The sequence below is a fragment of the Actinoallomurus acanthiterrae genome, from assembly GCF_054775715.1.
On sequence record NZ_BAAHCO010000001.1, the window covers coordinates 3047050 to 3498294 of the forward strand.

Consider the following 451245-nt stretch of genomic DNA (forward strand, 5'->3'; position numbering starts at 1 on the left):
GCGCGGTGACCGTCGCGTCGGAAAGATCATCCAGGCGGTCTGGGAGGACGGCGGCCGCTTCGACGGGTGGAGCGAGCACTTCTCGTACCAGCGCTGGACGGCCTGCGCGGAGAAGGCGCTGGCCGACGAGCCGGTCGACCTGGACTGGTACACCATCCGGGAGCGGGACGAGGTCGAGGTGCTGCCCTGGGACCACCTTGACGCCGGTCTCGATCGCGAGTGGCTGTGGCAGGACTGGCAGGACTCCCTCGACGAGACCGAGGTCGAGGACTGCCGGTGGACGCCCTGCTACGACTGCGGCGTCTGCCCGACCATGGACACCGAGATCCAGATCGGCCCGACGGGCAAGAAGCTGCTCCCCCTCACGGTCGTCTGACCCCCGGAGCGGGCGTGCGTCGTCTGGACTGAGGAGCGCCGGGAGCGAAGCGACCAGAGCGACGAGGGAAGACGGCGCATTGGGCGACCGCTCCCGCGCTCGCGGAGCGAGCGCCATAGAGCAGGGAAACAAGAGATCCGGCGGGTCCCCGTGGGGGCCCGCCGGATCGGTTTGTGCTGCGCTGTCCGGTGCCGTCGTCCGCCGGACATGCTCGATGATCGATCATCCCACTGACGGCTCCAGGCGGGGGTCTACCCGGTCGGCGGTTCGACGGAGCAGTGTCGCCAGGGCGGTGCGGACGACCGGCGTGCGGGGCTCGACGGGCACGTAGGGGATCTTGGGGGCGTTGGGGAGCGCCGACTGGGCGAGCTCGCGGCCCTTCTCCTGCGCGGCGATGAAGGTGACGACCTGAAGCGGAGTCATCTCTTCCTCTCTTGATCACTTGATCGATTCAGTTACCTCTTCGAGAGTACGTCCTGATCGCTTCTTAATCAATTCAGAACTAGGGTTCGTCTCGTGGAGCGCGTCACACTACAAACGATCGCCGATCGGGTCGGCGTCTCGCGTACGACTGTGTCCAACGCCTTCTCCAGGCCCGACCAGCTCAACGAGGAGTTGCGCCGGCGGATCCTGGAGGTGGCGAGCGAGCTCGGCTACCCCGGCCCCCATCCGGCGGCGCGCACACTGCGGCGCGGCCGGGCGGGCGTGATCGGGGTGATCTTCACCGAGGCCCTGTCGTACGCCTTCGCCGACTCGTACGCCGTCGGCTTCCTGCGGGGCCTGGCGAGCGTCGCGGAGCAGTCGGGCACCGGGGTCCATCTCATCGGGTGGCCCTCCCCGGACGCCGCCGAAGAGGTGATCGGCGACGCGGTGGTGGACGGCTTCTGTCTCTTCTCGCCCGAAGGACACCCGCTCGTCGAGACGGTCCTGCGCCGTCGTCTCCCGGTGGTCACCGTGGACTATCCGTATGTCGAGGGCGTGCCGTTCGTGGGGATCGACGACCGGGCCGCCGCCCGCCGGGCGGCCGAGCACGCCCTCGGTCTCGGGCACCGGCGGGTCGCCGTGCTGGGCGTGCAGCCCGTCGCCGGCCGTACCAACCGCGACTGGCTGGACCTGGATCGGCCGGGAGATCTCCGGTTCGGGGCGGGCCGGGCCCGGCTGGCCGGCTACCGGGACGCCTGCGAGGCCGCCGGCCTGGCCTGGAACGAGGTCGCCGTGGGCCGGACGCCGAACGACCGAGAACTCGCCCGTCAGGCCGCCGCCCGCCTCCTCGACGCGGACCCGCGGCCGACGGTCGTCCTGGCCCCGACCGACGAGGTCGCCTTCGCCGTCCTCGACGTCGCGGCGCAACGGGGGATCGAGGTCCCACGGGACCTGTCGGTGATCGGTTTCGACGACGTGCCCGCGGCTGCGCCGGCCGGCCTGACCACCGTGCGCCAGCCGATCACCGAGAAGGGCACCACGGCGGGGCGCCTGCTCCTCCAGCCGGCCCGGAGTGACACCGCCCCCTGCGTGCTCATGGAGACCGATCTCGTCGTCCGCCGTACGACCGCGCCGCCGTCCGGCGCCGGAGCGTGACGCGGCTCCACCGCCGCCGTACATCGTCGTGAGGTGCCCCTGAGCGGAGTGGGCTCTATCGGCGCTGTACGGCGCCGTGAGGCACCTCCGAACGATGCGGAGCGTGACGTGGGCGTTACGAGCGCCGTACGTCGTCGAGACGCCTCTGAACGACGCGGAGCGTGAGGTGGGCGCTACGCGCGCCGTACGTCGTCGAGACGCCTCTGAACGACGCGGAGCGTGAGGTGGGCGCTACGCGCGCCGTACGTCGTCGAGACGCCTCTGAACGACGCGCAGCGTGACGCGGGCGCTACGCGCGCTGTACGTCGTCGTGAGGCGTCCCTGAAGGGCGCGGAGCGTGACGTGGGCCCTACCGGCGTCGTACGGCGTGTCCTACGGTGGCCCCTGCCCGCCGAACGACGTTGGACGCGCTTCGGGCGTACGGACGGTCCGGGCGCCCCGAGTGGACGAAACGAGAACGGAAGAGCGTGCGTCGAACAGGCGTGAACGAAGGACCCGGGTGCCTCACCGTCCCCGCACTGATCATCGTCGTGCCGATCCGGCTGCTCTGGGAGCTGCTCGCCCTGATCGGGCGGGCCGTCGGCCGGTACGTCCTGCGCCCGATCGGATGGCTGATCTACCAGGTCCTCCTGCGGCCCCTCGGCTGGCTGATCCGCGTGCTGATCGTCATTCCGCTGCGGTGGGTGGCCGTGGAGATCCTCGCGCCGCTCGGCCGCGTGATCTACCGCTATCTCCTGCGGCCGATCGGACGGGGCCTGGCCTGGTGCCTGGCGATCGCCTTGATGCCGTTCGCGTACGCCGCGCACTGGATCGGCCGGGCCCTGGTCGCGCTGTGGCACGCGGTACGACCGGTACTGGCCGCGATCGGCCGGGGGATCGCCTATGTCTGGCGGCTCGCCGGGATCGTGCTCTTCCATCTCCTCGTACGGCCGGTGCGGTGGGTCTGGCGGACGTTCGTCCGGCCGGTCCTGCGGGCACTGGCCTGGGCGTGGCGCGTCACCGTGCTGACACCCGCCCGATGGGTCCGCGTCAACGTCCTGAAACCCGCTGGAGCGGCCGTTCGTTCGGCATTCCGGGCACTGGGGCTGGATACGCGGCGCCCGTGACCCCGTACTCTTAGGAGACAGAGACTTTTGGATTGGCACGAGTAGGAAGGACCGAAACCCTGGCACCCATGCCGGAGGGCCCGGCGCCGGCCCCCGTGACCCATCGCCTGCGCGTGCGGTACGCCAAGCGCGGCAGGATGCGGTTCACCAGCCACCGTGACATCTCCCGGGCCGTGGAACGCGCCGTACGGCGTGCCGGGATCCCGGTGGCATTCAGCGCCGGATTCTCTCCGCACCCGAAGATCTCCTACACGGGTGCGGCGGCAACCGGGGTCGCCAGTGAGGCGGAGTATCTCGAGATCGGGCTCACCGCCCACCGCGTTCCGGAGCAGGTGCGGACCGCCCTCGACGCCGTGCTGCCCGACGGACTCGACATCGTCGAGGTCGTCGAGGCGCGGGCCGGGGCTCTGGCGGACCGCCTGGAGGCATCGCGGTGGCTCGTGCGTCTCGACGGCGTCGCTCCCGACGTCGCCGACGCGGCCGTCCGTGCGTTCATGGCGGCCGATGAGATCGAGGTGGAACGCCTCACGAAGAAGGGACGCCGGCGCTTCGATGCCCGCGCAGCGGTCATCGAGTGCGAGCTCGACCGGCGTGCCATGGAAGACGCGGATGTCGGCTGTGCCATACTTCGAATGGTTGTTCGGCACACGACGCCCGCCGTCCGACCGGACGACGTCCTCACCGGTCTTCGTCAGGTGGCCGACCTAGCGCCGCCGTCACCGCCCATGGTGACGCGGCTGGCGCAGGGGCCGCTCGACGAGACCACCGGTGAGCTCACCGACCCGCTGGCCTCCGACCGGCAGACCGCACCGGCAGGCGACGACGCCGCCGCGACCGCGGACGCCGTACGGGCTGCGGTGCCGGACGCCGTCGGCGCTCAGCCGTAACCGGATCCGTGCGACGCATGGGTCCTCGGGGACGACCGGGCGCACCCCTGATGACTTTGTCGGTACGGCCCGCCAGGGCCACGCCGGCGACGACGACAAACGAAGAGCTCTCGTGCGGCGCACCCCTCGTGGGTCGCGCCCGGGAGCCTGACGGGAGACAGCCCGCATGCTTGACAAGGAATTCGGTGACGCCACCGGCGGCACCGAGGACAACGACATCGAAACCGGCGAACAGACCGGGAGGACGTCCCGGCCGCGACGCGCCAGTCGACCGGCGGGGCCTCCGCCGGAGCCGGAAGAGGACACCACTCCGCGTACGGTGACGCGGCCCGCGTCGGCTCAGGTGACGACGGCGGCCGACGCCCCGGCCTCCGCGACGCCCCCGGCCGTCGAGGGCGACGCCGCGGGCGCCGAGAAGACCGCCAAGCCGACCCGTACGCGCCGCGCCACCCGCAAGGCCGCGCCCCCGCCCGAGCCGGAGCCGGCCACCGCCGAGCCGCCCGCGGCCGAGGCGCCCGCCGCAGCGCAGCCGGAGTCTCCGGTGACCCGATCGGCCGTTCCGCAGCCCGAGCCGTCGGCGCCCACGGCGCCGGTGACCCGGCCCGCGGGCCCGCCGGCGGTTCCCGAGGCCGCGTTCCAGCCGCCGATGGTCGTGTTCCAGCCGCCGCAGCTGCTGGAGGAGGACGCCAAGCCGGCTCCGCGGACCCGCGCCGAGGCGCAGCCGAAGGTCGAGGCGAAGGCCAAGGCCAAGCCCGAGCTGAAGGAGAAGGCCGAGCCGGCCCCGGCGCCCGAGGAGCCGGAGGACGAGCAGGGCGATGAGGACGACGGCACCGACCGGTCCAGCCGTCGGCGCCGCCGCCGTGGCGGCCGGGGACGCGGCAAGACCCGCGACGGCCAGGAGGCCGAGGAGACCACCGGCAAGGCCGAGACCGAGGACGAGCCCGAGAGCGAGTCGCGGCAGGCCGACGAGGAGTCCGAGCAGGACTCCGACGACGACCAGTCCGAGGGCGGCAGCACCCGCCGCCGGCGCCGTCGGCGTCGCCGCAGCTCCGGCGCTGACGGGGAGGAGCTCGCGCCCGACGACCCGCCCAACACCGTCGTGCACGTCCGCGAGCCGCGCGTCGTCGAGGACGAGGTGCAGGCCGTCAAGGGTTCGACCCGCCTGGAGGCCAAGAAGCAGCGCCGCCGCGAGGGGCGCGAACAGGGCCGCCGCCGCCCGCCGATCGTCACCGAGTCGGAGTTCCTGGCCCGGCGCGAGTCGGTGGAGCGGGTCATGGTGATCCGCTCGGAGGGCGAGCGCACCCAGATCGGCGTGCTCGAGGACAAGGTGCTGGTCGAGCACTACGTCGACCGGTCCAGCCACCAGTCCTACATTGGCAACGTCTACCTCGGTAAGGTCCAGAACGTCCTGCCGTCGATGGAGGCGGCGTTCGTCGACATCGGCAAGGGCCGCAACGCCGTCCTGTACGCCGGTGAGGTCAACTGGGACCTCGCGGGCCTGGAGGGCCAGCCGCGCCGCATCGAGTCGGCCCTCAAGTCCGGCCAGTCGGTGCTGGTGCAGGTCACCAAGGACCCCGTCGGCCACAAGGGCGCCCGCCTGACCAGCCAGATCTCGCTGCCCGGCCGTTACCTCGTGTACGTCCCGGACGGCTCGATGACCGGCATCAGCCGCAAGCTGCCCGACAAGGAGCGCTCGCGGCTCAAGCAGATCCTCAAGAAGGTCATGCCCGAGAACGCCGGCGTGATCGTGCGCACGGCGGCGGAAGGCGCCACCGAGGACGAGCTGTCCCGCGACGTCTCCCGGCTGGCCGCCCAGTGGGAGAACATCAAGCGCCAGTCGAAGACCGCGTCCGCGCCGGCGATGCTGTACGGCGAGCCGGACCTGACCATCCGCGTGGTCCGCGACATCTTCAACGAGGACTTCACCAAGCTCGTCGTCCAGGGCGAGGACGCGTGGGACATGGTCGAGGAGTACGTCGGCTACGTCGCGCCGCACCTGGCCGACCGCCTGCAGAGGTGGACCGACGAGGACGACGTCTTCACCTCCTTCCGGGTCGACGAGCAGATGTCCAAGGCGCTCGAGCGCAAGGTGTGGCTGCCGAGCGGCGGTTCGCTGGTGATCGACCGCACGGAGGCGATGACCGTCGTCGACGTCAACACCGGCAAGTTCACCGGGCAGGGCGGCAACCTCGAGGAGACGGTCACCCGCAACAACCTCGAGGCCGCCGAGGAGATCGTGCACCAGCTGCGGCTGCGTGACATCGGCGGCATCATCGTCGTCGACTTCATCGACATGGTGCTCGAGAGCAACCGCGAGCTGGTGCTGCGCCGGATGCTGGAGTGCCTGTCGCGGGACCGCACCAAGCACCAGGTCGCCGAGGTGACCTCGCTCGGCCTCGTCCAGATGACCCGCAAGCGGGTCGGCGGCGGGCTGCTGGAGTCCTTCTCCGAGCCCTGCGAGTGCTGCAACGGCCGAGGGATCCACGTCACCCTCTCGCCGGTCGAGCCGAAGCCGGACAAGGCCGGCACGTCGAGCCGCCGGAAGAAGCGCAAGGGCGAGGTCGAGAAGGTCGTCGAGGAGAAGATGGCCCGCGCCGAGCGCCGGGCCGCCCGCGCCGAGGCCGCCAAGTCCGGCGCCGAGGCCGAGGAGGCCGATGAGGCGGCCGAGGCCGCCTCCGGCCCGGTGGAGGCCGAGCGGACCGCCGCCGAGGGTGCGTCCGCCGAAGCCGCCGAACCGGCCGCCACGGAGGCCGAGGAGGCCGGGCACGAGGCATCCGACGCCGAGCCCTCGGCCAACGGCCGCCGCCGGCGCACCCGCCGGTCCACGCGGGCCCGGTCCGAGGCGACCGCGGACTGACGCGCGAGGACGAGGCCGCCGCCGATCAGCGGCGGCGGCCCCGTCCAGCGCGGCATCGCGCAGGGCAGCTCGTCCAGCGCGGCATCGCGCAGGGCAGCTCGTCCAGCGCGGCATCGCGCAGGGCAGCTCGTCCAGCGCGGCATCGCGCAGGGCAGCTCGTCCAGCGCGGCATCGCGCAGGGCAGCTCGTCCAGCGCGGCACCGCGCAGGGCAGCTCGTCCAGCGCGGCACCGCGCAGGGCAGCCCCGTCCACGATGGCTCCGCGCAGGGCTCGATTCAGCGCGGCGGCGGCCCCGCTGGGCACAATCCAGGATGGCCCGCCGAGGTGGGCATCGCCGGTTCGGTGGCGCGCTCGTACCTGATGGAAGGGCCTTCGCCCGTACGTCTCGGCGCATCTCGTTCGCCGGTCGGGTGGTTCGTCCACGCGGCTCCCGGCCGCGGCTCTTCGGGGGGAGCGGCCGGGATCCCGCCGGTTCGACCTTCGGCCGCAGGATCCGGTACTCTAGGTATCCGGCGCTTTCCCGCGCCGTTGTTAGCGCGCCCGAGGCCCCCGGCATTCGGTGGGAGCGGGCTGCAGCTTCCGAGATGAGCTTGTTCGGTTAGTCGTGCCCGAGGCACGCAAAGGAAAGGTTCCGCGGTGTACGCGATCGTCCGTTGCGGCGGCAGGCAGGAGAAGGTGGCCGTCGACGATGTGCTCACCGTCGACAAGGTGGCCGGTGAGGTCGGCTCGACGGTGACGCTCCCGGCCGTGCTCGTCGTTGACGGCGACAACGTCGTCAGCGCGCCCGGCGAGGTGGCCAAGTACACGGTCACCGCCGAGATCCTTGGCGCGACCAAGGGCCCGAAGATCAACATCATGCACTACCGGAACAAGACCGGGTACAAGCGGCGTATGGGTCACCGCCAGCCGTACACCCAGGTCAAGGTCACCGGTATCAAGGCCGGAAAGTAGGTCGCAGACATGGCACACAAGAAGGGCGCCTCGTCCAGCCGTAACGGCCGTGACTCCAATGCCCAGCGGCTTGGCGTCAAGCGGTTCGGCGGCCAGCTCGTGAACGCCGGCGAGATCATCGTCCGGCAGCGCGGCACCCACTTCCACCCGGGTCCGGGTGTGGGCCGTGGCGGCGACGACACGCTGTTCGCGCTGGTCGCGGGTGCGGTCGAGTTCCGCCGCTACCGTGGTCGTCGCGCCGTGAGCATCGTCCCGCCGGCGGAGTAGGTCCGCCGACGCGACAGGATTTCAGGACGAGGGCGGGCCGTTGATCGGCCCGCCCTCGTCGTTTTTCGATGAAGGGTGAGGACATGCCGGACGAGACGCTGCCGCCGGCGCCGGTGCGGCGCGGTCATTCGGGGCCGCCGGGGGCGCAGTTCATCGACCGGGTCGTCCTGCACGTCCAGGCCGGCAACGGCGGGCACGGCTGCGCCTCCGTACACCGGGAGAAGTTCAAGCCGCTCGGCGGGCCGGACGGCGGCAACGGCGGGCGCGGCGGCGACGTCATCCTCGAGGTCGACCCCAGCACCGCGAGCCTGCTCGACTACCACCACCGGCCGAGCCGCAAGGCCACCGGCGGGAAGCAGGGGCAGGGGTCGAACAAGAACGGCGCCAACGGCGGCGACCTCGTGCTGACCGTGCCGAACGGCACGGTCGTCAAGACCCTCGACGGCGACGTGCTGGCCGACCTCCTCGGCGCCGGCACCCGCTTCGTCATCGCCCAGGGCGGCCACGGCGGCCTGGGCAACGCCGCCCTCGCCTCGGCCAAGCGCAAGGCGCCCGGGTTCGCGCTCCTCGGCGAGCCGGGCGATGAGCTCGAGGTCGTGCTGGAGCTCAAGACCGTCGCGGACGTCGCGCTGGTCGGGTTCCCCAGCGCGGGCAAGTCGTCGCTGATCGCGGCGATCTCGGCCGCCAAGCCGAAGATCGCCGACTACCCCTTCACCACGCTCACCCCCAACCTCGGCGTCGTCAGCGCGGGCGAGGTCGTCTACACCGTCGCCGACGTTCCGGGACTCATCGAGGGCGCCAGCGAGGGCCGGGGCCTCGGCCTGCAGTTCCTGCGCCACATCGAGCGGGCCTCCACGCTCGTCCACGTCCTCGACTGCGCCACGTTGGAGCCGGGCCGCGACCCGATCTCGGACTTCGAGGTGATCGAGGCCGAGCTCCAGGCGTACGACTCCCTGGGCGACGAGCCGCTGTCCGACCGCCCGCGCCTGGTCGTGCTCAACAAGGTGGACGTGCCCGACGGGCGGGACCTGGCCGAGCTGGTCCGTCCCGAGTTCGAGAAGCGCGGCCTGACGGTCTTCGAGGTGTCGGCCGCGACCCACGAGGGCCTGCGCGAGCTGAGCTTCGCGATGGCCGAGATGGTCGCGACCCACCGCGCCGCGCAGCCGGTCGAGGAGGCGACCCGGCTGGTCATCCGGCCCGCGCCCGTCGGCGGCGCCGAGTTCGAGGTGCGCCCGCTCGGCGACGACACCTACCTCGTCACCGGCGAGAAACCGCTGCGCTGGCTGCGGCAGACCGACTTCACCAACGATGAGGCGGTCGGCTACCTCGCCGACCGGCTCGCCCGCCTGGGCGTCGAACAGCGACTCGCCGAGGCCGGCGCCGAGTCGGGCGCCACCGTCTACATCGGCACCGAGGACGAGTCGATCGTCTTCGACTGGGAGCCCGAGGTGCTCGCCGGATCCGAGCAGGGGCTCGGCCGCCGCGGCACCGACCGGCGGCTGGAGGGCCGGTGAGTCATCGTGCGTGAGGCCGTGGTGCGGGCGCGGCGGATCGTCGTCAAGGCGGGGTCGTCGTCGCTGACGACCCCGGATGGCGCGATCGACGCCGCCCGTATCGACGCGCTCGTCGACGTCCTCGCCGGATGGCGGCGGGCCGACGGCCGCCGCGAGGTCGTGTTCGTCTCCTCCGGCGCGATCGCCGCCGGGCTCGGGCCGCTGGGCCTGCCCGCCCGGCCACGCGACCTGGCGCTGCAGCAGGCCGCCGCGAGCGTGGGGCAGGGGCTCCTGTTCGCCCGGTACACCACGTCGTTCGCGCGGCACGGCCTGGGCGTCGGGCAGGTCCTGCTGACCGCCGACGACATGATGCGCCGCTCGCACCACCGCAACGCCCAGCGCACCCTCGAACAGCTGCTCGCCTTCGGGTTCCTGCCGATCGTCAACGAGAACGACACCGTCGCCACCGACGAGATCCGCTTCGGCGACAACGACCGGCTCGCCGCCCTCGTCGCGCACCTCATCCGCGCGGACGCGCTGATCCTGCTGTCCGACGTGGACGCGCTCTACACCGGCGACCCGCGCGAGCCGGGCGCCCGCCGGATCGAGGACGTCCGCGAACCGGCCGACCTGGACGGCGTAAGCCTGGGCGGCTCGGGACGCGTCGGCACCGGCGGCATGGTGACCAAGGTGGAGGCGGCCCGCATCGCCGGTGTCCCGGTCGTCCTGACCAACGCCGACTCGGCGGGGGCGGCCCTGGCGGGGGAGAACATCGGAACGTACTTCCACCCGGCCGGCGTCCAGCCGTCCACCCGGAGGCTCTGGCTGGCGCACGCCACGACCGGGCAGGGACGGCTCCGCCTCGACCCGGGAGCGGTCGAGGCGGTGGTCGGCCGCCGCAAGTCCCTGCTGCCCGCCGGCGTGACCGGCGTGGAGGGCGACTTCAGCGCGGGCGACCCCGTCGACATGTGCGACGACGAGGGCCGGGTCGTCGCTCGCGGGCTGGTGAACTACGACGCGGCGGAGATCCCCGACCTGATGGGCAGGTCGACACGCTGGCTGGCGCGGGAGCTCGGCCCGGAGTACGAACGCGAGATCATTCACCGGGACGACCTCGTCGTCCTGGTCACCGAGGAAGCGGCGGCCCGGCGGCCCTGAGGCCGGTTCGGGGTCAGGAGGAGGAGAGATGGGCACCCAGGAGCAGGTTCTCGAGGTGGCGCGGCGCGCCCGGCAGGCCGCCGCCGAGCTGGCCCCGCTGCCGCGCGCCGTCAAGGACGCCGCGCTGCACGCCATCGCGGACGCTCTCGTGGCCCGCTCCCCGGAGATCGTCGAGGCCAACGCCGCCGACGTGGCCCGGGCCCGCGAGGACGGCACGTCCGAGTACATGATCGACCGGCTCAGCCTGACCACCGACCGGGTCGCCGCCATCGCCGCGGCCGTCCGCCACGTGGCGTCCCTGCCCGACCCGGTGGGAGAGTCCGTGCGCGGCTACACGCTGCCGAACGGCCTGGAGCTGCGGCAGGTACGGGTCCCGCTCGGCGTGGTCGGCATCATCTACGAGGGCCGCCCGAACGTCACCGTCGACGCCGCCGCGCTCACGCTCAAGAGCGGCAACGCGGTGCTGCTGCGCGGCTCCTCCTCGGCGTACGACTCCAACACCGCGCTGGTCGAGGTCATGCGCTCGGCGCTGGCCGACCAGGTGCCGGCCGACGCGATCCAGCTGGTGCCCGGCCGCGACCGCGACTCGGTCAAGCATCTGATGCGGGCCCGTGGCCTGGTCGACGTGCTCATCCCCCGGGGCGGCGCCTCGCTGATCAACTCGGTGGTCGAGGAGTCGACGGTGCCGGTCATCGAGACGGGCACCGGCAACTGCCACGTGTACGTCGACGCGGACGCCGACCTGGACATGGCCGTGGACATCCTCGTCAACGCCAAGACGCAGCGCCCGTCGGTGTGCAACGCCGCCGAGACCGTGCTCGTGCACCGGGACGTCGCCGAGGCCTTCCTGCCCCGCGCACTGCGGGCGCTGGGGGAGAAGGGCGTGACCGTGCACGGCGACGCCGCGGTCCGCGCGCACGCCGACGAGGGGGCGACCGTCGTCGAGGCGACAGATGAGGACTGGGGCACCGAGTACCTCTCCCTCGACCTCGCCGCCGCCGTCGTCGACTCGCTCGACGACGCCGTCGCGCACATCCGCCGGTACGGCTCGGCGCACACCGAGGCGATCGTGACGACCTCCCAGTCGGCCGCCCGCCGTTTCACCGCGCTCGTCGACTCCGCGGCCGTCATGGTCAACGCCTCGACGCGGTTCACCGACGGCGAGGAGTTCGGTTTCGGGGCGGAGATCGGCATCTCCACCCAGAAACTGCACGCCCGCGGCCCGATGGGCCTGCCCGAGCTCACCTCGACGAAGTACGTCGTCACCGGCGACGGCCACATCAAGGGCGCCTGAATCAGAGTGCGGGCGGGCCGCCCGCCGCGATAGCGGGATGAAGTCCACCCTCACCGGCTCTGGTGGCCGGCCGAAGGGTGCCTGAGCCCCTGCACACGCACCCGGCCGTCCGTGAACGCGGCGAGCGCCTGGTCGATTTCCTCGGGCGGCCGACGGAGGAAGCGGACGAAGAAGCGGAGACCGCGACGGTGCGCGACGCGTCGTACCTCGGGCTGGTCAAGCCCGGATACGCCGGGTGTGGTCGCGGTGACACCCGGGACGAGTTCAACGGCGAGGATGAACCCGCTCTTCAGGCGGAACGCCGCAACGCAGGACCAGGGGAGGAAGCAGGGCCGCGGCGCCGTGTCGATACGGCAGCGCAGCCCGTCCCGGGAAAGACGCATCGCCTCCGGCGGCACGCCGATCGCCGCCCAGTTCGCCGCCATCCGCCGCCTGGCGGCGAACTGTTTCGAGGCGTCACCGGCGATGAGCAGTCCCGCGATGCCCGATCCCACCAGCGTCCAGGCTTGCGAGAAACCGATCACGAGGACGGCGGCGACAGCGATACCGATGATGACGCCGCCCCCGATCGCCTCACTCCAGCCGCTGACGCGCCGTTGGCGTAGCTGCATGGCGCGCATCCGGGCCACCGCCTCCGGGTCGACCTCCACCACGAGTTCCGTTGGTGCTTCTCGCTGTTCGATCACCCGTCCATTCTGCGGTGTCGCGCGCAGGGGCCGCTTCGGGAGCATGGGCGATCGGGGCACCTAGCCGGTGAGGTAGCGCTTAGGGGTGGTGCCCACGGTGCGGCGGAACGCCGTGAGGAACGCGCTCGGCGTCGCGTATCCCACGGCGTGCGCGACCCGCGAGACCGGCTGGCCCTCCGCGAGCATGGGGAGCGCGGCCCTCAGCCGCGCGTGGGTGCGCCAGCGGTCGAAGCTCATGCCGGTGTCGTGGACGAACAGCCTCGTCAGGGTGCGCCGGCTCACGCCGATGGCCCTCGCGTGCGCCTCGAGGCTTCGGGGGTCTGCGGGGTCGGCGAGCAGCGCGTCGGCCACGGCGCGGACGCGTTCGTCGACGGGCTGGGGCACGTCGATGGGCGTGGCGGGCAGCGGGCGCAGCAGGTCCGCGACGACCGCCTCGGCGCGCAGGCGCGCGTCGTCGGCCAGATCCTCGCGGGCGAGGTAGCCGATCAGGTGGGCCAGTAGCCCGTCGACCGCGACCGGCGTGGGTTCGGACCAGTCCAGATCGCAGCGTTCCGGGTCGAAGTAGAGGCTCACCAGGGTCGCGTCGCGGGTCGCGCCGGTCCCGTGGACGACCCCCGCGGGCAGCCAGAGGGCCCGGGTGGGCGGCAGGACCCAGTAGTCGTCATCGACGGCGACGCCCAGCACCCCCTGTCGTGTCCACGCCAGTTGGTGATGGGTGTGGCTGTGCGGGGGAATCCATTCCCCCGTGGTCAACGGGAAGGTCCCGACGACGATCGCTCCGACCCCGGCGGGGACGGCGTACTCATCAATCACGTGATCGAGGATATGGCCTCAATGCGATACTCCATGGCCATGTAGCGTATTGAGGCCACCATGGGCGGTTGCCTAGCGTCGTCCCATGTCGATATCAACCCTCGCCACCGGGCGGCGCCGGTCCGCGCTGGTGGTGCTGTGCTTCGTGCAGTTCATGCTCGTTCTGGACGACACCGTGGTGAACGTCGCGCTCCCCAGCCTCCGGGACGACCTCGGTTTCGGTGCGGCGGGCCTGACCTGGGTCGTGAACGCCTATTTCCTCGCGTTCGGCGGTCTGCTGGTGCTGTTCGGCCGGGTGGCCGACCTGCTGGGGCGCAGACTCGTGTTCTTGAGCGGCGTGGGGCTGTTCGGCCTGGCGAGCCTCGCCTGCGGGCTGGCACAGGAGCCGTGGCAGCTCATCGCCGGCCGGTTCGTCCAGGGAGCGGGTGCGGCCACGGCCGGGCCCGCCGCGCTGTCACTGATCACTCTCCTGTTCCCGGGGCCCGAGGAGCGCGCCAAGGTGCTCGGCGTGTGGGGCGGTATCGCGGCGCTGGGCGGTACGACGGGTCTGGTCGTGTCCGGTGCGCTGACAGGCCTCGCGTCCTGGCGCTGGATCTTCCTGATCAACCTGCCCGTCGCCGCCGCGGCCCTCGTGCTGCTGCCACGCCTGGTACCCGAAAGCCGCGCCGGTCATCGTCCCGCCCACCTGGACGTGCCCGGGGCGGTACTGGGCACCGGTGCGCTGTTGTCACTGGTCTACGGCCTGCTGCAGGAGGAGGGGCTGCCGCTCGTCCTCGCCCTCGTCCTGGCCGCCGCGTTCGTCGTGGTCGAAGCACGCACCCCGGAACCCCTCGTGCCGCTGTCATTTCTGGCGGTCCGAACCCGCGCCGTGGCAAATGCCGCGACTTTCCTGTTCTCCGCCGGCTTCTACTCGATGGCGTTCCTGCTGATGCTGCACATGCAGACCGTGCTGGGCTACCGGCCGCTCACGGCCGGTGTCGCCTATCTGCCGTACGGCGCCGGCGTCCTCGCAGGAATGTGGATCTCCTCCCGCGCGGCGATCAGAGCGGGTGTGCGCAGTACGCTCGTCGTCGCGTTCCTGATCAGCGCGGCCGGGCTGTTCCTCCTGGCCGGTGTCGAGCCGGGCGACGGCTATGCCGCCGGAGTACTGCCCGGCATACTCGTCACGGCTCTCGGCTGCGGCCTGAGCCTGCCCGCACTGACGATCGCCGCGGTCAGCGGCACCACCGAGGAGAACGCCGGTCTCGGCTCGGCCGTCTTCACCACCGTTCAGCAGGTCGGCGGCGCCGTGGGACTGGCGATCCTGGTCACCTTGGCCACGCGCCGTAGCGACGACCTGGTCGGCTCGGTCGGCGTCCGGAACGCCGTGACGGAGGGCTTCTCCCTCGCGCTCACCGTCGCCGCCGTCCTCCTCGTGCTCGGTGCCATCCTCATCGCGGCCCTGCTCGGCGCCGCGTCCCGGAACGACGCCGACCCCCGAGAACTGCCCGACCCCGTACGGACGAGCCCGTGAAGGGCTGATCCGTCGGGGTCGGTGTCGTGGTCAGGCCGCCAGACGACGAGCGGGCCGCGGAAGCGCGGCGGTGAACCCGTCGGCGGCTCAGCCGCAGGCGATCAGCCGGAAGGTGTAGCCGCGCTTCTTCAGCGTCTTGAGGATCTCCGGTAGCGCCGCGACGGTCTGGCTGCGGTTACCACCGCCGTCGTGCATCAGCACGACGGAGCCGGGGTGTACGTGGGTGAGGACCCGATGGACGATCGCCGACGTGCCCGGACGCGCCCAGTCCTGTGGGTCGACGGTCCACAGGACGACCTTCTTGTGCAGGGCGCGAGCCCGGGCGCGGACCGTGTGGTTCACCGCGCCGTACGGCGGGCGCAGGCACTCCGGAGTGACGCCGGTCGCCGCGCGGATCGCCCGGTCGGTCCGGCGGACCTGGGAACGGAAGACGCTCGCCGAGACCCTGGTCAGGTCGGGGTGCGACCAGGTGTGGTTCTGCACGCTCCCGCCCTGCGCGACCACCTTCTTGGTGAGGCTCGGGTGACGGGTGACGTTCTGGCCGAGTTCGAAGAAGGTGGCCCGGGCCCCGTACCTGGCGAGGATCTTGAGCACCTTCGGCGTGTACGTGCTCGGCCCGTCGTCGAAGCTCAGGTAGACGACCTTCGCCCGCTGGGGGGAGGTCTCCGCGCGGGCCGCCGCGCCGTGGGCGAGCGGGGCCACCGCGGACGCGGCCCGCGCGGTCCCGGCCGCCGACGTGGGCGGTGCGGCGTGCGCGGGCGTGGTGGAGAGGGCGGCGGCGATCAGGGCGGTCGTGGTTCCGAGCAGGGCGACGGGCCGGCGGAGTGCGGCCGGTCTTCCTCCGGGCATGGGGGGTTCCTCACTTCACGAGCAACGGGGCGAACCCGTGAAGTGTCCTGATCAAGAGGATCACTCGGTGAGGTGCTTTTCCGCTTTTTAACCTATTCGCGCCGGATCTGGCCACTACGGCCCGACGGCTGCGTGGGTGATCCTGGAACCGGCGACGCGTCTCATTTGAGAAGGTTCAGGTCCACCGCCGCGGCGAGGGCGCCGGCGCCCGCGTCGCCGGGGTGGACGCCGTCGCCGGAGTCGAAGGCCGGGGTGAGCCGGGTCGGATCGTCCGGGGCGGCCAGCCGGGCGGCGAAGTCGGCGACCGGCCAGTCCCGTTGACCGATGATCGCCTGGTTGACGGCTCGCCTCACGTCCTCGTTGCCGTCGGCTCGGAACATCTCGTAGACGCTACCCATGATCGGCGTGAGCGTGCCCAGAACGGGCTGGATGCCGTGCTCCTGAGCCCTGCGGGCCAGCGCGAACAGGGCCGCGGTGATGTCGTCGGCGGTCGATCCCATGCCGATGTCGTTGATCCCGCCCATGATCACGACGTGAGTGGCTTCGGGGGCGCCGAGCACGTCGCGGCCGAACCGCTCGGGCATGGTGGGCCCGAACAGGGGGCCGAGCAGCCGGTTACCGCCGATGCCCGCGTTGAGGACGACGCCGTCCCTCCCGGCGGCGAGCAGCCGGCGCTGCAGGTGATCGGGATAGCGCTGATCGAGGTCGTCGGACGTGCCGTCGCCCCGGGTGATCGAGTCACCGAAGGCGATCACGACCGGGCTGGTCGCGGGCGCGTCGGTCAGGACCTGGGTGATCCAGTAGAGCGACGAGAACCGCTCGGCGCGGCCGCCCTCGCCGGTCTCGACGGTGCCGGTTCGCTGGGCCGAGTGCAGGTACGCGGCGGGCTCCGCGTCGCCGGACACGAAGCACCGGATCTCGAGCTCCTCGTCCGCCGCGGTGGCCAGCCGGACCGGGTCGCTCGTCGCGGTCCCACCCGGCGGGATCTCCCAACGCGCCTCGCCCTGATACGGAACGGGAACGCCGTCACCCACGGTGACCTCGTCGATGACCAGCGGCGCGTGCCCGAACTCGTTGCTCAGAACCAGCCGGAGGGCGCTGCCGCCACGCCGCAGCCGTACGGTCTGCAGCACCGTCTGGGCCGAGAACGACCGCGGTTGTGGCATGAACGGCGGCGTCGCCTCCGGGTCTCCGAGCGCTGTGAGGTAGGCGGTGGTCCAAGTCATGACATCCCCAGAGATCGATGAGAATCAATGTCTTTGACGCTAGCCGATCAGATTGATGCTTGTCGATATACTGTCGGGCATGACGACGGACGACCGGCACCCGGCGACAAAGGACCTGCGGCTGACGAAGGCGCTCGCGGCCCTCTCCGATCCCGTGCGCCTGGCCACGGTCCGGACCCTCGCGGCCCTCGGCGACTCACCCTGTGTCGAGTTGCACCACGCTGCGGGCCTGACGATCAGTCAGCCGACGTTCTCCCACCATCAGCGCGTTCTGCGGCAGGCGGGGATCATCCGGGAACGCGTCCAGGGCGCCCAGCGCATCCTCAGTGTCCGGCGTGAGGATCTCGACGCCTGCTTCCCGGGACTGCTCGACACCGTCCTCAACACGCCTGAGGCGTTCCTGACCGACCGCTGAGCGCCCTTTCCGCGACGGCGGCCGTGGTTCCGCCGTCTCGTACGCCCCCGGCCGCGGCGTACAGCAGGTCGCGGACGGCCTCCTCGCGGTCGGTCCGCCAGACGAGGCGCAGCGCGATGTCCGGCGTCTCCACCGGATGCCGTACGAGAACGCCGGAGGCGAGATCCTCGGCGACGGCGAACTCCGGCAGCACGGCCGCGCCGAGGCCCCGGCGCACCCATCCGTGGATCACGGTGACCGAGGCGAGTTCGGTGCGCTCGCCGTCGACGCCGAACACCCGGTCGGCGACCATACGGAACGAACAGCCGGGAGGCGTGACCAGCAGTCGCTCGTCGGAATTTCCGGGTGCGGCGACGTACGCCAGCGGCACGTCCTCCACGTCGAGGAAGTCCAGCCGCGCGGGCGCGTCGAATCCGAGGCCGCCCAGCGCCGGCCCGCTGTCCAGGAGCAGTCCGGCGTCGAGGGATCCCGCGTCGATGCCGGTGAGGATCTCCCGGCGGTTCAGTGGCGCGACCTCGACGCCCAGGTCCGGCCGGCGGGCCGCGAGCCGGGCGACGATGCCGGGGACCAGCGTGGCGGCCAGCGTCTCCAGGGCCCCGAGCCGTACGACGGCCGGCCGGTCACCTCGCGCCGCGCCTGGTCGGCCTGGTCGAGGAGCCGCCGGGCCCAGACCGTCATCCGCCGCCCGGCCTCGGTGAGCCGCATGCCCTCCGGCGTCCGGTCGAACAGGGCGACGCCGAGCGACCGCTCCAGCGCGCGTACCTGCTCCGAGACCGAGGAGGGGGCGAGCTCGACCGCGATCGCCGCGTCGGTGACCGTCCCTTCGACGGCGACGGCGAGGAAGGTGCGCAACTGCCGGAGTTCCACGCTGACCTGGCCTTTCGGTTTCGCCGAACGAGGGGTTCGCCATCGCCGGTGGAGGAGGCGGACGGGCGACGTGAGGGTGGGCGCATCCCATTCTCTCCTGGAGTCGCACGTGGTTTCCGAAACCGTCACGATGTCCCGGGCGAGCCGGCTGTTCGGCCTGTCGCTCGGTTATTTCATGGTCCTGCTCGACACCACCGTCCTGACCGTCGCCCTCCCGGACCTGCGCGCCTCGCTCGGCGGCGGGGTCGCCGGGCTGCAGTGGGCGGTCACCGGGTACACGGTGACCTTCGCCGCGCTGCTGCCGACCGCGGGCGCGGTGTCGGACCGGTTCGGCGCGCACCGGACGTTCGCCGCAGGCGTCGCCGCGTTCGGCCTGGTGTCTCTGCTCAGCGCGGCGGCGCCGAACCTGGCCGTCCTCGTCGTCCTGCGCGCCCTGCTCGGCGCGGCGGGCGCGCTGTGCCTGCCGAGCTCACTGGCGATCATCACCCGGCTGTACCCCGTTCCGGCCGAGCGCGGTCGTGCCCTCGGCGCCTGGGCGGCGATCACCGGCTGCGCGCTGGCGGCCGGTCCGGTCACGGGCGGTCTGCTGGTGTCGGTCGGCGGGTGGCGGGCGGTGTTCGTCGTGAACGTCCCGGTGGCGCTGCTGAGCCTCGTGCTCGTCCGCGACATCCGGGTGCCCGCGACCGGGCGGGCCATCGACTGGCGGGCGCAACTCGTGGCCTGCGCCTTCCTGGCGGTGCTCACCGACGCCATCGTCGACCGGCGCGTCGTCTCCGCGATCGCGGCCGCCGTCCTCGCCGTGGTCATGGTCGTCGTGGAGCGGCGCAGCGCGTCGCCGGCCGTCCCGGGCGCGGTGGTGGCCGAGCCGGGCGTGCGCCGGGGCCTCATCGCGGGCGCGGCGGTGAACTTCGCGCTGTCGGGCGGCCTGTTCGTGCTGACGCTGTCCTTGCAGCGTCACCTGGGACCGGTGGCCACCGGCCTGGCCTTCCTGCCGCTGACGCTGCCGACGGCGTTCAATCCGCTGGTCACCGGCCGGCTGGTCGCCAGGTACGGACCGCGTCCGCCGGTCCTGGCCGGGCTGACCCTGCTGACCCTCGGCTGCCTCGCGGCCACTCCGATTCCGTGGCTGGGCATGCTCCTGCTCGGCTCCGGCGTGTCGTTCTCCCTGCCCGCCCTGGTCACGGGAGTCGTGCAGGCGGCGCCCGAGGGCGCGGCCGGCGTCGCGAGCGGTCTGCTCAACGCGGTACGCCAGGTCGGCGCCACGCTGGGCGTCGCTGTGATGGGCGGCCTCGCGGCCGGTACGGCGTTCGCCGTGGCGGCGGCCCTCTGCCTGGTCGCCGGGCTCATCCTGGCGATCGGCGGCCGCCGCTCCTGATGCTCGAAGAACCCACGACTCCAACGTCGTGGGTTCTTCGGGTTCGGTCAATCAGACGTCTTGCAGCCTGACTTCGACGCAGTTGCTCGTACCTTCGTTCCCACTACGGGAGGACTTCTGCCAGCCATCGTCCGTGATGAGTCTCTGCATCACAGCTCCTTCATCAACTTCTCGATCAGTTCGAGTGATGCGCATTCCGGCAATGCTGATTGGCCGATTCGATCGTATCTGTCCCAGTACTCCCGAACTTCAGATGGAGACTCTACAAGACGTCCTCTGCCTGAGGCTTCAGTGTGGGCGACATCTCCGGACTCTCCGAAGAGGAGAGTGAAGCTTCCGCTGAACCCTGCATGTGCCCCGGCGCTCCGGGGCACCACCCTGATACCCACATTAGGTAGCTGTGCCAGTTCGAGGAGGTGTGCGAGCTGGTTGCGCATTAGCTCAGGCCCGCCAACAGGCCAGTCGAGCGCGTTCTGCGAGATCAGGGCCCAGATGGCTGGTGCCGACCGCTTGCTGAGGATGACCTGCCTGGCCATTCTCCTGGCCACCTGTTCTTCGACGTCTTCGGTACCTAGTGCCCTGATCAGGGCGCCAGCGTACTCGGGGAGTTGGAACAGTCCGGGTATAGCCAAGGCTTCGTAGGTCTTGATCGTGTCTGCTGCGGCCTCGTGATTCAGGTACGCCTTGAACCACTCTCGATCTTGGTTAGCCTGCCTCCTGGCCTGCTTGAGCAGCCAAGTGAAGTGCTGGCCTAGCTCCCAGTGGGCATCTAGCTTCTCCGCGTCCTCCTCCTTGATTCTCCGGCGCCCGGTCATGATGTTGGAGACATTGGAATAGCTACGTCCCAGCAGTCTCGCAATATGTTTATATGACATATTGGACTTCTTGGCATGGAACTGCAGGTCGATTGTGATCTTATCCCACGGATCAGAGTCCGGATCCAGCTTTATTCCCTCAGTCATCTGCCCCCCGAATCTCTCCAACGTCTCCTGGAGAGATTACGCCTCTCCGCCACTTCGGTTCAGACTTTCCGTCAGCGCGCATGAGCGCATCCGGATGGACCTGGAAAGACTCAGAAATAACCCGGAATGGACCGAACGGCCTGAAATATGGCAGATGGAGGTGGGTGGCCGTGGATGCACTGGCGAGCTCGATCGAGACGGTGATGGACGGCAGTGACCGGAAGACCGTCGTGACTCTTCGGCCGGTGCCTCAGGCCGCTGACATCGCTCGTACCTTCATCGAGCACCGCATGATCGTGATGAAGCGTCCTGACCTGGTGGACGACGCGACCCTGATCGCGTCGGAATTCATCACCAACGCCTACGTCCATGTTCCCACGGCGGACTTCTTCAAGCTCATGCTCTGTTGGAACGCCGGCAGCCCTCTCATCGAGGTCTGGGATCCATCCTGGACACTTCCCAAGCCTCGAACCCTCGCCGAAGGCGACGAATTCATCCTCTCCACGAGCGGAAAAGGACTTTTCATCGTCTCCCGGCTCGCTCAGAGCTGGGGCTCCAGGCGGATACCGAAAATGAGCGGCGGCGGAAAGATCGTATGGGCTCGCCTTCCTTCGATTGACCGTTCTTGATTCCTTGCATTCACTGCGCTGTAGCAGCAGCAATGACCAGGGATCATGTCGCGGCGGCGACACAACAAGGAGCTGGGGCGCCGCGGTCCTCCGGCGTCGAAGCGGGAGGGGCGATGGGCCCGTCAGGTGTCGCCGGCTGACGGGGGTTCGGCGAAGGCGCCGGCGGATGCGGCGAGAACGGCGGTGCCGGCCGCGTGGTCGGGCAGGTGCGGGTCGGGTGGCGTACGCAGAAGCACCAGGTGGTGGTACATCGGCGCGGTGGCGGCGATGAGCAGTCGCCGAGCGTCGATGTTCGGCGGGAGTTCGCCGCGACGGATGGCTCGGTCGACGACGATCTCGCAGCGGGCGTACCGGTCGTCCCAGAGCCGCTGTTGGGCGTGGGCGGCCTTCTCGGAGCGGAACGAGGCGGCGATCAGGGCCGCCACGATCGGCGGCTGTGCGGTCAGCGCGTCCTGGATCTCATGGTTCAGGGCCGCCAGGTCCTCTTTCAGAGAGCCGGTGTCCGGGGGCTCCCAGGCGTCGTCGCTCGCCGCGTCCAGGACGTCGGCGAGCAGACCGCCGACGTCTCCCCAGCGCCGGTACACCGTCGCGCGGTTCACGTCCGCGCGGGCGGCGACGGCGTCCATGGTGAGCCCGTCATAACCGCGTTCGCCGAGCTCCGCGAGGACCGCGTCGAGCACCTGCGTACGGATACGGGCGGTACGGCCGCCGGGGCGGCGCCGGGGCGGCGGTGCGGACTGGGCGTCCTCTGGTCGTGGTGCTGGGGCAGTCATCGCTGGTGGTCCGGTTGCTCGGTGGGACGGCGTCGTGGCAGTATCTTAATGCATCAATTGTCGCACTAGTGGAGTATAGGAAACGATTCGTGATGCCGGCCGTTCCCGCCGACCCGACCGTGGTCCATCCAATGCCCGAGCAGCCGCGGGTGGTGCTGCTGAAGCCGCTGATCACCTCGCCGCTGATCGAGGTCGGGGAGTTCTCCTACTACGACGATCCGGATGACCCGACCGCCTTCGAGACCCGTAACGTGCTGTACCACTACGGGCCGGAGAAGCTCGTCATCGGGAAGTTCTGCGCGCTGGCCGAAGGCGTGCGGTTCATCATGAACGGCGCCAACCACCGCATGGACGGCCCCTCGACGTTCCCGTTCCCGATCATGGGTGGTTCCTGGGCCGAGCACTTCGACCTCATCACCGGCCTGCCCGGACGGGGCGACACCGTGGTCGGCAACGACGTCTGGCTCGGCTACCGGGCCGCGGTGATGCCCGGCGTCCGCATCGGCCACGGAGCGGTCATCGCCTCCGGCTCCGTCGTCGTCGACGACGTCCCCGACTACGGCATCGTCGGTGGCAACCCGGCCCGGCTCATCCGCCGCCGCTACAGCGACGCGGACATCGACCGCCTCCTGGCCCTGGCCTGGTGGGACTGGCCGCTCCAGCACATCACCGAGCATCTCCGCACGATCATGTCCGGAAGCATCGACGACCTGGAGAACGCGGCCCCCGACGGCGTCGGGGGCTGACCGGATCCGGATACAGAGCGCCTACGTGCACACTCCCGTCCTCGACGCGTTCGACGGCATCCTCAGCACTTCGACCTCTACCGTGGCCGACGACATCTAACGGAAGGACCGCCACATATGACCTTCACCCAGGCCGAACTCGACTACCTGGCCACCCAGCCCATCGGGCGGCTGGCCACCGTCGCGCCCGACGGCCAGGTGCAGAACAACCCGACCAATTTCCACCTCGACGCCGGCACCGGCACGATCTTCATCGGCGGGGGCGCGATGGGCAGGTCGAAGAAGTTCCGGAACGTCCAGCAGGGCAGCACGGTCGCGTTCGTCGTGGACGACCTGGCGACGGTCGATCCCTGGGCGCCCCGGGGCATCGAGATCCGGGGCCGGGCAGTGGCGCTGACCGACCAGGAGCCACCGGTGCCCGGCATGTCCCGAGAGATGATCAGGATCACCCCCACCAAGATCGTCTCGTGGAATCTCGACGGGCCGCGAGCGAGCCGTTCGGTATGACACGCGAAGGCCGCGGGGGGATCGATGATCTCCCCGCGGCCTCCGCCTGATCAGTCGCGGCCTACGGCCGGTCCGGTCAGCCGATCGTCAGGTCGGCGGACTTGTCGCCGGCCACGATCTTGTACAGGCCCGGAAGCACCGCGCGGGTGCCGGAGCCGTCGATGTCGCCCTGGGTCACCGCGAGGCGGGACCGGGGGAAGGACAGCGACACGGTGGTCGACTGGCCCGCCTTGAGCGGCACTCGGGTGAAGGCGACGAGGCGGTTCGGCGGGGCGACGATCCGGCTGACCGGCTGCTGGGCGAACACCGGCACCACGAAGTCGCCGTCCCGTGAACCGGTGTTGGCGACCTTCACCGACACCTTGACCGTGCTCCCGCCGGAGACGGTCACGCCCTGCACCGCGTACGTCGTGTAGGACAGGCCCGCGCCGAACGCGAACAGCGGGTCGTAGCCGGAGCTGGTGCCGCCGTTGGTGCCCGGCAGCTGCTGGTAGAACATCGGCTCGTCGCCGGTGGTCTTCGGCCAGGACACCGGGAGCCGGCCGCTCGGGTTGGCCTTGCCGAACAGGACGTTCGCCACGGCGGTGCCGCCCTCGCTGCCGGGCAGCCACGCCATGAGCAGCTGCTTGGCGTCGGCAGCCTTGCCGAGCACCAGCGGCCGGTCGGCGACGACCACCACGATCACCGGCTTGCCAGTGGCCTGCAGTCGGTCGACGAGGTCCTGCTGGTCGGCGGCGAGCTCGGGCTGCTCCTGGTCGTTGACGCCCTCGGCGCCGGGCTTGTCGCCCACGACCACGATCGCCGCGTCCGCGTTCTTGGTCTCATCGACCGCGTCGTCGGCCTTCGAGACGAGCTTGGCGTGGTCGCCGATGACGTTCTTGATGCCCTGGTAGACGGTCACACCCGGGTCGTTCACGCCGTCGGGGATGCCCTGCCACTGGATGGTCCAGCCGCCGTTCTGGTTGGGGATCGAGTCGGCGCTCGGGCCGGTCACGACGACCTTGCCGGTGCCGGTCGACAGCGGCAGCACGTTGCCGTCGTTCTTCAGCAGGGTCTGCGACTCGGTCCCGGCCCGTACGGCCAGGTCCTTGTCCGCGCCCAGTACGGTCGCGTCGGCCTTGGACGGGTCGACGTACGGGTGCTCGAACAGGCCGAGCTTGAACTTCAGGGCGAGGACCCGGGACACGGCCTCGTCGAGGCGGCGCTTGGTGACCTTGCCGGTCTTGACGTCGTCCAGCAGGCCCTGCACGAACCCGTCGACCTCACCGGGCGGCAGCATGCCCATGTCGACGCCCGCGTTGATCGCGATGGCCACCGCGCCCGCGTAGGTGTCGGTCAGGTGGTACGCCGTGCGCAGGCTGTCGACGTCGTTCCAGTCGCTGACCACGACGCCCTTGAAGCCCCACTGGCGGCGCAGCAGGTCGGTGAGCAGGTAGTGCGACGCGTGCGCCGGGATGCCGTTGATCGAGCCGGAGTTGACCATCACCGTGTCGGCGCCCGCGTCCACGGCCGCCTTGTACGACGGCAGGAACGTGTCCTGGAAGTAGCGCGGGTCCAGGTGGGCCTCGGTGCGGTCATGGCCGGCGAACGGCTGGGAGTACCCGGCGAAGTGCTTCACCGTCGCGCTGACCTCGCCGGACTTCTGCAGGCCCTGCACGTTGGCCGCGCCGAGCGCGCCCGCGAGGTAGGGGTCCTCGGAGTAGGTCTCGTAGTAGCGGCCCCAGCGGGTGTCACGCGAGATGTCCTGGACCGGCGCGAAGTCCCACTGCGGTCCGGTGGCCTTGACCGCCTTGGCCGTCGACTCGCCCATCGCCTGGGAGAGCTGCGTGTCCCACGTCGCGCCGACGCCGATCTGCTGGGGGAACTTCGTCGCGCCGAGCACGTTGTTGTGCCCGTGCACCGCGTCCACGCCGTACACGATCGGGATGTGCAGCCGCGAGTGGTCGATGGCGTACTTCTGGACCGTGTTCACCATCTCGGCCCAGTCCTTCGGGGTGTTCTTCACCGGGGTCTCACCACCCCCGGACAGCACCGAGCCGACCTTCAGGTCGCCGAGGACGTGCTGCATGCAGGATTCGGTCAGGGCGCCGCCGGACCACTGGCAGTCGCCCTGCATGTTCACGACGGCGGGCTGGGCGAGCTGGCCGACCTTCTCCTCGATCGTCATGCGCTTGAGGAGGTCGGCGACGCGGGTGGAGACGGAGGCGTGCGGGTCGAGGTAGGGCGACTGGGCGCTGCTGGCACCGGTCGCGGTCAGGGCCAGGCCTGACACGGTGATCGCCAGGGCCGTCCCGATACGGGCAGCCTTGATCCGGAGTCTCATGAAGCGTGCTCCAGGCGGGGTCAGGAGGGACGAAGCCCTGTGATCAAAGACCCAACACCAAGATCAAATCAAGACCTGAATTAAGAACTGGCCGAAGTATGCCATTTGCGTTCACTAGTTAAACGGTTTCCCACGCGTTCATGACCAGCGCCAACGCCCCGAGCACCTCCGCCCGATCACCCAGCACGCCGGGCACGATCGACACGAGCGCGGCGGCGCTGGAGACGGCCGAGCGCCGTACGGCCTCCAGCATGGGCTCCAGCAGGAGGTTCTCGGCCCGGGCCAGGTCGCCGCCGACCACGACCAGACGGGGATTGAGCAGGTTGCACAGGCTGGCCACACCCGTGCCGACGTATCGTCCGGCGTCGCCGACCGCCCGCCGGCACGGGGCGTCGCCGGACAGCGCCAGCTCCACGATCCGTGCCGTCGTCAGGCCGTCGCCGTGGGTCGGCCGCAGCAGCTCGGCGAGGTAGCGGCCGCCGGCGTAGGTCTCCAGGCAGCCGCGGTTGCCGCAGCGGCACATGGGGCCGTCCTCGTTCAGCGTGATGTGCCCGATCTCGCCGGCCGTCCCGCCCGGCCCGTGGTACACGCGGCCGCCGATGACGATGCCCGCCCCGACCCCGGTGCTGATCTTGATGTACGCGGCGTCGGCGTGGCCGCGCGCGGCGCCCCACGTCACCTCGGCCAGCGCGCCGAGGTTGGCGTCGTTGTCCACGTGCACCGGGCGGCCGAAACGTCGCCGGGCCTCCCTGGCCGCCTCGATGCCGGCCCAACCGGGCAGGATGGTGCTGGATCCGAGGGTGCCGCCGGCCGCGTCGATCGGGCCCGGCACGCCGAGCCCGATCCCCGTCACGTCGGCCCGCGTCGCGTCGACGGTGGCGAGCAGCTCGTCCATCAGGCGCTCGGCAGCCCCGAGCCCGTCGGCCGCCGACGCCCCGACGTCCAGGGGCATCGCCCGCTCGGCGACGACCTCGCGGGCGAGGTTGCCGACCGCCACGCGCAGGTGCGAGTGGCCGAAGTCCACGCCGACGGCCAGCCCGGCGGCGGGCGCCAGGGACACCGCGCGGGCCCGTCGGCCGCCCGCCGACGTCGGCGTCGTGACGAGCACCCCGTCCGCCGCGAGTTTCCGCACGATGTTGGAGACGGTGGCCCGCGAGAGCCCCGTGCTGCGGGCGATCTCGGCCTGGGTGGGCGCTTCGGCGGACCGCACCGCCTGGATCACCCGCCGCTGGTTCGCCTCTCGGAGCGACGACTGTGAACCCGGGGTCGTGGACGAGCCTGGCCTCGGCATGGAGTCCCCTAGCGTGTTCAAGAAGTGAACCCAAGGTTACGCGGAAACGCCATGCCGCTCACGCCAAAGGCCGGGAGCGGCTTCGGCCGAGGCCGCCCCGGCAGGCTCAGTTCTGGCGGCCGTCGTCCCTCGCCCCGGCTGAGGCCGCCCCGGCCGGGTCAGTTCTGCTGGTTCTCGTCCGCGCCCCGGCCGAACCGGCCGAAGAGTTTCTCGCCCGCGTTGACGGCCCCTTCGGCGACCCCCTTCACCGCGCCGATGAACGGGTCCGCGCTGCGGTTCCACGACTCCTGGTAGGCCTTGGCGGCGTTCTTGATCTCCTCGGAGATCGAGGCGCTCGAGTCGTCCGCGCGCCGCTCGTAGTCGCCGCCGAGGATCCGGGCGTACTCGCCGTCGCGGGCCCAGTGCTCGAGCTCGGCGAACCGGATCACGGCGTACGGGTGCGAGCGGTTCAGCAGGTTGAGGAACTTCAGCAGACCGTCGCGGACGTCGCCGGCCGCGTCGTACTCCCGCGCCTGCTCCAGGAACGACTCGGCGTCCATCTCCGACAGCCGCGCGCCGCCCGCGAGCTTCATCAGCGCCCGCTTGGCCGCCTCGGCGTCCTGGCCGGCCAGCAGACCCGCGCGGTCCGCCGACAGCTCCGACTTGCGCTGCCATTCGTTCAGGCCCATGAGGATCGCCGCGATCGCGATGTTCCCGAACGGCAGCCACGCGATCCGCGCGCCGAGGTTCGTGAGGATCATGGCCATCGTGCGGTACACCGCGTGCCCGGACAGCACGTGCCCGACCTCGTGCCCGACGACGAACCGCAGCTCCTCGTCGTCGAGGAGGTCGATCAGGCCGGTGTTGAGGACGATGAACGGGTTGTCGACGCCGATCGTCATGGCGTTCGGCGCCGGGTCCTGCGTGATGTACAGCTCCGGGATCTCGGGAAGGTCGAGGATGTAGGCGCTGTCCCGCATGATGTCGTACAGGTGGCGGTACTGGCTCTCGCTCGCGCGCACCGTGCCGCCGAGGAACATCAGGCGGATCGCGCGCTCGCTGAACAGCCCGGCGAGGCGCCGCAGCACCGTGTCGAAGCCGCTGAGCGACCGGAGGGCGACGAGCGCCGACCGGTCCGCCGGATGCTCATAGGCGCGGGAACTGATCCCGGGGAAACGCGTGCGAGAACGGTCAGGCGTGTTGCTCGTCATATTCGGCATGCTATGTCTGACGGGCCGTTGTGGCCCGGAGTTCCCCGATCGCGATCCCACCACAGGCCCGTACGGAACGGGCTCCCCACGCGACGGCGCCCGCGCGGTGGATCTTCGATGGAGGCGCGGGCTTCGACCGGTGCGCTCTTGCGTGGCGGGGCGAGGCGGGATCTACTCCCACCATGGCGGAGTCATACGGGCCGGTGCCCGCGGAGACGATGTCGCGCGACGAGCTCACCACGGTGCGCCAACGCCGGCTGCGCGACCTGATCGACCGGCTGATCGCCGCGGACGGCCTGCAGGGCCGGCGGCTGCGGGAGGCCGGCGTCGCCGGCGGCCCGGACGTCACGCTCGACGACCTGCACCACCTGCCCTTCACCACCAAGCAGGACCTGTGGGACTCCTACCCGTACGGCATGCTCGCCGTGCCGATGGAGGAGGTCGCCGCCGTGCACGGCTCCAGCGGCACCGGAGGACGGCCGACCCTCGTCGCGTACACGCGCCGTGACCTGACGCTGTGGGCGCAGATGTGCGCGCGGTCGCTGGCCTGCGCGGGGGCCGCACCCGGCAGCGTGGTCCACAACGCGTACGGGTACGGGCTGTTCACCGGCGGCATCGGCATCCACCAGGGAGCGATCGCCCTGGGCGTCACCGTGGTCCCGATGTCGGGCGGCATGACCGAGCGCCAGCTCCGCCTGCTCGCCGACCTGCGACCCGACATCCTGACGTGCACGCCGTCCTATGCCGTACGGCTCGGGGAGGCGGCGCGCGAGGCGGGCGTCGAGCTGCACCTCAAGGCGGGCCTGTTCGGGGCGGAGCCGTGGTCGGAGGGGCTCCGTTCGACCATCGAGGACCTGCTCGGCCTGGCGGCGCTGGACGTCTACGGCCTGTCGGAGATCATCGGCCCGGGGGTGGCCACCGAGTGCCTCGAACGTTCCGGGCTGCACGTCAATGAGGACCATTTCCTCGTCGAGGCGGTGGACGCCACGGGTGCGCCGGTCCCGGACGGAACGCCGGGGGAGCTGGTGTTCAGCACGCCGAAGGAGGCCATGCCGCTGCTGCGGTACCGCACCGGCGACGTCGCCTCCCTGTCCCACGACCCCTGCCCGTGCGGGCGCACGCTCGTCCGCATGAGCAAGGTGCTCGGCCGCCGCGACGACATGCTCGTGATCCGCGGCGTGAACGTCTTCCCACGGGAGATCGAGACCGTCGTCCTGCGGCACGCCTCCCCGCACTACCAGGTCGTCGTCGACCGCCGGAAGGCGATGGCGCGGATCCTCGTCGCCTGCGAAGGGGCCGGGCCGGGGCTGTCGGACGAGCTGTCGGCCGAGCTGGGCGTGTCGTGCGACGTGCGCGTTCTGCCGGCCGGGACCATTCCGCGCGTGGAGGTCGGTAAGGCGGTCCGTGTCGTGACCTGGGAATCGGGCGAACCACCGCTCCCGGGGCTCGACTAATTCGTCCGGGCCTGGCAGGTATTCGCTATGGAAGGCGAACAATTAACTGTTAAAGTTCTTCATAAATAACAGATAAGTCAGGTAAGGCGAGAACATGACGAGTGGGCAGGGCGGCGGGCCCGAGTATCAGAACTCGGGATGGGGCACCCCGCCGCAACCGTACGGCGGAGCGCCGTACTACGGCGGGCCGATGCCGGGCGGTGGCGGCACGGTGCCAGGGGGTGGCCCACCGCCGGGCGGTCCTGGGCCGTGGCAGCCGTACGGACCCCCTCCGATGCCGCCCAGGAAGAGCCGCGCCGGCCTGATCATCGCGCTGTCCACCGCGGGTGCCGTCGTCGTCTTCGGAGGGCTCGCCATCCTCATCGGGCTGTCGTCGTCCGGGGACAAGCAGAAGCCCGGCGCGGCCACGGCGGCACCGTCCGCGTCGTCGAGCGCTCCGGAGGCCTCGCCGACGGACAGCCCGCGCTCCATCGCCGTCCCCGCGTCGATCGGCGACTACAAGCGCATCACGGGCAGCGTCGCCGACCGGATGATCCAGAACATGCGCAAGTCGATGGGCAACGGCACGGGCACCACCGCGGCGGTCTACGCCAAGGCCAAGATCGCCATTTACCTCAAGAAGGGCGATACCCAGCAGCCCCTCGTCTTCGTCGGCATGTCGGGCGACGACATCCCCCAGCTCCGCGCGGAGCTGCAGTCCCGTTCGGCCTCAGAAGAGGTCGACTCCATGTTCCTGGGTATGGGGGTCACGGACACCAGTGACTTTCCGGCGGGACCCCTCGGCGGCGTCCTGCGCTGCGGGAAGGGGGCGACGGGGGCGAGTTCCGCCTGCGCCTGGGCCGACGGCTCGGTCGTGGGCATGGTGCTGACGCCTCTCAGTTCGGACACCGTCACCCTCGGGGCGACGACGCTCGCCCTGCGGAACGCCGCTGAGCACTGACCGGCGGCGCGGTCGGCGCCCGCTCCGCGCGGGCGTGGTCGAGCCCGCAAGGAGGGGCGTGCGATCAGGACCGATCCAAACGCTCACTAAGCTTGTTCTTTAACCTGCACCCTCGGTCGGCTCGTTGAGCCGGCCGGGGGTTTTGGTGTTCGGCGGACAGCAGAGCGGCCTTGGGTTGATCATGTGCGCTGTCGAGACGCTGATGATCAAGCCAAGGCCGTGAGGATGAGTCTGCTGGATGACGCTGCTCGCGTCGAGTCCTTGCCCGTGTTGTCCCGATTCCGGGGCGATTTCTATAACTGCCTGACCGCCCGAGCGGACGCGCTGTTCGAGCTCACCGATGCGCTGCTGTGCGCCGATGGAGCGGTCAGGTCGCTGGTCGACCTGACGCTGACGCCAGAGCATCGCCGTGGACACGGCGCGTTGTATGACGGGTTGAACTCCGGCCGCGTGGACGTGGCCAGGCTGCGGTGGGCGCTATCGGCGCTGCCACTGCCGCGAGCCGCCGATGGCCGGATCGTGCTGGCGGTGGATGTGTCCCCGTGGCTGCGGCCGGACGCGGCGACCAGCGCGGACCGGCTGTTCTGCCACGTCTATGGGCGGGCCAAGACCCAGTCGCAGTTCGTTCCGGGCTGGCCGTACTCGTTCGTGGCCGCGTTGGAGACTGGCCGCACCTCCTGGACGGCGGTGCTGGATGTGGTCCGGCTCGGCCCGGTTGATGACGCCACCGCCGTCACCGCCGCCCAGCTCCGCCAGGTCATCGAACGGCTCCTGGACGCCGGCCAATGGAAGGCGGGAGATCCAGACATCGTGATCGTGGCCGATGCCGGATACGACGTCACCCGGCTGGCTTTCCTGCTGGCCGACCTGCCCGTGGAGTTGCTGGGCCGGATTCGTTCGGATCGAGTGCTGCGGCTGCCCGCGCCGCCCCGCGACCCTCACTTCATCGGCCGTCCGCCCAAGCACGGCGGGGAGTTCGCGCTCGGCGACACCGCCACCTGGCCCGCCCCGCACCACACCACGACCACCCAGACCACCCGGTACGGCACCGCGACCGCGATGTCATGGGACCGGCTCCACCCACGTTTGACCCACCGCGCCGCCTGGCTGAAGCATGGCGGCCCGCTGCCCATCGTCGAAGGAACGCTAATCCGCCTGCAGGTCGAGCACCTGCCCGGCGACCGGGACCCCAAGCCGGTCTGGCTATGGTCCTCAGCCACCAGCACGAGCTCTGCTCACCTGGACCGGCTCTGGCAGGCGTTCCTGCGCAGATTCGACCTGGAGCACACCTTCCGCCTGTTCAAACAGACCCTCGGCTGGACCACCCCGAAGATCCGCACGCCCGAGGCCGCCGACCGGTGGACCTGGCTCGTCATCACCGCCCACACCCAACTCCGGCTCGCTCGACACCTCACCGAAGACCTCCGGCGCCCCTGGGAACGACCCGCCGCACCAGGCCGGCTCACCCCGGCCCGCGTCCGGCGAGGCTTCCGGAACATCCGCGCGACCATCGGCTGTCCGGCCAGCGCACCGAAACCCTCAAAACCCGGCCCGGGCAGGCCACCAGGCTCAAAGAACCACCGCCCAGCACCCGTCCACGACGTCGGCAAAACGATCAAACGCGAGAAAACCCTCACCGCCCGCTTCGGCCAGGCAGGTTAAAGAACAAGCTAAGGTCGGCACATGAGCACCGCTCCGGAGCGCCGCCGTCTCGGAATCATGGGCGGCACCTTCGACCCGATCCACCACGGCCACCTGATCGCCGCGAGCGAGGTCGCCCACCTGTTCCGGCTGGACGAGGTCATCTTCGTGCCGACCGGCCAGCCGTGGATGAAGGAGGGCCGAAAGACCTCGGCCGCCGAGGACCGCTACCTGATGACGGTCATCGCGACCGCCTCGAATCCGAGGTTCTCGGTCAGCCGCGTCGACATCGAACGTCCCGGGCTCACGTACACGATCGACACCCTTCGGGAGATGCGCGAAATACACGGCCCCGACGTCGAGTTGTACTTCATCACGGGGGCGGACGCGCTCGCCCAGATGTTGACGTGGCGTGACACGGATGAGCTCTTCAGGCTCGCTCATTTCATAGGCTGTACCCGGCCCGGCCACCACCTCGCCGATCCCGGCCTTCCCGAGGGGGGCGTCAGCCTGGTGGAAGTGCCCGCGCTGGCGATCTCCTCGACCGAGTGCCGAGAGCGCGTACGGGCCGGAGAGCCGGTCTGGTACCTCGTCCCAGACGGAATCGTGCAGTACATAAACAAACGAGGGCTTTATCGTGACGGTTGACGGTAACGCCCCCACCAGGAGGAAAACGACCACACCGTGACCGCATCCGAGAGGGCCAACCAGCTGGTCCAGATCGCCGCCGAGGCCGCGGCCGAGAAGCTGGCTGACAACATCATCGCCTACGACGTGAGCGACCAACTGGTCATCACGGACGCGTTCGTCCTGTGCTCGGCGGCCAACGACCGCCAGGTGCGCTCCATCGTGGACGAGATCGAGAAGAGGCTGCGCGAGGACGCCGGCGCCAAGCCGATCCGCCGCGAGGGAGAGCGCGAAGGGCGCTGGGTGCTCCTCGACTACGCCGACATCATCGTGCACGTCCAGCACGAAGAGGACCGCGTCTACTACGCGCTCGAACGGCTCTGGAAGGACTGCCCCCTGGTCCCCCTGCCCGACGACATCAACGCCCACTCGGAACAGCGCGTACGGGCCGGTGACGGTCAGTGACCGAGTCGCGCAAGATCGTGCTGTGGCGGCACGGTCAGACCACCTGGAACGTCGAACGCCGTTTCCAGGGCTCCACCGACATCCCGCTCGACGACACCGGACGCGAACAGGCCGTCCGGGCCGCACGCCTCCTCGCCGCGCTGCGCCCGACCGCCATCATCGCCTCCCCGCTGCAGCGCGCCGCCCACACGGCCGACGCGCTCAGCGCGGTCACCGGCCTGTCCGTCACCCTCGACCGCGACCTGATCGAACGCGGCGGAGGGAAGTGGGAAGGCCTCACCAACGCCGAGATCCGGGCGAAGTACCCCACCGAGCACTCCCTCTGGCAGCCGCCCGGTGGCGAGACCACCGAGCAGGTCTCCAAGCGGGTCACCGCGGCCATCGACCGGGGCCTCACCGAGATCCCGGCGGGCGGCCTGCTCGTCGTCGCCTCCCACGGCGCCGCGCTACGACTCGGCATGCTCCGCTGGCTCGGCTTCCCCGAAGACCTCTGGAGCCGCTTCGGCGGGCTGTCCAACTGCTGCTGGTCCGTCCTCGAAGAGGGCCGCAGCGGATGGCGCCTCGTCGAGCACAACGCCGGCACTCTCCCCGAACCGGTCCTCAGTGACGACCGGGCCGACAGCGAAACCTGAGGTCACAGGACGCTCGCGTATTCGATTACAGGTCTGGTCGCGAAGTCCTATAGACTGGCGCAGCACCGAGCGGGGGAAACTCCAGTCGGGAAGCGCGGGGCTATGGCGCAGTTGGTAGCGCGCCTCCATGGCATGGAGGAGGTCTGGGGTTCGAATCCCCATAGCTCCACGAATGGCCTGGGGTCAGTGTGGTCGCGGCGGAGCCGCTTCCCCACTGGCCCTTCTCCATGCTGGCCCGGGGGGACGACCCCCCGGAGCCCCCCGATGTGGGGGGCTGCCGCCCCCCACGCCCCCCTTGTGGTGACCGTTTAATTGTCGCTGCGGGATGATCCCGGCTTCCGTGATGTGCTCGCTAACCCTGTCCTATCGGGCTTGGCGTCTGTTCATAGGCAGGGGCCCGCGACCACGCCGCAGCAATCCTGCGGCGCTCACGCAGGTCTTAGGTCATTTCGTTGAGGCTAGCTGGACGTCGGCGGGCGCCTTCGCCTTGGTGTCGCGTACGGCGCGTAGTGCGCTGGACCAGGCGATTACCTGGTCGAGCATGCCGCGGACCGCGGCGTCGAGGCCCTCCGGCGGGACGAAAGTGCCGGTCGAGAACGCGGGGATCAGGGGGACGGCGGGCTGTGCGCGGACCGTGGCCACCTGGAGCTCGGCGAGCACGAGCCGCAGCGCCTCGGCGGCGCGGACGCCGGCGGCCCATCCGCCGTAGCTGACGATGCCGGCGGCCTTGTCGTTCCACTCCCGGTAGATGTAGTCCAGCGCGTTCTTGAGTGCGCCGGGAAAGGAGTGGTTGTACTCCGGCACGAGGAACACGAAGCCGTCGAAGTCGTCGATCAGCGCGGACCAGTCGCGGGTGTGCGCGTGCTCGTACTTCTGGTGCGTCGGGTTCCCGGCCTCGTCGAGGTTGCCGAGGCCGTGGTGGGCGAGATCGATCAGTTCGTAGTCGGCGCCGCCGTGGGTGCGCGCCGTGTCGAGCACCCAGGAGGCGATCTGTTCGCCCCGGCGTCCGGGGCGCGTGCTGCCGAGGATGATGCCAATGCGGAGTGTCATGGCGTCCTTTCGAAAGAGTTGACGTGTCAACTCTAGGGATCTTTGAGTTGACACGTCAACTCGTCTGCTCGGTATGATTCCCGCCATGGCGGAGGCCCGTACGCTGGAACCCGAGGAGTGGGAGTTCTGGGACGCCTGGATGCGCGCGCAGCGCCTGCTCGTCCGGGAGCTCGACCGTGGTCTGCAGCGCGACTGCGGCATCTCGAAGGCCGAGTTCAGCGTGCTGGTGACGCTGTGGCAGGCACCCGGCCGTGAGATGCGTGTCGGCGAGCTCTCCGAGTCGCTCGACTGGGAGAAGAGCCGCGTCTCGCACCAGCTGACGCGCATGGAGAACCGCGGCTTCGTGGAGCGGACCCAGAGCGGGGCCGCTGGCCGCCGGACTGGGATCGGGTTGACCGCCGAGGGCCGCCGCGCCGCGCAGAGCGCCATCCTCGTGCACGCCGGCAACATCCGCCGCTACTTCCTCGAGTCGCTTACACCCCAGCAGGCTGCGGCTTTTCGGACCTGGAGCGGGCAGATGATCGACCGCGTCGAGCCACCCTCCAGCGAGACCACCGATGACGCCAGGTGAAGCCTCAGGCGGTCAGGCGCTGATGTAGACGAGGGCGGTGCGTTTTGGGCCGACCAAGAGGAGGCATGAATCACCTTCGCCCCACAGAACCTTCTCGAGGGGGAACTTCTTGGCGAAGGCGAGCAGGGTTCCGGATGTACCGGTGACCTCGGTGGCGATCGTTCTGTAGAGGTCGCGGGCCAGCCAGGAGGCGAGTTCGTCGCCGGGAATCTCGGGTGTCGTGTCGTCGAATTCCCAGAGTGCGGTCGCGGCCCGGGCCGCTTGGACGATGTTCCGTTCCGACTCGATCAGTGCGGCCTCCAGGGAGGCTGCGTCCAGCGGCCACAGGACGTCGTCATCCTCATCGTCTCCCTTTTCCGCGATCAGCCAGTGCCCGTCTCCGGTCCAGCCCGTCCGGAAGGCGTCGTGGGGATCGGCGACGTCGAGGTCGACCTCGTGGGTTCCGAAGTTCACCCCGACATTCACCTGGTCGGTGTTGTTGACCCTGAGGAATTCGCCCAAGAGGGCCGTGACGCAGGCGATTCGATATTCGGCCTCAACGGGAGCATCGGGGGCGATTGGAACAGGGGCCAGGGACAGCCGCCACGTGGTCCTCCAGTCGCGGATCAGTAGGTGCAGTTCATCGTCAAGGGCAGGGCCGCCTGATTCGGCCGCGACCACGATCCGCAGCAGGTCTGTGGCATCAGCGGCGAGGTGGCCGGCGGCATATCCGGCCAGTGCCCGGCCTCGCCGGTCCAGGCCACCACGGGATTCCAACGTTCCGATGAGGAATTCGTACGCCTGTTCCGCGCCCTCGGTGGGCAGCCCCCAGGACGCGTGCAGGGGGCCATCGGACGTATCGTCCGGATCGTCGATGTCGAACCGCTCGACGGCCAGCGGGTGGCGCCGCCCGCCGGAGCCGACGAACGTTCCCGAGAACGCCCCGTACTCCGCCACCTCGGTCAGGGAAGGCGTGGAGGTCCACTCCTCCTCGGGAGCCTCGTCTTCGACGAGTGTGAGCCGCCATCCCGGCAACCACGACCTGAAGAGGCACTCCACGGCTTCGAACGGGCCGGCCTGGCGAGGCTCTGTAGCCGTCAACGTTCATCTCCGAGGTCCAGGTTCAGGTTCAAGATCAACCATAGCCAGGCTTCTCCCGGGCGAGCGCGTCCACGACCGACTCCGCCACGGTGTGCAGGCACTCGCAGGCCGGGGGTGTGCTGGACTGTGCGGCATGGAGTATTCGCGATTCCTCGACTGTCTCCAGGCCGACTTCGACCGGCTGCGGGACGTCGTGCCGGGTGACCTGTCCGCGGCGGTGCCGAGCTGCCCCGGTTGGACCGTCGCCGACCTGACCCGTCACGTCGGCCGGGTGTATCTGCACAAGACCCTCGCGATGCAGGGGGGCGCCGAGCCCGAGTGGACGCCGGAGCAATTCGCGGACGAGGAGCCGCTGGCACTGCTCGACCGGGCGTACGCGGGGCTGCGTCAGGAGTTCGCCGCCCGCAGGCCGGAGGACCCGGCCGGCACCTGGTACACCCCGGACCAGACCGTCGGCTTCTGGATCCGGCGGATGGCGCAGGAGACGGTCATCCACCGCATCGACGCCGAACTCGGCGCCGGGCAGCCCGTCGCGCCGATCCCGGACGACCTCGCCGTCGACGGCATCGACGAACTGCTCAAGGTGTTCGTGGCGTTCAGCGTCGCCGAGTGGGGCGACTACTTCACCGACATCCTGGACGGCTCGCCGGGCCGGACGTACGCGGTGCGGGCCGACGGCGCGGCGTGGCGGGTGCGGACCGGTCCGGGTCTGTTCGCCGTCGAGGACGGTGCCGGTGACGACGCGGCCGATGTGAGCGTGAGCGGTCCGCCGGCGGCCGTGCTGCGCCGGCTGTGGAACCGGGAGAGCGCCGGTGAGCCGAGCGAGGTCACGGTCGACGGCGCCCCGGAGGCGGTCGAGGAGCTGCAACGCTGCCTCGTCATAGCGACGCAGTGAGGCCGGTCAGCGAGGTGGCCATCGGTTAGAATGCGGAATCGCGGACCTGCCCCACACTCGTGGATCTAGGCAGGTCTAGCTTTTTCCCAGCCTCCGTCGCCGATCACACGGACAGCGGGCCGCCGTGGACGTCGAGGGCGCGCAAGTAGGTGTCGTACCAACCGGCGACGCGCTCCTTCCCCGGATAGCGCAGGACGCTCTGGTACGCCGTCCACGCGATGACGTCCGCCGCCTGGAGCAGCTGGCGGCCTCTGGCCTGCTGGAAGTTGGGTTCCTCGATGATGTTGCGCCGTCGGTGGCCACGGAAGGCCCGGTTGTAGCCTTCGGCTTCCTTCTCCCGGCCGTCCACGTAGATGATCCCGATCTCCCCGGCGTCGCCCAGCCGGGTGTCGAGGTGGGCGAACAGCCGGCCGAAGAGGTCGAGCTTCTCGGCGAAGAAGTCGCTCCTCCGGCTGTCGGTACGCCGGTACAGCGTGCCGATTCGTATTTCGCCGCATTCGCTGAGAGATCCGAGGACGAACTCCATCGCCTCGCGGCGCATCTCCTTCGACGCGTTGAACCGCGGATCGCTCGACGGCTCCTTCCGGCCACCGACGAAATCGGTCGAGTGCAGCACGGTCGAAGCCGGGACACCGTACGTCCGGTTCAACTTACGGCGCATGTCGAGCCAACCGGACCGTACGGCGTGCCAGTCGCCCGCGGCGCACTCCAGCCACGAAGCGCTGGCGATCCCGGTGTCATCGGCACCGGAGTCGTCGACGTAAAAGAGTCTGAGCGCAGGGGGGACCATCGCCGTTGATTTCCCTCTCGGATCGGATGGCGCGGATTCTCGGGCGAGGAGTCACGCGTTCGTCTTCGCCCGTGGGCGCCCGTGCCCGGCCGAGCCCGGCGAGGCGGCGTCGAGTGCCAGCGTCGCGGCGCCGATGATGCCCGCATCGGTACCGCAGGCGGCGGGCACGATCTCGGGAAGCTCGCGCATGTCGCGGGCATAGGCGAATCTGCGGTACGTCTCCTTCACCGGGGTGAGCAGGAGGTCTCCGGTCTCCACCAGGCCGCCGCCGATGAACACGACCTCCGGCTCGAAGATGTTGACCAACGAGGCGATGCCCGCGCCCAGATACGCGCCCAGCCGCCGGAACAGCTCCTGGGCCGTGGCGTCGCCCTCCTGCGCGGCGCGGAAGACGACCTCGCCGGTCACCTCTCGGCCGTCGGCGAGGGCGGCGATCCGTCCGGACGGCTCGCGTTCGGCGGCTTCCCGGCCGATGCGGCCCAGCGCGGTGCCGGACGCCTCGGTCTCGAGGCAGCCGATCGCGCCGCAGCCGCACCGCTGGCCGTCGAAGGGGTTGACGGCGATGTGCCCGACCTCGCCGCCGAGGCCGCTCGTTCCCCGGTACAGCGCACCGTCCAGGATGATGCCGCCGCCGATGCCCGTGCCGACGGTCAGCACGATGACGTTGCGCTCGCCGCCGGCCTCGCGGCCGAAGCGGGCCTCGGCCCACGCCGCGGCGTTGGCGTCGTTGTCGACGAGTACGGGCAGCCCGGTCAGGTCCGTGAGGCGTTTCTTGAGGTGGAGGTCGCGGTAGGCGTTGTTCGGCGCCCACTTGATCTGCCCGGCCTCGAAGTCGACCATGCCCGGGGCGCCGGCGCCGATCGCTTCGACCCCGGGATGCCGCTCCCGCAGCCGGCCGATGAGGCCTCCGAGGATCGCGATCGTCGTGTCGGCGTCCCCGCCGGGCGGCATGCGCAGCTGGAGTGAGTCGATGAGTTCCCCCCTCTCCGTGACGACGCCCCCGCGGATGTTGGTGCCGCCGACGTCGAGGCCGATGGCGACGCGCGTTGGGGACGGAGCGACAGCGGTCATGGGAGTCCTTCTTTCTCGTGGGGGAGGTCGGTTCAGACCTTGACGACGCCGGCGATCACGTCCCGGATCACGAGCGTCGCGGCGCCGCGCGGGCCGTTCCAGTGCTGGTCGTCGGGGATGAGCTGGAAGGCGTCGGCGGCCAGCGCGATCATCGGATGGTCCTCGACGACCTGGTACATCGCGTGGTGGTACTCGTCGTTGACCAGAACGAGCTTCCGGTCGTCGGCGCGGGAGGGATGGAGTTGGTCGCCCGTGATGACGATCGTTCCGGGGTCCTTGGTGAGCCAGATGCTCGTGATCGCCCGTCCCATGGCCTGGCCGGCCGCGGTGAACGCTTTCCGAGCCGTGGGATCGCCATCCTCCGCCAGGCGGCGAGCGGTCTCCTGGTCGACGCCGAGTTCCTTCGCGATCGGGCCGAGCGTGGCGACGGCCTCCAGGCACCCACGGCCCTTGCAACGGCAGCGCGGGCCGTTGGGCACGACGGTGAGGTGGCCGGGTTCTCCGGCCGCGCCGGTCACGCCTCTGTCGATCTCCCCATGCGACATGGCCGCGCCGCCGACGCCGTCGTCGTAGACGTGCAGGACGTAGAAGGACTCCCGGCCGCGTCCGACGCCGAACCATCGCTGCGCGATCCCCAGCGCGTTGGCGTCGTTCTCGACCACGGTGTACAGGCGGGTCGCGTCGCGCAGCCGCTGCCGAAGCTGGACCGGGGGCGTCCACTCGCCGCCCAGCCGCAGGTTGGGGGAGCGGACGACGGTTCCGGTGTTGCCGTCGATGTGACCGCCGAGCTCGACGCCGAGACCGAGGAGCGGGCGGTCTCGCGGAGCGTCGTCGCGATCGTTGAGCAACGTGGCCGTCAGCCTCTCGACCAGCTCCCGCCCGCTGTCGACGATCATGTCCGGATCGATCGGCTCGTCGGGATCGAGCCTGTCGGCGGGGAAGGACAGCACTTCGAGTCCGGTGACCGGTTCGCCGTTCAGGTCGGTCACCAGCCCCTGCACGCCGGTGGGGAGGATCTCGACTCCGGCGATGTAGTGCCGCCGGTTGTTGACGCGGAGCGGGCGAGGACGCCGGCCGCGTACGGCTCGTTCCGCCGACTCCTCCTGATAGATCAGCCCGCTGGCGGTCAGCTCTTTCAGGACGTTCAGCACGGTGCTCTGACCGAGACCGGTGATCTCGGTCAGGTCCTTCGCCGACGGGCCGTCGGAGATCACGATCTCTTCGAACACGCGCTGCCGGTTCCGCCGGCTGACCAGCATCTGACTGGTCGTCTTCTCGCCGCCGTACCTGCGCACGGCCCTCTTGCGCTCCGCGGGCGAGATCCCCCGGCCCCGCGGTGGAATCCCATCCATCTAGAAGAACCTCCAGATTGTGTCGATGATGTAGGTGAACGCGCCGCTGAGAGCGCTGACAATGACACTGACTACGACGCCAAAAGCGACCTTCCGGAGGAAGTGCCTGGTCGAAGACCGAATGATCGCCGGGACGCGACTCTTCCGGCGCGCCGGGCGGCTCGTCGTACGGACGATCTGCCCGTCCCGCGGCTCGACGGCGACGCCGCCGCCCGGACGTACGGTCCGGCCCGCGAGCGACGGCGGGATGCGCGCGTTCATCGGGTCACCTCCGAGACGAGCAGGCCCGCCAGGACGCCCGTGCCGATGGAGCGTGCGACGGTGCATTCCACGGCGGCGTCCCTGGCCAGGCCCTGGGCGTCCTGGGGGAGGAGCAGCACGCTCCGGTCGTCGGCGAGGAGGATCCGCCCGCCACGCCCGCGGCGTGGCTGCTTCGCCACCGTGCCGGCGTGGCGCTGGTCCGCCTCCACGTCGTCCGCCCTGGTCCAGTCGAGGACCAGGCCGTCGCGATAGCGCACGTGCTCGTCGGTCTCGTACAGGACGAACCGGAAGGTGCACCGGCTCAGCGCGTACGAGGACGGCGGCACGGCCGGTTCGAAGCCGGTGACCGTACGGCCGATCGGCACCGACCACCAGGAGGCGGCCACCCTGCCGTCGGATATGGCTTGCAGCGCGCAGTACCTCAGGGTTCGCGCACGGGTCGCGACCTCGACGTCGTGCTTGAGGGGCCGCACTTCGGGCATCGCGGCGCCGAAGCCGTGGGCGATGCCCACCAGCCATTCGACTCCCTGGCGGGCGTCGAGCACCGCCGCGTGCACCCGGGTCGTCCTGACCATGGTCCGCATCTCGTGTCTCCTTGCTCCGGGTCTTGGAGCGGGCCGGTGCCGTCCATCGCACCGTTGACCTGCGGATCGTGCCGTGCCGGTCGACGACCACATGTCCAGGAGATCTCCGCTAGAAGAGGATCACACTTGTTGGGAGCATACCTCTCCGCGACATAGTTTCCAGAATTTTGAGTCGAAAGCTGAGTTATTTCTGCCCTGAAGGGTGCTGAGTAAGCTCCGATCTCGACCTTGGAAGCCGGGTGAGAACCCATCGAGTCGGCTCTGACCAGCAACTGGGCCGAGCCGGTGCGCCGGCGGCCCTACTCCCGGTGAGGTAGCCGGGCGTCCGGGCGCCTACCGTGCGGGGCGCAGTGATGGTTCGTCTCGGTGTGCGACGACGGCCGCCGGAGCACGCGGAGAGCCTTTCCGGAGCAAACGAGCTCGAGGAGAGGCGCGATGAGAGACGAACCGGCGGCCCGCGCGGTGGCCGCGACGAAGGTGTACGGGGCCGGTGACGCGGTGGTGCGGGCGCTCGACGAGGTGACCGTCGACTTCCCCGGCGGGCGGTTCACCGCGATCATGGGGCCGTCCGGGGCGGGGAAGTCCACGCTGATGCACTGCGTCGCCGGCCTGGACGCCGTGACGTCCGGTCAGGTCTTCATCGGCCAGGTCGAACTCGGCGAGCTGACGGACCGGCAGCTCACGTGCCTGCGGCGGGAGCGGGTCGGCTTCGTGTTCCAGTCGTCCCGGCCCTTTAGCTTCAGGGCCGGGAGGAATCGCTTCTGTTGTGCACGGCGCGCTAGCGCCGCCTGAGTGGTCGGTTGGGCGGTGATCGTCAGAGGTGCCCCGCCACAGGAGGCGGCGACGTAGGACGGGGCCACAGGCGACCGTCCCACCGGTGCTTCGACAGGCGGGCGCGGTATTCCTGCCGGAGGAGGCAGGTGGAGACGCCTTTGAGATTGATGACCAGGCGGGAAACAGCGATCTTGGGCGGGTAGTGCACGAGCAGGGGGACGTGGTGGGTTTCGCTGTTGATTTCGGAGAGTTGCGCACCGGTGTCGGTGTGTGCTTGTAGTGTCACTGGTCGTGAAGTTGGTGGTGCAGGTGAAGCTGGTGCCGACGCCGGTGCAGGCGGCGGCGTTGGCGGCGACCCTGCCCGTATGTAACGCCGCGGCGAATGAGGTGTCGGCGGTCGCGTTCGAGGAGGGTGTGTTCGCGCGGCAGAAGCTGCAAAAGCTCGTCTACGCGGATTTGAAGGCGCGGGGATTGTCGGCGCAGCCGGCGTTACATGTGATCCGTAAGGTCGCCGACGCTTACACCGCCCTGCGCGCTCAGATCGAGGCGGGCCTGCTGGGCGGTGAGCATTCGCGTCGGCGTCGAAAGGCGGAGTCCAAGCCCATCGGTTTTCGGGCTGATGCGGCCCAGCCGTTCGATGACCGGTGCCTGTCCTGGCAGATGGACGCCCGGACCGTGTCGATCTGGACCGTTGCCGGGCGGATCCAGGGCATCGCCTTCACCGGCGAGCCGGGGCAGCTGAAATTTTTGGCGGCTCATCGCAAGGGCGAGAGTGACCTGGTCCACCGCGATGGGATGTTCTTTCTGATCGCGACGTGTGAGGTCGAAGCGGCCCCGCAGTTCGAGCCGGCTGATTGGATCGGGGTGGATCGGGGGATCGTGAACCTGGCCACCACCTCCGACGGGGACAACCACCAGGGCAAGGGCCTACAGCGGTATCGCCGACGGCAGGCCCGGTTGCGTGCCGAGCTGCAGGCCAAGAAGGCTGCGGGGAGCCGGTCGGCGGCCCGGCGTCTGGCCCGCCGGTCGGCGCGGGAGGCGCGGCACGCCTCGAATGAGAACCACAAGATCAGTAAGGCGATTGTGGCCGTTGCCCGACGCACCGAACGCGGTGTCGCACTCGAGGAATTGAGTGGGATACGCGATCGGGTACGGCTCAGGCGGCACCAGCGGGCCACGCTTTCGTCTTGGCCGTTCCATCAGCTCGGTGAGTTCGTTCAGTACAAGGCGCTGCGGGCCGGGGTGCCGTTCGTGGAAGTGGACCCGGCCTACACCTCTCAGCAGTGTCCGGTGCCCTGGTGTGGGCACACCATGCGGGACAACCGGCCCGACCGGGATACTTTTTGTTGTCGTCGGTGCGGGTTCGCTGGCCCTGCCGACGTCATCGCCGCCATGAACATCCGGAGACGGGCGTGTGTGGCGTGGGCATTCGTCAGCATGCCCGTCCCTGACCCTGACTCCAGGGGGAAGGGAGATGCGACCCCGGCGCGACGGCCAGCCGCGACGGGGAGCGCAACAAGGCGTGAACGCCCGAGCAGCACGCCCGGCCGTTCACGACCGAGAAGCTGACCCTGGTCCCGGCCCTGAACGCATGGGTGATCACAAGCGCGAAGATCATCGTAGGCTGTTTCGTACCTCGGCCGCGGGAAATGAAGGATGCGCTGATGAGTCTCGGGAACACCGAGCCCTGGATCCTTGAGGAACTGCTGGACGGGCCCCGCTCACGTACGGCATGGCGGGAGCTCTGCCCGCTCCTGGAAGGTCTGACCGCAGAGGAGCTGGACGCCGTCGCTCCGCGCCTGCGCGCCTGGCCTCCCGAGGTACGGACGATGCCGGACGCGTGGTGGGCGAGCATGCTGGCCGGTGAGTCCCGTCCCTGTCACCGCCTGGCCGCGACCCGCAGGCTCGGCCGCCTGCACGACGTGGAGTTCGGACGCGTGCCCGCCTTTCCGGAGGCCGAGGCGGACTCCTATGAGGAGGACAACGACTACGACGACGTGGACGGAGAGGCCTCCTTCTTCTACAGCGCCACCGCGGTCGCCGCCCTGCCCGGCCTGCGACGCGTCGTGCTCGGCGCGACGGCCGAGTGGCACCACAACGGCGGCGACATCGTCGGCTGGAGCACGGTCGACGGAGAGCCGCTGATCACGTACCTGGACGGCGGGGACTATCACGACAACCCGGTCGCCATCCAGGTGTCGCCGGACGGCGGGGTCGTCGCCACCTCGGTGGAAGGCCGATGGTTCGCCTGGTCGGCGGCGACGGGGGAGCGGCTGTGGACGCTCGGCTCCCGCCGGCCTTGGTCGGGCCGGATCGCGCCTGGCTCCGAAGCCGAGGGCGACGAACTAGAGGGCGACGAACTAGAGGACGACGACGATTTCGACGAGGACGACGCGGAGGTCGAGGAGGACGAGGAGGGCGGGCGCGGCTCGACGTGCTTCTCCTTCAGCGGAGACGGCCGGCTGCTGGCCGCGGGGCGATACGCGGGCGGAGCGGTCGTCGTTCTGGACGTTCCCACCGGCCGGGTCCTGGTGGGCGGCCCGGACGACGCGATCGACGGGCGCGGGCCGGTCGCGCTGGACGCGTCCGGGCGGCTCCTGGCCTACGTACGGGACGGGGCGCGGGTGGTGGTCCGGGAGGCGACGAGCGGGGGCGCGGTGCTCGCCGAGGCGGACACCGGGCTGGCCGACGTGATCGATCTCGCCATGGCCCCGGACGGCGGGCAACTGCTGGCCGTGGGCCCGGATGGCGACGACCTCCCCGCGGCCTGCCGGCTGACCTTCGACGCCACGCCCGCCGGGGCGTCCCTCGAGCCGGCGCCCCTGGCGCGCCCCCGCGGTAGGGAGTTCGCGCCGTTGAGCGCGGGCTGGACGTCGTGGCACACGGCGTGGACGGTGCGAGGCCCGCTGGCCCATCTGTCCATCCACGGATCCGGTGGCGTGCTGTTCGACGGCGACGGGCGGGTGCTGCTGACCGAGCCGTCACACCGTGTCGTCTCGTTCACCCCGGACGGGCGCGCGTTGATCGGCGTGACCATGGTCGGTGAGGACAACCTCGACCCCGTCGACGTCTGGTTCCTCGAGGCCTTGGGCTGACGGACGCTCGACCGTCTTCGGGTATCGGTGAGCGCTGTTCCCTGACGTTGGGCGTCATGGAATTGCCGGTGTTTACCCGGCGCGTGCTGGAATTCGCCCGAGGTCTGACACGTTCTCACGGACATTGACGCGTTGAGGAGGGCTTTGTGGCCGAACAGAGTGAGCTTTACACGCTGGCCGAGGAGATTCCCGAGTTGGACCGGCCCGTGCTCGTGTACCACCTGGACGGTTTCATGGACGCCGGGCGTGCCGGGCGGCTGGCCGCCGATCACCTGAAGACGCTGGGCGCGGAGCGGATCGCGACGTTCGACGCCGACTCGCTGATCGACTACCGGTCCCGGCGACCGCCGATGATCTTCGACACGGACCGCTGGGTCGACTACGAGGCTCCTGAGCTGGCCGTGTACGCGTGTGAGGACGCCGTCGGGGTGCCGTTCCTGGTGATGACCGGACCGGAGCCGGACCGGGCGTGGGAGCAGTTCACCGCGGCGGTGATCTCCCTCGGCGAGCGGCTCGACGTCCAGCTGGCGATCGGCGTGCACGGCATCCCCATGGCGGTGCCGCACACGCGGGAGACCGGCCTGACGCCGCACGGCAACCGACCCGACCTGCTGGGGGAGCACCCGGCGTGGATCAACCGGGCCGAGGTGCCCGGGAGCGCGGCCGCGCTGATCGAGTACCGCATGGCGGAGGCCGGGCGCGACGCGATCGGGTTCGCGGCGCACGTGCCGCACTACCTCGCCCAGGCGGCGTACCCGACGGCCGCGATCGCGCTGCTGAACGGCATTAACTCCGCCACCGGGCTGATGTTCCCCACCGCGGACCTCGACGAGGCCGCGGCGGAGGCGCGTAAGCAGATCGACGGCGAGGTCGCCGCCTCCGAGGACGTCGCGGAGGCGGTGCGCAACCTCGAGGCGCAGTACGACGAGATCATGGAGGCGGGCCGGAACAGCCTGCCGCTGGCTGGCTCACCGGCGCGGATGCCGGACGGCGAGGAGATCGCCGCGGAGTTCGAGCGGTTCCTCGCCGAACAGAACGATCAGTAGGCCCGGCTGATCCGGCGCAGTGTCCTTCGGGGGCCGCTGCGCCGGATCGTTGTCTCACGGGGTACGGGCGGGGTCGGCCACGGTCGGCGTGCCGCCCTCTTTGTGCGCGCGGCGGGCGTCCTCGATGAACTCCCGCGAGAACATGGCGGACAGCACCGCCACGCCGGCGCGGTTCACGCGGATCTCGCCGTGCCGGATCCGCCCACTGAGGTGAATGCGGCGGCCCGGCGTCTCGACGGCCGCCCCCTCCGCGTCCTTGACCTTGCCGCGGCCGAGCCACTCCAGGTCCCAGTGGTCGATGACGGCGTCGTCGGGGACGAGCAGCTTGACCATCGCGTGGTCGAGGTCGACGCGCACCTCGATGTCGCCGTCCGGGATGCGGGGCGAGCGCAGGTCCAGGACGACGCTGCCGCGGCGGCCGCGGACCTCGAAGTCGCGGCTGGTCGTCCAGTGGCCGAGGTGCTTGACGGAGTCGTAGTGGGCGTGGACGCGGACGGTGTCGGTGCTGGTGGCGTTCATCGCGGTTTTTCCTCCTCGGAAATCGGGCAACGCCGAGACAGTTAGCTCTCTCTTCAAGAGCTTCTCGATATGAGAGATAATACTCGATGCCGAGGCCCTGTCAACGGCCGTCCCTGCCGGGAGGTCGTCCGGTCAGGCCCGTACCACGGATGACGCCGAACACGGAAGAGGCCGTGCATATCCGGACCGATCCGGGGAACCATCCGGCCACCCGGAGCCCCGGATGAAAAGGATCGACATGCACGTCACAGGCATCATCACCGCCATCATCATCGGCCTGATCATCGGCGCGTTCGGCCGGCTGGTCGTTCCCGGCCGTCAGCACATTCCGATCTGGCTCACGATCGTCATCGGCGTCGTCGCGGCACTGATCGGCACCGCCATCGCCGGTGGTCTCGGCGTCGCCGACACCAAGGGCGTCGACTGGATCGAGCTGATCATCCAGATCGGCCTGGCCGCCGTCGGCGTGGCTCTCGCCGCGGGCATGTACGGCCGCCGAGGGGTGCGCTGACCGCCGATCTCCAACGCCGCGGGCCGCGCGTCATGCCGACCGGCCCGCGGCGTCCACGCGCGGCGTCCACGCGCGGCGTCCACGCGCGGCGTCCACGCGCGGCGTCCACGCGCGGCGTCCACGCGCGGCGTCTAGGTGGCCGGTCCCGCGATGCGGCCGCGGAGCAGGTCGACGAGCGTCGCATGTACGTCGGTGAGAGGGCGCGCGGGCTGGAGTGTGCGCCAGTCGAGCGCGACCGTCAGCACCATGCCGAAGACCGCCGACGCCGCCATGCCGACGTCCAGGTCGGCGCGGAGATCCCCGTCGGCGACGGCGGCGCGCAGCACGTCGGCGATCACGCCGACCGCGCGCTCCCGGATCAGCCGCGCCGTCGCCTGCCAGTCGCCGCCCGACCGCCAGGTCTCCGCGAGCAGGAGCCGGGCGAACGCCTCGTATTCCCCGATGAAGGCGAGTTCCGCGCCGACCACGGCGTCGAGCGCCTCCAGCGGAGGACGGCCCTCGGCGGCGGCACGCAGCGTCTCGGCGAGCCGCTCGATGCCGTACTCCAGGAGTTCGCCGAAGAGCGCGGCCTTGCCGGCGAAGTTGTAGTAGACGGTCCCCTTGGCGACTCCGGCCCGCTCGGCGATCTGGTCGACGGTCGTGGCGGAGTAACCGTGCTCGGCGATCAACTCGACGGCGGCGTCGTACAGGCGTTGCCGCGTGCGTTCCCGTCGGGTGGGCATGATCTCCCTACAACTTGAGCACGGGGTGCAGGCGCTTGAGCGTCCACACGCGTTCGTGGCGAACGGTGAGCATGGTCAGTGCCAGGCCGCCCAGAAGGTAGGCCAGCAGCACCGCACAACACTCCCATACGGTGGTCATCGGTCCGCCGCTGATCAGATGGCGGAGCGCGGTGACCACCCAGCCCATGGGCAGGATGGGGTGCAGGGCCTGGAAGAACCTCGGGCTGGTCTGGATCGGGTACGTCCCGGCCGACGAGGTCAGCTGGAGCATCAGCAGCACCAGCGCGATCACCCGTCCGACCGGCCCGAACTTGCCGTACACGAACTGCACCACGGCCATGAACGAGGCGGCGGTGAGCACCAGGAGCCCGATCATCCCGGCCCAGCGCACGGCCGTCAGCCCGAGGGCGAACTTCAGCACGAGCAGCAGCACCGCGACCTGGGCCACGCCGACCAGGACGGCCGGGAACCAGCCGGCGAACGCCACCCGCCACGTCGGCGCCGCTGCCGCCAGCGCCCGGGGGTTCAGCGGGCGTAGCACCATGTAGACGAACATCGCGCCGACCCACAGGGCGAGGGGGACGAAGAACGGCGCGAAGCCGGTGCCGTAGTCCGGGGCGGGGTTGGACTTCGCCGTCGCCAGGCGTACGGGGTCGCTCATCACACCGGAGCGCTGGTTCCGCTGGTCCTTGGTGTAGTCGGGGACCTGTCCGGCCCCCTGGTTCAGGCCCTTGGCCAGCCGGTGGGCGCCGCTGGACGCCTGGCTCAGCCCGGACTCCAGCTGCTGGGCGCCGGTGTAGAGCCGGCCGAGCCCGGAGTCCAACTGCGCTGCTCCGGACTGCAGCTTCCCGAGGCCCTGCGACAGCTTGACCTCTCCGGCGTAGGCGGTGCCGATGCCCTGGTGCAGGGTGACCAGGCCGGCCGCGACCTGGTGCGCGCCGTTGTTCAGGCGGTGGATGTCGTGCCGTGCCTGCTCGACCTTGCCGGCCAGGTGCGGTGCCTCCGAGGCGAGCCTGCGGGCGTCGGCGGCCAGCCGCCGGGCCTGCGCGGCGACCCGGCGCAGCTCCCCGGTGTGCGCCCGTACCTGGGCGTTGACCTCCTTGGCGGTGGTGAGCACCGTCGTGGCCGCCGAGCAGGCGGGCGCCGCCTCCGGACGCGTCTCGGCGAGCGCGCAGATCGTCTTACGGGCGGCGGCGGCCTGGCGTACGGCCTGTGCGGTCTGGCTCGGGAGGGCGTCGAGGGCGGTGGCAGCGGCGTCCGCGCCTTGGGCCACGAGCAGGGCGGCGTTCCTGATGTCGTCGGGGTGCCCCCGCAGTACGGGCAGCAGCTTGTCGGTGACCTGGTCGAACGTCGTGGTGAGCCGCTGGGTCCCGGCGGCCACCTGCGCGCTGCCCGACTGCAGCTTCGCCGCGCCGGAGTCCAGCTTGGCGAGCCCGGCCACCAGTTGGTCGGCGCCGCTCTTGGCGGTGGCGAGCCCGCTCGTCAGCTGACCGGTGCCGTCCTTGGCCGTCCCGATGCCCTTCCGCAGCTGGGCGGCGCCGCTCTCGGCCTTGTCGATGCCCTGGGCTAGCTTGTCGGCGCCCTCCGCGGCCTGCTGGAGCTTGTCGTGCAACTGCCCGAACGAGACGAAGATCTGGTCGAAGTACCCGTGGACGGCACTGGACGCCGCAGCCGCCTTGATCTCGTTGAAGGCGGCGTTCGCGATCGTGCTGGCGATGTAGCTGTTGGCGTCGTTGAGGTGCACCTGAAGGGCGGCCGGCTGTGGCGCGTTCTGCTGGTCCTGCGGGGAGGCGAGACCGGAGCTGAAGCCGGCCGGGATCGTGAGCGACATGTAGTAGCGGCCGTTCGCGACGCCGTCGGCGGCCGTACGGTCGTCGACCTCGTGCCAGTCGAAGATCTTGCGCCGTTCCAGCTGGTCGGCCAGCTCCTGCCCGGCGTTCACGGTCTTCCCGCCGACGGTGGCCGGCCTGTCGTCCACCACCAGGGCGACGGGAAGCCGCGAGATCTTGCCGTACGGATCCCAGAACGACCACAGGTACAGCCCGGCGTACAGCAGGGGCAGCATCACCAGCGCGACGACCGCGAGCCGGGTGAGCTTGGCCCGGGCGAAGCGTCGCAGCTCCAGCCCGGACAGGGACACGGAGGGGAACCTCACAGCACGACCTCCAGGTCGGCGAGGTCGGAGGCGGGGGCGGCGTCGACACAGCTCGCGACGATGGTCACACCGGCCTGCGCCGTGAGGGCGCGCAGGGACTCCCACATCTCGCGCTGATGGTCGCCGCGCATCCCGCGGTCGATGTCGTCGAGGACGAGGAGCCGCGGCCGGTCCATGAGGGCGAGCGCCGCGCCGAGCAGATGCCGGTCGCGCGGACCGAGATCCCCGGTCGGCGTGCCGGGATCGAGCGCGAGTCCCACCGGGGCGAGCGCGGCGGCGACCTCCCCGTCCCGCCTCGCCGGTCGGTGGGGGAGGAGCCCGGCGCGCAGGTGCCTGCGCTCGAAGACGTGCTCGGCGACGGTGAGCGCGTCGTCGAGCTCGTTGACGCCTTCGGTCTCGCCAAGTGCCGCGACACGCTGGATCGCGGTCGGCGTCGCCTTCCCGGCGACCGTGACCTCTCCGGAGCCGGCACGCATCCGGCCCGCCAGGGTGAGCAGCAGGCAGGTGCGGCCGGTTCCGGCCTCGCCGGAGACCACCGCGAGCCCGCCCTCGGCCAGGGACAGGTCGACGTCGCGGTACACCCAGCCCCGGGAACCCTTCAGCGACAGCCCACGGGCGGTCACGAGCGGCGCGGGGGATCGGCGCTCGGCCGGCTCCAGCGGGCCTGAGTCCAGCGGCTCCGTCGCGGTGCCTTCGGGGTGAGTGTTGCCTGCCACCGTCATCCCTGTTCGTTTTTATACTGACTGGTCAGTTCAAAAATACCGCGTGACGATGGGAGTCAAAGCGAGATCTGTGGTGACATGACTCACCTGTGGGGCGTCGCCTGCCCTCCGATCCGGGACGCAAACCGGCACCACGGCCGCCGATGCCGTACGCGGCCGTCGGCGCGTGAGGTGAGCCAATGCCGACCCACCGCGGGTGAGCCAATGCCGACCCACCGCGGCCGGGACGCGACGGCGAACTGGCCAAGGCCCTGCTGGACATCGCCGGCCTGCTCCGCGATGGCGCGGCCGTTGTCATCCACTGCTCGGCGGGAATCCACCGAACGGGGATGCTCACCTACGCATTGCTGCGGGCCACGCGGTCGACCAGCGGCGAGGCCAGACTGACACTGGCGCGGCTGCGCGCCCGCACCGCCGACGAAGTAGGCGATGAGCGTCTCACGTGGCCCGAACACCTCTGCGCCACGATGAGCCGGCCCTGATCGATCCGCCGGTGGTTTCCCGGGTGCTGTCGCATGGTCGGCTCCCGGTCAGGCGGGCGGCTCCGCGGCCAGGGTGTCGAGGACCTGCTGGCCGTACTTGGCGAGCTTGCTCTCGCCGACACCGCTGACGGAGGACAGCTCGGCGAGGGACGCCGGAGCGCGGGTGGCGATCTCGCGGAGCGTCGCGTCGTGGAAGATGACGTACGCGGGGACGCCCTGCTCCTTGGCGGTGGCCGCGCGCCAGGCGCGCAGGCGCTCGAAGACGGGAAGGGCCTCCTCCGGCAGCTCGGCGGTGGCCGCGCGTGCCTTGGCGGCCTTGGCCGCCTTGGGCGCCGTACGCACGGGGTCGCGTCGCATGCGGATCTGCCGTTCGCCGCGCAGCACATCCGCGCTGGCGTCGGTGAGCACGAGCGTCCCGTAGTCGCCCTCGACGGCCAGCAGGCCGTGGGCCAGGAGCTGGCGGACGACGCCGCGCCACTCCACGTCGCTCAGCTCGGTGCCGATCCCGAACACCGTCAGGGCGTCGTGGTCGTGCTGGATGATCTTCGGGGTCTTCTTGCCGAGCAGGATGTCGACGATGTGACCCGCGCCGAACTTCTGACGCCGCTCGCGCTGCAGCCGCACGATCGTCGACAGGACCTTCTGCGCGGCGACCGTGCCGTCCCACGACTCCGCCGGAGACAGGCAGGTGTCGCAGTTGCCGCACGCGGTGCCCTCCTGGCCGAAGTAGCCGAGGATCTGGACGCGACGGCACTCCACGGTCTCGCACAGCGCGAGCATCGCCTCGAGGTGGGCGCCGAGCTTGCGCCGGTGCGCGGCGTCTCCTTCGGAGGTGTCGATGAGCTTCCGCTGCTGGACGACGTCCTGCAGGCCGTACGCGAGCCAGGCGGTGGACGGCATGCCGTCGCGCCCGGCGCGGCCGGTCTCCTGGTAGTAACCCTCGACGGACTTGGGCAGGTCGAGGTGGGCGACGAAGCGCACGTCGGGCTTGTCGATGCCCATGCCGAACGCGATGGTGGCGACCATCACCACGCCGTCCTCGCGCAGGAACCGCGACTGGTTCGCCGCGCGCGTGGCCGGGTCGAGCCCCGCGTGGTACGGCAGCGCCGTGACGTCGTTCTCCACGAGGAAGGCGGCGATCTTCTCCACCGAGGCGCGGGACAGGCAGTAGACGATGCCGGCGTCGCCGGGGTGCTCGGTGCGCAGCAGGTCCAGCAGCTGCCGCTTGGGCTCCTTCTTCGGCGCGATGCGGTACTGGATGTTGGGCCGGTCGAAGCTCGCGACGAAGTGACGGGCGTCCTCGAGCCGCAGCCTGGCCGAGATCTCCTGGTGCGTCGCCGGGGTGGCGGTCGCGGTCAGCGCGATCCGGGGCACGTCGGGGCGGCGCTCGTGCAGCACCGACAGCGCCAGGTAGTCCGGCCGGAAGTCGTGCCCCCACTGCGCGACGCAGTGCGCCTCGTCGATGGCGAACAGCGACACGTCGGCGCCGTCGATCAGCCGCAGCGTCGACTCCAGGCGCAGCCGCTCCGGCGCGAGGTAGAGCAGGTCCAGCTCGCCCGCCGAGAACGCCGCCTCCACCGCGCGCCGCTCGTCCGGGTCCTGGGTGGAGTTGAGGAACCAGGCGCGCACGCCGAGGGCCCGCAACGCGTCGACCTGGTCCTGCATCAGCGCGATGAGCGGTGAGACCACGACGCCGACGCCCTTCCGGACGAGCGCCGGGATCTGGTAGCACAGCGACTTCCCGCCACCGGTCGGCATGAGTACGAGCGCGTCGCCACCGGTGATGACATGCTCGATGATCTCCTGCTGGCCCTCCCGGAACTCCTCGTAGCCGAAGACACGCCGCAGGACCTCGGAAGCCTCGCTCATCGGGAAGTCGTCTTGGGGGGAAGCCATTTCGCCACCCTATGAGGAACCACACCCCCCAGGGCTCGGAAACTCGCGGGCTGTGGACGACCCTAGGTGGAATGATCTCCCCATGGACGTTCCCGAGCTGGTGGAGACGTGGCGGCGCATCATCATCGGCGACCACAAGTCGTGGGTGCTGTTCGCCAACGGCACCTGCGTGATCCTCATGGAGCCCGAAGAGGATCTCGCCGCCCAGGCCACGGAGATCCTGCGGGAGTACGGCCCCGTCAGCCGGCGGCACTCCGGCCGGTGACTTCGGGACCATCACCCTCGACCCGGGGCCGGGCTGGGTGGTGTACGGCCACCACAACGACGTGCTGACCTACGTCGCGCCCGACGAGCTGTCCGGCGACGACGAGCCGTCCGACCTGGCCATCGGGCTGTACGGGCGGAGCAAGCGGGGTCAGGACGGCGACGAGCTACGCGTCGTGCACGTTGAGGACCGGCGCGCCGCCTGAGGGCACCCGAGTCCGCGGAGATCGTTCAGGATTTCCAAACGGCCATGACGGTCACAACCCGTGTAGGGTCGCGCGTCGCGTGCGTGGCCGCTACGGCGTTGGAAGAGCGGCCCGCCATGCCGGGAGGTCGCGCGTCGCGTGCGCGGACGCTACTCGGCCAGGGCAGGCTCCGGTCGCGCGTCGGCGGCGGTCTCAGGCGCAGGTCGCTGTCGAAGCATGATGAACGAGATCAGTGCCCCGGCGACTCCCACGAGTCCGGCGACGGCGAGGAGTGCCGCGATGCCGTTGGCCGCCGCGGCGTGGACTGCCTGGTCGACAAGCTGACGTGAGCCTGCGGGCGCTGAGCGCAGCAGGTCGGCGCTCCGCGCACTGGCGACGTCGTGCGCGGCCGGGCCCGCGGATTCGATGTGCCGACCGGCGAGGGTGTGTTGCGCGCCGGCGGTGAAGACGCTGCCGAGCAGCGCGATGCCGAACGCGACGCCCGCCTGCCGCGCGGTGTAGATGGCGCCGCCGGCCATCCCGCCGCGCTGGGCCGGCACCGCCGCCGTGCCGGTCGAGCTCAGTGGCGGCGTGGCCAGGCCGACACCGAGCCCGACGACGAAGAAGCCGGGCAGCAGCGCCGGCCACGACGCCCATGCGTGCACGAGCGCGCAGCCGAGCAGGTCACCGACGCCGACGAGCAGGATCCCGCTGCCGATCACCCGGCCCGGCCGCAGGCGGTGCATGCCGCGCCCGAGCGAGGCCGAGACGGCGAACGCGGCTCCGGACATCGGCAGGGCGACCAGACCAGCGGTCACCGGCGACAGGCGCAGGACCGACTGCATCCAGATCGAGGAATAGGTCAGCGACACGTACGCGGCGAAGTTCAGCAGGAGAGCCGCGATGAGCGCGCCGCTGAAGACCCGGTTGCGCAACAGGGCCGGCTCGAGCAGCGGCTCGGCGATCCGCGTCTCGACGACCACGAACGTGAGCAGCAATGCCGCACCGGCGCAGAGCGCCGGCCAGCAGCTCGGGTGCATCCGTCCCAGACCAAGTCCGTGGGGCGCGCGCTGGCACGGATGCCCGAAGTGGGCTTCGCCGCCGCCATGTCCGGGAGGAACAACCTCCAGGCGCTCGTCCACTGCCGGGACCTGGACGAACTCTTCGAGTTCACCTCCGACCGCGTCGGAACCCTGCCCGGTGTGGAGTCCGCCGAGGTGAGCCCCATCCACCGCCAGATCAAGCAGGCCGGAACGCTCGTGACAGGCGACCGACTGCGGGAAGGGCCGCCTGAACGCGCCCAAGGCCCGTCCAGGTCTCGCCGAAGGCCGGCGAAGAGCGCCTAAGGCCCCGAAGGCCCGCGACGAGCGCCGAGGTCCCGCGAAGAGCGCCTAAAGCCGGCGCAGGCGCGCCGAGGCGGCCGTCAGTGCCGCGTCGGTCTCCTTGGCGAGGATGCCGACGAGCTCGCCGGCGGGTACGTCCCGGGCGAGTGTGTGCGCTTCGCAGGCCCAGAGGTTCACCAGGTCGGGGTCGCCGGCGGCACGCGCGGCCTTGCGCAGCGGCGCGGTGACGTGGTGGATCTCGGGGTAGGCGACGGGCGCGTCGTCGCTGTGCTCGTCGAGGAAGCGGTTGAGGATGCCGCGTGCGAGGCGGCCGGAGAACGCACGCGTCATCGCGGTCGGGACGGAAGAGGCCAGGGCCTGCCGGTGCACCGGAGCGGTGCCGGCCTCCGGGCAGCGGAGGAACGCGGTGCCGAGCTGCGCCGCCGACGCTCCGGCGGCCAGTGCCGCCGCGACGCCGGCCCCGGTGGCGATGCCTCCGGCGGCCACCAGCGGTACGGCGACCGCGTGCCGTACGAGCTGCAGCAGGGACAGCAGGCCGATCCCGTCGGCGCGGCTGTCGGGGTCGTCGACGAAGGCGGACCGGTGGCCCCCGGCCTCGGCGCCCTGGACGACGAGCGCGTCGGCGCCCGCTCCGACCGCGTGGACGGCCTCGTCCTCCCGCGTGACCGTCACCCACACCTCGCTGCCGACCCCGTGGAGGCGCTCGATCACGTCGGGGGCGGGGCAGCCGAAGGTGAACGAGACGACGGTGACGGGTGTCTCCGTCAGGAGGCCGAGCTTGGGCCACCAGTCGTCGTCCTCGAAGCGGGGCTCGCCGAGCGGCGCGCCGACGCGTGCCGCCTCGTCGGCGAGCCCGGCGGAGTACCGCGCGAAGGTCTCGGGCGCCGTCGGACGGCCGGGGACGAAGAGGTTGACGCCGATGGACCGGCGGGTCAGCCCACGCGTCTCGTCGAGGCGGGCCCGCAGGGTGTCGGCGGTGAGATCAGCCGGCGGCGAGGAAGCCGAGCCCGCCCGCCTCACTGACCGCCGCGGTCAGCCGCGGGGTGGACGGGCCTCCGGCCAGCGGCGCCAGCACGATCGGCACGGGCAGTTCGTCGAGGATCATCCGTCCTCCGTTCGGCCGGGATCGGGTCCGCCGGCCGCGTCCGGTCCGTGGACCCGGTCCGCGGGTCGGGTTCCTGGTAGGGTCCGCCGGTCCGGGAAGCCCGGTCCCTGAGTCCGGTCCGCCGGTCCGGTCCGGGAGACCCGGTCCGTGGGTTCGGTCAACGAACCATCGTACGGGACTGACCTCGGCGGCGAATATCCGACCTTCGTCCGGGTATCGGTGGGCACGTCCCCCGTTCGCTCGCCCCAGGGAAAGGCGCAGATGCTGTTCGTAACGAAGCGGCGCCGTACCGGACATCGGGTCTCCCGGCCTTTCGTCGCCCGGCTCATCCGGTGGCTGTGGGTCCTCATGGCGCTCGCCGTGGCCGTGGTGTTCGCCGTCGCGCTCGCCCGGCTGACGTTGCGCCCGGTGCCCGGAGCCGGAAGTCAGGTCCACGACAATCCTCACCCGGGGGCCACCCTGCGGTTCTACCTGGACCGGCCGAGCGTGAAGGAGGCGGTCCTGGAGATCGGCGGTAACCTGGCGCTCCTGATGCCGCTCGGTGTCCTTCTGCCCGTCCTGTTCGCCGGCCTTCGCGGCCTGGTCCGCCTGACCTTGGCGGCGGCGCTGATCTCCCTGGGCATCGAGGCGGTGCAGGGCCTGCTGATCACGGGACGCACGTTCGACATCGACGATGTGATCCTCAACACGGTCGGTGCGACCCTCGCCTATCTCCTGGTGGGCCGGAGGTTCGCCCGATGGGCGCATCCCGGTTGAGAGATTCCGGAAGACGAGTTCGTGATTAGTCCCTGACTTCTCATATGCTTGTCACGTGACAACTTCGGCCACCGCTACCGACGTGACCGCCGGGGTGGCCGGTTCATACCGTCTCCTCCGGATCAGGCACGGTCCGATGACCCACGGCGACGAGGCCTGAGACACACCGTCCCGGCCGCGTATCTCGCGTGGGGCGGGTAGCAGATCACGAAACAGACATCGACGAATCCGGAGGAGATGATCAAGTGACGGTAGCGGGCACCAGCGGTACGGCCGCGGTCGCGGACCTCCTGCGGGCGCGGAGGGAACAACTGGCGCAGCAGTGGGTGGACCTCACGCTGTTCCGCGCCGTGTACACGTCCGGTCGCGATGCCGCCGTGAGCGTCGCGCACCGCCTGGTGGACGCCCTGGCCGAGGTGGCCCGCGACGGCCGGGTCGACGACGTCGCCCTTTCCGCCCTCGGCCCGGTGCGTGCCCTCCTGGCGCAGATGATCGCCGCGCGGGCCAATGCCGGGTCCTCGCCGCTGCAGATCGCGGCGGAGGTCGCCGAACTGAAGCAGCCGGTGATGGCCATGGCCGGCCGCGAGCTCGCGGACCTGGATCAGGGCGCGGCGTTGATCGCCGCCGCCGACCTCATGGGCACCGTCCGGCTCGTGGGCATGGAGATCTCGCTGAGCGAGGAGGGCGCGGTCGTCTCCCGGCAGCGCCAGCAGTTGCTCGAGGTCGCCACGCCGGTCCTGAAGCTGTGGAACAGGGTGGTGGCGGTCCCGCTGATCGGCACGCTGGACAGCGCCCGTACCCAGGTCGTCATGGAGACGCTCCTCGAGGCGATCGTCGACCAGCACGCCGCCGTCGCGATCCTCGACATCACCGGTGTCCCGCTCGTCGACACCGTGGTCGCCCAGCATCTGATGAAGACCGCCCTGGCCGTCCACCTCATGGGCGCCAAGTGCGTGGTCAGCGGCATCCGCCCCCAGATCGCCCAGACCATCGTCCAGCTCGGCATCGACCTCGGCGACATCACCACCCGGGCCACGCTGGCCGACGCGCTCGAGTGGGCCCTCGGGCAGGTCGGCACCAGCGTCGCGGCCCAGGCGTGAGCGCGGCCGGTATGGAGCACGTATCCCCGCATCGGCCCGGTACGGAGCGCCTGTCCCTGCAGAGGATCGGTGACGTCCTGCTGGCGAGCATCCAGCAGGAGCTCACCGACTCCCTGGCGGTCGCCCTGCAGCGGGATCTGACCGAGGCGGCCGCCACGGGCATCCGCGGTGTGGTCATCGACATCTCCCAGGTCGCGGTCGTCGACTCGTTCCTGGCCCGCGTCCTGGCGGAGATCGCCGCGGCGACCCGCGTCCTGGCGGGACGTACGGTCGTCTGCGGCATGCGGCCGTCCGTGGCGATCACGATGGTGGAGATGGGGCTCGGCCTGCCCGGCCTGCGCACGGCCAGGTCGCTGGAGGACGCGCTCTCGATCCTCGAGGCCGACGAGGTGGGCCCGTGACCACCGCGGCGGTGACGACCCTGCCGATCACCAGCGACATGGAGATCGCCGGTGTCCGCCAGGCCGTCCGCGAGGTCGCGGTGGCGGCCGGCTTCAGCCTGGTCGAGCAGACCAAGCTCGTCACCGCCGCCAGCGAGCTCGCGCGGAACACGCTCGTGCACGGCGGAGGCGGCCGGCTGGAGATCACGATCTTGGAGCAGTCCGGGGGCCGGGGTGTCCGGCTGCGGTTCAGCGACCAGGGCCCGGGGATCGCGGACGTGGAGGCCGCGCTCGCCGACGGGTACACGACCGGGCACGGTCTCGGCCTGGGGCTCGGCGGGTCGCGCCGGCTCGTACAGGAGTTCTCCATCGACACCGGTCCTGGACGCGGGACGACGGTGACGGTGGTGGCGTGGCCGCGCGGAGTCCGGGGATTCTGACGGTGAGTCTCCGCACACAGGTGACCGCGGGCTGGAACATCCCGGTCTCCGATGAGAGCCAGGTCCACGGCGCGGTGGCCGCGACCACGGTCGCCGCCGCGACGGCGGCGCTGGACGCCGGGTCCACCGCCCGTTGCCAGCTGCTCGCGACCGAGCTGGCGACCAACCTCGTCAAGCACGCGTACGGCGGCCGGCTCCTGATCTCCGCGTCCACGCCCGGGGCGGTCCAGATCCTGGCGGTCGACCGCGGTCCGGGCATCGCCGACGTCTTCGCGTCGATGGCCGACGGCTACACGACCGCCTCGTCGCTCGGCGGCGGACTGGGCGCCTGCCGTCGCGCGGCCGCCTGCTTCGACCTGTACAGCCGACCGGGCGAGGGCACCGTGGTGCTGGCCCGCGTCGGTCCCGGCGCCGTCGAGGGCACGGACGCGGCCGAGGTCGGCGGGGTGATCACCCCGCATCCCGCGCAGTCCGTGGTGGGGGACGGCTACGGCCTCGCGTGGGAGGGCGACCGGCTGACCGCCGTGGTCGTCGACGGCCTGGGGCACGGCGACGCCGCCGCCGAGGCCCGGCAGGCGGCGCTCGACATGGCCGGGCGGCACACCATCACCGACGCCGCCCTCCTGCTCCGTGAGCTGGACGCCGGACTGCGCACGACCCGGGGAGCGGCGGCGGCGGTCGTCCAGGCCGACGGCTGGGCGCGGCGGCTGACCTTCGCGGGGGTGGGGAACGTGACGGGGCGGCTGTTCCCGCCGCGTGAGGGCCGTACGCTCCTTTCCATGCCCGGCATCCTCGGCGCCGGCGCCCCCACCCGTTCCCCGCGACTCGACTCGGCCGACTGGACGGCGCCCGCCTTGCTCGTCCTGCACAGCGACGGTGTCAACGGCCGCTGGACGGCGGAGGACCACCCCGGAGCCGGCCATCACCACCCCGCCGTCCTGGCCGCGCTGATCTGGCGGGACGCGTGCCGGGGCAACGACGACGCCACCGTGGTGGTGGTCAGGACCCCGACGACCAAGGACCCTCGATGAGGCAGCGGATCCACCACGGTCCGGTCACGGACGCCGGCGCCGCGCTCGCCTCGGTCGCGGCCGCGGTCGTCCGGTACGGCGTGGCCGTCGACGAACGCGCGCGCTACCTCGCCTCCGTCGCCCGGGCGCTGCGCGACCACCACCCCGACGGCACGATCGAGCTGATCCTGGCGGGCGACCGGCTCCAGGCCGTGGTCACGGCCGGGGAGGCAGGGGGTCCGGCGGTGAGCCTGAGCGTCGCCGTCGCGCCCCCCGACGACGCCGACACCGCGCAGGACGCGACGGCGCTGCTCGACCATCTCATCGAACAGCACGCCATGGTCGAATGGTCCCGGGGCGAGCTGGAGCAGACCAACAAGGGCGTCGTGGCGCTCCACGCGGAGCTCGCCGAGAACGCCGAGCGGCTGCGCCGGGCGAGCGAGCTGCAGCAACGCTCGCTTCGCGCCGAGCGCGCGGCCCGTGCGGCGGCCGACGCGGCGCGGGCCCGGCTGGCCTTCCTCGCCCACGCCGGCGCGACCCTGTCCGAGTCGCTCGACCACGGAACGGTCCTGGCCCGGCTGCGCGCGCTCGTCGTCCCTCGTTACGCGTCGGCGGTGACGGTGTGGCTGGCGCGCGCGTCCGGCCCACTCGAGCCGTTCCCGCCCCCGCCGGCCGCCGCGGCGCCGTCGCCGTACGTCGAGAAGGCGTATGTCAGCGGCCGTATCCAGCACGCCGCCGTGGACGCGGACGGCGCGGAGCGGGAGAAGGACGTCGACCTCACCCCGGGCCCGGAGCCGATCCTGGCCCTGCCTCTCATCTCCCACGGGGGCACGCTCGGCGTGCTGGAGGCGAGGGCCGCCGCGCCGTTCGGCGCCGAGGACGTCACGATGTTCCGCGAGCTGGCACGGCTGACGGCGGCGGCGATCGACAACGCGCTGCGCTACGAGCACGAGCGCGACGTCGCCGAACGCCTGCAGCGCGCCATGCTCACCGACCTGCCACAGGCCGCCCGGGTGGAGTTCACCGCGCGCTACCTCCCCGCCGAGGCGGGCCTCAACGTCGGCGGCGACTGGTACGACGCGTTCGAGCGCCCGGACGGCGAGGTGATCGTGGCCGTCGGTGACGTCACCGGGCACGGCCTGCAGGCGGCCTCGCTGATGGGCCAGCTGCGCACCGCCCTGCGCGCGTACGCGATGGACGCCGAGGGCCCCGGCGACGTACTGACGCGCATGCATCGCATGCTGTCCCACCTGCAGCCCGAGGACCTGGCCACCGCCGTGCTCGCCCAGATGTCGCCCGACGGACGCCTCCGCTGGTCCAACGCGGGACACCCGCCGCCGCTGCTGCGCTCACCGGACGGTTCCGTGACGGTTCTGGACGGCCATGACTTCCTGCTCGGCATGCCGTTCGAGAGGGCCGCGCTCACGGAGCACGGCACCCGGCTGCCACCGGGGGCCGCCGTCATCTTCTACACCGACGGGCTGATCGAACGCCGCGCCTCCAGCCTCGACTTCGGCATCGAACGGCTCGCCGAGGCGTTCGGGACCGCGGAGGGCGATCTCGACCACGTCGCTGACAGTGTGCTGGAGGCCATGCTGAGCGACAGCGTCCGCGAGGACGACACCTGCCTGCTGATCTTCCGCGCGCTGCCGGAGCCGGTGAGCGACGCGGGCCTCGTCGGGGAGCCGTTCCTCTCGAGCCGGGGGTCCGAGGGATGACCGGGGCGGCCCCGCGTCGGTGATCGCGAGGCCGCCCGGGCCGGGTCAGTTCACCGTGAGCGTCTCGGCGACGGGAATCGGGCTGTTCGGGGTGCACGTGGCCGTGATGTTGCCGACAAGCACGACGTTCGCCTTGATCGAGACGTTGCCGCCCGCGATCTGGTCGGTTCCCTTGGCGGTCGGGGTCCAGTTACCCGCGACGTCGGCGGTGACGGGCTGGTTCGCGGGGATCGAGCCGCCGGACCCGGTGGCCTGGAAGGACGCGGTCTGCGCCCCGCTCACGTTGGCGGTCAGGGTGGCGCTCCAGGAGTTGATCGCCAGGGGCGACGACAGGCTCGTCGCGATGTGGGCCGTGAAGTGGGTCGAGGTGCCCGCCGTCGTCGGGTTGGGCGACGCGGTGGCGGTCCCGTTGACCGTGATGTTCTGCGTCCCGAGGATCGAGTTGCAGGTGTACGAGGCGCTGAAGGTGGACGCGCTCGCCGGTGCCTGTGCCGCGACGACGCCGAGGCCGCCGAGTGCGATGACCGTGGCGGCGGTGGCCGCGCGCCGGCCCAGGGACTTGCTCATGGGGGACTCCTTCCGGCCCGGGAGATGGCGGGGGAGGTCTGACCCGGGCCTCTCACTTATCTGTAACAAGCCCGTAATCTCCGTCAACTTACTCATGAGTAAGTTTCACGTTCTGTGTGGAAAAGTGAGCGTGAAGGGGCCCCGCACCATCACATTGGTGCGGGGCCATCGCCGGTGGCGCCCGGTCGTCGCGGACCCGCGGGGTGCGGCGACCGGCCCTCCTAGCGGCTGTCCGGGCTCAGCACCAGCAGTCGTCCCAGCAGTCGTCCCAGCCGCCCCACCAGCCACCGCAGCCGCCCCACCAGCCGCAGGTGGCCAAGTGCGTGACCGCGTGAGGGGCGCCGCTCACCGTCTGGGCGCCGGCGGGTGCCGCGGCACCCATCGTCAGCGCGGTCGCTCCCGCAAAGGCCAGACCGGAGATGGCGAGCGCCATCCGCTTCGGAATCATCATCTGAAGCAACCTCCTTGGGTTGGCTTGTGGCGCGCCATGATCGACCACGCCAGGCAATTGGACTATTCGTGCCCGATCGCCACAAACCACATCACATGGTCAGTCGGCAAGAAGCAACCGCATCGGCCGAGATATGCCGATAATTGACTCTCATTCGCCATAGCTCATGTCTTGACTTTAATGCACAGATATGGCCACTTTATCCCCGGGGTTCCTGACCTCCGTGCGAGGCTGGACGGCGGCGCCCGCCCCGCGTGAGCAGCGGGATCAGGAGTCTGTCCAGCAGGGGGTGGGGGTCGTCGGACACGCCAATGTGCGGACTTCGAGGCAGGTCGCCGGAGGATATCGTCCGTCGCTCATTCCCGGAGATTCGCTCGCTTCCGCAGCCCATTAATCAATGGCATATCGCGGCATGAGGCGATTATCGGCCCGCAATGGGCGGGGAAGAGCATTGACGCTCTGCACAATGGAATCCTCATGCGCGGGGTTTCGGCCGGCCATGGAAGGCCAACGGAGTTCCCGCCACGATGCGGGGCGGCCCGTCGCCGCGGTCGGCGCACGGGACCAACGGAGGACGTCGAGGACCTTTCGCCCCTGGGGAGCCGCCTGCCGCCCGGATGTGCTGAAGGTGGGACAGCGGGCGGGCCGTCGTCCGCCTCGACGCCAGGAGGAGGCGGTGATCATGAACGTGGTCCTCGTGGGAACGGACGGATCGGACAGCGCCACGTCGGCCGTGGCCTGGGCGGCCGAGGAGGCGAGCCGTCGCGGCCTGCCGCTGCGGGTCCTGCACGCCGTCGCGCCCTGGCTGTACGACACACCGGTCGATCCGCGCTTCGCCACCGTACGGACGTGGCTGCTGTCCACGGGCGGCGAGGTCGTCGACGCGGCCGTGGCCGCCGCGCGGGAGCGTGACCAGGCCGTGGCAGTGGAGGGCGAACTCGTGCCGGGGCCGGCGGCACGGGCGCTCCTGAGCCGCGCGGACGACGCGGCCATGATCGTGCTGGGCGGTCACGGGACCGGTCCCGCCACGGGCCTCCTCCTGGGGTCCACGACGCTCCAGGTCGTCTCGCACGCGAGGGTTCCGGCCGTCGTGGTCCGGGGAGTGGAACCCGAGGTGCGGCGCGAAGTGGCGGTCGGGGTGGACACCGTGACGGCCGGGGAACCCTCGATCGGCTTCGCGTTCGAGGAGGCGGCGCTGCGGGGAGCGCGGCTGCGGGTGGTGCACGTGTGGTCGCACCCGGCATCGGCGGGACCGGGGGACATGCAGCCCCTGGTGTACGACCCGCAGATCGTCGCCGGGGAGGAACTGCGGAGGCTCGAGGAGTCCCTCGTCGCCTGGCGGGACAAGTTCCCCACCGTCGACGTGGCCTCGGAGGTCGTGCACGGCCGCCCGGCGCGGGTGCTCGCGGGCGCCTCCGCCCAGGCGGACCTGCTGGTGGTGGGGACCCGCGGCCGGGGCGGCTTCACGGGGCTGCTGCTCGGTTCGGTCTCACACGCGCTGCTGCACCGGGCGCACTGTCCGCTGGCCGTCGTGCCGACCGCGCCCTGAGTCCCGCCGCTCCCCGAGACCCACGGCGCGCCCGCGGCCGTGACCACAGGAGGAGACATGACCGAGTCCCCGGACATCTCGGAGCGCGGAGAGATCCTGCACCGGCTCGTCGAGGCCGCGGTGTGGGCTCCCTCGGCGCACGACACCCGGCCCTGGTGGTTCGACACCCACGGCGAGACGGTGACGCTGCACGCCGACACCGAACGCCGCCTGAACGTCGTGGATCCGCACGGCAGGGAGATGCTGATCAGTTGCGGCGCCGCGCTGTTCACGCTCCGGCTCGCCGTCCGCCGCCTCGGACGCCGGCCGGAGGTGCGCATGGGGTCCGATCCCGACCGGCCGGGGCTGATCGCCGACGTGAGCGTGGGACAGCCGCAGCCCGTCTCCGACGACGAGCGACAGATGTGCGAGCAGATCGAACGGCGGCGTACGCACCGCGGCGGCTTCCGGCCCTGTTCGCTGCCGGTCGGGCTCCTGCAGGACCTGCGGGCGCACGCCTGCGCCGAGCGCGTCTCGCTGCGCATCGTGGCCGACCCCCGCGTGCGCATCGCGCTCGCCGCGCTGTCCGACGCCGCCGAGCAGGTGCAGCGGATGGACCCGGCGTACGTCGCGGAGGTCGCCCGCTGGGCGCCTCCCCCGGGGAGCGAGCGGCTGGACGGCGTTCATGAGGAGGCTCCTCCGCGAGACCCGGACGACACCGAGCCGCACGTCGCCGAGCGGGACTTCGCGCGCGGCCAGGGCTGGGGGATGACCGGCGGAGAACCACGGGAGGCCACCGGGGTCGTCGTCCTGCTGACGACCACCGGGGACGGCCGTACCGACTGGCTCCGGGCCGGACAGGCCCTCCAGCGGGTACTCCTGCGGGCCGCCGAGGACGACGTGTCGGCCGCGTTCCACACGCAGGTGCTCGAGGTGCCGGAGTTGCGGGAGTTCATCAGGACGCGCTTCTGTGACGCGACGTACCCGCAGATGATCATGCGTTTGGGGGCGGCCGACGACGAGTTCGCCGGCGCCCGGGGGTCCGCCGCGGACGTCCCGATGGGCGACCTGTGACGCCGACGAGTTCGCCGGTGCCCGGGGGGCCCGCCGCGGACGTCCCGACGGACGACCTGTGACGCCGAACCACTCCGCCCAGTGTCAGGAGCGGCCGGTCCAGCGGGGCGCGGTGGCGGCCCAGGCGTCCTCCCACAGCGTCATCCGCCGGCGTTCGAGACGGCGGTTGGCGGCGGCGTACACGCCGGCGTGCAGGATCGTCAGCGAGGTGAGAGCCGCGAACACCGCCAGGGTGGTGTCGGTCAGCGTCTGCGCGTGCGTGCGGGGCCGGGCGGTCAGGTGGCCGGCCTGGTTGATCCAGACCCGGCGATGGGCGCCGGCACGGTCGTCGCCGGTGGGCACGACCGTACCCGTGTGGACCCCGCCGGTCCGGTCCTGCCAGCGGAGCCTTGTCTCTTGACCGATGCCGTTCCTGGACGCCGCCGTGCCGGTCGCGGTGACCAGGGCGTCGACCTGGTAGCGCGTCCGTGTCTGGTGGTGTTCGGCCCGCAGCCCGGCGCCGCCGACGAAGTGGATCATGAGAAGAGCGGCGATGACGCCCGTGACGAGGAACACCGCGGCCAGCACGGCGACGAGCCGCGCATGGAGACGGTCGACCGGGCGCCGCAGGGGGTTGCGGTCTGGGCGCAGGTAACGGACGCAGCCCAGCACATGGATCGTGAGCGCACGCATGGGACACCTCCATCACGGCCCTTCTACCCGCAGGTTAGGCGTCCTTGCATGAAATTGGGGAGGGTCTCTGGTCCTGGCCTGAAGGTCCGAGAGTCCTTCCCCTCCGTGGGCTTTGGCCTCTCCTCCGAGACAGCCTGGTGCGATTGGCTTCAAGTAGGCCGGACGAGCCGGCGTCACGCCGGCCCGTGGGTACCCGAGCCTGACGGGGGAAGGCCGCCGGGTGTGAGGGACAGGGGCCCTCACACCCGGTGGCGACAGCGGGAGGAAGATCCGATGAGATCCTTCGACGGCAGTTACGTCCTGGTGGGTTTCGACGGCTCCGCGGGGGCGGAGCGCGCGCTTCGCCGGGCGGTCGAGGAGGCGCGGACACGGCGGCTCTCGCTCACCGTCTGCCACGCCTGGCACTGGCCGTACCCGGTTCCGCCCTCGGGGCCCGAGGCGCTGGAGACGGTGCGGAGGATGGGAAGACACACCCTTGACCACGGCGTGTTCGTGGCCCGCCGGATCTGCCCGCCGCTGACGGTACGCCCGCGTTTCGCTGCCGGCCCGGCCTCGGCGATCCTCATCGAGGAGTCGGAGAACGCCGCTCTCGCGATCGTCGGCTCGCACGGGCGGGGTGGGTTCGCCGGGCTCGACGCGGGCTCGACGGCCCTGCAACTGGCCGCGTACGGGCACTGCCCGGTGATGGTGATCCGCGGGAATACAGGGCCCGGCAGCCCGGTCGTCGTGGGCGTGGACGGGTCCACGAGCTCGGAGGCCGCCCTGGCCTTCGCGTACGAGGAGGCGGCGCTGTGCGGCCGGTCCGTGCGCGCGGTGTACGCGTGCTGGGAGGCGGAGGCGATCGCCTCCGCCGAGATGGGGATGTTGCGCGATCCCGAACAGCTCCGCATGCTCAGCGCGGCCCGGCTGGAGCGGACGGTGTCGCCGTGGCGGGAGAAGTACCCCTACGTCGAGACCGAGACGCGGCTCGTGATGCGGACTCCGCGGCACGCCCTGCTGGAGGCCGCCGCGGACGCGAGCCTCATCGTCGTGGGGGACCGCGGGCTCGGCGGGGTCACGGGGCTCCGCCTGGGGTCGGTGAGCCACGCCGTGCTCGACCACGCCCCCTGCTCGGTCGCGATCGTACGGCCGCGAAGGTGAGCGCGCGTCAGGCGACGGGCTCCCCGATCCGGAGGTCGGACAGGTCGGTGATGACCCGGTCCGCCCCGTACTCCGGAAGGATCAACGAGCGCCCGCCCCGGTCCACGCCGACGACGAGGCCGAAGCCGCCGCGCCGGGCGGCCTGAACCGCGGTGAGGCCCTCCTCGACGATGGCGGTCCGCGCGGGAGGGGTCCGCATCCGCCGTGCGGCCAGCCGGAACAGGCCGAGGTCCGACGAGGCCGGAAGGCCGCATCCGGATGCGTCCAGGCCGTCCAGACGGATGTCGAACAGGCCCGCCAGGCCCGCTCTCCTGAGCAGTTCGGCGGCGTACCGGCTCGCGGACACGGCCGCCGTACGGAGTCCGCGCAGGCGCACCGCGTGGAGCACCGTGACGGTCGAGGCGAAGGCCTGGACCCCGCGCTGCCGGACGGCCGTGAGGAAGAGCTCCTCATGGCGCGCGGTCAGGCCGCGCAGGGCGTCGTAGCACAGGGGGATCTCGCAGGTCGCCAGATACTGCCGTACGCCGTCCAGCCGGGTCCGGCCCTGCATGTGCCGCCGGTAGTCGGTGACCGCGTCGTAGTACCGGCACTGCGTCTCGTACACGGCCGCGTGCGAGCGCAGGAACGGGTCGAGGACGGCCTTCCAGGCCGAGGCCGACGCCTGGGCGGTGTCGACGAGGACGCCGTCGACACCGAAGATCACCGCCGCGATGTCCCCGCTGAGTACGCACTCGTGGGATGTGGTCCGCATGGGCGTTGCCTTTCTCGTGCTCTCCTTCAGCACGCTTCACGACCGCCCATCCGCGACGCGTGATCTGCATGATCATGGCGGCATCACGACGGTGAGCGGCCACGAGGACGTCTCACCGTCCAGGCTGCGGGCCGCCCGCGAGGTGAGGACGACGATGGCGACGTCGGTGCCCAGGGAGCGCCAGGCGGCGCGGACGGCCTCCGGCTCCTCGGCGGGCAGGACGATCGCTCCGGTCAGCCCGAAGCGCGTCACCTTGGTCCCTTCCCCGATGATCGCGATTTTGGCCATGTCATGCCTTTCTTTCTGGTCTTCCCTTAATCGCCGTAGTCACGCGCTTGGGGGAGGTTGGGCCAAAACGGGGCGCATCCCCATGATCCGGACGTGTGGGCGGTCGGGGGAGGGCCTCCCGGCTCCGGAAAAGAGGACGTTGGGCCCACATGGCCCGGCAAAAGTTGGAAAGGAAGTAATGGATCGCGTACGGGTCCCTCGTCCCGTCTGGCGGCGCTCGCCCTCGCCTCGCCAGAGACTCCGAGGCCGATCGAGCGGCATGCGGGAGGTGCGGCATGGTCGCCGGGGGAACCCATCTCGGCGCGCGGCGATGAGCAGCCCCGCGCAGGCGGGCCTCGTCATCGCCTACGTCGACGGAACACCTTCCGGAGACGAGGCCGTGACCTGGGCGATCGAGGAGGCCGGCGGAACGCCGTCGTCCGGGTGCTGCCGCGCCGTGACACGGATCGGCTGCTCGCCGAGGCCGTCGACGCCGCCCTGATCGTCGTCGGCTCGACCGGGTTCCTGGCCATGTCCGGCCTGGCCGTCGGCTCGACCGCGATGGAGGTGGCCGTACGGGCGGACGTCCCCGTGGTCGTCGTCCGTCCCGGCCTGCCGGGCGCGGCACCCGGTCCGTCCGCCGGCCGCGTGGTCGTCGGCGTGGACGGCACCGGGCTGTCGGACGCGGCGATCGGCTTCGCCGCGGCCGAGGCGGACGACCGCGGCTGCGGCCTCACCCTCGTCCACGCCGTGGAGCGAGAAGAGCACCGGGGCCTGGCCGAGGCCATGCTCATGCGGATCGCGGCCCCGCGGCGCGATGTCAGGACCGTCGTCCGGGTCGGCATGGCGAGCGTGGCGCTGATCGAGGAGTCCGCCGGCGCGGAGCTCCTCGCGGTCGGCTCACGGGGCCGCGCCGGCCTGAGCGGCATGCTCCTCGGCTCCGTCAGCCAGGCCGTCGTCCACCGGGCGCACTGCCCGGTCGCCGTGGTCCGCGCGCCCGTCGACTGATCCGCCGCCGTGCCGTCGGTGTGCGTGGCCGCCTGCGGCCAAAGAGCCCGGGCGAACCCGGCGATATGACGGAAGTCATGACGTCCAGTCAAGCGAAACTTTCGAAGATCCCCTACGCTGCGGTGGGTGCGGCTTCCTCCCAGACGAGTACGTCCTGTCCGGCGTATCTACTTGACGACGGCGGTCAGCGTGGCCTCCGTCGGCGTGGTCGCCCTGGCCGGCGCCGAGGCGGGCGAGGGCGGCTCGCTCAAACCGCTGTGGATCCTGATCAGCATCGTGATGAGCGTGACGGGCGCCGCGGTCCCCGGGTACGAGCAGATCCGCAAGGAACGCCTGCGCAAGGAGGCCGAACAGTCGGCGATCGATGCCGCCGTCGAGATGCGGGTCACGCTGAACGACGCGCTCGACCCGATCGTCCGGCAGATCGGGCGCATCGCCACCGCCACGAACCGCCAGGAGCGGAGCAACCTGCGGGAGGCGACCGTTCCGATGATCCTGGACTCGGCGGCGCACCTCCTCGACGGCGAGCGCGTCCGCGCCTGCTGGTTCCGCCTGGACGACGTGAAACCGAAGAGGCTGGTGCCCTCGCTTTACGCCGGGCGCGCGGACGAGCCCGTGACGATCTTCGAGGAGGGCACGGCCGAGGGCGACTCGGCCCTCGCGATGATCCGGCACAACCACCATGCCGTGGCGCTGGACGTGGAGACCGACCCGCCGCCGGGGTGGCACGGCTCGACGCAGCACGGGTATCGGTCCTTCATCGCGGTGCCGGTGGTCGCCGGGCATCGGGCGTTCGGGATGCTGACGGTGGACGCGATCGATGTCGCCGGGGTGACCGAGGCTGAAGTGCCGTTCGTGCGCCTGCTGGCGGGCCTTCTCGCGGACGCGCTCGCGGTCGGCGCCCCAGATGAGGGCCTGCTGCGCCTCGGCCGATAACAGATTAGGTATTGATCCAAATTGACCTTTGCCGTGGCGCCACCGACACTTGCGCATAGGGAGGGAGTTGGCTATGGCTGACGACATCGTCGTGCAGGATTCCGACGATCGGTCGGAGCGCATGACCCGTGATCCTAAGCGTTACTTCGAGGAGGCTCGGCGACGGGCCGAGCGAGAGCTGAAGCGCGAGGTCGAGGCACGGCCGCAAGGAAACGGCCGTGTGGAGCACGGCTGACTAACCGAGATGAGCGACGCGGGCCCCCGATCCGGGCCCGCGTCGGCGTGTCGGTGCCGGACGACCTGTCCGGTCTCACTCCGGGGTGATGTCCTCATCGTCCTCGGACCTGCCCTGGCGGCGCTGTTCGTGGACGAACGCGTCCTGGGTCCCGTCGTAGTCGCGGCCGACGTGCTCGGCCGCCTGCTCCGACAGGCGTGCGGCGGTGTTCTCCTGCCGCTCGGCGTCGTCGCGTCGTGCGTCGCGTTCCGGATCCATGGTCTCCCCTTCTGTGACGGCGTGCTCCTTGAGCCGGGGCGTCCGCCCGCGCGCTCAGCGGTGGATCAGCTCCGCCATCTTCGTCTTGATCCCCTTCTTCACGAGGCCGACGCGGTCGGGATCGCCCTTGAGTACGGCCTCGGCCATGTCCTTGACCTGTGAGAACTCCGCGTGCGGCGGGATCGGCGGGATGTCCGGGTCGCAGCGGATGTCGAGCACGACGGGCCAGCTCGAGCTCAGCGCGCGGTCCCAGGCGGGGCCGATGTCGTCGGGCTTCTCCACGTCGATCCCCTCCAGGCCGATCGACCGGGCGAATCCGGCGTACGAGATGTCCGGCAGCGCCTGCGACTCCTCGAACTTCGGGGCGCCGCCCATCGCCCGCAGCTCCCAGGTGACCTGGTTCAGGTCGTTGTTGTGCAGGACCGCGACGATGAGCCGCTGGTCGCGCCACTGGTGGAAGTAGCGGCGGATGGTGATCAGCTCGGCGAGGCCGTTCATCTGCATGGCGCCGTCGCCGACGAGGGCGATGGCGGGCCGGTCGGGGTGGGCGTACTTCGCGCCGATGGCGTACGGCACGCCGGGGCCCATCGTGGCGAGCGTGCCGGACAGCGAACCGCGCATGCCGGCGCGGAACCTCAGGTCGCGGGCGTACCAGTTCGCCGCCGAACCGGAGTCGGCGGCCAGGATGGCGTTGTCGGGCAGCCGCTCGTTCAGCTCCCAGAAGATCCGCATCGGGTTGATCGGATCGGCCTCGACCATGGCCTCGCGCTCGACCGTCTCCCACCAGCGCGCGACGTTCTTCTCGATCGTCTTGCGCCAGGCGCGGTTCTTCTGCTTCTTCAGCTTCGGGATCAGTGCCCGCAGCGTCTCCGCCGCGTCGCCGACCAGGTTGACCTCGTTCGGGTAACGCATGCCGATGAGCTTGCCGTTCACGTCGATCTGCACCGCCCGCGCCTGGCCGAACTCGGGCAGGAACTGGGAGTACGGGAAGTTCGAGCCGACGATGAGCAGCGTGTCGCAGTCCTGCATCATCTCGTACGACGGCCGGGTGCCGAGCAGGCCGATCGCGCCGGTGACGTACGGCAGGGTGTCCGGCAGGACGTCCTTGCCGAGCAGCGCCTTGGCGACGCCCGCCCCGGTCAGCTCGGCGACCTGCCGCACCTCCGCGGCGGCGCCGCGCGCGCCCTGACCGACGAGCATCGCGACCTTCTCCCCGGCGTTGAGCACCTCCGCGGCCCGCTCGATCTCCGCGGGCGGCGCGACCGTGACGGGAGGCGTGTAGCCCGGGGCGCTGGACGGGACGTTCTTGAACGCGTGCGTCGGCGGCTCGTACGGCTCCTCCTGCAGGTCGGAGGGGATGATGATGGCGGTCGGCGCCCGCTCGTCCAGCGCGATCCGCATCGCGCGGTCGAGAAGGTTCGGCAGCTGCGCCGGCACGGTCGCCATCTGCACGTACTCGCTGGCGACGTCCTTGAACAGCGACAGCAGGTCGACCTCCTGCTGGTAGCTGCCGCCCATGGCGGAGCGGGCGGTCTGCCCGACGATCGCCACCACCGGGACGTGGTCCAGCTTGGCGTCGTACAGGCCGTTCAGCAGGTGGATCGCGCCCGGCCCGCTGGTCGCCGTGCACACCGCCGGCTTGCCGCTGAACTTGGCGTACCCGACGGCTTCGAAGGCGGCCATCTCCTCATGGCGGGCCTGCACGAACTGTGGCTTGTTGTCGGCTTTACCGAGCGCCGCGACGAGGCCGTTGATCCCGTCACCCGGGTAGCCGAACAGGTACTCCACGCCCCACTCGCGGAGGCGTTCCAGCAGATAGTCGGCGACAGTGCGCGTCATCGCTCCTCCTCGTGTGCTTACCCAGGGTGCGGTTCCCGGCGCACGGGGTTGAAACCTGCTCGGCGGGTATCCGGGTCCGTATGAGCAGCCTTCAGCGGGATCTCGAGGCGCGGGTCGATGGGGAGGTCCGGTTCGACGCGGGATCGCGCGCGGCGTACGCCCATGACTCGTCCAACTACCGGCAGACGCCGATCGGGGTGGTGGTGCCCCACAGCGTCGAGGCCGCCGTCGAGGCGGTCCGGGTGTGCCGCGAACACGGGGTGCCATTGCTCTCGCGGGGCGGGGGGACGAGCCTGGCGGGGCAGTGCTGCAACGAAGGCGTGGTCATCGACTGGTCGAAGTACTGCGATCGGCTGGTCTGGCTGGACGAGAGCCGGCGGCGGGCGCTGGTGGAGCCGGGCGCCTGCCTGGACGACCTGAACGACCGCCTGAAGCCCCACGGCCTGCACGTCGGGCCGAAGCCGTCCACCCACGACACGTGCACGATCGGCGGAATGGTCGGCAACAACTCGTGCGGCGCCTCGGCCCAGGCGTACGGCAAGATGGTCGACTCGGTGGTCCGCCTGGAGGTGCTCACCTACGACGGCGTGCGGATGTGGGTCGGGGAGACCTCCGACGAGGAGTACGAGAAGATCCTCACCGAGGGCGGTCGCCGCGCGGAGATCTACCGGGCGATGCGCGAGCTGCGCGACGAGAACATGGCCCTGATCCGCACCCGGTACCCCGACATCCCGCGCCGGGTGTCCGGCTACAACCTCGACTCGCTGCTCCCGGAGAAGAACTTCAACGTGGCGCGGGCGCTCGTGGGCAGCGAGTCCACGCTGGTCACCGTGCTGCAGGCGGAGATCGAGCTGTTCCCGGTGGCGGAGTACCAGACGCTCGTCGTCATGGGGTATCCCGACATCTTCCGGGCGGGCGACGCGGTGCCCAAGGTCGCGAGCCACCAGCCCTTGGCGCTGGAGGGGCTGGACGAGACGCTGATCGACATCGCCCGTGCCGAGAACGCCGCGGGCAAGAAGGCCCTCGAGGGGCTGCCGGAGGGCTCGGGCTGGCTGATGGTCCGGTTCGGCGGCGACACGCGTGAGGAGGCCGACTCCCGCGCCGACCGGATGATCAAGGAGCTGAAGGGGACGGAGCACGACCCCCACGTGGTCTTCATGGACGATCCGGCCGAGGAGGAGCGCCTGTGGAGGATCCGCGAGGCGGGCCTCGGCGCGACGGCGTACCCGCCGGGCCATCCCGACACCCATGAGGGCTGGGAGGACGCCGCCGTCCCGCCCGACCGGCTCGGCGACTACCTGCGTGACTTCCGGGCGCTGCTCAGCGAGTTCGACTACGGGCAGGCCTCGCTGTACGGGCACTTCGGGCAGGGCTGCGTGCACACCCGCATCGCCTTCGACCTGGAGGACCCCGACGGGGTCGGCAAGTACCGCCGGTTCGTCGAGCGGGCCGCCCGTCTGGTGGCCTCGTACGGCGGGTCGCTGTCCGGCGAGCACGGCGACGGCCAGTCCCGTGCCGAACTCCTGCCGATCATGTTCGGGCCCGAGATCGTCGAGCTGTTCGGCCGCTACAAGCGGATCTTCGACGCCGACGACCGGATGAACCCGGGCAAGGTCGCCGCCCCGCCCGGCGGGCGCGTCCACCGCCTCGACGAGAACCTCGACCATCTCGACTACAACCCGGCCGAGCCCCGGACCCACTTCTCCTACCCGGATGACCATCACCGGTTCACGCATGCCGCCGCCCGCTGCGTCGGCATCGGCAAGTGCCGGTCCTCCTCGGGCGGCGTGATGTGCCCGAGCTACCGGGTCACCGGTGAGGAGGAGCACTCCACACGCGGCCGGGCGCGCATCCTCATGGAGATGATGCGCGGTGAAGTGATCACCGATGGCTGGCGGTCGCAGGAGGTGCACGACGCCCTCGACCTGTGCCTGGCGTGCAAGGGCTGCCGCGGCGAATGCCCGGTCAACGTCGACATGGCGACGTACAAGGCCGAGTTCCTGTCCCACCACTACCGGTGGCGGCCCCGGCCGCTCGCGCACTACTCGATGGGCTGGCTGCCGCTGTGGGCCCGGATGGCGTCGGCCGCGCCGCGCGCGGTGAACGCCCTGACGCACGCCAAGGGCCTGAACCGCGTCGTCAAGCGGGCCGGCGGCGTCGACCGCCGTCGCGAGCTGCCGTCCTTCGCGTCCGAGCGCTTCATCGACTGGTTCGCCCGGCGGGGGTCGCAGGGGGACGGCGATCCGGTGGTGCTGTGGCCGGACACGTTCACGAACAACTTCCACCCGGACGCGGGCAAGGCCGCCGTACGGGTGCTCGAGGCGGCTGGGTTCCGCGTCGAGGTGCCGCCCGTCCCGCTGTGCTGCGGGCTGACCTGGATCTCCACCGGCCAGCTCGGCACGGCCGCCCGCATGCTGCGGCGCACGGTCCGCGCCCTCGCGCCACGGCTCCGCCGCGGTGTGCCCGTCATCGGCCTCGAGCCCAGCTGCTCGGCCGTGTTCCGCTCCGACGCGCCCGAGCTGCTGGCCGGGGAGCCGGTGTCGGAGGACGTCGAGCGGCTCGCGAAGCAGACGCACTCGCTGTCGGAGTTCCTCCTGGACCGGGCCTCCACGTTCGTCACGGCGCCGCCGCCCGGGACCGGGATCCACGCGATCGCCCAGCCGCACTGCCACCAGCACGCCATCTGGGGGTTCGACGCCGACCGCGAGCTGCTGAAGCGCGTCGGGATCGAGGCGGAGGTCCTCGACGAGGGCTGCTGCGGCCTCGCCGGCAACTTCGGCTTCGAACGCGGGCACCACGAGGTGTCGGTCGACGTCGGCGAGCTCGGCGTGCTGCCCGCCGTACGGAACGCCGCGGACGGCACCCGGATCCTCGCCGACGGGTTCTCCTGCCGGACCCAGATCGAGCAGGGGACCCCGGCCCGGCCGGTCCACCTCGCCGAACTCCTGGCGGAGGTTCTCACGTGATCGAGCTCTCCGCGGCCGCGTACAAGATCCCGACCGACGGCCCCGAGGCGGACGGCACGCTCGAGTGGACGTCGACGACGATGGTCCTCGTCGAGGTGCGGGCCAACGGCCGCCACGGCATCGGCTGGACGTACGGTCCGCCCGCGATCGCCGACGTGGTGACCTCGGAGCTGGCGCCGGTGGTGAGCGAGGACGTCCAGGCGTCGCACGAGGCGATGTGCCGGGCGGTCCGCAACGCCGGGCGGCCGGGGATCTGCTCGATGGCGATCTCCGCGGTCGACTGCGCGCTGTGGGACCTGCGGGCCCGGACGTTCGGGGTCCCGCTGCACCGGCTCCTCGGCGCCGTCCGCGGCGAGGTGCCGGTGTACGGCTCCGGCGGCTTCACGACCTATGACGTGGCCCGGACGCGGGAACAGCTCGGGCGCTGGGCCGGGGACCTCGGCATTCCCCGCGTCAAGATCAAGATTGGTGAGGCGTGGGGGACCCGGGAGAGCCGCGACCTGCGGCGCCTCGAGCTCGCCCGCGAGATCATCGGCGGCGGCGTGGAACTGTACGCCGACGCCAACGGCGCGTACTCCGCCAAACAGGCGATCCGCGTCGCCCGGCAGGCCGCCGACGTCGACCTGCGATGGTTCGAGGAGCCCGTCTCCTCCGACGACCTGCCCGGTCTGCGGGAGGTCCGCGCGGCCGTCGAATGCGAGGTGGCGGCCGGAGAGTACGGCTACGACCTGCCGTACTTCGCCCGGATCATCGACGCCATCGACTGCCCCCAGGCCGACGTCACCCGCGTCGGCGGCATCACCGAGTTCCTCCGCGTCGCCGGCCTGGCCCGCGCGCACGGCAGGGACCTGTCCGCGCACTGCGCGCCGCACCTGCACGCGGCCGCGATGGCCGCGATCCCGAACGCCCGCCACATCGAGTGGTTCCACGACCACGTGCGGATCGAGTCGATGCTCTTCGACGGCGCGCTGTCGCCGAAGGGCGGCTCCATCCGCCCGCGCGACGACGCTCCCGGCCTCGGCCTGGAGTTCAAACGGGCCGACGCCGAGCAGTACCGCGTCCGCTGAGCCGGGCGACCGTACGGCACCGTCGACGGCCGGGGCGCCGCTCAGCCCGGCGACGAGCGGCGGCCGTGAGACGGGGCTTTCTGACAACGGTTTCAGTTCTGCTCCCGTTCGCTGGCGGCCTCTGTGGGGGGTCGTCGGCCTGCGGTCAACATCCGTCCAGGTCATCCGGGTCAGGTTCGGCGTTGGTAACAAAACGGAAACAGGGGTGGTCTCCGCTATTGACGTCTTGTGGGCGCTGACTGCAACCATTCTCTGACAACGGTTTCAGTTGCAGGAGGCGATGTGGCCACCATCCACGACGTGGCGGCACGCGCCGGGGTCTCCCCGGCGACCGTGTCGCGGTTCCTTCGGGGACACCGCGTCCGGTCGTCCGAGGCGATCCAGGCCGCCGTGGACGAGCTGGGCTACTGGCCGAGCGTCGCCGCACAGTCGCTGAAGTCCGGGCGCACGCGCACCATCGGCGTCGTCGTGCCCGACATCACCAACCCCTACTTCGCCGCCGTGGTCAAGGGCATGGAGTCCGTCACCCGCAGCCAGGGTTACCGCATCCTGCTCGCCAACAGCGACGAGAGCAGCGAGCGCGAGGACGAAGTGCTCGCGGACATGATCCGCCAGGTCGACGGCATCGTCCTCGCCCCCGCCACCGAACAGGACCAGACACCCCTGCACGTACGAGACGCCGACGTGCCGCTCGTCTTCGTCGACCGGGACCTCGTCGGCGGAGAGCGCTTCGACGCCGTACTCGTCAACAACGTCGAAGGAGGCCGGCAGGCCGCGGCGCACCTGCTGGGGCTCGGTCACACCCACATCGCCGCGATCAGCGGCAACCAGGACTCCACCCCCGGACGTTGCCGCCGCGAGGGCTTCCTGGACGCGCTGGCCGCCGCCGGTGCCGAGATCCAGCCGGAGTACGACCTGGTCGGCGACTTCCGGGAGGAGAGCGGCTACCAGCTCACCATGTCGCTGCTCTCCCTCCCCGAACCCCCGACTGCCGTCTTCACCGCGAACAACCTGATGACCCTCGGAGCCCTCAAGGCGCTGCACGACATGCGGGTGGACATCCCCGGGCAGGTGAGCCTGATCGGAATGGACGATCTCGACACCGGCCCGCTGCTCCGGCCCCCGCTGACCGTGATCGACAGGCCCATGGTCGAACAGGGGGTCCTGGCGATGAGGCTGCTGCTGCGGCACTTCGACAAGGAGTACGCCGACGACACCCCTCGCCGGATCGTCCTGGACATCAAGCTCATCGAACGCTCCTCGACGGCCCCACCGCGACAGACCGGCGACACGACCGCCCGCCGCAGGTCAGGAAGGACCCGAAAGCCATGACGACCAGTACGACGAGAGTCGACGAGATCACCTCGTCGACGGCGGCCCTGCGCGGTTTCCTGCGTGGTCTGCCGGCGGTGGATCAGGTGGGGGCGGAGGAGCGGGCCGCGCGGCTGGCGACGCGTTCGATCAAGACGTCGGCGAAGGCGTTCGCGATCGATCTGGCGATTTCGATGGTGGATTTGACGACGCTGGAGGGCGCGGACACTCCCGGCAAGGTGCGGGCGCTGTGCGCGAAGGCGGCGCATCCGGACCCGGCCGACGCGACCGCGCCGAGGGTCGCGGCCGTGTGTGTCTACTCCGACCTGGTGGGTGAGGCGGTCCGGGCCCTCAAGGGCACCGGGGTCGGGGTGGCGAGTGTGGCGACGGCGTTTCCGTCGGGGCGGGCGCCGTTGGATGCCAAGCTCGCCGACACTCGCCGGGCGATCGGTGATGGGGCGTCGGAGATCGACATGGTGATCGATCGGGGTGCGTTCTTGGCGGGCGATTACCAGAAGGTGTTCGAGGAGATCGTCGCGGTCAAGGCCGAGTGCGGTGACGTGCACCTGAAGGTGATCTTGGAGACTGGTGAGTTGGTCACCTACGACAATGTGCGCCGCGCGTCGTGGCTGGCGATGCTGGCTGGGGCCGATTTCATCAAGACGAGTACGGGCAAGGTGAGTCCGGCTGCGACGTTGCCGGTGACGCTGGTGATGCTCGAGGCGGTGCGTGACTTCCGGGCGCGGACCGGTCGTCAGGTGGGGGTGAAGCCTGCGGGTGGGATTCGGACGACCAAGGACGCGATCAAGTACCTGGTGCTGGTGAATGAGACGGCGGGGCCGGACTGGCTGTCGCCGGAGTGGTTCCGCCTTGGGGCGTCGAGCCTGCTGAATGACCTGCTGATGCAGCGCCGGAAGCTGACGACCGGCGTGTACGGCGGTCCCGACTACTTCACTCTCGACTGAGGCAGACATGACTTTCGAGTACGCTCCCGCGCCGGAATCGGCCGCGATCGTCGATATCAAACCGTCCTATGGGCTGTTCGTCGACGGGGAGTTCGCAACGGCTAAGAGCTCTTTCAAGACCGTTAATCCGGCGACCGAGGAGGTGCTGGCCGAGGTCGCCGAGGCCGATGAAGCTGATGTCGATCGGGCTGTGGCGGCGGCCCGTAGGGCCTACGAGGGGACCTGGTCGAAGCTGCCCGCGTCGGAGCGGGCGAAGTACCTGTTCCGGATCGCGCGGTTGATCCAGGAACGCTCCCGCGAGTTGGCGGTGTTGGAGTCGGTCGATAACGGTAAGCCGATCCGTGAGTCGCGGGATGTGGATCTGCCGTTGGTCGCGGCGCATTTCTTCTACTACGCGGGGTGGGCCGACAAACTCGGTCACGCCGGGTTCGGCCCGGACCCGAAGCCGCTGGGTGTGGCCGGTCAGGTGATCCCGTGGAACTTCCCGCTGCTGATGCTGGCGTGGAAGATCGCGCCGGCGCTGGCGTGCGGGAACACCGTCGTGTTGAAGCCGGCGGAGACGACGCCGCTGAGTGCGCTGGCGTTCGCCGAGATCTGCGTCCAAGCGGGGTTGCCGCCGGGTGTGGTGAACATCGTGACTGGGGCGGGGGAGACCGGCCGTGCGCTGGTCGAGCACCCGGGTATCGACAAGGTCGCTTTCACCGGTTCGACGGAGGTCGGCCGGCAGATCGCCCGCTCGGTGGCGGGCACGAAGAAGAAGCTGACGTTGGAGTTGGGTGGTAAGGCCGCCAACATCGTCTTTGATGACGCGCCGCTGGACCAGGCGGTGGAGGGGATCGTGAATGGGATCTTCTTCAACCAGGGCCACGTGTGCTGCGCCGGGTCACGTCTGCTCGTCCAGGAATCGGTCGCCGAGGAGCTCCTCGATCGGCTGAAGGCGCGGATGGCGACGCTGCGGGTCGGTGACCCGCTGGATAAGAACACCGATGTCGGTGCGATCAACTCCGCCGCGCAGCTCGCGAGGATCCGTGAGCTGTCTCAGGCGGGTGAGGCCGAAGGCGCGACCCGCTGGTCCCCGGCGTGTGAGCTGCCCGAGCGGGGGTTCTGGTTCGTCCCGACGGTGTTCACGAATGTGGCGGCCTCGCATCGGATCGCGCGGGAGGAGATCTTCGGTCCGGTCTTGTCGGTGCTGAGTTTCCGGACGCCGGGTGAGGCGTTGGAGAAGGCCAACAACACTCCGTATGGGTTGTCGGCGGGGATCTGGACCGATAAGGGGTCGCGGATTTTGTGGATGGCGGAGCGGTTGCGGGCGGGGGTGGTGTGGGCGAACACGTTCAACAAGTTCGATCCCGCTTCCCCGTTCGGTGGGTACAAGGAGTCCGGTTTCGGGCGTGAGGGTGGACGGCACGGACTGGAGGCCTACCTGCGATGAGCGAGCGACTGAGTGTCCGTAAGACCTACAAGCTGTTCATCGGGGGCGCGTTCCCCCGGTCCGAGTCCGGCAGGACATTTGCGGTGAATGATGCCAAGGGCAGGTTCGTGGCCAACGCCGCCCGCGCCTCGCGCAAGGACGCCCGGGACGCGGTGGTGGCCGCGCGCAAGGCCCAGGCCGGCTGGGCGGGGCGGACCGGCTACAACCGGGGGCAGATCCTCTACCGCATCGCCGAGATGCTGGAGGGCCGCGCCGGCCAGTTCGTCGAGGAACTGCGCACAACCGGTCTGGGCAAGACGGCGGCCACCGCCGAGGTGGACGCGGCGATCGACCGGTGGGTCTGGTACGCCGGATGGGCCGACAAGATCACCCAGGTGACCGGGTCGGCGAACGCGGTGTCCGGGCCGTTCTTCAACTTCTCCACCCCCGAACCCACCGGCGTCGTCGCCGTGATCGCGCCCGACTCACCGCTGCTCGGCCTGGTCTCGGTGCTCGCCCCGGCGATCGCGACCGGCAACACCGCGGTCGTCGTGGCTTCGGAGCCCGCGCCCCTTCCGGCGATCACCCTCGCCGAGGTACTGGCCACCTCGGATCTGCCTGGCGGCGTCGTCAACCTCCTTACCGGGCACCGGGCTGAGCTGGCGCCTTGGCTGGCCTCCCACCAGGACGTCAACGCCCTCGACCTGACCGGCGCACCAGAGGACCTGGCCACCGACTGCGAGCGGGCGGCGGCCGACACCCTCAAGCGAGTCCACCACCCGGCCGCCACCGACTGGACCACCGACCCCGGCACCAGCCGCATCACCGCGTTCCTGGAGACCAAGACCGTCTGGCACCCCGTCGGCATCTGAGCCGGCCTTTCCCCGACCTCCACAACAACCCAACCCCAAGGGCACGGCGACGCCGTGACCTCTGCTCACTCATCCCTCGAACAGGAGGAGCGCGATGGAACCGAACGGTGTCCTCGTCGTGGGGAGCATCACCGCGGACGTCACGGCGTTCAGCAGGCGGCTCCCGGAACGCGGCGAGACGGTGCTCGGTGACGACTTCACCCTCGTACTCGGCGGCAAGGGCGCAAACCAGGCCGTCGCCGCGGCCCGGGCAGGCGCACCGACCTGGATGGTCGGCTGCGTCGGCCGGGATCCCTTCCGCGACATCGTCCTCTCGGGCCTGAGCTCCCACGGCGTGACGGTGTCCGAGGTCCGTACCGTCGAGGGCCGTACCGGCGTGGCGCACATCCGGGTCGACGCCTCCGGCGAGAACGACATCGTCATCACGCCGCTGGCCAACGCGGACCTCGACGAGCGGATGGTGGACGACAGCATCGTCGCCACCCGAGGTCAGGTCGGCGTGCTCCTCCTGCAACTGGAGGTCAGAACCGAGATCACCGCGCATGCCGCACAGGCGGGGGCGCAGGCCGGCCTGACCGTCGTCCTCGACCCGGCGCCGGCGCAGCCCCTGCCGGACGAGATCTGGCGGCACGTCGACATCGTCACCCCGAACGAGACCGAGGCCTGTGCGCTGACCGGGGTGCCGGCCACGGACCTGGAGTCCGCCGGTCGCGCCGCCGCCTGGTTCCTCGACCGCGGAGTCGGGCACGCGTTGATCACGCTCGGCGCCGCCGGGGTCCTTTCCGTCACCCCGGAACGTACGCGTCACTTCCCGGCATATCCGGTCACCCCCGTGGACACGACCGCCGCGGGTGACGCGTTCACCGGCTCGCTCGGCGCGGCCATCGCGACGGGCCTCGACCTCGACCTGGCCATCCGGCGGGGCACGGCGGCGGGTGCGCTGGCCACCACCCGCCCGGGTGCCAGCCCGTCCCTCCCCGACCGGCGATCCGTCGATGAGCTGGTCGCCACGACCCCCATGGAAGGAGCGGCTCGATGAGGCGCAACAACGGAACTCTCAACGGCCAGCTGGCCCGGGTCATCTCCGAGACAGGGCACACCGACCGGCTCGTCGTCACCGACGCGGGCCTGCCGATCCCGGCCGGTGTCGAGCGTGTCGACCTGGCGATCCGCGAGAACCTGCCGCGCTTCCTCGACGTGCTCGACGCCGTACTCGACGAGGTCGCGGTCGAGGGCGTGCTGCTCTCGGAGGAGATCAAGGAGCAGAGCCCGGAGATGCTCGAGCAGATCCGGCGGCGGTTCGACGACCTGGGCGTCTCCCTGCGGTTCGTCCCGCACACGGATTTCAAACAGGCGACCGGGACGGCGCGGGCCGCGGTCCGGTCGGGCGAGTTCACGCCGTACGCCAACGTGCTGCTCACCGCCGGCGTCGTGTACTGACGGGGAGACGGACATGCGCATCCAACTCGCCGACGTGCACAAGTCCTTCGGGGACAACCACGTGCTGCGCGGGGTCGGCTTCGAGGTCGGCCCGGGGGAGGTCGTCGCTCTCGCCGGGGAGAACGGTGCCGGCAAGTCGACGCTCACGAGGGTCATCTCCGGTGCTCACCAGCCGGACTCCGGCCGGGTGATCATCGACGGGTCGCCGGTCGTGTTCAAGGATCCGCAGGCGGCGATGGCCCGCGGGATCGAGGTCATCTACCAGGAGTTCCAGCAGAACCTGTTCCCGCATCTCAGCGTGGCGGAGAACATGTACGTCCTCGATCGGGAACGCCGGTTCGGCCGGCTCCTCGTGTCCAAGCGGAGCATGGCGCAGGCGGCCGAGAAGGCGCTGGGCGAGCTCGGTGTCACCGTCGACGTCCGCCGTACCGTCGAGTCGCTCAACGTCGCCGAGCGCCAGATGGTCGAGATCGCCAAGGCGATGACCCACGAGCCGGAGCTCCTGATCCTCGACGAGCCGACCGCCGCGCTCGACGAACAGGAGTCGGAGCGGCTGTTCGCCCAGGTGCGGCGGCTGCGTGAGGCCGGCGTGTCGGTGGTCTACATCAGCCACCGTCTCGACGAGGTCTTCGACCTCGCGGACCGCATCGTGGTGCTGCGTGACGGACGGGTGACCCTGGACCGGCCGGTGGAGCAACTGGACTCCGGCCAGGTGGTGACGGCCATGGTCGGCGAGGCCGTCGACGACTTCTACCCCAAGGAGCGGAACGCGACCGAACGCGTCGTGCTGGAGGCCCGCGGGGTGACCGGCGGGGCCGACTTCCACGGCATCGACCTGAGCGTCCGCGCCGGCGAGGTGCTCGGCATCGGCGGTGTCGTCGGCTGCGGGCGCAGCGCGCTGCTGCGGGCCCTGTTCGGGCTGCGACCCATCACCGGCGGAACCGTCACCGTCGAGGGCGTGCCCGTGCGCGCCCATGGTCCCAGGGACGCGATCGCGAGCCGCATCGCGTACGTGTCGCCGGACCGGCAGGCCGAGGGCCTGTGCGCCGACCTTCCGGTGGAGTCCAACGTGTCGCTGGCGAGCCTGAGCCGGTTCGTCGGCCCCGGTGACGTCGTACGGCGAGGCGCCGAACGCGCCGAGACCGGCGCGGTGATGACGGACCTCCGGGTCCGGGCCGCGTCCCCGTCCGTGCCGGTCGGCTCGCTGTCCGGCGGTAACCAGCAGAAGTCGCTGTTCGCCAAGTGGGTGATGGCCGGGCCCCGGGTCCTGCTCATGGACGAGCCGACGCGCGGTGTCGACGTCGGGGCCAAGACGGAGATCTACCGCATCATCAACAAGCTGACGGCGGACGGGGTCGCGGTGATCCTCGTCAGCTCCGACCTCCCCGAGCTCGTGGCCATGTCCGACCGGGTGGTCGTCATGCGGGAGGGCCGCATCGTCGCCGAGCTGACCGGAGATCGCGTCAACGAGCAGTCCATCCTCGAGCACGCCTTGGTAGGTGCCGCATGAACCTGAAGTCCCTCGCCCGCCGGCTGCGCGCCGTCTGGATGCTGCTGCTGGTGGGGGTGGTCCTCTCGTTCGCCTCGCCGGTCTTCCTCACCCGGACGAACCTGCTCAACGTCGGGCTGGCCGCGTCCGTGGCCGCGCTGCTGGCGGTCGGCCAGACGTATGTGATCATCCTCGCCGAGATCGACCTGTCCGTGGGCGCCTCGCTCGCGTTCTCCGCGGTCGTCACGGCGCTCACCCTGCGCGCTCACGGGGAAGTGCTCGCGCTCCTCGCGGGCGTCGGCGTCGGCGTGGGGATCGGGCTCATCAACGGACTGCTGGTCACCCGGGCGCGGATGCCGTCGTTCATCGCCACACTGGCGACGATGTCCGTGCTGTCGGGGATGAGCCTGCAGGTCACCTCGGGCAATCCGATCGCCGTCACCGACTACGGCTTCCAGGGCATCGGGCAGGATCGTCTCGCGGGGATCCCGGTCCCGGTGCTGATCATGGTCGTGGTGTTCGCGGTGTTCGGCTTCGTGCTCGCCCGGACCCGTTTCGGCCGCTTCGTGTACGCCACCGGCGACAACGCCGAGGCCGCCCGGCTCTCGGGGATCCGTACCCAGCGGGTGAAGGTCGCCGCCTTCGTCATCAGCGGGGTCCTCGCGGCGCTCGCCGGGTTCATCCTCACCGCGCGGCTGTCGACCGCCGAGCCGACCGCCGGTACGGGCCTCGAACTGGAGGCGATCGCCGCGGTGATCATCGGTGGCACCAGCCTCGCCGGCGGCCGCGGCACCCTGCTCGGCACGCTCGTCGGGGCCCTGGTCCTCGGCGTGATCGACAACGGGATGAACCTGCTCGACGTCTCGCCGTTCCTGCAGGACGTCGTCAAGGGGCTGGTCATTCTCCTGGCCGTGTTCCTCGACCGGAACCTCGACGCCCTCCGCGGCCTCGTACTGCGCCGCAGTGGGCCCGGCGGGACCGCTTCACCCACGACAACACCCGAACTTGCCCGGCAATGACCGGCTCGACCCGCCCGATCTCCAGCGCAGAGAACCAAGGAGCCCCCATGCGCATCGTCCGCTCCGCCACCGCGCTCGTCGCCGTCGCGGCCCTCTCCCTGACCGCCTGCAGCCGCGCCGGTGGATCGTCCACGGCGACCGGCGCCAAGCCCGCGTCCGGCAAGAAGGACGCCACCATGATCATGAGCACGCTGAACAACCCGTTCTTCATCAGCGTCAAGAACGGGGCCCAGGCGCAGGCGCCCAAGAACGGCGTGAAGCTCGGCGTGCAGAACGCCGACAACTCGGACGCCACCGCCCTCAACCTGGCCACGACCGCCATCTCCAAGCAGGTCGGCGTGCTGATCATCGACCCGGTCAGCAGCCAGTCCGCGACCTCCGCGGTGACGCAGGCGAACGCGGCGAACATTCCCGTGATGGCCTTCGACCGCAAGCCCCAGGGCGGCAAGCTCACCTGCTTCGTCGGCTATGACGCGGTCGAGGCCGGGCGGAACGCCGCCGACGCCCTCGCCAAGGCCGTCGGCGGGAAGGGGAAGGTCGTCGAGATCCAAGGGATCATGGGGACCAACGTCGCCCAGGACCGGAGCAAGGGCTTCGAACAGGAGATCGCCAAGTACAAGAACATCACGGTCGTCGCCAAGCAGGCGGCGGGCTTCGACCGGGCGAAGGCGCTCGACGTGATGACCAACGTCCTGCAGGCACACCCGGACATCGACGGGGTGTACGCCGCGAACGACGAGATGGCGATGGGCGTTCTCTCCGCCCTGAAGGCCCGGAACCTGGCGGGCAAGGTGAAGCTCGTGGGCAACGACGGCATCGCGGACGCGCTCTCGGCCATCGCGGCCGGCCAGATGGAGGCGACCAACGCCGAGTCGCCGTACGCGCTGGGTCAGAAGGTCGCCGGCCTCGCCGGGGACGTCCTCGGCGGGAAGACGGTGTCGCCCGCGGAGACCCTCCACGGCAGGCTGATCACCAAGGACAACGTCAAGGACTACGCCAAGTACCTCGTCGGGCTGGGCGACTCCGCCGACGTTCCCCCCGCGCTGCGCTGACGAGGGCGGTGTCCCGGCCGTAGCCGCGCCGCGAGTAGTCCACCGCCCTGCCGCCGGACCGGTCCGGCGGCAGGGCGGTGCGTCTTCGAGCCGTCAGGTGGCGGAGGGCAGCGCGACGACCGTGCGGATGCGCCGCGCCACCTCGTCGACCTCCTCGACCGGCAGGATCGGCTCGGAGTCGTGGCCGCCGCGCTCGGCGTCGGTCCACACCCAGCACCACCACAATCGGCCCCCTCGAGACTCGATCGTGACGGACTGGCTGAGCGGCGCCGCCGGCTCGAAGAGGCGAGTGACGCCGTCGCCGAGGTCGTCGGGCGCCGGCGCGTCACCGCGCACCGACAGGGTCAGGGGCCCGGTGATCGTGACGTGCAGCCCGAGCGCGGTCACGGCGTCGGCGAGGGTGCGGAGCGCGTGTTCGAGCGCTTCACGGTGAGGAGTGGGGCGTACGCCCATCGGTGTTCCCTTCCGGAATCGCCGGTCTTCGAACAGGCCGTCGACACCTGCTGTTTACGCTGGTCAATGAGGCTGTTTCGACAAGTCCCGCCCTTTGTTGGAAATGATGCATGCCGATCGGTGAGGGCGGTAGCGGGCAAGTGCGATACGCACTACCCTCCGAATATGGACGGTCACGGCCTTCCGGAGGCGCTTCGATCGATCATGGGCCGGCGCGGCTGGTCACAACTGGATCTGGCCCGTGAACTGGGCGTATCTCAGAGCTGGGTGTCTCAGGCATCGCGCGGGATTCGCGACCCGGGAATCGGCCGAACGGAAAGACTTCTGAACCGCATAGGTTGGGAGGTACGCATATCGCCCATTTCGGAGGACGATCCCGTGAGGCGCAGAGAGTTCGTCGCGACGGCAGCATCCATCACATTCGTTCCCTCCCCGAAGGTCGGCCCCTATCAGGACCCGGGCTACGTACGGCACCTCGCCGAACGGCTCGCGCACGACCGCTACCAGCAGGGCGGCACCCCGATCGTCGCCACGGCGCTGCGGCATCTGCGGAAGGTCGGCCCGGCGGTGGGTGGGTCCGACCGCGCCCTCCAGGAGGCGTCCTCCGACCTGGCCGGCGAGGCCGCGCGTGTTCTCTACGACTCACGGCGTTACCCGGCGGCCGAGCGGACCGGCGCGTTCGCACTCGAGCTCGCCCGCCGCTCCGGCAGCGTCCGCGCCCAGGCCGACGCGTACAGCACGCTCAGCCGCGTCAACATCGACCAGCGGCGCGGCGACCGCGGCGCGATGTACGCGCGGCGGGGCCTGCGGCTCGGCGACCTGCCGCCCGCGCGCGAGGCGTGGCTGCGGTTGCGCCTGGGGCGCTCACTCGCCCTGCTGCCCGGGCGGGAACGCACGGCACGGGAGGTCCTCGAGGAGGCCCTGACCGTCCACGGGCTGCCCGCGTACGAGACGGCCGACATGCTCGGAAACGTCGGGGTGGCGCTGCTCGGCATGCGAGAGTACGACGTCGCCCGGGCCACCATCGCCGAGGCCGTGCGCCTCAGCGGCCAGTGCTCCGCCCTCCTCGCCGTCGCCTACCAGGCGTGGGAGGTCGAGGCGGCGCTGCGGTCGGACGACCCGTCCCTGGCGGCCGTCCGGATGACCGCCCTGGCCCGGATCGCCCCGCTCGTGTCGTCCGCGCGGGTCACCACCCACATCGAGAGCGTCTACCGCATGTCCGGCCGCTGGGCCCGAGTGCCGGAGATGCACGACGCCCGAGAGCAGCTCCACTCCGTCATGCGAGCCTGAGCCAGGCGGAGCCTTTCGGTCTAGGTCAGCCGATCATCCTCGGCGACCCCGTTCAGCTGGTCACGCAGCCCATCGGCCACTGACGCGCCGAGCACTGCGGCGACCCGGTCCTGAGCCGTTCGCCACAACGCGAACGCCTGTTCAAACCGCAGGCGTCCCTCTTCGGTGAGCGTGACGTTCACGCTGCGTCGATCCGCCAGGTCCTTGTCCAGCCGGACCAGGCCATCGCGCTGCAACGGGCGCAACGAGTGACCGAGCCCCGAGCGATCCAGCACCAGCGTACGGGCCAGCTCGTTGATGGTGATCGGCTCGCCACCGGCGAGTTCGCTGAGAATGGCGAACTGGGTCGACCGGAGACCGGTGGGTGCCAACACCTCGTCGTACAGCCCCGTCAGGCGCCGTGACGCCTTGCGGAGCGCCGTGGCGTAGCACTCTCGCGTCGCCGAAACCCGTGGCAGCTCCGTCGGCATGTTCACTGACCCGCACCTCACTACCCGCAGGAGCCGTGTACGCCTGCCCGGGCGCGAACAACGAGCGCTGCACTGATATTTCTAATTTTGAGGGCATGTGCCGTCGATCATAACGGGCATATGCCCCTATCTCGCCGCGTTGCACCGGTGGGTGACTCCAGCCACCGCACCTCGGAAGGACTTCGTCATGGCACGCAACATCCTCATCACCGGCGCCACCGGCAAGACCGGCGGATCCGCCGCGGACACGCTCCTCGCGCACGGCCACCACGTTCGCGCGCTGGTCCACCGAACCGATGACCGCTCCGACCGTCTCGCCGCCGCCGGCGCCGAGGTCGTCGTCGGAGATCTCCTGGACCTCGACGCCGTGGCCCGGGCCACCGAGGGCATCGACGCGGTGTACCTCACCTATCCGATCGCCCCGGGCCTGATCGAGGCCACCGCAACGCTGCTGCAGGCGGCCGAGGAGAACGGCGTCGGCGCGATCGTCAACATGTCGCAGATCTCGGCCCGGCGCGACGCCGTCAGCGACGCCGCCCGCCAGCACTGGATCGCCGAACGCCTCCTGGACCACTTCAGCGGGACGGTGACCCACATCCGGCCGACATTCTTCGCCGAATGGCTGATCAACTTCTGGGACGAGACGACCGGCGAACTCCGCCTGCCCTTCGCCGACGCACGCCACGCCCCCATCGCCGCCGAAGACCAGGGACGCGTGATCGCCGCGATACTGGAGAATCCCGAGCCGCACGCCGGAAAGATCTATCCGCTCTACGGCCCGGTCGAACTCGACCACCACCAGATCGCCGAAGCGATGACCCGCACCCTGGGCCGACCAATCACCTACGTGCCGATCGAGATCGAGGAGTTCCGGTCCGACCTCGAAAAGCGCGGCATGGGACCCCACTTCGTCCAGCACCTGATCAACGTCGCGGTCGACTACCGCAACGGGGTCTTCGCCGGAACCAACGACACCGTCCGCACCCTCGCCGGCGCCGAGCCGCTCACCGTCGAAGCCTTCATCGAACGCAACAGGCAGTACTTCGACGGCCGGGCACGCTGGAACAACCGCTGACCGTCGAGCGAGGGCCGGAGGGCGGTCGCCCGCCGGCCCTCGCCGCTGTGGGCACGACTGATGTAGCGGCGGCCTACACGCCGATCATGCCTCGGCCTGGCGTTGACGCAGCAACTCGGCGGCGATCGAGTAAGCCTCTGCCTGGGCTGATGTGCCGGTCCGCTCAGCGGGACGAGTCGCTTGGCCCCCCATTCGCGCCTGACCAAGATGCCGCTAACCATCTTCCGTACTATGTACGGATTCCCAACCAGGAGGTCTGGGGATGCAGGCGACCGGACTGGGCCCGCCAGGCGGCAGTGCCGCAGCCACGGGACTGACAAGGCGAGCGATCGCCCTGCCCCCGTTGATACCGTTCATCGCCCGGCGGGTTCTCCGCGGGCTCGTGGTCCTGTTCGTGTTGTCGATCGTCGCGTTCGGACTGGTCCGGCTGCTCCCGGGCAACCCGGCGGACGTGCTGGCCGGGCCGTACGCCGACGCGGCGACCCGGGCGCGGCTGGTGCAGGATCTCGGGCTCGACCGGCCGATCGCGGAGCAGTACCTGTTGTGGCTCGGCAGGCTCTTCCACGGCGACTTCGGGCTGTCGGTCTACAACGGCCTGCCGGTGCTCGAGCTCATCAAGCAGAGACTCCCGAACACTCTGGAGCTCGCCCTGGCCGCGACGGTGGTCTCGGTGCTGTGGGGAGTGCCGGCCGGGGCGATCGCGGCCCTCCGGCAGGGCCGGGCCTTCGACCGGCTGGCCCGCGGGGCCGCTTTTCTCGGCCTGGCGACGCCGGTGTTCGTCTTCGGTCTCTGCCTCGTCCTGTTGGCCTCGGCGGTCGTACCGAGCTGGCCGAGTGTCGGGTTCGTGCCGTTCTCTGACCGGCCGGGACGGAACCTGCAGAGCATCGTCCTGCCGGCACTCGCCCTGGGGCTTCCCCTCGGTGCGACGCTGTGCCGGTTCATGCGCACCTCGATGATCGAGGTCTACGAACAGGACTATCTGCGCACCGCTCTGGCGACCGGGGCGACGCGCCTGCAGGCGACGCTCCGGCATGGCCTGCGGAACGCGTCGGGTCCGGTGGTCACGGTGGCGGGACTGCAACTGGCAGGCCTGGTCGGTAACTCCATCCTGATCGAGAACGTCTTCGCGATTCCGGGTATCGGCCAGCTCACCGTGAACTCGCTGCTGCAGAAGGACTACTCGGTGACGCAGGCCTGCATCCTGCTGCTCGGGCTCGTGTACATCGTGATGAACCTCGCGGTGGATCTCATTCACCCGCTGATCGACCCGAGGGTGGGTGAGTCACGATGAGCGAGTCGCTGGTCGACGCGTCAACGGACGAGAAGGCGCCCGGCGCCGATGGGTCGCCCGTTCGTCCCGGGCGGCGTCGCGTGCCGGTGCGCGCCGGGATCGCCTGTGGCCTCGGCATCCTGGTGCTGATGTTCGCGATGGCGTACGTCGCGCCGTTGATCCGGCCGTTCTCGGCGAGCCAGGTCGCCGGGGCGCCCTTCAGCGCCCCGAACGGAACCCACTGGCTGGGCACGGACGATCTCGGGCGGGACTACTTCGTCCGGTTGTGCGTCGCCGGCCGTACGTCGCTGTCGATCGCGCTGGCGGGCTCGGTGCTGGCGCTGGTGGCCGGCTCCGCCCTCGGGTTCGCCGCGGGTGTCGGCGGCCGGTGGCTGGACACTCTGCTGATGGGCGGCGTCGACCTCCTGCTGTCGTTTCCGTCGATCCTGCTCGGCCTGGTGGCGGTGACGGTCTTCTCGCCCTCGGTGACGACCCTGATCGCGGTCCTGTCCTTCGTCTCCCTGCCGCACTTCGCGCGGATCGTCCGGGCGCGGTGCCTCGAGCTCCGTCAGCTGGAGTTCGTCCTGTCCGCGCGGATCTCCGGAGTGCGGTCCCCCGTGATCGTCGCGAAGCATCTGCTGCCCAACGTCTTCCCCCTGATGATGGTCCAGCTCGCCAACTCGGCCGCCATCGTCATCCTGCTGGAGTCGGCGCTGAGCTATCTCGGCCTCGGTGTCCAGCCGCCGACCCCGAGCTGGGGCCGGATGGTCGCCGAGTCCCAGAACTACCTGACCGACTCGCCCTGGCTGGTCCTCGGCGCCGGTGGGGCCCTGCTCTTGTCCTCGATCGGCTGGGGACTCATCGGCGAAGGCTTCGCGACCTCACGCCGCTCCGTCATCTGACGCGACCTCACGCCGCTCCGTCATCTGACCGGCGCCCCGTACGGCGCCGGCGACCGATCACCCCTCCCCAGAGAAAAGAGACAGCACCATGTCCGCACGCATGCCGGTCAGGAGACTGGCACTCACCATGGCGGCGATCGCCGCCGCGTCGACCACATTGGCGGGCTGTGGGGGCAGCGGCCAAGCGCAGTCCGGTACGGGAGGCGGCTCGCCCCATCGCGGCGGCGTTCTCACCGTCGGCGACGAGAGCCAGCCGCTGAGCGGGCTCGATCCCATCCTGGCCCAGGCGTTCGACGCGAAGCGTTTCGCCGCGCAGTTCTACGAGGGCCTGCTCTCACTCGGGCCCGACGGCAGCACCCTGAAGCCGGCGCTGGCGACCTCGTGGAAGCAGACGTCGCCGACCAGCTACGAGTTCACGCTGCGGCAGGGCGTCACGTTCCACGACGGCAGCCCGCTGAAGGCGAGCGACGTCGTGTTCAGCCTCAAGAGGATCGTCGACCCGGCGGTGCACTCGCCGTACGCGGCGCTCTACAAGTTCACGGACGTGAGCGCTCCGAGCGCCGACAAGGTCGTGGTGAAGCTGCCCGATCCGCAGTCCTCGCTGCTCCACCTGCTCGCGCAGCCGTGGAGCGCCGGCATCGTGAGCGAGCAGTGGGTCCGGTCTCATCCGGCCAACGCCCTCAAGACGCAGGAGGACGGGACGGGCCCGTACAAGCTCGCGGCGTTCCAGGAAGGCTCCCTGATCAAGACCGTCCGATTCGACGGCTACTGGGACAAGCCAAAGCCGTACATCAACGAGATCGACTACCGGGTCATCCCCGATGAGTCGACCCGCGTGCAGGCCCTGCAGTCCGGGGCAGTGGACGCCGTTCAGGTCGCCCTTCCCAAGAACGCGTCCGTGCTGAAACGCAGGTTCACGGTGGGCGACAAGTACGACGTCGGCGCCTACTGGCTGGGCCTGAACACGACGAGCGGCCCGCTGGCGAACGAGAAGGTGCGCCAGGCGATCAGCCTCGGCATCGACCGGAAGCAGCTGATCAGCGTCGGATCGCAGGGGGCCGGCGTCGCCTCGGGGGTCATCCCGCCCGGGGATCCGGTCATGGGGAACCAGGTGGGAGACCTGCCCAACACCCAGTACGACCCGAACCAGGCGAAGCAGCTGCTCGCCGCGTCGGGGGCGGGAGCCGTGAAGCTCAAGCTGGCGATCCGGTCGAACCGGCCGGACAAGCTCGCCACCGCGCAGCTCATCAAGGAGCAGCTGTCGAAGATCGGCGTGGAGGTGGACATCACGCAGGTCCCGTTCGAGCAGCTGACCAGCAACCTGCTGTCCGGCAACTGGGGTGCCGACATGATCCAGCTGACGTCCGCGCTCAACGCCGACCCCAGCCAGTACCTGAGCCTGTGGTTCCAGAAGGGGTCGAAGACGACGAAGGTCAACGACCCGGAGCTGTGGAAGCAGATGTCGAACGCCATCCACCAGACGGGCAGCGACCAGGCTCGGGCCCAGACGTACGCGGCCATCGACCGGTACGTCGCGCAGCGGGTGTACGTGCTCGTCCCGTACGCCGCGCCCACGGTCTACGACGTGTGGTCCAAGAAGCTCGCGGGATTCAAGACCGAACCGTCGAGCACCCGGATGTTCCTGAAAGACGCATGGATCGGGTGACGGAGAGACGATGAAGGTCGCAGCTGCGGACGACCCCGAAGACACGCAGAAGGACGACGCGCGCCGCGCCGAAGCCGTGCTGAGGTGCCGCGACTTCACGGTCCGCTACGGCACGGTGCCGGATGGCGTCCGCGCCATCGACCTGACGGTTCGCGCCGGGGAGATCGTCGGCCTGATCGGCGAGAGCGGGAGCGGGAAGACCTCCGTCGCGATGGCCTGCCTCGGACTCCTGCCGAAACAGGCGAAGGTGTCCGCCGAACTGTTCGAGGTGTGCGGCACCGACCTGTCGGCCGCCGACGGCAAGACGCTCACGCGGCTGCGCGGCAGCGAGGTCGCGATGGTGTTCCAGGACGCCATGGGAGCACTGGACCCGAGCATGCGGGTCGGCAGGCAGATCGGTGAGGTCGTGGGTCGGCACCGTGGCCTGAAGGGCAAGGCGCGGCAGCAGGCGGTGCTCGAGCTGCTGCGCCGGGTACGGGTGCCGGAGCCTGAGCACCGGGCCCGGCAGTACCCGCATCAGCTCTCCGGCGGGCTGCGGCAGCGCGTGGCGATCGCGCTCGCGCTGGCCGGCGAGCCGCGCCTGCTGCTGGCCGACGAGCCGACGACGGCGCTCGACGTCACCGTGCAGGCGGAGATCTTGAGCCTGCTGCGGACGGTCCGCGACGAGTTCGGTGTCGGGATCCTGCTGATCTCGCATGACATCGGCGTCATCGCGCAGACCGCGGACCGGCTGGCGGTCATGCGGAACGGCGAGATCGTCGAGAGCGGCGCCGTGGACGACGTGCTCCTGCACCCGGCCTCGGACTACACCAAGATGCTGCTCGGCTCGATGCCCAGACTGGGCGAGCGGGTCCGGCCCCAGCCGGCGGAGGGCGCGGGAGACGCGGGGGACGCGGACGGGACGACCGAACCCGATGGCCACGCGGTCTTCGTGGCGGACGGCTTGAGCCGCGGGTTCGGGTCGCGAGGCCGTGTCGTGCACGCGGTCCGAGACGTCTCGTTGCGGGTCAGGCGGGGAGAGGTGCTGGGCGTCGTCGGCGAGTCCGGCTCGGGCAAGAGCACCCTCGCCAAGATGCTGGTTCGGCTGGATCAGCCGAGCTCGGGCCGATTGGAGATGAACGGGGCCGACTACGGGAGGCTTCGCGGCAAGCGGCTCAAGGCCTTCCGGCGTGCCGTGCAGATGGTGTTCCAGCATCCGGCGGGTTCGCTCAACCCCAAACTTCGCGTGGCCACCTCGGTTCGCGAGCCGCTGGCCACGAGCGGAGTGACCGGCGCCGAGGCACGGCGACGCGTCGACGAGGTGCTGGCGGAGGTCGGCCTGCCGCCGGAGACCGCGGGCCGGCTGCCCCACGAGTTCTCCGGCGGGCAGAAGCAGCGCATCGCCATCGCCCGCGCGATCGCCGCCCGGCCCGAGGTCGTGGTCCTGGACGAGCCGACCTCGGCGCTGGACGTCTCCGTGCAGGCCCAGGTACTGGACCTGCTGCTCAAGATCCAGCGGGCGGAGGAGCTGACCTACGTCTTCATCTCGCACGACCTCGCGGTCGTGCAGGCGATCTCGGACCGGGTGATGGTGATGTACGCGGGCCGGGTCGTGGAGATCGCGGAGGCGGAAGCGCTGTTCGCCTCGCCGGCGCACTGGTACACCAGGGCGCTGCTCGAGGCCGTTCCGTCGCCCGATCCGCGCGACCGGCCCGAATCGGGCGCGGCGAGCCCCCCGGAGCCGGGTGATCAGCCGGAGGCTCGAGGGTGCCCGTTCGCCGCGCGGTGCCCGAGGGTCGAATCCCGATGCCGGACCGAGGTCCCGGAACTGTCCACGCTGAATGCGGGGCATGCCGTGGCGTGCCACTTCCCCGCGGATCGGGAGAGATCTGAATGACGGTGCCGGACACGATGGACGCCGTGGCTCAGGCGGACCTGGTCCGTCGGGGCGAGGCATCGCCGAGGGAGCTGGTCGAGGCCGCCATCGAGCGCATCGAGGCGACCGATCCGCAGGTCAACGCCGTCACGCACCGGAGGTACGAACAGGCGCTCGCCGAGGCGGACGGCGTACGCGGGGACGGCCCGTTCGCGGGTGTGCCCACACTGGTGAAGGCGCTCAACGACAGCAGGGGAGACCCGGCGAACCTCGGGTCCGCCTGGGTGGCCCGGCACGGCCGCGTCGCCCGGGAGGACGCTCTCATCAACCGGAGGCTGAGGCAGGCGGGATTCGTCGTCGTCGGCCAGACCTCGACGCCGGAGTTCGGCCTCGTCTCGGTCAGCGAGAGCCACGTCCACGGTGTCACCCGGAACCCGTGGCGGACCGACCTGACGTCCGGCGGTTCGTCGGGCGGTGCGTCGGCCGCGGTCGCCGCGGGCATGGTGCCCGTGGCACAGGGCGGCGACGGCGGCGGATCGATCCGGATGCCGGCCGCGTTCTGCCACCTGATCGGCTTGAAACCGAGCGTCGGACGCATCAGCGCGGGCCCGGGCAAGCCCGACCGGTGGGGCCACAGCGTCCCCGCGGTGGTCACCCGCACCGTACGCGACACGGCGGCGGTGCTCGACGCGGTGAGCGGCGGCGCGCCCGGAGACCGGGGCGGCCCCGCGCCCCTTCCACCGGACGGCCTGGCCTCGATGGTCGGCCGCGATCCGGGACGGCTCCGGATCGGTGTCCTCGCCCATGCGCCCGACCACGCCCCTCAGGTCGTGCGACCGGTACGGGAGGCCGTGCTGGACACCGCCCGGATACTCGAGCGGCTCGGACACGAGGTCGAGGACGCCCACCCCGAACCGATGCTCGATCCGATGTGCCTGCAGGCGTTCTTCGACGCGCTGAGCGTCACCGCGGTCCAGACGGTCGAGGCGCTGACCGCGGAGCTCGGCGAGCGGCCCGGCCCGGACGACCTCGACGCCGTCACCTGGTTCTGGGTACGGCGGGGGCGGGAGATCACCGGGGTGGAACTCGCTGACGCCCTTGCCTGGCAGGGCCGGCTACGCGCCGGCATGGCGAACTGGTGGCAGGACTTCGACCTGCTGCTCAGCCCGGTGTTCGCCACGCCGCCCAAGCCGGTGGGGTGGCCGTGGGAGGAGGCCGACGGCCTCCAGAAGTCGGTGGACGTGCTCACCTTCACCGCGCCGTTCAACACGACCGGGCAGCCCGCGATCGCGGTGCCCGCGACGCTGACCGAGTCCGGCGAGCCCATCGGAGTCCAGCTGGCCGCGGCCTACGGCCGGGAGGACCTCCTGGTCTCCGTGGCGGCACAGCTGGAGGCCGAGCGCCCCTGGGCGGCGCTTCGCCCGCCGGTCTTCGCGTACTAGACAGATGACTCACGAGCGGAACAGGTACACGATGACCGAGAATCGCAGGCAGCACTCGACGGTGTTCACGGGCGCCCGGCTGATCGACGGCACCGGTTCGGCGCCGGTCGAGTCGATGGCCGTGGTGGTGGAGGACGGCAGGTTCACCTACGTCGGGCCGGAGGACTCGAGGCCGCGGGTCGATGGTGCGACGGTCGTCGATCTGGGCGGGCGGACGCTGCTGCCGGGGTTCTTCGACTGCCACGTGCACTTCCTCATGGACAGCAACGCCGATTTCACCGGAAGGCTGGTGACCAACCGGCCGACGGTGACCGTTTTCGAGCGGGCGCAGCGCATGCGGGACACGCTGTACGCAGGGGTCACGACGGCGCGGGATCTCGGCGGCATCGACGCCGGCTACCGGGACGCGGTGGCGCTCGGCCTGGTCGAGGGTCCCCGGCTGCACGTCGCGTTGCGGTTGATGAGCCACACCGGCGGGCACGCCGACTTCCGGCTGCCCAGCGGGTACGACCCGTCGGGACTGCTGGGACCGTTCAGCGAGCTGGCCGACGATCCCGACGAGGTCCGGTTGGCGACGCGGCGGTTGCTCAGCGAGGGCGCCGACGTCATCAAGGTCTGCGCGACCGGTGGCGTGAACAGCCCGAGCGACCAGCCCGAGGACGAGGGCCTGACCGTCGAGGAGATCAGGGCGATCGTGGAGGAGACGCGCCGGCACCGCGGCCGGCCGGTCGCCGCGCACGCACAGGGCGCGCAGGGCATCAAGAACGCCCTGCGCGGCGGCGTGTCCAGCATCGAACACGGATACCTCATCGACGATGAGGGCATCGACCTCATGCTGGAGACGGGCGCGTTCGTCGTGCCGACCCTGTCGACCTTCCACGTGGAGCACAAGGTCTTCACGGCCGCCGCCCGCGAACAGAAGACGCGCATGGCCGAGGTCGCGGTCGAGCGACTGAGCGAGGCGGTCCGGCGCGGGGCGAAGGTGGCGCTCGGCACCGACTCGGGCGTGTTCGCGCACGGCCAGAACCTCCTGGAGCTCGGCCACATGACGAAACTGGGCCTGTCGCCGCTGGAGGCCATCCGCGCCGGCACGCTGAACGCCGCCCAGTTGCTGGGCCTGGACGAGACGCTCGGCACCGTCGAACCGGGAAAGACCGCCGACCTCGTGGTGTGCGACGGCGACCCGGTCGCCGACATCGACCTACTCGGCGACCCGGCGAACGTCGTCCTGGTGATGCAGGAGGGCCGGCTCGTCAAGCGCACACTGACCGAGGCCGCCCGGTAGCGAAGACCCCGTCGAGGCCGGCGGCGAACGCGTCCCGCCGCCGGCCCGCTCGATCACCGTGGAAACGGAAACACCGACGTACCGTACGCTTTGACCAGCGTTACGAAGGGGTTTCATGTCTCGGAGACAAGGAGGGCGTGACCGCTCGCTGACGCACGACCGCATCATCGACGTCGCCCTGCGCATCGCCGACAGCGAAGCGGACCTCGACCGGCTGACCGTGCGCCGCTCGCCGGCGAGCTGAACGTCGGCACGATGACGTTGTACGGGTATTTCCGCAACAAGGACGAGATCCTCGACGCGATGGCGGACCGGGTGCTGGGCGGGATGCACCTGCCCGACGAACCCGACGCCGGGCCGGCGGAGGCGCTGCACACCGTCGCGTACGCGTTCTTCCCGATGATGCGCGAACATCCCAGCGTCGTCCGGCTGCTCACCACGCGCATCACCGACAGTCGGCGCGCCGTGCGCGGCGCGATGGAGGCGGTCCTCCAGCGGCTGGTGGACGCCGGGATCCCCGGCCCGCTGGCGGTCCGGTGCTACGGGTTCCTGATCACCTATGCGATCGGTTTCGCCGGCTACCAGGTCCCACGCCCCTGGGGCCGCACGGACGGGGTCGACGGTGCCGAGGCACGTCGGCGGCGGAGACACTTCTACCGCGGGCTCCCCACTCAGGATTTCCCACAGGTGGTGAGCCTGGTCGACGAGCTCGTGGAGCTGCCGTCCGACGACCAGTTCGAATCCGGCCTGACGGCCTACATCGACGGCATGCTCCACATGCTGGCCCTCGCGGGCGTCGAGGTCTGACGAGAAAGCCGGCCGGGCGCTCGCGAGCGCCCGGCCGGGCTCTGGATCCGATTCGGCTAGAACCGGTAGGACAGCAGGTACTTCGCCGTCGGGGTGCCGACGCCGGTGATGTCGTCGTAGCCGCGGACCGCCGGCAGCGCGTCACCCTTGGGGATGCCGTAGTTGCCGGTGGTGCGCAGCACGTAGACCAGCGGGCCCTTCTTGCCGTACGGGTCGGTGTAGTTGGTCCGTACGAAGGCCACCGGGTTCTTGCCGAGCGGGTGGTCGGTCACGTCGTGGTACAGGCCCTTGTTCGCCCGCAGGTAGATCGCCGGGTTGGCGAAGCCGAGCGGCGCGCCGCCCTGGCGCTGCTGGGCGAGCGCCTGCAGGCCGGCGATGGTCGGGCAGGCGAGGCTGGTGCCGCCGACGCGGCTCTCGGCGTAGCCGTACGTGCCGTCCGGCAGCTGCGCCCACTCCGGGTACCGGATGCCGGTCGTCGAGTCGGCGACGGCCGAGATGTCCGGGATGGTGCGCATCGGCTGCGCCGCCTTCGACCCGTCCGGCAGCGTACGGCTCAGCGACGACGGCACGACCGCCCGCTGGTAGCCGGGCTGGGCGAACCGGTCGCTGGTGCCGCCGCCGGAACCGCCCGCGTAGTTGGCCGGGTACTGGCCGGGAGGCGCCGGGTCCCACGTCTTGCCGTCCTTGGACAGCGAGTCGGTGGTGAAGTTCCAGCCGGTCTCGAACTTGTAGCGGTTGTGGCCGTCCACCGCGAGGCTGGTGCCGCCGACCGCGGTCACCCACGGGTCGGAGGCCGGCATGTCCGTCTGGCGCTTCGTGGAGCCGGAGGCGCCGTACCGCGCCTGGCACGGCGTGTTCGGAACCTCGTAGCCGCAGTCACCGGTGGAGAAGTAGAAGCCGATGCCCTCGATGGCACCCTGCTTGTAGATCGTCTCCTCCGCCTGGACCATGGTGTCGTCGTAGTGCTCCGACAGGTCGCCCCAGGAGTTGCTCACGATGTCGGCCAGGTGGTTGTCGACGATCCTCAGAAGGGCGTCGTCGAGGCCGGTGTCGAGGCAGTTCTGCGCGCCGACGTAGACGACCTTGGCCTTGGGTGCCACCGCGTGCACGGCCGTGACGTCCAGGGCCTCCTCGCCGTACCACCCGGCCGCACCGCACGCGTCGGTGTTGTCGAAGGTGGCGGGGAGGGCCTCCTGGTACTGGCCCTTGGCGAACGGCTGCTCACCGTACTTCTTGGAGTAGATGTTCGAGACCTCGAGCATCTTCGGCGCGGCGTAGGCGTCGACGATGGCGACCGTCGAGCCCTTGCCGGTGAGCCCGCTCGCCGTGGCGCCGTACGCGCCGCGCAGCTGCTTGGGCAGCAGGCCGCACATCGCGCGCGGCTGGTGCTTCCCGTAGGCCTTCGGCTGGGCCGTGGCCACCTTCTGCCCGTAGTACTGCGCGCACGGCTGGGCGACCCAGTAGTTCGGCTCGGGCGGGGGCAGCGTGTCGCTGTGGACCCGGACGTGCTTGGCGCTGTCCAGGCCGGTGATCGTGAGTACCGCCGAGGAGACCGAGGCGGGGACGGTCGCCTCGCCCGAGGGGGCCCGGACGACCGCGCCCTGGGCGGCGTAGTTGCGGAAGTCGGTGCCGAACGCCTTCTTCGCCTGGGAGACCTGCCCGGTGACGTGGATGTAATGGCTGTTGACGGCGTCGACCCGCAGGTGCGAGGAGGTCAGCCAGGACTTCACGGAGTTCACCTGCTCGGCCGTGGGGCCGAAGCGGGCGTTGAAGTCGGCGGGGCTGAGGAACTTGCGGTACTGCGGGCTGCCTGGCGTGGAGACCGCCTGGGCGTAGGCGTCGAGGCCCTTGGGGTCCTTGCCGGCCAGCCAGATCCTCGCGTCGAGCCGCTGCTCGTCGCTGGTCTTGCCACGGTCGGCGGAGGCACGCGCCCAGGTGGGCTTGGTGCCGGCGACCGGTCTGCGGTCGTTCGCCTGCGCGGTGGTCGTGGCCGCCAGGCCCGCCGCGATGAGCGGCAGTGCCAGGGCCGCGGCCGTCAGCGCGCGACGACGTCGTCCGTCTCGGGACATCCACCCGTCCTTTCGTGAGCGGCGGAATGATCGCCGCGTCGCGAGGATTTCGGTGGGGCTCCCGTGAATCAAGAGACGTTATGAAATAGATGCAAGAATCGGGAACCAAGGGCCACATGTGGACATCGAACAGCGCTTCCTTCGCGCGGTGTCAGCGCTCTTGCGCGTCGCGTCACGAGGGCGAATAGTGGACTGCGGCGATGCCTTAGGGCAGGGGAGACCCTCATGGTCCTACTCGGTCGTACGCCCCCGGCCGCGGCAGCGCGGTCTCAGCCCCGTACGAAGGGGCAGCAAGTCGTCGCGTGGCTCACGTCGACCGATCACAAGGTGATCGGTCAGCTCTACCTGGCGACGTCGTTCGGCTTCTTCCTGGCCGCCGGGCTCATGGCGATGATGATCCGCACCGAGCTGATGCGGCCGGGCCTGCAGTTCATGAGCAACGAGCAGTACAACGTGCTGTTCACCGAGCACGGCACGATCATGCTGCTGCTGTTCGCCACGCCCCTGTTCGCCGGCTTCGCGAACGTCATCATGCCGCTGCAGATCGGATCGCCGGACGTCGCGTTCCCGCGGATGAACATGTTGAGCTACTGGTTCTTCCTGTTCGGCGGGTTGATGGTGCTCGCCTCGGCGTTCGTGCCCAGCGGCGCGGCGAGCTTCGGCTGGACCGCCTACGCGCCGCTGAACAGCGTGGTCAGATCGCCGGGAATCGGCGGGGACCTTTGGATCATGGGGCTGGTGCTGTCCGGCCTCGGCACCATCCTGACCGCGGTCAACTTCATCACGACGATCATCGCGATGCGGGCGCCGGGCATGACGATGTTCCGGATGCCGATCTTCACGTGGAACGTCCTGTTCACCAGCGTTCTCGTCCTGATGGCCTTTCCGGTGCTGGCCGCGGCGCTGCTCGTGCTCGAGGCGGACCGTAAGCTCGGCGCGCACGTGTTCGACGCCCAGAACGGCGGTGCCCTGACCTGGCAGCACCTGTTCTGGTTCTTCGGACACCCCGAGGTGTACATCATCGCGCTGCCGTTCTTCGGGATCATCACCGAGGTGATCCCGGTGTTCAGCCGGAAGCCGCTGTTCGGGTACATCGGAATGGTCGCCGCCACCATCGCGATCACCGGCCTTTCGATGGCCGTCTGGGCGCATCACATGTTCGCCACCGGCCAGGTGCTGCTGCCGTTCTTCTCCTTCATGTCATTCCTGATCGCGATCCCGACCGGGGTGAAGTTCTTCAACTGGACGGGCACGATGTGGCGAGGACATCTGTCCTTCGAATCACCGATGCTGTGGGCCATCGGATTCCTCGTGACGTTCTTGTTCGGGGGCCTGACCGGCGTCATCCTCGCCTCGCCGCCGCTGGACTTCCAGGTCACCGACTCGTACTTCGTGGTGGCGCACTTCCACTACGTGGTCTTCGGGACCGTCGTGTTCGCCATGTTCGCCGGGTTCTACTTCTGGTGGCCGAAGATGACCGGCAAGATGCTCAACGACCGGCTCGGAAAGATCCATTTCTGGATGCTGTTCATCGGCTTCCACACGACGTTCCTGGTCCAGCACTGGCTCGGGGCCGAGGGGATGCAGCGGCGGGTCGCGGACTACGCCGGGCGGTTCGCCACCCTCAACTTCGTCTCCAGCATGGGCGCGTTCCTGCTGGGGGCCTCCACGCTGGTGTTCATCTGGAACGTGTTCATCACCGCGCGGAAGGCGCCGCGCGTCGGCGTCGACGACCCCTGGGGCTTCGGCAACTCCCTCGAGTGGGCGACCTCATGCCCGCCGCCACGCCACAACTTCACCTCGATCCCGCGGATCCGCTCCGAGCGCCCGGCCTTCGACCTGCACTACCCACGCCTGCCGTCGCCACCGGCCGAGGAGCTCCCGGCCGGCGAGGAACCCTGAGAACAGCCTCCCTCAGCGAGCGAAGCCGCGCATGCGCCGTACGCTGAGGCCGGCGACGCGGACGGCGCCCCGGGGCCACAGCCGGGCGGCCAGCCACGCCGCGCGGGACGAGGCGGGGGCCACGATGAGGGGGTCGTTGCGGTCGACGCCCCGCAGCACGTCGCGGGCCAGCGCGGGGGCGGTGTAGAGCCTGCGCTGCACGCGCTGTGCCGCCTGACGGGCGTTCTTCGCGGCCTCGGTCGCCGGCAGGTCCGGGTTGGCGTTGTCGAGCAGGGGCGTGTCCACGAAGCCCGGGCAGATCGCGCTGACCCGTACGCCCCGGCTCGCCGCCTCGGCGCGGAGCGCGAGGCTCATCCCGACGACCGCGTGCTTGGTGGCGGTGTAGGGCAGCATCAGCGGCGCGGGTACCAGGCCGGCCATCGACGCGGTGTTCACGATGTGCCCGTGCCCCTGCTCCAGCATGATCGGGTACGCCGCGTGGACGCCGTGAACGACGCCCCGCAGGTTGACGTCGATGGTGCGGTTCCAGTGGTCGAGGGTCAGCTCCTCGGTCAGCCCGCCGACCGCGATGCCGGCGTTGTTGAACACCAGGTCCAGGCGGCCGTGCTCCTCCCGGACCGACCGGTACAGCGCGGCGACCGCCTCGGCGTCCGTGACGTCGAGGGCGGCGGCCGTGACCTTCGCGTGCGCGGACAGCCGGTCCGCGACCTTCTGCGCGCCGTCGGCGTCGATGTCGGCCACGGTCACGGTGTCGCCGCGCGCCGCGAGCGCGGTCGCGATGGCGCGGCCGATGCCGGAGGCTCCGCCGGTGACGATGGCGATCCGGGAGGTCATGGAGGACTCCTCGTAGAGGTCTCAGCGAGCCGCTCGGGCCCGGCGCGGTTTCGGGGTGTCCCAGAGGCCGACGGCCTTCCACACCCGCCTGCTGACGGGGTCGAGCAGGCCGAGCTCGGCGGCGAGGTCACGGATCTTGGCGACGCAGTTGCGCAGCTCGGCGGCCCAGGCGTCCGTGTCGTACGCCTCGCGGATCACGTCCTTGGGGATGCGGAAGTGCTTCACCATCGGGCCCGGGGGAGAGAGCATGATCCGTGCCATGACGCCGAGGATCAGTGGCGTGGCCACTCCGAGCGCCCTGCGGCGGGCGGCGGGGAGCCGGGGCACGCGGTGCCGCAGGTAGTGGCGGGCGAAGGAGATGTGCCGCGCCTCCTCGGCGATGTGGATTCGCATGATCGTCTCCTGCAGCGGGTGGAGACCGTCACCGCTCTTGACCATATTGCGCTGCACGTAGTCGATGGGGTCCTCGCCGCCGAGCACGAAGATGAAGAACAGCTCGGTGGAGATCCGCGGGATGTGCGGGGCGATCTGGGACAGGGCGTCCAGGGCCTTCGGCATGCCTTTGATCGGCATGTTCGTCCGGTTGACGAACTCCTGGAACATCATCGCGTGCTGACATTCCTCGCTCGTCTCGTGCAGGACGTAGCGGAACTCCGGAGAGCCGTTCGGCAGCTTGTACGCATAGCCGAGGAGACCCCGCTTGAGGAGGTTCTCGAACTGCAGGCCGATCTTCATGCTCGTGGCGACGCGCCACAGCCCGATCCGGGACTGCACGCCCGGTGGCTGCGAGCGGTACCACTCCGTCCGGCCGAGCGGGTCGACGGCCGGCAGGATCCAGCGGGGGTCGTCGGGGTCGACCTGGAAGTCCGGGTCGGCCCAGGGGACGTCGGCGTAGGCGTCCCAGTGCTTGTCGACCGAGGCCTTCGACAGGCGCTCGATCACGCCGGTGTAGGCCGCGCGGTCCTTCACCGTCGCGCGGATCTCCTCGTCCAACGTCTTGCTCGGGGGATTGGACATGACTCCCTCCCTTATGCAGGATTCGGGATGAGCAGGCGGGCCAGGCCCTTGACCTGGGCCAGCACCGCCGCTTGGTGGCCGTTGGCGTCGTCGTCGAGGGAGTTCTGCAGCGTCAGCCCGATGAACATGGCGAACACGGTCCGGATGAGCGTCCCCGCGGTGTCCTCGTCCACCGACTCCGGGAAGAGCCGCAGGAACTCCTCGAGGATGACCTGGATGATCCGCTCGTTGATGCCGATGCTCAGCTCGCGCAGCGTCTCGTCCGTGCGGGCCGCCATCGCCAGCTCCATGAGCGCCAGCGCGGGCGCCTGCCGGAAGATCTCCCACAGCAGGTCCAGCGCACCCTCGACGTTGCGGCGCTCCGCCGGCAACGCGGCGAACGCCCGCTCGAAGGCGAGCCGCTGGCGCTCGAGCAGGTGCTCGAGCGAGGCCGCGACCAGCAGCATCTTCGTGGGGTAGTGGTGCTGCTGCGCGCCTCGCGAGACGCCGGCGCGGCGGGCCACCTCGGTCGTCGAGGTGCTCGACCAGCCGAGCTCGGCGAGGCACTCCACCGTCGCGTCGAGCAGGCGGGCCTGGGTCTCGGCGCGCCGCTCCTCCTGCGTACGGGAAGAGCCGCGTGATGCCCGGCTGTGACGTCGGCGGCTGGTCACTGACATGCCTCGACGGTAGACGCCGACAAACATGCAATCAAGCCTGCTTGTTTGTTGCGCCGGTCACACTATTGGACTTCACGTACAAGACCCTGGGTGTGATCTACGTCATATGCGCGCCGTGGCGCGTCACTTTCGGAATGGCCGAGTTGTCCTAACTCTCGAAGGACTTCGATGAGCAGAAGGCGGGTCATGATGAACAAGCGGCTAGCTCTGTCGGCAATCATCGTTCCGATGGCATTGGGGGTGCCGGCGCTGTCCGCCACGGCGGCCCACGCGGGTCAGATCAGCGCGCTGGCGCACGGCACCAGCGGAACCGTCAACACCAGGGATTCCGGGCCGAAGGGCGGCACGGGCTTCTTCTGGTACGACGGCAACGGCGCGCAGCCCAAGAACAAGTCCGTCATCGCCGCCCGCGACAATCAGGGCGGCGACCACAAGTGGGTGTACGTGGAACTCGACCTGATTCGCAAGGGTCCCGACCTGGTCCTCGCCACCATGGAGAACAAGAGCGGCAAGAGCCGCAACATCCAGTACAAGGTCGTCAACGTCAAGGACGGCAGCCCGGTGCGGCTCACGGTCTGCCTGAGTGACCGTAACGGCTTGATCGAGCCCTACTGCAACTCGAAGAACTTCATCGCCTGACGGTCGATCCGACCGGATCTCTCGCGAATTGTTCGCCTGCCGGGGCTGCGGCGTCGTTGCGCACGCGGACCGGAATGCTTCCCGCGTCCTGGCCCGAAGGGCCAGGACGCGTGGGACGCGGGCATACGCCTCAGCTGTTGGCCAGGGTGCGGTCGAGGAGGGGAAGCAGGCGGTCCCAATGGCGCTGCAGCCCGGAAGGGCTGAAAGCGTCGGTGTCGGACATGGTGAAGCCGTGGACGGTGCCTGGGTAGATCTCGGAGGTGTGGTCGACACCCGCGGCGTCCAGGGCCTGGTTGAGCTCGCCGAGGGCCTCGGGCGTGATGTCGGTTTCGGCGTGGCCGAGGTGGACCTGGGCGGTGATCTTGGAGAGGAAGCGGTGCAGGTCATCGGGCCCGTCGGCGCCCACGGGGCCGTGGAATCCGGCGACGGCGGCCACCTGGCCGGGGTGGGCCGCGGCGGTGCGCATCGCCAGGAGGCCGCCTATGCAGTAGCCGGTCACCGCGACCGGTCCGGCGCCGACCTCGGGCTGGGCGGTGAGGAACCTGAGGTAGGCGTCGGCGTCGCTCAGGATGCGTTCGTCGGTGTGCGCCTTGATCAAGGGCATCACCTGGGCGATGACCGCGGGCCGGGCCTCTTCTCCGATGTGTTCGGGAAGCTCGAGCACCGGTGCCGGGCCGTGCCGGTAGAAGAAGTTGGGGACGAGCACGTAGTAGCCGTGCCCGGCGAGTTCGCGGGCCATCTCCCGCAGTACGGGCCGGATGCCGAAGCCGTCCGCGTACATCAGCACCCCTGGATGCCGGCCGCCGTCGGGGAAGGCGGCGAAGGCGTCCGCCTGGCCGTCCGTGGTGGGAATCCGCAGAGTCTTGGTGGGCATGACTTCTCCTTATAGCCCACCGGACAAAGCCGGCGCACCCTGGACGGGGCCCGGTCAGCGGTCGCGGCGCAGGAGCGCGGCCACCACGCGGCCGGGGAGGAACAGCACGAGCAGCGCCAGGACGACGTGCACGGTGATGAAGGCGTAGGCCTGGTCCTTGGTCGGCGCGTGACCGATGAACACCGACATGTGGTACGCCCACGTCCACACGTCCGGGACGTGCTGCCACTTCGGGTCGGTATGCGGGTTGACCAGGATGTACGCGAGGTCCTCCAGGCCGGAAAGCTGGAGGAGGAGCAGCGCGCCGCCGAGCCGCAGGGTGCCGTTTCGCGTGCCGCCGCCCAACCGGTAGGACAGGCAGAGCGACAAGATGATCAGCGGCACCAGGGTCAGCATGTGGTAGTAGAGCTGGTCGGCGTCCCGCCCCGCGTAGTAGAAGATCCGCGGCACGAAGAAGCAGAACATCGCGAGGAACGCCGCCGGGACCACCACCAGGTGCAGGCGGAGCCGGCGCGCCCAGCCGACGTCGAGCCAGGCGATCGCGCCGGCCGCCGCCAGGAAGGGCGTCAGTTCGAACAGGAACAGCCAGAGCGAGCTGATCTTGTGCTGGTGGGGGACGGCGGACCAGATGATCCCCGCGAGGATCAGGGCCGTCAGCAACAGACCGATCGTCACCGCGTTGGCGCGCACGAAGGACGTACGGGCGGCGCGGACCGGCACCTCCTCCACGGACGTGTCGGCGGTCTGCTCAGACGTGGGCATCCGGTTCTCCTTGGGTGGCGAGCAGTGGTGTCGGGACGACGACGATCCGCAGGGTCTCCAGGGCCTGCGCCATGACCTGGCCGGTCTCCGCGTCGGACGCGCCGGTGGTCACCAGATGGCCGACCTTGTGGCCGGACTCGGTGAACGGCCGGACCAGGTCGCCGGGGCGGACGTAGACGTCGAGGCCGGCCACGCCGGGCATCGCGCGTACGGCGTCCAGCCCGGCGAGATCGGCGAGTTCGCCCTCTTCGGAGAGAGGCGACGCGAGCAGGCGCAGCATCGACGGACGAGGAGGACCGGGCGCGAGGTCGAACGCCTCACCCATGACGAGCGAGATCAGCGCGGCGACGTTGTCGATGCCGTAGCAGGCGCGCAGGAGGTGGGAGATGCCGTTGCCGCCCATCCGCGCGCCCGCCTCGATGATCCGGAACCCACCGTCACTGGCCGCGACGACGTCGAAGTCGGCCGGGCCGTCGCGCAGGCCCATGGCCGCGCACAGCCGTACGACCAGGGCGATGAGGCGGTCGGAGCCGGGTATCGAGACCGGGCAGACGTGGCCGGCGACCATGAAGTCCGTGTCGGGGACGAGCCGTTTCTCCATGACGGCCGCGAACATCGCCGCGCCGTCCCGCAGGAAGAGTTCCACGACCAGATGGCGGCCCTCGACGTACTCCTCCGCTATGACGTCGCCGCCCAGGGAGTACGCCTGGGCGTGGGCGAAGGCGCGGGCCAGTTCGCCCAGCCGGTCGACGCGGTGGACTCCCTTGCCGCCGGAGCCGTCGTTGGGCTTGACGATCAGCGGAAAGCGCAGGCTGCGGGCCGCGTCGATCAGGTCGGCCGGATCCGAGGCGCGGATCCACGCGTGACCGTCGACGCCCGCGCTCCTCGCCATCGCGTGGAACGCCGCCTTGTCGAGCGAGACGACCGCGGCCTGGCGCGGGTACCGGTAGGGCGTCGCGTAGTACGCGCACAGCTCGTGCCAGGTCATCAGGGCCGCGTCGCTCGCCGCGGACACCACCGCGGCGGGCCGCCGGTCGCCCAGCGCGGCGATGATCGCGCCGGCGTCCCGGGTCGTCACGTGCAGGAACTCGTCCGCGACCCGTAGTGCGGGACGGTCCCGGCGCTGGTCCACCGCGATGGTCCGGATACCGCGGCGGCGCGCTTCCTGGTAGAGCGGCAACTGCTCTTCGCTCGCGCCGAGGATGAGCAGGTCGGTCATCGCGCGGCCCCGGAGGGCCGGGGCCGGATGTTCACGACGCCACCTCGCGAAGAGCCGGGCGGGCCGTCTCGTCGTCCTGGAACGCCACGGGCGGCGCCGGACGGCCCGTTCCGCCGTCGATCGTGTCCTCGTGACGCAGTTCCACGTTCGCCTCGCGTACGTAGAAGAGGCGAGAGGGCTGCTGGTCGCGCATGAAGCGGTGGACGTACCGCGCCAGCACCGCGACGCAGGCGAGCGTCAGCGCGGCACTGACGAAGCCGAGGCCGAGAAGCGCCGCGAGCACGCCCACCACGGCCGCGAGGTAGACGTAGAGGAACGGGCGCCACGAGTAGCTGAAGAACAGCTCGAAGCTGTAGCCGATCAGGCGGCTCACCCGGAACTTGGACTCACCGGCGGTGCGGGGCCGGTGCTCGGTGGGCACGAGCGCGTAGCGGGCCCCGACCAGCGGGACGGCGGCGATGAAGTACGGCGTGCCGTAGCGCAGGTCGGCGATGGTACGGGCGACCGGCGTGCGGATGACCCGGAAGGAGGACGCGCCGCGGGGAACGTCGATGCCGAAGAGCCGGCGCGCCGCCCAGTGCATGCCGTTCGAGCCGACGCGCCGGATGAACGGGTCGTCGCGGTCCTCGCGGATCCCGAAGACCACGTCATAGCCTTCGGCCGCCTTGGCCAGTAATTTCCGGATCTCCTCCGGCGGTGCCTGCAGATCGGCGTCGATTTGGACACACCATGGCTTGGCGGCATATCGGACGCCGGCCGCGTGTGCGGCTTCGAGCCCGAAATTCCGAGTGAACGACAAATAGGTGACGCGGCGATCCTCTGTGGCCACTTTCCGTATTCGTGGCAGAGTGTCGTCCGTGCTGCCGTCGTCGATGAAAAGGAACTCCAGATCGGACACGTCCTGCAACGCCTCGCCGATCGCGCGATGCGCCTCCTCGACCTGTGCGCCCTCGTTGTAGCAGGGCACGATGACGGTGAGGCCGGATACCTGCTCGGACATGCCTCATTCCCTTCTGCGCCACGCCGCGCAGCATCCGCCGTGTCGCGAACTCGTGGTTCGCACGGCCTCGGGCTTTTAAGGGTAAATAGCGAGGATTGCGGGGAACATAGCATCCCGGCGTGCGCGAAGAAAAGATCTCTTCTCGCGTTAGATCTTGTTCAAATCCCTGACGATTTGTCCGGTCTTCTTGTTAGCCTTTTCGGCCAAGGCCGATATGCGACGTTAAGGGCCAGAACAAGCTCTTTGACGCCCAGCGCATAGACCGCGCCGGCCGCGCCGAGCAGCGGCGTGGCGACCGCGCCCACCCCGGCGACCGTGAGCATGCTCAACACCGCGCCGCGCGCGCTGGTCCGCAGGCCCGCCGCGTCCGTGTTCTCCAGCACGAACGTCACCTGGCTCATCAGCAGGTAGGCCGGGATCCGGGTGACGATCAGCACGGCCAGCAGGACGGTGAGCCGTACCGGAGTCAGATCGGTCACGGGAGTGGGGAACGCGGCGAGCAGGGCCGTGGCGGCGACGAGCCAGCCCGCGCCGAGCGCCACCACCGGGCGGGCGAGCCGCGCGATCCGGGCCCGGCCGTCGGCGGCGCCGTCGACCGCGAGCCGGGCCGACAGGCGCGGCTGCAGCAGGCGCTGGAGGAAGTAGACGAAGGCGATGATCACCGCCCAGCCCTGCAGCACCAGGTACAGCTCCGAACTCTGCCCCGCGTGCGCGCCCGCCGTCAGCTCCACGTAGAGCACGCTGGTCCCGGCGTTCATCAGCACTTCGGGCGTGCCCATGAGCACGCTCGTCGCGGTGAGCAGGCGCCGGACCGCCGGGCGGGGGCGCCGCTTCGGCGCCGGGCGGCGCAGCAGCAGGCCGAGGGCGGCCAGCGTGAGGACGAGCTGCCCGGTCAGGTAGGCCACCGGCGGGATGCCCGGCGTGTAGGCCAGCCCGATCAGCACGACGGTGCCCAGCGCGAGGAGCAGGAAGGTCAGCGTGTCGCTGCGCGGCCGGCCGAGCGCCCGGTGCAGCGCGACCCCGAGCAGCACCGAGCCGAGGGCGGTGGCCTGTGCCGCCGCGAGGGCGTACAACGCGACGTTCGACTCCGGCGCGGCCACCACCGCGACGGCCGCCGCGCCGACGAGGAGGATCGGCGCCAGCAGCGCGAAGGCCCGTAGCGTCGCGACGAGATCGCCATGGGTTCGCCGTGCCCGGGGCAGCAGCTTCAGGGCGGCCTTCTCCGGCCCCATCTGGACGACCGTGGTCAGCCAGCTGGTGGTGCCGAGCGCCGCCGCGTACGGCGCGAACCGCGCCGACCCCCAGGCGGCGAGCAGGAGGATCCCGGCCGCGTACAGCGCCACGCGATACGCGCTCCGGCCGGCGATGAGCGACGCCACCGTCCAGAGCCGGACGCGCTCGGGAACCGCAGTGGACGGCAGCGTCTCGGTCATGTCACGACACGCCGGGGGTCGAGCTCCAGGGCGGCCAGGACGGCGTCGCGGAGGGGGCGTGCGCCGTTCTCCAGATAGGCGCGGACGGCCGCCTCGACGCGAGGTGCCGTGAACGTCGCGACGACGCTGCGGGCCGAGGGGCCCTTCGCCACTCCGAACACCACGGCGAAGAAGACTCCGACCTGTTCCCCGCGAAGGCCCTCGGTCAGTCCTCCGGGCTCGAGCAGGGCCTTGACGCGGTCCAGGTCCGGTTCCGGCGGCGCCTCCGCGTCGATCCACGTGGCGGACCGGCCGGCCGTCGCGAACCACCGGTGAGCCTGCCGGGTCCGCTCGGCGGCCGTCCCCGGGTCGTTGCCCTGCGCGAGCAGCTGCGCCACCGCGGCGTCGGCGTCGTAGAAGGCGGCGTTGAGCGCCCCGATCACCTTGGTGAACGGTGTGGGCTTCGCCGGCAGCTCGTCCAGCGGGACCTCGCTCAGCCGCGCGAAGCGCTTCCGCGCTTCGGCGTTGTCGCGGGCCTGGGCCGTGAACCGGTCGAACTCCGCGTACCAGCGCGTCAGCGTCCGGCGGTCCGGTGCCTCGGCCGGCTTCTGGTCGTCTTCGCGCAGCCAGCGGACCATGCGGGGCGGCATGAAGGCCAGCAGCGGGTCACCGTCGACCGGCGCCACCCGCGGCGCGGCGTCGCGTCGCCAGAGGCCGCGCCCCGCCTCGACGTCCGCGCGCCGGGCGCTGATCACCGCGCCGCATGACCGGCAGGAGTAGCGGACCGTCCGGCGGCGCAGCCTGATGACGTCCGGGCCGGGGCGGCCGCACTGGGCGCAGGGAGCGTCGATCACCGGAGGGTCGCCGCCGCGTACAGGGGCGAGAGCCGCGCGCCGAACCGGCGCTTGAGCTCGTACATCGACTTCCCCATGATCATCTTCTCTCTTCCGTCCTCGATCAGCTGGTACATCTGCCGCAGGAAGTGATCGAAGTACAGGTGCGGGCGTCCGCCGTCGGATCGGTCGCGGGTGCCCCAGCCCTGGCAGAGCAGCGTCCTGCCGTCGTCGACCTGCAGGGAGTAGGCGAGGAGTTCGCCGTCCGGGCGCCGATAGGTGAGGAAACGGATCCCGGGGCGTCCGGACAACATCTCGAAGTACAGCGCCGGAACGGGCACCGGGACGGTGAAGCGGCCGCGGTAGCGGTGCTGCACGACGTTGAGCAACCGTCCGGCGTCGGCGCCGTCGATCGAGGTCTCCACCGCGGCCCGCACCCCGGGGTCCTCGCTCACCAGGCGCTCGACCCGCCGCATGTGCCGGCGGTCGTCTCCCGGAAGGTCGCGCAGGTACTCCTCGACGCCGCCCCAGCGGTTGTCGACGACCGCCTCGGGCTCGCCGGGCCGGATGACGTGGCCGCGGAAGACCGGTCTGTCCTCGTCGACCACCTGGCGGTAGACGACGCCGGCGCAGCGCAGGCCCAGCCGGTGGGCCATGGCCCGCTCGAACGCCTTGACCGCCGCCGCGCGCTCGGCGGTCCCCGACTCCGGATGGAACGCGTAGCCCGGAGTCGTGACGTACGGCGCAAGGTGGCACTCGACGAGCCCCGGCAGGAGGCGCGGGGACGTGCCGCGGAAGCTCCGGGGCGGCCGCGCGCCTCGGTGACGCGCGTGGAAGAGCGCGCACGGCGTGCCGCCGTCCGTCACCAGCGCCAGGTACGCCGGCTGCCGGGCGAACCACGCCAGGCGCACCAGCAGATCGTCATGCCAGATGGCCGGCAGCCCGGCGGCCCGGACCAGCTCCGGCCACCCGGCCGGAACCGTCTCGCGCACCGGATCGATGACCACGACGTCCAGTGCCATCGACGCCTCCCCTCAGCCCGCCGCGGCGATCGCGTAGGTCGGGAGCAGTTCGGCGCCGAGGTCGCTCTTGAGCTCGGGCTTGCCCTTCCCCAGGACCACCCCGGCCTTCCCGGCGCCGATCGCCCAGCCGATCACCCGTGTCATGCCGTCGAAGTACAGATGGCGCCGTCCGCCGCGTCGCGCGGGAAGCGCCCCCCAGGTCATGTAGAGCGGCCATCCGGGATGGTCCAGAACGAGCCCCACCCCGAGCAATCGCCCGGTCAGGTCCCGGTACGTCACCGCGAGCGTGCCCTCTTGCCGGAGCAGTCCCTCGATGTACGGCACGGGCAGCGGCGCGGCGTCGTACTTCAGGTCGTTCTCGCGGCGGAGCAGCGCCACCTCGAGGGCGGTCACGAGCTCGCGCGCCGGCCCCATCGCCGGGAGCACCGTCGCGTCGGCGGTGACCTGGCGGAGCTGACGGCGCAGGTCGCCCGTGCGCCCGGGCCGCAGCGAACCGAGCCACCCCTCCACGTTCGGCCAGGTGATCGGCAGCCGTGCCAGCGGGTGGACCGCGCGGACGAGCCGGACGCGGCCCGGCAGGGAGGGCAGGTCGGCGGCGCCGGCGTGCCGCCAGACCAGACCCCGCCAGGTCCGGCCGAGCCGCCGCCGCATCAGGCCGGCGTACGTCGTCAGCAGGGCGCGGCGATCACGCGGCGCGAGGTCGTCGGCGAACCACCAGCCGCGTTCCGCGTTGGTCCCGGGCAGGGCGACCTGGACGACTCCGACGCGGGGACCGCCCGCCGGCGGGGCGTACGACCCGCGGTGCCGGCGGGGGCCCAGGAGCGTGGCGCAGACCGCTCCGACCGGCGCGGAGCCGTCGTGCAGGACGGACAGGCGTAACGGGGACCGGGCGGTCCAGGCCGCGATCCCGAGCTGGTCGTACTCCCAGACGGCGCGGCGGCGCGACGTGGCGAGCAGCTCCCGCCAGTACGCGGGTTCCGGGTCGTGCCGGGGATCCAGCACCTCAAGTTCGACCGTCATCCGGCGGCCCATCGCGGGACGATGACGAGCCGGGCCGGTACGACGGCGAAGCCGAGTTCCCGCTTGTGCTCGTCGGCTCCGCGCCCGGCGGAAAGGCGCTGCGCGCCCGCCGCCACGGCGTACTCCACGAAGCGTCCGTAACAGTCGAAGTAGAGGTGACCGCGGCCGCCCTCTTCCGGCGGGACGCTCGCCCACCAGCTGAGCTGCGGACGCGTCGGATGGTGCAGGAACGTCCCGGCGGCGAGGAGCCGTCCGTCCGCCTGGGTGTAGGTGAGGGTCGACACGTCGTCGTGCGCGGTGAACGCCGCGAAGTACGAGGGCGGTAAGGGAGCGCGCCGATCGATGCGACCCGTGCGCGCGACGACGTGCCGGTTGACCATCCGGGCGAGCTGGTCGGCGTCCACGTCGGTGCGGGCCCGCCCGATGACGACCGTCAGGTCCTCGTCGATCCGCCGGCGGCGGCGGCGCAGGGCCTTACGCCGGCTGGGCCCGAGGCCGGCCAGCCAGTCGTCGACGGTGCCGAGCGTCAGCTCCGTGTCGCCCGCGGTCTCCCGGAGGAGCGCGCCCCGCCGCGCGACCGCGCTCACCTCGTCCACCGGCACGTGCCGGTACACGAAGCCGGTCGTGCCCACGCCGAGCCGGCGAAGGGCCGCCCGCTCGTAGGCCCGCATCAGGCCGGCGCGGGCTTCGGCAGGGACGTCGGCGGAGAAGTGCCAGGTGGGCCGCCCGTTGCCCTCGCCCGGGAGCCGAACGTCCACCACGAGCGGCTCGCGCCGGCGCCGGGGCGGCCGGGAGACGCGGACCCCCCGGTACACGGCTCCGACGGCGCCCACGATCTTCTCTTCCCGCCGGAAGACCGCGAGCATCACCGGCGCCCAGGACGTGGAGGCGTGATGGAGGGCCTGGTAGTCCCACGTGGCCGCGAGGTTCTCCCGCCTCCGGAAGTCCGTCCAGCCGGGCGGCTCCGAATCACGGAGCGGGTCCCGCAACTCCACGCCGATCATTGGCAAAGGATGGCACGATATCGCGCAATTTTGTGATGGAATTTCGTGCTATCGAGAGGGGGCACATGAACCGGTTCTCTTCCGAGCACTGGGAGGCCGCCCGGCGGCGTGTCGTCGACCAGGCGTTCCAGCGGGTTCCGTACTACCGCGAGCAGTGGGCAGTCGCCGGCCGGGTGCTGGAGGAGCCGGTGCCGGTGGCCTCCGCCGATCTCACCGCGCACTTGTTCCGCCTGTTCCCGCTGGGCCGGCCCTGGCTGCCCGACCGCGCCCCCTCGCCGTGGCTCGGCGAGCCGGCGATGCTCGCCTCGGCGCTGCGGGAGGCGGGTGTGCTGTCCCGGGTCGTGCCGGTGCTGGAAGTACGGCGGGAGATGGTGGACTGGCGCGCGCTGGGCCGCCTCGGCCCCCGCTACGCGGCCCTGTTGCCGCCGCGGGCCGACGTCGTGGACGAGGACCGGCGGCGGCTGCTCAACCTCCCGGCCGTCCGGCTCGCGACCATCGCGAACCGGGTCATGGTCGTCGGCACGGGCGAGGACCTGGCCGAGGTCGTGCCGGCGCTGCCGAAGACCGCCTCTGTCCTCCCGGTCGTGCGCCGCACCGCCGCGCAGATCGTCGGCGACGACACGGCACCGACCGCCGGGCGGCGGCCCGCCGTACGGCTCGCCCACGACCCCTGCCTGGGCGACTTCGCGGCGACGGCACCGTCCTGCGGACGGCCGCATCTCCTGTGGCGGCGCTACCACGCCGGGAGCCGGGACGGCGCCCTGCTGATCACCGCGCTGCGCCGCCGGCCGGTGCTGTGCTCGGTCGTCCCGGACGACTCCGCCGGCGTGACCGTCGGACGCTGCCCGGAGCATGGGACGGCGATCCTGACGGGCGCCTGATCGATCGCCGCGAGCCGGCGGTCGCCGAGCTGTTTCGGCCACCTTCGCCGGGTAGTGGGCGGTATGATCGCGCGGCCGTCGATCCGGGGGTGGCGGCGAACCGGGGGTGCGCATGCGGGGCGGATTCGGCGGATCGAAGATCGTGGCGGTTGCGGTGGTGGCCGGGCTGACGGCCGTGGGATGCGTGGCGTCCGGGCGGGCCGGATCGGCCCGGGCGGCGGCGCACGAGGTCGCGGCCGGGGTGCCCAAGCGGACGGACGACCGCACCGCTCGCGTCTATCTGGTGCACGGGGTCAGCACCAGGGGCGACAACGACTGCGCCTCGACCTGGCGGGCCGCCCTGTGGTCGCTGAAGCGCGACGGCTGGAAGGGCGCCCTTTACACCGTCGGCTACTACAAGGCCGACCGGAACTGCGGAGTCCCGGTGCCCGGCCGGAGCCGCTACACCCCGAACACCTCCATCAAGGAGCTCGGCCGGGCGTTCGCCTGGCTCGTCTACGACCGCGACACGCGGTACGGCCGGTCGGTCGACGTGGTCGGCCACTCGATGGGCGGCCTGGTCGTACGGGCCGCGCTGACCGGCGTGCAGAAGCACCAGAAGGGCTTCCCCACCCGCCTCTACATCGCCAACGTCGCCACGCTCGACAGCCCCCACGCCGCCGGCTGCACATGGGCTGCACCTCGCTGGAGTGCCGGCAGATGCAGGGCAAGGACGGCGGCGCCCTGCTGCGCTGGCTCGGGCAGAACCCGCAGTCCACGCAGGGCACCGACTGGACACTGATCGGCTCGGACGCCGACACCAAGGTGCCCACCTCCTCGGCCCTCGGCATGACGGCGGGCCACAAGGTCCGCTACGCCAAGGAGGAGAACCTCGGCCACGGCGGCGTCGCCCTGCGCCCCGACCCGGGCCACCCGGCCCGGCAGGGATACCACCTCTACTGGAAGTCGACGCGGCCCGGGACGCACGAGACCAAGGACGGCTGGGCGCCGCTCCACATGGTCGAGCAGGCGCTTTACTACTGGCAAAAGTGGTGACAGACGGCACAAGCGTCGCGCGGTAATCCTCGCGACGGGCCCACGGACGCCCGACTAGGGTGTCTCTATGCAGGTCAGCCAGTCGGACAAGCTCGCCAACGTCCTCTACGACATCCGAGGCCCGGTCCTCAAGCGCGCCATGGAGCTGGAGGCCCAGGGTCACCAGATCCTCAAGTTGCACATCGGCAACCCCGCGACGTTCGGCTTCGAGGCCCCGGACGAGATCCTCCAGGACGTCATCCGCAACCTGCCGGTCGCCCACGGCTACAGCGACTCCAAGGGCATCCTGTCCGCCCGCCGCTCGGTCGTGCAGCACTACGAGCAGCAGGGGTTCCCCGGGCTCGACGTCGAGGACGTCTACCTCGGCAACGGCGTGTCCGAGCTGATCGTCATGGCCATGCAGGCACTGCTGAACAACGGCGACGAGGTGCTGATCCCGGCGCCGGACTACCCGCTGTGGACCGCGGCGGTGTCCCTCGGCGGCGGCACGCCGGTGCACTACCTCTGCGACGAGCAGCAGGGCTGGATGCCCGACCTGGCGGACCTCGAGGCGAAGATCACTCCGGCCACGAAGGCCATCGTGATCATCAACCCGAACAACCCGACCGGCGCGGTCTACTCCCGTGAGCTGCTGCAGGGCGTGGCCGAGCTGGCCCGGCGGCGCGGCCTGCTGATCCTCGCGGACGAGATCTACGACCGGATCCTGTACGACGGCGCCGAGCACGTCTCGATCGCGCCGCTCGCCCCGGACGTGCTGTCCCTGACCTTCTCCGGCCTGTCGAAGGCCTACCGCGTCTGCGGCTTCCGCTCCGGCTGGATGGTGGTCTCCGGGCCGAAGGACCACGCGGAGTCCTACATCGAGGGCCTCGACATGCTCGCCAACATGCGGCTGTGCCCCAACGTGCCGGGCCAGCACGCGATCCAGGCGGCGCTCGGCGGGCACCAGAGCATCAAGGACCTCGTCCTGCCCGGCGGCCGGCTCCACGAGCAGCGCGACCGGGCCTGGCGGCTCCTCAACGAGATCCCCGGCGTGAGCTGCGCGAAGCCGTCCGGCGCGCTGTACGTCTTCCCGCGCCTGGACCCGGAGGTCTATCCCATCGAGGACGACCGGCGGTTCGTGCTGGAGCTGCTGGACGAGCAGCAGATCCTCGTCGTGCAGGGCACCGGTTTCAACTGGCCCGACACCGACCATCTGCGGATCGTCACGCTGCAGCACGCCGACGACCTCGAAGAGGCGATCGCCAGGCTCGGCGAGTTCCTGGCCGGCCGCCGCCCCTGACCGCCACCCCTGCCTCAGGCTCGGCCCGCCACCGCGCGCTGGTAGGCGGCGAGGGCGTCCGCGTCATCGATGTTGCCGTGGTGGTGGAACTGCCGCCGGCGGCCGTCCTCGTAGCGTTGTGACTCCTCGCCTAAAGTGTTCGATGGAGGTCGACCACATGAGTGTACGACGCGGATCGAACACTGAACCGTCCGGCCCGTCCGCGCGGGCCCGCGGGCTGACGCACCGGCATCCCTCCGAGGTGCCGCTGCAGGACGCCCTGGACGCGGTCGCCGACCCCGTCCGCCGGACGATCCTGCGCGAACTCGCCGGGCAGCCGGACTGGACCCGCGCCTGCGGCACCTTCGACCTGCCGGTGTCGAAGGCGACCCGGAGCCACCACTTCGCCGTGCTGCGCGACGCCGGGCTGATCGAGTCGCGCGACGAGGGTCCGCGCCGGTTCAACCGGCTGCGGCGAGCCGAGTTCGACGGGGCCTTCCCCGGTCTCCTCGCCCTGGTCCTGGCCGAGCGCTCCTGACGCCGGCGGCGATCGGCGAACGGAGGTCGAGGGGCTGTTCCCCGGTCCGCTCGAGCCGGTCCCGGCTGAGCGCGCCTGACGGAGTTCGATGCGCCGTTCCCCCAGTCTGCTCGAGCCGGTCCCGGCCGAGCGCTCCTGAGGGTGACGCCTGGGAAAGCGTGGCTGGGGCGGCGAACGGTCCTCGCCGACCGGTAGCGTTGAGCGGGTGGCCGACGACCTCCTCGACTCCTCTGAAAAAACCGACGTTCCGGACGTCGGGCCCCTGCTCGCCGCAGCCGTCTCCGGAGTCGGCGGCGCCGAACGGCCCGGCCAGGTCAAGATGGCCGAGGCGGTCGCCCACGCCATCGAGTCGGGGGAGCACCTCGCCGTCCAAGCCGGCACCGGCACCGGAAAGTCCCTGGCCTACCTCGTCCCGGCCGTCCGCCATGCCGCCGCCGAGAACGCGTGCGTGGTCGTGTCCACCGCGACGATCGCGCTGCAGCGCCAGCTCGTCGAGCGCGACCTGCCGCGTCTCGCCGAGTCGCTGACGCCCCTGCTCGGCCGCGAGCCGGCGTTCGCGATCCTCAAGGGCCGGCGCAACTACCTGTGCCTGCACCGGATGCAGGTCGACGAGCCCGACGACCCGGACGAGATCCTCTTCGACGCCCAGTCGGTCTCCGCGACGGGCCGGCAGGTCCAGCGCATCCACGAGTGGGCCGAGAAGACCGAGACCGGCGACCGCGACGAGCTCGTCCCCGGCGTCTCCGAGCAGGCGTGGCGGCAGGTCGCCGTCAGCTCCCGCGAGTGCCTGGGGGCGCAGCGCTGCCCGTTCGGCACCGAGTGCTACGCCGAGCGCGCCCGCGACAAGGCCGGCGACGCCGACGTCGTCGTCACGAATCACGCGCTGCTGGCCATCGACGCGCTGGAGGAGTTCCAGGTCCTCCCCGAGCACGACGTCGCGATCATCGATGAGGCCCATGAGCTCGTCGACCGGGTCACCTCCGTGGCCACCGCGGAGCTGTCCGCGTCGGCCGTGGAGTTCGCCGCGCGCCGCTGCGGCCGGCTCATCGAGGACGACCTCGCCGACCGGCTCAAGGAGGCCGGGGAGGCGCTGCAGCCGATCCTCGCCGACACCGCGCCGGGCCGCATGGACGTCCTGCCCCAGGCCCTCGGCGCGACCCTGCTGTCGGTCCGCGACGCCGCGTACGCCTGCGCCACCGCGCTGCGCACCAGCCTGAAGACGACCGGTGAGGACGCCGAGCGGCTCAGCGCGGGCCGGGCCGCGCTCACGGCGCTGGAGGAGATCCACGACACCGCCGGGCGGTTCCTGGAGACGTTCGAGACCGACCTGGCGTCCCGGCATGACGTCGTCTGGCTGGACCGGCCGTTCAACGAGGACTCCCGGCGGCCGACCGCGCTCCGCGTGGCGCCGCTCGGCGTCGGCGGGCTGCTGCGCGAGCGCCTGTTCGGCCGCCGTACGACCGTGCTCACCTCGGCGACCCTGTCGCTGGGCGGGTCGTTCGAGCCGCTGGCCCGGCAGTGGGGCCTGCCGCCGCTCGGCACCGCGGCGGACGGAGCGGCGGAGGCCGCCGAGGCGCCGGACGGCGACGAGCCGGAGAAGAAGGACGCGGAGGAGCGGCCGCTGCGGTGGTCGGGGCTGGACGTCGGCTCGCCGTTCGACCACGCCCGCAGCGGCATCCTCTACATCGCGCGGGGGCTGCCGCAGCCGGGCCGCGACGGCCTGCCCGAGGCGTACCTCACCGAGCTGACCGAGCTGATCGAGGCCGCCGGGGGCCGTACGCTCGGCCTGTTCTCGTCCATGCGGGCCGCCAAGCAGGCCGCCGAGGAGCTGCGCGGCCGCCTCAAGCAGCCGCTGCTGTGCCAGGGGGACGACTCCACGACGCAGCTCATCAAGCAGTTCACCGACGACGAGGCGACCTGCCTGTTCGGCACGCTGTCGCTCTGGCAGGGCGTCGACGTGCCCGGCCCGTCGCTGCGGCTGGTCGTCATCGACCGCATCCCGTTCCCGCGCCCGGACGACCCGCTGTCCTCGGCCCGGCAGCGTGCCGTCGCCGCGCACGGCGGCAACGGCTTCATGGCCGTCGCCGCGACCCACGCCGCGCTGCTGCTCGCGCAGGGCGCGGGCCGCCTGCTGCGGTCCATGACCGACCGCGGCGTCGTCGCCGTCCTCGACCCCAGGCTCGCCACCGCCCGCTACGGCGGATTCCTGCGGTCGTCGCTGCCGCCGTTCTGGACGACGTTCGACTCCGAGAAGGTGAAGGCCGCGCTGCGCCGCCTCGACACGGCGGACTGAGACGGGCCGCGGGCTGCACCGGGTCAGGACAGCGCGTTCTCCTCCCGGAGCACCCGGCGCAGGACCTTGCCCAGCATGTTGCGCGGCAGCGACGAGCGGAACTCCACGAAGGTGGGCACCTTGTACCCGGCGAGGTGCTCCGCGCAGTACGCCCGCATCTCATCCGGGCTCGGCCGATGCGACCGCTCGAGGATGATGTACACGGCGACCGCCTCGCCATGGCCCGGGTCCGGCACGCCGATGACGGCCGCCTCTTCCACGGCCGGGTGGGCGAGCAGGACCGCCTCGACCTCCGAGGGATAGACGTTGAACCCGTCGACGATGATGACGTCGCGTTTGCGGTCGATGAGGGTGAAGAAACCGTCCGGGCTCATCATCCCGATGTCGCCCGTCCGGTACCAGCCGTCGGGTGAGAGTGTCTGCGCGGTCTCGGCGGGCTGGCCCCAGTACCCGGCGAAGATCTGCGGTCCGCGCACCATCAGCTCGCCCGGATAGCCGACGGGGAGGACGCGGAAGGGGTCGTTCTCGTCGACGATCCGCGCCTCGGTGCTCGGCAGGGGAGTGCCGACGGACACGTGCCGGGCGTTGCCGTCGAGGGGGTTGGCCATGACCACCGGGGACGCCTCGGTCATCCCGTATCCCTGGATGACGTGCCCTCCCGTCCCCGTCTTGAAGGCGTCGACCGTCGTACGGGCGAGTTTCATGGCCCCCGACACGCAGGTGCGGATCTTGCCGACCCCGGCCTTCTTCGCCTCCGGCGCGGCGGCGAGCTGCTGGAAGATCGGCGGCACGCCGGGGAACAGCGTGGGCTTGTGCCTGCGGACGGCGTCGAGCACGAGCTCCAGGTCGAAGCGCGGGATCAGGACGACCGTTCCGCCGATGAGGATCGTGCAGGTCAGGCAGAACGTCAGGCCGAAGACGTGGAACAGCGGCACCACCGCCAGATTGACGTCGTGCCCCGGCCGGATCGCGGGATCCCACGCCGTGGTCTGCAAGGCGTTCGCGACGAGGTTCCGGTGGGTGAGCATGGCGCCCTTCGGGCGGCCGGTGGTCCCACCGGTGTACTGCAGGACGGCCAGGTCGCGGAACGGGTCGACCATCACCTGCGGGTGCGCCTCGGACGCCTCGTCGAGCAGGTCGTCGAACCACAGGACGGGCTCGCCCTCGGGGATCTCGGTGCTCAGCTCTTCGGCCAGCCGGCGCGCCTTGGCCAGCGGGAGCTTGAGCAGCTTCCGCTTGAGGAAGGGCAGGTAGTCGGGGAGCGAGGTGACGACGACGTGCTCGACCGCCGTCCCGGGCAGGGCGTCGCGCACCGTCTCGTACGCCTTGTCGAAGATGATCGCCACACTGGAACCGGAGTCGGTCAGCTGGTAGTGCAGCTCGTCCGAGGTGTACAGCGGGTTGGTGGGGACCACGACCGCGCCGATCCGCAGCACGGCGTAGAAGGCGATGACCTCCTGCGGGCAGTTGGGGAGGATCACCGCGACCCGGTCGCCCTTCCGGACGCCGAGCCGGGCGAGCGCCGTCGCGAGCCGGTCGACCGCGTCGCGCAGCCGGGCGTACGTCATCGAGCGCCCGAGGAACTCCAGCGCCCGATTGCCGGGGAAGCGATCGGCCGACGCGTCGAGCAGCCGCGTGAGCGGCACGTCGGGCACCTCGACATCGGGGGGAACTCCGTTCGCGTAGAAACGGAGCCACGGTCTCTCGTCGTAGGGTGTGCGCATTCGCCGACGATCACCACCGTAAGCAGACGAAATCTTTCAGTTACCTTCGCACCATCTACCGCCCATTGCCCAGTGTTCCGGCATACGGGATAAATACACCTCCTTGTCAGAGATGTGCGCAGGGGCGGCCCCGCCGCGGGCTTCAGGCGAGCGCGTTCAGGGCCAGGTCCACGTCGGCGTCGGTCGTGTACAGGTGGGGTGTCGCGTCGGCCACCACCAGCGCGTCGTACGCCCGCGCCGCCACGACTGCACGAACCACCACCACAGTACGGCCGTCGACGGCCTCCGCGACCTTCTCCAGTGGCACCGTCCGTACGCTCAGCGTGTTCTGCGAGGAAACCCGTGCCTTCAGGCTCGGAAGGAATCGCATGCTGATCTCTGCGGCGCGCAGCGCCACAGCAGCGTTCTGGAAGGCTGCCCGCTCCGTTCAGACGAGGCACTCCTGGTCGGTGGACTCCTTGGTGATCGGCACGGGGCGCGCTCACACGAGGCGACGACGTGGGAGGGGACCACAAACGGTCACTCCGCAGGTAGGTGCATATGTGGCCAGGGAGCCCCTTGCTCTCCCCTGTGAATATGAGTTCCCATTTCTCAATGCGGTGACGTAAAGCGATGGTATGGTCGCGGACTGTGAAGGTCGTGGTGCAGGTGAAACTCATGCCGACGCCCGTGCAGGCGGCGGCGCTGAAACACACTCTGCGCACGGTCAACGAAGCCGCATGCTGGGTATCCGATGTGGCCTTCGAGTGCGGCGTGCCCCGTGAGTACGAACTGCGTAAGCACACCTACGCTCAGCTGAAGGAGCGTGGTCTGGGTTCGCAGGTCGCCCAGCATGTGATCAAGAAGGTTCGGGACGCCTACACCAGCCTGCACGCCAATCTGCGGGCAGGGAACCTGGGCAAGAAGGGCTCCAAACGCTGGGCGCAGGCCATGTCCAAGGCGATCACATTCCGGCCGCAGGCCGCGCACCCGTTCGATGATCGCTGTCTCAGCTGGCAGTACGACGCGCAGACCGTTTCGATCTGGACGATGGCGGGCCGGTTGAAGGACGTGCGTTTCGCCTGCTCACCGAACGCGCTGAAACAGCTGATCACCCACCGCAAGGGCGAAAGCGATCTGGTCGAACGCGGTGGCGTGTTCTACCTGATCGCCACGTGCGAGGTGCCCGAAGCCGACCTCCGCGAGCCGGGGGCCTTCGTCGGGGTGGATCTGGGCATCGTCAACATCGCCACCACCTCCACCGGTTACCGGGCCGCCGGACGCAAGCTGAACCGCTACCGCAGACGGCAAGTGGCGCTGCGGGCGAAGTTGCAGAAGAAGGGCACCAAGTCCGCCAAACGCCTGTTGGCCAAGCAGCGCCGTAAGGAATCGCGGCGGGCCAAGGACATCAACCACCGCATCTCCAGGACGATCGTGACCGAGGCTGAACGCACCGGACGCGGCATCTCCCTCGAACAGCTGACGGGGATCCGTGAACGGGTACGGCTCCGCAAGCCCCAACGGGTCGCCCTGCACACCTGGGCCTTCGCCCAGCTCGCAGACTTCATCGTCTACAAGGCACGCCGGGCCGGTGTGCCTGTCGTGTTCGTCGATCCGGCATGGTCCTCCAGGCAGTGCGCCGAGTGCGGGCACATCGACCGGCTCAACCGGGTCTCTCAAGCATTGTTCACCTGCCGGGGCTGCGGCGTCGTTGCGCACGCGGACCGGAACGCTTCCCGCGTGCTGGCCCGACGGGGCCGGGAGGCGTGGGATGCGGGGCGGAAGTCACACGTCCCGACCACCAGCCCACAAAAGCTGATGGCCAAGACGCGGCAGACCACCTCACAGCCAGTGAGGATCTAGCCGCAAGCTCGGTCCTTCAAGACCGAGAAGCTGACGTCCTGGACCAGCCACGGGAAGAGGTTCGAGGTGAACTCGATCTCCGGCACGACGACGTGCGCGCCGGTCGGCAGCGACGCGGCCACCGGGGCCAGCTGCTGGGACACGGCGGCGCCCACGGCGATGTCGTCGGCTTGGGCGCCGACCAGCCGGGTGAACTCCTCGCGGGCCCGTCCGGTCGAGACGTCCCAGGAGCTCCACGGCTCGTCGCCGCACTGCCATTCGCCGAGGACCCGCCGGACCGCCTCCAGGGTGGTACGGGGCGGCAGCCCGTAACTCGCCGTGTTGAGGTACCCCGGCGTGGGCTCCCACAGATGTACGGCCTCGTGTAGTTCAACCCGACTCAGTGTGCCGCGCCGCGCTCGAGGTGCCACACGGAGTGCCGGGGAGATCTCGTCCATCACGGTGAGTCCGGCGTCTCGGCCCCGGGCTGTTCGGAGTCAGGGCAGGAAGATGGCGAACTCGCCGAGCTGCGGGGTCAGCGTCTGCGGCAATCGGGCGAGGGCGGACAGTTCCTCGACGGAGTCGAAGCCGCCGCACCGCTCCCGGACGCTGACGACGCGGCCGACCAGCTCGGGCGTCATCCCCGGCAGCGACGCCAGCACCTGTGCCGGCACGTGATTGACGTCGACCAGCCCGCCGTCGTCAAAGCGGCGGGGCAGGTCCGGCCGCCCGATCCGCAGCTCCCAGGCCATGGCGGGGTCCGCGGCGGCCTTCCGCGCCTGACGCCGGACGTTCCTGCGCTGCTCCGCGTCGTCGATCGCGTCCTGGAACGTCGCCGTCGACGGCGAGGCGAAGACCTGGGACCGGACGAGGAACGCGTGGATCGTCCCCCCGAGCCACGCGAACAGGAACACGACGGTGAAGACCGAGTCTCCGACGGCCGAGTCCTCCGGCGTCCCCGCGCTCATCAGCATCACGACGAACAGGGCGAGGTACATCGCCGCGGTGATCCAGTACGTCGCCGTCCGCCGGCGGACCGCCGCGTAGCCGAACACCACGGGAATGGCCAGCCCGAGCGTGAGGAAGGGCAGCAGCGCCCAGATGATACCGACACCGGTCCGTACGCGCCTGTCCATGGTGTGTCCCCTTCACCCCGCCCAGACGGCTTTCTTGGTTGGACGACGGCGGAGGGCTCCGAGATCACGCGTTCTGTGAAGTCGTCCATCGACTTTGCGCCCGGAATGCGGTGATCGGTGTACGTCGGTGCCGCACAGGGTTTTCCACAGGCGGGGGCGAGGGGTGTCGGCGGAGCGGGTCGGCACGGGAGGCTCGTGGTCATGAGACCGAACACACTGCGGCTCCGGTCGCCCGCCGACGTCGTCGCCGCCATCCCCTATCTCGTCGGCTTCCACCCCACCGACAGCGTGGTCGTGCTGTGCTGCGGCGGCGTGGACGGCACATACGCGATCCGGCTCGACTTAACGGCCTCGGACGCGCTCCTCGACCACGTCACCGACCTCATCAGGCGTCGCCGGCCCGCCGAGGTCATCCTCGCCGGCTACGGTCCGGGCGCCCGGGTCACGCCCGTCGTCGAGCGGGTCGGCGACCGCCTGGCCCGCGACGGCGTACGGCTTCGCGAGGTGATGCGTGTCGAGGACGACCGCTACTGGTCCTACCTGTGCACCGACCCGGCGTGCTGTCCGCCGGAGGGCACGTTCGTCGACGTGCGCGGCAGCGCGGTGGCCGCGGCGGCCATCGCCGGCGGCCTGGTCGCCCTACCGGGCCGCGACGAGCTGGCGCGGATGATCGCGCCGGTCGGCGGTGAGGCGATGCGCCAGGCGACCCTGCAGGCCGAGCACCGCCTGGCCTCCTGGGCCGAAGCCGCCGCGACCGAGGCCGCCCGGAACAGGACGCGCACCGCCGCCCAGGACCACGGAGGCAGTGAGGGCAACGCCGCCCACGCCCCCGGATCCGCGGGTTCGGCGGAAGGCGGAGGTGAAGCGGGTCTGGCCAGGGTCGGCCCGGGGCCCGCAGGTCCCGTCGCTTCAGGATCTGCAGGCCGCGTCGGCCCGGGGCCCGCGGCCTCGGCCGCATCGGGAGCCGGGGGCCAGGCCGGAGCCGGAGGCCAGGCGGGTGCGGGGGCAGGTGGGGGAGGACTGTCGCGGCGTGTGGCCCAGGAGGGGGTGCGGCTTGTACGGCTCCTCATCGAGCGTGCGCGGGCGGGCGGCGCTCCGCCGAGCGATGCGGAGGTCGCCTGGCTGGGCGTGCTCCTGGTCAACCTCCGGGTGCGCGACGAGGCGTGGGTCCGCATCGACGACGGTGAGATCGGCGCCCACATCGGGCTCTGGCGTGACGTCGTACGCCGGGTGGCCGAGCCGTACCTCGCAGGGCCGGCCTGTCTGCTGGCGTTCGCCGCCTGGCGGGCGGGGGAGGGCGCGCTGGCCAACCTCGCGCTGGACCGGGCACTGACCGCCGACCCGCACTACTCGATGGCGCGACTGCTGCACGAGTTGTTCGTCAGCGGCCTCCCGCCCTGGTCCGTGCCGCTCGACATCACCCCGGAGCAACTCGACGAGGCGAGCTGACCGGCCCGAACCCCCGTCATCGCCACCGGCACGCCGCACCGGGACTTCGGCGGAGGCGTCGCGGACCTCGCCCGTGGGCGGATCCGGTGAGCGGCATGCGGCGGGCCTGGAGGCCGGACGCCGATGGGCGTCCGGTCCGGGCGGCTCGGCCGGATGTAGCCAGGCCATGGCCTGGCGCGCGACCAAGAGAGGTGATCACCGATGCTCGCTGGTGGGAGCGGTCCGACCGTGCGGCGCTACCGGGCGGATGCGGCCGGGATCGGCGCGGTGCTGGAGGAACTGCGGGGCTATCTGCGCCTGCGCTGCCCGCCGGACTGAGTAGGCCTGACGCCGGCGAGCAGCAGGACACTCCGTCAGCGGGCGGGGGTGAGCTCGGCGAGCAGTCCGCGGACTCGCCGGTCGATCTCATCGCGGATCGGGCGCACCTGCTCGACGAGCTTGCCGGCCGGGTCCTCCAACTCCCAGTCCAGGTAGCGCTTGCCGGGGAAGACCGGGCAGACATCCCCGCAGCCCATGGTGATGACCACGTCGGCACCCTGGACGGCTTCGCCGGTCAGTGGTTTGGGGAACTCCTTGGACAGGTCGATGTCGAGTTCGTCCATCACGGCGACCACGGCCGGGTTGATCTCATCGGCGGGTGCGGATCCGGCGGACCGGACCCGTACCTTTCCCTGGGCATGGTGGTCGAGCAGGGCCGCGGCCATCTGTGAGCGTCCGGCGTTGTGGACGCAGACGAACAGGACCTCCGGGACGTGGGTCACGCTTACTCCTTGGGCGTGGGCGGCTGTGGTGAGCCGTTCTGTTGCGATTCTCAGGGCCAGGCCCAGCAGGTGGTCCTTAGTCATGGTCGTCTCCAGCCGGGGGCAGGACGGGCGCCAGCCGGTCGATCCGGCCGGCGATGTCGGTGAACGCGGTCTCGAATGCCGTGTCGGTGTCGCGGGCGGCCGGGTCGGGCACCGACCAGTGCAGCCGTCGCCCTGGGCGGACCGCTAGGTCGGCGAGTTGCTCATGGGCGTTGTCGCAGACCGCGATGACCAGGTCGTCGACGCTCACGACCTGGTCGGCGTGGCGGGGCTTGACCTGCTCGAGGGCCAGGTCGTGGCGGCGGGCGATCCGGACTGCGCGCGGGTGGATCCGTTCGGCGGGCCTGGTGCCGGCCGAGGCGGCCGGGACCGTGCTGCGGCGGGCCCACATCGCGGCGGCGAACTGCGAGCGCGCGGAGTTGTGGGTGCACACGAACACCACCCGGGGCACCTCGCGCAGCGGCGGCGGCGTCAGACCGGTCAAGGCGTCGGGCACCAGCCGCAGGTAGGTGCGGCGCCGATCACCCTCCGAGCGGGTCCGCGCGATGATCCCGGCCTGCTGGAGCACCTTCACGTGATGGGCGACCAGATTCGTGGCCAGCCCCAGCACCTCACCGATCTCCCCGGGCGAGGCGTCGCCGAGGGTGAGTGCGTCCACGATGGCCAGCCGGGCCGGGTCGCCCAGCGCCGCGTGGATGCGCGCCCGACCCTCAAGCGAAGAAAGCTCAGCGTTCATTGAGTCAATATTTGCTGAGCTATGCCGGGAAGTCAACGAGCCGCAAGTCCGTTCGCGCCGACCGGGACGTCGCCGAGCCTGTCGTGCCGCCTACATCGGGAGGCGGATGGCACCACTGAGGGAGCGGCCAGCGAGGCCGCGCCGGCTTCGGGTACTCGCGGCGGCGCGCTGACCGACTGGAGGTCAGCCCCAGGCGGCGGCACCGCCCGGCGGGGCTCCGGGCTCTGGCAGGCGAATGGCATCAGAAGGTTGATGTGGTGTCGGCCTGCGCGGCTCACGCACTCCCGCACCGCCCGGACCGGGCCCCTGGCCGGGCTTCGGGCTGACGGCATCGAGCCGCAGCAACCGCAGCGCTGTCGCCATCCACACCAGCGTGAGGGCGCCGGCGGCCACACCCAGCGGGACCAGCAGCCCCGCCACGCCACCGGTTGCCAGAACAGCCACGATCACCAACCCGATCCCTGTGGTGCGGCGTACAGGCCAGTGGTACGTCACCACCGTGCGGCCCAACCGGACCATCGACCGCGGCCCTTGCCAGGCGGTAGATGGCCGCCGCACGCCCACGTTCCATGTGGCTGCCCCGCGGGGCTTGCAGGATTTCTTCGACACGGCTGCCTCCCGGCACCGGACCTGGCACTGCTGCCCAGCATGAGCCTGCTCCGCATGCCGGGCAAGGCATCGGCCGGGTGAGGGTGTTGTCGATCGCCGCTGACATTGAGGTCCACGCTCGAGGCCTCAAACCCGGCGGCACTCGATCGCCAATGAGCGCGTTTCGTTGTTCCGGCCCGTTGGGCCGTTTCGAAGACGGGCTTACGCGGATGGGAGCCGCTGATCGTCCGCGGCAGGTTCGGCGTGTGGGACGACCACGTCATCGGCGCCCGTGTCGCTCCCGGCCGCCGGGTACAGGACGAGGACGAGGACGGTGCCGATGAGGCCGCCGGCGAGTTGTGCGGCGATGAAGGGTGTGACCGAAGTGGGGGCGATGCCGGCGAAGGTGTCGCTGAAGGCGCGGGCGATGGTGACGGCCGGGTTGGCGAAGGAGGTGGAGGAGGTGAACCAGTACGCGGCGCCGATGTAGGCGCCGACCGCGGCCGGGGCGAGCCGGGCCCGATCCGAGCGGGCCAGCGCGAAGATGAGTGCGACCAGGCCTGCGGTGGCCACCACCTCGCTCAGCCACAGGTGGCCGCTGGAGCGGTCTTTCGACGCGGTAGAGACTGCGGGGAGAGCGAACATCAGATTCGCCAGCACCGCCCCGCCGATCCCTCCGGCGATCTGGGCGGGCACGTAGACCGCCAGGTCGCGGCCGAGCAGGCCTGCCGCGGTCTTGCGGCCGAGCGCCCAGTCGGTGATTGAGACGACCGGGTTGAAGTGGGCGCCGGAGACCGGTCCGAACAACAAGATGAGGACCGTCAGTCCGGCCGCGGTCGCCGCGGCGTTCTCCAGCAGTTCCAGCCCGACATCGTGTGGAGAGAGCTGCGCGGCCATGATCCCCGAGCCGACCACCACCGCCACCAGCAGACCCGTGCCGAGGAACTCGGCAAGCGCCCGCCGCGCCAGCGGCGGCGCGTTCACCGGGCTCCCGCGAGCACCTGGGCCTGCGGACCCAGCAGGGCCGAAAGCCGCGCCAGCACACCCGGATTGATCCAGTAGTACACCCACGTCCCCCGCCGTTCGGAGTCGATCAACCCGGTCTGCTTGAGCACCTTCAGGTGATGGGAGATCGTGGGCGCGGTCAGCTCGAACGCCGCCGTCAGGTCGCACACGCACGCCTCGCCGCCCTCATGGCAGGCGATCAGCGACAGCAACCGCAGCCGCACCGGGTCACCGATCGCCTTGAACAACGGCGCCACCTCCTCGGCCTCGTCGGCGCTCAACGGCTCACACGCCAGCGGCGCGCAGCATGCCCCGGCATCGATTTCTGCGGCGTTGATCAGCGGCAACTCTTGCTTCGACATAGCTCTAATTTGACATCCATCTAGATAGGGATGCAAGCTGAGGCCAACGTGCTGATTAGATGTCCATCGAATCAGGAGGTTCGCCGGTGGCTCACCGACTCCCAACGCCTGCCGCGGCTCACCGGGCGCACCCGCCCGCTCCGTGGAGTGATCACCTTCACCGAGACAACCGGCGAGATATGCGACGCCACCTGCCGCGGCGACGCCAACTTGGAACGAGCTCGCGCGGCCGTCGTCGCGAACAGCCTCGGCTACGGCATCTGACCGGCCCGCTCGTTCGGCATCGTTTTCATTCGAGGAGGAAGTCATGTCCCGTATCCAGCTCGCTCTGCGCGTCGCCGACCTGGAAGGCTCCATCGCCTTCTACTCCAAGCTGTTCGGCGCCGAACCGGCCAAGCGCCGTCCTGGCTACGCCAACTTCGCCATCGCCGAGCCCCCGCTCAAGCTCGTGCTGATCGAGGGCGAGGCCGGCGAGGCCACCCGCTTGGACCACCTCGGCGTCGAGGTCGGGGACACCGCGCAGGTCACCGCCGCGACCGAGCGGCTGAAGGAGGCGGGCCTGGCCACGTTCGAGGAGAACGACACCTCCTGCTGCTACGCCCTCCAAGACAAGGTCTGGGTCCACGGCCCAGGACAGGAGCCCTGGGAGGTGTACATGGTCAAGGCCGACGCCGACACCCTCGGCAAGAGCGCCACCCCCACTGCCGACGGCGACGTTTGCTGCGGTGCCACCGCCTGCTGCACGCCCGATGAACAGGCCGTCGACCCCGCCCAGACTCCGGCCGAGGCCAAAGCCGCCGCCGGATGCGGCTGCACCAACTGATCCACGCAGCCACCGGGTCTCGCCGACGAGGACCGCGTCCCCGCACTGTGACGGGTGTTCGAGGGCGAGCGGGTGGTCGTCGGGGAGCACCACCACCAGAGGGTCGCGCAGCAGTTCGCGGACCGAGAGGTGCGGGGGCGCGGTGACGTCGGCGTCCCAGGTGGCGACGACGGCCATGTCGAGCGCCGGCCGTGACCTCCTCCACGCCGTGCTCGGACAGGAGGTGGTCGACGACGGACAGGTCGGCGTCCGGGTGACGGTGCCGGAGCGCCGTCAGCGCCGGGGGGAGCAGGTGCAGGCCGGCGGCCTGGAACGCGCCGATGCGGAGGCGCAGCGACAGGTGGCCGAGCAGGGCCGCCAGCTCGGCGGACGCCCGGTCCGTCTCCTCGTCGATGACCCGTCCGTGTGCGGCCAGCACCGCTCCCGCCGCCGTCAGCGTCGCTCCTCGCGGGCCCCGCAGGACCAACGGGGCCCCGAAGTCCCGCTCGGCCTTGGCGATCTGCTGGGTGACCGCGGCGGGAGTGAGCACTCTGTGGGCGGCGCGGGACTCCGGCGCGGCCGAGCCCCGCGCGCGGCGGGCGAACCGGTGGGGCGGCTACGTGGCCGGCCTCTCCACCACCCTGGGCAACCCGAAGGCGGGCGTGTTCGCCGTCTCGGTGCTTCCGCGGTTCGTCACCGCGAAGGGCCCGGTGCTCCTTTCCAGCATCGCGCTCGGGGCGGTCTGGGCGCTGGTGAACATCTGCTGGTATCTGCTGTTCACGTGGGGCGTCGACCGAGGGCGGGCCCTGGTCGCCAGACCCGCCGTCCAGCGCCGCCGGCGCATCGTCACCGGCGGCGTGCTGCTCGGTGTCGCGGTGTCGCGGTGGCCGTGGGCGTGTGAGGCCCGGGTCGGGGTGGGGCGGAGCCTGGGTGTGTGAGGCCTGGGTCAGCGTGAGGCGGAGTCTGGGTGCGTAGGGCCCGCGTCAGGGTGAGGCGAAGCCCAGGTGCGTAGGGCGCGGCCCGGGCCAGGGCGAGGCGCAGCCCGGGTGTGTGAGACCGCGGCTTAGAGCGAGGCGGCGCCGCCCTGGCGTTTGCGGCGCTCGTTGAAGTCCCGCATGCGCTGCGGATAGCCGGTGATCTGCACGTCGTACACCGGGAGTCGCAGGTCGCGGGCGACCTTGTGAATGACCTGCGGCGAGCCGACCCGGCGCCGGGTCCATTCGCCGTCGGCGGCGATCGCCACAGCCGTGGTGTCGGTGGCGAACGTCTCCGGCTCGACGTAGAACTCCACGCCTCTGCGGCTGCGGGCGAACGCCATCAGTGACTCGATGTCGGCGTTCGTCGCCTCCCGGTCGAGCATGGTCACCCTGTTCCCCCGCCAGCGGCGAATCCCGAAGCGATCGCCCCACCTCATCGGACGTCCTCCCCAAGGGCCCGTTGCGATCCTCCCGTCCGTCGCCTGTCGGGCTCCGGAGCCGGATCGCGCGATTCGTCACGTCTCTAACGCCGATCCATCGTGCAGGGTTCCAAACGGTGGCACCATGCGTTTGTCGGCATTTGACCGACTCGAGATCACTAAAGCAAATATCGCATTAAGGTGTGCCCTGTCGTGCGTAGATCGCGAATCGGGGGTTCGGTGGGCTTCGTCATTCCGTCGAGGGTCGCCCGCGCGGGTACCCGATCGGCTAGTGGGCGCGTCGCGCTGCGTCGCAAGGGCATCGGCATCGCCGCGACCGTGCTGGGGCTGGGTTGGCTCAGCGGCCTCGGAGCGCACCCCACGGTGGCCTCCTCCGCGCAGGGAGCGCCGACCGGCGCCGCCCGTTCCGCTCCCGCCGGGCCGGACCTCCGGTCGCGGTCCCGCGTCACCGGCGGCCCCGGAGCGGCGGCGCGTCCGGCCGGTGACCTCGCCACACGCCTTCGCGCCCTCTCCTGGCCGCCGCGAGGTTCGTCCCCCGCCGCCGCCCGCCCCAGGGTCGACTGCCACAAGGTCAAGTGCATCGCGCTCACCTTCGACGACGGCCCCGGCCCGTACACCGCCAAGCTGCTCGACATGCTCGCCGCCCGGCACGTCAAGGTCACGTTCTTCCTGATCGGTGGCAACATCCGCGGCCGGGAGGCGATCGTGCGGCGCGAACTCGCCGAGGGCCACGCGATCGGCGACCACAGCTGGTCGCATCCGCAGCTCAGCGCGATGTCCGACGCCGCGGTCAGGTCGCAGCTGGTGCGCACGCTCGGCGAGATCCGCCGCGCCACCGGCGGCGGTACACCGCTGATGCGCCCGCCGTACGGCGCCACGAACCGGCGCGTGGCCGCGGTGACGCGCCACATGGGCATGGCACAGATCCTCTGGAGCGTCGACACGAACGACTGGCTGGACCGGAACTCGGCGATCGTCGCCCACCGGGCCGTCAGCTGGGCCCATCCGGGCGACATCATCCTCATGCACGACATCCACCCAACGACGGTGAACGCCGTGCCAAAGATCCTGGCCGGCCTGGCCCACCGCGGCTTCACGTTCGTGACGGTGCCGGAGCTCTTCGGCGGCCGCGCTCTCAAACCCGGTCAGACGTACTTCGACGGGCCCGTCCCCGAGAAGAAGACCCCGCAGAAGCAGGCGGCGTCCCACCCGAAGGGCCAGGGAGGGACGGCCGCACCGCCCGGCGCGGGCGGCCCCACCCTGCCGCCCGGGTCGCCCGCCACCCCCGCGCCCGGTGCACCGTCCGGCACCGGCACGCCCGGCGGCGCCCGGTCTGGCGAGTGACGGGTCGTACGGCGGCGCCAGGGCCCGCCACGCCCGCGCCGTCCGGCATCGGTACGCCGGGCGTCCCGCCCGACGGCGCCGAGCCCAGAAGGTGACCGGTCGTACGGCGGTGCCCGGGGCTCGCCACGCCCGCGCCGGGTGCGTCGTCCGGCGTCGGCATGCCGGGCAGCGCTCGGTCGGGAGGGTGACGGGTCGTACGGCGGCGCCTGGGCTCGCCACGCCCGCGCCGGGTGCACCGTCCGGTGCCCTTCCGTACTCGGGTTGACCTCAGGGACCGATCAGGGGTCTCCCCGATGGCCTTCGGAACCCGGAGCGGCGCACGATCGAGTCATGACCACCTCCGTACCGCCCGGCGCGTTGCGCGTCTCCGCGACCGAACGTGAGCCGATCGTCGACCGGCTGCAGCAGGCCTTCGCCGAAGGCCGCATCGACAAGGAAGAACTCGACCTACGGCTGCATCTCGCCATGACCGCGCGGACGCGTGCCGACCTGGACGCGGTCCTGGCGGACCTGGCGCCCGTGCCCGCGGGACCCGCGGCGTCCGCCGTGCCGGTGCCGGTCGGTGAGCCGACGGCCGAGCAGCGGGTGCTGGCCGCGCTCGCGCACGTCCTCGGCGGCACGACGCTCTTCCTCGGGCCGCTGGTCATGCTGTGCACGTCCGCCCGCCGTTCGCCGTACGTCCGCGCTCACATCGTGACGGCGCTCAACTTCCAGCTCACGCTGCTGATCCTCACGGTCGTGACGTTCGGCGTCGGGGCGATCGTGTACGCCGTCAGCTGGATCGTGTGCGGGGTGGCCGCGCTGCTCGGGCTCGCGGGAACGCCGTTCCGCTATCCCTTCACGCTTCGGCTGGTGCGCTGACGCCCGACGGGGCGGGATGGTCGGGCTCGAGGGCGGGCAGGCCGTCGATGCTCGCGGCGTTGCGTTCGACGCGCGGCGGCCATTCCTCGGCGGTCCGGCGGCCGTGCTGTTCGTCGAGCAGCGGCCGCTCCCCGGCGAGCTCCATGAAGGGCACCGAGAAGCCGCAGGAGTCGGCGATGCGCTCGACGTCGACCACGATGACCGCCCGCGTGCCGGGGTGTCCGCCGAAGCGGCCGATGAGCGAGGCCCACTCCGGGGCGTCCGGCCGTACGACGCGCCCGGAGCCGTACAGGCGCAGGATCTTGGGCTGCCGGTCGAACGAACAGAACATGATGGTGATCCGGCCGTTGTCGCGCAGGTGCGCGATCGTCTCCGAGCCGCTGCCGTACAGGTCGAGGTAGGCCACCGTCAGGTCGTCCAGGACCGCGAAGGTGTCGCGGTAGCCCTTGGGGGAGACGTTGACGTGGCCGCCGGCCGCCGGGGCGGTCGCCACGAAGAACATCGGCTGCGCCGTGATGAAGGCCCGAAGCCGCTCGTCGATGCGTTCGTAGAGCTTCCCCATGGCACCGTCCCCTCGCGTCCTACACCGTCGTGGAATCCGACACTACGCGCGCCCTGGCTGTAATGACCTGGACGGTGGTGAGAAGATCGACCGGTGACAGGTCACCACAGCGCGGTCGAGAAGCTCCTGGCCTCCTATCGAGCCATCCCCGAGGGCACCCCGGTCCGGCTGGCGAAGCGCACCTCGAACCTGTTCCGGTTCCGCGACGAGATCCAGGCTCCCGGCCTCGACGTGAGCGGCTTCGACAAGGTCCTCAGCGTCGACTCCGAGGCGCAGGTCGCCGACGTGCAGGGCATGACGACGTACGAGGACCTGGTCGACGCGACGCTGCCGTACGGGCTGATGCCGCTGGTCGTGCCGCAGCTGAAGACCATCACCCTGGGCGGCGCGGTCACCGGGCTCGGCATCGAGTCGTCGTCGTTCCACCACGGTCTGCCGCACGAGTCGGTCCTGGAGATGGAGATCCTCACCGGCGCGGGTCAGGTCGTCGTCGCGACTCCGGACAACGAGCACCGTGACCTGTTCTACGCGTTTCCCAACTCGTACGGCACGCTCGGATACACCCTGCGGCTGAAGATCCGGCTGCAGCCCGTCAAGCCGTACGTCGCGCTGTGGCATGTGCGGTTCTCGTCCGCCCGGGAGTGCGCGGAGGCCATCGACGAGCTCGGCCCGCAGGCGGACTTCATCGACGGCACGGTGTTCGGCAAGGACGAGCTGTACCTCACGCTCGGCAGGTTCGCCGACACGGCGGAGCGCGTCTCCGACTACACCGGGCAGGGCATCTACTACCGTTCGATCCGCGACCGCTATGTCACGTCGCGGTGGCTGCGGCCGGACGGTCCGCCGACCGACGTGCTGACCACGCACGACTACCTCTGGCGCTGGGACACCGACTGGTTCTGGTGCTCGCGGGCGTTCGGCGTGCAGAACCCCCTGGTGCGCCGGGCGTGGCCGGCGTCCAAGAAGCGCTCCGACGTCTACCGTCGCCTGGTCGCCCTCGACAAGCGCCTGCAGACGTCGGCGCGGGTCGACCGCTGGCTGGGCCGCCCGCCGCGCGAAGACGTCATCCAGGACATCGAGGTGCCGGTGGAGCGGCTGCCGGACTTCCTGGAGTTCTTCCACCGCGAGATCGGCATGAGCCCGGTGTGGCTCTGCCCGCTGCGGGCACAGGACAAGTGGCCGCTGTACCCCCTGGAGCCCGGTCAGACGTACGTCAACGTGGGCTTCTGGGGAACGGTGCCGCAGAAGCCCGGCCGACTACCCGAACACCACAACCGACTGATCGAGCGCGAGGTCGCCCGCCTCGACGGCCACAAGTCGCTGTACTCGACGGCCTTCTACACCCGCGACGACTTCTGGCGGCATTACGACGGCCCGACATATCAGCGGCTGAAGGAGGAATACGACCCGGAGCGACGGCTGCTGGATCTCTACGACAAAACCGTACGAGGCAGGTGAGCATGAAGCTGGCGGAGGCATTCGAGCGTGTCGTCGGACGCGATGCGCAGGTGGAGTTCCGGGCCTATGACGAGAGCCGTGCGGGCGCTCTCGGCGCGGACATCAGGGTGGAGGTGAAGTCGCCGTACGCGATCTCCTACCTCGCCCACGCGCCGGGCGCGCTCGGGCTGGCGCGGGCGTACGTCGCGGGGCACCTCGACATCATCGGGGACATGCATACGGCGCTGTACCGGATGCAGTCGGCGCTCGGGGAGCTGACGTGGGCCGACAAGAGGACACTGCTGCGCGGCATCCTGCGCGACCCGCTGCTGCGCGCCGCCGCGCTGAAGCGCCTCGACCCGCCGCCGCAGGAGGTCCGGCCCGCCCGGGTGCCGCTGCTGTCGGGCCTGCGGCATTCCAAGCGCCGTGACGCCAAGGCGATCTCCCACCACTACGACGTCTCCAACACCTTCTACGAGTGGGTGCTCGGCCCGTCGATGGCCTACACCTGCGCGTGCTTCCCGTCGGAGGACGCGACGCTGGAGCAGGCGCAGTACAACAAGTTCGACCTGGTCGCGCGCAAGCTCGGACTGCGCGAGGGCATGCGGCTGCTCGACGTCGGCTGCGGCTGGGGCGGCATGGTCATGCACGCCGCCCGCGAGTACGGCGTGAAGGCGCTCGGCGTGACGCTGTCCAAGCAGCAGGCCGAGTGGGCGCAGAAGGCGATCGCCGAGGCCGGGCTGTCGGAGCTCGCCGAGGTCCGCCACCTCGACTACCGGGACGTCACCGAAGGCGACTTCGACGCCGTCAGCTCGATCGGCCTGACCGAGCACATCGGCAAGGCCAACGTCCCCGGCTACTTCTCCTTCCTGTACGGCAAGCTGAAGCCCGGCGGGCGGCTCCTCAACCACTGCATCACCCGTCCCGACGACAGCGAGCCGTCGATCCGCGAGGAAGGCTTCATCAACCGGTACGTCTTCCCCGACGGTGAGCTCGAGGGCCCGGGCTGGCTGGTCTCGCGGATGAACGACGCGGGGTTCGAGATCCGGCACGAGGAGAACCTCCGCGAGCACTACGCGAAGACCCTCACCGGCTGGTGCCGCAACCTCGACGACCATTGGGACGAGGCCGTCGCCGAGGTGGGGGAGGGCACCGCTCGCGTGTGGCGGCTGTACATGGCCGGCTCGCGGCTCGGCTTCGACCTCAACTGGATCCAGCTGCACCAGGTCCTCGGCGTCAAACTGCACGGCGACGGCCGCTCCGGCATGCCGCTGCGGCCCGCGTTCGAGCCGCCGACGGCCGGCTGACCCGCGACGACGCGTGGTCGCGGAGCGCGCTCCGCGACCACGCGTCGTCCATCGGGAAGCCGTGACCGCCGCTGCCTACCGGGAGCCGCGTCCGCCGCTGCCTGCCAGGAGCCGCGTCCGCCGCTCGGCCGGGCGCCCTGGGCGCGCGCTCGTCTCGCCGTCGCCTGCCCGCGCGTACGGAGCACTGACGGTCGGGTTCGTCGCCCCGATCGCGGATGATGTCCTGCCCTGGCCGGGTTCGCCGAAGACGGTGACGCTGCGGCGAGGGCGTTTTAACGTCACCCTATGACGGAGATCGCGACGATCCGGGCGAACGACCTGACCTTCGGCTACCTGGAGGCCGGCAGCGGGCCGCTCGCCCTGTGCCTGCACGGCTTTCCCGATTCGGCGTACACGTGGCGCCACCTGATGCCCGCGCTGGCCGACGCCGGCTACCACGCGGTCGCGCCGTTCCTGCGTGGGTACGCGCCCACGGAGGTGCCGAAGGACGGCGCCTACCAGACAGGCGCGCTGGCGGCGGACGCGAACGCGCTGCACGAGGCCTTCGGCGGAGGCGCCGACGCGGTGCTCATCGGGCACGACTGGGGTGCCGCCGCGACGTACGCCGCCGTCTCGGCGGCGCCGGAACGCTGGCGGCGCGCGGTGGCGATGTCGGTCCCACCGTTCGGCGCGCTGCTGTCGGCGTTCTTCGACTACGCGCAGCTCAAACGGTCCTTCTACGTGTTCCTCTTCCAGACGCCGCTGGCCGAGACGGCGGTGCTGACGGAGGACATGGCGTTCCTCGACGGCCTGTGGGCCGACTGGTCGCCCGGCTACGACGCGGCGCGTGACGTCGCGCATGTCAAGGAGTGCCTGCGCGACCCGGAGAACCTCGCAGCCGCCATCGGCTACTACCGGGCGATGCTCGACCCGTCGCTGCACGTTCCCGCGTACGCCGCCGTGCAGGAGGCGGCCGAGCGCGTCGGCGAGCGGCCGGTGTCCTATCTGCACGGCGCGGCCGACGGCTGCCTGGCCGCGCCGTCGGCGAAGGACGTCGAGGGCCATCTCCCGCCCGGGTCGGTGGCGCGGATCGTCGCGGACGCCGGCCACTTCCTCCACCTGGAAAGGCCGGACGAGGTGAACCGGCTGATCCTCGACTGGATGGCCGGCGACGATTGACCGGGATTCGCCGCCCGCCTGCGACGTAAGTGGTCACTTTGACAGAATGGAGCAGAATGGGATTCTAATGATGAGGGGTGACGGATGACGGCGGAGAAGACCCGGCCCGACGGGATCGATCTGACCGGATGGGAGTTCTGGGAACGTCCGCTCGAGGAGCGTCACGCGGCGTTCCGGACCCTGCGGTATCTGCCCCGGCCGGCGTTCTTCCGCGAACCCGAGATGTCGTTCCTGCCGACGGGGCCCGGGTACTACGCGCTGGTGAGCCACGCGGACGTCGTGGAGGCGTCGCGCCGGCCGACTTCTGCTCCGGGCAGGGCGCGATCAACATCAATGACATGCCGGCCGACCTGGGCGAGTACTTCGGCTCCATGATCAACATGGACGATCCGCGGCACGCCAAGATCCGCCGGATCGTCTCGCGCGCGTTCTCGCCGCGCATGATCCAGCGGTTCGAGGACCAGGTGCAGGCCACCGCCGGGCAGGTCGTCGAGGAGGTCCTGGCCAAGGGCGGCGGCGACTTCGTCACCGACGTCGCCGCCCGGCTCCCCTTGAAGATCATCTGTGACCTGATGGGGATCGACGAGAGGCACTACAAGACCGTCTTCGACAACACCAACGTCATCCTCGCCGGCGCCGACCCCGAGTTCGTCCCCGACGATCCCGACCAGGTCGCGCTCCAGCTCCTCGAGGCCGGGCAGACCCTGAAGGACCTCGTCGAGGAGGTCGGCCGGCGCCGCCGCAACGAGCCGACCGGTGATCTCATCTCGGCCCTGGTCAACGCGAACATCGACGGCGAGTCGCTGACCGACCAGGAACTCGGCTCCTTCTTCATCCTCCTGGTCGTCGCCGGCAACGAGACCACGCGCAACGCCATCGCGCACGGCCTGCACCTGCTCACCGCCAATCCGGAGCAGCGGGAACTCCTCGCCTCGGACTTCGAGCGCTACATCCCGGGCGCCGTCGAGGAGATCGTGCGGTACGCCTCGCCGGTCATCTGGATGCGGCGCACCGCGACCCGCGACACCGAGCTGAACGGCCATGAGTTCAAGGCCGGGGACAAGCTGCTGCTGTACTACTGGGCGGCCAACCGGGACGAGACCGTCTTCACCGACCCGGAAGTCTTCGACATCACCCGGGATCCCAACCCGCACGTGGGCTTCGGCGGCCCAGGCCCGCACTTCTGCCTCGGCGCGCACCTGGCCCGCAGGGAGGTCACCGTGATGTTCCGCGAGCTGTTCCGGCGGGCTCCGGGCATTCGCGCCACTGGCGAGCCCGACCGCCTGCTCTCCAACTTCATCAACGGCATCAAGCACCTGCCCTACGCCGTCTGACGCGTGACACGGGTACGGCGCGGCGTCGTACCCGTGATCATGTTATCTTGGTAACATGGTAACAGTTGAGCGCGTCCAGACGGGGCTGCGGATCGAGCGCAACACCCTGAAGGTCCTCAAGGCGCTCGCCGAGTATCTCGACATGCCCCTGGGCGAGCTGGTCGAAGGCGTCGTCCTGCACGCCTTCGAGGGAAAGGCGCCCTTCTCCCCGGAGACACTGCGAAAGGTCGAGCAGCTCACGTCGGTGTACGGTCTGACGCTGACTGCCGCCGACGCGCACCGGCTGGAGGAGAGATGACGGCCGATCCCGGACGCCGTGATCCGGCCCCCGCCGCTCGGCACCGCCTCACCGGCACGATCCGCGTCGGCCTCCCCCCCGAGGAGGCCTTCCGCCTGTTCACCCCGGTAGGCGAACGAGACTGGGTGGACGGCTGGGACCCGCGCTTCCCGGTGCCGACCGAGGACGACACCGCGCCGGGCACGGCGTTCGAGACGGCGGCCCACGGCCGGGTGACCACCTGGGTGGTCACGGCCCGCGAGCCCGGGCGCGCCGTCTCGTACGCCCGCGTCACCCCCGGCGCCCAGGCCGGGACCGTGTCCGTCGTCCTGGACGGCGAGGACGGCCCCGGAACGCGGGTGACCGTCACCTACGAGCTCACCGCGCTGACCGAGGCCGCGCAGGACGAGCTCCGCCACTTCGCCGCCGGTTACCCGGACTTCCTCCGGTCCTGGGAGCGGGCGATCGGTGTCGCGCTGGGGCTCTGACGCCCCACCGGCGCCGCTGGTCCGCGGTGACCACAAATCGCCCGGTGTCCTTGCGTCTGCGATAGTCTTGAGGTATGCGATCTCGGCTGCTCCTTAGCCGGCCGCGTTGACCTGAGCCGTCAACGCGGCAGCCCCTCCTGCGCGAGGGGCGTTCTCATGCAAGGAGCGCGTTCATCCGCTAGCCGAAGCCGTGCGAATCAGACGAGGAATCCATGACAGGCGCCGACGAGAACTACGACCCACGGACGATCCAGGACAAGTGGCAGGCCCGGTGGGAGGAACTGAAGCCCTTCGCGGCGAGCGAGGACCCCGATGACGATCGGCCTCGCAAGTACGCGCTGGACATGTTCCCGTACCCCTCCGGCGATCTTCACATGGGTCACGCCGAGGCGTTCGGGATCGGCGACGTCATCGCCCGCTACTGGCTGCAGAAGGGGTACAACGTCCTGCACCCCATCGGCTGGGACTCCTTCGGTCTGCCGGCGGAGAACGCCGCGATCAAGCGCAATTCCCACCCCGCCGAGTGGACGTACACCAACATCGACACCCAGGCGGAGTCTTTCAAGCGCTACGCGATCTCATTCGACTGGTCGCGCCGACTGCACACCTCCGACCCGGAGTACTACCGCTGGAACCAGTGGCTGTTCCTGCGCTTCTACGAGCGAGGCCTGGCCTACCGCAAGGGCGGGCAGGTCAACTGGTGCCCCAAGGACCAGACGGTGCTGGCCAACGAGCAGGTCGTCAACGGACACTGTGAGCGGTGCGGCTCGCTGGTCGAGAAGCGCGTCCTGACGCAGTGGTACTTCAAGATCACCGAGTACGCCGACCGGCTGCTGACCGACATGGCGGGCCTGGAGTGGCCCGAGCGGGTGCTGCTGATGCAGCGCAACTGGATCGGCCGCTCGGAGGGCGCGGACGTCGCCTTCCAGATCGAGGGGCGCGCGGAGCCGGTCACCGTCTACACGACCCGGCCGGACACCCTGTTCGGCGCGACGTTCTTCGTCGTCGCCGCGGACGCCGCGCTGGCCGATGAGATCTGCGCGCCGGAGCAGCGCGCCGAGTTCGAGGCCTACCGCGACGCCGTAGGGCGCGAGTCGGAGATCGAGCGGCTGTCCGCCGACCGGGAGAAGACCGGCGTCTTCCTGGGCCGCTACGCGATCAACCCGGTGAACGGCGAGCGCATCCCCGTGTGGGCCTCCGACTACGTCCTGGCGGAGTACGGCCACGGCGCGATCATGGCGGTGCCCGCCCACGACCAGCGCGACCTGGACTTCGCCCGCAAGTTCGGCCTGCCGGTCCGCGTCGTCGTCCAGACGGGTGAGACGGACCCGGCCGAGACCGGGGTCGCCACCCCCGGCGAGGGCGAGCTGGTCAACTCCGGGCCCCTGAATGGCCTGACCAAGTCCGCCGCCATCCCGCGGATCGTCGAGGTCCTGGAGGAGAAGGGCCTGGGCAAGGCATCCGTCAACTACCGGCTGCGCGACTGGCTGATCTCCCGGCAGCGGTTCTGGGGCACGCCGATCCCGATCATCCACTGCGACGCGTGCGGCGAGGTCCCCGTCCCCGACGAGCAGCTGCCGGTGCGCCTGCCGGACGACCTGCGCGGCGCCGACCTGGCGCCGAAGGGCGTGTCGCCGCTGGCGGCGGCCGACAACTGGGTGAACGTCGAGTGCCCCAAGTGCGGCGGCCCGGCCAAGCGCGACACCGACACGATGGACACCTTCGTCGACTCGTCCTGGTACTTCCTGCGCTACTGCTCGCCGGACTACACCGACGGGCCGTTCGACGTGGAGAAGGTGCGCCGGTGGATGCCGGCCGACCAGTACACCGGCGGTGTCGAGCACGCCATCCTGCACCTGCTGTACGCGCGGTTCTTCACCAAGGTGCTGTACGACATGGGGATGGTGGACTTCACCGAGCCGTTCAACCGGCTGGTCAACCAGGGCCAGGTCATCCTGAACGGCTCCGCGATGTCCAAGACGACCGGCAACCTGGTCGACCTGGGCGAGCAGATCGCCGAGTACGGCGTCGACGCCGTGCGGCTGACGATGCTCTTCTCCGGCCCGCCGGAGGACGACATCGACTGGGCCGACGTGTCCCCGTCCGGTTCGGTGAAGTTCCTGGCTCGCGTGCACCGGGTCGCCGCCGACGTGACCTCCGAGCCCGGGGCCGACCCGGCGGCCGGGGACGTCGAGCTGCGCAAGATGACGCACCGGACGATCGACGAGGTCACCAGGCTGGTCGAGGCGCACCGGTACAACGTCGCGATCGCGCGGATGATGGAGCTGACCTCCGCCGCCCGTAAGACGATCGACGCCGGCCCGGGAGGCGCCGACCCGGCGGTGCGGGAGGCGGCCGAGACTCTGGCGGTCATGCTGTCGCTGGTCGCGCCGTACACCGCCGAGGAGCTCTGGGAGCGGCTGGGCCGTACCGCTCCGGTGACCAAGGCGGGGTGGCCGACGGCCGAGCCCGCGCTGCTGGTTCAGGAGTCGGTCACCTGCGTCGTGCAGGTGGCGGGCAAGGTCCGCGACCGCCTGGAGGTGTCCCCGGACATCGCCGAGGGCGACCTGGAGCGGCTGGCCCTGGACTCGGAGAAGATCCGGGCCGCACTGGGCGACCGGGGCGTGCGTAAGGTCATCGTGCGCGCCCCGAAGATCGTGAACATCGTGCCCGCCTAACGGGCGAATCCACCCGGGTCGGTGCGATCTCGCCGACCCGGGTGGGATCACATCTTGCGCAGGACCGCCACCACGCGGCCGAGGATCGTGGCGTCGTCGCCGGGGATCGGGTCGTACGCCGGGTTGTGCGGCATCAGCCAGACCTTGTCGTCGCGCCGCTTGAGCGTCTTGACGGTGGCCTCGCCGTCGATCATCGCCGCGACGATGTCGCCGTTCTCCGCGACGGGCTGCTGACGCACGACGACCCAGTCGCCGTCGGCGATGGCGGCCTCGATCATCGAGTCACCGGTGACGTTCAGCAGGAAGTGCGTGCCCTCGCCGACGAGCTGCCTGGGCAGCGCGAAGACGTCCTCGACGGCCTCCTCGGCGAGGATCGGGCCACCGGCGGCGATGCGGCCGACGAGCGGGACGTACGCGGGGGCGGGGCGCGTCGAGGCCTCCTGGCCATTGGTGATCTCGTACGCCTCGTGCTCGGGCTCGGCGGCGACCGCCGAGGATCCGGGCATGCGGACGACCACCGCGCGCGGCCGGTTCGGGTCGCGCAGCAGGAAGCCCTTGCGCTGCAGGGTGCGGAGCTGGTGGGAGACGCTCGAGGTGCTGGTCAGCCCGACGGCCTCGCCGATCTCGCGCATCGAGGGCGGGTAGCCGCGCCGCTGGACCGAGTCCCTGATCACCTCCAGCACCTTGCGCTGGCGGACCGTCAGCCCGCTCTCGTCGCCTGGGCCGTCCGGCATTTCCCGAACCTTGCTCATGGTGTCTCCGATGGATGTCTTCTCGCGGTGACGCGCGGCCGCCGGTATTTCACTCCCGTAGAGGGACGTTATCGCTTCTCCGGGAAATGATCAAACAGGTGTTCGAAAAATGTGGAATTTTACGGTCCGGGGCTATGTTGCCTTTAGTTCGTACACGTGTTCGATAATAATTCTTGTGCGGGCGTTGGTGAAGGGCGGATGTCGTCATCGGGCGCCGGTGTGCCGAAGGGGGTGGTCGCCGTCGTGTGTCCGGGCGGGACATGGCAGGCTTGGCCGCCGGGGGTGCGCCCGCGCGAGAGCGCCGGCGCAATGTGATCCACTTCACCGTTTCGGCCGTCGGCGGCGTCTCCGCAGGTCAATGAGGGAGACGTGTGCCCTGGCGGCGGGTCGCCGCGCCCGGAGGAGGGCGCGACACGCCGTAAGAGGCGGCGGATCTCCTCGTGAGCGGGCTCTTCGCGTCAGGTGCCTCGTGTGGGTTGCGATGCCCTCGGTCGGGCTCTACGGTTGGACCACAACATCTAGTAGTTACATGGATGTAGTTCACCATAGGTTGTGGTTACAAGGTGAGGTTCGCGTAGAAGACGCGTGACTCGCTGTCAGGGGGAGGAGTCCGGAGGCATGCACTGCCCGTTCTGCCGACACACCGACAGCCGAGTCATCGACAGCCGGGCGACCGACGACGGATCCGCCATCCGGCGCCGTCGCTCGTGCCCGGAGTGCGGTCGTCGCTTCACCACCCAGGAGACGGTCCTCATGATGGTCGCCAAGCGCAGTGGCGTCACCGAGCCGTTCTCCCGGGAGAAGATCATCGCCGGAGTGCGCCGGGCATGTCAGGGCCGTCCCGTGAACGAGGACGCGCTCGCCATGCTCGGGCAGCGGGTCGAGGAGGCGATCCGGGCGACCGGGAACGCCGAGATTCCCTCGCACCAGATCGGGCTGGCGATCCTCGGACCGCTCCGTGAACTCGACGAGGTCGCGTACCTGCGATTCGCCTCCGTCTACCGGGGGTTCGAGACGCTCGACGACTTCGCCAAGGAAATCGAATCGCTGCGCGTGGCGAACGACGGCGACGCCCTGTCCTAGGGCGGCGCCCGCGCCGCGGGCTTGTACGGGTAATCCTGGAGGTGGGCCTGGTGTGCCCGAGAAGGGGGATGTCATGACAGAGACGGTGAGCGGCTCAGCCCGACGGGGGAAGGCGAGCCGCAAGGGCGTGAAGATGGAGCGCATCTTCACGCGGCCGGGCGTCCACCCGTACGACGACGTCAAGTGGGAGCGGCGCGACGTCGTCATGACCAACTGGCGCGACGGGTCGGTGAACTTCGAGCAGAAGGGCGTCGAGTTCCCCGCGTCCTGGTCCGTCAACGCGGTCAACATCGTCACGTCGAAGTACTTCCGCGGCGCCGTGGGCACCCCGCAGCGCGAGTGGAGCCTGAAGCAGCTGGTCGACCGGGTCGTCGGGGTCTACACCGAGACCGGCGTCAAGAACGGCTACTTCGCCTCCGACGAGGACGCCGAGATCTTCGACCACGAGCTGAAGCACGCCCTGGTCAACCAGGTGTTCAGCTTCAACTCGCCGGTCTGGTTCAACGTCGGCACGGCCTCTCCCCAGCAGGTCAGCGCCTGCTTCATCCTGTCGGTGGACGACACGATGGAGGCGATCCTGGACTGGTACAAGGAAGAGGGCGTCATCTTCAAGGGCGGCTCCGGGTCGGGTGTGAACCTCTCCCGCATCCGCTCCAGCAAGGAGCTGCTGTCCTCCGGCGGCACCGCGAGCGGCCCGGTGTCGTTCATGCGCGGCGCCGACGCCTCCGCGGGCACCATCAAGTCCGGTGGCGCGACCCGCAGGGCGGCGAAGATGCTCGTCCTCGACGTCGACCACCCCGACGTCGAGGAGTTCATCGAGACCAAGGCGCGCGAAGAGGACAAGATCCGCGCGCTCCGCGACGCCGGCTTCGACATGGACCTCGGCGGCAAGGACATCGTCAGCGTCCAGTACCAGAACGCCAACAACTCCGTCCGTGTCTCCGACGAGTTCATGCGCGCGGTCGAGTCGGGCGACTCCTTCGGCCTGCGCGCCCGCCGTACGGGCGAGGTCATCGAGCGGGTCGACGCCAAGGGCCTGTTCCGCAAGGTCGCCAAGGCGGCCTGGGAGTGCGCGGACCCGGGCATCCAGTACGACGACACGATCAACGACTGGCACACCAACCCCGAGACCGGGCGCATCACGGCCAGCAACCCGTGCTCGGAGTACATGAGCCTGGACAACTCGTCCTGCAACCTCGCCAGCATCAACCTGCTGAAGTTCCTGGGCGAGGACAACACCTTCGACGTCGCGCGGTTCGTCAAGCTCAGCGAGCTGGTCATCACCGCGATGGACATCTCCATCACGTTCGCCGACTTCCCGACCGAGAAGATCGGCGAGACGACGCGCGCGTACCGGCAGCTCGGCATCGGCTACGCCAACCTCGGCGCGCTGCTGATGGCGACCGGCCACGCGTACGACTCCGAGGGCGGGCGCTCGCTCGCCGGAACCATCACCTCGCTGATGACCGGCGTGGCCTACCGCCGCTCCGCCGAGCTGGCTGGCGCGGTCGGCACGTACGAGGGCTACGCACGCAACGCCGAGGCGCACAAGCGCGTCATGCGCAAGCACGCCGTCGCCAACGACGAGATCCGCACGCTCGACGAGATGGACAAGTCCATCCACCTCGAGGCCACCAAGCAGTGGCAGCAGTGCATCAAGCTCGGCGAGCGGAACGGCTACCGCAACGCCCAGGCGTCGCTGCTCGCGCCCACCGGCACGATCGGCCTCATGATGGACTGCGACACGACGGGCATCGAGCCCGACCTGGCGCTGGTCAAGTACAAGAAGCTGGTCGGCGGCGGCTCGATGCAGATCGTCAACCAGACCGTGCCGCGCGCCCTCAAGAAGCTCGGCTACCAGCAGGAGCAGATCGAGGCGGTCGTCGAGTACATCTCCGAGCACGGCCACGTCGTCGACGCGCCCGGCCTGCGCACCGAGCACTACGAGGTCTTCGACTGCGCGATGGGCGAGCGGGCCATCAGCCCGATGGGCCACGTGCGGATGATGGCCGCGGTGCAGCCGTTCCTGTCCGGCGCGATCTCCAAGACCGTGAACATGCCGGAGCAGGCCTCCGTCGAGGACGTCGAGAAGATCTACTTCGAGGGCTGGAAGCTCGGCCTGAAGGCGCTCGCGATCTACCGCGACAACTGCAAGGTCGGCCAGCCGCTGTCGGTGGCCAAGAAGAAGACCGAGGAGAAGGCCGAGGAGGCGCCGGCCGCGGTCGTCGAGCGCGGCCCGGTCCGCACCCGCCTGCCCAAGCAGCGGTCCGCGACCGTCACCCGGTTCTCCGTCGGCGGCGCCGAGGGCTACATGACCGCCTCCAGCTACCCCGACAACGGGCTCGGAGAGGTGTTCCTCAAGCTCGGCAAGCAGGGCTCCACCCTGGCGGGCGTGATGGACGCCTTCTCGATGGCGATCTCCATCAGCCTCCAGTACGGCGTGCCGCTGGAGACCTGGGTCGAGAAGTTCACCAACATGCGGTTCGAGCCGGCGGGCATGACCGACGACCCGGACATCCGCATGGCGACCTCGATGATGGACTACATCTTCCGTCGCCTCGCCCTGGACCACCTGCCGTACGAGACGCGCGCCGAGCTGGGGATCTTCTCCGCCGAGGAGCGCACCGCGCAGGCGGCGGGCCAGGACCCGGCGTCCCTCTCCACCGAGGAAGACGTCGACCGCGAGTCGTTCGCCCAGTCGGTCCCGGTCGAGCAGCCGAAGGTCAAGGAGCCCGAGCCGCCCGCGGCCGCGCACTCCTCGACCGAGCTGATCGAGAGCCACCAGGGCCGTACGGCCGACGCGCCGCTGTGCCTCACCTGCGGCACGAAGATGCGCCCGGCGGGCAGCTGCTACGTCTGCGAGGGCTGCGGCTCCACCAGCGGCTGCAGCTGATTTCGGGCGCCGTTGAGGCGTGAAGTACCGAGTCAGAGCGGGGAGTCGACGTCACGTCGGCTCCCCGCTCTTCCAGTTCCGCAGGTCGGTGTCGCCTATGACGCGGTGCGGTCGTAGGCGGCGCGTGCATCGGCGATCGCAGCGCGGTGCCGCTCCGCCCACGAGGTGAGCGGCACCAGGAGCTCATACAGTTCCCGGGCCATATCGGTGGCGGTGTACTCGACCTTGGGCGGCACCGTCGGGTAGACGGTCCTGACGAGGAGGCCGTCACGCTCCAGATTGCGCAGGGTGAGTGTCAGCATGCGGCGGCTGATGCCCTTGACCGCCCGCTCCAACTCTGTGAAGCGCACCGGCCCGTGAGCGGCCTCGATCAAGATCCCGATGGCCCACTTGCCGCTGACCCGTTCGAGAACCTGCAGCACCGTGCACGCCGTCGAGTCGTTGACCTGCTCTGATACATCGATGTTCCGCTGAACCATGAATGTGCCTTCTTCCGCCGGAGTCCATGGTCACAAATGATGACTTCTGTAACAAGTCATCCACCTAGGAAGAAGGGACGACTCGTGGGCGAGACCACCGTCCGTACCGGCCGCATGCGCTGGTGGGCCCTCTATGTGCTCTGCGCGGGGACGCTGATGATCGTCCTCGACGGAAGCGTCGTCACCGTGGCGTTGCCCACCATCGGCAAGGGGCTGCACTTCTCGCAGACCGGCCTCGCCTGGCTCGTCAACGCCTACATGATCGCGTTCGGTGGCCTACTGCTCCTGTCCGGACGGCTCGGCGATCTCATTGGCCGCAAGCGGATGTTCCTCGTCGGCATGACGGTGTTCACCGCCGCATCGCTGCTCTGCGGCCTGTCGGGCGGCCAGGAGCTGTTGATAGCCGGGCGGTTCGTCCAGGGGATCGGCGGCGCGATGGCCAGCGCCGTGACCCTGGGCATGATCGTGACGATGTTCACCGAGCCGCGCGAGCAGGCCAGGGCGATCGGTGTCTTCAGTTTCGTGGCCGCGGCGGGAGGCTCGATCGGCGTCATCGCGGGTGGTGCGCTCACCCAGGCGGCCGGCTGGCATTCGATCTTCTTCATCAACGTCCCCATCGGGATCGTCATCGTGGCCCTGGCCGTACGCCTCTTCGAGCCCGACCGCGGGCTCGGCTTCGGTGGGGGAGCCGACCTGGTGGGCGCGTTCCTGGTCACCGGAGGCCTGATGCTGCTCGTCTACACCATCAACAAGGCCGAGGAAAGCGGCTGGGCCTCGATGCACACGCTCGGCTTCGGCGGCCTGTCGATCGTCCTGCTCACGGGGTTCGTCCTGCGCCAGGCGAGGGCGAGCAGCCCACTGCTGCCACTGCGCGTCTTCCGGTCACGTCAGCTCTGGGGAGCCAACGTCGTCCAGATCCTCTTCGTGGCCGCACTGTTCGGGTTCCAGTTCCTCTTCGCGCTCTACCTGCAAGCGGTCAACGGATACAGCGCCGTCGAAACCGGCCTTGCCTACCTGCCCGGACCCGTCGTGATCGCGATCATCTCACTCGGGTTCTCCGCCCGGCTGATGACACGGTTCGGCGGGTGCACCGTCCTGCTGTCGGGGCTGGTGTGCACCGCGGCTGCGCTCGTGCTGCTCGCCCGCCTTCCCGTGCACGTGACCTACGCCGTGGACGTCCTGCCGGCCGTGGTGCTGCTCGGAGCCGGCGCAGGCCTGGCGCTTCCGGCGGTCGTCGGACTGGCCATGTCGGGCGCCACACCCGGCGATTCGGGCCTCGCCTCCGGGCTGCTCAACACCACGCAGCAGGTCGGGGGTGCCCTCGGCGTCGCTGTACTGGCCACGCTGGCGAGTTCGCGCACGCAGAGCCTGCTCACCGATCGGAAGAGCACTCCTGCGGCCCTGACCGGTGGCTACCACCTGTCGTTCGGCGTCGCGACCGGGCTCCTCGTCGCCGGCTTCCTCATCGCGGCCGCCGTGCTGCGGTCGCCGACTGCCTCCTCGCAGCCGCAGTCGGCATCCGCCGACAAGTCGGCGGATGCCGAGGGTTCCGTACTTTCGCAGCACTAGCCCGGGGGGAATACCGCACCCTCGGAATAAGCGCACTGCCCCAGTATTCAGGGCGCCGTTAAGGCGTGAAATAGCAGGTCAAAGCGGGGAGTCGACGAGACGTCGGCTCCCCGCTTCCATGACGGCCCATCGCGCTCTGCGCGCAGGTCCTCGACCGCCGGCGGGTTCGCCATCAGGGGGACCCGGTGGGGGCGCCTTGCCGACGGATCGCTCACCGGCCGGTGCCGGACCCGGCGCTGACGATCGGTGGTGCGGTGGCCTCGTCGATGCCGTCGGCGGCCTGATGGGCGAGGGCGTCGTCGACCGCGTCGGCGTCGTGCAGGTAGGCGTGGTGAGCGGGCGGAATTCAGCGGTGCGCCACGGTCCCCAGCCGGCGCCGGGCGAACGCCACGACGCGGCGTAGCTGCGCCTGCTTCCACAGCACGAGCCCGGTGAGCCCGAGTGCGGGCATGACCAGCACGCGTAGCCACAGCAGCATGGGCTCGGCGAGGCCGACGATCCGAACCTGCAGGCCGCTCAGCAGAGTTCGTTCGCCGTGCTGCGTCAGGCCACGGCCGGCATGAGCGGGCGACCGGAGGAGCCGGCTGCGGCGCAGGAGTCAGAGGCATCGCAGGAGCTGGCGCTGCTGGCCTGGGCGGCCGCCCACGGCCTGGTCGCCCTCGTCCGTGACGGCGCCCTGCAGGCGATGACCGGGACCACCGCACAGGGCACCGCGCGGCTGGCCCATTCGCTGGTCGACCGTTTCACGAACGACATGCGACCCCCCGAACGCGCCGGCTAGACCCTGCCTGTACGAGGGCATCCGGCAATGCCCCAACCGCGCCGGCGTCATCACCGGCCGCCTGGCCGGCCACCCGCTCCGCGAAGCCCACCGCCACTGGTCAGCCCTGGACGGTCGGGCGGATGGTGATCTCGCCGATCTCGACGTCGTGGGGCTGTTCGATGGCGAAGGCGATGGCGCGGGCGACGGCTTCCGGCGCGATGGCGAGTTCGTCCATGGCGCGGCGGATCTGCTCGCGGTCGTGGGCGTTGTCGATGGAGCCGGCGAGTTCGGTGCGGACGTAGCCCGGCGACACCGCGGTCGTCCGCAGCACGCCGTCGGTCGACTCCTGCCGCAGTGCTTCCAGGAAGGTACGGACGGCGTTCTTGGTCGCGGCGTAGACCGCCTGGGTGGGGACGATCTTCAGGCCGGACGTCGACACCGTGGTCACCAGGTGGCCTTGGCCCTGACGGTGGAACACCGGCAGGGCGGCGGCGATGCCGTGGAGCACCCCGCGCAGGTTGACGTCGATCATCGCGGACCAGCCGTCGACGTCGAGGTCGGCCATGGGCCCGAGCTTGGCGATGCCGGCGTTGCCCACCAGCACGTCGAGCCGGCCGAACTCCGTCACGGCCCGGCCGACGAGCCGTTCGAGGTCCTCGGGGCGGGTGACGTCGGTGGCGCAGGCGACGGCACGTCCACCGCGGTCGCGGATGTCCTGGGCGAGCTCGTCGAGGCGCTGGGTCCGGCGCGCGCCGATGACGACGGCCGCGCCGTGCTCGGCGAGCAGGCGCGCCGTGGCCTCGCCGATGCCGCTGCTCGCTCCGGTGATGGCGACGACCTTGCCGCTGATGGCTGGCATGGGAGATCCCTCCAAAGTAAAGTGGACACGTGTCCGTATAGCCGTGAACGCTACCGGACACGTGTCCGGTTAGCCAGTCGCGGAGCAGAGGAACGATGGACTCAACCCGCCGCAGGGCCGACGCGGCCGACAATCGCGCACGGATCATCCGCGTCGCCCGAGAGGTCATCGCGAACGCGGACGAGGTGAAGCTCAACGCGATCGCCAAGCAGGCCGGGGTCGGCCAGGGCACCCTCTACCGCCACTTCCCGACCCGCGAGGACCTGCTCGCCGAGGTCTACCGGGAGGACGTCGACGAACTCGTGGCGGCGGCGCCGGCGCTGCTCGCCGAACACGAGCCGCTCATCGCGCTGGCCCGCTGGTTCGACCGGGTGATCGACTACGCGCAGGTCAAGCGCGGAGTGCTCGCCGCCGTCGAGGCGTCGGTGTGGCGGGACCTCTCCGCCCACAGTCTCGGCCCCATCGGCGACGCGCTGACCGTGCTCCTCGACGCCGGCAAGGCCGACGGGACCGTCCGCCCGGACGTCGACGCCCGCGACGTCATCCTCCTCATCGGCTACCTGACCCGCCTCGACCAGGCCGAGTGGGACACCCGCGCCCGGCATCTGCTCCACATCGTCCTCGACGGACTGCGCCGTCGCGAGTAGCCCGCCCACGCAGGGGGCGCTCGATAGCGCTTCGCCGGTAGGCGGGTCGACGTTCTGACGGGCTGACCTCGCTCGAATTTTCGAATCACCGAGCGGAATGCAGATACGGATCGATACTATGCGTACATGTTCAATCACGCTTCGCCCGGTCGTGTCGCATGAGTAGCCGTAAGCTTCCGCTGGCCGCCGGTCAGGTGGCCCGGACCGCGACCGCCCGCGCGATGCTGCGTGGCGGGGCGGACGAGAAGACCGGAGAGGCCCTGACGGCGCGGGTAATGGCCGAGCGGGTGGGCTGGGTTGCGGACCTGGTCGCCGGCATGGCCACCGGCCTGCTGGCCGAGCATTGGAACGCCGGTGACGCGGCGAGGCTGGCCGCAGGGGTGGATGATACGGGCCGCGCCTTGCCGTCAAATGCGTGGACGGCGTTACGCAGGTTGGGCTGGGCCGTGACCGTCCCGGGCGGGGTCAAGGTCAATGACCGGATCGTGCGGATGACTCAAGAACAGGCCGGGCGGACCCTGCGCGGGGCGCGGCATCGCGCCGAGGTGGTCGCCGGGATCCTGGCGACCTGGCCCGCCGATCCGGACAAGCGCACGGCGGCCGAGTGGGACGCCGTCCGTGAGGCGATCCCTGAGGGCGGGGCCCTGTCCGGTGGCGTGATCAAGGCGCGCACGCGGCAGATCACCGCCTTTCTCGACGCTCATGGGCGGCTTCCGGTTGATGTGTTCGACCTGGAGGATGCGCCGCGTGCGGCGCGGATGCTGGTGCTGGCCGCAGTGGACCGGCAGCAGGCCACCGTGGAGCGCGCCGAGGACGATGCGGCCAGGGTGTTGCTGCGGTTGCAGTTGCCGACCCGCCCTGATCCGCGTTCGTATGCCGACTGGTCCTGGGTGGCCTGTCCGCTCACGCTGCCGTCCACCGTCCCGCCGGATGCGGTGTTGCACCTGCCCACACTCCGCCTCACTACCGGGCCGCGTGGTGGCAGGGTGCACGCCGATGTGGCGTTCTCTAACCCCGTCCCGAAAGCCGAACGGAAGGATCACACGACGGCGCTAGGTGTGGACTGGGGCTTGAACACCCTGCTCAGTGCCGGGGCTTGTCGTTTGCGTCCCGATGGCATTATTACCGTGTTGGGGGCTGGGGCGATGTTCCGGGCCGGTGGGGTGATGGCCCGCCAGCACCGGCTGCGCCGCCACGGCGAACACCTGCACGCCAAATCCGACACCTATCAACGCCTCATCGGCGGCCAGGAGAACCATCACCTGGCCGCCAAACACGCCGTGCTGACGGTCGAACACCGGTATGTGGCCGAGCGCCGGTCGGGTCTGAACGACGCGCTGGCCTGGTCGGCCGCGCGGTGGGCGGTGGATCAGGCCATCGCCGTCGGCGCGAGTGTGATCTATGTGGAGGATCTGCGGTCGATGGAGGCTAAAGGCATGGGCCGCACCCTCAACACCCGCCTCTCCCAAGCGGTGCGGGGACAGGTCGTCGGCAACATGCGGCATCTGGCCGCCGAGGCAGGCATCGCCGTGGTCACCGTTCCGGCCCGAAACACCTCCAAGCACTGCCCGCAGTGTCTGCTGCCGCTGCGGCATTGCAAGGCACCGGACCGGCCCACCACACCCGGATGGAAGTGGGCGATCTGCCCCGACCCCGACTGTGGCTGGCAAGGCGACCGTGACCATGGCGCATGGCGGCGTATCGCCGCTCGCGGCCCGACCCACCAGCACAACACCATCGTTGATCGCGCCACCGGCCAGATGGCCATCGGCCGCGTCGTCGACACGCTCGAAGCGGGTGCGGTCATCACCGCGACCGCGCCTGCTCAGGCCAGCGGGGGTGACCGGTCCAAGACTGGGCCGACCCCGTGCCGATCTCCACGCCCCGTGCCCAGGCGACGCGGGGCACCCTCCACCCCCGACCTCTGCGGGCCGGCGGGTCAGCGTCCGGAGGGACACGCTCACACGGACCACACGCTGCCTCGCGCGGCCTGCCGGTACCAGGGCGTGCGCACCACCACCGTGCACACGATCAGCTCAACCACCCCCACCCGCCGGGACCGTCCACGGCACCGGCCCAAAGGAGCGGCACTGGGCGCAGGTTTCCACCTGCACGCCCACGCCACCCCACCACGGTGGATAGATCCCCTAGTCACAAATACCCAATATGACTACGGATCCCTGAGCTGATCAGAGACGCTGGCCTTCGTCCGGGTCTACGCTGGCCGCCTGGAGTCGGGCACCGCGGTACTCAACTCCGTCAAGGGCAGGAAGGAGCGGGCCGGTAAGCTCTACGCGCGCGTCACGCTCCTCGACGGCGCCTTCCACGAGCAGGACTCCTCCGAGCTCGCGTTCTGGCAGGCCGGCTTCCACGCGTTCAAGGAGGCCGCTGGCCAGGCCGCGCCGGTGCTCCTGGAGCCGGTCATGGCCGTCGAGGTCACCTACCTCGGGACGGGCGAGTTACTCGATGGAGTTCGACTCGTACGCCGAGGTCCCGCGTCACCTGGCCGAGGAGATCGGCGTACGCGCCTGACCGTGCGGGCGTTCCGCCGCCGTCCTGCGGCGGAACGCCCGGCGTTCCCGACGGCGTCGGGAACCTCAGCGAGGGTCGAAGTACACGGTCTCGCTGGTGGCGGGCTGGAAATCCCTGCCGCCGAGGTAGCGCGCCCGCCAGTACCCCGGGCGCGTCTCCTCCACGGTGGAGGAGAAACCGTTGACGGCCGATACGGTCGTCTTGCTGGTCCAGGTGGTCCCATCCGGCGAGAACTCGATGTGGATCTGAGCCTCAGCCGGTGACTCGGGCCCGGGGAAGTCGATGTTCCCCGTCAAGGTGACCGTTCCGGCCTGATCCCCCCGCTCGGCACCGAACTCGCGGATGGCCGACGGTTGTGCGACGATCACGTCGGCCGTCGTCGAGGCGTCCGCCATGAACGGATCCTGAGTCACATAGGTGACTGGAAGCTTGTCGGAGATGTACGGGACCAGTGTCGCCGAGTAACGGCCGTCGGCGTCGGTGGTCACCTGCTGACCCGGGTATTGCTTTCCGATGGTGAAGGTGGCCCCGGTCAGTGGCTGCCATCCGGTGGGGGACTTCCAGGTGGCCCGGCCGGAGATCGCGACTTGGCCGCCGGCGTTGACCCGGAGGGGATTGGCCGTCGCCGTCACCCGTACCGGAGATGGGTGCACGTCGACCACGAGGGTGTTGGTGTTGCCGGCGAGGTATCCGGGGAACTCGTTCGCGTACGGATAGTAGACGTAGAAGTCGGTCTTCCCCTTCAGCGAGCGAGAGTAGGAGAACCGGCCGTCGGCGTCGGTGTGCAACTGGCCGCCGTCGAGGTCGACGGGGTTGCCGATACGGTCGTAATCCGTCACGTTCAGCCACATCGGGGCGTTGGCGAACGGGGTGAGTTGGCGGGTGGCGGGTGAGCGGCTCATGAGCCGGCTGCGTATCGTGGCGTCTCGGTGCGCGTAGCTCACCGTCGATCGGTCGGCGACGAGCGGGTCGAATACCGTCTGCGCGTAATAACTGAGACTGCCGGCCGCGGTGGCCTGAGATCCGTCGGCGGTGGTGGCGTCCACGTTCACCGAGTAATAGCCCAGCGCGTCGAGCTTGAGCGTATCCCTCGTCGCCCAGACGCCGTCCTTGGCGGTACCGGAGCGCAGCACGAAGTCCTCGGTGGCGGCGACCTCCTGACCGTTCGACGGCGAGATGATGTGTGCCTTCAGGTGAGTGATGTCCTGTGCGGATGTCACGGAGACCTCGAGCGTTCCCAGGTCATTGGGGTCGCTGTTCGCCCAGTTCACGACCGGCTGGTCCGCGGCGAACGCGGTTCCCGTCGGCATGAGGATGAAAGGCGCGGTGAGGACGCTGAGCAGTACTATCCCGCTACGGCGCAAGAAGGCTCCTTGTTCGGTCATTATGATCATGGATGACCATAGTCTGGGATTTCATCTGTTTATCGGTTCTGTGCGCCATCTGGCCAATTCCGGAACGTTTGTCATCCATTGATCGTCGTCGTGCGTCTGTTCCCCGCAAGTGTGAGGTCGGCCGCATGTGGAAGAAGAGCTAGATTGCTGCTATCCGCGACAAATTGCGGGCGAATGCGCCTCTCTCCCTCGCGAGGGGGAGACGGATCACTGGTGGTTCACACCGCAGAGGGTCCTGTCCGATAGACGTCTCCGCGAGGCTCGCCAGGGTCACATCGGCTCGACGGGGAGTGCTCGGATGGTGCGGGAATCGGCGGGATCGCCGGAGGGCGTGGGCGCGCACTGGAGCGCCGCGCGCAGGATCGCCGGTTACGGCGCGGCGCTCAGCATGGGGTCCTACCTGGTCGTCAAGGTCATCTGGGTCGTCGCGGCGTTCATCGGCCGGGCCCCCGAGGGTTTCGGCACCGCCGACTGGGTGGCGCTGAACGCCGTCACCGTGGCGATGGCGACGACCGGGGTCGGACTCGGGCTGGCGCTGGCCCAGCGGTGGGGACGCCGACTGCCCGCCGCTCCGGTGGTCTTCTTCGCGTGGGTGGGCGCGGGCTTCCTCGTTCCCATGATCCCGTACATGGTGGCCGCGGGCGTCGTCGGCGCGTTCGGGGCCGACCTGGGCGGTGGGCAGGACGGGTCCGATCCGGCGCCGCAGTGGGAGACGGCGCTCATCACGATCGGGTTCGCGGGGATGGCCGTCGGGCTCGCGGTGGCCCTGCCGATCTATCTGCGGGAGCGGTGGCCGCGTGCCTTCCTCGGCCGGCTCGGGAGCGGCGAGGCCGGCGCGTCGTCACTCGTCATGGCCGCGCTCGCCGCGACCGCCGGGCTGGGCGTGCTCTGGTGTTTCTGGGGCGTGGGCGGGACGCTGGGTTTCGACCCGGCCCATCGCGACCATTGGGATCTCAACGGACGGCTGCTGAACGCGAGCTCGGGACTGTGGGCACTGCTGGGCGCCTGGAGCGTGTGGGCGCTCACCCGCGGGCGGCCCGCCGGGCTCCGGCGGTGGATTCCGACGACCCTGGCCTTCGCGGCGTCGGGCTCGCTCTTCGCGTGGAGCGGCTGGAAGCTGCCGATGGTGATCCTGCGGCCCGGGGGCTTCACGACCGCCGAGTACACCGGGGTGGCGGTCGCCGAACACGCTCTCGGCACCGCCGCCGGCCTGACGCTGCTGACGACGGTCCTGCGGATCGTACGGAGGCAGGGCCCCGGGGGCGGCTGACCGCCCCCGGGACGGGTTCAGCCGTGAGAGGCGCAGGTCGTGGTGGTGGCGTGGGCGGGGTCGAGGGCGTTCTCGACCTCGTGCAGCACGACCGGGTCGAAGGCCATCGCGGCGTGCTCGGAGATGTCGACCGGGCAGAGGCTCTGGACGGTGACGTTGTGGACGCCGGAGCCGCTGAGGAACTGCGTGCCGTACGGCGTGACGACCTCGTCGTACTTGGTGGCGATGACGGTGTAGGAGACGCCCGGGACCGTGTCGCCGCCGGCGTTCAGCCTGGTCAGCAGGGCCGATCCGACCATCTGGTCGACGCAGGCCGGGCAGCCGGCGTTCAGGAGGTCGAGCGCCCCCGGGAAGGAGGACGCCAGGGCGGCGAGGCCGTCGAGGGTGGTCCCGTGGTTGGAGGGGGCCAGGCCGACGAGGGCGTGCACTTTGGCCGCGCCGCCGAGGAATCGCAGGTAGTAGCGCGGCATCATTCCGCCCTGCGAGTGCCCGACGATGTCGACCTGGGCGGAGCCCGTGGCCGCGAGGACGCCGGTGACGAACGTCGACAGCTGGGCCGCCGAGTCGGCCACCGGTGCGACGGCGCGAAGGACGGGGACACCGGAGACCTCGCCGTAGGTGAGGGCGAAGACGCAGTATCCGCGCGCGGCGAGGGCGGGGGCCGCGGTGAGCCAGTTGACGCTGCCGTTGGCGAAGGTGCCGTGGACAAGGACCACCGGGCGGGGATGGGCGGCGGTCGGCCGGCACGACCAGTCGTTCGCGCCGGGAACACCGGGGGCGGCGAGCGCCTTGGCCGCCTCGATGGGGGTGGCCGCGTGCGCGGGAGGGGACAGAACGGCGACGAGGGCGGTGGAGAGGGTCGCGGCGGCGGTGAGGAAGAGCGTACGGAGAGTGCGGGGGCGTGCGGGCACGGTTCCTCCCGGAAGCGTGGGGGAGCGCCAAAGTGAGTCAGGTCACGTAACTGATCACTTATGGGAGGAAGTTACCTGCGGGTTAACTATCTGACCAGGGCGTTACGAATAACGGTCAAGTAACGAATACCGGCCAGTATGCTGCGGGGCGCCGGAAGCCTCCGGCGCCCCGCAGCAACCGCTCGGGACCAGGCGTCAGCTCGGCGGTGCGGAGGGAATGTCCAGTGCGGTGCCGTACAGACGGCTCACCCGCAGCCGGATCACCAGCCGTTCGTCGGCCACCATCTGCTTCAGGAAGGCTGCCTGCTCCTCCGGATCCTCGAAAGGCGGAACCATGCCGAGCAGCTCCAGTCCCGTGGGGTCCCCGGGCGTGGTCGTGACGGGGGAGATCTCGGCCGTGCCCTCGGCGACGGCGAACGACCAGTGGTCCTCGCTGCTCACGTACAGCGCGCTCCGGGGATCCTTCCGCAGGTGCCGCACCTTCAGCCGGTCCGCCGTGGTGCTGATCCGGGCGATGCGCTCCCCGCCGTCCCACGAATACAAGACGGTCGAGAGATGGGGGTGGCCGCTGCTCTTGTTCGTCGCCAGCGCCCCGAACTGATGCTCGGCGAGAAACCGGACGAGGGCGTCGTCGGAGAGGGCGACGGGGGCGGGGCCGGAGCCGGGGGTGTCTTCGGTGGTGCTCATGGTCCGTGGTCCTCTGCTCAGTGGAGATGGATGCGGATTCAGTGGCCGGCGGCGGTGACGGCGGTCACTGGGGCGTCCACGGCCGGGACGTCGCCGGTAGTGGTCGTGCCGTGGCGCCGGAGCACCGTCAGGGCGAGGATGAAGGCGACGGCGAGCAGGCCCGCGCCGATGCCGAAGGCCAACTGGAATCCGCCGGTCAGTGCGGACGCCCGGTCGTGCCCGTGTGTCGCGAGCCGGGTGGTGTGCGCGGCCGCCAGCGTGGACAGCACCGCGACGCCGAGCGCGCCGCCGACCTGCTGCGTCGTGCTGAACAGCCCGGAGGCGACGCCCGCGTCGTCGGGACGCGCGCCCGACATGCCGAGGGCGGTCAGCGCCGAGATCGCCAGGCCGAACCCGCCGGCCAGCAGCATCGTCGGCAGCAGGTCGACGACGTAGTCGGCGTGCACGGGGAGCCGCGTCAGCAGCCCGATGCCGGCGACCAGCAGCGCCAGGCCGGTGAGCAGCACGGTCCGCTCGCCGAACCGCGCGATCAACCGCGCGGAGAGGAGAAGGGAGACGGCCGCGATCGTCCCGGCCGCCGGCAGCAGGGCGAGGCCGGTGGCGAGGGCGCCGTACCCCTGGACGTTCTGCAGGTACAGCGCGATGAGGATCTGGAACCCGAACAAGGCCGAGACCATCAGGACCTGGATGACGTTGGCGCCGGAGACGTTCCGCGACCGGAACATCCGCAGGGGCAGGAGAGGAGCGGCGGCGGTGGCCTGCCGGAGGACGAAGGCGGCCAGCAGGGCGACGGAGATCGCGCCGAGGACGAGCGTGGACGGAGCGGCCCAGCCGTGGTGACTCGTCTGGACGATCGTGTAGACGGTGAGCATCAGCCCCGCGGTGACCAGCAGGGCGCCGATGGCGTCGGCACCGGCGGCGAAGCCGAGGCCGCGGTCCCCGGGCAGGACCCGGATCGCCAGAAGGAGCGTCGCCACGCCGATCGGCAGGTTGATGAAGAAGATCCAGTGCCAGTTGATCGCCTCGGTGAGGACGCCGCCGAGGACCTGGCCGATCGAGGCGCCGGCGGCCCCGACGAAGCTGAACGCCCCGATCGCCGTACCGCGTTCGCGCGGCTCGGGGAACAGCGTGACGATCATCCCGAGGCTCACGGCGGAGGTCAGCGCGCCTCCGATCCCCTGGAGGAACCGGGCGGCGATGAGCATCTCCTGGCCGGTCGCGAGGCCGCACAGCAGCGACGCGGCCGTGAAGAGAACGAGGCCGGTGACGAACACCCGCTTGCGGCCGATCAGGTCGCCGAGCCGCCCGGCCAGCAGGAGAAGGCCGCCGAAGGCGATCATGTAGGCGTTGACGGTCCAGGTGAGGTTCGCGGGGGAGAAGCGCAGGTCCCGCTGGATGGCCGGCAGCGCGACCGTCACGATGCTGCCGTCCAAGATGATCATGAGCGTCCCGGCGCACAGCGCGACGAGCGCCGCCGTACGCGAGCGGACAGGGGAAGAGGGGTGCATGGTGTCTCCCGGTTCGTAGGCAACCGGATGAGACGCTAGCAGATAGTTTTGTTGTAGACCATCTTCTTTGGACTTACTTTCGCGCCTGACGGGTCCGCCGTACCGGCCGGTCGCACTCCACGGGGGTCGACAGGAGACCCTCGGCGAGCCGGGTCAGGGCGCTGACCAGCACGTCTCCCTCGCTCTCGGGGAGCGCCTCCAGGACCTCGCGGTGCACCCGGTCGGCGATGCGCGTCCCCTCGGCGACGATCCGCTCGCCCGCCTCGGTGACGGCGATGACCCGCGCGCGGCGGTCCCGGCTCGACGGCCGGCGCTCCGCCAGTCCGGCCTTCTCCAGCTCGTCCACGGTGACGACCATCGTCGTCTTGTCCAGGTCGGAGATCTCGGCCAGCTGGATCTGGGTGCGTTCCTCCTCCAGCGCGTGGAACAGCACGCAGTACGCCCGCGGGGTGATGCCGATCTCCTCGAAGGCGGCGCTCATCCGGGTCGTGAGCACGTGAGCGGTGTGCGTGAGCAGGTACGACATGTCCGGAACGGTGCGAGAAGGTGCGCTGGTCGTCATACCGCCAATCTAGCAAATGCGTAAGGTTGCAGATTATCTATCTCCTGCCGTAACCGGTCGGTCAGCGCATGGTGCGCGGACGGTCAGCGGTCGCGCCGAGGCTTCGGGCCATGGAAACCTCCTCTGCCGAGACCGTGGCCAAGGCCGGCCGCAAGGAGTGGATCGCACTCTGCGTGCTGCTGCTCCCGCTCCTCCTCGTCTCCATGGACGTGTCGGTGCTGTACTTCGCCGTCCCGTTCATCAGCCGGACCCTGCAGCCGACGAGCACCGAGCAACTGTGGATCTTCGACATCTACGGCTTCGTGCTCGCCGGGCTCCTCATCACGATGGGCTCGCTCGGCGACCGGATCGGCCGGCGGCGCCTCCTGCTGTTCGGAGCGCTCGGCTTCGGCCTCGCGTCCGTCGCCGCGGCGTACGCCCAGAGCGCCGGGATGCTCATCGCCGCCCGAGCCGTGCTCGGCGTCGGCGGCGCGACGCTGATGCCCTCGACGCTGGCGCTGATCCGCAACATGTTCCACGACGAGAAGCAGCGCGGCACCGCCGTCGCCATCTGGTCGGCCGCCACCACGGGCGGCATCGCGCTCGGCCCGGTCCTGAGCGGACTGCTGCTGAACCACTTCTGGTGGGGCTCGGTGTTCCTCATCAACACCCCGGCCATGGTGCTGCTCCTGGTCTTCGCCCCGCTCCTGGTGCCGGAGTTCAAGAACCCGGGGGCCGGCCGGTTCGACCTGGTGAGCTCGGTGCTGTCGCTGGGGGCCGTGCTGCCCGTGATCTACGGTGTAAAGGAGATCGCCGCCGACGGTGCCGACCTCCTGCGGGTGCTGAGCATCGCCGCCGGCCTCCTCGTCGGCGTCGTCTTCATCCGGCGTCAGGCCCGCCGCCCGGACCCCATGATCGACCTGGCGATGTTCCGCAACCGGGGCTTCAGCGGGTCGATCCTGACCAACCTCATCGCCATGTTCGCCCTGGTCGGCTTCGCGATCTTCACTACGCAGTACCTGCAGTCCGTGCTCGGCATGAGTCCCCTCACCGCGGCGCTGTGGAGCCTCGTGCCGTCGCTGGGCGTCGGGATCGCCGCGCCCCTGGCCACCCAGCTCGCCCGCCGGGTGAACCGGGCGTACGTCATCGGCGCCGGTTTCCTCATCGGCGCGCTGGGCTTCCTCGGTCTCACCCAGGCACGGGCGGACTCCTCCGTGCTGGTGGTCCTCGTGGGGGCCGCGGTGTACGCGATCGGCCTGGCCGTCGTGATGACCCTGGTCACCGACATGGTGCTGGGCGCCGCACCGCCCGAGCGCGCCGGGACGGCCTCGGCGCTGGTGGAGTGCGGCAGCGAGTTCGGCGGTGCCCTCGGCATGGCGGTCCTCGGCAGCGTCGGGACCGCGATCTACCGCCACGACGTCACCGGCGCGATACCCGCCGGCCTGCCGCACGACGCGGTGCACGCCGTACGGGAGACGCTGGGCGGTGCGCTCGCGGTGGCCTGGCTGCCGGGACGGCCCGGTGACGTGGTCCGGCGCGCCGCCCGTACGGCGTTCGTCGACGGCATGCACGCCGCCGCCGTCGCAGGTGCCGTCGTCATGGTGGCCGCCGCCGTCCTGACCGTCGCCGTCCTGCGCCGCGCCGAGATCGCCCAGCCGACCGGCCGGCCCGCGACACCGGACCCGGTCGGTCCCGAGCCGGCCGTCGGCCGCTGACCTCAGCGGGTGACGGGGTGCGTGGCGCCCGTCCCGGCCGACTCCCGGATGGCGTCGAGCAGCCGGTGCAGGCGCACTCCATGGTCGAAGCCCGCCACGCTCCGGCCTCCGTCGCGGATGTCGTCGGCGAGCGCCGCGTAGACCCGCGCGACGTTGCGGGCGGCCTCCGGGATCTCGGCCGGGAGGCTCCGGTGGCGCTCCGGCACGGGCAGGTCCTGGTACGGAGTGCCGACCTCCCGGGTGCCGCGCAGCCGGGGCTCGGAGATCTGGATCTGGGCGGTCTTCCAGTCGCCCGCCGCGACGACGGTCAGGTCGCCCTCGGTGCCGGCGATCTCCAGGACGGTGCGGTTGTCGCCCACTCGCGCGTCCTCCAGGTGGACCGAGGCCGTCGCCCCGCCGGTGAGGACGCCGTGCAGGAGCACCTGGTCCGGGCTGGTGGAGGTCACCGCGTCTCCGGTCTCGGCCACGGTGTAGCCCGTGCGCTGGACCGCGAGGGCGGCCGTGAGCCCGGCGAAGTCGCCGGCCATGTGCTCCAGGGCGTCGAGGGTGTGTCCTCCGACGACCTCGAGCAGGCCCGCGCCCTGAGCCTGGTCGAGCGTGTAGGCCGCCCAGGCGGGGATGTCGCCGGACGCGCCCTTGCCCCGGACGGCGTGGACGTGCGCGGACGTGACGCGGCCGACATACCCCTCCGCGATCAGCTCGCGAGCGTGGGAGATCGCCGGTGCGTACCTCGCCTGCAGCCCGATCGCGTCGTGCACGCCGGCGGCCCGGGCCGAGGTCGCGAGGTGCTCCGCCTCCTCGGTGGTCAGCCCGAGCGGCCACTCGCAGTAGACGTGCTTGCCCGCGGCCAGCGCCGCCCCGACCAGCTCGGCGTGGGCGGCCACCTTGACGGTCACGACGACCAGGTCGACCTCGGGGTGCTCGGCGAGCAGGCGGGCGTCGGTGAAGGCGTGCGGGGCGCCGAACGCGCGGGCGGCCGCCTCGGCGCTCTCGGGACGGCTCGTGCCGACGGCGGTGAGCTCGAACTCCGGCAGCGCGCGCAGCGCGGGGATGTGCGCGGTGGCGGCCCACCCGCGATCCGGGCTCGCGCCGACGACGCCCACGCGGATCCTGTCCATGGTCTACCTCCAAGGAATAAACGGACGGTGCGAGTCCGCTTAGTGCCCGGAGCGTACGCTAACCGGACGCGGCGCGTCCACTTGTTGCTAGAGTGAGCGCGTGAGCGGAACGAGTGCCGCGGTGGACCGGCTGCTGGCCGGCGACGCGGAGCGCCTGCCGAGGGCCGACGCGCGACGCAACGTGGAGCGGCTGGTAGACGCCGCCCGTACGGCGGTCGCGGAGGTGGGGGTCGACGTCACCGCCCACGAGATCGCGCGCCGGGCCGGCGTCGGCATCGGCACGTTCTACCGCCGCGTGCCCTCCCGCGAGGCGCTGCTGGAGGCCGTGCTGGCGGAGGTCCTCGACGAGATGATCGAGGTGGCCCACCGGGCGATGGCCGACCCCGACCCGTGGCACGGCCTCACCGAGTTCGCCACCGCGTACGTCCAGCTGCGCGCCGCGAGCTGCGGCCTGAACGAGGCGCTGGGTGGAGAGTGCGGTCTCACGCTGCCGCAGCTCGCCCCGCTGCGCGACCAGCTTCGCCTCCTCGTCGAGCACGCCCATGCGGCCGGCGTCCTGCGCCCGGACGTGCCCTGGGAGGACGTCGCCTTCGTGCTCGCCTCGGTGACCACCTCCACCCGCACGATCGGCCTGCGGGCCGGCGCGGACCAGTGGCGGCGCAACCTGCGGATCGTCCTCGACGGCCTCCAAGCCGCACCCGGCCCATGAGCCAGGAATCCATGCCGCACCCGGCCGATGAACCGGGAATCCACGCCGCGCGGTTGACGAGACAGGAATCCGCGCCGGGGCCGCGCGGTTGATGACCACCGGGATCGCGCATCGGGGCGCGGCCCGGCGGTAACGGTCAGGGCAGGTGGGCCAGGATGCACGGTGAGTACAAGGTGCCGGGCGGCAAGCTCGTGGTCGTCGACTTCGACGTCGAGGACGCACGGCTGCGGAACGCCCGGGTCAGCGGCGACTTCTTCCTCGAGCCGGACGAGGCCCTTGACGCGATCAACGACGCTCTCACCGGGCTGCCGGTCCACCTGGAGGCGCGGGACATCGCCGCCCGCGTCGACGCGCGGCTGCCCGCCGGGACCACGATGTTCGGGTTCACCGCGGAAGCCGTCGGGATCGCCGTACGCCGGGCGCTGACGGACGCGACCGACTGGCGCGACCACGACTGGCGGCTGATCCACGAGGAGCCGCAGGACCCGGCGCTGCACATGGCCCTCGACGAGGTGCTCACCGAGGAGGTGGCGGCCGGGCGCCGCCCGCCGACGCTGCGGGTCTGGGAGTGGGCGGCCCCGGCGGTGGTGATCGGCAGCTTCCAGTCGCTGCGCAACGAGGTGGACGCCGACGCCGCGCGGCGGCACGGCGTGACCGTCGTCCGCCGGATCAGCGGCGGCGGGGCGATGTTCATCGAGCCCGGCAACACGATCACCTACTCGCTGTACGCCCCCGACGCGCTCGTCCAGGGCATGACCTTCGCCGACAGCTACGCCTTCCTCGACGACTGGGTGCTGGGCGCGCTCGGCGAGCTCGGCATCAGGGCGTGGTACCAGCCGCTCAACGACATCACCTCCGACCAGGGGAAGATCGCCGGAGCGGCGCAGAAGAGGCTCAGCGCGGGTGCGGTGCTGCACCACGTGACCATGTCGTACGACATCGACGCGGACAAGATGCTGCAGGTGCTGCGGATCGGCCGGGAGAAGCTGTCGGACAAGGGCATCGCCAGCGCGAAGAAGCGCGTCGACCCGCTGCGGCGCCAGACCGGGCTGCCACGATCGGAGATCATCGACCGGATGATCGGACACTTCGGCGGCCGGTACGGCCTGACCGAGGACCGGCTCACCGCCGATGAGCTGCGCGCGGCCGAGAAGAAGGTGGCCGAGAAGTTCGGCACCGTGGAGTGGACGGCCCGCGTTCCCTGACCCGTGCCGGGGGTCCGTGAGACGCGGGCCCGCGTACTTCGGTTGGATAGGTCATGAAGGGGCACCCGCTCAAGAGTGCTCGGCTGGATCCGATGAAGGGGAGACAAGGATGTCCGACCGTGTTCGGGTGGATCAGACGGAGCAGTGGCGGGCGCTGCGGCAGCACCAACGGGAGCTCGGCGAGCCGCCACTGCGCGAGCTGTTCGCGACCGACCCCGACCGGGGCCGCCGATACGCGATGGAGGTCGGCGACCTCTACATCGACTACTCACGGCATCTGATCACCGACGAGACGCTCCGCCTGCTGCGCGACCTGGCCGAGGCCCGGAAGGTCGCCGAGCTGCGCGACGCGATGTTCCGCGGCGAGAAGATCAACGTGACCGAGGGCCGCGCGGTGCTGCACCTCGCGCTGCGCTCCCCGCGCGACGCGAGCATCGAGGTGGACGGCGAGAACGTCGTCCCGGCCGTGCACGCCGTGCTGGACAAGATGGCCGCCTTCGCCGAGCGGGTCAGGTCGGGGGAGTGGAAGGGCTACACCGGCAAGCCGATCCGCACGGTCGTCAACATCGGCATCGGCGGCTCGGACCTCGGCCCGAAGATGGCGTACGAGGGCCTGAAGCCGTTCACCGACCGGTCGATCCAGGCCCGCTTCGTGTCGAACGTCGACGGCGCCGACCTGCACGAGAACATCCGCGACCTCGACCCGGCCGAGACGCTGTTCATCGTGTCCTCCAAGACCTTCACGACGGTCGAGACCATCACGAACGCCACGTCGGCGCGCCGGTGGCTGCTGTCCGAGCTGGGCGACGACTCGGCCGTGGCGCACCACTTCGTGGCGGTGTCCACCAACGCCGAGCAGGTCGCCAAGTTCGGCATCGACACGGCCAACATGTTCGAGTTCTGGGACTGGGTGGGCGGCCGCTACTCCGTCGACTCGGCCATCGGCCTGTCCCTGATGATCGCCGTCGGGCCGGAGGGGTTCCGTGAGTTCCTCGACGGCTTCCACCTGATCGATGAGCACTTCCGTACGGCGCCGCCGGAGCGCAACGTGCCCCTGCTGCTGGGCCTGCTCGGCATCTGGTACAACGACTTCCACGGCGCGCAGACCCACGCGGTGCTGCCGTACAGCCACTACCTGTCCCGGTTCACCGACTACCTGCAGCAGCTCGACATGGAGTCCAACGGCAAGTCGGTGACCCGCGAAGGCGAGCCGGTGAGCTGGGAGACCGGCCCGATCGTGTGGGGCACACCGGGCACGAACGGCCAGCACGCCTACTACCAGCTGCTGCACCAGGGCACGAAGCTCGTACCGGCCGACCTCATCGGGTTCGCCCGGCCGGTGGAGGAGCTCGGCGAGCTCGCCGACCAGCACGACCTGCTGATCGCGAACCTCTTCGCGCAGGGACAGGCGCTGGCCTTCGGCAAGACCGCCGAGGAGGTCGCCGCGGAGGGCATCCCCGCCGCGCAGGTGCCGCACCGTACGTTCCCCGGCAACCGGCCGACGACGACCATCCTGGCCGAGTCACTGACCCCGTCGGTGCTGGGTCAGCTGATCGCGCTGTACGAGCAGAAGGTGTTCGTCCAGGGCGCGATCTGGGACATCAACTCCTATGACCAGTGGGGCGTGGAGCTCGGCAAGGCGCTCGCCAAGCGACTGGAGCCGCAGCTGACCGCCGCCACGGCGGACACGTCCGACCTGGACGGCTCGACGGCCGCCCTGGTCGAGCGCTACCGCACACTCCGGGGACGCTGAAGGGGCAAGCCCCCGGCCGGGTCAGGATCCCTTCGCGGACGGTCCCTTGCGTGACCTCGCTCGGGACGTGCCCTTCGGAGGCGTGCCCTCGGCCGGGGGCTCCTCTTCCGGCTTGGGCCCGGCGACGCGTACGTCGCGGGACGTGCCCATCGTGCCGCGCTTCTGTCGTCCGGACGTCGTGCCGCCGCCGGTCTCCTCGGTGCCCTGCGGGGCATCGGAGGGGTCCGGCGCGTCCGGGCCCGCCGCGTCCGGTGCGTCCGGCGCGGCTGCGGCCTTCCGTCCACCCGAGCGAGAGGCGCCGCCGCGTCCGCTCGGCGCGGGGGCGGCGTCCGGCGCGGCGGGGGAGGGAGAGGTGGGGGAGGGCGAGGTGGCCGCTTTCCGGCGGATGCCTCGCCGGCCGGGAGCGGCCGAGGTGTCCGGCGTGCCCTGGGCACCCGACTTGCCGGGGGAGGTGGCACCGGGTGCCGAGGGCTCCGGGATCTCGTCCGGGCGTGACCGGCGGCGGTGTCCCGGGCGACGGCTGTTCCCGCCCCACAGGCGGTGGTCCAGGGTGAGCCTGCCGCCGGCGCCCGCCGCGAACAGCAGGGACGCCAGTCCGAGGACGAGGACCAGCTCGAAGCCGTTCCGGGGCGTGCCCTTGTCGACGACGAAGACTCCGTGCGTGGCGTGGACGAACACGAAGGCCCCCGCCATGTCCAGGAAGAGCAGCACGCCCGCCACCGGCAGCGCGACGCCGAGGATCAGGGCCGTTCCCCCGAGCAGTTCGACGAAGGTCGCGTAGACGGCCGCCGCCGTCGGCGCGGGGACGCCCATGGCGTCGAAGTTGTGGCCGGTCTGGTCGACGCCGACCTGGATCTTCTGCCAGCCGTGGGCGAGGAACACGAGGCCGACGCCGCATCGGGCGAGCAGGGCGGCGACGTCGTACACCGGCCGGCCGCGCGGCGCTGCGGGTCTCTCTTCGTGCTCTTCCGTCCAGAAGGCGCTCATGTCCTCGGGCGAGGTTTTCATCCTGAGATGATCGGCGGAAACGGAATCGTCGTCCACCGGGTTCCGCGGCCCGTTGCTTGATCGTGAGTACGGGGAAGGCGAACATCCCGCTGTCCTGTGCCGGTTTGACAGCATGCACTCGGTTTCAAAAAAATGTTACGCCTGTTGCCTGTGGGAAGGTTTCGTCATGAATCCGGCGGTCCTCGTTCTGCTGGCGTTGATCCTGCTCGCGCTGATCGCCGTGATCGTGGTCTTGATCATTGTGGTGGGTCGGCGCGGCGGTGACGCGCGGCCCGCGCCGGCTCCCGCGCCGCGCGATCCGTTCGGCCAGGAGGACCAGCCCGGTGGCGACCCCCGGGCGCTGAAGGCGGGCGACATGGTCGACTACCTGGGCGCACGGTACTTCGTGCGCGGGTCGATCCGGCTGCGCGAGGGCGGCTTCACCTGGAGCGAGCATCTCCTGGACGGTGACGGCGCCGACGGCGTCAAGGTCTGGCTCTCGGTCGAGGAGGACCCCGACCTGGAGGTCGTCTGGTGGACCGGGCGCGACGCCGGACTGCGGCCCGACGGGCGGGCCCTCACGCTGGACGGCGTCGAGTACCGCCGCGACGAGCACGGCACGGCGGCGTACACCACCGAGGGCACCACCGGCCTCGGCGCCTCCGGTCGCGTCGAGTACGTCGACTTCGAAGGCCCTGGCGGCAGATACCTTTCCTTCGAACGCTGGGACGGCGGCGCCTGGGAGATGAGCACCGGCGAGTCGGCGCCCGCCGGCACCCTCACGATCTATCCGGGCGGCTGAGCGATGCTCGCCGACCTCGACGTCCCGTACACCGACACCGGGGCGCACATGCTGTCGTTCGCGCTGGGCCTGGGGCCGCAGGACGCGCTCGCCGTCCTCCCGGTGGAGCGCGGCGGCCTGCGGGTCGAGCTCCGGCTGCTCGGCGCCTCCCACCAGGTGCTGGCCGGGCCGGTCAGCGAGACGGTGGCGTGCCTGGAGAGTCATGGTGCGCTGCCCGGCCGCGTGCGCCGGGCCCTGCCGTCCTGGTCGTACGAGTTCGCCGCCGAAGTCGTGGCCCATGAGGGCGACGCGGCGTTCGCGCGGGCCGTGGAGGGGCTGCGCGCCCGCCTGTCCGGCCGCGACGACGCCCTGACGGGGACCTTCCCCGGCTCCCCGTACGCCGTCACCGCGCTGGCGGTGGAGTCCGAGCCGGGCGGCGTCGCCTGGCGGACCTGGCACGCCTACCCGCAGACCGAGGAGGTCGTGATGACGCGCAGCCGGCTGGTGAGCACGCGATGAGGCTGGTGAGAACCCCGTGAAGTACGCCGCGATCGCCGGGGGCGTGGTGGTCGCCGTCATCGCCACGCTCATCGGGGTCGCCCACTTCTCCACCAACCCGCAGAAGTGGGCCGCCAAGCGGTACACCAAGGTCGGCTACCACCGGTACCACTCGCCGAAACCGCCGTCCCTGGTCGCCGCCGAGGTCACCCGCAAGTTCCGTCCGATCGACCGGCTCACCGACAGCGCCGGCACGTACCTGCAGTACAGCAAGTGGGTGGTCGGCGTGCTGCCGAGCGGCGCCGGGACCGACATCACCGTCGACGGGCCGTCGGACGGCTACAGCCGCTACGCCTCCCACGTCGGCGGGCACTGGCAGCGTCCGGGGAGCAACGGCTGGAGCCGGCACGGCGGGGCGTCCTTCCGTGGCGGCGGCTCGGGATCGGGCAAGTGAGGAGCATCTGATGCATGACATCCTGCGCGAGATCGGAGCCACCGTGGCCTACGGCCTGGTCGGCATCGGGCTGATGGCGCTGAGCTACCTGGCAGTGGAGCTGACCACACCGGGACGGCTGTCCCGCCAGATCTGGGAGGACCGCAACCGCGGCGCCGCGCTGCTGCTGTCGATCCGGCTGCTCGGGGTCGGCGCGATCGTGACCGTCGCGATCGCCACCAGCGACGACAGCCTGGGCGCCGGGCTGGCCGACACGGTGGTCTTCGGCGTGCTCGGCGTGCTGCTGACGACGCTCGCGTTCTACCTGCTCGACATGGTCACCCCCGGCCGGCTCGGTGCGATCATCGTCGACGGGACGACCATCCATCCGGCCGGCTGGGTGGTCGCCGCGGCGGACCTGGCCGTCTCGGGCGTGATCTGCGGCGCGGTGTCCTGATGCCCGTCCGCGCCGCCCGGGCCCTGGTGTTCGCGGCGGTGTTCGTCTGCGCCGCCTGCGGACTGGTGTACGAACTGGCCCTGGTCGCGCTGGGCAGCTACCTGATGGGCGACTCGGTCACCCAGGCGTCCATCGTCCTGTCGGACATGGTCTTCGCCATGGGCGTCGGCGCGCTGGCCACCAAGCCGCTGCGGCGGCGGGCCGTCGAGGCGTTCGCCGTGGTCGAGGGCCTGCTGGCGTTGCTGGGCGGGTTGTCGGTGCTCGGGCTGTACGCGGCGTTCGCCTGGCTCGACCTCTACGTTCCCGCGCTGATCGCGGTGGCGTTCGCGCTCGGCGCGCTCATCGGGGCCGAGATCCCGCTGCTGATGGTCCTGCTGCAGCGGATCCGGCGGCAGGACGCCGGCAGCGCGGTCGCCGAGCTGTCCGCCGCCGACTACATCGGCGCGCTGATCGGCGGGCTGGCGTTCCCGTTCGTGCTGCTGCCGGTGTTCGGGCAGATCAAGGGGGCGTTGCTGGTCGGGGCGGTCAACGTGGTGGCGGGCACGGCCGTGGTGCTGTGGCTGTTCCGCCGGGAGGTGGGGCGCCTGGCGCGGGGGCTGCTGTGCGGCGCGATGGTCGTGGTCCTCGCCGTGCTCGGGACGACGTACGCCCTCGCCGACCGGTTCGAAGTGACCGCACGGCAGGCGCTGTACCGGGACCCGATCGTCGTGTCGGAGCGGACGCCGTACCAGGAGATCGTGCTGACGCGGAAGGTGGCGCTGTCGGGCCGGCCCGACCTGCGGCTCTTCCTGAACGGCGACCTGCAGTTCTCCTCCGTGGACGAGTACCGTTACCACGAGTCGCTCGTGCACCCGCTGATGGCCGGGCCGCACGGCCGGGTGCTGATCCTCGGCGGTGGCGACGGCCTCGCCCTGCGCGAGGTGCTGCGGTACCCCGACGTACGGTCGGCCACCCTGGTCGAGCTCGACCCGGCGATGCTCAAGCTGGCCAGGACCGACGGGAACCTGAGCGCGCTCAACCGCCATTCGTTCGCGGACCCGCGCGTCCGTACGGTCACCTCCGACGCCTTCTCCTGGCTGCGCCACGACACCGAGAAGTTCGACGCGGTCATCGTCGACATGCCCGACCCGGACGCCGTCTCCACCGCCAAGCTGTACTCGCAGGAGTTCTACGGGATGGTCCGGCGCACCCTGGCGCCCGGAGGCCGGGTGGTCGTCCAGTCGACCTCGCCGTTCTTCGCCGCCAAGTCGTTCTGGTGCATTGCCAAGACCATCCAGGCCGCCGGATTCGGGATCCGCCCGTACCACGTGGACGTGCCGAGCTTCGGCGACTGGGGGTTCGTGCTCGCCGCCCCGGAAGCGGCGCCCCGGCTGGCGCTCTCCCCGGCGGCGCCGTCGCTGCGGTTCCTCGACGACGCGACGTTGCAGGCCGCCGGCAACTTCGCCAAGGACCTGCGCCGCGACGACGTGAAGGTCAACACACTGATGGACCCGGTGCTGGTGCGGTACGAGGACGAGGGCTGGCGCGACTATTGACGCGCTCGCGGCCGTACGGCTGCCATGATGGCCCCCATGCGTCAGGACGAGGGCATGCTCACGGACGGGCCGGTCGAGGGGGAGGGACCCGGCGAGACGGGTCCGGATAACGGCGTCGAACAGCGGCCGGTCGCGGCCGGCGGGGAGACGGGTCCGGATTACCGCATCGAGCAGCGGCTGATCGAGGCCGGGGCCACGCGGGTCGCCGGGGTCGACGAGGTCGGGCGTGGCGCCTGGGCCGGGCCGGTCGTCGTGTGTGCGGCCGTCACGGACCTGAGCACGCCGCCCGCCGGGCTCACCGACTCCAAGATGCTCACCGCCCGCCGCCGCGAGCGGATCGCCGGGGAACTGCGGGGCTGGGTGTCCGCGTACGCCTTCGGCGCGGCGAGCCCCGAGGAGATCGACGAGGCCGGGATGACGGAGGCGCTGCGCCGCGCGGCCGTACGAGCCCTGGAGGCGCTGCCGGACCGCCCCGACGCGATCATCCTCGACGGCAAGCACGACTACCTCGGCGGGGGCCGTACGTGGCCGGTGCGCACCGAGGTCAAGGCCGATCTGCGGTCGGTGACGGTGGCGGCCGCCTCCGTCCTGGCCAAGGTGCACCGCGACACGCTGATGGCCGAGCTGGGGCATGAGGAGTACGGCTTCGCCGCCAACGCCGGGTACCCGTCACCGGTCCACCAGGAGGCGCTGCGCCGGCTGGGCCCGACGCCGCACCACCGGCTGTCCTGGTCCTACCTCGACGACCTGCCGCAGTGGCGGCACCTCAAGAAGCACCGCCCGGACATCGAGGGCCAGCTCTCGCTGATCTGACGCGTCAGCGAGGAGCGCTCGTGGTCCCGCGTACCACGAGCCGTGGCGTCAGGACGACGTCACGTCGCTCCGTCCGGCCGCCGTCCAGCCGTTCGACCATGGCCTCCACGGCGTACCGCGCCTGGTTCTGCGGCTCCTGGCTGACGGTGGTGAGGTTCACGTGGGCGAGTCGCGACAGCGGGCTGTCGTCGTATCCCGCGATGGACATCACCTTGGGCACGTGCACGCCGCCGCGGGCGAGGCTGTCGAGCAGCCCGACGGCGGATCGGTCGTTCACGGCGACCACGGCGGTGGGCAGTTCGGGTCCGTCGAGCAGCGTACGGGCGGCGGCCATCCCCGCTTCCTCGGTGTAGTCGCCGGTGATGATCTGCAGGTGCTCGTCCAGGCCGTTGCGGTGCATGGCCTTCCGGTAGCCGCGGCGGCGGTCCGAGGCGATCGTGCCGGCGCCTCCGTCGAGGTGGGCGATCGCACGGTGGCCCAGCTCGGCGAGGTGGTCGACCACCTGGCCCACGCCCTGGTCGTCGGCGGTCCGCACCGCGTCCAGCTCCGGTGACGCGATGCGGCGCCCCACCACGACCACCGGCAGTTGCCCGCCGAGGGCGGCCAGGCCCGGGGACGGAAGCTCGGCGCCGATCAGGACGAGCCCCTCACAGCGGAACTCCAGGAGGGTGTCGATGGCCCTGCGCTCGTCGTGGGTGCGGGTGACGGTGCTCAAGGCGAGCTCGTAGCCGAACTCGTCGGCCGCCGCCTGGAGGTCTTCGACCAGCTCGGCGTGGAAGGTGTTGCTCAGGGTCATCGTGACACCGAGCAGGTGGGTGCGGCGGCGCGCGAGCAGGCTGGCCGTCCGGTTGTGGCGGTAGCCCAGCTGGGCGGCCGCCTCCAGCACGCGGGCCCGAGTCTGGGCGCTCGCCCCCGGCGCGTTGCGGAACACCAGTGAGACCAGAGCCTTGGACACTCCGGCCTTGGCGGCCACGTCCCGCATCGTCGGCCGCCTGGCCGACCCCGCCGCGGTGGCGGGGACCTGTGGGTCGCCGGATCCTGTCGCGTCCAGCTTCTCTCCTCACCGAATCACATTCATTGCGGTACGGGCCCGAGAGTATCACGCCAGGCCGTGAAAGCGTCTTTACCTAGACCGGTCTATATCCATCCTTGACGCATCGCCTAGACCGGTCTAGTTTCTTGCACTCAAGAGGCAGTGACCTGCATCACTATCGAATGTTTCCGCATGTCAGGCTGGATGTAGTGAACCGTGCTGTGGCGGACCGGCCGCGAGCACACCGGGAGCGAGAGGAGCGATCGTGAAATCGTCGATTGGGGTCGCGGTGATCGGAGCCGGTATGGCGGGCCGCGCCCACGCGCAGGGGTACCGGTCGGCGTCGACCGTGTTCGGCGCGGGCCTGCCCGACGTCCGGCTGGTGGCCATCGCCGACATCAACGAGGACCTCGGCGCCGACGCCGCGCGCCGGTACGGATACGAGCGCGCGGAGAAGGGCTGGGAGGCGATCGCCGCGGCGCCGGACATCGACGCCGTCAGCGTCGTCGTCGCCAACACGCTGCACCGCGAGATCGTCGAGGCGCTGCTGGCGGCGGGCAAGCACGTGCTGTGCGAGAAGCCGCTCGCACCGAGCGTCGCGGACGCGCGGGCGATGGTCGAGGCCGCCGAGAAGGCCGACCGGGTCGCCGCCGTCGGGTTCAGCTTCCGCCGATCCCCGGCGGTCGGCGCGATCCGCGCGCAGGTCGAGGCCGGGGCGCTCGGACGCCCCCTGCACTTCAACGGACATTACTGGTGCGACTACGGGTGCGACCCGAACGCGCCGATGAGCTGGCGTTACAAGGGCGGGCCCGGATCGGGGATCCTCGCCGACGTCGGCAGCCACCTCATCGACGTGGGCGAATTCCTCTGCGGACCGGTGGAGTCCGTGAACGGCACCGTGCTGTCCACGGTGATACCCGACCGCCCGGTTCCGCTCGGCGTCGCGATCGGTCACGCGGGCGGCGTGGAGTTGAGCGACCGGCGCGAACCGGTGGAGAACGAGGACGTGGCCACGTTCACCGCGACGTTCGCGGGCGGCGCCGTCGGCACCTTCTCGATGTCCCGGGTGGCCCACGGGCTGCCGAACGCGCTGGGTTTCGAGCTCTTCTGCGCCGACGGGATGGCCGCGTTCGACGTGTCCCGCCCGGCCGAGTTCACCCTGTCCGACCGGGCCGCGGCCGGGCCTGTCGACGGCCACCGCAGGGTGCTGGCCGGCCCCGACCACCCGTACATCGCCGGAGGGCTGGCCATGGACTTCCCCGGCGTGGCCCACGGGATCAACGACTTCTTCACCTACCAGGCGCGCGCCTTCCTGGAGCAGATCGCCGGAGTGGACGGGCTGCCGCCCTGCGCCGACTTCGCCACGGGCCTGCACAACCTGGAGCTGCTCGACGCCGTCGTCCGGGCCACCGGCCCGGACGGCGGTGCCCTCCCGGGCTGAGATCTCGACCCACCGACCGAAACCGATCCGGCAGGCCCGACCGTGCGCCTGCCGCCACGACCGACATGGAGGCGAGCACCATGAAGCTGGGTGCCTACACCGCGTGCCTGGACGACCTGCCGCTGCCACAGGCCCTGAAGGTCCTGCGTGAGCTCAAGCTGACCGGCGCCGAGATCAACGCGGGGGGATTCCGTCCCACACCCCATCTCCCGGTCGCGAAGCTCCGCGAGAGCGCGGCGGCGCGGGACGACTACCTGGGACTGTTCGAGGACGCCGGTATCACACTGACCGGCCTGAACGTCAACGGCAACCCGTTGCACCCCGACCCCGAGGTCGGCCCCCGGCACGCCGACGACCTGCGTGAGGCGATCACCACCGCCGGGCTGCTCGGCGTCGACCGGGTCGTGGCGATGTCGGGTCAGCCCGCCGCGCACCCCGGCGGCACCGCCCCGTCCTGGGTCGTCATCCCCTGGGACAGCGCCTACCTCGACGTGCTGGAGTACCAGTGGCGCGAGGTGGCGATCCCGTTCTGGACCGAGATCGACGCCCTGGCGAGGGACGCCGGGGTCAAGGTCTGCATCGAGATGCACCCGCACAACCTGGTGTTCAACCCGGCGACGCTGGAACGGCTGGTCGCCGAGGCCGGCGCCACCCACGTCGGTGCCGAGATGGACCCCAGCCACCTGTTCTGGCAGGGCATCGACCCCATCGCGGCCGTCGAGAGCCTCGGCCCGCTCGTGTTCCACGCCGCTGCGAAGGACACGCGCATCAACGAGAACTGCCGCGTCAACGGCGTGCTCGACGACCGTTTCCAGCGGATTCCCGCCGAGGAGAAGCCGCTCGGGATCGGCGGCCGCTACACGGTGACCCGGTGGCCGGCCGAGCCGTCATGGGAGTTCGTCGCCGTCGGACGCGGCCACGACCAGGACTTCTGGAGCCGGTTCCTGCGTGCGCTGCACGCCGTCGATCCGGACATGGCGGTCAACATCGAGCACGAGGACGAGGAGTTCGGCCAGGTCGAGGGGCTTCGCCTGTCGGCCGAGGCCCTGACCGCCGCCGCCGAGGCCGCCGGGCTGTGACCCGGCAGGTCCACCTACTCAGAACCCACCCCATGCGTCAACGGCCGGGACGGTCAGGAAAGGCAGGAAGGACGATGAGAGGACCGACAAGGATCCGAGCGGGCAGCCGGATCCTGGGCACCGCGCTCGCCGCGGCGCTGGCCCTGTCCGCGTGCAGCAGCACCGGCGGCAAGAAGGCGGAACAGCAGGCGACGCAGGTGGCGGCGGGCAAGGCCACCACCCCGCGCTTGAAGATCACCATGGTCACGCACGCGCCGTCCGGCGACACCTTCTGGGACATCATCCAGAAGGGCGCGCGGGCCGCCGCCGCCAAGGACAACGTGCAGTTCCAGTACAGCAACGATGTCGATCCGGGCAAGCAGGCCACCCTCGTCCAGAACGCCATCGACAGCAAGGTCGACGGCATCGCGGTGACCCTGCCGAACCCGCCCGCGCTGATCCCCGTTATCAAGAAGGCCGTGGCCGCCGGGATCCCCGTCGTGGCGTTCAACGCCGGGGTGGACGACTGGCAGAAGTCCGGCGCGCTGATGTTCTTCGGCCAGGACGAGACCAATTCCGGCGAGGCCGCCGGCAAGCGGCTGACCGCCGAGGGCGCCAAGAAGGTCCTGTGCGTCGTGCAGGAGCAGGGACAGGTCCAGCTGGAGGCCCGGTGCGCGGGCGTGCAGAAGGGTTTCTCCGGAACGACCGAGAAGCTGTACGTGACCGGCACCAACATGCCGTCGGTGCGGTCGACGATCGCCGCCAAGCTCAAGCAGGACAAGTCCATCGACCACGTGATCACCCTGGGGGCGCCGATCGCCCTCGCCGCCGTGCAGTCGGTCAAGGACAGCGGCAGCCCGGCCAAGGTGGTCACCTTCGACACCAACCCGGCGCTGGTCCAGGCGCTGCAGAACAAGACCGTCCAGTGGGCGATCGACCAGCAGCCCTACCTGCAGGGCTATGAGGCGATCGACTCGCTGTGGCTGTACAAGACCAACGGCAACGTGATCGGCGGCGGCCAGACCACGCTCACCGGCCCGTCCTTCATCGACCAGAGCAACCTCGCGCAGGTCGCCAAGTACGCGTCCGCAGGCACTCGATAAATCCACCACCCCCATGCCTCGGAGGTGTTCCCCATGACCGACACGCTCGACGTCGGCGTCCGGCCGCCGGCGCGCGACGAGCGCTTCACCGAGAAGTCCCTGGCGGCCCGGCTGCTGGCCCGTCCCGAGGTCGGCGCGCTGATCGGCGCGCTGGCCGTCTACGTCCTGTTCTTCGCGGTCGCCGAGCCGTTCCGCGGGCTGGACTCCCTGGCGACGATCCTGTACGCCAGCTCCACGATCGGCATCCCGGCCGTGGGGGTCAGCCTGCTGATGATCGGCGGCGAGTTCGACCTGTCCGCCGGCGTCACGGTGACCAGCGCGGCCCTGCTCGCGTCGATGGTCGGTTTCCAGCTGACCGCGAACCTATGGGTCGGGATCTTCGTCTCGCTCCTGGTCGCGCTGGCGGTCGGCGCCATCAACGGCTACCTGGTCATGCGGACCGGCATCCCCAGTTTCCTGGTGACGCTGGGATCGTTCCTGATGCTCCAGGGACTGAACCTGGCCCTGACGAAGCTCATCACCGGCAACGTCGCCAGCCCGAACATCTCCGACATGAGCGGCTTCGCGTCGGCGCAGAAGGTCTTCGCCTCCGAGTGGGACATCGGCGCGCTGTCGATCCGGATCTCGGTGCTGTGGTGGCTGGTGTTCGTCGCCATCGCCACCTGGGTCCTGCTGCGCACCCGGGTCGGCAACTGGATCTTCGCGGTCGGCGGGGCCGCGACCAGCGCGCGGGCCGTCGGCGTCCCGGTGCGCGGGGTGAAGATCGGGCTGTTCATGACCGTGTCGGCGCTGGCCTGGTTCACCGGCATGAACCTGCTGTTCTCGTTCAACACCGTGCAGTCGGGCGAGGGCGTCGGCAACGAGTTCCTGTACATCATCGCGGCGGTCATCGGCGGCTGCCTGCTCACCGGCGGGTACGGCTCGGCGGTCGGCGCCGCGATCGGCGCGTTCATCTTCGGGATGACCACCCAAGGCATCGTGTACGCCGGGTGGAACCCCGACTGGTTCAAGTTCTTCCTCGGCGGGATGCTGCTCGGCGCGACCCTCCTCAACCTCTGGGTCCGTCGCAGGGCGGAGGTCACGAAATGACCGGCGACACCGATACGACCGTCAGGGCGCCGTTGGTGCGCCTGACGGACTGCGAGAAGTACTACGGGAACATCGTCGCCCTCAAGGACGTGTCCCTGGAGGTCGGAGCCGGGGAGGTCACCTGCGTCCTGGGCGACAACGGCGCCGGCAAGTCCACCCTCATCAAGATCATCGCGGGCATGCACCGGCACGACGCGGGCACCTACGAGATCGAGGGCGAGCCGGTACGGCTCGGCTCCCCGCGTGAGGCGCTGGACCGCGGCATCGCGACCGTGTACCAGGACCTGGCCGTCGTGCCGCTGATGCCGGTCTGGCGCAACTTCTTCCTCGGCTCGGAGGTGCGCAGGGGATTCGGGCCTCTGAGCCGCATGGACATCGGCTTCATGCGGAAGACCGCCAAGACCGAACTGGCCAACATGGGCATCGACCTGCGCGACGTCGACCAGCCGATCGGGACGCTGTCCGGCGGCGAGCGCCAGTGCGTGGCGATCGCGCGGGCGGTCTACTTCGGCGCGAAGGTCCTGATCCTGGACGAGCCGACGGCCGCACTCGGCGTCAAACAGGCCGGCGTCGTGCTCCGCTACATCGTGCGTGCCAAGGAACGCGGGCTCGGCGTCATCTTCATCACCCACAACCCGCACCACGCCTACCCGGTCGGCGACCGGTTCCTCCTGCTCAACCGCGGCCGCAGCCTCGGCTACCACGCCAAGGGGGAGATCACCCGGGAGGAGCTCACCGGGCTCATGGCCGGCGGCGCCGAACTCGAACAGCTCAGCCACGAACTCGCGGGCGGCGTCGACGGGCGACTCCGCCACGTCGCCGAAGAGCTCGAACAGCAGGCCGCGGCGGCGACGCTCCCGGCGGCATCGCCCGCCGAGAAGGAGAAGCAGAAGTGAAGATCGCCCTCGACCCCTACATGCTCCGGCACGTACCCCTCACCGAACTCCCCTCGGTGGTCGCCGAGCTCGGCTACGAGTACATCGAGCTGTCGCCGCGCGAGGACTTCCTGCCCTTCTACCTGCACCCACGGGCCGACAAGGCCACCATCACCGGCTTCAAGAAGGCCCTGGACTCGGAAGGGGTCCAGGTCTCCTCGGTGCTACCGCTGTACGAGTGGGCCAGCCCGGTCGAGGAGGACCGCCAGGCGGCCGTCCGCTACTGGAAACGCGCCATCGAGGTCACCGTGGACCTGGGCTGTCAGGTGATGAACTCCGAGTTCAACGGGCGGGTGGTGGCGCCGGCCGACAGCGAGCGGCAGTTCTGGCGGTCGCTGGAGGAGCTCCTGCCGATCTTCGAACGGGAGGGGCTGGAGCTTCGCCTGGAGCCCCACCCCTATGACTTCGTGGAGGACGGGCACGCGGCCGTCGATCTGGTCAGGGGCATCGACAAGGACTTCGTCTCGTTCCTCTACTGCGCCCCGCACACCTTCCACCAGGGAGGCGACATCGCCGGAGTCATGCGGCACGCCGGATCCCTCCTGACGCACCTGCACATCGCCGACTCCCTCGACCACCGCGCGTCGTCCGGAAACCGCTACATCGTCAACCCGCCGAGCCTGGCCGGCCAGATCCGCGTCCACCAGCACCTGGACATCGGCCAGGGCGAGGTCGACTGGGACGTCTTCTTCAAGACCCTCGCCGAGCAGGGCTTCGACGGCGTCGCCACGGTCTGCGTCTTCGCCTGGGAGGAACGCGCCCGCGAGTCGGCCATCGACAACCGCGAGCAGATCCAGGAGTACGTCGCCAAGTACGCGAAGGAGAGCGAGGCCTGATCACCGTCTGCGGCCGTACGGTCCGGATGCGGGCCGCGGTCACAGCCGGGCGGTCGGTCCGTATGGCCCGCGGTCACAGCCAGCCGTTGTGGCGGGCGGCCCGTACGGCCTCGATGCGGTTGCGGGCGCCGGTCTTGCCGATCGCCGCGGACAGGTAGTTGCGGACCGTGCTCTCGGACAGGTGCAGACGCCCGGCGATGTCGGCGATGGTGGACCCGTCCGCGGCGGCGGACAGCACGTCGCACTCGCGCTGGGTCAGCGGGCTGGGGCCCGCGCTCAGCGCGGCGGTGGCCAGCTCGGGGTCGACCACGCGTTCGCCCGCGAGGACCCGGCGGATCGCCGCCGACAGGTCCTCGACCGGTCCGTCCTTGACCAGGAAGCCGCTCGCGCCCGCCTCCATCGCACGCCGCAGGTAGCCCGGCCGGCCGAACGTCGTGACGATGAGGATCTTGCAGTTCGGCAGCTCGGCGTGCAGGTCGGCGGCGGCGTCGAGACCGCTGCGCCCCGGCATCTCGATGTCGAGGACGGCGACGTCGGGCCGCAGCTCCAGCGCCGCCGGGACGATCTGATCGCCGGCGGACACCTGGCCGACGACCTCGAAGTCGTCCTCGAGGTTCAGGAGCAGGGCCAGCGCACCGCGCATCATGCCCTGGTCCTCCGCGAGCAGCACCTTGATCAAGAAATACTCTCCTTCAGAGGCAGCGTGATCGTGAGTCGGTAGCCGCCCCCGTCGGCCGGACCGGCCTCGAGCCGGCCCTCCGCGCCGCTGATCCGCTCGACGAGTCCGCGAAGGCCGTTGCCCTCGGACGTATCGGACGGCGCCGGCGCTCCGCGTCCGTCGTCCCGGACGGTCAGGACGGCGGTGCCGCCCTGCCGGACCACCGAGATCTCGCAGGTCTCCGCGCCACTGTGCCGGATGACGTTGGTGACGCCCTCGCGTACGGCCCAGCCGAGCAGGGCGTCGGCCTCCTCCGGCAGAGGGGTGCGCTCCTGCCGGACCGTCGCCGTGATGCCGGCGTCCCGCAGGGCGGTACGGGCGCCGTCGATCTCGGCGGCCAGCCCGCGGCCGCGGTAGCCGGACACGGCGAGGCGCACCTGCCGGAGCGCGTCGCGGCCGATCTCCTCGATGTCGGCGGCCTGGCTCGCGGCCAGCTCCGCGTCGCGTGGGGCGAGCTTGCGGGCCGCCTGCGCCTTGACCACCATCACCGACAGAGTGTGCCCGAGCAGGTCGTGCAGGTCGCGGGCGAAACGCAGGCGCTCTTCGGAGACCGCCGTCCTGGCCAGTTCCTCGCGGGCCTCCCGTAGTTCCTTGACCGCGCTGAACAGCCGCAGGAGCGTGGCGATGACCAAGCCGGAGACGAAGGTCCCGTACCAGGTGCCGAAGGCGTCGCCGGCCGACGCGCCCCGGGCCCAGGCCAGGAGTCCCGCGACGACGGACAGCGGTGTGACGATCACGACCGGCCAGGGGCGACGGCCCCACGGGAGCACCACTCCGCAGCCCAGGGCCAGCGTGGGCATCAGCTCGTTCATCCCGTGCCCGAACCAGCCGGCCAGGACGAAGGCGTCCAGCCCGGCGGCCACGAGAAGCGCGACCGCGAGCCGGTCGCCCTGGCCTCGGCGGTAGCCGTACCAGATGGCCGTGACCAGCAGTCCGGTGTATATCGCCAGGAGTGACCCGGATGCCCAGACGGGCCGGGCGTGGCCGCGGACCACGTAGTCGAACGCGTCGTAGCCGATCAGGAGCCAGGGATACGTCCCGAACGGGCCTGGACTGTCGTCGACGTGGTCGGCGATCTTCGTCTGGGGCTCGGTGGTGGTGTCGGAGGAGTCGGGCTCGGGGGATTTCCCGGCCGCTTCGGCCTCCGCCGGATCCCGTCCGGCCTTCATCCGCCAGCTCACGCGCGCCCCGCCCCCTCGCCGCGCGGGACTCGTCCGCCCGCGGTCCCACACTCTAAGGCGAGGGTCGACGATGCGTGCAGATGCACCCGTCCCGGTGTCCGGCGGGACAAATGTCGTGGAACGCATGGGGTCGGGTTCGTTACCGCAGCGTACGTCTCAGCGGCTTGGGCCGAGAGACCTAGGCGGCCGGTGGCCGGTTGGGCCCGGAGACCCTTTTCCGGCCCGCGACGCCCTCGCCATAGTCGACCCGCCCGATGCCGCGCGTGCTCATCGCCGCGCGTTTCCCTCATAAATGATCAAGGGTCACCATGTATCGCAAAATCGCCCTCGTCGCCGTGGCGGGCATTGCCGCCGCAGGCCTCTCCGCGTCCCCGGCCGCCGCGGCCAAAGCCGCCTGCAAGTCGAGCTACTGCGCGTACGAGATCCAGACGTTCTTCTGGGAGAAGACGGAGAGCAAGGACACCAAGTACGCGACGGCGAAGTTCATCACGCGTCGCGCGGGGAAGGTCAAGGTCGATCTGGACTACAAGCACCGCAATCACGCCGTCGGCGTACGGCTCGTCACCTGCGGGGCGAAGAAGGCGCTCACCGGCTGGCGGCAGCTCAACGGCTACACCGGCCACTACTTCACCTTCGACAAGAGCGTGAAGAAGGGCACCTGCTTCCGGGTCCAGGCGGGGCGCTCGGACGCCGGGACGATCAACGGCACCCTCCAGCTTCCCTGAGCGATCTCCAGTCCACTCCGTAAGATCATGATCAACGTCTGGAGCGGCGGGCGGGAAAACTGATAAACCCGTTCGTGTGAACTGGATGCGAGCCCATCTCGACCGTGTCGAGCGGCACAACGCCGAGGCGCTGAATCGCGCCCGCGGCCTGGTCCTCGACACGGTCGCCAAGGACGGCCTGCTCTACCTCGGCGGGTCGGGTCATTCGCTCGGGATGGTCCTCGAGGGCTTTTTCCGCGCCGGGGGACTGGCGTGCGTGTACCCGCTGTACCGGCCGGAGATCTCCCCGCTGCACGGAGCCTGGCCCGCCACGCAGGCCGAACGCCGGTCCGGCATGGCCGCTCCGGTCCTGGAGGCCGCGGCGCCCCGGCGGGGCGACCTGGTGATGATCTTCTCCAACAGCGGCTCGAACCCCTACCCGGTCGAGCTGGCGATGGCGGCGAAGTCGTACGGCCTGCCGGTCATCGCGGTGGCGTCCGGCCCGTCGATGGAGATCGCCCCGGCGCGGGCGGGGGTGAAGCTCGACAAGATCGCGGACCTGGTGCTCGACACCCTGGCGCCGCCCGGTGACGTGTCCCATCCCCCCGACGCCCCGCGTACGGCGGCGCTGTCGTCGTTGTGCTCCGTTTACCTGTGGAATCTCCTCCTCGCCCGGATGGCCGAACGCGCCGAATTGCCGCTGTGGGTGAGTGCCAACGTTCCTGGGGGAGATGAACGCAATGCGGAACTGCTGGCGCGCTACTCGGAACGCGTGCCCGTACTAAGAACGTCGGTTATGGGGTAAGGACCTGACCTACCTGGAGGTGGCGTCATGGACAAGACGGTCAAGGCGTTGCTGTCGGAGGCCGGGCGAACCTTCGCCGAAGAGGCCGGGATCGAGCTGAAGGACACGCCGGCCGCGTTGTTCAAGCTTCTCGTCCTCGCCAACCTGCTGAGCACCCGGATCAGCGCGGACATCGCGGTCGCCGCGGCCCGGGAGCTGTTCGAGGCGGGCGGCGGGACGGCGCGCGGCATGGCGAAGCTCACCTGGCAGCAGCGCGTCGACGCGCTCGGCCGGGCGCACTACGTTCGATACGACGAGAGCACCTCCAGCCGTCTCGGGGACATGGCCGAGCGGGTCCTCGAGGCGTACGACGGTGATCTGCGGAAGCTGCCGCTCAGGGCCGAGCGCGACATCGGCCACGCGAAGGAGCTGCTGGAGGAGTTCCCCGGCATCGGCCCGGTGGGCGCGGACATCTTCTGCCGTGAGGCGCAGGCCGTATGGCCGTGGCTGCGCCCGTACTTCGACGATCTGACGGTGAAGGGGGCCGAGCGCGTCGGCCTGCCGACCGATCCCAAGCGCCTGGCCGACCTGGTCAAGGAGCGCGACCTGGCGCCGCTGACGGCCGCCCTCGTCCGCGTCGCCAAGGACAAGAAGCTCGCCGACCAGGTCGCGAAAGGCTAGGGGTGGGGCATCGGCATCCGGCCGGGATCTGCCGCCCGGCCGGCCGGTCGGCGTCGGCCGGGGAGCGTGTGTCAGGGGCGTCGCCACTGTCCGATAACGGTCTTGATAGGGACGCGCCACGCAATGGGATCTGCCATTCGGTGCCCAAGCTGCGCTATACACGTCCTCAGGCATGAGGGAGAGCGATGCGACCGTTCGGCAGATCCCGATCGCGCCCTCCGGTGGCGCGTGATCTGTTCGAACGTGCCCGCTGGCGGTATTTCCGGGTTCAGCCGGGTTTGCGGAGACTGACGTTTCTGCTGTTGGTGGTGGGGTCGGCGGCGGTCGCGATCGTCGCGGGCCTGCCCTTGCTCACCACCGTCGTCTTCACGGCCACGCTGCTTCTCGTCGTCGACTTCACCCTGCGCTCGCCGAGCGGCATGGCCACCGCCTTCGTCGTCGCCTGCTGGCTCGCGGCCGTGATCCCGCTCAGCCACCTCTACCCGGCCGGCGGGCACGAGGCCGTCTTCCTCGGAGCGCTGGCACTGCCGGTCGCCTTCCTCGCGCACCGCGTCCACGCGTACGCGCCGTGGCGCACCGCGGCCGTGTCCCTCGGCCTGGCCGGGATCGTGGCCGCCGCGCTCGCCAACCCGCTGCCCCGGCTGAACGCCGCGCCCGCGTGGGCGGCGGCGCTGGCCGTCCTCGGGTACCGCTGGTGGCAGGCGCGCCGCATCGTCCCCGCCGAGGCGTACGACACCGGCTGGGCCCAGGAGGACTACGCCGAGGAGGACGAGTACGCCCCGCAGAGCCAGAGCCAGAGCCAGAGCCGCGCGGAGCACGCCCAGGCCCGTACGGCCGACGACGTTCCGGACATCTCGGTCGACGAGGCGTTCGCCGAGCTGGAGGCCATGATCGGCCTGGAGCCGGTGAAGCGGCAGGTGCGTTCGATCGCCGCCTCGATCGAGGCCGCCCGGATGCGCGCCGCGGCGGGCTTCCCCACCGAGAAGCCGATGCGGCACTTCGTGTTCGTCGGGCCGTCCGGCACCGGCAAGACGACCGTCGCCCGAGCCGTCGCGCGGATCTTCTACGCCTTCGGGCTCCTGCCGACCCCGCAGGTCGTCGAGGTGCAGCGCGCCGACCTGGTGGGGGAGTACCTCGGCGCCACCGCGATCAAGACCAACGAGGTCGTGGACCGCTCCCTCGGCGGCGTCCTGTTCGTCGACGAGGCGTACTCCCTGGTCAACACCGGCGACGGCCAGCCCGACCGCTTCGGCAGTGAGGCCGTCCAGACGCTCCTCAAACGCGCCGAGGACGACCGCGACAACCTTGTGATCATCCTGGCGGGCTACGAGGAGGAGATGGAGGGCTTCCTCGCTTCCAACCCGGGCCTGGCGTCCCGGTTCGGGACGCGCGTGAAGTTCCCCGCATATCAGCCCGCGGAGCTGCTGGAGATCGCCGAGTACCACACCGGGCTGCGCGGCGACCGCCTCGGCCCGGACGCCGGGCCGTGCCTGCGGCTGAAGTTCGAGGAGGTCTCGCGGCGCGGCGTCATCGACGAGCTGGGCAACGGCCGCTTCGTGCGCTCCCTCGTCGAGTCCGCCGCCCGCGCCCGCGACGTCCGGGTCGTCCACGCCCGGGCCGAGCCCACGCCGGACGAACTCGTCACCATCGGCGCCGTCGACGTCGAGGTCGCCTTCGCCGAGCTCACCGAGCGCTACCGCGGCTACGCCGAGACGCCGACCCTCGAGGAGGCGCTCGCCGACCTGGACGCGATGACCGGCCTGGAGCCGGTGAAACGGCAGGTCCGCGCGATCGCCGCGCAGCTACAGGTCGCGCAGCTGCGTGAGGAGCAGGGCCTGCGCACCCACCCGCCGATGCGGCACTTCGTCTTCGCCGGCCCTCCCGGCACCGGCAAGACGACCGTCGCGCGCGTCCTCGGCCGCGTCTTCGCCGCGCTCGGCCTGCTGGCCCGGCCCGAGGTCGTCGAGACCCAGCGCGCCGACCTCGTCGGCGAACACCTCGGATCGACGGCGATCAAGACCAACAAGGTGATCGACTCCGCGCTCGGCGGGGTGCTGTTCATCGACGAGGCCTACTCCCTGATCAACCCCGGGTACGCCGGCGGCGACGCGTTCGGCGCCGAGGCCGTGCAGACCCTGCTGAAACGCGCCGAGGACGACCGGGAGCGCCTGGTGGTCATCCTCGCGGGCTACGACGAGGACATGGACCGGTTCCTGCGTTCCAACCCGGGCCTGGCGTCCCGGTTCGCCGAACGCGTCGCGTTTCCCTCCTACGGCCCCGACGAACTGCTGGAGATCGCCCTCGAACTGGCCGCGAAGGGCGGCGACAACTGGGAAGAGGGCGCACTGGACGACCTGGCGGGCATCTTCCAGCGCGTCTGCGGCCTCGGCCGGATCGACGAGCTCGGCAACGGCCGCTTCGTGCGCTCGGTCTACGAGAAGGCCTGTGGCTTCCGCGACCTGCGCGTCGCCGAACTCGGCGCGGACGCCACCACCGCCGACCTGACCACCCTCATGACCGACGACGTCCGCTCCGCCTACACCGAGCTGGCCCGCCGCCACTGACCGCCGCCGAGGACACCACGTCCGCCTGGGATGGCGTAAACGCGTTTCGGGAGTACCGCGTCCATCTTGCGTGACCGCCCCACACGACGAACCCGCACCGCCCGCACCGGCCTCCGATGTGAGAGAAGGTGAGATGGGCGATGGCGAGCGACGGCCGACGCGGTACTGGTCGGCTCCGCTCGCCGGATCCATCCCGCAGGCCCCGGCCGAGCCGCTTCCCCCGATTCCGGAAGAACGCGGCACCGTCCGGAAAATCGGGCGGTACGTCGGGGCGGTCATCCTCGTGTTCACGGTGCTCGCCACCGCCGGCGCGGTGATGCGGGGCTGGAAGAACGCTGGACCAACGCACACGATCACGGTCCCGGACTCGGTCGGTCAGTACGACCGCCTGACCGGAAACGTCGCGGACCGCGTCATCGCGAGGATGCGGGCTGCGGCGGCGAGCAACACCGGCGAGAGTGCGCGCGCCGACCAGGCGGCCATCGCCATCTACGACAAGAACCACAAGCCCGACCAACGGCTGATCTTCATTGGGTTCAGCGCGGACGCCGATCCGGATATGCGTCGAGAGCTGCGAGCCCATTCCGCCTCGCACGAGGCCGATGAGCTCTTCCGCGGTGAAGGCCACTTCTCGAACGAACAGGACATCGAGCCGGGGCGCTTCGGCGGTGTCCTGCGCTGCGGTACCGGAGACGCCGGCTCCCCCTTCTCGTCGATGTGCGTCTGGGTCGACGGCTCCACCGCCGGAATGCTCCTGGCCATGAAGACCGTCGCCAACGATCTGGCGGGTACCACGTTCGGCTTCCGGAACGCCGCCGAACACTGACGCGCGGGATTCGGACGACCGAGGCCGAACCGGCGCGCCGTACCGGCCGGGGGCGCCCGGGCCGTCCACGGCGGCCAGGCCGGTTCGTCGGCATCAGCCGTCGGTGAGGAGGCCCGGGCCGCCGAGTGTCGGTCCGGCGCTCTAGGGTGCCGTTCGTGGAGACGGTGACGTGGGGGCAGGTGCTGGCCTGGCGGCTGCGGCGGCAGTTCCTCGATCCGGCCGGCGGCGGCGACCCGGTCGAGGTGGTGCGGCGGCTCGCCGGCGTGCAGGCGCAGGTGGCCTCGGCCGCCGAGCTGGCGATCGCGGTACGGCAGGCGGAGCCCCGACCCGGCGCGGTGACGGAGGCTCTCGCCGACCGCAGGCTGGTCAAGACCTGGGCCATGCGCGGCACCCTGCACCTCCTGCCCGCCGACGAGGCCGCCGCCTACCTCACCGTGTCCGGCGCCCACCGCAACTGGGAGCGGGCGAGCTGGCAGAAGACGTTCGGCGCCACCCCCGCCGACCTGGAGGCCATCGCGGCGGCCGCGACCGACGCGCTGTCCGGCGGCACGGCCCTCACGCGTGAGGAGCTCACCGCCGAGATCGTCGACCGTACGGGCTCGGGCCACCTCGCCGACGTGCTCGGGTCCGGCTGGGGCACCCTCCTCAAGCCGCTGGCCTGGTGGAAGGTCCTGTGCTTCGGCCCGCCGCGGGGCAACCGGGTCACCTTCGTCAGCGCCGCCTGGCTGCCGGAGACACCCGACCCGGCGGCCACCGTGGTCCGGGCGTTCCTGGGCGCGCACGGTCCCACGACGCCGGCGCTGTTCGACAAGGTGTGGCTGAGCCGAGGCGCCACCCGCAAGGCCCTCCTCAAGAGCTGGTTCACCGAGGCGGTCGAGGTCACCGAGGTCGATGTCGAGGGCGAGCGGCGCGTCATGCTCGCCGAGCACGTCGCCGAGCTGGCCGCCACCCCGCCGAGCACGGGCGTCCGGCTCCTCGGCGCCTTCGACGCGTACGTCCTGGGCGCGGGCACGGGCGCCACCGAGATCATCCCCGCCGAGCACCGTGCCGCCGTGAGCCGCAGCGGCGGCTGGATCTCCCCGGTCGTGCTGCGCGGCGGCCGCGTCGCGGGCGTGTGGGACGACGAGCGGACCACGCTCTGGGAGGACGTCCCGCAGGAGGCGATCGCCGCCGCGCGGGCGCGCCTCGCCCGGATCTCTCCGGGCTTGTCCTCACCCGCCTGACCGCCCCTCGTACGACCGCCGTTACGGTGGACTTACAGCCCGGTAGTGAACACGTAACGTGCCCGCCGCACGATGCGAGGAAGCGACCTCGGGTGGTGAGCAGGTATGAGTCCTGGATCTCTCATCCGGTTCCGTGACATCCACGGATACTGGCGGGCCTTCCGCATGGTCGGCAGCGGGCCTCCGCTGCTGCTGATCCATGGCATCGGCGACAACTCCGGCACCTGGCTCGACGTCATCCCGCGCCTGGCGGAGAACCACACCGTCATCGCGCCCGACCTGCTCGGCCACGGCGAGTCCGCCAAACCGCGCGCCGACTACGGCATCGCCGCGTACGCCTGCGGCATGCGCGACCTGCTCAGCGTTCTCGACGTCGACCGCGTCTCGGTGATCGGCCATTCGCTCGGGGGCGGCATCGCCATGCAGTTCGCCTACCAGTTCCCCGAACGCTGCGAACGCCTCGTACTCGTCGCCAGCGGCGGCATCGGCCGCGAGGTCCATCCGATCCTCCGCGCTGCGGCGGCACCCGGCGCCGAGGTCGGCCTGGCGCTGGCGACGTCCGCCCCGGCGCGCACCGCCGTACGGCTCGCCGCCCCCGTCCTGCGCCTCACCGGCGGCCTGTTCCTCGGCACGGATTTCGACTACATGCTCCGGCGTTACCGGGGACTGCGCTCGACGACCGCCCGCCAGGCGTTCCTGCGCACCCTCCGGGCCGGCGTTGACGTGCGCGGCCAGGTCATCACCATGCTGGACCGCTGCTACCTCGCCGAGGGCATGCCCATCCTCATCGTCTGGGGCGCGGAGGACCACGTGATCCCCGTACGCCACGCGCGGATCGCCCACGCCGCCATGCCCGGCAGCAGCCTGGAGGTGTTCGCCCGGTCCGGGCACTTCCCGCACCATGACGAACCGGAGCGTTTCGTCGCCAGCGTGGAGCGATTCCTGGACAGCACCGAACCGGCACTGCACGACCCCGCGAAGTGGCGGCGGCTCCTGCGCGCCGGCCGCGCCACGGACCGGAGGAAGCCGAAGGAGGTCGCCCCGCACGTGTCGAGCGGAGCCTGACCTACGGCCCGCGCGACGCGCCTGTCAGGCGGCCTGCTCGGGCACCACCATGACACGGGCCCGGCGCGACCGTACGTCCCAGCCGGCCATCGCCGCCATGACCAGCAGCGCCAGGAACGCCAGCGTCAGCGGGTCGACCAGCTTCGAGACAGGCACGAGCACGGCGAGCGCCGCCAGCGTCAGCACACGCGCGGTCGTGAAGTGACCCCACACCGCCCGCTTGAACAGCGCGTGCCCCGCCACGAACAGCGCCGGACCGCCGAGCACCACCGCCGCCGTACCGCCGGCGACGTGCCCGTGCGGGTGCGCGACGATCAGTTCGTCGGCGACGGCGCTCACGATGATCCCCGCGACCATCGGCAGGTGGATGAAGGTGTACGCGGACCGGCCGAGGCGGCCCGGATCCTCCGAGGCCGCGATGCGCTCCGCCGCGGCCTCCGCGCTCCGATCGAAGTAGATCCACCACATCGCCACGCTGCCGAGGAAGCCGACCGTGAAGGCGGCGCCCGCGGCCATCCCCGCACCGTGCAGGTCACTGAACGTGCTGCCCGTGACCAGCACCGACTCGCCCAGCGCGATGATCACGAACAGCTGGCAGCGCTCCGCCATGTGCCCGCCGTCGATATTCCAGTCCGACGTCCTCGAACGCCCCAGCCCCGGGAACGTGTAGCCGTGCCAGGGCGCGGCGTACTCCAGTGCCAGCGCCCCCACCCAGGCCACGACCTGGGCCGGATGGTCGGCGAAGGCACCGCCGATCCAGAGCACGGCCGTGGTCAGCTTCCAGGCCAGGATGCGCACGAAGTTCTTGGCCAGCTCGTCCCGCCGGGTCATGAAGGTCACGAAGGCCGTCCGTCCGGCCTGACAGGCGACGTAGGCGAGGGCGAACCACAGGGCCCGGCTCTCGAACGCCTTGGGGATCGCGACCGCCATCAGCATCCCGGCGAGCATGGTCCCGGTCAGCGTCATCCGTACGGCGGGATGGTCTGGATTGAGCCAGTTGGTCGTCCAGCACGTGTACATCCACGCCCACCAGACGGCCAGCAGCAGCACCAACGTCTCACCGGCGCCGCTCACGGTGAGATCCTTCAGCAGCCGGTGGGACAGTTGCGTCACCGCGAAGACGAAGACCAGGTCGAAGAACAGCTCGAAGAACGTCACGCGCGTCGCCCCGTCACCGCGGGAGCGCAGCAGCCCCGCCGGGGTCCCATGCTCCATGCGCCGAAGATTACGGCAGCGCGGACCTGCGCAGGGATTCGAGACGATCACGAAGCTCGTACGCTGTCGCACCCGTCACGTACGCCTCTCTCCCTCGCACGGCGACCCAGACGGACGCGAACGGATCGAACAGCGCCACCCATCCCGGGAACTCCCGGCGAAGCCGATCCAGCCACCCCCACCGCGTCTCCCAGACCGGATCCGGCGCCCGGCCGAACCCGACGTGATCGACCCGCGTCACCGGCCCCGGGGAGTCACCGGTTGCCGAGGACATGGGTGATCTCCTGAGCAGCCCGGCCCGTCTCCTGGGCGGGACAGATCGGATCGCCCCAGGAGTAGAAGAACCACAGCGCGTCGCCGTCGACCCGGTAGCGATCGATCCGGATCTTCTCGCAGAGAACGGGCGCGTGCCGGTTCCCGACCCGCACGTACGGCATGCCGCCGCGCGGCGTCTCGACCGTGGCGGTGAAGCCGGCGGCGTCCAGCCAGTCCCGCAGTTCGTGCAGATGGCGGGCGACCGCCCCGCCCGTCGTCTCTCGGCCCATCCACGACCTCCTGGAATTCGATCGGTTTCCCGCTCCAGACTGTCGTCGCACGGCTACGCTCGGCTATATCTGCAGCTCTCCAACCCCCCATGGAGACCACGTGGACATCGATCCGTCGGCCTCGGCCGCCGAGCAGTACGCCTACCGGCTGCGCCTCCACCGCGAGCGCGCCGAGCTCACCCAGGACGACGTGGGCCGGGAATGCATCATCAGCGGCAAGATGATCGGCCACTTCGAGAACTGCCGCCGCATCCCCACCTTGGACGTGTCGAAGGAGCTCGACCGCCTCTTCGACCTGGACAGGTACTTCGAAGAGCTCCACCCACACGTCGTACGAGAGACCGCGCTGACTCCCGCCTTCACCAGCTACGCAGAGCAGGAACAGCTGGCGGATTCCCTGCGCATCTACCAACCACTGTTGGTCCCCGGCCTACTGCAGAAGGAGGCGTACGCCAGAGAGGTGCTACGCGCCAGGCAGAAGGACGACCGGCTGGCGCGAGACGTCGCGCTCCGGCTGGGCCGCCAGGACATCCTGGACCGTGACGATCCGCCGTTCCTGGTGATCCTGATGAAGGAGTCCGTGCTGCGTGAGGTCGTTGGCGATGCCGAGGTAATGAAGGGGCAACTCGCCCACCTGCTGGAGATGGCCCGGCGTCCGAACATCAGCATTCAGGTGATCCCGGCAGGTGCGCCGGTCTACGTGTCCGGTGGTTTCATGCTGCTCGGCTACATGGAGGGCGCGGACCTGGCCTACGTGGACGGCGCGGGAGGCTACGGTCAGCTGATCGACGCCCCTCAACAAGTCCACTCGCTGGCGGTACGGTTCGACCAGGTTCGGGGTGTTGCGCTCCCGATCTCTGAGTCCGAGGAACTGATCCGCGCGATCATGGAGCAGATGTGAACGTCAATCCCTCAGACGGCACTTGGCGAAAGTCCAGTTACTCCGGTGAGGAGGTAAGTAGCGACTGCGTGGAGGTCGCGCATCTCGTCCTCTCTGAGTCCCGGAGCGTTGGTCGGGACGCTTAGGTCAGGTTGATCCGCGGGTTCCGCTCACGCGACCGATGCGTTTCGCCTCGCCGCGTTGTCTACATGTTGGAACGTCCCCCTTCCGCGCCTGCGGGAGGTCCGACATGAGATGACGAGGAGCGTGCACACCGTGGACCAGGAGAACATGAGCGTCACCCTGACCGTCGCCGTGCCCGCCGCCAGGGTGTTCGCGGTGCTGGCGGACCCGACGGCGCATTCTGCGATCGACGGCACCGGCTGGGTTCGGGAACCTGCCGACCGGGCGCCGCTGACCGAGGTGGGGCAGATCTTCCGGATGGGCATGTATCACGCCAACCATCCGAACGGTGACTACCGGATGGCCAACAAGGTGCAGGTGTTCGACCCGCCGCGCGCCATCGGCTGGCTGCCGGGGACGGAGAAGGACGACGGTCAACTGGACTTCGGCGGCTGGACCTGGCGTTACGACCTCGCGGCGCTCGGTCCGTCCGAGACCGAGGTCACGCTCACCTACGACTGGTCGGCGGTGCCGCAGTTCATCCGGGAGTTCCTCCAGTTCCCGCCGTTCGGCCCTGAGCATCTCACCAACTCGCTGCACCACCTGGCCGAACTCGCCGCACCGACGCCCCGGGCCTGAACGCCCGCGATGAGTCCTGCGGCGTCCGCCGGTCGTACTGTCGAGCCCGTTACCGAGGAGGACTTCTGATGCGCAGCGTGACCTATTCGATGAACGTCTCACTCGACGGCTACATCGTCGGGCCGGACGGCGAGTTCGACTGGACGGGGCCCGACGAAAAGGTCTTTCGCTCCTGGATCGACGAGATACGAGGGGTCGGCGTCCACCTGTTGGGACGACGGCTGTACGAGACGATGCTGTACTGGGAGACCGCCGACCAGGATCCATCGCTCGACGACTCAATGCTCGAGTGGGCCGCGCTCTGGAAGCCGCTTCCAAAGGTGGTGTTCTCCACCACGCTGTCGGCGGTGCAGGGCAACGCCCGCCTGGCCTCCGGCGGCCTGGCGGAGGAGATCGAGCGGTTGCGAGCCGAGCCGGGGGAGGGCGACATCGCGATCGGCGGCGCGACCCTCGCCGCCGAGGCGGCCGCATTGGGTCTGATCGACGAGTACCGGGCTAGGGTCTACCCGGTGCTGGTCGGCGGTGGCATTCCGTTCTTTCCCCAGCGCGAGCGCCGAGTGGATCTCGAACTCGTCGAGACCCGCACCTTCAGCTCAAAAGTCGTCTACTTCCGCTACCGAGTGGTGCGCTAGGTGTACTGCCCAGGAGCGCGACGCGCCCAGAACCAGGTCAGCCGGCGAGTACGGTGTCGAGCCAGTCGAAGGTGCCCTGGTGGAAGAGGGAGAGCGCACCCTCGTGGCAGTGCTCGCCCGCGCCCCGTAGCGGTCCACTCGGTCAGGGACCGATACGCGGCTGGGCGGCGGAAGGCGTTGCCCATGGTCTCGGCGCGGCGGATTTTCGGGATCTGGCCCGTATGAGCCGGCGTTCACCGACTGCGCTTGCCGTGGCGAGGATGACGGTCAGTGCGACGCCGTACAAGATCGCGTCAGTCGGTCTTTGCCGCGCCCCTTAGTCGCGGAGGTCACCGAGCCAGCTCAGGGCGTTCAGGCCGGGTATGAAGCAGTACTCGCCGCCGCGGGTGACCACGAAGCGCGGCAGCGCACGCAGGCGCCGTCGCAGCGGCCGCCGCGGAATGGTGAACTCATCGGGGCCGTCGCCTGAGCCGATGAGGGGGTCGCGTGCGTTGCCTGCGCCGAAGAAGACGCCATCGTTCATCCACTCGGACTGGACGAACTCGAACTGCCGGCCCAGGTGCGCTCCGATGAAGGCGAACATCAGTCCGCGGTCGGTCCCGTCGTCCTCCAGCATCCCGTCGGGCAGCGGCGGGCCGTAGGCGGTGCCGCGCCGGATCATCCGGTGCAGCCTCGGCTCTCCGGCCACCGCCGCGTCGCGGGGGTTGCCCCGGCGGATGTGGCAGCCGCAGGGGGTGATGAACCCCGCAGGGTCGTGGCGTTCGTACAGGAAGGCGTTGTTGCGATGCGGGTCGGCACCCAGATGGGAGTCATCGCGCGTGGGGCAGAGCGCCAGCGGGGCGCCGCTGCGCCAGCGGCCCATGATCTTGGCGGCCAGTAGTTCCTCGTCCTCGGGGCCGGTGGCGTTGTCCTTGAGGTAGCGGCGGAAGGCGGCGACGCGCTGGTGGAGTTTGCGGAAGGCGGCGTAGGTGCCGTTGCGTCCCAGGATCTCGGGCTGCGGGGTCTGGACGCCGCCGAGTTCGTCGGGGTAGCCGAGCACGAACTCCCCGGCCTTCAGCGGTGTTTCCAGCGGGTTGGAGCCGGTGATGCCGCTGCCTTCGACGGCCGGGTGGCTGATGCCGTCGCGGTAGCCGAAGGGTTCGGTCTCGGTGGGCAGCGCATGGCAGTCCTGCCGCCAGATCGCGCTCACCCCGGGCAGGCGCTGATAGGCCGGGCGGGCGCGGTCGATGGCAGCCTGCAGGCGGGTGCTGTCGGGTGCCAGGGCCGTGAGCACCACATGGACGTCGGGTCTGCCCAGCGGCGCCTCCCAGTGTTCGGGGCTGCTGTCGCCGACGTCGCCGAGCGCCGCAGCCCGTGCGGCCATCCCCTGCCGGAATTCCCAGGCGAAGGTCTCCAAGGCGTGCGGTGGCACCCCCAGGGCCTTGAGGCCGCAGAAGGTGAGCGCGACGCTCACCCAGGCGTCGCCCAGCGGGCTTGTGGCGTCGGCGGCCGAGGTCACCGCGGCGCGCACGCGCCGCATCAGCTCCCGGCCGCCTGTCCGGTCGTCGATGCGAAACAGGATGTAGGTGGCCGCGTACGGGGTCGGCCGGGGGCTGAGGACCCCGCGTTGGATGTCGTCGAGCTCGAGCGCTGCCGATTGCGGGGTGTTCACCGATGCCCCCTCTTCCGCAGGTGGATGGGTGTCACTTCGCCGAGAGGATGTTCTTCCAGAAGGCGCGCAGGCTCTCGTCGCCGCCGAACAGCGAACTGAAGATCGTGGAGTCGGCCAGCAGCACGTCGCCGGCCCGTTCTCCAGCGGGGGGCATCCACAAGAACATGTTGAACTCGGTGTTGCCGGCCTCGGTGAAGGGGTGCGCCGGCCTGGAGGGGTCGATCGGCTGCCTGGCCAGGACGTGGATGATGTCCGGTTCGTCGGTCGTCACCGCGTAGTGCGGCAGGTGCATGTGGAAATTAAAAGTGGTGACCCCGTCCAGCCATCCCCGGGCGTCCAGGTCCCGGTTGACCGACAACGGAGCGATCGTCTTGGACTCCTGCACCGCGGGCCGCAGCCCGTAACGGTTCTCCACCGGAACTCCCAGCCCGCGCATCAGGCCGCGGACGTAGCGGGCGAAGCGTTGCTGCCGGGGCACCAGCGCGTCTCCGTGATGGTGGTACTCGGCGTCGCGTACGGCCGGATCGTCTGAGGCTCCCACGTCGTGGTGCGGTCCCAGCACCAGGCAGGTGCCCTCCCGGGCCAGGAAGTGCCGCAGCGCCTCGATCTCTGGGGGCTCGGCCTCCTGCCCGGTGGTCATGTGGTCCAGGCCGAAGACGAACAGGGTGTCGGTGTCATCCAGCACCCGCTCGTCCAGCAGGGCGCGGAACCCGGCCTGGTCGACGCGCTGGTATACCGGCACGGGATGGCCGGTGGTCTCCTCGGCGAACCGCTGAAACGGCGCCCACCCCCGGAAGAACAGCTCCAGCGATCCGGCGATGCCCTGCTGGAAGCGCAGCGGGTCACACCAGCGGGGGTCCTCATACGCCGGCCAGTTCACCCGCCGCACTTCGGTCATCGTGGAGAACCGGTTGTCGAGCTCGGCCGGGTTCCTGCCCGCCTCGGCCGGATAACTCCACGAGACGTAGATGCTCACCCGCCGTCGGCCCGGAGTGCAGGGACGCGGCACATGGTTCTGGTTGTAGGTGCGCGCGGTCTTCGACTCACCCATACCTCGCCTCCGATCGGCCGCGGCGAGACCAGGGCGCCAGCCCGATCTCACTGCATCTGGTCGAGCATCTCCGACAGGGCGCCCTTGATCCGCAGCGCTTTTTTGATCTCATCGGCGGTCACGTACGGATACTCTCCGTACTCGATGAAGCTCGGGCAGTGGTGCTCGCGGACGAACCTGACGAATGCCTCGGGGTTGGTCCTCCAGTCCGCGGGGAAGCCCACCAGGTTCTCGAACGCCGTGTTCACCCCCGCCTTGGTGAACAACGCGATGGCGTCCTCGGTGTACTTGTCGAAGTCGGTGTCGAAGATCCCCTGATACATGAACCGGGTGTCGTCGTCGAACAGCACCCAGCGCAGGTAGTGCAGCTTCAGCGGCGCCAGAAGATGCGGATCGGCCTCCAAGGCCTTGGCGAGCGCGTGACCGTGGTTACGGATCGCGTCGGCCCGGCCGGGCTTGACGTCGGCGATGATGGTGAACCCATAACATGCCGGGCTCCGGGGAAAGACCGGGCCGTACTTGCCCTGTTCGAGGTGGTCGGTCTCCTTGGGGATCACCACCGCCTGCGGCGTGATGTCCATACCGGCTCCTCCCTCACACAGCCAGAGGGGGAACCGGCCATAGGCCACCTGACCAGGTAATCATCCCACACATCGGCGATGCCGACCGTCCGCGCCATCATCGGGATCCGTCCCGGTCGCCGAGCATTCTGCACGCCGTCGCGGCCTACGGGCATCTGTCGACCGGAGGGCTTCTACTCCGAGCCGGGTATGAGGAGCACTTTTCCCTGGCGGCTCTTCATCTCGGACCGGGTCACGGCCGCCTCGATCTGATCGAGCGGGAACTTCGTCCCGGGAGAGGTTTCGAGGACTCCCTCGCGCATGAGCTCGACGATGCCCTGGACCAGGTTCTCCCGCATCTCCCGGTCGAGCCTCGGCAGCCAGTATCCGAGCCAGTAGACCTCCAGCCTCCGGCGGCCGGCGAGAATGTAGCGCGGGTCATCTCCCACGAGCATCGGCTGGCGCGTGAGAGAGCCGTAGAGGAGCATTCGCCCGTCCTCGTGGAGGGCCTTGAACATCTGGGTGCCGGTGTCCCCGATCACCGGGTCGATGGCGTACTTGACTCCCTCCGGGTCGACGACGCGGTGGACCTGCTCGTCGATCGGGCCGTCGTCGGTCACCAGGACGACGTCGGCACCCAGGGCCTCCAGTTCCGCGACCGCCTCGCGGCGGCGGACGATGTTGACCGTTCGGATGCCGTCGTGCTTCGCCAGGCGGATCACCATGCGGCCCAGTTCCGAGGTGGACGCCGACTGGAGCAGCCACTCACCCCGGGGCACCGCCAGCACATGACGGACCATGAGGAGGGCCGAGGCCGGATTGATCATGAAGGAGGCCACCTGCTCGTCGGGAAGCCCCTCCGGCGTGGGAAGCAGGTCGAGGGCCGGTACGACCGCGTACTCCGCCCAGTTGCCTCCCTGGCCGTTGACGACCACGACGCGCTGCCCAGGCTCCCACCCCTCCACCTGCGGGCCCAGGACATCGATGATTCCGACACCTTCAAAGCCGACGGGAGCCGGAAAACGCGCTTCGACGCCGGCGTAGTGGCCCCGCACGTACAGCAGATCGGACGGGTTGACCGGAGTGGCGATCACACGGACTCGAACCTCCCCGGCCCCCGGTTCGGGAATGGGCCGGTCGGTGACCGCGAGCACGTCCTTCGGCTCGCCGTGCCGGTCGAAAACGACACCTTTCATCGCTTGCCCCCCGAGATGCGCCGCTTCCTTCTCTGGGCCGGAAGCTGCTCCGAATGCGGTGAATACCCGCTGCCGCAAGCTGCTATTCGAGGCGCTTGATCCGGGTGTGGGGCGGGCTGCGGCCGGAGCGATACCCGGCATAACGCCTGAATGTCACCGACGGGCGAGGCCCTTTGTTCAGCGGTGTGCACTCAGACGGGAAAATTGCCGTGTGGCGGGACAGCGCAGAACGAGGGCCGTCGCCCCGGACGGAAGAAAGTCCCGTAATCCGCTCCAGTGAGGCCTTCGACGTCCGGATGCCTGCCAGGCCATGCCCATGACCGCAATCGTCACGTGGCGCCTACTGGGTGGCTGTGAGGTGGCGGTCGATCCAGGCGGCGATGGCCGCTGCGGTGTCTTCTGGGGTTCCGCTGCCGGTGTCGACGCGGTCGGTGATGTTGCGGCGTAGCCATTGGCCGAATTCGACTTGCTCTTCGATGTCGCGGCTTCGCCAGGGAGGGCGGGCGCTGATGCGGGCGCGCCGCAGTTCATCCGGGCAGTCGAGCACGATGAAATGGATGTCCGCGATCCAGCGACGGGCGGGGAGATCCTCGAGGTGGCTGGGGATGAACGGTCCGAGCAGGACCGTGGGAATCCCCGATTGGGCGACGCCGTGAGCGACGGCCAGCCATACGTCACGGAATGCGGGCCAGTTGATCGGTTGGCTGCCGCTGAGCGCGGCCGCGGCGTCCATGAGCAGGTCGGCGTCGAAGGTGACGCAGCGGCCTCGCAGTCTGCGGGCGAGTGGGGCAAGGGCGGCGGTTTTCCCTGAGCCGGAAGCTCCGGTGACGATGAACAGCGGCCCGAGCGCGGCACGGTCATCCGCGCGGCCGCACTCGGGGCAGACCGCGCGCCCCTTGCGCGGCTCCATGGCGACTTGCTTCTCACAGGACTGGCAGTAGCGCACGTGGACAGCATGCCGTGCGAGACGTGATTGCAATAGGTCCACGGTCCTAGTCGAACTAGGGTCACCAGACCCTTACAGCCTGCGCGACCTGATTCTTACACTCCAAGATCGACTTGCCTTTTCGGCAGAAGGAGAGGTGGCCGTGAATCCTCGCAGAACCGCTCTTGTGGCTGCGGTATTGATCACCCTCGACTTGGGAGTATCCGCTCCAGCCATCGCCGATCAGGCGGCCGGCGATCCGAAGACGTCCGTCGACATCTCCGTCCAAGCCGCAAAGATCGTACCGGATGTGACGGTGAAGAGTAACCCGCAGCGCCAGCATTCCGCCTGCAAATCCCCCAAGGGCAAACGCATCAACGTCTCGTACAGTCCGGGATGGGTCTCCACCACCATCTACTTCAACAATCACTGCACGGAAAAGCGCTCATTCCAGCCCATGATGGCCTCGCGTACGGGCAAGAGAGGCCCGGCGAAGTGCATCACCGTCAACCCCGGGACCAAGGGGAAGAAGAAGGTACGGACCCCCGGCTACGTCGTCACGGACGTGAGGTTCATCAAGTCCTGTAACTGACATGCGCTCCTCTCCCGAGGGCGCGGCTCGTCCGGCCGGGCGTGCGGGCCGTCTCCGCCGTCCGGCCCGCGACGATCACGTCGTGGGCCGCGCGGTGGTGGTACGGCCGCCGGTGACGAGAAGAAGGTCGAGCTTTCCCGCGTCGCTGCTGCCGGCCGCCGCCGTGTAGGTGACCATGCGCAGGTCCGCGCCCGGAACGACGAGGACATCGCAGTCGAGCAGGATGTCGCCGATTTCCGGATGCAGGATCGTCTTCCGGTCGGTCGTGTGCTGGGCCGCCGTCGCCGTGTCCCAGTGATGCGCGAAGGCCTTCGATGTTCCGCGGAGGTCCGCCACGAGACACGCGAGTTGGGAATCCGCGGGATAGCGGGACGTGGCGTCCTTGAGATCGGCGACGATCGCCGCCGGGAAGGCGTCCTCGTCGCGGTCGGACCGGAAGGGACGCAGCGCGGCGTGAGCGGCGCCGTCGCCGAAGACGGCGCGCGCGAGATTCCGCTCGGTGGCGGGGACTCCGGAGGGGTCGCCGTGCAGAGCGCTCCACAGAGCGTTCCACCACACGAGGGTCCAGTCGGCGGTGAACACCCCGATCGGGAAGTCTCCGAGGCGCGCGGCGAGCCGTTGGACGCCCGGGGGCACATGGGTGCTGATCGTCCCGTCTTGTGGCGGAAGGAGCCCGGCGCTTCGGTACAGCCGGTCTCGCTCGGCACGGGAGAGCTGAAGGGCCCGGGCGAGGGCGCCGACGACCTGGGCCGAGGGATTCTTCGCGCGTCCCTGCTCCAGCCGCAGGACGTAGTCGACCGAGACCCCGGCCAGTTGCGCGAGCTCCTCGCGGCGTAGTCCCGGGGCACGGCGGCCGGCCGTCACGGTGAAGCCGGCGTCGGCCGGGGAGAGGCGGTCGCGCCAGGCGTGCAGGAGCGCGCCGAAGCCGGAGCGGGGGGCAGCCATGGGTCCATTCTCGCGACTCGGCGCGGGATGAGCCTGGGTACTGCCGGTCCTAGTGACGGGCGCGGCACTGGCCGGCGGCGGTGAGGGCGGCGAACGTTGGGGACGCGCCGCACCCGGCCGATCAGTGAAGGAGCCTCCCTTGGAATCCACCATCGTCATGACGGGCGCCACCCGCGGCATCGGCCGTACCGGCGCTGAGTGCATCCTGCGCGAGTCGCCGGACGTGCATCTCCTCGTCGTCGCCCGAGGGTCCTCCGGCGCGCGGCTGTCCGCGGAGCTCGGCGCCGGTGGGCGCGCGGTCTCGTACGTCGCGGCGGACCTCGGCTCGCTCGAGAGCGTACGGTCGGCCGCCGCGGAGATCCGGGACCGGCTCGACCGGGGTGACCTGCCGCCGCTGCGCGGCTTCGTGGGCAACGCGGGCGTGCAGTACACGAACGCGCTCACCGAGGGCCCCGACGGGTTCGAGTCCACGTTCGCGATCAACGTGCTCGCCAACCACCTGTTCGTCCGCCTCCTCGAGGACCGCTTCGCCTCTCCCGCCCGGATCGTGATCACCGTCAGCGACACCCATTTCGGCGACTTCAAGCACAACCTGGGCATCGTTCCCGGCCCGGTCTGGCAGTCCCCGGACGTCCTGGCCCGTACGGGCGCCTTCCCCAAGCCGGACACCACGGCCGCCGGGCGTACCGCGTACTCGACGAGCAAGCTGGCCGCCATCTACCTCGTGCACGAGTACGCGCGCCGCCTGCCGGGCGGGATCGACGTCGTCGCCTACAACCCGGGGCTGGTCCCCGGCACCGGTCTCGCCCGCGACGCCGACCCCGTCTCCCGGTTCGCGATGCGCTTCATCCTGCCGGCGCTGGTCCTCACCCCGCTTGCGACCGGCCGTGGCGCCGCGGGACGCCACCTCGCCGACGTCGTCCTCGGCCGGACCAAGGCACCGACCGGGTCCTACGTCGACCGCAGCCGGGTGGTCCGGTCGTCCGAGGAGTCGTACGACCCGCAGCGCGAACGCGAGCTCTGGGACGCCGCCGAACGCCTCACCGCCGCGTACGCCGCCTGACGCGCAGTGCGAACGCGGACTCTGGGAGGCCGTCGAACGGTTCACGGCCGCGTACGCCGCGTGACGCGCAGTGCGAACGCGAGCTCTGGGAGGCCGTCGAACGGTTCACGGCCGCGTACGCCGCGTGATGCGTTCGACGGGCGGTCTCGTTCCGGCGGCTTTCACGCGGAGGTGATGACCTGGTCGTCGGCGGGCGATTCGCCGGATCCTGTGGGGTCCTCGGCGGGGCCGTCGCCGCTGCGGAGGGTCAGCCAGGAGCACACGGTGGCCAGCAGCGCGGTGCAGCCCAGGACGAGGGCGGTGACGGCGAACGCGTGGGTGGTCCGCGGCGTGTCGTGCGGTGTCGCCCCGCTCAGGTAGACCGCTCCGAAGGCGGCCACGCCGAGCGCCCCGCCGATCTGCAGGACCGTCGTGCTGACGCCGCTGATGTCGGGCGCGTAGCGCGGCGGGACCGCGTTGGTGAGGCGGCCGAGCAGGGAGCTGAACTGCGTCCCGAGCCCGAAGCCCCCGGCGGCGAGCAACGGGATCAGCGGCCCGAGGCTGTGGGAACCGGTGAACAGGTCGGCGCTGATGGTCAGGTACGCGGCGGTGAGCAGCGCGCATCCCGCGACCGGCAGCACGCGGGCGAACCTTCCGGGTACGAGCCGGGCGGCCTGACCGGCCAGTCCGAACGCCGCCACCCAGGGGACCAGGATGAGCCCGGAGACCAGCGGACCGCGCCCCAGGCCGTTCTGCAGGTACTGGGCGAGGGTGAACAGCAGCGCGTAGTAGGTCGCCGTCGCGGCCGTCAGGGTGAACAGGCCCCACGCGACCGTCGGCCTGGTCAGCACCTGGAGGTTGACCAGGGGTGCCCGCCCGCGGGCGGAGGTGCGCAGCTGGGCGGCGACGAAGATTGCCAGGGCCGGCACGCTCGCGGCGAGCGACACCCACGTCCACGCCGGCCAGCCTTCGGGACGTCCGAGGATCAGGGGCAGGACGATCAGCAGCACCGTGAGCGAGAGCGTCGCCACGCCCGCGAAGTCGACCTTCTGGCCGCCGCGCCCCTGGTCGGAGGGCAGGCGGCGCGCCGCAGCGGCCATGGCGACGGCGCACACGGGCACGTTGACAAGGAAGATGGCCCGCCAGCCGGTACCCGCGAGGTCGGCCGTGATGAGCACACCGCCGAGGATCTGGCCCGTGACGGCACCTCCGGACAGCGCGATGCCGTAGAGCCCGATCGCGCGGACGCGTTCGGCCGCGGCGAAGTTCAGCTGGATGCCGGTGAGCGCCTGGGGGAACATCAGCGCCGCACCCGCGCCCTGGACGACCCGCGTGATCACGAGTATCGCCGCGTCGGGCGCGAGCCCGGCGAGCAGCGACGCCACCATGAACAGGCCGGTGCCCAGCATGAAGATCCGCTTGTATCCGTGCGTCTGTCCCAGCCGGGCACCGGTGATCAGCAGCACCGCGAACGCGATGAGATATCCGCCGATGACGAGCTCTGCGGAGGTCGCCGACGCGTGCAGGTCGCTCTGGATGGCCGGTGTGGCGACGTTGGCGATCGTGGCGTCGGCCTGGGAGAGGAAGGGCGCCGTCAGCAGGACGGCGAGCAGGGCCCCGTTGTGTCGTTGCCGACTCATCGGCTCATGCTCCTGACGAAGATTGGGGGTCGATTCGTACAGGAGTGGAAACCCCGGCCCGCCGGCTTCGGTTGCACGCCGGCCGGTCGTATCCGCTCCGATCCAGGAGGCAACCGATCAAGGTCTGGCGAGTGTAAGTGGTGTGAAGATCGAAACACTGGGGGCCGCGAACGGTCCTCCCTCCCGGCGTCGTGACCCGGCCGAAGACCGGAACGACCCCGCGCACCCTCGGGGTGATTCCGACCAGGACACGGCCGCGGTCTTCACCGCCCTGTTCCACGAACATCACCCGGAGATGGTGCGGGTCGCGCTGCTGATCGTCGGCGATCGTGCCAGCGCGGAGGACGTGGTGCAGGACGCCAACGCCTTCGACGCCATCACCCGGATCTCGGCGACGACCGGAGACCTGGCCGGCGGGTTCACGAGAGTCCCGGCCTTCGCGAGGGGCATCCGGCCGTTCGGCTCCGGAGACCACCTCCTCCTTTTCGGCAGCGGCCAGGTGGCCCGCCTCGACGACGGCCGTCTTCACGGGATCACCCGGGGACACGACAACGTGGACGCCGCCTGGTGATCTCTGCGAGCCACCGCGATTCCCTGCGGGGAATCGCGGTGCCGGAGGTCGGGCTGCACACTGCTGCGCATGACCAATCCAGTCGATGTCGAGCAGCTGGTTCATAGCAGCGAATTGATGCGCTTCACGAAGATTGTCCGTACTGAGGATGGCGAGTCGGCGTTCGAGGACGGCGAGATCGCACTCGAACGCCGGCACGTCGCCGACGGGGTGCCGGCCATGTCGGTCGGCGGAGTGCCGTCGAGCGGCGGTGTGCAGTTCGTGGGCAGCGCCGCGTTCGACAGCACCGCGCACCCGGCACCGCGTGAGCAGTGGGTGGTGATGCTGCGCGGAACGATCGAGGTGACGGTCAGCGACGGCAGCCGGCGTCGCTTCGGCCCCGGCGACCTGGTGCTCGCCGCCGACACCACAGGAACCGGGCACGTCACGACCGGTGTCGGCGAGCCACCGTACGAGGCGCTGTTCATTCCGGTCTGAGTACGTCGAGGGTAGGCCCGGGCGCGCATCCGGATCCGGCCTCGCCGGGACCTGGCGCTAGGTGATGGCGATGGCGGGCGCGACGCGCGCCGATCCGATGCCGCGGTCGGGCTTACCGAGGCGAAAACGCACCTTGCCCTTGAGCACAGTGCCGGATTCGGCCTGACCGTCGGTGAGGGCCTCGCCGGGGAACAGCGTGAACGTCCACCTCGGGTTCGCTTCGCAGTCGGGCAGGTGGCGGCCGCCCTGCAGGACGCGGGCACCCCAGAGCCGGCGGATCATCAACGCCCTGGTGTCGACGCCGGCCACCGTGAACGACGCCGGCGACGCGGCCGTGACCTGGTCATGGCTGCCCAGCGACGGGCCGTAGACGCCGGTCACGGTGGCGACCATGGTCCACGGCCTGCCGGACGGGATGCCGGGGACACCGGCGGGGAGCCGCTCGTCGAACACGTCGTTCGTGGGTGCGCCGAGCTGGTCCGCTCGGACGGCCGCGACCATCGCGCGCCGGGTGTCCAGCCTGCCGAGGTCCGGCACCAGCAGGATGCCGTACGTGGTCTCATCCGCGAAGCGGGCCGAGGCGAAGTGGTCGCGAAGCGCGAGCACCGTACGCTCGGCGGCCTCCCACAGGTCGTCGGAGAACGCGGTCTCCAGGTAGCCGGGCGTGACCGCCGGGAGCCCGGCCCGCGCCACCGCTTCGGCCACGGATTCACAGCGAGACCACCCGGACTCGGCCAGTCTCACGATCTGCTCGTCCTTGAACGACATCCCTCTACCGTACGGATCGTTGTCATCGAACAGTTCCTCGCGCAGGCCGCAAGCCCCCACGAGATCGCGCCCCTTGACCTCTAGCGAACTCCAGGTGGAACGCCCCTCGGCGGGCCGCGTTCGGCGGTCGACGTCGAGACGACGGCGTGGTGACCGGCTTACGGCAGGGCGATGAACCTTGTTGATCTTGGGTTCCGGTGGGGCGGGGTCATCACTAATGATCTTGCTCGGTTCCTCCATCACCCTCATCGGAGGTAAGAGCATGCGCACGCCGACCCTACTCCGGATCAGAACGCTGTCGCTGGCCACCGTGGCCGCGACCGCCGTCGCCGCGTCTCTCGCCCTGCCCGCCTCGGCCGCGTCCACCGACGTCGGCGTCGCGGCCGCGCCGAAGAAGAAGCTCCTGTTCACGAACAAGCACTACGACGCGGACTTCTGGCTGGGCCCCTGCAAGGCCGTCGCCTGGCACCGCAACATCACCAGCATCCCCGGCGGTGCGCGGTGGTCTTACATGACCACCTACACCCAGCTCTACGGGGGGCCGAAGAACGACTGCACGGTCAAGGTGCAGCTGCACGCCCGCGCCAAGAGCGACAAGAAGATCCACGACTTCTCCGCGAAGAAGAAGGGCGGGACGGCGACCGTGCAGATAACCGGCCATCGGTGCTGGTCGCTGCACACGATCTACTACAAGGGCTACAGCTACACGGTCAAACTGACCGCCGACCCCGGCTTCAAGTGCTGACCTTCCCCGACCGTCACGGGCCCCGCGCTTCCCCGCGCTGGGCCCGTCCTCATTCCCTGGAGATCACCTTGGGTCGGAGGGCCGGCGCTCCAGCAGGTGAAGGCGCGTCGTCGCGTTGATCCACGACGCGTGGAAGATCCCGGCCGGCCACAGGAGTAGACCCAGGATCATGCCTGCCGCCGTCTGGACCGTGTCGGTGTCGTTCTCGGGGCCGCTGCCGATCAGGACGAAGGCGACGACCGCCAGCACCAGATAGACCGCGGCGGCGATGAGCCACGACGGCCGCCGGTGCCGGACCGCTATGTAGCCGAACGACAGCCAGGTGCCCGCGCCGAAGGCCAGCGTCGGCAGCATCCAGAGGCTGTGGCGCACCTTCCACCCGATCCCGTACGGCTCCGGCGGACCGGGCCTGACAGGTGCGCCGCGCCCCGGAACGGTTCCGGCGTCCACGGCGGATCGGTCGGGGACGGCCGCCGGCCGATGCTCGCCCGCGCCGCGAACACCGCCGGTCGCGCGCGCGGCGCCGGGCACCTGCGGGGCGCCGGACGGCGGGTCGGCCGTGCCCGACAGGCGTACGAGCACGCGGGAATAGAGGTGCAGGCCACTGTCGCCCACGATGTCGATCTCGCCGAGCGGGCCTGGCGGGACGACGTGGGGCAGGAGGCGGTCGTACGTCTCCCGGGCGGTCGTGGGACGGCGTGCCGGGTCCTTCTCCAAGAGCTGTCGGACCAGCGCGTCGAGCGCGCCTGGCACGTCGTCGCGCGGTAGTGGCGCGGGGGCCTGTTCGAGTTGGCGCTGCATGAGTTCGGCCGGTGAGGCGGCGTCGAAGACGGGTTCGCCGCCGAGCATTTCGTGCAGTACACACCCGAGCGCGTACAGGTCGGTGTGCGGGCCGGTCGGCAGGCCGCGTAGCTGCTCGGGCGCCATGTACGCGGGGGTGCCGACCGGCTGGCCGGTGCGGGTGAGCCGCGAGATCGCGGTCTGGTCGATCAGGGCGGCGATGCCGAAGTCGAGGACCTTGACGGCGCCGTCGCCGGTGACCATGACGTTCTGCGGTTTGACGTCGCGGTGGACGAGGCCGCGCTCGTGGGCGGCGGCGAGCACCGCCGCGATCTGTGCGCCGATTCCGGCCGCCCAGGGCAGCGGCAGCGGGCCCTCTTCGGCCATCAGGTCGCCGAGGGTGCGGCCCTCAACGAGCTCCAGGACCAGGAACAGACCGCCCTCGTACGTGCCGGCGTCGTACACGGAGGGAACTCCGGGATGCCGGAGCCCGGCCGTGACGGCCGCCTCGCGGGCGAACCGGCGGGCGAGTTCGTCCGGGCGGGTGTGTCCGGCGAGGGTGTCCTCGGTCAGGAGCTTGACCGCGATGCGCCGCTCGAGCTGCCGGTCCTCGCCCTCCCAGACCTGGCCCATGCCACCGCGGCCGAGCGGGCTCAGCAACTCGTAGCGACCGGCCAGCACCAAGTGCCGTCCCACGTTGACCATTGGAACCCGCACCCTACGAGGGAGGCGCGAGGGTGCCCTCGGCGACCCCGTCGGCCAGGAGTTGCGCGAGCTCGGAGCCCATGGCGATGGTGTTCCGCAGGGCCGATTCGAACTCCGTCATCCGGCGGAACGCCGCGCCGTACCGGTGCTGGTCGTCCAGGGACAGGCGGGGCACCTGGGCGCGCCGGATGTCGGCGCGGCCGATCGTCCCGGTCGACTGGACGATCGTCGCGCGGGCGTTGGCCGAGCTGCGCAGGACCCCGGCGACGAAGTGCGGGTCGAGGTGCCGGGGATCGACGCGGATCAGGCACAGTTGCGGGCCGAGCAGGGGGCCGTCGCCCTCGGCGACCCGGACCGCGAAGTGCCGGGCGACCACGGCCACCACGACGTCGCCGGCTTCGATGGGGATCCAGCGGGCGTCGTCGCGGGGGACGCTGCCCGTCGGGGCGCGGCCCTCGATGACGTCTTCGGCGGTGATCAGGGGAGCGTCGCCGTCCTCGGTGTCACCGCGCATCGGCGCGTGGTGGATCGTGAGGTGGCCCAGCCGGGCGAGTTCGGACAGGGCAACGGACCGGGTCTCCGGGCGGCCCGTCGCCGGGGGCAGGGCCGGGACGAGATCGCCGGCCTTCTCAAGCGTGGAGGCCAGCCGGTCATGGGTCTCGGTGAAGCGTTCGGCGATGCGCTCGGACCGGGCGGCGGACACGTGGCGGGACGGCGTCAGGTCGACCTCCTCGTCGAGCAGGTCGATCACGGGGACCGCCCTGCTGACGCCCGCCGTGTCGTGGTCGGGGTCGTCCGCGTGCCGCCGCCAGGTGGTGACGACCGTGTCCGGGTCGGCACTGTCGATCATGAGGACGGTCGACGGCGGGGTGCCCTCGGGGCGGCGCAGGATCCACAGGTGGTGGGTCGCGGACAGTCCCGCCACCGCGCGCAGCGCGCCCTTGCGGAGCAGTTGGGCGCGGATCCGGCGGCCCGATCGGCGGCCGGCCGCGACGGCGGGCATCAGGACGACGGCTCGCCCGCCCGGCTCGAGGTGGGCGAGCGCGTGCTGCACCCACGCCAGCTCCGGCTCCAGGCGCGGCGGCAGGCCGTACTCCCAGCGCGGGTCCGTGGTGAGCTCCTCGTGCCCCCACGCGCGCTCATGGAACGGGGGATCGCAGAGGACCACGTCGGCCAGGGCTCCGGGGAAGGCGTCGCGGCGCATCGAGTCGCCGTCCAGGACGGTCGCGTCGCCGCCGAGCAAGCTGAGCCGCACGGTGGCCAGCCGGGCCACGTCCCGGTCGGCGTCCTGACCCAGCAGGCGGCGCCCGTCGCCGAACGCGGAGAGAAGGACGTCGCCGGTGCCGCAGGCCGGGTCGAGGATCGTACGGGCGTCCCCGGCGAGCGCGGCCATCAGGCCGGGTGCCTCAGGGGGAGTGGTGGAGGCGCGGCGGGTCTGTGTCTCCCGGTAGCGGGTGAAGAGGAACTCGAAGGCCTCGACGGCGCCCCGGGCGTCGGCGAGTTCGGCGACCGCGTGGGCCGTCTCGGCGCTCAGCGGATCCGCCCGGCGGGCCCCGGTCGCGTGGTGGTCGAGGAGGAGCTCTCCGGCGTCCGCCAGCACTTCGGCGACCCGCAGATCGTCGCGGGCCTCGGCCCGTAGCGCCTGCCAGACGCGCTCCTCCAGCGGGAGCTCCTGGAGTTTGTCCTGGTCCCGGAGCCAGGCCTCGATCTCGGCGAGCGCGAAGACCGGGCTGGTGGGGGTGCCTCCCACCGGCTGGGGGAAGTCGGGGTGCCGACGCCGCCAGTTGCTCACGGCCGCCCGTCCGACCCCGGCCAGCCGGGCGATGTCCGCCGCGCTCACAGTTGCGTCGTCCTGCACGGTCCGTCGTTCCCCTTCACGGTCCCTGAACGCGACCCGGAGCCCCGGCTGTTGCGTCGTCACGTTACAGCCAAGTGATCGAACCGTCGACCACAACCGTCACAGTTGTTAATTGAATTCACATGTGCTTTCCTTGGCGAGCGCCGGAACCAGTGGGTATCCGGTGAGCATGATCAACTACTTCAGCCTTGGAGACCGGAGATGAAGATCCCCCCTGCCCGCCGGATCCGGACCGGCGCGATCCTCGCCGCGGCCGGTGCCGCCGTTCTCGCCGTCGGCGGCTGCGGCGGTAGCGGTGGTGGCGCGAAGCACGACTCGGCCACCGGTTCCAAGGCGCCGGCGGCCGCCTCCGCCGCGCCGGAGATCCTCAAGGGCTCCGCCCTCAAGGCGTTCCTGCTCCCCGCGAGCGACATGCCGAAGGGTTTCCGGATCCTCGCCGACGGCACGCGGGACAGCGGCGACGGCGTGGCGCCCCGCACCGACGCACCCGTACCGGCGAAGAAGGTCTGCGGCGCGCTCGGCCAGACGTCCTGGATCCGCGTCACAGGGATCGGCGAGGCCGCGTTCGCGCAGAGCGACTACGGCAACGCCGGCCAGACCGAGGAGGTCGCGCAGGACATCGACACCTATCACGGCGACGACGCGCGTCAGGTGATGGCGAAACTGCGGAAGGTCTTCGCGCACTGCGCGACGTTCACCGACAAGTCGAGCGGCGGGACGGCCAAGGTCAAGGTGACGAGCGCCAGCCTGCACGGCGCGGGCGATGAGGGCGTCAAGGCCGTCGTGACGTCGCCCGCCTGGGACGGCGGCACGACGCTGGCCGCCGTCCGGGTCGGGAACACGGTCGTCACCACCCTCTACAGCTCCAGCCACGCCGACAAGGGAGCCTCGGCGGTCACCCTGACCGAGCGGGTGGCCAAGAAGATCAACGCCGCGAGCTGACCCGGCCCGTTCCGGAGCGCCGGCGGCGGGCCCTTCCCAAGATCATGGCGGTCCGGTGAGGGTGGACGGGTGAGCCATACGTTCCCCCTCGCCCCCGCACTGGCCGTGATCTTCGCCGGAGTCCTGCACGCCACCTGGAACGCCCTCGCCAAGGGGGCCGCCGACCGCTACGCCGGCTTCGCGCTGATCGGCGTGGCGCAGGGCGGTGCGGGCCTGCTGATGCTGTGCCTGGCCGCCGCGCCCGCGCGCGCCTCCTGGCCGTGGATCGCGACCTCGGTCGTCCTGCACGCCGTCTACACCTGGCTGCTCGCACGCTCGTACGAGCTGGGCGACTTCAACCAGGTGTACCCGCTGGCGCGCGGCACCGGCCCGCTCATCGTCGCGTTCGTCGCCGCCACCGCGCTGGGCGAGCGCCTGAGCGTCACGCAGTTCGCCGGGGTGGCGGCCGTGTGCGGCGGGCTGGGGGCGCTGGCGTTCGCCGGGGGCGCGTCGCGCGGGCAGGGGCGTGCCATCGGCGCGGCCCTGCTGACCGGCGTCTCGATCGCCGCGTACACGCTGGTCGACGGCGTGGGCGTACGGCACGCGGGCACGGCCGTCGGCTACAGCGGCTGGCTCTTCTTCGGCATGGGACCCGTCGTCGTCGCCTGGGTGGTCGCGGCGCGCGGCCGGGCGGTGTGGGCCGGGGTGCGGGCCCAGTGGCGGACCGGCCTGCCCGGCGGGCTGATCTCGGTGCTGGGGTACGGGATCGTGGTCTGGGCGCAGACGCGCGGCGCGCTCGCCGCGGTGGCCGCCCTCCGCGAGACCGGCGTCATCACCGGCGCGATCATCGGCGCCGTCTTCTTCCGCGAGCGGATGGGACTGCCGAGGCTGGCGGCCGCGGGCGTCGTCGTCGCGGGCGTCGCCCTGATCAACCTGCACTGAGAACGCCCCCCGCGATCGATTATCGGTGATTACCCGGATGCGGAGAGTCAACGATCTATCGCATCGTCTTGGGATGACAGTGGGGCCACGATGAGTCTGGCGGATCCGGACCGGATGGCGCGCGAGCTGTACGCGGCGGCGCGGCAAGGGGCCACCAGCGACGAGCTGGGGGAGTCGATCTCCCGGGCCTTGAAGGCCGTGGCGCACGACGCGTTGTACCTGTCGGGCACGTGTCCGGCGGCAGGGTTCGGTCCCGATTCGTTCAGTTTCTGGCACGCGGTGGAAGCCGACTTCGGCCGGGCGTTCCTGCGCGACGACCACGCGGGCGTCCATCCGTACCGGCCCGAAGACCTCGCCGGATTAGCGGTTCCCGCGGGCGTGGTCGGGGCCGATGACCGCCGGGTGCGCCGCCTCTTCGGCGCCCACGGGGTCGGGTGTGAGCTGCGAATGCTGCTGCGGGACGCCCGCGGAACGTGGGGGACCCTCGGGCTGCTGCGCTCCGAAGGGGGCAGGCCGTTCGACGGCGGTGACATCGCCCAGGTGGCGCGGTCGGCGCCGGCGCTGGCCAAAATGGTGCGCGGCTATGTCACCGCCGGCCGCCTCACCCCTGCCATTCCCGCGCCGCCACCCGGCGTGGTCATCCTCGGCCCGGACCACGCGATCCGATCGGCCACCCCTCAGGCGCGCGCGCTGCGAGACCGGATGAGCGGCGACCACACCTCGCCCGACTGGGTCTTCCCCTCGGTCCTGTCCGGTCTGTCGATGCGCGTCCGCAGGGCCGGTGCGGGCTCCGTGGCGGCCTTCGGGCCGGCGGCCAGCTACGGCCGGTGGATGGTGTGCGAGGCGCAACCGCTGGACGGCGACGCCACCGGTGACGTGGCGGTCATCATCCAGGCCGCGGACGGCGAGCGGCTGCTCCCGCACTTCTGCGACTGGTACGGGATCACCCCGCGCGAACGTCAGGTCATCAGCCGGCTGCGCGACGCGTCGGCGGCCAAGCACATCGCCCGCCGCCTCGGCGTCTCGGTGTACACGGTGAACGACCACCTCAAGGCGGTGTACCGCAAGACCGGCGCCGGCTCCCGCGACGAGCTCCTCGCCGCCATCACCAACTGACGCGCTGCGGATCCGGCCCGGTTTGACGCCGTCCACGGCTAGCCGTTATCTATATGGCTAACCGTTAGAGGTGATCACTCGTGCAGGACGTCGTGCTGGCACTGCTGGCCAAGGAGCCCTCCCACGGCTACGAGCTGCGGGCCCGGCTGCAAGACGCGCTCGGCCCGATGGGGGACGCGCTCAACGCGGGGCAGGTCTACGTCACCCTGTCCCGGCTGGAGAAGTCCGGGCTGGTGACCGCCGAGCACGTCGGCCAGGTCCACCGGCCGGACCGGAAGGTGTACGAGCTGACGGCCGAGGGTCGTCAGCGCGTCGACGCCTGGCTCGCCGACCTGACCTGGGGCAAGCCGAGTGAGTTCCACCTGAAGCTCGTCGCCGCGGCGGCGGCCCGGCTCGCCGACCCGCTGGACCTCGTGGAGGCCCAGCGCCGGGAGCTGCTGCGCCGGCTGGCCGACGTGCAGCGTGCCGCGCTGAACGAGCCGGACGGCTCGGCGGCGGCGCTGCTCATCGAGGGCGTGACGCTGCGGCTGGAGGCCGACCTGCGCTGGCTCGACGCCTGCGCCCGGCACTGGGACCGAAGGGGCTGACCATGGCAACACTGCGGGCTCGCGGGCTGCGCAAGGAGTACGGCACGGGAGCGGGTCTGGTGCGCGCGGTCGACCACGTCGACCTCGACGTGGCGCCCGGGGAGACCGTCGCCATCGTGGGATCGAGCGGCTGCGGCAAGTCGACGCTGCTGCACCTGCTCGGCGGGCTCGAACGCCCCACCGGCGGTGAGGTGCGCCTGGGGGACCGGCGGATCGACCGGATGTCGGAGACCGAGCTCGCCCGGCTCCGGCGTCACGCGATCGGGTTCGTCTTCCAGGCCTTCCAGCTCGTCGACGAGCTCACCGCCCAGGAGAACGTCGAGCTGCCCGCACTGCTCGCCGGCGTCGGTCCCCGCGAGGCTCGGCGGCGGGCCGCCGCGCTGCTGGAGCGGGTCGGGCTGACCGACCGCGCGAGCCACCTGCCCGCGGCGCTGTCCGGCGGGCAACGCCAGCGGGTCGCGGTCGCCCGCGCCCTGATCGGCCGGCCGCTCATCGTGCTGGCCGACGAGCCCACCGGCAACCTCGACAGCGAGGCGACCACCGAAGTGCTGCGGCTGTTCGCCGCGCTGCGCGCCGAGGGGCAGACCCTCCTGCTGGTCACGCACGAATCCCGCGTCGCGGCGACCGCCGACCGCGTGGTCACCATGCGGGACGGCGCGCTCGTCGGCCAGACGAACCTGGCCGGCACGGGCGGCGACCTCGGGGCGTACGCCGGGCTGGAGGGCTGATGAGCACGCTCACCGTGGTGATCCGCCTGGCGCTGCGCGACCTGCGCCGCCGCCGCGCCGAGGCGTTCCTGCTGCTGATCGCCCTCGCGGCGACCACGACGACGCTCACCGTCGGCCTGACGGTGGGAGGGGCCGCCGACCGGCCCTGGGACCGTACGCGCGCCGCGACCGCCGGTCCCGACGCGGTCGCCACGGCGCCCCGGTCCGCCGACCTGGCCGCGCTCGCGCACGCGCCCGGCGTCACCGGGACGGCCGGCCCGTACCCCAGCGTCTCGGTCGAGGACCTGCGCGTCCGGGACGTCCGCGTCGCGGCGTTCGTGCAGGGACGCGACACCGCCACCGGACCGATCGACCGGCCGCAGGTCACCGCGGGCGGCTGGGTCCGGCACGGCGGTGTCGTCGTCGAGCGCGCCTTCGCGCACGCGCTGAACGTACGGCCGGGCGACGAGCTCACGATCGCCGCCGCCGGCTCCGCGTCGCGGGTATCGCCGTCACCGCCGCCCGGGTGCCCTATCCCTCCTCCACACCCGGCCTGGTCTGGACGACGCGGGCCGACCTGAGGTCGCTCGGCAGGAAGGTGACCTCCCAGGTGATGCCGATCCGCCTCGCCGACCCGGCCGCCGCGCCCGCCTTCGCCGCCGCGCACCGGAACGTACGCTCCTGGCAGGACATGGGGGCGTACGCCACCGCCGAACTCCACCTGGTGAACCAGGCCCTGCTGACCGGCACCTGGGCGCTCGCCCTGCTGGCCGTCGCGTGCGTGGCGGTCCTGGTCGGCGGGCGTCTCGCGGACCAGACCCGCCGGGTCGGGCTGTTGAAGGCGGCCGGCGCGACGCCCCGGCTGGTCGCGTTCGTCCTACTCGCCGAGCACCTGCTGGTGGCCGTCGCCGCAGCGGCCGTGGGGCTCGTCGCCGGCTGGGCGGCGGCCCCGGCGATGGCCCGGCCGAGCGCCGGGCTCCTGGCCGCCGGCCGCCCGGACCTGACCCCCGGCTCGGCGGCGATCGTGGTCGTCGTGGCCCTCGCCGTGACCGGCGCGGCGACCCTGGTCCCGGCGATCCGCGGCGCCCGGACCAGCACCGTACGGGCGCTGAGCGGTCCGGCGCGGACGCCCCGGCGTTCGCCGCGCCTGATCGCGCTGTCCGCCCGCCTCCCGGTGCCGCTCCTGCTGGGCGTACGTCTCGCGGTACGCCACCCGCGCCGGGCCGTGCTCGCCCTGATCAGTCTGGCGATCACCGCCGCGATGGTCGTCGCGGCGATCGCCATGCACGGCGACATCGCCCGGAAGGACGCCCGGACGACCGGGATCATGTTCGTGCCCGGTGTCCCCAACCCGGTGACGGAGCAGGTGAACCAGGTCGTGCTCGCGCTCACCGTCGCGCTGCTGACGCTCGCGGCGGTCAACGCGGTCCTCATCGCGTGGGCGACGTCGATCGACTCCCGCCGGCCGACCGCGCTCGCCCGCGCCCTCGGCGCGACCCCGGGCCAGGTGACCGCCGGGCTGTCGGCGGCACAGCTGCTTCCCGCCGCCGTGGCCGGGACCTTCGGCATCCCCGTCGGCCTGGCGGTCTATGCCGCGGCCCGTACGGTCGGCGGCGCGTCGGGCGGCGGCGCGATCCCGTACGCGTGGCTGCCCGCCGTCGTCCCGGGGACCATCGTGGCGGTCGCGCTCCTCACCGCCCTCCCGGTCCGCCTGGCCGCCGGCGCCCCGTCGCCGAGGTGCTGCGCGCCGAGTAACGGTTCGAGGGGCGGCGACGCTGAGCGGCGCCCGCGGCAAGGGGACCAAACGCGGAGAGAACACCGGCGGTGTGGTCCACGGCAGCCCCGCCCAGGTGAACCGCCGCGACGAGGCCCCACGCTCCGACTGACCTCCGGTCGCCGCGATCCGGAACGGCCGTCAGGGCCGCTGCCGCGCGGCGGGCCGGGAGGAGGACTCGGACCCGGCCATGTCGAGGAGGACCATCGCGTCGTAGTCGGGGGTGCCGGGCTCGGCGTAGTAGGCGTTGAGGCGTTGGCCGGGAGTGCCCTCCAGCTGCATGGACTGATAGCCGAGGGTGAGGTCGCCGACCTCCGGGTGATGGTAGGTCTTACGGCCGTACGGGCGGGCCCGCACGTCGTAGCGCTCCCACAGCCGCGCGAATTCGGGGCTCTTGAGCAGCAGCTCGCCGACGAGCTGGGCGAGGTCGGGTGCGTCGGGGTCGGTGCCCGCCAGAGCCCGTAGGCGGGCGACACAGCCGCGGACCTGGTTGTCCCAGTCGTCGAACAGGTCGCGCGCCGCAGGGTGGAGGAAGACATAGCGCGCGATGTTGCGCTGCTTGACCGGCCACTCTTCCATCCCGGCGAACAGCCGCAGCGCGGCGGGAGTGTGCGCGAGCAGGTCGGTGCTGCGGCCGACCACGTACGCGGGGTTGGGCCGCAGGCTCTCCAGCAGCAGCTTGACACCGGGCCGTACGGTCCGGCTGGGGGCGGTCGGCGGCTCCGGGATCTGGCGGGCGGCCCGCAGCGCGAGTTCGCGCAGGTGGTCGTGTTCCGCCTCGTCCAGCTGGAGCGCACGGGCGAGGGCGTCGACGACCGCCGGGCTGGGGCGGGTCTCCTTGCCGCGTTCCAGGCGCGTGTAGTAGTCGATGCTCACCCCGGCGAGCGTGGCCAGCTCCTCACGGCGCAGGCCGGGGGTACGCCGCAGGCCGGGACCGACCGTGAGGCCGACCTCGGCGGGGGTCACCTGAGTACGGCGGGCGCGCAGGAACCGCCCCAGCTCCGTGCCGCCCGCACTGCCGCTCTGCTGCCTCGTCATGTCTCCAGTCTGGCGGCGCCGTCATCCGCCTCACAGTCACGTGGGGGGCCCTGTCACACCCCTGAACGCCAGGCCCCGGCACAGCGCGGTCTGCCACGCGGCGCACGCGTTTGTAAGGCTTGACGGCATGCGCACCACCACACTTGGCAGCAGGGGCCCGGAGACCGGCGTCATCGGCCTGGGCTGCATGGGGATGACCTTCTTGTACGACATGAAGGCCCCCAGAGACGAGAAGACGTCGATCTCGGTGATCCATCAGGCCCTCGACCTGGGCGTGACGCTGATCGACACAGCCGATGTGTACGGCCCTTACACCAACGAGGAGCTGATCGGCCGGGCGCTGGCCGGCGGCCACCGCGAGCGCGCGGTGCTGGCCACCAAGGTCGGCCTGGTCGTGAGCGACGCGACCGGCGGCCCCGAGGGCTCCCCGCTCATCGTGGGCGACGGCCGCCCCGAGCATGTCCGCAGGTCGATCGACGAGAGCCTGCGCCGTCTCGGCACGGACCACGTCGACCTGTACCAGCTGCATCGGGTCGACCCGCGGGTGCCGATCGAGGAGACCTGGGGGGCGATGGCGGAGGCCGTGGCGGCGGGCAAGGCCCGGCATCTCGGCCTGTCCGAGGTCACGGTGGAGCAGATCAAGCGGGCACAGGCGGTGCACCCGGTGACGTCCGTGCAGTCGGAGTTCTCCCTGTGGACCCGTGACGTGCAGGACGAGGTCCTGCCGTACTGCGAGGAGCAGGGCATCGGCTTCCTGCCGTTCTCCCCGCTGGGGCGAGGATTCCTCGTCGGCCGGTTCTCCTCCTTCGACGACCTTCCCGAGGACGACCGCCGCCGTCGGCTGCCACGTTTCCAGCAGGACGCGCTGCGCTCCAACCTGGCCATCGTCGGCCGGGTGCGCGAGATCGCCGAGCGGGCCGGGGCCACCCCGGCGCAGGTGGCGCTCGCCTGGGTGGTGGCCCAGGGCCGGTACGTCGTGCCGATCCCCGGGACCAAGACCCCGAAGTACCTGGTGGACAACGCCGGAGCCGGTGATGTCGAGCTGAGCGCGGCGGACCTGGCCGACCTCGACGCACTGCCCGCCCCTGTCGGCGGCCGGTACTGACCTTTCGCGGCCGCACACGTCAGAGCGGCCGCACAACGGATTTTCAGGAGATTCACGATGGAGTACACCCGTCTGGGCACGTCAGGGCTGAAGGTCAGCCGGATCGCGCTGGGCTGCATGAGCTTCGGCGCTTCCGAAAGAGCGTCGTGGCGCTCGACGACGAGGGGGCTGAGCCGATCTTCCGGCAGGCCCTCGAGCTCGGCATCACCTTCTGGGACACCGCCAACGTCTACGGGCTGGGCACCTCGGAGGAGATCGTCGGACGCGCGCTGAAGAAGTACACGCGCCGAGACGACATCGTCCTGGCCACCAAGGTCTTCTTCCCGCTGCACGAGGGCCCGGGCGGCTCAGGGCTGTCCCGCAAGGCGATCATGGAGCAGGTCGACGCCTCCCTGACCCGGCTCGGCACCGACTACATCGACCTCTACCAGATTCACCGGTTCGACCCGGAGACTCCGGTGGAGGAGACGATGGAGGCGCTGCACGACGTCGTGAAGGCTGGCAAGGTCCGCTACCTCGGCGCGTCGTCGATGTGGGCGTGGCGGTTCGCCGCGATGCAGCACGCCGCCGAGACGAACGGATGGACGAAGTTCGTCTCCATGCAGGACCAGTACAACCTGGTGCAGCGCGAGGAAGAGCGGGAGATGTTCGGCCTCCTCGCGGACCAGGGCGTCGGCAGCCTGCCGTGGAGCCCGCTGGCCGCGGGCCTGGTCGCCCGGCCCTGGGGCGAGAAGAGCACGACCCGCGCCCAGAGCAACCCGACCACCGACCAGCAGGGCCGTCCGCTCTTCCTCGACGGTGACAAGGCGACGGTGGACGCGGTCCAGCGCATCGCCGAGGCACGCGGCGTCTCGATGGCGACGGTGGCCATGGCCTGGGTGCTGAAGAACCCGGTCGTCAGCGCGCCCATCGTGGGCGCCACCAAGCCGCACCACCTGGCCGACGCCGCCGCGGCGCTCGACGTCCGGCTCACCGACGACGAGGTCCGCTCACTCGAAGAGCACTACACCCCGCGCGAGCCCACGTACTTCTGACCGCGCGTCAGCGCTTCCGCTTCACGGCGGAGTTCCGCTGAACTCCACCGTCATGTGCCGGTGGCGCCGACGGTGGCCTCGACGCCGAGTTCGGCCGTGAACCAGTCGAGGGTGCGGCGCAGGCCCGTCTCGCGCGGCACGGTGGCCCGCCAGCCGAGGCGCTCGCGCGCCAGGGAGGTGTCGGGGCGGCGCACCGCCGGGTCGTCGACGGGCCGGTCGACGAAGGTGATCGGTGAGTCGGAGCCGGCCAGGTCCCGGATGGTCTCGGCGAGCTCCAGCACCGTCATCTCCTCCGGGTTGCCGATCTTGACCGGTCCGGAGACGTCGCTGCGGGCGAGGGCGAGGATGCCGGCGACCGTGTCGTCGACGTAGCAGATCGACCGGGTCTGGGCGCCGTCCCCGGCCACCGTGAGCGGCTCGCTGGATCTCCGTTTCAGTGCTGCTCCGGTTCGGGCGGGCAGGACGAGCCCTCGGGCTGGAGGGTGTCGGGAGGCTCGGCGGTGACGTTGTGCTGGAGCCGGTCGAGCAGGCGGTGCAGCGCGGCGATCTCCTCGGGCGCAAGACCCTGGCGGAGGCGCTGATCGTGGGACTGCGCGGCGGTCGCCAGTCTCCGGAAGAGCTGCTCGCCGCGCTCGGTCAGGGCGACCTGGTGAATGCGACGGTTGGCGGGGTCCCGCTGCCGGGTGATGAGACCGTCGGCCTCCATCGCGTTGAGGTGGTGGGTCAGGGTGGCGCCCTGGATTCCGACGGCGCGCGCGAGTTCGCGCTGGTTGGCGGGCCGCTGGGTCTTGAGCGTGAGCAGGATCAGCCATATCGGCAATGAGCCGCCGGCCGCGGCCAGGGCGTCGTCGAAGACCCGACTGACCGTCTTGGCCGTCTGGGACAGAACCAGCCCGATGGGGGGCCCGAAGGAGGCAGCCATAGCCGAACACCTTAATCGATTCCTCCTGAGTCTAACCGTTTGACATCTCACCGTTAGATATCTAATAGTCTACGAAAGCCTGCCGACCGGAGGGATCGATCATGAGTACGCAGCAGCAGGTTCTGGAACTGGGCCGCCGTTGGGCCGAGGCGGAGCAGAACGCCGACGTCGCCGCGCTGGATGAGCTGGCCACCGACGACTTCACCCTCGTCGGGCCTGCCGGGTTCGTGCTGCACAAGCCTGAATGGCTGGACCGTTACCGCACCGGCTCCCTCACCACCCACACCCTGGTCTGGGACGAGGTGGAGATCCGCGACTACGGCACCGCCGCCGTGGCCGTCGGCCGGGCACACCCAGAAGGCCGAATACCAAGGGCATCCGGTCGACGGCCGCTTCCGGGTCACCCACATCGCCGTCCGGCGAGAAGGCCGATGGCTGCTGGCCGGCCTGCACCTGAGCGCGATCGCCGGTCCGTGACGGCGACACGGCGAGGACGGATCATGCGCGTCAGCATCAACATCACCCGCTATTCGTGGCCGGGCGGCCCGGAACGCCTGGGCGCCGAGCTCGAGCGGGTCGTCCGGCTGGCCGACCAGGCCGGCCTGGACACCGTCTGGGTGAGCGACCACCTGCTCCAGGCCGACCCGACCGCCACCGTGGACGGCGAGATGCTGGAGGCCTACACCACGCTGGGCTTCCTGGCCGCCCACACCCGCCGCGTCCGGCTCGGCACCATGGTGACCGCCGCGACCTACCGGCCGCCCGCGTTGCTGGTCAAGGCCGTCACGACACTGGACGTGCTGTCGGGCGGCCGGGCCTGGCTCGGCATCGGCACGGGCTACCACCAGGGCGAAGCCGACGCCATGGGACTGCCGCTGCCGCCGCTGCCCGAACGGTTCGAACGGCTGGAGGAGACGCTGCGGATCGCCATCCGCATGTGGGCGAACGACACCAGCCCCTTCGAAGGCCGTCACTTCCGGCTGGGCGGCCCGGTCAGCAGCCCCCAGCCGCTGCGGCGCCCGCGCCCGCCGATCCTGATCGGCGGGATGGGCGAGCAGAAGACCCTGCGGCTGGTCGCTCTGCACGCCGACGCCTGCAACCTGTTCGACATCCCCGACGGCGGACTCACCATCCGCCACAAACTGCGGGTCCTCGCGCGGCACTGCGAGGACGTCGGCAGGCCCTACGGCGAGATCGAGAAGACGGTCAGCACCCGCTTGGGAGAGACCGAGTCCGCCGACGAATTCGCCGAACGCTGCGCGGCCCTGGCCGAGCTCGGCCTCGACCACGTCGTCGTGATCACCAACGGCCCCTGGACCGAGGGCGCCGTGGCGCGCCTGGCCCAGACGGCCGACCGCGTACGGCCCGACTGAACCGTACGTCCGCGTGGAGCGCCCACGAGCGCGGGCAGGACGATCCTCCGCCGGCGTTAGGCCGCTCCGTCGCGGGCCTCCTGAGAAGACGCGGCATGATGGCGGCCATGACGCGACGTTCACTGCGGGTCGTCCTGGCCGAGGACTCGGTCATCCTGCGCGACGGCATGGTGGAGCTGTTGTCGGCGCGAGGGTGCACGGTCGTCGCCGCGGTCGGCACGCCGGACGACCTGCTGGCGGCGGTCGCCGAGCACGGCCCCGACGTCGCCGTCGTGGACATTCGGATGCCGCCGTCGCACACCGACGAGGGCATCCGCGCCGCCCTGGAACTGCGGCGGAGCCGTCCGGAGGTCGGCATCCTCGTCTTCTCCCAGCACGTGGAGGCCGTCCTGGCGGCGCGGCTGCTGTCGGGCGGCGCCGCCGGAGTCGGATACCTGCTCAAGGAACGGGTGGCCCGGACGTCCGAACTGGTCGACGCCCTGCACCGGGTGGCGACGGGCGGTACGGCGCTCGACCCGGAGATCGTCACCGGGCTGTTGGGGGGCGGCACCCGGCGGAGCCGCGTCGACTCGCTCACCGGGCGGGAACGCGAGGTGCTCGACCTCATGGCGCAGGGGCATTCCAACCGGTCGATCGCCCAGCGCCTGGTCGTGACGGAGCGGGCGGTCGAGAAGCACGCGGCCGCCATCTTTTTGAAGTTCGACCTCCCGCCCGCCGAGACCGACAACCGCCGGGTCAAGGCGGTGCTCACCTACCTGACGGAGACCGGCTCAGCGTGAAACGGCAGGTCAGGACGGTCACGGGCTCGCGTGTAATGCGGCCTACCGGTGGGTGTACGGGGCTGCGGCGGGTGTGCCGGCGGGCCGAGTGATGAGACCTGCCGGTGGGTGCCGGCGGTCCGGGTGCTCACCGGCCACGGGGTACATCGACGGGCGCGGGCGGGAACTCCTCGCGGCGGTCACACCGTCGTCGGCAGATCGGCGACGACGGTCGTGGGACCGCCGTCGGGGCTGGTGATCCGGAGGGTCCCGCCTACGGCCTCCACCCGCCGGCCCAGCCCGGTCAGCCCACTCCCGGCGGCCGGGAACGCGCCGCCTCGCCCGTCATCGGTCACGACCAGCCGGACCCGCTCGTGGGTGGCGACGACCTCCACGACGGCGGTGTCCGCGCCGCTGTGCTTGGCGATGTTGGTCAGCAGTTCGGCGACGCAGAAGTACACCACGCGCTCGATCGCCGGGTCCGGGCGCTCTCGCAGGTCAAGGCGCAGGTCGACCGGGGTCGGGCAGCCGCCGGCGAGGGAGGGCAGGGCGGCGCCGAGCCCGGCGTCCAGCGGGACCGGATTGATGCCCCGGGTGATCCGCCGCAGCCCCGCGATGGCGTCGTCGGTCTGGGTCCGCGCGCGGGTGAGGAGAGCGGCCAGCCGGCCCGGCGCCGGATCCGGGTGCTCGCCGAGCGCGTCGTCGGCCAGCGAGAGGGTCATGGCGATGGCGACCAACTCGGCCTGCGTCCCGTCGTGCAGATCGCGTTCGATCGAGCGCAGCGCCTCGGTGTTCTCGGCGGCCAGCGCGTGCCGTGACCGTTCGAGCGCGCGCAGGCGCCGCTGCCCGGACGTGGGGCCGAGCAGGAGTCGGGCCAGCCGGCGGTTCAGCGCGCTCGCTCCACGGACGGCGGCGGGGACGGCCGTCAGCAGGACGACTCCGAGGAAGAGCCCGGCCACGACCACCCACCAGGAGTTCGGGCGCTCATGTAGGGAGAGCGTGAGGGCCAGGACCGGGAAGACGATCAGCCAGAGCGCGCCCACCGGCAGCACGGCCGCGGCGACGAAGGCCACCAGCCCGGCCGGAAGCCGGAGGACCAGGTACAGCAGGGCCCGCCAGCCCGTCGAGTCGGTGAGGCCGGCGCGGATCCAGCCGAGTACGCCGGGCGAACGCGGCGTCGGCTCCGGGCTCGGGATGTCCGCCCCGAGGAGCCGGGTCACGGCGAGGCGGTGCAGCCCACCGAGCACCCGGGCGCCCCGCAGACCGGTCGCGACGAGCGGAAGCCCGACCAGGGTCACCGCCAGCAGCGTGCCCGCGTACAGCATGGCGACGACGTAGACGACGCCCGCGACGGCCACCGGCAGCCCCGCGACGGCGAAGACCACCTCGCCGGCCCGTACGGTCGGCCTGAACCGGCGGACCCGCCGCGCCCATCCCGTCCGCCGCGCCGCCTCCGGACGCGCACCGCGCCCTTCGGCCGCGGCCTGTGCTTCCGGCCTGCCCTGTGCTTCCGGCCTGGCCTGCGGTCCAGACGTGACCTGCGGCTCGGGCCTGGTGGTCCCGTCTCCGGGGAGGTCAGCCACGTTGCCCCGCGACCGTCTCCGTGGCCGGTCCGGAGGTCGCGCGCCGGCCGGTGAGGAGGATGCCCAGCGCGGCCAGCACCGCCACGCCCGCCGCGATCGACCCGTACCCGACCGGGCTCACCGACGGGAGCGGGGAGCCCGGCAGGGTCACGCTGAACGAGGTCACGGTGGCCACCGTGACGGCCGTGCCGGTGAGCGTCCCCACCGCCGTGATCAGCAGGCACTCGGCGCAGAGCATGGAGGTGAGCTGCCGGCGGGTCGCGCCGATGAGGGACAGCAGGGCGAACTCGCGGCGCCGCGCGGCGGTCAGCGCCGCCAGGGTGTTGACCGTGGACACGCCGCCGAAGCAGACGAGGAGGGTCAACTCGGCCTGGCGGAGCCAGGTGTCGCCGGCGGAGTTCACCGAGGCCATCTCCGTTCCTGCGAGGCGGCGGGAGGCATCGCCGACCGTATCGCCCATGAACCGGAACGCGCACGCCAGCGCGGTCAGCAGGGCCAACGGGACCACCGCCGACGACAACCGGGCGGCGTACCCGCGCAGGTTCGCGTCCGCGAGCCGGCCCGACCGGGGCGCGATGACCCGGACGGGAAGGCCGAGGATCGCGACGACGGCCACGGTGAACAGCGGCCCGAGGAGCGCGACCGCCGCCATGAGGGCCAACGTGGCCAGCAGCGCGCCCTGCCCGGCCTTGTCCGGGGGCTGCCGTGCGACGAAGAGGCAGAACGCGACCCCGCCGGCGAGCGCGAGCAGCCCGACCGGCGTGCGGATCGGCCCGGCCCGGCGGTCGCCGCCGACGCTCTCTCCCAGCGCGACGGCCGGTGCGACCCGGCAGACCGGGCGGGCGGCGACCACGGCGGACAGCGTTCCGAGCAGGAGCGCGATCACGGAGGCCGCCACCGCCGGCACCGGGGTGAACGGGATCCGGCTTCCCGCCGGCACCAGGTCCCGTTCCACCAGCGCACCGAGGAGACGGTGGGCGCCAAGTGTCCCGGCCGCCCAGCCGGCCGGGCTGACGAGGGACACCACGATCAGGACCTGCCGGCGCACCAGCTCGCGGACCTGCCGGGGAGTGGCCGCCACGGTGCGCAGCAGCGCCAGTTCCCGGTGCTGCTCGCGGACCGCGAAGCCGAGCGTGTTGGCCACCACGAACAGCGCCACCAGGATGGCGATCTCCCCGAACGCGCCCCCGATGAGCACGAGACCGGGCTGCCCGGCGCGCGCCGGCGGAGAGACGACGCTCGCGGCGATCAGCGACCCGAACAGGGTGATCGCGGTCACCGCCATGAACACGGCCGTGGCGAGCCCGGCGAACGTCGCCGGCCGGGTCCGGATCTGCCCGAAGGCGAGCCGCAGCACATCAGCCTCCCAGCCGGCTCAGCCGGTCGGAGACGGTCGCGACCGACGGGCGATCCAGGTCGTCGACGATGACGCCGTCCGCCAGCACGAGGACACGGTCGGCGTATCCCGCGGCGACGGGGTCGTGCGTCACCATGACGCAGGTCTGCCCCCGTTCGTCGACGCCGGTCCGCAACAGCGAGAGGATCTCCGCGCTGGTGTGCCGATCGAGCGCCCCCGTCGGCTCGTCGGCGAACAGCACCCGTGGCCGGGAGACCAGCGCCCGCGCGATGGCGACCCGCTGCTGCTGGCCGCCGGACAGCTGTCCCGGACGGTGCCGCTCGCGCCCGCCGAGCCCCACCTGCTCCAGCGCCGCCCGTACGTCCGCGCGCCCGGGCGGCCGCCCGGCGAGGCGTCCCGGCAGCGTCACGTTCTGCTCGACCGTCATCGCGGGCATCAGGTTGAACGACTGGAACACGAAACCGACCTCTTCGCGGCGCAGCTCGGCCAGGCGCCGCTCCCGCAGCCGGGACACCTCCGTCCGCCCCCACCAGACCGCGCCGGCGGACGGCCGGTCCATTCCCGCGAGGCAGTGCAGCAAGGTCGTCTTGCCCGAGCCGGAGGGCCCCATCACGGCCGTGAACGTCCCCGGCGCGAAGGCGACGGTCACGCCGCGGAGGGCGTGGACGGCGTTCGCGCCCCTGCCGTAGCTGCGGTGCACGTCCTCGCAGCGAGTCGCCGCACCGTCGCCGGCGACGACGTCCGCCGTGTCGTCCGGGGACGAGGCGGAGCCGTGAGGTCGGTAAGGCGGCCCGCCGGGCCGGTGTGGTGAGGCGGCCGCGCCGGGTCCGGCGCCGTCGTGCGTCGGGAGGAGCGCGTGCTGCCGGCCGTGCTTGTTCGACGAGGGCATGTCCCAAGCCTCGTGCCGGAACGGGGCCCGGCACGATCGTGCTTCCATCCGTATCCGGGGTGCGGAAAACCGTACCCCTCACCGCTCGGGGGTGAGCCTGATGAGCGTGCTGGAGTAGTCGGCGCGCAGGCCGGGGTCGATGCCGTGCGCCATGAGGACGGCGCCGTGGTGGATCCTGCCGGTGTCCTCGTCCCGGTATCGGGCGGCCGGATCCAGGTCTCTGAGGCGGATGGGCACCGTGGGCCGCCGGCGCGGAGAGGCAGTTGCCAGGCCAGGACCACGATCCCGTCCGGAGCGCCGTACTGGACGGCAGTGCGGCCGGCGTGGGTGCCGAGGCGGTACTGGCGGCCGTGCTGGACGATCCGGCGGATCTGCTTGTACCGGCCGACGAGGTCGGTGGCCTCGCGGAGTTCCTCTTCGGTCCACTCCAGGAGGTTGCCGCCGATGCCGAGGATTCCGGCCATCGCCACGTGGAAGCGGAAGCGCAGAGGCAGGCGGCGGCCGGTCAGGAGGTTGGGGCTGTCGGTCACCCACGCGGCCATGGTGCGGGCGGGGTAGAGCTGGCTGTAGCCGTGCTGGATCGCGATGCGGTCGACGGCGTCGGTGTTGTCGGAGATCCAGACCTCGTCGGTGCGGGACAGCATGCCGAGGTCGGAGCGGCCTCCGCCGCCCGCGCAGGCCTGGATGCGCAGGTGGGGGTGGTCGCCTCGGAGGCGGTCGAGGATGCCGTAGACGCCGCGGACGTGGTCGATCCACAGCCGGGAGGCGTCGGGTCCGGCGTCGGGCCACCCGGCTTCGGTGAAGGCGCGGTTCATGTCCCACTTGAGGTAGTCGATGTCGTGGTCCCGGACCAGGGCGTCCAGCCACTTGTGCGCCCAGCCCGCCACGTCCGGGCGCGCGAAGTTGAGGACGAGCTGGTTGCGCAGGGTCGTACGGGCGCGGTTCGCCATGTGCAGGACCCAGTCGGGGTGCGCCCGGTACAGGTCGCTGTCGGGGTTGACCATCTCCGGCTCGACCCAGATCCCGAACCGCATGCCGAGGCGGTGCACCTCGGCGATCAGCGGATCCAGGCCGCCGGGGAAGCGGTCGGTGTTGACGGTCCAGTCGCCCAGCCCCGCGGTGTCGCCGTCGCGCGCGCCGAACCAGCCGTCGTCCATGACGAACAGCTCGGCGCCGATCCGCGCGGCCGTGGCGGCGAGCCGTTTCTGGTTGGCCTCGTTCACCGCCCAGCCGGTGGCCTCCCAGGAGTTGTAGACGATCGGGCGCGGAGTGCCGGGATCGGGCAGGACGTGATGGGCGATGTGGTCGTGCCAGGCACGGCTCGTACCGCCGAATCCATCGGCGTTGAACAGTCCGGCGAACGCCGGGGTGCTCCAGGTCTCGCCGGGGTGGAGCCGCCAGGTGACGCCGTCATGGCCGAACCCGCCGGTCCAGGTGAGCCGTCCGCTGGGGGAGAGGTCGACGTTGACGCGCCAGCTGCCGCTCCAGGCCAGCGCGGTGCTCCACACCTCACCGTGCTCCTCGCCCGCCTGGCCGTCGTCGATCATCAGCCAGGGATGGGCGTGGTGGCTGGAGACGCCGCGCCTGCTCGTCAGCACTGTCTCGCCGATGGGCAGGGCGGTCCGCTCCAGCTGGAACTCCGAGGTCCACGCTCCGGTGACGTGGCTGAGCCGGTAGCGGGGACGTAGGGGAGCGGTCCAGGTGGCCGAGTCGGTACGGGTCAGCAGCAGCGGATCGCCGGACGCGCCGGTGTGCCGCAGGGTCGTCCACCGTACGATCGCGTCGCTGTCGTCGTGCACCCGGTAGTGGAGCGTCGCCTCCAGCGGATAGTGCCGGTCCCGCAGCCGGATGGACAGCTCCTCGGCCGTGACCTCGTGGTCGACGAGTCGCCACTCGACGACCGAGGTCCCGTCGGGGAAGCCGACGAGCAGGCCCTGCGCGGAGAACCCGTCGCAGGCCAGCTCCGCGCCTTCGGAGGCCGGGCTCTCGAAGCTGCTGTCCGCGGGCAGTGACCGGTCCGGGATGTCGACGACCTGGGCGAGGGACAGCGAGGGCCCCCAGTACACGTGCCGGGGAACGTCGCGCTCGTCGAGCCGGAGGGCGTAGGACGTCCGGGGCGTGTGCAGCACCCATAGCCGATGCGACGGGTCGTACTGGACGGCAGGGGTGGAAGGCGGCACAAGCGGCTCCCATGCGACGGGCCGGCATGACGACGCCAGCGTACGAAGAAACACGGTCGAAATAGAATATTGACGAAGTTAATTATTTAACCTACGGTTCCGGGCATGTCACGCAGGACTCGCAGGGTCCCTCTCACCAGCCCGGCCGCGGCGACCGTGTTCGAGCTGGTACTGACCCAGGGACCCGTCTCCCGGGTCGAGGTCGCCCGCCGGACCGGGCTGTCGTCGGCCGCCGTCACCAAGGCGGCCCGGCCGTTCATCGACGCGGGCTATCTCACCGAGCTGACGTCGGGACGCACCGGCCCCGGCGCGGGGAGACCCGCGAGCCCGCTGGCGATCCGGCCGGACCGCGAGTACTTCGTCGGCATCAAGATCACCGGTGACGATCTCATCGGAGTGGTGACCGACCTGCGGGCGGACATCCGCAGCTCGTACCACCACGCGCTCGCCGACCACGACGTCGACCACGTCGTGGCCGCGGTGGCCGAGCTGGTCGCCCGGCTGCTGGACTCCGGCGACTACCGGGACCGCACCCACTGCCTGGGGGTCGCGCTGTCCGGTGACGTCGATCGGGAATCGGGGCAGGTCCGGTACTCCCCCTTCCTCGGCTGGCACGACGTGCCGCTGGCCGAGCTGCTGGAGGACGTCACGGGCCTGACGACGACGCTGGAGAACGACGTGAAGGCCCTCACCGTCGCCGAGCAGTGGTTCGGCGACGGCGTCGGGGTCTCCTCATTCGCGGTGGTCACGGTGGGCGCCGGCATAGGGTCCGCGCTGGTCGTGGGCGGCAGCCTGGTCTCGGGGGCCTACGGCGTCGCGGGCGAGATCGGCCACGTGCGGATCTCGTCGACCGGACCCGCGTGCCACTGCGGTGCCATGGGCTGCGTGGAGGCGATCGCCTCCACGGACGCGATCGTCGCCCGGGCCCAGGTCACCACCGGCGAGCCGGAGCTGACCATGGAGCAGGCGGTCGCCCGGGCCCGCGCGGGCGACCCGAAACTGCGTGAGGTGTTCGCGACCGCCGGCGACGCCATCGGCCTCGGCCTGGCCGCGCTGGTCAATCTCTTCGGCCCCGAGCGGGTCGTGGTCTCCGGCGAGGGACTGGAGACCTTCGACCTGTTCGAGGAGGCGATTCGCACCGCGTTCGCCGTCCAGACGTTCGGCAGCGCCGGCCGCTGCGCGCTGCTACTGCGGCCCCTGCCGTTCGAACAGTGGGCGCGCGGCGCTGCCGCGGTCGCGGTGCGCAGCCTGTTCACCATCCCTCAACCCTGAGCCGTTCCCGATCCCCTGATCCCTGCCCGATTCCCAGCCCCCGGATAGATCAAGGATCCCCCCTCATGACCGCACCCGTGAGCCGCAGGGCGTTCCTCAGCACATCCATGCTCTTCGTCGCCGGAACCGCCGTCGCCTGCTCGTCCGGCGGAGGCACCGGCGCGTCCGGCGCCAAGATCACACTCAACCAGTGGTACCACGCCTACGGCGAGCAGGGCACGCAGCAGGCCGTCAAGCGCTACGCCGCCGCGTACACGAAGGCCAACCCGGACGTCGCCATCAGGATCAACTGGATCGCCGGCGACTACGAGACCCGGCTGAACGCCGCCCTCCTCACCGCCGACGCGCCGGACGTGTTCGAGATCGGCGACTTCCGCGCCCAGAACGTCAAGAACGGGCTGCTCGCGCCGCTGGACGACATCATCGGCCCGGTCAGGTCCGACTACGCCAAGCCCGCGCTCGACGGCGCCACCGTCGACGGGAAGGTGTACGGGATCGAGATGATGCAGGACGTCATGATGCTCTACTACCGCAAGAGCATGCTGTCGGCGGCCGGCGTCAACCCACCCCAGACCTTCGACGAGCTGGTCCAGGCGGCGACGACGCTCACCAAGGGCGGCAAGAAGGGCCTGTTCATCGGCAGCGACGGTGTCGGCGACATCGGCTACCTGCTGCTGTGGTCGGGCGGGGGGAATCTGGTCGACCCGTCCGCCAAGACCGCCACGTTCGCCTCACCGCAGGGCATCGCCGCGATCTCCGGCCTCAAGCGCCTGCACGATTCCAAGGCGCTCCTGGAGGGCTTCACGACGGACTGGGCCGACCCGTCCGCGTTCAAGCAGGGCGCGACGGCCATGCAGTGGTGCGGGCTGTGGGCGATGCCCGAGATCAAGAAGCGGTTCGGCGACGACTTCGGCGTCGTCCCCTGGCCCAAGTTCAGCGCCACCGGCACCCCCGCGGTGCGGGCCGGCGGCTGGTACGAGCTGGTCAACGCCAAGGGCAAGCACGTCGACGCGGCCAAGAAGTACGTCCAGTGGCTGTGGATCCAGCAGACCGCGTTGCAGAAGGACTGGTGCGTCCGCTATGGCTTCCACATCCCCGCCCGGAAGTCCCTCGCCGCCCAGACCACCGAGTTCAGCACCGGCACGGCCAAGGACACCGTGGACATGGCACAGCAGTACGCCCACTCCTTCCCTCCCACCTGGAACAAGGCGATCACCACCCTCTTCACCCAGTCCCTCGTGAAGATCGCCAACGGGAAGGCCGACCCGGCGACCGAACTCGCCGCCGCCCAGACCAAGGCCCAGGCCGAGATCGACAAGCAGACGCACTGATGGCAGCGCCGACCACCGGCCGCCGGGCGCGCGAGCGTCCGGCGGTCCGGAAGACGCCGCCGCGGCGCCGGCGGGCCGACCGGCGCGCGATCGGCGCGTTCATCGTGCTCACCGCCCCGATGGTGCTCGGCCTCGGTCTGTTCAAGTACGTGGCCATCGGCTGGAGCTTCCTCATCAGCTTCAACGAGGCCCGCGGCACCCTGTCGATCGGCCACTGGGTCGGCTTCGACAACTACGTCTTCCTGCTGAAGGATCCGGCGTTCCGATCCTCGCTGTGGATGATCATCTTGTTCACCGCGTTCATCGTGCCGGTCACGTTCGCGGCGTCGCTCGCCCTGGCCGTCGGCGTCAACTCCGTACGGCGAGGGCGGGCGTTCTTCCGCACCACCTTCCTGCTGCCCGCCGCGGTGTCGTACGTCGCCGCGTCCTTGCTGTGGAAGATGGCGCTGTTCAACGGCCTGCCGTCCGGGATCGCCAACACCCTCGGCGCCCTGTTCGGCATGCAGCCCCACGCGTGGCTGGCCGGCGGCCCGCCGCCGCTGTACTGGATCGTGATCGTCACGCTGCGGCTCTGGCTGCAGGTCGGCCTGTACATGATCCTCTTCCTGGCGGGTCTGCAGGCCATCCCCGCCCACCTGTACGAGGCGGCCGCGATCGACGGAGCCGCCCGCTGGCGGTCGTTCCGGCACATCACCCTGCCGATGCTGCGGAACACGTCGGTGGCGATCCTGCTGCTCATCCTCATCGCCGCGTTCCAGGCGTTCGACGAGTTCTTCAACCTGTTCAGCACCCAGCAGGCCGGCGACGCCTCCGCCCCCGTGCGACCGCCGCTCGTGTACCTGTACGACTCCGCACTCGGCGACCAGAACTACGGCGTCGGCTCGGCGGGAGCCTTCATCCTCACGCTCATCATCGTGACGGTCACGCTCCTGCAGGGCAGGCTCGTCGGCTTCGGCAGGAAGGACTGAGAATGGCGCGCGGACCCGAACGCGCCCCGCGGCGCGGGACGCCCCTGGCGACGGTGCTCACCTACGCCGGTCTCGGCGTGCTGTCGGTGCTGTTCCTGGCGCCCTTCTACGTCATGCTCCGCAACTCGCTGATGACCGAGGACCAGGTCACCGCCCCCAAGTGGTCCTGGCTGCCGGCCCCGTTCACCTTCGGGAACTTCAAGGACCTCTTCACCGACCCGTCCCTGCCGTTCGCCCACGCCCTGACGAACTCGGCGATCATCGCGCTCATCACCGCGCCGGTCTCCACGCTGTTCGGGTCGATGGCCGGGTACGCGCTGGCCCGCATCCAGGTGCCCTTCCGCGGCGCGGTCACCGCCTTCATCGTGGGCACGCTGATGATCCCGGCATCGGTCACCTTCGTGCCCACCTTCCTGGTCGTGGACGCGCTCGGCGGCGTCAACACCCGGTGGGGAGTGATCGCGCCGGGCCTGTTCAACGCGTTCGCCGTCGTGCTGTTCCGCAGCTACTACCTCCGGTTCCCGCAGGAACTGGAGGAGGCGGGGCGCATCGACGGCCTCGGCCACCTCGGCGTCTACGCCCGCATCGCGCTGCCCAACTCCCTCACCATGATCGCCTCGTTGGGCGCGCTGTCCTTCATCGAGAGCTGGAACGCCTTCCTCTGGCCCCTGGCGATCGGCCAGGACCCCTCCGCCTGGACCGCCCAGGTCGCCCTGTCGACCTTCCTGACCACCCAGTCGATCAACCTGTCCGGTCTGTTCGCGGGCGCGGTCGTCACCATCGTCCCGCTCGCCCTGATGTTCCTGGTCGCCCAGCGCTTCATCGTTCAGGGCATCACGGCCACCGGCTTGAAGGACTGACCCCGCCACAGCCGGTCCCCGCCGATCACCCCCTCCCACCGCCCCACCGGAAAGCACCACCGGGATCGCCCCCTGGAGAGCCCATGCGATCACCCCTGTACTCCGCCATACCCGGAATCACCCGACGAGCCGTAAGAGCCGCGGTCCTGCTGGCCCTCACCGCGGGAACGGCGACGGCCGTACCCGCGGCGCAGGCGGCCGCCGACGTCCCCACCGCTCCCACCGCCACCGCCGGCGCGCCCACCGCTCCCGCCGCCACTGTCGATGTGGCCGCCAGGCCGTACATGGGCTGGTCGAGCTGGAGCATGCAGTCCTCCTCGTACCCGGGCCTCAACCCGGACGGGAGCTACAGCTACCTCACCGAGGCGAACGTCGTGAAGCAGGCGGACGCCCTCGCCGCGAAGCTGAAGCCGTACGGATACGACTACGTCAACATCGACGCCGGCTGGTGGAAGGACAACACCTGGAAGTCCGACTACGACCAGTACGCCCGCCAGGCACCCGACCCCGGGCGATTCCCGGGCGGCATGAAGCGGGTCGCCGACCACCTCCACTCCGAGGGCCTCAAGGCCGGCATCTACCTGCCCGCCGGCCTGGAGAAGGAGGCGTACGGCGGAGGCACCGTACCGATCTGGAACGCTCCCGGCTGCACCACCGCCGACATCGTCTACCCGGACCTGCGCACGACCAACGGCTGGGACAGCTCCTACAAGCTGAACTTCGGCAATCCCTGCGCGCAGAAGTACATCGACTCCCAGGCGCAGATGATCGCCGACTGGGGCTACGACTTCCTCAAGCTGGACGGCGTGGGCCCGGGCTCGTTCAAGTCCGGTGACAACTACAACAACGTCGCCGACGTCGCCGCCTGGCACAAGGCCATCGGCGCCATCGGGCGCCCGATCCACCTCGAGCTGTCCTGGTCGCTCGACATCGGCCATGCCGCCGAATGGAAGGAGTACTCAGGCGGCTGGCGCATCGACACCGATGTCGAGTGCTACTGCAACACGCTGGTCACCTGGGACAACTCGGTCAAGGTCCGGTGGAACGAAGCCCCCGCGTGGAGTGACAAGGCCGGCCCCGGCGGCTGGAACGACCTCGACTCGCTCGACGTCGGCAACGGGCAGATGGACGGCATCACCGACGCCGAGCGGCAGAGCTACATGACGCTGTGGGCCATCAACAAGTCGCCGCTGTACACCGGTGACGACGTCACCAAGCTGGACGCCTACGGCCTCTCCCTGCTGACCAACCGGGAGGTCATCGCCGTCGACCAGAACGACTCCCCGGTCGCCCGCCCGGTGACCCCGATGGGCGACCAGCAGGTCTGGGCCACCAGGAACCCGGACGGCACCTACACCGTCGCCCTGTTCAACCTCGCCTCCGCGCCGGCCCCCGTCACCGCCGACTGGGCCTCCCTCGGGTTCAGGGGCAGTGCCTCGGTACGCGACCTGTGGAGCCACCAGAACCTCGGCAGCTACAACGGCAGGATCACCGAGACGCTGCCCGCGCACGGCTCGCGGCTGTTCACCGTCAAGCCCGGCGGCAGCACGCTGGCCACCACGACGTACGAGGCCGAGTCCTCGAACAACACCCTCAGCGGTAACGCCGCCGTCGTCGGCTGCGCCGCCTGCTCGGGCAACCTGAAGGTCGGCAACCTCTACCTCGGCGGAAAGCTCCGGTTCAACGACGTCACGGTGAAGAAGGACGGGATCTACACCATCAGGGTCGCGTACGTCAGCGGCGATCCCCGCCCAGTGACCGTCTACTCCAACAGCGGCAACGGCACCAGCCTGAACTTCCCCTCCACGGGCGACTGGAACACGGTCCACACCGTCAGCGTCCAGCTGGCTCTCAAGGCGGGTTCCAACACCGTCACCTTCGACAGCGCCGACTGGTACGCACCCGACATCGACAAGATCGACGTTCCGCATTCCGCGTGACGTACCCCTGCCAGCCCTCGCTTCCGCGCTGAACGGAGTGAATCACCGTGGACACCCAGCACCCCGAATCAGGCGACAACCGGCACAGCCGCAGGAACTTCCTCGGTCTCGCCGCCGCTGCCGGCGCAGCCGCCGCACTCAGCGGCCTGCCCACGTTCACCGCCTCCGCCGCTCCCCGCAGGCCCACCGACTCTCCCCTGCTGTCCGCGGCCGACGCCGCGAAGAACCAGCTGTGGTGGCGCGCTCCCGGCTCCTCCACCTCGATGATCCAGCAGGGGTTGCCGGTCGGCAACGGGCGCCTCGGAGCGCTCGCCGGCAACGATCCCGCCAGTGAACTGCTGATGATCACTGACGCCACACTGTGGACCGGCGGTCTCAACGACACGCTGCAGAGCGACGGCCAGTTCCCCTACGGCCGCGACGACTTCGGCTCCCTGACCCTGCTGGCCAGGCTCACCGTCGACATCCCCGGCCACGATCCGGGCTCCGTCGAGAACTACCGCCGCTCCCTCGATCTGGCGCAGGGCCTGGTCAGCGCCTCGTACGACGTCTCCGGCGTCACCTACCGGCGCCAGATCTTCGCCAGCCGCCCCGACGACGCCATCGTCCTGTACTTCTCCGCGCAGGCCGGCGGCGCCTACACCGGTACGGTCACGCTCGCCGGCACCCACGGGGAGACCACCACCGCCGGCGGGTCCTGCGTCTCGTTCGGCTCCTCCCTCGACAACGGCCTGAAGTACGGCGCCGCCGTCACCGCCTACAGCAGCACCGGCAAGGTCGCGGTCAGCGGTACCTCGATCTCCTTCAGCGGCTGCGAGGACCTCACCGTCGTCGTCAGCGGCGGCACCGACTACGCGCCGAACCCGGCGGCGAAGTTCCGCGACCCGTCCGTGGACCCCGAGCGCCTCGCCCGGACCAAGGTCCTCGACGCGTCCGGCCACTCCGCGAGCACCCTGCTGCGCACGCATGTCGCCGACTTCCGCCCGGTCTTCGAACAGCTGGACGTCGACCTGGGCACGTCGTCCGCCGCGCAGCGCGAACTGGACACCTGGGAACGAGTGCAGGCACGCTACCGGGACAACGTCCCCGACCCGGAGCTCGAGGCCGCCTACCTGCAGTTCGGCCGCTACCTGATGATCTCCGGGTCGCGGGGCGGCCTGCCGATGGGCCTCCAGGGCCCGTGGCTGGACGGCAACGACCCGGACTGGATGGGCGACTACCACACCGACATCAACGTCCAGATGAACTACTGGATGGCCGACCGCGCCGGCCTGTCCGGCTGCTTCGACGCCTTCGCGGACTACTGCCTCGCGCAGTTGTCCTCGTGGACCGACGTCACCCAGCGGCTCTTCAACAGCCCGACCAACAGGTACCGCAACTCCAGCGGCAAGATCGCCGGCTGGACCCTGGCCATCTCCACCAACCCCTACGGCGGAGGCGGCTGGTGGTGGCACCCGGCCGGGCAACGCCTGGATCTGCCAGAGCCTGTTCGAGCACTACGAGTACACCCAGGACCGTGCCTACCTCGCGAAGGTCTACCCCCTCATCAAGGGTGCCGTGGAGTTCTGGGAGGCCCGCCTCATCACGACGACCGTCACCGACGCGTCCGGAGCCTCGCGCGAGGTCCTCATCGCCGACAGCGACTGGTCTCCTGAGCAGGGCCCGCTGGACGCCAAGGGCATCACCTACGCCCAGGAACTGGTGTGGAACCTCTTCGGGAACTACCACACCGCGACCGAGGTGCTCGGCAGGGACGCCGCCTACAGCAAGACCATCGACGGTCTCCGCGCGCGCCTGTACCTGCCCGTGGTCAGCCCCACGACCGGCTGGCTCGAGGAGTGGATGTCGCCCGACAACCTCGGCGAGACCACGCACCGCCACCTCTCCCCGCTCATCGGCCTCTTCCCCGGCGACCGGATCCGCCCGGACGACTCCACGCCGAAGGACATCCTCGCCGGCGCGACGGCCCTCCTGACCGCCCGCGGCATGAACAGCTACGGCTGGTCCAACGCCTGGCGCAGCCTGTGCTGGGCCCGGCTGAAGAACGCCGACAAGGCCTACCAGCTCGTCGTCAACAACCTGAAGCCGTCCGTCAACGGCAGCAACGGCAGCGCGTCGAACCTCTTCGACATCATGGACATGGGAGGGGGCCGCGGCATCTTCCAGATCGACGCGAACTTCGGCACCCCCTCCGCGATCGTCGAGATGCTGCTCTACTCGCGGCCGGGCCACGTCGAACTGCTGCCCGCGCTGCCCGCCGCCTGGGCGGCGTCCGGCTCGGTCTCCGGCGTGGGCGTCCGCGGCGGCTTCGTCGCCGACATCAGCTGGAAGAAGGGCAAGGTCGCCCAGGTGACGCTGAAGAGCGTCGGGGGCCGCACCACGACCGTCTTCGCCAACGGCGTCTCGCGGACGGTCAGCCTCAAGCCCGGCGACTCCGTCACGCTGAGCAACTTCCGATGAACCGGCCCGGCACCCCCTCACCGGACGTCACCCCACGGAGCGAACCAACGATGTCCCACCAGAAAGCCCTCGCCAGGCCCCGCCGCATGGCCTTGCTGTCCGGCGCGTTGACCGCCATGGCCCTCGTCGCCGTTCCGCTCGGCACCGCGAACGCGGCGACCTCCCAGGGCAAGGGCGACCGCGTCAGCGCCTGGTCGCCCAGCATGACCACCGGTGGCCCGGCGTTCCACGACCAGACCATCCGGATGGTGGCCCACAGCAGCGTCGCCGGCTCGGACGCCCGCATCACCCTGTCCAACCGGTACAGCGACACCCCGCTCGACGTCAGTGCCGTGGACGTCGCCGTCCAGGCGAGTGGAGGAAACGCGGCGCGCGGCACCACCCTGAAGGTCACCTTCGGCCACTCCGGCCACGTCACGATCCCCGCCGGTGGAGAGACGACCAGCGACGTCATCCCCATCTCGGTCAGCGCGGGGGAGAACCTGCTCGTCAGCCTCTACGTGCCCGGCGCGACCGGCACGTCGACCTGGCACTCCGACGCGTTCGACCGCCTTCAGCACCACGACGACCTCGTGGTACTACCTGGCCGGGCTGGACGTCCTGTCGCCCACCGCGAAGGGCGCCGTCGTCGCCTTCGGCGACTCGATCACCGACGGGTACCACTCCTCCACCGGCACCTACACCCGCTGGCCCGACTTCCTCGCACGCCGGCTGGGCTCCGGACCGGGCCCGCAAAGGCTGAGCGTCGTCGACGCCGGCATCGGCGGCAACCGGGTCCTCACCGACGTCCCCAACCTCTGGCAGGGCGTCAGCGCCCTCAAGCGCTTCGGCCACGACGCCCTGGGCCAGCCCGGGGTCAAGGACGTCATCCTGTTCGAGGGCATCAACGACATCGGCAACAACGCCGGCCCGAACGGCGCACCGCTGACCGCCCAGGACCTCATCGACGGCTACCGCACACTCATCGACGAGGCACATGCCGCCCACGTCGGCATCGTCGGCGCGACCCTCATGCCCGACGAGGGCAACGGGTACTACACCCCCTCCGCCGAGGCGCTCCGCCAGAGCGTCAACCAGTGGATCCGCACCAGCGGCGCCTTCGACGGCGTCGTCGACTTCGACCAGGCCATGCGCGACCCCGCGAACCCGGCCGCCCTCAAGCCCGCGTACGACTCGGGCGACCACATCCACCCCAACGACGCCGGCATGAAGGTGATGGCCGACGCGATCAACCTGCGGCTGTTGCGCAGCTGATGCGGCCGGCTCCGCCGCCCGTTCGCGTACGTGGGCTCGGCCGACGTAGCGGCGGGCGGGGGAGTCGCGCCGGGCTGCTCGCCACCCGGAGAGGACGCGCCGGATCCTTGGTGTTCCCGGAACTCGGCCCGCCGAGGCCGTACCGAACGGCGTTTTGAACAACCCCTCGCGGGCAGGGAGGGCGGGTCGGCAACCAGATGGGAGGAGTCATGCCAGACGCATTCAAGGTCCTCACCGGGCGCGGCGATTGAGCACGTCGCAGGGTGCCCGGAGGTGCCGGCGCCATGGCTGAGGTCGAGGCCGCCCCGGGAGACCTGCTGGAGACGCTCAGGAAGGCGGCCGCCGCCCTGACCGACGGCGGAGTCAGGTTCGCGCTCGCCGGCGGGTTCGCCGCCTACGCGCGCGGCGCCGCGCCGTCGACGCACGACGTCGACTTCGTCCTCGCCGAGGACGAGGCCGAGGCCGCGCTCTCGGCGTTGGAGACGGCCGGGATGCGACGCGTCGAGATCCCCGAAGGGTGGCTGGCCAAGGCCGAGGACGACGGCCGGACGATCGACCTGATCTTTCAGCCGTCCGGCCGGAACGTCGACGCGGCGCTGCTCGCCCGCGCCGAGGAGCTGAGTGTCGAGGCGGTCGCCATGCCCGTGCTGACCGCCACCGACCTGACGATCCTGCGTATGTGGGCGTTCGACGAGAAGGCGTGTGACTTCGGGGGCTACCTGCCGGTCACTCGGGCGCTGCGGGAGCAGATCGACTGGCCGCGGGTGATCGCCGAGACGGCGGACTCGCCGTACGCCTACGCCTACCTCACCCTGCTGCATCGCCTGCGCGTGATGGAACACGGGCCGCCGTACGAAGGGAGCGACGGATGACGCCCACCGACCCGCCCCACTACATCGCCGCCCGCATCAAGAGCCGCCTCGCCGAGGACGCCCGTACGGTCGAGCTCGGCATCCAGGTCGACGTCCGCGGTGACGTCGTCTTCCTGCGCGGCCAGGTGGCCACCCCCCGGAGGCGGGAACTCATCGAGACCGTCGCCCGCGAGGCGGCCGGCGGCAGACGGATCTCCAACGACGTGACCGTCGTCGAGATCCGCCCCCCGAAGACGGAGGAAACGCCCAGATGATTCGTGTGGCCGCGGTCGGCGACATCCACGTCGGCGAGGATGTACGCGGCCTGTACCGCAAACGACTGACCGGGATCGCCGACGACGCCGACGTGCTCCTCGTCGCCGGGGATCTGACCCAACACGGCACCGCCGAAGAAGGACGGATGGCCGCGGAAGAGCTCCGCGACATCGGCGTCCCGGTCATCGCCGTGCTCGGCAACCATGACTATCACTCCGACGCGGAGGCGGAGATCCGCCAGGCGTTCACCGACGCGGGGATCACCGTGCTCGAGGGCGAGTCGACTGTGATCGACTGCCACGGCCGGCGCCTGGGCGTCGCGGGCGCCAAGGGCTTCGGCGGCGGCTTCGCCGGACGCTGCGGCTCCGACTTCGGCGAGCCGGAGATGAAGGCGTTCATCCGCCACACGAAGGCGACCGCGGCCCGCCTCGGCGAGGCCCTGGGCGAACTCGACGCGGACGCCCGCGTCGCCCTGACCCACTACGCGCCGGTCAAGGACACGCTCAACGGCGAACCCCTGGAGATCTATCCCTTCCTCGGGAGCTATCTCCTCGCCGAGGTGATGGACGGGGCGGGGATCGACCTCGCCGTGCACGGCCACGCCCACCGCGGCGTGGAGAAGGGCATCACGCCGGGCGGGATCCCCGTCCGCAACGCCGCCCTGCCCGTCATCGAGCGCGCCTACTCGGTCTACTGCCTCGGCGACGCCGACGACGTCGAGTGCGCCACCGACGATACGGTCACCGCGAACGCGTAACGCTTCGCGACGAAGGTCCGCGTCCCGCCGGACGCGGACCTTCCGCCCGCGTGTAGAACTCCGTGGCGAACGCGCGCACGTCCCGTACGGTGGCTCCGTCCTATGCCTCGTCGCCCGCCCCTTCTGCCGAGGATCCTCGGCGATCGCGGGTCAGGCGCCGTCGTCCTCGACGCGCATGGCCCGCTCCTCGGGCGAGAAGCCGGCCTGGTCGGGACCGACCTCCTCTGCGACGGCGTCCTTCTCGGTGTCGGTGCGGACGCCTTCGTCCTCCTCGACGATCCGGCCGGCGCGGCGGGGAGTCTCCTGCTCTCGTACGGGATCGAACTCGCGCTCCGCCGCGTCGTGCGCGTCGACGGCGCCGCGACCGCCGCCGAGCGACGGGTCGGGCACCTCTCTCCTCAGGCGGCCCTCCAGGGGTTCGCCCTCCCGCTGCTCCTCGGCAGTGGTTCCGAAGTCGTCGAGGGCGGTCGGTTCGTCGCGGGGAACGGGTGCGCGCTGCGGGTCCTGGGCCCACTCCCGCTCCGGGTAGGAGTCCTCCAGGTCGGGGATCCCCTCATCCTCGAACTCCGAGTACGGGTCCGGCTCAGGGTGCGGGTGCGTCATCGCTCTGTCTCCATCGTGATCACGTTGATTGTCTGGAACCAGCCCCATGCCCCCGATCCATTAGTCCTCACGTTGTTTTAACGAGGTTTGGGACGCCTCTCCCCGGGCATCCGGTCATGTCGTCACCGACCCGACCCCGACAGGAGGGCTTCCATGAGCGGAGACGACGGCGACCTCGGGGCGCACCGCGATCCCGAGGCCCTGAACCAGGAGGGCGCCCCGCGCGCCGAAGGGCCGGACCCCGCCCTCGCCGGACGCGACACGCAGGCGCTGACCCAGGACGAGATGGTCGTGTACGAGGCGATCGCCACCGTGCGGCGACCGATGAGCGTCGAGGACGTGGCGGCCACCGCCGGGCTGGACCAGGAGACGGTCCGAGCGTGCCTCGAGACGCTGGCGAAGCGCGAGATGATCGTGAACGGGCGCGAGGGGCTGGAGATCGGCAAGAACGACTGGGACGTCTGGAACGCCCAGCCCTCATCCCGAAAGACCTGACCCCGCGGTGCGTTCGGCCGTAAGTGGTTGTGCGATCAACCACTGTACCTACTAGTATGTACGATCCTGGCCGCTCCAAGAAATGAGGGACCGCCGACATGCCATTGGTTCGCATCGACGCGCTGGGGACTGCCGGTGAGCGGCTCGGCGCGCTCGGCCGCGCCGTGCACGACGCCTGGGTCGAGACCATGGGCGCCCCGCCGGACGACAGGTTCCAGGTCCTGGTCGGTCACGACGGGACCACCAGCACACTCCGGTACGACGACTACCTAGGCGTGCACCGGGACGACGGCGTCGTCTACATCGCGATCACCATGCGCTCGGGGCGCCCGCCCGAGCGGAAGAAGGCGCTGTACCGGCGGATCGCCGAACTCGCCCACGAGTACGCGGGCACCGAGCCGCGGAACGTCTTCATCACCGTGACCGAGAACGCGCCGATCGACTGGTCGTTCGGCTACGGGGCGGCGCAGTACGTCGACGACTCGCCTGCCCGGTCTGAATAAGGAGCGGGCGACGAGGCGGAACCGGACGCGCTGCCCCGGGCGGAGCTGGCCCGCACGGCCCAGGTCGGCGGTCGTCACGACGGCCGCGACCGGATAGCCGCCCGTGGTCGGGTGGTCGGTGAGGAAGACGATGGGCAGGCCGTTCGGAGGGACCTGTAGCGCGCCGGTGACCATTCCCTCGCTCGGCAGTTCGCCCTCCCGCTGCCGGGTGAGCGGCGGCCCCTCCAGCCGTACCCCGATCCGGTTGCTGTGCGAGCTGACCTCGTACGCTCCACGGACGAGCGGTTCGAGGCCCTCGAACCAGTCATCGCGCGGTCCGGGGATGATCCGCAGCACCGGTTCCTCCTCCGGCTCGTAGCCGGGGGCGACGTCCACGGTGATCGGCCCGGCGGCGCGGCCGACCGCGAGCCGGTCGCCGGCCGCGAGCGGGGCGGGCCCGAGCCCCGACAGCAGGTCGGTCGACCGGCTGCCCAGCACCGGCGGGACGTCGAGACCGCCCCGCACCGCGACGTACGTGCGGACGCCGCCGGACGGCGTGCCGAACTCGACGACGACTCCCGCCGGGACGTGGCAGGGCGCGTTCATCCCCCCGGGCCGTACGTGCAGCGGCGCGCCGGTCACCGCGATCCAGGCCGCCGCGTGGAACCGCAGGGCCGCGCCGCCGAACGTGAGCTCCAGCCCGGCGGCGTCCTCGGCGTTGCCGACCAGGCGGTTGGCCAGCCGGAGGCTGCCGGGATCCGCCGCGCCGGAGTGCGGAACCCCCAGGTGGGCGTGGCCGGGACGGCCGAGATCCTGAACCGTCGCGAGCGGCCCCGGCCGGACGACCTCGACCTCCCCACTCACGCGCCCTCCTTCGTCGGGGGAGGGACCAGGCGGGCTGAGCGTTCGAGTCGCGTGCTCCGCCGGCTCATGGGGTGTCGTCTCCGGCGGTGTCGTCGGTGACGATCTCGAAGCGGACCCGGGTGCCGGGCTGCAGCAGGGACGGCGGGTCGCGGTCGGGATCCCACAAGCGCAGCGTCGTACGGCCGAGCAGCCGCCAGCCGCCCGGGGACCGCGCGGGATAGACGGCGGTGTACGGTCCGGCGATGGCCACCGCGCCGGCCGGGACGGCGGTGCGCGGAGACTCCCGCCGGGGGACGTGCAGCGTCTCCTCGAGCCCGGTCAGGTAACCGAATCCGGGGGCGAAGCCGAGGTAGGCGACGACGTAGTCGCCCGCGGCGTGGCGCTCGGCGACCTCCTCCGGGGACAGGCCGGTGAGCGAGGCGACCTCCTCCAGGTCCTCCCCGTCGTACACGACGGGGATCCGCAGCGGCTCGCCGCCCGCCTCCGCCGCCTCGGGGAGGTGCAGGCCGCGCAGCAGCCCGTCCAGACGGCCCAGATCGGTGCCGGGGCGTGCCGTCACCAGCAGCGTCCGCTCCCCGGGGACGACCTCCACGATCTCCGGTCGGGCGAGCGCGCGCACCGCGGCGTGCAGCCGGTGCGGCGCGTCCGTCTCGATCAGCAGTGCGGCGTCCCCCGCACGGCGAACGTCCGTGATCGCGTCGTGAGTCTCCCCGCACACGTGCTCGTTCTCGATCCCGTTCCCGCTGGTCAAGCGAACGGCTCCACGGTCACGCCCGCCTTCTCCAGGGCCTCCCGTATGGAGCGGGCCAGTTCGACCGCGCCCGGGGTGTCGCCGTGCACGCAGATCGACCGGGCGTCGAGGCGTACCTCGGTGCCGTCGACGGCCTCGACGACGCCGTCGACGGCCATCCGCAGCGCCCGCCGTGTCACCCGCTCGGCGTCGTGGATCACCGCGCCGGGCTCCCGCCGGGAGACCAGTGTCCCGGCCGGGGTGTAGGCGCGGTCGGCGAAGCACTCGTGGACGATCGTCAGGTCGGTCACCTCGTGCAGGACCGAGCCGGGGAGGGTCAGCACGGGCAGCGTCGGGTCGTACGCCGCGACGGCGGCGGCCACCGCCTCGGCCTGCACCGGGTCGCGCACGATGCGGTTGTAGAGCGCGCCGTGCGGTTTGACGTACCGCACCCGGCCACCCTCCGCGCGGGCGATGCCGTCCAGCGCCGCGATCTGGTAGAGCACCTCGGCGGTCAACTCCTCGGCGGCGACGTCCATCTCCCGGCGGCCGAATCCGGCCAGGTCCCGGTAGGACACCTGGGCGCCGATCACCACGCCGCGCTCGACGGCCGCCGCGCACGTACGGCGGAGGATCAGCGGATCTCCGGCGTGGAAGCCGCACGCGACGTTCGCGCTGGTGATGACGGACATGAGGGCCAGGTCGTCGCCGAGCCGCCACGGCCCGAATCCCTCGCCCAGGTCGGCGTTGAGATCGATCACCCTGCCACGCTCTCATCCGACCGGTCGGTGATGAGCATCCGGCCCGGCGCGTGCGTGATCGCGAACGGGGGAGCGCTCGCCATCACGACCGCCTGCGGGGTGACGCCGCACGCCCAGAAGGCCGGTACGTCGCCCGGCTCGAGTTCCACCGGATCCCCGAACTGCGGGACGGCGAGCGAGGCGATGCCGATCTCGGCCGGGTCGCCGACGTGCACCGGGGTGCCGTGCATCGCGGGGTAGCGGGCGGTGACCTCGATCGCGACGTCGATCAGGTCGGCGGGGATCGGGCGCATGGACACCACGAGCGGGCCGGCCAGCCGTCCCGCGGGCCGGCACGGGCGGGACGTGACGTACATGGGGACGTTCCGGCCCTGCTCGATGTGGCGGAGGGGCACGCCCGCCGCCGCGAGCGCCGCCTCGAACGTGAAGCTGCAGCCGATCAGGAAGGAGACGAGATCGTCCCGCCAGTACGCGGTGGCGTCGGGCACCTCCGCGACGAGGGCGCCCTCCTGGTACACCCGGTAGGCGGGCAGGTCGGTGCGCAGGTCTGCGGCGGCGACCTCGCGGGCGTACGGGTCCCCGGGGTCGGTGACCTCCAGGATCGGGCAGGCCTGCGGGTTGCGCACCGCGAACAGCAGCGCGTCGAAGGCCAGCTCGCGGGGGACGGCGAGGAGATTCGCCTGGACGTATCCGCGGCACCAGCCACCGGTGGTCACCGGCGTCTCACCGGTGCGGAACACCTCGCGGGCCTGTGAGGGGGTGAGGATCCCAGGATGGTCCATGGTCGTCATGGCAGGTTCATGCCCGCTGAACGTCCTTTACAGCGCGTCCCCCGTATCGGTCTCACGGCACGCTGTCCGACGGTCGGCCGGAATCGGCCGGAACCGTCGCCTGGAGGGCGAGGAGCAGTCGCGCCACCGTGTCGATCATCGCGCGGATCGCGTCGGGCCGCGCCTCGACGAGGTCGCGGGCGATCATGCCTTCGATCGTCGCGACGAGGATGTCGACGTCCACCGGGGCGTGCGGGTAGCCGGCCTCCGCCAGCACCTCCGCGACGATCTCGTGGCAGCTTTTGGTCCAGGCCCGCGCGAACGGCCGGAACGCCGGCTCGCGCCCGACCTGGAAGTACAGCTCCCACAGGGCCAGCTGACGACTCCGCTCGGCCTCGCAGGCGGGGGCCAGCGCGCTGACGACGGCGTCGGCGACCGCGGCCGGGTCGGTGTCGGTGAGCGGCCGCAGCCGCTCGCGCATGGACGACACGTCGCGCTGCACCAGCCGGGCGAACGCCTGCGTCAGCAGGTCCTCGCGGGAGCGGAAGTAGTACGTGGTGGCGGCGAGCGGCAGCGCGGCCCGGTCGGCCACGGCCCGGTGGGTCACCTGGGCGAACCCGCCCGCCTCGAGGAGGTCGACGGCCGCGTCGAGCAGTGCCTCCTTGCGCTGCCGCCCCCGTGCCTGGGCCGGCTCCTGCCGCGCCTCGGCGGCCGTGTCCGCGGGGGGTGTCCTCGAATGTCGTTCCGCCTCGGCCGGCTCTGCGGCGCGGGCGGCGTCACGGATCCCCGGCTTGCTCTTCGCGGCCTCCGCGCGCCCGCGGGGAGGCATCCGTCTGCCCCAGGCCATGACGACCTCTCCAGTACTGGTACAGGTGTACCAGTAAAGCCTAGGGGGTGGTGTCCGGTGGATCGCCGCGCGGCCGAAGAGAGATCCACCGGACGTCCCCTAGTTTTCGGGGCTGTCGCGCAGGGCCAGCAGTGCCGCCCGGAGCGCCCGGGGATCGCCGTCGGTCTCGTTCAGGATCGCCATGAACCGGTGGAGGATGGAGTGCCGGTCGTGCCCCCGGTCGAGCAGGCGCTGGGCGACCGTCCACAGGTGCGGCGGGTCACCGTCCCAGATGCGCGAGGCGAGCCGGAGGTGGGCCTCGATGTGCGCCGGATCGGCGTCCGGATGCTCGAACGTCAGCAGCAGGCGCCGATCGTGGTCGTTCGACGGGTCGAGACGCGTCAGGTCGATGTCGGCGTTGCCGCCCGTCAGGAACGGGAACGCGAACGCCCGCCGGGCCAGGGCCTCCAGGTCGCCGTCCGGCAGCAGCCGCTCGACGAGCTCCCGGTCGAGCCCGAACGTGGTCGGGTCGCGGTACGCCTTGGCGAACTTGCCGGTGATGTCCCAGACCTTGTCGAGGGTATGGCGGACGCCCTCCTCGGGCAGGCCCGTACGTTTGCTCGCCCAGCGCACCCACGCCGCGAGAACGTGCGGCATGGCCTCCTGCTCCGCGGGCGACAGCATCACCTTGCGCGGCAGCCAGTGCAGCAGGAACGTCTCGCACTTGATCGGGCTCACCCGCAGCGGGCGGCCGAAGTCGTGGTCGCAGCCGTAGTCGATGATGCGGTCGACGCAGCGGCTCGCCGCGGACCGGTCCGACAGCTCCTCCGCCTCGTCGGAGGCGAGGAACTGCGCCGCCATCGTCGCGCGGCGGTCGTGGCCGTACACCGGAGGCAGGGCCAGCCGGCCGCCGGGCGGCAGCGCCCGCACCCGGGCCCGGACGAACGCGTGGTAGTTGCCGAAGGTCTCCTTGACCGGCGGGTCCTCGGTCGCGTCCGTGACGGCGAGGGCCCTCTCCAGCCGCGCCCGGGCCTGGGCGGCGGGGATCGGCTCGAACCGCATCAGGGCGTTCTCCTCGGCCTCCTTGCGGCAGTAGCCGAGCAGCTTGTCCACCTGCGAGGAGACCCACGCGTCGATCACCATGCCGCGCTCGTTGTGGTCCACCACGACCACCAGCGCGTGCCGCTCCTCCCCGCCGTACGTGTAGGTGCACACGATGGAGTCCTGGTCGCCGTAGACGTCGTGGGAGACGTAGCTCTCCTCGGAGACGACCATGCCGACGCGGTCGGCCCAGCCGGGCCGGGCGACCCCGGCCTCCACCTCCATGAGCGGGAGCGCGGCGTTCTCGGCCTTGGCGGCCTGGCGCGGCGTGCCCAGGGCCGCGATGCCGGTGAGCAGCGCGAGGGCCGCCGGGGTACGCGCCTTGGCGGCGTACTCGACCAGCGCCTCCCCGACGAGCTTCTCGACGTCCTCCTGGACGAGGCGCTTGCCCCACCAGGTGCCGAGCATCTCGCTGACGATCAGCTCGGCGTCGAGGGGGCTGCGGACGGCCAGGAGCTCACGGGCGGCACGGAGCATCTCGGCGAACACGGCGTCCGGGGGCGGCGCGGGGCGCCGGGTCATGCGACCTCCCCATGGGAGGACGCGTCCGTGCCACGGCGGGACCCGCCGAGCGACTCGCGCATCGATCGGCCTCGCCTGAGCGCCGGATACGCGGGACACGCCCGGGGAGCGGCGTCCGCGGGGGCGCGCGGGCCCACCTCGCGCAGGTCGCTCACGTTCTACCTTTTCGGAGTACGTCCCGATGCGCGCCCGTGACGGATGCGCGAGGGATTAGTGGTCCAGTGTCCGACCACTCACCCTACTCGCCCGAGGGGCGTTCGGGTCGGCGTCCCGAGGGTGGTTCCGACTTGATCATCGACATCAGGTGCTCGCGCGCGACCACCTCGACGAGCGTCGGCGTCAGGTCGACGCCGAGATGTCGGGCCCGCAGCCGGAGGTCACAGACGCAGCGCTCCACCACGTCGCGGGAGAGGGCGGGGAAGTCCCGGCAGAGCCGACCGACCACCGGATCCCGTACGTCGACCTGCAAGACCAGCTGCGTGGAGGTCATGCCGACCCCTCTCGCCTCAGACGATTCCAGTCCACCTGCGTCCCGCTCAGCGCCCAATCTCGGTCCTCCCCCGAAGCAGTGTCAAGACCTCCGGGGGGACAGGTCGCCCTTGCCTTCCTCAGTGTTCCCGCTGGGGTCGGCGGGCTCACCGGGGCGACCGAAATTCCTGGTCGAAACGGGATGAGACCCCGCTTTTTCGTCGAGCCAGGCGGGGTGATGCCGGGCGGCCCACTCCGGCGTGACGTGCCCGAGGAACATCCCGGACAGCGCGCCCGGGTCCCGCAGGGCGTACCAGAGGTGCCCGAGGAACACCACGAAGATCGCCAGGGTCAGCCAGTCGTGGACGAAGGTCGCCCCGGTGCGGTAGACGTCCGGCCACGGGTGGGGGAACGTCAGGATCGTCCCGGTGCCCAGCATGACGAGGATCGCGCCGGCGACGAACGCCGCGTTGAGCTTCTGACCCGCGTTGAACTTCCCCACCGGGTGGATCCCGCGGCCGCCCACGGTCGCCCGCCGGTCCCGGCCCCGCAGCCACCCCCAGTCGGCCGGGGAGAACCGGTTGAGCCGCCGCAGGTCGTTCCGGAAGGCGCGCGACGCCCAGCCGAGCAGCGCGGGGACCGGCAGCCCGAACCCGGCGACGATGTGGATCATCCGGAACAGGTGGCGCCGCCCGACCGTCTCGGCCAGCGCCGGGACGTACAGCACCGCCGCGGTGGCGAGGCAGACGAGCATGAGGACGGCCGTCACGTGGTGCACGCTCCGTACGGCGCGAGTGAACCGGATCATGACGTGTATCCGTTCGAACGGCCGATCCACGCGTCCACGTCGTAGCCGCGGACCTCCCAGTAGCCCGGCTTGACCCGGTCGACCAGATCGATCCCGCCGAGCCACTTGGTCGACTTGTAGCCGTACATCGGCGCGACGTACATCCGCACCGGGCCGCCGTGCTCGTGACTCACCGGGCCGCCCAGCATGCTCGTGGCCACGATCACGTCGCGCCGGCGCGCCTGCTCGAGCGTGAGCGCCTCGGTGTACGCACCGTCGAACGAGGTGAACCGGACGCCCTTGGCCCCCGGCCGTACGCCGACGACGTTCAGGAGGTCGGGCAGGGCCACTCCCGCCCACGCGACGTCCGGCACCGTCCATCCGGTGACGCAGTGGAACGTGTCGGTCATCCGTGTCTGCGGCAGCGCCCCCAGGTCGGCGAGGCTGAACGTACGCGGGTGATCGACCAGCCCGCCGACGGTGAGGCGGTAGTCGGCCGGCTCGACGCGCTTGACGGAGTCGACCACGGAGTAGAAGCGGAAGCCGCCGGCCGCCGGGATCAGGCCCGAGACCCGCGAGCCGACCGGGCCGACCGCGCGGTTGACGCCGCTCTGGACGCGCGCGCCCACGACGACGCCCACGGCCCCGAGGCCGACCATGCCGAGGACGACGCGCCGTCCGACAGGGGTTCCTTCGCTGGTCATGTCTACATTCGAGCACCACGGAGGCCGCCTTCGGAATGGCGGCGGACGATACGTCAGCGAACCGTCACATCTCCCCGGGGTCGTACGCACCTCTTCGGTGACCCGGTGTGACCGCCGGGGTCCGGACGGTGCAGGATTGAGGCCGGACGCTCCCGGAGGACGCCATGACGATCTCGCTGCCCATCGATCCCGAGGCCAACGCGCTGCTGAACCGCAGCCCGCTGGCGCTACTGATCGCGATGCTGCTCGACCAGCAGGTGCCGCTCGAGCGCGCCTTCGCGGCGCCGTACGAGCTGGCGCGGCGGCTCGGGCGCGACCCCGACGCCGAGGAACTGGCCCGGTTCGCCCCTGACGCGCTCGTGACGGTCTTCAGCGAGCGGCCCGCCTTGCACAGGTACCCCAAGGCGATGGCGGCCCGTGTGCAGGCTCTCAGTCGCGCCGTGGTGGAGGAGTACGACGGGGCGGCCGAGCGGATCTGGACGGAGGCGGCGACCGGCCGCGAGCTCCTGAACCGGCTCGGCGCGCTGCCGGGCTTCGGCGACCAGAAGGCCCGGATCTTCCTGGCGCTGCTCGGCAAGCGCCTCGGCGTGCGGCCGGAGGGCTGGCGTGAGGCGGCCGGTCACTACGGCGACGAGGGCGCCCACCGCTCGGTCGCGGACATCGTCGACGAGGAGTCCCTGGGCCTGGTCCGCGCCTACAAACAGGAGATGAAGGCCGCGGCCAAGGCCCGAAGCTGATTTACAAAGCTTGTCAAACCGGGAAATGTGCCGCGAAGTCGACAGCTGCCAGAACCGCCTCCGGCGGACCGCTCACGGTGTGTTGAGGACGACACGGGACTCGCCGAGATCGGGGATGTCGCCCGCCCGGTGACGATCGGCCCCTATCATCATGCTTCCCGCCGGACACGCGGTCTCGCACCGAGTGACCGGAGGGTGACCGGAGGGCGCGCCTGGCGCGGTCGCCGGAATAACGATGCCGTACGGGGCTTCCGTCGGCGCCGAAGCATCGACATGATGAAAACCTGACTCCGAGCGGTGTTGTGATGGAGGCGGGAGCGCTAGCCTGCTCCCATTCACCCATAGTGATGCGGAAATGCCTCGCAGTAGGTCCGAGCGCGCGACGGAGGTGTCGACGGTGAGCACCGATACGTCTGTGCCGCACCCACGAATCTCCGGTCTCGACGCGTCGGACTCGGCGCTGTTCGCCACGTTGCTTCGGGAGGCTCCGATCGGGTTCGCGCTCTTCGACAACGACCTGCGCTTCAAGCGCGCCAACGAGATGCTGGCGCGCATGCACGGCGTCAGCGTCGCCGACCTCGAGGGCAACCGGCCCGCCGAGGTCATCTCCGGGGAGATCGGGGGCGTCATCGAGGCCTCCGCCCGTAAGGCCCTCGACGAGGACCGCCCGGTCCTGGACGTCGACCTGCCGCTCGGCGAGCGGCACTGGGCCCACTCCTGGTTCCCCGCCCACGGTTCCGAGGGCGAGGTGTCCGGCGTCGTCATGGTCGCCGTCGACGTCACCGACCGTGTCCTGGCGGAGCGGTCGATCCGCCGCAAGGAGGAGCGCTACCGCTCCCTCGTCGAGGCCAGCTCCCAGGTGGTGTGGGTGACCACGCCGTCCGGCGAGGTGGTCGACGACGCGCCCGAGTGGCGGGCGATCACCGGCCAGACGCACGAGGAGTACGCCACCGAGGGCTGGCTGGGCGCCGTGCACACGGAGGACCGGCCGCGCATCGAGGAGACCTGGCGGGCGTGCGTCACGAACGACCGGATCTTCGAGGCGACCTACCGCATCCGCACCCGCGCGGGCGGTTACCGCAACTACGACGTGCGCGCGGTGCCGATCCGCCGTGACGGTGAGATCGTCGAGTGGGTCGGCGCCAACACCGACGTCACCGGCAAGCGCGAGGCCGAGGAGATGCGCGGCCGCCTCACCGAGCAGCTGTCCGCCGCCGCGCTGCGCACCGCGCGGCTCCAGCAGGCGACGTCCATGCTGGCCGAGGCGCTGACCGTCAACCAGGTCGTCTCGGTGATCACCGAGGTCGGCCGGTCCGCGATCGGCGCCGACCGGTCGGCCGTCGCACTCCTGGAGGACGACAAGCTCCGTCTGCGCATGATCACTCCGGGCGGCATCCCGGAGCTCCCGGGCCCCGCCCGGGAGGAGATCGGCATCGACGGCGCCAGCGTCATGTCGATCGCGGTCCGTGAGCGGCGGCCCTTCCTCGCGGAGAATCCGGTGAGCCTGCGGCTGCAGCTCAAGGGCGACGAGATCGCCGACTTCGTCCGGCGCACCGACGAGCGCGCGTGGGTCGGTCTGCCGCTGCTGGCCGCCGGCCGCGCCCTCGGCGCGCTGCGGTTCTCCTTCACCCGGCCCCGGGAGATCACCGAGGAGGAGCGCGTCTTCCTCGAGGCCCTGGCCGGGCAGTGCGCGCTCGCCGTCGAGCGGGCGACCCTGTTCGAGCGGGAGCACAAGACCGCCGAGGCACTGCAGCGCAGCCTGCTGCCCGACCGCCTCCCGCAGCTTTCGGCGATGCGCCTGGCCGCCCGCTACCACCCGGCGACCCGGCACGTTCAGGTCGGCGGCGACTGGTACGACGCCTTCCCGCTGCAGGACGGCCGCGTGGCGATCGCGATCGGCGACGTCATGGGCAAGGGCGTCAAGGCCGCCGCCGGCATGGGCCGGGTGCGCAACGCGCTGCGCGCCCTCGCGCTGAACGACCCGCGCCCGGCCGCGGTGATCACCGGTCTCGACCGGCTGTTCGCCGCCACCGAGGGATGGGAGCAGATCACCACCCTGGCGTACGCCGTCATCGACCCCGCGACCGGCGAAGGAATGATCAGCAACGCGGGTCATCTTCCGCCGCTGCGGATCTTCCCGGACGCCCCGCCGAGGGTCAGTGACGCGGAGGCCGGCACCCCCCTCGGGTGGCCCTCCGAGCGAGAAGAGACAATTTTTTCGGTCCCACCCGGCAACACTGTGGTCTTCTACTCCGATGGACTGGTGGAGAACCGTAGACGGGGGCTCGATGCCGGTCTCGACGAGATCGTCTCGATCGCCGCCGCTGCCCCATCGGAGGTGCTTGCAGATCCTGAGATACTCGTTGACTTCTTGGTCGACCGGATGCTGGCCGGGTACGACCATGATGATGACGTGACAGTACTTGCCCTACATGTTCCGCCGAAGACGGCGTAGCACGTACGAAGGACCGCCCAGTGCCCTCTAAGGTGGGTGTCACCGGGCAGACTCCACCGCGCGGAATAGGCGGGCGTGCCAGACTGCTAAACCGAAGGTGAGGCAGGGGTACGCTGCTCAGCGCATAGAGCCTGCAGGGCCGGCGCCCGACAGAGCACTGGGTAAACATAGCCACACGTTTCGTTCGAGAGGTGTTTGTGTCGCCTGCGAGTTCGACCTCCAAGCCGTCCGAGCTGCACGAGCACGTTGTCAGGCAATTGATCGAGCGTGGGCGTTCCCAGGGCTACCTCGAGGCCGATGACGTACGCCGTGCGTTCGAGGAGGCCGACATTCCCGTGTCGAAGGCCTCGAGCATCTTGCGGAGTCTCAGCAAGGAGGGTGTGACCGTCATGGTGAGCGCTGCCGACTCCGCGGCGCCTAAGCGCGCGCGCAACAGCAGCAGCAAGCGTGCGACGCCCGCGACCAAGAAGCCCAAGACGACCACCGCCGCCGCCAAAGAACAGGACACGGTGACCGCCGTCGTCGACGACGAGGTCGACACGCCGGTGCGGCCAGCCCGCGCCAAGAAGACCGCGGTCAAGCCCAAGAAGGCAGCGCCCAAGAAGAAGACCGCCGAGCCGCCGGTCGCCAAGAAGGCGACCAAGGAGCCCGAGGACACCGACGAGGTCACCGACGACGCCGACCTCGAGGTCACCGACCTCGACGAGGCGGACCTCACGGACCTCGAGGAAGTCGACGAGGCCGCCGACCTGGAAACGGGGGACGACGCCGAATCCGACGCCGCCGCCGAGACCGAGGTCGAGGCCGAAGAGGCGCCCGCGGCCCCGGCCGACAACAACAACAAGAAGCCCACGGGGGAGGACGACTCCTTCGTCATCGGAGACGACGACGAGGACGCCCCCGCGCAGCAGATCGCCGCGGCCGGTGCCACCGCCGACCCGGTGAAGGACTACCTCAAGCAGATCGGTAAGGTCCCGCTGCTCAACGCCGAGCAGGAGGTCGAGCTCGCCAAGCGCATCGAGGCCGGCCTGTTCGCCGAGGAGAAGCTCGCCCTCGAGAGCGACACGCTCGAGTTCCAGGTCCGCGAGGACCTCGAGTGGATCGCCGAGGACGGCCGCCGGGCCAAGAACCACCTGCTCGAGGCCAACCTTCGGCTCGTCGTCTCCCTCGCCAAGCGCTACACCGGGCGCGGGATGCTCTTCCTGGACCTCATCCAGGAGGGCAACCTCGGCCTGATCCGCGCGGTGGAGAAGTTCGACTACACCAAGGGTTACAAGTTCTCGACCTACGCCACGTGGTGGATCCGGCAGGCGATCACCCGCGCCATGGCCGACCAGGCGCGCACGATCCGCATCCCGGTCCACATGGTGGAGGTCATCAACAAGCTGGCCCGCGTGCAGCGCCAGATGCTCCAGGACCTCGGCCGCGAGCCGACCCCGGAGGAGCTGGCCAAGGAGCTGGACATGACGCCCGAGAAGGTCGTCGAGGTCCAGAAGTACGGCCGAGAGCCGATCTCCCTGCACACCCCGCTCGGCGAGGACGGCGACAGCGAGTTCGGTGACCTGATCGAGGACTCCGAGGCGATCGTTCCTGCGGACGCGGTGAGCTTCACGCTCCTGCAGGAGCAGCTGCACTCGGTGCTCGACACGCTGAGCGAGCGGGAGGCCGGCGTGGTCTCGATGCGGTTCGGCCTGACGGACGGGCAGCCGAAGACCCTCGACGAGATCGGGAAGGTCTACGGCGTCACCCGCGAGCGGATCCGCCAGATCGAGTCGAAGACCATGTCGAAGCTGCGCCACCCGTCCCGGTCGCAGGTGCTGCGGGACTACCTCGACTGAGGTGTCGCGCCTAACGTTCCGATAACGATGGGCCCGGGCCGGCATCGCCGGTCCGGGCCTTCTCGTGTCCCTGAGCACCCCTAGGGCCTGTCTCAACGGGGGCTTTGAGACAGGCCCTAATCGGTGATCACGTCGAGGTCCGTGCCGGTGAGCTCGGCGGTGTAGCCGAGGTCCAGCACGGTCTTCAGGAGTTCCTCCGGGCCGGCCGGGTCGGCGCCGTTCGCCAGCAGGGCGCGGGCCAGCGCGCCGCGGGTCGCCTTCGCCATGTGGCTGACGACCGTCCGCCGGCCGTCCTGCTCGCGGAAGACGCGGACCCGGACCACCGGGGCCTTCCACGCGGCGGCGTACGGCGCCGAGCGCATGTCCACCAGCAGGCCGCTCGCGGGCAGGACCTCGCTGAGGACGGGACGCCATACGGCCGCCAGAGGGCCCAGGGGCGGCAGTTTCACGCCCATGGAGAGCCGGTACGGGGGGACGCGGTCGGCGGGCCGTAGCGCGCCCCACAGCGCCGAGAAGATCAGGACCGAGCGCGCGGTGCGCTCCGGATCCAGCGTGGGCAGGCCCAGGTTGTCGTAGAGCACGCCCGTGTAGAGCCGCCACGCCGGCAGCGTGGGCGCGGTGCGCAGTCGGCGGTTCCGCCCGATGGTGTCGGCCTGCCCGGGGGACAGGCCCAGCACGTGCCGTGCCGCCTCCTCCGGGCTCGCGCACAGGGCCTCCAGCGCGCCGAGCACCCGTTCCCGGGTGGCGGTCAGGCCGGGAAGGCTCAGCGCCGTCAGGTCCAGCGGCGGCCCGTCCCCCTCGGCGGCCTTGCCCTCCGAGGGCGGCAACAGGATCAGCATCGTCCTCCTTCATCGGAGCGGCTGGATCGGGCCGTGTCCGGAATACGAGACGACGGCCACCCTGGCTGGGTGGCCGCCGTCATGGGTTATCGGGTCGGCTGGCCTGGCCTACCGGTCGTCCTCCGTGGGGGATGCAGGGGTCTCAAGCAGCCGGTCGGTTTCGTCGTGAATCTCAGCGCCCTTCGCACGAAGCGTTTCGCCGTACTTACGGCCGTGGTGCGCACAGAACAGCAACTCTCCGCCGCCCGCGAGGACCGCGCGGACGTAGGCCTGAGCACCGCAGCGGTCGCAGCGGTCCACGGCCGTCAGCGGCTTTATTGGGGCAAGAGCTCCAGTCACGTCGCCTTCCTCGTCTCGGGGTCGGTCGCTTAGGACAACATCTAACCTGACGCGAGCGTTCCCATGCGGGTTCTGTGTACGCCGAGAGCGGAATAGGCCCTGAGGTGACAAAGGTCACCGTGGCGCGGATTGTCAGACTTGTTCCCAGCGGAATACCCGGACCGCGATCACCGTGGCCACGACCGCGAAACCCAGCAGGACACCCATCTGCGGCAGGACCGACGCCGGTCCCTCGCCGCGCACCAGGACCTTGAGCATCCCGCTGTTGAGGTGGCGCAACGGGAAGATCTCCGACACGATCCGCAGCCAGCGTGGCGCGTCGTCGATGTTGAAGAACGATCCGCCGAGGAAGGCCATCGGCAGTACGACGATCTGCGTGACCCCCTGTGCGGCCTCCTGCGTCTTGGCCCAGGCTCCGATCAGCATGCCGATCGCGAGGAACGCCAATACCCCGCACAGCACCATCGGGATCGCCATCCACCAGAAGTGCGCGAGCTTAAGCCCGAAGAACGGCATGCTCGCCACACCGATGAACAACGCGGTCTGCACCATGGCGACCCCGAGGCTGACGATGACCCGCGCCGCGAACACGCTCCGGATGGGCACCGGCGACAGGCGCAGGCGCCGAAGCAGGCCCTTCGTCCGCCATGTCACGAGTGTGGTGGACGCGCCGAACATGCCGGCCGAGGCGAGCGCCCAGCCGAGCAGGCCCGGGGTGATGTACTGGATCGGCTTCAGCGACTTGTCCTCGACCTGCTGCCCCACCAGGCTGTACTTCGGCGGACGCCCGGACGCCGCCTGGTTGGCCGCCTGCACCAGGCCGTCGATCTGGCCCTGCGCGGTCCCCGCCTTGACCTGGTCGGCCGCCGAGAAGTGCAGCACGACCTGGTCGCCGCTCTGCTCGATCGCCGCCTCGTAGTCGCCCTTGCGGACCTTCTCCAGGGCGGCGTTCCGGTCGGAGATCTTGGTGAACTTCAGCGACTTGTCCACCCCCGCCCGCATCTCGGCCGGCATCTGGTCGACGATCGCCACCGAGCCGATCTCGAGCACCTTCGACTTCGGGGTCGACTGCCGGGCGAACACCCCACCGATGATCACCAGGAACAGCAGGGGCAGCGCGACCGTGAAGAACAACGCCCCCCGGTCCCGGCGGAAACCGAGGAACATCGCACGCGCCAGGCTCTGGAAACTGCTCATGCTCGGTACTCCCGCCCGGTCAGATTGAGGAAGACGTCTTCGAGGGTGGCGCCCTTGATCTGGACGCCGTCCAGCGCGCCACGGGCGGCCAGCGCCGCCACGACGGAGGAGGGATCGCGGGTGGCGATGACGAGCGAGACCCCGTCGTCGGTCACGTCGTCCACGCCCGGCAGCGCACGGGCCTCCGCCACGCTCAGCACGCCGCTCACCACGCCGATCCGGGTCGCGGCGTCGAGGTCGCGGACCAGCGCGGCGGGCGGACCGTTCTGCAGGATCCGCCCCCGATCGATGATCGCCACCCGGTCGCACAGGGTCTCGGCCTCGTCCATGTAGTGCGTCGTGAGCACGATCGTGCGGCCCTCGGTGTTGATGGCGCGCAGGACGTCCCACAGGTTGCGGCGCGCCTGGGGGTCCAGCGCGGCCGTCGGCTCGTCGAGGAACACCAGCTCCGGCTCGTGCACCAGCGCGCACGCGATCGACAGGCGCTGTGCCTGGCCGCCGGACAGCTTCTCCACGGCGGTGTCGGCCTTCTCCGTCAGGCCGACCGTCTCCAGCATCGCGTCGGCCTTGCGGTCCGGCACCCCGTACAGCGAGCCGAAGGTGCGCAGCTGCTCCCGCGCGGTGAGCCGCTCGAAGAAGGAGGATGCCTGGAGCTGGACGCCGATCCTCGGCAGCAGCTCCGGGTCGCGGGGCCACGGGGACCGGCCGAGGACGGTGACCTCACCACCGTCCGCCTGGCGCAACCCCTCGATGATCTCGAGGGTCGTCGTCTTCCCCGCGCCGTTCGGCCCGAGGATTCCGAAGAACTCCCCCTCCTCGACCGTCAGCGTCACTCCGTCGACCGCTCGTACGTCGCCGTAGCGCTTCCGCAGATCTTTGGCGACAATCGTGTTGGGCATGGCTGAACCATAGAGACGGGTAGATTGCCGAACACCCTCCTTTAGATGGAGTTACGCCAGATCGACCGCCGTGTGGTCGCCTCCGCCCAGGGATGGAGGACGTACCGGACGGCGCGCCGGTCCGCGTAGTGTCGGTGCCGACGGGTACTCTGCTGCCCGCACGCCCTACCCCCGAGGAGCAGAGCCGTTGACCGCCGCCACCATCACGACTGAGGACCCGCACGGATACACCGCGCGGCACCTGTCGGTGCTCGAAGGGCTCGAGGCCGTACGCAAACGACCCGGGATGTACATCGGGTCCACCGACAGCCGTGGCCTCATGCACTGTCTCTGGGAGATCATCGACAACTCCGTCGATGAGGCGCTCGGCGGTCACTGTTCCCGCATCGACGTCGTCCTGTACGCCGACGGCTCGATGGAGGTCTGCGACGACGGCCGCGGCATCCCGGTCGACGTCGAGCCCAAGACCGGCCTGACCGGCGTCGAGCTGGTCATGACGCGGCTCCACGCGGGCGGCAAGTTCGGCGGCATCTCCTACACCGCGTCGGGCGGTCTGCACGGCGTGGGCGCCTCCGTGGTCAACGCCCTGTCCGCCCGGCTCGACGTCGAGGTCGACCGCGACGGCCACACGCACGCGATGAGCTTCAAGCGCGGCCTTCCCGGCGACTTCGCCGACGACGGGCCCACCGCCAAGTTCACCAAGAAGCCGGCGAAGCAGCGGGGGCTGCACCAGACCAAGCGCGTGGCCAAGGGCGTCACCGGCAACCGCGTGCGCTTCTGGCCCGACCGTCAGATCTTCCTCAAGGACGCCGCGATCGCCGGCGAGACCGTCGTCGACCGCATGCGGCAGACGGCCTTCCTGGTGCCGGGCCTCACCATCGCCGTCCGTGACGAGCGGGGCGAGGAGCCAGTCGAGCACGAGTTCCGGTTCGACGGCGGGATCAGCGAGTTCTGCGACCACCTGGCGAGCGACCCGCCGGTCTGCGACGTCCTGCGCATCCAGGGCCGCGGGCACTTCACCGAGACCGTGCCCGTCCTCGACGAGCAGGGCCACCTCACCCCGACCGACGTCGAGCGCGACATCGACGTCGACGTCGCCCTGCGGTGGGGCACCGGCTACGAGACGATCACCCGGTCGTTCGTCAACGTGATCGCCACGCCCAAGCACGGCACCCACGTCACCGGCTTCGACCGCGCGCTGGTCAAGCTGATCAACGACCAGCTCCGCGCCACCAAGCTGCTCAAGAACGGCGACGACCCCGTCATCAAGGACGACATCCTCGAGGGCCTCACCGCCGTCGTCACCGTGCGCCTGCCGGAGCCGCAGTTCGAAGGCCAGACCAAGGAGGTCCTCGGCACCTCGGCCGCCACCCGCATCGTGTCCGCGGTCGTGAGCCGGGAGCTGAAGGAGGCGTTCGAGAGCCCCAAGCGCGGCCAGAAGCAGCAGATGCGCGCCGTCCTGGAAAAGGTCGTCGCCGCGTCCAAGGCGCGCATCGCCGCCCGCACGCAGCGGGAGAACCAGCGCCGCAAGAGCGCCCTGGAAAACTCCGCGCTCCCCGCCAAGCTGGTCGACTGCCGCACCACCGACGACCGCAGCGAGCTGTTCATCGTCGAGGGCGACTCGGCGCTCGGCACCGCCAAGCTGGCGCGCAACTCCGAGTTCCAGGCGCTCCTGCCGATCCGCGGCAAGATCCTCAACGTGCAGAAGGCGTCCGTCGCCGACACGCTCAAGAACGCCGAGTGCGCCTCCATCATCCAGGTCCTCGGCGCCGGCTCCGGCCGCACCTTCGACCTCGACTCCGCGCGCTACGGCCGCGTGATCTTGATGGCCGACGCTGACGTCGACGGCGCTCACATCCGGACCCTGCTGCTCACGCTCCTGCACCGCTACATGCGGCCGATGCTCGAGTCCGGGCGGGTCTTCTCCGCGGTGCCTCCGCTCCACCGGATCGAGCTCGTCAAGCCCAAAAAAGGGCAGGACAAGCACATCTACACCTACTCCGACGCGGAGCTGCGCAAGAAGCTCGTCGAGTTGGAGCGCCGCAACGTCCGGTGGAAGGAGCCGATCCAGCGTTACAAGGGGCTGGGTGAGATGGACGCCGACCAGCTCGCCGAGACGACGATGGATCCGCGCTACCGGATGCTGCGCCGCATCCGCATCGAGGACGCCGAAGAGGCGGAGAAGATCTTCAGCCTGCTGATGGGGTCGGAGGTCGCCCCGCGCCGGCAGTTCATCGCCGCCGGCGCCACCGAGCTCGACGAGGCCCGCATCGACATCTGACATCCCTGGCACGTCGCGACGACGGCCTGCTCGCCCCGGTCGGGGCGGGCAGGCCGTCGTCGTTTTACTCCGAGACGTCTGCCATGCCAACAAGATCCGGCACCTGCTAACATTTCTTTGCATGTTCGCCATCGCGATGAGCCGCCTCGCATGAACGGCGACGAGCTGGTGCGCGTACTGGCGACGCTGGCCAATCCCCACCGCGTCCGGGTGATCGCGGCGCTCGCGCGGGAGCGCGCGTACGTGAGCGAGCTCGCCCGCACGCTGGGCATCAGCCGGCCGCTCCTCCAGGTGCACCTGCGGAAGCTGGAGGCGGCGGGCCTCGTCTCGGCGCGGATGGAGGTGTCCGAGGACGGCAAGGCGATGAAGTTCTACGAGGTCAACGCGTTCACGATCGAGCTGACGCCCGAGGTTCTCGAAGCCGCGGAACGAACCTTGAGCACGCCGGGCGAAGGGCCGGGCGACGAAACGAAGGGATCTCCATGATGGACGGACATGGCTTGGCGGAGGCCGTCGGCGCCTTCGGTCTGTTCGCCCTGCTCACCTGCGTGATCACGGTGACCATCTGGCAGCTCGCCGCCACCCGGCGGGCCAAGGTCCTCGTCGTACGGGAACAGGAGTACCGCAGGATCGCCGAAGAGGCCCTCGCCGCACAGCGGAGCACCGAGCAGCTGCTGACGGAGCTGGGCGGGCGGATCGGCGAGATTCAGTCCCGCATGGAATCACTCGAAAGGATCCTGCAGACGGTCGAGTGACGGACCTGCCCTGGGCCGCCGAGCTGCAACTCGACGGCCCAGGTGACGAAGAAGCACCACCTCGCCCGTAGGGCGAGCTCTCACAGGAACGCTCCTTCTCGGAAAGGACAGCAGTTCATGCTGCCTACTGGCAAATCGACCCGCCCGCCTGCCGGGCCGGCCCCGACCGGTCCACCTCGGCAGGGTGCCCTGGTCGAGCGGATCGCCGGCTGGTCGATCCGGCACCGCCTCCTGGCGATCACCGGCTGGTTCGCCCTCGTCATCGTCGCCGTACTCTCGAGCGCGCTGATGCCGGGAGACACGATGAACAGCACGGACCCCGGAGAGTCCGGCCGGGCCGATCGGGCGCTGTCCGCGCAGCGGTCGTACGTGCCGATCGAGGAGAACGTCCTCATCCAGGACCGTACGCCGGCGGGGGAGCGGTTCGCCGACAGCGCCGAGCTGCGGAACGCCACTCGCGATCTCGTGCTGACCCTGCGCCGGACACCGGGTGCGGTGAGCGAGGTCCATTCCCCGCTCGGCGACGACGCGGACGCGAACCGGCTGGTCTCGAGAGACGGCCGCTCCGGGCTTGTCACGTTCCAGGTCGCGGGTCCGGACGACCTCCTCCACGCCCACTACGACGCCGCCGTGCGGGCCGTGGACTCGGTGCGGGCCCGCCATCCGCGGGTCAGGCTGGCGCAGGCGGGGGACCACAGCCTGACGCTCGCCGTGGACCAGGGGATCAAGGGCGACTTCAAGAGCGCGGAGTTCGTCTCGCTCCCGCTCACCGTGCTAATCCTGCTCGTGGTCTTCGGGTCGCTGATCGCGATGGGGATTCCGCTGCTGCTGGCGGTGACCACCGTGGTGGGCACGTTCGGCTTCCTGCAGGTGATCGCCCACTGGGTTCCGGTGAACAGCGCGACGTCGTCGATGGTCCTGCTGATCGGCATGGCCGTGGGCATCGACTACTCCCTGTTCTACCTGCGCCGTGAACGGGAGGAGCGCGCCGCCGGACGCGGCGTCGCCGAGGCGCTGCGGATCACCGCGCGCACGTCCGGCCGCGTGGTGGTCGTCTCGGGGCTGACCGTGATGCTCTGCCTGTGCGGGCTGCTGTTCACCGGACTGGACAACTTCCGCGGCCTGACGGCCGGATCGGTCCTCGTGGTCGGCCTGGCGATGGTCGGCTCGGTCACCGTCCTTCCCGCTCTCCTGGCTCTGCTGGGCCGGTGGGTGGACAAGGCCCGCGTTCCGCTGCTCGGCCGCCGCCGGACCACCGCGACGGAGTCCCGGGTCTGGTCACTGGTCGCTCGTGCGGTCGTACGGCGTCCGCTGCTGTGGGGCGGGGCCGCGACCGTGGTCCTGGCCGTGCTGGCGCTGCCGGCGTTCGGAATGCGGCTGCAGGACGCGGCGACCACCGACAGCCTGCCGCGCAGCGTTCCGGTGGTGGACGCCGCGCTCCGCATGCAGGAGACGTTCCCCGGCACGCCCGCACCGGCGCGGGTCGTGATCTGGGCGAAGAACGGCGGCCCGGTGGACGGGCCGACGGTGAACCGCGCGATCGACGACCTGCGCGGGCGCGTCGCCGCCGGTGACCGCGCCCTCGGCGAGCCCATCTCCGCGGTGACCGTCGACCGCGTCGTCGTCGTACGGGTGCCGCTGGCGGACTTCCGGAACAATGGCGCGGCGAACCACGCCCTGGAGACGCTCCGCGACCGGATCCTGCCCGCGACGCTCGGCCGGGCGGACGGCATCGACTACGCGGTCGCCGGGAAGACCGCCGTCGCCCACGACTTCGCCGGGCAACTGGAGGCCCGCACGCCGCTCGTGTTCGGCTTCGTGCTGGTCCTGGCGTTCGTCCTGCTCGTCGTGGCGTTCCGCTCCCTGGCGATCCCGGTCATCTCGATCGCGTTGAACCTGCTGTCGATCGGCGCGGCGTACGGGGTGCTCACCTGGGTGTTCCAGGAGGGTCACCTGGGCTCGCTGCTCGGCTTCCGCTCGTACGGCGGGGTGGTCGGCTGGCTGCCCGTGTTCATGTTCGTGATCCTCTTCGGGCTGAGCATGGACTACCACATCTTCATCCTCAGCAGGATCCGCGAGCGCTGGGCCACGGGAGCGGACACCCGGGACGCGGTGGTCGGCGGCATCGCCGGCAGCGCCGGGGTCGTGACCAGTGCCGCCGTCATCATGACCGCGGTGTTCAGCGTCTTCGTCACCCTGACCGCCATCGAGTACAAGATGATGGGCGTCGGCATGGCGGTGGCCATCGTCATCGACGCCACGATCGTCCGGGGAGTGCTCCTGCCCGCGGCCATCGCCCTGCTCGGCCGGCGGTGCTGGACCCTTCCGCGTGGGCTGCGACGGCTGCTCCCGGGATCCGCTCCGGTGCACTGATCGGCAGCGATCCCTGGCGATCGCCGCGCCGGTCACCAGGGATCGCCCGGCGGGGTGCTCGTCTCCACCCGCGGGTGGACGGGCCCGGAATCCAACCCGGCTCCGATCCGTGACGGGCGGCGGATTCCTACCGTCGAGGTCATGCACGCTCTGCTCAACGGCCTGCTGATCGCCGCCGTCGTCGTCCTCGTGATCTACCGCCGGTTCGCGCCGCGGCGCGTCGCCGCGGAAAGGCCGTACGTCCTCCCCGTCATCCTCGCCGTCGTCGGGTTCGGCCAGGGCCATGTCATCGATCCCCGCCACCAGGTGCTCGCCACCGTCCTGCTGGCGGCGGAGATCGTGGCCGCGCTCGCGCTCGGCTGTGGGCTCGGCGCCACGATGCGGGTCTGGCGGGAGAACGACGGGTCCGTCTGGAGCCGTGGCACGTGGGCGACCTTCGGCGTCTTCCTCGCCTCGATCGCCGTACGGGGCGGCGCGGTGGCCTTCGGGTACGCCGCCGGGGTCAAGGCCGGGACGGGTGACATCCTGGTGTCCGTGGCCGCCTGGATGCTCACCCAGAATCTCCTGCTCGCCTGGCGTGCCCGTACCCTCCCGGCGCCGGTTAGCGTTGACGCGTGACCACCCCCGGCTTCCTCCGCAACCGGCGCCACCTGCTCGACCTGGCACGCGCCGCCGGCGACGGTGCGGACGGCCGGGAGCGGATGCTGTTCCGGATCGGCGCGCTCGTCGTCGCCATCGTGTGGTTCGGCTACGCGATGCTGCACGGTCCGCGCCGGCCGGGCTTGGGACTGCACGGTACGGACCTCGCGTACACCGCCGGAGTGCTCCTCGCCGTGTTCGGGTTCGTCCTGGGGATCCTCTCCCACCGGTTCCGGTGGCCGTACGGTCCTCTGATCTTCGCCGCCGACGCCTTCGTCGGCATGCTGCTCTACGTGAGCGCGCCGGCCCGGCCCGCCAGCGCCCTGCTGTTCGCGGTGTCCGGGTTCGCCGCGGAGTACTACTCGGTGCGCCGCGCGCTGCCCACGTTCTTCATCTCGGGCTTCGCGATCGGGTTCGGGTTCGTCCTGCAGCACGGCCGGCTGGGAGACCTGTGGGCGCTCATCGGCCTTGCCGGGATGTTCGCCGGGGTGCGGGCGAGCAAGGCCCGGGAGGCGACGCGGCGGACCGAGCAGGAGAACCTGGTGCTCGCCGAGCGCGCCCATATCGCCCGGGAGATCCACGACATCCTGGCCCACTCCCTGTCCGCCCAGCTCGTGCACCTGGAAGGGGCCCGGCTGCTGATCGCGAACGGCCGGACGGACGAGGCGCTCGACCGGGTCGAGCGCGCCCGCGGCCTGGCCCGCAGCGGGCTGGAGGAGACGCGCCGGGCGTTGGCCACCTTGCGCGGGGACATTCCGCCGACCGACGAAGTGGTCCGTGAGCTCGCCGACGAGCACCGGTCCCTCGCCGACGTCCGCTGCCAGGTGACGATCACCGGGCAGCCCCGCGAGCTGGAACCGAAGGCCGGCCTGGCGATCATCCGCACGGCGCAGGAGGCGCTGACCAACGCCCGCAAACACGCTCCGGGCGCGGACGTCGTGATCGACCTGCGCTACCTCGACGACCGGTGCGAGCTGGAGGTCCGGGACACGGGCGGTACGGGGCCCGGCCCGCTCGCCGCGACCGGCGGCGGCTACGGTCTGGTCGGGATGCGCGAGCGCGCGGAGCTGATCGGCGGCGCGCTCGAGGCGGGTCCGGAGGAGAAGGGGTTCAGAGTGCTGCTGAGAGTGCCGCTGTGACGCGCGTCCTCGTGGTCGACGATCAGACCGTCGTACGCGACGGCCTGGTGCTGCTGCTCGGGCTGCTGCCCGGGATCGAGGTGGTCGGGTCGGCGGCCGACGGCGAGGAGGCGCTGCGGCTGGTCGACGAGCACGTACCGGAGGTCGTGCTCATGGACCTGCGCATGCCGCGCGTCGACGGCGTGGAGGCCAGCCGCCGGATCAAGGCGGCGCATCCGTCCGTGCAGATCGTCGTGCTGACCACCTACAGCGACGACGAGTCCGTGTTCGCGGCCCTGCAGGCGGGCGCCCGCGGATACCTGACGAAGGACGCCGGCGCGGACGAGATCGCGCGGGCCATCGAGGCCGTACGCGACGGAGACGCCCAGCTGGACCCGTCCGTCCAGCGACGGCTCGTCGACGCGCTCGCCTCCGGCGGGCAGCCGCCGCGGCGCCGCAAGGGCGACCTGCCGGACGGGCTGACCCAGCGGGAGGCGGAGGTCCTCATGCTGATCGCCGAGGGGAAGTCCAACGCGGAGATCGCCCAGGAGCTGTTCATCAGCGAGGCGACGGTGAAGACGCACATCAACAACCTGTTCGCCAAGGCAGGGCTGCGCGACCGGGCGCAGGCCGTGACGTACGCCTACCGCAAGGGGCTCGCCTCGTCTGGGTGATCCGCTGCTAGGGCGTGTGGGGCAATCGCGGCTCATCGGAAGGCAAGGGGTCGGTGTGTTCTCGGCGCACCGACGACATCCGCGGTGACAGTGAGTCTTTTGTCGACTACTGTGCGCCATTGTTCGGAGTGAATGCCTTTCCAAGGAGGCCGCATGCGGAAGTCCCGCATGATCGCTGAATGTCTGCGTCGTCACGCCTGGTGGCGACTCAACCGAGCCGACGCACGCGACGACGGGCGCAACGCGCGGAGCGCGGTCGCCCTCCTCGACGCCGCGGCGTACGCCGCCGATCTCCCGGACGACGCGGCGGTCATCGCCCGTCTCGCCGCGGCGGGGTGCTTCTCGGGCGAGGAGTTCCGGCTGAACGACGTCGCCGAGCGCATCGTGCGCTTCTGGCATTACGAGGAGGCCTGCGGCGGACCGGCGGACCTGCTCGACGCCATCGCCGAGACCGTCCAGCCTCCCAAGATCCCCGCACAGCGGGACGGCGGCCGCTCACTGCGCCGCTGACCCGCAGCGCCGCCGGCCGCTCCGGTCAATCGGCTGTGACAGCACGCCGGACGCATTCGCGGAGCAGGGTGCGGCGCCCTTCGTGTACGTCGGAGGGCTCCTGGTCGGTCGCCGCGTAGACGTTACTGACCGGCGACCAGGCCATGGACATGGCGATGACCATGGCCATCACATCGAACGGGTCACCCTGGCGCACTCGCCCGGCGGCTTGGGCTTCAGCGATGGCTCGCAACTTGTGGTCGTCGTAGTGGTCGTGGTCGTCCACGAGGTGACCGGCCGGTCGGCGCTCCAGGCGTGCCCAGGTGGCCAGCCTGATGAGGTCGGGGCGGCGAAGGTACTCGTCGTAGAGGCGTACGGCCCAGTCCGCGAGGTCGTCGGCGTCGATCGGGACGACATTCGTGATGCGTTCCAGCGAGCCGAAGAAGATCGCGTCGAAGAGCTGTTCCTTGTTGCCGAAGTAGGCGTAGAGCTGGGCCTTGTTGGTGCGCGCGGCCGACACGATCCGCTCGATGCGTGCCCCGGCGATGCCGTGCTGGGCGAATTCCCGCGTCGCCACCTCAAGAATTCGCTGGTACGTCGCGGCTCCGCGTGAGGTCAGGGGCTGGTCCGCCATACCCGGACGATAACAGACAGAACGGTTGGTTTGCCAAGGCGGAGAGGCTGGGCTTACGGTCGTAATAAACCGAACAGTCTGTTTAAGGAGACTTCTGTGCGGACAACGACCGGATGGCGGGTGGACGGGCCGACGGTGACGCTGCGGCGCACAACGCTGGAGCGTCGCGAACTGCGCGCCGACGATCTTGCGATCCAGATCGACTACTGCGGCGTCTGTCACACCGACCTGCATGCCCTCCGCGACCACGACGGGGAAGCGGGACATCCCCTGGTGCCAGGGCACGAGTTCACGGGTGTGGTGACCGAGACGGGGTCCGAGGTCACCCGCTTCTCCGTCGGTGACCACGTCGCGGTCGGCAACATCGTCGACTCGTGTGGCGAGTGCTCCATGTGCCGGGTCGGTCAGGAGAACTTCTGTCACGCCTTCCCGACCCTGACCTACGGAGGGACCGACCGGCGCGACGGATCGACCACTCTGGGCGGGTACTCCCGTGAGTACGTCGTCCGCGACCGGTTCGCCTACCCGCTTCCCCCCGGTCTGGACCCGGCCGCCGCCGCTCCGCTGCTCTGCGCCGGCATCACCGTCTGGGAACCCTTGCACGCTCTGGGGGTGGGGCCCGGCAGCCGCGTCGGCGTGGCGGGGCTGGGCGGCCTGGGGCACCTCGCGGTCAAAATGGCCGTAGCCCTCGGCGCCACGACCTCGGTCATCAGCCGTTCGCCCGACAAGGCGGACGACGCACGTCGTCTCGGCGCTCACGAGCTCATCGTGTCCACGGAACCGGAACAGATGGCCAGAGCCCGAAACAGGTTCGACGTCGTCATCGACACCGTCTCCGCCCCGCACGACCTCGGCCCGTACCTGCGACTGGTGGCCATGGACGGCACCCTCAGCCACCTCGGCCACCTCGGGCCGGTCACCGTGGAGACCATGGACCTGCTCGTGGGGCGCAAGAAACTCAGCTCCGCAGGCAGCGGCGGCCTTCCCGCGACCGCTGCCATGCTGGCCTTCTGCGCCGACAAGGGCATCACCGCCGAGATCGAACTGCTCCCCTCGGCGCAGGTGAACGAGGCCCTCGCCCGTCTCCGTCGCAACGACGTCCGCTACCGCTTCGTGCTGGACATGTCCGACCTGAGCTGAGCGGGCAGGGCACATGGCCTCATCCGGCCAACGTCGGCCCCGCCGACCACCGGCCTCGCACGGAAATTCGGATGCCCGTCGCCGGTGGGGCGGGGAGGATGACCGGATGCGCATCCGTGCGGTGGAAGCCGGCGATCTTCCGATCCTCCAGGACATCGAGGTGGCCGCCGGCCGGTTGTTCCGCGACGTCGGCATGCCGGAGATAGCGGGGGACGACCCGCTGCCGCTCGGGGAGCTCGCCCGCTACCGGCAGGCCGGGATGGCGTGGGCGGCGGTGGACGCGGCCGATCGGCCGGTCGCCTACCTCATCGCCGCGCGCATCGACGCCGGGGTGCACGTGGAGCAGGTGTCGGTGCATCCGGACAGTGCGCGCCGGCGGATCGGCCGGTCACTCCTCGACCACGTGGCCGCCCAGGCGGCGGACGAAGGGGCGTCGGCGCTCACTCTGACCACCTTCGAGCACGTGCCGTGGAACGCTCCGTACTACCTGCGGTGCGGATTCCGGCCACTGACGGACGCCGAGCTCACCCCTGACCTGCGCGCCATCCGCCGACGAGAGGCCGCCCTCGGCCTGGACCGCTGGCCGCGAGTCTGCATGCTGCGCCCTCTGGATAGTTTTTGACAGATCGATCAAAAACTGTCAATCTACCGGCATGGCACGTCCGAGGAAGTTCGACGCCGACGCGGCCGTCGAGTCGGCGATGGAGACGTTCTGGACCAAGGGGTACACCGCGACCTCGACCGATGATCTGATCAACGGGACCGGGATGCTCCGCGGCAGCCTCTACAACGCCTTCGGCAGCAAGCGGGGCCTGTTCGAGCTGGCACTGCGCCGTTACCGGGACAAGGGCGCGGCCGGGCAGAACGCGATTCAGGCCGACCGGCCGCCGCTTGAGCGCATTCGGGGGCTCATGCTCGGCGGCGTGGATCGGACGGTGGCCGACCGCCGCGGCTGCCTCGCGGTCAATACCGTCACGGAACTGGCCGGTGCGGAGCCCGAGCTGTCGGCGCTGGCCCGCCAGTGCCTCACTCAGCTCGAAGCGGCGCTGGTGGAGGCGATCGAGGACGGCAGGGCCCGGGGTGAGATCCGGGCCGACCGGCCGGCCCGCCTGCTCGCTCGCCAGGTGATGAGCGCCTTCCATGGTCTGCTCGTGCAGGCCAAGGCCGGCTACGACTCCCAGTCGCTGCACGAGACCGTCGACGCGGTGGTCGCCGACCTGCGCGCCTGAGTGCCGGCGGGAAGGTGCCTTCGCGCGCCCAAGTTTTTGACTGATCCATCAATAACGGAGGATTCCATGCCCCTGCTGCCCGTCATCCTGGCGGCCTTCTTCATGTACGGCTTCGACGGCAACGTGGTCAACGTCGCCCTTCCCGCCATCCAGTCCGACCTCGGTGCCGGGGCGGCGGCACTGGAACTGGTCGTCGGCGGCTACGTCTTCAGCTACGCCGCCGGGCTCGTCCTCGGGGGCCGTCTGGGCGACCTTCTCGGCCGGCGGAGGATGTTCCTGACGGGTGTGGCGGCCTTCACTCTGGCCTCCGTGCTGTGCGGGCTGGCGCAGAGTCCGGTCCAACTCGTGCTCGCCCGCATGCTGCAGGGACTGACGGCCGCCGCCATGGTGCCGCAGGTACTCGCCCTCATCACCACCGTCATCCCTGGGGAGCAGCGGCCACGCGCGCTGGCGTGGTTCGGCGTCACCGGCGGACTCAGCGGCGTGTGCGGCCAACTGCTGGGCGGCCTGCTGCTCGGCGCCGACGTCCTCGGCCTCGGCTGGCGGGCGATCTTCTTCATCAACCTGCCCGTCGGCCTGATCGTCTTCGCCCTCGCCTCCGCCCTGCTGCCGCGCACCACCGCCAACGGCCGCCCGGCCCTGGACGGGATCGGCGCCTTGGGCGTCTCCGGATCGCTGGCGCTGGCACTCGTGCCCTTGGTCCTCGGCCGGGGGGAGGGCTGGCCGGTGTGGATCTGGGTGCTCCTGGTGTCCTCTGTGCCCGCGTTCTGGGCCGCCGTGATGTGGGAGCGCCGCGTGGCCGCTCGCGGCGGTCAGCCGCTGCTCGACCTGACGCTGTTCCACCGGAAGGTGTTCACCCTCGGCATGGCCATCAACGCCGCGTTCATGGCCTTCTTCGCCAGCTACACCTTCGTGATCAGCCTGACCCTGCAGACCGGTTTCGGGTACAGCGCGCTCAGGGCAGGGCTCATCTTCACTCCCACGGCGGTGCTGGCCATGGTCACGTCGCTGGCGGGCAAGCGTCTGATCGTCAAGTACGGTCTGCGGGTCATGACCGCGGGCGCGGCGATCACCGGGCTGAGCGTGCTGCTGGTCGCGGTCGAGTTGCAGGCCGAAGGGCACCGCGTCGCCGTCCCGTGGCTGCTCACCGCGATGGGCCTGATGGGCGTCGGCAACGGCCTGATCCTGCCGTCCCTGGTCGGCGCGCCGATGGCCGGGATCACCCCCGAGCGGGCCGGCGTCGCCTCGGGCACGCTCTCCACCATCCAGCAGTTCGCCGGCGTGACCGGTGTCGCCGTCGTGGGCGGGATCTACTTCGCGGTGCTCGACCGCGATGGGTACGCGACGGCCGCGGAGGTGGCCGCATGGATCGCACTGGCCCTGGTGCTCACGATGATGGTGCTGACGGCACAGCTGGCCAGAGCCGTGGTCGCGCAGCGCCGGCCGAGCACGGACAAGCCCGGCGCGCTGGTCTCCTGACCTGCCCACGCGCACTCATGACAGGCCGCTCCCACGGTGGGCCGCCCGCTGTGCGGGCGGCCCGTCCGTCTCGGGGTTACTCCTGAGGAGGCTCTCCCGCCTCGGTGGCGTCTCCCGCCTCGGTGGCGTCTCCGGCCTGGTCGGCGGCGTCCGGGGCACTGAGCGTGACGGGGCCGGCGATCGCGGCGATCGGCGCGGCCAGCCTTTCGCCGGATCCGTCGCGGCGGCCCAGCTCGGTGGGCAGGTCGGTCGCCTTGCCGGTCATCCCGGCGGCCTTCGCCGGGACCGGGCCCGCCCAGGCGAACAGCAGGGCGTCCTCGCCCTTGAGGAACCGTTGCGCCCGGACACCGCCGGTGGCGCGGCCCTTCGCCGGGAAGTCGGCGTAGTCCGAGACCTTGATCGCACCGGTCTGGGTGCCGGGCAGCGCGGTCGAACTGCCCGCGATCGTGACGACCAAGGACTCACGGGAGCCGTCGAGGGCGCCGAACCAGATGGCCTTGGCGTCGGAGCCGAGACGGATGCCGGCCATACCGCCCGCCGCGCGGCCCTGCGGGCGTACGGACGAGGCGGGGAAGCGCAGCAGCTGCGCGTCGCTGGTGATGAAGACCAGGTCGTCGTCCTCGGAGTCGAGTTGCACCGCGCGGACGACCCGGTCGCCGTCCTTGAGGCCGATGACCTCGAACTCGTCGGCGTTCTTCGGGTAGTCGGGCGCGACGCGTTTCACGACACCCTGCTCCGTGCCGAGGGCGAATCCGCGGGTGTCGAGCGAGGCGATCCCGACGATCGTCTCGTCCTGCTCGAGGGCGACGAACTCGCTCACCGGCGCGCCGCCGGCGAGGGACGGCGGGGATGCCGTCGGCGGTATGGCGGGGATGTCGATGACGTCCATCCGGATCAGGCGGCCGGCGTCGGTGACCGCGCCGACCTGGCCGCGCGCGGTGGCGGTGACCGCCGAGACGATCACGTCGTGCGCCGCCCGTGGGCCGTCGGCGGGCAGCGGCTCGGCGGACATCGTCCGGGCGAGCAGGCCGGTGGAGGACAGCAGCACGAAGCACGGGTCGTCGGGGACCTCCAGCGGCACCACGGCCGTCTTGGTCTCGCCGGTGGACTCCAGCAGCGCGGTGCGGCGCGGCGTGCCGAACGTCTTGGCGATCTCGGCGAGCTCGTCGGAGACGACCTTGCGAAGCTTCCGCTCCGACTCGAGGATCGCGGTGAGCGCCGCGATCTCCTTGGTGAGCTGCTTCTTCTCCTTCTCGAGCTCGAGCCGGTCGTACTTGGTGAGGCGGCGCAGTGGCGTGTCGAGGATGTACTGCGCCTGGATCTCCGACAGCTCGAACGTCTCCATCAGCCCCGACTTGGCGGCGGCGGAGTCGTCGCTGGACCGGATGACCTGGATGACCTCGTCGATGTTCAGCAGCGCGATCATGAGACCGTCGACGAGGTGCAGCCGGTCCTCTCGCTTCGTGCGGCGGTACATGCTGCGGCGCCGCACGACCTCGATGCGGTGGTCGACGTACACCTGGAGCAGCTCGCGCAGGCCCAGCGTGCGCGGCTGGCCGTCGACCAGCGCGACGTTGTTGATCCCGAACGTCTCCTCCATCGGCGTGAGCCGGTAGAGCTCCTCCAGCACCGCCTCGGGGTGGAAGCCGTTCTTGATCTCGATGACGAGGCGCAGGCCCTGCTGCCGGTCGGTGAGGTCCTTCAGGTCCGCGATGCCGGCCAGCTTCTTCGCGTTGACCATGTCCTTGATCTTGGACACGACGCGCTCGGGGCCGACGGCGTACGGCAGCTCGGTGACGATGATGCCCTTGCGGCGCGGCGTGACCTGCTCGATGTGCGCGGTGGCGCGGGTGCGGAACGTGCCGCGCCCGGTCGCGTACGCGTCGCGGATGCCCTCCAGGCCGACGATCTTGCCGCCGGTGGGGAGATCCGGTCCGGGCACGAAGCGCATGAGCTCCTCGAGCGACGCCTCGGGGTTGTCGATCAGGTGGCGGGCGGCCGCGATCACCTCGGTGAGGTTGTGCGGCGCCATGTTGGTCGCCATGCCGACCGCGATGCCCGACGCGCCGTTGACCAGGAGGTTCGGGAACGCGGCGGGCAGGACCTCCGGCTCGGTCTCCTGGCCGTCGTAGTTCGGCCGGAACTCGACGGTCTCCTCGTCGATGCTCTCGACCATGAGCATGGCCTCGCGGGCCATCCGGGCCTCGGTGTACCGCATCGCGGCGGGGGAGTCGTCGCCGCCGAGCGACCCGAAGTTGCCGTGCCCGTCGACCATGCGCATCCGCATCGCCCACGGCTGCGCGAGGCGGACGAGCGCGTCGTAGATGGCGCTGTCACCGTGCGGGTGCAGCTTGCCCATCACCTCGCCGACGACGCGGGCGCACTTGACGTGCCCGCGGTCGGGCCGCAGGCCCATCTCGTTCATCGAGTAGAGGATGCGACGCTGGACGGGCTTGAGCCCGTCGCGCGCGTCGGGAAGCGCCCGCTGGTAGATGACCGAGTAGGCGTACTCGAGGTAGCTGCCCCGCATCTCCTCGGAGACATCGACGTCGACGATGTTCTCTTCGAAGTCCGGCGGGGGAGGGGTCTGCGAACCGCGTCGTGCCATGAGGACATTGTCGCGGGTGCCGGTGACATCTTTGGCCGCTCCCCGCCTCTTCCGGCATGTCTCGGCCGGACGCTTGGCAACGACAAGTCTTGTCGTATGCAATACTTTCGGGTCATGGGGGACAAATCGGGCGCGCCGCTGGACGAGGAGATCGACGCGTTCCAGACCGCCACGAAGGACCTGGTCGGCGTGACGCTTCGCAGCCTGGAGCTGCTGGAAGGGCGGGTCTCCCTCCCACAGTTCCGGGTGCTCGTCGTGCTCGCCGATCTCGGCACATCCCCCTCGTCGAGCGTCGCGCGAGAGCTCCACATGAACGCCTCGTCGGTGACCCGGCTCGCCGACCGTCTGGAGGCGAGCGGCCACGTCGTACGCGGCCACGATCCGCGCAGCCGCAGCATCGTCACGCTGGCACTCACGCCCGCGGGCCGGCGACTGGTCGACCAGGTCATGCGGTGGCGGCGTGAGGAGCTGGCGCGGATCCTCGGCCGGCTGAGCCCGTCCGACCGCGCGCTTCTGACCGCCGCGCTGCACCGGTTCCACGAGGCGGTGGGCCGTGACGACGCCGACAGGTCGTATGGGCCCGTACCGCTGTGAGCCGGCGAGGCGTTGGCAGGTCGTACGGTCCCGTACCGCTGTGAGCCTGCCAGGCGTTGGCAGGCCGCCCGCGTCCCCGGCACCGGCCGGTCGGGCGAAACAAGAAGAAAAGACGGCGACGTCCGCGCGGGCGTCGGTGAGTCGCCCGCGTCGACGGACGAACGGGCGGGATGAGAGGAGGACATGTGAGCGCACGGCTGAGCGGAGCGAAACGCCGGCCGCCGTCCCTCGGTGACTTCACCGTCGGGCCGAGGATGCTGATCGTCACCCTGTGGGCGCTACCGGTGGGCGGGGCCGCCGCCCTCGCCGCCCTGGGGCTTCTGCGGCTTGTCGCGCTCATCACCGATCTGGTGTTCTACGGGCGACCGGGCACCGCGCTGCTGGCTCCCGGCCTGCACCCGCACCCCTGGTGGCTTCTCCTCTCCGCGCCGATCGCGGGCGGTCTCGTCGTGGGGCTGATGGCGAGGTACGGCTCGGAGAAGATCCGCGGACACGGCATGCCGGAGGCGATCGAGGCGATCCTGACCGGCGGCAGCCGCGTGACTCCACGCGTCGCCGTGCTCAAACCGGTGTCGGCCGCCGTCAGCATCGGCACCGGCGGGCCCTTCGGCGCGGAGGGCCCCATCATCATGACCGGCGGGGCGATCGGGTCGATCCTGGCGCAGGCGCTGCACCTGACCGCGGACGAGCGCAAGACGCTGCTCGTCGCGGGCGCGGCCAGCGGAATGGCCGCGACCTTCGACTCGCCGCTCGCAGCCGTCGTCCTCGCCGTGGAACTGCTGCTCTTCGAATGGCGCCCCCGCAGCTTCGTGCCCGTCGTCGGCGCGGTCTCGGTCGCGACCGTCGCGCGGGGCTTCCTGCTCGGCACCACGCCGCTGTTCCCCGTCTCCACCGGCGGCATCCACCTGACCGCCGGCGTGCAGGCCCTCTGCCTGGTGTCCGGCGCGACGGGCGGGCTGCTCGCGATCGCCGCCACCTGGATGGTCTACCGGGCCGAGGACGCCTTCAACCGGCTCCCCGTGCACTGGATGTGGTGGCCCGCCATCGGCGGGGCGATCATCGGACTGGGCGGCCTGATCGAACCGCGGGCCCTCGGCGTCGGCTACGACGTCATCGACCAGCTCCTGACCGGCCGGGCGACCATGGCCCTCATCCTGGGCATCCTGGTGGTCAAGACGCTGATCTGGTCGCTGTCGCTCGGCTCCGGCACCTCCGGCGGCGTGCTGGCCCCCGTCTTCATGATCGGCGGTGCGCTCGGCGCCCTGGAGGGATACCTGTTCCCGCACGTGTTCCCCGGGTTCTGGGCGCTCATGGGCCTGGCCGCCGTGGTCGGCGGCGTGATGCGCTCCCCGCTGACCGGTCTCATCTTCCCCCTCGAGCTCACCCACGCATGGGCGACCGGCCTTCCCCTGCTCATCGCCGCCACCTCGGCGTACGCCCTGTCGACGCTGCTCCTCGACCGGTCGGTGCTCACCGAGAAGATCGCCCGGCGCGGCCTGCACCTGACCCGTGAGTACTCCATCGACCCGCTCGAGGGCTTCTTCGCCCGTGACGTCGTGCACACCGATCCGGTGACGTTCCGCGCGGACCAGCCCGTCGCCGAGGCGGTCGACGGCGTGGACCGGCGGCGCCTGTACCCGGTGGTGAACGACGAGGGCCGGCTGGCCGGAGTGGCCACCCAGAGGGCACTGCGGGCCGCCGCCGAGGCGTCCGGCGAGCGCACGGTGGCGGACGTCATGGTCGCCGACCCGGTCGCCGTGTACGCGAACGATACCCTGCGCTCGGTGGCCTACCTGTTCGCCGAGCACTCCATCACCCGCGCGCCCGTCATCCGGCCGGACGACGGGCGGGTGCTGGGCGTCATCGCGCTCGGCGACCTGCTCGAAGCCCGGCTGCACGACCTCACCGAAGAGCACCATCGCGAGCGCCATCTGCGCGTTCTCCGCTGGTGGGGCGACGCCTCGAGCACGCGAGACGACGAGGAACGGCCGGCTCCGCTCGACGACGAACGAGCGGCGTGACCGCCGGAGCGGGCGGTGTGGGCCTCGTTTGGCTAACGTGAGGCCTTCTCGGAGAAGGAGCGCCCGCATGTACGCCGACTTCCAGTTCGAGATCTACCTCAACGGCCTGAATGACGTCCTGCCTTCGCTGCCGACCGACCTGACCCGCCTGGAGGCGCTCGCCCGCGAGAAGATGCCGCGCGAGGCGTACGACTACGTCGCCGGGTCGGCGGGCACCGGCGACACCGCGGTCGCCAACCGCGAGGCGTTCCGGCGCCGGCGGATCGTCCCGCGCATGCTGTGCGGCGTCACGGGCGGCGATCTCACCACGCTGGTGCTCGGCGCGGAGCTGCCGGCTCCGCTGGTGCTGGCGCCGGTCGGAGTGCTCCGCATCGCGCACCCGGAGGGGGAGCTCGCGGTGGCGCGGGCGGCGCGTTCCCTCGGCGTGCCGATGATCCTCAGCACGGCCGCGTCGTACGGCATGGAGGAGGTCGCGGAGGTGGCGGGTCCACGCTGGTACCAGCTGTACTGGCCGGGCGACCGAGACCTGGCGGTCAGCTTCCTGGAGCGGGCGGCGGCCGCGGGCTACACCGCCCTCGTCGTCACGCTCGACACGTTCACGCTGGCCTGGCGTCCGGGCGACCTCGACAACGCCTACCTGCCGTTCCTGCGCGGCATCGGCATTCAGAACTACCTCGCCGACCCGGTCTTCACCGCCAAGGCCGGGGCGGATCCGATCGCCCACTGGGCAGGCGTCTTCGGGAACCCGAGCCTGACCTGGGATGACCTGGCGTTCCTGCGCGAGCACTGGGACGGGCCGATCGCGCTGAAAGGGATCCAGCAGACCGACGACGCCCGCCGCGCGGTGGACGCCGGCATGGACGGCATCGTCGTGTCCAACCACGGCGGGCGCCAGGTGGACGGGGCCGTCGCCTCGCTGGACGCGCTGCCGATCATCGCCCACGCGGTCGGCGACCAGATCGAGGTGCTGTTCGACAGCGGCGTACGGACCGGCGCGGACGTGCTCAAGGCCCTCGCCCTGGGCGCCAAGGCGGTCCTGCTGGGCCGCCCGTACGTGTACGGTCTCGCGCTCGACGGCGAGGAGGGCGTCCGGCACGTGCTGCGCTGCCTGCTCGCCGAGCTCGAACTCACGCTCCGGCTGTCCGGCCACGACGGCGTCGCCGCCGTGTCCGCGGAGGCTCTCTACGAGCAGGGGACCTGACGAATGTCACGCCCGTGCCCTGCGAACCTCATGCCCGCCCGGTGACGTCACGCACTGCCGCGCCGCGCGTCGTCCCGGGACCCTCGGAGCATGGAAACGGCGATCGAGGTGCGGGATCTGCACCAGAGCTACGGTGACTTCGCCGCCGTACGCGGCGTGTCGTTCGCGATCCGCCCGGGTGAGGTGTACGCCCTGCTCGGGACCAACGGGGCGGGCAAGACGACCACGCTCGACGTGATCGAGGGCTACGAGCGGGCGGGGTCCGGGGACGTACGGGTGCTGGGCGCCGATCCGTACGAGCAGCGGGACCGCGTCCGTGCCCGTATGGGGATCGTGCTGCAGGACGGCGGCTTCTACAAGGACCTCACGGTCGCCGAGACCGTGGACGCCTGGCGTCGCTGGACGCCCTCGGCGATGCCCCGCGCCGAGGCGCTGGCGCTCGTCGGGCTCGACGAGCGGGCGAGCGTACGGGTCGGGAGACTGTCGGGCGGGCTCTACGCAATACGCTCCCACTAACGGTATGGATCTGAATGATTACTTTAGGTTGACATTGCGATCAGGCTGTCACTAATCTTCGAACGTGCGTTCAGCATCGCGTCCCGTTTTGCCCTCACCTGCCGGTGGCCCTAGTCGTGGGTTTGCCACGCCGTTTGTGGTCTCAGGGCCATCGGGCGTCGCGATCCGTGATCGCCTCAAGCGCCTGACCGCCCGCGATGAAATGGTGTTGCGGGCGGTGGGCGCGCATCTGGGGGCGTTGGCCTCAGGTGATCTGAGGGCCCGGTGCTCTGACGGCCTGGAGCACGACAGCGACAGGTGGGCGGCGCGTAAGCGAGGGTTGACCGCTGAATCGTCGTCTCGGTGGGCTGGGGCGATCACGAAGGCGACGCATGATCAGTGGGCGTTAGCACGTCGTAACCAACTCGCCTACATCCATTCCCTCGAGGACGGCATCGCCACGCTTTCGCATCGGCTGTCCCTGCCGGTCGGGCAACCCGGGACCAAACACGCACCGGGTGGATACCGGTCGGCGGACGAGTGGCACGCCAAATCCCGCCGCCTGGCCACACTGCGGGCCCGGCACGCGGCGGCGACGGTGGACTGGCGGACCGGGCGGGTCCGCGTCGTGCGCGGCGGCAAACGGCTGGCGAACACCCGCCACCACCTGGAGGAGGCCGGGCTGACCAAGGAGCAGTGGCGCGCCAAATGGGAGGAGGCACGCTGGTTCTTGGCGGCCGATGGGGAGAGCGGGAAACGATTCGGCAATGAGACCATCCGCATCACCCCCGATGGACAGATCTCCATCAAACTGCCCGCACCCCTCATGGATCTGGCGAACGCCCCCCACGGCCGATACATCCTGACCACCCAGGTGACATTCGCGCACCGAGGCGCTGAATGGGCGGATCGGATCGCGGGGAACCGAGCGGTGGCCTACCGCATCCACCATGATCCGGACCGGGGTCGCTGGTATGTCACCGCGTCCTGGCAACGCCCACCCGTCACAACGATCTCGTTGCCGGCCGCCCTCGCGCGCGGTGTGATCGGTGTGGACACCAACAACGATCACCTCGCCGCTTGGCGGCTCGACATCCACGGCAACCCGATCGGTGCACCCCGCCGGTTCTTCTTCGACCTGTCCGGGTCGGCCGATCATCGAGACGCCCAGATCCGCCACGCGATCACACGACTACTGCACTGGACCAAACGCTGCGGAGTAGCGGCGATCGCGATCGAAGACCTGAACTTCGAACAAGAAAAGACCCGGGAGAAACACGGCCGCCGCAAACGGTTCCGGTACCTGATCTCCCGGTTCCCCACCGCCCGGCTGAAGGCCCGCCTAGTGGCGATGGCCAGCAGTCACGATTTGGCGATCGTGGCCGTGGATCCGGCCTATACCACCAAGTGGGGCGCCCAGCACTGGCAGAAACCCATGACCACCCCCAACCGCACGATCTCCCGTCACGATGCCGCCGGCATCGCGATCGGACGACGCGCCCTGGGACACCCGATCCGGCGACGGACGACACCGCCCCCTGCTCACCAGAGCGATGAGCAGGGGCATCGGACCGCCCAGGCCCCATCAGGTATCCCAGGGCGTGAGGGACCCTGCCCCCCGGTTCCCGGACCACGCACCCGATGCGCGCCCCGGGCCACGCGGCGAATGCAGGCGACCACCACGCCCACCACCGTTCGGGGCGCCAGTGAACAGGAACCCATACCTGCACACTGAAAAGGAACGGTTTCCGATGCAGGTCCGTCGCGCCCAGGCGATCCGCCAGGTGCAGCTCGCGGCCGACGCGCTCGCCGCCGAGGAGTGCCCGCTCACCGCCCGGGAACTGGACGCCCTCCGGGCGGCGGCGGACGAGAGGCCGGTGTCCCGGATCGCCCGCGACCTCGGCCTGTCGGAGGGCACCACGCGCAACTACCTGTCGGCCGCCGTCACCAAGCTGGGCGTCGGCAACCGGGACGCCGCCGTCGGCAAGGCCCGCGACATGGGCTGGCTTTGAGCGCGCGGGGACGGCTGCTCGGGCACGGCGGGGACGGCTACGACAGGACGGCTACGGCAGGACGACAACGCTGGGACGGCTGCGGCAGGACGCGACTACGCCGGGACGACAACTCCGGGGACGACAATCTGGGACGGCTGCGGCAGGACGACTACGACGACGGTCGAACTCACCGCGTCGTGAAATATGCTCGGATCGTGAGCGATGAGGTCTTCCATCCCCCTGTCGAGGAGCTGACCCTGCCCAAGGTGCTCGCGGCCCTGGCCGATCCGGCGCGACTGGCGACCGTCCGGACGCTGGCCCGCGTGGGTGAGTCGGCGTGCGGCCGGATCCAGCACGACGCCGGGCTGGAGGTCAGCAAGTCCACCATGTCCCACCACCTGCGCATCCTGCGCGAGGCGGGCATCACCCACTCGCGGGTGCAGGGCGCCCGCCGCCTCCTCACGCTCCGCCGTGACGACCTCGACCGTCGCTTCCCCGGTCTGCTCGACGCCGTGCTCCAGCCGGAGCTCACCGAGGTCGCCTGAGCGTCAGGGAGCCGATCCGTTCCCGCGCAGGTGGTCGACGCGGAGTCCGGTGTGCGGTTGCGACGGGCCGGTCCGTGGCGCCTTCCTGTGGGCCGCACGCGTGTCCCGGGCGCTATGGCGCCGACGCCTTGAGTCCTTTCTTGCAGAACTCGAGGTTCTTCTGGACGCGCGCGCGTTCGCTCGTGGGAAGGGCCTGTCCGGAGAGCAGGCGCTCATTCACGGCGATCCCTTCTCGGTAGCGACCCGCGTAATAGGCCGAGACCCCGAGCTCGTCGAGTGCCCGCCAGGCGTAGACCGCGTCGTCGAGGAACAGGACGTCGTTCGGCCGCGGGATGTCGCTGGCCGCCCTTGCGAACGGATACGCGGCCGCGGGGCGGTCCCGAAAGCGGAGGCAACGCGCGAGCTCGCAGGGCGCCTCGGCCCGCTGCGGGCGCGTCTCGAACGCGCGCAGGTAGTGCCCGACGACCGCGTCGTCGTCTTCGTCGAGACGATCGGCGAGGCGTGCGCGCTCGTAGAGGGAGTACCAGACCTCCTCGATCCACCCGCCCATCTTCGAGCGTCGCTCGTACGCGGCGGCCGCTCGCGCGTACTCGCCCGCGTCACGCCAGCTCTGCGCGAGGTAGAAGGCGTAACGAGCATTGTCCGGATCCGCCTTGAGGGCTTTTTCAAGCACCGCCGCGTCCTTCCGGAACTTGTGAGGATCGGTCGAGCGCGCACCATCGTACGTGCGGCGATAAGCGAGTCCATCGAGGCGTGCGAGCGTGCGTCCGGGGCTGGACATGATGACCTCGTGGAGGACGCCGACATAGTGGAAGTCGAGGTCGCCGCGGAAGAAGTGGACGCGATAGTAAGTGGTCCCGGCGTCGTCGATCCGGATCTCATAAGAGTCGGCGGTGAGGCGCGGCATTGCGAACCCATCCGGAATGACGAGGATATCGTCCGCGTCCATCACCAGATCGTAGTCGGCCTTACCGCGCGCCAGCTCGATCGCCTCCGACCGGTTGTGGCCGAAGTCCTTCCAAGGCCGCTCATAGAGGTCGCCCGGCAGGTCGGCGAGCTCTTTACGAACGAGCTCCTGTGTGCCGTCGGTAGAACCGGTGTCGACGATGCACCACGAGGTGATCAGTGGCCGGACCGAGTCGATGCAGCGGGTGATGACGTGCGCTTCGTTCTTCACGATCATCGTGAGACAGAACGTTTGCTTCCCCGAGGACATGGCCTCTGATTGTAGGTTGGGTGGTGCCGGAAACCCGTTCGACACGCGTCGTAGAACGTCGAAGGAGTCGGCCGCGAGTGCGGTTATGAGAGGGCTGGACGACTTCGCGGAATCGGTCCTCTTTTTGGCCTCTAACCCATTACATGCATGAATGCGCCGAGGCTGTATCCCGCTTCGTTGATCGGCTATCGTCCGCCGTGGATCGGGAGCCGCACCATGGGGCCGCCCGAGATGCGGGACGGGGGCGCTTCATTCTCGGACGGAGATGCCATGGGATCGCCTGGGGTCATCAGCCCGGCAGAGCGTGTGGACTCAACGGCCCGCCTCAGCGCGCTCCGACGTCACCGCTGGCCTCTGCTGCTCGTCGGCGGCTGGATTCTTCAAGTGTGCGTCCGACTGCTGTTCGCCGAGCATCGGACGGCCCCCATCCTCATTCCCGATGAGACGGGCTACCTGCTGGGCGCGCGGCTGCTCGCCGGAGGCGCGCCCGGTGACCTGTCCGGGTGGTCGTTCTACCAGCCGGGCTATCCGCTCCTCATCTCTCCCGCATACTGGCTGAGCGATGACCCGGTGACCGTTTACCATCTCGTCGTCGCGATCAATTCGCTGATCGGCGCGGCGCTCTTGCCGCTGGCCTATGTCGCGCTGCGCCGCTTGAACCTGCCGCGCCCGCAGGCCTATCTCCTCGCGACCGTGACCGCGCTTCTGCCCTCGGTCCTCTATTACAGCCAATTCGCCATGGCCGACGCCGTACTGCCGGTCGTGATGCTGGGCTGGCTGTTGCTGATCCATTCGTCGATCGCCGGCGGGCGGCCGGGTCACGGCGCGGCGGCGAGTGCGGTGGCCGCCTACTGCTACTGCGTGCACTCTCGAGGCACGATCATCGTGCTGGTGCACGCGGGTCTTCTCGTCGTGGCCCTGTGGCGACGGTGGGCGAGCAAACGGGACACCGCGGTGATCGCCGGCATGCTGGTCACCGCGTCGGCCGCCGCGTGGGCGCTGAACGGCTGGGCGAGATCCCAGATCTATCCGGGCGGGGTGAACCCGCTGGGCGACTTCCTCTCCCGTCGTCTGACCGGCGTGGACGGGCTCGGATGGACGCTGGGACTGGCCACGGGAAAGATCTGGTACCTCATCGTTTCGACCGTCGGCGTGGCCGGCGTCGGTCTGGTGGCCGTCGGCGTACTCGCCGCGCGCCGAAGCACACCGATCCCGATACGGGCGACGGCGTCCGTCATGCTCGCCGCGATCGCGGGCATCGCGATCGCCAGCTCGGCCGCGGTCCCCGACGAGGGCGCCGTCGCGAACTTCGCCTACGGCCGGTACCTCGGCTGCCTGACTCCGGTGCTCTTCATGGCCGGGGCCGTGTTCGCGGTGCGCGCCACGAGAAGGGCGGCCGTCCAGGTCGTGCTCGCCACGGCGGCCCTGGCGCTGGTGACCGGCGGCATCGTCTGCCTGCACGCCGGGGATCGGCTCTCTCGGACCTTCTTCACCGCGTTGGAATTCCCCGAGATCTGCTTCTTCACCTGGAGCTGGGACTCTCTGAAACTGTGGTCCGCCACCTGCGTCGCGCTGCTGCTGCTGGCGCTGTCGGGCGCCCTGATCGCGAAGTGGCGCCGAGGCGGATTGCTCATCGTCGCCGCCGCCTTCATCGCCTTCGCCCTGGCCGACACGACCGTGGTCGCCAATCGAGTCGTCCGACACCTGGAGAAAGGGCTGTGGTCCGATACGAGCCTGGCCCCGGCCGGGCTCCGGGCCCAGGACCGGGTGGCGGTCAACTATCCCGGCCTGCCGTGGAGGATCTGGGTCGCGCAGGCGTCCCAAGTCCGCACCCGCCTGGTGCCGATCGACCGTTCTCGCCGGGAGACACTGCCGCCGGACGCGACGCTCGTCGTCGTGCCATGGGACGGTGTGCTGCCACCGGAGTTCAGCTGGCCCGCCGTCCCCGCGGGCTGGCACATCGTCTTGGTCCGCCACACCTTCACCGGCGACTGGGTCGCCTGGCGCCGGGGGAGGTGACCCCTGCGGCAAGAAGCCGCAGGGGCGACAGCATGCGTGGTGATGCCAGGGAGTCCTGGGCGCTCCCACTTTCGAGTACGCCCAGGACTCCATGGCTTGGTGACTAGACGGATGTCAGAACACTCGATGGTTCGTCATCGGGTGGGCCGGCCTCGCAGCCTGGGGCCGAGCGGCCCGGGCGACGTTGAGCAGTGGCAGTCCGGCTGCCGCGGCCCTCCGGTTCGCCATGAAGGCTCTGGCGAGAGGCGTGGTGAACGGAATCGTGATCGACTGCCCGCAGCTGGCAGGCGGCTGCGTCGCCGGCGTGTTGCCGGTGATCGGGCATTCGGACTCCTGGACCCCGCCATTGGTTCCGAGCACGGTGACCTGCAGGCGGTTGCCGGTGTTGGACAACGCGACACAGGCCGGCACGAATCCGGCTGGGAACACGGTGTTGGAGAGCGGAGTGAACGGCCTGACCGTAGGCGTCGGGCCCGAGGTGTCGACCAGTGCGATCAAGACCTCGCCATTGCGGGTCACCGCGACCCACTTCCTGTTGCTCTCGCCGGGCGCGGTCTCCGCGGCGATGCACGGACCGGCCGCGCCGGTGGGCCCTGTCGGCCCGGTGGGCCCGGTCGGGCCCGTGGCGCCCGTGGCGCCGGTCGCACCGGTCGCCCCCGTGGGGCCGGTGGCACCGGTCGCCCCCGTGGCGCCTGTGGGGCCGGTCGCGCCCGTGGCGCCAGTCTGGCCCGTGGGGCCGGTGGCACCCGTGGGGCCAGTCGCACCCGTCGCGCCAGTTGCCCCTGTGGGGCCGGTGGCGCCGGTCGCGCCGGTCGCACCAGTGGCACCCGTTGCCCCAGTGGCTCCGGTCGCTCCGGTGGGACCGGTGGCGCCGGGCGACGCTACGTTTCGGATGATGGCGAGATTGTTGGCGCGGATGCGGTTACGGATCGGCACCCGAACGAACTGCTCGTTGTTGTTGGCGTTGAAGTTCGCGTGCCGGTGGAGCAGTCTGAAGCGGCTGTGGTGGAAAGTGCGGAAACTGCTGTGACGGTGCCAGTCGTCCGTGGGGACCTGGGCGTACGCGGAAATGCTGCCGATCATTCCACTTCCGGTCGCGGCAAGCATTCCGGCGGCAATAATCGCCTTCTTCTGCATTTTCTCCTCATTTTCGGAACGATGCGATGGCTCTCGTATGTCGCAATGGGTGTCTGGAGTCCGACGCGATCTATATTCCCGCGAATTCTGATGGCAATATACGTATCAGGTAAGGTGATCACCAAGAGGCGTGTCGGAGGTACGGCTGTCATCATGAGTGTGGTCTGCCTCGTCATTCGCCCGCACTTTGCTAAACGCGTCAATCTGGACACCTGGATCAAGCTGGGAATCCGGGGCTTTATGGCGTGGCGCGACGGTGACGAGAGGTGGATACCCCTCCTGGTGTTCCATGAGACCCGTTTCGCGCGATAGCCACAGCTATTACGCGCGATACCGCGTCTTCCGGCCCACCTCATCCGCGAATACCGCCTGAAAGGGACAGAAATCCCGGGAGATCTCCGTGGCGAGGACCGGCGGAAGGACCTGTTCGCCTCCTGCCCGGCGGAGCAGGCGGGGCGCCGGCCCGACCGGCCCCGACGCCCGCACCGGTCATCGGTCTGTCGGACGGATCCGTCGCGGGCGGTCGGTGCGGGCTGGTACGAAGGACTGCATGGCTGACGAAGCGCACCAGGGACCGGCCGAAGACGCCCTGCGGGAGGACGCCGAGGCGTGCCTGCGATCGCTCGCCGGGGACCACGCCCGGCTGCGCGAGGACCAGTGGGTCGCGATCCGGGCGCTGGTCGTCGAGCGGCGGCGGGCCCTGGTCGTGCAGCGCACCGGGTGGGGCAAGTCGGCGGTCTACTTCGTGGCCACGGCCCTGCTGCGACGGCGCGGCGCCGGGCCGACCGTGATCGTCAGTCCGCTGCTGGCCCTGATGCGCAACCAGATCGCCGCCGCCGAGCGGGCCGGCATCCACGCGGCGACCATCAACTCCGCCAACCTGGACGACTGGGAGCGGGTCTACGCCGACGTCCGCGACGGCGCCGTCGACGTGCTGCTGGTCAGCCCGGAGCGGCTCAACAACCCCGACTTTCGCGACCAGGTCCTGCCCGAGCTGGCGGCCGGCGCGGGCCTGGTCGTCGTGGACGAGGCGCACTGCATCTCCGACTGGGGCCACGACTTCCGGCCCGACTACCGCCGGCTGCGCACGCTGTTCGCCGAGCTGCCGCCCGGCGTGCCGGTCCTGGCCACCACCGCGACCGCCAACGCGCGGGTCACCCATGACGTCGCCGACCAGCTCACGGGCGGATCCGACCAGGAGACCCTCGTGCTGCGCGGCCCGCTGGAGCGCGAGAGCCTGCGCCTGTCCGTCGTACGGCTCCAGGGGGCCGAGCAACGGCTGGCCTGGCTCGCCGGGCGGCTCGACGACCTGCCCGGCTCAGGGATCATCTACACGCTCACCGTCGCGACGGCGCACGAGGTGGCCGCGTTCCTCCGCGACCGGGGATACGCCGTCGCCGCGTACACGGGGCAGACCGAGCAGACCGAGCGACTGCAGGCCGAGCAGGACCTCCTCGACAACAAGGTGAAGGCTCTGGTGGCGACGAGCGCGCTCGGCATGGGGTTCGACAAGGCGGATCTTGGGTTCATCGTGCACCTGGGCGCCCCGCAGTCGCCCGTGGCGTACTACCAGCAGATCGGCCGGGCCGGGCGCGGCGTGGAGCGGGCCGAGGTGATCCTGCTGCCGGGCCGCGAGGACCGCGATATCTGGGCCTACTTCGCCGGTCTGGCCTTTCCCCCCGAGCCGGTCGTACGCCAGGCGCTGGGGGCGCTGGAGGAGGCGGGCACGCTGTCCACCGCGGCCCTCGAGACCCGCGTCGACCTGGGGCGCAGCCGCCTGGAGATGATGCTCAAGGTGCTCGACGTCGACGGCGCCGCCCGCCGCGTGAAGGGCGGCTGGACCGCGACCGGCCGGCCGTGGGCGTACGACCGGGAGCGCTACGAGCGGGTCGCGGCCGAGCGCTCCCGCGAACAGCAGGCCATGCTCGAGTATCAAACGACCGGTTCCTGCCGGATGGAGTTCCTCCGGCGGCAGCTCGACGATCCCCAGGCGGTGCCGTGCGGGCGCTGCGACAACTGCAGCGGGCGGCACCTGACGGCGGAGGTGCCAGAGGAGGAGACCGTACGGGCCCGGGAGCGGCTGAGCCGGCCGGGAGTCGAGGTGACGCCGCGCCGGATGTGGCCGACAGGCATGAAGGCGGAGGGCATCTCCGGGCGCATCCCCGCCGACCTGCAGGCCGAGCCCGGCCGGGCGCTCGGGCGGCTGACCGACATCGGCTGGGGCAACCGGCTGCGCGGTCTGCTCGCCGACGGCGCGCCCGACGCCCCGGTGCCCGACGAGGTCTTCGACGCGATGGTGAAGGTCCTCACGGCGTGGGACTGGGCGAGCCGCCCCGCCGGGGTGGTCGCCATGGGCTCGGCGACCCGGCCGGGGATGATCGCCGACCTGGCCCGGCGCATCGCCGGGATCGGCCGGGCTGCCCTACCTCGGCGAGGTCGCGTACGCGGACGGCGGTCCGGGCCCGCGCCGCCACAACAGCGCGCAGCGGGTCCGCGCGCTCTGGAACGCCTTCGTCGTTCCCGACGAGGTGCGTTCCGCGGAGGGCCCGGTGCTGCTGGTCGACGATCTGGTCGACACCGGCTGGACCGTCACCGTCGTGGCGCGGCTCCTGCGCGAGGCCGGCGCCCCCGCCGTCCTCCCGCTGGCCCTCGCCGCCGTGAGCTAACCGCGCTCGACAGCTCGTCGAGGACCGAGCCCGCGCTCCACCGACGGTCGAGGGCCCCGCCCGTGCTCCGCCGACCGCCGAGGGCCGAGCCCGCGCCCCACCGAGCGTCGAGGGCCAAGCCCGTGCTCGACCGGTCGCCCCGGATCGGGGCCCCCGTGACCTTCACGATCCTGGACGACCGGCCACCGCACGCCTAGGGATTGTTCTAGAGTGCAAAAAGTCGTGTCCACCTGTTCTGGAGAACATCTAGGGGTCATCTCACCGCTAAGTGCGATCACTTCCCGTTGAACTGATCTCGGGGACAGAACAACGCCCGAATTGGACGTCTGATGAGTGAATCGTCCGGTATTCATCCGCTGCGTGACGAGGGGCTCGGCGAGCTGCTGAGCTGTGCCCCGCCGCTGCTCGACACCACCCTCGACCAGCTGAGGACGCTCCTGGTCGTCCGCGAAACGGGCTCGGCGCTGCGCGCCGCCCGGCTGCTCGGCCGCGAGCAGTCCAGCGTGCAGAAACAGATGGACACGCTCAACCGCAACTACCAGACCCTTTGCGGAGAGGTCCTCACCGTCAAGCAGGGGCGGGGCAAGGACGTCCTGTTCACCCCGACCGGCGAGGCGATCACGCGCCTCGCGGGCGCCACCCTGAGCGAGTGGCTGGCCGAGATCCACTCCTCCCGCCGGCGCCTCGGCAGCACGCTCACCGTGGGCACGACCGAGTTCACCCTGAAGACCGTCTCCCGTGCCTGGGCGCGTCTGTCCGAGGAGTTCCAGCGGCGCGAGGTCGAGTTCCGCGTCGTCCACGTCCGTACGAAGGACGTGTGGTCGCGGCTGGAGTCCAAGAGCGTCGACCTGGTCTGTGGGACCATCGTCGCGGTCCCCGGCGACGAGACGCGCCTGCGGCCGTACGACGTCATCGAGCTGGCGCGCGGCCGCCCCGTCCTCCTCACCAACCTCAGCGAGCAGGAGCTCCCGCTCAGCGTCGTCACGAGCAGCCGCCTGCCGGAGATCCCGCTCGTGGTGCCGGCGACCGGGCTGATCGCCGACTTCCTCGGCCAGTGGTACGGGCCCAACTTCCGGGACCGCCTCGACATCGTGGCCGACATCGACGACATCTCCTACGGGCTGTCACTGCTGAAGTCCGGCCTCGCCCGCGGCTGCATGATCGTCACGCGGTCGATCGGCGACCGGTCCCGCGCCGAGGGACTCCGGGTCATCGAGCTGCGCAACGACCTCGAGGCCGCCCCGGAGATCATGACCGGGGCGTTCGTCAGCAAGGAGGACCGCGTCCGGTACGAACCGCGCCATCCGCTCAACCTGCTATGGGCCGCCATGCGCGAGGAGGCCGCCGCCCGGGCCGAGGCCGAGGCAGCCGAACGATGACCGTACGGGCTGTGCGGCTGCTCAGAGCATGGGGCGGGCGCCGAGGTGGCTGATCGCCCGCGCGGCGAGCCGGCAGCCGTTCGCGAGGGCCTCCACGGGCGGCTTGCCGTCGAGCCAGACCGGCAGGAACCCGGCGATGAAGGCGTCACCGGCACCCGTGCCGTCGGCGATCTCCTCCACCGGCTCGGCCGGCACGCGGATCGGATCGGCGTGGCCGTTGCTGAACCACAGCGCGCCCTCGGCCTCCATCTTCACCACGACCTCCGGGTACCAGGCGGTCAGCACCTTCGCCGCCTGCTCCGGGTTGTCGCGGCCGGTCAGCACCTCGGCCTGGGAGGCGTTGACGACCAGCAGCCGGACACCCTGCGTCCACTCCAGGAACGGCTCGGCGCCGGCGCGCTTGAGATGGGAGTTGGAGCCGCCGTCGATGGTGACCGACATCTGCGCCCGCTGCGCCAGCTTCATCGCGTGCAGGGCGGCCTGCCGGGCTCCCTCGTTGAGCAGGGAGTAACCGGACACGTGGAGATGCGCGCCGGGACCGAAGAGGTCCTGCGGGATGTCCTCAGGGAGCAGCGCGGCGTTGGCGCCCGGGTCCGAGAGCATCGTCCGGTCGCCCTTGTGGGTCACCATGACCACACACGTGCCGGTCGCCCGCTCCGGATCCATCACGAGGCGGGCGTCGACGCCGTACCCCATGAGCTCCATGTCACGGTTACGGCCCGCGATATCGGCCCCGCGCCGCCCGATGAACGCCGACTCGACGCCCTCGACGGCCAGCCAGGCCGCGACGTTCGCTCCCGAGCCGCCGCCGTGCATCGTCACGTTGGCCGGCGTATCTCCGCCTTTCGCCAGCGGGAACGCGGCTCGCGCGACGGCATCGGTCATCAGATCACCGACCACGACCACGCGCGTCATGTCGTCCACCCACCCTGTTCCTGCGGCTGCCACCCCCGAAAGGCGGCCTGCCTGCGCGACCCGGAGAAAAACCTAACAGCTCCCGGTGCCCGGATGGGTCCCGAACCGGCGCTAATTCGGGATCTCCCATAGTCTCGACGTGTGCCGTACCCCGACCACTGGGAGGCCGACGTCGTCCTCGCCGACGGAGGGACGGCGCACCTGCGGCCGATCAGGCCCGGTGACGCCGAGCTGTTGCGCGAGTTCTACGCCCGGCTCTCGCCCGAATCCATCTACTACCGGTTCTTCTCGCCGCGTCCCCGGCTGACGGACCGGGAGATCGAACATTTCACCACCGTCGACTACCTCGACCGCGTGGCCCTCATCGCCACCATCGGCGACGCGATGATCGCGGTCGTGCGCTACGACCGCCTCGGCACGGGCAGCCCGTACGCGACCGTTCCGGAGTCCCCGGACGAGTCACCCGACACCGCCGAGGTGGCCTTCCTCGTCGAGGACGCCCAGCAGGGCCGCGGCCTCGGCACCGTGCTGCTGGAGCACATCGCGGCGGCGGCCCGCGAACGCGGCATCCAGCGGTTCATCGCGGACGTCCTGCCGGAGAACCGCCGGATGACCACCGTGTTCCGGGCGGCCGGCTGACGAGGCTCAGCAGCGTTTCGAGGACGGTGTGATCCGGCTCACCCTGGGCCTGCAGCCGACCGAGACCTCCCGGGAGGTCATGGCCGCCCGCGAGCACCGCGCGGAGTCGCGGTCGATCGAGCGTCTCCTGTTCCCCGGGTCGGTCGCGGTGATCGGCGCCAGCCGCGAGGCGGGCGGCGTCGGCCGGACCGTCCTGCGCAACCTCCTCGGCGGCGACTTCACCGGCCCGGTGTTCCCCGTTCACCCGACCGCGTCGGCGGTGGGCGGCGTACGCGCCCACCCGACGGTGTCGGACGTCCCCGACCCGGTCGACCTGGCCGTCGTCGCGGTGCCCGCCGACCACGTCAACGAGGTCGTGGCCCAGTGCGCCGCCAAGGGCGTCCACGGGCTGGTCGTCGTCTCCTCCGGCTTCGGGGAGGCCGGCCTCGAGGGCCGCGCCCGCCAGGACGAGCTCGTACGCCTCGCGCGGGCGAACGGCATGCGCGTCGTCGGCCCCAACTGCCTCGGCATCGCCAACACCGACCCGGGCGTACGGCTGAACGCCACCCTCGCCCCGACGCTGCCGGGGCGCGGACCGGTCGGATTCTTCTCCCAGTCCGGCGCGCTCGGCATCGCGATCCTGCGCTGGGCGGCCGAACGCGGGCTGGGTCTGTCGACGTTCGTGTCGGCGGGCAACCGCGCCGACGTGTCCGGCAACGACCTCATGCAGTACTGGGAGGAGGACCCCGCCACCGAGGTGATCCTCCTGTACCTCGAGTCGATCGGGAACCCGCGCAAGTTCACCCGCCTCGCACGCCGGATCAGCCGCACCAAGCCGATCGTCGCCGTCAAGAGCGGGCGTACCACCCAGGGAGTGCCACTCGGCCACGCCGCGCAGGCACTGACCCTTCCCGACCACGCCGTCAGCGCGCTGTTCGCCCAGGCCGGGGTCGTACGGGTCGACTCGCTCGGCGAGCTGTTCGACGTCGCACAGGTCCTGGCGTACCAGCCCCTGCCGACCGGCCGCCGGGTCGCGATCGTCGGCAACTCGGACTCCATCGGGCTGCTGGTCCAGGACGCCGCGACCGCGGCGCAACTCGACCCCCTCACACCGGTGGACCTCGGCCCGGCGGCCGGGCCGGTGGACTTCGAGTCAGCGCTGGCCGAAGCCCTCGACGACGACGCGGCCGACGCGGTGATCACGGTGTTCGCGCCGCCCGTACGGGGCGGCATCGACCCCGAGGTGGCCGCCGCGATCGTCCGGCAGGCGGAGGGCGCGGCGAAGCCGGTCGTCGCGACCTACCTGGGCGAGCACGGCCTCCTGCACGGCAGCGTTCCCTCCTACCCCGCGCCCGAGGACGCCGTCCGCGCCCTCGCGTACGCCGTCCGGTACGCCGAACGCCGCCGCCGCGCACCCGGCCGGGTGCCCGAACTACCCGGCATCGACCGGTCCAGGGCGCGCGCGCTCGTCGACGAGATCTTGGCAGCGGACGCCGCTCCGGCCTTGCGGGCGGATGGTGCTCCGGCCGGCGGCCCGGAGCTCGGCGCGGGTCGCGAGTCGGCGGATGTGGCTTCTGATGCGTCGGCCTTGCGGGCGGATGGTGCCCCGGCCGGCGGTCGGGAGCTCGGCGCGGGGCGCGAGCCGGGGGAACGGCGCGCAGCCGACGCGGAGCTGACCGCCGCACTGCTCGCCTGCTACGGCATCGGGCCGGCAGGGGACGCCGCGGAGGCGGGCGACGAGGGGGTCGTCACGCGGATCACCACGTCGGAGGACCCCTCCTTCGGCGCGATCGTGTCCTTCGGCCTCGCCGATCTCACGGCCGAGCTACTGGACGACCGCGCGTACCGGCTCGCACCCCTGACGGACGTCGAGGCGGCCGGGATGGTCCGCGCGATCAGAGCGGCACCACTGCTGCTGGGCCATCAGGGAGCCGAGCCCGTCGACCTGGCGGCGCTCGAGCGCGTCCTGCTGCGGGCGTCCCGGCTGTCCGACGACCTGCCGGAGGTGGCACGGCTGGACCTCGAGGTGGTCGCCCGCGCCTCCGGCGCCGCCGTACGGAGCGCGCGGCTGTGGCCGGCGAGACCGCCGGGGCCGCGCATCGACCACGTTCGCCGCCTCAGGCCGTCCTGACGGGAGAGACCGCGCGGCGTGTCCCCGGTCGGGTCGCGGTCGGGCGCGTCGCGGGCTCAGCCGGGGTTGAGGTCTGCGGGTTGCGGTGGTGGCACCGGGTCCGGAATCGGCGGTATCGGGCTGGGGCTCGGTTCGGGGATCGGCCGCGGGGAGGGCCGTTCCGGTGGCGGCTCGGGCGGCGGGACCGGCGGCTCCGGAGGGGGGACCGGTGGCTGCGGCGTGGGCGGTTGCGGGCTGGGTGGCTCCGGTGCCGGCGGTTGTGGGGTGGGATGGGGCGTGGGCGGTTGTGGGGTGGGGTGTTCGGGCTCGGACGGGGGGACGTGCGGTCGGGTCATGTCCACATCTCTACCCGAGGGTGTGCGTGTAACGCCCGGGCAGTGCAGGATGGGATCCATGAGGGAAACCCGAGCGATGGCGCAGGGGCTGCGCACCGCGATCGAGCGGAGCGGCTACTACCCGGCGCTCGTCGCGGACGCGGTCGAGTCGCTACTGGGCAACGAGACCGTGATCTCCTACGTCGTCCACCATGAGGCGACGTTCGATCCGGCGATGGAGGTCCGGCGCCACGTCACCGTGCTGGTGCTGTCGCCGACGCGCCTGCTCGTCTGCCACACGGACGAGCACCCGCCGACCGAGTCGGTTCCGCACCCGCACGCCTCCACGACGACGGAGGCGGTGCGCCTGGGCCGGGTGCAGTCGGTGGCGGTGACGCGCGTCGTGCCGGAGCCCGCGTCGTACGTGCCCGGTGTGCCGCCGACCGAGGTGATGCTCACCATCGGCTGGGGGGTGATCGCTCACGTCGATCTGGAGCCGGCCTCCTGCGGCGACGAGTCCTGCGAGGCCGATCATGGCTACACCGGCACGATCACGGCCGACGACCTCTCGCTGCGGGTGAGTGAGGCGGCGGACGGCGCGGACGCCGTCGAGCAGGTCCTCACGTTCGCCCAGGCGTTGTCGGAGGTCACGTCTCAGCCGGGCCGATGAGCATTCCCGCCCCGGCGTACGGCCGGGAGTCGCTGGCGGACCTGGGCCCGTCCGTGCTCGCCGCGCTCGGCGTCCCGGGCGAGACGAACGTCCTGGGTCTGCCCGCCCTGCCGCGTGCCTGCGTCCTTCTCGTCGACGGTCTCGGCTGGGAGCTGCTGCGGGCGCATCCGGATGCCGCGCCGTACCTCTCCTCGCTGCCGGGCCGGCCGCTGACCGCCGGATTCCCGTCGACCACGGCGACCAGTCTCGCCTCGCTCGGCACCGGCCGGCCGCCGGGCGGGCACGGCATGTTCGGCTACCAGGTCGCGGTCCCGGGGGAGGGGCGGCTGCACAACTGCCTGCGCTGGAGCGACGGGATCGACCCCCTGACCTGGCAGCCCGCGCGCACCGTCTTCGACCGGGCCGCCGCGGCGGGCGTGGCCACGAGCCACGTCTCGGCGCGGGCGTTCGAGCACTCCGGGCTGACCCGCTCGGTCTATCGCGGCGCGCGCTATCTTCCCGCGGACGCCCTCGGCCCGCTGGTCGCCCGCGCCGAGGAGGCCATCCGCGAGGGTGAGCGCGCGTTCGTCACCGTCTACCACGGCGACCTCGACGCCACCGGTCACATCCACGGCTCCCGCTCGGCGGCCTGGCGCCACCACCTGGCCTTCGTGGACCTGCTGGCGCGGCGGCTGGCCGAGGCGATGCCGCCGGACGCCGCCTTCTACGTCACCGCCGACCACGGCATGACCGATCCCACCGACCGGGTCGACGTGGACGCCGAGCCCGCGCTGCGGGAGGGCGTGGCCCTGCTGGGCGGCGAGGCCCGGGCCCGGCACGTGTACGCCGAGGCCGGGGCCGCCGCCGACGTGCTCGCCGTGTGGCGTGAGCGCTTCGCGGGGCAGGCGTGGGTGCTGACCCGAGAAGAGGCGATCGCCGAGGGTCTGTTCGGCCCGGTGTCCGCGTCCCTGGCCCCGCGCATCGGCGACGTCGTCGCCGTCCCGTACGCCGACGTGGCCATCGTGGCGACCGAGGCCGAGCCGATCGAGTCCACTCTCATCGGCATGCACGGGTCGCTCGTCGCCGCCGAGCAGCTCGTTCCCCTGCTCCGCCGGGAGTCGGTCTGATGAACGCCGAGCGGCATCTCGCAGACGGGGGGATTAACGGTCAGACTGGCGGCGTGCATCCTCTCATCGACGTCCAGTCACTCGTCCGAGAACTCCGCGGCGACGTCGTCCTGCTCGACGTCCGCTGGCGCCTCGGTGGTCCGCCCGGCATCGAGGCCTACCGGCGGGGCCACCTGCCGGGGGCGGTCTTCATCGACCTCGATCACGACCTCGCGGGGCCGCCGGGCCCGGACGGCCGGCATCCCCTTCCGGACCGGCAGGCCTTCCAGGACGCGATGCGACGGGCGGGCGTCCGCGACGACGGCCTCGTCGTGGTCTACGACGACGCGGACTCCACGTCCGCAGCCCGCGCCTGGTGGACCCTCCGCTACTTCGGGCACCAGCGGGTCCGCGTCCTCGACGGCGGCTACCACGCCTGGGTCGAGGCCGGACGGCCGGTGACGACCGAGGCGCCGAAGGTCACGCCCGGCGACTTCACGGTCCGCCCAGGCGGCCTGCCCGTCCTCGACACGGACGGCGCCGCCGCCCTCGCCAAGGCCGGGGTCCTGCTCGACGCCCGCGCGCCCGAGCGATACCGCGGTGAGGTGGAGCCCATCGACCCGATCGCCGGACACATCCCCGGCGCCGTCAGCGCGCCCACGACCGGCAACGTCGGCGTCGACGGCCGATTCCTGCCCGCCGACCTGCTCCGCGAGCGGTTCGCCGAGCTGGGCGCCACCGACGCGGTCGACGTCGGAGCCTACTGTGGCTCCGGCGTTACGGCCGCCCACGAGATCCTCGCGCTCACCGTCGCGGGCGTGCCCGCGGCCCTGTACGTCGGCTCCTGGTCCAACTGGGTCGCCGACGGCACCCGCCCCGTCGAGACCGGCGACCAGGGTTTGGCGTAATTCATCACTCACCGCCGAGCCCCCTCAGCCCGGGGCGGCCGGCCGGGGTTCCGCGCGGCGTGTCCGTGCGACCCTGGCCGGTCGGCGGACCCATGACGAGCACGGGGGAACATCCGGGTCGGGTTCGCCTGGGCCGCCGGACCTCGGGACCCCGGCTGGTCGGCGGACCGGTGACGAGCACGGGGGATACCTGGGGACCGGGGCTGCCCGGCCCGCCGGACCCGGCACCCCGGTCGCGACCGTAAGGGCGGGGAGGCTCGTGAGGCTGGCACACACGACCGTCGGCGGCCGGATCGTGTCGCGGTTCGGCCTGCCGCCGCCGACGGGTCTCCTGATCGCCGCTACCTGCCTGGTGGTGGGCTGAACGCCCCGCCTACGGGAGGCGGCGGCGTCCGGCGAAGCCGAGGTCCGTGCGGTGATACCAGCCGAGCGCCGACTCGGTCTCCAGCAGGCACAGGCGGATCGACTGCCCGCGCAGGTAGGCGGGGAAGTCGACGAGCACGGGCGCGACGCTCTTCACCTCGATGCCCTGGATCGTGAACCACCCGAGCGCCTCGTCGATGCGCGCCTCGTACGCCTTCAGCTCGGGCGTGCCGCCCAGCGGCGACGACCGCCCCGACTGCAGGTCGAGGGCCAGCTCGGCGAGATCGGCGCGGGCGGCGACGATCGCATCGATGTGCGCGCGCACATCGGGGAGCAGCGCTCGCGCCTCCTCGAGCGTGAAGATGCGGTCGGTCACGGGTCGTACGCTACCGGCGCGAAGCGCCCGTCGTCCGGATCTGCCTCACGGGCGAGCCACACTGCTCATCGCGGATGGACCACCGCTCAACCACCCTGAGGACGGCGGAGCCGGGACGCCTCAACGACGCAGAGCCTCTGCGGGCTCGATCCGGCTCGCCCGCCAAGCCGGGTAGAGGCCCGCAAGCAGGCCGGTCAGTGCGCCGAGGAGCGGGGCCGGCAAAACGACAGCGGGTTCGAGGACGGGCGTCCAATGCTTTCCGACCGCAGTAAGGACGACGGTGAGTACGCCGGCGCTCGTGCCGAGGAGACCCCCGAGGAAGCCCAGCATCGCGGCCTCGGTGATGAACTGGCCCGCGATGTCTCGTGATCTGGCCCCCAGGGACCGCCGGAGTCCGATTTCGGCCACGCGTTCGAGGACGGCGACGAGTGTGGTGTTGGCGATGCCCGCGGTGCCGACGACGAGGCACAGCCCGGCCAGGGCGATGAAGAGTGTGGACAGATCGCCGGTGACCTGAGACTTCATGAACTTCGGATCGGGCGGGACGGTTACCTTGAACCTTCCTGGGTCATCCGGTCGAAGAGCGTAGGGCGCTTGTCTTCCTATCAGCTCTGCGGCGCCCAACCGGGTTTCGATCAACACCCGTGGCACGCTGCCGTTGGCGACCGTCGGCCTTCCCCACAGATCGGTGGCGGTGCTGCTGGGCACGACGACCGACAGCAGGGTCTCCGGCCGCCGGTCGACGTCAGAGATGATGCCCACGACGGTGAGCGGATCGTCGCCTACGAAGATGGCCGGCTGCATGCTCAGGTCCCTTATCCCCAGACGTTCCGCGGCCGCTTCGCCGAGAAGGCACACTCGGGCGGAGGTGCGCTGGTGGAAGAGGTCGAACGATCGGCCTGAGCGAAACCTGGAATGAACGGCCGCGAGGTAGCCCGGGGAGGCCGCGATGAGATTCAGCGGCTCGGTGTCCGTTCCCGCGGTCCAAGGGGGCCGTGCGCTGACCAACGTGCCGTTGTCCGAGCCGGCGATCTGCACGGTCCAGAAGACCCCGGAATGCCGCACGCCGTTCAACCGGTCGAGGCGGTCCTCGGTGTCGGTGGGGAACCCGATCCCGGCCGTGCCGGGATCCTGGGGCGCATCCTGGAGGGTGACCTCCGTCGCTTGGAGCGCGGTGAACCGTTTCGAGATCTGACCGGACGCAGTCGTCGTCAGGCCGAGGACGGCCACGAACGCGGCGATCCCGAGGACGGTACCCGCTATGGTCATCGCCGTCCGAGACGGGCGGGCGAGCAATGCTGAGCAGGCCTCGCCCAGGAGGTCTCGCAGCGGTAGACGGGTGGGTTCCACACCGTGTGCGCGAGGCCGCTTGATGGGCTTGTGCGGGCGAAGACGAATCATGATGTCGAGGGGTTCGAGCCCAATGGCCCGGATGCCGATGATCCCGGAGGATGGCCGTCTGTGAGCGCGCCGTCGCGAATGATGACGGTCCGCCCGCCTCGTGCTGCGACGCCGGGGTCATGAGTGACGACCACGACGGTGAATCCGTCGCCGTGGAGGTCGTCGATCAGGCTGAGCACCGCCGCGGCGGTCTCGGTGTCCAGGTTCCCTGTCGGCTCATCGCAGAGCAGCAGGCTGGGACGATTGACCAATGCGCGCGCGATCGCCACGCGCTGACGCTCACCGCCGGACAACTGATTGGTCAACGCGTCGACGCGATCGCCGAGCCCGACCCGTTGGAGCATCTCACGTGCTCGTTCCGTGCGTTGCCGCCTCTTCACCCCCGCGTACAGCATTGCCAGCATCACGTTCTCAGCAGCCGATCTGTGCGGAACGAGATGGAACGACTGGAAGACGAATCCGATTCTGCGCCCGCGTAGTGCGGTCCGACCGACATCGTCGAGTTCGACGGTGTTCAGCCCGTCGAGGCGGTAAACGCCGGTACTGGGCCGCTCCAGCAGGCCGACGATGTTCAAGAACGTTGACTTTCCGGAGCCCGAGGGCCCCATCACGGTGACGTATTCGCCCACACCGATCTCTAGGGTCGCCTCGTGCAGGGCGGCGACCGGCGGAGGTCCCGGATAGGTGTGAGCCACCCTGTCGAACTCGATCACCGGTGTTCGCCCCGGCCGCGCGGTGTGGGGCGGCTCCTGGAACGAGGGGGGACGACGGAGAACGTTCACGAACCGACCACGACCCGGTCACCGGGAGCGAGTTGATCGGTGCGCACCTCGATGAAGCCACCCGCGGTGGTCCCGGGCGTTACCGCGATGCGCCTTTGCCGCCCGGTCGGGCTCAGCTTGATGACCTGGGTGGAGCCGTCCGCCGCGCCGAAAATCGCCGCTTGGGGGACCACGAGCACCGAATCCGGTGTACTCGCCGTGTCGATGGTCACCCGGACGTCTTCGCCCGCGAACCGCTCGTTCAGCGGCCGCACCGGCTTGACCGAGACGGAGTATCCACTCTGGTCCGTCTGGTCCTGCCCCACGCCACCGCCCTGGCTACCGTGGTCGCCGGCGTTCGGTTTGCCGTCACCGCTCTCGGCGTCCGCCGAACCCGGATCGCGCCCAATGGCCTGCAGACGGCCGGAGACGGCCGTTCCGCTGCCGTCATCGATTATGGTCGCGCGCTGCCCGCGACGAAGCAGCCTGCGATCGGCGTCCTGCACGCTCGCGCGCGCGAGGAGTTCTCCCGAGCCTAGCCGGATGATGGTTCCCTTGGCCTCGGCTCCGATCTGAGTGTTCAGCTGCAGGACACGGGCCGGGAACTCGGGGACGAAGACGACTTCGCCCGCCGGCAGGCTGACAGAGTGATGGCGTGCGGGGGAGCCGGTGGTTCTGTTCCGCTTCTTCGTCGCGGGAGGCTTCAAAGCTGTACGGGCGTCACCGCCGTCGCTGATGGCAGCGTAACCACGGTCGGCGTACAACCGTTCGAGGGCGGCCTGGCTGGACGGTCCGAAGAGGCCATCAGGGTCCGCTATCGGATATCCGAGCTCCCGTAGCGCCTTTTGTAGTTGCTTGACGTCCGGTCCTCTTCCCTGTGGAGGAATGTCCCGGTACGCCGGGAGTATGCCGTGCAGCGCGATCAGCGGACGGCCTGAGACCTCACCGAGAACGGAGCCAGGTCTGACCCGCTGTCCGACCTTGACCGAAAGGCCGGTCGTGATCGCCTTCGTCGTTCCCTGAGGCGCCGTCGCCACCACATCGATTCCCTGACCTGCGGCCACGGTCCCGTGGAGGACGACCGTCTGGGTCAATACCCGGCGTTCGACGACCGCCGACAGCACGGTCGGCTTCGGCGACCGCGCTTCGGCCGCCAACTGCTGCGGTGACTTGATGAGGAGGGACGATCCCATGCCCGCCGCTGAGAGCAGTGCGGCGCCGGAGACGACACCCAGCAGGTATCGATGCCGGGTGCGTGCGGATCTGTGGATCCTAGACCCGGATGGTGAGGCGATGATGCGTCCATCGGCCGGCGAGGGCGGGCCCGCGTCGCGAGAGTCAGTGCTCGATTCCATGGGCTCGGAACTAGTGCGCGACCGCCGCGCTTCGAGCGGCCGCCAACTCTGTATGAGCGATCCTCCGGGCTTCGAGAAGTTTGCCCTCGTTCGCTCTGATGAATCGATTTTCGTACGCAGTGAGCAGGGCGATCCACCAGCCCTGGTAGTTCGTGGTCTGGCGGCATGTGGCGTCCGCTCTCGCAACCGCGATCTCGTTCTGTGTGACGGGACCCCGTGACTGCCCCGAGGGGTCGGTCAGCCCCCATGGCTTGGCGTTCATCGCGTCGAACGGAGTTCTGTAGGAGAACCCCGCGCGTCTCATGCAGGAACTCCATCGTCCGGAGACGGCCAGATGGCGGCGGTCGATCTGCGCCTTGGCGATTGACTCCTGCACGCCGCTTCGCGGATCAACGGGGAGTTTGAACTGATCGGACCTGGTCTGGTTGATGATCGACTGGCAGCCCTCGAGCCAGGCTTTTCGGGCGCCGAGTCGGCCGCCGAACACCGGTCGGACGACATCTGTCTCCGGGTGGGGGGCTTCAGGAGGAAGATGATAGCCGTAACGTAGGGCCGTCGGTGTATCCAGGAATTTGAGGTAACCGTAAGAGTCGTCGTCACTGACTTCTGCGATCGGTATGCTCTTAAGAGGGACGGTGAACCCTTTTCTCCGGATGCAGTTCCAATCAGAGATGCGGTTGCCCACGGATATCTCAATGCGTTCGTCTCGTGACAGATCATAGCTGTCCAGGGGGCCGTGAAAGTCTGCTCGATTGAGTATCGTGGGTATGTTCTTCACGGTCGGCGGCTCTGCTCGTGCTGCAGTGTGCCCGCAGCCCCACGTCGAAGCGAGCAAGGGTATCAGGAGTAGCTTTGCCCCGGTTGTTCGGTATGTCGGCTTCATCGTGGGCTCCTAGCGGCGTCCGTCGGCCGTCATCCGAATGGCCGGCAGACGCCTGCGTTCACATCAAGGGGACAGAATCAGAACCAGTCCCCTTGTGCGTCCGCCTTCTCGTCGGGGATGTTCTCGCTATCGATCACGACGTTATTGCTGCTTGCCCCACTGGCGTCTGTCCGGGCCCAGAGGTCGTCGTAGGTGCTGGCATTTTGGATCCAGTAGAAGTTATGGCCGCCCGAGGTGCCCTGGTTCCAGTCCACCCATCTTTGGGCAGTGCTCGTATTGCAGTCCCATATCTCGACGGTTCCGTGAACGCTTCCCGTGTCCTTCTTGGTCTCGTCTAGGCACCGGCCCGAGTAGACGCTCTTGAGATTGTGTACGGAACCGCTGGAGCCGGACCCGTTCAGGTACTCCCACTGCTCGGTCTGATCGCCGTCTTGCCAGACGTACTCGACGAGCTTGTCGCCGTTCGCGCCCTTACTATTGAGGGCCAGGTAGCCATAGTGGCTGGTCTCGTAGTTACCGCCTGCTCCGGCATAGTTCTCGTAGTCGACCGATGCGGAAGCGATACCGGACCCCGTGGTCACGAGCAGGCATGAGGCGGTGACGATAACGCCGATCCTGGCGTACGCCGGCAGGTGCTTGCGAGGCATCTCGGTTACCCTTCCGATTCGGCTTGGTCGCGCATATTGGCGATGTCATGGTCGAGGAGAGATGAGTAAGACCGCTGCGGGGAGTCGCCGCCCCGGTGATAGCCACCGAGGACGCCGACGACCTTTCCTTGCTGCTTCGCCGGATCGTACTGCCAGAGCCATGGACTTCCACTGGTGCCACCAATGTATCCATCGCAGTCGAAGGCCAATTGGTATTTGAAGCGATGGATGGCCGTGGTATCACACTGGATGGCGCGGTCATTTTCGGGCGTCTTGGAAGTCGGGTATCCGACGACGTGGATGTTTTCCGGGAGTGCCGTATTGGGGGTCAGCCGGTTCGATCCCGTTACATCCGCGACGTTCTTTCCGCTGCCCTTGTCCTTGGTCAAGATCACGAAGCCGAAATCGAGATCGGGATCCGCGCCGTTCTTCCACCCCTTGTGCACGAGAAGTGCCTTCGCGGTCCAGATTCCATACGGAGAGCTTCCGGCATCGTACTGAGGGACGAAGGCGATCTTGTCGCGGTAGTACCCCGTCTTGGTCTTGTAGCTGTAGCTGTAGATGCAGTGCGCTGCCGTAAGGACCAAGTTATGTTTGGTGCTGTACACGACGCTCGCACTGCAGTAGTGGTCCTTCCCGTCTTTCGTACGGCTGAAGAGTCGGCCGACGCTCGGGATTCCGGTGAACGCGGCCCCTTGAGGGATGCTCTTCTTGGCGCGGAGCAGTGCATGTTTCTGTGGCCGGCGCTGATCCTCTGGGGTGGCCGCCTTCATCCGGGCGGGAGTCCAGTAGTTCTTCGCGTCGTCCGAGTCGCTGCTGGAAACGGTCTGCGCGATCGCCGTGTTGGGTGAATGGCCGTGCACGGTCAATGCGATGGCGCCGCCCAACGCGACGCATGCGGCAGCCGAAGCGGTGAGAATGGTGGTTGCTCTTTTATTCATGATCGATTGGGAGTATTTCCTGGATGGTCGGTGTATTGACCTGCCGACGGGTTGGGTCGGCAGTTGCTCGGGAGAATCTCTAGGGGTTAAAAATCATCGATACGGAGGCCGATCTGGGCTTTGACGCCGGCGACTCCCAGATTGCTCGCGGTGAAGGTCTGGGATCCGGTCGTGGTGATGCCGTTGACGGAGCCGGGGATCACGGTGAAGAGCCCGTCGTCGCTACCGCTCACGGTGCGGCCGTAGGCACCGACGAGGAGATCGGCGTATCCGTCGCCGTTGATGTCGGACAGCGCGTTCTGATTGCCGAAGTAGTCGTTCGCCGTCGCCTTCTGGTTCAGGCCCGGAGTGTTCATCGTGAGTGATTGAGAGCCGATTCCACTGATGCCCTCGGTCCCGCCGTAGAGAACGTCGACCTGGCCGGCGGCGGCCACTCCATCGACGGTCTGGTGGCTGATCCCGACGGCGAGGTCGGCGTATCCATCCCCATTGACATCCGCCGCCGCGAGGCCGGACCCGAAGCCCGAACCACTCGTCGGCGTCCCGGGTACTCCGTCACTGCCGGGCTTGAGGACGACCGCCGCGCCCACCGAGGGGCCGGTCGGCGATCCCCGGTAGACGGTCACCTGGCCGCCGGGGGTCGAGGTCGTGTAGTCGGAGATCGCGATGTCGGTGTAGCCGTCGCCGTTGAAATCCCCGCCCGTGATGCTGCCGCCCGGGGGGAGCGTGTCACCGATGGGGGAGCCCAGGGCGGGCGATACGGTGCCGTCCGTCTGGGTGATCGCCTGACCGGGCATGACGACGGTCTCGCCGAGTCCGGCGGTGTTGTGGAACGTGTAGAGCAGGTCGCTCTTGTGATCACCGGTGACGTCGCCCGCCGCGAGCTGGATTCCTGCGGTGACTCGGGTGGCCGCGCCTACGTCGCCGGCCTTCCCCGGGGCGAGGTGCGGTGGACGATAGTGGGTGACCTTGAGCGGTGGATAGGCGGCGGGGCGGCTGCGCCGAGGGAGGCTCGCCGGATCAGCGGCCCCGGACTTACCGACGTCGGTTTGGCTGAACAGATCGTAGGCACCGTCCCAGGAGGCCGCCACGACCTGGTCGCCGTGGCCCTGTCCGTCGAAGTCACCTGCGGTGAGAGACCAGCCGTAGTTCTGCAGGGAGCCCGCCGAGCTTCCGCCACCTTCGAAGTAGGTCTTCGGCTTACCTGTCGTGGCCGTGGTCGAGGTGACCAGGCCCTTGGAGGAGCCGTAGATCACGACCACGGCACCGCACTTGTCGCCGTAGGTGCTGTTGCCGTAGTCCGGCACGCCGATCACCAGGTCGGCGTAGCCGTCGGCGTTCACATCGGACGAGACCAGCGAGTAGCCGAAGTGGTCGTACGCCGTCGGCTTGCCGTTGCTGCCCATGACGGATTCGTTGATGACCTGTTTTCCGGTGGTGCCGAGTCCGGATTTCGAGCTGTACAGAACCGTGACGAAACCGGCGCTCGTCAGAGAACTCACCGTCCCATAGGGACTACCGAGTGCCACGTCCGGATAGCCGTCGCCGTTGAAGTCATAAGGCTTGGCGGCGATGGGTGCCGAAGCCTTCAGGCGGTGAGCCGTATCCCGCGAGATGCCCTTACCGGCGATTTTCGGGCGCGATACTCCGGGGCGGGCAGCGGCGGATATTCCGGTTGTGGCGTCCGCGGACGGCAGTCGAATGGCACCGACGGCAGTGCATGTCGCAAGTGCGACGACGCAGGCGCGCCGAAAGTCGAGCAACGAGAACCTCCGCAGGTGAGAACCGTGGAACGTGCCGCATGTCGTGTGATGCAAGGACCCGTGGGCGGGAGTCGGAGGCCTCGCGAGTGCTCAGACGATGCCTGCCGTTTTTATCGCATTGGGCCGACATTAGGCGACTTGAAGCGTAAGTGAGACAGATCACATGGACCACTCCAGGTCCGCGATCTACGGTCAAGGGCGTTTTGCACTAACCGCCGGTCAACCTCTGTGTTGGGATGCCCTGTGCAGCGTCTTTACTCGTTCTTTGCAAACTTTACGGTTGCTTTCCGATTGAGCATGGCCTCCCCCATGAGGCGATTTGGTGCGGCCATAACCGCTGTGGCGCTGCTCGGCGGGTTAGTGCCGATACTGCTGGTGACGGCTCAGTCGGATTCGAATCATTTGCCGGTTGGACCGCGGCAACATTGGGTCAGCGCGGCGGGCCGCTCACACCGATCGACTTCCTCGGCGACCCGGGCACTGGAGCGAGTGTCCGGGCCGACGGCACGGCGAGCGCCGAATCCACCGTGGCCGCGTGGAGTCCTGCCGGCGCCGCGGCGGATTCCACCGGTTCGGGTCCACGCGGCCGTGCGGAGTTCGGCCGCGAAACCGCAGGTGCGGACGCTGGGCGAGGGTCGTACCGGCGTAGCAGGCTTCGATCCGAAGTCCAGCAGAGAGGTGGTCCAGGACCGGGGCGCGAATCGGCGAACGTACGTGAACGCCGACGGCACGCTGACCACGCGTTTCTACCGTGACCGGATCAACTACCGGCTCCCCGATGGCTCCTGGCGGCCCTTGGACACGACTCTCGTTCCGGCTGTTTCGGCCCAGCCACAACCGGCCGCTGGCGCCTCGAGTTCGCCACGGACGGCTACTGCGGGCGGATACGGCGCCTGGGTTGAGAAGTCGGCGCAGGCTCAGATCGGCTTCTCCTCCTACGCGGATGACGCCTCGTTCGTACACCTGGCCGTTTCCGGACAGGAGTCCGTCGCGTTCGGTCTCCAGGGAGCCGCCCATGTCGAGGGAGAGGCGCGGGGCAGCCAGATCACCTATCCGGGGGTGGCCAAGGACACCGACGCCCGGTTCGAGGCCGGCGATGGTCAGGTCAAGGAACGACTCGTCCTTCGCTCGGCGGACGCGCCGACCGACTGGACCTTCCCCCTGTCCCTCACTGGCCTGCGGGCCGTCGCGGACGGCGGCCGGATCCGATTCGTCGACTCGTCCGGCCAGGTGAAGGCCGTCATCCCGGCCGGCTTCATGACCGACTCCAAGGCCGACCCGCGATCGGGGGAGGGCAGCCTCTCCACCGGGGTCACGTATCAGCTGATCACGGTGGCAGGCCGGCAGGCGCTTCGTGTCCAGTTGGACCGGCGATGGCTGACCGATCCGGCTCGCGTCTTCCCCGTCACCGTCGACCCGACCGTCGTCACCAAGTACGACGATCGGGACACCTACGTGGAGACCGGGGAGTCCGGCGACCACTCCGGCGAGAACGAGATCAAGATCGGTTCGTACGACGGCGGCGACCACGTCGCGAAGTCGTTCATCGGCTTCGGCCCGGTCGCGACCGACCTGAAGAACGACTACATCCTCGGCGCCCAGGTGGGCCTGTACAACGACTGGTCCGACTCATGCAAGGCGGCACCGGTCTACGTCTACCCGATCACCGAATCGTGGTCGGTGTCGACCACCACCGACTATCCGGGACCGAAGACGGGCCCGGCCCTCGGCCGCAAGAGCTTCGCGCACGGCTACCGGCCGGAAGGCGCCTACTCATGGAACTGTGCTCCGGGGTGGGACGACATCAACCTCGGGGTCGCCGGCAAGAACCTCATCAACGGGTGGACCCACGGCACGATCGACGACAACGGCTTGGCGATCGGCGGCCCGTCGACTTCGGGGTGGAAACGCTTCCTCAGCAATCAAGGACCCGACAAGGGCGACCCTTACCTGGCGATCACGTACACCAAGTACGGGGCCGCGTACAAACTCGCCTCCACCGTGATGAACCCCCAGGTCGACGCGTCCCACGACGGTGCGATCAAGGTGAAGGTCACCAACATGGGGACCGATACCTGGACTCCCACGAACGGCTTCAAGCTCGGATACCGCGCCTACGATTCCAACCACAAGCTGGTCGCGGACGATCCGGCGCCGACGGCGATGCCATCCAACGTCGGGCCCGGAGACTCGGTGACGATCAACGCGCCCGTCAAGAAACTCGGCATCGGCAAGTACGTCATCGAGTGGGACATGTACTCCGGGTCGACCTCCTTCTCCTCCCAGGGCGTCCCGCCTCTGCAGATGGGTCTCACCGTCCCGGACATGGCGCCGTCGATCACGGGGATCTACCCGCCCTCGGGCTATGTCGCGCCGACGACGACGCCGCAACTCCAGCTCACCAACTACGACCCGGACTCGACGAAGTTCACCTACGGATTCCAGATCTGCGCCGGAACCCCGGACAAGCCGACCGGCTGCACGCAATCCAACAAGATCCCGGCTCGCTACTGGACGGTGCCGAGGGCGGCTCTCGCCTGGAACACCGCTTATTTCTGGAAGGGCTCCGTCAGCGACGGAACGAACACGACCACCGTCGGACCCGTCTACCTGACGACGTCCGTACCGCAGCCGGTCGTCACCCAGCACCTCGCGTCCCACGGCTCCGCCACCGCCGGAGACACCACCACGACCGGCACCACTGCGGGCGGCGATGACTGGACGGACCCGCAGGTCGGCAACTACACGACCCACGCCGTCGACGCGGTCGTCAGGACGGCCGGACCGCCGCTCGAGGTGCGCCGCACGTACAACAGCCTCGACCCACGAACGGGACTGGCCTTCGGAGCCGGCTGGGCCACGTCCTTCGACACCCGTCTCGTACCGGACGGAGACGGCTCCGGCAACGTGGTCGTGACCATGCCCGACGGGCGAGAGGTGCGCTTCGGCAGGAACGCCAACGGCAGTTTTTCACCGCCCTTCGGGAAGTTCGCCACGCTGACCGCGAACGGCGACGGTACCTGGACGATGCTCGACAAGGCCGGGGCGCGTTACGACTTCGCCGCGGACGGAACCCTTTCCACGCTCACGGACGCGACCGGCCTGAAACAGACCTTCACGTACGACGGATCCGGCCATCTGGCCACGGTGCAGAACGCGACCTCCGCGCGGACCCTGCATTTCACCTGGCAGGGCGGCCACGTGAACAGCGTCACGACGGACCCGCCCAGTTCCGGCGGGCCCGTCCTGACGTGGACGTACGGCTATGACGGCGACCACCTGTCCAAGGTCTGCCCACCGGGCGGGACCGCCTGCACCCAGTACGCCTACGACACCGGGTCGCACTACCGGTCGGCCGTCATCGACTCCGCGCCGAACTCCTACTACCGGCTCGGCGACACGACGGGAACCACCGCCACCAGCGAGGTCGACGTCAACCAGGGAACCGACAACGGGACGTACGACAACGTCACGCTCGGCCAGGCCGGCGCCCTCGCCGGGACCGACGACAGGGCCGCGCAGTTCACCGGTGGCACGTCGTACGCCGCACTCGCCGACAACCTGATCCAGCAGAACACCTACATCTCGCTCGAGTTGTGGTTCAACACCAGCAAGCCCGGGGTCCTGTTCAGCTACCAGGACCGGAAGATGACCGACAACCCGGGCGGCAACTTCACACCCGCCCTCTACGTCGGTACCGATGGGCTGCTCCGCGGCGAGTTCTGGAACGGAGCGGCCAAGCCGATCACCTCGACCGCGAAGGTCAACGACGGCACCTGGCATCACGTCGTCCTGAACGGCGCCAGCAACAGCCAGACCCTGTTCCTGGACGGGCAGCAGGTCGGAACCCTGGCAGGCCAGATCAACCAGCTCGGCATGGTCCACGACATCGTAGGCGGCGGCTTCGCCAACACCGGGTGGCCCGCCATTCCGTACGGCACGCCGACCGGGAGCGTGAGCTGCCTGAACGGCCTCGTCGACGAAGTGGCCGTCTACCCGCGGCCCCTCGGCGTCCCCGCGATCAAGACCCACTACCAGCTGGGCAGGCAGGCCGTATCCGAGCTCACCCATGCCGCGCTGCCCAGCGGCGCGACGACGGCGACGGTCGGCTACGACGTCGGCGACGATCGGGTCGACACCTTCACCGACCACAACGGCGGTGAATGGCACTACGCGACCCCGACGGTGTTCGGAACCACCGTCAACGCCACCCGCTCGGTGACCGTCACCGGCCCCTCGGACCAGTCGATCGTCTACAGCTACGACGCGATCAACGGTGGCCGCGTCACCGGCGTCCAGCACGCCGGCGAACCTCCGATGACCTATTCCTACGACGCCGGTGGCTTCCTCACGAAGATCACGGATGAGAACGGCCACTACCGGCAGATGGGCAACGACGCCCGCGGCAACCCGCTCGTCGTCCAGACCTGCTACGCGGCCTTCAACTGCCAGGCCGACTACTACACCTATTACCTGAACGCCGACAATCCCCTCGACCCCCGGAACGACAAGGTCACGTCCTTCCGGGACGGGCGATCCAGCTCCTCCACCGACAACACCTACCTGACGAGCTACTCGTACACGCCGGCGGGACAACTGTCGACGGTGGACCTCCCGCCGACACCCGGCTTCCCGAACGGCCGGACGATCCAGACCGGCTACACCACCGGCACCGAACCCTCCTTCGACGGCGGGACCACCCCGGCCGGTCTGCTCGCGTCCCAGACGACGCCCGGCGGTCACACCACCGGCTACGCCTACCTGGCCAACGGCGACCTCGCCCAGGTCACCACGCCGACCGGCGAGAAGATCAGGTACGGCTACGACGGCATCGGCAGAACGACGTCGACCACCGAGATCAGCGACAGCCACCCCAACGGCCTCACCACGAGCTACGCGTTCAACGGGTTGTCGGAACCCACCACGATCACTCATCCGGGCATCAAGAACCCGATCACCGAGAAGACCCACACTCGCCAGGAGGCCTTCGGCTATGACGACGACGGTGACGTCACCTCCTACACCGAGGCCGACCTCACCGGTGGCGACCAGCCCCGTACGACCGCCATCGACTACGACGACCACGACCGGCCGAACAAGATCACCGATCCGACCGGCGCCGTCACCACCTACGACCGTGACGCCGCCGGCGACATCACCGGCAGGACCGACGCCGGCGACCACGAGTACGCCTACACCTACAACAACCGAAACCAGCTCACGCAGACGACGCTGCGCGACTACTCCGGCGATCAGACGACGCCCGGTGCGAAAGACACCGTTCTGGACTCCTACTCGTACGACCCGGCGGGCCGGGAGGCAACCCACACCGACGCTCTCGGCCGTACCGACACCTACACCTACTACGACGACGACCGCGCCGCCTCGATCAGCCGTGCGCTGTCGACGGGCGGCAGCGTCGTCACGGCCCAGTACACGTACGACAAGGCCGGCAACCTCTCCCAGAACGCGACCAATGGCGGAACGCAGGTCACCAACTACACGTACGACGCCGCGAACCATCTGACGGGCCAGGTCTTCGACCCCACCGGCCTCGATCAGCAGACGACCGCGAAATATGACGCCGACGACAACGTCTCCTCGGCCACGGTCAGCGGCGCGAGCCCGGATGAGACCACCGACTACACCTACGACGCGGCGGGCCACGTCACCGGCAAGAGCGTCGATACCGGTACCGAGGTCGACACCACCACATGGGCTCTCGACCAGACCGGCCTGCCGATCTCGATGACCGATCCGCGCGGCAACGTCGCCGGCGCCGACGCGACCGCCTACACCACCGACTATGTGTACGACGAGGACGGTCGGCCGGCCTGGACCGCGCAACCGGCGGTCACGGTGGAGCACAACGGATCCGCCGCCTCGTCCACCCGGCCGGTCACCTACCAGGGCTACGACACGTACGGCGACCAGACCGACGGGAAGGACGCCGAAGGCAACGTCACGACGTCGACCTATGACCAGGACGGCAGACCGCTGACGCGTACCGCCCCGTCGTACACGCCTCCCGGCGGGCAGCCGATCTCCGCGACGACCGTCTACAAGTACGACGACCTGGGCGAGCTGATCTCGACCACCGACCCGGCAGGGAACACCACCGGCTACGACTACGACGAGCTCGGAAACCTCGTCCAGCGCACCGACCCGAAGGTCACCGGCCACGACAAGGCCGGCGTCTGGGTCTACGACTACGACCTCGATCACGAACTCCACGCGACGACCGACCCGACCGGCGCTACGACCGAAGCCACGTACGACGACCTCGGACGCCAGATAACGGAGACGGCGGACGTCCGGAACCCGGCGGGGACCACGGCGGCCTACACCACCGGAATCGGCTACACGCTGTCCGGGGACGTGACGACCGAGAAGATCACGAGCGCCGCGAGTGTCGTCACCACCCTCACTCTCGACGCCGCCGGTGACCAGGCGAAGTCCGTTGATGCCTACGGCAACACGACCGTCGACGGCCACGACCAGAACGGCAACCTGGTCAAGCACATACAACCCGCCGGAACGGTCACGCTCTACGGCTACGACGGTGCGGGCCGCCTGATCACCGTCACCGACAACGACAAGAACGGCGTCAAGCTCCGCAGCTCCAGCCTGGGCTACGACCCCGCCGGTGACCCGACCACCTGGACCGACGCTCGAAAGAACACCAGTACCTTCGCCTATGACGCGGCACAACGTCTCATCAAGCAGGTCGAGCCCGTAACCGCGAGCAAGTCGATCACGACGACGTACGGCTACGACGGCAACGGGAACCGGACCCGCTTCACGGACGGACGCGGCAACGCGACGTGGTACACCTACAACAGCTGGAATCTGCCCGAGTCGACCCTCGAGCCGGCCACGCAGGCCACCCCCGACGCCGCCGACCGCACCTACACGACCGGGTACGACCGAGACGCACGTCCTGCCACCGTGGCCCAGCCGGGTGGGGTCACCCAGACCGCCACCTACGACGAGCTCGGCGATTTGACGAGGGAGACCGGCTCTGGGGCCGAAGCAGCCACCCCGGACCGCCGCTTCGGCTACGACCTAGCCGGACGCCGTACGTCGGTCGGCGACGACACCTTCACCTACGACGACCGCGGCCTCCTCACCGGTACGTCCGGCAAGTCGGGCAACGCGACGTTCGGCTACGACGCCGACGGACGGATGAGCAGCCGAACCGACGCCTCCGGCTCCGCCGGCTACACGTACGACGACGCGGGGCGCATCGCAACCGACACCGACCCGACCACCGGGAAGGTCCTCACGTACGGCTACGACCCCGACTCGAACCCCAACTCCCTGACCTACGGCACCGGCGGTGCCACCCGGACGGCGGGTCACGACCCCCTCGACCGGATCTCCACCGACACGCTCAAAGGCCCCGACGGCTCCGTCATCGCCTCCGCGACGTACGGCTACGACGATGACGATCACCTGACGTCCAAGACCACCACCGGATACGCCGGCGCGGCGGCCACCACGTACACCTACGACCAGGCAGGCCGCCTCAACTCCGCCACGAGCGGCGGAACCACGACCGCCTACGGGTACGACGACTCGGGCAACCTCGTCACCAATGGCGCGACCGGTCTCAGCTTCGACGCCCGAAACCGTCTGACCTCCGACGGCGCCAACACCTATAACTACGCCCCCCGAGGTACGCGGACGGCCCGGACCGGCAACGGCACCACGACGACCAGCGCCTACGACGCGTTCGACCAGCTGACCACCAACGGGTCCGCGACCTACGGATATGACGCCCTCGGCCGTCTGATCGACCGGAACGGTGTCTCGATCAGCTACTCCGGCGCCGGAAACGACGTCGCCGCCGACGGCACGGCCACCTACAGCCGAACGGCGTCCGGGACACCGACCGGGATCGCCGAAGCGGGCAAGAAACTCGCCGCTGTCAACGACCGGCACAGCGACCTCGTCGCCGCATTCGACCCGGCCGCCCCGACCACTCTCACCGACTCCACCGCCTACGACCCATTCGGCAAACCGACCAGCACCACGGGCGCCGACCACCTGAACCTGGGCTACCAGGACGGCTGGACCGACCCGGCCACCGGCACCGTCAACATGGCTGCCCGCTGGTACGACCCCGCAGCCGGTGCCTTCACAAGCCGCGACGACTACACCCTCGACCCGATCCCCGACTCCATCAACTCCGACCGCTACACGTATGCCAACGGCGACCCTCTCGACGCGACCGACCCGACCGGCCATTGGTGCGTCGTCGTATGCAACCCTTACCGCATCCTTTCCTTTCTGGGGACGGCGGCCAAATGGGAAGGCAGAGCCAACTGGATCACTGCCGGGCTCATCGGGCTCTACGAGATCTGGCGCCCCACTCGGCTCGCGAATGACGACTGCGGAGGCCGGTGCTATTACCCGGGCCAGGGCGGCGGAGGCTATGACAACTGGTCACCCGGGGGCCTGTATGAAAGGTGTGCCGGTAGTTGCGGCTACACCGGCCATGGATATCCCTACGGTTACGGCTATGGCCGCGGATACGGCTATCGGCGAATCTACCGCCCCATGCCCCCGCCCCCGCCGCCGCAGAACCCCTGTGCCGTCGGCAGCCATCTCTGTAAGCCTCCCACCCATCCTGCCGTCCACGGGATCGAAGCCGTACACATCACGCATGGAAGCCTGTCCGCGTCCTCGCCACGCCTGACCGAGAATCCTCGCGCCACCACGACGGTCACAGAGAATCAAGCGACCCTGACGAACGGCGCAACCGACTCCGGGATGCCTTCCGCCGATCCGCTGCCCGACTCGTCCTCGATCGGCGGCAACGGCGGGCCACCGACCCCACCGGTCCTGACGGCCGCATCGGACCCCGGGGGAAGATGCGAGGGCGGACTCCTCGCAGCCCCTCCATTCGGCGACGACGAAGACCACCGCCCGCACAGCTTTATCGGATCCACCCGCGTGCTGATGGCTGACGGCACTGCGAAGCCGATCAGCAAGGTCAAACCGGGTGACAAGGTCAAGAACAGCAAACCCGGCCTGCGCGATAAGCCCCAGGTGCACACGGTCGACGACGTCATCGTCACACACACCGATCATGCCTTCGTCGATCTGACCGTCGCCGCCCACGACGCCCACGGCCGGCCGCCGGGTCGGCAAAGTCACCACCACCGATCACCATCCCTTCTACGACACCACCCGCGCCGCCTTTGTCGAAGCCGCTCACCTCAAACCCGGCGACCACCTCCGAACATTCGCCCACCGCACGGCCGAAGTCCTCGCCGTCCACCGTTACCGCGCCACCCACACCACCTACGACCTCACCATCGACGGTCTGCACGCCTACTATGTAGAAGCAGGCACCACACCGGTCCTAGTACACAACGAAGACCTGAGTTGCCCCGCCCGGGCCCTCGCCGATATTGCGCGCATGGGGGGCACATCGGGTGTTACCGGATCGGTTCTTCGAACTCAGTCAGGACTTCTATACTGGGATACAAGCATGGCTCGGGACGCTCAAGATCTGCCTTTGACGCTCCGTAGGGTGGTGAATCAAACCGGCCATCACGCGGGATGCTCCGAAATTGGCTGCATTGCTCAAGCGGTTAATGTCGGAGACCGGGTTGCCGGTGGCCAGAGTCAAGCCATCTTGCTCAGATCGATGAGCAATCCGAACAATCGACTCCTCATCCCTCCCTGCAGTGCGTGCCAGGCGGTCCTGGCAAAACTAAAGATAGGCTGGTGAATTGACGCTCGATTTGAACCTTCTGTGCCAGGAGGCTATCTATGCTCTCAAAACCGCTGGATGGAGTAACTCCCGCCGTATTCCGGTGTGGAAGTGGACGTCGCGGTTGGCTGCTGAAGGATACGATGATTTTCCTGCGGCGCGTAACGCCTTGACTGGACTCGGTGATCTGACTATCCAGGCTGGCAAGGCGAGAGGGCCAAATTATCCGAATGGTGAAATGATTTTCGACCCTCTTTTGGCTGCCTGGGATGACTTTCATCGCATTTTCAACGCCATGGAGGTTTCCCAAGCAAAAGTGTTTCCTTTGGGGCTATGGAGAAATGATATGACTCCTCTAATAACGCCCACTGGAGTCGTTTTCGCGATTGGCGTGTTTGGGGTGTGGCGAATATCTAGCATTGAGGAATTCATCAATCAAATTGTCTGTGCCGATCAGCCAATTGATATCTTGTCAAGCTGAGTGCGGCAGTCCTCGGTGTCGCCAAGGTCATCATCACACTCATCCCAGATACACCTGGCATCGAGCCGTAACGCGGGTAACCTAGAGCTGGATATTGGCGGTGGCCAAAAGATCGATTTATTCAATGAATGTCTCTTGTGCTTTGCGTCACTATCCCGGGCGGAGTCGTTCCTGGTGTGTCCTCCCCGATGTGTCTGTCATAGGAAGGATGTACTCGAAGGCGCCGCTCTCGAGCAGTTCGATGAATTGCGTGATGTCTTCGGCCTGTGGCAGTGCGTCATGCCAGCCGGCTCCGGTGAGATCGACCAGCATCACCGGACCCGAGTCGTCTCGAAGGTCGACTGCGAGGAGCTCGCGGCCCCCGTCGCATCCGATGACGGCCATCCCGGGGAAGGCCTTGATGACCCCGGTTTCTCGGAGGACGGCGTTCGTTTCAAGCGTTTCGCGGGGTGTGTAAAGCCATAGGTAGGAATCCGACGAGGACCAGCCGCGGCGAAACCAGGATCGTCTCTGGAGATAGTCGCGCCAGGCTACGGGGAGCGGCGCGCCGAGCGCCTCGGTCGCCTCGGCGAACTCCTCATCAGCGACGCGTCCGCGGTAGTCGGCCTCTTCGATGATCGCGCCGACGATGTTCGCGTTGAGCTCGTCCAGATCTTCGGCCGGGATCCAGTACTCCAGAACGTCGCGCCCACCGACCTGCCGTACCGCGTAACGATCGAGGAAGGACTTACGAACGTCGAAGCGGGTGACGTAGCCGACACCTCCGTGCGGGACGTTCCACTCGCGGGTGATCTTCGTTGCGTACCAGCGGTTGAGGACCGGATAGAAGATCGGCTGGTCCGGCAGCCGTGGCGGCCAGGAACGCCACCCCGATGCCGCCACCAGATCGAGCTCCTTCTGCCCGGTCGGCCGCCACAACGTCACGGTTTCCGCGCCATGTTCCTCTGCCCGCATGGCCGATAACCGTAATGCCCGGCTGCGGCAGGGATCTCGGCGGCTCACCGGCGAAGCCGAGCGTCGGTGACGGCGCCCGGTCCGTTCCCGGCCGAGCGCCGAGTGCGGGAAAACCGATGTCAGGCTCCCGGCGGTACGCCGAAGGGGGAGAGGACGGCGTCGACGTAGGCATGGGGATCGTCCGGGGCCGCGCCGACGCGTCGTAGCGCCGCGGCTCCGAGGTAGGCCGAGTAGCTCATCGTCGCGTAGTGACGTGCGAGCTCCGGGGAATGTCCGAGCTCGGCGAACGCGGTCTCGATGACGGCGAGGCGCCGGCGTGTCACCCGCTCGGCGACGGACCGTACGGCCGGATCGTCGGAGGCGGTGAGCAGTGTCAGGGCGAGGTCGCCGTCGTCCGGGCCCGCGAACGCCTGGTGGACCAGGCGGCGCAGGCGCTCGGCCGGGTCGGGGATCTCGGCCAGCCGGGCTGCGACCGCCTCGGTCTGGGTCCGCTCCCAACGCTCCAGGGCGGCGTCGAGCAGCGACTGCCGGTTCTCGAAGAGCCAGTAGAAGCTCGACTTCGAAGCGCCCAGCCGGGCGGCGACCGGCTCGACGGCGACCGCGTTCGGCCCCCCTTCGGTGAGGGCGTCGAGCGCGGCGGCGGCCCAGTCGTCGCGCGTCAGGCGGGCGGTACGCGGCATTCGGGGACCTCGCGGAATCTCATTCTGTACGGTGCCGTACAGTACCATTCTAGACGGCGGCGTACAGAACGCCTCCCGGCGCGAGGAGCGAGCGCATGGAAAAGATCCTGGACCGGCTGATCCCGACGTACGACTTCCGCACCCGCTACAGCCGCCGGATTGCGGCCCCTCCCGAGGCGGTGTGGGAGGCGCTGCAGAAGGTCACGGCCGCCGAACTGCCGGTCACCCGCCTGCTGATGCGCATCCGGTCGGCTGGCCGCGACCCTCTCTCCGGCCCGATCGCGCAGGCTCTGCCAATGGCCGACCTGGGGCGCGAGGAGGGGCGCGAGGCCGTGAGCGGGAGGGTGGCCAAGTTCTGGCGGTTCCGGCCGGAGCCGGGGCCGGAGGAGACGGCCGACCCTGCCGTGTTCGCGGCCTTCTCCGAACCCGGTTGGGCCAAGGCCGCGATGAGCTTCCAGCTCAGCCCGACGGCCGACGGCACCCTGCTGGCGGCCGAGACCCGCGTCCGCGCCACCGACCGGGCCAGCCGCCGCGCCTTCGCCCCGTACTGGCTGCTCATCCGCGCCGGCGGCGCCGGCTTCATCCGCCTGGAACTCCTCCGAGCGATCGCCCGCCGCGCCGAGAGGGCCACTGCGTCCTGAGCACGCTCCCGATCGGCGACCACGGGGGTAAACGGATCGGCTGCGTCCAGGACGCGGAGGTCGGTGCGCGGGTCGCGGTCGTGGCCGACAAGGTTGTTCGTCCGCTGGTCGGCCGCGCCACACCATGATGTCGTGAGGCGTAAGGGAGTCCGGTGAGGAGCGCCGATGGCACTGCCGATCAAAGCGGTCCTGTTCGATCTGGACGGCACGCTGATCGACCATGACACCGCAGCCTCGGTCGCACTCGCCCGAGCGCTTCAGGCCCGTCCCGGCTCGCGCCAGGTCGACCATGCGCGTGCGCGGCGCCGCTGGAAGGAACTGGAGGAAGAAGCGATGGGGCGTTATCTGTCCGGCGAGCTCACCTTCAGCGAGCAGCGCCGCCTGCGTGCGATCTCCTTCGCGGCCGAACTCGGCCTGGGCGTCTGGGACGCCGCGCGAGCCGACGCCTGGTTCGCCGGGTACCTGCGCCATTACGAATCCGCCTGGTGCGCCTACCCGGACGTCCGTCCGGCGCTCGACGCGCTCACCGAACGGTGTCGCCACGTGCGATTGGGAGTCGTGACCAACGGGGACGCGGATCAACAGCGCCAGAAGCTCCTCCGCGTGGGACTCGCAGCCGACCTCCCGGATGTCATCGCCTCCAGTGAAGTCGGCGCGGCCAAGCCCGACCCGAAGATCTTCCGCGAGGGGTGCGCCCGGCTCAGCCTCGCCCCGGCCGAGGTCGCCTACGTCGGGGACCGCCTCGAAACCGATGCCATGGCCGCCAGGAACGCCGGGTTGCATGGCATCTGGCTCAATCGCGATGCGAAGCCGGCTCCCCGGGGACCAACAGTGATCCAGACTCTCCGGGACCTCCCGACGGTGCTCGAAGCGTGGGGCGCTCACTGATCACGCTCGGCCGTGGCCGGCGCCGAAGCAGACGAAGCCGAGTGTGGACAAGGACCTGGGCACCCATGCCAAGGCCTCGGCCGGGCTCGCGCCGGCCGCGAGGCGGTCGTGGAAGCCGGTCATCAGGTCGCGGGCGGCGGCGTCGCCGACCGGGGTGACGGCGGCGATGACGGTCGCCGTGCCGAAGCCGAGGGCGGCGGTGACCATGCCGATGACCGCCTCGCCCTCGTAGATCTCCGCGCGGCCCGCGTCGCACGCGGACAGCACCAGCAGCCGCGGTGAGTGTTCCAGGTGCTCCAGGTCGTATGTGAACAGCGGTCCGTCGGCGAGCCGGAGTCCGGAGAACAGGGCGTTCCCCGAACGGAACACGCCGTGGGCCGCGACGTGGGCCACGGCGGCTCCGTCCAGAGCGCGCCGTACGGTCTCGGCGGTCGCTGCCGGGCCGGTGAGGATCCTCGCCCCTGGGTGCCGCGCGCGTACGGCGGCGATCTCGTCCTCGGCGTGCGCGAGGTCCGGGCCGGCGATCAGCGCCGTGTGCCCGCCGGACGGTGGCGTCCGCATGGCGCGCAGCCAGCCCGACGCCGACGGGACCACGGTCATGGGACGGTCCGCCAGCGACGGCAGCGCGGGCCAGGGCAGGCCGTGCAGTGCGCCGACGGGGGACAGCACGACGGGCCGGTCGTCCACCCGCAGCGGGTCGAGCAGTCGGCTCTGGAGGCGTTTCGCCGTGGCCGCCAGGGACGAGCGGGCCGGTGCGCCGTCGGGGTCCCGGGCGAGCCGGGAGACGGCGAAGCGGAGCAGCCGTACGTCGTCGCGGACCGGGTCGTACGGGCCCAGGGAGCGGCGCCGGCAGCGACCGTTCGCGAGCGTCACCGCGACGAGCTCCGCGCCGACGCGGATGAACTCCACGAGCATCCGCTCGCCCAGCGTCTCGGTGAGGGCGGGGATCAGCCAGCCCCAGCCGGGGACCGCGTCGCGGCTGGACGACAGGCGGCGGCACCGGGCGCGTACGGCGTCTTCCAGCCGGGCCTGGGCGGCCAGGAGCTCCGGGTGGTCGGGGACCTCGGCGGTGACGCGGCGCAGCTCGGCCAGCAGTCCGCCGAGCCGCCGGTCGCGGGGCGGCCGTACGGCGGGCGGTCGGCCGGCGATCGCCCGCGCCCGCTCGGCGGCCACGAGAAGGGCGCGGGGACCGGTCGCGAGCCGCAGCCCGAGCTCGGCCAGCTCGACGGCCCAGCCCGCCGCGCGCCCGCGCAGCTCGGCGGCGCCGAGCGCGGCGGCGTGCTCGTCCACGGCGCGCAGCCCGGCGCGTACGGCGGCGGCCGCGCCGGGCCGGTCGTCGCGCGTGAGCCGCAGCAGCGCGGTGGCGTGAAGGCCCGCGACGCGAGCGCTCACGGTGCCGCCGCCGATCCGGTCGAGAAGGCGTTCGGCGTGCCGGTGGTCGCCGCGGGCGAGAGCCACCAGGCCCGCCAGGGTGCGCGCGTCGTCGGCGGCGGAGGCCCAGCCGTGCCGCGCGAGGCGTTCGGAGGCCTGCTCGGCGGCCGTGAGCAGGCCCGCGGACCGGTCGCCGTCCGCCCAGCGGGCCCGAAGTCCGATCGACTCGGCCGGCAGGCCGGTACGACCCGCGAACTCCTCCCGCACCCGCCGGGCGGTCGCCGCCGCGGCGCGGGGATCGCCGTCGGCCAGCTCCGCGTGGGCGAGGAGCAGGAGCGCGTCGGCGATGTCGCAGCGGTACCCGCCGGCGCTCAGCCGCTCGACGGTGTCCGCCAGCAGAGCGCGGGCCTCGCCGGGCAGCCGGGCGGCGATCAGCGCCTCCGCCCGGTCGATGCGCAGCTGGTGGACGCGTTCGTCCGCGCCGGCCAGCTCCGGCTCGATCTCCTCGTACAGCGTGAGCGCGCGCGGCAGGTCGCCGCGCCGCATGGCGACGAACGCGAGGTTGTGCCGGACCATCGCCGCCTGGTGCCGCAGGCCCGCCCGCTCGGCGACCGCGAGCGCCGCGCGCAGATCGGCCTCGGCGCGCCCGAGCCGGCCGGCGTACGTCTTCGCGAGCCCGGTGTTGATGCGCAGGCCAACGAGGACCTCCGGATCGGTGCACGTCCGGGCGATCCGCGCGACCTCCCGGATGCGGCCGCTGCGGGCGAGGACGTACGCCCGGTTGGCGAGCAGCCGGTCGGCGTCGGGGCCGGTCAGCACCGGGGCGGCGGCGTCGGCGGTCGCCAGTGCCCCATCGAGGTCACCGCTCGTGGCCAGCAGGCCGACGAGGTTCATCCGCACCTGGGCGGCGGCGTAGGGGAGCGCCGCCGACTCGGCGATGCGGAGCGCCTCGCGCAGGTGGGCGACACCTTCGCTCAGCCGGCCCAGCTCCTTGCCGGCCAGGCCGAGGGCGCGCAGGGCCAGGACGCGCTCCTCCGGCCGGCCGGTGTCCCGCAGCGCCGAGGCGGCGGCGTACACGCCGCGCGGGTCGACGGCCGCCAGCGCGAGCAGGTCAGACATGGATCCAGCTCGTCACCACGGACGTCGCGTCGGCCAGCCGGAACAGGAGACTGACCAGGCCGGCCGGCACCTCGGACAGCACGAATCCGCCGGACTCGTCGGTCCGGGCGCCGCGCTCGCCGTGCGGCGAGCGGAGGATCACCTCCGCGGCCACCGCGGGGGCCAGCTGCCCGACGATCTCCCGGCCGGCGACCTCGATCTCCACGTGGACGCCCCGCCCGGCGAACGTCAGCGTCCTCGGCCCGCCGCCGCGCACCCCGGCCGGGGTCTCCGCCGCGTCGTGCGCGAGCGTCGCCAGGGTCGCGTCCGGCGCGAACCAGTCGAACGCCGCCAGCCCGAGGGCGACCAGGTGCTCCGGCACCGGCGGGAACGCGACGCGCAGGCCCTCGATCAGCTCGTCCTCGGTCATGTGACACCGAGCCGGCGCCGCAGGTGGGTCAGGCAGCGGGTGCGGGTCGGGCCGACGCTGCCGAGCGGTACGCCCAGCGCCGTCGAGATCTCCGCGTAGCTGAGCCGGGGCGAGGCGATCGACAGCTCGAGAAGGGCGCGGCAGCGGGGCGGCACGGCGTCCAGCGCGGCGGCCACCGAACCCGCGAGCTCACGGCCGAACACCACGTGATGCGGTCCGGTGACCGTCGGGGCGTGGCCGTTCAACGGGCCCTCGCGGCCTCGCCGCCGCAGCGTCGCCAGGCTCTCTCGGCGGGCGGTGACGGCCAGCCACGCGCCCGCCCGCGCCGGGTCCCGCAGCCCCGGCAGCCGCTCGACGAGCCGCAGCCACGTCGTCTGCACGACGTCGTCGATGTCCGCGCCGCTCAGCCCGTACGATCGCGCGATCGCGCACAGCAGCCGTGAGTAGCGGTCGACGAGCGTCCGCCAGGCCGCCGGATCACCCGCTCGGGCCCGCCTCACCAGGTCTCCGGTCTCGTTCCACTCCACGCGCCGTGATATTAGCGGAAAGTAGTCGAGAGATTACACTAGGTTGTGGATGAACGAAGGCGGCGATCAGCCGATGCTGTAGGAGAAGGAGTTCACGGCCAGGCCCACGCCGCCGACCCACGGTTCGAAGCCCGCCTGAACGCTGGTCAGGTACCAGGAGCGCTGCGCGTAGCCGCGCCTCACCATGTCGTCATAGAAGGTGTGGACGGGGAAGGAGATCGCGGACGTCGCCGAGGTGCGTACGTACGAGACCACGTTCCAGCCGCTGTTGCCGTACCAGACGTCCCAGGTGCCGCCGGCGAGGGAGACGGTGGCGACCTTGGATCCGACGGGCTGCACCGAGCCGGTGTGGTTGAGCCACACCATCAGCTCGGCGCCGGTGTTCTGGCCGTTGGTACGGGCCGTCGGGTCGAACCACACGTCGTAGGACGCGTCGTACACCCCGGAACCGGGGTAGGACATGCTCACGCTGGTCTGGACCGTGCTGAACCGGCCGTCGTCGGCGCGCAGGGGCAGGCCGCTGCCGGCGGAGCAGTTTCCGTAGTGGCAGCCGGCGTAGACCGACGGGTAGGCGCCGGGTGCGCCGTTCTGCGGCTTGTTGTGGCTGGCGGTGGTGACCGAGAAACCGGTGTTCGTGACGTTGATGCACTGCTGCGTGCTGTCGCCCCAGTTGTTGTTCTGGACGACGTACTTGCCGCCCTGGATCCTGGCCGAGCCGTACTGCGCGCAGACCTGAGTGTCGGCGTGCGCCAGGGTGCCGGTCATCGCCGGCATGAGGACGGAGCCGGCCAGCGCCAGTGCGGCCGAGATGGCTCGACGTCTCATGGGGAACCTCCGTGGATCGCGAACGGGTCGGAGAGTGCCGTCCGGATGTCGGGCATCCGGTCGGATGGGAGCGCTCCCGGAACCAGGGGATGCTAACGCCGGTGCGCGAGCGGCGCACGACTCCGCCGCCCGGCCCTGGGGGGACCCGGCGAGCGCACCCGCGCCGACGAGGGGAAACGTGCCCGCATGTCCCCCGGGGTCCGTGAAAGTGGTTTCACGGCGACGGGCGCGCCAGGCCGGGAGGATCGGTCTCGGATACGGATGTCTGTCGCCCGTAAATTCGGACATCTAATCCCTCGAGGTATGAAACAACGCCCTAGTGCGGTTCATCGTCGTCGTGCAGACTGTTCATTGAAATCCCGGGTCGCCAGGAGAAGTGGCGGGTCGGGGCCGGTCCGCTCCCGAAAGCCCCAACATGACCGCGATTGTCGGCATCACCGATGGCAACACCGTCGTCATCGCCGGAGACTCCGCCGGAGTAGCGGGAAACCTCACCCAGCTCCGCCTCGACGCCAAGGTTTTCATCAACGGGCCCTATGCGATCGGCTACACCACTTCATTCCGTATGGGGCAGATCCTCCGCTACACCGTCAAAACCCCCGTACCGCCCGAGCGGGAAGAAGACCTACACGCATTCATGTGCACCAACTTCATCAACGGTGTACGCGAAGGGCTGAAAGACGGCGGATGGGCCAGCAAGAACAACGACCAGGAAGAAGGCGGATCCTTCCTCGTCGGCGTCCGTGGCCGCCTCTTCGAAATCGGCCATGACTACCAGGTGGGCGAGCTGGTCGACGGGTACACGGCTGTGGGCTGCGGCGAAGAGATCGCCCTCGGCGCCCTCCATGCCACCGGCAACGTCGGCCTGTCCCTCGAATCCCGCGCCATCACCGCTCTCGAGGCCGCAGCGCACTTCTCCACGGGTGTTCGACCGCCGTTCACGATCGTCCAAACGAAGAACAGCGGCGACTGATCACGGTAAGTCGACCTCGACGCCGAGATCCGGGTGCGTGCGCCGGCCCACCGGGTCGAGGACGCGGTCGGCGGCGGCCGCGGCGGGCAGATCCTCGGCGGCGGCCAGGCCGGCGATCGCGCCCGCGACGGCCGGGGTCGCGAAGGAGGTTCCGCTCCAGGTCGCGTACCCCGTGAAGTCGTCGGGGTCGATGCCCCGGACGCGCGGCCGGGGCCCGTCGAACCGTACGAAGCAGCTGTGGACGTCGACGCCGGGCGCGCAGGCGTCCACCCACCAGCCGTAGTCGGAGAACGCCGCGCGCTCCGCGCCGTCGAGCGCGGCGACCGCGATGACGTGCTTGAGGGCGGCCGGCCAGAACGGCCGGTCGCTCGCGTGGTTGCCCGCGCACGCCACGACGACCGAGCGGCGGGCGAGGGCGGCGACGGCGCGCGCCACGAGGGGAGAGGGGCGGTCGTCGAAGGTGTGGCAGCCGAACGACAGGTTGACCACGTCGGCTCCTCCCCACGCGATCAGCCAGGCCAGAGCGTGCAGGACGCCGAGTTCGTCGCCCACGCCGTCGCCGCCGATCACGCGTCTGGCGCGGATGCGAGCGGACGGCGCGCGGCGCAGCACGACCCCCGCGATGAACGTGCCGTGCCCGGCCTGCGCGTCGAGCGTGTAGTCCAGGTCGGCGTCCAGCACCTCGGCGACCTCGTCGCGCTGCTCGGCGTACCAGGGCGCGGCGGAGTACCAGGGGTGCGGCGACAGGCCGGTGTCCAGGACGGCGACCGTCACCGGCCGGCGGGCCGCGCCGTCGACCGCGGGCGGGGCGAACGCCGGCGCGGGGCGGGGCACTCCGGAGGGGCCGCTCCACCACATCGGCTGGCCGTGGACGAGGTGGTTCGGCGCGACGGCCAGGCGCCGGTGCGGCGCGCCACCGGCCAGCTGCGCGGCCAACTCGCACACGTCGACCTTCGCGGCGGCGCGGAGCATGACGCGGGAGAACCCCGGCCCGTCGTGGCGCGCGTCGTACCAGCGGCGCACCGCGTCCTCGACCGCCGGCAGGTCATGGTCGGCCACGAGGATCTGGTCACGGCGCAGCAGCGCCGGACGGCCGGGGAACGGCTCGACCACGACCGCGTCACGGTGGCGGACGAGGAGGCGTTCGAGCCGGGCGTCATGATCGGTCATCGCGCAACCTTCTCGGCGTGTCCGTGTGATTACCCATCGTCGCCGGATGCCGGGACGTTTCGCGCACCCGCAGGAACCCCCGGATATGTCGAGTTGCCCGGGTATGGAGGGTCCGTGCCTTCGCGTCCACCTTGGGTACGGCCGGTTCTTGCCGTGAGGTCACCTCGAGGTCACTCTGGAGTGATGAGAACGGCGGCGGAGTTCACCGGTCCGGGCGGCTCCTCGCCGGACGAGGTCGAGCCGCCGGTCTCGCCCGGAGCGCGCCGCGGGCTCCGGCTCGCGGCGCTGGCCGCCGGGGCGCTGCCGGTGCTGGCGTTCCCCCGCGCGGGGCTGGACTGGCTGGCATGGGTGGCGCTCGTGCCCGGCCTGCTGGTCGTACGGGCCGCCGTGACCGGACGGGAGGCCGCCGTACGCGGCTGGTGGTTCGGCGCGGGATACCTCGCCGCCGCGCTCTACTGGCTGTTGCCGGACCTCGGCCCGGCGCTGCCCCTGCTCGTGGCGGTCGCCGGGGTCCTCTGGGCGGGGTGGGGATACGCGGCCTGGGCGCTGCTGCGGCCGGGACGGCTCGTGGCGGCGCTCGTCGTCGTGCCGAGCGTGTGGGTGGTGGGCGAGTGGCTGCGCTCCTGGCACGCCCTCGGTGGGCCCTGGGCGTTGTACGGCGCCACGCAGTGGCGGCATCCGGCGGTGCTGGGCCTCGCGTCGCTGGGCGGCGTGTGGCTGGTGAGCTTCGCCCTCGTGGCGGTGAACACCGCGGTGGCCATGGTGCTCGTCACCCGCTCCGTGACCGCCGCGGTCCTCGCGGCGCTCATCGGCCTGTCCGGCCCGGTGGTCTACACGCCGTCGTCTGCGGCCGCCGGCCGCCGATGCGGATCGCCCTCGTACAGCCCGGGGTCGTCGACGGCCCGGAGCGCCGGTTCGACGAGAACGAGCGGATCACGGCCGCGCTCCCGGCCGCCGACCTGGTGGTCTGGGGTGAGAGCAGCGTCGGCTTCGACCTCGACCGGCGGCCCGATCTGGTCGCCCGCCTGACCGCGCTCGCCCGCGCGCACGGCCCGCTGCTCGTGAACGAGGACGCGCGCGACGCGTCCGGGCGCATCTCCAAGACGGCGATACTGATCGGGCCGGACGGCATCCGGGGCCGGTACGTCAAGAACCTGCTCGTCCCGTTCGGGGAGTACATCCCGCTGCGCCGGGAGCTGGGGTGGGTCGCCCGGATCAGCGCGGCGGCCGCCGAGGACCGCGTGCCCGGTACGGGCATCGTGCTGATGCGGGCCGGGAACGGTCCGGACGCCGTGACGTTCGGGCCGCTGATCTGCTTCGAGTCGGCGTTCCCCGACCAGAGCCGTGCGGTGGTCCGGCGCGGCGCACGGCTGATCGTGTACGAGTCGGCGACCTCGTCCTTCCAGGACAGCTGGGCGCCGCCGCAGCACGCGTCGCTCGGCGCCGTGCGCGCGGCCGAGACCGGGCGCCCGGTCGTGCAGGCCGCGCTGACCGGGGTGTCGGCCGCCTTCGACGCGAAGGGGCGCCGGCTCGCCTGGTTCGACACGTCGCGGCGCGGGTCGGTGCTGGCCGAGGTCGCGCCCGCCGGGGGCCGTACGCCCTATGACCGGTTCGGGGACTACGTGCCCTGGCTGGCCGTCGGAGCGGTGCTCGTCAGCGGGTGGTGCGCTGTACGGACGCGATGCGGCAGGTGACCCGCCCGCCGTACGTCTGCACGCCGCTCGCCGTGAACTTCGCCTTCTCGCCCGGCGCCACGTCCGTCTCGGCGTGCATCGCCGTGTCGACGCGGTTGCCGCCGCCGTCCACGATGTCGACCTGGACGACGTACCCCGCCGTACGGCCGGTCGTGTTCGTTATCACACCGTGGACGACCCCGGCGTGCAGTTTTCGGCTCAGCGCACACGAGGTGAGCCGGACGTCCTTATCGGCCGGGCCGGCGGGGGAGCCGCCGTGCTGGCCGCCGCATCCGGCGAGAAGCCCTGCGGTCACGGCCAGGATCAGGGCTCTGCGCATGCGGGCATCTCCTCGACTGTCATCACCGAACGAAGGATTGGCGGCTGTTGATCGCAGCCGACCGCAGAGCCTACCAACGAGTAGGGAACGCCGGAGGCGGATCCACGGACGGAATCCGGGCTGGTGCGACTGGGGGCGATGAGGCACAATAACCAAGCGGTCATCTACCTGGAGCGCCGAGGACGTAGGGGAAGACGAACCTCGCAACGTTCCCAGGAGGTCCGGTGTCCGCACGTGGCGTTTTCTACGTCCACTCAGCGCCGCCTGCGCTGTGCCCACATATCGAGTGGGCCGCCGCAGGTGTACTTGGCGTGCCTGTGTCGTTGCCGTGGAGTGATCAACCCGCGGCACCGGGCACCATGCGCGCCGAGCTGTGCTGGGAGGGCCAGCCCGGCGTGGCCGCCGGCATCGTCTCCGCGCTGCGCGAGTGGCGGCTGCTTCGCTTTGAAGCGACCGAGGACGCCAGCCCGGGCTGCGACGGCGTCCGCTACAGCTTCACGCCGTCCTTGGGCGTGTTCACCGCGGTGATCGGCGCCAACGGCGACATCCACGTGCCCGAGGACCGCCTCCGCACCGCCATGGGCAACGCCCTGGCCGGCAAGGTGACGTTCGAGCACGAGGTCGACCGCCTCCTCGGCAAGCCCTGGGACGACGAGCTCGAGCCCTTCCGCCGGGCCGGCGACGGCGCACCCGTCCGCTGGCTCCACGCCGCGGGCTGATCGCACGTCACTGACGGAGTCCTCGCCGGTCGGGAACACGGCGAGGACTACTAGTCTGTCGCCTGCTCAGTGGTCAGGTCACGTTGAAGGCGAGCCTCGGGGGCGTGGGGCGGGGATCTTGGTCATCGCAGGTTCTCGTTGGTGCGTGCACTCCAGACCGCCAGTGCGGCCGCCAGGGCGCAGGCGCCGCCGAGCCACAGAGTGACGGGCATGGCACGCCCTCGACAGTTCGACGAGCAGGATGCGGTCATCAAGGCGACCGATCTGTTCTGGCGCCGCGGCTACAACGCCACCTCGGTGCGCGACCTGGGTGCCGAACTCAAACTCACTCCGAGCAGCCTGTACCGGACGTTCACCGACAAGCACACGCTGTTCCTGCGTGCTCTCGACCACTACCGGGCCACCGACTCCGCTCAGGCCGAGCAGCGCCTGGACGCCGCCGGGCGGCCGGTCCGCCAGGTACTACGGGACTGGATGCTGTGGCTGGTCTCCTGCCCGTCCGACGGCGACTCCGGCCGAGGCTGTTTCGTGGTCAACACGGCGACCGAGCTCGGCACCACCGACGCCCAGGTACGCCGGCGGACCGAGGCTGCCTTCGAGGTCACCCGGCAGGCACTGCGATCGCTGCTGCACGAGGGCCGTCGGGGCGGCGAACTGCCCCTCGACCTCGACCTCGACGGTGCCGTGGAACTACTGTTCACCACGGTTCTCGGGCTGCGAGTACGGGAACGCGCCGGCCATGACCCCGCACGTCTGGCCGCCACGATCGACGCTGTGATCCAGGCCCTGGGGTCCACCTCCGCACAACCTTCCTGACCACCAAGGGCCCGGCATCAAGAGCCTGGCCTGTGACCTCCACCACCGGGCAACGCCTACCGAGTGGCCGTCGACCACCGGAGCCAAACTCGCCGTCCGCTACCGAGCGGCCGTGTTCGGTCACGGCCACTCTTTGATGGCTGCGACCGAACACGGCCGCGACTGGTTCTACTCCTCGCCGGAGAAGCGCTCCCATGCGGACTGGCGGGTCATCCCCAGCGTCTCCCCGATGCGCGCCCAGGTCACTCCCAGCGCACGCGCCTTGAGCACCCATTGAGCGAGGTTTCGCTCGACCTGCGCCCCCGCGGCTGCGATCCGCGGCAGACTCGCCAGCACCACCTCGGGGCTCGTCACCTGGTCCCATGGGGCAAGGTGCGGTCCGCCTTCCGCGGGCTTCCCCTCGATCACCGTCGAGCAGAGGGCCACGCACTCATCACAGATGAACACCCCCGGTCCGGCCACGAGCGTCCCTACCTCGGTGTTCCGCTTCTGACAGAACGAGCACGCTGCGATCACGGACTCTTTTGCTGCGGGCGACATCCGATCACCTTCCCAGTTGTGTCAGGTATTCCCTGACGGCGTCAGGCGCTACCTTACGTCGTCAGGAAGCGCCTGACAAGAGAGATCGCTCGGCCCGCTGGACATCCGTGCCGTGCGATGGCCCCGCATGCGGCTCGGGGCTGGGAGCCACGCCGGTGGGCGTGCCGAATGCTGCCGGCGGGCCGGTTCCAGCCGGTCCTACTGGCATCCAGGTGCCTCAAGACCGGCCCTGGCCGACCGCGCGCCAGGCGAGCTCTCCGTTCGGCGCCGCACTGCTGGGCTTACGGTCACCGCTGATACAGGTCGATGTGGTTGCCGCCTGGGTCCTGCACCGTTGATGACCGAGGCTTCCATGGCGTGTCGGCCGGCGATTCGATCTCAACGGCGCCAGCGGTGAGCGCCCGCGCATGTGCGGCGTCGATTTCGTCGACGAGCAGGCCGAATTTGACCCGCCCACCGGGCCACGGATGCCGCTCGGGATCGGCCACGGTCAGGAGGAAGAAGTCGTCGTCAGGGTATGCGCCGAACTGAAACGAGCTGATCTCTTCGTGGTAAGAGGCGTCGAAGGCGTCGCGATAAAACGCGATCGAGGTGGGCAGATCGTCGGCCACGATCGTGACCTGGGCGATGCGACGGGTCTTCACAGGTAGCCCCTTCTCAAGATGGTGCTCGACGGTCTCGATGAGCTGCGCCAGCGAGTCGGCTCTGCCTTGCAGGCGTTCGCGATGCTCGGCGAGCACGACCCCGACACCGCGTTCGCGGACCGCTCGCATCGCATCGACGGGCACCTGCAGGCGGCGCAATGTCGCGTACAAACGCGCCTCGCTGACCTGATCAAGCCGATAGCGGCGGTATCCGGTGTCGGGGTCGACGTAGGCGGGTCTGAGCAGCCCCACGTCGTCGTAGTGCCGCAACGCGGTGATCGACAGACCGGTGACCAGCGAGAAACTCCCTATGCTCAGCACGCGACCATTCTGGGAGTCTCGGGCCACCCGAGAGTCAAGTGAGGTGCCTTGGCCGCCGCGTCGTTATGATCGGCAGGGTGGAGGCGAGCCGTAACACGGCAGGCCATGGCGGTGAGTTCGACGCGTTGCGCGAGGCGGCTCGCCACACCTACGGTGCCGATGCCGCTGGTTACCAGGAAGGGCGACCGGATTATCCGCCGCGGGTCTACGAAGTGCTGCGGTCGAGGTGCGGCCTTGGACCGGGCAGCCGGGTGCTGGAGATCGGGCCAGGGGCCGGCTTGGTGACCGGGCATCTTGTCGCTGCGGGGGCGACCGTGGTCGCGGTCGAGCCGGACCATGGGTTCGCCGAGTATCTCGGCCAGATCATGCCGGAGGTGCAGGTGGTGCGTGCGCCCTTCGACGAGGCCGATGTCGGTGGCGGGTTCGACGCGGTCGTGGCCGCGACCTCGTTTCACTGGCTTGACCAGTCCGCCGCCTTGCGGAAGGTGAGCGCTGCGTTGCGACCGGACGGCTGGGCGGCGATCTGGTGGACGGTGTTCTCCGATCCGTACCGTGAAGATCCGTTGCTGGCCGCGGCCAAAGCTGTTCTGGGCTTCGAGCCTGGCGACCAGCGGGACGGGACGGCATTCCAGCTTGACCGCGACGCTCGATGTGAAGATCTGCGCCGTGGCGCCGGTCTGGTCGACGTCGCCTCGGAGTTGATCTCTTGGGACCTGGCGATGAACGCCGATCAGGTAGGGGCGCTGTTCAACTCGATGATGACCGTCAGGCAGTTGCCAGAAGCCCAACGCAGGCACGTGCTGAAGACGCTTACCGGCCTGGTGGACGAGCGATTCGCGGGCACCGCTACCCGTCCACACTTGACGGCCTTGTACGTCGGCCGGAAGGCCGCGTAGCGCGGGAACAGCGACTCCATTACGTCCCCGAAGGGGCGCTCTTCGCGTGCGCCTCGCGGGGCGGTCCCGAGGCCGCCCCCCGCACGGTGACGAACGCCCCGCCCAGGTCATCCTGGACGGGGCGTTCGGGTCTTCGGGTGTTACAGGGGGATGTTGCCGTGGGCGCCTCGGGCGGGGGTCGCCTCGGCGATGGCTTGGGCGATCGCGCGCCGGGTCTTGGCCGGCTCGACGACCTCGTCGATGACGCCGAGGTCCTGGGCGCGCTGCAGGCCGCCGGCGATCTTCTCGTGCTCGGCGGCGAGCTGCTCCTCCAGCGTGTGCCGTTCCTCCTCGGGGACGGCGGCCAGCTTGCGGCGGTGCAGGATGCGCACGGCCGCGACGGCGCCCATCACCGCGATCTGGGCGGTCGGCCACGCGAAGACGCGCGTCGCGCCGAGCGACCGGGAGTTCATCGCGATGTACGCGCCGCCGTACGACTTGCGGGTCACGAGCGTGACGCGCGGCACGACCGCCTCGGCGAACGCGTGCAGCAGTTTCGCGCCGCGCCGTACGACGCCGTCGTGCTCCTGGCCGACGCCCGGCAGGTAACCGGGGACGTCGACGATGACGACGAGCGGCACCCCGAACGCGTCGCACATCCGGACGAACCGCGAGGCCTTCTCCGCCGACGTGGAGTCCAGGCAGCCGCCGAGACGCATCGGGTTGTTGGCGATGACGCCGATGGTACGGCCGCCGAGGCGGCCGAGCGTCGTGACGATGTTCGGCGCCCACTTCGGGTGCAGCTCGATGGACTCCGCGGGGTCGTCGAGCAGCCCATTGACGATCGGGTGCACGTCGTACGCGCGCCGCGGGTTGTCCGGCAGGATGCCGCTGAGGTCCTTCTCCTCGACCTCCTCCGCGCGCAGCCGCCCCTGGTGGCCGAGGAGGGTCGCGACCCGCCTGGCCTTCACGAGGGCCTCGGTGTCGTCCTTGGCGACCACGTGCACGACGCCGCTGCGCTTGCTGTGCGGCTCGGGGCCGCCCAGCGCCGCCATGTCGACGTCCTCTCCGGTGACCGACCGTACGACGTCGGGGCCGGTCACGAAGATGCGGCCGCCCTCGGACAGGATGACGATGTCGGTCAGCGCCGGGCCGTACGCGGCGCCGCCGGCGGCGGCGCCGAGCACGACCGAGATCTGCGGCACCACGCCGGACGCCCGGGTCATGGCGGCGAAGATGCGCCCGACCCCGTGCAGCGACTCGACGCCCTCGGCGAGGCGCGCCCCGCCGGAGTGCCACAGGCCGACGATCGGCAGCCGCTCGCGTACCGCGTGGTCGTAGGCGTGGACGATGGCCTCGCAACCGGCCGAGCCCATCGCGCCGCCCTGGACGCGCGGGTCGCTGGCGAACGCCACGACCGGCATGCCCTCGATCCGGCCGACGCCGACCAAGGCGCCGCTGGTGTCCTCCTCGCTGAGGAGCCGCAGCGACCCCTCGTCGAAGAGGGCCTCCAGCCGGACCCGCGGGTTGCGCGGGTCCGGCGCGATCTGTTCAGGGGGCTCGGATGCCTGGGCGGCCGACCTGCTCTCGACAACGGTCACGACTCATGCCTCCTCAAGGCGACGGTCACGTTGTGGCCGCCGAAGCCGAACGAGTTGTTCAGGGCGGCGGCGGGACCGCCGGGCAGCTTGCGAGGCTCGCCCCGGACGATGTCCAGGTCGATCTCGTCGTCGAGCTCCTCGATGTTGATGGTCGGCGGGACCAGGCCCTCGCGCAGGGCGAGGATCGCGGCGATCGACTCCACCGCGCCCGTGCCGCCGAGCAGGTGCCCGGTCATCGACTTGGTGCTGGTGATGGCGATCTGGCGAGCGGCCTCGCCGAGCGCCAGCTTGATCGCCCTGATCTCACCGGTGTCGCCGACCGGGGTGGAGGTGCCGTGCGCGTTGATGTGCACGATGTCCGACGGCTCCAGCTTCGCGTCGGCCAGCGCGCGGCGCATGGCCTTCGCCATGCCCTCGGGGTCGTTGGACACGATGTCCACCGCGTCGGCGGAGTAGCCCACACCGGCGGCGACGGCGTAAACGCGCGCGCCGCGCGCCCGCGCGTGCTCCTCCGACTCCAGGATGACGATCCCGGAACCCTCGCCGAGCACGAACCCGTCCCGCGCCTTGTCGTACGGGCGCGAGGCGTGCTCGGGGTCGTCGTTGCGCGTCGACATGGCGCGCATCGAGCCGAAGGCCGCGAGGTTGAGCCGGTGGATGGCCGCCTCGGTGCCGCCGGCGATGACGACGTCGGCCCGCCCGGCCCGGATCATGTCGATGCCGTAGCCGATGGCCTCCGCGCTGGAGGCGCAGGCGCTGGCGAGGGCGTGCGCTCCCGCCTTCGCGCCGAACTCGATGCTGACGACCCCGGCGCCGCCGTTCGGCATCAGCATCGGGACGGCGAACGGGGAGACCCGCTGCCAGCCCTTCTCGTTCAGCGTGTCGTAGTTGTCGAGGGTCGTGATGATCCCGCCGATCCCCGACGAGACGACGGCGCCGAGCCGGTCGCCGTCGACCGCGAAGCCCGCCTCGTCGCCGAACGCGAAGCCGGCGTCGAGCCAGGCCTCTCGCGCGGCGATGAGGGCGAACTGCTGGCAACGGTCCAGCCGGCGCAGCCGGTGCCGCGGCAGGACCTCAGAGGGTTCCACCGCGATCGGAGCCGCGATCCTCACCGAGAGGGTCTCCGCCCACTCGGCGGTGAGCCGCTTCACGCCGGACCGGCCCGCCAGCAGAGCGGACCAGGTCGATGCCACGTCGCCGCCGAGAGGCGTAGTAGCGCCGAGTCCGGTCACGACGACGGAGGTGCTCATATTGGTCACGCTCTCCCTTGTTACTCGACTTCAGGCAGAGACGCCCTTGCTCTGCACGTAGTTGACGACGTCCTTGACCGTCTTGAGGTTCTTCAGCTCGTCGTCGGGGATCTCGACGCCGAACTTGTCCTGCGCGGCGACGGCGATCTCGACCATCGACAGGGAGTCGATGTCCAGGTCGTCGACGAACGACTTGTCGAGGGTCACCTCGGACGGCTCGACGCCCGCGATCTCCTCGATGATGTCGCCGAGGCCTTCGAGGATCTCCTTCTCGGAAAGAGCCATGGGATATTTCTCCATTTCTAGGGTGTGGAACTGTGCTTCGGAGGGAGTTCAGGGGCGGGGCCGCCTACGGGATGCGGACCACCTGGGCGGCGTACGTCATGCCGGCGCCGAAGCCGATCAGCAGGGCAGGCGCGCCGGAGGGCACGTCACCGCGCTCGATCATGCGGGACAGGGCCAGCGGGATCGAGGCGGCCGAGGTGTTGCCGGCGTTCACGATGTCGTCGGCGACGACCGCGTTCTCGGCCTTGAGTTTACGGGCGATCGCCTCGACGATGCGCAGGTTGGCCTGGTGCGGGACGAACGCGGCCAGCTCGGACGGCGCGACGCCGGCGCGGTCGCACGCCTCCTTCGCGATCGGGGCCAGCGCGGTCGTGGTCCACCGGAACACCGCCTGGCCTTCCTGGTACAGGAAGCCGTTGCGGTCCTTGATGTAGATCCGGTCGGCCATGTCGCCGGCGCTGCCCCAGACGACGGGGCCGATCGCGGCGTCCTCGGAGCCGGTCACCACGGCGGCACCGGCGCCGTCGGCGAAGATGATGCAGGTGGAGCGGTCGGTCCAGTCGACCCACTGCGACAGCTTCTCCGAGCCGACCACCAGGACGTTGCGCGCCGAACCGGCGCGGACCGCGTCGGCGGCGTTGGACAGCGCGTAGCAGAAGCCCGCGCACGCCGCGTTGACGTCGTACGCCCCGGGCGCGGTGATGCCGAGCCGGTGGGCCACGCTCGCCGACGCGTTGGGGATCTGCGCCTCCTGGGTGCAGGTGGCGACGATGACCAGGTCGATGTCCTCGGGGGACAGGCCGCTGCTCGCCAGGGCCTTGCCGCCCGCCTGGACGGCCATGTCGACGACGGACTCCTCAGGACCCGCGATGCGGCGCTGCTTGATGCCGACGCGGCTCTGGATCCACTCGTCGTTCGTCTCGACGGTCTTGGCGATGTCGTCGTTGGTGACGATGTTGGACGGCTGGTAGTGACCGAACGCGAGGATGCGCGCCCCGGGCGCGCCGGTACGGAGCTGGAAGGACGTCACGCGTTCTCCAAAGTGTCGTCGCCGGCGCGCGTCTCCTGCTGGATGAGGGCGCGCGCCTTGTCGAGGTCGGCCGGTGTCTTCAGCGCGACCCGCTCCACGTCGGGGAGCGCGCGCCTGGCCAGGCCGACCAGGGTGCCCGCAGGGGGCAGTTCGATGATCGCCGTGACGCCGAGGTCCGCCATCGTCGTCATGCAGGAGTCCCAGCGCACCGGTGCGCTGACCTGCTCGACGAGGCGGGCGACGAAGTCGCGGCCGCCTGCCACGACCGCACCGTCGCGGTTGGAGAGCAGCCGGGTGACCGGGTCGGCCACCGGCATGCCCGGGGTGATCCGCCGCAGTGTGTCCACCGCGGGGGCCATGTGACGGGTGTGGAACGCTCCGGCCACCGACAGCGGCCGCACCCGCGCGCGGCCGGCGGCGCGTCCGCGAACGCGGCCAGCTGCTCCATCGTGCCGGCCGCGACCACCTGGCCGGCGCCGTTGGTGTTGGCCGGCGTGAGGCCGTGCTTCTCGATCGTCGCGAGGACCTCCTCCTCGTCGCCGCCCAGGACCGCGGTCATGCCGGTCTCGGTGACGGCGGCGGCCTCGGCCATCGCCCGGCCGCGCTCCCGTACGAGCACCATGGCGGACTCGGGGGAGATCACACCGGCGATCGCCGCGGCGGCGAGTTCGCCCACGCTGTGCCCGGCCGTCACGTCCGGACGCACTCCCAGGACCTCGTAGGCCGCGAGCGCGGCGGCGACCAGGAGAGGCTGCGCGACGGCGGTGTCGCGGATCTCATCGGCGTCGGCGGTCGTGCCGTACCGGATCAGGTCGAGTCCGGTGACGGCGGACCACCACGCGAGGCGGTCGGCGACGCCCGGCAGTTCGAGCCAGGCGTTCAGGAATCCCGGGGTTTGGGCGCCCTGCCCGGGCGCGGCGATGACGAGCACGCACTCAACCATGCACTGTAGGACTCCGCCATATGCATGCGGTTAGGTACGAAGTTCCGGCGGCGAGCCTTGTGTGACTCCTACAAGGCGCCGCGTCGTCCTGTCACAGGCCGTTGGAGCGACCCGCGAAACGGCCCAGTACGAGGGCGATGCGGAGAGTGAACGCGGCCCGGCCGTCGGCGGGGACGTATCCGGTGAGCTCGGTCACCCGGCGCAGGCGGTACCGCACCGTGTTGGGGTGCACGAACAGCAGGCGCGCCGTGGCCTCCAGCGACGAGCCCTGCTCCAGGTACGTGGTGAGGGTGTCCAGCAGCGGAGCCCCGGCGGCGCGTAGCGGTTCGTACACCTCCTCCACGAGGTACGCCTGCGCGTCCGGGTCGCCGTCGAGGGCGCGTTCGGCGAGCAGATCGCTGGCGAGCACCGGCCGTGGCGCGTCCGGCCAGCCGGCCACCGCCCGCAGACCGGCCAGCGCCGCGCGCGCCGACATGGTCGCGGCGTACAGATCGTCGACGCGCGGTCCGATCACGACCGCGCCCGGGCCGAACTTGGACGTGAACGGCTTGGCCGCCGCGAGCGGGTCCTCCTCGACACCGCCGACGATGACGATCAGCCGGCTGCCCTGAACGCCGGCGAGCACGTCGACCCGCGCCCGGCGGGACGCGATGCGGATGTCGTCGATGATGGCCTCGGGCTCGTCCTCGGGGGTGTTGCCCGCCATCACCGCCACGGACGTCGACGCCCAGCCGAGCGCGGCGGCCCACGAGTGCAGCGACTCGTCGACCTCACCCCGCAGCAGCGCGTCGACGATGAGCGCCTCCAGCCGGGCGTCCCACGCGCCACGGGTCTCGGCCGCCCGCGCGTACACCTGGGCCGCGCCGAAGGCGACCTCACGGGTGTAGCGCAGGATGGCCTCCCGCAGCTGCGTCTCGCCACCGGGCGCCGCCAGGTCGTTCACCTGCGCCTCGACGACGTCGATGACGACCCGGACGATCTCCACCGTCTGCTGCAGCCGCACCGCCCGCATCAGCTCGCGCGGCGCCGTGCCGAACACCTCACCGGCGATCGCCGGCCGGATCTTCTCCTCGTGCTTGAACCACTCGACGAACCCCGCGATGCCGGCCTGGGCCACCAGACCGACCCAGGACCGGTACTCCGCCGACATCGCACGGAACCACGGCAGTCGTTCCTCCATACTGGCCGTCGCGGCGGTGCCCAGGGTCCCCATGGCCTGTTCGAGCCGCTCCGTGGTCTGTTCGCGGATGTCGAGGTCTTTCTTCACGACGAACAAGCCTCTCACCAATCGGCCGCGTCGGCGGCACCGCCTCCGCCGAGGTCACCGGCTGCCAACGGCGGTGCCCAAGCGAGCGCCCGCCCGGACGGTCGCTCGTCTCCACGACGCCGGGCGTACCGATCGAACCCGCTTCGGGGGCGCCTCGATCACTGTACGGGTGCACGTCGGCCACTCGTGACACAGCGGTCCGGCGTCACTCGGCGAGCGCCCTCCGTCGGCGCGGGGCAGAAGGGCGGCTGCCCTGCCGCTCGAACCTCCGGAACACCGCCCGGCATCCGATGAGCACGAGAGCGAACACCGGCAACCACGCGACGCGGGCCGCGACCCACGTCCAGTCGCCGGGTCGATCGTGCAGGCCGGGCAGGGTGCCGAACGGCAGGGCCGCCACGGTTGTGAGCATGAACGCGGTCTGGTGCCAGCAGAAGACCGTCATCGCCGACAGGTTCGCCAGCGCCACGGGCAGCCAGGCCAGGGGGCGCCGCATCCAGCGCGCCAGCCGGTCCCGGAGCAGCAGAGCCGCCCCGACCTGCGCCAGGCCGAACGCCACCGCCGCCGACGTCGGCGGGCTCAGGTTGGACACCGGCGCTCCCGGCACACCGACCATGCTCGCGGGGTACCCGGCGAGTGTCACGAGCGCGACCGTGGCCGCCGCCCCACCGGTCAGCAGGGCCACGGCGGTACGCCGCGAGCCGAGCCCGCCCTTCGCCCAGGCGATGCCGAGCAGGTACGGCACCGCCCACCCGGCGGGCACGTTGATCCAGCCCACCCACGCGGGACCGTGCAGCCCGAACCGTACGAGGTCGGTGCAGGCCACCGTCCCGGCCGCCACGGCCGCGGCGTACGGCCCGCACCGGGCGAGCAGCGGCGTCAGCGCGGTCATACCGGTGAAGACGCACAGGAACCACAGCGGGCTGAGCATCAGGCGAACGAGCGGCTCTGGATCCACACCGGCCGCGACGAGGGCGATCGTGACCGGTATCCACGCGGCCACAAGGACCGCGGCCGGCCGGACCAGCCGCTCGAGCCGACCGCGGACCCACTCGCCGGGGCTCCTCCGGCCGAGGCTCCTGGCTGCGGCGTACCCGCCGACGAAGAAGAAGAGCGCGAGAGTCTGCAGCACCCAGGACACCGGGGCGAGCGACGGCATGGACGCCAGGGGGCTGCGCACGTTCCAGTGCGTGACGCCGTCCGCCGCTCTCGCGGGGACGAGCGCGGTGACCAGCCAGTGCCCGAGGACGACCCCGAGGATGGCGAAGGCCCGCAGGGCGTCCACGGCCCGGTCACGCTGCTCCGGAGTGGCCGCCTCGACCCGCCCGGCGAGCGCGCGCAGACCTCCACCCCGAGAGCGTCCGCTCCCCGCCACCGGCTGAGGAGCGACGGAGCCTGCGTCCAGCCGAGGCAGGACGCGCTCCACACCCGGCAGGGGAGCGACCGGCCTCGCTTCCGAGTGCGGGGCGAGGGGCCGCGCTTCTGAGGGCGCGGGTTCTGCTTCCGGCCGGCGAGCGGCCGGTCGCGTTTCCGGGCGGGGACCGACGGGGTCCGCACCGGGCAGGGGGGCGACCGGTCGCGCTTCCGGGCAGAGTGCCACGGGGTCCGTCTCCGGCCGGGGCGCGAGGGCGGACGGGTGGAGCATCGGGTCAGCGGCCACGGGACACCTCCGCGTCACGGCCCAGGGCGATGAGGGCGAGGTTGCGCAGGGCGATCCCGCCCGGACGGAGGTAGTCACTGTGGCTGCCGCCACCGGCCGCGAACACCCGGGCGCCGAAGCCGTGGCCGGTCGGGTCGGCGCCGAAGCCCAACCCGAGGACCCGCACCTTCGGGACGTACGCGGTCCAGTCGCCGGACGCCCGCCCGGCCCACAGCCGCGCCCCGGTGTGCAGGCCTGCTGCGGACGAGACCGCCATGCCGGGACTGCCGAACACGGCGATGTCCGTGGCGGGCAGGTGGTGGGCGGCGCGCGCGCACACGACCGAGCCGTAGCTGTGGCACAGCAGGCTCACCGCGACGCCGCGGGCGGCCAGCGCGTTCACCAGTGGGCGCAGGGCGCGGGCGCCCTGGTCGGCGCGGGCGGTGGTGGCGATGTCGAGGCTGACGGTGGCCGGGGTCGTGTACCCGAGCCAGGCGATCACCGCGAGCCGGGCGTGCGGGTCGAGGCGGTGGGCCTCGGTCAGTACCGCCCGCGCCCCACCGCCGGGCGAGGCGGTGCCCCGGGAGTCGAAGCTCCGCAGCGTGGTGTCCGCCCCCGGAACCAGGATCGCCACGCGGCGGGCCGTGGCCAGGTCGCCGACGACCTCGACGGCCCGGCCCCGCGGGTCGAACGCCAGGAACGTACGGCCGGGCGAGGCCAGCGGCGCCAGCCGAGGGTCGCGGCGGGCGGCGGCCTCGATCGCCATCCGGTCCGCGGCGTACCGCGCGGCCAGCGCCCGGCCGGTCAGCACGGGCAGCGGCTGTTCGGGCGGCGATACGACGGGGCGTCCGCCGGCCGCCCCGGTCACGAGCACGACGCCGCCGAGGGTGAGCGTGGCGAGTATCGCCCGGCGCTTGTTCACGGGCCGTCCTTCCTGATCAGCGATTGATCAGGAAGTTACGAACCGGGCGTTGTCACCCGCGTCCCCCCGGCGACCGGACTTCGCCGTACATCTCCGGTAGGGGGCGGATGACCCGCCGCCGCCCCGGACCGTCAGGGGCGTCGGACGGGAGGCGTCACTCGCCGGGGCGTACGAGGCCCGTCTCGTAGGCGTAGACCACGGCCTGGGTGCGGTCCCGCAGGTCCAGCTTCATGAGGATGCGGCCGACGTGCGTCTTGACCGTCTGCTCGGCGACGATGAGGCGTTCGGCGATCTCGGAGTTGGACAGGCCGCGCGCGACCAGGCCCAGCACCTCGGTCTCCCGGTCTGTGAGGCCCTCCAGGCGTTTGCGGTCGGGTCCCTTCGGGGCGCCCATCCGCGCGAACTCCGAGATCAGCCGGCGGGTGACGGTCGGCGCCAGCAACGCCTCGCCCGCCGCGACCACGCGTACCGCGTCCGAGAGCTCCTGCGCGGACGCGTCCTTGAGCAGGAATCCGCTGGCCCCGGCGCGCAGCGCCTCGTACACGTAGTCGTCCAGGTCGAAGGTGGTGAGCACCAGGATGCCGGGTGGATCCGGCTGTTCGGTGATGAGGCGGGTGGCGGCGAGGCCGTCGAGCACGGGCATGCGCACGTCCATGAGCACGACGTCGGGCCGCAGGCCGGTGGCCTTGAGCACGGCCTCCTCGCCGTTGACGGCCTCGCCGACGACTTCGATGTCCGGCTGGGCGTTCAGGAGGATGGAGAAGCCCGACCGGACCATTCCCTGGTCGTCGGCGATCAGCACGCGGATGCTCATGGGTCCTTCCTTGGGGGCGGCTACGGCCGGGCTCAGTCGGCCGGCGTCATGGGCTCCGGGTGCCCGGCCGGGTGCGTACGGTCGCCGGCGTGCAGGGGGAGCACGGCGGTCACGACGAATCCGCCGTCGGCGGTCGGCTCGGCGGTGAGGTTCCCGCCGAGCATGGCGGCGCGTTCGCGCATGCCGACGAGGCCGTGGCCGCCCCCGGCGCGCGCCACGCGGTCCGGGGCGGTCCCCGGGCCGTTGCGCACCCGGAGCCGCAGCACGTCCGGCTCGTACGCGATGTCCACGCGTACCGACGCTCCGGGCGCGTGCCGCATCGCGTTGCTCAGCGACTCCTGCAGGATCCGGTACGCCGAGAGCCCGACGCCGGCCGGCAGGATCGGCGCCTGCCCGGTCACGGACGTCTCGACGGTGAGGCCGCCGGCGCGTGCCGACGTGACGACCTCCTCCAGGCGTTCCAGGCCAGGCTGCGGTGCGGTCTGGGCCGCGGGTTCGGTCCGCAGGACGCCGAGGATCCGGCGCAGTTCGGTCAGGCCTTCCAGCGCGCTGGCACGGATGTCGGCGAAGCTCTCGGCCAGCTCCGGTGGCGGGTCGGCGACCTTGTACGGCGCGGCCTCCGCCTGGATCGCGATGACCGACATGTGGTGGGCGACGACGTCGTGCAGTTCGCGCGCGATCCGCTGCCGCTCCTGCAGCACGGCCGTCTCCGCCTCGTGCCGGGCCTCCTGCTCGGCCAGCTCCCGCCGGGTGGTCCGGCGCAGCCGGACGATGTACCCGAGGAGGATCGGAACGGCGCACAGCAGCGAGAACGCGCCGGTGCCCGGATCGATGAAGATGCATCCGACGGTGGAGATGACCATCACGCCGACGGTCACCGCACGCTCGCAGCGCACCGCCACCGAGTACAGGCACAGCAGGTAGACGATGCCCAGCCAGGGGAGGTACGGCACGCTCATGGCCGGGGCGCGGAAGACGACCGACGAGAGGATCATCGTCAGCGCGGACCATCGCCAGGCGACCAGCGGGCGGCTGCTCCGCAGCAGCAGGGGAAGGACGCCCAGGAGCGAGATCACGGTGAGGGGGAGGCCGGCGCCGTACGACCGCAGGCTCGCGTTGCCGGCGAGGACGAGGATCAGGGTGAGGAGCACCTCGGCGACGGTGGGGAGGTAGATCCCGCGGATCGTCAGCCGGCGGCGACGTCGTCCCGGCGGATCCGTCCGGCCTTGCACCACCGCGGCGAACACCGGCCGCAGGACACGCGAGAGCGTCACGGGTGGTGCATCGGCCATGCCCTGAGCGTAGGCCCTCACCGATGTCCGCCTCGTACCTCTCAGGGCGGATCCGCGGATGCTACTCAGGTACGGGGTCGTCCTCGGGAAGCGGGTAGTACTGGGGGATGGATCCGATCGAGGCGCTGAAGCGGATCGCGTTCCTGCTCGAGCGGGCGCACGAGGCGACGTACCGGGTGCGGGCGTTCCGGCGGGCCGCCGAGACGGTGGAGCGGACCTCTTCGGACGAGCTGGCCGAGCGGGCGCGGGCCGGCACGCTGGAGGCGCTGCCCGGTGTCGGCCGCGTGACCGCGCTGGTGATCGCGGAGGCGCTGCGCGGGGAGACGCCGACGTACCTGCGCCGCCTGGAGGCGACGGAGGGCACGCCGATCGACGAGGCCGCCGCCGCCCTGCGCGCGGCGCTACGCGGCGATCTGCACACGCATTCGGACTGGTCGGACGGTGGCTCGCCGATCGAGGAGATGGCCGAGGCGGCGATCGGGGTCGGCCACGACTACATCGCGCTGACCGACCACTCGCCGCGCCTCAAGGTCGCGAACGGCCTGTCGCCGGAGCGGCTGCGCGAGCAGCTGAAGGTCGTGGCCGCGGTCAATGAGCGTCTCGCGCCGTTCCGGATCCTCACCGGCATCGAGGTCGACATCCTCGACGACGGGTCGCTCGACCAGGATCCGGCGCTGCTCGCCGAACTCGACGTCGTCGTGGCCAGCGTCCATTCCAAGCTGCGCATGCCGGGACCGGACATGACCCGCCGCATGCTCGCCGCCGTGGCGAATCCCCGCGTGAACGTCCTCGGCCACTGCACCGGGCGGATCGTCCAGGGCGGCGGGCGGCGCGGGAACAAGCGGCCGGAGTCGGAGTTCGACGCCGAGCGCGTGTTCGCCGCGTGCGCCGCCCATGACGTCGCCGTGGAGATCAACAGCCGGCCGGAGCGCCTCGACCCGCCCAAGCGGCTGCTACGGCTCGCCGTCGAGCTGGGCTGCCGGTTCGCGATCGACTCCGACGCGCACGCCCCCGGTCAGCTCGACTGGCAGCCGAACGGCTGCGAGCGGGCCGCCCGCTGCGGAGTCGACCCGGACCGGATCGTCAACGCGATGACGGCGGACGACCTGCTCGCGTGGGTCAGCAGGTGACGTCCTTGCTCGTGAACCTCGCCCAGGCCAGCGAGCCGAACACCAGCGTGTAGGCCAGGAACGTCAGCAGCCCGCGGGTCAGGTGGTCGGTCACGATCGGCGCCCGCAGGAGGTCGTCGTAGCTGTACCACCAGTGCGTGAACAGGTACGGGTGCACCGACCCCAGCTGCGGCACCGCGTCGATCACCTGGCTGACCACCGGCAGGACGGCGGTCGTGGTGATCGCGGCGATCGGGCTGTCGGTGACCGTGGAGACCGCCAGGCCGATCGCGGCGAGCGTGGCGACGCCCGCGGCGATGTACAGCGCGACGAGGAGGAGCCGGACCATCCCCGCGCTCAGGGACACCGTCGATCCCGACAGCAGCGTCACCGGGCCGACGGGGAACAGCACCAGCCCCGTGATCAGCGCCGTCGCGGTGAGCGTCGCCACGGCGGCCAGGCAGAACGTCACCGTCGTCGCGTACTTGACCAGCAGCAGGCGGGTACGGCCCGCCGGCACGGCCAGCAGGTAGCGCAGCGTGCCGATACCGGCCTCGCCGGCGACCGAGTCCCCGGCCACCACCGAGATCGTCAACGGCAGGATCAGCGGCAGCACGAAGAACAGCGCCCCGACCGTCAGGAAGACGCCGTTGCCCGCCACCTGAGTGATCAGGCGCGGGCCGGCGTCGTCGCCGCGCGGCGTGCTCAGCTTCAGCGCGATCCCGACCACGATCGGAATCGCGCCGAGGAGGAGCAGCAGCGCCTGGTTGCGCCGCCGCCGGAAGACCAGCCCGAGCTCCGAGCCGAACAGCCGCAGCCCGAGCGCGGACCGTACGTGCGTCGCGGCGGCTCCCGGGCGGTCGGCCTCGGCGGGATGGGTGCCGGTCGCGGTGTTTGCCGGACGGGTGGCCCTCGCCGGTTGGGCGCCCGCCGGGTCGGTGGTCTCGGCGGGATGGGTACCCGTCGCGGTGGACGCCGCGCGGGCCCTGGCCGAAAGGGTGTTTCCCGGGTCGGTGGCTTCGCCCGGATGGGTGCCCGTCGGGGTGGCTTCGCCCGGATGGGTGCCCGTCGGGGTGGCTTCGCCCGGATGGGTGCCCGTCGCGGTGGCCGCCGGGCGGGTGGCCTCGGCCGGATGGGTGCCCTCCGCGTGGGCGGCCCCGTCCGGAGGAGCGTCCGCCGCGGTGGTCGCCCGGCCGGTGGTCTCGGCCGTCGGCGCGTCCGTCTCCCGGGCGATCGCCGCCCGGTCCGTTTCCTGCGAGATGTCAGCCGTCGACATCGAAGCCCTCCCCGGTGAGCTCGACGAACATGTCCTCCAGGCTCGGCCGTACCACCGCCAGCCCGCGTACGGCGACGCCCGCGCCGACCAGTTCGGCGCACACCCGTTCGGGCGGCAGCTCGCCGACTTCGGCGCTGATCTCGCCTCCCGAGCCGCGCACGTCGGCGAGGCCCATGCCGGTCAGCACGCCGCTCGCCGTACCGGTGTCCGGGGTCTCCACCCGGATCCGGGCGCCGGTGCCGGCCCGCAGCTCGTCGAGAGCGCCCTGCGCGACCAGCCGTCCGGTGCGCATCACCGCGACGTGCGTGCAGACCTGCTCGATCTCGGCCAGCAGGTGAGACGAGACGAACACGGTGGTGCCGTCGGCGGCGATCTCCCGGATGAGCGTGCGGACCTCGCGGGTGCCCTGCGGGTCGAGCCCGTTCGTCGGCTCGTCCAGGATCAGCAGTTCCCGGTGCCGCAGGAGCGCCGCCGCGATCCCCAGCCGCTGCTTCATGCCGAGGGAGTAGTTCTTGTAGCGCTTGCCCGCGGCCGCGGTCAGCCCGACGCGTTCGAGGGCGTCGCCGATGCGGCGGCGTGAGGTGCGAGGGTCGGCCGTACGGTCGGCGGCGTCACAGCGGCGCAGGTTCGCCTCGCCCGAGAGGTGCGGGTGGAAGGCCGGCCCCTCGATCAGCGAACCGACCTTCGGCAGCGCGGTCGCCCAGCCGTCCGGCATGGGTACGCCGAGCAGCGCGTGGCTGCCGGTCGTCGGCGAGATCAATCCGAGCAGCATCCGGATCGTCGTGGTCTTCCCGGAGCCGTTCGGGCCCAGGAAGCCGAAGACCGATCCGCGGGGGACCGTCAGGTCCAGGTCCGCCACGGCGACCTGACCACCGCGGAACCGCTTGGTCAGCCCCCGCGTGGCGATCGCGTCGTCACCGGCGGGCGGCGGGGGCGCCGACACCGGCACCCCCGCTTCGGCGGCCGCGCCCCCGGCTTCGGTGGTGGCGGTCACCGCGCCCCCGCTTTCAGTGGCCGTGGTCACTTGTGCGCTGCCGCCTGCTCGAGCACGTCGGGGGTGACGGCGCCGACGTACACGCGGCCGTCGTCGGTGAGCAGCACCGAGACCAGCTTCGTGCGCAGCAGCTTTCCGCTGCCCCAGGAGCCGCTGACCGGAGTCGCGGCCTTCTGCAGGGTGGACAGGATCCCGCTCTGGTCCTTCTTCTGCGCGCCCTGCTGGGCGTTCTGCGGCAGCGAGAGCCGCTTCACGGTGGTCCAGCCGGTGCCGATCGTCGACGTGCCGGCGGCGCGGCGGGCGGCCTCGATCTTCTTCTTCTCCGGGGCCTTCGCGTCCGAGCCCGCGGTGGCGGCGGTCTTGCGCACGACCTTCGCGCCGGCGGGAGGCGTGAACGCGAAGTTCGCCGCGGCCGGCTTGCTGAAGGTCACGGACGTGAAGCCGACCTGGAACGCCGGGCTGTTCGCGCCCCGCGCGAACACCTGCACCCGCAGCGGGACGTAGGTCTTGCCGTCCAGCGCCAGCCGGACCCGGCCGATCAGCGACCGGCCGTCCTTCGGGGTGAGGACCAACTCGTAGACGTCACGGCCGGCGACGTGCGCGGTCGGGTCGACCCGTACCTCCGTGGTCTTGCCGACCGCGGCCAGCGCCTGGTCGGCGGCCTGCTGCGGCGTCATCGGCGTCTTGGACGGAGCCGCGGCCTCGGGGTGCTTCGCCTGCTCGGTGACCTTCCGGTACGTGGCGGTGTTCTGGTCGCTCGACCACTCCCAGGTGTCCTGCCCGTTGCGGATGAAGTCGGTCTCGCTGCCGGTGCCCAGCAGCGCCAGCCGTACGTGCGTCTCGTCGCCGTACCAGACCCGCGCCGTGTTCGACCCGGACAACAGGCTCATCGGCGACGTGCTCGACGCGCCGCCCGGCAGTGCCGGGAGCCCCAGGGACGCGTTCTCGACGACCGTGCCGGACAGCGGCTGGACCTTCCCGCCTTGGTGTGCCTGCTGGACGGCGGCGATGAGCTGCGCCGCCGTCTTCGGCGGCAGCGACGGGCTGCCCTGCGCCGCGGCGATGACCGGTCCGGCGCCGGCCGCCGCGCCGACGACGGCGAGCACGCCGACCGGCACCGCCCACCGGACGGCGCGCGAACTCTTGAACGTCGATGCCATGCTGACCCCCTGCTCGTGTTCCAGTAACCGCAACAATGCCGGGCCGATCCTGTGGAGACGCTGAGAGTTCCGTACGCCTCGGGAGGGATGTCCGGTTCATCCGCGCGTACGACGCACCGGGGGGCCGAACCCCGTCATCCTGGGGCGCAGACTGTACGGAGGGAGGGCGCTCGTGCGGGTTCTCGTGGTCGAGGACGAACGGCGGATGGCCGACGCGCTGCGACGCGGTCTGCAGGCGGAAGGGTTCGCCGTCGACCTGGCGCACGACGGCGTCGACGGGCTCCACCTGGCGCGGGAGGGCGGCTACGACGCGGTCGTGCTCGACATCATGCTGCCCGGCCTGTCCGGCTACCGCGTGTGCGAACGGCTCCGTCAGGAGCAGAACTGGGTGCCGATCCTCATCCTGTCGGCCAAGGACGGGGAGTACGACCAGGCCGACGGCCTGGACCTCGGCGCGGACGACTACCTCACCAAGCCGTTCTCCTACGTCGTGCTCGCGGCGCGGCTGCGGGCCCTGCTGCGCCGCGGCCCCACCCGGCGGCCGTCGGTCCTCAGCGCCGGGGACCTTCGCCTCGACCCGGCACGGCGCCAGGTCTTCCGGGGCGACACGGAGATCGAGCTGACACCCCGGGAGTTCGCGCTGCTGGAGTACCTCATCCGGCGCCCCGACGAGGCGATTTCCAAAGGCGAGCTCCTCGAACACGTGTGGGAGGACTACGACGGCACCGACCTGAACACCGTCGAGGTCTACGTGGGCTACCTCCGCCGCAAGATCGACGCACCGTTCGGGCGATCCGCCCTGCGGACGGTACGCGGGGCGGGCTACCTGCTGGCCGGCGACGGTGGCTGACCGCACGGGTCCGGACCTCCCGGCCGAATCAGATGAGCCGACCGGCGGCGACCGGCGAGGCTCAGCGGGCGATGGTGCCTGGCGGGGCGCAGCGGGTGGCTCGGGGGCGGACGAGACTGCGACGAGCGGACCGGTGGCCGAGGGCGGCCGGAGGCATGACCGGCGGGGTGGATCAGTGGCGTCGGACGGGGCGGCGACCGGTCGTGGCCGACGGGGCGGGGCGGGGAGATCGGCGACCCGGGGTTTCCGGCGGCGGGGGCTGTGGGGCGGGTCGGCGGCGTTGGGTGGGCTGCGGGGGTGGTGGGGTAGGCGCGGGATCCGCGCGCGGCTGGCGTTGACGTCCGCCGTCGTCCTGGCGCTCACGCTCGTCGGGCTGGCGCGCCTTTTCGCCTTCGCGGTGGGCCACTCCATGATCGCCACACTGGACGACTCCGCCCGGCGCAGTGCCTCGGACGTCGTCGCCCTCATCGACGCGAACCGGCTGCCCGATCCGATCCTGACGACCGGCGGGACGATGACGATCCAGGTCGTCGACGCCACCGGCCGGATCCGCGCGGCCTCGCCGGGCGCGGACCGTCTCGTGCCGCTCCTCGACGCCCGCAGCATGGCGGCGGCGCGGCGCGACGGACGCGCGCGGTTCCTCGACGGGCGTGGGTACGGGATGCCCGACCTGCTGCGCGTCGTGGCGCTTCCGGCCCGCGACGGTCAGACGGTGATCGCCGCGACGTCGTTCGAGCAGGTCCATCACGGCCTGGAGATCGTCGCCCGTACGCTGGTCGTCGGCGTGCCGATCCTGCTGGTGCTCCTCGGCGCGGCCGGGTGGCTGGTGATCGGCGGAGCGCTGCGTCCGATCACCGAGTTGCGGCGCGGCGCGGAGGAGATCAGCGGCACGGCCCGCTCCCGCCGGCTTCCCGTGCCCGAGGCGCGGGACGAGGTGCACGACCTCGCGGTCACCCTCAACGACATGCTGCACCGGCTCGAACAGGCCGAGGCCCGCCAGCGGGCGCTGGTCTCCGACACCGCGCATGAGCTGCGCAGCCCGCTCGCCAGCATCCGGGCCCAGCTGGAGGTCGCGCTGGACCACCCGGACAGCCAGCCCTGGCCGGAGACGGCGACGGGCGTGCTCGCCGACACGCTGCGGCTCTCCCGGCTCGCCGACGACCTGCTGGTCCTCGCCCGGCTCGACGAGCACGGGGCCCGTACGGTGGCGCGCGAGCCGGTCGACCTGTCGGCGCTGGTTCGGGCGGCGGGGGAGCGTCACCCGGCCGGCCGGGTTCCCGTCACCGTGGACGCCGGTGAGCCGGTGATCGTGCAGGGTGACGGCAAGGGCCTCACGCGCCTGCTCGACAACCTCGTCGACAACGCCCTGCGGCACGCGGCCACCGGCGTACGGGTCGGCGTGTCGCGGGCCGGTGAGTGGGCGGAGCTGTCGGTGTGCGACGACGGCCCCGGAATCCCGTCGGCCGACAGGGAGCGCGTCTTCGCCCGGTTCACGCGTTTGGACGAGGGACGAAGCCGTGACGAGGGCGGCGCCGGCCTCGGTCTGGCCATCGTCCGCGAGACCGCCCGCGCCCACGGCGGCGACGCCCACCTGGAGGACGCGTCTCCCGGTCTTCGCGCCGTCGTACGCCTTCCGCCGGCGGAACCGTCGCCCGACAGGGACTGAACGCGGTGGACTGGCTGGAGGTCTGGCGGCTTCGGGTGTCCACCCCGGCCGACCGGGAACCCGGGCAGCCCTGCGCCGCAACGGCGTCCCGGCGCGCCAGCGCCGGGTCGCGTACCAGAGCCGACATTGGTCGGCAACATGCTTGAAATGTCACTATGGCAGCCTGTTTGTCCAGGAGGTGAGCGGTATGCCGCTTTTGCGGGTACGACTCAGGCTGCCCGATCGGCCGGGATCGCTCGGGACCGTCGCCCGGACGCTGGGCGCCGCGGGTGCCGACATTGTGCAGGTCGTCGTCTTGGAACGTTCCGCAGGCCGGGCGGTCGACGACATCACCGTCTCGTGGCCGCAGAACGTGTCGCTGGACGTCCTGTGGGACGCCCTGGCCACCGTGCGCGGCCTGGAGGTCGACGGCGTCTGGCGGACCAATGAGGCGCCCGGCGTGTTCTCCGACGTCGAGGTGGTCGGCCAGATGGCCGCCAACCCGCCGAACGGGGTGATCGCCCTGGTCGAGGCCGTACCGAAGATCTTCGGGGGCGACTGGGCCGTGATGCTGGGCCGGGACGGGCTGGTCGTGCACGCGAGCTGGCAGGCACCCGAGCCGCTCACGCTGCCGGTCGTCCCCGCGTCCGGGGCCCGGGCGTTCACGGGCGAGGACGGAGTCCGCTACGCGTTCATCCCGGTCGGCCGTTCCGGGCAGGCGCTGCTGCTCGCCCGCGTTGCCGCGCCGCCGTTCCACCAGACCGAGATCGAACGGCTTATCCAGCTTGCCACCGCCGCCGAGGCCGTCCTCGGCGTGGGAACGGCGGTGTGACGGACCGCCGATTACGTAACGAACCGCCGGTTACGCAACGAATCCGACTCCGTGGCACTCTGAGCAGGTGGCTGAGGAACAGCAGGAGAGCCGGCTGACCGTCGTCCTCGCGCTCGCCGCCAATCTCGGCATCGCGCTGGCCAAGACGGTCGCCGCGGTGATCACCGGGTCGGCGGCGATGGCGTCCGAGGCCGGGCACTCCTTCGCCGACACCACCAACGAGGTGCTGCTGCTCACCGCGCTGCGCCGTAGCGCGCGGCCGGCCGACCGGCGGCACCCGTTCGGGCACGGCACCGAGCGCTACATCTGGTCGCTGCTCGTCGCCGTGTGCATCTTCGGCATGGGCGCGCTGTTCGCCTTCGTGCAGGGCGCGCAGGCGCTGGCGGGCGGGGAGACCGGTGAGAAGGACGCCCTCGTCGGCTACGTCGTCCTCGCCGTGTCCGCGGTGCTCGAGAGCATCTCCTGGCGGCAGGCGTTCCGGCAGACCCGGGAGGGCGCCCGCGAGAACGGGCAGTCCCTCTTGGCGTTCCTGCGCACCACCGACGACCCGACCACCAAGTCGGTGCTGTTCGAGGACTCGGCGGCCCTGATCGGTCTCGTCCTCGCCGCCGCCGGCCTCGGCCTGCACCAGCTCACCGGATCCGCCGTCTGGGACGGCGTGGCCTCCCTGCTCATCGGCGTGGTGCTGACGCTGGCTGCCTTCCTCCTCGGCCGGACCAACCTCGACCTGCTCATCGGCCGGCAGGCCAAGCCGGCGATCCTGCGCGGCGTACGGCGCATCCTCCTGGCCGCGCCCGAGATCGAGGCGCTGGTCGACCTGATGACCATGACCGTCGGCACGGGTCAGGTGCTCGTCTGCGCCCGGCTGGACTTCCGCGACGACCTTGGCGCCGCCGACGTCGAGCGCGCGTGCGTACGCCTCAACGAGGAGCTCCAGGCCGCCCACCCGGACATCTTCGAGGTCTTCCTGGAGCCCGTGCCGCGCGACGACGCCGACCTTCGCGAGCGCGTCATCGCGCGGTACGGCCGCCCGCCGTCCTACTGGACGGCAGGCGATCAACCCGTTCAGCCGAGCTGAACGCCGAAGAACAGCGCGACGAGGGCGCCGAGTGCGCCCAGCCCGCCCCAGATCGCCAGCCCCCGCTTGGTCGTGGACCGCATGTGCAGGAACGCCGCCACGCCGGACAGCACGACGAAGGCCATCTTGACGTTGAGCGTCATCCGGTAGGCGTCGCTCGGGTGGTCGAGGGCGACGATGTTCCACACGCCGGTGAGGACGAGGACCGCGAACGCCGGCCAGGCGACCATGTTGAAACGGCGCGCCGCGACCTTGGTCACGCCCTCGTACCCGCGCAGGGCGGGCACCAGCGCGCCCAGGGTCAGCTGGCCGCCGACCCAGACCGTGGCCGCAAGAACATGCAGGAAGACACGGATCGTGTCTGTCGATACCGCGAGCAACGTCCTTCACCTCATATCTCGGGGACGCTCCGATCATTCCGGTAGGTTCCGCGGCGCCGCCACCGGGTCCGTCTCTCGGCCCGGTGAACACCGAACTTCCGAAGCCCGGAGACGGTCGTACGGCGACGTACCGGGACAATCGGGGCCATGGATTACGACGCCCTCCTGCACGAGGTTGCCGCGCAGATACGACCGCTGGTCGGCCAAGGACAGGTCAGCCGGTACATCCCGGCGCTCGCCATGGTGCAGGAGGAGCGGTTCGGGATCGCCGTCGCCGACATCGACGGGGCGATCCACGGCGTCGGAGACTGGGAGGTTCCGTTCTCCATCCAGTCCATCTCGAAGACGTTCAGTCTCGCGCTCACCCTCGCCCACGACGGCGAACACCTCTGGCGACGCGTCGGCCGGGAGCCGTCCGGGAACCCGTTCAACTCCCTGGTCCAGCTCGAACACGAGAACGGCGTGCCCCGTAATCCCTTCATCAACGCCGGTGCCCTCGTCGTGACGGACCGGCTGCAGACCCTGACCGGCGACGCCTGCGCGGCCGTCCTGGAGTTCCTCCGGGCCGAGGCCGGGAACCCGACGATCGCCCCCGACCCGGACGTCGCCGACTCCGAGGCGGCCCACGGCGACCGGAACGCCGCCCTGGCGCACTTCATGGCGAGCTACGGGAACCTCGAGAACCCCGTCCCGGTCGTTCTCGAACACTACTTCCGCCAGTGCGCCATCACGATGAGCTGCCGCGACCTCGCGCTGGCCGGCGGCTTCCTGGCGCGGCGCGGAGTGCGCGACGACGGTTCGCGGCTGCTGACCGCCAGCGAGGCGAAGCGGGTCAACGCGGTCATGCTGACGTGTGGCACGTACGACGCGGCCGGCGACTTCGCCTACCGCGTCGGCCTGCCGGGCAAGAGCGGGGTGGGCGGCGGCATCCTCGCGATCGTCCCTGGCCGCTGCGCCGTTTGCGTGTGGAGCCCCGGACTCGACGCGCACGGCAACTCGGTGGCCGGCGTCGCGGCCCTCGACCGTTTCACGACCTTGACCGGCTGGTCGGTGTTCTGACCGTACTCAGGGTCGAAGGTGGAACTTTGGCGACACCGTGTCCCAACCGGCGCGTCAGCTTGAAATGCCGGACTCGTGATCTACGGTCGGTTCGTGACCCGTACGGACCGCTTGTTCGCCCTCGTCGACGAGCTCCGCGCGGGCGCACCCCGGCCGTACACCGTCCGCGAACTCGCCCGGCGCTTCGACGTCGACGCCCCCACCATCGAGCGGGACATCGAGGAACTGCGTGAGGCCGGTGTCCCGATCAAGGCCGACCCGGCCGGTGGCGGCCATTTCTTCGACACGATCGGGACGCTGCCGCCCGTCGTGCTCTCCCCGGCCGAGGCCGTCGCGCTCGCGACGGCCGTGGGCCGCGACGGCGCGTCCCCCTTCGCCCACTCGGGCCGTACGGCCCTGCTGAAGATCGTGGCGGCCATGTCGGCGGCGGACAGCGCGGAGGACCGCCGGCTCGCCGCGAGCATTCGCGGCCTGGTGTCCGCCGACGGCACCCCGGCGGTGCCGGTCGCGGCCGTCGTCGAGGAGGCGGTCGCCACGCGCCAGGTCGTACGGCTGGTCTACGCCGGCCGCGACGGCACGGAGACGCGCCGCGAGGTCGAGCCGGTCGCGTTCGTCGCCGGCGTGCGCGACTGGCATCTGATCGGCTGGTGCCGGCTCCGCGACGCTCCGCGGATCTTCCGCGTCGGCCGCATCAGGGAGGCCGCGCTGCTGGATGAGATCGCGCCGCCCCGCGACTACTCCCAGGCGGATCCCAGGCTCGCCGACCTCATGGCAGGCGTCCTCCGGCTCGACTGACCGGCTCGCTCGCCGGGCCGCGTCCGCGGATCAGCGGGAGGTAGACCTCGTCGACGATCTCGACGAGGACGCCGTCGGGGACGCTGCCGAGTCCCTGGGTGACGTACTCGTTGCGCAGGAGTGTGAGGGCCACCGTGGCGACCCGCGGGTGAACGGCCTCGGGGGGTGCCTCACCGCGCGCCACGGCGCGACCGAGAATCGTGAGCCAGGCGGCCGAGCCGCCGTCGCTTGCCTGCTCCTGCAGCTCCGCCAGCAGTTCCGGCTCGTCGCCGACGCTCGACAGCAGGCTGCGGAGGATCTCGCCCTCGGGTGAGGACAGGTCGCAGTTGATGCGGCGGAGCAGCGTCAGCGCGTCTTCGCGCAGCGCGCCGGTGTCGGGAGGCTGCGTCCGGGCCGTGACCAGTCGGCGGTACGCGGCGACGCCGAGCGCCGCGCGGTTCGGCCAGCGGCGGTAGATGGCGTTCTTGTTGGTCCCGGCCCGCTTGGCGACGCGGTCCATGGTCAGTCCGGGATAGCCGGACTCGAGGAGTTCGTCGGCCGCCGCGCGCAGGATCGCCTCCTCCAGGACCGCCCCGCGCCGCCTCGAGCTGCCGGATGTCGCAGGGGGTGTGGGCTCGCCGGCCATGCCTTCCTCTCCATCCCGGTACCACCCGTACCTTAGCGCCCGCATCGGTCGTCCGCTAAGTTGAGTCGTAGGGTACGTTGCGTACCTTAAAGGCTCGAGCAAGGAAGGGCGCACCAATGCGGCGTTACGGCATCGGCTACGACACCGGTTTCATCAACCTCGGTATGAGCACCCGCGAATCCTTCGACCCCGACGTGGTGTGGCGTGAGATGAGCGTCATCCGCCACGACCTGCACTGCGACACCGTCCGCGTCACGGGCGGCGACCCGGAGCGGCTCGAGATCGCCGCCACCCACGCCGCCGACCTCGGCCTGGAGGTCTGGTTCTCGCCGTTCACCTGCGACCTGACCACCGGCGAACTGCTCGACCTCCTCGCCGACTGCGCCGAACGCGCCGAGCGGCTCCGCGAGCGCGGCGCCGAGGTCGTATTCGTCACCGGCGCGGAGCTCAGCCTCTTCACCAAGGGCTTCCTGCCCGGCGACGTCTGCACCGACCGGATCGAGACCCTGCTGACCGCACCGGCCGCGCAGCGGCGGGAGATGCTCGCGGCGCTCCCCGACCGCATCAACGACTTCCTCGGCACGGCGGTGGACGTCGTCCGCCGGCGGTTCGGCGGCAAGGTCACCTACGCCTCCGTCCCGCTCGAGCGCGTCGACTGGACACCGTTCGACCTCGCGTCGGTCGACCTCTATCGCACGATCGAGGTCGCCGACCGGTTCCGCGAGGGCGTCCGCGCGCTCGTCGCGGAGGGAAAGCCGGTCGCGATCACCGAGTTCGGCTGCACCGCCTACCGGGGCGCGGCGGACAGGGGCGCGCACGGCGGGGACATCGTCGAATGGGACGGCACCACCCCGGTCCGCCTCGACGGCGACTACGTCCGCGACGAGTCCGAACAGGCCGCCTGCCTGCGGGAGCTACTGGAGATCTTCGAAGCCGAAGGCGTGGACACCGCGTTGGTGTGCACGTTCGCGTCGTACCACCTGCCGCACCGGAGCGGCCCTCGACGGGACCTGGACCTGGCCTCGTACGGCGTCGTGAAGGTCTTCGACGACCGTCTGGGCCGGACCTACCCCGACCTGCCGTGGGAGCCGAAGCTCGCGTTCACCGCCCTCGCCGAGCACTACGCCGCCAGGACGGCCGGCCACGTACCGAACGCTTGGTGAAGTCCCACAGGTGCCGTTCCAAGGAGCTCGTGGCCTTACCTGGAACGTGTGTCAACTGTTCGCCGACGGATCGGGCTCCGTGTACGGCGTCTCCGTCCCTCCATCCGGAAGGATCTGCCACGTCTCCCAGCGCCGCCGGTCCGGGTCGAGACGCGCGAAGAGCAGCGCGATGTTGTCCGTCTCGACCAGGCGTGTCCTCGCCGTCTCCTGGAGAACGTGGAGCGCCGCCACGTCGGTGCGGAGCGCGCGGATGCGGGCGCGGGCGTTCCACCGCGCCCGCCAGGGGTGCCACAGGGTGTGGAGCAACAGCCCCGTCGCCGCCCGCTGGTACTCATCGGCGGCGCGGATCAGCTCATCGGCCGACTCTCCCAGCACGCCGCCGACGCGGCGGTCGACGATCCTGATCACTTCGCACTCGAAGACGCGTTCGTGGGAACCGGCGGCGAAGTCCATGACGCGGCGCGGGATACCGGCGGCCAGCGCGGCCACTCCGAGCCCGGCGAAGGCCTCCCGGAGCGCGAGTTCACCGTCGACGCCGCCGTCGAGCGTCGCTCGCAGGCCGAGCCCGCTCGTCAGGTGCGAGCGCCCGCCCGCCGCCCGCTCGACCGGTGCCCAGCCGAGCTCGACGTCGCGGACCCCGGCGGTGATCGCCGCGATCCTGTGCAGGCCCTCCATGACGCCGGCGCGTAGCTGCCGCCGCTCATGATGCCTGGTCAGATAGCTCGTAGCCGCCGCTCCGACGACGCCACCGACCGTGCTGTAGGTCAGCTCCGCCAGACCGGGCAACCGTTCCTCCACGATGATCTGCATCCCACGCCGAGCAGGTCACATCGTGACAGCCTCCGTCCGCCCGAGCCAGAGCACGGCCGCGGTACGCCGACGGCCGCTCTCAACGACTCGGCCGAGCCGCGCTGAAGACGACGGCGGCGACCGGCATGGCCGGATTCTGCAGGCCGAGCAACGACAGGGAGAAACCGTGCTCGGGCACCCGGCCGCCGAGCACCTCCGGCTCCACCCGAATGCCTCGTGCCGCGAGGTCGGCGGTCACCTCGGCGTAGGCGCGCCCGAGAAGCTGCACGTCCTGGAACCAGGCGGTGCCCTCGACGCCCGTGTAGCTGATCACGATCGTGGTGAGCCGGGAGGCCTCGTCGAACGTGAGGATCAGGCCGTGGTCGAAGTACCAGTCCTGCGCCACGCCCCCGTAGGGAGGCACGCTTTCCAGCGCGGGGCCCAGCAGGGCGCGAAGCTCCTGACGCGACCGCCCGAGCCGTACGGTCTCCGTGCCCTGGCCGGAGACCAGCCGGTGCTCGCTGATGGGCTCGACGTCGGGTTCGTCGGACATCCCGGGCTCGCTCACAGGGTCACCGGGGAACACCCCCACCGACCCCACCTCGCCCTCGCCGCCCTCGACCACGGCGAAGCCGGCCTCGGGCACCGCGTGCCCCACGTCGGTGTCCACCACGCGATGTCCGCGGGCCGTCAGGTCCGCCACGACGTCGTCGTACGGGCGGCCGGTCAGCGCGATACCGTCGAAGCGGACCGGTGCGTAGGAGCCCGATTCGATGAAGTGCAGCCGATCCTGATCGTCGAAGAAGACGATGAGGTCCCCCTGCACGTACTGCTCGCAGATCCCGACGTCCCAGGAAGCCTTGCGGAAGGGCCGGACCTCACCCAGGTCGTCCCCGAACCGCTCGGCGAAGCCCGCCGCGACCTCATCGCGCCGCGCGCCGAAGCGGACGTCCAGCCCGAAGCCGCTGATACCGGCGAACGGCCTGATCTCCCATCCCAGATCACTCATCCGGCCAGTAATAGCAGGCCGAAGACCGAGTTCAGGGTCGGTTCTCCACGAGGGCGGCGAAACCGTCGAGGTGGCGTGCGAGGCCGCCCGTCCAGGTCCGACACCGTTCCTGGCGAACGCTCGCCAGCAGGGGTCCGTGACCGCGCCGCCCCGCACCAGGTCCTCCCGGCGTACGACCACGGCGATCACCTGCACATGAACGACGCCGGATATCGGGCGATGGCCGACGCCGCCGACCTGAGCGGGCGGCCCTAGACCGGGTGTCCGGTGGATCTTCGTCCGGCTGTGCGAACAAGGCCCGCCGGACACCCCCCTGGCCGTACCTCCTCGACCATCCCGGCGTCCCTGCCGGCGCTCGTACGGGCCTGGCCGAACACCAACGGCGCGCCGGCCCGGCCCACGTTCGCGGACGCCGCGGCTCGGCGGGCCGCCGTCGTGGAGGCGGTCCGCCGTCTGACGGTGCCCTGACCCGCGCCGGAGGTCTCGTTCAGCCGAGGACGAGGGGGAGTTTGGCGGCGAGTTCGCCCAGCTCGGCCTCTTCCGCGTCGGTCGGGGCCCGTCGTCCGGTGCCGACCCGCAGCGCGTCCTCGTCGGTGAGCGACGCGGGGAAGGCCGTCCCGGCGATCTTTTCCAGCATCTCGCGGGACCGGGCGAGCCCTTCCGCGGGCGGTCCGGCCGCGTCCGGGAGGTGCGCGACCAGGTCGAGGTGGTGCAGCGTCCATTCCAGGACGTAGGCGGACAGGTAGTCGCCCGCGGTGAGGACCTCGCCCTGGGTGCCGACGCGGAGGCCGGGGTCGGCGAGCTCGGCTGCACGGCCGGCGGCGGAGCCGACGTCGTCGAGGTGGAACTTGAGCAGCCGGGGCTCTTCGTACGCGGCGGCCAGCCGGACGGTCAGCGCGTCGAGCGGGTCATCGCCGGTCGGCGGCGTATCGGCGACGTGCCAGTAGGTGATCGCGTCGCGGGTCGGTTCCGTCTCGGCGGGGGTCACGAGAGTGATCAGGACGTCCTGGGCGTCGATGACCAGATGGCACACCAGGTCCCGTACGAGCCAGCCCGTGCAGCCGGACGGCCGTACGAAATCCTCGTCGGAGAGCTCGGCGACCGCCAAACGCAACGCCGCCCACGAGCGTGAGAAGAGATCCACTCTGGCACCGTAGGGCGGTCCCGGAATGGCGGACAACCGCATTTGAACGGTGAGACCCGCCGCACAGGGCAGTGGCGGCCCGGCTCACCGCATGTGAACGGTGGGACCGGCCGCACAGGGCAGTGGCGCGGTGCCGGCGATCGTCCTCCGGGAGGCGGCGACCAACATCGTCCGGCATGCCCATGCCCGGGCCTGCTAGATCGAGACCAGACGCGACGGCGGCGTGCTGCGGCTGAGCGTGTCCAACAACGGTGCGCGGCCGACCGCCTCCCGACCGGGCGGATCCGGGCCGGCCAACCGGCGGGCGCGCAGCCGGGAGGCCGGCGGCGCGCTGGCCGTACGGCGGGAGGGCGACCGGTTCATCCTGGTCGCCGAGCTGCCCGTCGACGAGGTCCCGGCCGCCGCGTAGGGGATGGCGTAGCTGATCAACTCAGTCACAGGGAACGGCTCGTCAGTGCGGCCGCGGTCAGGGTGAGGTGCTGGGCCAGTACCTCGGCCGCGGTGTCGGCGTCGCGGGCCAGCGCCGCCTCTTCCAGCCGCCGGTGCTCGCCGACGCCGTCCCGGTCGGGGTCGTGGTGCGCCGACCAGCGGCGAGCCAGCTCGCTCGCGGTCCACATCCGGTCGAAGGTCTCCAGCAGGACGGGGTTGCCGCACCCCTCCAGCAGGGTGCGGTGGAAGACCCGGTGGGCTTCGGCCCAGGCACTGGTGTAGTGCTCGCCCTCCTCCGGAACGTACGCCGGGGTGCGGGCCAGACGGTGGTGGGCGGCTCGTACGCGGGCCTCCCAGTCGACGTCGCCGCGCTCGATGGACATGCGCAGCACGACCGGTTCGATGGTCCGGCGGGCCTCGGTGATCTCCTGCCAGCGGCGGTCGGAGAAGGTCGGGACGGCGAAGCCGCGGTTGGGCAGCCGGTCCGCGAGTCCCTCGCCGACCACCCGTACGAGCGCCTCGCGTACGACGGCCAGGCTCACGCCCTGTTCCTTGGCGAGGTCCTGCGGTTTGAGGGCGTCACCGGGGCCGTGGTCGCCGCGCATGATCGCGTCCCGCAGGTGTGCGTAGACCTGCTCGGAGAGCATCTGCTTCCCCGACGAGGCCGAGGTGTGAGCCGCCTGAGTCATGCCGCCATCATAGACGATTCGATAGATAATCGATTATCGGTGCTATGGTCGATTCAGTGGCGGGTCGTACCACCGCCCACCCCCACACGTGAAAGGACCGACGCGATGAGCGCCAACGACCCCTTCGCACGCCTCCCCGAGGCGGTCTCCTTCGCCGTTACCAGCACCACGGTCACCGACGGCGCCGCCTGGTCGTCCGAGCAGTTCTCCTCCGGCGTTCCCGGCGGGAAGGACGTCTCCCCGCAGGTGTCCTGGAGCGAGGCCCCGGAAGGCACCAAGAGTTACGCCGTCACCGTCTACGACCCCGACGCCCCCACCGGATCCGGGTTCTGGCACTGGGCGGTCGCCGACATCCCCGCCGCCGTCACCGAGCTGCCCGAGGGCGCCGGCGACGACACCGGGTCGGGCCTGCCCGAGGGTGCCTTCCAGCTGCCCAACGACGCCCGCGCGGCCCGCTTCATCGGCGCCGCCCCGCCGGCCGGGCACGGCCCGCACCGCTACTTCGTCGTGGTGCACGCGCTCGACGTCGAGTCCATCGGCGTCCCGGCCGACGCCACCCCGGCCCTCCTCGGCTTCACCATGGCCGGCCACATCCTCGGCCGCGCGGTCCTGACCGCCATCGCCGAGACCCCCGCCTGACCGACGGCAACGAGGATCGCCCTGGACCACGATCGGGGTCCAGGGCGATCCTCGCTGCGGCGGCCCGCAATGTCATCGCGACCAGGAGTGCGTCACCCTTGACTCAACCGGCTTCTAGCGAGGAATCCCGGCCCTTCAAAGCCGGGAGGAAGTGCTTCTGTTGTGCATGGCGTGTTGGCGTCACGCCGTTGAATTCATGGAGTTCAACGCCGATGTCGGCGCGTACTTGTAGTGTCACTGGCTGTGAAGTTGGTGGTGTAGGTGAAGCTGCTGCCGACGCCTGAGCAGGCGACGGCGCTGGCGGCGACCCTGCCCTTGTGCAACGCGGCGGCCAATGAGGTGTCGGCGGTCGCGTTCGAGAAGGGCGTGTTCGCCCGGCAGAAGCTACAGAAGCTCGTCTACGCGGATGTGAAGGCGCGGGGGTTGTCGGCGCAGCCGGCTTTGCATGTGATCCGTAAGGTCGCCGACGCCTACACCACGCTGCACGCCCAGATCGAGGCGGGCCTGCTGGGCGATGAGAATTCGCCCCGGCGCCGCAAAGCAGCCTCCAAGCCCGTCACCTTCCGGGCGGATGCGGCCCAGGCTTTCGATGACCGGTGTTTGTCGTGGCAGATGGACGCCCGGACCGTCTCGATCTGGACCACTTCGGGCCGGGTTCAGGGCATCGCCTTCACCGGCGAGCCCGGGCAGCTGAAGTTCCTGGCGGACCACCGCAAAGGCGAGAGTGACCTGGTGCACCGCGACGGGGTGTGGTTCCTGATCGCGACCTGTGAGGTCGAGGAGGCCCCGCAGTTCGAGCCGGCCGATTGGATCGGAGTGGATCGGGGGATCGTGAACCTGGCCACCACCTCCGATGCCGCCCTGGCCGTTCCACCAGCTCGGTGAGTTCATCCAGTACAAGGCCCTGCGGGCCGGGGTGCCGTTCGTGGAAGTGGACCCGGCCTACACCTCCCAGCGGTGTCCCGTGCCCTGGTGCGGGAACACCATGCGGGCCAACCGGCCCGACCGGGATTCCTTCCGTTGTCGCCGGTGCGGGTTCGCTGGCCCCGCCGACGTCATCGCCGCCATGAACATCCGGAAACGGGCGTGTGTGGCGTGGGCATTCGTCAGCATGCCCGTCCCCACCCCCAAACCCAGGGGAAAGGGAGATGCGACCCCGACACGGCAGCCAGCCGCGACGGGGAGCGCAACAAGGTGTGAACGCCCGAGCCGCAAGCCGGCCGTTCACGACCGAGGAGCTGACCGGACGGTGCGCAGTAGGCTCCACCCGTGCGGTGCTCGGTGTCACGGTTGTTCCGGCGTGCTGGGGGTGAGCAGTCCCCGGTTGAACGCCTCGGCGACCGCCGCGGCGCGGTCGCCGACCCCGAGCTTGGCGTAGATGTTCACCAGGTGGGTCTTGACGGTGGCCTCGCTGATGAGCAGTTTGGCCGCCGCGTCCCGGTTGGTGGTCCCGGTCGCGACCAGTTCCAGGATTTCGAGTTCCCGCTGGCTGAGCGGCTTGGTCACGGGCTCCCGGACCCGGCTCATCAGCCGGGTCGCCACCGACGGCGAGAGCACCGCCTGGCCGTGGGCGGCCGCGCGTACCGCTCGCAGCAGTTCGTCGCGGGGAGCGTCCTTGAGCAGGTATCCGGTGGCACCCGCCTCGATCGCCGGCAGGACGTAGCTGTCGGTGTCATAGGTGGTCAGCACGAGCACGCGCGCGGTGATGCCCCGCCGGGCCAGCTCGGTGATCGCGGTCAGGCCGTCCATGCCGGGCATCCGCAGATCCATGAGGATCACGTCAGGGGCGAGGACCTGGGCGAGCCGGATCGCCTCGGCGCCGTCGCCGGCCTCGCCGAGCACCTCGAAACCCGGGTCGCGCGCGAACATACCGCTCAACCCGTCCCTTACCACCGGGTGGTCATCCGCGATCAGCAGCCTGATCGGAGCGCCGGTCGCGTGGCTCATTCGCCGGCCTCCGCGGGCGCGACCGGGAGGCAGGCCGAGACGGCCGTGCCGACGCCCGGTTCCGATTCGACCTGGAGCGTCCCGGACAGGCTCTCGATGCGCTGCCGCATCGCGACCAGGCCGAACCCGCCACCCTGCGCGCCCGCGTCCGGACCCGGCGTGTCGTCGCCGAAGCGGTCCGGTTCGAAGCCCCTGCCGTTGTCACGCACGTCCAACGCGACCTCGTTCTCCATATAGGACAGTGTCAGCCCGACCTTGGTCGCCCGCGCGTGCTTGGCGACGTTCGCCAGCGCCTCCTGCGCCGTACGCAGCAGCGCGACATCGGCCTCCGGCGGCATCGGCCGCGCCGTACCGGTCGTGGTGACCTGGACCTCGATGCCGTGCAGCGCCGACCAGCGCCCGGCGACGCCGGCCAGTGCGTCGCTCAGCCGCGCCGCCTCCAGCGCCTCCGGACGCAGCGCGTGGACCGACCGCCGCGCCTCGGACAGGCTCTCCCTGGCCAGCCCGGTCGCCGCCTGAACATGCCGGCGCCACAGCGCCTGATCGTCGGCGAACTGCTCGGCCGCCTGCAGCTGGGTGATGATCCCGGCGAGCCCCTGCGCCAGCGTGTCGTGGATCTCGCGGGCCATCCGCTGCCGTTCGTCCGAGACCCCGGCCTCCCTCGCCTGGGTCAGCAACTGCTGCTGCAGGCCGGCGTTCTCCGCCATGCTCGCCTCGAGCCTGCGGTTCGCCTCGCTGACCTCCGCGAGGGCCTGCTCCCGCAGAACCTCGTGCTCCTCGCCTTTCTGGCCGAGCCAGGCGAGACCGCACATGGGGAGTACGTTCACGGCGAGGACGGCCAGGTAGCCGAGTGCGCCGTAGACGTTCGTCTTGGGGATGGAGGACGCCTGCGCGGTGCCCGCCACGATCGCCACCCCGCTGATCGCGGCCAGTTCCCCCGGCCAGGGCAGCACCCGGAAGGCGTAGAGGTAGCCGGCGGGCGTGAACAGCGCGAACCAGGGATCCCTGATCACCAGGATCGCCATGAGCACGATCAGCCCGCCCACGAACAGCCCCATGACCTGCGGGCGCTCCCGCCAGGCCGGATGCAGCGTGAACATCCACAGCATCCACGCCCCGGTCAGCACGCACAGCGCGAGATCGATGGCGAAGGAGTCGCCGTGGGACCGTCTGATACCCACCGTGGCACCGGTCATGATCGCCAGCAGCACGTACGGCACGACGGTCACCAGCGGAAGCAATCGCCGATTCCACTGCTCCTGCCGGGGGAGCGGCATCGGACTGCTCATGTACATCCTTCCGCTCCGATCTACTCCCAACGGAACAATTTAGCCGCGGCCAGCCCGAACACCACCGCGTACGCCGCCATGACCAGCAGTTGCTGCGCGTGCGGCCAGTGCCCCTCGGCCGTCCTCTGCAGTGCCTGGACCGCCTGGCCGAGCGGGGTGCCGTGGCTGATGTAGCGGAGGACCTTGGGCATCTTGGCGATGGGCACCCACAGGCCGGCGAAGAACATCATCGGGAAGAACAGGATCGTGCCGATCGCCTGGGCGGCCCGCCCGCTCCCGGCCGTCGCGGCGACGAACAGGCCGACCGCCAGGAGCGCGGCGGCGGTGAGCAGCGCGGCGATGACGAATCCCGCAGGCTGCTTCGGCAGGGCCACGCCGTACGCGACCCTGGCCACCACGAGGATCACGATCATCGTGACCAGGATGACGGCGAAGTTGACCGCGAGCTGGGCGGTGAGCAGCCGGACCGGGCCCGTCGGCGTCGTCTGTAGCCGGCGCAGGACGCCTTTCTCCCGATAGCCGGCCAGGACCATCGGCAGCGCGCTGAGCGCGAGGAGCGCGATCGAGAACGCGATCAGAACGGGCACGTAGATCTCGAGCGTGGTGGCGCCGCCGAAGTCCTTCTGCGGCTGCCTGAAGGAGTGGATGCTGCCGAAGATGACCAGCAGGAGCACCGGGAACCCGACGCCCCAGATGGGCCCGACCCGCTCGCGGACGAAGAGCTTCAGCTCCGTGACGGTGAGCCGCCCGAGCCCGGAACGCGACGCGGCCGCCGGCGGTGTGGCGGTGGTGGTGACAGGCATGATCATTTCTCCTGGTCCTGGCCGGGCTCGCTCCGGCTCGGGTGCTGTTCGGTCTCCGGGCGCCGTCCGGTCAGCGCGACGAAGGCGTCCTCCAGGCTGGCCTGCTCCACGCGGAGTTGCCGCGCCACGATGTTGTTGCGGGCCAGCACGGAGGTCACCGCGTTCAGCGCGTTCTCGTTGCCTGTGACCACCACGACATCGCCCCGGTGCATGACGCTGGTCACGTCCGGCAGGCTGGTCAGCAGCCGGTCGTCGAACGGCACGGACGGCCGGAAGCGGATCTGCTGTTCGGTCTGGACCCGTTCGGTCAGCCCGGCCGGGGTGTCCACCGCGACGACGCGGCCCGTGTCGATCAGCGCGATCCGGTCACACAGCCGCTCGGCCTCCTCCATGAAGTGGGTGACGAGCACGATCGTGACGCCGCGGGAGCGCACATCCTCGATCAGCTGCCAGGTGTCGCGTCTGGCCTGCGGGTCGAGGCCGGTGGTCAGCTCGTCGAGTACCGCCACCCGAGGGTTCCCGATCAGTGCCAGCGCGATCGAGAGCCGCTGCTTCTGGCCGCCGGACAGCTTCCCGTACCTGGTCGAGCTCTTGTCCGCGAGCCCGAGCGCGTCCATCAGCGCACGCCAGTCCGCCGGTGCCCGGTAGAAGGAACTGTAGAGCGCGAGCGCCTCCCCGACCTTCAACCGATTCGGCAGCTCACCGTCCTGGAGCTGCACGCCGAGCCCCTGCGTCAGCTCGGCGCGATCCCGCTGCGGGTCGAGCCCGAGCACGCTGATCTCGCCCCGGTCCGGTCTGCGCAGCCCCTCGACGCACTCCACCGTCGTGGTCTTGCCCGCGCCGTTGGGGCCGAGGATCCCGAAGATCTCCCCCTCCTGGACGGTGAAGGAGACATCGTCTACCGCCACGGTGTCCCCGTAGCGCTTGTGCAGGTTCTGCACCTCGATCACTGCTGGCATGCGGCAGCCTTTCCGGCATTCCGGTCCATCACGGGACATGTGCCTTCAGCCTCGCGAAGTCCGCCCGGAGGCGGTATCGTCCGCCCGGCGAAACCCCGCAGGTCACCGGCTGAAACACCGGATAGACCGAACGGCTGAGCCGATCCATCGATCGGTTGACCGCGAACCGTGACCGCGCCGGCCACCGCCTCCCCGCGCGCCGGCGGCCGCCCAACTCATGGCGCCCCGGGTAAAGCCCGCCCACCGCGAAAATCAGCGCCAAGACCGCCAAGGTGCACCTCAAGAAGTGCTGGCCCCGGGAATCAGCGATTGACCTCATCGCTGTCCGCCCACACCGGATCGGTCACCTCGACCGGCACGGCCTCCAGTCGCTCATCCGCCAGCACCTCGGCGACGAGCGCCGCCGTGCCGCCGAAATAGGTGGAGTCGAGGTCGACCTCCGTCGCGACACACCAGGCCCGATCGTCGGGCCAGAACAGGTTGGGTGACTGGGGAAAGAGTGACATCGCCAGTTCCCCGGCGGCGTCGAGCGGGCCCTCGAGCAGGAGATAGCTGCGTTCTGGCAGTTCCACTCGAGGGCCGTTCACGATGTCCGGCGGGAACTCCGGCGGAAGCAGATCCGGCTCCGAAGGCCCGTCCCCTTCCGCCGTGAAAGTAACGGTCGCGCGAGCGCCGGAGGTGGCCTCGTACCCGTCCCAGGCGCAGAACCAGCAGCGGTCACCCGACGTGGTGTGCCGGGCCAGGACCTCACACAGCGCAGCCAACATGGCAGGGGACAGCGTGCCCGGGTCGGGCTCCTCCTCCCAAGGCTTCGCCGCTCGCACATCCGACACGGGAGTGGCGAGCGCCCGGAACTGCACCCGCGGATGCACCATCCTGCCCGACCACGCGGTCACCTCCGCCCAGGTCACAGGGTTTCCGTCCGACGCCAGCGCAGGATGCAGAATCCGGGCGTACGCCTCGAACCCGTGCGGCACAAGAGCCCCCACGCCGGACCCGAACGGCCCGATCCCCGCAACCACCCAGTCGGCCGATGCCACATCCCCCACCGGACGCAGTCGCGAACGCCGAACCACGGTCTGCACCTCCTGTACGCCCCGGCCTGTTTACAAGCCGTCACCGGCAAGAGCACCCCACCGGCAGCGGGCCCGCCAAGCCCCGGTTAGTTCGACGACGCATTCAGTGGGCGAAGGAACCGCGCGGAGCGGGTGCAGCAGTCTTGATAGCCGATGTTCCGGTAGAAGGCATGGGCCGCACTGCGTGTGCGTGAGCTGGTGAGCTCGATGTCCTTGCAGCCCAGGCGGCGTGCTTCTGCTTCGATGAAGCTCATGAGGCGTGCGCCGATGCCATGCCCGCGGGATTGTTCGTCGACCACCAGGCACACGACTCGGCCGCGATTGCCTTCCTGTTCGAAGAATGGAATCACATGGAATGCGAGAACGCCGACCACACGTTCGTTCAGCGCTGCCACGATGACGCGGCTCCACGGGTTGTCGCGCCACCGGGTGATGCGGTGAGCGGTGTCGTCAACGGTCGAGGGATATCCCAGCTGTGTCAGAAGTGAAGCAAGCGCTGAAGCGTCGCCGTCAACGGCGTCTCTGATCAAGACATCCACGATTCTTCACCTTCTTCCAGTGCGGGGAGGTGAGTGTGACGCCCTCGGGGTAGTCGACCGCAGTAGTGGATCGGGTCCCTGAATTTGACCGCTCATTTGGGCGGGCCGCTCATCCGGTACATGGCCAGGTACGGGTCTTCGCTGAAGCCTGACCTACGGTACATTTCCAGGCCGTCTGGTGATGCGTGTAGTTCCAGTCGGGCAACGCCGCGTGTGGTGAGCCATTCGATGAGGCTGCCGAGGATTCTGCCGCCGTGGCCGCGGCGGCGGGCGCTGGGGCGTGTGCACATGAAGCCGATGTAGCCGCGGCGGCCGTCTGGGGTGGTGGGCCCGGGCAGGTGCTCGGTCAGCCAGGCCGCGCCGCACGCCGCCAGGGTGCCTCCGGGCGGGCCGATCACCCGGAAGGCCCAGTCCTCCGGCCGGGCGAGCCGCTCGCCGAACCAGGTGGCGGCCTGTCTCCTCCACGGCGCACCCTCGCCGCCGGGATCCTGGCCGAGGCTGGACAGCATCACGGCGCGCAGGTGTACGAGTTCGGTGATGTCGGCGGCTGTGGCGGCTCGCGGCTGGTTGCCTGCTGCGATGCCACCGCTTGTCACGGGCGCCACTGGTTACTGTCGGTATCCGGCGAAGAAGCGGTCGATGCGGGCGATGGCCGGAAACGCCGACGCGACGAGGACGCCGGCGCTCGGGTGCGGCGGGCCGCTGTTCGTGCTGCTTCGCTGTAGGTCATGCCTTCCAGTCAAGACAGCGTGGTGTTGCCGGCATGTATGTGGTTTTCGATACGCCGACGATATGTCACCGACCGGTAGAGCGGGTGCCGGAGGCACGCGTGCTTGACGCTGCGCTTCGCACCGCGCGGAGAAGACCGAGAGAGGTACGGCCCACCCGCTGCGGGCGCCAGGAGCCGGCGATGCGCGTCGTCGAGGGAGGCCGTCGACGTCCCGGCCCGCTCCGCGACGAACCACCGGCGGGCGACCGCGGGGACGCGGCCGCCACCGAGCCCGTGCGACCGCAGCGTCTCGCCGCTACCACGCTATCCCGCGCTGCGCGGCGACAGGCGCCGTGTGATCCGGTCGAACAGGTCCGTCAGGGGCTCGCCGACGTCCCGGCCGAACTCGGTCAGCCCGTAGGTGACCTGGGGCGGCGTCGTCGGCTCGACCTCCCGCCAGACCAGGCCGTCCTGGACCAGCGCACGCAGGGTCTGGGCGAGCATCTTCTCGCTGATGCCCTGGATGCTCTCGCGCAGCTCGTAGAACCGGAGGGCGTTGCTCCGCAAGGAGATCAGCACCCAGACGCCCCACCTGCTGGTCACGTGGTCGACCACATCGCGCGCGGGGCAGTCGGTGTGAAACACGTCATACCGCTCCCGTGCCTCGGCCTGTCCACGCTGCACGCCTCCCGCCATGTCATGAGCTTACCTCGAGGTATGTCCTTACCAAAAGTTAGCCCGTGCTCCTAGCGTGAAGGCCACAGAGGAAATCCGACAAGGAGCTGATCATGATCGTGGTGACCGGGGCTACCGGGAATATCGGCCGGCCGTTGACGCGGGCGCTGGCCGAGGCGGGCCGGCAGGTGACGGCGGTGTCACGGCACACGGCGGCGGTGCCGAACGGCGTCCGCCACGTGGTGGCCGACCTGGCCGAGCCGGCCTCAAGCCCGCGCTGGCCGGGGCGAAGGCGCTGTTCCTGCTGTTGTCCGGCGACCTGCACGCCACTGGAGCCGGCCCTGCCGACATCATCGGCGAAGCCGCGGTCGGCGGGGTCCGCCGGGTCGTCCTGCTCTCCACGCAGGGCGTGGTGACCAGGCCCTTCGGCCCAACGCGGATCGCGATGCGTGCGCTGGAGGATGTGCTGCGGGAGTCCGGCCTGGAGTGGGCCATCCTGCGGCCGGGCGGCTTCGCCTCCAACGCCCTGTGGTGGGCCGAGTCCGTCCGCGCGCAACAGGTCGTCGCCGCGCCCTTCGGCGACGTCGGGGTGCCGATCATCGACCCGGCGGACATCGCCGCGGTCGCGGCGGCCTGCCTGCTGGACGACCGGCACGCCGGCGGCGTGTACGAGCTGACCGGCCCAGAGGTGATCACTCCACGCCAACAGGCGGAGGCCATCGCCGCCGCGCTGGGCTCGCCAGTGAGGTTTCACGAGCTCACGCGCGACGAGGCCAAGGCCGCCATGACCCAGAGCATGCCCGGCGGAGCTCGCCGACGACACTCTGGACATCCTCGGTTCCCCGAGCCCGGCCGAGCTGCGCGTCAGCCCGGACGTCCAGCGGGTCCTCGGCCGCGCCCCGCGCCCGTTCGCCGACTGGGCCGCCCGCAATGTCGCCGCGTTCCGCTGAGACTGGTCAGCGCCGCCGGAACGTCACTCTTAGGTCGTTACCGGCTCGCTGCTCGGAGGGACGCGCTCCAGCCCCGTATCCAAACCGAAGGTGCAGACACCCGTGTCCATCCCCCACGGTCAAGTTCCGTCCGGGACGAAAGCGCGGCGCTCAGGACAGGCAGCAGTGCCCGGTGGCCGTCGAAGCCCGGAGGACGGCACCCAGATGGCCCGCTGGGACGCGACCACCGCCGAGCCCGTGCGGCATCAACACATCATCCAGGTCCACACGGCCAGGGCGCTGCGGCCGGGGGAGTAGAGCAGTAAGCGCAGATCTGTACGTGGCCGCACCGAGCACCGACCACCGCCCGGGCGTGGGCCAGGCCGTACGAGGGATGAACCGCGTGCGGAGAGCTTGACCGGGCATGCCGACACATGCCCGGGAGCCCGCAAGATCATTCCACCCCGCCTGACACCGGGCCGACAACAGCAACCACCGATCGCGGGGGTCCGGGGGGCTCGGCCCCCCGGGCGGAATCGCGGGCCGAGGCGAAGCCGAGCAAAGCTCGACGAGCAGGCGAAGCCGCCTCGTGGGCACAGCTGGATTCGAACCAGCGACTCCTGGTTTGTAAGACCAGTGCTCTAACCACTGAGCTATGCGCCCGCTGCCGGGGCGAACCCGGCGACCGGCCACAGCCTACCGGGATCTTCCCCCTACCTGCGATTCGAAATCAGGTCACGGGCCGCCAGGCGCCGAAGATGTCGCCGGCGCCGCGCGAGGAGACGTACAGGCGGCCGTCCTCGGCGAGGGCGAGGGCGAACACCTGGCCGGTGCCGTCCGTCGCGACCATGGGGACGCCGATCGTGGGGAGTGGGAGGGCGGGCGGGGGGACGCGGCTGCCGGTGGGGACCGGGGCCTCGCCGACCTTGTGGAAGACCGCGCGCAGTGGGGTCGCGGGGTCGCTCCACCTGTGGCCGGTCTCCTTGACCTGGCGGATCGCCGTCGAACCGCCGACCTCGTACACGAGGGTCGGGTTGCCGCCGGCGTCGCGGGTCGCGGTGACGGGGCCGCCCGGCCGTACGCCGGGGACCGCGCCGGCGTACACGAAGGTGCATCCGCGGCCCTGTCGCCACTGGAGCAACTGGGTACGGGTCGGGGCGAAGAGCTCGATTCCGGCGTTGCCGCCGACGGCGTCCATCCCGTCCTGGACGTCCCGGCCGGGCGGGATCGTCCGGGCCCGCTTACGCGCGGGCGCGATCGGTCCGCCGGATGGGGCGGTGGTCGTGGGTGCCGGTGAGACAGGGCTGTTCGTGACCGGGCCCGGCCGGGGCGGGGTCGGCGACGGCGTGCCGCCGGTCGGCGGGCTGGTGGTCGTACCGTGCAGTGGCAGCGACGGTAGGAGGTGCCGGGGACGGCGGGACGGTGAGGCGCTCGGGGTCGTGGAGGGCGACGGGGAGCCGCTGCTCGGCCGGGTGGTCGGGGCCGTCGTACGAGGCGTGGGGGAGGAGGGCGCCACGGCGCGGCTCCGGAGGGCCTTGGCGGCCGGGCCGTGCAGTTCCTGCCAGGACGGCGTCCAGGATCCGTTCGATGCCTGGCACTTCACGCTGACGCCGCCTTTGGCGTTGCGGACGAACACGGCCGCGCCGCCGTTCTTGCCGGACACGGCGACGGGGGTGCCGGTCGCGGCGCCCAGGGAGGTCCAGCTCGCCGTCCACCGGCCGCCGGCGTACCGGGGCCGTGCGGCGACGAGCGAGCCGCCCTTGCGGGCGAAGACCTGGCCGTCGGCGGTGGCGAGCGACGGGTCGAGGTCGCTGCCGCCGAGGGACGCGGGACCGGCCCACCCGGCGGGGGTCTGCCACCACGTGTAGAGGCGGCCGGACAGGACGGCGAAGGACTGGAGGGGGCCGTTGCCCGCGCGGGTCGTCCAGGAGGCTCCGCGCGGCCAGCGGTAGCGCATGCGCTCCTGCCACGAGGCGAAGTTCTGGGCCTCGGGGTTGATCCGGTAGTCGTGCGCCCGGTAGTCGGCGAAGTAGCGCTCTTTGGCCGTACGGTCGGGCTTGTTGAGGTTCACCGGGGTGTCGGTGAGGTTGTAGTCGCGGTAGTCGACCTGGACGAGGGGCCGCCCGTAGGAGTGCACCGCCTCGGTGGCGAACTCGGCCGCCGCGACGTGGTCGGTGTGGTCGGCGGTGTACCGCCGGTCGGGGGCCGGGTCCTGCGTCCGTACCACCGTGGGGCGGTACCGCTGGAACAGCGTGACCAGGGCGCGGACGACGTCGGCGTGGGTGTAGCAGTGGGCGTACGGCGAGTGCTTCGGTGTCACGGTCGCCGCGCACTTGGTCGAGCCGTGGTCCGCTTCCAGCTGTGCGGTCGCCCGTCTGCCGATGCGGGGACGGGGGTCGCGGCCGTCGGGCAGGCTGAGGAACGCCAGATGGATGTCGGGGCGCGCGGTGAGCGTGTGCACCTCGACCTTCGCCCGGCCGGAGCGTACGGTCTCCACCCGCCAGCCGTCCTGGACCCCGGCCATGGCGGCGTACGCCGCGTGCAGTCCCTGGCGGCGCTGCGCCACGTACGCGTGGGGGTCGTGATGGTCCTTGATCCCGGCGTGTCCCTCGCCGGCGGTCAGCACGACCGTCGTGACGCCTTCGCCGCGCCGGATGTCCTGCGCCAGGTCCGGGGACATGAACAGAAGGTCGTCATCCGGGTGGGCGACGACCTGAACGAACCCGGTCCGCGCCGCGAGTGTCTGCTCCTGCGCGGCCCGTACCGGACTCGCGATTCCGAGAAGACCGACACATGTCGCCGCCGCGGCCAGACCCGCGATCGCCCGCGCAGGGCTACCCGCCACGCTCGCTCCCCCTCACTCCTGCGGTCGTCCGCCGCAGGAGCGAGAGGATCATGCCATACGTTAGGTTGAATTTTAGTTAAATGTCGGTTATCTCCGGCTGGCCTGGTTTGGGAACCCGGCGCAGGACGCGGCTGAGTGCCGCGGCGACCTCCTCGGACAACCCCGGGGCGCCGGCAGACACGCGTGTCTCGGGCGCGCGCTCGGCGGCCCGAATCTGCCCGCAGGTACGGCACTCGACCTCGCCGAGACGGCACACCAGGGTCGTCGACCCGCACGCCGTACAGTGATCGAGCTCACCGGCCCAGTTTCGGCCGTTCTGGCAGTCGGGGCAGATCAGAACCTGCCGGTCCTCGCGCACCCCGCGTCGCCAGGGGCTCGGGCCGTGGTCCGGGTCCGTCTGCCGGGCCCCGCAGCGGTAGCAGGGCATGGCGCCTCCGGTGGGATCCGGGACCGGGCCCGTACGGGCCCGGCCACAGGAGGTCAGGAGATGTCGGCGAGCGCCTTTCGGTACTCGTCGAGGTCACGGGCGTCGGGGATGGCGTTCTCCACCTTCCACCGCACGGCACCGGTCTTGTCGATGATGTAGGTGCCGCGCGTCGCGACGCCCCTGGTCTCGTCGAAGATCCCGTAGGTCTTCGCCACCTCGCCGTGCGGCCAGAAGTCCGACAGCAGGGGGAACTCGTAGTTCTCCTGGTCGGCCCAGGCCCGGTGCGCGAACACCGAGTCGACCGACACGGCGAGAACCTGCACGTCGTCCCCGCCCAGAGTGGGCAACTGGTCGCGGATGGCGCACAGCTCGCCCGTGCACACGCCGCTGAACGCCAGCGGGTAGAAGACGAGAACAACGGTCTTCTTCCCCTGGAAGTCCGACAGCCTGACCGGAGTGCCGTGCTGGTCGGTCAGCTCGAAGTCCGGTGCGGTGTCGCCGACCTCAACGGCCATGTCGTGAACCTTTCCTCGCCGAGTCTGTGGCCGGACGCCAGTGTGCCACTGCACGCCACGGCGCATCACGGGACACCCGACGTATGAAACGCCTCACACGTCGGTCAGCCCTCTCCGCGCACGGTCCGCTCCTCGGCGGTAAAGGTCAACGCCGCGCCTTGGGTGACACCAGACGCGTGCCCGACCACTCCTGGGCCGCGCTGATGCTCTTGGTCTGCGACAGTCCGGCCGTCTGTGCGGCCTCGAGGATGTCGCTCGGCTCGACGTGGCCTTCGCGCCCCGCCTTCGGCGTGAGCAGCCAGATGTGGCCGCCGTCCGCCAGTGTGGTCAGTGCGTCGGACAAGGCGTCGAACAGATCGCCGTCGTCCTCGCGCCACCACAGCAGCACGACGTCGACGACGTCGCCGTAATCCTCGTCGACCAGCTCGTTAGCCGAGACCGATTCGATGGAGCTGCGCAGCTCCTCGTCGATGTCGTCGTCGTAGCCGATCTCCTGCACCACCTGGTTCGGCTTGATGCCGAGCCGTTCGGCCAGGCTGCTCTGCGCCTGACCCGCGGTCGCGCTCACGAACGTCCTCCCTGTGTTGTGGGCCGCGATTATCAAACATGCCCATGTTCTTTACCAGCCGACCCTCCGGGTGCGGCATTGCCGGACAGTTCACACGGCGGACCACCCCATGCGCAAGTGTCTGACCCGCAAGTGAGCGAACACGGCCACTTCTCTCAACCACCGCTGATGAAGCTGAGTCGCACCTTGCGTACGACATTGTCCACGTTGAGGTCGACCACAGCCACCGATTGCCAGGTGCCCAGCGCCGGTTTCCCGTCGATCACCGGGATCGTGGCGTAGGGCGCGACGAACGCCGGCATCACGTGAGAACGACCGTGCCCGCGAGATCCGTGCGCGTGGACCCACCGATCGTCCGCGGGCAGCAATTCGCGGAGCGCGGACAGGAGATCTTCGTCGCTGCCCGACCCCAGCTCTACCAGCGCGATGCCGGCGGTCGCGTGCGGAACGAAGAGACTCAGCAATCCGTCGGACGCCCCGATGTCGCGCAGGAATCTGAGGCATTCGCCGGTGATGTCGTGCACGGCCTCCTTGCTCCCGGTGGCCACGCTTATCACTTCTGTGTTCATACGCACATGTCTACTCGTCCGGCTCGATCACGGCATCCGGCCCGGGGTACACCAAACCAGTGTGCCCATCGTCGAAACGGACGAGATAGGGCGGCTCGCCGGCGGCGCCGCGCACCTCAATGATCTTTCCGGTCCGGTCCGCCTGTCCAACGGTGTTGCCGTGGACGTGCAACCGGTCGCCTACGGCCGCGTGCATCGTCGTTTCACCTCCCGACGGCGGGTATCCCCTGTGCGGTGGCTCTCCACACAGCCTCGTACGCCTCGAGGTTGATGGGAAGCCATATCGGGACGGTTACCCGACGGTAGAGATGCGTTAACGGTCCCGACGTACGACGATGGTCAGGACAGCAACGATCCATCACCTGACCTGGGTGGGCACGAAGCGAAGGGGACCCCGTGGCTTCCGGACGCCAGCGCTTTTCCATCATCAGCGACGGCCTCCCCAGTCAGCTTCCGGACATCGACCCCGATGAGACCCGGGAGTGGCTGGAGTCGCTCGACACGGTGATCAAGACCGAGGGCCGCTCGCGCGCCCGCTACCTCATGCTGAGGCTGCTGGAGCGGGCCCGAGAGCAGCAGGTCGGCGTGCCCGGCCTGCGCAGCACGGATTACATCAACACGATCTCGCCAGAGCGCGAGCCCTGGTTCCCCGGTGACGAGTACGTCGAGCGGCGCATCCGCGCCTACATCCGCTGGAACGCCGCGATCATGGTGTCGCGGGCGAACCGCCCGGAGCTGTCGGTCGGCGGCCATATCGCCACGTACGCCTCCGCAGCGTCCCTGTACGAGGTCGGGTTCAACCACTTCTTCCGCGGCAAGGACCACGGCGAGTCCGGCGACCAGGTCTTCATCCAGGGCCACGCGGCGCCGGGCATCTACGCCCGCGCGTTCCTCGAGGGCCGGCTGCCCGAGGACAAGCTCGACGGATTCCGCCAGGAGATCTCCCACCCGGGCGGCGGCCTCTCCTCGTACCCGCACCCGCGGCTGATGCCGGACTTCTGGGAGTTCCCCACGGTGTCCATGGGCCTCACCGCGATCAACTCGATCTACCAGGCCCGGTTCAACCGCTACCTCTACAACCGGAAGATCAAGGACACCTCGCGGTCGCACGTGTGGGCGTTCCTGGGCGACGGCGAGATGGGCGAGCCGGAGTCGCTCGGCGCCATCGGCCTGGCCGCCCGCGAGGAGCTCGACAACCTCACCTTCGTCATCAACTGCAACCTCCAGCAGCTCGACGGGCCGGTCCGCGGCAACGGCAAGATCATCCAGGAGCTGGAGTCGTTCTTCCGCGGCGCCGGATGGAACGTCATCAAGGTCATCTGGGGCCGCGACTGGGACCCGCTGCTGGCCCAGGACGTCGACGGCGTGCTCGTCAACCAGATGAACACCACGCCGGACGGGCAGTTCCAGACCTACACCGTCGAGACCGGCGAGTACATCCGCGAGCACTTCTTCGGCGACGACCCTCGGCTGCGCAAGATGGTCGAGCACATGTCCGACGACGACATCCGCAAGCTGTCGCGCGGCGGTCACGACTACCGCAAGGTGTACGCCGCGTTCAAGTCGGCGCGTGAGCACGTCGGGCAGCCGACGGTCATCCTGACCCACACCATCAAGGGCTGGACGCTCGGGCCGGACTTCGAGGCCCGCAACGCCACCCACCAGATGAAGAAGCTCACCAAGGCCGAGCTCAAGGAGTTCCGCGACCGGCTCTACCTTGACATCCCCGACTCGGCGCTCGAGGCGGACCTGCCGCCGTACTACCACCCGGGCGAGGACTCCGAGGAGATCCAGTACATGCGCGAGCGGCGCATGGCCCTCGGCGGCTACCTGCCCAAGCGTGTCGTACGGGCCAAGGCCCTCAAGCTGCCCGGCGACCCGGTGTACGCCGAGCTGAAGAAGGGCTCCGGCAAGCAGAACGTCGCGACGACGATGGCGTTCGTCCGGCTGCTCAAGGACCTGATCAAGGACGAGAACATCGGTGCCCGGTTCGTGCCGATCGCCCCGGACGAGTACCGCACGTTCGGCATGGACTCGCTCTTCCCCTCCGCGAAGATCTACTCCCCGTACGGGCAGACGTACGAGGCGGTCGACCGCAAGCTGCTGCTCTCCTACAAGGAGTCCGAGCAGGGCCAGATGCTGCACGAGGGCATCAGCGAGGCGGGCGCCGTCGGCTCGGCGATCGCCGCGGGCACGGCGTACGCCACGCACGGCGAGCACATGATCCCCGTCTACATCTTCTACTCGATGTTCGGGTTCCAGCGGACCGGCGACAGCATCTGGGCGATGGCCGACCAGATGACCCGCGGCTTCCTGCTCGGCGCGACCGCGGGCCGTACGACCCTGACCGGCGAGGGCCTGCAGCACAACGACGGCCACTCGCCGCTGCTCGCCGCCACGAACCCTGCGTGCGTCTACTACGACCCGGCGTGGGCGTTCGAGCTGTCGCACATCATCAAGGACGCGCTGCGGCGCATGTACGGCTCCAGCGAGGCGCACCCGAACGGCGAGGACGTCTTCTACTACCTCACCGTCTACAACGAGCCGTACCAGCAGCCCGCCGAGCCGGCCGACCTCGACGTCGGCGGCCTGCTCAAGGGTCTCTACCGCTACGCCGAGGCCCCGCAGGTCGAGGGCGAGGCGCCGGGCGCGCAGATCCTCGCCTCCGGCGTCGGGGTCCGGTGGGCCCTGGAGGCTCAGCGGATGCTCGCCGAGGAGTGGGGCGTGGCCGCCGACGTCTGGTCCGCCACGTCCTGGACGGAGCTGCGCCGCGAGGCCATCGCCTGCGACGAGTGGAACCTCCTCCACCCCGACGGCGAGCAGCGCGTCCCGTACCTCACCCGCACCCTGGACGGGCAGCCCGGCCCGGTCGTCGCCGTCAGCGACTTCATGCGGGGGGTTCCCGACCAGATCGCGCCGTGGGTCCCGGGCGACTGGTCCTCGCTCGGCACCGACGGCTTCGGGTTCTCCGACACCCGGGCCGCCGCCCGCCGCTTCTTCCACGTCGACGCCGCGTCCATCACCCTCGCGGTGCTGACCCGGCTCGCCCGGCGCGGTGAGATCAAGCAGGAGGTCCTGCAGAAGGCGATCGAGCGCTACCAGCTCGGAGAGGGCGCCGAGGTCGTCGTCGGCGCCGACGCCACCCCGCCGGAGAGCTCGACCGACACCATGAGCGTCGGCTGAGACACCGGACACGAAGACGGCCGGGACCGCCCCTGACAGGGCGTCCCGGCCGTCGGCGTTCGGGCCGCCTACCAGAACTCATCGCCGCCATCGCAGGGGGCGATGCCGTGCGAATCGTCTCCGGCGTGTGGGTCCGGATCGGGCCCGAGAATCATGGCGAGGTGATCGAGGATCGTCTGGAGCACAGGCATCCGCCTTCCAGCGTGCCCGTGGCCGGCGGCACCGCGGGCCGTGACGGGGGACGGGGCGGAGGCCCGGCTCGGCGGCCGAGCCTCCGCAGCCGATCAAGAGGCGCTGGGCACGTGCGGTTTCTCGTTCGTCCAGCCGACCTCGTAGTAGAGAGTCGACGACATCTTGCCGCCCACCGATTCCGTGGTCTCCTGCAGGACGAACGCGGTCTTCGGATCGATGATCAGGTGGAAAGAGCCGATCGAGACCGCCTGCCCCACACGTCCCCGGGCGTCCTTGGCCCGGCCGCCGGTCGTCACCCCGGGCCGCTGCGCGAGCGCTCGGAAGGCGGCCGCCCGCACCTTCGGAGCGACGGGGACCGCGTACAGCAGCGAGCCCAGCGTGCTGGTGACCGAATCCTCCACGTCCTTCTTCCGCCAGCTGGCATTGAGCCCACGGGAGAACGTTCGCGTCCAGGCCGTGAGCCGTCCCGGGTCGGCCGGCAGCCGCTGCAGCCGGTCGAAGGACAGCATGCGGTCGTCCAGCTCGAAGGACGCGCCGTTCTTGTACTTCTGCTTGCTCAACCCCAGCCCCCGGCCGTCCAGCGAGGCGGTGCCCATGTACCACCAGCCGTCCTTGGCGGCCCAGGTCTCCAGCACATTCCCCACCGGCTGCGCCCTGACGGTAATGGTGTGAATCCGCCGGACGTGCCAGTACTCTCCGGTCGTCGCCGGTGCGGTCTCAGCAGCCGAGGCCGCGGCCAGCAGTACCTGTCGGCCGGAGAGCTGCTGAGACGCTCCGGGCGGGGCCGGGTGACGCGGGTGCGTCGACGGAGACGCCGTGACCGTGAGAGCGACCGCAGCGGCCGCTCCGGCGGCGACCAGCCCGAGGCCGGGAAGCGCCCAGCGGATCCGGCGGCGCCGCGCAGACCGGCCGCTCTTCACCTCTCCCCGTCGGCCGCCGGCTCCTGGCCGATCGACTCGACCGGCCGGGGCCTGCCGACGGCCGGCGCCTGGGCGATCAGCTCGTCCAGGCGCTGCCGGCCCATCGCCGTCACCGTCGGCGACGGACCGGCCTCGTCGAGCAGCTCGGTGACCCTTCGAATGTCATCCATGGGACTCTTCCTCCGAAGACGTGGGATCGGTCCCGCCCAGTGCCTCCCGCAGCTTCTTTCGAACCCTGCTCAGCCGCGATCCGACCGTTCCCGAGGGGATCTCCAGCGCCTCCGCGACCTCTTCGTAGCCGAGGCCGCCCAGCGCGACGAGGAGCAGCGCGTCGCGGTCGCCCTCCGGCAGCGCCGCGAGAGCGCCGGCGAGCCGGGGCCGCATGCCCTCCGCGGTGACCCGGGCGGCGACGCGATCTTCGTGGCCCCCGTTCGGGAGGTCACCGCCCATACGGGCCAGCGCCGCGTAGCGGCGGCTCTCGTCGCGCCGGTACTGCCCGACCAGGTTGGTCGCGATGCCGAACAGCCAGGGGCGTACGGCACCGCGCGCCGGGTCGAAGCGGTCGCGCTTGCGGAACGCGGCGAGGAACGTCTCCGCCGCGACGTCGTCGGCGACGTCACGACCGAGCCGTCCGGCCACGTACCGGTAGATCTCCGGGAAGTACCTGTCGTAGATCACTCTGAACCGATCGGGTTCATGCCACGATCGCTCGATCACCGCGGCGTCGTCCCCGTTCGAGTGGACGACGCCGGGGGGAGCGGTCATCGGTGGCTCCTTGTCATGTCCGGCCTTTCCGAGGCGTTCGGCGGTCACCGGTACTCAGTCGCACGCCGGAATCTTCTTCACGGGTCCGGTCGAGTCCGCCGTCGGGGAGTTGCGGCCACGTGGGAACAGAGGTTGTGAATTTGTGTAAACGGTCCATGGCTTCCTCGGCGTCGACCAGCGGGGTTACGGTCGCGAGTACCTGGAGATACGGATGACCCGTCAAGGATCCATCGTGATCCCGTCTCTTCACATCGCCCGAGTCCGCGCCTCCAGGCCGCCAAGTGGGAAGAGAAGGGCCCGGTACGCCGCCGCTGCCGGGCCCTTCGCAATGTCCGGGCACCAACCTCGCCGTTGCGTTCCACAGAAGGGACGAAGCGGGATACGGTCTTCGAGCTGACAGTAGAGATCATCCCGATTACGGATCGCAGGGGGGATGAGCGTGTCCGGCCCGACGGACGACAACGTGCCCGAGTCGAATGCCGCATTGCCGTCCGGCGACGACGCGTCCGATTCCGCCGCTTCGCCCGGCGCGACCCGGTCTTCCGAGCCGGCTCCGCCTTCGGGCACGGAGCCGACTTCCGAGCCGGTCCGGCCCTCCGATACGGCCTCACCTTCCGAGGCGGACGCGAACACCGTCCCAGCGCCGGCCGATTCCCAAACGGAGGGCGACCCGGACGGAAACACCCCTGAGCCTCCTCCGCGGGCCTCGCAGGAGGAGACGCCTGAGGCGGGTCCCGCGGAGCCGGGAGCGCCGGGGCGGTCTGCGGCGCCCGGAGCGCTGCGGCGGTCTGCGGGGCCGGGAGCGCCGCGGGGGTCTGCGGAGCGGGGAGCGCCGCGGGGATCCGCGGAGCGGGGGGTGCCGCGGGGATCCACGGAGAACGGTCCACAGTCGGCGGAGGACGGTCGACGGCCGGGGGAGAACGCTCCACGGCCGGGGGAGGACGGTCCACAGTCGGCGGAGGACGGTCGACGGCCGGGGGAGAACGCTCCACAGCCGGCGGAGAACGGTCCACGGCCAGGGGAGGGCCCGTCCGTGCCGCCCGTCGGGGACGATGAGGTGACGCGGCCCTGCGCCTACTGCGGACGCCCGATCCCCCAGCCGGGTGAGGACGGGCCCGTCGTGCGCTACTGCCTCGACAACGACGGCGCCTGCGCCCGCGCGGCGGCCGACCGGCGCCGCCGCGACCAGGACTCCCCGGGCCTCTCCGGACAGGTCGCGCGGACCTGGGACATGGTCGAACGGCTCGAGGACGTCGCCGAGCTCCTGGCGATGTCCCTGACGGCGGACCTGAGCGTCGCGGGGGTCGAGCGGCGGATCGCGGAGGCCAGTGCGGAGGCGGCCGCGGGCATCGCCGCGGCGCAGCGCGACCGGGAGGCGGCCCGGCTGGAGGCCGAACACGTGCTCGCCCAGCTCGGCGACGTACGGCACCGCGCCGAGCGGGCCGAGGCCCGCGCCGCCGAGCTCACCGCGCAGCTGGAGACCGCCCACACCGAACGGGAAGCCGCACGAGACCTCGGCACGCAGGCGACACGGACGGCCGAGGCGGCGACCGAGGCGATCACGGCCGTACGCGAGGAGCGCGACCGTCTCACCGGGCGGTTGGCGGAGGTGACCTCCGCGCTGGACCTGGCCCGCGACGAGATCGCGCGATACCGGGGCGAGCTCGCCGAGGCCAAGGAGTTCCAGAAGCGGTCCATCGCGATCGAGGAGATGCGCTCCCGGCTCCGCGCCGCCGAGTCCGAACTGGACAAGATGCGCACCACGGCCGAGCTCGCGCAGAACGCCCGGGCCGCTGCGGAACAGGCGCGTGCGGCGGCGGATCGGCAGGCCCTCGAGGCCCGCGCGCATGCCGACGAGGTGAGCGGCGAGCGGGACGCGGCAGCGGCCGCGTTGGAGGAAAGCCGCGGCGAGCTGGAACGCGCGTGCGCCGAGCGCGACGAGGCCCGCGCCGAGCTGGAGGCGGCACGCGGCGAGCTGGAGACCGTACGGTCCGGGCTGGAGGCGTCCCGCGAAGAGTTCAAGGCCGCGCGTGAGGAGCTGGAGACGGCGCGGCCTCGCCTGGAGGAGGGCGAGCGGCTCACCACGGACATCGAGTCGGTCCGCCGCGAGCTGGAGGACGCGCAGACCCGCCTGGGGCAGTACCAGCTCCAGGCCAAGGAACGTTCCGGAATGCTCGACCAGCTTCGCGCCGCCCTGGCCACGATGATCGCTGAGCGCGACGCCGTACGGGCCGAAGCCGACGAGGCCAACACTCAGATCGACAGCGTCAAGGCCGAGGCGGCGGAGGCCAAGGCTCAGGCAGGGAAGGCCACGGTCGAGGCGGAGCAGGCCAGGGCCCAGCTGGGGAAGGCGATGGCCGAGGCGGCGGAAGCCAAGGTCCAGCTGGCGAAGGCCAAGACCGAGGCGGAGGAGACCAGGGCCCAGATCGACAAGGCGAAGGCCGAAGCGGCGGAGGCCAGGGATCAGGCGGGAAGGGCGAAGGCCGAGGTCGACGCGGCCAACGCCCGGGCCGGTGAGGCTCAGGCCCGGGCCGACGAGGCCAACGCTCAGGCGGAGGAGACCAGGACTCGGCTGGAGCAGCTCTCGACGGGACACCTGCGGCCCGCGTCGTCGGCCCGGCACGCGCGGCGGTCCGCCGACGCACACGCCCACGATCGACGGGCCGGGCAGCCCCAAGGCGCTGCCGAACCGCTCGGTCACGGCCGTCCGCCGGGCGATCCGCAGATCCTCGGTCAGCCGTCGGCCGACCTCGGAGGGTCGGATCAGTCGTTGGGTGAGCCCGGAGGATCGCCGTCAACGGACGCGCGGGGACCCGCTCAGCCGTTCGGTGAGCCCGGTGGGTTCGGTCGCCCGTCGACGGACCCGCAGGGGCCCGCTCAGCCGTTCGGCGAGCCGTCGGCCGATCCTGGCGGTTCCGCGCAGCCCTTTGGGGGCCTTGGTGGGTTCGGTCGCCCGCTGTCCGATCCGAGGGGCCCCGTTCGGCCGCCGGCCGACCTTGGTGGTTCCGCGCAGCCTTTCGGCGACGCGGGCGGGTCCGCTCAGCCCTTCGGTGATCCTGGTGGGTTCGGCCGCCCGCCGGCCGATCCGAGGGGGCCTGCTCAGCCGCCGGCCGATCCGAGGGGGTCCGTTCAGCCGCCGGCCGATCCGAGGGGGTCCGTTCAGCCGCCGGCCGATCCGAGAGGACCCGTTCAGCCGCCGGCCTACCCCGGCGGATCTCCTCAGCCGTCGGCCGACCAAGGCGGGCCCGCTCAGCCCCCGGTCGACCCCCGCATCCAGTCCGGCCCCTCGACCGATCCGCGCGGACCGGCCCCGTCGCCGTTCGGCCAGGGCCAGGTACCGCCGCCTCCGCCGCCGTTCCCGGGATCCGGACCGTCCTCGCCCGCCCCGGGAGGGACCGCGCCCTCGGCGTTCGGCGGCACGGCATTCCCGCCACGAGGCCCGGCAGGGGTCCCGCCGGTTCCACCGGACGCGGGAGGGACACCGCCGTCGCCAGGGGACACGGGCGGACCCGGTCGACCGGGGACACCCGGCGGTCCCGGCGCCCCGGGTGCCCCGAATGCCCCGGGTGCCCCGGGTGCCCCGGACGCGACCGGTGCCGGGGCGGCGGACGACCCGGCACAGCCGCAGTTCCCGCCTCCCCCCGGACCCGATGCCGGCGAAGCGACCGGCCGATTCGACCGGTTCCGCCGTCGTTTCCCACCGCCGTCCGACGACTGACCCTCCGCACGGCGTGCGGTGGCGTCTGATGGACGGGGTGGGGTCGAATCGTCGGCCGCTGGGCCGGCGGCGGACACGCAGGCGTGGCTGTGACCGTGAGAGGCGGCAACGTTCGTTCGTCGGTTCGAGCGACGGTTACGGGGACGTCGGGGTGTGATTCGCTGAAACCAGCGACGACGTTGTGGAACGGATAGGTAGGGCGGGCCGCTGTGCGTCCCGCCCTACATTCAGTGACGGCGTGGTGCGGCCGGCGGTGGTGGTCAGCCGATGGCCTGTTCGGCTCGGGCGCGGGTTCGGGCGAGCCGGCGTTGATCGCAGGTCAGGGTTGCACACTCACCATCCAGACGTGACCGTCGGGATCGGCGAATACGCCGGCGTAACCCCAGGGCTGCTGCCCCGGGGCAGTGATGACCGTTGCCCCAGCCGTGCGGGCACGTGTGATCATCTGGTCAGCGTCGGCAGGTGTGACAACGGGGAGCGTCAGTACACACTCGCTGGTCCCGGATTCAGCGACCGCGCGATCGCCGATGACCCAGCCGAAGCCGCCGGTCGGGATGAACATGACCCGAACGCCGTCGTTGATCACGAACTGCAGCGGCTCCGGAACGCCGTCATCCGCCGGCTCGCCGACCGGCTCGAGGCCGAGTCCCTCGCGATAGAACGTGTACGACCGCTGGCGGTCAGCAATCGGCAGGCCAATGACGAGCGGCGACGAGGACATCCCGGACACTCCGTATCTCCTGATGGATCGGCGAGCGGTTTGACCCTACTGACCCGAGCAGACAGTGGCGGCGGACCTCACGCGGAGCGGTGGGCGGGCGGCCCGGTCGCCGTGGACGCTGGTAAGCCCTGGCCGGCGAGGAGTTCGAGCTCGTTCGTCGGGGCGACGATCGTGGGGCGACGGAGGCCGGGCGCTTCGGCCCGTCATCGGTCTCGGCCGGCTCGGTCGTCCGCCTCCGCGTCCCTCGCCTCGGCCCGTCACCGGTCTCGGCCGGCGGGGTCGCCCTCCTCCGTGTCCCGGGCGCGGGGCGGTACCGGAATGGGGACGGGGGCGGGGCGCCGTACGCGGTTGGCGGCGACGCGTGCCAGGACCGTCGGGGCGAAGAGCGAGGTCGGGGCGGCCATGAGTGCCAGCACGTGGACCAGGCGCTCGCACACGTGCCGGTCGACGTTGGCGGTGGCCACGACCTCGTCGACGTACGCGTTGATGACGCGGGTGCGCAGCCGGACGTGGGCGGCCTCGGTCTCCCGGTACCGCAGGTCCTCGCCGGTGGCGACGAGCCACGCTCCGGCGGCGCTGCGGGCGACGCCGCGCTGGAAGCGTCGTTCGAAGCCGGGGCCGGGCTCGCGCAGGGAGCGGTCGAGCGCCAGGGCCGCGACGGCCGCCACGCTCATCCCCTGACCGTAGATCGGGTTGAACGCGCACACCGCGTCGCCGATGACGACGAACCCTCGGGGCCACGCGCGCAGGCGTTCGTAGTGCCGCCGGTGGTTGGCCGTACGGCGGAAGGCGGTGATCGGTGTGAGCGGTTCGGCGTCGCGGATGGCCTCGTACAGGACGGGGCTGCGCAGTCCTCGGGCGAACGCCAGGAAGGCATCCTCGCCGGTCGGGCCGTAGTCGCGTCCCGCGCCGGACAGGCTGCACAACCAGCGGTCGCCCTCCTGGGGGAACAGGCCGCCGGTGCGCCGGGTCGCGGGCGGGTCCGCCTGGAGGTAGAGCGCCTTCCAGTCGGCGTCGAAGCCGCGCGGTATCGCGTAATAGCGGCTGGCGTACCCGAGGAGGGGGTCGACCCGGGTCTCGGGTGGCGCCGGGTACCCGAGCGCCTCCAGCCACGACGGGGCCCGCGACCCGCGGCCGGTGGCGTCGACGACCAGGTCGGCGCGCAGTTCGCCGTCGGATCCGAGGACGACCCCGGTGACGTCCCTGCCCTGGGGTAGGAGCCCGGTCACGTGACGGCCTTCGAGGACGTCCACCGGGGCCCGGCCGTCGTCGGGTGGTCCGGTGAGCCGTCGTCGTACCGCCCAGTCGAGGAGCGGACGGCTGCACGAGAGCAGTTCCGTAGCGTCGAACCGCCGCCGCCACCCGGCCGAGGTCAGCCAGAGGACGTCGGCGGGCACGCCGACCACCAGGGCGCCTGCGGCCCGTAACGTGTCCTCCAGCCCGGGGAACAGCACCTCGACGATCTCCCGGCCGCGGGTCCACAGCACGTGTACGTGCCGGGCCTGCGGCACCCCGGCGCGGAACACCGGCTCGGCCGGGAAACGGTCGCGCTCGATCAGCGTGACGCGGTCGAAGTGGGCGCTCAGGACCCGGGCGGCGAGCAGGCCGGCCATGCTTCCGCCCACGACGACGGCGTGTTCGCGTTTCACGTACGGCCTCCGGTGACGCGGGGGACCAAGGAGGGGGAGAAAGGCACGGACACTATGAAACGTGCGTATTGACCCTATGTGAAGGGCGTGCCGATACTCGGATAACCGAGCGAGGAGTCGGATCATGGCGACCACTACCGGCCATCTTTCTCAGGCACCATCCCGGACCCGTCATCACCGCATGGTGAAGAACGAACTCACCGAGACGCCGCATCCCGCCTGGGCGCAGGCCATGGTCGATTCGGTTCGGCCCGACTGGTCGGCGGTGCTCGAGGAGAGGATCTTTGTCGAGACCGCTCATGGACCGTTCCCCGATGAGGCGTGGCGCCGGATCCTCCTTGATTTCTTCTGCATCGTGGAGGCATTCCCAAAGTACATGGGCGTCTATCTGGCCAAGACCACGTTCGGCCAGATCCCGGGCGACCTCCTCGCCCGCGACTGGCTGATCGGCAACATCCGGACCGAGGCGCTGCACGCCCAGTGGTACGCCGACTGGGCCGCCGCGCACGGCATCGGGTTCGAGGAGCTCGTCTCGCACCGGCCCTGCCCGGAGGTCGGCGCGCTGTACGACTACCTGTGGTCCGTCTGCTATCGGGGCACCCTGGCCGAGGCGTTCGGCGCGGTCAACTACGCGATCGAGGGCACGACCGGGGAGTGGACACGTATCGTCCTGCCCGCCTTCCGGGAGCGGTACGACGACGAACGGGCGCTGCGCTGGCTCACCGAGCACGCGGAGTACGACGACGCCCATCCCCGGGAGGCGTTCGAACTGATCAAGCTGACCGTCCGCGACGAGTCCGAGCGGGCGAAGGTCGAATCGGCCGTCCGCCGGTCGCTGGAACTGTTCAGCCGCGGATTCGCGGCAAGTTACGAAAATCGGGCAATCACGGTTGATACACGGCAATGATCGGTCTCAAAGGGTAAAAACCCCACAAGTCTCCGGCGTTGTTCGCTGCTCGGAAACGGCAGTGACGTGCATTTTCTCTTATCGGACGACAGGTGGCGGGCGAAGTCGGCTGCATTCTAACCATCCCCGATGGGTATCTCGTAGTCGATCATCTTTTCCTGTCGGATGGGCCGCGAGAAGGGCAGCAGATGCACGTCAATGCCATTCGGGGGCGACTGGCGCTCACCGCCGTCACGGGCACCGCGCTGCTGGCCGCGGGCTGCGGCGGCGGGGAGACGGCGGCGGAGGAGAGCGCCCACAAGGTCAACGTCGAGGCGGCGCCCGCCCGCGTGGTGATCACACCGGCCGGCGGCACTGCCACCGTACGGCCGGACGAGCCCGTCGTCGTCCGCGCCGCGGGCGGCCGCCTCGAGGGCGTCGTGCTCGAGAGCGGCCGCAGAATGATCGAGGGCGACCTCAACCGGGACCGTACGGAGTGGCGAGCCCGATGGGCGCTCGACCCGGGGGCGGACATCACCGTCCGCGCGGTCGCCAGGAACGCCGACGGCCGCAGGGCCACGGCCGTGAGCCGCTTCCGCACCACGGGGACGCCCAGCACCGTCACGGTCTCCCAGGACGGCGTCCTGGAGGACCGGCGACATGGCACCTTCGGCGTCGGGCTCCCCATCATCCTCAACTTCGACAAGCCGATCACCGACCGCGCGGCGGTCGAGAAGTCGCTCGAGGTGATCGCCGACAAACCGGTCGAGGGCGCGTGGCACTGGTTCGACGACGGCAAGCAGGTCGTCTACCGGGCCAAGATGTTCTGGCCGGCCCACCAGACGATCCGGCTCGTCGCCCATCTCACGGGCGTGCCCCTGGGCAAGGAGGGCGGCTATGGCACCAAGGACTTCACGCGTACGTACCGGATCGGCAAGGCGCAGATCTCCCACCTCGACATCAAGAGGCACCACATGCGCGTCGACTGGGACGGCCGCCGGTGCGCACCATCCCGATCAGCGCCGGCAACGGGGAGACCCAGGAGTACACCACGACCAGCGGCATCCACCTGAACATGGAGAAGGACGAGGACGTCATTATGACCTCGCCCGGCCGCAGCCCCGGCGACGCCGGCTACTACCAGGAGCTGATCCACTACGCGGTCCGCGTCTCCAACGCCGGCGAGTACCTCCACCAGACGCCGGGCGACGAGGACTGCCTCGGAGTCCGCAACTGCAGCCACGGCTGCATCCGCCAGCCGGCGAGCGACGCGATCTGGTACTACAAGCACTCCCAGGCGGGCGACCCCGTGATCGCCACCGGAACGGACCGGCAGGTCGAACCGGACAACGGCTGGTCGTTCTACCAGATGCCCTGGAAGAAGTGGCTCAAGGGCAGCGCCCTGCACCACTGACGCACCGTCCGGCGATCGCCGTCGGGCCGAGAGCCGTACGGGACTGCTGATCCGACGTCCGGGGGCGCCGTCGGGCCGGGAGCCGTACGGACCGCTGACGTGCCGACCCACTGGCCCTTGACGCCGCATCGACCGACAGAAGTCAGCGATTGGTCATTTTCCCGGAAGGCGGCGGTTCCACCGCGCGGGCACGTTGCGGAGGTGAGCCTCACCCGCCTCAGCGTGATCGCCGCCGTCCTCCTGCTGACCTGCGCATCGGCCGCGGTTCCGGTGCCGTCGGTGCGCCGTGCCATTCCGGTCGTCGGAGCGGCGTTCGAGCCCGCCCGGAGCTGCCGCGCGGGCGCCGCCCCGGACTTCGACGGAGACGGCGTACGCGATCTGGCCATCGGCATCCCGTACGCCACGAGCGGCGGCCGCCGCAGAGCAGGCGCGGTCGCCGTGCGGTACGGCGACCGGCCGACCTGGCTGTCGCCTCAGCAGGCCCAGGCCGGCGCGGGGTTCGGCGGCACGCTCGCCACGGGCGACTTCAACGGCGACCACTGTGCCGACCTGGCGGTCGCGGCCTCCGACCAGGACCGTACGCGTCCGGGCGCCGACGGTACGGGCACCGTCACGGTCTACTTCGGCTCGCCCGGCGGGCTGCGGCCGCGGGTCACCCTCAGCGTGCGGACCCTCGGACGTACGCCGGCGAGCGACCGGTTCGGCGCCGCCCTCGCCGCCGGGGACCTCGACCATGACGGCCGGGACGACCTCGTGGTCGGCATGCCCGGCCTCGCGGGAGGCGGCGGAATCGGCGTGTTCACCAACGGTCTCCGCACCGCCCGGCTGATCACCCAGCACACCTCCTGGGTGGGGCAGCGCTCCAGCCAGACCGACGGCTTCGGCGAGGCTCTGGCGATCGGCGACTTCGGTGCCTTCGGCCGCGGCCGGCACCCCCAGATCGCCGTGGGCGCGCCCGGCGACGGCACCGAGGCGTCGGGCGCGGTGACCGTCATCGACCCGGCCGCGCACCGGTCGCGGCGCATCACCGAGGACAGCCGGGGAGTACGAGGCGCCCCCGAGCGCTACGACGAGTTCGGCGCGGCCCTCGCCGCCGGTGACTTCGACCACGACGGCATCGACGACCTCGCCGTCGGAGTGCCGGGCGAGGACGAGACCAAGATGCCGGACAACTTCGCCCAGGGCGCCGTGCACGTGCTGTACGGATCCGGCGGCGAGGACGACGTGTGGAACCTCCGCAAGACGGGCCCAACGGACAAGCTCGGGTCCGCCCTGGCGGCCGCGGACCTCAACGGCGACGGCGTCGACGACCTCGCCGCCGGGGCTCCGGGCTCCGGGGCCGGCGTCGTGCAGGTCCTCGACGGCCGTCGCCGGCGCGGCCTGACGCGGGGCGCCCTCATCGCCTCACCGGCGGGCGGCACGGCCGAGTTCGGCTGGTCCCTGGCGGCCCGGGGACGCGAGCTGCTCATCGGCGCTCCGGGAGCCGGCGGATTCGGCGGCTCGGTCGTCGTGGTACACGGCTCGCGTACGACGAACGTGCAGGCCGGCTCGGCGGGCGAACTGCTCGGCTACGCGATCTCCTGAGCCGAGTCCGGTGGATCTTGTTCGTGGCGAGCGGCGTCCAGAGTGCGCCTCGCGAGGCGGGGGATGGAGGCAGCCCGGGTTCGGCCGCCGTCGCCCTGGGGTCTTCGCTTGGTCAGGCGGGCTGCCGGCGGAGACCGTCGCGGTCGGTGGACAGGGCGAGGTCGCGCTGGTCGTCGAGGGCGCGCAGCCGATCGGTGAGCGCGTCACGGACGAGGGTGTGGGCATCGGAGCCGAGCAACTGCCGACGCGGTGGGTCGGCGGATTCGGCGATGCGGATCATCGCTTCGGCCATCTTGTGTAGATCGCCCGGCATATCGTCCTCGCTCACGCCGGTGCCGCGCAGCCATGGTGTCAGCTCCGTGCCCTCATAGACCGCGAGCGTGGGGGCCCGCCGTTCTTCCCCGGTGCCGTAGAAGCCGGTGCCGGCCATCCCCGGCTCGATGAGGGTCGTGCGGATACCGAACCCCTCGACCTCCTGCGCGTACGCCTCGAAGAAGCCCTCGATGCCCCACTTCGTCAGGTGATAGAGCGACAGGCCGGGAAAGGCGATGTGCCCGCCCATGCTGGACACCTGGAGCAGCCGGCCGCCGCCCTGGGCCCGGAAGTGCGGCGTGACGGCCCGGGCGAGCTGCACGGAGCCGAGGAGGTTGGTGGCGATCTGCTGATGGATCTGTTCGTCGGTCATCTCCTCGGCCGCCCCGAACACGCCGAAGCCGGCGTTGGAGATCACCACGTCGACCCGGCCGAGGTCGGCGAAGGCCTCGTCGACGACGCGGCGTACGGCCGCGGCGTCGGTCACGTCCAAGGCGCGGACCCACAGCCGGTCGCCGTGCTCGGCGGCCAGGTCGTCGAGGCGCGCGGGGGTACGAAGGGTCGCCGCGACGGTGTCGCCGCGACGCAGGAGCTGTTCGGTGAGTTCTCGGCCGAAGCCGGTCGACGTGCCGGTGATGAACCAGGTCGAGGAGGCCATCGCTCGTCCTCTCGTTGCTATGGCTGCATTGATGCTAATTTAGCATTCTTAGCTCAGATGGCAATGATGCGTAGAATGAGGGCATGGTGGAGACACTGGACCGACGCGAGCGCAAGAAGCGGCGGACGCGCGCGCTCATCCAGGAGACGGCGCTCGAGCTGTTCGCGTCGGACGGGTACGACGAGACCACCATCAAGGCGATCGCGGACGCCGCCGACGTCGCCTCCCGTACCGTCACGCTGCACTTCCCGGCAAAAGAGGACATCCTCGCCCTCGACGACCCGTTCGGGCCCGAGTCCCTCGCAGCACGACTGGCCGAACGCCGCGACGACGAGTCGGCGCTCGCCGCGCTCCACGACTGGATGATCACGACGATCCGTGCGATCGAGGAGGGCGATCCGGAGGAGGCACGGCGCTTCTGGCGGTTGCGGGCGCTGCGCGCAAAAGTGATCGCGGACGACGAGGGCCTCCGCGGCCGGACCCGCGCGTCATACGTCAGGGCCGAGCGAGTCCTCGCCGCCGCCATCGGCACCGACCTGGGACTGCCGCCGACCGCGCTGGTGCCCCGGCTGGCGGCTCAGGCGGCGGTGACCGGCCTCCGTGAGGTCTACGAGGCCGACGAGACGCGGGTGGCCGGTCCCGAGCCGCGCGCCGCCGACCTCATCCCCCTCGTCGACCGCGTCATCGACTTCGTCCGCGCGGGCATCGCCGCGACCTGAGACGCCACAGCGCGGCGGCCGGCGGACTCCGTCACCGTCGCGGGTTGACGTGCGGCAGCGCGGCGGGTCCGGTTACCGCCGCGGGTTGACGTGCCGCAGCGCTGCCGAACCGGTCGCCGCCGCGGGTCGTCGTGGCCATGGCCCCGAGAGCCCGCGGCGATCACGCCCGTGCGGTCACCGGCGCGGGGCCGCGGCCGCTGCCTGCGGAGCGCGGGCGGCCGTCGCGTTCGACCGGGAGAGGCGGTGGGCGCCGTCGGCGACGGTGAAGCTCGCCGTCACGGTGCTCGGCGCGTTCCGGCGGGTGACGTACGGGAGCGTGTGGAAGTCCGCGCGCAGCTCTGTGGGCGTCAGCCGGGCGGCGATGAAGCCGCGCCGCTGGTCGGCGTAGGCGATGTGCGGGTTCTCCTCCAGCTCGATCGCGCGGCCGGCCGGGGCATCGTACCCGTCCCCGTCGCTCGTGACCGAGGTCGTCACCAGCTCGACGCCCACCCGCCGCGAGTCGGGGTCGTCGAAGTCGACCAGCAGGTCGCTGGCGTAGTGGCAGTGGATGTCGCCGGTGAGCACGACCGGGTTCCGGGCGCCCGAGGCGACCAGGTCGCCGAGCACGCGATCCCGTTCGGCGGTGTATCCGTCCCACGTGTCGAGCACGACCTCCTTGCCGGGGCCGAGGTGGTAGTCGTGCTGGGCCATGAAGATCTGCTGCGCCAGGAGGTTCCAGCGTGCCCGTGAGGCCCGGAGCCCCGAGGCGAGCCACTGCCGTTGCTCGGCCCCGACCAGCACCCGGCCGGTGAGCAGGCGATCGGAGCAGTTGGCCCGCACGCCGTCGTCGCACGGCTGGTCGTCGCGGAACTGCCGGGTGTCCAGGACATGGAAGGTCGCCAGGTCACCCCAGGCCAGCCGCCGGTACAGCTGCATACGGGACCCGTGGGGCAGGGACGTACGGCGCAGCGGCATGTGCTCGTAGTAGGACCGGTAGCCCGCCACCTTGCGCTGGGTGAAGTTCGGCCTGCCCGAGGTGCCGGGGTGGACGCCCGCCCAGTTGTTCTCCACCTCGTGGTCGTCGTTGACGGCGATCCAGGGGGCGAGAGCGTGCAGCGCCTGCAGGTCCGGGTCGGTCTTGTACTGGGCGTGCCGGAGCCGGAACTCGGTCAGCGTCTGACACCGGTGCTCGGTGTGCGAACGAACGATCTTCCCGTCGGAGTTCTTGTAGCCGCCGGGCGCGTACTCGTAGATGTAGTCCCCGAGGTGCAGCACGAGGTCGGGCTGCTGCTCGCCGAGACGCCGGTAGGCGGTGAAATAGCCCTGCTCGTAGTTGGAGCACGACACGACGCCGAACGCCAGCGCCGGAGCGGTGCCCGGGGCGGGCGCGGTCCGCGTCCGCCCGGTCGGCGAGAGATGCCTCCCGGTGCGGAACCGGTAGAAGTACTCCCGGCCTGGCTGAAGCCCGGACGGCTCGACGTGCACGCTGTGCGCCCAGGACGGCTGCGCGGTGACGGTGCCGGACCGTACGACGCGGGTGAACTTCTCGTCCTCGGCGAGCTGCCACTCGACGTCGACGTTCCGGTCGGGCATGCCACCATGGCCGCCGTCCGCGAGCGGGTCGGGCGCCAGCCGGGTCCACAGGACGATGCCGTCGGCAGTGGGATCGCCCGAGGCCACCCCCAGGGCGAACGGGTCGCCCGTCCGCCGGGGAGCCAACGACATTCCGGCCGTGCCGATCAGGAAGGTGCGGCGTGTCAGATCCACGCCTACAGTTCAAATCCCGCTGCTGAGGGTAACGAGACGCGCCGCTGACAGACCGGACAACTTCCAGTGGACGCCTCGTGACAGACCCCGTGATCCTTCGGGGCGACGAAGCCCGGGGCTGTATCGAATCGTGGGAACGGGGTCGGCCGGTCTCAGCCGGTGGCCAGCCGTTCGTGGGTCTGCCAGGAGGAGACGAGCTTGCCACCGGAGCGCCGGCAGCGGCCGGCGTTCAGCTGGACCCAGTCCTCGGTGCGCTTCGTCTTCGCGCCGAACCGTACGGTCGGCCCGTTGTCGAAGGACTGTACGGCGCCGCCCTTCGACGCGATGAGCGCGGTGCTGATGAAGCCGCTCGGCGAGCCGGTGAGGTGGCCTCTGAACTGCGCGCAGGCCTGCCACTGGTCCTTCGGTGCCGTGTCGATCAGGACGAGGGTGCCGGAGTAGGCCGTCCGGCAGATGGTGCCCTTGAGCAGCACCGTCCCCGTGCCGGGCAGGCCGTACGCGCGGGAGTAGCTCTTGCAGCCCGGTCCATTGGGAGCGGGAGACGTCTTCTTGGGCGTCGCGGACGGGCTGGGCGACCGGTTCTGCGACAGGGCGTCGTTCGGAGGCGTGTTCGGCGCCGAGGAGGACGGCTGCGGCGACGGGGTCGCGGCGGCGGCCACCGTCTTGGGGGGAATGGCGGCGCTGCCGCCGTCGGGCCAGAGGGAGACGGCGAGAGCGATGGCCGCCAGGGCGGTCACGGCCCCGGCGCCGACCATCCAGCGGGTCGTGGAGAGCCGTGACACGAGGGACGTCTCGGCGCGGGACGGCCCGTCGGCCCCGGTGGGGTCCGGCGCGCGGCCTACGCCGGGAGCGTCCGGCCCCCCGCCCGTCGCCGGGCTCCCGGTATCCGCCACGCCGCCCAGACCGGCGGGCGGGCCTCCGGCGGCCATCGGCGTGCCCTCGGCGGCCATGCCGCCGGGACCGTTGAGCATCCCTTCGATGCCTGCGGTCGCCCCGCCCACCGAGCCGCCGGCGGCGGCGATGCGGCCAGGACCGATGAGCGCGCCGCCGGCGCCGCCCTCCGAGCCGCCGGCGGCGGAGGGCGTCCCGTCGGTGCCGCTGATGCCTGTGGCCGCCGCGGGATCTCCGTCGGCGACGATGCCGCCGAACGCCCCGCCCGCGGTGCCGAACGCCCCGCCCGCGGTGCCGAACGCCCCGCCCGCGGTGCCGAACGCCGGGGGAGGGGTCAGCCCGCCGACGGGCTCCTGTCCCAGCAGGGCGGCCTGGGCCTGCTGGGCGGTGGGCCGGCGGGTCGGGTCCTTGGCCAGGCACGCGGCGACGACCGACCGGAGGGGCTCGGGCAGGGCGGTGACGTCCGGGTCGGCGCGCACGATGCGGTCCATCACGGCGGGCACCGACTCGTTGCCGAACGGCGGGCGGCCGGTCGCGGCGAACAGGATCGTGGCGCCCCAGGCGAACATGTCGACCGGCGACCCGATGTCGCCGCCCGTCACCTGCTCCGGTGCCATGTACGCGGGCGTGCCGAGGCTGTTGCTCTCGTTCCTCCGGGCGGCGCCGAGGGCGCGGGCGATACCGAAGTCGATGACCCGGGGCCCGTCCGCTCCGAGCAGGACGTTCTGCGGGTTGAAATCCCGGTGGACGACCCCGGCCTGGTGGATCGCGGCGAGGGCGGTCAGCGTGCTGATCGCCAGCCGCTCCAGCGCCCCGCCGGAGCGCGCTCCCTCGGTGAGGATCTCCGTGCGCAGCGACCGGCCCTCGACGTACTCGCTGACGATGTACGGCTGGTCGCCGGCGAGGTCGGCGTCCAGGACCTGGGCGGTGCAGAAGCGGGCGACCTTCTTGGCGGCGGCCAGCTCGCGGACGAACCGGTTGCGCGCGTCGGGGTGGGCCGCCATGCGGGCGTGCAGCAGTTTGATCGCCACGTGCGCGCCGGAGGCGTCCTGGCCGAGGAAGACGACCCCCTGGGTGCCCTCCCCGAGACGTTCCACGAGCCGGTAGGCCCCGAGCCGCGACGGGTCGCCCGGCCGAAGCGGATGGCCCTCGGGCATCTGGTCGTCCTCCCGGTCTTACCGTCGGTCATGCGAGAGGTAACGATAGCGCCGCTTCCACCGCCCGACACGCCGATCCAGGCTCCTCCGGACATCGGCCGAGCGAGGTGCCACGCACCGCCTGGACATCGGCCGAGCGGAGTGCCGCGCACCGCCACCGCACCGGCTGGGGGTCCCAGGCGGATCAGCCGAGCCGACCGGGAGCCCTCGGCCGATCAGCCGAGCCGGCCGGGGTCCCAGACCGATCAGCCGAGCTCGGTGCCATGGACCCCCGGGGGTCAGCTCGTGGCGCGGCCGAGGGCGTACTGGAAGAGGTGCTCCTGCTGGATCGAGCCGTCGGTGCGCTGCATGGTCGCGAAGTTCGCCATGAAGATCTCGTGTGCGGCCTCGATGCCCATGATCTGGATGGCGCGCGCGACGTTCGGCGAGGCCGTCATGGAGTTCCAGGCGTCGTCCAGGGAGGCGAAGTCGTGCCGGTGGGTGACCTCCGCGCTGGCGAAGACGTCCAGCCCGGCCTCGACCATGACCTCCCGGAGCCGGAACAGGTCGTGCACCGGCGGCCCCTCGGTGTGCGGCGTGGGCACCCGGCCCCGTACGGCGCTGAGGAAGGCGCTCGCCTCGCGGCCGGACCAGTTGTGCCACAGGCCGATCGCGACGACGCCTCCCGGGCGGGTGACCCGGGCCAGCTCCGCCACGGCCGCCGCCGGGGACGCGGCGTACTGGATGGCGTCGAACGCCATGACCTGGTCGAAGCAGCCGCGGTCGTAGGGCAGCTCGGTGATCTCGGCCGCGCGCAGGTCGACGTCGGGCAGCCGGTCGCGCGCCATCGACAGCAGGTCCGCCGAGGGGTCGGCGCCGGCGAGGTCGGCGCCGGTGAACGCCGCCAGGGCCAGTGCCGTGCCGGTTCCGCATTCGACGTGCAGCAGGCGGGTGCCGGGCTCCGGTCCCAGCGCCGCGAGGGTCGCGGCGTACAGGGGGCGGACCTGCTCCTCGCGTACACGCGTGCGGGCGGTGCGGTCGTGCTGTTGGACCTGCACGGTCCCCATCGTCGTCCTCCGTGTCGACTGCCGATGGCCCTAATGATCACTAGGCCGTCGATCGAGTGCATCAGCATAATTGCTTACTTTTCAACTACGTGTACGACGTATGTGCCTCATACTCGCCATGTGACAAGGCGTGTTTCGTGTCCCACGATCGTCGGCCGTGCCGCCGAACTCGACCGACTCGACGCCGCCCTGACCCAGGCGCAGGGCGGTTCGTCCGTCCTGCTCTTCGTCGCGGGGGACGCCGGAATCGGCAAGTCGCGCCTGGTCGCGACGTTCACCGAGCGCGCCAGACGGCGTGACGCACTGGTCTTCACCGGAGGCTGCCTCGACCTGGCCGAGGGGGCCGCGCCGTACGCGCCGTTCGTCGCCGCGCTCCGGCCGCTGGCCGACCAGCTGACGGCCGACGAGCTGGCCCACGTCCTCGGCGAGGCGCCGCGCGAGCTCGGCGCCCTCCTGCCCGAGCTGTGCGGACGTCCGCCGGCCCGCCGGGACGGCGCCGAACGCGGCCGGCTGTACGAACTGGCCCTGGGGCTGTTCCAGCGGATGGCCGCGCTGCGCCCGGCCGTGCTCGTCCTGGAGGACCTGCACTGGATCGACCCGGCCTCCGCCGACCTGCTGTCGATGCTGGGTGCCAACCTGCGCCGCGCCGGCCTGCTGATCGTCGGGACGTACCGCAGCGACGAGGTCGGGCGCGACCACCCGCTGCACGGCGCCGTCCTGGAGCTGGAACGCTCGGGACACGCGGAGCGGATCGAGCTCACCGGCCTGTCCCTGGACGAGGTGGCCGCTCAGGTGGCCGGGATCCTCGGCACCCGGCCCGCGACGCGGCAGGTCGGTTCGCTGTTCGACCGGTCGGAAGGGAACCCGTTCTTCGTCGAGGAGCTCGTGGCCGCAGGGCCGACCACGAAGGAGCTGCCGGCCAGCCTCCGCGAGGTGCTGCTGACCCGCGTCGAGCGCCTCGCGCCCGAGACCCGGCGCGTGCTGCGCGCCGTGGCCACAATCGGCCGCGTCAGCGACGAGGAGCTGATCGCCGCGGTGACCCGGCTGTCTCCCGAGGCGCTGGACGACGCGTTGCACGAGGCGGTGGCCCACCGGCTCCTCGTCGTCACCGGCGACGGATACGACGTACGGCACGCGCTGCTGCGCGAGGCGCTGCACGCCGAACTGCTGCCGGGGGAGCGCGCCCGGCTGCACGTCGCCGTCGCGACGGCACTGGAGAAGCGGGGCCCGTCCGCCGAGCTGGCCCGCCACTGGCACGCCGCCGGCGACGCGGCGCGGGCGCTGAGCGGCTTCGTCGGCGCCGCCGGGGCCGCGCAGACCACGTACGCCTGGGCCGTCGCGCTCGCCCACTACGAACGGGCGATCCGCCTGTGGCCGGAGGTGCCCGACGCCGCGTCCCGCGCCGGGATGCCGCACCCCGAGCTGCTGCGGCGCGCCGCCGAGGTCGCGACGGCGGCCGGAGAGGTCGACCGGGCCGACCGGCTCGCCGCGGAGGCGATGGCCGAGGTCGACCCGGCGACGGCGCCCGCCTGCGCGGCGAGCCTGTGGACGCTCATGGGGCGGATCCGCTGGGTGGCCGGCGACATGGCGGGCGCGTCCGCCGCCTACGACGAGGCCATCGCGCTGCTGCCGGCCGGGGAGTCGGCCCGCGAGCGCGCCCGGGTCCGCGGGCTGCAGGGCCACGTCCTGATGATCCAGGCCCGGTACCGCGAGTCCGTGGCCTCCTGCCGGGAGGCGATCGAGGCGGCCGCCGCCGTCGGCGCTCGTGACATCGAGGGCCACGCCCGCAACACCATGGGCGTCAGCCTCGGCATGCTCGGCGAGGTGACCGCCGGCCTGGCGGAGCTCGCCGAGGCCCTGCGCGGCGCCAAGGAGCGCGACGACGCGTGGGAGATCGGCCGATCCTACGTCAACTACACCGACGCGCTGCTGTGGGCGGGTGACTGGGCCAGGGCCGCCGAGGTCGGCATGGAGGGCGTCAGTATCTGCCGGGGGCTCGGATACGGCCGGACGACGTGCATGTGCGCCGCCGGCAACACGCTCGCCGCGCTGATCCGCCTCGGCCGCTGGTCCGACGCCGATCGGCTCGCCGACGAGGTGATGGACATCGAGGCGCCGCCCTGGCAGCGCTGGGGCGTCACCCTCGCCTTGGCCGAGTTGCAGCTGCGCCGGGGCGACGCGGAGGGCGCACGGCGTCACCTGGCCAGCCTCGCCGAGACGGTGGGGCGCACCGACGGCATCGACCTGGCCAGCGCCTACCACGCCTGCCGCGCCCGGCTGGCGATCCTCGACAAGGACCTGCCCGCCGCGCGGACGCACGTACGGGCCGGGCTCGACGTCATCCGGGGCAGCGAGTTCACGAGGATCGGCCCGGAACTGTGCGCGGCGGGGCTCCGCGTGGAGGCGACCGTACGGGGCGAGGCCGAGCCGCTGCTGGAGGAGTGCCGGGCGCTGCTGGCGGCGATGCCCGCCACGCCGGAGGCGGAGGCGTACGCCCTGCAGGCCGAGGCGGAGGCCACTCGTCTCGGCACGCCGGATCCGTCGCTGTGGCGATCGGCGACCGAGATGTGGGAACGCCTCGGTGAGGCCTACCGCGCGGCGTACTGCCGGTTCCGGGAGGCGGAGGCGATCCTGGCCGTACGGGGCTCGCGCGACGAGGCGGTCGAGGCCCTGCGCGCGGCACGGGAGACCATCGACGCACTCGGCGCCGGCGCCGTGGGTCAGGACCTCGAGGACCTGGCACGGCGGGCGCGGCTGGACCTCGTCCCGGCGGAGGAGTCCGTTCCGGGGCTGACCGCGCGGGAGGCCGAGGTGCTCACGCTGCTCAGCAGCGGGCGGACCAACCGGCAGATCGCCGAGACCCTGTTCATCAGCGAACGGACCGTCGGCGTCCACGTGTCGCGCATCCTGCGCAAGCTCGGCGTCCCCAATCGTGGGGCGGCCGCCCACCTGTTCCGGGCGTCCGGCTGACCTCTTCGAGCTTCTGATGGCCGGGTGGGACGTTTTCAGGATCCTCACAGCCGGGTCGCAGATCCCTGGAGCCCGCAGCGGGAGGAACGTTTTCAGGATCCTCACAGCCGGGTCGCGGGTTCCCTGGAGCCCGCAGCGGCAGGATCGTGCCGACCGCTCAGAGCTTGGGGGTGAACGTGCCGCCGCGCAGCCCGGTGTCCACCAGTTCGACCGCACGCGCCACCGCCGCCAGGCGGGTGCCCTCGCGGCGGTAGATCTCCAGCACCGACTCGAGCCCATGGGCGGGGACGAGGTCCGACAGCTCGGCGCGGGCCGTACGGAATCCCTCGCGCGCGGCCTCCAGCGCGGCGGTGACGTGCTGACGGGCCATGCGCGAGAGCACGACGGGATAGCGCCGCAGCACGCCGTACCGGCGGTATTCGGGCGGTACCAGGTCGAACAGCCAGGCCACCGCCGTGTCCTCGAATCTCTCGGTACCCGGTGGATGCACTCCCGAAGGCCAGCCGGGCGGCACGTACGCGGTCACAACGTCAGAATAGATTCAACTCGAAAGCATGTTCGAGTAAAGGTAGGAGAAATGTGACGCGGGCGGCTACTTCTCCTCGTCCTTCGGCTCGTCACGGCGCTTCGTGATCTTGATGATGCCGGAGTCGAGGTCGTCGCGGCCCGGCGTGCTGTGCGTGTGCAGCTCATGCCGGCGCGTCTTCTCCTTCTCCTGCTCCTCAAGCTGGATCTGCTTGCCCGCACCACCGAACGCGGCCTGCAGGTCCGCGAACATGCCCGGTCCGAACCCCGCGCCGGACGACGAGTCGCCCCGGATGGCCGACATCAGGCCGCTGCCCTTGCCGCTGCCGTCATTCGGCCAGTCGATCACCTCCGGCTCGGTGGCAACAGCGGGACGCTTACGCGGACGCCTGCGGCGCCGTCGAAACGGTGATTTCACGCAACCTCCAACGATCGGCCGGGCGCCAGGATTCCGCACCGGGGCCCCGCCGATGGTATGCGCCCTTGGAGTGATCTTGGTATGCGCTTCGCGCGATCTCGGACGGTACGCTGCGGAGGGTGCCCACCACACTGGCCGACATCATCACACTCCTGGAAGGTCGTTACGACCCCGCCTGGGCGGAGTCCTGGGACGCCGTCGGCCTGGTCTGCGGCGATCCGTACGCCGCCGTCAACCGGGTCCTGTTCGCCGTCGATCCGGTGACCGCCGTGGTGGACGAGGCCGTCGACTGGCGCGCCGACCTGATCGTCACGCATCATCCGCTGCTGCTACGGCCTGTGCACGGCGTGCCGGCCACCACGCCGAAGGGCCGCGCCGTGCACCGGCTCATCACCGCCGGCACCGCCCTGTACACCGCGCACACCAACGCCGACGTCGCCGATCCGGGCGTGTCCGACGCGCTCGCCCGCGCCGTCGGGCTCACCGGGCCGCTGCGCCCCCTCAGCCCGTCCGCCGACGACCCGCGCCGCGGGCTCGGACGCGTCGGCGAGTTGCCCGTCCCCGTCACGCTCCGGGACTTCACCGAGGCCGTGGCCAAGGGCCTGCCCGCCACGGCCGCCGGCCTCCGCGTCGCCGGCGACCCGGAGGCGCCGGTCCGTACGGTCGCGGTCTGTGGGGGAGCGGGCGACTCGCTGCTCGGCGCGGCCCAGGCGGCCGGCGCCGACGTCTACCTCACGGCCGACCTCCGTCATCACCCGGCGTCGGAGTTCCGCGAAGATGGGGGTACGGCCCTCGTCGACGCCGCACACTGGGCGACGGAATGGCCGTGGCTCGGCGACGCGGCGGGCCTGGTGCGCCAGACTGGCGTGGAGACCCGGATCTCCACCGCCGTGACCGACGCGTGGACCTTTCGATCCCATGAAGGAAGTTCGTGAAAGCAGCACCTGAAGCCCAGTTGCGCCTCCTCGACCTGCAGGAGCTGGACACCACTCTGGACCGGCTCGCTCACCGGAGGCGCACCATCCCGGAGCTCGCGGAGATCGTAAAGGTCGAGGAGCGCATCGGCGGCGTAGCCGACGCGCTCGTCGCCGCCCAGACCGAGATCAGCGACATCGACCGGGAGCAGAAGAAGGCCGAACAGGACGTCGACCAGGTCCGCGCCCGCGCCGACCGCGACCAGAAGCGGCTCGACTCCGGGCAGGTCTCCTCGGCCCGCGACCTGGAGAACCTCCAGTCCGAGATCGCGTCCCTGCAGAAGCGGCAGTCCGACCTCGAGGAGATCGTGCTCGAGGTGATGGAACGCCGCGAGGAGGCGGAGAACCGCCTGCGCGCCGTCGAGACGGACAAGGAGGCCGCCGACAAGGAGCTGGCGGAGCTGGCGGAGCGTCGCGACGCCGCCTCCCAGGAGATCGACGGCCAGGCCGAGCTGACCCGTACGGCCCGGGCCGGCGTCGCGGGGGACATCCCCGACGACCTGCTCAAGCTCTACGAGAAGCTGCGCGAACAGCACCGGGGCGTCGCCGCCGCGGCCCTGCTGCGCGGCCAGTGCCAGGGCTGCCACCTGCAGCTCAACACCGTCGAGCTGAACGCCATCCGCGCCGCCGCCAAGGACGAGGTCGTCCGCTGCGAGGAGTGCCGCCGGATCCTCGTCCGCACTCCGGAATCCGGCCTGTGAAACTCATCGTCGAAGCCGACGGCGGATCGCGCGGCAACCCCGGCCCGGCCGGGTACGGCGCGGTGGTCCGCGACGCCCTGACCGGCCAGGTCCTCGCCGAGCGGGCCGAGTCCCTCGGGGTGGCCACCAACAACGTCGCCGAGTACCGCGGCCTCATCGCCGGCCTGGAGGCCGCGGCACAGCTCGCCGCCGGTGCCGACGTCGAGGCCCGGATGGACTCCAAGCTCGTCGTCGAGCAGATGTCCGGCCGCTGGAAGATCAAGCATCCGGACATGAAGCCGCTCGCCCTCCAGGCGCAGCGGCTCGCCTCCGGGTTCTCCTCGGTCCGCTACACCTGGATCCCCCGGGAGCGCAACAAGCACGCCGACCGGCTAGCCAACGAGGCCATGGACGCCGCCGCCGAAGGCCGTACCTGGGCGCCGTCGGCCATCGAGGAGGACGCCGAGCCGGACCCGCCCACCACCACCGGTTGGGCGCCGCCGACGACCGAGCCGACGACGACACTGCTGCTCCGCCACGGCGAGACGCCCTTCTCCGGCGAACGCCGGTTCGCCGGCACCGGCGACATCCCGCTGACCGACACGGGCCTCGCCCAGTCCCGCGCCGCCGCCCACGCCCTCACCGGGCGGGGCATCGACGTGATCGTGAGCTCGCCCCTCAAGCGGACCCTGCAGACCGCCCAGGAGATCGCCCAGGTCATCGACGTCCCGATCCGCACCGAGGACGACCTGCGCGAGACCGACTTCGGCGACTGGGAGGGCTACACCTTCGCCGAGGTCCGCGAACGCTGGCCCGCCGAGCTCGACGCCTGGCTCGCCGACCAGTCCGTCGCACCCCCGTACGGCGAGAGCTTCGAGGCCACCTTCAAGCGCGTCCGCACCGCCCGCGACAAGCTGCTGGTCCGCCACCGGAAACAGACCATCCTGGTCGTGTCACACGTGACACCGATCAAGACGCTCCTCCGCCTGGCCCTCGACGCCCCGCCCTCCGCGCTGTACCGGATGCACCTGGACGTCGGATCGTTCTCGACCGTCGACTGGTACGCCGACGGCCCCGCCGTCGTACGGTCTCTCAACGACACTCACCATCTTCGTGTGGCGGCCGAAGACCAGGCACTTTGGTAAAATGATCCGAGACGGACGAGTCGGCCGGACGGTCGCGTCGGAGCCATGCTCCGACGAGGAAGGTCCGGGCTCCACCGGGCAGGGTGGTCGGTAACGCCGACCCGGGGCGACCCGCGGGAAAGTGCCACAGAAAGCAGACCGCCTCCGGCATACCGGAGGTAAGGGTGAAACGGTGGTGTAAGAGACCACCAGCGCCCCAGGTGACTGGGGCGGCTCGGCAAACCCCACCCGGAGCAAGGTCAAGAAGGGCCCGCCACGGCGGGCCCGCGCAGGCGTTCGAGGGCGGCCCGCCCGAGGCCTGCGGGTAGACCGCTCGAGGCCGCCGGCAACGGCGGCCCTAGATGGATGACCGTCGCTCCGCGAAAGCGGAGGCACAGAACCCGGCCTACAGGCCGACTCGTCCGTCATCCACGCCGCCGACCAGCGGCTGTTGATGGGCTGTGTTCAGTCTGGAACCCAGGAGTACGGATAGGGCGCCTGGCGGGTGATCGCCTTGTCCAGCCGCTCTCGTTGCTCCGGATCCAGGGACCAGCCGACCGCGCCGAGATTGTCGTCAAGTTGCTGCGGAGTGCGGGTGCCGATGATCGGTGCCGTGACGCCAGGGGCGTCGAGTAGCCAGTTCAAGGCCACCTGCGCAGGGGTGCGGCCGGTCTCCGAAGCCACGTCGTGGAGGGCGTCCAGCACGGTCCAGGTGTGTTCGGTGCCGTACTCGTCCCACCTCATCCTGCCCTTTGCCGAGGCGATACGGCTGTCGGCGGATGGCTCGGTCATTCCCCGGCGGTAGCGTCCGGACAGCCATCCCTTGGCCAATGGGCTGAAGGGAAGAACGCCGAGTCCTTCCTTTCGGCACAGCGGAAGCAGCTCCCACTCGGTCTCGCGGACAAGCAGGTTGTAGCAGGCCTGGAGAGATACGAAGGGTTCCCAGTCGTGCAGTTCGGCAAGGCCGAGTGCCTTCTGCAACTGGTAGCCCTTGAGGTTACTGGCCCCGATGTAACGCACTTTGCCGGATCGAACCAGCATGTCCAACGTCGAAAGCGTCTCTTCGAGCGGGGTGTCAGGGTCCCAGTAGTGGATCTGATAGAGATCGACGTAGTCGGTCTGCAACCTGCGCAGACTGTCGTCGATACTTTTCATGATGTGCTGCCGCGAAAGACCTTGGTCCGTAGGTGAATCGCTCATCCGTCCGCGTACCTTCGTGGCGATCACGAGGTTTTCGCGCTTCTTTCGGGTCAGCCATCGGCCGAGGATCTGCTCGGAGACACCTCGGGAGTAGTTGTTGGAAGTGTCGATGAAGGTGCCACCGGCCTCGACGAACTGGTCGAGCACCTCGTGGCTGGCCTTCTCGTCGGTGACCTCGCCGAACAGCATCGCTCCAAAACACAGCTCACTGACCCGGAGCCCGGTCCTTCCAAGGAATCGGTAGTCCATGAACAGTGACCATAGGAGCTCGAGCGCACTCCAGGGCAAGCCTCGTCCAGTCGCGGGCTCCGGCGTTAGCGTCGGCGGCTCGCCAGTGGGGACCTTCGCTCAGGAGAGCAGGACCTCTGTGACAGATCCGGCGCGGGGGGCGGGTGACGCTCAAGGAGCCGTGCCGACCCAGCGGTGATAGGCGTCCAGGTCGACGTTGCTGCCGCACACGATGGTGACCACGTGTCGGCCGGCGAAGCGGTCGTGGTCTTCGAGGATGGCCGCGATGCCGAGCGCGGCCGATGGTTCGACGACGAGAGGGGCGTGGTCGAGGAGCATCCGCATACCGGTGATGATCGAGGACTCCTGGACCAGGACGGCGTCGTCGGCGACCAGGAGGAGGTCGTCCAGGACGGCCGGGATGGGACACCGGCCGGCGACGCCGTCGGCGATGGTGTTCGTCGAGTCGGTGGTGACGACGCGTCGGCTGTGAAAGGAACGTGTCATCGCCGGTGCGCCCAGCGGCTGGACGCAGATCACCTCGACGTCGGGCGCCAGGGCCTTCACCACATGACCCACACCCGTGGCCATTGCCCCGCCGCCCAGAGCGATCAGGACGGTGTCGAACGACGGCGCGGCGTCCACCAGTTCCAGGCCGATGGTCGCCGCGCCCTCGCAGGTCTCGAGGTCCAGGCTGTCTTCGACGAGCCGGATGCCGTCGTGCCGCGCGATGGCCGCCGCCCGCTCGCGAGCGGTGTCGAAGTCGCCGTCCACCAGCTCCAACCTGGCGTCCAACGCGCGGATGCGATCGAGCTTGGCTGCGGGCGCGAAGCGGGATGCCACGACAGTGACGTCGAGCCCCCGGCCGCGACCGGACCAGGCGAGGGCTTGACCGAGGTTGCCCGCGCTCGCGCACACCACGGCGCGCGAACCGTTGTCGGCGAGCAGGCTCGCGACCAGCTCGGTGCCGCGGGCCTTGAAGCTGCGGACCGGGTTCGCCGTTTCGAGCTTGATGCTCACCGCGCACCCGAGGTCGGGCTCCAGCGCCTCGCAGCGGTACAGCGGAGTGTCGCGAAAAACCGGGTCGATCATCCGGCGAGCGGCCCGGATCCGGGCAGTGTCGAGGCGCGTTCCCTGCACGACACAGCAGCGTAGCGCCGTCGGCCAACCCGGCAGGTCACGAGACCCGACAAATGTGGTGCTCGCCCACACCCGGCGCGGGGGCTCACTGGAGGGACACTGAGGACGGGCTCGCCTCGTCGGTCTCGGTGACGGGTTCGCCGAAGCGGGCGAGGGCGAGGGTGCCGCCGACGGCGATGACGAATCCCAGTACGGCGCTCCAGGTGTACCCGTGACGGGTGCCGTCGCCGAGAAGGAGGACCCCGACCAGTGCGGGTACGACGGTCTCGGCGACGACCATCGCGGCGGTGGTCGTGGTCACCGAGCCGCGCTGCAGCGCGGTGGCGAAGAACAGGAATGCCACCAGCCCGCCGCCCGCCACGACGTACGTCGCCGGGTCGCGCAGGAGGTCGAGGGGAGACAGGCTCACCAGCACGCGTGCGCCGATGGCCACCAGGCCGAAGCCCAGCCCGGCGATCAGGCCGAGCACCACGGACCTGATCGTTCCGCGCAGCCGCCCCGCCGCGACCCCGACCAAGCCGATCACGGCGACACACCCGAGCAGCGCCATCCGGAACGTCAGGCTCACCGCCGTCGGGTTCTCGTGTCCGGCGGCCAGCCCCAGCAGCGCCAGGCCGGCGCACACCGCCGCCACGGCGGCCCACTCTCGCGCCGCCAGCCGAAAGTGCAGGACCCGGGCGGCGACCACCGCGGTCACCGCCAGGTTCCCCGCGACCATCGCCTGCACCACGAACAGCGGCAACGACCGCAACGCGGCCAGCTCGGCGACGAAGCCCAGAAGGTCCAGGCCCGTACCGAGGAGGAACGGAAGCCGACGGACCAGGCGGACCAGTAGGCGGGGGTCGACGCCCGTGCTCGTCGGCGCGGTGCGCGCCGCCAGCGCCTGCAGCACACTCGCCGTGCCGAAGCACACGGCCGCGGCGATCGCCCCGAGAAGACTCCAGATCACTCCCCGAGCCTACGTACGGTCCGGGCGTCGTCCGCTCCCGGGCACGACCGATACCGGATCGGTGCCGAAATCGGCCGCACGGACCGGCACACAAGCGCACGCAAGCCGCCGTACGGCCCGGATCACCCAGGAAGGAGCACCCACATGCCCCACCTCCGCCTCATCTGGCCTCAGTGGCAGGGTGCGGGCACCTCCAGTGTCGAGGCGCTCGCCGCCGAGTTCCCGTTCGATGTCGTCCGTCGCGGTTACGCCGTGGGCGCGGCGGTCCTCGAAGCGGTCCTGCCGCCGCACGACGGCCCGACGGTGGCCGTGCCGGTGACGATGTCCGACGACGCCTGGACGAACGCGACGGTGTCGAGGCCAAGGAGGCCGTCGTCCGGCAGCTCGCGAGCGCCCAGGCGGTCATCCGCGCGCACGACCCGGCCCGGATCGCCACGCTCGGTGGCGAATGCTCGGTGAGCGTGGCGCCGTTCGCCGAGCCGACCCGCCGCTACGGCGACGATCTGGCGGTCGTCCGGATCGACTCGCACCCCGACATCGGCACCCCTGAAGGTGCGCCGCAGGTCATGGAAGGTCGTGAGCGTGGTAGCGCAGGTACACCACACCGCCGGCGAAGCGGCGCTCGTCGACCAGGTCGAGCCGGGCACGAACCCCTTGCGGGAAGACCGGTGTGCCTCCGCCCACGGCGACGGGCGTGACGAACAGGTGGTATTCGTCCACCAGACCCGCCTGGATCGCCTCGGCGGCGAGGGTCGGGCCGCCCACGCTGACGTTCCCGTGCTCTTTCAGCGCCCGGACGGCATCGGGGTCGAAACGCCGCTCGATCCGCGTCCGCTCACTCGACACGGTCTGCAGAGTGCTCGAATAGACGATCTTGTCCGCGGAGCGCCATATCCCGGCGTATTCCCGTGCGGCGGATGACGGCCCGTCGAGGGAAACGGTCTCCCAGTAGAGCATGACCTCATACATCCGACGGCCGTACAGGTACGTCCCGATCCCCCGCTCCAGGTCATTGACGAAGGCGTGCACCTCCTCGTCCGGCCGAGCCCAGTCGAACCTGCCCTCCGAATCGGCCGTGTAGCCGTCGAGCGACGCGATCGCCGAGTAGACCAACATGCCTGCTCCCTCCTGTCACCCGTGTAGACCGTGGCGACCCGCAGATCTCATCGGTCGATCGGCTCATCTCGGAAGGTGATCAATCCGATGGGTGCAGTCGCAGCCACAGTTCGGCGCGTTCGGCGTGGAGCCCGCGTCCGAGCCGCTCGTACGCTTCGCGCATCAATCGCACGGTCGCGCGGTCGTACGACGTCAGGGACTTGAGCACGCACAGCGCCGAGGCGGGATATCCGTCGGCGAGAAATCGCCGGGCCCGCGGCAGGTACTCAGCTGAGTCCCACGGGCGGTCCACTCGCACGGTGCCGGGTGCGAACGCCGCAGCCGGCGCGAGCACGCCGATGCCGTCATCGGTCGATTCGTACCGCCATTCTGGTGGAATCTCCGGACGGATCGCCTGCTTTGAGCGGGCCCCCGGCGTGATCCGCGGGGAGCCGATATCGGGACGCAGGTCGAGGGCGCGGCACACCGCTGCCCAGCGGGTGTCCTCGGCAGGCGAGGCGAGCCCCTGCTCGCGCCCCCACGCCGTCCAATTCGCCATTGCCCCGACGAGAAGGTTCTCCAACGCCTCTTTCGTGTTATCGCCGAGCCAGAATGCCTGGTCATCGACCGGTGCGAATGACACGCACACGTGGTCCTCGGCATCCAGCTCTGGAGCGAGAACCGCCCACCCGTAATGCAATCCGTCGCCGCCGTTCCAGCAGAAAGGAAGGATTTCAAGCGGCTGAAAGCTGTAACAAAGCTCCCCGCACAGGATCCCTGGATCGTCGCTACCGGGTGGCTCGCCGAGAAGGCTCGTACCGAGGTCCCCGCAGAAAAGGTCTCCACCCCTGTCCATCCACGATGCGTAGCTCCACACCTCCGGGTCTTCGGGGTCCAGCCCGTCCATGATGAACGCGGCGAGTTCCACAAATGTGGTGGGCAATCGGAGTGACCGGTGCAAGGGGTGGTGCATAATGCCCTCCAGATAGAAGCCTTCCGGATCTGAGAGATCGTAGTCCTGAGCCATGTCAGAAACGGATGCCCTGGATGCGGTCCTGCGGGACGCGCGCCGCGTCCTGGTGACGGACGCCGTCCCGTCCGTGCCGCACCCGATCGGGGCCGAGGTCATCATCGATCTGTCGGACCCCGCGGAGCTCGACCGATTGCGTGCGGCCATGGTGGTGGCGTCCGTTCCCGGCATGGTGTGCGCGTGCCTGGGAGACGTCCGGTTCGTCTTCCTCGACGAGGACGGCCGGGACCTGACCGCCGTGGTCCTCCACCATGCGGTGACGCTTCGCTGGAACGGTTGGGACGGCGACGCGGTCCTCGCCGATGGCATTTCACTCCTGCGCTGGCTCGACGACCACGGCGTATCGGGTCCGCTGCGGCAGTTCGAGGAGGACGAACGTCGGCGTCTGCGGGCGCGGGTCCAAGAGGCCGAATGGCTCGCGGCGATGCCGCCGGTGCTGGCCGACCTGTCCGAGCGGATCCTGGCGCCCTCGCAGACGGGTGGAAACCCCTCGCCGGACCTGCTGGCCGAAATCCAGCACCGGCTGGACCACGCCTACCCGGAGCCCGCGAGCCGAACACTGGCGCTTCTGAAATGGTGCGGTGCCGGCACCGGCCGATACTCGGGATTTCCCGTGTACGAACTCGTGCCGAGCCTGCTGCTCAAGGACCTGCCGATCGCCGACATCGTCGCCGGCCTGCAGGACCCGCGGGCCGACCGTCGCCACGACGCCGGTGCCGTGCGCCATCTCGCCGGCTGGAAGAGCCGACGTCGCCAGAAGCGGGACATCGCCGCCATTCCCGCGCCGCTGAGGGCCCGCCTCCTCGAAACGGTCCAGGCATCCGGCGACCGGGAACAACAGGAACGCGCGTCGCGGTGGCTGAACCCGGCCCGGTCGAACTAGAGGGTGATGGCGGTGACGATGAGGCCGTCGCGGGCGAGCCAGCGGCCGGTGAAACCGGTCAGCGGGCGGCCGTCGACCTCCGGCGGTGTGACCGTCAGCACGGCGGCGAACGTGCCCGCCTCGGGGTCCACCGTGACGCTCGCGTCCTCGAAGCCCAGCCAGCGGCGGGTCAGCGGGAACCACGCCTTGTAGACCGACTCCTTCGCGCTGAACAGCAGGCGGTCCCACCGTACGCCGGGTTCCGTGGCGAGCAGGTCGGTCAGCCAGACGCGCTCTTCCGGACGGGAGACGGCTTCCAGTACGCCGTCGGGCAGCGGGCCGTTGGGTTCGGCGTCGATGCCGATCGTCAGGAGGTCCCGGGCGCGGGCGACGGCGGACGCCCGGTAGCCGTCGCAGTGGGTCATGCTGCCCACGATCCCGGCCGGCCAGATCGGGGCGCGGCCTTCCCCCGGGAGGATGGGTGCCGGGGCGACGTCGAGTCGTGCGAGGGCCGTCCGCGCGCAGGCCCGTACGGTGGTGAACTCCCTGCGACGCTTGTCGACGGCGCGGGCGAGCAATGCCTCTTCTTCGGGGAACAGGGTCGTCTCGGGCGCGTCGCCGTACGTCTCCTCGGACGCCGCTTCCGGTGGCAGCAACTCCTCGATCACGAGGCCGCCGGAGCCGGAAGGATCTGCCGTAGCGCCGGCTTCACCGGGCGCTTCTGCCACTCGCGCGGGTAGCCGACCGAGACCTCCTCGAACCGTACGCCGTCGTGGTAGGTGGTCCGCGGGATGTGCAGGTGGCCGTAGACGGCCGCGGCCGCGCGGAAGCGTACGTGCCAGTCGGCGGTGTGCACGGTGCCGCACCACTGGGCGAACACCGGGAACCGCAGGACGCGGGTGGGCTCCCGTACCAGCGGATAGTGGTTCACCAGTACGGTCGGTAGCTCCGGGTCGAGTTCCGCCAGCCGTCGTTCGGTCGCCGTCAGCCGGGCCCGGCACCAGGACTCGCGGTTCGGGTACGGGTCCGGGTGCAGGAAGATCTCGTCGGTGCAGACGATGCCCTCCGCGTATGCCTGCGCGAGCGCGGCCTCCTGGGTGTCGGCGCCCTCGGGGCGGAACGTGTAGTCGTACAGCAGGAAGAGCGGTGCGACCACGGCCGGTCCGCCGGGGCCCTCCCAGACCGGGTACGGATCCTCCGGTGTGAGGACGTTCACGCCGCGGCAGAGCTCGACCAGCCGCCGGTAGCGGTCCTCGCCGCGCAGCCCGGTCGTGTCGCCGCGCGGGGTCCAGAGCTCGTGGTTGCCGGGCGTCCACACGACGGTCGCGAAGCGCCGGCGCAGCGTGTCGAGCGCCCATTCGATGTCGTCGAGGTTCTCACCGACGTCGCCGGCGACGAGCAGCCAGTCGTCACCGGAGTACGGGCGCAGCTCCTCGACCAGTTTCCGGTTCTCCGGGTACGCGACGTGGAGGTCGCTGATGGCGAGAAGGCGCGGTCCGGTTTCCGGCGTGTTGATCACATTGGTGATGCTACGTGCAGCCTCTCGAGGGGACCTCGCGTTGACCGATACGGGTCAGGGCCGCGCCTGCTGGGCGTACGCCGGGCAGGCGCGGGGACCAGGCGTACGGAGTCAGGTGAAGTTGACGTCGCTGCAGAAGAAGAACGCCTGGTCCATGTGCGAGGCCTGCCAGATCGTGAAGACGACGTGGCGGCCCGTACGGCCCGGGGCGCTGAGGTTGTCGACGATGTAGTCGCCGCCCGGCGCGTACTTGGCCGTCTTGCGCACCAGCTCGAGGTCGCTCCAGCGCAGCGGCTGGGTTAGGGCGTTGTACCCCTGTTTGGTGACGTAGACGAGGATGTAGTCCGCGCCGTGGTGGGCCTGGTCCAGCAGGTGGATCGAGAAGGTGCTGTGGACGTCGGTCGTCTTCCACGCGCCGGGGACGTCCAGGGAGCGGTACCGGCCGCTCTCGGTCAGGGCGCCGCTGCAGAGCTGCCCGTCCGGGAGCCCGGCCTGGAAGTTGCCGGCCAGGCCGTTGCGGTAGAGGCCGTTCCAGTTCCACATGGCGTTCGGGTTGTCCTGCCACGCCTGCCAGCACATGGGGTCTTCCGTCTGCATCTTGGGGTCCTGGAAGTCGCTTCCCCAGCGGAGCCAGCAGCCGTAGTTGCGGGAGGCCGGGTCGACGACCGAGCCGTGGGCGAAGGCGGCGTCGGCCCAGGGGACCAGGAAGAGTACGGCTGCGGACAGCAGCGTCAGGACGCGGAGCGCCCGGCGGGTACCTCGGTGGTGCATGCGCGTTCTCCGTCTCGGGGGACAGGTCGAACGGTGGGAGCGCACCTGATCACCGAGCTTAACCTGACAAGCGGAGTTGCCGAACTTTACGCGTGAAACTTTCACGATGCCGCGTCATCGCACACATGGTTGAGCCGCGGAGGCGGGGCATGGTCACCGCCACCGCGGCCCGGTCCGTGTGCGTGGGCCCGATCCGTCGGATCGTTCACGCGGGTTTGTCATACGCACCGCCGAACTTCGCGCAGATCTCGCGCGCCTCGTCCGGATAGCGCTGGATCAGCCGGTGCAACTCGGCGAGTTCCGCGTCGCGGCGGAGGTGTCCGACGACGGTCATCTCGTCGAGGATTCGCCGGAACTCTGTCAGCTCCTGGTCGTAGCTCATGTGTCCGTCCGGTAGAGGGAGTGAGCGGTCTTCAGCGGTTCCCGATGACACGACTGATCTCCCGGGCCGCTAAGGCCTTGTCGACCGCCGGACAGATCGGCTGACCCCAGGAGTAGAAGAACCAGTACGCGTCGCCGTCGACGATGTGGTGCTCACAGCGGATCGTCTCCGACATGACGGGCGCGTGCCGGTTGGTGGCCCGGAGATAGGGGGACGTGCCGTTGGGGTGGTCGAGAGTGGTCTCGAAACCGGCTTGGTCGAGAGCGCCTCGGAGCTCACGAAGGTGCCGGAAGATTAACGCGGTGACGGTGTCCTCGCCCATGTCCGTCTCCTCATCGCGCGGGGATCTTGGCCGCCTGCCGTGACGGTAAAATCGCCGACCCGTTGCGTGCGAGGAGTGTGCCCAAGTGTGGCACGCGGACTTCAGTCGAGCGCGTCGATCGCGGCGGAGATCAGGGCCCGTGCGTCCGTGCCGAAGACCGCCATCTCGGCCAGCTCACTGAACGCCTTGGTGTAGAGCTCCACCTCGCCGGGGGTGGTGACCGTGACCGCCGCCGACAGCAGCTCCACCGACACCCGCTCGGAGTCGAAGATGTTGAAGCCCTCCAGGGTCCACATCCGGCGTCCGCCGTGCTCGAAGGGGATCACGCCGAGCGACACCGACGGCAGCGCCATGGTGTTCAGCAGGTGTTGGAGCTGCCCGGCCATCGTGTCGGGGCCACCGACCTGGTAGCGGAGCACCGCCTCCTCGACGAGCACGGCGAACCGGTGGTCGCCGTCGCGTACGACGTGCGAGCGGGCCATCCGGGCGGTCACCGCCTCCTCCACGTCGTTGGGGGTGCCGTGGAAGGTCGTGATGGCCGACAGCAGCGCGCCGGCGTAGGCGGCGGTCTGGAAGAGGCCGGGCACGACCTGCGAGCAGTAGACCCGGAAGCTGCGGGTCCGCTCGTACAGCGGCACCCGCGACTCCTGGAGCCGGCGCAGGCCGGTGCGCTGGAGGCGGCGCCACTCGACGTAGGCGCCCTCGACGGTCCGCAGCGAGGCCACGAGGTCGGTCGCCTCGTCGTCGGCCTTGCAGACGGTGCACCAGCGGCGGATGTCGTCGGCGGACGGCGGCCGGGTGGCGTGCTCGATCTTGGAGACCTTGGTGCGGTCCCATTCGGCGGCGGCGGCGAGCGCCTTGGCGGTCAGGCCGGCGTCGACCCTGAGCTCCCGCAGCCGGTCGGCGATCGCCTGGCGGGCGGCCTGGACGGACGACGACGGTGAGGTCGCGGGCAGGGCCGCTCGCCGCGGTGGTCGTGGTCGCTCAGGCGGGGCGATAGTCATCGTGATCGACCCCCCGCTCCCAGGCCGCCTCGAAGGCGGAGGTGCATAGCTTCACCACGTCAGGATCCTCCCAGACGTCGTGGCCGACGAATTCCCCGTCACCGGCGAAGTAACCGAATCGGACGATCCGGCCATCGAAGACCCAGAAGTCATTGCCCGGCAGGGCCAGATCCGACGCCCGCCGGCGAGACAGCCACCGTACCTGCTCGCCGGCCGCGACGTTCAGCCCTTCTGTTACGTCGTACTCGAAACGGATGAAGTCCGCCAGTGGTTCCGACACGATACGGACTCGCCGGATCTGGACACCACGGGCGACGGTCGCGCGGACCAGGCCGAACCACTCTGGGTAGCGCTTCGATCCTTCGATCCGCACTCCCGCCTTCCAATCGAGGAAGACGGGGTCGGAGGGCGTGTAGCCGTCCCGCATTTCGAGGTGGACGGCCGACTCGTCGCACTCGGCCAGCAGGTCACTGAACGATGGGACCTCCGGCGACATCGCACGCCTCCTTCAGGATCGGTGCCATCCGCGCCGGTAGCCGCAGCACCGTCTCGTGGTCGGGTATCGGGCCGGTCGCCAGGCATTCGTTCCGAGTATCCGGGTCGGCGGTCCAGCCTTGGATGACGATCTCGCTGGTCGCCTCGTCGACCCAGACGGTCGGGCAGTTATCCCCGTTGGTGAATGGATCGATCCCTACGAACCTTAGGGACATGGGTGTCCTCCTGAGTCCGGTGTTGTATACGGAGCGCGCACGACTGGTACACGCAGAGTGATGAGCCGGTCAAGAGGTTGCCACGCAATCGCACCGGAGTCCAACCGATCCCCGGCGGGATCCTTATATCCCGGGGAAGACGTATCTCCCGGTGCCGGCCGCCGGGGGGCGAAGGCGATCCACCGCAGGTGAAAGGCCGTGGGCCCCGTGGTTCATGCGAACCACGGGGCCCACGGCCTCTTCGCTGTACGGCGTCAGCCCTTGTTGCCGTTGTTGCCGCCGTAGGATCCCCAGCCGTCGGGGTGCTGCTCGTCGTTCTTCCGGTCGCCGTACGAGGTGCCGTACGGGCTTCTCGGGTAGGCCTGCGTCGCGTTCGCGTCGTCGGTCGGCTGCCCGGTCCCGGGGGTCGAGGAGGCCGGGTCGTAGCCCTGCCCCGGCGTGGAGGACCCGTAGTAGCCCGAGCCGTTGCCGGGGGACGAGCCGGGCGTCTGGTAGCCGCCCGTGCTCGAGTAGCCGCCGGAGGAGCTGCTGTCCCGGCCGGCCCCGTAGGAGCCGTACGAGTCCGACGACGAACCGGTGTACCCGCCGCCGAGCGGGTCGTCCTGGCGCCCCGAGCCCGAGCCGTACGAGGAGGAGTCGCTGCCGTACGACGAGGAGCCGGTGGAGCCGTAGCCGCCGGTCGAGCCGGTCGAGCCGTAACCGCTGTCGGAGGAGCCCGTGGAGGAGCCCGTGGAGGAGCCGTAGCCGCTGTCGGAGGAGCCGGTGGAGCCGTAGCCGCCGGTCGAGCCGGTCGAGCCGTAACCGCTGTCGGAGGAGCCCGTGGAGGAGCCGTAGCCGCTGTCGGAGGAGCCGGTGGAGCCGTAGCCGCCGTCGTAGGACGGGGTGCTGTAGCCGCCGGTCGCGTTGTAGCCGCCAGACAGGGGGTCCGACCCGTACGAGCCCGTCGAGGAGGAGCCGTAGGAGTCTCCGGAGGACCCAGACCCGCCGTAGGACTCCGACGACGAACCGCTCGAGCTGTAGGAGTCCGTCGACCAGCCCCCGCTCGTGGAGGAGGAGCGGTACGAGCGCTCCCCGGTGTCCAGCGGGTCGGTGAGCGGGTCGTAACCGGCGGTCGGCGCGGGGCTCGAAGAGGTCGAGCCCGTCGACGCCGCGTCACTGCCTCCGGAGCGCTCGCGCTGAATCTTGGCGAGCAGATCGTCGACGGACGGGACGGCGGGTCCGTCGTCGCTCCCGCTCGCGCCGGCGGCGGAACCCACCGGCGACGGGGGCGTCAGGGGAGAGGGAGCCGGCGGCGCGGGAGGCGGAGTGGGCAGCGAGGGAGACGAGGAGCCGAAGGTCGGCCGGTCGCCGGTGTTCAGCGGGTCGTCGCCGTACCCGCTCCCCGGGTCCGTGCCGTACGAGCGGTCACTGCCGTAGGTGTGCTCGGAGGAGTAGGACGGCTCGCTCGAGTACGACGGTTCGCTCGAATAGGAGGGCGCCTCGCTCGAGTACGAGGGCTCGCTCGAGTACGAGGGCGCGCCGAAGCCGCCGCTCTGGTCGGCGGAGCCGTACGCCGGGATGGCACCGCCGGGATCGGTCTGGCCCGCCCGCGAGGGGACGTCGAGCGTCGACGGCACGTCGAGCGGGCCGCGCGTCGCCGGCGTGTCGAGCATCGTGGGCGCGTCGTCGAGGGCTGGGACGACCGGCTGCGGCCTGGTCTCCGGGGCCGGCGAGTCGATCGGGGGGTCCTGCGGCGGCGGGCCCATCGGCATGCCCTGGGGCGGCCCGCTCACGAGCGGCTGCGGCTGCGGCACCTGCCCGGCGAGGGGATCCTGACCCCGCGCCTCGGAGGGCTGCCCGGCGTCCTGCCGCCAGGGGAACTTCGGCTTGTCGAAGGTGATGGTCGACCAGTACTCGTCGTCGTCCATCTCGTCGCTCGACCGCGGAGGCGCCTCGGGGACCGGGGTCGGGGACGGCGGAGGCAGCTGGGCCGGGCCGGCACCGGGACCGGCGATGGGCGCGGCGGGCAGCTGGTGCTGCGGAGCCATGGGAGCGATGGGGGCGCCGGCCACGCGCATGTCGCCGCCGCCGTAGGCGTCCTCCTCCACCTCGTCACCCTGACCGCGGCGGCCGCGGGATCTGCCGGCGCGGCGGCCCCGGGGCTGCTCTTCGTCGGACATCCAGTCGTCCTCGTCGCCGGAGCGGCTCGCCCTCATCCCCAGGGCCACGAGCACCCCGACGAGTATGACGACCGCGACCAGGCCGAGGACAACGATCAGACCCCACATAGCTACCACCCAACGCCGTGGTCTAGCGGTCGACGCCGACGCGGAGACCTTTTCCCATGATCCACCGGCACCGGGGCCCCCAAGGAGCTAGACCGATTGTTGCCGACCGCTATGACCCTTGTCATACGGTTCGCGAACATCTATTTTCACCCTACTTGCCCTGAGGCCCGCGAGCGCCGTCCGTTCGCCTCCGTTGGCCCTTGGCGCGGGACGCGCGTCTGACACGTCCGGCACGCCCGCCCCTCAGGACATCACATCACCGCTCCCCGGAACGTCGCGTACATCCGGCCGCGCGCGATCGTCCGGGCGGCGATCGCCGAGAGGGCCTCGCTCAGGCTCGCGCCGTTCTTCAGCGGGACCTTCTCCTTCAGCGCGTAAAGGGTGAAGCGGTATCGGTGCACCTCGCCCTTCGGCGGGCACGGCGGGGCGTAGCCGACCTTGTGCGCCGTGTTCATCGACTGCTCGGAGTGCGGCGGAGTGGTGTTCTCCAGGAGTTCGTTCGCCGTGGCGTCGATGTTGAACAGCACCCAGTGGACGTACGCGCCGCTGGGGGAGTCGGGGTCATCGATGATCAGCGCGAGGGACCCGACGCCGCTCTGTGCGACCGACCAGCGCAGAGGCGGCGTCTTGGACTTGCCGCCGTACTGCGGGCACGCGAAGCGGACGGGCATCGGCGCGCCGTCGCGAAAGGCCGGGCTGGTCACAGTGATCGATTCGGCCACGCTCCCCCGAATGATCTTGTTATGCCCGAAGAGGCCGCAGCCCGTCAGCGACAGCACTCCGACGGCGGCCAGGCACACCGGCCGCCACAACCTGGTCATCATCGATACACAGCTCCCGGGGGACGATCGTACGCCGAGCCCGGCCGGTGTCCGCGCATTCGCCGCATCGGGAGCCGCGCGGACTCCTCGATGTGGCGTTCCTCACCCGCGGATCGACGCCGGGCGTCCGGCTCACCCTAGACGGATTGAGGACCCCGAAGGGGCGGGTCGGTGGAGGTGTCCGGCCGCGTACGGAAGACATGAGCTAATTCACAGCAGAACAGCACAACAGGTTTGGCATCACGTCAAGTTTCGCCGATCTTCACGGTGTAGTCAGCCGGTATGTCCGGTTCGATGCGGTAGCTTGTGAAAGGCTTCACAAATCAACCGAGGAGAGAATCCCCGTGGCCACGAGCCCGAATCCGAGCCGGACCACTCCCCACATCCTCATCGTCGGCGGCGGTTACGTCGGCATGTACACCGCCCTGCGCCTGCAGCGCCGCCTGCGCTCGAACGAGGCGACGATCACGATCGTCGACCCGCAGTCGTTCATGACCTACCAGCCGTTCCTCCCCGAGGTGGCCGCCGGCCACCTGGCCGCGCGCCACGTCGTCGTGCCGCTGCGCCGCGTGCTGCCCAAGGCGCGCATCCTGAACGGGCGGGTCGTCTCCGTCGACCACGCCCGGCGCGTCGCCACCGTGCGCCCGATCTCCGGGCCGGCCACCGAGATCTCCTACGACCATCTCGTGATGGCGCCGGGCTCGGTGTCCCGCACGCTGCCGATCCCCGGGCTCGCCGAGCACGGGATCGGGTTCAAGAACGTCGCCGAGGCCATCCACCTGCGCAACCACGTGCTCGCGCAACTCGACATCGCCGCGTCCACCTCCGATGAGGAGGTCCGCCGCAGCGCGCTCACCTTCGTCTTCGTCGGCGGCGGCTTCGCCGGCGTCGAGGCGCTGGCCGAGCTCGAGGACATGGCGCGGGGCGCCCTGACGTACTACCCGGACCTCGGCCCCGAGGACATGCGCTGGGTCCTCGTCGAGGCCAGCGGCCGGATCCTGCCCGAGGTCGGGGACCGCATGGGCCGCTATACCGTCGAGGAACTGCGCCGGCGGGGGATCGACGTACGGCTGAACACGCGGCTGAACTCCGCCGTCGACCGCCGCGTCGTGCTCGACGACGGCGCCGAGTTCGACGCGGGCACGCTCGTGTGGACCGCGGGGGTGAAGCCCAACCCGCTCAACCGCTCCACCGACCTGCCCCTGGACCGGCAGGGCCGCATCGTCGCCACCGAGTACCTCACCGTCGAGGGCGTCGACGACGCCTTCGTGGCCGGCGACTGCGGCGCCGTCCCGGACCTCACCCGGCCCGGGGAGTTCTGCGCGCCCAACGCCCAGCACGCCGTACGCCAGGCCAGGCGGCTCGCGGACAACATCGTGGCCACGCTCCGGGGCAAGGAGCGCAAGCCGTACCGGCACTCCTACGCCGGGTCGGTGGCCAGCCTGGGGCTCTACCGGGGCGTCGCGCACGTGTACGGCGTGCGGCTGCGCGGGTTCGCCGCCTGGTTCATGCACCGGACCTACCACCTGTCGCGGGTGCCGACGCTCAACCGCAAGGTACGGGTGGTGGCCGACTGGACGCTCGCGCTGTTCTTCCGGCGCGAGACGGTCTCCCTCGGCGGCATCGAGCAGCCGCGCGCGGAGTTCCAGCTGGCCAGCGGGCAGGATCGCGCCGCCTGACCCTCGCTCCACCGTCACGGCGGGCCGGCCGGAGGCCGGCCCGCCGTTTTTGTGCGAGACTCTTCGAGATATATCGCGCTTCACGTAGATGACTCCCCGGACGGACAAGGGAGAATCGACCCGTGCGGATCTCGTTGCTGGGCCCCCTCGAGGTGACCGATGGCGCCGGCCGGCCGGTGGAGGTCGGCGGTGCCCGCCTGCGCACGCTGCTGATCCTGCTCGCGCTCGACGCCCCCCGCGTCGTGACGACCGACCGTCTGGTCGCCGGAGTGTGGGGCGGCGATCCCCCGGCCGGCGCCCCGAACGCGCTGCAGTCCCTGATCTCCCGGCTGCGCCGCGCGCTGCCCGACGCCGTGATCGAGTCCCACCCTTCCGGCTACCGGCTCGTCATCGACGACGAGGCGGTCGACCTGCGGCGCTTCGACCGGCTCGTCGCCCACGGACGCCGCCTCCTCGCCGACGACCCCGTCCGCGCGGCGGACGCTCTCGCCGAGGCCCTCGGCCTGTGGCGCGGTACGGCGCTGGCCGACGTCGCCGACGCCGACTTCGCCCAAGGACAGGTGTCCCGCCTCACCGAACAGCGTCTCGGCGCCATCGAGGACCACGCCGAGGCGCTGCTGCTGCTCGGCCGCGCCGACACCGCCGAGCTGGAGGCGCTGGTCGCCGCGCACCCGCTCCGCGAACGCCTGCGCGGGCAGTACATGCGAGCGCTGTCCGCCGCCGGCCGTCAGGCCGACGCGCTGGCCACGTTCGAGGACGCCCGCCGCACGCTCGCCGAGGAGCTCGGCGTGGATCCGTCGCCGGAGCTGCGGGCGGTCCACCTCGCCGTCCTCCGGGGCGAGCAGACCCCCGCCCGGTCGCGGGGCCGCAGCAACCTGCCGGCCCCGCTCACGAGCTTCATCGGCCGCGAAGAGGAGATCGAACGCGTCGGGAAGCTACTGGAGGAGAACCGCCTCGTCACCCTCACCGGCCCCGGCGGCGCCGGGAAGACCCGGCTGTCGATCGAGGCGGCCGCCCGCCTGACCGACCGCATGCCCGGCGGCGTCCGGCTGATCGAGCTCGCCCCCGTCGGCGACCCGGGCGAGGTGCCGCAGGCGCTACTGAGCACGCTGGGCCTGCGCGAGGCCGCCCTGACCGCGGGCCTACGCGGCGCGCCGCCCACCAGCGTCGAACCCGTCGAGCGGCTCGTCGCCGCGCTCGCCGACGAGCGACTGCTGATCGTGCTGGACAACTGCGAGCACCTGATCGACTCCTGCGCCCGCCTCGTGGACCGGGTGCTCGCCGGCTGCCCCGGCGTCCGCGTCCTGGCGACCAGCCGCGAGGCCATCGGCATCACCGGTGAGTGCCTCTGGCCGGTGCCGCCGCTCGCCTTCCCCTCGGAGGGCCCGTCCGGCGCCCACGGGCCCGGGTGCGTCGCCTCGCTCGAGGAGGCGTTCGAGTACCCCGCCGTCCGCCTGTTCGTCGAGCGGGGCACCGCCGTCCGCCCCGGCTTCACGGCCGAGACGGACCTGTCCGCGGTGCTCGCCATCTGCCGCCGTCTCGACGGCATGCCGCTCGCCATCGAGCTGGCCGCCGCCCGGCTCCGTACGATGACCGCCACCCAGGTCGCGGACCGTCTCGACGACCGGTTCCGCATCCTCACGGGCGGCAGCCGTACGGCGCTGCCGCGCCACCAGACCCTGCGGGCCGTCGTCGACTGGAGCTGGGATCTGCTCGACGACGCCGAGCGGACGCTGCTGCGGCGCATCTCGGTCTTCGCGGGGGGCGCGACCCTCGACAGCGTCGAGGAGGTGTGCGGCGGCGACGTGCTCGACGCGCTCACCGGTCTGGTCGAGAAGTCGCTCGTCAGCGTCGACGGGACGGGCCGGTACCGCGTCCTCGAGACGATCCGCGCGTACGGCGGCGAGCGGCTCGCCGAGGCGGGCGAGGCCACGAGGGTGCGGCGCGCGCACGCCCACCACTTCCTCCAACTGGCCGAGACGGCCGAGCCGTTGCTGCGAAGCCGGGAGCAACTGCGGTGGTTCGAACGCCTCACCGCCGAGTACGACAACCTGCATTCCGCCCTGCGCTGGGCCATCGAGGTTCAGGACGCCGCACTCGCCGTCCGCTACGTCGCCGCCCTCGGCTGGTCCTGGTTCCTGCGCGGGCAGCGCGTCGAGAGCAATCAGCTGACCCAGGACACGCTCGCGCTGCCGGGAAGGGCGCCCGCCCACGCCGTCGCCCTGGCCACCCTCTACTGGATGCTCGGGGCGATCGACAACGACTTCCTGACGCGGGACAGGGAGGCCATCGAGCGTCGGATCTCGGCCGCGCTGGAAAACTGCGCGGACCTTCCCCAGGAGGACCTGCACCCCATGGTCCGCCTCGCTCCGCTGGGTCTCCTGGCGTTCGACGGGCGGATCGACGAGGCGCTCGAGGGAATGAACCGCCTCGACGGCGTACGTGACCCGTGGCTCCGGGCGGCAGTTGACACGTTCCGCGCGCACTTCCTGATGAACCTCGGCCGCCTCGAGGGGGTCGAGGAGCTCTTCACGGGCGCGATCGAGGCCTTCCGGACGCTCGGGGAACGCTGGGGGACGTCGCTGACGCTGACCGGGCTCGCCGAGCTCGCGCTGTGGCGCGGCGACCCGATGTCGGCCAAGGCCCACATCGAAGAGGCCCTCCGCTGCTCACTGGAGCTGGGCAGCCCGGACGACTCCAGCCACCTGCGCGTGCGCCTGGCCGACGCGTACCGGGCACTCGGCGACGATGAGGCCGCCCAGGCCGAGCTGGAGGCCGCCCTGCGCGGCGCCGAACGCCGCGGGGACCAACGGGACCTCGCGCTGGTCCGCTACACGGCCGCCGGGGAGGCCCGGCGCCGCGGCGACCTGGCCGAGGCCCGGACCCTCCTGGAAGACGCCGTCACGCCCGCGTGGAGCGGCGGCCCGCCGCAGTTCGTCTCGATGATCCACACCCAGCTGGGCCTCATCCACGGGCTGGAGGGCGACCTCGACGCCGCGCTCGAGCGGCACGCCGAGGCGTTCCGGACCGCGTGGTTCGCCCAGGACGCGCCGGTCATCGGGCAGTCCCTCGTCGGCCTGGCCGACCACGCCGTCGCCGGCGGCGACCACGAGCGGGCGGCGACCCTCCTCGGTGCCGCCGTCGGCGTGCGCGGCACCGAGGACCGATCGCTGACGGACCCGCCCCGGATCGAGCGGGCCGCCCGCGAGGTCCTCGGTGACGAACGCTTCGACACGGCGTACGCGCGAGGCCGCGCGATGGGGGTCGAGGACGCCGCCGCCTACCTGGCGATCGAGCCGGAACCCCCGAAGTCGCGGCGCGCCGCAAGGGAGCGGTGAGGTCTGCGGAACGAAGCCGTTCCAGCCACGAGGGAGGTCGGCGAGGACTGAGAAGTACGGCGTCCGCCGCGTTTCCGGGCGGTTCCCGCGGCGGGGGTCACCCGAGGAGCGGCGGGCCCGCGCGCTTGACGGTGCGGATGATCGGCGCGGTCTCCATCGACCGGATCTCGTCGAGGGCGGCGACCCGCTCGGTGAGGTAGCGCGCCAGGTCCTGGGTGTCGCGGCAGCTGACCGCCGCGAGGAGATTGGTCGGGCCGGTCGTGAGCGCGGCGAACGAGACCTCCGGATGCCGCGCCAGCGCCTCGGCGGTCTCGACGGCCTTGGCCGGCCGGACGTTCATCCACAGCCGCGCCTCGGCCGGGAAGCCGACCACCGCGGGCGGGACGTCGAGCTGATAGCGGAGGACCCCGGCGCGGCGCAGCGCGGTCATCCGCCGCTTCACCGTGGACTCCGACCAGCCGGTCGCCGAGGTCAGCTCCGCGTACGACGCCCTGCCGTCACGGGCCAGCGCACCCAGCAGTGCCCGGTCCGCGTCGTCCAGGGTGATCGGGTCGCCGTCGGCCTCCACCGGATCGGGACGGAGCCGCTCGACCTGCTCCAGGCTGAGGCAGGCGAGCCCCGCCCAGCCGGTCGGGAGCGCGAAGCTCCCCAGCAGCAGATGGGCCGACACGGCGAGGACCCGGCTCGTACGCGGCAGCTTGTGCAGCAGCAGCGCCTCCTGCTCGTCGGCGCTGCGCGCCTGCACGTTGCAGGAGACCTCCGTGCCGCCCGACAGGAGGTACACCCATGAGGTGTCCTCCCGCGCGGCCAGCGCCTCGGCGACCCTGCTCGCCGCGTCCGGCGTGCAGCGCAGCCTGATCGTCCAGGGGACGTATCCGAGGCGGGCGCCGTCGACCATGCCCACCATCCGCAGCACGCCCTCGCCGCGCATCCGCCGGTAGCGGCGCGCCACGGTGTTCTCCGACACGCCGAGCACCTCGGCGATGGTACGGAACGGCGCCCGGCCGTCCAGATGCAGCGCGTGAATGAGCCCTCGGTCGACGGAATCCACCGCGACAGGCTAACGGCCTGGCGGCATCCATCGGTCGGCGTCTTTCCGCCGACGGCGCCTCGGCCGTGCCGATCCGAACGCCGTACGCTGTACGGACAGGTTCGCCGCGCGGGCCCGTACCGCGACGCCGGAGGAGAAGCCACGGCTCTGGCGGCTGATGACCTCGGTCTTCCCCCTGTACGACACCTATCAGGCCAAGTCGGATCGCGACATCCCGCTGGTGATCCTGGAGGACGTCACCCCGCGTGGAGAACCCGGGGACCGGTGAACCGATGACGCGCGAGCGCGGGCATCCGCAGTGCGGGGCCCGCGCTCGGGTCGGATCTCAGACACGGCGGCGCAGGGCACGCACCGCCAGGGGAGCGAAGACCACTGCGATGCCCACGGCCCACACCAAGGACTTCATCACGGGGGAGGCGACAGCACCACCGTTGATGAGGCCGCGGGTCGCGTCGGCCAGATGGGTGACCGGATTGACCTTGACCCAGGCCTGCAGCCAGCCCGGCATCGTGTCGACCCTCGCGAACGCGCTGCTCGTGAAGCTGAGCGGGAAGATCGTTGTGAAGCCGAAGATCATCACCTTGTCGGGCTCGCTGACCAGGACACCGATGAGCACCGCGATCCAGGAGAAGGCCAGGGCGAACGCCAGCAACAGCAGGAACGCCAGGAGCAGACCAACGATGTCCGTCTTGACGCGGAAGCCGATGAGCATGCCCACGGCGAGCAGGATCGCCATGGACCACGCCTGCTTGACCGTGTCGGCGACGATCCGGCCGGCCAGCGGCGCCATCCGCCCGATCGGCAGGCTCCGCAGCCGGTCGAAGACGCCCTTCGTGATGTCGGTGTTCAGCAGGAAGCCGGTGTTCATCGTGGCGAACATCGCGTTCTGCGCGATGATGCCGGGCAGCGCGAACTGCAGGTACTGCACCGGATGGCCACCGGCCATCTGGCCGCCGAAGACGTACGTGAACAGCAGCACGAACATGATCGGCTGGATGCTGAGATCGATCAGCTCCATCGGGTTGTGCTTGATCTGCACCAGGCTGCGCCAGGCGAGCGTCGCGGTGTGCCGCAGCGTCGCCGAGGGGCTGACGCGCCGGGACAGCGTACGGGGTGCGGTGAGGGTGGAGGCGGTCACGCCCGGCTCCCTTCGGTGACGAGTTCCGGAGTTTCATCGGTGCTCTCGGCGCGGTGGCCGGTCAGGACGAGGAAGACCTCGTCCAGCGTCGACCTGCGCAGGGACAGCTCGGCCACGACCACGCCGGCGTCGTCGAGGCGGCGGACGATGGTCGGCAGCACGGACGGGTCGGTCACCGGCGCGGTCACCAGATCGCCCTCGATCTGCATCCCTTCGCCCACCACGACGCTGACCAGCCCGGCGACCGTCTCGCGGTCCCGCTCGTCCACCGGCCGCACCTGGAGCACCTGCCCGCCGACCTGGTTCTTGAGCTGGTCGGGCGTCCCGTTGGCGATCACCTGGCCGTTGTCGATGACCGCGATGTCGTCCGCGAGCTGGTCGGCCTCCTCCAGGTACTGGGTGGTCAGCAGGACGGTCACGCCGTCGTCGACCAGGCCGCGGACGGTGTCCCACATGTTGCCGCGGGCGTGCGGGTCCAGGCCGGTGGTCGGCTCGTCGAGGAACAGCACCGACGGCCGCCCGACGAGACTGGCGGCCAGGTCGAGGCGGCGGCGCATGCCACCGGAGTAGGTCTTGGCCGCGCGGTCGCGGGCGTCCCACAGCTCGAACCGTTCGAGCAGCTCCGCCGCCCGCGCCTTGGACTCGGCGCGGGACAGGTCCAGCAGCCGGCCGATCATGACGAGGTTCTCCGTGCCGGTCAGCATCTCGTCGACCGAGGCGTACTGCCCGGTGAGGCCGATGAGCTGGCGGACCTGGTGGGCCTCCCGGACGACGTCGTGGCCGTCGACGAGCGCGTGGCCCTCGTCGGGCCGCAGCAGGGTGGCGAGGATGCGGACGGCGGTGGTCTTGCCCGCCCCGTTCGGGCCGAGCACGCCGAGGACGGTGCCGGCGCGGGCCGTGAGGTCCACACCGTTCAGGGCGACCGTCTCGCCGAACCGCTTCACCAGGCCCTCTGCCTGGATCGCGTAAGTCATGGAGTCTTCTCCCCGTGAGGTACATGAAGTGATGACCTCACTGTCGCGAATCGTCCTGACATTCCGCGCACATCGGCCTGAGACGCCCTGATAGCCCGCTGAGATACCTGATCACGGAACCGTGCCATCGGCCGGCTCAGTTGCCGGGCCCGGCTGTTCCTCGCGGAAGCCGATCTTTCGATGGGTTCCGTCGCACAGCGGTTTGCCGGCGGAATGGCCGCAGCGGCACAGTGTCATCCTGTTCCGGGTCTCCAGTGGCCGTCCGTCCGCGCGCTGGACGGGCAGGCCGCCGGTGACCCACAGCGCGCTGGCCAGGCCGTCCTCTTCCTCGAGGACGGAGATGGCTGGTGGGAGGTCGGGCTCGACCGAATCGCCGCCGCGTCGCAGGGCGTAGCTGTACGACCCGGAGGGGCAGCGTTCGATGCGGCCCATGATGTTGGAGCGGACGTCGCTGTCCTGGGTGTCGGCGAGCATCTCGGCGATGGGCTGGGTGCGTCCGATGCAGAACGCGGCGTGGACGCAGAGTTCGCCGACCCGCTGGGCCGAGATGCCCACCCCGTCGTGCACGTGCTGGAGTTCCTCGTACGGCCGGACATCGGCGGCCTCGGTGCCGTCGAACCCGACCCGGGCGTGCGTCCCGTCGCAGAACGGCTTGGCGGACGACTGGCCGCAGCGGCACAGCGCATAGGTGTCCTCGGTGGCCGGCGTCTCGCCCGTCTGCCAGGTCAGCGCGGCGTTGTTCTCGGCGGCGACGATCTTGCGTTTGCGCCTGAGCGGAACTCCGCCGTACACGAGGTACGGGCCGTCGGGGAGCACGACGATCCGCTGCCGGTCGTCGCCGCTCCACCGGCGGTGCTCGGGCGGGACGTACTCGAAGGTGGGGCCGGCCGTCATGCCCTCGCCGTCGGGCATCCGCATCAGGGCCTGCGCCTGCGCCTTGAGCCGGTACATGGTGGCGGTGGCGACCGCGAGCAGCCTCGGGCTGCCGTTGAACGCCTGCTCCAGCAGATGCAGGAGGGTGCAGTAGGTCTGGTCGAACTCCTCCTGGGCCGTGCGGATCGCGCTGCCTGGAGCGTGATCGGCGAGTTGCGGGTTGGGCCTCATCGGGAGGACGCCGAGGAGATCCACGGTGACCGTCTCACCGGTGGGCCCGGACCGCGGGGTGTCGCCGCGCCGGTAGCGCCGGCGGCTCTGAGCTCCTGGAAGCGGTAGTAGTGGGCGACCTCGTCCCGGTCGGGGTGGTGGACGTCCGGGTCCCCGTCCCAGACCGCGCCGCGCGACGTGCCCTCGCCCTCCTCGACGATCTCCTCCAGCGCGGTCAGCGCCGAGGCCAGGTCGGTGACGGCGATCATCCGGCCGGCGGTGTGCCGGAAGTGCCCGGCGTGCACCTGGCGAGCCGGATCGCCGCGGAAGACCTCCCGCTCGCCGAGCCGGTCGCACAGATGGCGCAACCCGTCTTCGATCGCGTCGTAGAACTGCCCGATCGTCTCGTAGCCGTCGCCCTCCGCCGGGGCGCCGGGCGGTGCGGGCTGTTCGAGCCGGAGGAACATGTCGAGTGCCTCCGCGCCGAACGGGAGCAGCGACAGTCGCAGCGAGGGGTCACCGTGCGGCAGCCGGCGGGGATGCGGTGGCAGCATCCGCGGCGAGTCCAACCGCGGGCGCCCACCGACGGCGTTGAGCAGGTTCGCGGCCAGCGTCAGGTGGAGCATCTCTTCGATGAAGACGCCGGCCACCGCCTCGACGGCTTCGGGATTGCGTTCCGGGTCGAGCGAGTAGAGCGCGCACAGGTACGGCGGCAAGGTCGCGTGTTCGAGCTCGATCGCCCACTGCAGGTGCTCGAGGAGGTCGTCGATGGTGGCGATCCGCCTGGTCGTGGCGGCGGCAACCGCATCCTGTTTCTGTACGGGGTGATTCAAGGGTGTCTCGCTTCGGCGGTCGAAAGGGGCGGTCGCCAGCTAAGACCGGACAACCCGCGGGCCTGTGACAGCTCCGCCGGCCGCGAAGCCGTGGGTTCAGACGCTCGGGCTCCATCCGAGTGCCGGGCCGAGCCTGGTGGCCATGTCCGTGAGGATCTGGACGTAGTCCTCGGGCTCGAAGGCGAACGGCAGCGCGAAGGCGACCTCGTCGACCTCGCGGAACGCGGGGTGCGCGTACAGCCGTTCGGCGATCTCGGAGGAGGTGCCGACGAGGTCGGGCGCGAACATCATCCGAGCCGGCCCCTGCGGAGCCGCCGTGCGCGGTGTCCGTTTCCGCGCGTACTCCTCGTACTTCGCGCGCTGCTCCGGCGTCGCGGTGTCGGTGGGGATGACGACGAGCCCCTGAGAGACGCGGGCACGGTCGCCGTCGGGGTGGTGCGAGCGGAACGCCCGGATGTGGGAGAGCTGGATCTCGGCGAAGTCCTCGGACTCCTCGGCCTTCACCACGCTGCTGGTCAGGAGGTTCATGCCGTTCTCACCGGCCCACCGCGCCGACCGCAGACTCCCGCCGCCGTACCACATTCGGCCGGCGAGGCCGGGCGAGTGCGGCTCGACCCGATCGGAGAAGACCTCGAAGCCCTCCGTACCGCTGAACCGGGTCGCCGGTTCCCCGCGTACGAAGTCGAGCAGCCGCCGCACGCGATCGTAACCGAAGTCCTCGGCGTCGGCGGTGTCGGGATACAGCGCCTGCTTGACCTGGTCGTAGTGCATGGGCGGACCCACACTGACGCCGGGGTTGAGGCGCCCGCCGGAGAGGATGTCCACCGTCGCCAGGTCTTCGGCCAGCCGCAGCGGATTCTCCCAGCCCACGGGGATGACGGCGGTGCCCAGTTCGATCCGGCTGGTGCGCTGCGAGGCCGCCGCGAGGACGGCGACCGGGGACGAGATGCCGTACTGCAGATGGCGGTGGCGCACCCAGGCGCTGTCGAATCCGAGCCGTTCACCCAGCTCGATGACGCCCAGCGTCGACTCGTGGCCCGGGCCGGGATCGGCTCCGTCGAACAACCCGATGGTCAGGAAACCGAGCTTTCGCAACGGCCGCGCGGTCGTCGGCACAGCGACCCTCCTGATTTCACGGAAATGCTTCGTCTTGGGCCGCACCGATTGTCGCAGGCGGCTACCGGGGCGGCGCGGGCCTCGGCGGCCACGCCGCCAGTTCGACGTACACGGACTTGCCCCGTGCGAGTAGCTGCCAGCCGAGCCGGTCGGCGAGCGTTTCGGCGAGCAGCAGCCCCCGGCCGTTCTCCTCCATCAGCCCGCCGTGCCGTACGCGGGGGAGTGCCGGGTTGGCGTCATGGACCTCGATCCGCAGCCGGTCACCGTCGCGTGACACGACGAGGCGCAGGTTCGTGCCGAGCCGGTCGCGGGCGTGCTTCGACGCGTTGGCGACCAGCTCACAGACCAGCAGCTCGGCCCGGTCGGCGACCGCCGCGGCGCCCCAGGCGCAGGCGACGGCCTTGACGATCCGGCGCGCCGCCGACGCGGACTCCGGGGCATTGATGAGGCGTACGTCGGCCAGCAGCACACCGCTGACGTCACCCGGTAGAGCACACCGTGTCACGACTTCCTCCGTCGGTTGTGGATTACCGAGGACAGACTGTCGCGACGTGATTACGCTGCGGAGGTATTCCGGTTTCACGATCGAGGTGCCGCATGCCCCCACCCCGCAAGCTCGACGCCTTCTCCTCGCTCGGCGCGTTCTTCGGCGCGGAAGTGCGTCGCCTGCGCGAGCGGAACGACTGGACGCTCGACGAGCTCGCCCACAAGCTCGGCTGGGCACTGTCCACCGTCGCCAGCGTCGAGACCGCCCGCCGCAACCCGCCGGACGGTTTCCCCGAGCGCGCCGACACCCTGTTCGCCCTGCCGGACATGCTCACCCGCCTCGCCGAGCTCGTACGCTCCGCGCCCCGCTGGTTCGAGCACTACGTCGAGCTGGAGTCCCAGGCCAACAAGGTCAGCATCTGGGCCAACAGCCTCGTCCCCGGCCTCTTCCAGACCGAGGCGTACGCCCGCGCCATCATCCGAGCCGCCCAGCCCCTGGCCGACGAGGCGACGGTCGAAGCCGGAGTCGCCGACCGCCTGAGGCGGCAGTCGATCCTCCAGCGACCCGACCCGCCCTCGGTCTGGGTCGTCTTGCACGAGACGGCCGTGAAGCAGCCGGTCGGCGATGTCACGGTCACGCGAGAGCAGCTCAAGCGGCTAGTCGAGATCGCGCGCCTGCCCTTCGTGCACATACAGGTGCTCCCTATCGCGACGGCTGAGATCGCAGGGTGCACCGGGCCGTTTACGGTCTTCGACTTCGCGGATGAGCCCTCGGTGGCCTTCGCGGAAGGGCGGCGGGTCGGGCGGTTGATCGACCAGAGGGGGGAGCTTTCGGAGGTGTCGCTGGCTTACGATCAATTGCGAGCGGCGGCACTGTCGCCGGAGGCATCGATCGGGATGATCGTCGGAGCGATGGGTCAGATATGGATCGACCGAACCTGATCAACACCGTGTGGCGCAAGTCGAGCCGTAGCGGAGAAGCCCAATCAAGCTGCGTTGAGGTCACCGTGGTCTGGCAACCAGAGATGCCGACCAGCTTCGAGTAATCGAAGAACGGCCTGCGGCTTTTACTTGCCCAGGGGAGTCCTTCGGGCGAGCACCTTTCGGTGGCTGATGCGCCAGCCCTGATCCACGCGTACGACGGTGTCTTCATAGATGACGCTTCCGCTCCTGCCGTCGGCGTAGATGCCGATGCCTTTGGAGCGGGCGTGTATTCGGCCGTCGGCCTGCTCGCTGAGGACGATGTTCGTGACGTGGTGGCCGACCGGGTTCCGGTCACCCAGGGCGCGGCCGGCGTCGGCGCAGGCCGCCACCCCTCTCAAGGGCTCCTGCCCGAAATCGGTGACGTCGTAGACGACGTCGACGGTGAACACCTCGTCGAAACGGTCGAGTTCTCCGCTGTCGCACAGGTGTCCGTGCATCGCGATCAGCTCGGTGATGACGAACCGATCTTCGCAGGTGAGGGCCATCAGGATCCTTTGTTCGTTCGATGATGTGGGGAGCTCCCCGTTTCACGTACGATAAGTGGGGAACTCCCCATTTCGCAACGAGGAGACGAGGATGGCGGATCCGGGTGAGTCGGCGGCATCGCGGCGACCGCGCAGGACGGACGCGGCCAGGAACGCCGGGCTACTGCTCGCGGCGGCGAGAGAGCTGTTCGACGAGCGTGGGCCCGACGTGCCGTTGGACGACGTGGCTCGCCGGGCGGGGGTCGGCAACGCGACGCTCTACCGGCATTTTCCGACCCGGCGCGACCTGATCGTGGCGGTGTACGCGGACGAGGTCACGGCCCTCTGCGAGCAGGGTGCCGCCCTGCTCGAGGCTGAATCGGCGGGGGAGGCCCTGTTCGCCTGGCTCGACGACTTCGTCGTCCATGTCGCCACCAAGCGCGCCCTGGCACTCGCCGGGACCGACAACAGCGACGAGCGCCGTACCGAGCTGTTCGATGACTGGCACCGGTCCATGCGTGCGGCCGCGGAGAAGCTCCTCTCCCGAGCCCAACGGGCCGCTGCCGTGGACCCCGACCTCGGCGTGGACGACCTGCTCGCTCTGACGAGCGCGGCCGCCATCGCTGCCACCGGCGAGGACCATGCGCGGCGGCTTCTCCGGACCATGCGCCATGGCTTCTCAGCCGCGACGTGATCTTGGGACGGCTATCCTCCGGGAAGGCGTATCGTCCGCGTTCGGCGGGTGGGGTGGCTGCTCGGAGACAACATGATCAGAGTTCTCATCGCGGAGGACATGACCATCCTTCGCGAAGCGCTGGTCGAGTTGTTGTCGCTGGAGTGCGACCTCGAGGTAGTGGCCGAGGTGGCCGCGGGCGGGGAGATCGTTCCCGCCGCGCTGGACCGCCGGCCCGACGTGGCCGTGATCGACATCGGTCTGCCCGGCCTGGACGGCATCTCGGCGGCGGCCGAGCTGCGTGAGCGGTTGCCCGAGTGCCGCGTCGTCATCCTCACGGCGATCACCAAGCCGGGCACACTGCGCAGCGCGCTCGGCGCCCACGTCGACGCGTTCGTCGCCAAGGACATCCGCCCGGCGGACCTCGCGGCCGCGATCCGTACCGTCGCCGCCGGCGGGCGTGTGGTGGACCCCGTGCTGGCCATGGCCGCGTTGCAGGCACCGGAGAGCCCGCTCACGCAACGGGAGACCGAGGTGCTGCGCATGTCGGCGACCGGCGCCCATCCTACGGAGATCGCCGCACGGCTCTTCCTGACGTACGGAACCGTCCGTAACTACCTCAGCTCAGCCGTCGTCAAGCTGGGCGCTCGGAACCGGGTCGACGCCATCCGGATCGCCACGGAGTCCGAGTGGATCTGACCGGAACTCGGCGACCACCTCGAACAGGCCGCCCGGCCGGTGCCCGGCCGTCAGGCGGCCGCCGGTCCGCTGCGTCAGGTTGGCGAGCCCGGATCTGGTTCGTGCCGCCCCGGACGGAGCCTCGATCAGGGCCGCTTCCTCGTCTTGCGCGACGAGGCCGGCGCCGTCGTTGACGACGCGCAGCCGTACGCCCTCATCGGTCTCCGAGATGGTGATCTCGCACGTCCGGGCCTGGCTGTGCCGCAGGACGTTGGTGATGGTCTCGCGGAGGACGGCGGCCAGGGCGGTGTCGACCTCGGCCGGCAGCTCCGGGATCTCCACGTGTGCCGTCGTCTCGACACCGGCCGATTCCAGCATCCGGCGGGCCGCGGTGAGCTCGGCCGTCAGCCTGAGCTCGACCCGGTCGACGACGATGGCGTCCAGCTCCGTCGCCGTCCGTTCCACCGTCGCGATGAGGGAGGCGAGCTCGGTCCTGGCCCGCTCCGGTGCTGTGTCCAGCAGGCGTTCCACCACCTCGCCCTTGAGGGCGACGGCGGAAAGGCTGTAGCCGAGAACGTCGTGCAGGTCGCGGGCGATCCGGGTCCGCTCCCGCCGTACCGCCGCCTCGGCGAGGTCATGACGGGCACGTTCGAGCACGGCGGCGAGCTCGGTGAGGCGTCCCAGCGAGTACACCAGCCACATGAGCATGACGTGCCCGCCGATGAGGGTGAGGTCGTTGGCCGTGGTGCTTCCGGTTTCGTGGCGGAGCAACGCCAGATGCGCGGTCAGGATGAGGCCGACGATCCCCCAGGAGAAGGGTGGGCGTACTCGGAGAAGTATCGAGCCGGAGAGGTAGCTCAGTACCCGGTCCCACGTGGGGTGGATGAGAAAGATCGGCAGCACGATCAGCAAGGACTGAGCGAGGAATCTGGCCCGGGTCCACGGCAGTGCCTGCAGGACGACGATCGCGCCGAGGCCGAGCACGGCGAACGTGAGCTTCAGCGGACCGACGTGACTGAGCGAGTGCTGCTCGTAGGAGGAGATGTTCGTCAGGACGAGTACGCACTGGATGATCAGTACGGCGAGCAGGACGCGCCGTGCCAGGCGTGGTGACTCGACCGGCGCCGGAGGCTCGGGAAGAGGACCGACACGGTAGGCGCCGGCCGTGGCCCGTACCTCGGCCAGCGTCCGGCGGGCGAGCTCCGTCGCCTCGCGTACGTCGAGCCGGGCCTCCGGAGGGTCCTCCCGCGCGGCCTTCCGCATCCGGAACACGATCGCCTGGAGTTTGCCGCCCAGAGCGTCCCGCAGCTCACCGTCCAGTCGCAGCCGCTCCCGGATCAGCGCCAGCCTGGCGAGCTCTTCCTCGGCGGCGGACAGCCGTTCCACGGTTCCCACCAGCGCGGCCACGCTGAACACGATCAGGCCGTCGTCCGCGATGACGATCATGAGGAAGATCGAGCCGTGGACACCGGTCCCGGTCAGCGCGGCGGTCAGGCCGGCCGCGCCCACGATCAGCACGAACAGCGGCCACGCCCAGCGCGCGGGCAGCACGCAGAGCACGCCCGCGGCCACGGTCCACGGCATCCAGTCCCACTGCCACCCGACGATCGGGAACGGGACGAGGTAGAGCAGCACGAGGCAGGCCAGCAGTCCGTAGCGACCGGCCGGACCGCGACGCAGCGCCAGAAGCGCGATCAGCGGCGGGTACGAGGCGGTGGCGAGCAGCACGCCGAGTGGCCGCCAGCCGTCGTCGATCCCGCCCGCGACCCGGATGGCGAAGAGGATGCCGAGGGACACCCAGAGCATGCCCCGGGCCGGCCGTAGCGACAGATGATCGGGAGTCCGCTCCGCAGATCTCCCCGAGAGCCATGACAAATGCACCCCCGACAGATGACAGGGACACTATCGGGACTTACGGGGCTGCTGCGAGCATCCGATCGTGAAAGAACGATCACTTCATGCGACGGGAATGGTCGCATCGCACGCGGCGAATGGCGAGGACGTCTGATGGAGCCGGCCGAGGTCCTGCCGATCGTGTCGCTCCTGGCCATCGTCACGGTCGAGTTCGGTGGTCACGCGCTGCTGAGGTTCATCACCACCGACCGCGACAAGCTGGGCGAGCTGCGCGAACGCTTCTTCCGTGCCGGGCACGCGCACGCCGGGGTTCTGCTGGTGCTGACGCTGGTCTATTTCCTCTACCTGCCCCGAGCCCGATACTCCGACGGCCTGGAATGGACGTTCGGCGCGATCCTGCTGGCCGGAGTGCTGGCCCAGTCGGGCGGGTTCTTCGTCCACCTCGGAGTCGGCCAGGCGGGCGCCCGCTCCTTCGGCACGACGCTGACCCGTGTCGGCGCCCTGCTGATCGCCGTCGCGCTCATCGCGCTCTCGGCCGGACTCATCCGAGAACTCTAGGAGAGACGATGTTCCTGGTCACAGGCGCGACCGGCAATGTCGGCGCAGAAGTCATCCGCGCGCTGCTCCGGATGGACGCACCGGTGCGCGCACTGGTCCGCAGGCCGGACGCCCCACTGCCGGATGGCGTCCGTCCCGCCCTCGGCGACCTCAACGAACCCGGCACTCTGACCGCGGCACTCGAGGACGTCCACGGCATGTTCCTCCTGCCCGGATACGCCGACATGCCAGGGCTGCTGTCCCGAGCCCGCGAAGCGGGCGTACGACACGTGGTGCTGCTGTCCGGCGGATCGGCCGCCTTGGAGGACATGAGCAACGCGATCTCCCGCTACATGACACTGTCCGAACGGGCCGTGCGCGACTCGGGACTGTCATGGACGTTCTTGCGTCCACGCGCGTTCATGTCGAACGTGCTGCGCTGGACGCCGCAACTTCGGGCGGGAGACACGGTGCGCGTGCCGTTCCCGAAGGTATCGACCGCATGCGTCGATCCACAGGACATCGCAGCCGTCGCCGCGCCGGCACTCACCGGCAGCGGCCACGAGGGCCGCGTCTACGAACTGACCGGCCCGGAGTCGCTGCTGCCCGCCGACCAGATCGCCATCCTGGCCAAGGTGCTCGGCCGCGACCTGCGCTGCGTGGGACTGTCGGACGAGGAGACGCGCGTCGAGATGGAACAGAGCATGCCGACCGCGTACGTCGACGCCTTCTTCCGCTTCTATGTCGACGGCATCCTCGACGAGTCGACCATCCATCCGGATGTCCAAAGGGTCACCAGCCGCCCGCCCCGCACCTTCGAGCAATGGGCGACGGCCCACGCCGAAGCCTTCCACTGACCGGCCGCGGTCCACGCGGCCGGGCGGCTTGCCGTCCTACCGCCGTCGGACCCTCGGCCGGCGTTCCCCTCCTCCCAACCGACGCACGGAGTCCAGTGTGATCAAGAAGATGTCACTTACGGCTGCGGCGGCCGCCCTCGCCGTCAGTCTGACCGGCGTGGCGGGCGCGTCCGTCCAGCACCGGCCCGCCGCGCCGGCCTCGGCCTCGCCCGCCGACAACCTCAACCCGGGCCCGTACCAGCGCGCCCTGAACCCGCTGGTCGGCACCTGGAAGGCCGTCAAGACCAACTACATCCTCGGCGGCGGCAAACCGATCGTCTCCCGCGACATCACCGTCACCACCCGCTGGATCACCAAGACCGGCGGCCGCTTCCTACAAGAGCAAACCGAAGGAACCCTCGGCGGAAACCGCTACTACCGCCTCGGAGTCCTCGGCTTCTCCAACATCGACCGCCGATACGAGTGGACCACCTTCGACAGCGTCACCCCCACCGCCATGACCTACCGCGGCAACCCCGTCACCACGATCTCCTCCGTGCTGTCCATCCCCGGACAGTTCACCGACCCCGGCGTGCTCGGCCCCGAATACCTCGGCAAGACCATCCCCATGCGCACCGTCATCACCATCGGCAGCCACGGCCACCACACCTTCGACCTCTACTTCACCCCACCCGGCCAGCACGAACGCCTCGTCGACCACGTCGTCTACACCCGAAAAATCAAATAAGGCAGGGTGATCCAGACGTCGGCTCCGCCGTCCGGGTGGTTGGCGGCTCCGTAGGTGCCGCCGGCGGCGCGGGCGATGGCGGCGGTGATGGCCAGGCCGAGCCCGGTTCCCATCCCGGTGCGGGCCCGGTCGGCCTGGGTGAACCGGTCGAAGGCGTGCGCCAGGAACTCGGGTGGGAAGCCGGGGCCGTCGTCGCGTACGTGGACGGCCACCTGGTCGCCGTCGCCGTGAGCGGTGATCTGGATGCGGCCGTGGCCGTGCCGGAGGGCGTTGTGGGCCAGGTTCGTCACGGCGCGCTCGAGGCGGTCCTCATCGACGAGGAGGGCCAGATCGGCGGGGCAGTCGACGGTGATCTTCCGCTCTGGCGCCGTGGCGGCGAGGCGGTCGGCGATCCGGTGCAGCAGCGGTGCGACACGTACCCGCCTGATATCGGGGCGGGTGCGATCGGTGCGCGCCAGCAGGAGGAGGTCTTCGGTGAGCCGGACCAGCCGTACGGTCTCCTCGTGCGCCGAGGCCAGGGCGGCGCGGAGATCGGCGGCGTCGCGGGGGCGGCGCAGTGCCAGTTCGATCTCGGCCTGCAGCATGCTGATCGGGGTCCGGAGTTCGTGGCCGGCGTCGGCGACGAACCGTCGTTCACGATCGAGCGCGGCCTGCAGTCGGGCGAGCATCTCGTTGAGAGTCAGCGCGAGGCGGGCGATCTCATCCCGGCCGGCCGGTACGTCCAGACGCTGGCCGGGGGTGTCTTCGGTGACCGAAGCGGCTTGGGCGCGCATGCGCTCGACGGGCCGGAGCGCGGCGCCGGTGAGCAGGTACGCGCCGATGGTGGCGATGACGAACACGATCGGCAGGGACGTCAGCAGCTCACGCCGCAGATCGTCCAGCGCCTCGTGCTGGGCGGCGAGGCGGGCCGGGGTGCCGTACTCGCGTTCGGATTCCCCGAACCGGGACACGGTGATGTCGCCGGCACCGGTGAGGACTAGTGCCATCACCGCGGCGAAGACCGCGGTCAGGCGCAGCCGCAGTGGCACACGGTTCATGGCGCGGGCGCCAAGGCGGTGTGCCCGCCGTCGCGGCGCAGCCGGTAGCCGGCCCCACGGACGGTCTCGATCGCATTCGTTCCGAACGGGCGGTCGATCTTGTCGCGCAGCGATTTGATGTGGGCGTCGACGACGTTGGAGTACGGGCTGGTAGCCAGGTCCCAGCAGTGCTCGATCAGCATCTCGCGGGTCAGCACGATGCCCGGACGGCGCATCAGTGCTTCCAGCAGCGCGTACTCCTTTCCGGTCACGGTGATCTCAGACTCCCCCCGCCGCACGGTGCGGGTGGCCGGATCCAGGCGCAGGTCCCCGGCCTCGAGCACGACGGGCCGTTCGGCCGGGCCACGGCGGATCAGTGCCCGCAGGCGGGCGAGCAGTTCGTCCAGGCTGAAGGGCTTGGTCAGATAGTCATCGGCACCGCCGTCCAGGCCTCGGACACGGTCGGCGACCGCGTCGCGGGCGGTCAGCATCAGCACCGGGACCCATGCCCCGTTACGTCGCAGTTCCGCGCAGACGCTGAAGCCGTCCGACCTGGGCAGCATGACATCCAGCACGACGGCGTCGAAGGCGACCACCGCGGCAAGGCCCAGAGCCTCGAGCCCATCGGCGGCCACGTCGACGGCGTAGCCCTCCTCGGCGAACGCCCGGCGCAACAGCGCTCGCATCTTCGGCTCGTCTTCCACGACCAGGATCCGCATTGCTGCCCCTCCACGTCCGGTTCCAACGGTGCGCGCCGTTCATGAAGGTCCGATGAAGTTCCCCCACACCGGGCGGGTCTTCATCCGCGCTTCATCGACCAGGGCTCTCCTATCAGTAGATACCCGTGACCCTGATCAAGGAGAAGTCATGTCACCTCGGTCACGCCTCCACCTGGCCGCCGTGGGAGCCGGCGTGGTCCTCACCATCCCCGCGGCCGGCATCGGTCACGCGGCGATGAGCGGCAACGACGATCAGGCCCGGCCCGGGCGCGCGGAGCCACCGGTGACCACCACCCAGGCCGACTGGAAGCCGGTCTCGGACACCCTCGGCCGCCGGGGAACGCTGATGAAGGGCACCGTCTATCGGGTCCCGCTGCCGCGCAAGGACCTCGCCGTCACGACCGGCGGGGTGAAGATCAAGCCCGGTCTGGCGCTGGGCGGGTACACCGTCTTCGCCAAGTACCGCGACGGGACCATGCTGATGGGCGACCTGGTGGTCACCGAGAACGAGCTGCCGAAGATCACCGACGCCCTGCAGCGCAACGGGATCGCCCAGACCGCGCTGCACAAGCACCTGCTGCAGCAGACACCGCCGGTCTGGTGGACCCACATCCACGCGATGGGCGACCCGGTCAAGCTCGCCCAAGGGGTCAAGGCGGCTCTGGCCGTCACGGCGACCCCGGCCGCGTCCAAGCCGCCGGCCGGGCAGCCGCCCATCGCGTTGGACACCGCCGGGATCGACAAGGCCATCGGACGCCACGGCATCGCCGACGGCGGGATCTACAAGTTCTCCATCGGCCGCAAGGACAAGATCACCGATGGCGACGGGCATGTCCTGCCGGCCGCGTTGGGGATCACCACCGCGATCAACTTCCAGCCCCTGGGCGGGAACCGTGCGGCGATCAACGGTGACTTCGTGATGACCGCGCCGGAGATCCAAAAGGTCATCCAGGCCCTGAGAAGCGGCGGGATCGCCATCGTCGAACTGCACAACCACGGCCTGGACGAACAGCCCCGCCTGTTCTACATGCACTATTGGGCCACCGGCGACGGCGTCACCCTGGCCAAGGCACTACGCCCGGCCCTGGACGCCACCGATCTGGTCACAGGATGAGCGTGCGGGCCGGCTCCCCGGCCCGCACCAGCAGGGATGGGAGCCATCGTGCCGACGGATCCACTATGAACAGGCGTTTCAGCCCCCGCCATGTTCTGGCCGGCAGCGGCCTGGTGATCCTGGCGGCCGCGATCGTGATCGTGGGGCTGCTCACCCCGACCCACCGGCCGCTGTCGATCCGGCTCCCACTGCGCCACGTCGGCGAGGTGGCCATGCCGGGCAACGGGTCCCGGTTCGACTACGCCGGCCTCGACCCCGGCCGCGGTCTGCTGTTCATCGCGCATCTCGGAGCCGGGCAGGTCATCGAGGCCGACATCCATGCCAGGCGGACCGTACGGGTCATCCCCGGCCTGCCCGACGTCCATGGCGTACTCGTCGTCCCCGCCCTGCACCGCGTCTACGCCACCGCGACCGGAACCAATTCGATGGTCACTCTCGATGAGGACACCGGCCGAATCCTCGCCCGCGCCCCCACGGGCGCCTACCCCGACGGCCTCGCCTATGACCCCGCTCACGACAACGTGTGGGTCACCAACGAGACCGGCGGGTCCGAAACCGTCATCGACGCGACCAACGGCACTCCGCGCGGAACCGTTCAGCTCGGCGGCGAAGCCGGCAACGTCGCCTACGACCCCATCGGCCGCCAGATCCTCGTCGATGTCCAGACCCGAGACACCCTCGCCGTCATCGACCCGGCGCGCCTCGCCGTTACCCGCCGCGTCCGGTTGCCCGGCTGCGACCACGACCACGGCCTCACTCTCGACCCCGGTGACCGGCTCGCGTTCATCGCCTGTGACGGCAACGACCGCCTGCTCACCCTCGACCTGACGACCTGGCACATCACCGGAAACGACACCGTCGGAGCCGACCCCGACGTCCTGGCCTACGACCCCGGGATCGGTCGTCTGTACGTGGCCGCCGAATCCGGCTGGGTCACCACCCTGGACGACCACGGCCGCGGCCTCACCGTCACCGGACGCGCGCGCCTCGCCGACGGCGCCCACGTCGTCACCGTGGATCCGGCCACGCACCGTACCTATTACCCACTGGCGCACGGACCCGGAGGACGCCCCGTCCTCACGGTGTACGAACCCAGCCGGTAGACGCACGGGGAGTGGCCGCTGACGTGGCCACTCCCCGGTGTGTCGTCTCGCTCGGTCACCAGGTCAGCAGCGGTCCCGCCTGCCCGGTCAGCCGCCCACGGGAGAGGACGACGTCCAGATGGTGGGCGGTGGCGCGCTGGTCGGGGTCGGCGGTCTCGCTCAGCTCGGCGCCGAACCCGATGTGCACTCCGTAGTTGCGCTCGTGCCAGGTGAACGCCGCCTTGTGCGATCGGGCCGCTTCGGTGACGGCCTTCGACTGGCCGATCCCGAGCTCGCCGATCGAACGCACGCCCGGCAGGCGGTCGAACGCCATCTCCAGGTCCCGGCAGAGCTCGGTGTTACGTCCGGTGACGCCGGTCACCTGGCCGTTCTCGATGCGGACGGTGAGGTCACCCGGACCGATCCGGCCGTACTTCCGGCCGAACGGGATCGTTCCGATCAGCCATCCTTCGACGGGAAGGGATCCGGTCGCGGTCTCCGGGACGCAGGCGACCTCTCCGCTGGGCAGGAGGTAGTCGAAGTCCTCCAGCCCGCTGTAGGCGACCCAGTCCTCGGGCGCGCACTCGAACGAGAGCAGTTCGGCCGCGTCGTCGGCGGCCTGATAGGTCAGTGTCCGCTCGCCGGTGAGCCGCCGGCGAAGCCCGTCGCACCGGCGGGCCACCTCCTGCGGATCCTCGGCGAACAGGGCGGCGAAGTTGTCGTCCCAGACTTCGACGCACAGCTTCACGCGGCGGCTCGGCCACTCCGTGTAAAGCATCAACGCGTCCCGGTACTCCGGGTAGGCCCGGGCCTGGAAACCGATGAGGCCGACGTGGTCCTGGTCGACATACTCCAGGGCCGCCGCCCGTACCTCGTCGACGGGCGCCTGGCCGAGACGGAGGACCCGCACGCCGTCGCCCAGCCGGGGCACCAGGGATGCCTCCAAGCGCGCGTGGGCGGTGGCATCGATGATCAAAACCCAGGTCGACACGGATTTCGGCAAGTACGCCGTGAAACGCTCGACCGACTCTTCCCAGAGGTCATTCACTCGTCAGCCTCCGAAGCAGGTGTCTTATCCGGGGTGCCGGGTCTTCCACCGGGAGGCGCGTGCGCCGCCGGCCGGAGCCCGCGACGCACGCGCCGACCTGGTCAGGCCCAGTAGTAGTGCGGCCCGACGTTGTCGCTCGGGGTCCCCGCCTTGTGCTCCTTCGTCATGTCGCCCTCGATCATGAAATCACCGAGGTCGAGTGATGGATCCAGGGTGTCGAGGTGGGGGTGGTCTGCGGTCACGGTCGACATCGCTGCGGACTCCTCTCCGTGATGGGGAACTCGGCCCGACCCGCCGCGCAAGATCATCTAGCGGATCTTCGTCATGGTGCATCGGAATGATCAAGGAATGCAATACCGATTCTGTGAAACCCCGATAAGTCGAGATTTACCTGCCGTTAACCATAAGGCGTTCCATTTCCTCGTCGGAGAGTCGTAGTGCGCCTGCGGCGACGTTCTGGGCGAGGTGCTCCGGATCGCCGGTACCCGGGATGACCAGCACATGCGGGCCTTGCTGGAGCGTCCAGGCCAGTCGGACCTGGGCGGCCGTCGCGCCGTGCGCGTGCGCGATGGAAAGAACGTGTTCGTCGTCGGTTCCGGCGGCACCGGCCTCGCGTCCTTCGCCGGCGATGCTGAAGAACGGCACGAACGCCACGCCCTGCTCCCCGCAGGCGCGCAGGAACGCCGTGGCCTCGGGCGGCGCGCCGACGCCGCAGGGGTTCTGGACGCAGACGACCGGCGCGATGGACCGTGCCTCGGCGAGATGTTCGGGTGTCGCGTTGGAGATGCCCAGATGCCGGATGAGGCCGGCGTCGCGGAGCTCGGCCAGCGCCCCGAAGTGCTCGGCGATCGAGCCCGCCTGTCGCGATCGAGGGATGCGAAGGTTCACCAGGTCAAGGTGGTCGCGGCCGAGCTGCCTCAGGTTCTCCTCGACCTGGCCGCGCAGCTGTGCGGGGGTGGCCCACCACCACTCGCCCGAGGTGTCCCGGCCCGGCCAGACCTTGGTGGCGATGACCAGATCATCGGGGTACGGCGCCAGCGCCCGGTTGATCAGTTCGTTGGCCGAGCGGAGCGACGAGAAGTAGAACGCGGCCGTGTCGATGTGATTGACGCCCAGTTCGACCGCGTGCCGGAGCACGCGGATCGACCGCTCACGGTCGCTCGGCCTGCCGAGGTCGAACGCGGCACTGCCCGTCAACCGCATCGCGCCCAACCCGATGCGGTTGACGGTCAGGTCACCGAGCCTCCAGGTGCCCGCAGCGGCCGCATCACCGGCGTTCGAGTTCATGATCAGCAACACTCCTTCTGGGGCAAGGTGTTCATGGGCATGAAAAAAGCCTCCTCGGCGGGTGAAGACCCCGGGCCGAGAAGGCTTGTGTGTTGATCAAGACCGTATCAGCCCCGCCGACGGGTCCTGGTGTTGGGGGCGCCGCGGAGCACGGACGCGATGGCGGCCAGTACGGCCAGGGCGGTCGCCGAGATGAACACGACCACCAGGCCTTGGTGGAACGGGGCCGCGATCAGGTTCGGGAAGAACTCCCGCCCGGTGAGGGTGTGCCGGCTTCCCGCCGGAAGCGAGGAGAGCGTTCCGCTGGGCGCGAGCAGCTGCTCGATCGGGTTGACGCCGAGGATCGTCGCGAACAGCGATGCGACCGGCGGCAGCGCGCCGACCTGCTCGGCGACCTGGGACGGTACGCCCTGCTGCCGTAGTCCGCTGGTCAGTGTGTGCGGGAGGCTGGCGGCCAGCCCGGCGATCATGAGGGAGAAGAACACGCCGATCGACAGTGCGGTACCGGTGTTCTGGAACGTCGCGCGCATGCCGGAGGCCACGCCGCGCCGTGACGCGGGGACACTGCTCATGATCGATGAGGAGTTGGGCGAGCTGAAGGCGCCGACGCCGATGCCGTTCAGCGCGATGAGCAGGGCGAACGCCCAGTACGGGAAGTCGATGGGCAGCAGCGTCAGCCCGATGAAGGTGCAGGCGTACAGCGCCATGCCCGAGGTGGCCAGGCCGCGCGAGCCGAGCCGGTCGGACATCCAGCCGGCGACGGGGCCCGCGATCAGGAAGCCGAAGGTCATCGGCAGCAGGTAGACGCCGGCCCACAACGGCGTGTCGGCGTAGTCGTAGCCGTGCAGCGGAAGCCAGATGCCCTGCAGCCAGATGATGAGCATGAACTGCAGGCCGCCCTGCGCGAGGCGGCTGGCGAAGCCGGCCAGGTTGCCGGCGGTGAAGGCGCGGATGCGGAAAAGGCCGAGCTGGAACATCGGCTCGGCGGCCCTCCGCTCGGCCACGACGAACGCCGCCAGGAGGGCGGCACCCACCGACAGCAGGCCGATGACCTCGGGATTCGTCCAGCCCATGGTGTGGTGGTGATAGGGGTGGAGGCCTTCGGTGATGGCGATGAGGATCGTGCTGAGGCCGACCGTGAAGGTGACGTTGCCCCACCAGTCGATCCGGGCGGGTGCGCGGGGGCCCGGCGTACGGGGCTCGCGGAGCTTCGCGTAGGCCCACAGCGTTCCGAAGATCCCCACCGGCAGGTTGACCCAGAACACCGCCCGCCAGTCCCAGAGCACGAGCAGGCCGCCGGCGACCAGGCCGACGAACTGGCCGGCCAGCCCGGCGACCTGGTTGATGCCGAGGGCGAAGCCACGCCGGTCGGCGGGGAACACGTCGGTGAGGATCGCGGCCGAGTTGGCGGTGAGCATGGACCCGCCGATCGCCTGCAGCATCCGCCAGCCGATCAGCCACAGCGCGCCGCCACCGCCGTGGAACGGGTCGAAGGACAGCAGGATGGACGCGGCGGTGAACACGGTGAACCCGGCGTTGTAGATCCTGACCCGGCCGAACATGTCGCCCAGGCGGCCGAGCGGGACCACGAGTACGGCCTGCACGAGCCGGTAGCCCATGATCATCCACAGGAGATAGCCGAGGTTCCCCGTCGCCAGCGGATCCAGGTGGATCCCCCGGAAGATCGCGGGCAGGGAGATCAAGACGATGGAGCCGTCGAGGGCCGCCATGAAGATCGCGGCCGTCGTGTTCGTCAGCGCCGCCCACCGGTAACGGTCGTCCGCCGACCGCCGTCCCGGCGAGGTCGTGTGCTCCGGCCGATCGCCCTTCTGCTCGGTCGAGCTCACAGGCCCTCCGCGAGTCGCTCGATCAGCCGCGCGGCCGCCATGAGTTGCTCCTGCTCCGGCCGCGTGAAGTCGCTCGCGAGTGCTGCGGCGATCGTCTCGATCCGCGTGTTACGCCTGGTGGCCAACGCCTGCCGCCCGGCTTCGGTCAGCGACAGGAGCACGCGCCGGCCGTCCTCCGCGTCCGGGCGCCGCTCGACCAGACCGCGCGTCTCCAGCCCGGCCAGGGTCCGCCCCATCGACTGCGGGGTGATCTGTTCGAGCCGGGCCAGCGCGCTGGGCGTGGTCGGGCCGGCGCGGTTCAGCCGCTTCAGGGCCGAGTTCTCGTGCAGCGAGAGCTCGTCGTCCACCTGCACCTGCCGCACCCGGCGGACCAGCATTGTGATCCCGGCCAGCAGTGCTTCGGAAATCTGATGAACGTCTGGTTTGTCGGTCATGTACTAAGCCTAACTTATAACCTTGGCTTAGTATCTGGCCGGGCTGCGATCTTGCCCTGACCTGCTGTCGTTGATCAGTGGCGGGGCGAAGAGCCGGACGTGAGTGCGGTGCTCCACACGTTTCGAGCCGTGCGGCGAGTCTCAACGGGCATCGGCCGTTGACGACGACGAATCCCCGGCGTCCGCCGTGCGTGGAGCACGGCGATCGTCACGGCATGATCGGAGCCGTGACCGCCGGTGCCTTCCTCCGGGTTACTCGGGGCGGCGGGCGCCGAACATGATCTCGTCCCAGGACGGGACCGAGGCGCGCTTGCTGCGGGCACGCTTCCGGGCGGGCGGTCGCTTCTCCGGGGCCGCCGGCGGGGCCGCGGGCTTCGTGGCGGCCGCGGCCGCCGGACGCTCCGGAGCCTTCTCCGTCGGCTTGTCCGCGGGCTTCTGCGGCGGCGCCGGCTTCTGGGCCGCAGGCCTGGCCTGGCTCGGCTTCTGGGCGGCGGGCCTGGCCTGGGCCGGCTTCTGGGCGGCGGCGGCAGGCTTCGCGGCGGCCGCGGCGGGCCGGGCGGCGGCCTGCTTCGGCGGCGCAGGCTTGGGCGCCTGCGGCTGCTTGGGTGCCTGCGGCTTGGCCTCGGCGATCTCCCGCTCCGGCTCCGGCTGTTCGACCTCGGCCGGCTTGTCCTCCACCGGCGCCGTCTTTACGTGTGCCGTCTCCACCGGGGCCGCTTCGGCCGGGGCCGCTTCGACCGGGGTGTGTTCGGCGGCGGGCGGGGCGACGGGCTCCGGCCTGGCCGGCTGCGGTGCGGGAGCCGGGGGCTCGGCGGGGGCCGGGGGAGCGGGCCGCGTCGGCACGGTCAGCTCCTGCGGCTGGGCCAGGATCTCCGGGCGGGCCTCGCGCGGGCGCGGGGCGCGCGCGACGGGCTCCTCGGCGGGGGCCGGCCGCGGCACCTCGCGGACGAGCGTCGGCTCCTCGGCCGGGAGCTCCTCGCGGCGGGCCGGGCCGGGGGCCGGGACGACGGGGCCGGGCGGCGGAGCCTGCTCGCGGACGGAGTCGCCGACGATCTTCATGGGGCGGCGCGGGACGAACGGGGTGACGGTGTCGTCGGCGGACTCGTCGACGTCGAGGGAGGACAGGCGCGAGGCCTCGTCGTTCACGGCCGAGATGTGGCGGCGGCGGGGGTCGTACGCCCATTCCGCGGAGTAGGGACGGCCGTCGTAGTAGAAGGAGAGGCTGACCCGCCAGGTCGAGTCCTCGCACTTACGGGAGTCCCACTCGACCTCTTCCAGGTCGATGCCGCGCCGGCCGAGGCGCTCCTCGACGAGCTCTCCGAGGGCAGGGGCGGGCGAGGACTCACCCGGGCGTCGGATCGGAACGCGCTGGGCCTGCTGGGCCATGTACTCGCGCTCCTGAAGAACCGGTCCCTCGAACCAGCGGACACGCTCCACCGGGATGCCTGCCGTTTCGGCGATCTCTTCCGCTGTCTCTCCAGCGCGAATACGAGCCTGGATCTCCTTGGGACGCAAGGGACTCTCCACTTCGATCTCGTACTGGCCGAGGCGGGAGAAATGCCCACGGACCACGGCGCGCAGCCGATCATCGATAGGCAGCGTGAACCGGGTGCCCCGTCCCGCGGTGGCAAGGACGAGGTACGACCCGTCCTCGCTGACCGCGACGAGGCGCAGCTCCTGCATGCGTGTCCTTTCGTGCCCTGTCCGACGCGGCTCGGGGCGCATGCGTGCCCTTCCCCCGGTGCTACCAGTCTCGCGTCAGGACACACCTGCCCGCCAGCACCGTACCCGGCATGTCCGAACATCGCCGCCCTCACGACGTGATCCTTGTCAAGTTCCCGCAGTGTCGTCCCAGCTTGCCCGCTCGAGGAGGGCGGCGACGGGGGGCTTAACCATTCTTGTGGATCCTTTGCCGCGTGATGCCGTCTGTCTGGCGTGGCTCACGCGGCCGCTGTGACGGGACGCGGTCGGGAGATCGGTGGATGCTGACGGTTCGGGGTAGTACGCGGTTACCGGTCGGAGCACGAGGGATCTGCACGCCGCGCAAGCGGGACGCGAGTCATTGCGAGTCTACGTGTTTCAGGTGCCGAATATCTGGGTCAGGTAGCGGTTCGCGAAGCGGCGTTCGGGATCGATCCGGTCGCGTAGTGCCAGGAAGTCGCCGAATCGAGGGTAGACGCCCTCTAGGTACGACGCATCCCGGGTGTGCAGCTTGCCCCAGTGCGGCCGTCCGCCGAGCGGCGTCAGGACCTCCTCGACGCCCTGGAAGTACTCCTCGTGCGGGGACGCGTGGTAGACGTGGATCGCGATGAAGGCGCTGTCCCGCCCGTACGCCATCGACAGCCAGGCGTCCTCCGGCGGCAGCAGGCGCACCTCGATGGGGAAGGAGATCCGCCAGCCCCGGCGCTCGATGAGCGCGCGGACCTCGCGGAGCGCGCCGGCCAGTTCGTCGCGCGGGACGGCGTACTCCTGCTCCTTGAAACGCACCCGCCGCGGGCTGGTGAACACCTTGTACGACACGTCGGTGTACGTCCGGGCGCCCAGGGCCCGCGCGGACACGCCGTTGATCGTCGGAATGGCGCCGGGGAGACGGTGGGCGACGCGGTTCGCGACCTCGAACACCGAGTTGGACAGGAACTCGTCGTCCAGCCAGTGCCGGAACGTCCCGAGCGGCTGCGCGGGGCCGGGGGCGCGGTTGTTGCGCTTGGTCAGGCAGCCGTCGGTGTGCGGGAACCAGTAGAACTCGAAGTGCTCGTTCTCGGCCGCGAGCTCGTCGAGGCGTTCCAGCACCTCGTCCCACCGCATGGGTTCCTCACGCGCCTGCAGCAGGAACGCCGGGACGGTCTGCCAGGTGATCGCGGTGACGATGCCGAGCGCGCCCAGCCCGGCGCGGGCGGCGTCGAACAGCTCGGGCCGGTCCTCGCGGGAGCAGGTGACGACGCTGCCGTCGGCCAGCACGAGCTCGAGCCCGGCGATCTGCGACACGAGGCCGGCGGCGTCGCGCCCGGTCCCGTGGGTCGCGGTCTGCGTGGCGCCGGCGAGGGTCTGCTCCTGGATGTCCCCCATGTTGGCCAGGGCGAGGCCGTGCTGTTCGAGCTGCGCGTTGAACACCTTCATCGGCATCCCCGCCTCGGCGGTGACGAGGCCGGTGGCGGTGTCGACCGACCGCAGCTCCGTGAGGCCGTCCGGCCGGAGCAGGAGGCCCTCGGTGGCGGCGGCGTCGGTGAAGGAGTGCCCGGTGCCGGCCATGCGGACCGTCAGGCCGGAGGCGGCCGCGGCCTTGACGGCGGAGACGACGTCGGCGGTGGACCGGGGCGTCAGGACGCGCCGGGGGGTGGCGCGCTGGTTACCGGCCCAATTCCGCCAGGTCTGAGGTGTCACAGGGGGCATAAGGCGAAATTTACTCATCTTTCAGCCGGTCTCGGCAACCCCATGAGCGTGATCACGGAGCCTTATGACCAGGCCGATTCCGGGCGGATCTTTTCTTTGTCCGAACCGTACCCGTCGAAGTGCCGCCGAGTCTTGGGTAACTACCGCCGGGCCTCGATCGTTGGGAGTACCGATGAGACGCTTCGTTCGCAGAGGACTCCCGACCGCCGTGGCGGCCATCGCGCTGGCGGCCACCGCGACCGCGGCGAGCGGCGCGGTGTACATCGTGACCGCCGCACCCGAGACGGCGCCCAAGGGCGGGCACGCGGCGGACCCGGGACCGGAGAAGGGCAGCGGGCCCGTCACCACCATCGTGCCGAACACCGAGCAGCCCGCCGCCCTGAAGCGCGTCGTGGACCCCGACTTCCTCGTCGTCGCCGACCGCCCGGTGACCACCAAGAAGCTGCAGGGGGTCTCCCACCTCAAGCGCGTCCGCGACGTCATCACCGTGGACGCCGGGGCGGTGCAGCTCCAGGGCGGCCGCGTGAACATGTTCGCCGTCGACCCGTCGGCCTTCCGGCCCTGGACGCCGCCCGGCACGGCCAAGAACGACGGGCTGTGGAACGCCCTCGCCCAGGACCGGTTCGTCGTCTCCGACGAGGTCCAGCAGCAGCTCGGGCTGCGCGAGTCGATGCAGTATCCGGTCCAGGGCAGGGCCCAGATGTTCGTCACCATGGGCGGCTCCGGCTCGCTGGGCCTGCCGGGCATCAACGTGCTCGTCGGACGCGATACCGGGCGGAAGATCGGCCTGGTCCACGACATCGCCTTCCTGGTGAACGCGCCCGGGGCCGACCGGGGCACCCTCGGGCCGCGGCTGCACAAGGTCGTCGGTGGGAACAGCCAGGTGATCGACCTGCACCAGTCCGCGACGCAGCCGAAGGGGCAGCCCGCGCAGAAGCAGCAGCCCGCCGGCCGCCCCGGCACGTACCTCGCCCTGTACCAGCAGTCCGCCGGCGTCTGCCCGGGACTCTCGTGGACCGTGCTGGCCGCCATCGGGCAGATCGAGAGCGACCACGGGCGCAACGCCGGGCCGTCGAGCGCGGGCGCGCTCGGTCCGATGCAGTTCATGCCGGCGACCTGGCGGATCTACGGCGTGGACGGCGATGGCGATGGCAAGGCCGACATCATGGACCCGTACGACGCCGTGCCGGCCGCCGCCAAGTACCTGTGCGCGAGCGGCGCCGGGCGCGGCGGCAGCGGCCTGTACCACGCCGTCTTCGCCTACAACCACTCGGCCGCGTACGTGAACAACGTGCTGTCCCTGTCCCGCGCGTACGCCCGACGCTACTCCTGACCGGTATCGGGGGCGCCGCCGCCCGCCGGGCGGGTGCCGGGCATCGGCGGGCGGCTGGTTGGATGGGGGCATGCCGTACGACGCGCTGCTGTTGCTGTCCTTCGGCGGGCCGGAGAAGCCCGAGGACGTCATGCCGTTCCTGGAGAACGTCACGCGGGGCAGGGGCGTTCCGCGCGCACGCCTCGAGGTCGTGGCCGAGCACTACCATCACTTCGGCGGGGCCAGCCCCATCAACCAGCAGTGCCGCGACCTGAAGGCCGCCATCGAGGCCGACTTCGCCGCGAACGGCCTCGACCTGCCGGTCTACTGGGGCAACCGCAACTGGCATCCCTTCCTCGCCGACACGCTGCGGCAGATGAAGGCCGACGGCGTACGCCGGGCGGCGGCGTTCGTGACGTCCGCCTACAGCGGCTACTCCTGCTGCCGGCAGTACCTCGAGGACATCGACCGGGCCCGGGCCGAGGTCGAGGACGCCCCCGAGGTGGACAAGCTCCGGATCTACTACAACCACCCCGGCTTCGTCGAGCCGATGATCGAGAACACCCGGGCCGCCCTCGGCCGGCTGCCCGCCGAGCTGCGCGACGACGCCCGGGTCGTCTTCACCGCCCACAGCGTGCCGCTCGCCCAGCCGGGCCGCGAGGACTACGTCGCGGAGCTGACCGACATCTCCGCCGTCGTGGCGGAGGGCCGCCCCTGGGACCTGGTGTACCAGAGCCGCAGCGGCCCGCCGAGCGTGCCGTGGCTGGAGCCGGACATCCTCGACCACCTGGCGAAGCTCCACGCCGAGGGTGTCGGCGCGGCGGTGATCGTGCCCGTCGGATTCGTCTCCGACCACATGGAGGTCAAGTACGACCTCGACATCGAGGCGGCGGAGCTCGCCGGCCGTCTCGGGCTGCGGATCGAGCGGGCGGCCACGCCCAATGTCCATCCCCGGTTCGTCGCGATGGTCCGCGAGCTGGTCCTCGAACGCGACGGGGCCGACCGCCCGGCGCTGGGAAGCCTGGGGCCGCGCCCCGACCACTGCGCCGCGGGGCACTGCCGCCGCGCCGGCGTGCCGACCGGCCGATGACGGACATCCAGCCGGGATCCCGAGGGGGGAACGTGCAGGACCTGTTGTACGAACTGGCGATCAGCACCGCTGAGGTCGCCTCTGTCATGCTCGTCGACAAGCGGCCCGCCGACCTCGGCGTCGCGTACACCAAGTCGAGCTCGACCGACGTCGTCACCGAGATGGACAAGGCGTCCGAGCGCCTCATCGTCGACCGCATCCGGACCGCCCGGCCCGGCGACGCCTTCCTGGGCGAGGAGGGCGGCGAGAGCGGCGGGTCCAGCGGCGTCCGCTGGATCATCGACCCGATCGACGGCACGGTCAACTACCTGTACGGCCTGCCCGACTGGTCGGTGAGCATCGCCGCCGAGGTCGACGGCGAGGTCGTGGTCGGCGTCGTCGCCGTCCCGATGCGCGGTGAGCTGTACACCGCCGCCCGGGGGCAGGGCGCGCACCTGATGCGCGAGGACGGGTCGAGTGAACGGCTCCGCTGCAACACCGGAGTGACCCTGGACAAGGCGCTGGTCGCGACCGGGTTCGGGTACTCCGCCGAACGCCGCACCCACCAGGCCGAGGCCTTGGTGGGCGTGCTGCCGCGCGTCCGCGACATCCGGCGCGGCGGCTCGGCCGCCGTGGACCTGTGCGCCGTGGCCGCCGGCCGCATCGACGCCTACTACGAACGCGGCCCGCAGGAGTGGGACTTCGCCGCGGGGACGCTCATCGTCCAGGAGGCAGGCGGGACCGTCGGCGGCCTGCACGGCGTCCCGCCGAGCGCGGAGCTCACGATCGCCGCCGGTCCGGATCTCTTCCCTCCGCTGCACGACCTCCTCGACGAGGTCGGCGCCGCACGCGGGTGAGCCGGGCCTAGTTTCCATCGAATTAGATGCATCTGGATTGATGTATCTAATTCGATGAGTTATCGTCGTCATCGACGGGAGGGCGCACGGCTCTCCACCCCGAAAGGACTTCCCGATGACGACGTCGAGCTCCCTCCGTGTCGCCGGTGCCGATCTGCACTACCAGGTCCGCGGGACCGGCCCCATGCTGCTGATCTCCCAGAGCGGTGAGGGCGACGCCGACCGCAGCGTCGATCTGGTCGATCGGCTGGTGGAGGACTACACCGTCATCACGTACGACCGGCGCGGCCTGTCCCGCAGCACGCTGGACGACCCCGGAGCCGGGGCGACGATGGCCGAGCACGCGGACGACGTCCACCGGCTGCTCGCGTCGCTGACCGACGAGCCGGTGGCCATGCTCGGCTGCAGCCTCGGCGCGGTCATCGGCCTGCACCTGGCCGTCGACCACCCGGAACAGATCTCGACCCTCATCGCGCACGAGCCGGTCGCGCCACGGCTGCTGCCCGAGGCCGAGCGCCGGCACCACGAGCATGAGCTCGCCGAGCTCCAGGAGGTGTACCGGCGTGAGGGGCTGGCCGCGGCGTTCAAGCTCATCGCGGAGGTCCTCGGCATCGACCCGTCCGACCCGACCGCCGAGCCCGACCGGACCCCGGCCCCCATGACCGACACCCGGAAGGCCAACTTCGACTTCTTCGTCGAGCACGACTTCACCGCGGTCGTCCACGACACCCTGAACGTCGCCGCGTTGCGCTCGACGACCACCCGCATCGTGCCCGCCGCAGGCGAGAAGACCCCGCGCACCGTCTTCGACTTCCGCTGCGCCCAGGACCTCGCGGCCCTGGTCGGCGCCGAACTCGCCGAGTTCCCCGGCGGGCACAACGGCAACACGAGCCACCCGCGGGCCTACGCCGCCCGGCTGCGCGAGGTCCTGGAGCCCTGACGGACGGGGACTTCGAGACAGGCCCTGACGCGCACGGGGGCCTCGCACCTGACAGGTGCGAGGCCCCCGGACGTCTCTGGGCGGGCTCGGAGCCCACCGACGGGGTTGTCAGCCGGAGCGCGGCAGGTCGATCCCGTGATCAGCGGCCGTGCGCCGCAGGTCGTCGATCTCCGCCTCCTGCACATCGATCAGGAGATCGTCGCCTGCGTCGCGGGCTGTCCGGAGCGAATCGTACGCATCGGACATACGCTGCTGGATCGTGGCCTTCAACTCGCCCACGCGGTCTCCTTTCGACAGGTCGTCCGCCACCCCTACCCAGCTTCCTGCGCTCGGTAAACCTGCGAATATCCTGGACACCCTTATCAGGGACTTACGCGCGGCGTGGCATAACTGAATCGCCGGTCCAGCGCGTGGCCTTCTCAGGGGGTTGAAGCGGGTGAGAGTCCTGGTCGTCGAGGATGAGCGCGTGCTCGCCGACACCATCGCCACCGGGTTGCGGCGAGAGGCGATGGCGGTCGACGTCGCGTACGACGGCGCCAGCGCGCTGGAGCGGACCAGCGTCAACGACTACGACGTGGTCGTGCTGGACCGCGATCTACCGCGGGTCCACGGCGACGAGGTTTGCCGGAGCCTCGTCGCCGATGGGGCCACGGCGCGCGTCCTCATGCTGACCGCGGCCGGCGAGCTGGACGACAAGGTCGAAGGACTGTCGATCGGGGCCGACGACTATCTCGCGAAGCCGTTCGCCTTCGCCGAGCTGATCGCCCGGATCCGTGCGCTGGGCCGCCGTTCCGCGCCGCCGCTGCCGCCCGTGCTCGAGCGCGCCGGCGTGCGGCTCGACCCGGCCCGCCGTGAGGTCACCCGGGACGACCGGCCGGTCGATCTGACGCCCAAGGAGTTCGCGGTGCTGGAGGTGCTGATGCGAGGGCAGGGCACCGTCGTCAGCGCCGAGCAGCTCCTCGAGAAGGCCTGGGACGAGAACATCGATCCGTTCACCAACGTGGTGCGGGTGACCATGATGACGCTTCGCAAGAAACTCGGTGAGCCTCAGGTCATCGAGACCGTTCCCGGTGCGGGGTACCGCCTTTGATCCCCTCGCCGGGCTCCCTGCCGCGCCGCATGACGGTGCGGCTGCGGCTCACCCTGCTGTACGGCGGGCTGTTCTTCGCGGCGGGGTTCCTGCTGCTGACGGTGGCCTACGTCCTGGTCACCAACATCCTGGAGAGCCTGCCGTTCACCGTGGCGCCGACCGAGCCGGGCGCCGGGCTGACGCAGCAGCAGGCCGAGGCCTTCGCACGGGCCTTCATCAAGGGGGTCCAGCACCGGCTCATCACCCAGTCGGCGTTCGCGCTGCTGGGCGTGGGGCTCATCGCCCTGGCGCTCGGCTGGTTCGTCGCCGACCGGGCGCTCGCGCCGCTGCAGAAGGTCACGGCGACCGCCCGCAAGCTCTCCGAGAGCACCATGCACCAGCGCATCGCCCTGCAGGGCCCGGACGATGAGATCAAGGAGCTGGCCGACACGTTCGACGCCATGCTCGA

The 451245-nt window shown here is 70.7% G+C and carries 437 protein-coding genes, 2 tRNA genes, 1 other RNA gene and 18 pseudogenes (2 of these 458 cut by a window edge); 242 read left to right on the plus strand and 216 right to left on the minus strand.

The window, feature by feature from the left end; genetic code table 11:
* A protein-coding gene (locus tag ACYVF7_RS14775) for a TIGR03960 family B12-binding radical SAM protein (protein WP_460339842.1) crosses the window boundary here: on the plus strand, positions 1-376 show its 3' end. It extends 1547 nt beyond the left edge of the window; 376 of the gene's 1923 nt are visible here — the last part of the coding sequence; its start codon lies off the left edge, out of view; it ends in the stop codon at positions 374-376.
* Between the two features lie 222 nt (positions 377-598).
* Here the strand turns inward: ACYVF7_RS14775 and ACYVF7_RS14780 are convergent, their stop codons facing one another.
* On the minus strand, positions 599-799 hold the full coding sequence (locus tag ACYVF7_RS14780) for a hypothetical protein (protein WP_460339844.1): 201 nt from the start codon (positions 797-799) through the stop codon (positions 599-601).
* 93 nt (positions 800-892) lie between these two features.
* Between ACYVF7_RS14780 and ACYVF7_RS14785 the strand changes: the two genes are divergently transcribed.
* The 9 genes from ACYVF7_RS14785 (at position 893) to ACYVF7_RS14825 (ending at position 11967) form a co-directional block, all read left to right on the plus strand.
* Positions 893-1954 carry a LacI family DNA-binding transcriptional regulator gene (locus tag ACYVF7_RS14785; RefSeq protein WP_460339846.1) on the plus strand — a complete coding sequence of 354 codons (1062 nt, stop codon included), beginning with the start codon at positions 893-895 and terminating at the stop codon, positions 1952-1954.
* A 482-nt stretch (positions 1955-2436) separates the two neighbouring features.
* Positions 2437-3060 carry a hypothetical protein gene (locus tag ACYVF7_RS14790; RefSeq protein WP_460339848.1) on the plus strand — a complete coding sequence of 208 codons (624 nt, stop codon included), beginning with the start codon at positions 2437-2439 and terminating at the stop codon, positions 3058-3060.
* 68 nt (positions 3061-3128) lie between these two features.
* On the plus strand, positions 3129-3947 hold the full coding sequence (locus ACYVF7_RS14795) for a TIGR03936 family radical SAM-associated protein (RefSeq protein WP_460339850.1): 819 nt from the start codon (positions 3129-3131) through the stop codon (positions 3945-3947).
* A gap of 166 nt (positions 3948-4113) precedes the next feature.
* Positions 4114-6804 (plus strand): Rne/Rng family ribonuclease, encoded by a 2691-nt coding sequence (locus ACYVF7_RS14800; protein ID WP_460339852.1) that lies wholly within the window; start codon positions 4114-4116, stop codon positions 6802-6804.
* Positions 6805-7440: 636 nt separating this feature from the next.
* Positions 7441-7755, plus strand: coding sequence for a 50S ribosomal protein L21 (rplU, locus tag ACYVF7_RS14805; RefSeq protein ID WP_345442702.1), 315 nt, complete (start codon positions 7441-7443; stop codon positions 7753-7755).
* A gap of 9 nt (positions 7756-7764) precedes the next feature.
* Entirely contained in the window at positions 7765-8022 is a 258-nt protein-coding gene (gene rpmA / locus ACYVF7_RS14810; protein ID WP_345442704.1) for a 50S ribosomal protein L27, read from the plus strand.
* Between the two features lie 83 nt (positions 8023-8105).
* Positions 8106-9536 (plus strand): GTPase ObgE, encoded by a 1431-nt coding sequence (gene obgE, locus ACYVF7_RS14815; protein WP_460339855.1) that lies wholly within the window; start codon positions 8106-8108, stop codon positions 9534-9536.
* A gap of 6 nt (positions 9537-9542) precedes the next feature.
* Entirely contained in the window at positions 9543-10673 is a 1131-nt protein-coding gene (proB, locus tag ACYVF7_RS14820) for a glutamate 5-kinase (RefSeq protein WP_460339857.1), read from the plus strand.
* A gap of 28 nt (positions 10674-10701) precedes the next feature.
* Positions 10702-11967 carry a glutamate-5-semialdehyde dehydrogenase gene (locus ACYVF7_RS14825; protein WP_460339859.1) on the plus strand — a complete coding sequence of 422 codons (1266 nt, stop codon included), beginning with the start codon at positions 10702-10704 and terminating at the stop codon, positions 11965-11967.
* 50 nt (positions 11968-12017) lie between these two features.
* Here the strand turns inward: ACYVF7_RS14825 and ACYVF7_RS14830 are convergent, their stop codons facing one another.
* Together ACYVF7_RS14830 and ACYVF7_RS14835 are read right to left on the minus strand one after the other, a co-directional pair.
* Positions 12018-12587, minus strand: a complete 570-nt coding sequence (locus tag ACYVF7_RS14830; protein ID WP_460339861.1) for a hypothetical protein — start codon at positions 12585-12587, stop codon at positions 12018-12020.
* Between the two features lie 126 nt (positions 12588-12713).
* The gene (locus ACYVF7_RS14835) at positions 12714-13466 is read right to left on the minus strand and encodes a helix-turn-helix transcriptional regulator (protein WP_460339863.1); all 753 of its coding nucleotides are present in this window, start codon (positions 13464-13466) and stop codon (positions 12714-12716) included.
* An 85-nt stretch (positions 13467-13551) separates the two neighbouring features.
* On the opposite strand from ACYVF7_RS14835, the gene ACYVF7_RS14840 reads away from it, so the two are divergent.
* The gene (locus ACYVF7_RS14840; RefSeq protein WP_460339865.1) at positions 13552-14979 is read left to right on the plus strand and encodes an MFS transporter; all 1428 of its coding nucleotides are present in this window, start codon (positions 13552-13554) and stop codon (positions 14977-14979) included.
* 87 nt (positions 14980-15066) lie between these two features.
* Here the strand turns inward: ACYVF7_RS14840 and ACYVF7_RS14845 are convergent, their stop codons facing one another.
* Positions 15067-15828, minus strand: coding sequence for a polysaccharide deacetylase family protein (locus tag ACYVF7_RS14845; protein WP_460339868.1), 762 nt, complete (start codon positions 15826-15828; stop codon positions 15067-15069).
* Positions 15829-15989: 161 nt separating this feature from the next.
* Positions 15990-17054 carry a GDSL-type esterase/lipase family protein gene (locus tag ACYVF7_RS14850; RefSeq protein WP_460339870.1) on the minus strand — a complete coding sequence of 355 codons (1065 nt, stop codon included), beginning with the start codon at positions 17052-17054 and terminating at the stop codon, positions 15990-15992.
* Positions 17055-17133: 79 nt separating this feature from the next.
* Here ACYVF7_RS14850 and ACYVF7_RS14855 point away from each other — a divergent pair, with 79 nt between their 5' ends.
* The gene (locus tag ACYVF7_RS14855) at positions 17134-17469 is read left to right on the plus strand and encodes an ArsR/SmtB family transcription factor (RefSeq protein ID WP_460339872.1); all 336 of its coding nucleotides are present in this window, start codon (positions 17134-17136) and stop codon (positions 17467-17469) included.
* Here the strand turns inward: ACYVF7_RS14855 and ACYVF7_RS14860 are convergent.
* Together ACYVF7_RS14860 and ACYVF7_RS14865 are read right to left on the minus strand one after the other, a co-directional pair.
* The gene (locus tag ACYVF7_RS14860; RefSeq protein ID WP_460357922.1) at positions 17435-18061 is read right to left on the minus strand and encodes a LysR family transcriptional regulator substrate-binding protein; all 627 of its coding nucleotides are present in this window, start codon (positions 18059-18061) and stop codon (positions 17435-17437) included. The two genes, ACYVF7_RS14855 and ACYVF7_RS14860, sit on opposite strands and share 35 nt — an antisense overlap.
* Positions 17971-18336, minus strand: a complete 366-nt coding sequence (locus ACYVF7_RS14865) for a LysR family transcriptional regulator (protein WP_460357925.1) — start codon at positions 18334-18336, stop codon at positions 17971-17973. The genes ACYVF7_RS14860 and ACYVF7_RS14865 overlap by 91 nt, the downstream gene beginning before the upstream one ends.
* Before the next feature lie 109 nt (positions 18337-18445).
* Here ACYVF7_RS14865 and ACYVF7_RS14870 point away from each other — a divergent pair, with 109 nt between their 5' ends.
* Positions 18446-19711 carry an MFS transporter gene (locus ACYVF7_RS14870; protein ID WP_460339874.1) on the plus strand — a complete coding sequence of 422 codons (1266 nt, stop codon included), beginning with the start codon at positions 18446-18448 and terminating at the stop codon, positions 19709-19711.
* 51 nt (positions 19712-19762) lie between these two features.
* On the opposite strand, the gene ACYVF7_RS14875 is transcribed toward ACYVF7_RS14870, so the two are convergent.
* A complete protein-coding gene (locus tag ACYVF7_RS14875) occupies positions 19763-19906 on the minus strand; it encodes a DUF397 domain-containing protein (protein ID WP_460339876.1) in 144 nt (47 codons plus the stop codon).
* Positions 19861-20694: a helix-turn-helix domain-containing protein gene (locus ACYVF7_RS14880; protein WP_460339878.1), complete on the minus strand. Its 834-nt coding sequence runs from the start codon at positions 20692-20694 to the stop codon at positions 19861-19863. Before ACYVF7_RS14880 ends, ACYVF7_RS14875 begins: the two co-directional genes overlap by 46 nt.
* Before the next feature lie 149 nt (positions 20695-20843).
* Between ACYVF7_RS14880 and ACYVF7_RS14885 the strand changes: the two genes are divergently transcribed.
* Positions 20844-21302 (plus strand): ATP-binding protein, encoded by a 459-nt coding sequence (locus ACYVF7_RS14885; RefSeq protein ID WP_460339880.1) that lies wholly within the window; start codon positions 20844-20846, stop codon positions 21300-21302.
* 122 nt (positions 21303-21424) lie between these two features.
* Here ACYVF7_RS14885 and ACYVF7_RS14890 read toward each other — a convergent pair whose 3' ends face one another.
* Positions 21425-22075 (minus strand): TetR/AcrR family transcriptional regulator, encoded by a 651-nt coding sequence (locus ACYVF7_RS14890; protein ID WP_460339882.1) that lies wholly within the window; start codon positions 22073-22075, stop codon positions 21425-21427.
* Positions 22076-22167: 92 nt separating this feature from the next.
* On the opposite strand from ACYVF7_RS14890, the gene ACYVF7_RS14895 reads away from it, so the two are divergent.
* Both ACYVF7_RS14895 and ACYVF7_RS14900 read left to right on the plus strand, forming a co-directional pair.
* Complete coding sequence (locus ACYVF7_RS14895) at positions 22168-22821, plus strand: CatB-related O-acetyltransferase (RefSeq protein WP_460339884.1); 654 nt, start codon at positions 22168-22170, stop codon at positions 22819-22821.
* 117 nt (positions 22822-22938) lie between these two features.
* Positions 22939-23328 (plus strand): PPOX class F420-dependent oxidoreductase, encoded by a 390-nt coding sequence (locus ACYVF7_RS14900; RefSeq protein WP_460339886.1) that lies wholly within the window; start codon positions 22939-22941, stop codon positions 23326-23328.
* 76 nt (positions 23329-23404) lie between these two features.
* On the opposite strand, the gene ACYVF7_RS14905 is transcribed toward ACYVF7_RS14900, so the two are convergent.
* The 3 genes from ACYVF7_RS14905 to ACYVF7_RS14915 all read right to left on the minus strand — a co-directional run bounded on the left by ACYVF7_RS14905 (position 23405) and on the right by ACYVF7_RS14915 (position 28132).
* On the minus strand, positions 23405-25651 hold the full coding sequence (locus ACYVF7_RS14905; protein WP_460339888.1) for a glycoside hydrolase family 3 N-terminal domain-containing protein: 2247 nt from the start codon (positions 25649-25651) through the stop codon (positions 23405-23407).
* A 118-nt stretch (positions 25652-25769) separates the two neighbouring features.
* On the minus strand, positions 25770-26942 hold the full coding sequence (locus tag ACYVF7_RS14910; RefSeq protein ID WP_460339890.1) for an ROK family transcriptional regulator: 1173 nt from the start codon (positions 26940-26942) through the stop codon (positions 25770-25772).
* 158 nt (positions 26943-27100) lie between these two features.
* Entirely contained in the window at positions 27101-28132 is a 1032-nt protein-coding gene (locus tag ACYVF7_RS14915) for a M48 family metallopeptidase (protein WP_460339892.1), read from the minus strand.
* 182 nt (positions 28133-28314) lie between these two features.
* Between ACYVF7_RS14915 and ACYVF7_RS14920 the strand changes: the two genes are divergently transcribed.
* From ACYVF7_RS14920 to ACYVF7_RS14950, 7 genes are all read left to right on the plus strand, one after another.
* Positions 28315-29586 (plus strand): phenylacetate--CoA ligase family protein, encoded by a 1272-nt coding sequence (locus tag ACYVF7_RS14920; protein ID WP_460339894.1) that lies wholly within the window; start codon positions 28315-28317, stop codon positions 29584-29586.
* A gap of 94 nt (positions 29587-29680) precedes the next feature.
* Positions 29681-30526: a hypothetical protein gene (locus tag ACYVF7_RS14925; protein WP_460339897.1), complete on the plus strand. Its 846-nt coding sequence runs from the start codon at positions 29681-29683 to the stop codon at positions 30524-30526.
* Positions 30527-30751: 225 nt separating this feature from the next.
* Positions 30752-32188, plus strand: a complete 1437-nt coding sequence (locus ACYVF7_RS14930; protein WP_460339899.1) for an NF041680 family putative transposase — start codon at positions 30752-30754, stop codon at positions 32186-32188.
* A 21-nt stretch (positions 32189-32209) separates the two neighbouring features.
* A complete protein-coding gene (gene nadD / locus ACYVF7_RS14935) occupies positions 32210-32815 on the plus strand; it encodes a nicotinate-nucleotide adenylyltransferase (protein WP_360883054.1) in 606 nt (201 codons plus the stop codon).
* A gap of 36 nt (positions 32816-32851) precedes the next feature.
* Positions 32852-33259: a ribosome silencing factor gene (gene rsfS / locus ACYVF7_RS14940; protein WP_460339902.1), complete on the plus strand. Its 408-nt coding sequence runs from the start codon at positions 32852-32854 to the stop codon at positions 33257-33259.
* Positions 33256-33891, plus strand: a complete 636-nt coding sequence (locus ACYVF7_RS14945; protein WP_460339905.1) for a histidine phosphatase family protein — start codon at positions 33256-33258, stop codon at positions 33889-33891. The genes rsfS and ACYVF7_RS14945 overlap by 4 nt, the downstream gene beginning before the upstream one ends.
* Before the next feature lie 96 nt (positions 33892-33987).
* Positions 33988-34060: transfer RNA gene (locus ACYVF7_RS14950), tRNA-Ala, on the plus strand.
* A 275-nt stretch (positions 34061-34335) separates the two neighbouring features.
* Here ACYVF7_RS14950 and ACYVF7_RS14955 read toward each other — a convergent pair.
* Positions 34336-34941, minus strand: coding sequence for an NADPH-dependent FMN reductase (locus ACYVF7_RS14955; RefSeq protein ID WP_460339908.1), 606 nt, complete (start codon positions 34939-34941; stop codon positions 34336-34338).
* Positions 34942-35026: 85 nt separating this feature from the next.
* On the opposite strand from ACYVF7_RS14955, the gene ACYVF7_RS14960 reads away from it, so the two are divergent.
* Positions 35027-35512 carry a MarR family winged helix-turn-helix transcriptional regulator gene (locus tag ACYVF7_RS14960; RefSeq protein ID WP_460339911.1) on the plus strand — a complete coding sequence of 162 codons (486 nt, stop codon included), beginning with the start codon at positions 35027-35029 and terminating at the stop codon, positions 35510-35512.
* A 12-nt stretch (positions 35513-35524) separates the two neighbouring features.
* On the opposite strand, the gene ACYVF7_RS14965 is transcribed toward ACYVF7_RS14960, so the two are convergent.
* On the minus strand, positions 35525-36592 hold the full coding sequence (locus ACYVF7_RS14965; RefSeq protein WP_460339913.1) for a hypothetical protein: 1068 nt from the start codon (positions 36590-36592) through the stop codon (positions 35525-35527).
* A 133-nt stretch (positions 36593-36725) separates the two neighbouring features.
* Here ACYVF7_RS14965 and ACYVF7_RS14970 point away from each other — a divergent pair, with 133 nt between their 5' ends.
* On the plus strand, positions 36726-37487 hold the full coding sequence (locus ACYVF7_RS14970; protein ID WP_460339915.1) for a maleylpyruvate isomerase family mycothiol-dependent enzyme: 762 nt from the start codon (positions 36726-36728) through the stop codon (positions 37485-37487).
* Between the two features lie 103 nt (positions 37488-37590).
* Here ACYVF7_RS14970 and ACYVF7_RS14975 read toward each other — a convergent pair whose 3' ends face one another.
* From ACYVF7_RS14975 to ACYVF7_RS14995, 5 genes are read right to left on the minus strand one after another with little or no spacing between them, the layout of a single operon-like run.
* Positions 37591-38277 (minus strand): DUF3800 domain-containing protein, encoded by a 687-nt coding sequence (locus ACYVF7_RS14975; protein WP_460339918.1) that lies wholly within the window; start codon positions 38275-38277, stop codon positions 37591-37593.
* 51 nt (positions 38278-38328) lie between these two features.
* Positions 38329-39348 carry an ROK family glucokinase gene (locus ACYVF7_RS14980; protein WP_460339921.1) on the minus strand — a complete coding sequence of 340 codons (1020 nt, stop codon included), beginning with the start codon at positions 39346-39348 and terminating at the stop codon, positions 38329-38331.
* Between the two features lie 32 nt (positions 39349-39380).
* A complete protein-coding gene (locus tag ACYVF7_RS14985) occupies positions 39381-40700 on the minus strand; it encodes an ROK family transcriptional regulator (protein WP_460339924.1) in 1320 nt (439 codons plus the stop codon).
* Complete coding sequence (locus ACYVF7_RS14990; protein ID WP_460339927.1) at positions 40701-40961, minus strand: hypothetical protein; 261 nt, start codon at positions 40959-40961, stop codon at positions 40701-40703.
* Entirely contained in the window at positions 40958-41545 is a 588-nt protein-coding gene (locus ACYVF7_RS14995; RefSeq protein ID WP_460339931.1) for a hypothetical protein, read from the minus strand. The genes ACYVF7_RS14990 and ACYVF7_RS14995 overlap by 4 nt, the downstream gene beginning before the upstream one ends.
* A 435-nt stretch (positions 41546-41980) precedes the next feature.
* Between ACYVF7_RS14995 and ACYVF7_RS15000 the strand changes: the two genes are divergently transcribed.
* Complete coding sequence (locus tag ACYVF7_RS15000) at positions 41981-42337, plus strand: ATP-binding cassette domain-containing protein (RefSeq protein ID WP_460339934.1); 357 nt, start codon at positions 41981-41983, stop codon at positions 42335-42337.
* 22 nt (positions 42338-42359) lie between these two features.
* Here ACYVF7_RS15000 and ACYVF7_RS15005 read toward each other — a convergent pair whose 3' ends face one another.
* On the minus strand, positions 42360-42605 hold the full coding sequence (locus tag ACYVF7_RS15005; RefSeq protein ID WP_460339937.1) for a transposase: 246 nt from the start codon (positions 42603-42605) through the stop codon (positions 42360-42362).
* Positions 42606-42610: 5 nt separating this feature from the next.
* Here ACYVF7_RS15005 and ACYVF7_RS15010 point away from each other — a divergent pair, with 5 nt between their 5' ends.
* The 3 genes from ACYVF7_RS15010 (at position 42611) to ACYVF7_RS15020 (ending at position 46460) form a co-directional block, all read left to right on the plus strand.
* Positions 42611-43888 carry an RNA-guided endonuclease InsQ/TnpB family protein gene (locus ACYVF7_RS15010; protein WP_460339939.1) on the plus strand — a complete coding sequence of 426 codons (1278 nt, stop codon included), beginning with the start codon at positions 42611-42613 and terminating at the stop codon, positions 43886-43888.
* 95 nt (positions 43889-43983) lie between these two features.
* On the plus strand, positions 43984-45414 hold the full coding sequence (locus tag ACYVF7_RS15015) for a WD40 repeat domain-containing protein (protein WP_460339941.1): 1431 nt from the start codon (positions 43984-43986) through the stop codon (positions 45412-45414).
* A gap of 146 nt (positions 45415-45560) precedes the next feature.
* Entirely contained in the window at positions 45561-46460 is a 900-nt protein-coding gene (locus ACYVF7_RS15020; protein WP_460339944.1) for a proteasome assembly chaperone family protein, read from the plus strand.
* Between the two features lie 54 nt (positions 46461-46514).
* On the opposite strand, the gene ACYVF7_RS15025 is transcribed toward ACYVF7_RS15020, so the two are convergent.
* Positions 46515-46979 (minus strand): hypothetical protein, encoded by a 465-nt coding sequence (locus ACYVF7_RS15025; protein WP_460339947.1) that lies wholly within the window; start codon positions 46977-46979, stop codon positions 46515-46517.
* A 238-nt stretch (positions 46980-47217) separates the two neighbouring features.
* Here ACYVF7_RS15025 and ACYVF7_RS15030 point away from each other — a divergent pair, with 238 nt between their 5' ends.
* The gene (locus tag ACYVF7_RS15030; RefSeq protein WP_460339950.1) at positions 47218-47490 is read left to right on the plus strand and encodes a GlsB/YeaQ/YmgE family stress response membrane protein; all 273 of its coding nucleotides are present in this window, start codon (positions 47218-47220) and stop codon (positions 47488-47490) included.
* A 131-nt stretch (positions 47491-47621) separates the two neighbouring features.
* Here the strand turns inward: ACYVF7_RS15030 and ACYVF7_RS15035 are convergent, their stop codons facing one another.
* Genes ACYVF7_RS15035 through ACYVF7_RS15045 form a run of 3 tightly spaced genes read right to left on the minus strand, consistent with a single transcriptional unit; the run spans position 47622 to position 51083 of the window.
* Entirely contained in the window at positions 47622-48212 is a 591-nt protein-coding gene (locus ACYVF7_RS15035) for a TetR/AcrR family transcriptional regulator (protein WP_460339953.1), read from the minus strand.
* Positions 48213-48219: 7 nt separating this feature from the next.
* A complete protein-coding gene (locus ACYVF7_RS15040; RefSeq protein ID WP_460339956.1) occupies positions 48220-50367 on the minus strand; it encodes a YhgE/Pip family protein in 2148 nt (715 codons plus the stop codon).
* The gene (locus ACYVF7_RS15045; RefSeq protein WP_460339959.1) at positions 50364-51083 is read right to left on the minus strand and encodes an ATP-binding cassette domain-containing protein; all 720 of its coding nucleotides are present in this window, start codon (positions 51081-51083) and stop codon (positions 50364-50366) included. Before ACYVF7_RS15045 ends, ACYVF7_RS15040 begins: the two co-directional genes overlap by 4 nt.
* Positions 51084-51358: 275 nt before the next feature.
* Here ACYVF7_RS15045 and ACYVF7_RS15050 point away from each other — a divergent pair, with 275 nt between their 5' ends.
* Entirely contained in the window at positions 51359-51571 is a 213-nt protein-coding gene (locus ACYVF7_RS15050; RefSeq protein WP_460357927.1) for a tyrosine-protein phosphatase, read from the plus strand.
* Positions 51572-51619: 48 nt separating this feature from the next.
* Here ACYVF7_RS15050 and recQ read toward each other — a convergent pair whose 3' ends face one another.
* The gene (gene recQ / locus ACYVF7_RS15055) at positions 51620-53467 is read right to left on the minus strand and encodes a DNA helicase RecQ (RefSeq protein ID WP_460339962.1); all 1848 of its coding nucleotides are present in this window, start codon (positions 53465-53467) and stop codon (positions 51620-51622) included.
* Positions 53468-53549: 82 nt separating this feature from the next.
* Between recQ and ACYVF7_RS15060 the strand changes: the two genes are divergently transcribed.
* Together ACYVF7_RS15060 and ACYVF7_RS15065 are read left to right on the plus strand one after the other, a co-directional pair.
* On the plus strand, positions 53550-53732 hold the full coding sequence (locus ACYVF7_RS15060; RefSeq protein ID WP_460339965.1) for a hypothetical protein: 183 nt from the start codon (positions 53550-53552) through the stop codon (positions 53730-53732).
* 37 nt (positions 53733-53769) lie between these two features.
* On the plus strand, positions 53770-53937 hold the full coding sequence (locus ACYVF7_RS15065) for a hypothetical protein (protein ID WP_460339968.1): 168 nt from the start codon (positions 53770-53772) through the stop codon (positions 53935-53937).
* A gap of 149 nt (positions 53938-54086) precedes the next feature.
* Here ACYVF7_RS15065 and ACYVF7_RS15070 read toward each other — a convergent pair whose 3' ends face one another.
* A complete protein-coding gene (locus ACYVF7_RS15070; RefSeq protein ID WP_460339971.1) occupies positions 54087-54956 on the minus strand; it encodes an MFS transporter in 870 nt (289 codons plus the stop codon).
* On the opposite strand from ACYVF7_RS15070, the gene ACYVF7_RS15075 reads away from it, so the two are divergent.
* Complete coding sequence (locus tag ACYVF7_RS15075) at positions 54951-55262, plus strand: Lrp/AsnC family transcriptional regulator (protein ID WP_460339975.1); 312 nt, start codon at positions 54951-54953, stop codon at positions 55260-55262. The two genes, ACYVF7_RS15070 and ACYVF7_RS15075, sit on opposite strands and share 6 nt — an antisense overlap.
* 45 nt (positions 55263-55307) lie before the next feature.
* Here the strand turns inward: ACYVF7_RS15075 and ACYVF7_RS15080 are convergent, their stop codons facing one another.
* The gene (locus ACYVF7_RS15080) at positions 55308-56279 is read right to left on the minus strand and encodes a nitronate monooxygenase (RefSeq protein WP_460339978.1); all 972 of its coding nucleotides are present in this window, start codon (positions 56277-56279) and stop codon (positions 55308-55310) included.
* Entirely contained in the window at positions 56242-56364 is a 123-nt protein-coding gene (locus ACYVF7_RS15085) for a nitronate monooxygenase (protein WP_460339981.1), read from the minus strand. The genes ACYVF7_RS15080 and ACYVF7_RS15085 overlap by 38 nt, the downstream gene beginning before the upstream one ends.
* A gap of 261 nt (positions 56365-56625) precedes the next feature.
* Here ACYVF7_RS15085 and ACYVF7_RS15090 point away from each other — a divergent pair, with 261 nt between their 5' ends.
* The 6 genes from ACYVF7_RS15090 (at position 56626) to ACYVF7_RS15115 (ending at position 61768) form a co-directional block, all read left to right on the plus strand.
* Complete coding sequence (locus tag ACYVF7_RS15090) at positions 56626-57120, plus strand: VanZ family protein (RefSeq protein ID WP_460339984.1); 495 nt, start codon at positions 56626-56628, stop codon at positions 57118-57120.
* A gap of 245 nt (positions 57121-57365) precedes the next feature.
* Entirely contained in the window at positions 57366-58220 is an 855-nt protein-coding gene (locus tag ACYVF7_RS15095) for an STAS domain-containing protein (protein WP_460339988.1), read from the plus strand.
* A gap of 11 nt (positions 58221-58231) precedes the next feature.
* On the plus strand, positions 58232-58621 hold the full coding sequence (locus ACYVF7_RS15100) for an STAS domain-containing protein (RefSeq protein WP_460339991.1): 390 nt from the start codon (positions 58232-58234) through the stop codon (positions 58619-58621).
* Positions 58618-59040: an ATP-binding protein gene (locus tag ACYVF7_RS15105; RefSeq protein WP_460339994.1), complete on the plus strand. Its 423-nt coding sequence runs from the start codon at positions 58618-58620 to the stop codon at positions 59038-59040. Before ACYVF7_RS15100 ends, ACYVF7_RS15105 begins: the two co-directional genes overlap by 4 nt.
* A 2-nt stretch (positions 59041-59042) precedes the next feature.
* The gene (locus ACYVF7_RS15110; RefSeq protein WP_460339997.1) at positions 59043-60071 is read left to right on the plus strand and encodes an ATP-binding protein; all 1029 of its coding nucleotides are present in this window, start codon (positions 59043-59045) and stop codon (positions 60069-60071) included.
* Positions 60068-61768 carry a PP2C family protein-serine/threonine phosphatase gene (locus ACYVF7_RS15115; protein WP_460340000.1) on the plus strand — a complete coding sequence of 567 codons (1701 nt, stop codon included), beginning with the start codon at positions 60068-60070 and terminating at the stop codon, positions 61766-61768. Before ACYVF7_RS15110 ends, ACYVF7_RS15115 begins: the two co-directional genes overlap by 4 nt.
* Positions 61769-61813: 45 nt before the next feature.
* Here ACYVF7_RS15115 and ACYVF7_RS15120 read toward each other — a convergent pair whose 3' ends face one another.
* Together ACYVF7_RS15120 and ACYVF7_RS15125 are read right to left on the minus strand one after the other, a co-directional pair.
* On the minus strand, positions 61814-62335 hold the full coding sequence (locus ACYVF7_RS15120) for a hypothetical protein (protein WP_460340003.1): 522 nt from the start codon (positions 62333-62335) through the stop codon (positions 61814-61816).
* A gap of 238 nt (positions 62336-62573) precedes the next feature.
* Positions 62574-62786 carry a hypothetical protein gene (locus tag ACYVF7_RS15125; protein ID WP_460340006.1) on the minus strand — a complete coding sequence of 71 codons (213 nt, stop codon included), beginning with the start codon at positions 62784-62786 and terminating at the stop codon, positions 62574-62576.
* Positions 62787-63468: 682 nt separating this feature from the next.
* Between ACYVF7_RS15125 and ACYVF7_RS15130 the strand changes: the two genes are divergently transcribed.
* Both ACYVF7_RS15130 and ACYVF7_RS15135 read left to right on the plus strand, forming a co-directional pair.
* On the plus strand, positions 63469-64335 hold the full coding sequence (locus tag ACYVF7_RS15130) for a universal stress protein (RefSeq protein ID WP_460340009.1): 867 nt from the start codon (positions 63469-63471) through the stop codon (positions 64333-64335).
* 57 nt (positions 64336-64392) lie between these two features.
* Positions 64393-65388, plus strand: a complete 996-nt coding sequence (locus ACYVF7_RS15135) for an Acg family FMN-binding oxidoreductase (RefSeq protein WP_460340012.1) — start codon at positions 64393-64395, stop codon at positions 65386-65388.
* 84 nt (positions 65389-65472) lie between these two features.
* Here the strand turns inward: ACYVF7_RS15135 and ACYVF7_RS15140 are convergent, their stop codons facing one another.
* On the minus strand, positions 65473-66060 hold the full coding sequence (locus ACYVF7_RS15140; protein WP_460340014.1) for an Rv1733c family protein: 588 nt from the start codon (positions 66058-66060) through the stop codon (positions 65473-65475).
* Positions 66061-66333: 273 nt separating this feature from the next.
* Here ACYVF7_RS15140 and ACYVF7_RS15145 point away from each other — a divergent pair, with 273 nt between their 5' ends.
* Positions 66334-67200 (plus strand): universal stress protein, encoded by an 867-nt coding sequence (locus ACYVF7_RS15145; RefSeq protein ID WP_460340017.1) that lies wholly within the window; start codon positions 66334-66336, stop codon positions 67198-67200.
* A gap of 7 nt (positions 67201-67207) precedes the next feature.
* Here ACYVF7_RS15145 and ACYVF7_RS15150 read toward each other — a convergent pair whose 3' ends face one another.
* Entirely contained in the window at positions 67208-67951 is a 744-nt protein-coding gene (locus tag ACYVF7_RS15150) for an HAD family hydrolase (RefSeq protein ID WP_460340020.1), read from the minus strand.
* A 72-nt stretch (positions 67952-68023) separates the two neighbouring features.
* Complete coding sequence (locus tag ACYVF7_RS15155) at positions 68024-68239, minus strand: V-type ATP synthase subunit F (RefSeq protein WP_360883001.1); 216 nt, start codon at positions 68237-68239, stop codon at positions 68024-68026.
* A 93-nt stretch (positions 68240-68332) separates the two neighbouring features.
* Between ACYVF7_RS15155 and ACYVF7_RS15160 the strand changes: the two genes are divergently transcribed.
* From ACYVF7_RS15160 to ACYVF7_RS15170, 3 genes are all read left to right on the plus strand, one after another.
* A complete protein-coding gene (locus tag ACYVF7_RS15160; RefSeq protein WP_460340023.1) occupies positions 68333-69226 on the plus strand; it encodes a universal stress protein in 894 nt (297 codons plus the stop codon).
* Positions 69227-69415: 189 nt separating this feature from the next.
* Complete coding sequence (locus ACYVF7_RS15165) at positions 69416-70162, plus strand: GAF domain-containing protein (protein ID WP_460340026.1); 747 nt, start codon at positions 69416-69418, stop codon at positions 70160-70162.
* Positions 70163-70235: 73 nt separating this feature from the next.
* The gene (locus tag ACYVF7_RS15170) at positions 70236-70397 is read left to right on the plus strand and encodes a hypothetical protein (protein ID WP_460340029.1); all 162 of its coding nucleotides are present in this window, start codon (positions 70236-70238) and stop codon (positions 70395-70397) included.
* A 75-nt stretch (positions 70398-70472) separates the two neighbouring features.
* Here ACYVF7_RS15170 and ACYVF7_RS15175 read toward each other — a convergent pair whose 3' ends face one another.
* On the minus strand, positions 70473-70655 hold the full coding sequence (locus ACYVF7_RS15175; RefSeq protein WP_460340031.1) for a hypothetical protein: 183 nt from the start codon (positions 70653-70655) through the stop codon (positions 70473-70475).
* A gap of 54 nt (positions 70656-70709) precedes the next feature.
* A complete protein-coding gene (locus ACYVF7_RS15180) occupies positions 70710-72494 on the minus strand; it encodes a thiamine pyrophosphate-requiring protein (RefSeq protein ID WP_460340034.1) in 1785 nt (594 codons plus the stop codon).
* Positions 72495-72574: 80 nt separating this feature from the next.
* Here ACYVF7_RS15180 and ACYVF7_RS15185 point away from each other — a divergent pair, with 80 nt between their 5' ends.
* From ACYVF7_RS15185 to ACYVF7_RS15235, 11 genes are all read left to right on the plus strand, one after another.
* Entirely contained in the window at positions 72575-75460 is a 2886-nt protein-coding gene (locus ACYVF7_RS15185) for an FAD-binding and (Fe-S)-binding domain-containing protein (RefSeq protein WP_460340037.1), read from the plus strand.
* Complete coding sequence (locus ACYVF7_RS15190) at positions 75457-76527, plus strand: enolase C-terminal domain-like protein (RefSeq protein WP_460340040.1); 1071 nt, start codon at positions 75457-75459, stop codon at positions 76525-76527. Before ACYVF7_RS15185 ends, ACYVF7_RS15190 begins: the two co-directional genes overlap by 4 nt.
* 282 nt (positions 76528-76809) lie before the next feature.
* Positions 76810-77859, plus strand: coding sequence for a LacI family DNA-binding transcriptional regulator (locus ACYVF7_RS15195; RefSeq protein ID WP_460340043.1), 1050 nt, complete (start codon positions 76810-76812; stop codon positions 77857-77859).
* Positions 77856-78803, plus strand: coding sequence for a deoxyribose-phosphate aldolase (gene deoC / locus ACYVF7_RS15200; protein ID WP_460340046.1), 948 nt, complete (start codon positions 77856-77858; stop codon positions 78801-78803). The genes ACYVF7_RS15195 and deoC overlap by 4 nt, the downstream gene beginning before the upstream one ends.
* A 7-nt stretch (positions 78804-78810) precedes the next feature.
* Positions 78811-80235 (plus strand): aldehyde dehydrogenase family protein, encoded by a 1425-nt coding sequence (locus tag ACYVF7_RS15205; RefSeq protein ID WP_460340049.1) that lies wholly within the window; start codon positions 78811-78813, stop codon positions 80233-80235.
* Positions 80232-81086, plus strand: a complete 855-nt coding sequence (locus ACYVF7_RS15210; protein ID WP_460340052.1) for an aldehyde dehydrogenase family protein — start codon at positions 80232-80234, stop codon at positions 81084-81086. Before ACYVF7_RS15205 ends, ACYVF7_RS15210 begins: the two co-directional genes overlap by 4 nt.
* 94 nt (positions 81087-81180) lie before the next feature.
* Positions 81181-82125: a ribokinase gene (locus ACYVF7_RS15215; RefSeq protein ID WP_460340055.1), complete on the plus strand. Its 945-nt coding sequence runs from the start codon at positions 81181-81183 to the stop codon at positions 82123-82125.
* Complete coding sequence (gene rbsD, locus ACYVF7_RS15220; RefSeq protein WP_460340058.1) at positions 82122-82526, plus strand: D-ribose pyranase; 405 nt, start codon at positions 82122-82124, stop codon at positions 82524-82526. The genes ACYVF7_RS15215 and rbsD overlap by 4 nt, the downstream gene beginning before the upstream one ends.
* Positions 82527-82539: 13 nt before the next feature.
* Positions 82540-84036, plus strand: coding sequence for a sugar ABC transporter ATP-binding protein (locus ACYVF7_RS15225; RefSeq protein ID WP_460340060.1), 1497 nt, complete (start codon positions 82540-82542; stop codon positions 84034-84036).
* Positions 84033-85034: an ABC transporter permease gene (locus ACYVF7_RS15230; protein WP_460340063.1), complete on the plus strand. Its 1002-nt coding sequence runs from the start codon at positions 84033-84035 to the stop codon at positions 85032-85034. The genes ACYVF7_RS15225 and ACYVF7_RS15230 overlap by 4 nt, the downstream gene beginning before the upstream one ends.
* 47 nt (positions 85035-85081) lie before the next feature.
* Complete coding sequence (locus ACYVF7_RS15235) at positions 85082-86086, plus strand: substrate-binding domain-containing protein (RefSeq protein ID WP_460340066.1); 1005 nt, start codon at positions 85082-85084, stop codon at positions 86084-86086.
* A 93-nt stretch (positions 86087-86179) separates the two neighbouring features.
* Here ACYVF7_RS15235 and ACYVF7_RS15240 read toward each other — a convergent pair whose 3' ends face one another.
* The gene (locus ACYVF7_RS15240) at positions 86180-86539 is read right to left on the minus strand and encodes a hypothetical protein (protein WP_460340069.1); all 360 of its coding nucleotides are present in this window, start codon (positions 86537-86539) and stop codon (positions 86180-86182) included.
* Positions 86540-86743: 204 nt separating this feature from the next.
* Here ACYVF7_RS15240 and ACYVF7_RS15245 point away from each other — a divergent pair.
* Positions 86744-86860, plus strand: a pseudogene (locus tag ACYVF7_RS15245) (helix-turn-helix domain-containing protein); the annotation flags it as partial.
* A 57-nt stretch (positions 86861-86917) separates the two neighbouring features.
* On the plus strand, positions 86918-87829 hold the full coding sequence (locus ACYVF7_RS15250) for a hypothetical protein (protein WP_460358626.1): 912 nt from the start codon (positions 86918-86920) through the stop codon (positions 87827-87829).
* A 20-nt stretch (positions 87830-87849) separates the two neighbouring features.
* Here ACYVF7_RS15250 and ACYVF7_RS15255 read toward each other — a convergent pair whose 3' ends face one another.
* Entirely contained in the window at positions 87850-88299 is a 450-nt protein-coding gene (locus ACYVF7_RS15255) for a MarR family winged helix-turn-helix transcriptional regulator (RefSeq protein WP_460357930.1), read from the minus strand.
* A 187-nt stretch (positions 88300-88486) separates the two neighbouring features.
* Between ACYVF7_RS15255 and ACYVF7_RS15260 the strand changes: the two genes are divergently transcribed.
* From ACYVF7_RS15260 to ACYVF7_RS15300, 9 genes are all read left to right on the plus strand, one after another.
* Positions 88487-89374, plus strand: coding sequence for an NmrA family NAD(P)-binding protein (locus ACYVF7_RS15260; protein WP_460340072.1), 888 nt, complete (start codon positions 88487-88489; stop codon positions 89372-89374).
* Between the two features lie 262 nt (positions 89375-89636).
* Positions 89637-90665: an ABC transporter permease gene (locus tag ACYVF7_RS15265; RefSeq protein WP_460340075.1), complete on the plus strand. Its 1029-nt coding sequence runs from the start codon at positions 89637-89639 to the stop codon at positions 90663-90665.
* Positions 90662-91546 carry an ABC transporter permease gene (locus tag ACYVF7_RS15270; protein WP_460340077.1) on the plus strand — a complete coding sequence of 295 codons (885 nt, stop codon included), beginning with the start codon at positions 90662-90664 and terminating at the stop codon, positions 91544-91546. Before ACYVF7_RS15265 ends, ACYVF7_RS15270 begins: the two co-directional genes overlap by 4 nt.
* 88 nt (positions 91547-91634) lie before the next feature.
* On the plus strand, positions 91635-93212 hold the full coding sequence (locus ACYVF7_RS15275) for an ABC transporter substrate-binding protein (RefSeq protein ID WP_460340080.1): 1578 nt from the start codon (positions 91635-91637) through the stop codon (positions 93210-93212).
* 10 nt (positions 93213-93222) lie between these two features.
* On the plus strand, positions 93223-95088 hold the full coding sequence (locus ACYVF7_RS15280; protein ID WP_460340083.1) for a dipeptide ABC transporter ATP-binding protein: 1866 nt from the start codon (positions 93223-93225) through the stop codon (positions 95086-95088).
* A complete protein-coding gene (locus ACYVF7_RS15285; RefSeq protein ID WP_460340085.1) occupies positions 95085-96509 on the plus strand; it encodes an amidase in 1425 nt (474 codons plus the stop codon). The genes ACYVF7_RS15280 and ACYVF7_RS15285 overlap by 4 nt, the downstream gene beginning before the upstream one ends.
* Before the next feature lie 31 nt (positions 96510-96540).
* The gene (locus tag ACYVF7_RS15290) at positions 96541-97794 is read left to right on the plus strand and encodes an amidohydrolase family protein (RefSeq protein ID WP_460340088.1); all 1254 of its coding nucleotides are present in this window, start codon (positions 96541-96543) and stop codon (positions 97792-97794) included.
* Positions 97795-97909: 115 nt separating this feature from the next.
* Positions 97910-98038 carry a hypothetical protein gene (locus ACYVF7_RS15295; protein ID WP_460340091.1) on the plus strand — a complete coding sequence of 43 codons (129 nt, stop codon included), beginning with the start codon at positions 97910-97912 and terminating at the stop codon, positions 98036-98038.
* A gap of 11 nt (positions 98039-98049) precedes the next feature.
* Entirely contained in the window at positions 98050-98601 is a 552-nt protein-coding gene (locus ACYVF7_RS15300) for a TetR/AcrR family transcriptional regulator C-terminal domain-containing protein (RefSeq protein ID WP_460340094.1), read from the plus strand.
* 56 nt (positions 98602-98657) lie between these two features.
* Here ACYVF7_RS15300 and ACYVF7_RS15305 read toward each other — a convergent pair whose 3' ends face one another.
* Positions 98658-100670 carry a S53 family peptidase gene (locus ACYVF7_RS15305; protein WP_460340097.1) on the minus strand — a complete coding sequence of 671 codons (2013 nt, stop codon included), beginning with the start codon at positions 100668-100670 and terminating at the stop codon, positions 98658-98660.
* Positions 100671-100895: 225 nt separating this feature from the next.
* Here ACYVF7_RS15305 and ctaD point away from each other — a divergent pair, with 225 nt between their 5' ends.
* Complete coding sequence (ctaD, locus tag ACYVF7_RS15310) at positions 100896-102572, plus strand: aa3-type cytochrome oxidase subunit I (RefSeq protein WP_460340100.1); 1677 nt, start codon at positions 100896-100898, stop codon at positions 102570-102572.
* Between the two features lie 12 nt (positions 102573-102584).
* Here the strand turns inward: ctaD and ACYVF7_RS15315 are convergent, their stop codons facing one another.
* From ACYVF7_RS15315 to ACYVF7_RS15325, 3 genes are read right to left on the minus strand one after another with little or no spacing between them, the layout of a single operon-like run.
* Positions 102585-103406: an SDR family NAD(P)-dependent oxidoreductase gene (locus tag ACYVF7_RS15315; RefSeq protein ID WP_460340103.1), complete on the minus strand. Its 822-nt coding sequence runs from the start codon at positions 103404-103406 to the stop codon at positions 102585-102587.
* A 21-nt stretch (positions 103407-103427) separates the two neighbouring features.
* Positions 103428-104423 carry an AurF N-oxygenase family protein gene (locus tag ACYVF7_RS15320; protein ID WP_460340106.1) on the minus strand — a complete coding sequence of 332 codons (996 nt, stop codon included), beginning with the start codon at positions 104421-104423 and terminating at the stop codon, positions 103428-103430.
* 11 nt (positions 104424-104434) lie between these two features.
* The gene (locus ACYVF7_RS15325) at positions 104435-105079 is read right to left on the minus strand and encodes a TetR/AcrR family transcriptional regulator (protein ID WP_460340109.1); all 645 of its coding nucleotides are present in this window, start codon (positions 105077-105079) and stop codon (positions 104435-104437) included.
* Between the two features lie 228 nt (positions 105080-105307).
* On the opposite strand from ACYVF7_RS15325, the gene ACYVF7_RS15330 reads away from it, so the two are divergent.
* Positions 105308-105718, plus strand: coding sequence for a hypothetical protein (locus ACYVF7_RS15330; RefSeq protein WP_460340111.1), 411 nt, complete (start codon positions 105308-105310; stop codon positions 105716-105718).
* A 130-nt stretch (positions 105719-105848) separates the two neighbouring features.
* On the opposite strand, the gene ACYVF7_RS15335 is transcribed toward ACYVF7_RS15330, so the two are convergent.
* From ACYVF7_RS15335 to ACYVF7_RS15375, 9 genes are all read right to left on the minus strand, one after another.
* Positions 105849-106592 (minus strand): dienelactone hydrolase family protein, encoded by a 744-nt coding sequence (locus ACYVF7_RS15335; RefSeq protein ID WP_460340114.1) that lies wholly within the window; start codon positions 106590-106592, stop codon positions 105849-105851.
* 54 nt (positions 106593-106646) lie between these two features.
* The gene (locus ACYVF7_RS15340) at positions 106647-107354 is read right to left on the minus strand and encodes a hypothetical protein (RefSeq protein ID WP_460340117.1); all 708 of its coding nucleotides are present in this window, start codon (positions 107352-107354) and stop codon (positions 106647-106649) included.
* Positions 107341-108573: an ATP-grasp domain-containing protein gene (locus tag ACYVF7_RS15345; RefSeq protein ID WP_460340120.1), complete on the minus strand. Its 1233-nt coding sequence runs from the start codon at positions 108571-108573 to the stop codon at positions 107341-107343. Before ACYVF7_RS15345 ends, ACYVF7_RS15340 begins: the two co-directional genes overlap by 14 nt.
* Before the next feature lie 31 nt (positions 108574-108604).
* Positions 108605-109573, minus strand: coding sequence for a glycosyltransferase family 2 protein (locus ACYVF7_RS15350; RefSeq protein WP_460340123.1), 969 nt, complete (start codon positions 109571-109573; stop codon positions 108605-108607).
* Positions 109574-109731: 158 nt separating this feature from the next.
* Positions 109732-111006: a hypothetical protein gene (locus tag ACYVF7_RS15355; RefSeq protein ID WP_460340125.1), complete on the minus strand. Its 1275-nt coding sequence runs from the start codon at positions 111004-111006 to the stop codon at positions 109732-109734.
* Positions 111003-111839: a hypothetical protein gene (locus tag ACYVF7_RS15360; protein ID WP_460340128.1), complete on the minus strand. Its 837-nt coding sequence runs from the start codon at positions 111837-111839 to the stop codon at positions 111003-111005. Before ACYVF7_RS15360 ends, ACYVF7_RS15355 begins: the two co-directional genes overlap by 4 nt.
* Positions 111836-112840 carry a GNAT family N-acetyltransferase gene (locus ACYVF7_RS15365; RefSeq protein ID WP_460340131.1) on the minus strand — a complete coding sequence of 335 codons (1005 nt, stop codon included), beginning with the start codon at positions 112838-112840 and terminating at the stop codon, positions 111836-111838. Before ACYVF7_RS15365 ends, ACYVF7_RS15360 begins: the two co-directional genes overlap by 4 nt.
* Before the next feature lie 12 nt (positions 112841-112852).
* A complete protein-coding gene (locus ACYVF7_RS15370; RefSeq protein ID WP_460340134.1) occupies positions 112853-113860 on the minus strand; it encodes a hypothetical protein in 1008 nt (335 codons plus the stop codon).
* On the minus strand, positions 113857-114864 hold the full coding sequence (locus ACYVF7_RS15375) for a GNAT family N-acetyltransferase (RefSeq protein WP_460340136.1): 1008 nt from the start codon (positions 114862-114864) through the stop codon (positions 113857-113859). The genes ACYVF7_RS15370 and ACYVF7_RS15375 overlap by 4 nt, the downstream gene beginning before the upstream one ends.
* A 65-nt stretch (positions 114865-114929) precedes the next feature.
* Here ACYVF7_RS15375 and ACYVF7_RS15380 point away from each other — a divergent pair, with 65 nt between their 5' ends.
* The 6 genes from ACYVF7_RS15380 (at position 114930) to ACYVF7_RS15405 (ending at position 120869) form a co-directional block, all read left to right on the plus strand.
* Positions 114930-115745, plus strand: coding sequence for a hypothetical protein (locus ACYVF7_RS15380; RefSeq protein WP_460340139.1), 816 nt, complete (start codon positions 114930-114932; stop codon positions 115743-115745).
* Between the two features lie 142 nt (positions 115746-115887).
* Positions 115888-116526, plus strand: a complete 639-nt coding sequence (locus ACYVF7_RS15385; protein WP_460340142.1) for an esterase/lipase family protein — start codon at positions 115888-115890, stop codon at positions 116524-116526.
* Positions 116445-116780 (plus strand): hypothetical protein, encoded by a 336-nt coding sequence (locus tag ACYVF7_RS15390; protein WP_460340145.1) that lies wholly within the window; start codon positions 116445-116447, stop codon positions 116778-116780. Before ACYVF7_RS15385 ends, ACYVF7_RS15390 begins: the two co-directional genes overlap by 82 nt.
* A gap of 67 nt (positions 116781-116847) precedes the next feature.
* Positions 116848-118059 carry a pyridoxal phosphate-dependent aminotransferase gene (locus ACYVF7_RS15395; RefSeq protein ID WP_460340148.1) on the plus strand — a complete coding sequence of 404 codons (1212 nt, stop codon included), beginning with the start codon at positions 116848-116850 and terminating at the stop codon, positions 118057-118059.
* Between the two features lie 157 nt (positions 118060-118216).
* On the plus strand, positions 118217-118576 hold the full coding sequence (locus ACYVF7_RS15400) for an ArsR/SmtB family transcription factor (RefSeq protein WP_460340151.1): 360 nt from the start codon (positions 118217-118219) through the stop codon (positions 118574-118576).
* 205 nt (positions 118577-118781) lie between these two features.
* Positions 118782-120869, plus strand: a complete 2088-nt coding sequence (locus ACYVF7_RS15405) for an ATP-dependent DNA helicase (protein WP_460340153.1) — start codon at positions 118782-118784, stop codon at positions 120867-120869.
* Positions 120870-120892: 23 nt separating this feature from the next.
* On the opposite strand, the gene ACYVF7_RS15410 is transcribed toward ACYVF7_RS15405, so the two are convergent.
* Both ACYVF7_RS15410 and ACYVF7_RS15415 read right to left on the minus strand, forming a co-directional pair.
* Positions 120893-122593, minus strand: a complete 1701-nt coding sequence (locus ACYVF7_RS15410; protein ID WP_460340156.1) for an AMP-binding protein — start codon at positions 122591-122593, stop codon at positions 120893-120895.
* Positions 122594-122735: 142 nt separating this feature from the next.
* Complete coding sequence (locus ACYVF7_RS15415; protein WP_460340159.1) at positions 122736-122963, minus strand: hypothetical protein; 228 nt, start codon at positions 122961-122963, stop codon at positions 122736-122738.
* Positions 122964-123223: 260 nt separating this feature from the next.
* On the opposite strand from ACYVF7_RS15415, the gene ACYVF7_RS15420 reads away from it, so the two are divergent.
* Positions 123224-124435 carry an RNA-guided endonuclease InsQ/TnpB family protein gene (locus ACYVF7_RS15420; RefSeq protein WP_460340162.1) on the plus strand — a complete coding sequence of 404 codons (1212 nt, stop codon included), beginning with the start codon at positions 123224-123226 and terminating at the stop codon, positions 124433-124435.
* Here ACYVF7_RS15420 and ACYVF7_RS15425 read toward each other — a convergent pair.
* Positions 124432-124872, minus strand: a complete 441-nt coding sequence (locus ACYVF7_RS15425) for a hypothetical protein (protein ID WP_460340165.1) — start codon at positions 124870-124872, stop codon at positions 124432-124434. The genes ACYVF7_RS15420 and ACYVF7_RS15425 overlap by 4 nt on opposite strands.
* A 39-nt stretch (positions 124873-124911) precedes the next feature.
* The gene (locus ACYVF7_RS15430; RefSeq protein WP_460340168.1) at positions 124912-125550 is read right to left on the minus strand and encodes a ComEA family DNA-binding protein; all 639 of its coding nucleotides are present in this window, start codon (positions 125548-125550) and stop codon (positions 124912-124914) included.
* Positions 125551-125751: 201 nt separating this feature from the next.
* Here ACYVF7_RS15430 and ACYVF7_RS15435 point away from each other — a divergent pair, with 201 nt between their 5' ends.
* The gene (locus ACYVF7_RS15435) at positions 125752-126999 is read left to right on the plus strand and encodes a DUF4192 domain-containing protein (protein ID WP_460340171.1); all 1248 of its coding nucleotides are present in this window, start codon (positions 125752-125754) and stop codon (positions 126997-126999) included.
* Positions 127000-127352: 353 nt separating this feature from the next.
* On the opposite strand, the gene ACYVF7_RS15440 is transcribed toward ACYVF7_RS15435, so the two are convergent.
* The 5 genes from ACYVF7_RS15440 to ACYVF7_RS15460 all read right to left on the minus strand — a co-directional run bounded on the left by ACYVF7_RS15440 (position 127353) and on the right by ACYVF7_RS15460 (position 130493).
* Positions 127353-127760 (minus strand): arsenate reductase ArsC, encoded by a 408-nt coding sequence (locus ACYVF7_RS15440; protein ID WP_460340174.1) that lies wholly within the window; start codon positions 127758-127760, stop codon positions 127353-127355.
* A gap of 76 nt (positions 127761-127836) precedes the next feature.
* On the minus strand, positions 127837-128538 hold the full coding sequence (locus tag ACYVF7_RS15445; protein ID WP_460340177.1) for an arsenate reductase/protein-tyrosine-phosphatase family protein: 702 nt from the start codon (positions 128536-128538) through the stop codon (positions 127837-127839).
* Positions 128539-128721: 183 nt separating this feature from the next.
* Positions 128722-128982, minus strand: a complete 261-nt coding sequence (locus ACYVF7_RS15450; RefSeq protein ID WP_460340180.1) for a hypothetical protein — start codon at positions 128980-128982, stop codon at positions 128722-128724.
* A gap of 366 nt (positions 128983-129348) precedes the next feature.
* Complete coding sequence (locus ACYVF7_RS15455) at positions 129349-130110, minus strand: aquaporin (RefSeq protein WP_460340183.1); 762 nt, start codon at positions 130108-130110, stop codon at positions 129349-129351.
* Positions 130107-130493, minus strand: coding sequence for an ArsR/SmtB family transcription factor (locus ACYVF7_RS15460; RefSeq protein ID WP_460340186.1), 387 nt, complete (start codon positions 130491-130493; stop codon positions 130107-130109). Before ACYVF7_RS15460 ends, ACYVF7_RS15455 begins: the two co-directional genes overlap by 4 nt.
* 307 nt (positions 130494-130800) lie before the next feature.
* Here ACYVF7_RS15460 and ACYVF7_RS15465 point away from each other — a divergent pair, with 307 nt between their 5' ends.
* Positions 130801-131316: an ArsI/CadI family heavy metal resistance metalloenzyme gene (locus ACYVF7_RS15465; protein WP_460340189.1), complete on the plus strand. Its 516-nt coding sequence runs from the start codon at positions 130801-130803 to the stop codon at positions 131314-131316.
* 54 nt (positions 131317-131370) lie between these two features.
* Positions 131371-131511 carry a hypothetical protein gene (locus ACYVF7_RS15470; RefSeq protein ID WP_460358627.1) on the plus strand — a complete coding sequence of 47 codons (141 nt, stop codon included), beginning with the start codon at positions 131371-131373 and terminating at the stop codon, positions 131509-131511.
* A 283-nt stretch (positions 131512-131794) separates the two neighbouring features.
* Here ACYVF7_RS15470 and ACYVF7_RS15475 read toward each other — a convergent pair.
* Positions 131795-131845, minus strand: a pseudogene (locus ACYVF7_RS15475) (hypothetical protein); the annotation flags it as partial.
* Here ACYVF7_RS15475 and ACYVF7_RS15480 point away from each other — a divergent pair.
* Positions 131838-132233 carry a LysE family translocator gene (locus tag ACYVF7_RS15480; protein ID WP_460340191.1) on the plus strand — a complete coding sequence of 132 codons (396 nt, stop codon included), beginning with the start codon at positions 131838-131840 and terminating at the stop codon, positions 132231-132233. The pseudogene ACYVF7_RS15475 and the gene ACYVF7_RS15480 sit on opposite strands and share 8 nt — an antisense overlap.
* 125 nt (positions 132234-132358) lie before the next feature.
* Here ACYVF7_RS15480 and ACYVF7_RS15485 read toward each other — a convergent pair whose 3' ends face one another.
* Positions 132359-132709 (minus strand): hypothetical protein, encoded by a 351-nt coding sequence (locus ACYVF7_RS15485; RefSeq protein WP_433174405.1) that lies wholly within the window; start codon positions 132707-132709, stop codon positions 132359-132361.
* Positions 132710-132904: 195 nt separating this feature from the next.
* Between ACYVF7_RS15485 and ACYVF7_RS15490 the strand changes: the two genes are divergently transcribed.
* Both ACYVF7_RS15490 and ACYVF7_RS15495 read left to right on the plus strand, forming a co-directional pair.
* The gene (locus ACYVF7_RS15490; protein WP_460340195.1) at positions 132905-134056 is read left to right on the plus strand and encodes a polysaccharide deacetylase family protein; all 1152 of its coding nucleotides are present in this window, start codon (positions 132905-132907) and stop codon (positions 134054-134056) included.
* 330 nt (positions 134057-134386) lie between these two features.
* Positions 134387-134917, plus strand: a complete 531-nt coding sequence (locus tag ACYVF7_RS15495; protein ID WP_460340198.1) for a DUF1707 domain-containing protein — start codon at positions 134387-134389, stop codon at positions 134915-134917.
* On the opposite strand, the gene ACYVF7_RS15500 is transcribed toward ACYVF7_RS15495, so the two are convergent.
* A complete protein-coding gene (locus ACYVF7_RS15500; protein WP_460340201.1) occupies positions 134895-135479 on the minus strand; it encodes a pyridoxamine 5'-phosphate oxidase family protein in 585 nt (194 codons plus the stop codon). The genes ACYVF7_RS15495 and ACYVF7_RS15500 overlap by 23 nt on opposite strands.
* Positions 135480-135572: 93 nt before the next feature.
* On the opposite strand from ACYVF7_RS15500, the gene ACYVF7_RS15505 reads away from it, so the two are divergent.
* The 7 genes and pseudogenes from ACYVF7_RS15505 to leuS all read left to right on the plus strand — a co-directional run bounded on the left by ACYVF7_RS15505 (position 135573) and on the right by leuS (position 144158).
* Positions 135573-136937 carry an FAD-binding oxidoreductase gene (locus tag ACYVF7_RS15505; protein ID WP_460340204.1) on the plus strand — a complete coding sequence of 455 codons (1365 nt, stop codon included), beginning with the start codon at positions 135573-135575 and terminating at the stop codon, positions 136935-136937.
* 2 nt (positions 136938-136939) lie between these two features.
* On the plus strand, positions 136940-138223 hold the full coding sequence (locus ACYVF7_RS15510) for a class I SAM-dependent methyltransferase (protein WP_460340207.1): 1284 nt from the start codon (positions 136940-136942) through the stop codon (positions 138221-138223).
* Between the two features lie 285 nt (positions 138224-138508).
* Positions 138509-139381, plus strand: a complete 873-nt coding sequence (locus ACYVF7_RS15515; protein WP_460340209.1) for an alpha/beta fold hydrolase — start codon at positions 138509-138511, stop codon at positions 139379-139381.
* Between the two features lie 84 nt (positions 139382-139465).
* A pseudogene (locus ACYVF7_RS15520) lies at positions 139466-140715 on the plus strand (cytochrome P450).
* A gap of 55 nt (positions 140716-140770) precedes the next feature.
* Entirely contained in the window at positions 140771-141013 is a 243-nt protein-coding gene (locus ACYVF7_RS15525) for a hypothetical protein (protein ID WP_460340212.1), read from the plus strand.
* The gene (locus ACYVF7_RS15530; protein WP_460340215.1) at positions 141010-141480 is read left to right on the plus strand and encodes an SRPBCC family protein; all 471 of its coding nucleotides are present in this window, start codon (positions 141010-141012) and stop codon (positions 141478-141480) included. Before ACYVF7_RS15525 ends, ACYVF7_RS15530 begins: the two co-directional genes overlap by 4 nt.
* Positions 141481-141692: 212 nt before the next feature.
* Positions 141693-144158 carry a leucine--tRNA ligase gene (gene leuS / locus ACYVF7_RS15535; protein WP_460340218.1) on the plus strand — a complete coding sequence of 822 codons (2466 nt, stop codon included), beginning with the start codon at positions 141693-141695 and terminating at the stop codon, positions 144156-144158.
* 47 nt (positions 144159-144205) lie between these two features.
* Here leuS and lexA read toward each other — a convergent pair whose 3' ends face one another.
* On the minus strand, positions 144206-144910 hold the full coding sequence (gene lexA / locus ACYVF7_RS15540; RefSeq protein ID WP_460340221.1) for a transcriptional repressor LexA: 705 nt from the start codon (positions 144908-144910) through the stop codon (positions 144206-144208).
* 618 nt (positions 144911-145528) lie between these two features.
* On the opposite strand from lexA, the gene nrdR reads away from it, so the two are divergent.
* Entirely contained in the window at positions 145529-145993 is a 465-nt protein-coding gene (nrdR, locus tag ACYVF7_RS15545; protein ID WP_460340224.1) for a transcriptional regulator NrdR, read from the plus strand.
* A 73-nt stretch (positions 145994-146066) separates the two neighbouring features.
* The gene (locus tag ACYVF7_RS15550) at positions 146067-148886 is read left to right on the plus strand and encodes a vitamin B12-dependent ribonucleotide reductase (RefSeq protein ID WP_460340227.1); all 2820 of its coding nucleotides are present in this window, start codon (positions 146067-146069) and stop codon (positions 148884-148886) included.
* Positions 148887-148981: 95 nt separating this feature from the next.
* Here ACYVF7_RS15550 and ACYVF7_RS15555 read toward each other — a convergent pair whose 3' ends face one another.
* Positions 148982-149365, minus strand: a complete 384-nt coding sequence (locus ACYVF7_RS15555; RefSeq protein ID WP_460340230.1) for a winged helix-turn-helix transcriptional regulator — start codon at positions 149363-149365, stop codon at positions 148982-148984.
* Positions 149366-149449: 84 nt separating this feature from the next.
* Here ACYVF7_RS15555 and ACYVF7_RS15560 point away from each other — a divergent pair, with 84 nt between their 5' ends.
* Positions 149450-150934 (plus strand): MFS transporter, encoded by a 1485-nt coding sequence (locus tag ACYVF7_RS15560; protein WP_460340233.1) that lies wholly within the window; start codon positions 149450-149452, stop codon positions 150932-150934.
* A 346-nt stretch (positions 150935-151280) separates the two neighbouring features.
* On the opposite strand, the gene ACYVF7_RS15565 is transcribed toward ACYVF7_RS15560, so the two are convergent.
* Positions 151281-151412 (minus strand): hypothetical protein, encoded by a 132-nt coding sequence (locus ACYVF7_RS15565; RefSeq protein WP_460340235.1) that lies wholly within the window; start codon positions 151410-151412, stop codon positions 151281-151283.
* 24 nt (positions 151413-151436) lie between these two features.
* Here ACYVF7_RS15565 and ACYVF7_RS15570 point away from each other — a divergent pair.
* Positions 151437-151715, plus strand: a pseudogene (locus ACYVF7_RS15570) (hypothetical protein); the annotation flags it as partial.
* 100 nt (positions 151716-151815) lie between these two features.
* Here ACYVF7_RS15570 and ACYVF7_RS15575 read toward each other — a convergent pair.
* Positions 151816-152556 (minus strand): SDR family oxidoreductase, encoded by a 741-nt coding sequence (locus tag ACYVF7_RS15575; RefSeq protein WP_460340238.1) that lies wholly within the window; start codon positions 152554-152556, stop codon positions 151816-151818.
* A 95-nt stretch (positions 152557-152651) separates the two neighbouring features.
* Here ACYVF7_RS15575 and ACYVF7_RS15580 point away from each other — a divergent pair, with 95 nt between their 5' ends.
* The 3 genes and pseudogenes from ACYVF7_RS15580 to fusA all read left to right on the plus strand — a co-directional run.
* Entirely contained in the window at positions 152652-153203 is a 552-nt protein-coding gene (locus ACYVF7_RS15580; RefSeq protein WP_460340241.1) for a TetR/AcrR family transcriptional regulator, read from the plus strand.
* Between the two features lie 158 nt (positions 153204-153361).
* Positions 153362-155392, plus strand: coding sequence for a zinc ribbon domain-containing protein (locus tag ACYVF7_RS15585; RefSeq protein ID WP_460340244.1), 2031 nt, complete (start codon positions 153362-153364; stop codon positions 155390-155392).
* A gap of 108 nt (positions 155393-155500) precedes the next feature.
* Positions 155501-155735 (plus strand): annotated as a pseudogene (gene fusA / locus ACYVF7_RS15590) (elongation factor G); the annotation flags it as partial.
* A 65-nt stretch (positions 155736-155800) separates the two neighbouring features.
* Here the strand turns inward: fusA and ACYVF7_RS15595 are convergent.
* The gene (locus ACYVF7_RS15595; protein ID WP_460340247.1) at positions 155801-157099 is read right to left on the minus strand and encodes a hypothetical protein; all 1299 of its coding nucleotides are present in this window, start codon (positions 157097-157099) and stop codon (positions 155801-155803) included.
* A 328-nt stretch (positions 157100-157427) separates the two neighbouring features.
* Between ACYVF7_RS15595 and ACYVF7_RS15600 the strand changes: the two genes are divergently transcribed.
* Positions 157428-158399 carry a hypothetical protein gene (locus tag ACYVF7_RS15600; RefSeq protein ID WP_460340250.1) on the plus strand — a complete coding sequence of 324 codons (972 nt, stop codon included), beginning with the start codon at positions 157428-157430 and terminating at the stop codon, positions 158397-158399.
* 17 nt (positions 158400-158416) lie between these two features.
* Here the strand turns inward: ACYVF7_RS15600 and ACYVF7_RS15605 are convergent, their stop codons facing one another.
* From ACYVF7_RS15605 to ACYVF7_RS15620, 4 genes are all read right to left on the minus strand, one after another.
* The gene (locus ACYVF7_RS15605; protein ID WP_460340253.1) at positions 158417-159310 is read right to left on the minus strand and encodes an esterase/lipase family protein; all 894 of its coding nucleotides are present in this window, start codon (positions 159308-159310) and stop codon (positions 158417-158419) included.
* A gap of 195 nt (positions 159311-159505) precedes the next feature.
* A complete protein-coding gene (locus tag ACYVF7_RS15610) occupies positions 159506-159997 on the minus strand; it encodes a PPOX class F420-dependent oxidoreductase (protein WP_460340256.1) in 492 nt (163 codons plus the stop codon).
* A gap of 38 nt (positions 159998-160035) precedes the next feature.
* Complete coding sequence (locus tag ACYVF7_RS15615) at positions 160036-161505, minus strand: DHA2 family efflux MFS transporter permease subunit (RefSeq protein ID WP_460340259.1); 1470 nt, start codon at positions 161503-161505, stop codon at positions 160036-160038.
* 73 nt (positions 161506-161578) lie between these two features.
* On the minus strand, positions 161579-162031 hold the full coding sequence (locus tag ACYVF7_RS15620; protein ID WP_460340261.1) for a MarR family winged helix-turn-helix transcriptional regulator: 453 nt from the start codon (positions 162029-162031) through the stop codon (positions 161579-161581).
* 146 nt (positions 162032-162177) lie between these two features.
* On the opposite strand from ACYVF7_RS15620, the gene ACYVF7_RS15625 reads away from it, so the two are divergent.
* The gene (locus ACYVF7_RS15625) at positions 162178-163761 is read left to right on the plus strand and encodes an MFS transporter (protein ID WP_460340264.1); all 1584 of its coding nucleotides are present in this window, start codon (positions 162178-162180) and stop codon (positions 163759-163761) included.
* A 2-nt stretch (positions 163762-163763) separates the two neighbouring features.
* On the opposite strand, the gene ACYVF7_RS15630 is transcribed toward ACYVF7_RS15625, so the two are convergent.
* Complete coding sequence (locus tag ACYVF7_RS15630) at positions 163764-164879, minus strand: Gfo/Idh/MocA family protein (RefSeq protein WP_460340267.1); 1116 nt, start codon at positions 164877-164879, stop codon at positions 163764-163766.
* 100 nt (positions 164880-164979) lie between these two features.
* On the opposite strand from ACYVF7_RS15630, the gene ACYVF7_RS15635 reads away from it, so the two are divergent.
* From ACYVF7_RS15635 to pgi, 3 genes are all read left to right on the plus strand, one after another.
* Positions 164980-165588: a TetR/AcrR family transcriptional regulator gene (locus ACYVF7_RS15635; RefSeq protein WP_460340270.1), complete on the plus strand. Its 609-nt coding sequence runs from the start codon at positions 164980-164982 to the stop codon at positions 165586-165588.
* A 155-nt stretch (positions 165589-165743) separates the two neighbouring features.
* Positions 165744-166793 carry a lipoyl protein ligase domain-containing protein gene (locus ACYVF7_RS15640; protein WP_460340273.1) on the plus strand — a complete coding sequence of 350 codons (1050 nt, stop codon included), beginning with the start codon at positions 165744-165746 and terminating at the stop codon, positions 166791-166793.
* A 109-nt stretch (positions 166794-166902) separates the two neighbouring features.
* Positions 166903-168546, plus strand: coding sequence for a glucose-6-phosphate isomerase (gene pgi / locus ACYVF7_RS15645; protein ID WP_460340276.1), 1644 nt, complete (start codon positions 166903-166905; stop codon positions 168544-168546).
* A 21-nt stretch (positions 168547-168567) separates the two neighbouring features.
* Here pgi and ACYVF7_RS15650 read toward each other — a convergent pair whose 3' ends face one another.
* Positions 168568-169554, minus strand: a complete 987-nt coding sequence (locus ACYVF7_RS15650; protein ID WP_460340279.1) for a DoxX family protein — start codon at positions 169552-169554, stop codon at positions 168568-168570.
* A 166-nt stretch (positions 169555-169720) separates the two neighbouring features.
* Between ACYVF7_RS15650 and ACYVF7_RS15655 the strand changes: the two genes are divergently transcribed.
* Genes ACYVF7_RS15655 through ACYVF7_RS15680 form a run of 6 tightly spaced genes read left to right on the plus strand, consistent with a single transcriptional unit; the run spans position 169721 to position 174050 of the window.
* On the plus strand, positions 169721-170335 hold the full coding sequence (locus tag ACYVF7_RS15655; protein WP_460340282.1) for a DUF4178 domain-containing protein: 615 nt from the start codon (positions 169721-169723) through the stop codon (positions 170333-170335).
* 3 nt (positions 170336-170338) lie between these two features.
* Positions 170339-170833 carry a DUF2617 family protein gene (locus tag ACYVF7_RS15660; protein ID WP_460340285.1) on the plus strand — a complete coding sequence of 165 codons (495 nt, stop codon included), beginning with the start codon at positions 170339-170341 and terminating at the stop codon, positions 170831-170833.
* Between the two features lie 16 nt (positions 170834-170849).
* Positions 170850-171266 carry a DUF4247 domain-containing protein gene (locus ACYVF7_RS15665; RefSeq protein WP_460340287.1) on the plus strand — a complete coding sequence of 139 codons (417 nt, stop codon included), beginning with the start codon at positions 170850-170852 and terminating at the stop codon, positions 171264-171266.
* Positions 171267-171276: 10 nt separating this feature from the next.
* On the plus strand, positions 171277-171702 hold the full coding sequence (locus tag ACYVF7_RS15670) for a DUF350 domain-containing protein (RefSeq protein WP_460340290.1): 426 nt from the start codon (positions 171277-171279) through the stop codon (positions 171700-171702).
* Positions 171702-173237, plus strand: coding sequence for a polyamine aminopropyltransferase (locus ACYVF7_RS15675; protein WP_460340293.1), 1536 nt, complete (start codon positions 171702-171704; stop codon positions 173235-173237). Before ACYVF7_RS15670 ends, ACYVF7_RS15675 begins: the two co-directional genes overlap by 1 nt.
* 36 nt (positions 173238-173273) lie before the next feature.
* Positions 173274-174050: a ribonuclease HII gene (locus ACYVF7_RS15680; RefSeq protein WP_460340295.1), complete on the plus strand. Its 777-nt coding sequence runs from the start codon at positions 173274-173276 to the stop codon at positions 174048-174050.
* 4 nt (positions 174051-174054) lie between these two features.
* Here the strand turns inward: ACYVF7_RS15680 and ACYVF7_RS15685 are convergent, their stop codons facing one another.
* Positions 174055-175032, minus strand: a complete 978-nt coding sequence (locus tag ACYVF7_RS15685) for a LacI family DNA-binding transcriptional regulator (protein WP_460340298.1) — start codon at positions 175030-175032, stop codon at positions 174055-174057.
* A 316-nt stretch (positions 175033-175348) separates the two neighbouring features.
* On the opposite strand from ACYVF7_RS15685, the gene ACYVF7_RS15690 reads away from it, so the two are divergent.
* The 6 genes from ACYVF7_RS15690 to ACYVF7_RS15715 all read left to right on the plus strand — a co-directional run bounded on the left by ACYVF7_RS15690 (position 175349) and on the right by ACYVF7_RS15715 (position 181545).
* The gene (locus ACYVF7_RS15690; RefSeq protein WP_460340300.1) at positions 175349-176524 is read left to right on the plus strand and encodes a Gfo/Idh/MocA family protein; all 1176 of its coding nucleotides are present in this window, start codon (positions 175349-175351) and stop codon (positions 176522-176524) included.
* Between the two features lie 80 nt (positions 176525-176604).
* Positions 176605-177603, plus strand: a complete 999-nt coding sequence (locus ACYVF7_RS15695) for a sugar phosphate isomerase/epimerase family protein (RefSeq protein WP_460340302.1) — start codon at positions 176605-176607, stop codon at positions 177601-177603.
* 74 nt (positions 177604-177677) lie between these two features.
* Positions 177678-178685 (plus strand): sugar ABC transporter substrate-binding protein, encoded by a 1008-nt coding sequence (locus ACYVF7_RS15700; RefSeq protein ID WP_460340305.1) that lies wholly within the window; start codon positions 177678-177680, stop codon positions 178683-178685.
* A 33-nt stretch (positions 178686-178718) separates the two neighbouring features.
* On the plus strand, positions 178719-179774 hold the full coding sequence (locus ACYVF7_RS15705) for an ABC transporter permease (RefSeq protein WP_460340308.1): 1056 nt from the start codon (positions 178719-178721) through the stop codon (positions 179772-179774).
* Positions 179771-180670: an ATP-binding cassette domain-containing protein gene (locus tag ACYVF7_RS15710; protein WP_460340310.1), complete on the plus strand. Its 900-nt coding sequence runs from the start codon at positions 179771-179773 to the stop codon at positions 180668-180670. The genes ACYVF7_RS15705 and ACYVF7_RS15710 overlap by 4 nt, the downstream gene beginning before the upstream one ends.
* A complete protein-coding gene (locus ACYVF7_RS15715; protein ID WP_460340313.1) occupies positions 180667-181545 on the plus strand; it encodes a sugar phosphate isomerase/epimerase family protein in 879 nt (292 codons plus the stop codon). Before ACYVF7_RS15710 ends, ACYVF7_RS15715 begins: the two co-directional genes overlap by 4 nt.
* Positions 181546-181618: 73 nt before the next feature.
* Here ACYVF7_RS15715 and ACYVF7_RS15720 read toward each other — a convergent pair whose 3' ends face one another.
* Together ACYVF7_RS15720 and ACYVF7_RS15725 are read right to left on the minus strand one after the other, a co-directional pair.
* Positions 181619-182224: a response regulator gene (locus ACYVF7_RS15720; RefSeq protein WP_460340316.1), complete on the minus strand. Its 606-nt coding sequence runs from the start codon at positions 182222-182224 to the stop codon at positions 181619-181621.
* Positions 182221-183444 (minus strand): sensor histidine kinase, encoded by a 1224-nt coding sequence (locus ACYVF7_RS15725; RefSeq protein ID WP_460340319.1) that lies wholly within the window; start codon positions 183442-183444, stop codon positions 182221-182223. The genes ACYVF7_RS15720 and ACYVF7_RS15725 overlap by 4 nt, the downstream gene beginning before the upstream one ends.
* 308 nt (positions 183445-183752) lie before the next feature.
* On the opposite strand from ACYVF7_RS15725, the gene ACYVF7_RS15730 reads away from it, so the two are divergent.
* From ACYVF7_RS15730 to ACYVF7_RS15760, 7 genes are all read left to right on the plus strand, one after another.
* Complete coding sequence (locus tag ACYVF7_RS15730; protein WP_460340322.1) at positions 183753-184169, plus strand: hypothetical protein; 417 nt, start codon at positions 183753-183755, stop codon at positions 184167-184169.
* 85 nt (positions 184170-184254) lie between these two features.
* The gene (locus ACYVF7_RS15735; protein WP_460357933.1) at positions 184255-184953 is read left to right on the plus strand and encodes a sugar isomerase domain-containing protein; all 699 of its coding nucleotides are present in this window, start codon (positions 184255-184257) and stop codon (positions 184951-184953) included.
* Positions 184954-184980: 27 nt separating this feature from the next.
* Positions 184981-185613: an HhH-GDP family DNA glycosylase gene (locus ACYVF7_RS15740; RefSeq protein WP_460340325.1), complete on the plus strand. Its 633-nt coding sequence runs from the start codon at positions 184981-184983 to the stop codon at positions 185611-185613.
* 185 nt (positions 185614-185798) lie between these two features.
* Positions 185799-188177 carry an AAA family ATPase gene (locus ACYVF7_RS15745; RefSeq protein ID WP_460340328.1) on the plus strand — a complete coding sequence of 793 codons (2379 nt, stop codon included), beginning with the start codon at positions 185799-185801 and terminating at the stop codon, positions 188175-188177.
* A gap of 133 nt (positions 188178-188310) precedes the next feature.
* The gene (locus ACYVF7_RS15750; RefSeq protein WP_460340331.1) at positions 188311-189003 is read left to right on the plus strand and encodes a hypothetical protein; all 693 of its coding nucleotides are present in this window, start codon (positions 188311-188313) and stop codon (positions 189001-189003) included.
* A 155-nt stretch (positions 189004-189158) separates the two neighbouring features.
* Positions 189159-190226: a winged helix DNA-binding domain-containing protein gene (locus ACYVF7_RS15755; RefSeq protein WP_460340334.1), complete on the plus strand. Its 1068-nt coding sequence runs from the start codon at positions 189159-189161 to the stop codon at positions 190224-190226.
* Positions 190227-190331: 105 nt separating this feature from the next.
* Positions 190332-191291, plus strand: coding sequence for an alpha/beta fold hydrolase (locus tag ACYVF7_RS15760; RefSeq protein ID WP_460340337.1), 960 nt, complete (start codon positions 190332-190334; stop codon positions 191289-191291).
* Positions 191292-191315: 24 nt separating this feature from the next.
* Here the strand turns inward: ACYVF7_RS15760 and ACYVF7_RS15765 are convergent, their stop codons facing one another.
* Genes ACYVF7_RS15765 through ACYVF7_RS15775 form a run of 3 tightly spaced genes read right to left on the minus strand, consistent with a single transcriptional unit; the run spans position 191316 to position 193051 of the window.
* Entirely contained in the window at positions 191316-192506 is a 1191-nt protein-coding gene (locus ACYVF7_RS15765; RefSeq protein ID WP_460340340.1) for a low temperature requirement protein A, read from the minus strand.
* 10 nt (positions 192507-192516) lie between these two features.
* The gene (locus ACYVF7_RS15770) at positions 192517-192780 is read right to left on the minus strand and encodes a hypothetical protein (RefSeq protein WP_460340343.1); all 264 of its coding nucleotides are present in this window, start codon (positions 192778-192780) and stop codon (positions 192517-192519) included.
* Positions 192761-193051: a hypothetical protein gene (locus ACYVF7_RS15775; RefSeq protein WP_460340346.1), complete on the minus strand. Its 291-nt coding sequence runs from the start codon at positions 193049-193051 to the stop codon at positions 192761-192763. Before ACYVF7_RS15775 ends, ACYVF7_RS15770 begins: the two co-directional genes overlap by 20 nt.
* Positions 193052-193151: 100 nt before the next feature.
* On the opposite strand from ACYVF7_RS15775, the gene ACYVF7_RS15780 reads away from it, so the two are divergent.
* The 4 genes from ACYVF7_RS15780 (at position 193152) to ACYVF7_RS15795 (ending at position 195325) form a co-directional block, all read left to right on the plus strand.
* Positions 193152-193952 (plus strand): helix-turn-helix domain-containing protein, encoded by an 801-nt coding sequence (locus tag ACYVF7_RS15780; RefSeq protein ID WP_460340349.1) that lies wholly within the window; start codon positions 193152-193154, stop codon positions 193950-193952.
* Positions 193949-194077 (plus strand): DUF397 domain-containing protein, encoded by a 129-nt coding sequence (locus tag ACYVF7_RS15785; RefSeq protein WP_460340352.1) that lies wholly within the window; start codon positions 193949-193951, stop codon positions 194075-194077. Before ACYVF7_RS15780 ends, ACYVF7_RS15785 begins: the two co-directional genes overlap by 4 nt.
* A gap of 109 nt (positions 194078-194186) precedes the next feature.
* Positions 194187-194693, plus strand: a complete 507-nt coding sequence (locus ACYVF7_RS15790; protein WP_460340355.1) for an SRPBCC family protein — start codon at positions 194187-194189, stop codon at positions 194691-194693.
* Between the two features lie 68 nt (positions 194694-194761).
* The gene (locus ACYVF7_RS15795) at positions 194762-195325 is read left to right on the plus strand and encodes a dihydrofolate reductase family protein (protein WP_460340358.1); all 564 of its coding nucleotides are present in this window, start codon (positions 194762-194764) and stop codon (positions 195323-195325) included.
* 316 nt (positions 195326-195641) lie between these two features.
* Here the strand turns inward: ACYVF7_RS15795 and ACYVF7_RS15800 are convergent, their stop codons facing one another.
* The 5 genes from ACYVF7_RS15800 to ACYVF7_RS15820 all read right to left on the minus strand — a co-directional run bounded on the left by ACYVF7_RS15800 (position 195642) and on the right by ACYVF7_RS15820 (position 200729).
* On the minus strand, positions 195642-196976 hold the full coding sequence (locus tag ACYVF7_RS15800) for a Dyp-type peroxidase (RefSeq protein ID WP_460340361.1): 1335 nt from the start codon (positions 196974-196976) through the stop codon (positions 195642-195644).
* 31 nt (positions 196977-197007) lie between these two features.
* Positions 197008-198027, minus strand: a complete 1020-nt coding sequence (locus tag ACYVF7_RS15805) for a hypothetical protein (protein WP_460340364.1) — start codon at positions 198025-198027, stop codon at positions 197008-197010.
* Positions 198028-198074: 47 nt separating this feature from the next.
* Positions 198075-198608, minus strand: a complete 534-nt coding sequence (locus ACYVF7_RS15810) for a hypothetical protein (RefSeq protein WP_460340366.1) — start codon at positions 198606-198608, stop codon at positions 198075-198077.
* A gap of 173 nt (positions 198609-198781) precedes the next feature.
* On the minus strand, positions 198782-199783 hold the full coding sequence (locus ACYVF7_RS15815; RefSeq protein WP_460340369.1) for a zinc-dependent alcohol dehydrogenase family protein: 1002 nt from the start codon (positions 199781-199783) through the stop codon (positions 198782-198784).
* Positions 199784-200123: 340 nt separating this feature from the next.
* A complete protein-coding gene (locus tag ACYVF7_RS15820; protein WP_460340372.1) occupies positions 200124-200729 on the minus strand; it encodes an AAA family ATPase in 606 nt (201 codons plus the stop codon).
* Positions 200730-200871: 142 nt separating this feature from the next.
* Between ACYVF7_RS15820 and ACYVF7_RS15825 the strand changes: the two genes are divergently transcribed.
* A complete protein-coding gene (locus ACYVF7_RS15825; protein WP_460340375.1) occupies positions 200872-201300 on the plus strand; it encodes a hypothetical protein in 429 nt (142 codons plus the stop codon).
* Between the two features lie 75 nt (positions 201301-201375).
* On the opposite strand, the gene ACYVF7_RS15830 is transcribed toward ACYVF7_RS15825, so the two are convergent.
* Positions 201376-202245, minus strand: a complete 870-nt coding sequence (locus ACYVF7_RS15830; protein WP_460340378.1) for a helix-turn-helix transcriptional regulator — start codon at positions 202243-202245, stop codon at positions 201376-201378.
* 139 nt (positions 202246-202384) lie between these two features.
* Here ACYVF7_RS15830 and ACYVF7_RS15835 point away from each other — a divergent pair, with 139 nt between their 5' ends.
* Positions 202385-203308 (plus strand): SDR family NAD(P)-dependent oxidoreductase, encoded by a 924-nt coding sequence (locus ACYVF7_RS15835; protein WP_460340381.1) that lies wholly within the window; start codon positions 202385-202387, stop codon positions 203306-203308.
* A gap of 161 nt (positions 203309-203469) precedes the next feature.
* Here the strand turns inward: ACYVF7_RS15835 and ACYVF7_RS15840 are convergent, their stop codons facing one another.
* A complete protein-coding gene (locus ACYVF7_RS15840; protein WP_460340384.1) occupies positions 203470-204927 on the minus strand; it encodes an MFS transporter in 1458 nt (485 codons plus the stop codon).
* A gap of 142 nt (positions 204928-205069) precedes the next feature.
* Here ACYVF7_RS15840 and ACYVF7_RS15845 point away from each other — a divergent pair, with 142 nt between their 5' ends.
* On the plus strand, positions 205070-205498 hold the full coding sequence (locus tag ACYVF7_RS15845) for an RNA polymerase sigma factor (protein ID WP_460340387.1): 429 nt from the start codon (positions 205070-205072) through the stop codon (positions 205496-205498).
* 69 nt (positions 205499-205567) lie between these two features.
* A complete protein-coding gene (locus tag ACYVF7_RS15850) occupies positions 205568-205975 on the plus strand; it encodes a cupin domain-containing protein (protein WP_460340390.1) in 408 nt (135 codons plus the stop codon).
* 57 nt (positions 205976-206032) lie between these two features.
* Here the strand turns inward: ACYVF7_RS15850 and ACYVF7_RS15855 are convergent, their stop codons facing one another.
* Complete coding sequence (locus ACYVF7_RS15855) at positions 206033-206743, minus strand: hypothetical protein (protein ID WP_460340393.1); 711 nt, start codon at positions 206741-206743, stop codon at positions 206033-206035.
* Between the two features lie 262 nt (positions 206744-207005).
* Here ACYVF7_RS15855 and ACYVF7_RS15860 point away from each other — a divergent pair, with 262 nt between their 5' ends.
* A complete protein-coding gene (locus tag ACYVF7_RS15860) occupies positions 207006-207488 on the plus strand; it encodes a hypothetical protein (protein ID WP_460340396.1) in 483 nt (160 codons plus the stop codon).
* Between the two features lie 63 nt (positions 207489-207551).
* On the opposite strand, the gene ACYVF7_RS15865 is transcribed toward ACYVF7_RS15860, so the two are convergent.
* A complete protein-coding gene (locus ACYVF7_RS15865) occupies positions 207552-208964 on the minus strand; it encodes a protein kinase domain-containing protein (protein ID WP_460340399.1) in 1413 nt (470 codons plus the stop codon).
* Positions 208965-208986: 22 nt separating this feature from the next.
* Entirely contained in the window at positions 208987-210831 is a 1845-nt protein-coding gene (locus tag ACYVF7_RS15870; RefSeq protein ID WP_460340402.1) for an N-6 DNA methylase, read from the minus strand.
* Positions 210832-211032: 201 nt separating this feature from the next.
* On the opposite strand from ACYVF7_RS15870, the gene ACYVF7_RS15875 reads away from it, so the two are divergent.
* From ACYVF7_RS15875 to ACYVF7_RS15905, 7 genes and pseudogenes are all read left to right on the plus strand, one after another.
* Positions 211033-211773, plus strand: a complete 741-nt coding sequence (locus tag ACYVF7_RS15875; protein WP_460340405.1) for a hypothetical protein — start codon at positions 211033-211035, stop codon at positions 211771-211773.
* Between the two features lie 69 nt (positions 211774-211842).
* Entirely contained in the window at positions 211843-212694 is an 852-nt protein-coding gene (locus ACYVF7_RS15880) for an EamA family transporter (RefSeq protein WP_460340408.1), read from the plus strand.
* 90 nt (positions 212695-212784) lie between these two features.
* Positions 212785-213810, plus strand: coding sequence for a helix-turn-helix transcriptional regulator (locus tag ACYVF7_RS15885; protein ID WP_460340411.1), 1026 nt, complete (start codon positions 212785-212787; stop codon positions 213808-213810).
* Between the two features lie 80 nt (positions 213811-213890).
* Positions 213891-214397, plus strand: coding sequence for a PadR family transcriptional regulator (locus ACYVF7_RS15890; RefSeq protein WP_460340414.1), 507 nt, complete (start codon positions 213891-213893; stop codon positions 214395-214397).
* Positions 214398-214399: 2 nt separating this feature from the next.
* The gene (locus tag ACYVF7_RS15895) at positions 214400-215125 is read left to right on the plus strand and encodes an ABC transporter ATP-binding protein (RefSeq protein WP_460340417.1); all 726 of its coding nucleotides are present in this window, start codon (positions 214400-214402) and stop codon (positions 215123-215125) included.
* Complete coding sequence (locus ACYVF7_RS15900) at positions 215125-215685, plus strand: hypothetical protein (protein ID WP_460340420.1); 561 nt, start codon at positions 215125-215127, stop codon at positions 215683-215685. The genes ACYVF7_RS15895 and ACYVF7_RS15900 overlap by 1 nt, the downstream gene beginning before the upstream one ends.
* Before the next feature lie 110 nt (positions 215686-215795).
* Positions 215796-216137 (plus strand): annotated as a pseudogene (locus ACYVF7_RS15905) (FtsX-like permease family protein); the annotation flags it as partial.
* Positions 216138-217019: 882 nt separating this feature from the next.
* On the opposite strand, the gene ACYVF7_RS15910 reads toward ACYVF7_RS15905, so the two are convergent.
* Positions 217020-217916, minus strand: a complete 897-nt coding sequence (locus tag ACYVF7_RS15910) for a helix-turn-helix transcriptional regulator (protein ID WP_460340423.1) — start codon at positions 217914-217916, stop codon at positions 217020-217022.
* 127 nt (positions 217917-218043) lie between these two features.
* Here ACYVF7_RS15910 and ACYVF7_RS15915 point away from each other — a divergent pair, with 127 nt between their 5' ends.
* Both ACYVF7_RS15915 and ACYVF7_RS15920 read left to right on the plus strand, forming a co-directional pair.
* Positions 218044-219021, plus strand: a complete 978-nt coding sequence (locus ACYVF7_RS15915) for an aldo/keto reductase (RefSeq protein WP_460340426.1) — start codon at positions 218044-218046, stop codon at positions 219019-219021.
* A gap of 146 nt (positions 219022-219167) precedes the next feature.
* A complete protein-coding gene (locus ACYVF7_RS15920; protein WP_460340429.1) occupies positions 219168-220055 on the plus strand; it encodes an aldo/keto reductase in 888 nt (295 codons plus the stop codon).
* A gap of 50 nt (positions 220056-220105) precedes the next feature.
* Here ACYVF7_RS15920 and ACYVF7_RS15925 read toward each other — a convergent pair whose 3' ends face one another.
* Together ACYVF7_RS15925 and ACYVF7_RS15930 are read right to left on the minus strand one after the other, a co-directional pair.
* Positions 220106-220462, minus strand: coding sequence for a hypothetical protein (locus ACYVF7_RS15925; protein ID WP_460340432.1), 357 nt, complete (start codon positions 220460-220462; stop codon positions 220106-220108).
* Positions 220463-220488: 26 nt separating this feature from the next.
* Positions 220489-220977 carry a MarR family winged helix-turn-helix transcriptional regulator gene (locus tag ACYVF7_RS15930; RefSeq protein WP_460340435.1) on the minus strand — a complete coding sequence of 163 codons (489 nt, stop codon included), beginning with the start codon at positions 220975-220977 and terminating at the stop codon, positions 220489-220491.
* Between the two features lie 101 nt (positions 220978-221078).
* Between ACYVF7_RS15930 and ACYVF7_RS15935 the strand changes: the two genes are divergently transcribed.
* Together ACYVF7_RS15935 and ACYVF7_RS15940 are read left to right on the plus strand one after the other, a co-directional pair.
* Positions 221079-222350: a TIGR03560 family F420-dependent LLM class oxidoreductase gene (locus ACYVF7_RS15935; RefSeq protein ID WP_460340438.1), complete on the plus strand. Its 1272-nt coding sequence runs from the start codon at positions 221079-221081 to the stop codon at positions 222348-222350.
* 107 nt (positions 222351-222457) lie between these two features.
* A complete protein-coding gene (locus ACYVF7_RS15940) occupies positions 222458-223129 on the plus strand; it encodes a response regulator (RefSeq protein ID WP_460340441.1) in 672 nt (223 codons plus the stop codon).
* 179 nt (positions 223130-223308) lie between these two features.
* Here the strand turns inward: ACYVF7_RS15940 and ACYVF7_RS15945 are convergent, their stop codons facing one another.
* From ACYVF7_RS15945 to ACYVF7_RS15965, 5 genes and pseudogenes are all read right to left on the minus strand, one after another.
* Entirely contained in the window at positions 223309-224691 is a 1383-nt protein-coding gene (locus ACYVF7_RS15945) for a sensor histidine kinase (RefSeq protein ID WP_460340443.1), read from the minus strand.
* Positions 224684-226048 carry an ABC transporter permease gene (locus ACYVF7_RS15950; protein ID WP_460340446.1) on the minus strand — a complete coding sequence of 455 codons (1365 nt, stop codon included), beginning with the start codon at positions 226046-226048 and terminating at the stop codon, positions 224684-224686. The genes ACYVF7_RS15945 and ACYVF7_RS15950 overlap by 8 nt, the downstream gene beginning before the upstream one ends.
* Position 226049: 1 nt before the next feature.
* Positions 226050-226697, minus strand: coding sequence for an ABC transporter ATP-binding protein (locus ACYVF7_RS15955; RefSeq protein WP_460340449.1), 648 nt, complete (start codon positions 226695-226697; stop codon positions 226050-226052).
* 318 nt (positions 226698-227015) lie between these two features.
* On the minus strand, positions 227016-227363 hold the full coding sequence (locus ACYVF7_RS15960) for a GH36 C-terminal domain-containing protein (protein ID WP_460357936.1): 348 nt from the start codon (positions 227361-227363) through the stop codon (positions 227016-227018).
* Positions 227297-229171, minus strand: a pseudogene (locus ACYVF7_RS15965) (alpha-galactosidase); the annotation flags it as partial. The pseudogene ACYVF7_RS15965 and the gene ACYVF7_RS15960, both read right to left, overlap by 67 nt.
* Before the next feature lie 51 nt (positions 229172-229222).
* On the opposite strand from ACYVF7_RS15965, the gene ACYVF7_RS15970 reads away from it, so the two are divergent.
* From ACYVF7_RS15970 to ACYVF7_RS16000, 7 genes and pseudogenes are all read left to right on the plus strand, one after another.
* Positions 229223-230389 carry an ROK family protein gene (locus tag ACYVF7_RS15970; RefSeq protein ID WP_460340452.1) on the plus strand — a complete coding sequence of 389 codons (1167 nt, stop codon included), beginning with the start codon at positions 229223-229225 and terminating at the stop codon, positions 230387-230389.
* 65 nt (positions 230390-230454) lie between these two features.
* Entirely contained in the window at positions 230455-231720 is a 1266-nt protein-coding gene (locus tag ACYVF7_RS15975; protein ID WP_460340455.1) for an ABC transporter substrate-binding protein, read from the plus strand.
* Positions 231720-232688: a carbohydrate ABC transporter permease gene (locus ACYVF7_RS15980; protein ID WP_460340457.1), complete on the plus strand. Its 969-nt coding sequence runs from the start codon at positions 231720-231722 to the stop codon at positions 232686-232688. Before ACYVF7_RS15975 ends, ACYVF7_RS15980 begins: the two co-directional genes overlap by 1 nt.
* A gap of 2 nt (positions 232689-232690) precedes the next feature.
* On the plus strand, positions 232691-233548 hold the full coding sequence (locus ACYVF7_RS15985) for a carbohydrate ABC transporter permease (protein ID WP_460340460.1): 858 nt from the start codon (positions 232691-232693) through the stop codon (positions 233546-233548).
* Positions 233549-233631: 83 nt separating this feature from the next.
* Positions 233632-235488, plus strand: a complete 1857-nt coding sequence (locus ACYVF7_RS15990; RefSeq protein WP_460340463.1) for an alpha-galactosidase D — start codon at positions 233632-233634, stop codon at positions 235486-235488.
* Between the two features lie 47 nt (positions 235489-235535).
* A pseudogene (locus tag ACYVF7_RS15995) lies at positions 235536-236912 on the plus strand (glycosyl hydrolase family 95 catalytic domain-containing protein); the annotation flags it as partial.
* Positions 236913-236973: 61 nt separating this feature from the next.
* A complete protein-coding gene (locus ACYVF7_RS16000; protein WP_460357939.1) occupies positions 236974-237948 on the plus strand; it encodes a glycosyl hydrolase family 95 catalytic domain-containing protein in 975 nt (324 codons plus the stop codon).
* Here the strand turns inward: ACYVF7_RS16000 and ACYVF7_RS16005 are convergent.
* Positions 237926-238402, minus strand: a complete 477-nt coding sequence (locus ACYVF7_RS16005; RefSeq protein WP_460340467.1) for a hypothetical protein — start codon at positions 238400-238402, stop codon at positions 237926-237928. The genes ACYVF7_RS16000 and ACYVF7_RS16005 overlap by 23 nt on opposite strands.
* On the opposite strand from ACYVF7_RS16005, the gene ACYVF7_RS16010 reads away from it, so the two are divergent.
* The 4 genes from ACYVF7_RS16010 to ACYVF7_RS16025 all read left to right on the plus strand — a co-directional run bounded on the left by ACYVF7_RS16010 (position 238378) and on the right by ACYVF7_RS16025 (position 241086).
* Positions 238378-239202: an SGNH/GDSL hydrolase family protein gene (locus ACYVF7_RS16010; protein WP_460340469.1), complete on the plus strand. Its 825-nt coding sequence runs from the start codon at positions 238378-238380 to the stop codon at positions 239200-239202. The two genes, ACYVF7_RS16005 and ACYVF7_RS16010, sit on opposite strands and share 25 nt — an antisense overlap.
* Before the next feature lie 284 nt (positions 239203-239486).
* Positions 239487-240074 (plus strand): nucleotidyltransferase, encoded by a 588-nt coding sequence (locus tag ACYVF7_RS16015; RefSeq protein ID WP_460340472.1) that lies wholly within the window; start codon positions 239487-239489, stop codon positions 240072-240074.
* On the plus strand, positions 240071-240328 hold the full coding sequence (locus ACYVF7_RS16020; protein WP_460340475.1) for a BON domain-containing protein: 258 nt from the start codon (positions 240071-240073) through the stop codon (positions 240326-240328). Before ACYVF7_RS16015 ends, ACYVF7_RS16020 begins: the two co-directional genes overlap by 4 nt.
* The gene (locus ACYVF7_RS16025) at positions 240325-241086 is read left to right on the plus strand and encodes a metallophosphoesterase family protein (protein WP_460340477.1); all 762 of its coding nucleotides are present in this window, start codon (positions 240325-240327) and stop codon (positions 241084-241086) included. Before ACYVF7_RS16020 ends, ACYVF7_RS16025 begins: the two co-directional genes overlap by 4 nt.
* 150 nt (positions 241087-241236) lie before the next feature.
* Here ACYVF7_RS16025 and ACYVF7_RS16030 read toward each other — a convergent pair whose 3' ends face one another.
* Positions 241237-241689 (minus strand): DUF5709 domain-containing protein, encoded by a 453-nt coding sequence (locus ACYVF7_RS16030; RefSeq protein ID WP_460340480.1) that lies wholly within the window; start codon positions 241687-241689, stop codon positions 241237-241239.
* 153 nt (positions 241690-241842) lie between these two features.
* Between ACYVF7_RS16030 and ACYVF7_RS16035 the strand changes: the two genes are divergently transcribed.
* Positions 241843-242184, plus strand: coding sequence for a hypothetical protein (locus ACYVF7_RS16035; protein WP_460340483.1), 342 nt, complete (start codon positions 241843-241845; stop codon positions 242182-242184).
* 98 nt (positions 242185-242282) lie between these two features.
* Positions 242283-242687 carry a tautomerase family protein gene (locus ACYVF7_RS16040; RefSeq protein ID WP_460340486.1) on the plus strand — a complete coding sequence of 135 codons (405 nt, stop codon included), beginning with the start codon at positions 242283-242285 and terminating at the stop codon, positions 242685-242687.
* 27 nt (positions 242688-242714) lie between these two features.
* Here ACYVF7_RS16040 and ACYVF7_RS16045 read toward each other — a convergent pair.
* The 9 genes and pseudogenes from ACYVF7_RS16045 to ACYVF7_RS16085 all read right to left on the minus strand — a co-directional run.
* A pseudogene (locus ACYVF7_RS16045) lies at positions 242715-243530 on the minus strand (5-oxoprolinase subunit C family protein); the annotation flags it as partial.
* 64 nt (positions 243531-243594) lie between these two features.
* Positions 243595-244281 carry a 5-oxoprolinase subunit PxpB gene (gene pxpB / locus ACYVF7_RS16050; protein WP_460340489.1) on the minus strand — a complete coding sequence of 229 codons (687 nt, stop codon included), beginning with the start codon at positions 244279-244281 and terminating at the stop codon, positions 243595-243597.
* Positions 244278-245021: a LamB/YcsF family protein gene (locus ACYVF7_RS16055; RefSeq protein WP_460340492.1), complete on the minus strand. Its 744-nt coding sequence runs from the start codon at positions 245019-245021 to the stop codon at positions 244278-244280. Before ACYVF7_RS16055 ends, pxpB begins: the two co-directional genes overlap by 4 nt.
* Entirely contained in the window at positions 245018-245803 is a 786-nt protein-coding gene (locus tag ACYVF7_RS16060) for a putative hydro-lyase (RefSeq protein ID WP_460357942.1), read from the minus strand. The genes ACYVF7_RS16055 and ACYVF7_RS16060 overlap by 4 nt, the downstream gene beginning before the upstream one ends.
* A gap of 61 nt (positions 245804-245864) precedes the next feature.
* Positions 245865-246638, minus strand: coding sequence for a TetR/AcrR family transcriptional regulator (locus ACYVF7_RS16065; protein WP_460340495.1), 774 nt, complete (start codon positions 246636-246638; stop codon positions 245865-245867).
* 99 nt (positions 246639-246737) lie between these two features.
* On the minus strand, positions 246738-248240 hold the full coding sequence (locus ACYVF7_RS16070; RefSeq protein ID WP_460340498.1) for a hypothetical protein: 1503 nt from the start codon (positions 248238-248240) through the stop codon (positions 246738-246740).
* A 238-nt stretch (positions 248241-248478) separates the two neighbouring features.
* Entirely contained in the window at positions 248479-248730 is a 252-nt protein-coding gene (locus tag ACYVF7_RS16075) for a hypothetical protein (RefSeq protein ID WP_460340500.1), read from the minus strand.
* A gap of 81 nt (positions 248731-248811) precedes the next feature.
* A complete protein-coding gene (locus tag ACYVF7_RS16080) occupies positions 248812-249516 on the minus strand; it encodes a cytochrome b/b6 domain-containing protein (RefSeq protein WP_460340502.1) in 705 nt (234 codons plus the stop codon).
* Entirely contained in the window at positions 249513-250199 is a 687-nt protein-coding gene (locus tag ACYVF7_RS16085) for a molybdopterin-dependent oxidoreductase (protein WP_460340504.1), read from the minus strand. The genes ACYVF7_RS16080 and ACYVF7_RS16085 overlap by 4 nt, the downstream gene beginning before the upstream one ends.
* Positions 250200-250363: 164 nt before the next feature.
* Between ACYVF7_RS16085 and ACYVF7_RS16090 the strand changes: the two genes are divergently transcribed.
* The 3 genes from ACYVF7_RS16090 to ACYVF7_RS16100 all read left to right on the plus strand — a co-directional run bounded on the left by ACYVF7_RS16090 (position 250364) and on the right by ACYVF7_RS16100 (position 255229).
* Complete coding sequence (locus ACYVF7_RS16090; RefSeq protein ID WP_460340507.1) at positions 250364-250936, plus strand: HhH-GPD-type base excision DNA repair protein; 573 nt, start codon at positions 250364-250366, stop codon at positions 250934-250936.
* A gap of 397 nt (positions 250937-251333) precedes the next feature.
* Positions 251334-253391, plus strand: coding sequence for a SpoIIE family protein phosphatase (locus tag ACYVF7_RS16095; protein ID WP_460340510.1), 2058 nt, complete (start codon positions 251334-251336; stop codon positions 253389-253391).
* 197 nt (positions 253392-253588) lie between these two features.
* On the plus strand, positions 253589-255229 hold the full coding sequence (locus ACYVF7_RS16100) for an RNA polymerase sigma factor (protein ID WP_460340513.1): 1641 nt from the start codon (positions 253589-253591) through the stop codon (positions 255227-255229).
* Positions 255230-255345: 116 nt separating this feature from the next.
* Here the strand turns inward: ACYVF7_RS16100 and ACYVF7_RS16105 are convergent, their stop codons facing one another.
* The 4 genes from ACYVF7_RS16105 to ACYVF7_RS16120 form a co-directional block, all read right to left on the minus strand.
* The gene (locus ACYVF7_RS16105; RefSeq protein ID WP_460340515.1) at positions 255346-256068 is read right to left on the minus strand and encodes a YaaA family protein; all 723 of its coding nucleotides are present in this window, start codon (positions 256066-256068) and stop codon (positions 255346-255348) included.
* 108 nt (positions 256069-256176) lie between these two features.
* Positions 256177-256407, minus strand: a complete 231-nt coding sequence (locus ACYVF7_RS16110) for a DUF7455 domain-containing protein (protein WP_460340518.1) — start codon at positions 256405-256407, stop codon at positions 256177-256179.
* Positions 256408-256539: 132 nt separating this feature from the next.
* Positions 256540-257604: an ABC transporter permease gene (locus ACYVF7_RS16115; protein WP_460340521.1), complete on the minus strand. Its 1065-nt coding sequence runs from the start codon at positions 257602-257604 to the stop codon at positions 256540-256542.
* Positions 257601-258503 carry an ABC transporter ATP-binding protein gene (locus tag ACYVF7_RS16120; RefSeq protein WP_460340524.1) on the minus strand — a complete coding sequence of 301 codons (903 nt, stop codon included), beginning with the start codon at positions 258501-258503 and terminating at the stop codon, positions 257601-257603. Before ACYVF7_RS16120 ends, ACYVF7_RS16115 begins: the two co-directional genes overlap by 4 nt.
* Before the next feature lie 187 nt (positions 258504-258690).
* Here ACYVF7_RS16120 and ACYVF7_RS16125 point away from each other — a divergent pair, with 187 nt between their 5' ends.
* The 8 genes from ACYVF7_RS16125 (at position 258691) to ACYVF7_RS16160 (ending at position 266853) form a co-directional block, all read left to right on the plus strand.
* Positions 258691-260784, plus strand: a complete 2094-nt coding sequence (locus ACYVF7_RS16125; RefSeq protein ID WP_460340527.1) for a DNA gyrase/topoisomerase IV subunit B — start codon at positions 258691-258693, stop codon at positions 260782-260784.
* Between the two features lie 150 nt (positions 260785-260934).
* Entirely contained in the window at positions 260935-261270 is a 336-nt protein-coding gene (locus ACYVF7_RS16130; protein ID WP_460340530.1) for an ArsR/SmtB family transcription factor, read from the plus strand.
* On the plus strand, positions 261267-261539 hold the full coding sequence (locus tag ACYVF7_RS16135) for a hypothetical protein (RefSeq protein WP_460340533.1): 273 nt from the start codon (positions 261267-261269) through the stop codon (positions 261537-261539). The genes ACYVF7_RS16130 and ACYVF7_RS16135 overlap by 4 nt, the downstream gene beginning before the upstream one ends.
* Positions 261540-261656: 117 nt before the next feature.
* Positions 261657-263912 (plus strand): MMPL family transporter, encoded by a 2256-nt coding sequence (locus ACYVF7_RS16140; RefSeq protein WP_460340536.1) that lies wholly within the window; start codon positions 261657-261659, stop codon positions 263910-263912.
* 141 nt (positions 263913-264053) lie between these two features.
* Positions 264054-264530, plus strand: coding sequence for a hypothetical protein (locus ACYVF7_RS16145; RefSeq protein ID WP_460340539.1), 477 nt, complete (start codon positions 264054-264056; stop codon positions 264528-264530).
* Positions 264527-265690, plus strand: a complete 1164-nt coding sequence (locus ACYVF7_RS16150) for a sensor histidine kinase (protein ID WP_460340542.1) — start codon at positions 264527-264529, stop codon at positions 265688-265690. Before ACYVF7_RS16145 ends, ACYVF7_RS16150 begins: the two co-directional genes overlap by 4 nt.
* Positions 265687-266343 (plus strand): response regulator transcription factor, encoded by a 657-nt coding sequence (locus ACYVF7_RS16155; protein ID WP_460340545.1) that lies wholly within the window; start codon positions 265687-265689, stop codon positions 266341-266343. Before ACYVF7_RS16150 ends, ACYVF7_RS16155 begins: the two co-directional genes overlap by 4 nt.
* Positions 266344-266496: 153 nt before the next feature.
* Entirely contained in the window at positions 266497-266853 is a 357-nt protein-coding gene (locus tag ACYVF7_RS16160) for a hypothetical protein (RefSeq protein WP_460340548.1), read from the plus strand.
* Between the two features lie 25 nt (positions 266854-266878).
* Here ACYVF7_RS16160 and ACYVF7_RS16165 read toward each other — a convergent pair whose 3' ends face one another.
* Complete coding sequence (locus ACYVF7_RS16165) at positions 266879-267466, minus strand: TetR family transcriptional regulator (protein WP_460340551.1); 588 nt, start codon at positions 267464-267466, stop codon at positions 266879-266881.
* 96 nt (positions 267467-267562) lie between these two features.
* Between ACYVF7_RS16165 and ACYVF7_RS16170 the strand changes: the two genes are divergently transcribed.
* From ACYVF7_RS16170 to ACYVF7_RS16185, 4 genes are all read left to right on the plus strand, one after another.
* On the plus strand, positions 267563-268606 hold the full coding sequence (locus ACYVF7_RS16170) for an NAD(P)-dependent alcohol dehydrogenase (protein ID WP_460340553.1): 1044 nt from the start codon (positions 267563-267565) through the stop codon (positions 268604-268606).
* Positions 268607-268712: 106 nt separating this feature from the next.
* On the plus strand, positions 268713-269228 hold the full coding sequence (locus tag ACYVF7_RS16175) for a GNAT family N-acetyltransferase (protein ID WP_460340556.1): 516 nt from the start codon (positions 268713-268715) through the stop codon (positions 269226-269228).
* A 31-nt stretch (positions 269229-269259) separates the two neighbouring features.
* Positions 269260-269835 carry a TetR/AcrR family transcriptional regulator gene (locus ACYVF7_RS16180; protein ID WP_460340559.1) on the plus strand — a complete coding sequence of 192 codons (576 nt, stop codon included), beginning with the start codon at positions 269260-269262 and terminating at the stop codon, positions 269833-269835.
* Between the two features lie 66 nt (positions 269836-269901).
* Entirely contained in the window at positions 269902-271314 is a 1413-nt protein-coding gene (locus ACYVF7_RS16185; protein WP_460340562.1) for an MFS transporter, read from the plus strand.
* Between the two features lie 76 nt (positions 271315-271390).
* On the opposite strand, the gene ACYVF7_RS16190 is transcribed toward ACYVF7_RS16185, so the two are convergent.
* A complete protein-coding gene (locus tag ACYVF7_RS16190; protein ID WP_460340565.1) occupies positions 271391-273922 on the minus strand; it encodes a DNA gyrase/topoisomerase IV subunit A in 2532 nt (843 codons plus the stop codon).
* A 114-nt stretch (positions 273923-274036) separates the two neighbouring features.
* Between ACYVF7_RS16190 and ACYVF7_RS16195 the strand changes: the two genes are divergently transcribed.
* The 7 genes from ACYVF7_RS16195 to ACYVF7_RS16225 all read left to right on the plus strand — a co-directional run bounded on the left by ACYVF7_RS16195 (position 274037) and on the right by ACYVF7_RS16225 (position 280772).
* Positions 274037-274516: a MarR family winged helix-turn-helix transcriptional regulator gene (locus ACYVF7_RS16195; protein WP_460340568.1), complete on the plus strand. Its 480-nt coding sequence runs from the start codon at positions 274037-274039 to the stop codon at positions 274514-274516.
* A gap of 185 nt (positions 274517-274701) precedes the next feature.
* Positions 274702-276537, plus strand: a complete 1836-nt coding sequence (locus ACYVF7_RS16200; RefSeq protein ID WP_460340571.1) for a chloride channel protein — start codon at positions 274702-274704, stop codon at positions 276535-276537.
* A gap of 67 nt (positions 276538-276604) precedes the next feature.
* Positions 276605-277738, plus strand: a complete 1134-nt coding sequence (locus ACYVF7_RS16205; RefSeq protein ID WP_460340574.1) for a lactate 2-monooxygenase — start codon at positions 276605-276607, stop codon at positions 277736-277738.
* Between the two features lie 90 nt (positions 277739-277828).
* On the plus strand, positions 277829-278254 hold the full coding sequence (locus tag ACYVF7_RS16210; protein WP_460340577.1) for an ATP-binding cassette domain-containing protein: 426 nt from the start codon (positions 277829-277831) through the stop codon (positions 278252-278254).
* Between the two features lie 319 nt (positions 278255-278573).
* Positions 278574-279968, plus strand: coding sequence for an IS200/IS605 family accessory protein TnpB-related protein (locus tag ACYVF7_RS16215; protein WP_460340580.1), 1395 nt, complete (start codon positions 278574-278576; stop codon positions 279966-279968).
* A gap of 16 nt (positions 279969-279984) precedes the next feature.
* Positions 279985-280245 carry a response regulator transcription factor gene (locus tag ACYVF7_RS16220; protein ID WP_460340583.1) on the plus strand — a complete coding sequence of 87 codons (261 nt, stop codon included), beginning with the start codon at positions 279985-279987 and terminating at the stop codon, positions 280243-280245.
* Positions 280246-280442: 197 nt separating this feature from the next.
* Positions 280443-280772, plus strand: coding sequence for an ArsR/SmtB family transcription factor (locus ACYVF7_RS16225; protein ID WP_360882546.1), 330 nt, complete (start codon positions 280443-280445; stop codon positions 280770-280772).
* A 112-nt stretch (positions 280773-280884) separates the two neighbouring features.
* On the opposite strand, the gene ACYVF7_RS16230 is transcribed toward ACYVF7_RS16225, so the two are convergent.
* Positions 280885-281955, minus strand: a complete 1071-nt coding sequence (locus ACYVF7_RS16230; RefSeq protein ID WP_460340587.1) for a glycosyltransferase — start codon at positions 281953-281955, stop codon at positions 280885-280887.
* 303 nt (positions 281956-282258) lie between these two features.
* On the opposite strand from ACYVF7_RS16230, the gene ACYVF7_RS16235 reads away from it, so the two are divergent.
* Entirely contained in the window at positions 282259-284007 is a 1749-nt protein-coding gene (locus tag ACYVF7_RS16235; protein ID WP_460340590.1) for a hypothetical protein, read from the plus strand.
* A 114-nt stretch (positions 284008-284121) separates the two neighbouring features.
* Here the strand turns inward: ACYVF7_RS16235 and ACYVF7_RS16240 are convergent, their stop codons facing one another.
* Positions 284122-285144, minus strand: coding sequence for a hypothetical protein (locus ACYVF7_RS16240; RefSeq protein WP_460340593.1), 1023 nt, complete (start codon positions 285142-285144; stop codon positions 284122-284124).
* Positions 285145-285694: 550 nt separating this feature from the next.
* Between ACYVF7_RS16240 and ACYVF7_RS16245 the strand changes: the two are divergent.
* Positions 285695-287810: pseudogene (locus ACYVF7_RS16245) on the plus strand (RecQ family ATP-dependent DNA helicase).
* A 329-nt stretch (positions 287811-288139) separates the two neighbouring features.
* Positions 288140-289189 carry a LysR family transcriptional regulator gene (locus ACYVF7_RS16250; protein WP_460340596.1) on the plus strand — a complete coding sequence of 350 codons (1050 nt, stop codon included), beginning with the start codon at positions 288140-288142 and terminating at the stop codon, positions 289187-289189.
* Between the two features lie 21 nt (positions 289190-289210).
* Here the strand turns inward: ACYVF7_RS16250 and ACYVF7_RS16255 are convergent, their stop codons facing one another.
* The gene (locus tag ACYVF7_RS16255) at positions 289211-290104 is read right to left on the minus strand and encodes a carbohydrate kinase family protein (RefSeq protein ID WP_460357944.1); all 894 of its coding nucleotides are present in this window, start codon (positions 290102-290104) and stop codon (positions 289211-289213) included.
* A 141-nt stretch (positions 290105-290245) separates the two neighbouring features.
* Between ACYVF7_RS16255 and ACYVF7_RS16260 the strand changes: the two are divergent.
* The 4 genes and pseudogenes from ACYVF7_RS16260 (at position 290246) to ACYVF7_RS16275 (ending at position 295830) form a co-directional block, all read left to right on the plus strand.
* Positions 290246-292853: pseudogene (locus ACYVF7_RS16260) on the plus strand (bifunctional acetate--CoA ligase family protein/GNAT family N-acetyltransferase).
* A 393-nt stretch (positions 292854-293246) separates the two neighbouring features.
* The gene (locus tag ACYVF7_RS16265) at positions 293247-293837 is read left to right on the plus strand and encodes a DUF5998 family protein (RefSeq protein WP_433174275.1); all 591 of its coding nucleotides are present in this window, start codon (positions 293247-293249) and stop codon (positions 293835-293837) included.
* Positions 293834-294943, plus strand: coding sequence for an alkaline phosphatase family protein (locus ACYVF7_RS16270; protein WP_460340600.1), 1110 nt, complete (start codon positions 293834-293836; stop codon positions 294941-294943). The genes ACYVF7_RS16265 and ACYVF7_RS16270 overlap by 4 nt, the downstream gene beginning before the upstream one ends.
* Before the next feature lie 53 nt (positions 294944-294996).
* Positions 294997-295830, plus strand: a complete 834-nt coding sequence (locus ACYVF7_RS16275) for a sulfurtransferase (RefSeq protein ID WP_460340603.1) — start codon at positions 294997-294999, stop codon at positions 295828-295830.
* A 373-nt stretch (positions 295831-296203) separates the two neighbouring features.
* Here ACYVF7_RS16275 and ACYVF7_RS16280 read toward each other — a convergent pair whose 3' ends face one another.
* From ACYVF7_RS16280 to ACYVF7_RS16320, 9 genes and pseudogenes are all read right to left on the minus strand, one after another.
* Positions 296204-296569, minus strand: a complete 366-nt coding sequence (locus tag ACYVF7_RS16280) for a DUF2203 family protein (RefSeq protein WP_460340605.1) — start codon at positions 296567-296569, stop codon at positions 296204-296206.
* A gap of 120 nt (positions 296570-296689) precedes the next feature.
* Complete coding sequence (locus ACYVF7_RS16285) at positions 296690-297838, minus strand: ABC transporter permease (protein ID WP_460340608.1); 1149 nt, start codon at positions 297836-297838, stop codon at positions 296690-296692.
* Between the two features lie 128 nt (positions 297839-297966).
* A complete protein-coding gene (locus ACYVF7_RS16290; protein ID WP_460340611.1) occupies positions 297967-298683 on the minus strand; it encodes an ABC transporter ATP-binding protein in 717 nt (238 codons plus the stop codon).
* A gap of 65 nt (positions 298684-298748) precedes the next feature.
* Positions 298749-299495: an HlyD family efflux transporter periplasmic adaptor subunit gene (locus ACYVF7_RS16295; RefSeq protein ID WP_460357946.1), complete on the minus strand. Its 747-nt coding sequence runs from the start codon at positions 299493-299495 to the stop codon at positions 298749-298751.
* 12 nt (positions 299496-299507) lie between these two features.
* A pseudogene (locus ACYVF7_RS16300) lies at positions 299508-300086 on the minus strand (peptidoglycan-binding domain-containing protein); the annotation flags it as partial.
* A gap of 10 nt (positions 300087-300096) precedes the next feature.
* Positions 300097-300969, minus strand: coding sequence for a hypothetical protein (locus ACYVF7_RS16305; RefSeq protein ID WP_460340614.1), 873 nt, complete (start codon positions 300967-300969; stop codon positions 300097-300099).
* Between the two features lie 77 nt (positions 300970-301046).
* Complete coding sequence (locus ACYVF7_RS16310) at positions 301047-301616, minus strand: hypothetical protein (RefSeq protein WP_460340617.1); 570 nt, start codon at positions 301614-301616, stop codon at positions 301047-301049.
* Positions 301617-301621: 5 nt separating this feature from the next.
* Positions 301622-302557 (minus strand): trypsin-like serine peptidase, encoded by a 936-nt coding sequence (locus ACYVF7_RS16315; protein WP_460340620.1) that lies wholly within the window; start codon positions 302555-302557, stop codon positions 301622-301624.
* An 86-nt stretch (positions 302558-302643) separates the two neighbouring features.
* Entirely contained in the window at positions 302644-304374 is a 1731-nt protein-coding gene (locus ACYVF7_RS16320) for an FG-GAP-like repeat-containing protein (RefSeq protein WP_460340623.1), read from the minus strand.
* A gap of 2271 nt (positions 304375-306645) precedes the next feature.
* Here ACYVF7_RS16320 and ACYVF7_RS16325 point away from each other — a divergent pair.
* The 3 genes and pseudogenes from ACYVF7_RS16325 to ACYVF7_RS16335 all read left to right on the plus strand — a co-directional run.
* Positions 306646-312558: pseudogene (locus ACYVF7_RS16325) on the plus strand (LamG-like jellyroll fold domain-containing protein); the annotation flags it as partial.
* Positions 312559-313537: 979 nt separating this feature from the next.
* Positions 313538-314062: pseudogene (locus tag ACYVF7_RS16330) on the plus strand (hypothetical protein); the annotation flags it as partial.
* Between the two features lies 1 nt (position 314063).
* Complete coding sequence (locus tag ACYVF7_RS16335; protein WP_460340626.1) at positions 314064-314525, plus strand: SUKH-3 domain-containing protein; 462 nt, start codon at positions 314064-314066, stop codon at positions 314523-314525.
* A 150-nt stretch (positions 314526-314675) separates the two neighbouring features.
* On the opposite strand, the gene ACYVF7_RS16340 is transcribed toward ACYVF7_RS16335, so the two are convergent.
* Both ACYVF7_RS16340 and ACYVF7_RS16345 read right to left on the minus strand, forming a co-directional pair.
* Positions 314676-315479 (minus strand): SMI1/KNR4 family protein, encoded by an 804-nt coding sequence (locus ACYVF7_RS16340; RefSeq protein ID WP_460340629.1) that lies wholly within the window; start codon positions 315477-315479, stop codon positions 314676-314678.
* Between the two features lie 119 nt (positions 315480-315598).
* The gene (locus ACYVF7_RS16345) at positions 315599-316159 is read right to left on the minus strand and encodes a TetR/AcrR family transcriptional regulator (RefSeq protein WP_460340631.1); all 561 of its coding nucleotides are present in this window, start codon (positions 316157-316159) and stop codon (positions 315599-315601) included.
* Between the two features lie 95 nt (positions 316160-316254).
* On the opposite strand from ACYVF7_RS16345, the gene ACYVF7_RS16350 reads away from it, so the two are divergent.
* Both ACYVF7_RS16350 and ACYVF7_RS16355 read left to right on the plus strand, forming a co-directional pair.
* Positions 316255-316800 (plus strand): hypothetical protein, encoded by a 546-nt coding sequence (locus ACYVF7_RS16350; RefSeq protein WP_460340634.1) that lies wholly within the window; start codon positions 316255-316257, stop codon positions 316798-316800.
* Between the two features lie 165 nt (positions 316801-316965).
* Positions 316966-317688 (plus strand): HAD family hydrolase, encoded by a 723-nt coding sequence (locus ACYVF7_RS16355; protein ID WP_460340637.1) that lies wholly within the window; start codon positions 316966-316968, stop codon positions 317686-317688.
* Here the strand turns inward: ACYVF7_RS16355 and ACYVF7_RS16360 are convergent, their stop codons facing one another.
* The 4 genes from ACYVF7_RS16360 to ACYVF7_RS16375 form a co-directional block, all read right to left on the minus strand.
* Positions 317689-320178, minus strand: coding sequence for a CHAT domain-containing protein (locus ACYVF7_RS16360; protein ID WP_460340640.1), 2490 nt, complete (start codon positions 320176-320178; stop codon positions 317689-317691).
* Entirely contained in the window at positions 320171-320587 is a 417-nt protein-coding gene (locus tag ACYVF7_RS16365) for a hypothetical protein (RefSeq protein WP_460340643.1), read from the minus strand. The genes ACYVF7_RS16360 and ACYVF7_RS16365 overlap by 8 nt, the downstream gene beginning before the upstream one ends.
* Entirely contained in the window at positions 320584-321114 is a 531-nt protein-coding gene (locus ACYVF7_RS16370) for an RNA polymerase sigma factor (protein ID WP_460340646.1), read from the minus strand. Before ACYVF7_RS16370 ends, ACYVF7_RS16365 begins: the two co-directional genes overlap by 4 nt.
* 66 nt (positions 321115-321180) lie before the next feature.
* The gene (locus ACYVF7_RS16375; RefSeq protein ID WP_460340649.1) at positions 321181-321939 is read right to left on the minus strand and encodes a GH12 family glycosyl hydrolase domain-containing protein; all 759 of its coding nucleotides are present in this window, start codon (positions 321937-321939) and stop codon (positions 321181-321183) included.
* 376 nt (positions 321940-322315) lie between these two features.
* Between ACYVF7_RS16375 and ACYVF7_RS16380 the strand changes: the two genes are divergently transcribed.
* Positions 322316-322912, plus strand: coding sequence for a hypothetical protein (locus ACYVF7_RS16380; RefSeq protein ID WP_460340652.1), 597 nt, complete (start codon positions 322316-322318; stop codon positions 322910-322912).
* On the opposite strand, the gene ACYVF7_RS16385 is transcribed toward ACYVF7_RS16380, so the two are convergent.
* A complete protein-coding gene (locus tag ACYVF7_RS16385; protein WP_460340654.1) occupies positions 322913-324082 on the minus strand; it encodes a S8 family peptidase in 1170 nt (389 codons plus the stop codon).
* 183 nt (positions 324083-324265) lie between these two features.
* On the opposite strand from ACYVF7_RS16385, the pseudogene ACYVF7_RS16390 reads away from it, so the two are divergent.
* Positions 324266-324820: pseudogene (locus ACYVF7_RS16390) on the plus strand (hypothetical protein); the annotation flags it as partial.
* A gap of 125 nt (positions 324821-324945) precedes the next feature.
* Entirely contained in the window at positions 324946-325776 is an 831-nt protein-coding gene (gene lnt / locus ACYVF7_RS16395) for an apolipoprotein N-acyltransferase (RefSeq protein WP_460340658.1), read from the plus strand.
* On the opposite strand, the gene ACYVF7_RS16400 is transcribed toward lnt, so the two are convergent.
* Positions 325736-326095: an FxLYD domain-containing protein gene (locus ACYVF7_RS16400; RefSeq protein ID WP_460340661.1), complete on the minus strand. Its 360-nt coding sequence runs from the start codon at positions 326093-326095 to the stop codon at positions 325736-325738. The genes lnt and ACYVF7_RS16400 overlap by 41 nt on opposite strands.
* Before the next feature lie 224 nt (positions 326096-326319).
* Between ACYVF7_RS16400 and ACYVF7_RS16405 the strand changes: the two genes are divergently transcribed.
* Together ACYVF7_RS16405 and ACYVF7_RS16410 are read left to right on the plus strand one after the other, a co-directional pair.
* On the plus strand, positions 326320-326814 hold the full coding sequence (locus ACYVF7_RS16405) for a DUF3145 domain-containing protein (RefSeq protein ID WP_460340664.1): 495 nt from the start codon (positions 326320-326322) through the stop codon (positions 326812-326814).
* Positions 326815-327024: 210 nt separating this feature from the next.
* Entirely contained in the window at positions 327025-327630 is a 606-nt protein-coding gene (locus ACYVF7_RS16410; RefSeq protein WP_460340666.1) for a TetR/AcrR family transcriptional regulator, read from the plus strand.
* A 168-nt stretch (positions 327631-327798) separates the two neighbouring features.
* Here ACYVF7_RS16410 and ACYVF7_RS16415 read toward each other — a convergent pair whose 3' ends face one another.
* Together ACYVF7_RS16415 and ACYVF7_RS16420 are read right to left on the minus strand one after the other, a co-directional pair.
* The gene (locus ACYVF7_RS16415) at positions 327799-328170 is read right to left on the minus strand and encodes a ClpX C4-type zinc finger protein (RefSeq protein ID WP_460340669.1); all 372 of its coding nucleotides are present in this window, start codon (positions 328168-328170) and stop codon (positions 327799-327801) included.
* Between the two features lie 287 nt (positions 328171-328457).
* Positions 328458-329135, minus strand: coding sequence for a VOC family protein (locus tag ACYVF7_RS16420; protein ID WP_460340672.1), 678 nt, complete (start codon positions 329133-329135; stop codon positions 328458-328460).
* A 77-nt stretch (positions 329136-329212) separates the two neighbouring features.
* Between ACYVF7_RS16420 and ACYVF7_RS16425 the strand changes: the two genes are divergently transcribed.
* On the plus strand, positions 329213-330031 hold the full coding sequence (locus ACYVF7_RS16425; protein ID WP_460340675.1) for a class I SAM-dependent methyltransferase: 819 nt from the start codon (positions 329213-329215) through the stop codon (positions 330029-330031).
* Between the two features lie 140 nt (positions 330032-330171).
* On the opposite strand, the gene ACYVF7_RS16430 is transcribed toward ACYVF7_RS16425, so the two are convergent.
* From ACYVF7_RS16430 to ACYVF7_RS16475, 10 genes and pseudogenes are all read right to left on the minus strand, one after another.
* Entirely contained in the window at positions 330172-331611 is a 1440-nt protein-coding gene (locus ACYVF7_RS16430; protein WP_460340678.1) for an acyl-CoA carboxylase subunit beta, read from the minus strand.
* Positions 331608-332861 (minus strand): beta-ketoacyl-ACP synthase II, encoded by a 1254-nt coding sequence (gene fabF, locus ACYVF7_RS16435; RefSeq protein WP_460340681.1) that lies wholly within the window; start codon positions 332859-332861, stop codon positions 331608-331610. The genes ACYVF7_RS16430 and fabF overlap by 4 nt, the downstream gene beginning before the upstream one ends.
* A gap of 30 nt (positions 332862-332891) precedes the next feature.
* The gene (locus tag ACYVF7_RS16440; protein WP_460340685.1) at positions 332892-333146 is read right to left on the minus strand and encodes an acyl carrier protein; all 255 of its coding nucleotides are present in this window, start codon (positions 333144-333146) and stop codon (positions 332892-332894) included.
* A 64-nt stretch (positions 333147-333210) separates the two neighbouring features.
* On the minus strand, positions 333211-334176 hold the full coding sequence (locus ACYVF7_RS16445; protein WP_460340688.1) for a beta-ketoacyl-ACP synthase III: 966 nt from the start codon (positions 334174-334176) through the stop codon (positions 333211-333213).
* Positions 334173-335107: pseudogene (locus tag ACYVF7_RS16450) on the minus strand (ACP S-malonyltransferase). Before ACYVF7_RS16450 ends, ACYVF7_RS16445 begins: the two are co-directional and overlap by 4 nt.
* Positions 335108-335210: 103 nt before the next feature.
* Positions 335211-336332 carry a PucR family transcriptional regulator gene (locus ACYVF7_RS16455; RefSeq protein WP_460357949.1) on the minus strand — a complete coding sequence of 374 codons (1122 nt, stop codon included), beginning with the start codon at positions 336330-336332 and terminating at the stop codon, positions 335211-335213.
* A gap of 259 nt (positions 336333-336591) precedes the next feature.
* Entirely contained in the window at positions 336592-337812 is a 1221-nt protein-coding gene (locus ACYVF7_RS16460) for an acyltransferase family protein (protein ID WP_460340691.1), read from the minus strand.
* A gap of 223 nt (positions 337813-338035) precedes the next feature.
* Positions 338036-338947: an alpha/beta hydrolase gene (locus tag ACYVF7_RS16465; protein WP_460340694.1), complete on the minus strand. Its 912-nt coding sequence runs from the start codon at positions 338945-338947 to the stop codon at positions 338036-338038.
* 154 nt (positions 338948-339101) lie between these two features.
* Positions 339102-339761, minus strand: coding sequence for a response regulator (locus ACYVF7_RS16470; RefSeq protein ID WP_460340697.1), 660 nt, complete (start codon positions 339759-339761; stop codon positions 339102-339104).
* A gap of 32 nt (positions 339762-339793) precedes the next feature.
* The gene (locus ACYVF7_RS16475) at positions 339794-341053 is read right to left on the minus strand and encodes a sensor histidine kinase (RefSeq protein WP_460340699.1); all 1260 of its coding nucleotides are present in this window, start codon (positions 341051-341053) and stop codon (positions 339794-339796) included.
* A gap of 107 nt (positions 341054-341160) precedes the next feature.
* On the opposite strand from ACYVF7_RS16475, the gene ACYVF7_RS16480 reads away from it, so the two are divergent.
* On the plus strand, positions 341161-342183 hold the full coding sequence (locus ACYVF7_RS16480) for a PHP domain-containing protein (protein WP_460340702.1): 1023 nt from the start codon (positions 341161-341163) through the stop codon (positions 342181-342183).
* On the opposite strand, the gene ACYVF7_RS16485 is transcribed toward ACYVF7_RS16480, so the two are convergent.
* From ACYVF7_RS16485 to ACYVF7_RS16495, 3 genes are read right to left on the minus strand one after another with little or no spacing between them, the layout of a single operon-like run.
* The gene (locus ACYVF7_RS16485; protein WP_460340705.1) at positions 342173-343438 is read right to left on the minus strand and encodes an ABC transporter permease; all 1266 of its coding nucleotides are present in this window, start codon (positions 343436-343438) and stop codon (positions 342173-342175) included. The genes ACYVF7_RS16480 and ACYVF7_RS16485 overlap by 11 nt on opposite strands.
* On the minus strand, positions 343425-344432 hold the full coding sequence (locus tag ACYVF7_RS16490) for an ABC transporter ATP-binding protein (RefSeq protein WP_460340708.1): 1008 nt from the start codon (positions 344430-344432) through the stop codon (positions 343425-343427). The genes ACYVF7_RS16485 and ACYVF7_RS16490 overlap by 14 nt, the downstream gene beginning before the upstream one ends.
* A 26-nt stretch (positions 344433-344458) precedes the next feature.
* The gene (locus ACYVF7_RS16495) at positions 344459-345592 is read right to left on the minus strand and encodes a LolA family protein (RefSeq protein ID WP_460340711.1); all 1134 of its coding nucleotides are present in this window, start codon (positions 345590-345592) and stop codon (positions 344459-344461) included.
* A 172-nt stretch (positions 345593-345764) separates the two neighbouring features.
* Here ACYVF7_RS16495 and ACYVF7_RS16500 point away from each other — a divergent pair, with 172 nt between their 5' ends.
* From ACYVF7_RS16500 to ACYVF7_RS16515, 4 genes are all read left to right on the plus strand, one after another.
* Positions 345765-346442 carry a response regulator transcription factor gene (locus ACYVF7_RS16500; RefSeq protein WP_460340714.1) on the plus strand — a complete coding sequence of 226 codons (678 nt, stop codon included), beginning with the start codon at positions 345765-345767 and terminating at the stop codon, positions 346440-346442.
* Positions 346443-346617: 175 nt separating this feature from the next.
* The gene (locus ACYVF7_RS16505) at positions 346618-348108 is read left to right on the plus strand and encodes an ATP-binding protein (RefSeq protein ID WP_460340717.1); all 1491 of its coding nucleotides are present in this window, start codon (positions 346618-346620) and stop codon (positions 348106-348108) included.
* A 187-nt stretch (positions 348109-348295) separates the two neighbouring features.
* Positions 348296-348919: an ACT domain-containing protein gene (locus ACYVF7_RS16510; RefSeq protein WP_460340720.1), complete on the plus strand. Its 624-nt coding sequence runs from the start codon at positions 348296-348298 to the stop codon at positions 348917-348919.
* A 67-nt stretch (positions 348920-348986) separates the two neighbouring features.
* The gene (locus tag ACYVF7_RS16515; protein ID WP_460340723.1) at positions 348987-349997 is read left to right on the plus strand and encodes a cation diffusion facilitator family transporter; all 1011 of its coding nucleotides are present in this window, start codon (positions 348987-348989) and stop codon (positions 349995-349997) included.
* Here the strand turns inward: ACYVF7_RS16515 and ACYVF7_RS16520 are convergent.
* Positions 349985-350377 carry a hypothetical protein gene (locus tag ACYVF7_RS16520; protein ID WP_460340726.1) on the minus strand — a complete coding sequence of 131 codons (393 nt, stop codon included), beginning with the start codon at positions 350375-350377 and terminating at the stop codon, positions 349985-349987. The two genes, ACYVF7_RS16515 and ACYVF7_RS16520, sit on opposite strands and share 13 nt — an antisense overlap.
* Positions 350378-350524: 147 nt before the next feature.
* Between ACYVF7_RS16520 and ACYVF7_RS16525 the strand changes: the two genes are divergently transcribed.
* Positions 350525-351436, plus strand: coding sequence for a glutaminase (locus tag ACYVF7_RS16525; RefSeq protein ID WP_460340729.1), 912 nt, complete (start codon positions 350525-350527; stop codon positions 351434-351436).
* 93 nt (positions 351437-351529) lie between these two features.
* A complete protein-coding gene (locus ACYVF7_RS16530; protein WP_460340732.1) occupies positions 351530-352231 on the plus strand; it encodes a helix-turn-helix transcriptional regulator in 702 nt (233 codons plus the stop codon).
* On the opposite strand, the gene ACYVF7_RS16535 is transcribed toward ACYVF7_RS16530, so the two are convergent.
* On the minus strand, positions 352203-352856 hold the full coding sequence (locus tag ACYVF7_RS16535) for a TetR/AcrR family transcriptional regulator (RefSeq protein ID WP_460340735.1): 654 nt from the start codon (positions 352854-352856) through the stop codon (positions 352203-352205). The genes ACYVF7_RS16530 and ACYVF7_RS16535 overlap by 29 nt on opposite strands.
* 116 nt (positions 352857-352972) lie before the next feature.
* On the opposite strand from ACYVF7_RS16535, the gene ACYVF7_RS16540 reads away from it, so the two are divergent.
* Positions 352973-354019, plus strand: a complete 1047-nt coding sequence (locus ACYVF7_RS16540; protein ID WP_460340738.1) for a hypothetical protein — start codon at positions 352973-352975, stop codon at positions 354017-354019.
* Positions 354020-354070: 51 nt separating this feature from the next.
* Here ACYVF7_RS16540 and ACYVF7_RS16545 read toward each other — a convergent pair whose 3' ends face one another.
* Together ACYVF7_RS16545 and ACYVF7_RS16550 are read right to left on the minus strand one after the other, a co-directional pair.
* Positions 354071-354829 (minus strand): hypothetical protein, encoded by a 759-nt coding sequence (locus ACYVF7_RS16545; RefSeq protein ID WP_460340741.1) that lies wholly within the window; start codon positions 354827-354829, stop codon positions 354071-354073.
* A gap of 79 nt (positions 354830-354908) precedes the next feature.
* Positions 354909-355817 carry a hypothetical protein gene (locus tag ACYVF7_RS16550; protein ID WP_460340744.1) on the minus strand — a complete coding sequence of 303 codons (909 nt, stop codon included), beginning with the start codon at positions 355815-355817 and terminating at the stop codon, positions 354909-354911.
* A gap of 75 nt (positions 355818-355892) precedes the next feature.
* On the opposite strand from ACYVF7_RS16550, the gene ACYVF7_RS16555 reads away from it, so the two are divergent.
* Both ACYVF7_RS16555 and ACYVF7_RS16560 read left to right on the plus strand, forming a co-directional pair.
* Complete coding sequence (locus ACYVF7_RS16555) at positions 355893-356072, plus strand: hypothetical protein (protein ID WP_460340747.1); 180 nt, start codon at positions 355893-355895, stop codon at positions 356070-356072.
* Positions 356073-356102: 30 nt separating this feature from the next.
* Positions 356103-356285 (plus strand): hypothetical protein, encoded by a 183-nt coding sequence (locus ACYVF7_RS16560; RefSeq protein ID WP_460340749.1) that lies wholly within the window; start codon positions 356103-356105, stop codon positions 356283-356285.
* 19 nt (positions 356286-356304) lie between these two features.
* Here the strand turns inward: ACYVF7_RS16560 and ACYVF7_RS16565 are convergent, their stop codons facing one another.
* On the minus strand, positions 356305-356961 hold the full coding sequence (locus ACYVF7_RS16565) for a maleylpyruvate isomerase N-terminal domain-containing protein (RefSeq protein WP_460340752.1): 657 nt from the start codon (positions 356959-356961) through the stop codon (positions 356305-356307).
* Between the two features lie 223 nt (positions 356962-357184).
* On the opposite strand from ACYVF7_RS16565, the gene ACYVF7_RS16570 reads away from it, so the two are divergent.
* Entirely contained in the window at positions 357185-357370 is a 186-nt protein-coding gene (locus ACYVF7_RS16570) for a hypothetical protein (RefSeq protein WP_460340755.1), read from the plus strand.
* 25 nt (positions 357371-357395) lie between these two features.
* On the opposite strand, the gene ACYVF7_RS16575 is transcribed toward ACYVF7_RS16570, so the two are convergent.
* A complete protein-coding gene (locus ACYVF7_RS16575; protein ID WP_460340758.1) occupies positions 357396-358079 on the minus strand; it encodes a GntR family transcriptional regulator in 684 nt (227 codons plus the stop codon).
* A gap of 105 nt (positions 358080-358184) precedes the next feature.
* Between ACYVF7_RS16575 and ACYVF7_RS16580 the strand changes: the two genes are divergently transcribed.
* From ACYVF7_RS16580 to ACYVF7_RS16590, 3 genes are all read left to right on the plus strand, one after another.
* Entirely contained in the window at positions 358185-358718 is a 534-nt protein-coding gene (locus ACYVF7_RS16580; protein WP_460340760.1) for a YbhB/YbcL family Raf kinase inhibitor-like protein, read from the plus strand.
* A gap of 261 nt (positions 358719-358979) precedes the next feature.
* Positions 358980-359603 carry a nuclease/transposase family protein gene (locus ACYVF7_RS16585; RefSeq protein WP_460340763.1) on the plus strand — a complete coding sequence of 208 codons (624 nt, stop codon included), beginning with the start codon at positions 358980-358982 and terminating at the stop codon, positions 359601-359603.
* Positions 359572-360096 (plus strand): zinc ribbon domain-containing protein, encoded by a 525-nt coding sequence (locus ACYVF7_RS16590; RefSeq protein ID WP_460340766.1) that lies wholly within the window; start codon positions 359572-359574, stop codon positions 360094-360096. Before ACYVF7_RS16585 ends, ACYVF7_RS16590 begins: the two co-directional genes overlap by 32 nt.
* On the opposite strand, the gene ACYVF7_RS16595 is transcribed toward ACYVF7_RS16590, so the two are convergent.
* From ACYVF7_RS16595 to ACYVF7_RS16630, 8 genes are all read right to left on the minus strand, one after another.
* Positions 360003-360665 (minus strand): response regulator, encoded by a 663-nt coding sequence (locus ACYVF7_RS16595; protein ID WP_460340769.1) that lies wholly within the window; start codon positions 360663-360665, stop codon positions 360003-360005. The two genes, ACYVF7_RS16590 and ACYVF7_RS16595, sit on opposite strands and share 94 nt — an antisense overlap.
* On the minus strand, positions 360662-361954 hold the full coding sequence (locus tag ACYVF7_RS16600) for a sensor histidine kinase (protein ID WP_460340771.1): 1293 nt from the start codon (positions 361952-361954) through the stop codon (positions 360662-360664). Before ACYVF7_RS16600 ends, ACYVF7_RS16595 begins: the two co-directional genes overlap by 4 nt.
* A 20-nt stretch (positions 361955-361974) precedes the next feature.
* The gene (locus ACYVF7_RS16605; protein ID WP_460340774.1) at positions 361975-362757 is read right to left on the minus strand and encodes an ABC transporter permease; all 783 of its coding nucleotides are present in this window, start codon (positions 362755-362757) and stop codon (positions 361975-361977) included.
* 2 nt (positions 362758-362759) lie between these two features.
* Complete coding sequence (locus tag ACYVF7_RS16610) at positions 362760-363716, minus strand: ABC transporter ATP-binding protein (RefSeq protein WP_460340777.1); 957 nt, start codon at positions 363714-363716, stop codon at positions 362760-362762.
* A 302-nt stretch (positions 363717-364018) separates the two neighbouring features.
* Positions 364019-364627: a hypothetical protein gene (locus ACYVF7_RS16615; protein WP_460340780.1), complete on the minus strand. Its 609-nt coding sequence runs from the start codon at positions 364625-364627 to the stop codon at positions 364019-364021.
* 251 nt (positions 364628-364878) lie between these two features.
* Positions 364879-365331 (minus strand): GNAT family N-acetyltransferase, encoded by a 453-nt coding sequence (locus ACYVF7_RS16620; protein ID WP_460340782.1) that lies wholly within the window; start codon positions 365329-365331, stop codon positions 364879-364881.
* A gap of 92 nt (positions 365332-365423) precedes the next feature.
* The gene (locus ACYVF7_RS16625; protein WP_460340784.1) at positions 365424-365927 is read right to left on the minus strand and encodes a GNAT family N-acetyltransferase; all 504 of its coding nucleotides are present in this window, start codon (positions 365925-365927) and stop codon (positions 365424-365426) included.
* Positions 365928-366364: 437 nt separating this feature from the next.
* A complete protein-coding gene (locus ACYVF7_RS16630; RefSeq protein ID WP_460340786.1) occupies positions 366365-366736 on the minus strand; it encodes a winged helix-turn-helix transcriptional regulator in 372 nt (123 codons plus the stop codon).
* A 55-nt stretch (positions 366737-366791) separates the two neighbouring features.
* Between ACYVF7_RS16630 and ACYVF7_RS16635 the strand changes: the two are divergent.
* A pseudogene (locus ACYVF7_RS16635) lies at positions 366792-367301 on the plus strand (SDR family oxidoreductase); the annotation flags it as partial.
* 529 nt (positions 367302-367830) lie between these two features.
* Positions 367831-367962 carry a hypothetical protein gene (locus ACYVF7_RS16640; protein ID WP_460358629.1) on the plus strand — a complete coding sequence of 44 codons (132 nt, stop codon included), beginning with the start codon at positions 367831-367833 and terminating at the stop codon, positions 367960-367962.
* 272 nt (positions 367963-368234) lie between these two features.
* Here the strand turns inward: ACYVF7_RS16640 and ACYVF7_RS16645 are convergent.
* The 7 genes from ACYVF7_RS16645 to ACYVF7_RS16675 form a co-directional block, all read right to left on the minus strand.
* Positions 368235-368307 (minus strand) — tRNA-Val (locus tag ACYVF7_RS16645).
* 67 nt (positions 368308-368374) lie between these two features.
* A complete protein-coding gene (locus tag ACYVF7_RS16650) occupies positions 368375-370489 on the minus strand; it encodes a PIG-L family deacetylase (RefSeq protein WP_460340788.1) in 2115 nt (704 codons plus the stop codon).
* Positions 370490-370565: 76 nt separating this feature from the next.
* Positions 370566-370916 (minus strand): hypothetical protein, encoded by a 351-nt coding sequence (locus ACYVF7_RS16655; protein WP_460340790.1) that lies wholly within the window; start codon positions 370914-370916, stop codon positions 370566-370568.
* A gap of 53 nt (positions 370917-370969) precedes the next feature.
* The gene (locus ACYVF7_RS16660) at positions 370970-371431 is read right to left on the minus strand and encodes a peroxiredoxin (protein WP_460340792.1); all 462 of its coding nucleotides are present in this window, start codon (positions 371429-371431) and stop codon (positions 370970-370972) included.
* Positions 371432-371576: 145 nt separating this feature from the next.
* Complete coding sequence (locus ACYVF7_RS16665) at positions 371577-371999, minus strand: DUF3052 domain-containing protein (RefSeq protein WP_460340794.1); 423 nt, start codon at positions 371997-371999, stop codon at positions 371577-371579.
* Positions 372000-372154: 155 nt separating this feature from the next.
* Positions 372155-372568, minus strand: coding sequence for a secondary thiamine-phosphate synthase enzyme YjbQ (locus ACYVF7_RS16670; RefSeq protein ID WP_460340796.1), 414 nt, complete (start codon positions 372566-372568; stop codon positions 372155-372157).
* Between the two features lie 10 nt (positions 372569-372578).
* A complete protein-coding gene (locus ACYVF7_RS16675; protein WP_360899284.1) occupies positions 372579-372764 on the minus strand; it encodes a DUF1918 domain-containing protein in 186 nt (61 codons plus the stop codon).
* 200 nt (positions 372765-372964) lie between these two features.
* Here ACYVF7_RS16675 and aceE point away from each other — a divergent pair, with 200 nt between their 5' ends.
* Entirely contained in the window at positions 372965-375751 is a 2787-nt protein-coding gene (gene aceE, locus ACYVF7_RS16680) for a pyruvate dehydrogenase (acetyl-transferring), homodimeric type (protein ID WP_460340798.1), read from the plus strand.
* A 284-nt stretch (positions 375752-376035) separates the two neighbouring features.
* On the opposite strand, the gene ACYVF7_RS16685 is transcribed toward aceE, so the two are convergent.
* From ACYVF7_RS16685 to ACYVF7_RS16695, 3 genes are read right to left on the minus strand one after another with little or no spacing between them, the layout of a single operon-like run.
* The gene (locus ACYVF7_RS16685) at positions 376036-376863 is read right to left on the minus strand and encodes a CU044_5270 family protein (RefSeq protein WP_460340799.1); all 828 of its coding nucleotides are present in this window, start codon (positions 376861-376863) and stop codon (positions 376036-376038) included.
* Positions 376860-377033, minus strand: a complete 174-nt coding sequence (locus tag ACYVF7_RS16690) for a hypothetical protein (protein WP_460340801.1) — start codon at positions 377031-377033, stop codon at positions 376860-376862. The genes ACYVF7_RS16685 and ACYVF7_RS16690 overlap by 4 nt, the downstream gene beginning before the upstream one ends.
* Entirely contained in the window at positions 377026-377628 is a 603-nt protein-coding gene (locus ACYVF7_RS16695; protein ID WP_460340802.1) for an RNA polymerase sigma factor, read from the minus strand. The genes ACYVF7_RS16690 and ACYVF7_RS16695 overlap by 8 nt, the downstream gene beginning before the upstream one ends.
* 1033 nt (positions 377629-378661) lie before the next feature.
* On the opposite strand from ACYVF7_RS16695, the gene ACYVF7_RS16700 reads away from it, so the two are divergent.
* A complete protein-coding gene (locus ACYVF7_RS16700; protein ID WP_460340804.1) occupies positions 378662-381346 on the plus strand; it encodes a hypothetical protein in 2685 nt (894 codons plus the stop codon).
* 319 nt (positions 381347-381665) lie between these two features.
* On the opposite strand, the gene ACYVF7_RS16705 is transcribed toward ACYVF7_RS16700, so the two are convergent.
* Together ACYVF7_RS16705 and ACYVF7_RS16710 are read right to left on the minus strand one after the other, a co-directional pair.
* On the minus strand, positions 381666-382067 hold the full coding sequence (locus ACYVF7_RS16705) for a VOC family protein (protein WP_460340806.1): 402 nt from the start codon (positions 382065-382067) through the stop codon (positions 381666-381668).
* 257 nt (positions 382068-382324) lie between these two features.
* Positions 382325-383716: an FAD-dependent oxidoreductase gene (locus tag ACYVF7_RS16710; RefSeq protein ID WP_460340808.1), complete on the minus strand. Its 1392-nt coding sequence runs from the start codon at positions 383714-383716 to the stop codon at positions 382325-382327.
* A 181-nt stretch (positions 383717-383897) separates the two neighbouring features.
* On the opposite strand from ACYVF7_RS16710, the gene ACYVF7_RS16715 reads away from it, so the two are divergent.
* From ACYVF7_RS16715 to ACYVF7_RS16730, 4 genes are all read left to right on the plus strand, one after another.
* Complete coding sequence (locus ACYVF7_RS16715; RefSeq protein WP_460340810.1) at positions 383898-384623, plus strand: TenA family transcriptional regulator; 726 nt, start codon at positions 383898-383900, stop codon at positions 384621-384623.
* Between the two features lie 188 nt (positions 384624-384811).
* Entirely contained in the window at positions 384812-385675 is an 864-nt protein-coding gene (locus tag ACYVF7_RS16720; protein ID WP_460340812.1) for an Ig-like domain-containing protein, read from the plus strand.
* The gene (locus ACYVF7_RS16725; RefSeq protein ID WP_460340814.1) at positions 385603-386016 is read left to right on the plus strand and encodes a L,D-transpeptidase; all 414 of its coding nucleotides are present in this window, start codon (positions 385603-385605) and stop codon (positions 386014-386016) included. The genes ACYVF7_RS16720 and ACYVF7_RS16725 overlap by 73 nt, the downstream gene beginning before the upstream one ends.
* A gap of 201 nt (positions 386017-386217) precedes the next feature.
* Positions 386218-387600 carry a hypothetical protein gene (locus ACYVF7_RS16730; protein WP_460340816.1) on the plus strand — a complete coding sequence of 461 codons (1383 nt, stop codon included), beginning with the start codon at positions 386218-386220 and terminating at the stop codon, positions 387598-387600.
* 112 nt (positions 387601-387712) lie between these two features.
* Here ACYVF7_RS16730 and ACYVF7_RS16735 read toward each other — a convergent pair whose 3' ends face one another.
* Positions 387713-388570 (minus strand): SDR family oxidoreductase, encoded by an 858-nt coding sequence (locus ACYVF7_RS16735; protein WP_460340817.1) that lies wholly within the window; start codon positions 388568-388570, stop codon positions 387713-387715.
* A gap of 83 nt (positions 388571-388653) precedes the next feature.
* Here ACYVF7_RS16735 and ACYVF7_RS16740 point away from each other — a divergent pair, with 83 nt between their 5' ends.
* Entirely contained in the window at positions 388654-389289 is a 636-nt protein-coding gene (locus tag ACYVF7_RS16740; protein WP_460340819.1) for a TetR/AcrR family transcriptional regulator, read from the plus strand.
* 174 nt (positions 389290-389463) lie between these two features.
* Here ACYVF7_RS16740 and ACYVF7_RS16745 read toward each other — a convergent pair whose 3' ends face one another.
* The 3 genes from ACYVF7_RS16745 to ACYVF7_RS16755 form a co-directional block, all read right to left on the minus strand.
* Positions 389464-391035 (minus strand): alkaline phosphatase D family protein, encoded by a 1572-nt coding sequence (locus ACYVF7_RS16745; RefSeq protein ID WP_460340821.1) that lies wholly within the window; start codon positions 391033-391035, stop codon positions 389464-389466.
* Between the two features lie 152 nt (positions 391036-391187).
* Positions 391188-393083 carry a serine/threonine-protein kinase gene (locus tag ACYVF7_RS16750; protein ID WP_460340823.1) on the minus strand — a complete coding sequence of 632 codons (1896 nt, stop codon included), beginning with the start codon at positions 393081-393083 and terminating at the stop codon, positions 391188-391190.
* Positions 393084-393361: 278 nt separating this feature from the next.
* Positions 393362-394129 (minus strand): class I SAM-dependent methyltransferase, encoded by a 768-nt coding sequence (locus ACYVF7_RS16755; RefSeq protein WP_460340825.1) that lies wholly within the window; start codon positions 394127-394129, stop codon positions 393362-393364.
* Positions 394130-394249: 120 nt separating this feature from the next.
* On the opposite strand from ACYVF7_RS16755, the gene ACYVF7_RS16760 reads away from it, so the two are divergent.
* Entirely contained in the window at positions 394250-397099 is a 2850-nt protein-coding gene (locus tag ACYVF7_RS16760) for an ATP-binding protein (protein ID WP_460340827.1), read from the plus strand.
* Positions 397100-397256: 157 nt separating this feature from the next.
* Here ACYVF7_RS16760 and ACYVF7_RS16765 read toward each other — a convergent pair whose 3' ends face one another.
* Positions 397257-397625, minus strand: a complete 369-nt coding sequence (locus tag ACYVF7_RS16765) for a hypothetical protein (protein ID WP_360899329.1) — start codon at positions 397623-397625, stop codon at positions 397257-397259.
* A 66-nt stretch (positions 397626-397691) separates the two neighbouring features.
* Positions 397692-397973, minus strand: coding sequence for a DUF6191 domain-containing protein (locus tag ACYVF7_RS16770; protein WP_460340829.1), 282 nt, complete (start codon positions 397971-397973; stop codon positions 397692-397694).
* Between the two features lie 179 nt (positions 397974-398152).
* On the opposite strand from ACYVF7_RS16770, the gene ACYVF7_RS16775 reads away from it, so the two are divergent.
* The 4 genes from ACYVF7_RS16775 (at position 398153) to rnpB (ending at position 401245) form a co-directional block, all read left to right on the plus strand.
* Positions 398153-398977 carry a Nif3-like dinuclear metal center hexameric protein gene (locus ACYVF7_RS16775; protein WP_460357952.1) on the plus strand — a complete coding sequence of 275 codons (825 nt, stop codon included), beginning with the start codon at positions 398153-398155 and terminating at the stop codon, positions 398975-398977.
* Positions 398974-399717 carry a zinc ribbon domain-containing protein gene (locus tag ACYVF7_RS16780; protein WP_460340831.1) on the plus strand — a complete coding sequence of 248 codons (744 nt, stop codon included), beginning with the start codon at positions 398974-398976 and terminating at the stop codon, positions 399715-399717. Before ACYVF7_RS16775 ends, ACYVF7_RS16780 begins: the two co-directional genes overlap by 4 nt.
* 5 nt (positions 399718-399722) lie before the next feature.
* Positions 399723-400841, plus strand: a complete 1119-nt coding sequence (locus tag ACYVF7_RS16785; protein WP_460357955.1) for a bifunctional RNase H/acid phosphatase — start codon at positions 399723-399725, stop codon at positions 400839-400841.
* Positions 400842-400857: 16 nt separating this feature from the next.
* An RNA gene (gene rnpB, locus ACYVF7_RS16790) (RNase P RNA component class A) lies at positions 400858-401245 on the plus strand.
* 40 nt (positions 401246-401285) lie between these two features.
* Here rnpB and ACYVF7_RS16795 read toward each other — a convergent pair.
* The 3 genes from ACYVF7_RS16795 to ACYVF7_RS16805 form a co-directional block, all read right to left on the minus strand.
* Positions 401286-402269 (minus strand): aldo/keto reductase, encoded by a 984-nt coding sequence (locus tag ACYVF7_RS16795; RefSeq protein ID WP_460340833.1) that lies wholly within the window; start codon positions 402267-402269, stop codon positions 401286-401288.
* Positions 402270-402419: 150 nt separating this feature from the next.
* On the minus strand, positions 402420-403388 hold the full coding sequence (locus tag ACYVF7_RS16800) for a threonine ammonia-lyase (protein ID WP_460340835.1): 969 nt from the start codon (positions 403386-403388) through the stop codon (positions 402420-402422).
* A gap of 85 nt (positions 403389-403473) precedes the next feature.
* Positions 403474-404337 (minus strand): DMT family protein, encoded by an 864-nt coding sequence (locus tag ACYVF7_RS16805; protein WP_460340837.1) that lies wholly within the window; start codon positions 404335-404337, stop codon positions 403474-403476.
* A 173-nt stretch (positions 404338-404510) separates the two neighbouring features.
* Between ACYVF7_RS16805 and ACYVF7_RS16810 the strand changes: the two are divergent.
* Positions 404511-404888: pseudogene (locus ACYVF7_RS16810) on the plus strand (arginase family protein); the annotation flags it as partial.
* Positions 404889-404901: 13 nt separating this feature from the next.
* Here the strand turns inward: ACYVF7_RS16810 and ACYVF7_RS16815 are convergent.
* Both ACYVF7_RS16815 and ACYVF7_RS16820 read right to left on the minus strand, forming a co-directional pair.
* Positions 404902-405453: a dihydrofolate reductase family protein gene (locus tag ACYVF7_RS16815; protein ID WP_460340839.1), complete on the minus strand. Its 552-nt coding sequence runs from the start codon at positions 405451-405453 to the stop codon at positions 404902-404904.
* A 79-nt stretch (positions 405454-405532) separates the two neighbouring features.
* Positions 405533-406459 (minus strand): hypothetical protein, encoded by a 927-nt coding sequence (locus ACYVF7_RS16820; RefSeq protein ID WP_460340841.1) that lies wholly within the window; start codon positions 406457-406459, stop codon positions 405533-405535.
* On the opposite strand from ACYVF7_RS16820, the gene ACYVF7_RS16825 reads away from it, so the two are divergent.
* Positions 406458-407345, plus strand: a complete 888-nt coding sequence (locus ACYVF7_RS16825; protein WP_460340843.1) for a hypothetical protein — start codon at positions 406458-406460, stop codon at positions 407343-407345. The two genes, ACYVF7_RS16820 and ACYVF7_RS16825, sit on opposite strands and share 2 nt — an antisense overlap.
* On the opposite strand, the gene ACYVF7_RS16830 is transcribed toward ACYVF7_RS16825, so the two are convergent.
* The 10 genes from ACYVF7_RS16830 to ACYVF7_RS16875 all read right to left on the minus strand — a co-directional run bounded on the left by ACYVF7_RS16830 (position 407342) and on the right by ACYVF7_RS16875 (position 415123).
* The gene (locus ACYVF7_RS16830; RefSeq protein WP_460340845.1) at positions 407342-407992 is read right to left on the minus strand and encodes a 4'-phosphopantetheinyl transferase family protein; all 651 of its coding nucleotides are present in this window, start codon (positions 407990-407992) and stop codon (positions 407342-407344) included. The two genes, ACYVF7_RS16825 and ACYVF7_RS16830, sit on opposite strands and share 4 nt — an antisense overlap.
* Complete coding sequence (locus ACYVF7_RS16835) at positions 407989-408843, minus strand: metallophosphoesterase family protein (RefSeq protein WP_460340847.1); 855 nt, start codon at positions 408841-408843, stop codon at positions 407989-407991. The genes ACYVF7_RS16830 and ACYVF7_RS16835 overlap by 4 nt, the downstream gene beginning before the upstream one ends.
* 111 nt (positions 408844-408954) lie before the next feature.
* Positions 408955-409614, minus strand: a complete 660-nt coding sequence (locus ACYVF7_RS16840; protein ID WP_460340849.1) for a lytic polysaccharide monooxygenase auxiliary activity family 9 protein — start codon at positions 409612-409614, stop codon at positions 408955-408957.
* 205 nt (positions 409615-409819) lie between these two features.
* The gene (locus tag ACYVF7_RS16845) at positions 409820-409996 is read right to left on the minus strand and encodes a hypothetical protein (RefSeq protein WP_433174090.1); all 177 of its coding nucleotides are present in this window, start codon (positions 409994-409996) and stop codon (positions 409820-409822) included.
* A gap of 31 nt (positions 409997-410027) precedes the next feature.
* Complete coding sequence (locus ACYVF7_RS16850; protein ID WP_460340852.1) at positions 410028-410318, minus strand: hypothetical protein; 291 nt, start codon at positions 410316-410318, stop codon at positions 410028-410030.
* Between the two features lie 101 nt (positions 410319-410419).
* On the minus strand, positions 410420-411322 hold the full coding sequence (locus ACYVF7_RS16855; protein ID WP_460340854.1) for a DUF5753 domain-containing protein: 903 nt from the start codon (positions 411320-411322) through the stop codon (positions 410420-410422).
* Positions 411303-411818 (minus strand): DUF6879 family protein, encoded by a 516-nt coding sequence (locus ACYVF7_RS16860; RefSeq protein ID WP_460340856.1) that lies wholly within the window; start codon positions 411816-411818, stop codon positions 411303-411305. The genes ACYVF7_RS16855 and ACYVF7_RS16860 overlap by 20 nt, the downstream gene beginning before the upstream one ends.
* Positions 411790-412032 (minus strand): hypothetical protein, encoded by a 243-nt coding sequence (locus tag ACYVF7_RS16865; RefSeq protein WP_460340858.1) that lies wholly within the window; start codon positions 412030-412032, stop codon positions 411790-411792. The genes ACYVF7_RS16860 and ACYVF7_RS16865 overlap by 29 nt, the downstream gene beginning before the upstream one ends.
* A gap of 254 nt (positions 412033-412286) precedes the next feature.
* Complete coding sequence (locus ACYVF7_RS16870; RefSeq protein WP_460340860.1) at positions 412287-414299, minus strand: hypothetical protein; 2013 nt, start codon at positions 414297-414299, stop codon at positions 412287-412289.
* A 251-nt stretch (positions 414300-414550) separates the two neighbouring features.
* Positions 414551-415123, minus strand: a complete 573-nt coding sequence (locus tag ACYVF7_RS16875; RefSeq protein WP_460340862.1) for a YbhB/YbcL family Raf kinase inhibitor-like protein — start codon at positions 415121-415123, stop codon at positions 414551-414553.
* A gap of 341 nt (positions 415124-415464) precedes the next feature.
* Between ACYVF7_RS16875 and ACYVF7_RS16880 the strand changes: the two genes are divergently transcribed.
* A complete protein-coding gene (locus tag ACYVF7_RS16880) occupies positions 415465-416799 on the plus strand; it encodes an NAD(P)/FAD-dependent oxidoreductase (protein WP_460340864.1) in 1335 nt (444 codons plus the stop codon).
* A gap of 122 nt (positions 416800-416921) precedes the next feature.
* Positions 416922-420137 carry a BTAD domain-containing putative transcriptional regulator gene (locus ACYVF7_RS16885; protein WP_460340866.1) on the plus strand — a complete coding sequence of 1072 codons (3216 nt, stop codon included), beginning with the start codon at positions 416922-416924 and terminating at the stop codon, positions 420135-420137.
* Positions 420138-420234: 97 nt separating this feature from the next.
* Here the strand turns inward: ACYVF7_RS16885 and ACYVF7_RS16890 are convergent, their stop codons facing one another.
* Positions 420235-421188, minus strand: coding sequence for an Lrp/AsnC family transcriptional regulator (locus ACYVF7_RS16890; RefSeq protein WP_460340868.1), 954 nt, complete (start codon positions 421186-421188; stop codon positions 420235-420237).
* Between the two features lie 25 nt (positions 421189-421213).
* On the opposite strand from ACYVF7_RS16890, the gene ACYVF7_RS16895 reads away from it, so the two are divergent.
* Entirely contained in the window at positions 421214-421456 is a 243-nt protein-coding gene (locus ACYVF7_RS16895) for a nitroreductase/quinone reductase family protein (protein WP_460357958.1), read from the plus strand.
* A 57-nt stretch (positions 421457-421513) separates the two neighbouring features.
* Here the strand turns inward: ACYVF7_RS16895 and ACYVF7_RS16900 are convergent, their stop codons facing one another.
* From ACYVF7_RS16900 to ACYVF7_RS16925, 6 genes are all read right to left on the minus strand, one after another.
* Positions 421514-422326 carry an ABC transporter permease gene (locus tag ACYVF7_RS16900; RefSeq protein WP_460340870.1) on the minus strand — a complete coding sequence of 271 codons (813 nt, stop codon included), beginning with the start codon at positions 422324-422326 and terminating at the stop codon, positions 421514-421516.
* Positions 422323-423300, minus strand: coding sequence for an ATP-binding cassette domain-containing protein (locus ACYVF7_RS16905; protein WP_460340872.1), 978 nt, complete (start codon positions 423298-423300; stop codon positions 422323-422325). The genes ACYVF7_RS16900 and ACYVF7_RS16905 overlap by 4 nt, the downstream gene beginning before the upstream one ends.
* 111 nt (positions 423301-423411) lie before the next feature.
* A complete protein-coding gene (locus ACYVF7_RS16910; RefSeq protein WP_460340874.1) occupies positions 423412-424404 on the minus strand; it encodes a CDGSH iron-sulfur domain-containing protein in 993 nt (330 codons plus the stop codon).
* Complete coding sequence (locus tag ACYVF7_RS16915) at positions 424401-425216, minus strand: ferritin-like domain-containing protein (RefSeq protein ID WP_460340876.1); 816 nt, start codon at positions 425214-425216, stop codon at positions 424401-424403. The genes ACYVF7_RS16910 and ACYVF7_RS16915 overlap by 4 nt, the downstream gene beginning before the upstream one ends.
* A 96-nt stretch (positions 425217-425312) precedes the next feature.
* On the minus strand, positions 425313-426332 hold the full coding sequence (locus ACYVF7_RS16920) for an LLM class flavin-dependent oxidoreductase (protein ID WP_460340879.1): 1020 nt from the start codon (positions 426330-426332) through the stop codon (positions 425313-425315).
* A gap of 61 nt (positions 426333-426393) precedes the next feature.
* Positions 426394-426837 carry an ATP-binding protein gene (locus ACYVF7_RS16925; protein ID WP_460340882.1) on the minus strand — a complete coding sequence of 148 codons (444 nt, stop codon included), beginning with the start codon at positions 426835-426837 and terminating at the stop codon, positions 426394-426396.
* 92 nt (positions 426838-426929) lie between these two features.
* On the opposite strand from ACYVF7_RS16925, the gene ACYVF7_RS16930 reads away from it, so the two are divergent.
* Both ACYVF7_RS16930 and ACYVF7_RS16935 read left to right on the plus strand, forming a co-directional pair.
* Complete coding sequence (locus ACYVF7_RS16930) at positions 426930-427760, plus strand: helix-turn-helix domain-containing protein (protein ID WP_460340885.1); 831 nt, start codon at positions 426930-426932, stop codon at positions 427758-427760.
* Positions 427742-427864, plus strand: coding sequence for a DUF397 domain-containing protein (locus tag ACYVF7_RS16935; RefSeq protein ID WP_460340889.1), 123 nt, complete (start codon positions 427742-427744; stop codon positions 427862-427864). Before ACYVF7_RS16930 ends, ACYVF7_RS16935 begins: the two co-directional genes overlap by 19 nt.
* 21 nt (positions 427865-427885) lie before the next feature.
* Here the strand turns inward: ACYVF7_RS16935 and ACYVF7_RS16940 are convergent, their stop codons facing one another.
* The gene (locus ACYVF7_RS16940) at positions 427886-428287 is read right to left on the minus strand and encodes a nuclear transport factor 2 family protein (protein WP_460340892.1); all 402 of its coding nucleotides are present in this window, start codon (positions 428285-428287) and stop codon (positions 427886-427888) included.
* Between the two features lie 91 nt (positions 428288-428378).
* Here ACYVF7_RS16940 and ACYVF7_RS16945 point away from each other — a divergent pair, with 91 nt between their 5' ends.
* Positions 428379-428960 carry a TetR/AcrR family transcriptional regulator gene (locus tag ACYVF7_RS16945; RefSeq protein ID WP_460340895.1) on the plus strand — a complete coding sequence of 194 codons (582 nt, stop codon included), beginning with the start codon at positions 428379-428381 and terminating at the stop codon, positions 428958-428960.
* A gap of 72 nt (positions 428961-429032) precedes the next feature.
* On the plus strand, positions 429033-429638 hold the full coding sequence (locus tag ACYVF7_RS16950) for a response regulator transcription factor (RefSeq protein WP_460340899.1): 606 nt from the start codon (positions 429033-429035) through the stop codon (positions 429636-429638).
* On the opposite strand, the gene ACYVF7_RS16955 is transcribed toward ACYVF7_RS16950, so the two are convergent.
* Positions 429564-431423: a sensor histidine kinase gene (locus ACYVF7_RS16955; protein ID WP_460340902.1), complete on the minus strand. Its 1860-nt coding sequence runs from the start codon at positions 431421-431423 to the stop codon at positions 429564-429566. The two genes, ACYVF7_RS16950 and ACYVF7_RS16955, sit on opposite strands and share 75 nt — an antisense overlap.
* Positions 431424-431624: 201 nt before the next feature.
* Here ACYVF7_RS16955 and ACYVF7_RS16960 point away from each other — a divergent pair, with 201 nt between their 5' ends.
* The 3 genes from ACYVF7_RS16960 to ACYVF7_RS16970 all read left to right on the plus strand — a co-directional run bounded on the left by ACYVF7_RS16960 (position 431625) and on the right by ACYVF7_RS16970 (position 433592).
* The gene (locus ACYVF7_RS16960; RefSeq protein ID WP_460340905.1) at positions 431625-432029 is read left to right on the plus strand and encodes a hypothetical protein; all 405 of its coding nucleotides are present in this window, start codon (positions 431625-431627) and stop codon (positions 432027-432029) included.
* Positions 432030-432037: 8 nt separating this feature from the next.
* Positions 432038-432865, plus strand: a complete 828-nt coding sequence (locus tag ACYVF7_RS16965) for an NAD(P)H-binding protein (protein ID WP_460340908.1) — start codon at positions 432038-432040, stop codon at positions 432863-432865.
* A 97-nt stretch (positions 432866-432962) separates the two neighbouring features.
* Positions 432963-433592 (plus strand): DUF1579 family protein, encoded by a 630-nt coding sequence (locus ACYVF7_RS16970; protein WP_460340911.1) that lies wholly within the window; start codon positions 432963-432965, stop codon positions 433590-433592.
* Here ACYVF7_RS16970 and ACYVF7_RS16975 read toward each other — a convergent pair.
* On the minus strand, positions 433571-434629 hold the full coding sequence (locus ACYVF7_RS16975; protein WP_460340914.1) for a sensor histidine kinase: 1059 nt from the start codon (positions 434627-434629) through the stop codon (positions 433571-433573). The two genes, ACYVF7_RS16970 and ACYVF7_RS16975, sit on opposite strands and share 22 nt — an antisense overlap.
* A complete protein-coding gene (locus ACYVF7_RS16980; protein WP_460340917.1) occupies positions 434626-435327 on the minus strand; it encodes a response regulator transcription factor in 702 nt (233 codons plus the stop codon). The genes ACYVF7_RS16975 and ACYVF7_RS16980 overlap by 4 nt, the downstream gene beginning before the upstream one ends.
* Before the next feature lie 148 nt (positions 435328-435475).
* Here ACYVF7_RS16980 and ACYVF7_RS16985 point away from each other — a divergent pair, with 148 nt between their 5' ends.
* Positions 435476-436441, plus strand: a complete 966-nt coding sequence (locus ACYVF7_RS16985; RefSeq protein ID WP_460340920.1) for a DUF1259 domain-containing protein — start codon at positions 435476-435478, stop codon at positions 436439-436441.
* A gap of 65 nt (positions 436442-436506) precedes the next feature.
* On the plus strand, positions 436507-437544 hold the full coding sequence (locus ACYVF7_RS16990) for a hypothetical protein (protein WP_460340922.1): 1038 nt from the start codon (positions 436507-436509) through the stop codon (positions 437542-437544).
* Positions 437545-437599: 55 nt separating this feature from the next.
* Here ACYVF7_RS16990 and ACYVF7_RS16995 read toward each other — a convergent pair whose 3' ends face one another.
* From ACYVF7_RS16995 to ACYVF7_RS17025, 7 genes are all read right to left on the minus strand, one after another.
* Entirely contained in the window at positions 437600-438514 is a 915-nt protein-coding gene (locus ACYVF7_RS16995; RefSeq protein WP_460340925.1) for a M29 family metallopeptidase, read from the minus strand.
* Positions 438515-438672: 158 nt separating this feature from the next.
* Positions 438673-438822, minus strand: a complete 150-nt coding sequence (locus ACYVF7_RS17000) for a hypothetical protein (RefSeq protein WP_460340928.1) — start codon at positions 438820-438822, stop codon at positions 438673-438675.
* 136 nt (positions 438823-438958) lie between these two features.
* The gene (locus tag ACYVF7_RS17005) at positions 438959-439858 is read right to left on the minus strand and encodes an aldo/keto reductase (protein WP_460340931.1); all 900 of its coding nucleotides are present in this window, start codon (positions 439856-439858) and stop codon (positions 438959-438961) included.
* 107 nt (positions 439859-439965) lie between these two features.
* Complete coding sequence (locus ACYVF7_RS17010; RefSeq protein WP_460340934.1) at positions 439966-441705, minus strand: MFS transporter; 1740 nt, start codon at positions 441703-441705, stop codon at positions 439966-439968.
* Entirely contained in the window at positions 441702-442139 is a 438-nt protein-coding gene (locus tag ACYVF7_RS17015) for a MarR family winged helix-turn-helix transcriptional regulator (RefSeq protein WP_460340937.1), read from the minus strand. Before ACYVF7_RS17015 ends, ACYVF7_RS17010 begins: the two co-directional genes overlap by 4 nt.
* 252 nt (positions 442140-442391) lie before the next feature.
* On the minus strand, positions 442392-443822 hold the full coding sequence (gene sepH, locus ACYVF7_RS17020) for a septation protein SepH (protein WP_460340940.1): 1431 nt from the start codon (positions 443820-443822) through the stop codon (positions 442392-442394).
* 396 nt (positions 443823-444218) lie between these two features.
* Positions 444219-445529, minus strand: coding sequence for a D-arabinono-1,4-lactone oxidase (locus ACYVF7_RS17025; RefSeq protein WP_460340943.1), 1311 nt, complete (start codon positions 445527-445529; stop codon positions 444219-444221).
* Between the two features lie 172 nt (positions 445530-445701).
* Here ACYVF7_RS17025 and ACYVF7_RS17030 point away from each other — a divergent pair, with 172 nt between their 5' ends.
* The 4 genes from ACYVF7_RS17030 (at position 445702) to ACYVF7_RS17045 (ending at position 449707) form a co-directional block, all read left to right on the plus strand.
* Complete coding sequence (locus tag ACYVF7_RS17030; protein WP_460340946.1) at positions 445702-446862, plus strand: lytic transglycosylase domain-containing protein; 1161 nt, start codon at positions 445702-445704, stop codon at positions 446860-446862.
* Positions 446863-446932: 70 nt separating this feature from the next.
* Entirely contained in the window at positions 446933-447931 is a 999-nt protein-coding gene (locus ACYVF7_RS17035; RefSeq protein ID WP_460340949.1) for a ferrochelatase, read from the plus strand.
* Positions 447928-448767 carry an inositol monophosphatase family protein gene (locus tag ACYVF7_RS17040; RefSeq protein WP_460340952.1) on the plus strand — a complete coding sequence of 280 codons (840 nt, stop codon included), beginning with the start codon at positions 447928-447930 and terminating at the stop codon, positions 448765-448767. The genes ACYVF7_RS17035 and ACYVF7_RS17040 overlap by 4 nt, the downstream gene beginning before the upstream one ends.
* Positions 448768-448882: 115 nt before the next feature.
* Positions 448883-449707: an alpha/beta fold hydrolase gene (locus tag ACYVF7_RS17045; RefSeq protein ID WP_460340956.1), complete on the plus strand. Its 825-nt coding sequence runs from the start codon at positions 448883-448885 to the stop codon at positions 449705-449707.
* 108 nt (positions 449708-449815) lie between these two features.
* On the opposite strand, the gene ACYVF7_RS17050 is transcribed toward ACYVF7_RS17045, so the two are convergent.
* Entirely contained in the window at positions 449816-449986 is a 171-nt protein-coding gene (locus ACYVF7_RS17050; RefSeq protein WP_433174025.1) for a hypothetical protein, read from the minus strand.
* A gap of 157 nt (positions 449987-450143) precedes the next feature.
* On the opposite strand from ACYVF7_RS17050, the gene ACYVF7_RS17055 reads away from it, so the two are divergent.
* Together ACYVF7_RS17055 and ACYVF7_RS17060 are read left to right on the plus strand one after the other, a co-directional pair.
* Positions 450144-450797 (plus strand): response regulator transcription factor, encoded by a 654-nt coding sequence (locus ACYVF7_RS17055; protein ID WP_433174023.1) that lies wholly within the window; start codon positions 450144-450146, stop codon positions 450795-450797.
* Positions 450794-451245: the beginning of a sensor histidine kinase gene (locus ACYVF7_RS17060; RefSeq protein ID WP_460340959.1), read on the plus strand. The gene runs 682 nt beyond the window's last position; only the first 452 of its 1134 coding nucleotides appear in the window; the start codon lies at positions 450794-450796; its stop codon lies off the right edge, out of view. Before ACYVF7_RS17055 ends, ACYVF7_RS17060 begins: the two co-directional genes overlap by 4 nt.

What these genes read in the sequence shown, in the direction of transcription:
- ACYVF7_RS15695 (WP_460340302.1), top strand. Translation starts at nt 176,605, where the DNA reads ATGAAGCTGGGTGCCTACACCGCGTGCCTGGACGACCTGCCGCTGCCA.
- ACYVF7_RS16630 (WP_460340786.1), bottom strand. Translation starts at nt 366,736, where the DNA reads ATGGCGGGAGGCGTGCAGCGTGGACAGGCCGAGGCACGGGAGCGGTAT.
- ACYVF7_RS15070 (WP_460339971.1), bottom strand. Translation starts at nt 54,956, where the DNA reads ATGCACCCGAGCTGCTGGCCGGCGCTCTGCGCCGGTGCGGCATTGCTG.
- ACYVF7_RS15860 (WP_460340396.1), top strand. Translation starts at nt 207,006, where the DNA reads ATGCGCACGCCGACCCTACTCCGGATCAGAACGCTGTCGCTGGCCACC.
- ACYVF7_RS16030 (WP_460340480.1), bottom strand. Translation starts at nt 241,689, where the DNA reads ATGACGCACCCGCACCCTGAGCCGGACCCGTACTCGGAGTTCGAGGAT.
- ACYVF7_RS14910 (WP_460339890.1), bottom strand. Translation starts at nt 26,942, where the DNA reads ATGCCGAGGCCAGGCTCGTCCACGACCCCGGGTTCACAGTCGTCGCTC.
- ACYVF7_RS17000 (WP_460340928.1), bottom strand. Translation starts at nt 438,822, where the DNA reads ATGTCGACCGTGACCGCAGACCACCCCCACCTCGACACCCTGGATCCA.
- ACYVF7_RS15575 (WP_460340238.1), bottom strand. Translation starts at nt 152,556, where the DNA reads ATGCCAGCCATCAGCGGCAAGGTCGTCGCCATCACCGGAGCGAGCAGC.
- ACYVF7_RS16015 (WP_460340472.1), top strand. Translation starts at nt 239,487, where the DNA reads ATGGCTGAGGTCGAGGCCGCCCCGGGAGACCTGCTGGAGACGCTCAGG.
- ACYVF7_RS15400 (WP_460340151.1), top strand. Translation starts at nt 118,217, where the DNA reads ATGAGTGTACGACGCGGATCGAACACTGAACCGTCCGGCCCGTCCGCG.
- ACYVF7_RS15915 (WP_460340426.1), top strand. Translation starts at nt 218,044, where the DNA reads ATGCGCACCACCACACTTGGCAGCAGGGGCCCGGAGACCGGCGTCATC.
- ACYVF7_RS16690 (WP_460340801.1), bottom strand. Translation starts at nt 377,033, where the DNA reads ATGGATGACATTCGAAGGGTCACCGAGCTGCTCGACGAGGCCGGTCCG.
- rpmA (WP_345442704.1), top strand. Translation starts at nt 7,765, where the DNA reads ATGGCACACAAGAAGGGCGCCTCGTCCAGCCGTAACGGCCGTGACTCC.
- ACYVF7_RS15980 (WP_460340457.1), top strand. Translation starts at nt 231,720, where the DNA reads ATGGCAGCGCCGACCACCGGCCGCCGGGCGCGCGAGCGTCCGGCGGTC.
- ACYVF7_RS15370 (WP_460340134.1), bottom strand. Translation starts at nt 113,860, where the DNA reads ATGACGGTCGAACTTGAGGTGCTGGATCCCCGGCACGACCCGGAACCC.
- ACYVF7_RS14995 (WP_460339931.1), bottom strand. Translation starts at nt 41,545, where the DNA reads ATGCGGACCATGGTCAGGACGACCCGGGTGCACGCGGCGGTGCTCGAC.
- ACYVF7_RS16540 (WP_460340738.1), top strand. Translation starts at nt 352,973, where the DNA reads ATGCGGCGTTACGGCATCGGCTACGACACCGGTTTCATCAACCTCGGT.
- ACYVF7_RS16115 (WP_460340521.1), bottom strand. Translation starts at nt 257,604, where the DNA reads ATGAGCAGTTTCCAGAGCCTGGCGCGTGCGATGTTCCTCGGTTTCCGC.
- ACYVF7_RS15485 (WP_433174405.1), bottom strand. Translation starts at nt 132,709, where the DNA reads ATGAGGTGGGGCGATCGCTTCGGGATTCGCCGCTGGCGGGGGAACAGG.
- ACYVF7_RS16210 (WP_460340577.1), top strand. Translation starts at nt 277,829, where the DNA reads ATGGAAACGGCGATCGAGGTGCGGGATCTGCACCAGAGCTACGGTGAC.
- ACYVF7_RS15305 (WP_460340097.1), bottom strand. Translation starts at nt 100,670, where the DNA reads ATGTCCCGAGACGGACGACGTCGTCGCGCGCTGACGGCCGCGGCCCTG.
- ACYVF7_RS16040 (WP_460340486.1), top strand. Translation starts at nt 242,283, where the DNA reads ATGCCATTGGTTCGCATCGACGCGCTGGGGACTGCCGGTGAGCGGCTC.
- ACYVF7_RS16495 (WP_460340711.1), bottom strand. Translation starts at nt 345,592, where the DNA reads ATGGCATCGACGTTCAAGAGTTCGCGCGCCGTCCGGTGGGCGGTGCCG.
- obgE (WP_460339855.1), top strand. Translation starts at nt 8,106, where the DNA reads ATGCCGGACGAGACGCTGCCGCCGGCGCCGGTGCGGCGCGGTCATTCG.
- ACYVF7_RS17030 (WP_460340946.1), top strand. Translation starts at nt 445,702, where the DNA reads ATGAGACGCTTCGTTCGCAGAGGACTCCCGACCGCCGTGGCGGCCATC.
- ACYVF7_RS16860 (WP_460340856.1), bottom strand. Translation starts at nt 411,818, where the DNA reads ATGTCGCCGGAGGTCCCATCGTTCAGTGACCTGCTGGCCGAGTGCGAC.
- ACYVF7_RS14920 (WP_460339894.1), top strand. Translation starts at nt 28,315, where the DNA reads ATGGCGGAGTCATACGGGCCGGTGCCCGCGGAGACGATGTCGCGCGAC.
- ACYVF7_RS17025 (WP_460340943.1), bottom strand. Translation starts at nt 445,529, where the DNA reads ATGCCCCCTGTGACACCTCAGACCTGGCGGAATTGGGCCGGTAACCAG.
- ACYVF7_RS16990 (WP_460340922.1), top strand. Translation starts at nt 436,507, where the DNA reads ATGAACAGGCGTTTCAGCCCCCGCCATGTTCTGGCCGGCAGCGGCCTG.
- ACYVF7_RS15135 (WP_460340012.1), top strand. Translation starts at nt 64,393, where the DNA reads ATGACCGAGTCCCCGGACATCTCGGAGCGCGGAGAGATCCTGCACCGG.
- ACYVF7_RS15650 (WP_460340279.1), bottom strand. Translation starts at nt 169,554, where the DNA reads ATGAAAACCTCGCCCGAGGACATGAGCGCCTTCTGGACGGAAGAGCAC.
- ACYVF7_RS15700 (WP_460340305.1), top strand. Translation starts at nt 177,678, where the DNA reads ATGAGAGGACCGACAAGGATCCGAGCGGGCAGCCGGATCCTGGGCACC.
- ACYVF7_RS15760 (WP_460340337.1), top strand. Translation starts at nt 190,332, where the DNA reads ATGAGTCCTGGATCTCTCATCCGGTTCCGTGACATCCACGGATACTGG.
- ACYVF7_RS14970 (WP_460339915.1), top strand. Translation starts at nt 36,726, where the DNA reads ATGGAGTATTCGCGATTCCTCGACTGTCTCCAGGCCGACTTCGACCGG.
- ACYVF7_RS15030 (WP_460339950.1), top strand. Translation starts at nt 47,218, where the DNA reads ATGCACGTCACAGGCATCATCACCGCCATCATCATCGGCCTGATCATC.
- ACYVF7_RS16610 (WP_460340777.1), bottom strand. Translation starts at nt 363,716, where the DNA reads ATGCCAGCAGTGATCGAGGTGCAGAACCTGCACAAGCGCTACGGGGAC.
- ACYVF7_RS15365 (WP_460340131.1), bottom strand. Translation starts at nt 112,840, where the DNA reads ATGGCACTGGACGTCGTGGTCATCGATCCGGTGCGCGAGACGGTTCCG.
- ACYVF7_RS16955 (WP_460340902.1), bottom strand. Translation starts at nt 431,423, where the DNA reads ATGCTCTGGGTGTCCCTCGGCATCCTCTTCGCCATCCGGGTCGCGGGC.
- ACYVF7_RS14915 (WP_460339892.1), bottom strand. Translation starts at nt 28,132, where the DNA reads ATGACGAGCAACACGCCTGACCGTTCTCGCACGCGTTTCCCCGGGATC.
- ACYVF7_RS15990 (WP_460340463.1), top strand. Translation starts at nt 233,632, where the DNA reads ATGCGATCACCCCTGTACTCCGCCATACCCGGAATCACCCGACGAGCC.
- ACYVF7_RS16720 (WP_460340812.1), top strand. Translation starts at nt 384,812, where the DNA reads ATGCACGTCAATGCCATTCGGGGGCGACTGGCGCTCACCGCCGTCACG.
- ACYVF7_RS15345 (WP_460340120.1), bottom strand. Translation starts at nt 108,573, where the DNA reads ATGACCGACCTGCTCATCCTCGGCGCGAGCGAAGAGCAGTTGCCGCTC.
- ACYVF7_RS15390 (WP_460340145.1), top strand. Translation starts at nt 116,445, where the DNA reads ATGCAGGGCAAGGACGGCGGCGCCCTGCTGCGCTGGCTCGGGCAGAAC.
- ACYVF7_RS16105 (WP_460340515.1), bottom strand. Translation starts at nt 256,068, where the DNA reads ATGCTGATCCTGTTGCCGCCCTCGGAGGGCAAGGCCGCCGAGGGGGAC.
- ACYVF7_RS16440 (WP_460340685.1), bottom strand. Translation starts at nt 333,146, where the DNA reads ATGGCTCTTTCCGAGAAGGAGATCCTCGAAGGCCTCGGCGACATCATC.
- ACYVF7_RS16350 (WP_460340634.1), top strand. Translation starts at nt 316,255, where the DNA reads ATGGAAAAGATCCTGGACCGGCTGATCCCGACGTACGACTTCCGCACC.
- ACYVF7_RS16865 (WP_460340858.1), bottom strand. Translation starts at nt 412,032, where the DNA reads ATGTCCCTAAGGTTCGTAGGGATCGATCCATTCACCAACGGGGATAAC.
- ACYVF7_RS16175 (WP_460340556.1), top strand. Translation starts at nt 268,713, where the DNA reads ATGCGCATCCGTGCGGTGGAAGCCGGCGATCTTCCGATCCTCCAGGAC.
- ACYVF7_RS15975 (WP_460340455.1), top strand. Translation starts at nt 230,455, where the DNA reads ATGACCGCACCCGTGAGCCGCAGGGCGTTCCTCAGCACATCCATGCTC.
- ACYVF7_RS16575 (WP_460340758.1), bottom strand. Translation starts at nt 358,079, where the DNA reads ATGACTCAGGCGGCTCACACCTCGGCCTCGTCGGGGAAGCAGATGCTC.
- ACYVF7_RS15600 (WP_460340250.1), top strand. Translation starts at nt 157,428, where the DNA reads ATGGTGCGGGAATCGGCGGGATCGCCGGAGGGCGTGGGCGCGCACTGG.
- ACYVF7_RS15555 (WP_460340230.1), bottom strand. Translation starts at nt 149,365, where the DNA reads ATGGTTCAGCGGAACATCGATGTATCAGAGCAGGTCAACGACTCGACG.
- ACYVF7_RS16600 (WP_460340771.1), bottom strand. Translation starts at nt 361,954, where the DNA reads ATGAGCAGTCCGATGCCGCTCCCCCGGCAGGAGCAGTGGAATCGGCGA.
- ACYVF7_RS15670 (WP_460340290.1), top strand. Translation starts at nt 171,277, where the DNA reads ATGCATGACATCCTGCGCGAGATCGGAGCCACCGTGGCCTACGGCCTG.
- ACYVF7_RS16235 (WP_460340590.1), top strand. Translation starts at nt 282,259, where the DNA reads ATGGGATCGCCTGGGGTCATCAGCCCGGCAGAGCGTGTGGACTCAACG.
- ACYVF7_RS15705 (WP_460340308.1), top strand. Translation starts at nt 178,719, where the DNA reads ATGACCGACACGCTCGACGTCGGCGTCCGGCCGCCGGCGCGCGACGAG.
- ACYVF7_RS15330 (WP_460340111.1), top strand. Translation starts at nt 105,308, where the DNA reads ATGGCATTGGGGGTGCCGGCGCTGTCCGCCACGGCGGCCCACGCGGGT.
- deoC (WP_460340046.1), top strand. Translation starts at nt 77,856, where the DNA reads ATGACGACCAGTACGACGAGAGTCGACGAGATCACCTCGTCGACGGCG.
- ACYVF7_RS16345 (WP_460340631.1), bottom strand. Translation starts at nt 316,159, where the DNA reads ATGCCGCGTACCGCCCGCCTGACGCGCGACGACTGGGCCGCCGCCGCG.
- ACYVF7_RS15585 (WP_460340244.1), top strand. Translation starts at nt 153,362, where the DNA reads ATGAGTAGCCGTAAGCTTCCGCTGGCCGCCGGTCAGGTGGCCCGGACC.
- ACYVF7_RS17045 (WP_460340956.1), top strand. Translation starts at nt 448,883, where the DNA reads ATGACGACGTCGAGCTCCCTCCGTGTCGCCGGTGCCGATCTGCACTAC.
- ACYVF7_RS15240 (WP_460340069.1), bottom strand. Translation starts at nt 86,539, where the DNA reads ATGGGCGTACGCCCCACTCCTCACCGTGAAGCGCTCGAACACGCGCTC.
- ACYVF7_RS16960 (WP_460340905.1), top strand. Translation starts at nt 431,625, where the DNA reads ATGGAGCCGGCCGAGGTCCTGCCGATCGTGTCGCTCCTGGCCATCGTC.
- ACYVF7_RS16205 (WP_460340574.1), top strand. Translation starts at nt 276,605, where the DNA reads ATGTACGCCGACTTCCAGTTCGAGATCTACCTCAACGGCCTGAATGAC.
- ACYVF7_RS16735 (WP_460340817.1), bottom strand. Translation starts at nt 388,570, where the DNA reads ATGGCCTCCTCGACCTGGTTCATCACCGGCACGTCGACCGGCTTCGGC.
- ACYVF7_RS15685 (WP_460340298.1), bottom strand. Translation starts at nt 175,032, where the DNA reads ATGCGGGACGTGGCCGCCAAGGCCGGAGTGTCCAAGGCTCTGGTCTCA.
- ACYVF7_RS16360 (WP_460340640.1), bottom strand. Translation starts at nt 320,178, where the DNA reads ATGTCTGACCTGCTCGCGCTGGCGGCCGTCGACCCGCGCGGCGTGTAC.
- ACYVF7_RS17035 (WP_460340949.1), top strand. Translation starts at nt 446,933, where the DNA reads ATGCCGTACGACGCGCTGCTGTTGCTGTCCTTCGGCGGGCCGGAGAAG.
- ACYVF7_RS16850 (WP_460340852.1), bottom strand. Translation starts at nt 410,318, where the DNA reads ATGGGCGAGGACACCGTCACCGCGTTAATCTTCCGGCACCTTCGTGAG.
- ACYVF7_RS15445 (WP_460340177.1), bottom strand. Translation starts at nt 128,538, where the DNA reads ATGAACGCTGAGCTTTCTTCGCTTGAGGGTCGGGCGCGCATCCACGCG.
- ACYVF7_RS14905 (WP_460339888.1), bottom strand. Translation starts at nt 25,651, where the DNA reads ATGAGACTCCGGATCAAGGCTGCCCGTATCGGGACGGCCCTGGCGATC.
- ACYVF7_RS15140 (WP_460340014.1), bottom strand. Translation starts at nt 66,060, where the DNA reads ATGCGTGCGCTCACGATCCATGTGCTGGGCTGCGTCCGTTACCTGCGC.
- ACYVF7_RS15940 (WP_460340441.1), top strand. Translation starts at nt 222,458, where the DNA reads ATGACGCGACGTTCACTGCGGGTCGTCCTGGCCGAGGACTCGGTCATC.
- ACYVF7_RS15850 (WP_460340390.1), top strand. Translation starts at nt 205,568, where the DNA reads ATGACCAATCCAGTCGATGTCGAGCAGCTGGTTCATAGCAGCGAATTG.
- ACYVF7_RS15315 (WP_460340103.1), bottom strand. Translation starts at nt 103,406, where the DNA reads ATGACCTCCCGGATCGCCATCGTCACCGGCGGAGCCTCCGGCATCGGC.
- ACYVF7_RS14955 (WP_460339908.1), bottom strand. Translation starts at nt 34,941, where the DNA reads ATGACACTCCGCATTGGCATCATCCTCGGCAGCACGCGCCCCGGACGC.
- ACYVF7_RS16385 (WP_460340654.1), bottom strand. Translation starts at nt 324,082, where the DNA reads ATGACCGATCATGACGCCCGGCTCGAACGCCTCCTCGTCCGCCACCGT.
- ACYVF7_RS15465 (WP_460340189.1), top strand. Translation starts at nt 130,801, where the DNA reads ATGTCCCGTATCCAGCTCGCTCTGCGCGTCGCCGACCTGGAAGGCTCC.
- ACYVF7_RS16265 (WP_433174275.1), top strand. Translation starts at nt 293,247, where the DNA reads ATGAGGGAAACCCGAGCGATGGCGCAGGGGCTGCGCACCGCGATCGAG.
- ACYVF7_RS16855 (WP_460340854.1), bottom strand. Translation starts at nt 411,322, where the DNA reads ATGACTATCGCCCCGCCTGAGCGACCACGACCACCGCGGCGAGCGGCC.
- ACYVF7_RS16305 (WP_460340614.1), bottom strand. Translation starts at nt 300,969, where the DNA reads ATGAAGCCGACATACCGAACAACCGGGGCAAAGCTACTCCTGATACCC.
- ACYVF7_RS15460 (WP_460340186.1), bottom strand. Translation starts at nt 130,493, where the DNA reads ATGTCGAAGCAAGAGTTGCCGCTGATCAACGCCGCAGAAATCGATGCC.
- ACYVF7_RS16415 (WP_460340669.1), bottom strand. Translation starts at nt 328,170, where the DNA reads ATGTCGCCCGCAGCAAAAGAGTCCGTGATCGCAGCGTGCTCGTTCTGT.
- ACYVF7_RS15930 (WP_460340435.1), bottom strand. Translation starts at nt 220,977, where the DNA reads ATGGCTGCCTCCTTCGGGCCCCCCATCGGGCTGGTTCTGTCCCAGACG.
- leuS (WP_460340218.1), top strand. Translation starts at nt 141,693, where the DNA reads ATGACAGGCGCCGACGAGAACTACGACCCACGGACGATCCAGGACAAG.
- ACYVF7_RS16025 (WP_460340477.1), top strand. Translation starts at nt 240,325, where the DNA reads ATGATTCGTGTGGCCGCGGTCGGCGACATCCACGTCGGCGAGGATGTA.
- ACYVF7_RS16525 (WP_460340729.1), top strand. Translation starts at nt 350,525, where the DNA reads ATGGATTACGACGCCCTCCTGCACGAGGTTGCCGCGCAGATACGACCG.
- ACYVF7_RS15910 (WP_460340423.1), bottom strand. Translation starts at nt 217,916, where the DNA reads ATGACGAGGCAGCAGAGCGGCAGTGCGGGCGGCACGGAGCTGGGGCGG.
- ACYVF7_RS16935 (WP_460340889.1), top strand. Translation starts at nt 427,742, where the DNA reads ATGGATCGACCGAACCTGATCAACACCGTGTGGCGCAAGTCGAGCCGT.
- ACYVF7_RS15175 (WP_460340031.1), bottom strand. Translation starts at nt 70,655, where the DNA reads ATGGATCCGGAACGCGACGCACGACGCGACGACGCCGAGCGGCAGGAG.
- ACYVF7_RS15745 (WP_460340328.1), top strand. Translation starts at nt 185,799, where the DNA reads ATGCGACCGTTCGGCAGATCCCGATCGCGCCCTCCGGTGGCGCGTGAT.
- ctaD (WP_460340100.1), top strand. Translation starts at nt 100,896, where the DNA reads ATGGTCCTACTCGGTCGTACGCCCCCGGCCGCGGCAGCGCGGTCTCAG.
- ACYVF7_RS16455 (WP_460357949.1), bottom strand. Translation starts at nt 336,332, where the DNA reads ATGGGGACCCTGGGCACCGCCGCGACGGCCAGTATGGAGGAACGACTG.
- ACYVF7_RS16975 (WP_460340914.1), bottom strand. Translation starts at nt 434,629, where the DNA reads ATGAACCGTGTGCCACTGCGGCTGCGCCTGACCGCGGTCTTCGCCGCG.
- ACYVF7_RS16595 (WP_460340769.1), bottom strand. Translation starts at nt 360,665, where the DNA reads ATGAGCCACGCGACCGGCGCTCCGATCAGGCTGCTGATCGCGGATGAC.
- ACYVF7_RS16660 (WP_460340792.1), bottom strand. Translation starts at nt 371,431, where the DNA reads ATGGCCGTTGAGGTCGGCGACACCGCACCGGACTTCGAGCTGACCGAC.
- ACYVF7_RS16070 (WP_460340498.1), bottom strand. Translation starts at nt 248,240, where the DNA reads ATGACCCGGCGCCCCGCGCCGCCCCCGGACGCCGTGTTCGCCGAGATG.
- ACYVF7_RS16365 (WP_460340643.1), bottom strand. Translation starts at nt 320,587, where the DNA reads ATGACCGAGGACGAGCTGATCGAGGGCCTGCGCGTCGCGTTCCCGCCG.
- ACYVF7_RS15185 (WP_460340037.1), top strand. Translation starts at nt 72,575, where the DNA reads ATGAGCAGCCTTCAGCGGGATCTCGAGGCGCGGGTCGATGGGGAGGTC.
- ACYVF7_RS16470 (WP_460340697.1), bottom strand. Translation starts at nt 339,761, where the DNA reads ATGAGCATCCGCGTGCTGATCGCCGACGACCAGGGAATGGTCCGGTCG.
- ACYVF7_RS15510 (WP_460340207.1), top strand. Translation starts at nt 136,940, where the DNA reads ATGAAGCTGGCGGAGGCATTCGAGCGTGTCGTCGGACGCGATGCGCAG.
- nadD (WP_360883054.1), top strand. Translation starts at nt 32,210, where the DNA reads ATGAGCACCGCTCCGGAGCGCCGCCGTCTCGGAATCATGGGCGGCACC.
- ACYVF7_RS15765 (WP_460340340.1), bottom strand. Translation starts at nt 192,506, where the DNA reads ATGGAGCATGGGACCCCGGCGGGGCTGCTGCGCTCCCGCGGTGACGGG.
- ACYVF7_RS15125 (WP_460340006.1), bottom strand. Translation starts at nt 62,786, where the DNA reads ATGATGATTCCGAAGCGGATGGCGCTCGCCATCTCCGGTCTGGCCTTT.
- ACYVF7_RS17015 (WP_460340937.1), bottom strand. Translation starts at nt 442,139, where the DNA reads ATGACCGACAAACCAGACGTTCATCAGATTTCCGAAGCACTGCTGGCC.
- ACYVF7_RS16845 (WP_433174090.1), bottom strand. Translation starts at nt 409,996, where the DNA reads ATGAGCTACGACCAGGAGCTGACAGAGTTCCGGCGAATCCTCGACGAG.
- ACYVF7_RS15810 (WP_460340366.1), bottom strand. Translation starts at nt 198,608, where the DNA reads ATGGACATCACGCCGCAGGCGGTGGTGATCCCCAAGGAGACCGACCAC.
- ACYVF7_RS16550 (WP_460340744.1), bottom strand. Translation starts at nt 355,817, where the DNA reads ATGAGTGATCTGGGATGGGAGATCAGGCCGTTCGCCGGTATCAGCGGC.
- ACYVF7_RS16510 (WP_460340720.1), top strand. Translation starts at nt 348,296, where the DNA reads ATGCCGCTTTTGCGGGTACGACTCAGGCTGCCCGATCGGCCGGGATCG.
- ACYVF7_RS16655 (WP_460340790.1), bottom strand. Translation starts at nt 370,916, where the DNA reads ATGCCCTGCTACCGCTGCGGGGCCCGGCAGACGGACCCGGACCACGGC.
- ACYVF7_RS16240 (WP_460340593.1), bottom strand. Translation starts at nt 285,144, where the DNA reads ATGCAGAAGAAGGCGATTATTGCCGCCGGAATGCTTGCCGCGACCGGA.
- ACYVF7_RS16875 (WP_460340862.1), bottom strand. Translation starts at nt 415,123, where the DNA reads ATGATGACCAGGTTGTGGCGGCCGGTGTGCCTGGCCGCCGTCGGAGTG.
- ACYVF7_RS16340 (WP_460340629.1), bottom strand. Translation starts at nt 315,479, where the DNA reads ATGCGGGCAGAGGAACATGGCGCGGAAACCGTGACGTTGTGGCGGCCG.
- ACYVF7_RS16695 (WP_460340802.1), bottom strand. Translation starts at nt 377,628, where the DNA reads ATGACCGCTCCCCCCGGCGTCGTCCACTCGAACGGGGACGACGCCGCG.
- ACYVF7_RS14925 (WP_460339897.1), top strand. Translation starts at nt 29,681, where the DNA reads ATGACGAGTGGGCAGGGCGGCGGGCCCGAGTATCAGAACTCGGGATGG.
- ACYVF7_RS16535 (WP_460340735.1), bottom strand. Translation starts at nt 352,856, where the DNA reads ATGGCCGGCGAGCCCACACCCCCTGCGACATCCGGCAGCTCGAGGCGG.
- ACYVF7_RS16755 (WP_460340825.1), bottom strand. Translation starts at nt 394,129, where the DNA reads ATGGGGACCGTGCAGGTCCAACAGCACGACCGCACCGCCCGCACGCGT.
- ACYVF7_RS15640 (WP_460340273.1), top strand. Translation starts at nt 165,744, where the DNA reads ATGCACGGTGAGTACAAGGTGCCGGGCGGCAAGCTCGTGGTCGTCGAC.
- rbsD (WP_460340058.1), top strand. Translation starts at nt 82,122, where the DNA reads ATGAGGCGCAACAACGGAACTCTCAACGGCCAGCTGGCCCGGGTCATC.
- ACYVF7_RS16080 (WP_460340502.1), bottom strand. Translation starts at nt 249,516, where the DNA reads ATGATCCGGTTCACTCGCGCCGTACGGAGCGTGCACCACGTGACGGCC.
- ACYVF7_RS15415 (WP_460340159.1), bottom strand. Translation starts at nt 122,963, where the DNA reads ATGCGATTCCTTCCGAGCCTGAAGGCACGGGTTTCCTCGCAGAACACG.
- nrdR (WP_460340224.1), top strand. Translation starts at nt 145,529, where the DNA reads ATGCACTGCCCGTTCTGCCGACACACCGACAGCCGAGTCATCGACAGC.
- ACYVF7_RS15285 (WP_460340085.1), top strand. Translation starts at nt 95,085, where the DNA reads ATGACGGTGCCGGACACGATGGACGCCGTGGCTCAGGCGGACCTGGTC.
- ACYVF7_RS14855 (WP_460339872.1), top strand. Translation starts at nt 17,134, where the DNA reads ATGACGACGGACGACCGGCACCCGGCGACAAAGGACCTGCGGCTGACG.
- ACYVF7_RS16940 (WP_460340892.1), bottom strand. Translation starts at nt 428,287, where the DNA reads ATGGCCCTCACCTGCGAAGATCGGTTCGTCATCACCGAGCTGATCGCG.
- fabF (WP_460340681.1), bottom strand. Translation starts at nt 332,861, where the DNA reads ATGAGCACCTCCGTCGTCGTGACCGGACTCGGCGCTACTACGCCTCTC.
- ACYVF7_RS15500 (WP_460340201.1), bottom strand. Translation starts at nt 135,479, where the DNA reads ATGGGGAAGCTCTACGAACGCATCGACGAGCGGCTTCGGGCCTTCATC.
- ACYVF7_RS16255 (WP_460357944.1), bottom strand. Translation starts at nt 290,104, where the DNA reads ATGACGCGCGTGGTCGTGGTCGGTGATCTGATGACCGATGCCGTCGCG.
- ACYVF7_RS15090 (WP_460339984.1), top strand. Translation starts at nt 56,626, where the DNA reads ATGCTGTTCGTAACGAAGCGGCGCCGTACCGGACATCGGGTCTCCCGG.
- ACYVF7_RS15150 (WP_460340020.1), bottom strand. Translation starts at nt 67,951, where the DNA reads ATGCGGACCACATCCCACGAGTGCGTACTCAGCGGGGACATCGCGGCG.
- ACYVF7_RS15805 (WP_460340364.1), bottom strand. Translation starts at nt 198,027, where the DNA reads ATGGGTGAGTCGAAGACCGCGCGCACCTACAACCAGAACCATGTGCCG.
- ACYVF7_RS16985 (WP_460340920.1), top strand. Translation starts at nt 435,476, where the DNA reads ATGTCACCTCGGTCACGCCTCCACCTGGCCGCCGTGGGAGCCGGCGTG.
- ACYVF7_RS16820 (WP_460340841.1), bottom strand. Translation starts at nt 406,459, where the DNA reads ATGGCTCAGGACTACGATCTCTCAGATCCGGAAGGCTTCTATCTGGAG.
- ACYVF7_RS16185 (WP_460340562.1), top strand. Translation starts at nt 269,902, where the DNA reads ATGCCCCTGCTGCCCGTCATCCTGGCGGCCTTCTTCATGTACGGCTTC.
- ACYVF7_RS16075 (WP_460340500.1), bottom strand. Translation starts at nt 248,730, where the DNA reads ATGACCTCCACGCAGCTGGTCTTGCAGGTCGACGTACGGGATCCGGTG.
- ACYVF7_RS15215 (WP_460340055.1), top strand. Translation starts at nt 81,181, where the DNA reads ATGGAACCGAACGGTGTCCTCGTCGTGGGGAGCATCACCGCGGACGTC.
- ACYVF7_RS14980 (WP_460339921.1), bottom strand. Translation starts at nt 39,348, where the DNA reads ATGACCGCTGTCGCTCCGTCCCCAACGCGCGTCGCCATCGGCCTCGAC.
- ACYVF7_RS15035 (WP_460339953.1), bottom strand. Translation starts at nt 48,212, where the DNA reads ATGCCCACCCGACGGGAACGCACGCGGCAACGCCTGTACGACGCCGCC.
- ACYVF7_RS16670 (WP_460340796.1), bottom strand. Translation starts at nt 372,568, where the DNA reads ATGAACACAGAAGTGATAAGCGTGGCCACCGGGAGCAAGGAGGCCGTG.
- ACYVF7_RS15275 (WP_460340080.1), top strand. Translation starts at nt 91,635, where the DNA reads ATGTCCGCACGCATGCCGGTCAGGAGACTGGCACTCACCATGGCGGCG.
- ACYVF7_RS15655 (WP_460340282.1), top strand. Translation starts at nt 169,721, where the DNA reads ATGAATCCGGCGGTCCTCGTTCTGCTGGCGTTGATCCTGCTCGCGCTG.
- ACYVF7_RS14875 (WP_460339876.1), bottom strand. Translation starts at nt 19,906, where the DNA reads ATGCGCATCACTCGAACTGATCGAGAAGTTGATGAAGGAGCTGTGATG.
- ACYVF7_RS15120 (WP_460340003.1), bottom strand. Translation starts at nt 62,335, where the DNA reads ATGAGCAAGTCCCTGGGCCGGCGCGCGGCCACCGCCGCCACGGTCATC.
- ACYVF7_RS15290 (WP_460340088.1), top strand. Translation starts at nt 96,541, where the DNA reads ATGACCGAGAATCGCAGGCAGCACTCGACGGTGTTCACGGGCGCCCGG.
- ACYVF7_RS15795 (WP_460340358.1), top strand. Translation starts at nt 194,762, where the DNA reads ATGCGCAGCGTGACCTATTCGATGAACGTCTCACTCGACGGCTACATC.
- ACYVF7_RS15625 (WP_460340264.1), top strand. Translation starts at nt 162,178, where the DNA reads ATGGAAACCTCCTCTGCCGAGACCGTGGCCAAGGCCGGCCGCAAGGAG.
- lnt (WP_460340658.1), top strand. Translation starts at nt 324,946, where the DNA reads ATGCGGATCGCCCTCGTACAGCCCGGGGTCGTCGACGGCCCGGAGCGC.
- ACYVF7_RS16705 (WP_460340806.1), bottom strand. Translation starts at nt 382,067, where the DNA reads ATGTCCTCGTCGCCGCTCGTCATTGGCCTGCCGATTGCTGACCGCCAG.
- ACYVF7_RS14780 (WP_460339844.1), bottom strand. Translation starts at nt 799, where the DNA reads ATGACTCCGCTTCAGGTCGTCACCTTCATCGCCGCGCAGGAGAAGGGC.
- ACYVF7_RS16910 (WP_460340874.1), bottom strand. Translation starts at nt 424,404, where the DNA reads ATGAGGCCCAACCCGCAACTCGCCGATCACGCTCCAGGCAGCGCGATC.
- ACYVF7_RS15225 (WP_460340060.1), top strand. Translation starts at nt 82,540, where the DNA reads ATGCGCATCCAACTCGCCGACGTGCACAAGTCCTTCGGGGACAACCAC.
- ACYVF7_RS15710 (WP_460340310.1), top strand. Translation starts at nt 179,771, where the DNA reads ATGACCGGCGACACCGATACGACCGTCAGGGCGCCGTTGGTGCGCCTG.
- ACYVF7_RS15525 (WP_460340212.1), top strand. Translation starts at nt 140,771, where the DNA reads ATGGTAACAGTTGAGCGCGTCCAGACGGGGCTGCGGATCGAGCGCAAC.
- ACYVF7_RS16375 (WP_460340649.1), bottom strand. Translation starts at nt 321,939, where the DNA reads ATGAGACGTCGAGCCATCTCGGCCGCACTGGCGCTGGCCGGCTCCGTC.
- ACYVF7_RS14960 (WP_460339911.1), top strand. Translation starts at nt 35,027, where the DNA reads ATGGCGGAGGCCCGTACGCTGGAACCCGAGGAGTGGGAGTTCTGGGAC.
- ACYVF7_RS16005 (WP_460340467.1), bottom strand. Translation starts at nt 238,402, where the DNA reads ATGACGTCGCTGGTCGTCTCTCCACCGGCGGGGATCGTGACGTGGCCG.
- ACYVF7_RS15325 (WP_460340109.1), bottom strand. Translation starts at nt 105,079, where the DNA reads ATGTCAGTGACCAGCCGCCGACGTCACAGCCGGGCATCACGCGGCTCT.
- ACYVF7_RS15815 (WP_460340369.1), bottom strand. Translation starts at nt 199,783, where the DNA reads ATGAAAGGTGTCGTTTTCGACCGGCACGGCGAGCCGAAGGACGTGCTC.
- ACYVF7_RS16140 (WP_460340536.1), top strand. Translation starts at nt 261,657, where the DNA reads ATGCTGCCTACTGGCAAATCGACCCGCCCGCCTGCCGGGCCGGCCCCG.
- ACYVF7_RS16090 (WP_460340507.1), top strand. Translation starts at nt 250,364, where the DNA reads ATGACGATCTCGCTGCCCATCGATCCCGAGGCCAACGCGCTGCTGAAC.
- ACYVF7_RS15740 (WP_460340325.1), top strand. Translation starts at nt 184,981, where the DNA reads ATGGACAAGACGGTCAAGGCGTTGCTGTCGGAGGCCGGGCGAACCTTC.
- ACYVF7_RS16545 (WP_460340741.1), bottom strand. Translation starts at nt 354,829, where the DNA reads ATGCAGATCATCGTGGAGGAACGGTTGCCCGGTCTGGCGGAGCTGACC.
- ACYVF7_RS15375 (WP_460340136.1), bottom strand. Translation starts at nt 114,864, where the DNA reads ATGATCGGCGTGGAGTTGCGGGACCCGCTCCGTGATTCGGAGCCGCCC.
- ACYVF7_RS15015 (WP_460339941.1), top strand. Translation starts at nt 43,984, where the DNA reads ATGAGTCTCGGGAACACCGAGCCCTGGATCCTTGAGGAACTGCTGGAC.
- ACYVF7_RS15735 (WP_460357933.1), top strand. Translation starts at nt 184,255, where the DNA reads ATGCGAGCCCATCTCGACCGTGTCGAGCGGCACAACGCCGAGGCGCTG.
- ACYVF7_RS15660 (WP_460340285.1), top strand. Translation starts at nt 170,339, where the DNA reads ATGCTCGCCGACCTCGACGTCCCGTACACCGACACCGGGGCGCACATG.
- ACYVF7_RS16220 (WP_460340583.1), top strand. Translation starts at nt 279,985, where the DNA reads ATGCAGGTCCGTCGCGCCCAGGCGATCCGCCAGGTGCAGCTCGCGGCC.
- ACYVF7_RS16580 (WP_460340760.1), top strand. Translation starts at nt 358,185, where the DNA reads ATGAGCGCCAACGACCCCTTCGCACGCCTCCCCGAGGCGGTCTCCTTC.
- ACYVF7_RS15935 (WP_460340438.1), top strand. Translation starts at nt 221,079, where the DNA reads ATGAGTACGCAGCAGCAGGTTCTGGAACTGGGCCGCCGTTGGGCCGAG.
- ACYVF7_RS15280 (WP_460340083.1), top strand. Translation starts at nt 93,223, where the DNA reads ATGAAGGTCGCAGCTGCGGACGACCCCGAAGACACGCAGAAGGACGAC.
- ACYVF7_RS15775 (WP_460340346.1), bottom strand. Translation starts at nt 193,051, where the DNA reads ATGGGCCGAGAGACGACGGGCGGGGCGGTCGCCCGCCATCTGCACGAA.
- ACYVF7_RS15320 (WP_460340106.1), bottom strand. Translation starts at nt 104,423, where the DNA reads ATGTCCAATCCCCCGAGCAAGACGTTGGACGAGGAGATCCGCGCGACG.
- ACYVF7_RS15855 (WP_460340393.1), bottom strand. Translation starts at nt 206,743, where the DNA reads ATGTCGTTCAAGGACGAGCAGATCGTGAGACTGGCCGAGTCCGGGTGG.
- ACYVF7_RS16605 (WP_460340774.1), bottom strand. Translation starts at nt 362,757, where the DNA reads ATGCCTGTCACCACCACCGCCACACCGCCGGCGGCCGCGTCGCGTTCC.
- ACYVF7_RS16135 (WP_460340533.1), top strand. Translation starts at nt 261,267, where the DNA reads ATGATGGACGGACATGGCTTGGCGGAGGCCGTCGGCGCCTTCGGTCTG.
- pgi (WP_460340276.1), top strand. Translation starts at nt 166,903, where the DNA reads ATGTCCGACCGTGTTCGGGTGGATCAGACGGAGCAGTGGCGGGCGCTG.
- ACYVF7_RS16180 (WP_460340559.1), top strand. Translation starts at nt 269,260, where the DNA reads ATGGCACGTCCGAGGAAGTTCGACGCCGACGCGGCCGTCGAGTCGGCG.
- ACYVF7_RS16750 (WP_460340823.1), bottom strand. Translation starts at nt 393,083, where the DNA reads ATGCCCGAGGGCCATCCGCTTCGGCCGGGCGACCCGTCGCGGCTCGGG.
- ACYVF7_RS16145 (WP_460340539.1), top strand. Translation starts at nt 264,054, where the DNA reads ATGCACGCTCTGCTCAACGGCCTGCTGATCGCCGCCGTCGTCGTCCTC.
- ACYVF7_RS14845 (WP_460339868.1), bottom strand. Translation starts at nt 15,828, where the DNA reads ATGCCCGGAGGAAGACCGGCCGCACTCCGCCGGCCCGTCGCCCTGCTC.
- ACYVF7_RS14830 (WP_460339861.1), bottom strand. Translation starts at nt 12,587, where the DNA reads ATGCGCGCCATGCAGCTACGCCAACGGCGCGTCAGCGGCTGGAGTGAG.
- ACYVF7_RS15085 (WP_460339981.1), bottom strand. Translation starts at nt 56,364, where the DNA reads ATGATCCTCGACGAACTGCCCGTGCCGATCGTGCTGGCGCCGCTGGCC.
- ACYVF7_RS15260 (WP_460340072.1), top strand. Translation starts at nt 88,487, where the DNA reads ATGGCACGCAACATCCTCATCACCGGCGCCACCGGCAAGACCGGCGGA.
- ACYVF7_RS14895 (WP_460339884.1), top strand. Translation starts at nt 22,168, where the DNA reads ATGCCGGCCGTTCCCGCCGACCCGACCGTGGTCCATCCAATGCCCGAG.
- ACYVF7_RS16475 (WP_460340699.1), bottom strand. Translation starts at nt 341,053, where the DNA reads ATGGCCGATGCACCACCCGTGACGCTCTCGCGTGTCCTGCGGCCGGTG.
- ACYVF7_RS15300 (WP_460340094.1), top strand. Translation starts at nt 98,050, where the DNA reads ATGACGTTGTACGGGTATTTCCGCAACAAGGACGAGATCCTCGACGCG.
- ACYVF7_RS16715 (WP_460340810.1), top strand. Translation starts at nt 383,898, where the DNA reads ATGGTGAAGAACGAACTCACCGAGACGCCGCATCCCGCCTGGGCGCAG.
- ACYVF7_RS15895 (WP_460340417.1), top strand. Translation starts at nt 214,400, where the DNA reads ATGGCAACACTGCGGGCTCGCGGGCTGCGCAAGGAGTACGGCACGGGA.
- ACYVF7_RS16285 (WP_460340608.1), bottom strand. Translation starts at nt 297,838, where the DNA reads ATGACCATAGCGGGTACCGTCCTCGGGATCGCCGCGTTCGTGGCCGTC.
- ACYVF7_RS16980 (WP_460340917.1), bottom strand. Translation starts at nt 435,327, where the DNA reads ATGCGGATCCTGGTCGTGGAAGACGAGCCGAAGATGCGAGCGCTGTTG.
- ACYVF7_RS16675 (WP_360899284.1), bottom strand. Translation starts at nt 372,764, where the DNA reads ATGCACGCGGCCGTAGGCGACCGGTTGCACGTCCACGGCAACACCGTT.
- ACYVF7_RS16120 (WP_460340524.1), bottom strand. Translation starts at nt 258,503, where the DNA reads ATGCCCAACACGATTGTCGCCAAAGATCTGCGGAAGCGCTACGGCGAC.
- ACYVF7_RS15100 (WP_460339991.1), top strand. Translation starts at nt 58,232, where the DNA reads ATGGAGCACGTATCCCCGCATCGGCCCGGTACGGAGCGCCTGTCCCTG.
- ACYVF7_RS15875 (WP_460340405.1), top strand. Translation starts at nt 211,033, where the DNA reads ATGAAGATCCCCCCTGCCCGCCGGATCCGGACCGGCGCGATCCTCGCC.
- ACYVF7_RS16230 (WP_460340587.1), bottom strand. Translation starts at nt 281,955, where the DNA reads ATGATCGTGAAGAACGAAGCGCACGTCATCACCCGCTGCATCGACTCG.
- ACYVF7_RS16355 (WP_460340637.1), top strand. Translation starts at nt 316,966, where the DNA reads ATGGCACTGCCGATCAAAGCGGTCCTGTTCGATCTGGACGGCACGCTG.
- ACYVF7_RS14825 (WP_460339859.1), top strand. Translation starts at nt 10,702, where the DNA reads ATGGGCACCCAGGAGCAGGTTCTCGAGGTGGCGCGGCGCGCCCGGCAG.
- ACYVF7_RS15630 (WP_460340267.1), bottom strand. Translation starts at nt 164,879, where the DNA reads ATGGACAGGATCCGCGTGGGCGTCGTCGGCGCGAGCCCGGATCGCGGG.
- ACYVF7_RS16165 (WP_460340551.1), bottom strand. Translation starts at nt 267,466, where the DNA reads ATGGCGGACCAGCCCCTGACCTCACGCGGAGCCGCGACGTACCAGCGA.
- ACYVF7_RS16060 (WP_460357942.1), bottom strand. Translation starts at nt 245,803, where the DNA reads ATGGACCATCCTGGGATCCTCACCCCCTCACAGGCCCGCGAGGTGTTC.
- ACYVF7_RS15885 (WP_460340411.1), top strand. Translation starts at nt 212,785, where the DNA reads ATGAGTCTGGCGGATCCGGACCGGATGGCGCGCGAGCTGTACGCGGCG.
- ACYVF7_RS15410 (WP_460340156.1), bottom strand. Translation starts at nt 122,593, where the DNA reads ATGCGCACACCCTACGACGAGAGACCGTGGCTCCGTTTCTACGCGAAC.
- ACYVF7_RS15145 (WP_460340017.1), top strand. Translation starts at nt 66,334, where the DNA reads ATGAGATCCTTCGACGGCAGTTACGTCCTGGTGGGTTTCGACGGCTCC.
- ACYVF7_RS17040 (WP_460340952.1), top strand. Translation starts at nt 447,928, where the DNA reads ATGACGGACATCCAGCCGGGATCCCGAGGGGGGAACGTGCAGGACCTG.
- ACYVF7_RS16195 (WP_460340568.1), top strand. Translation starts at nt 274,037, where the DNA reads ATGGGGGACAAATCGGGCGCGCCGCTGGACGAGGAGATCGACGCGTTC.
- ACYVF7_RS16840 (WP_460340849.1), bottom strand. Translation starts at nt 409,614, where the DNA reads ATGCACCACCGAGGTACCCGCCGGGCGCTCCGCGTCCTGACGCTGCTG.
- ACYVF7_RS15565 (WP_460340235.1), bottom strand. Translation starts at nt 151,412, where the DNA reads ATGCTGCTGTGGCTACGCGTGCTGGTCATGCCCGCACTCGGGCTCACC.
- ACYVF7_RS15130 (WP_460340009.1), top strand. Translation starts at nt 63,469, where the DNA reads ATGAACGTGGTCCTCGTGGGAACGGACGGATCGGACAGCGCCACGTCG.
- ACYVF7_RS15435 (WP_460340171.1), top strand. Translation starts at nt 125,752, where the DNA reads ATGAGACCGAACACACTGCGGCTCCGGTCGCCCGCCGACGTCGTCGCC.
- ACYVF7_RS16870 (WP_460340860.1), bottom strand. Translation starts at nt 414,299, where the DNA reads ATGTGGGGTCTGATCGTTGTCCTCGGCCTGGTCGCGGTCGTCATACTC.
- ACYVF7_RS15970 (WP_460340452.1), top strand. Translation starts at nt 229,223, where the DNA reads ATGTCACGCAGGACTCGCAGGGTCCCTCTCACCAGCCCGGCCGCGGCG.
- ACYVF7_RS15350 (WP_460340123.1), bottom strand. Translation starts at nt 109,573, where the DNA reads ATGTCCGAGCAGGTATCCGGCCTCACCGTCATCGTGCCCTGCTACAAC.
- sepH (WP_460340940.1), bottom strand. Translation starts at nt 443,822, where the DNA reads ATGCAGGAGCTGCGCCTCGTCGCGGTCAGCGAGGACGGGTCGTACCTC.
- ACYVF7_RS15615 (WP_460340259.1), bottom strand. Translation starts at nt 161,505, where the DNA reads ATGCACCCCTCTTCCCCTGTCCGCTCGCGTACGGCGGCGCTCGTCGCG.
- ACYVF7_RS16035 (WP_460340483.1), top strand. Translation starts at nt 241,843, where the DNA reads ATGAGCGGAGACGACGGCGACCTCGGGGCGCACCGCGATCCCGAGGCC.
- ACYVF7_RS15355 (WP_460340125.1), bottom strand. Translation starts at nt 111,006, where the DNA reads ATGACCGAGACGCTGCCGTCCACTGCGGTTCCCGAGCGCGTCCGGCTC.
- ACYVF7_RS16315 (WP_460340620.1), bottom strand. Translation starts at nt 302,557, where the DNA reads ATGAATAAAAGAGCAACCACCATTCTCACCGCTTCGGCTGCCGCATGC.
- ACYVF7_RS14890 (WP_460339882.1), bottom strand. Translation starts at nt 22,075, where the DNA reads ATGACTGCCCCAGCACCACGACCAGAGGACGCCCAGTCCGCACCGCCG.
- ACYVF7_RS14900 (WP_460339886.1), top strand. Translation starts at nt 22,939, where the DNA reads ATGACCTTCACCCAGGCCGAACTCGACTACCTGGCCACCCAGCCCATC.
- ACYVF7_RS16590 (WP_460340766.1), top strand. Translation starts at nt 359,572, where the DNA reads ATGCCGCCCTGGCCGTTCCACCAGCTCGGTGAGTTCATCCAGTACAAG.
- ACYVF7_RS16085 (WP_460340504.1), bottom strand. Translation starts at nt 250,199, where the DNA reads ATGACCAGCGAAGGAACCCCTGTCGGACGGCGCGTCGTCCTCGGCATG.
- ACYVF7_RS15770 (WP_460340343.1), bottom strand. Translation starts at nt 192,780, where the DNA reads ATGTCCTCGGCAACCGGTGACTCCCCGGGGCCGGTGACGCGGGTCGAT.
- ACYVF7_RS15430 (WP_460340168.1), bottom strand. Translation starts at nt 125,550, where the DNA reads ATGGACAGGCGCGTACGGACCGGTGTCGGTATCATCTGGGCGCTGCTG.
- ACYVF7_RS14990 (WP_460339927.1), bottom strand. Translation starts at nt 40,961, where the DNA reads ATGAACGCGCGCATCCCGCCGTCGCTCGCGGGCCGGACCGTACGTCCG.
- lexA (WP_460340221.1), bottom strand. Translation starts at nt 144,910, where the DNA reads ATGAGCAAGGTTCGGGAAATGCCGGACGGCCCAGGCGACGAGAGCGGG.
- ACYVF7_RS15530 (WP_460340215.1), top strand. Translation starts at nt 141,010, where the DNA reads ATGACGGCCGATCCCGGACGCCGTGATCCGGCCCCCGCCGCTCGGCAC.
- ACYVF7_RS15750 (WP_460340331.1), top strand. Translation starts at nt 188,311, where the DNA reads ATGGGCGATGGCGAGCGACGGCCGACGCGGTACTGGTCGGCTCCGCTC.
- ACYVF7_RS16480 (WP_460340702.1), top strand. Translation starts at nt 341,161, where the DNA reads ATGGATCCGATCGAGGCGCTGAAGCGGATCGCGTTCCTGCTCGAGCGG.
- ACYVF7_RS15335 (WP_460340114.1), bottom strand. Translation starts at nt 106,592, where the DNA reads ATGCCCACCAAGACTCTGCGGATTCCCACCACGGACGGCCAGGCGGAC.
- ACYVF7_RS15060 (WP_460339965.1), top strand. Translation starts at nt 53,550, where the DNA reads ATGGACGTTCCCGAGCTGGTGGAGACGTGGCGGCGCATCATCATCGGC.
- ACYVF7_RS16740 (WP_460340819.1), top strand. Translation starts at nt 388,654, where the DNA reads ATGGTGGAGACACTGGACCGACGCGAGCGCAAGAAGCGGCGGACGCGC.
- ACYVF7_RS16930 (WP_460340885.1), top strand. Translation starts at nt 426,930, where the DNA reads ATGCCCCCACCCCGCAAGCTCGACGCCTTCTCCTCGCTCGGCGCGTTC.
- ACYVF7_RS16270 (WP_460340600.1), top strand. Translation starts at nt 293,834, where the DNA reads ATGAGCATTCCCGCCCCGGCGTACGGCCGGGAGTCGCTGGCGGACCTG.
- ACYVF7_RS15380 (WP_460340139.1), top strand. Translation starts at nt 114,930, where the DNA reads ATGAACCGGTTCTCTTCCGAGCACTGGGAGGCCGCCCGGCGGCGTGTC.
- ACYVF7_RS15270 (WP_460340077.1), top strand. Translation starts at nt 90,662, where the DNA reads ATGAGCGAGTCGCTGGTCGACGCGTCAACGGACGAGAAGGCGCCCGGC.
- ACYVF7_RS14840 (WP_460339865.1), top strand. Translation starts at nt 13,552, where the DNA reads ATGTCGATATCAACCCTCGCCACCGGGCGGCGCCGGTCCGCGCTGGTG.
- ACYVF7_RS15985 (WP_460340460.1), top strand. Translation starts at nt 232,691, where the DNA reads ATGGCGCGCGGACCCGAACGCGCCCCGCGGCGCGGGACGCCCCTGGCG.
- ACYVF7_RS16160 (WP_460340548.1), top strand. Translation starts at nt 266,497, where the DNA reads ATGCGGAAGTCCCGCATGATCGCTGAATGTCTGCGTCGTCACGCCTGG.
- ACYVF7_RS15115 (WP_460340000.1), top strand. Translation starts at nt 60,068, where the DNA reads ATGAGGCAGCGGATCCACCACGGTCCGGTCACGGACGCCGGCGCCGCG.
- ACYVF7_RS16945 (WP_460340895.1), top strand. Translation starts at nt 428,379, where the DNA reads ATGGCGGATCCGGGTGAGTCGGCGGCATCGCGGCGACCGCGCAGGACG.
- ACYVF7_RS14975 (WP_460339918.1), bottom strand. Translation starts at nt 38,277, where the DNA reads ATGGTCCCCCCTGCGCTCAGACTCTTTTACGTCGACGACTCCGGTGCC.
- ACYVF7_RS16410 (WP_460340666.1), top strand. Translation starts at nt 327,025, where the DNA reads ATGGCACGCCCTCGACAGTTCGACGAGCAGGATGCGGTCATCAAGGCG.
- ACYVF7_RS15790 (WP_460340355.1), top strand. Translation starts at nt 194,187, where the DNA reads ATGACGAGGAGCGTGCACACCGTGGACCAGGAGAACATGAGCGTCACC.
- ACYVF7_RS15395 (WP_460340148.1), top strand. Translation starts at nt 116,848, where the DNA reads ATGCAGGTCAGCCAGTCGGACAAGCTCGCCAACGTCCTCTACGACATC.
- ACYVF7_RS17005 (WP_460340931.1), bottom strand. Translation starts at nt 439,858, where the DNA reads ATGAACTCGAACGCCGGTGATGCGGCCGCTGCGGGCACCTGGAGGCTC.
- ACYVF7_RS16950 (WP_460340899.1), top strand. Translation starts at nt 429,033, where the DNA reads ATGATCAGAGTTCTCATCGCGGAGGACATGACCATCCTTCGCGAAGCG.
- ACYVF7_RS14850 (WP_460339870.1), bottom strand. Translation starts at nt 17,054, where the DNA reads ATGACTTGGACCACCGCCTACCTCACAGCGCTCGGAGACCCGGAGGCG.
- ACYVF7_RS16815 (WP_460340839.1), bottom strand. Translation starts at nt 405,453, where the DNA reads ATGTTGGTCTACTCGGCGATCGCGTCGCTCGACGGCTACACGGCCGAT.
- ACYVF7_RS15255 (WP_460357930.1), bottom strand. Translation starts at nt 88,299, where the DNA reads ATGCCGACGGAGCTGCCACGGGTTTCGGCGACGCGAGAGTGCTACGCC.
- ACYVF7_RS15170 (WP_460340029.1), top strand. Translation starts at nt 70,236, where the DNA reads ATGGCTGACGACATCGTCGTGCAGGATTCCGACGATCGGTCGGAGCGC.
- ACYVF7_RS15210 (WP_460340052.1), top strand. Translation starts at nt 80,232, where the DNA reads ATGAGCGAGCGACTGAGTGTCCGTAAGACCTACAAGCTGTTCATCGGG.
- ACYVF7_RS15840 (WP_460340384.1), bottom strand. Translation starts at nt 204,927, where the DNA reads ATGAGTCGGCAACGACACAACGGGGCCCTGCTCGCCGTCCTGCTGACG.
- ACYVF7_RS15425 (WP_460340165.1), bottom strand. Translation starts at nt 124,872, where the DNA reads ATGGACGAGATCTCCCCGGCACTCCGTGTGGCACCTCGAGCGCGGCGC.
- ACYVF7_RS15580 (WP_460340241.1), top strand. Translation starts at nt 152,652, where the DNA reads ATGGACTCAACCCGCCGCAGGGCCGACGCGGCCGACAATCGCGCACGG.
- ACYVF7_RS15680 (WP_460340295.1), top strand. Translation starts at nt 173,274, where the DNA reads ATGCGTCAGGACGAGGGCATGCTCACGGACGGGCCGGTCGAGGGGGAG.
- ACYVF7_RS16905 (WP_460340872.1), bottom strand. Translation starts at nt 423,300, where the DNA reads ATGACTTACGCGATCCAGGCAGAGGGCCTGGTGAAGCGGTTCGGCGAG.
- ACYVF7_RS16130 (WP_460340530.1), top strand. Translation starts at nt 260,935, where the DNA reads ATGAACGGCGACGAGCTGGTGCGCGTACTGGCGACGCTGGCCAATCCC.
- ACYVF7_RS15180 (WP_460340034.1), bottom strand. Translation starts at nt 72,494, where the DNA reads ATGACGCGCACTGTCGCCGACTATCTGCTGGAACGCCTCCGCGAGTGG.
- ACYVF7_RS15730 (WP_460340322.1), top strand. Translation starts at nt 183,753, where the DNA reads ATGTATCGCAAAATCGCCCTCGTCGCCGTGGCGGGCATTGCCGCCGCA.
- ACYVF7_RS16965 (WP_460340908.1), top strand. Translation starts at nt 432,038, where the DNA reads ATGTTCCTGGTCACAGGCGCGACCGGCAATGTCGGCGCAGAAGTCATC.
- ACYVF7_RS15025 (WP_460339947.1), bottom strand. Translation starts at nt 46,979, where the DNA reads ATGAACGCCACCAGCACCGACACCGTCCGCGTCCACGCCCACTACGAC.
- ACYVF7_RS14795 (WP_460339850.1), top strand. Translation starts at nt 3,129, where the DNA reads ATGCCGGAGGGCCCGGCGCCGGCCCCCGTGACCCATCGCCTGCGCGTG.
- ACYVF7_RS15155 (WP_360883001.1), bottom strand. Translation starts at nt 68,239, where the DNA reads ATGGCCAAAATCGCGATCATCGGGGAAGGGACCAAGGTGACGCGCTTC.
- ACYVF7_RS15000 (WP_460339934.1), top strand. Translation starts at nt 41,981, where the DNA reads ATGAGAGACGAACCGGCGGCCCGCGCGGTGGCCGCGACGAAGGTGTAC.
- ACYVF7_RS14800 (WP_460339852.1), top strand. Translation starts at nt 4,114, where the DNA reads ATGCTTGACAAGGAATTCGGTGACGCCACCGGCGGCACCGAGGACAAC.
- ACYVF7_RS16400 (WP_460340661.1), bottom strand. Translation starts at nt 326,095, where the DNA reads ATGCGCAGAGCCCTGATCCTGGCCGTGACCGCAGGGCTTCTCGCCGGA.
- ACYVF7_RS15235 (WP_460340066.1), top strand. Translation starts at nt 85,082, where the DNA reads ATGCGCATCGTCCGCTCCGCCACCGCGCTCGTCGCCGTCGCGGCCCTC.
- ACYVF7_RS16190 (WP_460340565.1), bottom strand. Translation starts at nt 273,922, where the DNA reads ATGGCACGACGCGGTTCGCAGACCCCTCCCCCGCCGGACTTCGAAGAG.
- ACYVF7_RS16485 (WP_460340705.1), bottom strand. Translation starts at nt 343,438, where the DNA reads ATGTCGACGGCTGACATCTCGCAGGAAACGGACCGGGCGGCGATCGCC.
- ACYVF7_RS14930 (WP_460339899.1), top strand. Translation starts at nt 30,752, where the DNA reads ATGAGTCTGCTGGATGACGCTGCTCGCGTCGAGTCCTTGCCCGTGTTG.
- ACYVF7_RS15830 (WP_460340378.1), bottom strand. Translation starts at nt 202,245, where the DNA reads ATGGCTGCCCCCCGCTCCGGCTTCGGCGCGCTCCTGCACGCCTGGCGC.
- ACYVF7_RS15340 (WP_460340117.1), bottom strand. Translation starts at nt 107,354, where the DNA reads ATGCCCACGTCTGAGCAGACCGCCGACACGTCCGTGGAGGAGGTGCCG.
- ACYVF7_RS15675 (WP_460340293.1), top strand. Translation starts at nt 171,702, where the DNA reads ATGCCCGTCCGCGCCGCCCGGGCCCTGGTGTTCGCGGCGGTGTTCGTC.
- ACYVF7_RS15900 (WP_460340420.1), top strand. Translation starts at nt 215,125, where the DNA reads ATGAGCACGCTCACCGTGGTGATCCGCCTGGCGCTGCGCGACCTGCGC.
- ACYVF7_RS15495 (WP_460340198.1), top strand. Translation starts at nt 134,387, where the DNA reads ATGACCACCTCCGTACCGCCCGGCGCGTTGCGCGTCTCCGCGACCGAA.
- recQ (WP_460339962.1), bottom strand. Translation starts at nt 53,467, where the DNA reads ATGGCTTCCCCCCAAGACGACTTCCCGATGAGCGAGGCTTCCGAGGTC.
- ACYVF7_RS15515 (WP_460340209.1), top strand. Translation starts at nt 138,509, where the DNA reads ATGACGGAGATCGCGACGATCCGGGCGAACGACCTGACCTTCGGCTAC.
- ACYVF7_RS15620 (WP_460340261.1), bottom strand. Translation starts at nt 162,031, where the DNA reads ATGTCGTACCTGCTCACGCACACCGCTCACGTGCTCACGACCCGGATG.
- ACYVF7_RS16795 (WP_460340833.1), bottom strand. Translation starts at nt 402,269, where the DNA reads ATGGACTACCGATTCCTTGGAAGGACCGGGCTCCGGGTCAGTGAGCTG.
- ACYVF7_RS15295 (WP_460340091.1), top strand. Translation starts at nt 97,910, where the DNA reads ATGTCTCGGAGACAAGGAGGGCGTGACCGCTCGCTGACGCACGACCGC.
- ACYVF7_RS15205 (WP_460340049.1), top strand. Translation starts at nt 78,811, where the DNA reads ATGACTTTCGAGTACGCTCCCGCGCCGGAATCGGCCGCGATCGTCGAT.
- ACYVF7_RS16825 (WP_460340843.1), top strand. Translation starts at nt 406,458, where the DNA reads ATGTCAGAAACGGATGCCCTGGATGCGGTCCTGCGGGACGCGCGCCGC.
- ACYVF7_RS15610 (WP_460340256.1), bottom strand. Translation starts at nt 159,997, where the DNA reads ATGAGCACCACCGAAGACACCCCCGGCTCCGGCCCCGCCCCCGTCGCC.
- ACYVF7_RS16065 (WP_460340495.1), bottom strand. Translation starts at nt 246,638, where the DNA reads ATGGCCTGGGGCAGACGGATGCCTCCCCGCGGGCGCGCGGAGGCCGCG.
- ACYVF7_RS15550 (WP_460340227.1), top strand. Translation starts at nt 146,067, where the DNA reads ATGACAGAGACGGTGAGCGGCTCAGCCCGACGGGGGAAGGCGAGCCGC.
- ACYVF7_RS16250 (WP_460340596.1), top strand. Translation starts at nt 288,140, where the DNA reads ATGAGTGAATCGTCCGGTATTCATCCGCTGCGTGACGAGGGGCTCGGC.
- ACYVF7_RS15230 (WP_460340063.1), top strand. Translation starts at nt 84,033, where the DNA reads ATGAACCTGAAGTCCCTCGCCCGCCGGCTGCGCGCCGTCTGGATGCTG.
- ACYVF7_RS15265 (WP_460340075.1), top strand. Translation starts at nt 89,637, where the DNA reads ATGCAGGCGACCGGACTGGGCCCGCCAGGCGGCAGTGCCGCAGCCACG.
- ACYVF7_RS16020 (WP_460340475.1), top strand. Translation starts at nt 240,071, where the DNA reads ATGACGCCCACCGACCCGCCCCACTACATCGCCGCCCGCATCAAGAGC.
- ACYVF7_RS14985 (WP_460339924.1), bottom strand. Translation starts at nt 40,700, where the DNA reads ATGGATGGGATTCCACCGCGGGGCCGGGGGATCTCGCCCGCGGAGCGC.
- ACYVF7_RS16310 (WP_460340617.1), bottom strand. Translation starts at nt 301,616, where the DNA reads ATGCCTCGCAAGCACCTGCCGGCGTACGCCAGGATCGGCGTTATCGTC.